The sequence below is a fragment of the Sulfurimonas lacustris genome, from assembly GCF_059705355.1.
In genome coordinates, this window is record NZ_AP046125.1 from 971,713 (window position 1) to 1,433,085 (window position 461,373).

General features: G+C 38.2%; 443 protein-coding genes, 6 tRNA genes, 1 other RNA gene and 11 pseudogenes (2 of these 461 cut by a window edge). 278 read left to right on the top strand and 183 right to left on the bottom strand.

All coding sequences use genetic code 11. From position 1 onward, the window contains the following. The 4 genes in view from AC6H4V_RS05160 to AC6H4V_RS05175 are tightly spaced (at most 4 nt apart) and all read right to left on the bottom strand, a layout consistent with a single transcriptional unit that may run on beyond the window. Nucleotides 1-545 carry the 5' portion of a response regulator transcription factor gene (locus tag AC6H4V_RS05160; RefSeq protein WP_497607748.1) on the bottom strand. 70 nt of this gene lie to the left of the window's left edge, so only the first 545 of its 615 coding nucleotides appear in the window; the start codon lies at nucleotides 543-545; its stop codon lies off the left edge, out of view. Nucleotides 546-547: 2 nt separating this feature from the next. After that, nucleotides 548-1,930 carry an HlyD family type I secretion periplasmic adaptor subunit gene (locus AC6H4V_RS05165; RefSeq protein ID WP_497607749.1) on the bottom strand — a complete coding sequence of 461 codons (1,383 nt, stop codon included), beginning with the start codon at nucleotides 1,928-1,930 and terminating at the stop codon, nucleotides 548-550. Beyond that, on the bottom strand, nucleotides 1,920-4,085 hold the full coding sequence (locus tag AC6H4V_RS05170) for a type I secretion system permease/ATPase (protein WP_497607910.1): 2,166 nt from the start codon (nucleotides 4,083-4,085) through the stop codon (nucleotides 1,920-1,922). The genes AC6H4V_RS05165 and AC6H4V_RS05170 overlap by 11 nt, the downstream gene beginning before the upstream one ends. A 4-nt stretch (nucleotides 4,086-4,089) precedes the next feature. Further along, on the bottom strand, nucleotides 4,090-5,394 hold the full coding sequence (locus AC6H4V_RS05175; RefSeq protein ID WP_497607750.1) for a TolC family outer membrane protein: 1,305 nt from the start codon (nucleotides 5,392-5,394) through the stop codon (nucleotides 4,090-4,092). 697 nt (nucleotides 5,395-6,091) lie between these two features. Between AC6H4V_RS05175 and AC6H4V_RS05180 the strand changes: the two genes are divergently transcribed. The 4 genes from AC6H4V_RS05180 (at nucleotide 6,092) to AC6H4V_RS05195 (ending at nucleotide 9,178) form a co-directional block, all read left to right on the top strand. Further along, nucleotides 6,092-6,571, top strand: a complete 480-nt coding sequence (locus tag AC6H4V_RS05180) for a hypothetical protein (RefSeq protein ID WP_497607751.1) — start codon at nucleotides 6,092-6,094, stop codon at nucleotides 6,569-6,571. Next, on the top strand, nucleotides 6,561-7,034 hold the full coding sequence (locus AC6H4V_RS05185) for a hypothetical protein (RefSeq protein ID WP_497607752.1): 474 nt from the start codon (nucleotides 6,561-6,563) through the stop codon (nucleotides 7,032-7,034). Before AC6H4V_RS05180 ends, AC6H4V_RS05185 begins: the two co-directional genes overlap by 11 nt. Nucleotide 7,035: 1 nt before the next feature. Continuing rightward, nucleotides 7,036-7,887: a hypothetical protein gene (locus tag AC6H4V_RS05190; RefSeq protein ID WP_497607753.1), complete on the top strand. Its 852-nt coding sequence runs from the start codon at nucleotides 7,036-7,038 to the stop codon at nucleotides 7,885-7,887. Between the two features lie 502 nt (nucleotides 7,888-8,389). Next, nucleotides 8,390-9,178 (top strand): hypothetical protein, encoded by a 789-nt coding sequence (locus AC6H4V_RS05195; protein ID WP_497607754.1) that lies wholly within the window; start codon nucleotides 8,390-8,392, stop codon nucleotides 9,176-9,178. Nucleotides 9,179-9,217: 39 nt separating this feature from the next. Here the strand turns inward: AC6H4V_RS05195 and AC6H4V_RS05200 are convergent, their stop codons facing one another. The 9 genes from AC6H4V_RS05200 to AC6H4V_RS05240 form a co-directional block, all read right to left on the bottom strand. Beyond that, the gene (locus tag AC6H4V_RS05200) at nucleotides 9,218-9,478 is read right to left on the bottom strand and encodes a hypothetical protein (RefSeq protein ID WP_497607755.1); all 261 of its coding nucleotides are present in this window, start codon (nucleotides 9,476-9,478) and stop codon (nucleotides 9,218-9,220) included. Then, nucleotides 9,478-10,062: a ParA family protein gene (locus AC6H4V_RS05205; protein WP_497607756.1), complete on the bottom strand. Its 585-nt coding sequence runs from the start codon at nucleotides 10,060-10,062 to the stop codon at nucleotides 9,478-9,480. The genes AC6H4V_RS05200 and AC6H4V_RS05205 overlap by 1 nt, the downstream gene beginning before the upstream one ends. Nucleotides 10,063-10,141: 79 nt before the next feature. After that, nucleotides 10,142-10,951 (bottom strand): hypothetical protein, encoded by an 810-nt coding sequence (locus tag AC6H4V_RS05210; RefSeq protein ID WP_497607757.1) that lies wholly within the window; start codon nucleotides 10,949-10,951, stop codon nucleotides 10,142-10,144. Beyond that, a complete protein-coding gene (locus AC6H4V_RS05215; protein WP_497607758.1) occupies nucleotides 10,948-11,283 on the bottom strand; it encodes a hypothetical protein in 336 nt (111 codons plus the stop codon). The genes AC6H4V_RS05210 and AC6H4V_RS05215 overlap by 4 nt, the downstream gene beginning before the upstream one ends. After that, nucleotides 11,276-12,340, bottom strand: coding sequence for a sensor histidine kinase (locus AC6H4V_RS05220; protein WP_497607759.1), 1,065 nt, complete (start codon nucleotides 12,338-12,340; stop codon nucleotides 11,276-11,278). Before AC6H4V_RS05220 ends, AC6H4V_RS05215 begins: the two co-directional genes overlap by 8 nt. Further along, on the bottom strand, nucleotides 12,327-12,953 hold the full coding sequence (locus AC6H4V_RS05225; protein WP_497607911.1) for a response regulator transcription factor: 627 nt from the start codon (nucleotides 12,951-12,953) through the stop codon (nucleotides 12,327-12,329). Before AC6H4V_RS05225 ends, AC6H4V_RS05220 begins: the two co-directional genes overlap by 14 nt. Nucleotides 12,954-12,985: 32 nt before the next feature. Beyond that, on the bottom strand, nucleotides 12,986-13,294 hold the full coding sequence (locus AC6H4V_RS05230; RefSeq protein ID WP_497607760.1) for a hypothetical protein: 309 nt from the start codon (nucleotides 13,292-13,294) through the stop codon (nucleotides 12,986-12,988). Between the two features lie 71 nt (nucleotides 13,295-13,365). Beyond that, on the bottom strand, nucleotides 13,366-13,662 hold the full coding sequence (locus tag AC6H4V_RS05235) for a hypothetical protein (protein ID WP_497607761.1): 297 nt from the start codon (nucleotides 13,660-13,662) through the stop codon (nucleotides 13,366-13,368). Nucleotides 13,663-13,741: 79 nt separating this feature from the next. Further along, on the bottom strand, nucleotides 13,742-15,589 hold the full coding sequence (locus AC6H4V_RS05240; protein WP_497607762.1) for a methyl-accepting chemotaxis protein: 1,848 nt from the start codon (nucleotides 15,587-15,589) through the stop codon (nucleotides 13,742-13,744). A gap of 202 nt (nucleotides 15,590-15,791) precedes the next feature. On the opposite strand from AC6H4V_RS05240, the gene AC6H4V_RS05245 reads away from it, so the two are divergent. The 23 genes from AC6H4V_RS05245 (at nucleotide 15,792) to AC6H4V_RS05355 (ending at nucleotide 46,917) form a co-directional block, all read left to right on the top strand. Then, nucleotides 15,792-16,736, top strand: a complete 945-nt coding sequence (locus AC6H4V_RS05245; RefSeq protein WP_497607763.1) for a response regulator transcription factor — start codon at nucleotides 15,792-15,794, stop codon at nucleotides 16,734-16,736. Nucleotides 16,737-16,745: 9 nt separating this feature from the next. Continuing rightward, on the top strand, nucleotides 16,746-17,738 hold the full coding sequence (locus AC6H4V_RS05250) for a response regulator (RefSeq protein WP_497607764.1): 993 nt from the start codon (nucleotides 16,746-16,748) through the stop codon (nucleotides 17,736-17,738). A 47-nt stretch (nucleotides 17,739-17,785) separates the two neighbouring features. Further along, on the top strand, nucleotides 17,786-18,172 hold the full coding sequence (locus AC6H4V_RS05255) for a response regulator (protein ID WP_497607765.1): 387 nt from the start codon (nucleotides 17,786-17,788) through the stop codon (nucleotides 18,170-18,172). Between the two features lies 1 nt (nucleotide 18,173). Beyond that, a complete protein-coding gene (locus AC6H4V_RS05260; RefSeq protein ID WP_497607766.1) occupies nucleotides 18,174-18,686 on the top strand; it encodes a chemotaxis protein CheW in 513 nt (170 codons plus the stop codon). A gap of 3 nt (nucleotides 18,687-18,689) precedes the next feature. Then, complete coding sequence (locus AC6H4V_RS05265) at nucleotides 18,690-20,684, top strand: HAMP domain-containing methyl-accepting chemotaxis protein (protein WP_497607767.1); 1,995 nt, start codon at nucleotides 18,690-18,692, stop codon at nucleotides 20,682-20,684. Between the two features lie 2 nt (nucleotides 20,685-20,686). After that, entirely contained in the window at nucleotides 20,687-20,950 is a 264-nt protein-coding gene (locus tag AC6H4V_RS05270; RefSeq protein ID WP_497607768.1) for a hypothetical protein, read from the top strand. Nucleotide 20,951: 1 nt separating this feature from the next. Next, nucleotides 20,952-23,021: a chemotaxis protein CheA gene (locus AC6H4V_RS05275; RefSeq protein ID WP_497607769.1), complete on the top strand. Its 2,070-nt coding sequence runs from the start codon at nucleotides 20,952-20,954 to the stop codon at nucleotides 23,019-23,021. After that, nucleotides 23,018-23,863, top strand: a complete 846-nt coding sequence (locus AC6H4V_RS05280) for a CheR family methyltransferase (RefSeq protein ID WP_497607770.1) — start codon at nucleotides 23,018-23,020, stop codon at nucleotides 23,861-23,863. Before AC6H4V_RS05275 ends, AC6H4V_RS05280 begins: the two co-directional genes overlap by 4 nt. Before the next feature lie 20 nt (nucleotides 23,864-23,883). Then, nucleotides 23,884-24,768 carry a sensor histidine kinase gene (locus AC6H4V_RS05285; RefSeq protein WP_497607771.1) on the top strand — a complete coding sequence of 295 codons (885 nt, stop codon included), beginning with the start codon at nucleotides 23,884-23,886 and terminating at the stop codon, nucleotides 24,766-24,768. After that, a complete protein-coding gene (locus AC6H4V_RS05290; protein ID WP_497607772.1) occupies nucleotides 24,769-25,239 on the top strand; it encodes a chemotaxis protein CheD in 471 nt (156 codons plus the stop codon). Between the two features lie 2 nt (nucleotides 25,240-25,241). Beyond that, on the top strand, nucleotides 25,242-26,291 hold the full coding sequence (locus tag AC6H4V_RS05295; RefSeq protein WP_497607773.1) for a protein-glutamate methylesterase/protein-glutamine glutaminase: 1,050 nt from the start codon (nucleotides 25,242-25,244) through the stop codon (nucleotides 26,289-26,291). 5 nt (nucleotides 26,292-26,296) lie between these two features. Continuing rightward, a complete protein-coding gene (locus tag AC6H4V_RS05300) occupies nucleotides 26,297-28,300 on the top strand; it encodes a PAS domain-containing sensor histidine kinase (protein ID WP_497607774.1) in 2,004 nt (667 codons plus the stop codon). After that, nucleotides 28,297-29,763, top strand: a complete 1,467-nt coding sequence (locus tag AC6H4V_RS05305) for a PAS domain-containing sensor histidine kinase (RefSeq protein WP_497607775.1) — start codon at nucleotides 28,297-28,299, stop codon at nucleotides 29,761-29,763. Before AC6H4V_RS05300 ends, AC6H4V_RS05305 begins: the two co-directional genes overlap by 4 nt. 95 nt (nucleotides 29,764-29,858) lie before the next feature. Beyond that, nucleotides 29,859-31,817 carry a methyl-accepting chemotaxis protein gene (locus AC6H4V_RS05310; protein ID WP_497607776.1) on the top strand — a complete coding sequence of 653 codons (1,959 nt, stop codon included), beginning with the start codon at nucleotides 29,859-29,861 and terminating at the stop codon, nucleotides 31,815-31,817. Next, nucleotides 31,789-33,528, top strand: coding sequence for a PAS domain-containing sensor histidine kinase (locus AC6H4V_RS05315; RefSeq protein WP_497607777.1), 1,740 nt, complete (start codon nucleotides 31,789-31,791; stop codon nucleotides 33,526-33,528). Before AC6H4V_RS05310 ends, AC6H4V_RS05315 begins: the two co-directional genes overlap by 29 nt. Then, complete coding sequence (locus AC6H4V_RS05320; RefSeq protein WP_497607778.1) at nucleotides 33,525-35,132, top strand: hypothetical protein; 1,608 nt, start codon at nucleotides 33,525-33,527, stop codon at nucleotides 35,130-35,132. Before AC6H4V_RS05315 ends, AC6H4V_RS05320 begins: the two co-directional genes overlap by 4 nt. Nucleotides 35,133-35,272: 140 nt before the next feature. After that, complete coding sequence (locus AC6H4V_RS05325) at nucleotides 35,273-36,016, top strand: response regulator transcription factor (RefSeq protein WP_497607779.1); 744 nt, start codon at nucleotides 35,273-35,275, stop codon at nucleotides 36,014-36,016. Between the two features lie 78 nt (nucleotides 36,017-36,094). Beyond that, nucleotides 36,095-38,344 carry an ATP-binding protein gene (locus AC6H4V_RS05330; protein ID WP_497607780.1) on the top strand — a complete coding sequence of 750 codons (2,250 nt, stop codon included), beginning with the start codon at nucleotides 36,095-36,097 and terminating at the stop codon, nucleotides 38,342-38,344. Further along, nucleotides 38,337-40,010, top strand: coding sequence for a PAS domain-containing sensor histidine kinase (locus AC6H4V_RS05335; protein ID WP_497607781.1), 1,674 nt, complete (start codon nucleotides 38,337-38,339; stop codon nucleotides 40,008-40,010). The genes AC6H4V_RS05330 and AC6H4V_RS05335 overlap by 8 nt, the downstream gene beginning before the upstream one ends. 114 nt (nucleotides 40,011-40,124) lie before the next feature. Beyond that, a complete protein-coding gene (locus tag AC6H4V_RS05340) occupies nucleotides 40,125-40,787 on the top strand; it encodes a TorF family putative porin (protein ID WP_497607782.1) in 663 nt (220 codons plus the stop codon). 22 nt (nucleotides 40,788-40,809) lie between these two features. After that, nucleotides 40,810-42,642 (top strand): response regulator, encoded by a 1,833-nt coding sequence (locus tag AC6H4V_RS05345; RefSeq protein ID WP_497607783.1) that lies wholly within the window; start codon nucleotides 40,810-40,812, stop codon nucleotides 42,640-42,642. Further along, nucleotides 42,635-46,102 (top strand): response regulator, encoded by a 3,468-nt coding sequence (locus tag AC6H4V_RS05350; protein ID WP_497607784.1) that lies wholly within the window; start codon nucleotides 42,635-42,637, stop codon nucleotides 46,100-46,102. The genes AC6H4V_RS05345 and AC6H4V_RS05350 overlap by 8 nt, the downstream gene beginning before the upstream one ends. Then, a complete protein-coding gene (locus AC6H4V_RS05355) occupies nucleotides 46,099-46,917 on the top strand; it encodes a CheR family methyltransferase (protein ID WP_497607785.1) in 819 nt (272 codons plus the stop codon). The genes AC6H4V_RS05350 and AC6H4V_RS05355 overlap by 4 nt, the downstream gene beginning before the upstream one ends. 7 nt (nucleotides 46,918-46,924) lie before the next feature. On the opposite strand, the gene AC6H4V_RS05360 is transcribed toward AC6H4V_RS05355, so the two are convergent. Then, a complete protein-coding gene (locus AC6H4V_RS05360) occupies nucleotides 46,925-47,977 on the bottom strand; it encodes a hypothetical protein (RefSeq protein ID WP_497607786.1) in 1,053 nt (350 codons plus the stop codon). Between the two features lie 169 nt (nucleotides 47,978-48,146). Continuing rightward, the gene (locus AC6H4V_RS05365; RefSeq protein WP_497607787.1) at nucleotides 48,147-48,359 is read right to left on the bottom strand and encodes a hypothetical protein; all 213 of its coding nucleotides are present in this window, start codon (nucleotides 48,357-48,359) and stop codon (nucleotides 48,147-48,149) included. Between the two features lie 219 nt (nucleotides 48,360-48,578). On the opposite strand from AC6H4V_RS05365, the gene AC6H4V_RS05370 reads away from it, so the two are divergent. The 7 genes from AC6H4V_RS05370 to AC6H4V_RS05400 all read left to right on the top strand — a co-directional run bounded on the left by AC6H4V_RS05370 (nucleotide 48,579) and on the right by AC6H4V_RS05400 (nucleotide 59,033). Next, a complete protein-coding gene (locus AC6H4V_RS05370; protein ID WP_497607788.1) occupies nucleotides 48,579-49,178 on the top strand; it encodes a chemotaxis protein in 600 nt (199 codons plus the stop codon). Between the two features lie 41 nt (nucleotides 49,179-49,219). After that, nucleotides 49,220-51,070 (top strand): methyl-accepting chemotaxis protein, encoded by a 1,851-nt coding sequence (locus AC6H4V_RS05375; RefSeq protein ID WP_497607789.1) that lies wholly within the window; start codon nucleotides 49,220-49,222, stop codon nucleotides 51,068-51,070. A gap of 153 nt (nucleotides 51,071-51,223) precedes the next feature. Further along, a complete protein-coding gene (locus AC6H4V_RS05380; RefSeq protein WP_497607790.1) occupies nucleotides 51,224-53,386 on the top strand; it encodes a methyl-accepting chemotaxis protein in 2,163 nt (720 codons plus the stop codon). A gap of 1 nt (nucleotide 53,387) precedes the next feature. Next, nucleotides 53,388-55,112 (top strand): EAL domain-containing protein, encoded by a 1,725-nt coding sequence (locus tag AC6H4V_RS05385; protein ID WP_497607791.1) that lies wholly within the window; start codon nucleotides 53,388-53,390, stop codon nucleotides 55,110-55,112. Beyond that, nucleotides 55,087-56,280, top strand: a complete 1,194-nt coding sequence (locus tag AC6H4V_RS05390; protein ID WP_497607792.1) for a sensor histidine kinase — start codon at nucleotides 55,087-55,089, stop codon at nucleotides 56,278-56,280. Before AC6H4V_RS05385 ends, AC6H4V_RS05390 begins: the two co-directional genes overlap by 26 nt. Beyond that, the gene (locus tag AC6H4V_RS05395; RefSeq protein ID WP_497607793.1) at nucleotides 56,281-57,738 is read left to right on the top strand and encodes an ATP-binding response regulator; all 1,458 of its coding nucleotides are present in this window, start codon (nucleotides 56,281-56,283) and stop codon (nucleotides 57,736-57,738) included. It abuts the gene before it with no gap. Between the two features lie 41 nt (nucleotides 57,739-57,779). Beyond that, nucleotides 57,780-59,033 carry a response regulator transcription factor gene (locus tag AC6H4V_RS05400; protein WP_497607794.1) on the top strand — a complete coding sequence of 418 codons (1,254 nt, stop codon included), beginning with the start codon at nucleotides 57,780-57,782 and terminating at the stop codon, nucleotides 59,031-59,033. A gap of 56 nt (nucleotides 59,034-59,089) precedes the next feature. Here the strand turns inward: AC6H4V_RS05400 and AC6H4V_RS05405 are convergent, their stop codons facing one another. Together AC6H4V_RS05405 and AC6H4V_RS05410 are read right to left on the bottom strand one after the other, a co-directional pair. Then, nucleotides 59,090-60,418, bottom strand: coding sequence for an ATP-binding protein (locus AC6H4V_RS05405; RefSeq protein WP_497607795.1), 1,329 nt, complete (start codon nucleotides 60,416-60,418; stop codon nucleotides 59,090-59,092). A gap of 63 nt (nucleotides 60,419-60,481) precedes the next feature. Then, nucleotides 60,482-60,727, bottom strand: a complete 246-nt coding sequence (locus AC6H4V_RS05410) for an HTH domain-containing protein (protein ID WP_497607796.1) — start codon at nucleotides 60,725-60,727, stop codon at nucleotides 60,482-60,484. Nucleotides 60,728-60,994: 267 nt separating this feature from the next. Here AC6H4V_RS05410 and AC6H4V_RS05415 point away from each other — a divergent pair, with 267 nt between their 5' ends. The 5 genes from AC6H4V_RS05415 to AC6H4V_RS05435 all read left to right on the top strand — a co-directional run bounded on the left by AC6H4V_RS05415 (nucleotide 60,995) and on the right by AC6H4V_RS05435 (nucleotide 63,844). Then, nucleotides 60,995-61,243, top strand: coding sequence for a hypothetical protein (locus AC6H4V_RS05415; protein ID WP_497607797.1), 249 nt, complete (start codon nucleotides 60,995-60,997; stop codon nucleotides 61,241-61,243). Between the two features lie 122 nt (nucleotides 61,244-61,365). Beyond that, nucleotides 61,366-61,725: a hypothetical protein gene (locus AC6H4V_RS05420; protein WP_497607798.1), complete on the top strand. Its 360-nt coding sequence runs from the start codon at nucleotides 61,366-61,368 to the stop codon at nucleotides 61,723-61,725. A 115-nt stretch (nucleotides 61,726-61,840) separates the two neighbouring features. After that, nucleotides 61,841-61,987 carry an ATP-binding protein gene (locus tag AC6H4V_RS05425; RefSeq protein ID WP_497607912.1) on the top strand — a complete coding sequence of 49 codons (147 nt, stop codon included), beginning with the start codon at nucleotides 61,841-61,843 and terminating at the stop codon, nucleotides 61,985-61,987. A gap of 205 nt (nucleotides 61,988-62,192) precedes the next feature. Beyond that, nucleotides 62,193-62,801, top strand: a complete 609-nt coding sequence (locus AC6H4V_RS05430; RefSeq protein WP_497607799.1) for a DUF6088 family protein — start codon at nucleotides 62,193-62,195, stop codon at nucleotides 62,799-62,801. Then, nucleotides 62,801-63,844 carry a nucleotidyl transferase AbiEii/AbiGii toxin family protein gene (locus AC6H4V_RS05435; RefSeq protein WP_497607800.1) on the top strand — a complete coding sequence of 348 codons (1,044 nt, stop codon included), beginning with the start codon at nucleotides 62,801-62,803 and terminating at the stop codon, nucleotides 63,842-63,844. The genes AC6H4V_RS05430 and AC6H4V_RS05435 overlap by 1 nt, the downstream gene beginning before the upstream one ends. Nucleotides 63,845-64,105: 261 nt before the next feature. Here the strand turns inward: AC6H4V_RS05435 and AC6H4V_RS05440 are convergent, their stop codons facing one another. Then, nucleotides 64,106-65,401, bottom strand: coding sequence for an ATP-binding protein (locus tag AC6H4V_RS05440; RefSeq protein ID WP_497607801.1), 1,296 nt, complete (start codon nucleotides 65,399-65,401; stop codon nucleotides 64,106-64,108). A gap of 278 nt (nucleotides 65,402-65,679) precedes the next feature. Here AC6H4V_RS05440 and AC6H4V_RS05445 point away from each other — a divergent pair, with 278 nt between their 5' ends. From AC6H4V_RS05445 to AC6H4V_RS05475, 7 genes are all read left to right on the top strand, one after another. Then, entirely contained in the window at nucleotides 65,680-66,180 is a 501-nt protein-coding gene (locus tag AC6H4V_RS05445) for an NYN domain-containing protein (protein WP_497607802.1), read from the top strand. A gap of 94 nt (nucleotides 66,181-66,274) precedes the next feature. Continuing rightward, nucleotides 66,275-66,703, top strand: coding sequence for a hypothetical protein (locus AC6H4V_RS05450; protein WP_497607803.1), 429 nt, complete (start codon nucleotides 66,275-66,277; stop codon nucleotides 66,701-66,703). Nucleotides 66,704-66,793: 90 nt separating this feature from the next. Beyond that, complete coding sequence (locus AC6H4V_RS05455; RefSeq protein ID WP_497607804.1) at nucleotides 66,794-67,189, top strand: hypothetical protein; 396 nt, start codon at nucleotides 66,794-66,796, stop codon at nucleotides 67,187-67,189. Then, complete coding sequence (locus tag AC6H4V_RS05460; protein ID WP_497607805.1) at nucleotides 67,186-67,461, top strand: hypothetical protein; 276 nt, start codon at nucleotides 67,186-67,188, stop codon at nucleotides 67,459-67,461. Before AC6H4V_RS05455 ends, AC6H4V_RS05460 begins: the two co-directional genes overlap by 4 nt. A gap of 2 nt (nucleotides 67,462-67,463) precedes the next feature. Next, nucleotides 67,464-67,634 carry a hypothetical protein gene (locus tag AC6H4V_RS05465; protein WP_497607806.1) on the top strand — a complete coding sequence of 57 codons (171 nt, stop codon included), beginning with the start codon at nucleotides 67,464-67,466 and terminating at the stop codon, nucleotides 67,632-67,634. 17 nt (nucleotides 67,635-67,651) lie between these two features. Continuing rightward, complete coding sequence (locus AC6H4V_RS05470) at nucleotides 67,652-67,936, top strand: hypothetical protein (RefSeq protein WP_497607807.1); 285 nt, start codon at nucleotides 67,652-67,654, stop codon at nucleotides 67,934-67,936. Between the two features lie 5 nt (nucleotides 67,937-67,941). Continuing rightward, the gene (locus AC6H4V_RS05475) at nucleotides 67,942-68,112 is read left to right on the top strand and encodes a hypothetical protein (RefSeq protein ID WP_497607808.1); all 171 of its coding nucleotides are present in this window, start codon (nucleotides 67,942-67,944) and stop codon (nucleotides 68,110-68,112) included. A gap of 39 nt (nucleotides 68,113-68,151) precedes the next feature. On the opposite strand, the gene AC6H4V_RS05480 is transcribed toward AC6H4V_RS05475, so the two are convergent. Continuing rightward, entirely contained in the window at nucleotides 68,152-68,769 is a 618-nt protein-coding gene (locus tag AC6H4V_RS05480; protein WP_497607809.1) for a helix-turn-helix domain-containing protein, read from the bottom strand. A 160-nt stretch (nucleotides 68,770-68,929) separates the two neighbouring features. Here AC6H4V_RS05480 and AC6H4V_RS05485 point away from each other — a divergent pair, with 160 nt between their 5' ends. From AC6H4V_RS05485 to AC6H4V_RS05500, 4 genes are read left to right on the top strand one after another with little or no spacing between them, the layout of a single operon-like run. Further along, a complete protein-coding gene (locus AC6H4V_RS05485) occupies nucleotides 68,930-69,589 on the top strand; it encodes a hypothetical protein (protein ID WP_497607810.1) in 660 nt (219 codons plus the stop codon). Nucleotides 69,590-69,610: 21 nt separating this feature from the next. After that, nucleotides 69,611-70,774 (top strand): AAA family ATPase, encoded by a 1,164-nt coding sequence (locus tag AC6H4V_RS05490; RefSeq protein WP_497607811.1) that lies wholly within the window; start codon nucleotides 69,611-69,613, stop codon nucleotides 70,772-70,774. Next, nucleotides 70,774-71,112, top strand: coding sequence for a hypothetical protein (locus tag AC6H4V_RS05495; RefSeq protein ID WP_497607812.1), 339 nt, complete (start codon nucleotides 70,774-70,776; stop codon nucleotides 71,110-71,112). Before AC6H4V_RS05490 ends, AC6H4V_RS05495 begins: the two co-directional genes overlap by 1 nt. 11 nt (nucleotides 71,113-71,123) lie before the next feature. Next, the gene (locus AC6H4V_RS05500; RefSeq protein ID WP_497607813.1) at nucleotides 71,124-72,311 is read left to right on the top strand and encodes a tyrosine-type recombinase/integrase; all 1,188 of its coding nucleotides are present in this window, start codon (nucleotides 71,124-71,126) and stop codon (nucleotides 72,309-72,311) included. A 161-nt stretch (nucleotides 72,312-72,472) separates the two neighbouring features. Here AC6H4V_RS05500 and AC6H4V_RS05505 read toward each other — a convergent pair whose 3' ends face one another. Further along, the gene (locus AC6H4V_RS05505; RefSeq protein WP_497607814.1) at nucleotides 72,473-72,835 is read right to left on the bottom strand and encodes a helix-turn-helix domain-containing protein; all 363 of its coding nucleotides are present in this window, start codon (nucleotides 72,833-72,835) and stop codon (nucleotides 72,473-72,475) included. After that, a complete protein-coding gene (locus AC6H4V_RS05510) occupies nucleotides 72,835-74,085 on the bottom strand; it encodes a type II toxin-antitoxin system HipA family toxin (RefSeq protein ID WP_497607815.1) in 1,251 nt (416 codons plus the stop codon). The genes AC6H4V_RS05505 and AC6H4V_RS05510 overlap by 1 nt, the downstream gene beginning before the upstream one ends. Nucleotides 74,086-74,488: 403 nt before the next feature. Between AC6H4V_RS05510 and AC6H4V_RS05515 the strand changes: the two genes are divergently transcribed. The 3 genes from AC6H4V_RS05515 to AC6H4V_RS05525 are packed head-to-tail and all read left to right on the top strand — an operon-like array spanning nucleotide 74,489 to nucleotide 76,324. After that, complete coding sequence (locus AC6H4V_RS05515; RefSeq protein WP_497607816.1) at nucleotides 74,489-75,127, top strand: type IV toxin-antitoxin system AbiEi family antitoxin domain-containing protein; 639 nt, start codon at nucleotides 74,489-74,491, stop codon at nucleotides 75,125-75,127. Beyond that, a complete protein-coding gene (locus tag AC6H4V_RS05520) occupies nucleotides 75,124-76,011 on the top strand; it encodes a nucleotidyl transferase AbiEii/AbiGii toxin family protein (RefSeq protein ID WP_497607817.1) in 888 nt (295 codons plus the stop codon). Before AC6H4V_RS05515 ends, AC6H4V_RS05520 begins: the two co-directional genes overlap by 4 nt. Nucleotides 76,012-76,018: 7 nt before the next feature. Beyond that, nucleotides 76,019-76,324 (top strand): hypothetical protein, encoded by a 306-nt coding sequence (locus AC6H4V_RS05525; RefSeq protein WP_497607818.1) that lies wholly within the window; start codon nucleotides 76,019-76,021, stop codon nucleotides 76,322-76,324. A gap of 25 nt (nucleotides 76,325-76,349) precedes the next feature. On the opposite strand, the gene AC6H4V_RS05530 is transcribed toward AC6H4V_RS05525, so the two are convergent. Then, nucleotides 76,350-76,907, bottom strand: a complete 558-nt coding sequence (locus tag AC6H4V_RS05530; RefSeq protein ID WP_497607819.1) for a recombinase family protein — start codon at nucleotides 76,905-76,907, stop codon at nucleotides 76,350-76,352. 180 nt (nucleotides 76,908-77,087) lie between these two features. On the opposite strand from AC6H4V_RS05530, the gene AC6H4V_RS05535 reads away from it, so the two are divergent. The 10 genes from AC6H4V_RS05535 to AC6H4V_RS05580 all read left to right on the top strand — a co-directional run bounded on the left by AC6H4V_RS05535 (nucleotide 77,088) and on the right by AC6H4V_RS05580 (nucleotide 88,242). Continuing rightward, complete coding sequence (locus AC6H4V_RS05535) at nucleotides 77,088-77,297, top strand: hypothetical protein (RefSeq protein ID WP_497607820.1); 210 nt, start codon at nucleotides 77,088-77,090, stop codon at nucleotides 77,295-77,297. 118 nt (nucleotides 77,298-77,415) lie between these two features. Beyond that, nucleotides 77,416-77,943 carry a GNAT family N-acetyltransferase gene (locus tag AC6H4V_RS05540; protein ID WP_497607821.1) on the top strand — a complete coding sequence of 176 codons (528 nt, stop codon included), beginning with the start codon at nucleotides 77,416-77,418 and terminating at the stop codon, nucleotides 77,941-77,943. Further along, a complete protein-coding gene (locus tag AC6H4V_RS05545) occupies nucleotides 77,940-78,524 on the top strand; it encodes a restriction endonuclease subunit S (RefSeq protein ID WP_497607822.1) in 585 nt (194 codons plus the stop codon). Before AC6H4V_RS05540 ends, AC6H4V_RS05545 begins: the two co-directional genes overlap by 4 nt. 4 nt (nucleotides 78,525-78,528) lie before the next feature. Further along, nucleotides 78,529-80,016 carry a type I restriction-modification system subunit M gene (locus tag AC6H4V_RS05550; RefSeq protein ID WP_497607823.1) on the top strand — a complete coding sequence of 496 codons (1,488 nt, stop codon included), beginning with the start codon at nucleotides 78,529-78,531 and terminating at the stop codon, nucleotides 80,014-80,016. A 1-nt stretch (nucleotide 80,017) separates the two neighbouring features. Continuing rightward, nucleotides 80,018-80,863: a DNA damage-inducible protein D gene (dinD, locus tag AC6H4V_RS05555; protein ID WP_497607824.1), complete on the top strand. Its 846-nt coding sequence runs from the start codon at nucleotides 80,018-80,020 to the stop codon at nucleotides 80,861-80,863. After that, nucleotides 80,860-82,116, top strand: a complete 1,257-nt coding sequence (locus AC6H4V_RS05560) for a restriction endonuclease subunit S (protein ID WP_497607825.1) — start codon at nucleotides 80,860-80,862, stop codon at nucleotides 82,114-82,116. The genes dinD and AC6H4V_RS05560 overlap by 4 nt, the downstream gene beginning before the upstream one ends. 157 nt (nucleotides 82,117-82,273) lie before the next feature. Continuing rightward, nucleotides 82,274-83,164: an Abi family protein gene (locus AC6H4V_RS05565; protein ID WP_497607826.1), complete on the top strand. Its 891-nt coding sequence runs from the start codon at nucleotides 82,274-82,276 to the stop codon at nucleotides 83,162-83,164. Beyond that, nucleotides 83,161-84,501, top strand: a complete 1,341-nt coding sequence (locus tag AC6H4V_RS05570) for an ATP-binding protein (RefSeq protein WP_497607827.1) — start codon at nucleotides 83,161-83,163, stop codon at nucleotides 84,499-84,501. The genes AC6H4V_RS05565 and AC6H4V_RS05570 overlap by 4 nt, the downstream gene beginning before the upstream one ends. Continuing rightward, nucleotides 84,498-87,590: a type I restriction endonuclease subunit R gene (locus AC6H4V_RS05575; RefSeq protein WP_497607828.1), complete on the top strand. Its 3,093-nt coding sequence runs from the start codon at nucleotides 84,498-84,500 to the stop codon at nucleotides 87,588-87,590. Before AC6H4V_RS05570 ends, AC6H4V_RS05575 begins: the two co-directional genes overlap by 4 nt. Further along, nucleotides 87,583-88,242, top strand: coding sequence for a M48 family metallopeptidase (locus AC6H4V_RS05580; protein ID WP_497607829.1), 660 nt, complete (start codon nucleotides 87,583-87,585; stop codon nucleotides 88,240-88,242). Before AC6H4V_RS05575 ends, AC6H4V_RS05580 begins: the two co-directional genes overlap by 8 nt. Nucleotides 88,243-88,328: 86 nt before the next feature. Here AC6H4V_RS05580 and AC6H4V_RS05585 read toward each other — a convergent pair whose 3' ends face one another. From AC6H4V_RS05585 to AC6H4V_RS05615, 7 genes are all read right to left on the bottom strand, one after another. Next, nucleotides 88,329-88,532, bottom strand: coding sequence for a hypothetical protein (locus AC6H4V_RS05585; RefSeq protein WP_497607830.1), 204 nt, complete (start codon nucleotides 88,530-88,532; stop codon nucleotides 88,329-88,331). A gap of 29 nt (nucleotides 88,533-88,561) precedes the next feature. Next, nucleotides 88,562-89,488: a hypothetical protein gene (locus AC6H4V_RS05590; protein WP_497607831.1), complete on the bottom strand. Its 927-nt coding sequence runs from the start codon at nucleotides 89,486-89,488 to the stop codon at nucleotides 88,562-88,564. A 565-nt stretch (nucleotides 89,489-90,053) separates the two neighbouring features. Then, nucleotides 90,054-90,386: a hypothetical protein gene (locus AC6H4V_RS05595; protein ID WP_497607832.1), complete on the bottom strand. Its 333-nt coding sequence runs from the start codon at nucleotides 90,384-90,386 to the stop codon at nucleotides 90,054-90,056. A 26-nt stretch (nucleotides 90,387-90,412) separates the two neighbouring features. Then, complete coding sequence (locus AC6H4V_RS05600) at nucleotides 90,413-90,652, bottom strand: hypothetical protein (protein WP_141050268.1); 240 nt, start codon at nucleotides 90,650-90,652, stop codon at nucleotides 90,413-90,415. A 94-nt stretch (nucleotides 90,653-90,746) separates the two neighbouring features. Beyond that, nucleotides 90,747-91,079, bottom strand: a complete 333-nt coding sequence (locus AC6H4V_RS05605; RefSeq protein ID WP_497607833.1) for a hypothetical protein — start codon at nucleotides 91,077-91,079, stop codon at nucleotides 90,747-90,749. After that, nucleotides 91,080-91,478: a hypothetical protein gene (locus tag AC6H4V_RS05610; RefSeq protein ID WP_497607834.1), complete on the bottom strand. Its 399-nt coding sequence runs from the start codon at nucleotides 91,476-91,478 to the stop codon at nucleotides 91,080-91,082. Next, nucleotides 91,471-91,992 (bottom strand): hypothetical protein, encoded by a 522-nt coding sequence (locus AC6H4V_RS05615; RefSeq protein WP_497607835.1) that lies wholly within the window; start codon nucleotides 91,990-91,992, stop codon nucleotides 91,471-91,473. Before AC6H4V_RS05615 ends, AC6H4V_RS05610 begins: the two co-directional genes overlap by 8 nt. Before the next feature lie 94 nt (nucleotides 91,993-92,086). Between AC6H4V_RS05615 and AC6H4V_RS05620 the strand changes: the two genes are divergently transcribed. Further along, nucleotides 92,087-92,254 carry a hypothetical protein gene (locus AC6H4V_RS05620; RefSeq protein WP_497607836.1) on the top strand — a complete coding sequence of 56 codons (168 nt, stop codon included), beginning with the start codon at nucleotides 92,087-92,089 and terminating at the stop codon, nucleotides 92,252-92,254. Between the two features lie 3 nt (nucleotides 92,255-92,257). On the opposite strand, the gene AC6H4V_RS05625 is transcribed toward AC6H4V_RS05620, so the two are convergent. Next, nucleotides 92,258-92,989 carry a helix-turn-helix domain-containing protein gene (locus AC6H4V_RS05625; protein ID WP_497607837.1) on the bottom strand — a complete coding sequence of 244 codons (732 nt, stop codon included), beginning with the start codon at nucleotides 92,987-92,989 and terminating at the stop codon, nucleotides 92,258-92,260. A 143-nt stretch (nucleotides 92,990-93,132) separates the two neighbouring features. Here AC6H4V_RS05625 and AC6H4V_RS05630 point away from each other — a divergent pair, with 143 nt between their 5' ends. The 5 genes from AC6H4V_RS05630 to AC6H4V_RS05650 all read left to right on the top strand — a co-directional run bounded on the left by AC6H4V_RS05630 (nucleotide 93,133) and on the right by AC6H4V_RS05650 (nucleotide 97,268). Beyond that, complete coding sequence (locus AC6H4V_RS05630; protein WP_497607838.1) at nucleotides 93,133-93,810, top strand: hypothetical protein; 678 nt, start codon at nucleotides 93,133-93,135, stop codon at nucleotides 93,808-93,810. A 12-nt stretch (nucleotides 93,811-93,822) separates the two neighbouring features. Continuing rightward, entirely contained in the window at nucleotides 93,823-95,232 is a 1,410-nt protein-coding gene (locus AC6H4V_RS05635) for a DnaB-like helicase N-terminal domain-containing protein (RefSeq protein ID WP_497607839.1), read from the top strand. A 72-nt stretch (nucleotides 95,233-95,304) separates the two neighbouring features. Further along, nucleotides 95,305-95,667 carry a hypothetical protein gene (locus AC6H4V_RS05640; protein WP_298752655.1) on the top strand — a complete coding sequence of 121 codons (363 nt, stop codon included), beginning with the start codon at nucleotides 95,305-95,307 and terminating at the stop codon, nucleotides 95,665-95,667. Then, nucleotides 95,667-96,842: a tyrosine-type recombinase/integrase gene (locus tag AC6H4V_RS05645; protein ID WP_497607840.1), complete on the top strand. Its 1,176-nt coding sequence runs from the start codon at nucleotides 95,667-95,669 to the stop codon at nucleotides 96,840-96,842. Before AC6H4V_RS05640 ends, AC6H4V_RS05645 begins: the two co-directional genes overlap by 1 nt. 33 nt (nucleotides 96,843-96,875) lie before the next feature. Further along, nucleotides 96,876-97,268 (top strand): YbgC/FadM family acyl-CoA thioesterase, encoded by a 393-nt coding sequence (locus AC6H4V_RS05650; RefSeq protein ID WP_497607841.1) that lies wholly within the window; start codon nucleotides 96,876-96,878, stop codon nucleotides 97,266-97,268. On the opposite strand, the gene AC6H4V_RS05655 is transcribed toward AC6H4V_RS05650, so the two are convergent. Next, nucleotides 97,252-98,532, bottom strand: coding sequence for a type 1 periplasmic-binding domain-containing protein (locus AC6H4V_RS05655; RefSeq protein ID WP_497607842.1), 1,281 nt, complete (start codon nucleotides 98,530-98,532; stop codon nucleotides 97,252-97,254). The genes AC6H4V_RS05650 and AC6H4V_RS05655 overlap by 17 nt on opposite strands. Further along, entirely contained in the window at nucleotides 98,529-99,185 is a 657-nt protein-coding gene (locus AC6H4V_RS05660; RefSeq protein WP_497607843.1) for a uracil-DNA glycosylase, read from the bottom strand. Before AC6H4V_RS05660 ends, AC6H4V_RS05655 begins: the two co-directional genes overlap by 4 nt. A gap of 111 nt (nucleotides 99,186-99,296) precedes the next feature. On the opposite strand from AC6H4V_RS05660, the gene AC6H4V_RS05665 reads away from it, so the two are divergent. From AC6H4V_RS05665 to AC6H4V_RS05715, 11 genes are all read left to right on the top strand, one after another. Further along, nucleotides 99,297-100,874 (top strand): EAL domain-containing protein, encoded by a 1,578-nt coding sequence (locus AC6H4V_RS05665; RefSeq protein WP_497607844.1) that lies wholly within the window; start codon nucleotides 99,297-99,299, stop codon nucleotides 100,872-100,874. Further along, nucleotides 100,874-101,617 (top strand): response regulator transcription factor, encoded by a 744-nt coding sequence (locus tag AC6H4V_RS05670; RefSeq protein ID WP_497607845.1) that lies wholly within the window; start codon nucleotides 100,874-100,876, stop codon nucleotides 101,615-101,617. Before AC6H4V_RS05665 ends, AC6H4V_RS05670 begins: the two co-directional genes overlap by 1 nt. A 78-nt stretch (nucleotides 101,618-101,695) precedes the next feature. Further along, a complete protein-coding gene (locus tag AC6H4V_RS05675; RefSeq protein ID WP_497607846.1) occupies nucleotides 101,696-103,945 on the top strand; it encodes an ATP-binding protein in 2,250 nt (749 codons plus the stop codon). Beyond that, the gene (locus tag AC6H4V_RS05680; protein ID WP_497607847.1) at nucleotides 103,938-105,611 is read left to right on the top strand and encodes a PAS domain-containing sensor histidine kinase; all 1,674 of its coding nucleotides are present in this window, start codon (nucleotides 103,938-103,940) and stop codon (nucleotides 105,609-105,611) included. The genes AC6H4V_RS05675 and AC6H4V_RS05680 overlap by 8 nt, the downstream gene beginning before the upstream one ends. 114 nt (nucleotides 105,612-105,725) lie before the next feature. After that, nucleotides 105,726-106,388 (top strand): TorF family putative porin, encoded by a 663-nt coding sequence (locus AC6H4V_RS05685; protein ID WP_497607848.1) that lies wholly within the window; start codon nucleotides 105,726-105,728, stop codon nucleotides 106,386-106,388. A 116-nt stretch (nucleotides 106,389-106,504) separates the two neighbouring features. Further along, a complete protein-coding gene (locus AC6H4V_RS05690) occupies nucleotides 106,505-108,406 on the top strand; it encodes a methyl-accepting chemotaxis protein (RefSeq protein WP_497607849.1) in 1,902 nt (633 codons plus the stop codon). A 93-nt stretch (nucleotides 108,407-108,499) separates the two neighbouring features. Then, nucleotides 108,500-108,910: a response regulator gene (locus tag AC6H4V_RS05695; RefSeq protein WP_497607850.1), complete on the top strand. Its 411-nt coding sequence runs from the start codon at nucleotides 108,500-108,502 to the stop codon at nucleotides 108,908-108,910. Between the two features lie 14 nt (nucleotides 108,911-108,924). Beyond that, nucleotides 108,925-110,643 (top strand): EAL domain-containing protein, encoded by a 1,719-nt coding sequence (locus tag AC6H4V_RS05700; RefSeq protein ID WP_497607851.1) that lies wholly within the window; start codon nucleotides 108,925-108,927, stop codon nucleotides 110,641-110,643. Next, a complete protein-coding gene (locus AC6H4V_RS05705; protein ID WP_497607852.1) occupies nucleotides 110,634-112,124 on the top strand; it encodes an ATP-binding protein in 1,491 nt (496 codons plus the stop codon). The genes AC6H4V_RS05700 and AC6H4V_RS05705 overlap by 10 nt, the downstream gene beginning before the upstream one ends. Before the next feature lie 2 nt (nucleotides 112,125-112,126). Beyond that, complete coding sequence (locus AC6H4V_RS05710; RefSeq protein ID WP_497607853.1) at nucleotides 112,127-113,383, top strand: response regulator transcription factor; 1,257 nt, start codon at nucleotides 112,127-112,129, stop codon at nucleotides 113,381-113,383. 80 nt (nucleotides 113,384-113,463) lie between these two features. Next, a complete protein-coding gene (locus AC6H4V_RS05715; RefSeq protein ID WP_497607854.1) occupies nucleotides 113,464-115,626 on the top strand; it encodes a methyl-accepting chemotaxis protein in 2,163 nt (720 codons plus the stop codon). Nucleotides 115,627-115,678: 52 nt separating this feature from the next. Here the strand turns inward: AC6H4V_RS05715 and AC6H4V_RS05720 are convergent, their stop codons facing one another. After that, complete coding sequence (locus AC6H4V_RS05720) at nucleotides 115,679-116,065, bottom strand: class II SORL domain-containing protein (protein ID WP_428729647.1); 387 nt, start codon at nucleotides 116,063-116,065, stop codon at nucleotides 115,679-115,681. Between the two features lie 161 nt (nucleotides 116,066-116,226). On the opposite strand from AC6H4V_RS05720, the gene glyS reads away from it, so the two are divergent. Continuing rightward, nucleotides 116,227-118,248 carry a glycine--tRNA ligase subunit beta gene (gene glyS, locus AC6H4V_RS05725; RefSeq protein ID WP_497607855.1) on the top strand — a complete coding sequence of 674 codons (2,022 nt, stop codon included), beginning with the start codon at nucleotides 116,227-116,229 and terminating at the stop codon, nucleotides 118,246-118,248. Here the strand turns inward: glyS and AC6H4V_RS05730 are convergent. Next, complete coding sequence (locus AC6H4V_RS05730; RefSeq protein ID WP_497607856.1) at nucleotides 118,245-118,982, bottom strand: hypothetical protein; 738 nt, start codon at nucleotides 118,980-118,982, stop codon at nucleotides 118,245-118,247. The genes glyS and AC6H4V_RS05730 overlap by 4 nt on opposite strands. Nucleotides 118,983-119,043: 61 nt before the next feature. Here AC6H4V_RS05730 and AC6H4V_RS05735 point away from each other — a divergent pair, with 61 nt between their 5' ends. Further along, nucleotides 119,044-119,793 carry an ElyC/SanA/YdcF family protein gene (locus AC6H4V_RS05735; protein WP_497607857.1) on the top strand — a complete coding sequence of 250 codons (750 nt, stop codon included), beginning with the start codon at nucleotides 119,044-119,046 and terminating at the stop codon, nucleotides 119,791-119,793. 49 nt (nucleotides 119,794-119,842) lie between these two features. Continuing rightward, nucleotides 119,843-121,609 (top strand): sensor domain-containing diguanylate cyclase, encoded by a 1,767-nt coding sequence (locus AC6H4V_RS05740; protein WP_497607858.1) that lies wholly within the window; start codon nucleotides 119,843-119,845, stop codon nucleotides 121,607-121,609. 45 nt (nucleotides 121,610-121,654) lie between these two features. Here the strand turns inward: AC6H4V_RS05740 and truA are convergent, their stop codons facing one another. Genes truA through coaBC form a run of 5 tightly spaced genes read right to left on the bottom strand, consistent with a single transcriptional unit; the run spans nucleotide 121,655 to nucleotide 126,142 of the window. Then, nucleotides 121,655-122,365, bottom strand: coding sequence for a tRNA pseudouridine(38-40) synthase TruA (truA, locus tag AC6H4V_RS05745; RefSeq protein WP_497607859.1), 711 nt, complete (start codon nucleotides 122,363-122,365; stop codon nucleotides 121,655-121,657). After that, nucleotides 122,366-123,385, bottom strand: coding sequence for an LptF/LptG family permease (locus AC6H4V_RS05750; RefSeq protein ID WP_497607860.1), 1,020 nt, complete (start codon nucleotides 123,383-123,385; stop codon nucleotides 122,366-122,368). It lies immediately after the preceding gene. After that, nucleotides 123,385-124,200 carry a prepilin peptidase gene (locus AC6H4V_RS05755; RefSeq protein ID WP_497607861.1) on the bottom strand — a complete coding sequence of 272 codons (816 nt, stop codon included), beginning with the start codon at nucleotides 124,198-124,200 and terminating at the stop codon, nucleotides 123,385-123,387. Before AC6H4V_RS05755 ends, AC6H4V_RS05750 begins: the two co-directional genes overlap by 1 nt. Further along, complete coding sequence (gene uppS, locus AC6H4V_RS05760) at nucleotides 124,200-124,877, bottom strand: polyprenyl diphosphate synthase (protein ID WP_497607862.1); 678 nt, start codon at nucleotides 124,875-124,877, stop codon at nucleotides 124,200-124,202. The genes AC6H4V_RS05755 and uppS overlap by 1 nt, the downstream gene beginning before the upstream one ends. Continuing rightward, nucleotides 124,874-126,142 (bottom strand): bifunctional phosphopantothenoylcysteine decarboxylase/phosphopantothenate--cysteine ligase CoaBC, encoded by a 1,269-nt coding sequence (gene coaBC, locus AC6H4V_RS05765; protein WP_497607863.1) that lies wholly within the window; start codon nucleotides 126,140-126,142, stop codon nucleotides 124,874-124,876. The genes uppS and coaBC overlap by 4 nt, the downstream gene beginning before the upstream one ends. A gap of 134 nt (nucleotides 126,143-126,276) precedes the next feature. Between coaBC and AC6H4V_RS05770 the strand changes: the two genes are divergently transcribed. Beyond that, nucleotides 126,277-127,383, top strand: coding sequence for a multiheme c-type cytochrome (locus AC6H4V_RS05770; protein ID WP_428729656.1), 1,107 nt, complete (start codon nucleotides 126,277-126,279; stop codon nucleotides 127,381-127,383). A 7-nt stretch (nucleotides 127,384-127,390) separates the two neighbouring features. Here AC6H4V_RS05770 and AC6H4V_RS05775 read toward each other — a convergent pair whose 3' ends face one another. Next, nucleotides 127,391-127,678 carry a CDGSH iron-sulfur domain-containing protein gene (locus AC6H4V_RS05775; RefSeq protein WP_428729657.1) on the bottom strand — a complete coding sequence of 96 codons (288 nt, stop codon included), beginning with the start codon at nucleotides 127,676-127,678 and terminating at the stop codon, nucleotides 127,391-127,393. Between the two features lie 131 nt (nucleotides 127,679-127,809). Between AC6H4V_RS05775 and AC6H4V_RS05780 the strand changes: the two genes are divergently transcribed. Next, nucleotides 127,810-128,373, top strand: coding sequence for a hypothetical protein (locus AC6H4V_RS05780; protein WP_428729658.1), 564 nt, complete (start codon nucleotides 127,810-127,812; stop codon nucleotides 128,371-128,373). 57 nt (nucleotides 128,374-128,430) lie between these two features. Here AC6H4V_RS05780 and glmU read toward each other — a convergent pair whose 3' ends face one another. Beyond that, nucleotides 128,431-129,732 (bottom strand): bifunctional UDP-N-acetylglucosamine diphosphorylase/glucosamine-1-phosphate N-acetyltransferase GlmU, encoded by a 1,302-nt coding sequence (glmU, locus tag AC6H4V_RS05785; RefSeq protein ID WP_497607864.1) that lies wholly within the window; start codon nucleotides 129,730-129,732, stop codon nucleotides 128,431-128,433. Nucleotides 129,733-129,901: 169 nt separating this feature from the next. Between glmU and AC6H4V_RS05790 the strand changes: the two genes are divergently transcribed. The 12 genes from AC6H4V_RS05790 (at nucleotide 129,902) to mog (ending at nucleotide 142,157) form a co-directional block, all read left to right on the top strand. After that, the gene (locus AC6H4V_RS05790) at nucleotides 129,902-130,666 is read left to right on the top strand and encodes a motility protein A (RefSeq protein ID WP_497607865.1); all 765 of its coding nucleotides are present in this window, start codon (nucleotides 129,902-129,904) and stop codon (nucleotides 130,664-130,666) included. After that, nucleotides 130,666-131,448 (top strand): flagellar motor protein MotB, encoded by a 783-nt coding sequence (locus AC6H4V_RS05795; protein ID WP_497607866.1) that lies wholly within the window; start codon nucleotides 130,666-130,668, stop codon nucleotides 131,446-131,448. The genes AC6H4V_RS05790 and AC6H4V_RS05795 overlap by 1 nt, the downstream gene beginning before the upstream one ends. Then, nucleotides 131,448-132,188 (top strand): flagellar type III secretion system pore protein FliP, encoded by a 741-nt coding sequence (gene fliP / locus AC6H4V_RS05800; protein WP_428730221.1) that lies wholly within the window; start codon nucleotides 131,448-131,450, stop codon nucleotides 132,186-132,188. Before AC6H4V_RS05795 ends, fliP begins: the two co-directional genes overlap by 1 nt. Nucleotides 132,189-132,200: 12 nt before the next feature. Then, nucleotides 132,201-133,319, top strand: coding sequence for a tRNA (uridine(54)-C5)-methyltransferase TrmA (gene trmA, locus AC6H4V_RS05805; RefSeq protein WP_497607867.1), 1,119 nt, complete (start codon nucleotides 132,201-132,203; stop codon nucleotides 133,317-133,319). 39 nt (nucleotides 133,320-133,358) lie between these two features. Next, nucleotides 133,359-134,765 (top strand): COG3400 family protein, encoded by a 1,407-nt coding sequence (locus AC6H4V_RS05810; RefSeq protein WP_497607868.1) that lies wholly within the window; start codon nucleotides 133,359-133,361, stop codon nucleotides 134,763-134,765. Between the two features lie 47 nt (nucleotides 134,766-134,812). Further along, nucleotides 134,813-135,418, top strand: coding sequence for a lytic transglycosylase domain-containing protein (locus tag AC6H4V_RS05815; RefSeq protein ID WP_497607869.1), 606 nt, complete (start codon nucleotides 134,813-134,815; stop codon nucleotides 135,416-135,418). A 95-nt stretch (nucleotides 135,419-135,513) separates the two neighbouring features. Further along, on the top strand, nucleotides 135,514-136,563 hold the full coding sequence (aroB, locus tag AC6H4V_RS05820; RefSeq protein WP_497607870.1) for a 3-dehydroquinate synthase: 1,050 nt from the start codon (nucleotides 135,514-135,516) through the stop codon (nucleotides 136,561-136,563). Next, entirely contained in the window at nucleotides 136,564-138,231 is a 1,668-nt protein-coding gene (locus tag AC6H4V_RS05825) for a mechanosensitive ion channel domain-containing protein (RefSeq protein ID WP_428730226.1), read from the top strand. Then, on the top strand, nucleotides 138,232-139,479 hold the full coding sequence (gene mtaB / locus AC6H4V_RS05830) for a tRNA (N(6)-L-threonylcarbamoyladenosine(37)-C(2))-methylthiotransferase MtaB (protein WP_497607871.1): 1,248 nt from the start codon (nucleotides 138,232-138,234) through the stop codon (nucleotides 139,477-139,479). Next, entirely contained in the window at nucleotides 139,457-141,109 is a 1,653-nt protein-coding gene (locus AC6H4V_RS05835; protein WP_497607872.1) for an AAA family ATPase, read from the top strand. The genes mtaB and AC6H4V_RS05835 overlap by 23 nt, the downstream gene beginning before the upstream one ends. Continuing rightward, nucleotides 141,096-141,617, top strand: coding sequence for a pimelyl-ACP methyl ester esterase BioV (bioV, locus tag AC6H4V_RS05840; RefSeq protein ID WP_497607873.1), 522 nt, complete (start codon nucleotides 141,096-141,098; stop codon nucleotides 141,615-141,617). Before AC6H4V_RS05835 ends, bioV begins: the two co-directional genes overlap by 14 nt. 9 nt (nucleotides 141,618-141,626) lie before the next feature. Beyond that, nucleotides 141,627-142,157, top strand: a complete 531-nt coding sequence (gene mog, locus AC6H4V_RS05845; RefSeq protein ID WP_497607874.1) for a molybdopterin adenylyltransferase — start codon at nucleotides 141,627-141,629, stop codon at nucleotides 142,155-142,157. Nucleotides 142,158-142,163: 6 nt separating this feature from the next. On the opposite strand, the gene AC6H4V_RS05850 is transcribed toward mog, so the two are convergent. From AC6H4V_RS05850 to AC6H4V_RS05880, 7 genes are all read right to left on the bottom strand, one after another. Continuing rightward, entirely contained in the window at nucleotides 142,164-142,433 is a 270-nt protein-coding gene (locus AC6H4V_RS05850; RefSeq protein WP_497607875.1) for a Txe/YoeB family addiction module toxin, read from the bottom strand. Then, the gene (locus AC6H4V_RS05855; protein WP_497607876.1) at nucleotides 142,427-142,672 is read right to left on the bottom strand and encodes a type II toxin-antitoxin system Phd/YefM family antitoxin; all 246 of its coding nucleotides are present in this window, start codon (nucleotides 142,670-142,672) and stop codon (nucleotides 142,427-142,429) included. Before AC6H4V_RS05855 ends, AC6H4V_RS05850 begins: the two co-directional genes overlap by 7 nt. Nucleotides 142,673-142,804: 132 nt before the next feature. Beyond that, nucleotides 142,805-143,347: a hypothetical protein gene (locus AC6H4V_RS05860; RefSeq protein ID WP_497607877.1), complete on the bottom strand. Its 543-nt coding sequence runs from the start codon at nucleotides 143,345-143,347 to the stop codon at nucleotides 142,805-142,807. 66 nt (nucleotides 143,348-143,413) lie between these two features. Then, nucleotides 143,414-144,295: a CoB--CoM heterodisulfide reductase iron-sulfur subunit B family protein gene (locus AC6H4V_RS05865; protein ID WP_497607878.1), complete on the bottom strand. Its 882-nt coding sequence runs from the start codon at nucleotides 144,293-144,295 to the stop codon at nucleotides 143,414-143,416. Between the two features lie 11 nt (nucleotides 144,296-144,306). Continuing rightward, entirely contained in the window at nucleotides 144,307-145,284 is a 978-nt protein-coding gene (locus tag AC6H4V_RS05870) for a succinate dehydrogenase/fumarate reductase iron-sulfur subunit (RefSeq protein WP_497607879.1), read from the bottom strand. A gap of 9 nt (nucleotides 145,285-145,293) precedes the next feature. After that, the gene (gene sdhA, locus AC6H4V_RS05875) at nucleotides 145,294-147,006 is read right to left on the bottom strand and encodes a succinate dehydrogenase flavoprotein subunit (protein WP_497607880.1); all 1,713 of its coding nucleotides are present in this window, start codon (nucleotides 147,004-147,006) and stop codon (nucleotides 145,294-145,296) included. Between the two features lie 148 nt (nucleotides 147,007-147,154). Beyond that, nucleotides 147,155-148,351, bottom strand: a complete 1,197-nt coding sequence (locus AC6H4V_RS05880; protein WP_428730237.1) for a diguanylate cyclase — start codon at nucleotides 148,349-148,351, stop codon at nucleotides 147,155-147,157. Nucleotides 148,352-148,463: 112 nt separating this feature from the next. Here AC6H4V_RS05880 and AC6H4V_RS05885 point away from each other — a divergent pair, with 112 nt between their 5' ends. Genes AC6H4V_RS05885 through AC6H4V_RS05915 form a run of 7 tightly spaced genes read left to right on the top strand, consistent with a single transcriptional unit; the run spans nucleotide 148,464 to nucleotide 156,284 of the window. Then, entirely contained in the window at nucleotides 148,464-149,282 is an 819-nt protein-coding gene (locus AC6H4V_RS05885; protein ID WP_497607881.1) for a thiamine-phosphate kinase, read from the top strand. A 14-nt stretch (nucleotides 149,283-149,296) separates the two neighbouring features. Next, complete coding sequence (gene truD, locus AC6H4V_RS05890; RefSeq protein ID WP_497607882.1) at nucleotides 149,297-150,373, top strand: tRNA pseudouridine(13) synthase TruD; 1,077 nt, start codon at nucleotides 149,297-149,299, stop codon at nucleotides 150,371-150,373. Continuing rightward, a complete protein-coding gene (locus AC6H4V_RS05895; protein ID WP_497607883.1) occupies nucleotides 150,366-151,184 on the top strand; it encodes a phosphatidylserine decarboxylase in 819 nt (272 codons plus the stop codon). Before truD ends, AC6H4V_RS05895 begins: the two co-directional genes overlap by 8 nt. A 9-nt stretch (nucleotides 151,185-151,193) precedes the next feature. Then, nucleotides 151,194-153,971 carry an ATP-binding protein gene (locus AC6H4V_RS05900; RefSeq protein WP_497607884.1) on the top strand — a complete coding sequence of 926 codons (2,778 nt, stop codon included), beginning with the start codon at nucleotides 151,194-151,196 and terminating at the stop codon, nucleotides 153,969-153,971. A 41-nt stretch (nucleotides 153,972-154,012) separates the two neighbouring features. Further along, nucleotides 154,013-154,378, top strand: a complete 366-nt coding sequence (locus AC6H4V_RS05905) for a response regulator (protein ID WP_428730242.1) — start codon at nucleotides 154,013-154,015, stop codon at nucleotides 154,376-154,378. Nucleotides 154,379-154,389: 11 nt separating this feature from the next. Next, a complete protein-coding gene (locus tag AC6H4V_RS05910) occupies nucleotides 154,390-155,004 on the top strand; it encodes a chemotaxis protein CheC (RefSeq protein WP_428730243.1) in 615 nt (204 codons plus the stop codon). Then, nucleotides 155,001-156,284, top strand: coding sequence for a diguanylate cyclase (locus AC6H4V_RS05915; protein WP_497607885.1), 1,284 nt, complete (start codon nucleotides 155,001-155,003; stop codon nucleotides 156,282-156,284). The genes AC6H4V_RS05910 and AC6H4V_RS05915 overlap by 4 nt, the downstream gene beginning before the upstream one ends. Before the next feature lie 137 nt (nucleotides 156,285-156,421). Here AC6H4V_RS05915 and ychF read toward each other — a convergent pair whose 3' ends face one another. Continuing rightward, complete coding sequence (gene ychF, locus AC6H4V_RS05920) at nucleotides 156,422-157,522, bottom strand: redox-regulated ATPase YchF (protein WP_497607886.1); 1,101 nt, start codon at nucleotides 157,520-157,522, stop codon at nucleotides 156,422-156,424. A 191-nt stretch (nucleotides 157,523-157,713) separates the two neighbouring features. Here ychF and AC6H4V_RS05925 point away from each other — a divergent pair, with 191 nt between their 5' ends. After that, the gene (locus AC6H4V_RS05925) at nucleotides 157,714-159,717 is read left to right on the top strand and encodes an EAL domain-containing protein (RefSeq protein WP_497607887.1); all 2,004 of its coding nucleotides are present in this window, start codon (nucleotides 157,714-157,716) and stop codon (nucleotides 159,715-159,717) included. On the opposite strand, the gene AC6H4V_RS05930 is transcribed toward AC6H4V_RS05925, so the two are convergent. From AC6H4V_RS05930 to folD, 13 genes are all read right to left on the bottom strand, one after another. After that, entirely contained in the window at nucleotides 159,714-160,214 is a 501-nt protein-coding gene (locus tag AC6H4V_RS05930; protein ID WP_497607888.1) for a ribonuclease HI, read from the bottom strand. The genes AC6H4V_RS05925 and AC6H4V_RS05930 overlap by 4 nt on opposite strands. Next, complete coding sequence (gene zupT, locus AC6H4V_RS05935) at nucleotides 160,211-161,050, bottom strand: zinc transporter ZupT (protein WP_497607889.1); 840 nt, start codon at nucleotides 161,048-161,050, stop codon at nucleotides 160,211-160,213. The genes AC6H4V_RS05930 and zupT overlap by 4 nt, the downstream gene beginning before the upstream one ends. Before the next feature lie 16 nt (nucleotides 161,051-161,066). Next, complete coding sequence (locus AC6H4V_RS05940) at nucleotides 161,067-162,482, bottom strand: leucyl aminopeptidase (protein WP_497607890.1); 1,416 nt, start codon at nucleotides 162,480-162,482, stop codon at nucleotides 161,067-161,069. A gap of 238 nt (nucleotides 162,483-162,720) precedes the next feature. After that, the gene (locus tag AC6H4V_RS05945; protein ID WP_497607891.1) at nucleotides 162,721-162,942 is read right to left on the bottom strand and encodes a hypothetical protein; all 222 of its coding nucleotides are present in this window, start codon (nucleotides 162,940-162,942) and stop codon (nucleotides 162,721-162,723) included. Continuing rightward, nucleotides 162,939-163,589 (bottom strand): zeta toxin family protein, encoded by a 651-nt coding sequence (locus tag AC6H4V_RS05950; protein WP_497607892.1) that lies wholly within the window; start codon nucleotides 163,587-163,589, stop codon nucleotides 162,939-162,941. The genes AC6H4V_RS05945 and AC6H4V_RS05950 overlap by 4 nt, the downstream gene beginning before the upstream one ends. Further along, nucleotides 163,586-166,540: an Eco57I restriction-modification methylase domain-containing protein gene (locus AC6H4V_RS05955; protein WP_497607893.1), complete on the bottom strand. Its 2,955-nt coding sequence runs from the start codon at nucleotides 166,538-166,540 to the stop codon at nucleotides 163,586-163,588. Before AC6H4V_RS05955 ends, AC6H4V_RS05950 begins: the two co-directional genes overlap by 4 nt. A gap of 22 nt (nucleotides 166,541-166,562) precedes the next feature. Beyond that, nucleotides 166,563-167,759 (bottom strand): tryptophan synthase subunit beta, encoded by a 1,197-nt coding sequence (gene trpB, locus AC6H4V_RS05960; protein ID WP_497607894.1) that lies wholly within the window; start codon nucleotides 167,757-167,759, stop codon nucleotides 166,563-166,565. Then, nucleotides 167,759-168,307, bottom strand: coding sequence for an adenine phosphoribosyltransferase (locus tag AC6H4V_RS05965; protein WP_497606115.1), 549 nt, complete (start codon nucleotides 168,305-168,307; stop codon nucleotides 167,759-167,761). Before AC6H4V_RS05965 ends, trpB begins: the two co-directional genes overlap by 1 nt. Nucleotides 168,308-168,317: 10 nt before the next feature. Further along, a complete protein-coding gene (locus tag AC6H4V_RS05970) occupies nucleotides 168,318-168,650 on the bottom strand; it encodes a hypothetical protein (RefSeq protein ID WP_428730253.1) in 333 nt (110 codons plus the stop codon). Nucleotides 168,651-168,662: 12 nt separating this feature from the next. Beyond that, complete coding sequence (gene rpiB / locus AC6H4V_RS05975; RefSeq protein ID WP_497606116.1) at nucleotides 168,663-169,100, bottom strand: ribose 5-phosphate isomerase B; 438 nt, start codon at nucleotides 169,098-169,100, stop codon at nucleotides 168,663-168,665. Nucleotides 169,101-169,117: 17 nt separating this feature from the next. Continuing rightward, a complete protein-coding gene (locus tag AC6H4V_RS05980; RefSeq protein WP_497606117.1) occupies nucleotides 169,118-169,795 on the bottom strand; it encodes a site-2 protease family protein in 678 nt (225 codons plus the stop codon). Beyond that, entirely contained in the window at nucleotides 169,782-170,591 is an 810-nt protein-coding gene (gene lepB, locus AC6H4V_RS05985) for a signal peptidase I (RefSeq protein ID WP_497606118.1), read from the bottom strand. The genes AC6H4V_RS05980 and lepB overlap by 14 nt, the downstream gene beginning before the upstream one ends. Further along, nucleotides 170,592-171,449, bottom strand: a complete 858-nt coding sequence (gene folD / locus AC6H4V_RS05990) for a bifunctional methylenetetrahydrofolate dehydrogenase/methenyltetrahydrofolate cyclohydrolase FolD (RefSeq protein ID WP_497606119.1) — start codon at nucleotides 171,447-171,449, stop codon at nucleotides 170,592-170,594. A 351-nt stretch (nucleotides 171,450-171,800) separates the two neighbouring features. On the opposite strand from folD, the gene AC6H4V_RS05995 reads away from it, so the two are divergent. Continuing rightward, complete coding sequence (locus tag AC6H4V_RS05995; protein ID WP_497606120.1) at nucleotides 171,801-172,136, top strand: c-type cytochrome; 336 nt, start codon at nucleotides 171,801-171,803, stop codon at nucleotides 172,134-172,136. Next, complete coding sequence (locus AC6H4V_RS06000) at nucleotides 172,126-173,064, top strand: HpcH/HpaI aldolase/citrate lyase family protein (protein WP_497606121.1); 939 nt, start codon at nucleotides 172,126-172,128, stop codon at nucleotides 173,062-173,064. Before AC6H4V_RS05995 ends, AC6H4V_RS06000 begins: the two co-directional genes overlap by 11 nt. On the opposite strand, the gene AC6H4V_RS06005 is transcribed toward AC6H4V_RS06000, so the two are convergent. Further along, a complete protein-coding gene (locus AC6H4V_RS06005; RefSeq protein WP_497606122.1) occupies nucleotides 173,053-173,946 on the bottom strand; it encodes an energy transducer TonB family protein in 894 nt (297 codons plus the stop codon). The genes AC6H4V_RS06000 and AC6H4V_RS06005 overlap by 12 nt on opposite strands. A gap of 91 nt (nucleotides 173,947-174,037) precedes the next feature. On the opposite strand from AC6H4V_RS06005, the gene hemL reads away from it, so the two are divergent. From hemL to AC6H4V_RS06020, 3 genes are read left to right on the top strand one after another with little or no spacing between them, the layout of a single operon-like run. After that, nucleotides 174,038-175,330 carry a glutamate-1-semialdehyde 2,1-aminomutase gene (hemL, locus tag AC6H4V_RS06010; protein WP_497606123.1) on the top strand — a complete coding sequence of 431 codons (1,293 nt, stop codon included), beginning with the start codon at nucleotides 174,038-174,040 and terminating at the stop codon, nucleotides 175,328-175,330. Continuing rightward, nucleotides 175,323-175,649 (top strand): AtpZ/AtpI family protein, encoded by a 327-nt coding sequence (locus AC6H4V_RS06015; RefSeq protein WP_428730716.1) that lies wholly within the window; start codon nucleotides 175,323-175,325, stop codon nucleotides 175,647-175,649. The genes hemL and AC6H4V_RS06015 overlap by 8 nt, the downstream gene beginning before the upstream one ends. Continuing rightward, a complete protein-coding gene (locus AC6H4V_RS06020) occupies nucleotides 175,633-176,133 on the top strand; it encodes a hypothetical protein (protein WP_497606124.1) in 501 nt (166 codons plus the stop codon). The genes AC6H4V_RS06015 and AC6H4V_RS06020 overlap by 17 nt, the downstream gene beginning before the upstream one ends. Here the strand turns inward: AC6H4V_RS06020 and AC6H4V_RS06025 are convergent. The 3 genes and pseudogenes from AC6H4V_RS06025 to AC6H4V_RS06035 all read right to left on the bottom strand — a co-directional run bounded on the left by AC6H4V_RS06025 (nucleotide 176,117) and on the right by AC6H4V_RS06035 (nucleotide 181,004). Then, a complete protein-coding gene (locus tag AC6H4V_RS06025) occupies nucleotides 176,117-176,800 on the bottom strand; it encodes a hypothetical protein (protein ID WP_428730718.1) in 684 nt (227 codons plus the stop codon). The genes AC6H4V_RS06020 and AC6H4V_RS06025 overlap by 17 nt on opposite strands. Nucleotides 176,801-176,810: 10 nt before the next feature. After that, nucleotides 176,811-178,703: pseudogene (rpoD, locus tag AC6H4V_RS06030) on the bottom strand (RNA polymerase sigma factor RpoD); the annotation flags it as partial. A 108-nt stretch (nucleotides 178,704-178,811) separates the two neighbouring features. After that, nucleotides 178,812-181,004, bottom strand: a complete 2,193-nt coding sequence (locus AC6H4V_RS06035; RefSeq protein WP_497606125.1) for a response regulator — start codon at nucleotides 181,002-181,004, stop codon at nucleotides 178,812-178,814. A 146-nt stretch (nucleotides 181,005-181,150) separates the two neighbouring features. Here AC6H4V_RS06035 and AC6H4V_RS06040 point away from each other — a divergent pair, with 146 nt between their 5' ends. The 12 genes from AC6H4V_RS06040 (at nucleotide 181,151) to AC6H4V_RS06095 (ending at nucleotide 189,930) form a co-directional block, all read left to right on the top strand. Further along, nucleotides 181,151-181,972 (top strand): flagellar hook-basal body protein, encoded by an 822-nt coding sequence (locus AC6H4V_RS06040; protein ID WP_497607913.1) that lies wholly within the window; start codon nucleotides 181,151-181,153, stop codon nucleotides 181,970-181,972. Between the two features lie 11 nt (nucleotides 181,973-181,983). Next, nucleotides 181,984-182,772 carry a flagellar basal-body rod protein FlgG gene (gene flgG, locus AC6H4V_RS06045; protein ID WP_428730731.1) on the top strand — a complete coding sequence of 263 codons (789 nt, stop codon included), beginning with the start codon at nucleotides 181,984-181,986 and terminating at the stop codon, nucleotides 182,770-182,772. 133 nt (nucleotides 182,773-182,905) lie between these two features. After that, nucleotides 182,906-183,409: a 3-isopropylmalate dehydratase small subunit gene (locus AC6H4V_RS06050; protein ID WP_299858347.1), complete on the top strand. Its 504-nt coding sequence runs from the start codon at nucleotides 182,906-182,908 to the stop codon at nucleotides 183,407-183,409. Next, on the top strand, nucleotides 183,409-184,476 hold the full coding sequence (leuB, locus tag AC6H4V_RS06055; protein ID WP_497606126.1) for a 3-isopropylmalate dehydrogenase: 1,068 nt from the start codon (nucleotides 183,409-183,411) through the stop codon (nucleotides 184,474-184,476). The genes AC6H4V_RS06050 and leuB overlap by 1 nt, the downstream gene beginning before the upstream one ends. After that, nucleotides 184,473-184,721, top strand: a complete 249-nt coding sequence (locus AC6H4V_RS06060; protein ID WP_428730729.1) for a hypothetical protein — start codon at nucleotides 184,473-184,475, stop codon at nucleotides 184,719-184,721. Before leuB ends, AC6H4V_RS06060 begins: the two co-directional genes overlap by 4 nt. Continuing rightward, entirely contained in the window at nucleotides 184,712-185,047 is a 336-nt protein-coding gene (locus AC6H4V_RS06065) for a CiaD-like domain-containing protein (RefSeq protein WP_428730728.1), read from the top strand. The genes AC6H4V_RS06060 and AC6H4V_RS06065 overlap by 10 nt, the downstream gene beginning before the upstream one ends. Continuing rightward, a complete protein-coding gene (purU, locus tag AC6H4V_RS06070) occupies nucleotides 185,044-185,880 on the top strand; it encodes a formyltetrahydrofolate deformylase (RefSeq protein ID WP_497606127.1) in 837 nt (278 codons plus the stop codon). Before AC6H4V_RS06065 ends, purU begins: the two co-directional genes overlap by 4 nt. An 8-nt stretch (nucleotides 185,881-185,888) precedes the next feature. Beyond that, nucleotides 185,889-186,359, top strand: a complete 471-nt coding sequence (locus AC6H4V_RS06075) for a tRNA (cytidine(34)-2'-O)-methyltransferase (RefSeq protein WP_497606128.1) — start codon at nucleotides 185,889-185,891, stop codon at nucleotides 186,357-186,359. After that, nucleotides 186,356-186,502 carry a hypothetical protein gene (locus tag AC6H4V_RS06080; protein WP_428730725.1) on the top strand — a complete coding sequence of 49 codons (147 nt, stop codon included), beginning with the start codon at nucleotides 186,356-186,358 and terminating at the stop codon, nucleotides 186,500-186,502. The genes AC6H4V_RS06075 and AC6H4V_RS06080 overlap by 4 nt, the downstream gene beginning before the upstream one ends. 220 nt (nucleotides 186,503-186,722) lie before the next feature. Beyond that, complete coding sequence (locus AC6H4V_RS06085; RefSeq protein ID WP_497606129.1) at nucleotides 186,723-187,382, top strand: LexA family transcriptional regulator; 660 nt, start codon at nucleotides 186,723-186,725, stop codon at nucleotides 187,380-187,382. An 11-nt stretch (nucleotides 187,383-187,393) separates the two neighbouring features. Continuing rightward, on the top strand, nucleotides 187,394-188,737 hold the full coding sequence (locus AC6H4V_RS06090) for an SH3 domain-containing protein (protein ID WP_497606130.1): 1,344 nt from the start codon (nucleotides 187,394-187,396) through the stop codon (nucleotides 188,735-188,737). A gap of 77 nt (nucleotides 188,738-188,814) precedes the next feature. Beyond that, nucleotides 188,815-189,930: a multiheme c-type cytochrome gene (locus AC6H4V_RS06095; protein ID WP_497606131.1), complete on the top strand. Its 1,116-nt coding sequence runs from the start codon at nucleotides 188,815-188,817 to the stop codon at nucleotides 189,928-189,930. A gap of 50 nt (nucleotides 189,931-189,980) precedes the next feature. On the opposite strand, the gene AC6H4V_RS06100 is transcribed toward AC6H4V_RS06095, so the two are convergent. The 13 genes from AC6H4V_RS06100 to AC6H4V_RS06160 all read right to left on the bottom strand — a co-directional run bounded on the left by AC6H4V_RS06100 (nucleotide 189,981) and on the right by AC6H4V_RS06160 (nucleotide 201,979). Next, nucleotides 189,981-190,505: a hypothetical protein gene (locus AC6H4V_RS06100; protein ID WP_428730721.1), complete on the bottom strand. Its 525-nt coding sequence runs from the start codon at nucleotides 190,503-190,505 to the stop codon at nucleotides 189,981-189,983. 29 nt (nucleotides 190,506-190,534) lie between these two features. Continuing rightward, a complete protein-coding gene (locus AC6H4V_RS06105) occupies nucleotides 190,535-191,488 on the bottom strand; it encodes a uroporphyrinogen-III synthase (RefSeq protein ID WP_497606132.1) in 954 nt (317 codons plus the stop codon). 26 nt (nucleotides 191,489-191,514) lie between these two features. Continuing rightward, nucleotides 191,515-192,297 carry an enoyl-ACP reductase gene (locus AC6H4V_RS06110; RefSeq protein WP_497606133.1) on the bottom strand — a complete coding sequence of 261 codons (783 nt, stop codon included), beginning with the start codon at nucleotides 192,295-192,297 and terminating at the stop codon, nucleotides 191,515-191,517. A gap of 1 nt (nucleotide 192,298) precedes the next feature. After that, nucleotides 192,299-193,192, bottom strand: a complete 894-nt coding sequence (gene dapA, locus AC6H4V_RS06115; protein ID WP_497606134.1) for a 4-hydroxy-tetrahydrodipicolinate synthase — start codon at nucleotides 193,190-193,192, stop codon at nucleotides 192,299-192,301. Next, nucleotides 193,189-194,490 carry a M16 family metallopeptidase gene (locus tag AC6H4V_RS06120; RefSeq protein ID WP_497606135.1) on the bottom strand — a complete coding sequence of 434 codons (1,302 nt, stop codon included), beginning with the start codon at nucleotides 194,488-194,490 and terminating at the stop codon, nucleotides 193,189-193,191. Before AC6H4V_RS06120 ends, dapA begins: the two co-directional genes overlap by 4 nt. A 1-nt stretch (nucleotide 194,491) precedes the next feature. Continuing rightward, complete coding sequence (locus AC6H4V_RS06125) at nucleotides 194,492-195,550, bottom strand: quinone-dependent dihydroorotate dehydrogenase (protein ID WP_497606136.1); 1,059 nt, start codon at nucleotides 195,548-195,550, stop codon at nucleotides 194,492-194,494. A 70-nt stretch (nucleotides 195,551-195,620) separates the two neighbouring features. Next, complete coding sequence (locus tag AC6H4V_RS06130) at nucleotides 195,621-196,595, bottom strand: Wzz/FepE/Etk N-terminal domain-containing protein (protein ID WP_497606137.1); 975 nt, start codon at nucleotides 196,593-196,595, stop codon at nucleotides 195,621-195,623. A gap of 62 nt (nucleotides 196,596-196,657) precedes the next feature. Continuing rightward, nucleotides 196,658-197,236, bottom strand: coding sequence for an HAD family hydrolase (locus AC6H4V_RS06135; RefSeq protein WP_497606138.1), 579 nt, complete (start codon nucleotides 197,234-197,236; stop codon nucleotides 196,658-196,660). Then, entirely contained in the window at nucleotides 197,233-198,711 is a 1,479-nt protein-coding gene (locus AC6H4V_RS06140) for an ArnT family glycosyltransferase (RefSeq protein WP_497606139.1), read from the bottom strand. Before AC6H4V_RS06140 ends, AC6H4V_RS06135 begins: the two co-directional genes overlap by 4 nt. After that, nucleotides 198,708-199,439 carry an SDR family oxidoreductase gene (locus tag AC6H4V_RS06145; RefSeq protein WP_497606140.1) on the bottom strand — a complete coding sequence of 244 codons (732 nt, stop codon included), beginning with the start codon at nucleotides 199,437-199,439 and terminating at the stop codon, nucleotides 198,708-198,710. The genes AC6H4V_RS06140 and AC6H4V_RS06145 overlap by 4 nt, the downstream gene beginning before the upstream one ends. Beyond that, a complete protein-coding gene (locus tag AC6H4V_RS06150; RefSeq protein ID WP_497606141.1) occupies nucleotides 199,436-200,728 on the bottom strand; it encodes an FAD-binding oxidoreductase in 1,293 nt (430 codons plus the stop codon). Before AC6H4V_RS06150 ends, AC6H4V_RS06145 begins: the two co-directional genes overlap by 4 nt. Further along, nucleotides 200,715-201,116, bottom strand: coding sequence for a GtrA family protein (locus tag AC6H4V_RS06155; protein WP_497606142.1), 402 nt, complete (start codon nucleotides 201,114-201,116; stop codon nucleotides 200,715-200,717). Before AC6H4V_RS06155 ends, AC6H4V_RS06150 begins: the two co-directional genes overlap by 14 nt. Beyond that, nucleotides 201,113-201,979: a decaprenyl-phosphate phosphoribosyltransferase gene (locus AC6H4V_RS06160; protein ID WP_497606143.1), complete on the bottom strand. Its 867-nt coding sequence runs from the start codon at nucleotides 201,977-201,979 to the stop codon at nucleotides 201,113-201,115. Before AC6H4V_RS06160 ends, AC6H4V_RS06155 begins: the two co-directional genes overlap by 4 nt. 177 nt (nucleotides 201,980-202,156) lie before the next feature. Here AC6H4V_RS06160 and AC6H4V_RS06165 point away from each other — a divergent pair, with 177 nt between their 5' ends. The 13 genes and pseudogenes from AC6H4V_RS06165 (at nucleotide 202,157) to AC6H4V_RS06225 (ending at nucleotide 213,476) form a co-directional block, all read left to right on the top strand. After that, on the top strand, nucleotides 202,157-203,380 hold the full coding sequence (locus AC6H4V_RS06165) for a nucleotide sugar dehydrogenase (RefSeq protein WP_497606144.1): 1,224 nt from the start codon (nucleotides 202,157-202,159) through the stop codon (nucleotides 203,378-203,380). A gap of 12 nt (nucleotides 203,381-203,392) precedes the next feature. Further along, complete coding sequence (locus tag AC6H4V_RS06170) at nucleotides 203,393-204,427, top strand: NAD-dependent epimerase (protein WP_497606145.1); 1,035 nt, start codon at nucleotides 203,393-203,395, stop codon at nucleotides 204,425-204,427. After that, nucleotides 204,417-205,151 (top strand): Fic family protein, encoded by a 735-nt coding sequence (locus AC6H4V_RS06175; protein WP_497606146.1) that lies wholly within the window; start codon nucleotides 204,417-204,419, stop codon nucleotides 205,149-205,151. The genes AC6H4V_RS06170 and AC6H4V_RS06175 overlap by 11 nt, the downstream gene beginning before the upstream one ends. Before the next feature lie 111 nt (nucleotides 205,152-205,262). Further along, nucleotides 205,263-205,622 carry a MarR family EPS-associated transcriptional regulator gene (locus tag AC6H4V_RS06180; RefSeq protein WP_497606147.1) on the top strand — a complete coding sequence of 120 codons (360 nt, stop codon included), beginning with the start codon at nucleotides 205,263-205,265 and terminating at the stop codon, nucleotides 205,620-205,622. Then, nucleotides 205,622-206,995, top strand: a complete 1,374-nt coding sequence (locus AC6H4V_RS06185; RefSeq protein WP_497606148.1) for an RNA-binding domain-containing protein — start codon at nucleotides 205,622-205,624, stop codon at nucleotides 206,993-206,995. Before AC6H4V_RS06180 ends, AC6H4V_RS06185 begins: the two co-directional genes overlap by 1 nt. 253 nt (nucleotides 206,996-207,248) lie before the next feature. Then, nucleotides 207,249-208,220, top strand: a pseudogene (wecB, locus tag AC6H4V_RS06190) (non-hydrolyzing UDP-N-acetylglucosamine 2-epimerase). After that, nucleotides 208,199-209,183: pseudogene (locus tag AC6H4V_RS06195) on the top strand (nucleotide sugar dehydrogenase); the annotation flags it as partial. The pseudogenes wecB and AC6H4V_RS06195, both read left to right, overlap by 22 nt. A gap of 24 nt (nucleotides 209,184-209,207) precedes the next feature. After that, nucleotides 209,208-210,113, top strand: a pseudogene (locus AC6H4V_RS06200) (NAD-dependent epimerase/dehydratase family protein). Further along, nucleotides 210,104-211,149, top strand: a pseudogene (locus tag AC6H4V_RS06205) (nucleotide sugar dehydrogenase). Before AC6H4V_RS06200 ends, AC6H4V_RS06205 begins: the two co-directional pseudogenes overlap by 10 nt. 1 nt (nucleotide 211,150) lies before the next feature. Next, a pseudogene (locus AC6H4V_RS06210) lies at nucleotides 211,151-211,896 on the top strand (sugar nucleotidyltransferase). Next, a pseudogene (locus AC6H4V_RS06215) lies at nucleotides 211,893-212,804 on the top strand (dTDP-glucose 4,6-dehydratase); the annotation flags it as partial. The pseudogenes AC6H4V_RS06210 and AC6H4V_RS06215, both read left to right, overlap by 4 nt. 61 nt (nucleotides 212,805-212,865) lie before the next feature. Beyond that, nucleotides 212,866-213,185, top strand: a pseudogene (locus AC6H4V_RS06220) (sugar 3,4-ketoisomerase). A 48-nt stretch (nucleotides 213,186-213,233) separates the two neighbouring features. Then, nucleotides 213,234-213,476 carry a hypothetical protein gene (locus AC6H4V_RS06225; protein WP_497606149.1) on the top strand — a complete coding sequence of 81 codons (243 nt, stop codon included), beginning with the start codon at nucleotides 213,234-213,236 and terminating at the stop codon, nucleotides 213,474-213,476. Between the two features lie 656 nt (nucleotides 213,477-214,132). Here the strand turns inward: AC6H4V_RS06225 and AC6H4V_RS06230 are convergent. After that, nucleotides 214,133-214,974, bottom strand: a protein-coding gene (locus AC6H4V_RS06230) for an IS5 family transposase (protein ID WP_497606150.1) whose coding sequence is annotated in 2 segments (ribosomal slippage) — nucleotides 214,133-214,575 and nucleotides 214,575-214,974 — 843 coding nt in all. Because the reading frame shifts where the segments join, the coding sequence is not laid out codon by codon here. Between the two features lie 215 nt (nucleotides 214,975-215,189). Between AC6H4V_RS06230 and AC6H4V_RS06235 the strand changes: the two genes are divergently transcribed. From AC6H4V_RS06235 to AC6H4V_RS06280, 10 genes and pseudogenes are all read left to right on the top strand, one after another. Continuing rightward, nucleotides 215,190-215,441 carry a hypothetical protein gene (locus AC6H4V_RS06235; RefSeq protein WP_497607914.1) on the top strand — a complete coding sequence of 84 codons (252 nt, stop codon included), beginning with the start codon at nucleotides 215,190-215,192 and terminating at the stop codon, nucleotides 215,439-215,441. 166 nt (nucleotides 215,442-215,607) lie between these two features. After that, on the top strand, nucleotides 215,608-215,799 hold the full coding sequence (locus AC6H4V_RS06240; protein WP_497606151.1) for a hypothetical protein: 192 nt from the start codon (nucleotides 215,608-215,610) through the stop codon (nucleotides 215,797-215,799). Nucleotides 215,800-215,942: 143 nt separating this feature from the next. Continuing rightward, nucleotides 215,943-216,218, top strand: coding sequence for a hypothetical protein (locus AC6H4V_RS06245; RefSeq protein WP_497606152.1), 276 nt, complete (start codon nucleotides 215,943-215,945; stop codon nucleotides 216,216-216,218). 1 nt (nucleotide 216,219) lies between these two features. Next, complete coding sequence (locus tag AC6H4V_RS06250; protein ID WP_497606153.1) at nucleotides 216,220-216,669, top strand: HAD family hydrolase; 450 nt, start codon at nucleotides 216,220-216,222, stop codon at nucleotides 216,667-216,669. Continuing rightward, nucleotides 216,632-216,808 (top strand): hypothetical protein, encoded by a 177-nt coding sequence (locus AC6H4V_RS06255; RefSeq protein ID WP_497606154.1) that lies wholly within the window; start codon nucleotides 216,632-216,634, stop codon nucleotides 216,806-216,808. Before AC6H4V_RS06250 ends, AC6H4V_RS06255 begins: the two co-directional genes overlap by 38 nt. Nucleotides 216,809-216,875: 67 nt before the next feature. Then, nucleotides 216,876-217,458, top strand: a pseudogene (locus AC6H4V_RS06260) (DegT/DnrJ/EryC1/StrS family aminotransferase). Between the two features lie 100 nt (nucleotides 217,459-217,558). Then, a pseudogene (locus AC6H4V_RS06265) lies at nucleotides 217,559-217,750 on the top strand (DegT/DnrJ/EryC1/StrS family aminotransferase); the annotation flags it as partial. 118 nt (nucleotides 217,751-217,868) lie between these two features. Beyond that, nucleotides 217,869-218,207, top strand: a complete 339-nt coding sequence (locus AC6H4V_RS06270) for an LbetaH domain-containing protein (protein WP_497606155.1) — start codon at nucleotides 217,869-217,871, stop codon at nucleotides 218,205-218,207. Nucleotides 218,208-218,906: 699 nt separating this feature from the next. Next, nucleotides 218,907-219,155 (top strand): hypothetical protein, encoded by a 249-nt coding sequence (locus AC6H4V_RS06275; protein WP_497606156.1) that lies wholly within the window; start codon nucleotides 218,907-218,909, stop codon nucleotides 219,153-219,155. Between the two features lie 184 nt (nucleotides 219,156-219,339). Further along, nucleotides 219,340-219,486: a glycosyltransferase gene (locus AC6H4V_RS06280; RefSeq protein ID WP_497607915.1), complete on the top strand. Its 147-nt coding sequence runs from the start codon at nucleotides 219,340-219,342 to the stop codon at nucleotides 219,484-219,486. Nucleotides 219,487-220,139: 653 nt separating this feature from the next. Here the strand turns inward: AC6H4V_RS06280 and AC6H4V_RS06285 are convergent. Further along, nucleotides 220,140-220,981, bottom strand: a protein-coding gene (locus tag AC6H4V_RS06285) for an IS5 family transposase (RefSeq protein WP_497606150.1) whose coding sequence is annotated in 2 segments (ribosomal slippage) — nucleotides 220,140-220,582 and nucleotides 220,582-220,981 — 843 coding nt in all. Because the reading frame shifts where the segments join, the coding sequence is not laid out codon by codon here. A gap of 289 nt (nucleotides 220,982-221,270) precedes the next feature. Between AC6H4V_RS06285 and AC6H4V_RS06290 the strand changes: the two genes are divergently transcribed. The 26 genes and pseudogenes from AC6H4V_RS06290 to AC6H4V_RS06415 all read left to right on the top strand — a co-directional run bounded on the left by AC6H4V_RS06290 (nucleotide 221,271) and on the right by AC6H4V_RS06415 (nucleotide 239,661). Beyond that, complete coding sequence (locus AC6H4V_RS06290) at nucleotides 221,271-221,507, top strand: hypothetical protein (protein ID WP_497606157.1); 237 nt, start codon at nucleotides 221,271-221,273, stop codon at nucleotides 221,505-221,507. 159 nt (nucleotides 221,508-221,666) lie between these two features. Continuing rightward, nucleotides 221,667-221,936: a hypothetical protein gene (locus AC6H4V_RS06295; RefSeq protein ID WP_497606158.1), complete on the top strand. Its 270-nt coding sequence runs from the start codon at nucleotides 221,667-221,669 to the stop codon at nucleotides 221,934-221,936. 184 nt (nucleotides 221,937-222,120) lie between these two features. Beyond that, nucleotides 222,121-222,318 carry a hypothetical protein gene (locus tag AC6H4V_RS06300; RefSeq protein ID WP_497606159.1) on the top strand — a complete coding sequence of 66 codons (198 nt, stop codon included), beginning with the start codon at nucleotides 222,121-222,123 and terminating at the stop codon, nucleotides 222,316-222,318. A 22-nt stretch (nucleotides 222,319-222,340) separates the two neighbouring features. Further along, the gene (locus AC6H4V_RS06305) at nucleotides 222,341-222,493 is read left to right on the top strand and encodes a DapH/DapD/GlmU-related protein (protein WP_497606160.1); all 153 of its coding nucleotides are present in this window, start codon (nucleotides 222,341-222,343) and stop codon (nucleotides 222,491-222,493) included. An 88-nt stretch (nucleotides 222,494-222,581) separates the two neighbouring features. Then, nucleotides 222,582-223,284 (top strand): annotated as a pseudogene (locus AC6H4V_RS06310) (asparagine synthetase B family protein). Then, nucleotides 223,262-223,480 carry an asparagine synthase-related protein gene (locus AC6H4V_RS06315; protein ID WP_497606161.1) on the top strand — a complete coding sequence of 73 codons (219 nt, stop codon included), beginning with the start codon at nucleotides 223,262-223,264 and terminating at the stop codon, nucleotides 223,478-223,480. Before AC6H4V_RS06310 ends, AC6H4V_RS06315 begins: the two are co-directional and overlap by 23 nt. A gap of 81 nt (nucleotides 223,481-223,561) precedes the next feature. Next, nucleotides 223,562-223,972: an asparagine synthase-related protein gene (locus AC6H4V_RS06320; protein WP_497606162.1), complete on the top strand. Its 411-nt coding sequence runs from the start codon at nucleotides 223,562-223,564 to the stop codon at nucleotides 223,970-223,972. Nucleotides 223,973-224,013: 41 nt separating this feature from the next. Continuing rightward, complete coding sequence (locus AC6H4V_RS06325; RefSeq protein ID WP_497606163.1) at nucleotides 224,014-224,409, top strand: asparagine synthase-related protein; 396 nt, start codon at nucleotides 224,014-224,016, stop codon at nucleotides 224,407-224,409. Between the two features lie 198 nt (nucleotides 224,410-224,607). Further along, a complete protein-coding gene (locus AC6H4V_RS06330) occupies nucleotides 224,608-224,889 on the top strand; it encodes a hypothetical protein (protein ID WP_497606164.1) in 282 nt (93 codons plus the stop codon). Between the two features lie 167 nt (nucleotides 224,890-225,056). Then, complete coding sequence (locus AC6H4V_RS06335) at nucleotides 225,057-225,245, top strand: glycosyltransferase (protein ID WP_497606165.1); 189 nt, start codon at nucleotides 225,057-225,059, stop codon at nucleotides 225,243-225,245. A gap of 202 nt (nucleotides 225,246-225,447) precedes the next feature. Beyond that, nucleotides 225,448-225,888, top strand: coding sequence for an acyltransferase family protein (locus tag AC6H4V_RS06340; RefSeq protein WP_497607916.1), 441 nt, complete (start codon nucleotides 225,448-225,450; stop codon nucleotides 225,886-225,888). A 218-nt stretch (nucleotides 225,889-226,106) separates the two neighbouring features. After that, nucleotides 226,107-226,694, top strand: coding sequence for an acyltransferase family protein (locus AC6H4V_RS06345; protein WP_497606166.1), 588 nt, complete (start codon nucleotides 226,107-226,109; stop codon nucleotides 226,692-226,694). 81 nt (nucleotides 226,695-226,775) lie between these two features. Continuing rightward, entirely contained in the window at nucleotides 226,776-227,078 is a 303-nt protein-coding gene (locus AC6H4V_RS06350) for a hypothetical protein (protein ID WP_497606167.1), read from the top strand. Beyond that, nucleotides 227,023-227,340 carry an SGNH hydrolase domain-containing protein gene (locus AC6H4V_RS06355; protein ID WP_497606168.1) on the top strand — a complete coding sequence of 106 codons (318 nt, stop codon included), beginning with the start codon at nucleotides 227,023-227,025 and terminating at the stop codon, nucleotides 227,338-227,340. The genes AC6H4V_RS06350 and AC6H4V_RS06355 overlap by 56 nt, the downstream gene beginning before the upstream one ends. A 1,170-nt stretch (nucleotides 227,341-228,510) precedes the next feature. Beyond that, nucleotides 228,511-228,996, top strand: coding sequence for a zinc-dependent alcohol dehydrogenase (locus AC6H4V_RS06360; RefSeq protein WP_497606169.1), 486 nt, complete (start codon nucleotides 228,511-228,513; stop codon nucleotides 228,994-228,996). A gap of 56 nt (nucleotides 228,997-229,052) precedes the next feature. Further along, nucleotides 229,053-229,394: a hypothetical protein gene (locus AC6H4V_RS06365; protein ID WP_497606170.1), complete on the top strand. Its 342-nt coding sequence runs from the start codon at nucleotides 229,053-229,055 to the stop codon at nucleotides 229,392-229,394. A gap of 185 nt (nucleotides 229,395-229,579) precedes the next feature. Then, complete coding sequence (locus tag AC6H4V_RS06370; protein WP_497606171.1) at nucleotides 229,580-230,368, top strand: Gfo/Idh/MocA family protein; 789 nt, start codon at nucleotides 229,580-229,582, stop codon at nucleotides 230,366-230,368. A gap of 305 nt (nucleotides 230,369-230,673) precedes the next feature. Then, nucleotides 230,674-230,964, top strand: coding sequence for a hypothetical protein (locus tag AC6H4V_RS06375; protein WP_497606172.1), 291 nt, complete (start codon nucleotides 230,674-230,676; stop codon nucleotides 230,962-230,964). A 35-nt stretch (nucleotides 230,965-230,999) separates the two neighbouring features. Then, nucleotides 231,000-231,841 (top strand): IS5 family transposase gene (locus tag AC6H4V_RS06380; RefSeq protein WP_497606173.1). Its coding sequence is split into 2 segments (ribosomal slippage): nucleotides 231,000-231,399 and nucleotides 231,399-231,841, totalling 843 coding nucleotides; the frame shifts between segments, so codons are not numbered across the junction. A 16-nt stretch (nucleotides 231,842-231,857) separates the two neighbouring features. After that, nucleotides 231,858-232,775 (top strand): heparinase II/III family protein, encoded by a 918-nt coding sequence (locus AC6H4V_RS06385; RefSeq protein ID WP_497607917.1) that lies wholly within the window; start codon nucleotides 231,858-231,860, stop codon nucleotides 232,773-232,775. A gap of 4 nt (nucleotides 232,776-232,779) precedes the next feature. Then, nucleotides 232,780-233,943: a glycosyltransferase family 4 protein gene (locus AC6H4V_RS06390; protein WP_497606174.1), complete on the top strand. Its 1,164-nt coding sequence runs from the start codon at nucleotides 232,780-232,782 to the stop codon at nucleotides 233,941-233,943. Further along, entirely contained in the window at nucleotides 233,940-234,785 is an 846-nt protein-coding gene (locus AC6H4V_RS06395; RefSeq protein WP_497606175.1) for an NAD-dependent epimerase/dehydratase family protein, read from the top strand. Before AC6H4V_RS06390 ends, AC6H4V_RS06395 begins: the two co-directional genes overlap by 4 nt. A gap of 94 nt (nucleotides 234,786-234,879) precedes the next feature. Continuing rightward, nucleotides 234,880-236,073, top strand: a complete 1,194-nt coding sequence (locus tag AC6H4V_RS06400; protein ID WP_497606176.1) for an ATP-binding protein — start codon at nucleotides 234,880-234,882, stop codon at nucleotides 236,071-236,073. 182 nt (nucleotides 236,074-236,255) lie between these two features. After that, a complete protein-coding gene (locus AC6H4V_RS06405) occupies nucleotides 236,256-237,218 on the top strand; it encodes an MraY family glycosyltransferase (RefSeq protein WP_497606177.1) in 963 nt (320 codons plus the stop codon). 72 nt (nucleotides 237,219-237,290) lie between these two features. Continuing rightward, a complete protein-coding gene (locus AC6H4V_RS06410; protein ID WP_497606178.1) occupies nucleotides 237,291-239,051 on the top strand; it encodes a polysaccharide biosynthesis protein in 1,761 nt (586 codons plus the stop codon). A 52-nt stretch (nucleotides 239,052-239,103) separates the two neighbouring features. Further along, nucleotides 239,104-239,661, top strand: a complete 558-nt coding sequence (locus tag AC6H4V_RS06415; RefSeq protein ID WP_497606179.1) for a DJ-1 family glyoxalase III — start codon at nucleotides 239,104-239,106, stop codon at nucleotides 239,659-239,661. Here AC6H4V_RS06415 and AC6H4V_RS06420 read toward each other — a convergent pair. Continuing rightward, entirely contained in the window at nucleotides 239,645-240,556 is a 912-nt protein-coding gene (locus AC6H4V_RS06420) for a class I SAM-dependent methyltransferase (RefSeq protein WP_497606180.1), read from the bottom strand. The two genes, AC6H4V_RS06415 and AC6H4V_RS06420, sit on opposite strands and share 17 nt — an antisense overlap. Before the next feature lie 59 nt (nucleotides 240,557-240,615). On the opposite strand from AC6H4V_RS06420, the gene AC6H4V_RS06425 reads away from it, so the two are divergent. Then, complete coding sequence (locus AC6H4V_RS06425) at nucleotides 240,616-241,815, top strand: NAD(P)/FAD-dependent oxidoreductase (RefSeq protein WP_497606181.1); 1,200 nt, start codon at nucleotides 240,616-240,618, stop codon at nucleotides 241,813-241,815. Here AC6H4V_RS06425 and cysS read toward each other — a convergent pair. Both cysS and murJ read right to left on the bottom strand, forming a co-directional pair. Beyond that, a complete protein-coding gene (gene cysS, locus AC6H4V_RS06430) occupies nucleotides 241,812-243,212 on the bottom strand; it encodes a cysteine--tRNA ligase (RefSeq protein ID WP_497606182.1) in 1,401 nt (466 codons plus the stop codon). The genes AC6H4V_RS06425 and cysS overlap by 4 nt on opposite strands. After that, the gene (gene murJ, locus AC6H4V_RS06435; protein ID WP_497606183.1) at nucleotides 243,199-244,605 is read right to left on the bottom strand and encodes a murein biosynthesis integral membrane protein MurJ; all 1,407 of its coding nucleotides are present in this window, start codon (nucleotides 244,603-244,605) and stop codon (nucleotides 243,199-243,201) included. Before murJ ends, cysS begins: the two co-directional genes overlap by 14 nt. Before the next feature lie 90 nt (nucleotides 244,606-244,695). Between murJ and AC6H4V_RS06440 the strand changes: the two genes are divergently transcribed. From AC6H4V_RS06440 to AC6H4V_RS06495, 12 genes are all read left to right on the top strand, one after another. After that, a complete protein-coding gene (locus AC6H4V_RS06440; protein WP_497606184.1) occupies nucleotides 244,696-246,603 on the top strand; it encodes a flagellar assembly protein A in 1,908 nt (635 codons plus the stop codon). Continuing rightward, nucleotides 246,600-247,169, top strand: a complete 570-nt coding sequence (gene ruvA / locus AC6H4V_RS06445; RefSeq protein ID WP_497606185.1) for a Holliday junction branch migration protein RuvA — start codon at nucleotides 246,600-246,602, stop codon at nucleotides 247,167-247,169. Before AC6H4V_RS06440 ends, ruvA begins: the two co-directional genes overlap by 4 nt. Nucleotides 247,170-247,186: 17 nt before the next feature. Continuing rightward, entirely contained in the window at nucleotides 247,187-248,224 is a 1,038-nt protein-coding gene (locus AC6H4V_RS06450; protein WP_497606186.1) for a D-alanine--D-alanine ligase, read from the top strand. After that, a complete protein-coding gene (gene estV, locus AC6H4V_RS06455; RefSeq protein ID WP_497606187.1) occupies nucleotides 248,224-248,961 on the top strand; it encodes an EstV family lipase in 738 nt (245 codons plus the stop codon). Before AC6H4V_RS06450 ends, estV begins: the two co-directional genes overlap by 1 nt. Next, entirely contained in the window at nucleotides 248,961-250,406 is a 1,446-nt protein-coding gene (locus tag AC6H4V_RS06460) for a Mur ligase family protein (RefSeq protein ID WP_497606188.1), read from the top strand. The genes estV and AC6H4V_RS06460 overlap by 1 nt, the downstream gene beginning before the upstream one ends. Beyond that, nucleotides 250,406-250,891: a TRAP transporter small permease subunit gene (locus AC6H4V_RS06465; RefSeq protein ID WP_497606189.1), complete on the top strand. Its 486-nt coding sequence runs from the start codon at nucleotides 250,406-250,408 to the stop codon at nucleotides 250,889-250,891. Before AC6H4V_RS06460 ends, AC6H4V_RS06465 begins: the two co-directional genes overlap by 1 nt. Further along, entirely contained in the window at nucleotides 250,888-252,171 is a 1,284-nt protein-coding gene (locus AC6H4V_RS06470; RefSeq protein WP_497606190.1) for a TRAP transporter large permease, read from the top strand. Before AC6H4V_RS06465 ends, AC6H4V_RS06470 begins: the two co-directional genes overlap by 4 nt. A gap of 12 nt (nucleotides 252,172-252,183) precedes the next feature. Next, a complete protein-coding gene (locus AC6H4V_RS06475; RefSeq protein ID WP_497606191.1) occupies nucleotides 252,184-252,678 on the top strand; it encodes an HIT family protein in 495 nt (164 codons plus the stop codon). 77 nt (nucleotides 252,679-252,755) lie between these two features. Further along, on the top strand, nucleotides 252,756-253,070 hold the full coding sequence (locus AC6H4V_RS06480) for a helix-turn-helix domain-containing protein (RefSeq protein WP_497606192.1): 315 nt from the start codon (nucleotides 252,756-252,758) through the stop codon (nucleotides 253,068-253,070). Next, nucleotides 253,060-254,343, top strand: a complete 1,284-nt coding sequence (locus AC6H4V_RS06485; RefSeq protein ID WP_497606193.1) for a type II toxin-antitoxin system HipA family toxin — start codon at nucleotides 253,060-253,062, stop codon at nucleotides 254,341-254,343. The genes AC6H4V_RS06480 and AC6H4V_RS06485 overlap by 11 nt, the downstream gene beginning before the upstream one ends. Nucleotides 254,344-254,543: 200 nt before the next feature. Further along, a complete protein-coding gene (locus AC6H4V_RS06490; protein WP_497606194.1) occupies nucleotides 254,544-254,834 on the top strand; it encodes a hypothetical protein in 291 nt (96 codons plus the stop codon). Beyond that, the gene (locus tag AC6H4V_RS06495) at nucleotides 254,831-255,262 is read left to right on the top strand and encodes a type II toxin-antitoxin system VapC family toxin (protein ID WP_497606195.1); all 432 of its coding nucleotides are present in this window, start codon (nucleotides 254,831-254,833) and stop codon (nucleotides 255,260-255,262) included. The genes AC6H4V_RS06490 and AC6H4V_RS06495 overlap by 4 nt, the downstream gene beginning before the upstream one ends. Here AC6H4V_RS06495 and corA read toward each other — a convergent pair. Then, entirely contained in the window at nucleotides 255,240-256,208 is a 969-nt protein-coding gene (gene corA / locus AC6H4V_RS06500) for a magnesium/cobalt transporter CorA (RefSeq protein ID WP_497606196.1), read from the bottom strand. The genes AC6H4V_RS06495 and corA overlap by 23 nt on opposite strands. Before the next feature lie 76 nt (nucleotides 256,209-256,284). Here corA and AC6H4V_RS06505 point away from each other — a divergent pair, with 76 nt between their 5' ends. The 17 genes from AC6H4V_RS06505 (at nucleotide 256,285) to glgB (ending at nucleotide 279,517) form a co-directional block, all read left to right on the top strand. Continuing rightward, a complete protein-coding gene (locus tag AC6H4V_RS06505) occupies nucleotides 256,285-257,748 on the top strand; it encodes a pyruvate kinase (RefSeq protein ID WP_497606197.1) in 1,464 nt (487 codons plus the stop codon). A gap of 158 nt (nucleotides 257,749-257,906) precedes the next feature. Beyond that, on the top strand, nucleotides 257,907-259,550 hold the full coding sequence (gene glgP / locus AC6H4V_RS06510; protein ID WP_497606198.1) for an alpha-glucan family phosphorylase: 1,644 nt from the start codon (nucleotides 257,907-257,909) through the stop codon (nucleotides 259,548-259,550). Nucleotides 259,551-259,562: 12 nt separating this feature from the next. After that, nucleotides 259,563-260,522, top strand: a complete 960-nt coding sequence (locus AC6H4V_RS06515; RefSeq protein ID WP_497606199.1) for a 6-phosphofructokinase — start codon at nucleotides 259,563-259,565, stop codon at nucleotides 260,520-260,522. A 28-nt stretch (nucleotides 260,523-260,550) separates the two neighbouring features. Further along, the gene (locus AC6H4V_RS06520) at nucleotides 260,551-263,058 is read left to right on the top strand and encodes a sugar phosphate nucleotidyltransferase (protein ID WP_497606200.1); all 2,508 of its coding nucleotides are present in this window, start codon (nucleotides 260,551-260,553) and stop codon (nucleotides 263,056-263,058) included. Further along, complete coding sequence (locus AC6H4V_RS06525) at nucleotides 263,055-265,085, top strand: glycoside hydrolase family 57 protein (protein ID WP_497606201.1); 2,031 nt, start codon at nucleotides 263,055-263,057, stop codon at nucleotides 265,083-265,085. The genes AC6H4V_RS06520 and AC6H4V_RS06525 overlap by 4 nt, the downstream gene beginning before the upstream one ends. Before the next feature lie 50 nt (nucleotides 265,086-265,135). After that, complete coding sequence (locus AC6H4V_RS06530; protein WP_497606202.1) at nucleotides 265,136-265,408, top strand: CopG family ribbon-helix-helix protein; 273 nt, start codon at nucleotides 265,136-265,138, stop codon at nucleotides 265,406-265,408. Then, nucleotides 265,392-265,724, top strand: a complete 333-nt coding sequence (locus AC6H4V_RS06535; protein WP_497606203.1) for a type II toxin-antitoxin system RelE/ParE family toxin — start codon at nucleotides 265,392-265,394, stop codon at nucleotides 265,722-265,724. The genes AC6H4V_RS06530 and AC6H4V_RS06535 overlap by 17 nt, the downstream gene beginning before the upstream one ends. 56 nt (nucleotides 265,725-265,780) lie before the next feature. Further along, nucleotides 265,781-268,504: a class I SAM-dependent DNA methyltransferase gene (locus tag AC6H4V_RS06540; RefSeq protein WP_497606204.1), complete on the top strand. Its 2,724-nt coding sequence runs from the start codon at nucleotides 265,781-265,783 to the stop codon at nucleotides 268,502-268,504. Next, on the top strand, nucleotides 268,504-269,316 hold the full coding sequence (locus tag AC6H4V_RS06545; protein ID WP_497606205.1) for a hypothetical protein: 813 nt from the start codon (nucleotides 268,504-268,506) through the stop codon (nucleotides 269,314-269,316). The genes AC6H4V_RS06540 and AC6H4V_RS06545 overlap by 1 nt, the downstream gene beginning before the upstream one ends. A gap of 16 nt (nucleotides 269,317-269,332) precedes the next feature. Then, the gene (locus tag AC6H4V_RS06550) at nucleotides 269,333-270,349 is read left to right on the top strand and encodes a DNA-binding protein (protein WP_497606206.1); all 1,017 of its coding nucleotides are present in this window, start codon (nucleotides 269,333-269,335) and stop codon (nucleotides 270,347-270,349) included. Beyond that, nucleotides 270,346-270,792: a type II toxin-antitoxin system death-on-curing family toxin gene (locus AC6H4V_RS06555; RefSeq protein WP_497606207.1), complete on the top strand. Its 447-nt coding sequence runs from the start codon at nucleotides 270,346-270,348 to the stop codon at nucleotides 270,790-270,792. Before AC6H4V_RS06550 ends, AC6H4V_RS06555 begins: the two co-directional genes overlap by 4 nt. A 102-nt stretch (nucleotides 270,793-270,894) precedes the next feature. Continuing rightward, the gene (locus AC6H4V_RS06560; RefSeq protein WP_497606208.1) at nucleotides 270,895-272,922 is read left to right on the top strand and encodes an alpha-amylase/4-alpha-glucanotransferase domain-containing protein; all 2,028 of its coding nucleotides are present in this window, start codon (nucleotides 270,895-270,897) and stop codon (nucleotides 272,920-272,922) included. After that, on the top strand, nucleotides 272,915-273,940 hold the full coding sequence (locus AC6H4V_RS06565; RefSeq protein ID WP_497606209.1) for a galactose-1-phosphate uridylyltransferase: 1,026 nt from the start codon (nucleotides 272,915-272,917) through the stop codon (nucleotides 273,938-273,940). The genes AC6H4V_RS06560 and AC6H4V_RS06565 overlap by 8 nt, the downstream gene beginning before the upstream one ends. Then, a complete protein-coding gene (locus AC6H4V_RS06570; protein ID WP_497606210.1) occupies nucleotides 273,937-275,334 on the top strand; it encodes a glycogen synthase in 1,398 nt (465 codons plus the stop codon). The genes AC6H4V_RS06565 and AC6H4V_RS06570 overlap by 4 nt, the downstream gene beginning before the upstream one ends. Beyond that, complete coding sequence (locus AC6H4V_RS06575; protein WP_497606211.1) at nucleotides 275,331-276,155, top strand: ROK family protein; 825 nt, start codon at nucleotides 275,331-275,333, stop codon at nucleotides 276,153-276,155. Before AC6H4V_RS06570 ends, AC6H4V_RS06575 begins: the two co-directional genes overlap by 4 nt. A gap of 9 nt (nucleotides 276,156-276,164) precedes the next feature. Next, nucleotides 276,165-277,631 carry a glycogen synthase gene (locus AC6H4V_RS06580; protein WP_497606212.1) on the top strand — a complete coding sequence of 489 codons (1,467 nt, stop codon included), beginning with the start codon at nucleotides 276,165-276,167 and terminating at the stop codon, nucleotides 277,629-277,631. Then, complete coding sequence (glgB, locus tag AC6H4V_RS06585) at nucleotides 277,628-279,517, top strand: 1,4-alpha-glucan branching protein GlgB (protein ID WP_497606213.1); 1,890 nt, start codon at nucleotides 277,628-277,630, stop codon at nucleotides 279,515-279,517. The genes AC6H4V_RS06580 and glgB overlap by 4 nt, the downstream gene beginning before the upstream one ends. Here the strand turns inward: glgB and mgtE are convergent. Further along, a complete protein-coding gene (mgtE, locus tag AC6H4V_RS06590; RefSeq protein ID WP_497606214.1) occupies nucleotides 279,514-280,851 on the bottom strand; it encodes a magnesium transporter in 1,338 nt (445 codons plus the stop codon). The genes glgB and mgtE overlap by 4 nt on opposite strands. Nucleotides 280,852-280,998: 147 nt before the next feature. Between mgtE and AC6H4V_RS06595 the strand changes: the two genes are divergently transcribed. Together AC6H4V_RS06595 and AC6H4V_RS06600 are read left to right on the top strand one after the other, a co-directional pair. Beyond that, on the top strand, nucleotides 280,999-282,195 hold the full coding sequence (locus AC6H4V_RS06595; protein WP_497606215.1) for a hypothetical protein: 1,197 nt from the start codon (nucleotides 280,999-281,001) through the stop codon (nucleotides 282,193-282,195). Between the two features lie 158 nt (nucleotides 282,196-282,353). Next, a tRNA-Gln gene (locus AC6H4V_RS06600) sits at nucleotides 282,354-282,428 on the top strand. A 187-nt stretch (nucleotides 282,429-282,615) separates the two neighbouring features. On the opposite strand, the gene AC6H4V_RS06605 is transcribed toward AC6H4V_RS06600, so the two are convergent. From AC6H4V_RS06605 to AC6H4V_RS06615, 3 genes are all read right to left on the bottom strand, one after another. Further along, nucleotides 282,616-282,692: transfer RNA gene (locus tag AC6H4V_RS06605), tRNA-Met, on the bottom strand. Nucleotides 282,693-282,715: 23 nt separating this feature from the next. Next, nucleotides 282,716-282,790: transfer RNA gene (locus AC6H4V_RS06610), tRNA-Gln, on the bottom strand. 20 nt (nucleotides 282,791-282,810) lie between these two features. After that, a tRNA-Met gene (locus AC6H4V_RS06615) sits at nucleotides 282,811-282,887 on the bottom strand. A gap of 138 nt (nucleotides 282,888-283,025) precedes the next feature. Between AC6H4V_RS06615 and AC6H4V_RS06620 the strand changes: the two genes are divergently transcribed. After that, nucleotides 283,026-284,054 (top strand): bifunctional 3,4-dihydroxy-2-butanone 4-phosphate synthase/GTP cyclohydrolase II, encoded by a 1,029-nt coding sequence (locus AC6H4V_RS06620; protein ID WP_497606216.1) that lies wholly within the window; start codon nucleotides 283,026-283,028, stop codon nucleotides 284,052-284,054. Between the two features lie 12 nt (nucleotides 284,055-284,066). Beyond that, entirely contained in the window at nucleotides 284,067-285,056 is a 990-nt protein-coding gene (locus AC6H4V_RS06625; RefSeq protein WP_497606217.1) for an FAD:protein FMN transferase, read from the top strand. Here the strand turns inward: AC6H4V_RS06625 and AC6H4V_RS06630 are convergent. Genes AC6H4V_RS06630 through AC6H4V_RS06640 form a run of 3 tightly spaced genes read right to left on the bottom strand, consistent with a single transcriptional unit; the run spans nucleotide 284,991 to nucleotide 286,415 of the window. Next, a complete protein-coding gene (locus AC6H4V_RS06630) occupies nucleotides 284,991-285,431 on the bottom strand; it encodes an Aq_1264-related membrane protein (RefSeq protein WP_497606218.1) in 441 nt (146 codons plus the stop codon). The two genes, AC6H4V_RS06625 and AC6H4V_RS06630, sit on opposite strands and share 66 nt — an antisense overlap. After that, entirely contained in the window at nucleotides 285,415-285,888 is a 474-nt protein-coding gene (locus AC6H4V_RS06635; RefSeq protein ID WP_428729355.1) for an Aq_1264-related membrane protein, read from the bottom strand. The genes AC6H4V_RS06630 and AC6H4V_RS06635 overlap by 17 nt, the downstream gene beginning before the upstream one ends. After that, nucleotides 285,888-286,415 carry an FMN-binding protein gene (locus AC6H4V_RS06640; protein WP_497606219.1) on the bottom strand — a complete coding sequence of 176 codons (528 nt, stop codon included), beginning with the start codon at nucleotides 286,413-286,415 and terminating at the stop codon, nucleotides 285,888-285,890. Before AC6H4V_RS06640 ends, AC6H4V_RS06635 begins: the two co-directional genes overlap by 1 nt. 133 nt (nucleotides 286,416-286,548) lie before the next feature. Here AC6H4V_RS06640 and AC6H4V_RS06645 point away from each other — a divergent pair, with 133 nt between their 5' ends. From AC6H4V_RS06645 to nspC, 4 genes are read left to right on the top strand one after another with little or no spacing between them, the layout of a single operon-like run. Continuing rightward, a complete protein-coding gene (locus AC6H4V_RS06645; RefSeq protein ID WP_497606220.1) occupies nucleotides 286,549-287,268 on the top strand; it encodes a DUF695 domain-containing protein in 720 nt (239 codons plus the stop codon). Next, nucleotides 287,269-289,086 (top strand): MFS transporter, encoded by a 1,818-nt coding sequence (locus AC6H4V_RS06650; protein ID WP_497606221.1) that lies wholly within the window; start codon nucleotides 287,269-287,271, stop codon nucleotides 289,084-289,086. A gap of 2 nt (nucleotides 289,087-289,088) precedes the next feature. Further along, nucleotides 289,089-290,273, top strand: coding sequence for a saccharopine dehydrogenase family protein (locus AC6H4V_RS06655; RefSeq protein ID WP_497606222.1), 1,185 nt, complete (start codon nucleotides 289,089-289,091; stop codon nucleotides 290,271-290,273). Between the two features lie 6 nt (nucleotides 290,274-290,279). Continuing rightward, complete coding sequence (gene nspC, locus AC6H4V_RS06660) at nucleotides 290,280-291,428, top strand: carboxynorspermidine decarboxylase (RefSeq protein WP_497606223.1); 1,149 nt, start codon at nucleotides 290,280-290,282, stop codon at nucleotides 291,426-291,428. A gap of 18 nt (nucleotides 291,429-291,446) precedes the next feature. Here nspC and AC6H4V_RS06665 read toward each other — a convergent pair whose 3' ends face one another. Both AC6H4V_RS06665 and hisS read right to left on the bottom strand, forming a co-directional pair. Continuing rightward, nucleotides 291,447-291,770: a hypothetical protein gene (locus AC6H4V_RS06665; protein ID WP_497606224.1), complete on the bottom strand. Its 324-nt coding sequence runs from the start codon at nucleotides 291,768-291,770 to the stop codon at nucleotides 291,447-291,449. Continuing rightward, nucleotides 291,767-292,999, bottom strand: a complete 1,233-nt coding sequence (gene hisS / locus AC6H4V_RS06670) for a histidine--tRNA ligase (RefSeq protein WP_497606225.1) — start codon at nucleotides 292,997-292,999, stop codon at nucleotides 291,767-291,769. Before hisS ends, AC6H4V_RS06665 begins: the two co-directional genes overlap by 4 nt. 148 nt (nucleotides 293,000-293,147) lie before the next feature. Here hisS and AC6H4V_RS06675 point away from each other — a divergent pair, with 148 nt between their 5' ends. Beyond that, nucleotides 293,148-294,047, top strand: coding sequence for a protoglobin domain-containing protein (locus AC6H4V_RS06675; protein ID WP_497606226.1), 900 nt, complete (start codon nucleotides 293,148-293,150; stop codon nucleotides 294,045-294,047). Here AC6H4V_RS06675 and AC6H4V_RS06680 read toward each other — a convergent pair. The 5 genes from AC6H4V_RS06680 to flgA form a co-directional block, all read right to left on the bottom strand. Then, the gene (locus tag AC6H4V_RS06680; protein WP_428729347.1) at nucleotides 294,044-294,598 is read right to left on the bottom strand and encodes an HPP family protein; all 555 of its coding nucleotides are present in this window, start codon (nucleotides 294,596-294,598) and stop codon (nucleotides 294,044-294,046) included. The genes AC6H4V_RS06675 and AC6H4V_RS06680 overlap by 4 nt on opposite strands. Before the next feature lie 66 nt (nucleotides 294,599-294,664). After that, nucleotides 294,665-295,243 (bottom strand): dTMP kinase, encoded by a 579-nt coding sequence (tmk, locus tag AC6H4V_RS06685; protein WP_428729346.1) that lies wholly within the window; start codon nucleotides 295,241-295,243, stop codon nucleotides 294,665-294,667. Next, nucleotides 295,228-295,719, bottom strand: coding sequence for a pantetheine-phosphate adenylyltransferase (coaD, locus tag AC6H4V_RS06690; RefSeq protein ID WP_428729345.1), 492 nt, complete (start codon nucleotides 295,717-295,719; stop codon nucleotides 295,228-295,230). The genes tmk and coaD overlap by 16 nt, the downstream gene beginning before the upstream one ends. Further along, the gene (locus AC6H4V_RS06695; protein WP_497606227.1) at nucleotides 295,716-296,246 is read right to left on the bottom strand and encodes a UbiX family flavin prenyltransferase; all 531 of its coding nucleotides are present in this window, start codon (nucleotides 296,244-296,246) and stop codon (nucleotides 295,716-295,718) included. The genes coaD and AC6H4V_RS06695 overlap by 4 nt, the downstream gene beginning before the upstream one ends. Then, nucleotides 296,243-297,112 carry a flagellar basal body P-ring formation chaperone FlgA gene (gene flgA / locus AC6H4V_RS06700; RefSeq protein WP_497606228.1) on the bottom strand — a complete coding sequence of 290 codons (870 nt, stop codon included), beginning with the start codon at nucleotides 297,110-297,112 and terminating at the stop codon, nucleotides 296,243-296,245. Before flgA ends, AC6H4V_RS06695 begins: the two co-directional genes overlap by 4 nt. Before the next feature lie 111 nt (nucleotides 297,113-297,223). Here flgA and selD point away from each other — a divergent pair, with 111 nt between their 5' ends. Then, the gene (gene selD, locus AC6H4V_RS06705; protein ID WP_497606229.1) at nucleotides 297,224-298,255 is read left to right on the top strand and encodes a selenide, water dikinase SelD; all 1,032 of its coding nucleotides are present in this window, start codon (nucleotides 297,224-297,226) and stop codon (nucleotides 298,253-298,255) included. Then, entirely contained in the window at nucleotides 298,255-299,331 is a 1,077-nt protein-coding gene (gene mnmH, locus AC6H4V_RS06710; RefSeq protein ID WP_497606230.1) for a tRNA 2-selenouridine(34) synthase MnmH, read from the top strand. The genes selD and mnmH overlap by 1 nt, the downstream gene beginning before the upstream one ends. On the opposite strand, the gene AC6H4V_RS06715 is transcribed toward mnmH, so the two are convergent. After that, nucleotides 299,328-299,765, bottom strand: coding sequence for a YchJ family protein (locus AC6H4V_RS06715; protein WP_497606231.1), 438 nt, complete (start codon nucleotides 299,763-299,765; stop codon nucleotides 299,328-299,330). The two genes, mnmH and AC6H4V_RS06715, sit on opposite strands and share 4 nt — an antisense overlap. An 8-nt stretch (nucleotides 299,766-299,773) precedes the next feature. Further along, nucleotides 299,774-300,673, bottom strand: a complete 900-nt coding sequence (locus AC6H4V_RS06720) for an AEC family transporter (RefSeq protein ID WP_497606232.1) — start codon at nucleotides 300,671-300,673, stop codon at nucleotides 299,774-299,776. A gap of 61 nt (nucleotides 300,674-300,734) precedes the next feature. Between AC6H4V_RS06720 and AC6H4V_RS06725 the strand changes: the two genes are divergently transcribed. Beyond that, nucleotides 300,735-301,364, top strand: coding sequence for an NAD(P)H-dependent oxidoreductase (locus tag AC6H4V_RS06725; RefSeq protein WP_497606233.1), 630 nt, complete (start codon nucleotides 300,735-300,737; stop codon nucleotides 301,362-301,364). Here AC6H4V_RS06725 and AC6H4V_RS06730 read toward each other — a convergent pair. Further along, on the bottom strand, nucleotides 301,354-302,088 hold the full coding sequence (locus tag AC6H4V_RS06730) for an endonuclease/exonuclease/phosphatase family protein (protein ID WP_497606234.1): 735 nt from the start codon (nucleotides 302,086-302,088) through the stop codon (nucleotides 301,354-301,356). The two genes, AC6H4V_RS06725 and AC6H4V_RS06730, sit on opposite strands and share 11 nt — an antisense overlap. 3 nt (nucleotides 302,089-302,091) lie before the next feature. Then, entirely contained in the window at nucleotides 302,092-303,438 is a 1,347-nt protein-coding gene (locus tag AC6H4V_RS06735) for a phospholipase D-like domain-containing protein (RefSeq protein ID WP_497606235.1), read from the bottom strand. Nucleotides 303,439-303,492: 54 nt separating this feature from the next. Between AC6H4V_RS06735 and AC6H4V_RS06740 the strand changes: the two genes are divergently transcribed. Further along, a complete protein-coding gene (locus AC6H4V_RS06740) occupies nucleotides 303,493-304,410 on the top strand; it encodes a manganese-dependent inorganic pyrophosphatase (protein ID WP_497606236.1) in 918 nt (305 codons plus the stop codon). A gap of 96 nt (nucleotides 304,411-304,506) precedes the next feature. Here the strand turns inward: AC6H4V_RS06740 and AC6H4V_RS06745 are convergent, their stop codons facing one another. Next, nucleotides 304,507-307,083 carry an EAL domain-containing protein gene (locus AC6H4V_RS06745; RefSeq protein ID WP_497606237.1) on the bottom strand — a complete coding sequence of 859 codons (2,577 nt, stop codon included), beginning with the start codon at nucleotides 307,081-307,083 and terminating at the stop codon, nucleotides 304,507-304,509. Nucleotides 307,084-307,234: 151 nt separating this feature from the next. On the opposite strand from AC6H4V_RS06745, the gene AC6H4V_RS06750 reads away from it, so the two are divergent. The 12 genes from AC6H4V_RS06750 (at nucleotide 307,235) to AC6H4V_RS06805 (ending at nucleotide 319,839) form a co-directional block, all read left to right on the top strand. After that, the gene (locus AC6H4V_RS06750) at nucleotides 307,235-307,483 is read left to right on the top strand and encodes a S4 domain-containing protein (RefSeq protein WP_497606238.1); all 249 of its coding nucleotides are present in this window, start codon (nucleotides 307,235-307,237) and stop codon (nucleotides 307,481-307,483) included. Then, the gene (gene trpD / locus AC6H4V_RS06755) at nucleotides 307,480-308,466 is read left to right on the top strand and encodes an anthranilate phosphoribosyltransferase (RefSeq protein WP_497606239.1); all 987 of its coding nucleotides are present in this window, start codon (nucleotides 307,480-307,482) and stop codon (nucleotides 308,464-308,466) included. Before AC6H4V_RS06750 ends, trpD begins: the two co-directional genes overlap by 4 nt. Further along, nucleotides 308,463-308,876 carry a tRNA (adenosine(37)-N6)-threonylcarbamoyltransferase complex ATPase subunit type 1 TsaE gene (tsaE, locus tag AC6H4V_RS06760; RefSeq protein ID WP_497606240.1) on the top strand — a complete coding sequence of 138 codons (414 nt, stop codon included), beginning with the start codon at nucleotides 308,463-308,465 and terminating at the stop codon, nucleotides 308,874-308,876. The genes trpD and tsaE overlap by 4 nt, the downstream gene beginning before the upstream one ends. Next, nucleotides 308,864-309,586 carry an LPS export ABC transporter ATP-binding protein gene (gene lptB / locus AC6H4V_RS06765; RefSeq protein WP_497606241.1) on the top strand — a complete coding sequence of 241 codons (723 nt, stop codon included), beginning with the start codon at nucleotides 308,864-308,866 and terminating at the stop codon, nucleotides 309,584-309,586. Before tsaE ends, lptB begins: the two co-directional genes overlap by 13 nt. A 14-nt stretch (nucleotides 309,587-309,600) precedes the next feature. Continuing rightward, nucleotides 309,601-310,869: an RNA polymerase factor sigma-54 gene (locus AC6H4V_RS06770; RefSeq protein WP_497606242.1), complete on the top strand. Its 1,269-nt coding sequence runs from the start codon at nucleotides 309,601-309,603 to the stop codon at nucleotides 310,867-310,869. A 10-nt stretch (nucleotides 310,870-310,879) separates the two neighbouring features. Continuing rightward, entirely contained in the window at nucleotides 310,880-314,023 is a 3,144-nt protein-coding gene (locus tag AC6H4V_RS06775; RefSeq protein ID WP_497606243.1) for a type ISP restriction/modification enzyme, read from the top strand. 67 nt (nucleotides 314,024-314,090) lie between these two features. After that, nucleotides 314,091-314,957, top strand: a complete 867-nt coding sequence (locus AC6H4V_RS06780) for an ORF6N domain-containing protein (RefSeq protein ID WP_497606244.1) — start codon at nucleotides 314,091-314,093, stop codon at nucleotides 314,955-314,957. Between the two features lie 20 nt (nucleotides 314,958-314,977). Next, nucleotides 314,978-315,733 (top strand): TIGR02757 family protein, encoded by a 756-nt coding sequence (locus tag AC6H4V_RS06785; RefSeq protein WP_497606245.1) that lies wholly within the window; start codon nucleotides 314,978-314,980, stop codon nucleotides 315,731-315,733. Nucleotides 315,734-315,763: 30 nt separating this feature from the next. Then, the gene (locus AC6H4V_RS06790; RefSeq protein WP_497606246.1) at nucleotides 315,764-316,192 is read left to right on the top strand and encodes a CoA-binding protein; all 429 of its coding nucleotides are present in this window, start codon (nucleotides 315,764-315,766) and stop codon (nucleotides 316,190-316,192) included. A 9-nt stretch (nucleotides 316,193-316,201) separates the two neighbouring features. Then, nucleotides 316,202-317,404 (top strand): threonine ammonia-lyase, encoded by a 1,203-nt coding sequence (gene ilvA, locus AC6H4V_RS06795; protein WP_497606247.1) that lies wholly within the window; start codon nucleotides 316,202-316,204, stop codon nucleotides 317,402-317,404. Nucleotides 317,405-317,413: 9 nt separating this feature from the next. After that, the gene (locus AC6H4V_RS06800) at nucleotides 317,414-319,537 is read left to right on the top strand and encodes a WD40 repeat domain-containing protein (protein ID WP_497606248.1); all 2,124 of its coding nucleotides are present in this window, start codon (nucleotides 317,414-317,416) and stop codon (nucleotides 319,535-319,537) included. Between the two features lie 167 nt (nucleotides 319,538-319,704). Continuing rightward, entirely contained in the window at nucleotides 319,705-319,839 is a 135-nt protein-coding gene (locus AC6H4V_RS06805; RefSeq protein ID WP_428730276.1) for a hypothetical protein, read from the top strand. 151 nt (nucleotides 319,840-319,990) lie between these two features. Here AC6H4V_RS06805 and AC6H4V_RS06810 read toward each other — a convergent pair whose 3' ends face one another. Next, the gene (locus AC6H4V_RS06810; protein WP_497606249.1) at nucleotides 319,991-321,286 is read right to left on the bottom strand and encodes a hypothetical protein; all 1,296 of its coding nucleotides are present in this window, start codon (nucleotides 321,284-321,286) and stop codon (nucleotides 319,991-319,993) included. Nucleotides 321,287-321,623: 337 nt separating this feature from the next. Here AC6H4V_RS06810 and AC6H4V_RS06815 point away from each other — a divergent pair, with 337 nt between their 5' ends. Genes AC6H4V_RS06815 through AC6H4V_RS06845 form a run of 7 tightly spaced genes read left to right on the top strand, consistent with a single transcriptional unit; the run spans nucleotide 321,624 to nucleotide 330,282 of the window. Further along, entirely contained in the window at nucleotides 321,624-323,321 is a 1,698-nt protein-coding gene (locus tag AC6H4V_RS06815) for an acetolactate synthase large subunit (protein ID WP_497606250.1), read from the top strand. Beyond that, complete coding sequence (gene ilvN, locus AC6H4V_RS06820) at nucleotides 323,321-323,797, top strand: acetolactate synthase small subunit (protein WP_428730273.1); 477 nt, start codon at nucleotides 323,321-323,323, stop codon at nucleotides 323,795-323,797. Before AC6H4V_RS06815 ends, ilvN begins: the two co-directional genes overlap by 1 nt. Before the next feature lie 4 nt (nucleotides 323,798-323,801). Then, nucleotides 323,802-324,758 carry a UDP-3-O-(3-hydroxymyristoyl)glucosamine N-acyltransferase gene (gene lpxD, locus AC6H4V_RS06825; protein ID WP_497606251.1) on the top strand — a complete coding sequence of 319 codons (957 nt, stop codon included), beginning with the start codon at nucleotides 323,802-323,804 and terminating at the stop codon, nucleotides 324,756-324,758. Continuing rightward, entirely contained in the window at nucleotides 324,758-325,708 is a 951-nt protein-coding gene (lpxD, locus tag AC6H4V_RS06830; RefSeq protein ID WP_497606252.1) for a UDP-3-O-(3-hydroxymyristoyl)glucosamine N-acyltransferase, read from the top strand. The genes lpxD (AC6H4V_RS06825) and lpxD (AC6H4V_RS06830) overlap by 1 nt, the downstream gene beginning before the upstream one ends. A gap of 33 nt (nucleotides 325,709-325,741) precedes the next feature. Then, nucleotides 325,742-325,945, top strand: coding sequence for a hypothetical protein (locus tag AC6H4V_RS06835; RefSeq protein WP_428730270.1), 204 nt, complete (start codon nucleotides 325,742-325,744; stop codon nucleotides 325,943-325,945). 15 nt (nucleotides 325,946-325,960) lie between these two features. Beyond that, nucleotides 325,961-327,655 (top strand): autotransporter assembly complex protein TamA, encoded by a 1,695-nt coding sequence (locus AC6H4V_RS06840; RefSeq protein ID WP_497606253.1) that lies wholly within the window; start codon nucleotides 325,961-325,963, stop codon nucleotides 327,653-327,655. Continuing rightward, a complete protein-coding gene (locus AC6H4V_RS06845; RefSeq protein WP_497606254.1) occupies nucleotides 327,652-330,282 on the top strand; it encodes a translocation/assembly module TamB domain-containing protein in 2,631 nt (876 codons plus the stop codon). Before AC6H4V_RS06840 ends, AC6H4V_RS06845 begins: the two co-directional genes overlap by 4 nt. Nucleotides 330,283-330,294: 12 nt before the next feature. On the opposite strand, the gene AC6H4V_RS06850 is transcribed toward AC6H4V_RS06845, so the two are convergent. From AC6H4V_RS06850 to AC6H4V_RS06865, 4 genes are read right to left on the bottom strand one after another with little or no spacing between them, the layout of a single operon-like run. Beyond that, the gene (locus AC6H4V_RS06850; RefSeq protein WP_497606255.1) at nucleotides 330,295-331,464 is read right to left on the bottom strand and encodes a pyridoxal phosphate-dependent aminotransferase; all 1,170 of its coding nucleotides are present in this window, start codon (nucleotides 331,462-331,464) and stop codon (nucleotides 330,295-330,297) included. A gap of 47 nt (nucleotides 331,465-331,511) precedes the next feature. Next, a complete protein-coding gene (cysE, locus tag AC6H4V_RS06855) occupies nucleotides 331,512-332,213 on the bottom strand; it encodes a serine O-acetyltransferase (RefSeq protein WP_497606256.1) in 702 nt (233 codons plus the stop codon). Between the two features lie 10 nt (nucleotides 332,214-332,223). After that, nucleotides 332,224-334,053, bottom strand: a complete 1,830-nt coding sequence (gene speA / locus AC6H4V_RS06860) for a biosynthetic arginine decarboxylase (protein WP_428730265.1) — start codon at nucleotides 334,051-334,053, stop codon at nucleotides 332,224-332,226. 27 nt (nucleotides 334,054-334,080) lie between these two features. Continuing rightward, nucleotides 334,081-335,277: a tetrahydrodipicolinate N-succinyltransferase N-terminal domain-containing protein gene (locus AC6H4V_RS06865; protein WP_497606257.1), complete on the bottom strand. Its 1,197-nt coding sequence runs from the start codon at nucleotides 335,275-335,277 to the stop codon at nucleotides 334,081-334,083. Between the two features lie 73 nt (nucleotides 335,278-335,350). Here AC6H4V_RS06865 and AC6H4V_RS06870 point away from each other — a divergent pair, with 73 nt between their 5' ends. Beyond that, nucleotides 335,351-335,854 (top strand): ankyrin repeat domain-containing protein, encoded by a 504-nt coding sequence (locus AC6H4V_RS06870; RefSeq protein ID WP_497606258.1) that lies wholly within the window; start codon nucleotides 335,351-335,353, stop codon nucleotides 335,852-335,854. A 28-nt stretch (nucleotides 335,855-335,882) separates the two neighbouring features. On the opposite strand, the gene AC6H4V_RS06875 is transcribed toward AC6H4V_RS06870, so the two are convergent. Then, nucleotides 335,883-336,614 (bottom strand): competence/damage-inducible protein A, encoded by a 732-nt coding sequence (locus AC6H4V_RS06875; RefSeq protein WP_497606259.1) that lies wholly within the window; start codon nucleotides 336,612-336,614, stop codon nucleotides 335,883-335,885. 60 nt (nucleotides 336,615-336,674) lie between these two features. Here AC6H4V_RS06875 and AC6H4V_RS06880 point away from each other — a divergent pair, with 60 nt between their 5' ends. Both AC6H4V_RS06880 and adk read left to right on the top strand, forming a co-directional pair. Continuing rightward, nucleotides 336,675-336,965 (top strand): hypothetical protein, encoded by a 291-nt coding sequence (locus AC6H4V_RS06880; protein WP_497606260.1) that lies wholly within the window; start codon nucleotides 336,675-336,677, stop codon nucleotides 336,963-336,965. A gap of 59 nt (nucleotides 336,966-337,024) precedes the next feature. Continuing rightward, complete coding sequence (gene adk, locus AC6H4V_RS06885; RefSeq protein ID WP_428730260.1) at nucleotides 337,025-337,672, top strand: adenylate kinase; 648 nt, start codon at nucleotides 337,025-337,027, stop codon at nucleotides 337,670-337,672. Between the two features lie 22 nt (nucleotides 337,673-337,694). Here adk and AC6H4V_RS06890 read toward each other — a convergent pair whose 3' ends face one another. Both AC6H4V_RS06890 and aspS read right to left on the bottom strand, forming a co-directional pair. Continuing rightward, nucleotides 337,695-338,264 carry an adenylate kinase gene (locus tag AC6H4V_RS06890; RefSeq protein ID WP_497606261.1) on the bottom strand — a complete coding sequence of 190 codons (570 nt, stop codon included), beginning with the start codon at nucleotides 338,262-338,264 and terminating at the stop codon, nucleotides 337,695-337,697. Then, nucleotides 338,264-340,006, bottom strand: a complete 1,743-nt coding sequence (gene aspS, locus AC6H4V_RS06895) for an aspartate--tRNA ligase (protein ID WP_497606262.1) — start codon at nucleotides 340,004-340,006, stop codon at nucleotides 338,264-338,266. The genes AC6H4V_RS06890 and aspS overlap by 1 nt, the downstream gene beginning before the upstream one ends. Nucleotides 340,007-340,385: 379 nt before the next feature. On the opposite strand from aspS, the gene AC6H4V_RS06900 reads away from it, so the two are divergent. The 13 genes from AC6H4V_RS06900 (at nucleotide 340,386) to mrdA (ending at nucleotide 351,286) form a co-directional block, all read left to right on the top strand. Beyond that, nucleotides 340,386-341,240 carry an NAD(+)/NADH kinase gene (locus AC6H4V_RS06900; RefSeq protein ID WP_497606263.1) on the top strand — a complete coding sequence of 285 codons (855 nt, stop codon included), beginning with the start codon at nucleotides 340,386-340,388 and terminating at the stop codon, nucleotides 341,238-341,240. Further along, complete coding sequence (locus tag AC6H4V_RS06905) at nucleotides 341,237-342,784, top strand: AAA family ATPase (RefSeq protein ID WP_497606264.1); 1,548 nt, start codon at nucleotides 341,237-341,239, stop codon at nucleotides 342,782-342,784. Before AC6H4V_RS06900 ends, AC6H4V_RS06905 begins: the two co-directional genes overlap by 4 nt. Then, entirely contained in the window at nucleotides 342,781-343,557 is a 777-nt protein-coding gene (locus AC6H4V_RS06910; protein ID WP_497606265.1) for a TatD family hydrolase, read from the top strand. Before AC6H4V_RS06905 ends, AC6H4V_RS06910 begins: the two co-directional genes overlap by 4 nt. 348 nt (nucleotides 343,558-343,905) lie before the next feature. Beyond that, a complete protein-coding gene (locus tag AC6H4V_RS06915) occupies nucleotides 343,906-345,027 on the top strand; it encodes a lytic transglycosylase domain-containing protein (RefSeq protein WP_497606266.1) in 1,122 nt (373 codons plus the stop codon). A gap of 33 nt (nucleotides 345,028-345,060) precedes the next feature. Beyond that, complete coding sequence (locus tag AC6H4V_RS06920) at nucleotides 345,061-345,870, top strand: septal ring lytic transglycosylase RlpA family protein (RefSeq protein ID WP_497606267.1); 810 nt, start codon at nucleotides 345,061-345,063, stop codon at nucleotides 345,868-345,870. A gap of 3 nt (nucleotides 345,871-345,873) precedes the next feature. Further along, the gene (gene hisB, locus AC6H4V_RS06925; protein ID WP_497606268.1) at nucleotides 345,874-346,446 is read left to right on the top strand and encodes an imidazoleglycerol-phosphate dehydratase HisB; all 573 of its coding nucleotides are present in this window, start codon (nucleotides 345,874-345,876) and stop codon (nucleotides 346,444-346,446) included. Then, on the top strand, nucleotides 346,443-346,937 hold the full coding sequence (locus AC6H4V_RS06930; protein WP_497606269.1) for a KdsC family phosphatase: 495 nt from the start codon (nucleotides 346,443-346,445) through the stop codon (nucleotides 346,935-346,937). The genes hisB and AC6H4V_RS06930 overlap by 4 nt, the downstream gene beginning before the upstream one ends. Before the next feature lie 30 nt (nucleotides 346,938-346,967). Beyond that, nucleotides 346,968-347,489: an LPS export ABC transporter periplasmic protein LptC gene (lptC, locus tag AC6H4V_RS06935; RefSeq protein ID WP_497606270.1), complete on the top strand. Its 522-nt coding sequence runs from the start codon at nucleotides 346,968-346,970 to the stop codon at nucleotides 347,487-347,489. Beyond that, nucleotides 347,486-348,007, top strand: coding sequence for a lipopolysaccharide transport periplasmic protein LptA (gene lptA / locus AC6H4V_RS06940; protein WP_497606271.1), 522 nt, complete (start codon nucleotides 347,486-347,488; stop codon nucleotides 348,005-348,007). Before lptC ends, lptA begins: the two co-directional genes overlap by 4 nt. Continuing rightward, complete coding sequence (gene yihA, locus AC6H4V_RS06945; RefSeq protein WP_497606272.1) at nucleotides 348,000-348,617, top strand: ribosome biogenesis GTP-binding protein YihA/YsxC; 618 nt, start codon at nucleotides 348,000-348,002, stop codon at nucleotides 348,615-348,617. Before lptA ends, yihA begins: the two co-directional genes overlap by 8 nt. After that, the gene (locus AC6H4V_RS06950) at nucleotides 348,607-349,068 is read left to right on the top strand and encodes an N-acetyltransferase (RefSeq protein ID WP_497606273.1); all 462 of its coding nucleotides are present in this window, start codon (nucleotides 348,607-348,609) and stop codon (nucleotides 349,066-349,068) included. The genes yihA and AC6H4V_RS06950 overlap by 11 nt, the downstream gene beginning before the upstream one ends. Then, nucleotides 349,035-349,487, top strand: coding sequence for a hypothetical protein (locus tag AC6H4V_RS06955; RefSeq protein WP_497606274.1), 453 nt, complete (start codon nucleotides 349,035-349,037; stop codon nucleotides 349,485-349,487). The genes AC6H4V_RS06950 and AC6H4V_RS06955 overlap by 34 nt, the downstream gene beginning before the upstream one ends. Further along, the gene (gene mrdA, locus AC6H4V_RS06960; protein ID WP_497606275.1) at nucleotides 349,484-351,286 is read left to right on the top strand and encodes a penicillin-binding protein 2; all 1,803 of its coding nucleotides are present in this window, start codon (nucleotides 349,484-349,486) and stop codon (nucleotides 351,284-351,286) included. Before AC6H4V_RS06955 ends, mrdA begins: the two co-directional genes overlap by 4 nt. Before the next feature lie 2 nt (nucleotides 351,287-351,288). Here mrdA and ybeY read toward each other — a convergent pair whose 3' ends face one another. Then, the gene (ybeY, locus tag AC6H4V_RS06965; protein WP_497606276.1) at nucleotides 351,289-351,708 is read right to left on the bottom strand and encodes an rRNA maturation RNase YbeY; all 420 of its coding nucleotides are present in this window, start codon (nucleotides 351,706-351,708) and stop codon (nucleotides 351,289-351,291) included. 2 nt (nucleotides 351,709-351,710) lie between these two features. After that, nucleotides 351,711-351,890, bottom strand: coding sequence for a hypothetical protein (locus AC6H4V_RS06970; RefSeq protein WP_428730739.1), 180 nt, complete (start codon nucleotides 351,888-351,890; stop codon nucleotides 351,711-351,713). Between the two features lie 82 nt (nucleotides 351,891-351,972). Here AC6H4V_RS06970 and queC point away from each other — a divergent pair, with 82 nt between their 5' ends. Together queC and AC6H4V_RS06980 are read left to right on the top strand one after the other, a co-directional pair. Then, nucleotides 351,973-352,647, top strand: a complete 675-nt coding sequence (gene queC / locus AC6H4V_RS06975; RefSeq protein ID WP_497606277.1) for a 7-cyano-7-deazaguanine synthase QueC — start codon at nucleotides 351,973-351,975, stop codon at nucleotides 352,645-352,647. Continuing rightward, nucleotides 352,634-353,305 carry a M48 family metallopeptidase gene (locus tag AC6H4V_RS06980; RefSeq protein WP_497606278.1) on the top strand — a complete coding sequence of 224 codons (672 nt, stop codon included), beginning with the start codon at nucleotides 352,634-352,636 and terminating at the stop codon, nucleotides 353,303-353,305. The genes queC and AC6H4V_RS06980 overlap by 14 nt, the downstream gene beginning before the upstream one ends. Here AC6H4V_RS06980 and AC6H4V_RS06985 read toward each other — a convergent pair whose 3' ends face one another. Genes AC6H4V_RS06985 through mobB form a run of 6 tightly spaced genes read right to left on the bottom strand, consistent with a single transcriptional unit; the run spans nucleotide 353,306 to nucleotide 358,926 of the window. Next, entirely contained in the window at nucleotides 353,306-354,439 is a 1,134-nt protein-coding gene (locus tag AC6H4V_RS06985) for a TRAP transporter substrate-binding protein (protein ID WP_497606279.1), read from the bottom strand. It lies immediately after the preceding gene. A gap of 12 nt (nucleotides 354,440-354,451) precedes the next feature. Further along, complete coding sequence (locus tag AC6H4V_RS06990) at nucleotides 354,452-355,447, bottom strand: hypothetical protein (RefSeq protein WP_497606280.1); 996 nt, start codon at nucleotides 355,445-355,447, stop codon at nucleotides 354,452-354,454. Then, the gene (metG, locus tag AC6H4V_RS06995) at nucleotides 355,444-357,378 is read right to left on the bottom strand and encodes a methionine--tRNA ligase (RefSeq protein ID WP_497606281.1); all 1,935 of its coding nucleotides are present in this window, start codon (nucleotides 357,376-357,378) and stop codon (nucleotides 355,444-355,446) included. Before metG ends, AC6H4V_RS06990 begins: the two co-directional genes overlap by 4 nt. Nucleotides 357,379-357,387: 9 nt before the next feature. After that, a complete protein-coding gene (locus tag AC6H4V_RS07000) occupies nucleotides 357,388-357,594 on the bottom strand; it encodes a hypothetical protein (protein WP_428730448.1) in 207 nt (68 codons plus the stop codon). Then, entirely contained in the window at nucleotides 357,581-358,420 is an 840-nt protein-coding gene (locus tag AC6H4V_RS07005; RefSeq protein ID WP_497606282.1) for a class 1 fructose-bisphosphatase, read from the bottom strand. The genes AC6H4V_RS07000 and AC6H4V_RS07005 overlap by 14 nt, the downstream gene beginning before the upstream one ends. 2 nt (nucleotides 358,421-358,422) lie before the next feature. Next, a complete protein-coding gene (gene mobB / locus AC6H4V_RS07010) occupies nucleotides 358,423-358,926 on the bottom strand; it encodes a molybdopterin-guanine dinucleotide biosynthesis protein B (RefSeq protein ID WP_428730961.1) in 504 nt (167 codons plus the stop codon). A gap of 97 nt (nucleotides 358,927-359,023) precedes the next feature. Between mobB and AC6H4V_RS07015 the strand changes: the two genes are divergently transcribed. Then, a complete protein-coding gene (locus AC6H4V_RS07015) occupies nucleotides 359,024-359,512 on the top strand; it encodes a hypothetical protein (protein WP_497606283.1) in 489 nt (162 codons plus the stop codon). 1 nt (nucleotide 359,513) lies between these two features. Here the strand turns inward: AC6H4V_RS07015 and AC6H4V_RS07020 are convergent, their stop codons facing one another. Both AC6H4V_RS07020 and AC6H4V_RS07025 read right to left on the bottom strand, forming a co-directional pair. Then, the gene (locus AC6H4V_RS07020) at nucleotides 359,514-359,798 is read right to left on the bottom strand and encodes a YggT family protein (protein ID WP_428730452.1); all 285 of its coding nucleotides are present in this window, start codon (nucleotides 359,796-359,798) and stop codon (nucleotides 359,514-359,516) included. Further along, on the bottom strand, nucleotides 359,795-361,015 hold the full coding sequence (locus AC6H4V_RS07025; protein ID WP_497606284.1) for a glutamate--tRNA ligase family protein: 1,221 nt from the start codon (nucleotides 361,013-361,015) through the stop codon (nucleotides 359,795-359,797). The genes AC6H4V_RS07020 and AC6H4V_RS07025 overlap by 4 nt, the downstream gene beginning before the upstream one ends. A 109-nt stretch (nucleotides 361,016-361,124) precedes the next feature. On the opposite strand from AC6H4V_RS07025, the gene AC6H4V_RS07030 reads away from it, so the two are divergent. Beyond that, nucleotides 361,125-363,386, top strand: coding sequence for a glutamine--tRNA ligase/YqeY domain fusion protein (locus tag AC6H4V_RS07030; RefSeq protein ID WP_497606285.1), 2,262 nt, complete (start codon nucleotides 361,125-361,127; stop codon nucleotides 363,384-363,386). A gap of 112 nt (nucleotides 363,387-363,498) precedes the next feature. On the opposite strand, the gene AC6H4V_RS07035 is transcribed toward AC6H4V_RS07030, so the two are convergent. The 4 genes from AC6H4V_RS07035 to rnpB all read right to left on the bottom strand — a co-directional run bounded on the left by AC6H4V_RS07035 (nucleotide 363,499) and on the right by rnpB (nucleotide 365,019). Beyond that, nucleotides 363,499-363,573: transfer RNA gene (locus AC6H4V_RS07035), tRNA-Glu, on the bottom strand. A gap of 79 nt (nucleotides 363,574-363,652) precedes the next feature. Then, nucleotides 363,653-364,198 carry a response regulator gene (locus AC6H4V_RS07040; RefSeq protein WP_428730456.1) on the bottom strand — a complete coding sequence of 182 codons (546 nt, stop codon included), beginning with the start codon at nucleotides 364,196-364,198 and terminating at the stop codon, nucleotides 363,653-363,655. Between the two features lie 90 nt (nucleotides 364,199-364,288). Next, the gene (locus AC6H4V_RS07045; protein ID WP_497606286.1) at nucleotides 364,289-364,495 is read right to left on the bottom strand and encodes a hypothetical protein; all 207 of its coding nucleotides are present in this window, start codon (nucleotides 364,493-364,495) and stop codon (nucleotides 364,289-364,291) included. A gap of 161 nt (nucleotides 364,496-364,656) precedes the next feature. Beyond that, nucleotides 364,657-365,019: RNase P RNA component class A (gene rnpB / locus AC6H4V_RS07050), an RNA gene on the bottom strand. A gap of 208 nt (nucleotides 365,020-365,227) precedes the next feature. Between rnpB and AC6H4V_RS07055 the strand changes: the two genes are divergently transcribed. Next, nucleotides 365,228-365,845, top strand: coding sequence for a TetR/AcrR family transcriptional regulator (locus AC6H4V_RS07055; RefSeq protein WP_497606287.1), 618 nt, complete (start codon nucleotides 365,228-365,230; stop codon nucleotides 365,843-365,845). A 111-nt stretch (nucleotides 365,846-365,956) separates the two neighbouring features. On the opposite strand, the gene AC6H4V_RS07060 is transcribed toward AC6H4V_RS07055, so the two are convergent. From AC6H4V_RS07060 to mltG, 10 genes are all read right to left on the bottom strand, one after another. After that, the gene (locus AC6H4V_RS07060) at nucleotides 365,957-366,514 is read right to left on the bottom strand and encodes a 2-oxoglutarate:acceptor oxidoreductase subunit OorC (protein ID WP_428730459.1); all 558 of its coding nucleotides are present in this window, start codon (nucleotides 366,512-366,514) and stop codon (nucleotides 365,957-365,959) included. Between the two features lie 12 nt (nucleotides 366,515-366,526). Beyond that, nucleotides 366,527-367,384 carry a 2-oxoglutarate ferredoxin oxidoreductase subunit beta gene (locus tag AC6H4V_RS07065; RefSeq protein ID WP_428730460.1) on the bottom strand — a complete coding sequence of 286 codons (858 nt, stop codon included), beginning with the start codon at nucleotides 367,382-367,384 and terminating at the stop codon, nucleotides 366,527-366,529. A gap of 1 nt (nucleotide 367,385) precedes the next feature. Continuing rightward, the gene (locus tag AC6H4V_RS07070; RefSeq protein WP_428730461.1) at nucleotides 367,386-368,537 is read right to left on the bottom strand and encodes a 2-oxoglutarate synthase subunit alpha; all 1,152 of its coding nucleotides are present in this window, start codon (nucleotides 368,535-368,537) and stop codon (nucleotides 367,386-367,388) included. Beyond that, the gene (locus tag AC6H4V_RS07075) at nucleotides 368,537-368,872 is read right to left on the bottom strand and encodes a 4Fe-4S dicluster domain-containing protein (RefSeq protein WP_428730462.1); all 336 of its coding nucleotides are present in this window, start codon (nucleotides 368,870-368,872) and stop codon (nucleotides 368,537-368,539) included. Before AC6H4V_RS07075 ends, AC6H4V_RS07070 begins: the two co-directional genes overlap by 1 nt. A gap of 150 nt (nucleotides 368,873-369,022) precedes the next feature. Beyond that, nucleotides 369,023-369,898, bottom strand: a complete 876-nt coding sequence (gene sucD, locus AC6H4V_RS07080; RefSeq protein ID WP_497606288.1) for a succinate--CoA ligase subunit alpha — start codon at nucleotides 369,896-369,898, stop codon at nucleotides 369,023-369,025. A gap of 11 nt (nucleotides 369,899-369,909) precedes the next feature. After that, entirely contained in the window at nucleotides 369,910-371,085 is a 1,176-nt protein-coding gene (gene sucC / locus AC6H4V_RS07085) for an ADP-forming succinate--CoA ligase subunit beta (RefSeq protein WP_428730464.1), read from the bottom strand. Between the two features lie 23 nt (nucleotides 371,086-371,108). Continuing rightward, nucleotides 371,109-372,500 carry a class II fumarate hydratase gene (gene fumC / locus AC6H4V_RS07090; RefSeq protein WP_497606289.1) on the bottom strand — a complete coding sequence of 464 codons (1,392 nt, stop codon included), beginning with the start codon at nucleotides 372,498-372,500 and terminating at the stop codon, nucleotides 371,109-371,111. Between the two features lie 3 nt (nucleotides 372,501-372,503). Further along, on the bottom strand, nucleotides 372,504-373,463 hold the full coding sequence (gene mdh / locus AC6H4V_RS07095; protein WP_428730466.1) for a malate dehydrogenase: 960 nt from the start codon (nucleotides 373,461-373,463) through the stop codon (nucleotides 372,504-372,506). A 163-nt stretch (nucleotides 373,464-373,626) separates the two neighbouring features. Beyond that, nucleotides 373,627-375,801, bottom strand: coding sequence for an NADP-dependent isocitrate dehydrogenase (locus AC6H4V_RS07100; RefSeq protein ID WP_497606290.1), 2,175 nt, complete (start codon nucleotides 375,799-375,801; stop codon nucleotides 373,627-373,629). 140 nt (nucleotides 375,802-375,941) lie between these two features. After that, nucleotides 375,942-376,886 carry an endolytic transglycosylase MltG gene (gene mltG, locus AC6H4V_RS07105; RefSeq protein ID WP_428730468.1) on the bottom strand — a complete coding sequence of 315 codons (945 nt, stop codon included), beginning with the start codon at nucleotides 376,884-376,886 and terminating at the stop codon, nucleotides 375,942-375,944. On the opposite strand from mltG, the gene AC6H4V_RS07110 reads away from it, so the two are divergent. Beyond that, a complete protein-coding gene (locus AC6H4V_RS07110) occupies nucleotides 376,816-380,010 on the top strand; it encodes a YhdP family protein (RefSeq protein WP_497606291.1) in 3,195 nt (1,064 codons plus the stop codon). The genes mltG and AC6H4V_RS07110 overlap by 71 nt on opposite strands. An 8-nt stretch (nucleotides 380,011-380,018) precedes the next feature. Here AC6H4V_RS07110 and AC6H4V_RS07115 read toward each other — a convergent pair whose 3' ends face one another. Further along, nucleotides 380,019-381,221, bottom strand: coding sequence for an ABC transporter permease (locus AC6H4V_RS07115; protein WP_497606292.1), 1,203 nt, complete (start codon nucleotides 381,219-381,221; stop codon nucleotides 380,019-380,021). Continuing rightward, complete coding sequence (gene secA / locus AC6H4V_RS07120) at nucleotides 381,218-383,794, bottom strand: preprotein translocase subunit SecA (RefSeq protein WP_497606293.1); 2,577 nt, start codon at nucleotides 383,792-383,794, stop codon at nucleotides 381,218-381,220. The genes AC6H4V_RS07115 and secA overlap by 4 nt, the downstream gene beginning before the upstream one ends. A gap of 184 nt (nucleotides 383,795-383,978) precedes the next feature. Here secA and lolA point away from each other — a divergent pair, with 184 nt between their 5' ends. Next, nucleotides 383,979-384,494 (top strand): LolA-like outer membrane lipoprotein chaperone, encoded by a 516-nt coding sequence (lolA, locus tag AC6H4V_RS07125; RefSeq protein WP_428730665.1) that lies wholly within the window; start codon nucleotides 383,979-383,981, stop codon nucleotides 384,492-384,494. On the opposite strand, the gene AC6H4V_RS07130 is transcribed toward lolA, so the two are convergent. The 4 genes from AC6H4V_RS07130 to AC6H4V_RS07145 form a co-directional block, all read right to left on the bottom strand. Continuing rightward, nucleotides 384,484-386,859, bottom strand: a complete 2,376-nt coding sequence (locus AC6H4V_RS07130; RefSeq protein WP_497606294.1) for a sensor domain-containing diguanylate cyclase — start codon at nucleotides 386,857-386,859, stop codon at nucleotides 384,484-384,486. The genes lolA and AC6H4V_RS07130 overlap by 11 nt on opposite strands. A gap of 93 nt (nucleotides 386,860-386,952) precedes the next feature. Further along, on the bottom strand, nucleotides 386,953-389,502 hold the full coding sequence (gene acnB, locus AC6H4V_RS07135; RefSeq protein ID WP_497606295.1) for a bifunctional aconitate hydratase 2/2-methylisocitrate dehydratase: 2,550 nt from the start codon (nucleotides 389,500-389,502) through the stop codon (nucleotides 386,953-386,955). A 124-nt stretch (nucleotides 389,503-389,626) separates the two neighbouring features. Further along, a complete protein-coding gene (locus AC6H4V_RS07140; protein ID WP_497606296.1) occupies nucleotides 389,627-391,825 on the bottom strand; it encodes a DNA translocase FtsK in 2,199 nt (732 codons plus the stop codon). 113 nt (nucleotides 391,826-391,938) lie between these two features. Then, on the bottom strand, nucleotides 391,939-394,047 hold the full coding sequence (locus tag AC6H4V_RS07145) for a flagellin N-terminal helical domain-containing protein (RefSeq protein WP_497606297.1): 2,109 nt from the start codon (nucleotides 394,045-394,047) through the stop codon (nucleotides 391,939-391,941). A gap of 147 nt (nucleotides 394,048-394,194) precedes the next feature. Here AC6H4V_RS07145 and AC6H4V_RS07150 point away from each other — a divergent pair. After that, nucleotides 394,195-394,278: transfer RNA gene (locus AC6H4V_RS07150), tRNA-Leu, on the top strand. Nucleotides 394,279-394,347: 69 nt separating this feature from the next. On the opposite strand, the gene uvrA is transcribed toward AC6H4V_RS07150, so the two are convergent. Both uvrA and AC6H4V_RS07160 read right to left on the bottom strand, forming a co-directional pair. Continuing rightward, nucleotides 394,348-397,176, bottom strand: a complete 2,829-nt coding sequence (gene uvrA, locus AC6H4V_RS07155; protein WP_497606298.1) for an excinuclease ABC subunit UvrA — start codon at nucleotides 397,174-397,176, stop codon at nucleotides 394,348-394,350. A gap of 12 nt (nucleotides 397,177-397,188) precedes the next feature. Next, nucleotides 397,189-397,920, bottom strand: coding sequence for a sulfite exporter TauE/SafE family protein (locus tag AC6H4V_RS07160; RefSeq protein WP_497606299.1), 732 nt, complete (start codon nucleotides 397,918-397,920; stop codon nucleotides 397,189-397,191). Between the two features lie 128 nt (nucleotides 397,921-398,048). On the opposite strand from AC6H4V_RS07160, the gene AC6H4V_RS07165 reads away from it, so the two are divergent. The 3 genes from AC6H4V_RS07165 to AC6H4V_RS07175 are packed head-to-tail and all read left to right on the top strand — an operon-like array spanning nucleotide 398,049 to nucleotide 399,697. Then, nucleotides 398,049-398,471 carry a chemotaxis protein CheX gene (locus AC6H4V_RS07165; RefSeq protein WP_497606300.1) on the top strand — a complete coding sequence of 141 codons (423 nt, stop codon included), beginning with the start codon at nucleotides 398,049-398,051 and terminating at the stop codon, nucleotides 398,469-398,471. Further along, a complete protein-coding gene (gene fliN, locus AC6H4V_RS07170) occupies nucleotides 398,472-398,807 on the top strand; it encodes a flagellar motor switch protein FliN (protein WP_497606301.1) in 336 nt (111 codons plus the stop codon). It begins immediately after the preceding gene. Continuing rightward, complete coding sequence (locus AC6H4V_RS07175) at nucleotides 398,804-399,697, top strand: hypothetical protein (RefSeq protein WP_497606302.1); 894 nt, start codon at nucleotides 398,804-398,806, stop codon at nucleotides 399,695-399,697. Before fliN ends, AC6H4V_RS07175 begins: the two co-directional genes overlap by 4 nt. Before the next feature lie 7 nt (nucleotides 399,698-399,704). Here AC6H4V_RS07175 and AC6H4V_RS07180 read toward each other — a convergent pair whose 3' ends face one another. From AC6H4V_RS07180 to gltB, 9 genes are all read right to left on the bottom strand, one after another. Then, on the bottom strand, nucleotides 399,705-400,838 hold the full coding sequence (locus tag AC6H4V_RS07180) for a hypothetical protein (protein WP_497606303.1): 1,134 nt from the start codon (nucleotides 400,836-400,838) through the stop codon (nucleotides 399,705-399,707). After that, complete coding sequence (dusB, locus tag AC6H4V_RS07185) at nucleotides 400,835-401,791, bottom strand: tRNA dihydrouridine synthase DusB (RefSeq protein ID WP_428730008.1); 957 nt, start codon at nucleotides 401,789-401,791, stop codon at nucleotides 400,835-400,837. The genes AC6H4V_RS07180 and dusB overlap by 4 nt, the downstream gene beginning before the upstream one ends. A gap of 6 nt (nucleotides 401,792-401,797) precedes the next feature. Next, nucleotides 401,798-402,814 (bottom strand): hypothetical protein, encoded by a 1,017-nt coding sequence (locus AC6H4V_RS07190; RefSeq protein ID WP_497606304.1) that lies wholly within the window; start codon nucleotides 402,812-402,814, stop codon nucleotides 401,798-401,800. A 13-nt stretch (nucleotides 402,815-402,827) separates the two neighbouring features. Next, nucleotides 402,828-403,178: an RNA polymerase-binding protein DksA gene (gene dksA / locus AC6H4V_RS07195; RefSeq protein WP_300695381.1), complete on the bottom strand. Its 351-nt coding sequence runs from the start codon at nucleotides 403,176-403,178 to the stop codon at nucleotides 402,828-402,830. Between the two features lie 13 nt (nucleotides 403,179-403,191). Next, complete coding sequence (locus AC6H4V_RS07200; protein ID WP_428730010.1) at nucleotides 403,192-403,650, bottom strand: 23S rRNA (pseudouridine(1915)-N(3))-methyltransferase RlmH; 459 nt, start codon at nucleotides 403,648-403,650, stop codon at nucleotides 403,192-403,194. Beyond that, on the bottom strand, nucleotides 403,647-404,210 hold the full coding sequence (locus tag AC6H4V_RS07205) for a thiamine phosphate synthase (RefSeq protein WP_428730011.1): 564 nt from the start codon (nucleotides 404,208-404,210) through the stop codon (nucleotides 403,647-403,649). Before AC6H4V_RS07205 ends, AC6H4V_RS07200 begins: the two co-directional genes overlap by 4 nt. Next, a complete protein-coding gene (gene accD, locus AC6H4V_RS07210) occupies nucleotides 404,210-405,055 on the bottom strand; it encodes an acetyl-CoA carboxylase, carboxyltransferase subunit beta (RefSeq protein WP_428730012.1) in 846 nt (281 codons plus the stop codon). The genes AC6H4V_RS07205 and accD overlap by 1 nt, the downstream gene beginning before the upstream one ends. 96 nt (nucleotides 405,056-405,151) lie before the next feature. Continuing rightward, nucleotides 405,152-406,537 (bottom strand): glutamate synthase subunit beta, encoded by a 1,386-nt coding sequence (locus AC6H4V_RS07215; RefSeq protein WP_497606305.1) that lies wholly within the window; start codon nucleotides 406,535-406,537, stop codon nucleotides 405,152-405,154. Nucleotides 406,538-406,539: 2 nt separating this feature from the next. After that, nucleotides 406,540-410,979, bottom strand: a complete 4,440-nt coding sequence (gene gltB / locus AC6H4V_RS07220; protein ID WP_497606306.1) for a glutamate synthase large subunit — start codon at nucleotides 410,977-410,979, stop codon at nucleotides 406,540-406,542. 178 nt (nucleotides 410,980-411,157) lie between these two features. Here gltB and recO point away from each other — a divergent pair, with 178 nt between their 5' ends. Together recO and AC6H4V_RS07230 are read left to right on the top strand one after the other, a co-directional pair. Continuing rightward, a complete protein-coding gene (gene recO / locus AC6H4V_RS07225; protein WP_497606307.1) occupies nucleotides 411,158-411,778 on the top strand; it encodes a recombination protein RecO in 621 nt (206 codons plus the stop codon). 48 nt (nucleotides 411,779-411,826) lie between these two features. Continuing rightward, the gene (locus tag AC6H4V_RS07230; RefSeq protein ID WP_428730016.1) at nucleotides 411,827-413,419 is read left to right on the top strand and encodes a methyl-accepting chemotaxis protein; all 1,593 of its coding nucleotides are present in this window, start codon (nucleotides 411,827-411,829) and stop codon (nucleotides 413,417-413,419) included. Here AC6H4V_RS07230 and AC6H4V_RS07235 read toward each other — a convergent pair. From AC6H4V_RS07235 to AC6H4V_RS07245, 3 genes are all read right to left on the bottom strand, one after another. Then, nucleotides 413,416-413,970, bottom strand: coding sequence for a class I SAM-dependent methyltransferase (locus tag AC6H4V_RS07235; RefSeq protein WP_497606308.1), 555 nt, complete (start codon nucleotides 413,968-413,970; stop codon nucleotides 413,416-413,418). The genes AC6H4V_RS07230 and AC6H4V_RS07235 overlap by 4 nt on opposite strands. Before the next feature lie 72 nt (nucleotides 413,971-414,042). Next, nucleotides 414,043-415,065 carry an AmmeMemoRadiSam system radical SAM enzyme gene (gene amrS / locus AC6H4V_RS07240; protein ID WP_497606309.1) on the bottom strand — a complete coding sequence of 341 codons (1,023 nt, stop codon included), beginning with the start codon at nucleotides 415,063-415,065 and terminating at the stop codon, nucleotides 414,043-414,045. 9 nt (nucleotides 415,066-415,074) lie between these two features. Beyond that, nucleotides 415,075-415,347: a J domain-containing protein gene (locus AC6H4V_RS07245; protein WP_428730019.1), complete on the bottom strand. Its 273-nt coding sequence runs from the start codon at nucleotides 415,345-415,347 to the stop codon at nucleotides 415,075-415,077. Between the two features lie 102 nt (nucleotides 415,348-415,449). Between AC6H4V_RS07245 and pgsA the strand changes: the two genes are divergently transcribed. Genes pgsA through AC6H4V_RS07260 form a run of 3 tightly spaced genes read left to right on the top strand, consistent with a single transcriptional unit; the run spans nucleotide 415,450 to nucleotide 417,731 of the window. Next, nucleotides 415,450-416,004: a CDP-diacylglycerol--glycerol-3-phosphate 3-phosphatidyltransferase gene (gene pgsA, locus AC6H4V_RS07250; RefSeq protein ID WP_497607918.1), complete on the top strand. Its 555-nt coding sequence runs from the start codon at nucleotides 415,450-415,452 to the stop codon at nucleotides 416,002-416,004. After that, a complete protein-coding gene (gene rseP / locus AC6H4V_RS07255; protein ID WP_497606310.1) occupies nucleotides 416,001-417,053 on the top strand; it encodes an RIP metalloprotease RseP in 1,053 nt (350 codons plus the stop codon). The genes pgsA and rseP overlap by 4 nt, the downstream gene beginning before the upstream one ends. A 3-nt stretch (nucleotides 417,054-417,056) precedes the next feature. After that, nucleotides 417,057-417,731, top strand: a complete 675-nt coding sequence (locus AC6H4V_RS07260) for a YggS family pyridoxal phosphate-dependent enzyme (protein ID WP_497606311.1) — start codon at nucleotides 417,057-417,059, stop codon at nucleotides 417,729-417,731. Between the two features lie 25 nt (nucleotides 417,732-417,756). Here the strand turns inward: AC6H4V_RS07260 and AC6H4V_RS07265 are convergent, their stop codons facing one another. Next, nucleotides 417,757-418,509, bottom strand: a complete 753-nt coding sequence (locus tag AC6H4V_RS07265; protein WP_497606312.1) for a carbonic anhydrase — start codon at nucleotides 418,507-418,509, stop codon at nucleotides 417,757-417,759. A gap of 64 nt (nucleotides 418,510-418,573) precedes the next feature. Here AC6H4V_RS07265 and AC6H4V_RS07270 point away from each other — a divergent pair, with 64 nt between their 5' ends. Continuing rightward, nucleotides 418,574-419,818, top strand: a complete 1,245-nt coding sequence (locus AC6H4V_RS07270) for a BaiN/RdsA family NAD(P)/FAD-dependent oxidoreductase (protein WP_497606313.1) — start codon at nucleotides 418,574-418,576, stop codon at nucleotides 419,816-419,818. Nucleotides 419,819-419,935: 117 nt separating this feature from the next. Here the strand turns inward: AC6H4V_RS07270 and AC6H4V_RS07275 are convergent, their stop codons facing one another. After that, entirely contained in the window at nucleotides 419,936-420,487 is a 552-nt protein-coding gene (locus tag AC6H4V_RS07275) for a thiamine phosphate synthase (RefSeq protein WP_497606314.1), read from the bottom strand. Nucleotides 420,488-420,912: 425 nt separating this feature from the next. Between AC6H4V_RS07275 and AC6H4V_RS07280 the strand changes: the two genes are divergently transcribed. From AC6H4V_RS07280 to AC6H4V_RS07290, 3 genes are all read left to right on the top strand, one after another. After that, complete coding sequence (locus AC6H4V_RS07280) at nucleotides 420,913-423,009, top strand: ribonucleoside triphosphate reductase (protein WP_497606315.1); 2,097 nt, start codon at nucleotides 420,913-420,915, stop codon at nucleotides 423,007-423,009. Nucleotides 423,010-423,126: 117 nt separating this feature from the next. Next, on the top strand, nucleotides 423,127-423,279 hold the full coding sequence (gene nrdD, locus AC6H4V_RS07285) for an anaerobic ribonucleoside-triphosphate reductase (RefSeq protein ID WP_497606316.1): 153 nt from the start codon (nucleotides 423,127-423,129) through the stop codon (nucleotides 423,277-423,279). After that, a complete protein-coding gene (locus AC6H4V_RS07290; protein ID WP_497606317.1) occupies nucleotides 423,242-423,943 on the top strand; it encodes an anaerobic ribonucleoside-triphosphate reductase activating protein in 702 nt (233 codons plus the stop codon). Before nrdD ends, AC6H4V_RS07290 begins: the two co-directional genes overlap by 38 nt. Here the strand turns inward: AC6H4V_RS07290 and AC6H4V_RS07295 are convergent. Further along, nucleotides 423,936-424,361 carry a type II toxin-antitoxin system VapC family toxin gene (locus AC6H4V_RS07295; protein ID WP_497606318.1) on the bottom strand — a complete coding sequence of 142 codons (426 nt, stop codon included), beginning with the start codon at nucleotides 424,359-424,361 and terminating at the stop codon, nucleotides 423,936-423,938. The two genes, AC6H4V_RS07290 and AC6H4V_RS07295, sit on opposite strands and share 8 nt — an antisense overlap. Continuing rightward, entirely contained in the window at nucleotides 424,345-424,611 is a 267-nt protein-coding gene (locus AC6H4V_RS07300; protein ID WP_428731156.1) for a hypothetical protein, read from the bottom strand. The genes AC6H4V_RS07295 and AC6H4V_RS07300 overlap by 17 nt, the downstream gene beginning before the upstream one ends. 134 nt (nucleotides 424,612-424,745) lie before the next feature. Between AC6H4V_RS07300 and AC6H4V_RS07305 the strand changes: the two genes are divergently transcribed. Continuing rightward, entirely contained in the window at nucleotides 424,746-426,449 is a 1,704-nt protein-coding gene (locus AC6H4V_RS07305; RefSeq protein WP_497606319.1) for a ferredoxin-like domain-containing protein, read from the top strand. On the opposite strand, the gene AC6H4V_RS07310 is transcribed toward AC6H4V_RS07305, so the two are convergent. The 11 genes from AC6H4V_RS07310 to AC6H4V_RS07360 form a co-directional block, all read right to left on the bottom strand. Then, nucleotides 426,436-427,110, bottom strand: a complete 675-nt coding sequence (locus AC6H4V_RS07310; protein ID WP_497606320.1) for a response regulator transcription factor — start codon at nucleotides 427,108-427,110, stop codon at nucleotides 426,436-426,438. The two genes, AC6H4V_RS07305 and AC6H4V_RS07310, sit on opposite strands and share 14 nt — an antisense overlap. Further along, nucleotides 427,082-428,365, bottom strand: coding sequence for a PAS domain-containing sensor histidine kinase (locus tag AC6H4V_RS07315; protein WP_497606321.1), 1,284 nt, complete (start codon nucleotides 428,363-428,365; stop codon nucleotides 427,082-427,084). Before AC6H4V_RS07315 ends, AC6H4V_RS07310 begins: the two co-directional genes overlap by 29 nt. Then, a complete protein-coding gene (gene opgB / locus AC6H4V_RS07320; RefSeq protein ID WP_497606322.1) occupies nucleotides 428,362-430,683 on the bottom strand; it encodes a phosphatidylglycerol--membrane-oligosaccharide glycerophosphotransferase in 2,322 nt (773 codons plus the stop codon). Before opgB ends, AC6H4V_RS07315 begins: the two co-directional genes overlap by 4 nt. Nucleotides 430,684-430,686: 3 nt before the next feature. Further along, complete coding sequence (gene polA / locus AC6H4V_RS07325; protein ID WP_497606323.1) at nucleotides 430,687-433,407, bottom strand: DNA polymerase I; 2,721 nt, start codon at nucleotides 433,405-433,407, stop codon at nucleotides 430,687-430,689. 2 nt (nucleotides 433,408-433,409) lie between these two features. Further along, on the bottom strand, nucleotides 433,410-434,219 hold the full coding sequence (locus AC6H4V_RS07330; RefSeq protein WP_497606324.1) for an HDOD domain-containing protein: 810 nt from the start codon (nucleotides 434,217-434,219) through the stop codon (nucleotides 433,410-433,412). A 49-nt stretch (nucleotides 434,220-434,268) separates the two neighbouring features. Beyond that, nucleotides 434,269-434,982 carry a sulfite exporter TauE/SafE family protein gene (locus tag AC6H4V_RS07335; protein ID WP_497606325.1) on the bottom strand — a complete coding sequence of 238 codons (714 nt, stop codon included), beginning with the start codon at nucleotides 434,980-434,982 and terminating at the stop codon, nucleotides 434,269-434,271. A 5-nt stretch (nucleotides 434,983-434,987) separates the two neighbouring features. Further along, on the bottom strand, nucleotides 434,988-435,491 hold the full coding sequence (locus AC6H4V_RS07340) for a hypothetical protein (protein WP_497606326.1): 504 nt from the start codon (nucleotides 435,489-435,491) through the stop codon (nucleotides 434,988-434,990). 56 nt (nucleotides 435,492-435,547) lie between these two features. Further along, on the bottom strand, nucleotides 435,548-436,024 hold the full coding sequence (locus AC6H4V_RS07345; RefSeq protein WP_497606327.1) for an HD domain-containing protein: 477 nt from the start codon (nucleotides 436,022-436,024) through the stop codon (nucleotides 435,548-435,550). Beyond that, nucleotides 436,021-436,848 (bottom strand): tyrosine-type recombinase/integrase, encoded by an 828-nt coding sequence (locus tag AC6H4V_RS07350; protein WP_497607919.1) that lies wholly within the window; start codon nucleotides 436,846-436,848, stop codon nucleotides 436,021-436,023. Before AC6H4V_RS07350 ends, AC6H4V_RS07345 begins: the two co-directional genes overlap by 4 nt. Nucleotides 436,849-437,111: 263 nt before the next feature. After that, on the bottom strand, nucleotides 437,112-438,107 hold the full coding sequence (locus AC6H4V_RS07355; protein WP_497606328.1) for an outer membrane protein assembly factor BamB family protein: 996 nt from the start codon (nucleotides 438,105-438,107) through the stop codon (nucleotides 437,112-437,114). 4 nt (nucleotides 438,108-438,111) lie between these two features. Next, a complete protein-coding gene (locus tag AC6H4V_RS07360) occupies nucleotides 438,112-438,699 on the bottom strand; it encodes a hypothetical protein (RefSeq protein ID WP_497606329.1) in 588 nt (195 codons plus the stop codon). A gap of 113 nt (nucleotides 438,700-438,812) precedes the next feature. On the opposite strand from AC6H4V_RS07360, the gene gatC reads away from it, so the two are divergent. Both gatC and AC6H4V_RS07370 read left to right on the top strand, forming a co-directional pair. Beyond that, nucleotides 438,813-439,103 carry an Asp-tRNA(Asn)/Glu-tRNA(Gln) amidotransferase subunit GatC gene (gatC, locus tag AC6H4V_RS07365; protein ID WP_497606330.1) on the top strand — a complete coding sequence of 97 codons (291 nt, stop codon included), beginning with the start codon at nucleotides 438,813-438,815 and terminating at the stop codon, nucleotides 439,101-439,103. Nucleotides 439,104-439,187: 84 nt separating this feature from the next. After that, entirely contained in the window at nucleotides 439,188-440,270 is a 1,083-nt protein-coding gene (locus tag AC6H4V_RS07370; protein WP_497606331.1) for a type IV pilus twitching motility protein PilT, read from the top strand. A gap of 24 nt (nucleotides 440,271-440,294) precedes the next feature. Here the strand turns inward: AC6H4V_RS07370 and AC6H4V_RS07375 are convergent, their stop codons facing one another. From AC6H4V_RS07375 to AC6H4V_RS07395, 5 genes are read right to left on the bottom strand one after another with little or no spacing between them, the layout of a single operon-like run. Further along, entirely contained in the window at nucleotides 440,295-441,284 is a 990-nt protein-coding gene (locus AC6H4V_RS07375) for an SAM-dependent methyltransferase (protein WP_497607920.1), read from the bottom strand. Further along, entirely contained in the window at nucleotides 441,274-442,470 is a 1,197-nt protein-coding gene (locus AC6H4V_RS07380; protein WP_497606332.1) for a TolC family protein, read from the bottom strand. Before AC6H4V_RS07380 ends, AC6H4V_RS07375 begins: the two co-directional genes overlap by 11 nt. After that, nucleotides 442,427-443,611, bottom strand: a complete 1,185-nt coding sequence (locus AC6H4V_RS07385) for an aspartate aminotransferase family protein (protein WP_497606333.1) — start codon at nucleotides 443,609-443,611, stop codon at nucleotides 442,427-442,429. Before AC6H4V_RS07385 ends, AC6H4V_RS07380 begins: the two co-directional genes overlap by 44 nt. After that, the gene (locus AC6H4V_RS07390; RefSeq protein WP_497606334.1) at nucleotides 443,608-445,341 is read right to left on the bottom strand and encodes a molybdopterin-dependent oxidoreductase; all 1,734 of its coding nucleotides are present in this window, start codon (nucleotides 445,339-445,341) and stop codon (nucleotides 443,608-443,610) included. The genes AC6H4V_RS07385 and AC6H4V_RS07390 overlap by 4 nt, the downstream gene beginning before the upstream one ends. Then, on the bottom strand, nucleotides 445,334-446,131 hold the full coding sequence (locus AC6H4V_RS07395; protein WP_497606335.1) for an efflux RND transporter periplasmic adaptor subunit: 798 nt from the start codon (nucleotides 446,129-446,131) through the stop codon (nucleotides 445,334-445,336). Before AC6H4V_RS07395 ends, AC6H4V_RS07390 begins: the two co-directional genes overlap by 8 nt. Nucleotides 446,132-446,522: 391 nt before the next feature. Between AC6H4V_RS07395 and AC6H4V_RS07400 the strand changes: the two genes are divergently transcribed. Beyond that, entirely contained in the window at nucleotides 446,523-447,470 is a 948-nt protein-coding gene (locus AC6H4V_RS07400; protein WP_428730661.1) for a chemotaxis protein, read from the top strand. 31 nt (nucleotides 447,471-447,501) lie between these two features. Here AC6H4V_RS07400 and AC6H4V_RS07405 read toward each other — a convergent pair whose 3' ends face one another. From AC6H4V_RS07405 to AC6H4V_RS07415, 3 genes are read right to left on the bottom strand one after another with little or no spacing between them, the layout of a single operon-like run. Further along, nucleotides 447,502-448,824, bottom strand: a complete 1,323-nt coding sequence (locus AC6H4V_RS07405; RefSeq protein ID WP_497606336.1) for a sodium ion-translocating decarboxylase subunit beta — start codon at nucleotides 448,822-448,824, stop codon at nucleotides 447,502-447,504. A 4-nt stretch (nucleotides 448,825-448,828) separates the two neighbouring features. Beyond that, the gene (locus AC6H4V_RS07410) at nucleotides 448,829-450,646 is read right to left on the bottom strand and encodes a biotin/lipoyl-containing protein (RefSeq protein ID WP_497606337.1); all 1,818 of its coding nucleotides are present in this window, start codon (nucleotides 450,644-450,646) and stop codon (nucleotides 448,829-448,831) included. Between the two features lie 11 nt (nucleotides 450,647-450,657). Then, nucleotides 450,658-450,906: an OadG family protein gene (locus tag AC6H4V_RS07415; RefSeq protein ID WP_497606338.1), complete on the bottom strand. Its 249-nt coding sequence runs from the start codon at nucleotides 450,904-450,906 to the stop codon at nucleotides 450,658-450,660. Between the two features lie 156 nt (nucleotides 450,907-451,062). Here AC6H4V_RS07415 and AC6H4V_RS07420 point away from each other — a divergent pair, with 156 nt between their 5' ends. From AC6H4V_RS07420 to AC6H4V_RS07430, 3 genes are read left to right on the top strand one after another with little or no spacing between them, the layout of a single operon-like run. Further along, nucleotides 451,063-451,368 carry a DUF3817 domain-containing protein gene (locus AC6H4V_RS07420; protein ID WP_428729623.1) on the top strand — a complete coding sequence of 102 codons (306 nt, stop codon included), beginning with the start codon at nucleotides 451,063-451,065 and terminating at the stop codon, nucleotides 451,366-451,368. A gap of 39 nt (nucleotides 451,369-451,407) precedes the next feature. Then, nucleotides 451,408-451,716 carry a hypothetical protein gene (locus AC6H4V_RS07425; protein WP_497606339.1) on the top strand — a complete coding sequence of 103 codons (309 nt, stop codon included), beginning with the start codon at nucleotides 451,408-451,410 and terminating at the stop codon, nucleotides 451,714-451,716. 4 nt (nucleotides 451,717-451,720) lie between these two features. Then, nucleotides 451,721-451,888, top strand: a complete 168-nt coding sequence (locus tag AC6H4V_RS07430) for a hypothetical protein (RefSeq protein WP_428729621.1) — start codon at nucleotides 451,721-451,723, stop codon at nucleotides 451,886-451,888. Here the strand turns inward: AC6H4V_RS07430 and AC6H4V_RS07435 are convergent, their stop codons facing one another. Further along, on the bottom strand, nucleotides 451,889-452,395 hold the full coding sequence (locus AC6H4V_RS07435) for a hypothetical protein (RefSeq protein ID WP_497606340.1): 507 nt from the start codon (nucleotides 452,393-452,395) through the stop codon (nucleotides 451,889-451,891). It abuts the gene before it with no gap. A gap of 98 nt (nucleotides 452,396-452,493) precedes the next feature. After that, nucleotides 452,494-454,386, bottom strand: coding sequence for a molecular chaperone HtpG (gene htpG / locus AC6H4V_RS07440; protein ID WP_497606341.1), 1,893 nt, complete (start codon nucleotides 454,384-454,386; stop codon nucleotides 452,494-452,496). Nucleotides 454,387-454,613: 227 nt separating this feature from the next. Here htpG and AC6H4V_RS07445 point away from each other — a divergent pair, with 227 nt between their 5' ends. Further along, nucleotides 454,614-455,447, top strand: a complete 834-nt coding sequence (locus tag AC6H4V_RS07445; RefSeq protein ID WP_428729618.1) for a universal stress protein — start codon at nucleotides 454,614-454,616, stop codon at nucleotides 455,445-455,447. A gap of 9 nt (nucleotides 455,448-455,456) precedes the next feature. Continuing rightward, nucleotides 455,457-455,780, top strand: a complete 324-nt coding sequence (locus AC6H4V_RS07450) for a hypothetical protein (protein WP_428729617.1) — start codon at nucleotides 455,457-455,459, stop codon at nucleotides 455,778-455,780. On the opposite strand, the gene AC6H4V_RS07455 is transcribed toward AC6H4V_RS07450, so the two are convergent. Beyond that, the gene (locus AC6H4V_RS07455; protein WP_497606342.1) at nucleotides 455,777-457,174 is read right to left on the bottom strand and encodes an MBL fold metallo-hydrolase RNA specificity domain-containing protein; all 1,398 of its coding nucleotides are present in this window, start codon (nucleotides 457,172-457,174) and stop codon (nucleotides 455,777-455,779) included. The two genes, AC6H4V_RS07450 and AC6H4V_RS07455, sit on opposite strands and share 4 nt — an antisense overlap. 66 nt (nucleotides 457,175-457,240) lie before the next feature. Further along, nucleotides 457,241-461,373: the 3' portion of a hypothetical protein gene (locus AC6H4V_RS07460; RefSeq protein ID WP_497606343.1), read on the bottom strand. 3,001 nt of this gene lie beyond the right edge of the window; only the last 4,133 of its 7,134 coding nucleotides appear in the window; its start codon lies beyond the right edge, outside the window; its stop codon occupies nucleotides 457,241-457,243.

Below are 461,373 nucleotides of genomic sequence, written 5' to 3' on the forward strand. Positions count from 1 at the left end.
CCTTTGACGGTGGATAAGGCGATTTTCTCTTTTTGCGCTATCTCTTTATTGCTCAGTCCCTCTGCAATCATAAGTGCTATATCTTTCTCTTTTTCAGTCAGCCGTGGCATAAACTCTGGTTCATTTTTCTTATTGGTTTGCATAAACTTGTTGATGATAAAGTATGTCAAATCGGCAAAGAGCCAGTTGTTGCCATCTTCTACCGCTTGAAGCATTTGGAGGAGATTTTCTTTGTTACTATAAGCATTTTCATACCCTTTTATGCCGCTGCCAAGAAGAGTTGAGGCGTGGTAAACCTCTGGCAGAGCGTGAAAGAGTAAAACAAGGGCATGAGGATACTCTTCTTTGAGCTTTTGCAGTGCATCTTGGATATTGGAGATGCTCATCTCATCAAACATAACGATTGTTCTCTCATCTTGGTTTCCCAGCTCTTCGAGTAACGCATCAAAACTCTCAAAGCAAAGTGTCTCGTAAGACTTTTCTAAAGCTCTCTCCCAATGTTTTTGAATGGAAGACATGTTTGTGAAGAGTAGAACCTTTTTCATAGTTACCTTTCGCTTAATACATTTTCGCGTGCGCGCAGTATTGGTTTTAAGATATAGTCAAGTACCGTCTTTTTCCCTGTAATGATGTCAACGTCAGCCGTCATCCCAACCATGATGTTGAGTTTTTTCTCCTCGCCGCTAAGATAGTTCTTGTCCGTTTTGATGCGTACAAGAAAGTAGTTTTGTCTGCTTGCTTCATCGTAAATGGTGTCCGCACTGATGTGTGTGAGTGTGCCATCTAGTGAGCCGTAAATCGCAAAATCATACGCTGAGAACTTTACAATCGCACGCTGTCCGGGAAATAAAAATGCGATATCCGCAGGTCTAATCTTCGCTTCTATAAGAAGATTATCTTCCGTAGGGACGATTTCTATGATGTTCATCCCAGGTCTTACAACGCCTCCCACTGTGTTCACAAGGAGTTGTTTGATGGTTCCATCTACGGGAGAGCGTACAAGGGTTCGATTTACCTTGTCTTCTCTGGCAACGTTCGCGCTCTCTATCCTCGCCATCTCGGCTTTGGTTTCATTGAACTTCTCTTTGGCGATGTTGCGAAACTTAAACTGAAGCTCTAAGATGTTGTTTTGCTGTTCATTGATGATGGAGTTGAGACGAGGGATGGAGAGTTTGGTAGATTTCATCTGCCCTTCGATGCTGCTTGCTTCTCTTTGGAGTTTGAGATATTCAACTTCAGAGACTATCCCCTTGTCAACTAAAGGCTTGTTAAGCGCTAGCTCCCGTGTGATAAACTCATAGCTTTTTGTCAAGTTCGAAAGTTTTGCTTCGGTTTCCTTGAGTTCGTCTCTTTTTTGCTCTAAGCGGTGTTTGTAGATGAGTATGTTGTTCTCTAACTGCTCTTTGTTACTAAGGTAGAGTGACTCTTCATATCGGATGAGTTCAGGAGCATTTTTTCTAATGGCATCACTCGCATTAAAAGGAGTTCCTGTTGATTCTGCTAAAAGACGAATACTTTTTGCTTGAAGTTCGTTGTAGCGAAGTTGGCTCTCTGTAAAACTACTGACAAATCCAGTGTCATCAATCTTGATAAGGATGTCGCCTTTTTTTACCCTCTCACCCTCTGCAACAAGAATTTCACTCACAATCCCACCCTCAAGGTTTTGGATAACCTGCACTTGAGAGGAGGGGATAACCTTTCCCTGTCCCCTTGTAAGTGCATCAATCTCTGCATTATAAGCCCAGTAGATAAGCCAAATGATAAAAAAAGCACTAATCCAGAGCATCAGCTTTGTGGCAAGAGTATGATGTGTAATCATTGCAGCGCTTACGGAGTTCATATACTCCAAATCTTCCTCATTTTTGATACGAAGATTTTTAATATCTTTTTTGTTGTAAGAGTACTCTATAAAATTATCTTCAAGACGCATCAGCTACTCTTTTTTTTGGTGTTTGAAGCTGTGTAAGCACTTCATCGTGAGAACCATCCAGTACTATTCTGCCTTTGTCGATTAAAATGAGCCTTTGTGTTAGACCAAGCAAAATATTCTTATGTGATATCAAAATCACTGTTTTGCCAGCCTTGTAACTTCCCAAACCTCTGATAAAGTTGTTTTCATGCGTGCTGTCCATAGAGTTTGTAGGCTCATCAAGCAGTACGATAGGCGCTTCATGGATAAAAGCACGTGCGATGGAGATGGACTGTTTTTGTCCGCCTGAGAGACCATCACCCCTCTCTCCGATAGGCATGTCGTACCCCATCGGGTGCGTATCTACAAAGTTATTTACCCCGCTGAGTCTGGAAACTTTGATAATCTCTTCATCGCTTGCATTTGGAGAGCGCAGAACGATATTTTCTTTGAGTGTGCCTTGAAACAAAATAACATCTTGTGGTACATAAGAGATGTTATGCCTCAAATCAGCAGGATCAATCTGCTTGATATCGATTCCGTCTATTAGGATTGAGCCTTCTGTTGGTTCATAAAGACCAAGGACAAGCTTTTCAATCGTTGTTTTTCCAGAACCATTGGTTCCTATGATGCCTACGCTCTCTCCTGGGTTGATAGTGAAACTCACATCTTCCAATATTTTGTTATCGGTATGCGGATAAGTAAAGCTTACATGCCTAAACTCTATTTTTCCTTTAAAAGATGGACGTTGTACAAAGTTTCTAGCCTCTTCACGCTCCACGGCGAGCTTCATGATATCATTGATGGCATTATAAGCAGTTTTTGTCTGCTGAAAATTTGCGATGAGTGCTGCGACTTGACCAAGTGGTGCTAACATTCTTGAACCTAGCATGACCACGGCAATAAGCCCACCCATCGTCAACTCTCTCTCGCCTATGGCATAAACCCCTCCGACAATAAGCATCACGGTGTTTATCTGGACGATAAAATTGACAACGGTTGAGATTGAGTTGGATAAAATCTTGGATTTTAACCCTTTTTTTGCCACATCACCGGTTGCCTCTTCCCATTTCCATTGGTACTGTCCGCTGATACCCAAAGCTTTGATGGTTTCAAGAGCGGTCAGCGACTCTATAAGAACGGCATTTTTTCTTGCAGATGCTTCATACGTATTTTGTACACTTCTTCTCATCGGTTTTTCAACAAAAATACTATAAATCATAATAAGAAGTGCGCTAAAAATTGGAATCGCAATAAGCCAACCGCCGATAATATAGATGATAAATAAAAAGATTATAGTAAAAGGGAGGTCGATAATGGCGGCAACAGAAGAGGCCGTAAAAAACCCTCTTATGGAATCAAAATCCTTGAGATTGCTTGCAAAAGAGCCTACGGAGCGTGGTTTTGAAGCTATTTTTAGGTTGAGTACATGCTCAAATATGATGGAAGACATGATAACATCGCTCTTTTTGGCAGCATTTTCAAGAAAGTAGGAGCGCAAAAATTTTAAGACAATATCAAAAATATAGATTGCGACGATACCAACTGTAAAGACCCAAAGTGTGTCGATAGCATCGTTTGGTACAACTCTGTCATACACGTTTAGCGTAAAAATAGGAGTCGCCATAACAAAGAGATTTATCAAAAAAGAGGCAATGATAACATCGGTATAAACACCGGAAAAATACCTTAGTGTTCCCCAAAACCAGTGATGTTCATCGTGTTTTAAAAGACGGTTATGTGCATCGTTATAGTGGTGTTCATGTCTAAGCAAAAATGCAAAATTTATATACTCAGCCTCTAAAAACTCGCTTTGAACCCAATTTTCACTCTCCCCAACCTCAGGCAATATGATTTTTGCATATTTTTTATCGGGACTTATCTCTGTGAGTATGCACGCTCTCTCATCTCCATGTTCACCTTTTAATATAAGTATAATCGGCAAAAGCAGAGGGGATATATCTTTAAATGAGTAGTTTACTAACTTAGAGTTAAATCCTGCACGCTGTGCTGCACGATGAAAAGCAGATTTTGAGCCATCTTGGTCAAGTGAAAAAAGTTTGGGAGTCGTTCTGCCAGTAGGAACTGGCAAATCCGCAACAAGCGCATCAGCGCTATAAGGACGGTTGTAGAGCTTGGTAAAGATTACCAAGCACTCTAAAAGAGGATTTTCCATCAAATCACTCAACCGTAATGTTCATCTCTTCTAATATCTTGCCAGTATATGCAAGGATTTGATAGTAAGCGATAAGTCTGTCATACTCAGCAGTAACTTTGCGGTTTTTTGCGCTGTTGTACTCAAGCTCGATATTTAAGAGGTCAATGATGCTTCTTCTGCCAAGTTCATGCTCTTTTTCGTAGTCGGCAACAGTTTCACCGCTCGATTTGATAGTGTTCTCAAGATGTACAAGCTGCTGTTTTGTTGACTCTAGTGTTTGCCATGCTATCTCAGTATAGGCTCTTATGTAACGTCTTGCATCTGCAAGCGTGCTGTTTTTGTTGAGTAGTCTGTGTCGGCTAGCTTCTTTGTTTGCTTTGTCCGCAAAACCGTTGAAAATGTTGTAGCTAAGCACTACAAGAGCGTTGTAACCTGAATCTTCTTCGTAAGGGCTAAGGCTCGGCTCACCAGTAGAAACTCCATGAACATTTTTGTTCCAATACGCCTCCGCTTTGATATCAACTTTTGGATAAAAAGGTGCATCAGAACGCTTCAATGCTGCTGTCGCAACTTCAATATCTGAATGAGAAACAGTAATCTTTGGATGATTTTCCATAGCGACTTTCACTAAAGACTCTAAGTCATTCGCAGGAATATTGCCAACAGATGGCTTTTCTAAGTCTGCTGCTCCTAAATTGCCCGGTAAAATACGCTCAAAGCTTGAAACCGCATTGTCATAATTTTGCTCTGCTAAAAACTGAATACTTAGAGCATTTTCATAACGTGCAAGTGTCTGTTTGTAGTCAGAACTACGACCAACACCCGCTTTTACCTTCTCATCTATTTGTGAAAGATATTTTTTGTGTACTGCTACGTTGTCCTTGGCAATTTGAAGTAACTCATGTGTTCTAAGTACCTCAATATAGTATGTAGAAGCAGCAAGCGCTAACTCATTTGCATTTTCTTTTACAGTATTTCCTGCTGAAGAGATGAGTGCTTTTTGCTGCTCAACTGCATAAGTAGTATCAAGACCGGAGAAAACATTTTGAACTAACACGGCAGAAGCATCTTGGCGAGTTAAACTCTCACGCTCTCGCTCATTGTTAATCGTTTTTGTCACTTCAGGACCTACCGAGTAAGAGAGGTCAACAGATGGCAAATAACCAGCCTGCGCCTTTGGAAGGAGTTTCTTCTGAGCTTCACGATCCTCTTTTTTCATCTCAATCTGCGGGTGCGTCTCAACCGCTTTTTTTACAGCCTCAGTAAGAGACATAGCACTCACCATCATTGGAACCAAAACAACCGAGAGTAATATTGAACGTTTCATCTAACATCCTTTTATGTATATTCATTGAGTTTACTATGTGAAATATTAAGAGGTCCTTAATTATTTTGATTTTTGTATTTAAATAAAAAAACAGTGATTGTTAGTTACGAACTGGCACAAACGCATTATAAAATAACAAAAATTTAAGGCATACTTTTGCATTTCAAATGCATTTCAAATAATAAAATTCAAAAAACAATAGTGAAAATATTTATAATCAGGGGTTTACAAGGTGCATATACGGGTTTATTACGATTATGCAATAGACGCTGTTTTTTAAAGAAAATATACAAAAATAGGGTACTTTTACACACTTTTATCCATTTTTGCACTAAAAAACAATCAAACTACTGGCACAAATCTGGCACCAAAAATGCCACTAAATATTGATTTTCTATAATTATGCTATCTGACTTATCCTACTTATCCATATAATGAATTTGAAATTCAGAATAATCACTACACATTACCTAGTACAATATATTTTAATATTCTTGACCCCTTTACGCTAAAAAAAATCAAAAAAATACTTTTTTTTAACACTCCAATTTGTGAGGTATTTTTTGCACTACTGCCTCAATGAAATTCAATAATTTAAAAAATTGAATTTATATCAAAAATTACATTCATAATTTTTTTACTTTTTAAAAATCAAAAAAATTATGAATATAAGTAGATAAACAAAAAGGAGAAACATATGGATGCAGTCACGATGCATAGCACGGTAACGCGTCTTTTAAAAAAAACAGATGAAGAACAAAAAGCTATCTTGAGGAGCTTTATAAAAATACCTCTTGAGTCAAGAATTAAGATAATGGAAGAGAGTAGAGCTATTTTTTATCCATTGAAAGAAGAGAACAAAGGTATGGAGTTGCAACTACTATCCTACGCATCACTCGTCTTAGCCATAGTTAAGTACGAAGATGCAACCGATGATGTAAAAAAGCACACTGTTGCTATGCGGTCAAAATCTTTTCGCAAACAGCCAAAACGAGATAAACTGCTTGGTAAATGGGCACTTATCAAATCGCTCAAAAACGATGAGAGCTTAAGCTTTCGTCAAATAGCAAACTATTTACAAAAGTACCACAAACTAAGCGTTGTTCACTCTACAATACATGATATGTGGTGTGAATTAGAAGTTGCTAAAAAAGGAGAAAAAGAAAATGATAGATGAAATCTTGATGAATGTAATTCCGGAAAATGTAAAATTAGTGCCGATTGTATTGGTGCATGATAAACAGATTTTTCTCATTAGAGGCAGAGAGGAAGATTTGCAGAATAAAAGAAACTATGTAAGAACCTATCTCATCATGGTGGGTAATGAAATTGTGACATCAAACTATGCCGATACCAAACTATTTATAAGCGAATTAAAGCTCTTTGATAAGGGCAATAAGCAAAATAAATTTACTGTTGTTGAAAAATTTGATGGAGATATCAACCTACGCTTAAAATTATCAAAAGGGCACATCTATATAACGCGTGCCGAAGCTCTTGCAATATTAGATATTTACTATGATTCAAAAAGCGGCGTTGGAACGCAGCGGATTTTGGAATTTGAGCTTAAATTTACACGACAGTTATTAGTAAAACTGCTGAGTGATTCCGGTTTATTAGATAAACGAATCGGAAGATAGTATGGAATATGTATCATACATAGCATTCATTGTTTTTTTCATATTTGTGGCAAAGAGATTTTTCTTTGTCGCAAATCATAAAAATGAAGATGTTGATAATATCGTAGAAAAAGAGGAGCTTGTAATCGAGAAAACTGAGGCAGAGACAGAAATAGAAGAAGAGATTAAAGAAGAAATAGAAGAGATTTTGTATGAAATAAACACACACTCTATCAAAATCAGTCTTTACCCATCTTCTACTTTTTCAAGTTATACAATGATAAATCTTTATAAAGAAATTATTGTAAATAACTATTGGATAAATGAACCGTTTCACTCAAGTTTTATAAAAATTCTCTATTGTGTTGACAAAAATAGTTTTTGGATTCAAAGCTCAAGATCAAAAGAGATTATCATCAATTTCAGAAATTTTGACGGTGAAGAAGAAAGAGATACTGCTGTGCGAGTTTTTGATTTAAAAGAGATCTTGAACGATGTAATCCTTGAAATTGATTGGCATGCACACAAGTATCTCTCAAAGCAATGTATGCAGATTTTACTTCTGAGTTCGATGATTTATACTATCTCAAAATGTGGAAATATAAATGTCCTCATTGAAAAAAAAGAAGATGATATTGAGATATGGGCTTCACTGATTGAGATTTTTTGCATTGAGTTTTTAGAGGAGAGCAAGAGTAAAATCATTCCGACAAACAACATAAATTTACGCCTAATTGAGCAAGTTTATAACGCTGCAATAGATAGAGCAAAAGAGTATCCAAACTATCTTGGCGACAATGATGCTCAAAAAAAAGAGATAAAAATGCTTCAAAATCTTCAACAAAAAAGATTATTGACGCCAAGAGATTACTAATTTGCTGTATTGTCAACTGTTTTTTACTGTATTTTTTGCTGTTGTTAAACTAAAAATACAATATTAAGAGACTCCTGTTATATCGGGAGTTTCATAAGCTCTTTGCAAAAAATGGAAACTGGAAAAAACATTCACTCTCTCACTAAAATAGTACAACCATAATCGAACAAACTCCCGTGCTATCATTACACAATTCAATTTTTAAAAAACATAAAATTAATTAGGTGGAGCTCAGGCAGAACTTCGGATCTATCGCACCATCTCAATCAAAAGAGCCAAGCAGATGCTGCTTGATAAACGAGCAGATTGACTAAACAAACTTTGCCTCAGATAGCGGCTAAATCTATCAAAAGTTAAAAATAAAAAAGGATAAAAAATCAGAGGAAGCGTCTATTACCAAAGTTCACAATTAGCTAAACAGATATTTGAAGCAGGAGCTAAGAAAGAGAATAGAATCAATCCAAGCCATCCCCATTTTCAAAAGGTAGCAAGTTATAAAACGATGGAGAGTTATAGAGCTATTTGGAATAACTTCTTTAACTATTTGCAAGAGCATTGGAGCATAAAAGACTTTGAAAATATATCTGCTGAACATATAACAGCTTATATGGACTACAAAATCGAATATTATCCATCCAAACAGTATTTAGAAAAAATAAGTGCCGCACTGGGCAAACTTGAAATCGCTTTAAAAGTTTTTACAAAAAATATCCATGGAACCCAAAAAGAGTATGACTTTTCAATCAGACAAACCATTTTAGATGAAGCAAGAGATTTAAAATTTGTAGCTAGTAATTATCACAACCGTACGTATAAAAAACCTGAACTTCTGATTTCTCATCTCAAAAACCCACTCCATCAACTTGCCGCAAAAATTCAGCATGAGGGTGGAGCGAGAATAGAGGGTGTTGCACTTATAAAACCTGAACAACTTTTAGAAACGAAACAAGACACTATCACTAATACTCAAAAAGGCATCCTCTTCACAAAAGAAAAAGGTGGCAAAGAGGGAGAGGTTTTAGTATCGCTTGATACATACAACGAACTTCAAAACCATGTCTCTCAAAATTCAAAGTTTAAAATTAATCGCCAAGCTTACTATGAAGATATCAAACAAGCAGCACTTCTCTCAAACGAAATTCCAGAAGCTTCTCATGGTCTTAGATGGAACTTTGCAAAAAGAAGGATGTTTGAGTATGCGCAAGCTGATTATAGTTATGAAGAGTCACTGCAACAGGTGAGTTATGAGATGAAGCATAATAGGGCGAGTATTACTTTGCACTATTTATAGTCATATAATCCTCTTTAAATACAAGATAAATAAATAGAATCATTCATTCATCTTTATAATCCCTTTTTGAATAAGCAGCATTTTTATAACACTTCCAACAGAGCGAAACTCACTCTTGGCATATGCTTCTAGCTCTTGTTTTTGAGACGCGGTAAGTGCAATAGTTATTGAGGCGGTGGATTGTTCTGTTTTTACCTTGCTCCCCTTTGGGCGTCCTTGTTTTTTTTGCAGATCCAAGTGTGTTTTAGTCGGCGCTGTTGTTTCATCAGTTATGAGTTTATCAAATTTTGCGCGAGCCATTAGTTGTACTCCTCGATTTTTCTCATTAAATCTTGCATGATGGAGGATATCTTTTTGTAGGTGTGCTGTTTGAGTCCACTACTTTTTGCAAGTTCTATAATGCTCATTCCATCATTTTCGGCAGTTTGGAGTGCTCTTGTATGTGGGATGGCAAAACAGTCTATCTCCTCTTGTGTATGTTCTGCTAAAAAACTAATAGCATCCTCGATATCACTCTCTTTGATATAGCCATTTACTACAAATAAAACTGGAAGTTGCAAATCTTTTACACGGTTGTAACTTTGCAGGGTTGTTCCTAAAGAGTTGATGGTGGGATTAAACGGTAGAAGTATAAGAGTGGCATTTTTAGCAATACTCTCAAGACGAATATCATCAAACCCTCCAAAATCATACACTACATCTCCACTCTCTATCTCAGGAGCTTGTGCATCAAGTGGGATTTTTATCACTCTATCATCGAGTGTTTTTGTGAGCATGCCGTATGGGTCAAGTTCTATGATGGTTGTGTCAAAGTGAAGAGCTATCTGCGTAGCAAGCATCGATTTGCCGACACCGCCTTTCTGATTATATATGATTATTTGCATTTAATTACCTTGGATATAAATGATGCTAGTATAATACACTTTTAATAGTTTAATTACAAGATAATTAATTGTATTTTTGTCAATAAAAATAACCTACTGAAAGAGAGAAAGCATGTTGGCTTGCAGAAGTACTGAGTCCGTAGTCATAGTACCCACCTACAAACCAGTGTTCATTTATATCAATTGCATAGCCAATACCAACTGTTTGAATAGGAGGAATACTTTTATAAATGCTTTCGTTAAATGTATAAGATAGTGTATATGTTTTTTTAAAATCTATTTTATGTGCAAATTTTATATCAAAAGCTTGAGTATCTTGATATAAAATAGATTGAAAATCTGAATCATTTACGGCGGTATAGCTATAGCCCCCAAAAAGAGAGTTTGTATCATCTAAGATATAGCGAAAATCAAATCCGAATTTATAGTCCAGTGCTTCATTGTGATAGATATTTTTGTATGTAGGGAAAATAAGAGCAGTTAAAAAATTTAAATGAAAAAAATCAGTTGAGTACAATTGATGAAAAACAGTAAAAGTAGTGTCATCCCATCCACTGTCATAGTCTTCTTCTACTTTAGAGTAGTACCGAGAAGCTACTATTTGTAGCGTTGTTTTGTCAAAATAAAAATCACTTTGTATATAGGATGTGATGGTATTTGTTTTTTCTTGTAAAGTGTAATTTGTCTGAGAAAATCCCATTCCAAAAACAATATCATAGTGGAACATTTGTGAGTTGGTATTTAAACTACACCCTTTGAAGTCAACCAAATCACTAAGAGGCGTTTGTAGGCATTGGTCATATGCGTCTTCTACACCGTCAATGTCATTATCAATATATGCTAAACCTAATGTAGCAGTTATAAAGAAAATGAACAGCAGTATCTTCATTTTTTGCCACCTTGGTATTTTGGTTGTGCCGATTGCATACCTCTTTGTTGCATATTTCTCATGCCTGTAGAACTATTTTGATTCATCCTGTGTTCAAAATAATTTTGATTTGTGCCTGTCTCTTTTTTTAGTGTTTCTTGAAGTGTTTCAATAGCATTTCCTCTTTCATGTTCGTTCATAGCCGCAATTTTTTCTTTGAGACTATTCATCATCTCAACTCTCTCTCTTGGTGTGGCTTCCTTTAGCGCTTCTATCTGTTTATTTATGTCATCTGCATTACTAAAAACTACCGATAATAGTAAAAATGTCACCTTATAGAATTGCTTATGCATTTTGCTTCCTTATAATATTTTTTAAATCAAGTGTAAACACACTCCCTTTTAAGATTTCACTCTCAAGTTTGATGGTGATTTTAAGAGCGTCGCAAAACTTTTTGACGATGTGCAAACCGATACCCATACCTCTGTCTTGCTCTTTGTAAAATCTCTCAAAAACCATTTTTGGATTTTTTATCCCCTTGCCGCTATCTTGAATCTTTAGCGTTTTGCTCTTTGCATCACTTTGCACCTTTACAAAACCGTCTATTTTGTTGTATTTTGCAGCATTGCTTAAAATATTATCAACAATACGCACTATAGCATCATGATTTGCTTCAAGTAAAAATGTTGTTCCCTCAAGCGAAAAAACGATGTTTGGGTAAAGCTTTTCAAAGAGTAAAATCCTCTCTTTTAAAAGTTTTAAAAGGTCAATCTCCTCTTTTTGGTAAGTATGCCCCTCAAGATAACTTCGCAAATTATCCCCAAGTGATGCGATTGTGTCTATACCTTGAGAGATTCTTTTGATTTTTTTCTCATCACCGTTCATAATATGTAAAAGGCTTAGGTTAAGACGCAGAACCGCAAGTGGTGTGCCCAGATCATGGAGTATGTCACGGCTAAACTCTTCTGTTAGGTGCAGTGCATTTCTTAATGGACGCAGTGCATAAAGCGAAAAAAGCAATGAAAGCACGAGAAGAGCAACAAGTGCCAAAAGATACTGTTTTAAAACTGTAACTTTCATATCTTGAAGAAATTTTTGGTATTTTTCTCTCTCAAGGCTAAATTTGAGCGCATATTTCTCATTTTTAGGAATGGAGAAGTAGGCAAAAAGCTCTCCTTGCTCTTCCATCAAATGGTAAAGTTTTGTTGGTTCAAGTTCTACAAAATCAAAGAGGTACTCTTCACATTTGAGCGTATAACTGCACAGCTGCATCTCTGTATATACCTTCTCTTGAAACTCATGTGTTAGTTTCAAATAGAACAGATAGGCAAGTATTGCGCTTAAAAGAGACAAAGAGAGAAAGAAGACTCCAAAGCTCTTAAAAAACGATTCACTCTCAGCTCTTCTCAATGCGGTACCCTATGCCACGAATATTTATAATTTCCCATTCTGTAGTTGATTTTAGTTTATTTATAGCCACACGTAGTGCGCTCTCGCTGGGATGTTCCATCACATCAAAAAGAGACTCTTTGCTTAGTATTCTACCTATATTTGTGATAAAAAGCTTCAAAAGGGGAAGTTGGACATCTCCTAAAGAGAGAAATTTTCCATCTTTTTTTATCTCGTCATTTTTTGGGTTATAACTGATTTTTCCATAGGAGAGAAGTACCTGCTTTTTTAAAAACCTTGCTTCAAGGCGCAAAAGCAACTCTTGCGGATAAAACGGTTTTTTTATATAGTCATCCGCTCCGATACGAAAACCTTTTGCCATGGCACTAATATCTGTCATAGCGCTTATGAAAAAGGCAGGTGTCGTATCATTGGCGTTGCGGAGTTGTTCAAGCAGATCGAAACCGTTTATCTGTGGTACATTTATATCAAAAATGTAGAGATCATATCTCTTTTGCCACGATGCCTCACAAGCCGCATCACCATCCATAACCCAATCAACCTCATACCCACTCTCAAGCAACATCTCGTGAATAGTTTCACCAAGAATGGTATCGTCTTCTAAAAGTAAAATAGCCGTTTTCTTCTCCTTGTACTCACAGCTACTTACGCATAAAGATCAAGTATATTTTCTGATGTTGCTTCAGGCTTTTTGTAATTTGCTAACAAATCAGTAAGCGTCTGTGAAAGATCTTCAGAAGATAATGCAGCTGTATCAATAGCTGCCATCTCCGTTTTTAAAGATTGGCGATCTTGTGGTGACAATAAAGAGAGTTCTTCGCGAAAAGATGCTCTTTGATCTTGAGGTAAAGATTGCATAATCTCTTTCATTTGACCGCCGCCTTGACCGCCGCCGCTTCCATCCATTGCTCTTGTTTGCATTTGATACATCTGTTGTGATGAACTTACTTGCATCTGTTTCTCCTGTGTTTAAAATAGTATATTTGCTAGTTTTTCTAGCCAAATCTCAAAGTAATTTAAGGACATTATCTGCCACCTCTATACTGTTTACCTCCACCACCGCCACTTCCACCACCTTGACGCATTTGTGAGCCTGTTCCATCTTGCGCTCCAGATTTGCTCTGGCGCATACTGCTTGACGCTGTTTGTCTCTCCTCTGGGCTGAGTGATTGCATACGAGACTGCATTTCACTTTGAAATGCACTGCGGTCAGCTTCTGCTACACTTCCCCTAGAGGATTGAAGCTCCTCTAGCGTCATAGTACTATAATCAGTAGCATAAATAGCAACAGTGCTCAAAAACATAAAAGCAAACTTTTTCATCTTCATTCCTTTGTTTGTGTCAGATGATGAAACTATAAACTTTTTGCGTTAGCAGAGTGTTAGCGATACTAAAATAACGCTATTTATTTGTCGAAATACCAAAAATAGCTGCGAGTTCAGCTATGTTTACTTTCATAGTTGTTGCTTGTGCGCTCATCTCTTCACTTGCAGCAGCACTCTCTTCAGAGTTGCTAGCAATTACCTGTGTTACAGAATCAACTTGATTCATCGCTACGCCTAGCTGGTTGATGCCGCTTGCTTGTTCTTTAGAAGCAATAGCAATTTCTCCTACGATATCGCCTGTCTTTTTAACTTTGTCTAAAATCTCAACAAACGCTTTGTTTGTCTGCTCTGTAATGAGGTTTCCTTTACGAACATCCTCTATAGATTTTTCGATGATAGCCGCTGTATCTTTTGCTGCTGTTGCACTTCTTTGTGCAAGGTTTCTTACCTCTTCTGCAACAACTGCAAATCCAAGACCATGTTCGCCTGCACGTGCCGCTTCAACTGCCGCATTAAGTGCAAGAAGATTTGTTTGAAATGCAATCTCATCGATAGTTTTAATGATGTTAGAGATTTTTCTTGAACTCTCATTTATCTCTTCCATAGAAGTACTTAACTCTCTAATATGCTCATACCCCATTTTAGCCGCTTCATTTGCATCACGTCCGAGCATATCTGCTTCTCTTGCATTTTCAGAGTTTTGATCAATGGTCGCTTTTATCTCTGTAAGAGAACTGGTAATCTCCTCTACTGACGCCGCTTGTTCTTGTGCTCCCTCTGCTAGTTGTTGGCTTGAAGAACTTACTTGATTTGCCGCGCTTGCTACTTGTTCTGCTGATTCATTTACGTTAGTTACTGAGACTACAACCTGCTTGGTGATAGAGTTTGCTAAAAAAACTGCTATTACAACAATAATCAGTATAAAAAACCCTCCCATTATTAAAGCTGACATAAGCAACGCTTCTACAGGTTCATTGACCTCTTTAAAATCAATTTCACTCAAAATTGCCCAGCGTATATCTTTGATATCTATAAAATCGTAAGAGCTTAAAACCGTACCACCGTTATAATCAGTAGTGATAAAAGTTCCTTTTTTGCCATCTAAAGCAGCTTTGGCGGCATCTGTTCTCACACTTCCTTGTGATGGATTTGCAAAAGATGCTCTTAAAGAGTGGTTTTTCGGATCTAAGTAGCTATCACTTCTCATAAGATAGTCTTTACCTACAAGATAAGTTTCTCCACTTTTTCCAAGACCTTCTCTTTTATTTGTGATGTCATTGATTTTTTGATCTGATATTTGAATCGCTATTATGGAAATAATAGTTCCATTTTCATCTTTTACGGGTGTTCCGATAAACATAGCAGGTTCACCCTTAGAAGGGGTGTAACTTGCCATATCGACTATCTGCGCTTCTTGCGTATCAACAATTTTTTTCCAAAGTTTTCCAAGCCCTTCATCTTTTAGATTTCCAGAACTTAAATTTGCTCCTAAATCTGACTCTTTTGCAGCAGAATACATTACATGACCATGTTTTGCACATATGACAAATAAATCATAGTATCCATAAGCTTTCAAATAATCCTGAAAAAAAGAATCATATTTTTTATGAATGACTTGAACTTCATTGTGATGCGTTGGAAATTTTTCAGTAGCACCTGTTTGAAGGTTATTGTGTGCATGAATCAAATCTTTGCTGAGATGGATGGTGTTTGTGTTTTTTGATGCAATAGTCAAATCGGAAAATCTGTAGAGAAAAAACTGTATGAGAGGGTTTTTCTTATTTCCATTTACAGATTCAAGTTTTGCAAAAGCTTCTTGGTTAAGTGCACTTTGTGCGTCAAAATAAGATTTTACTCCCATTGCTAAGAAAGGTATGATCCCTATAAGCAACATAATCGCTACTAGTTTCTTTTTAAATGTCATTTTTTGCTCCTCAAAAACGAAATGATATTGAAAAAGTGTCGCGGAAGTGTCGCGATGAAAAAAATAATACGATTTTATCCCCTTATTTATGCCCTAATCAAAACAAAATTACAAAAAAATAAAAAAAATGTCTTTACCGCGACACTTCCGCGACACTTTTTTTATACGATTGCATTTACGAAAATAAAGATTGGATGAAAAGATGAGTATTGTCAGAGAGTTAAGGAATTTTGCAAAAAATCTTACCGTTATGATCGTTGAAGATGATAAGCAGTTAAACGAGGAGATTGTAAACCTCGCCGAGCTTTTTTTTAAGGATGTTTCTTTCGCCTACAACGGTATAGAAGCACTTGAAATTTATAAACACAATCCAGCTGATATCGTTATTACAGATATTACTATGCCTAAGATGGATGGTGTCGTGCTGAGTAAAAAACTAAAAGAGATCAATGAAAATCAAGATATTGTTATCATCTCTGCGCATAGAGATATGGAGTTTCTTGTCAAGTTGGTTGATATAGGCATCAAACAGCTTGTTTATAAACCTTTTGACCATCAAGAGCTTATATATAGACTTCTTCGCGTATGTGAAGACAAAGTGCTTTCACTCTCACTGCATACCAACGTGAGTGTTGCAGAACCAAAACCTGCTTTGCAAAAAAGTGTTTTGCCTAAAAGCAACAGTGTCAGTCAAAAAGAAAAAACGGCTCTTTTAGATATCTCTGATGATATGAGTTATGAGATAGAGTATTTGATAGAGCTCGGAGATGAGCTTGAGCATGAAATTGACAATTTGTATTATGGTGTGAATGCGCAGAGTATAGAGATGATAGCATCCTTGCTTTCAAAAATCTATACAACTCTTTCACAAATGGGTGCAACGGCAAATATCGCTGTTGTTATTTATGAGATGTCCAATTTTTTAAGCAGTATTCACTTAGATACTTTGACAAAAGAACAAAAAGAGAAATTTGTCATTATGAAGTATATTGGAGAAGATATTGTGCAGTTTATCTCATCCGCATTTATCACGCAAGAGTTAAGCAATATCTCTCTTATTGAAAACTCTCTTCGTGCTTCTTTGGAACAGTTAAAACAAAATGTTTTTAACGGGTTTCTTATAGAAGAAGATTTGGAACTATTTTAGGAGGTATGGATGACGATTTTTAAAGAGTTGCGCTCATACGCAAAAACATTAACACTCCTTGTAGTCGAAGATGACAGATTTTTAAATGAGGAGCTTAGCTCTCTTGCAACGCTTCTTTTTAAAAATGTGAGAACCGCATACGATGGAGCAGAGGCGCTTGCCATATATAAAGAAGAGACGATAGATATAGTCCTGAGTGATATCACAATGCCCGATATGGATGGAATCGAACTTTGCAAAAAAATCAAAGTGCTCAACCCAGACCAAGATATCATCATCCTCTCCGCGCATAATGAAGTGGAGTATTTTGTAGAGCTTATAGATATCGGAGTGCGCCAGTTTGTGCATAAACCATTTAAAGATGAAGAGTTTTTGTACAGACTGTTAAAGGTTTGTGAAAATGTTGCGCTTGCTAAGTTTTATGCACAAGAACAGCAAGAAGAAACAAAAGAGTTGGAAAAAGATGTTCCCTGCAAAATAGTAGAGAAACCTACACAGAGTGCCGCATCTGTTCTTGCAAAAAAACAGTTAAGCAGCAAAAAATTTCTTAACCAGATACAGCAAGATGCAACGTGGAACCTTGTATCAGATGATATCACTACGCTTATAGAGATAAGTGATGATTTTGAAGTCTATATTAACCAGATTTATGAAGGGGAACTTACTCATAAGCTTCTTGTAAATATGAGTTTTTTACTCAAAAAAATGCAAACCATTCTCTCTCAAATCCAGATAATGCGTGAGATGGCAGCACTCTTTTTAGAACTTGCAGAGTTTATGCAAGAGGTTGATTTTGACGCTCTTGGCGATGAACAAAAGCAGAAATTTAAAATGCTTGAATTTATCTATGATGATATAGCGCGTTTTGTGCAGACGGTTTTTGTTTATAAAGACACTATCGACATCCATTATCTCAAAGATTCATTAAAGAGCTCGATAGAGCAGCTTAAGATTGCGGTCTTAAATGCACCTTTTGAAGAGGAGGAGTTTGAACTATTTTAAATAAACACAAAACAAAAAGAACAAAAAATTTAATTTAAAGGAAAAAAATGTCAAAAAAAGTAGTGTTTGTAGATGATAGTAAAGCGGTTTTAGCTTCTGTTGAACTCGCAGTTGAAGATTTGGTTGCAAATGGCAGTATAGCATTTAGCACTTTTTCAAATCCTGCTGAGTTTTTGGATAGGGTTGTAGCTGGAGATGTGGATTATGATCTTCTTTTTACAGATATCAATATGCCGCAGATGAGCGGTTTGGAGCTAGCACAAAAACTCAAAGCCATAGCATCTGTGCGCCAAAAGCCCATTTTAGCGCTTACTACTGAAAATTCGGCTGAGATAAAACAAGCCGGTAAAGAGATAGGTATCGCTGGATGGGTTGTTAAGCCTTTTAGCAATGACAAAATTGTTATAGCGATTCAAAAAGTTTTGGGACTGTAGTATGGCAGCAAACCAAAGAACAGCGCAAAAGAGCAAACTTGCCGCTTCAAGCGCACAAAAATATCTCTCTTTTGAGATAAGCGGCGAGACGTACGCCATCGAGATTTTAGATGTAAAAGAGATTATCGCGATGATGAAATTTACGAAAGTTCCTAAAATGCCTGATTTTGTCAAAGGTGTTATCAACTTGAGAGGTTTAGTCATTCCTATCATAGATATCAGAGCTAAGTTTGACCTTCAAGAGATGGAGTACAACGAGCGAACCACTATCATCATAGGTATAGTCGATGGCAGTCTCATCGGCTTTATCGTTGACAAAACGGCAGATGTACTCAACATCACAGAAGAGGAGATGGCGGAGCCGCCGAAGTTTGGTACTGCCATTGATACTACTTTTTTAAAGTCTATGGCAAAAACAAACAGCGGTGTAGTGATGATAGTCAACTTAAAGCAAATCTTTTCACAAGATGAGTTAAGCAGTGTAAAACAACTAGAACAAATAATAGAGGAGTAAAAAATGAAAATGACATTTACGCAAAAACTGGCGATGATAATCACCATACTGGTAGTTGTGGCTTCAGCCATAGCTTTTTTTGGGATACGAGGTGCAGGAAGCATCAATGATAGCTTAAATGAGTTAGTGGATGGGGATGCAAAGAAAGTTGTACTTTCACAAAAAATCCAAATCAATCTTGTAGAGATGCAAAGAGCTGAAAAAAACATGATTTTAGCATCTACCCAAGAAGAAATGAGTGCTTTTGAAAAAAATTTCAATAAAGCTAAAGATAGTCTCTTAAAAGCAACAGCAGAGCTTCGTGAAATTGTAAGACCAGAAAGTAGAGCAGCTATGGATAATTTCAAGAAAGATGTAGATGCATATATAGAAGTCAACAAACAAGTATCAGCACTTACAATGGCTAATACCAATGTAAAAGCAAAAGAGAAATTAAACGGAGATGCAAGAAAGCAGTTTTTACTTGTAGAGAAATATACAGGCGAGATGAAAGAGAGTATGATACAAGAACTTGAGAAAAAGCTCGATGCCAACTCTAAAAAAACACTTCAAGCTTTTTATGCAGCTACTAAAATCGAATCCAACATGATTCGCGCTATTCGTGATGCTTCAAGGGTGATTTTAGCTGAGGATGAAGCTGAAATGCAAGGATGGGTTGACAATTCCCATAAATTTATCAAAGAGGTTGATGAGGAGCTTCAAGAGCTGAGAAAAGTTATACCAAACGAATTTTTGGGACTTTTGAACAAAGTAGAAGAGTCTGTAGATGCATTTAAAGATATTCAAAATACCGTTTTAACACTCGGAGTGCAAAACTCAAACCAAAAAGCGTCTACACTCTCCGCAGGAAAGGCAAGAGAGCTTATTGATTCCTCAAGAACATTGATTAATAAAATTGCAGATGACAACGAAGAGTCTATGAACAAAGCCAAAGTACAATCTGATGAAGTTTATGCTGATATCAGAAATATGAACATTAGTGTCGCGCTAGGCGGTATCTTGCTAGCGGTAATCATAGCGTTTTTTATGGTAAGACAGATTATGAGTCTTATCACATCTGGTGTGAACACTGTAAATGACGGTGCAGAACAAGTAGCAAGCGCGGCAAATCAAGTAAGTTCTTCAAGCCAACAACTAGCAGAGGGAGCACAAGAACAAGCGGCATCAGTAGAGGAGATTACAAGTTCTCTTACAGAGATAAAAGCGACCATTGATCAAAACTCTGAAAATGCAAGAGAAGCAGATATGCTCGGACGTGATGCAAATGAAGCGGCTAAAATGGGGTATGAGCATATTAGAGAGTTAAGTACTTCTATGGAAGAGATAAATGAGAGTTCAAGAAAAATCTCTAACATCATTAAAACTATCGATGAGATTGCATTTCAAACAAATCTTCTTGCACTTAATGCGGCAGTTGAAGCGGCACGTGCAGGTGAACATGGTCTTGGATTTGCAGTTGTTGCAGAAGAGGTAAGAAACCTTGCACAAAGAAGTGCAACAGCAGCAAAAGATACAGCGGCTATCATCGAAAAATCTATAGAGGATGTTCGTAAAGGAAACCTCATTACAGAGCAGACAAACAAAGCGTTTGTTGAGATTTTAGACAAAGTCAAAAAGACAGGCGATATCGTAGGAGAAATTGCGATTGCTTCTAAAGAACAAGCAAGCGGCATTAACCAGCTAGGCGTAGCGATGAATCAAGTTGATTCTGTAACACAGGTAATTGCTAGCAACTCTGAAGAGAGTGCTGCTGCAAGTGAAGAGATGAGCGCACAAGCAACAACTATGAAAGTAAACATAGCTGAACTCGCAGCTATTTTTGGTATTTCGACAAGCGGTATGCATATGGCAAAGTCTGTTTTACACCACCAGCCAAAAATGGCAAGTAAAAGTCCCGTAAAAGGTTTTTCTGCTAAAGGGTTCCAAATGCAGCAACAACCTCAAAAGAAACCATCTGAAATCTTGCCTTTAGATGATGATGATCTCAAAGAGTTTTAGTTATGCAGATAGTAGATGGAGTGCTAAACATCGATGCGAAGATAGATAATGAGCAAATCACTCTTTTATCAAAAATGATTTTGCAACAGATAGAACAGGTTAAAGAGATTTGTGTTGATGCAAGTAACGGTGTTGCATCAAGTGCACTTTTCTCTCTTTTGGCTTCTGTTAAAAAAACAGCTCCACATATCCACATCGCTCTTTTAGAGGGCGATGTGGCACAAATAGAGGGCATCGGCAAGATGTCCATCGACATACGAGGGTAAAATGAACAAACATGACAGAGTAATGGAGATATTTTTAAATGAATGCAAAGAGATACTTGAAGAGATTGCACCCAAATTTTTAAGTCTCGAAGAGACTCCTAATGATAAAGATCTCATTAACGATATCTTTCGTGGAGTGCATACGCTCAAAGGCAATGCGAACTCTTTTGGATTTGTAAAACTCGGTGAGTTTGTCCACCACTTTGAAGATTTGCTCTCTTTGTATCGTAAAGAAGAAAATGTGCTTCAAGCAAGCGATGCGGATCTTTTTATACGCTCTTTTGACATCGTAGGAACGGTATTTAACTACGAAGAAGAGGGGTTGGATGGGTACCCTCCCCACTATTATGAGATACTAGATGAGATAAAAAAAGCGCTTGATTTTCAAGAAAAGGGAGCCGAGAGATCGTATGAAACGCTTGTAAGCACTACTTCTTACTCGCATGAGGCTAAGGAGAGTGATGTGACGCAAATGATGATGCGCTATGCTCCTTTGGATAAAGAGGTGCTTGATGGGAAAAAAGTGTATGAAGTGAAGATGACCTTAGATAGCGATATCTATCTTCGAGGCTATAACCATCAGATATTTTTTAAACTGCTTGGCGCTCTTGGAGAGATTATCTACACGCACTACAGCATAGATGCAAACATAGTCCCACTTGAGGCATTTAATACTGAAGTTTCTTATATCAAAACTTTAACGCTCTATCTTTTAACACAAAAAGATGAGATGGATATAGCTGATGTTTTTGAGTTTATAGCAGAGGAGCATGAGGTTTGCATTAGTATTGTTCCTGTAGAAGCGCTTCAAAAAAGCCTTGAAACTTCAAAAATAGAGCAAGTCGAAGAAAAAGAGGTACATAACCAAAGCGCACTTAAAACAAGTGACAAAGCAAAAAGTTCTATTCGTGTTGAGTCTGCAAAACTTGATGAACTCTTTGATTCGATAGGCGAACTTGTCATCGCACAGAGCTATATCAGCCAAAATGAGCAGATTCGCTCCATAAACAACAATGAGCTCAACGGTTATCTTGAGATGCTTACAAAGTCAACACGTATTATCCAAAACAAGGTGATGAGCCTTAGAATGGTTCCCATCAAAGATACATTTTTGAAGATGAAACGGGTTGTGCGTGATGTAAGTATGAAAACTCACAAAGAGATAGAGCTTCATGTAAGCGGAGAAGATACAGAGATAGATAAAACTATGGTGGACAAACTCTCTGAGCCGCTTATCCATTTGTTAAGAAACTCTGTTGACCATGGCATCGAAGCAGATGTAAATGCCAGAGAAGCAGCAGCAAAAGAGCCACGAGGCAATATCTACCTCAGTGCTTCACATAAAGGAAGCTCTTTTGTCATAGAGATACGTGATGATGGAAGAGGTGTAGATACAAAAAGCATACTTCAAAAAGCCATCGAAAAAGGGTTTGCAAAAGAGGGCGTGAACTACTCTGCCGATGAGATTATAAGTTTCTTGTTTTGTGCAGGTTTTTCTACTGCTGCAAGCATTACTGACATCAGCGGCAGGGGAGTTGGACTTGACGCTGTAAAGCAGTCCATAGAAGAGATGCGTGGGAAGATAACAGTAGAGAGTGAACTTGGGGTTGGCACCTCTTTTAAGATTATTTTACCTTTAACACTTGCTATCATCGATGGGCTTAACATTCAAGTAGAAGATGAGATGTTCATCGTTCCGACACTCTCTGTCGTTGAGTCATTTAGTCCGGCTGTTGAGGATGTACATCAAGTGAAAGGAAAAGGCGAGTTTATAAACTATCGCGGTGAGATACTTCCTATCGTACGTTTAAATTTACTTCTTAACTTAAGCCAAAACAGAACCCCGCTAGAGGAGTCCACTTTTATCTGTATAGACCATGAAAAGGGAAGATACATCTTGCAGGTAAACGAACTCTTAGGGCGTCAGCAGGTTGTTATCAAATCGCTTGGCGTGCTAAGCAGTAATGTAAAAGAGATTTCGGGTGCGGCGATTTTAGGCAGTGGCAACATCGCGCTTATCCTTAACACAGAGGGCATTAGAGAACACCTTGATTCGGGAGAAAATATATGAATATGAGTGCATACGATATCTCAAAATCAGAGTTTGAGGCTCTGAGCGAACTTGTTTACAGGGAGATAGGTATTCACCTTGCAGAGCACAAGATTATGCTTGTGCGAAGCAGACTCTCTAAAAGACTAAGAACATTGGGGTTGAACAGTTTCAGAGAGTATATGGAGTATCTCAAGGGTGATTCATCCGGTGAAGAGATGATTATGCTCATCAATGAGATAAGCACAAACGTCACTAGTTTTTTTAGAGAACCTTCACAATGGGATTTTTTGGAAAAAGAGATACATAAGTATGAAGCCAAAGAGAAAAAAGTGCTGCGTATCTGGTCGGCGGCATGTTCAAGCGGTCAAGAACCTTACACTATAGCTATCTTTTTACTCTCGATACTCAAAAATCCACAAGAGTGGGATATCAAGATTTTAGCAACAGATATTTCTGAAAATATTTTGAAAAAAGCCATAGAGGGATGCTACTCATCAGCAGATATAGGCGCGCTTCCTAAAAATATGCTTCTGAAGTTTTTTGATAAAAAAAGTGTTTCTACAAGGCAGGGAACAGAGATGTTTTACGAGATAAAACCTTTTGTAAAATCGATGATTACATTTAGGAGTTTTAACCTTGTCTATGGAGACTATGCAAAAATTCCTCCAAAATTTGACATGATTTTTTGTCGTAATGTAATGATCTATTTTGACAAAGAGACAAAAGAGGGTGTTGTTAAAAACCTTAGTTCAAAAATTCTCAAAGATGGCTACTTTTTCATAGGGCATTCTGAGAGTTTAGTAACCATGAAAGATGGAATTTTAAAACTTTCAAAACCATCCATCTATAAAAAACAGTAAATAGCAAAAGGAAAATCTATATGAATTTAAATTACATTACAAATGAAGCACTTTTACAAGAGATACAAAAAAGATTTCAAGAGAGAGATCTCATCATTGCAGATAGCCAAAAAATGCTCAAAAAACTAGAAGATGTTAACAAAAGACTTACAAAGTCAGAAGAAAACAGAAGCAAGTTTATGTCAATCATAAAAAATGAGTTTAACAACCCGCTCTTTAGTATGCTCAGTCTCTCGAAATCTCTGCTCAAAACAAATGGGGATGAACGTGTACAGTTTATAGGAAACTCACTTTATGAAGAATCTTTGGCACTTAGCTTTCAGATAAAAAACATCATAACAGCCGCCGAGATAGAGTCAGGAACACTGGACATTACCTCTTCAAAAATCGACTTTTTAGATATCTTGCTTCAGATCAAAGAGGATTTGTACTACCCGCTGCTGCATAAAAAAATCAATATGCAGATAAAGATAGAGTGTGGCGATTCGATTTATCAGGATAGAGAAAAATTATATCTTATCCTTTTAAATCTTGTCTCAAATGCAGTTGAATTCTCGCCTATAGACTCTAAAGTCATCGTGAGTATCAAAGAGTTAGAAGAGAGTGTCTTGATAGTTGTTGAGGACTTTGGAGAGGGGATTGACCTCTTGGAGCAAGAAAATGTCTTTAAGCGTTTTTATCAAGCACACAGCGGTATGAATCGCGCTCACAGAGGGCAGGGGCTTGGGCTCTCGATAGTGGATGATTTGGTAGAACTTTTGGATGGACGGATAGAGTTTGAGAGTGAACTTTTAGAGTTTTCCACTTTTAGAATAATGCTTCCAAAATCACACCAAAAAGAAGATAGTCTCTTTGATGAAGATGACTTTATGTTTGTAGATAACGAGACGGCAGAGGAATTTTAAATGGAGCTTGAGAAGAAGTATATACATTCAGGACAACTCTTTGTTGCAGTGCGACCGAGTGTTATACAGACTGTTCTTGGTTCGTGTGTTGCGGTATGCCTTTATGACTCAAAGATGAAAGTTTCAGGCATGAATCACTATCTTTTACCGCTATGGAACAATGAGGGACTTGCAAGTCCAAAGTACGGAAATATAGCCATTACAAAACTCATAGAAGCTATGGAAGCAGTTGGATGCCAAAGAAAAGATATGATAGCTAAGGTATTTGGAGGTGCAAGTCCAAATAATTTTGATAGTTCAAAAAATATTTTGGTGGGTGATAAAAATATACAAATTGCAACACATGTTTTAAATGAACAGCGCATACATATAGCGGCAAGTGATCTTGGCGGAGTGCGAGGCAGAAAGATAGCCTTAGAGTCACACAGTGGGCGCATAATGCTCAAATATGTACAAAAAACGGAGCTTTAATCATGGCAATACGAGTGTTGATAGTTGATGACAGTGCAACGGCAAGAACAGTTTTAAAAGATGTTCTTAGCAAAGATAAAGAGATAGAAGTAGTAGGCACGGCACCTGATGCCTATGTAGCAAGAGACAAGATAATCCAACTGCAACCTGATGTTGTTTGTCTGGATGTTGAGATGCCTAGAATGGATGGCATTAGTTTTTTAAGAAAACTAATGCACCATTTCCCCGTACCGGTTCTTATGGTCTCCTCTTTGACACAAGATGGTGCACAAGTGACACTTGACGCACTAGAAGCTGGCGCCATAGACTATGTAGCAAAACCACATCAAAACATCTATGATGGCATTGATGAGATACAAAAAGAGCTTATCCAAAAAGTAAAAACTGTTGCGAGTGCCAACATAGGCGCAAGGATAGAAGCGCGAAAACAAAATCAAATCCAAAGAGTAAAACCAAGCTATGCACTTGCGCAAACAACAAATAAAATCATAGCTATTGGAGCATCTACGGGTGGAACGGTAGCACTTGCAGAGCTCGTGAGCCATTTTCCAAAAAATATGCCAGGGGTAGTTATTGTACAGCATATGCCAAGTGGTTTTACTGCTTCATTTGCTCAAAGACTTGATTCTATAAGTGAGGTAGAAGTCAAAGAGGCAGAAGATGGAGACATTGTCGGTAAAGGTAGAGTACTTATAGCTCCGGGAGATTTGCATATGGTGATTCGAAGAGATGGTGGAAACTATAGAGTAAAACTTGGAACTGGAGAGAAGATGAGTGGACACAGACCATCGGTGGATGTCCTTTTTAATTCTGTTGCAACGCATGCAGGTTCAAATGCCATTGGAGTTTTACTCACAGGAATGGGAAGCGATGGCGCAAAAGGGATGCTGAAAATGAAACAAAGTGGTGCTAAAACCATAGCACAAGATGAAAAAAGTTCTGTAGTATGGGGTATGCCAAAAGTTGCATACGAGATAGGAGCAGTTGATTTTGTAGAACCTTTAGGAGAAGTTGTCTCAAAAATCGTATCGCTTCTTGATGGAACAAGGTAGGAAAAATGTTAAAAAAAGTACTTCGCTCGAAACTAACAAAAGCGGCACCTTTTCTTTTTTTGGGTTTATGGATAGTTTTTGCGTTTTACTATTTCATGCAAAATTCAAATGTTAAAAAAGAGTTTTTTCAAGAGATAAATATCGCTGGAAAACAAAGAATGCTTACGCAGCAGATCATGGTTTGTGCTTATAAATTTCACGCTACAGAAGATGTTTTGGTTCAACCAAAACTTGCATCATTGCGAGAAGAGATGCATACAAATGCAATGTTTTTGCATGAAAATTCATTTGCGCATAATAAAGAACTACGCTATGTTTTGAGTGATGTTGAGTACTATCTTGAAGTTGTAAAAAGTTTTATAGATTTGCCAAATCAAGAAAATTTAGATGCCCTAGATAATCAGTCTGTTTATATGCTTGAAATAGCTATGCAGACAGTAGAAGTTATGAAAGAAAATTTTTCAAAACAGCAAGATCAACTTGCTTATTTGAATATGGCATTTGTTTTTATAAGTATATTTATTGCTTTTGTTTTCATGTACTATGTTTTTCTGCCGGCCGCAAAATTTGCAATCGATAATGATGAAAAACTTCAGTATATCTCATCCATCCTCTCTATATCTGATGAAGCGCAAATAATCATAGATGATTCTGGAAAAATCGTAGATTTTAATACCAATGCAGCGATTGTTTTTGAAAAACTCAAAAACAATATGACTATTGGTGAACTTTTAGAAGAAGAAGAAGAAGAAGAAGAAGAACTATGCCATATATTTAACATGACTAAATTAGAAGAGTATCACGATTATGTTTTCAAATATAACAAAAAGCATTATAAAATGCACTATAAAAGATTTGAAGATGCACTCTTTATGATAAGTTTTTTCGATATAACGCATGAGATAAAAGAGAACAGAAGAAAAGGTGTTATTTACAACTCACAAAAATCTATCGTTGTAGTGACTGATGGAGAATGTATAAAAAATATTAATTCTATCTTTTTTGAAGAGTTTGGATTTGAAAATCTTGAAGATTTTAAAGAGCAACATAAGTGCATTTGTGAACTTTTTGTCTCCAAAGAAGGATCACACTACATAACCCCAAGCATGGATGGTCTTGCATGGAACAAGTACATGGAAAAACACAGAAATGAAGTTCATGAAGTTCTTATGATTGATAAAAATGGAAAAGAAAAAATCTATGAAGTAAAATCATCTGGTAACTATTTTGCAGAAGAAGAAGAAGAAGAAGAAGAAGCGGTTATTATCTTTAATGATATCACCGAACTCAAAGAAAAAAACAACCTCCTGCTTTTACAATCAAAAGATGCGGCAATCGGCGAGATGATAAGTATGATAGCGCACCAATGGAGACAGCCACTCACCATCTTAAGTGCCATACTCTCCAGAGTGCGCGTTCAAAAAGAGATGGATATGTTAGATGATATAGCACTCAACGCAGCTATAGAAAAATCAAATGCACAAATCATTTATATGTCCAAAACTATAGATGATTTTAGAGATTTTTTTAAAGATACAGATAAAAAAGAAAAAGTTGCACTCCATGAGATCATTGAAGTTCCAAAAAATCTTATAAATACACTTTTGCACTCTAAAAATATCTCTTTTGAAGTGGAGTATAAAGATATAGATGCGCAAATGTACATAGAAACAATCAGCTCAAAACTCTCACAAGTTTTTTTAAACATCTACAAAAATGCGATAGACCAAATCACTCTCAAAGAAGTAGAAGAGGGCAGTATAAAAGTTTCAATCTTTTTTGAGAAAAAATACCTTTGCATAGAAATATGTGACAACGCAGGCGGTATCGATGAAAAAGCAATGAAACGTCTTTTTGAGCCATATTTTTCTACAAAAAGTAAAAACGGAACGGGTCTTGGACTTTATATGTCTAAAAAAATAGTGCAAGAAATTTTGGGTGGAAATATAAGCGCTTTGAACAAAAATGGTGGAGCTTGTTTTAAGATTTTACTTGAGGTAGAAGCATGATGCAGAGTACTCAAATAGAAAAAGAGCTTTTTGAAACAAATATGCTCTTAGAACAGTATCAGCTTTTACTCGATAAAAGTACAAGTATTTCCAAATCTGATTTACATGGACATATAACCTATGTCAATGATAATTTTTGTAAACTCTCTGGATATACCCGCGAAGAAATTATGGGAAAACCACACAGTATCTTTCGTGCTCCTGATGTCGATCGCGCTGTTTATAAAGAACTTTGGGCAACCATCCAGAGTAAAAAAATCTGGAGAGGAACTGTCAAAAATCGTGCAAAAGATGGAAGTTACTACTATTTTGAAGCGACGATTATGCCATTACTAAACTACAATCAAGAAATTGTTGAGTACATCAGTGTCCGTACAGATAACACAGAAAAAACAAAATTACTTGAAGATGTAAGTACCAAAGAAAAAGAGCTTCACTATATCTCATCTATCCTTTCTATATCTGATGAAGCTCGAATTATCATAGATACCTTCGCAAAAATAGTAGATTTCAACGAAAAAGCAAAAAGTATTTTTGAGTATTTGCGCAAAGATATAACGATTGGAAAACTTTTAGAAGAAGAAGAAGAAGAAGAAGAAGAAGTCTGCCGTATTCTCCGAGCAATCCAGTTGCGTCAAAGCGACAATTATATCTTTGAGTATAAAAACCATCATTACAAAATGTGCTATAAAGAGGTCAACAAAACACTTTTTATGATTAGCTTTTTCGACATAACAGAACTTGCAAATAAAAACAAAATGCTGCTTTTGCAGTCAAGACAAGCAGCTATGGGTGAGATGCTAAGCATGGTTGCACACCAATGGAGACAACCACTCTCAAGTATATCTTTGACACTTCTAAATATGAAGATAAAATTTGAGTTAAATAAACTAAGTTATGCTGAGTTTGACACAGGTGTATCTAAGGTAAGCAATATCATCTCTCACCTCTCAAAAACCATAGAGCTTTTTCAAGATTACTTTAAAGAAAAGGATGGCAGTAAAGTTACTCTTGCAAATATTTTTGAGAGTGTTGAAAACATCATCCAACCGATTTTAGAAAAAAACTCCATTGAACTGTTTTACGAAAAAGAAAATGCACTTATGCAGCGCTACAAGCTAGATAACAGACTTGATCAAGTGCTTTTAAATATTTATCAAAATGCCATAGATGCACTCAAAGAAAAAAGTGACCTAGAAGATAGAAAGATAAAGGTGCAAATATATGAAGATACAAGCACTGGGTTTTTGCATATTTTGATTTGTGATAACGCAGGGGGCATAGCTCCACATATCGTAGAGAAGATTTTTGACCCATACGTTTCTACTAAAAGCAAAAATGGAACAGGGATTGGTCTTTATATGTCTAAAAAGATAGTTCAAGAAGCGTTAAATGGCAATTTGCATGCCTTCAATAAAGATGGTGGAGCTTGTTTTAACATAGTTCTTAAAAATTCTTTTTAGGTAAAAAGAGTGAAAAATAAAAAATTAGAGTATAATTTTTTTTTATAATCTGTGTTTTGATGTAAAAATAAAATGAACATAACAAAAGGAACGACATGAAAAATCTAAGTATTAAAGCAAGGCTTTTAATCTCTGCTATTGTGCCTATGGGGCTTATCTTGGCATTATCGATAGGAAGAATCTTTTTTGATATAAACATAAAAGATAATTTGGAAATAACAAAACAGAGAGTCTTAGAAGCCCAATCACTTGCTACAGCTATCCACTATCTGCAAATCGAAAGAGGCTTGAGTGTGGGATTTGTTGCAAGTAGTGGAGTAACTAATAGAGATGTGCTACAAGATATCCGTCAAAAATCAGATGACGCGATAGAGACTATAAAAAAAGTATATACAGAATCAGGCGGAGACAGTTCGATTTTAAACCATTTGAACCAGCTTAAACAAACAAGGGGAGCCATAGACTCTTTTGAGGTAACATACGCTCAAGCAGGTGCATACTACACTAAGACAATCGCCTCTTTTATAGATGCCGTTGCAGTTATACCCACTCTTATGTATGACACAGATGGCAGAAATACAATACAAGCATATACACATTTGGTGTCGGCAAAAGAGCAACTAGGGCAGATTAGAGCCAACCTCAATGGAGCTTTTTCTAAAAAGAGTTTTGATGAAAACATGTACTTTAGTTTTGGAGGTTCTCTAAACGCATATAATGGAAACATAAGAAAATTCAATGCAGTGGGTGCAAAAGAGCTTAAAAATATGTATGAAGTTACATTTAAGGGTGAGAGTATCCAGAAAACATTTTCTATCATAGAGATGGCACAAAAAAGCGGAGTAAATAAAACTCTTGATGTTGCACCTTCTTTCTGGTTTGAGAACGCTACAAAAACTATTGATCTCTTAAGAGACGTTGAACTTGAACTTTATAAATATATTCATGCCATTATGGATAAAAAAATGGAAGAAACTTCCCGTAATATACTTTTTCTCTTAATTGGTATAGTTTTGGGCATCATCTTTCTTCTGTTTTCTATGTTTATGTTTATCAAAATTTCTATTTCTAACCCTATAGAGAATTTTAAAGAGACGCTTATAACTATAGGCAAAAACAGAGATCTAACGATGAGAATAGAGGAAAATGCACCAAAAGAGCTCTCAGATATGGCGCTTAGTTTTAATGCCCTTATGAAAATTTTAAGAGACCTTATAGAGACTTCTAAACATTCATCAAGTGAGAACGCTTCTATATCTCATGAACTCTCCGTTACCTCGCTGGGTGTTGGAGAAAATGTTGAAAAAAGTGTTACTGTTATCGATGAGGCGACTAGCAAAGCAAGCTTTATCAAAGACAAAATTGCTATCTCGGTTTCAAATGCGCAAGAAAGTAAAAAAGAGATACTAAAAGCGACTCAAAATTTAGCTGCTGCAAGAGACGACATCGTAAGCTTGACATTAAAAGTTCAAAATTCTGCAGAGTTAGAAACAAATCTTGCAAAAAAAATGCAAACGCTCTCGCAAGATGCAAATGAAGTGAAAAATATACTAGAAATTATTTCAGATATTGCTGATCAGACAAATCTTCTTGCGCTCAATGCTGCCATAGAAGCAGCCCGTGCAGGTGAGCATGGAAGAGGTTTTGCGGTAGTTGCTGATGAAGTAAGAAAGTTGGCTGAGCGTACACAAAAAAGTTTGTCAGAGATAAATGCGACCATCAGCGTGATTGTGCAACAAATCATAGATATGAGCGGACAAATGAATGCTAATTCTCAAGAAGTCCAAGAACTGGCAAATAGCGCATCTCATGTTCAAATAAAGATAAATGAGAGTGTAGAAATAGTAAGAAGTGCAGCAGAGGTAACAGATAAAACTGTTGTTGACTTTGAAAAAACAGCACAAGATGTAGAAGAAATTGTCTCAAGAGTCTCTCAAATCAACCAAATATCTTCCCAAAATGCAAGAAGTGTAGAAGAGATAGCTTCAGCAGCGGAGCATCTTAACTCTATGACAGATGAACTGCATGGCAAACTTGAAATGTTTAGAACGTAAAAAATTTATTCAGAGAGAAGCGATGTTTAACAACACCATATTTGCACTTGATGATGAGCTTGTCATCTTAGAGCTTTTTAACGATATCTTAACCGATAGAAAAGCAAAACAAGCCAGTTTTTTCAACGCACTTGAAACACAAAAGAGCGATGCGCCATCGTATGATTTGCGTACATTTGCAACGCCTAAACTCTACTTGGAAGGATTGGAGAGTTGGTACGCACAGGGCTATAGAGTGCCACTCTCCATCTTAGATATGCGCTTGCCGCAAATGCATGGTCTTGAAGTTGCAAAAAAAGCACGCGAGATAGATAAAGAGATGGTTATTATCGTCGTTACAGCCTACTCTGACCACACTGTCACAGAGCTTCTTGGACAACTCCAAAGCAATGTTTTTTACCTCCGCAAACCCTTTGGACATGACGAACTTCTTGCTCTTGTGACAACAAGTATGAAAAACTGGAATGCCAAAGCGGACATCGCAACGCTGATACAAGACATCGCCATCGATGTAACAGAAGATGGGATGTGGGACTGGAATCCCATAACCAATGCAGTCGTTTACTCACCCAAATGGAAACAGATGCTAGGCTATGAAGAGCATGAGATAGCCAACAACCTTGAAGAGTGGTCCAAGCGTGTCCATCCTGAAGATATACAAGAGGTTATGCGAACACTTCAAGAACACCTTGAGCAAAAAAGCCCATACTACATCTCTGAACATCGCCTCTTATGCAAAGACGGCAGCTATAAATGGGTACTCGATAGAGGAAAAGCCTCCTTTATGCAAAATGGAAAACCCTCCAGAGTTGTGGGTTTTCATACCGATATCACTAAAAGAAAAGCGCTTGAAGAGGAGCTTTTCTCCAAAAGTGCAAATCTCTCAGAGGAGCTAAAAGAGATTCTCTCCAACCAGACAAAGCTCAAAAGCTCAAACAAGACGCTAGAGCTTCAGCTCAAAGAGGAGATAGAAAAAAGAAGAGAAAAAGAGGAACTTCTACTCCAACACACAAGACAAGCGGCAATGGGGGAGATGATAAGCATGATAGCGCATCAGTGGAGACAACCTTTGTCAGTTCTTGGTGCTGTTTTATCAAAACTTAAAGTTCTCAAAAATATGGAGATGCTAGACAATGATTCATTCGATTTAGCTATGGAGAAAGCTTTTTATCAAATGGATTATCTCTCAAAAACTATAGATGGTTTTAGAGATTTTTTGAAAAGTGAAGATGTCAAACAAAGTATAAGTATAGAAGATATAGTAGAAGTGCCAAAGAACCTTATAGCACCCTTATTAGAATCACAAGGTATCTTTTTTGAGGTTGAATATAGAGTTGATAAAGAGATGCGCATAGAAATCATTGCTTCAAAGCTAGCGGAAGTTTTTTTTAATATATATAAAAATGCCATAGAACAGATAGAGTCTGTAAATATAAAAAATCCAACCATTAAAACAACATTTATACAAGAGGATGAAAAAATAATTATAGAGATTTGTGATAATGCAGGTGGGATAGATGAAAATATGAAAGGGCGTATATTCGAACCTTATTTTTCTACCAAAAGTAAAAATAGAAGTGGGCTTGGACTTTATATATCCCAAAATATAGTTCAATCTGTACTAAATGGAGATATAAAAGTTTATAACAAAGAAAAAGGTGCTTGTTTCGCAATTTCTTTTGATAAACAATTACAGGTAACTACTCTATGAACATAATAGGAAAAATTCTTTTTTTTAATCAACATGAAGGCAACGGAATTATAATAACTTCTACAAAAAAGAAACTCCATTTTTTTGTTCAAGATTGGGATGATTTTAATGCCATGCCGTATTTAGGGCTTGAAGTTGTGTGTGAAGCTGAGGGCGATAATGCTCGATGTATAGTTTCAAAAGCTACATTTGATTTGACAACAGTACAAGATGATACCTTTTTGGATGATATTTTAGATTGGTTGAATGATGAAAAAATCGAAGAATTTGAAATCGAAGAAGAAGTTATTCCAGATGATGTCGTCATATTTCCAGAGGAAGAGGAAGACAAATCTTGTAAAACGCAAGTAGAAGAGCTACTTCAAGAGATTGCGCAAGAGGAGATTGCTCCACGAGAAGAGAGTATTACCCTCTCTTTTAATCTCTCAAACGCTGTAACCAACTATTTTCATACTATCAAAAACCATATTGCTTCGCGCCAAAATTATAAAAAAGTTTCGGGACGTTTAGATTATTTGATTGCCCGTCGTTTTATATGGACAGCTTACAATAACCTAAGCGAGATAGATATCAATGTCATAACACCAAAAATAAAAATGTTTGCAGATGATTTAAAAATTATGTGGCGTGTCTATGATGATTTTAATAATCAAGCAAAAAACCCCTCTTTGGCTTTTGGAGAAGTTTTTTTATCATGCCAAGCGCAGTATAAAAAAATTAAAGATGGTGCACAAAGAGTACAAGAGAAGCTTAACGCATTACGAACTAATGAGCAAATGATATATGCAAGACTTCGTGTAAAGAAGGAAGAACTCGATAAAAATTTCAAAAGTGAAGAGTTTGAGCTTCTTAAGCATGAATTTAAATCTTTAAATGGCGCCTATGTTGACATTGTGCATATGATGGCTGAGCTTGATGAACGCTATAAGCATGATTTAGAACTGTTGCATCGTTTTGAGGAGGAATATAGAAACGATTTTTATGAGATATTTATGCAGGAGAGTAAAAAATATCATTATTTACTTATAGAAATACTCAATGCACAAGCATTTATTTTTGATGCACACTTATGGAATCAAGCTAAAATTTCCAAATCTGTCAAAGCTTATTTTAAACGTGCTGGAATCATAGGAGAATTAAATACAAAAACTTATTTGAAGTACTATTTAGAAAGTATTGATTCAAGTAAAGCAAGCATTGAGACAAAAAAACTTTTTGAACTTTATGAGTATCTACTTGCAGCACATAAAGAGTATATCGTCGTTATGGTCGCAGATGCGCGAGATGCTGTAGAGTATGTGAACGCTATCAAGAGAATTGACAAAACTTACCATATAAAAAGTTTTATTGATGAAAAATCTGCTATAAGGTGGGCGATAAACAATAGTGTTAAAGTGCTGGTTTTAGAAGAAAATTTGCAAAATACAAGTGCCACACGCTTTTTAGAGATTTATGGTAACAATGTTCTTTTAAGTCCAAAAGTCGTTTTAATAGGTGACAAGCCAAAGTTAAGTGACAATATGAAAATAAATAGATTACTTTCAAAAAATACATCTTTAAAAATAATTGCGCAAAATGTCAAATCTCTTTATGAGGAAAAGTAATAAAACATTTATTGTTTAAAGTTTTTCAAATACACTCTTTAGCTACAATAACAGATACTATATGTCTGGATGTACTGTGAACTTTAAAGATGAAAAAGTAGGGATAAAAGGTTTTCCATCGCTCCAAAGAGGATTTTGTGATGTTTGAGACAGATTTGGAGATTATGAAAGAACATATCCTTTCTCTACGAAAATATACAAAAAATATGCGGATTTTAGTAGTGGAAGATTATGAGGTGTTGCAAAAGAGTCTTGAGAAGATTTTTACCTCTCTTTTTATGGAGGTGCATGTTGCCTCTGATGGAGTTGAGGCACTTGGTCTTTATAAAGAAAAAAGAGCAAAAAATGAGCGTTATGACATCATTTTAAGTGACATCGCCATGCCAAATATGGATGGTGTCTCACTCACTAAGGAGATAAGGGCGCTTGATAAGGAGCAGATTATCCTTATCTTCTCTGCACATCAAGACTCACAGTATCTTTTAGAGCTTATCAACCTTGAGGTGCGGCGTTTTATCCTTAAACCTATCTCGCTGCATACCCTTTTAGATGAGATACTTTGGGTCTGTAAAAGCCTCTATGATGCGAAAAATCTCTCTCAAAAAATCTTTTTGCGAGAAAATATTGTTTATGACAAAGATGTAAGAGAACTTTTTATCGATGGAGAAGCGATAAAGCTTACACAGCACGAGCATCTTATTTTGGAGCTTTTTTTATCCAAGCTAAACCAAACGCTCTCTAACGAGGAGGTCATCAACCATCTCTTTCTTCATGGCATCGATATAGAGCTCTCCAACGTTCGCAAAGTTGTCTATAAACTACGTAAAAAACTCGCTAATGACCTTATTGAAAATATCCATTCCGTAGGCTATAAGATAAAATAGCCAAAAAAAAGAGGCATCGCGACACTTTCGCGACACTTCCCTGATACAATTTTGGCTTAATACCAAATGGTTGGACACATGAAAAATAAAATATCGCTCAATACGCTTATCTATAAAAGCTACCTTACAAGCACGCTTATCCCTATCTTTACCATCGAAGTGGTGTTGCTTTTGCTCTATTTTGGGGTGACTTACTTTATCACGCAAAAAAGTCAAGAGATACTTCTAAGCGAAGCGACGCAAAACCTCTCCGAGATAGTTGTGCGTGAATCACGCAATATCAACTCACAGTTTGAAGAGGTTTCAAGAGGATTGGAGCTTTTGCGACTGGATCATACGCGTTTTTTTGAGGATGACGTCTGTTCTTTTCCCAATAAAGAAGCCCTCTTTGGGCGTCATGCCAATGGTGCTTTGTATAAAAAAAGAGACAATGGCGGCGCATCTATCTACGCTCCCAATAATTTTGAAATAAATGCAGCACGACAGAGAAAAGTAGAGTGTTCTGAGGCGCTAGACCCTCTTATGAAATCTCTTGTCGATACAAATCCCATCATCACACAAGCATACATAAATACATACGATAAACTCAACAGACTCTACCCCTTTATGGTTGACGCTGCAGCGCAATATGGAAAAGACCTCGATGCAACAAGCTACAACTTTTACTATCTCGCCGATGCAGCACATAATCCACAAAGAAAAAATGTTTGGACATCGGCTTATCTTGATCCAGCGGGGCAGGGGTGGATGATATCTAACATCACGCCTATATATAAGAAAGATTTTTTAGAGGGAGTTACGGGGGTGGATGTAACCATTGATTCACTTGTTAAAAATGTTCTCTCTCTTGCTATTCCGTGGGAGGGAAGTGCATTTTTGGTGGATGCGGATGGGATGATTTTGGCGATGCCAAAGAAGATAGAAGAGCTTTTTGCCCTCAAAGAGTTAAAAGCCCACATATACGAGGGTCAAGTTGCAACAACCATAGAAAAACCCGAAGAGTACAATATTTTTCATACAAAAGACACCTCTTTTAAAAGCATTATGGATAGTTTTTTTAACAATTCACAAAAAGTTGCTTTTTTTGAAAAGAAAAATCAAAATTACGTAATGGCTCAAGAAGTTATTCCTGAGACTGGATGGCGATTGATAGTAGTCGTTGACACCTCTGTTATCTATCAAAAACTTGAAGCTTTTAAAGCGCAGGCACAGCAAATCGGTTATGTGGTTTTAGCATTTATGGCTCTCTTTTATGTTATTTTCTTTTGGTATCTCACAAGAAAATCTAAAAAGGTTGCATTGGTTATTTCAAAGCCTATAAACAACCTCTCAGAGCTTACAAGCAACCTTGGGTACAGACCGCAAAACCCTCTCAATGATGAGACAAAGATAGAAGAGATTTATAGCCTCATCCATAACTTCAATATGCTCTCTCAAGAACTTGACACACGAACGCAGGAGTACATCCAAGCGCAAATGCGCGAGAAGATGAAAGAAAAAGATGCGGAGATTGCTTATAGGGCAGGGCTTTTTGAGAGTGCGAGCAGTTATCTGCACAATGTCGGCAACTCGCTTACCATGCTTGATGCCAAACTCCTCTCACTCAGAAGCACGGTTGCATCGCTTAAAAAGAGTGAACTAGGGTTTGACAAATCCATACAGATGATAGATGCGCTTGAAGCAGGGCAGGAGGCAAAAGAGAATCTTCTTGCATTTATGCGTGCCTTTAAAACGGCTCTTAGCGATGAGATAACCGCAGAGATAGTCACAACTTCCGATGAGATAGCAAGTATCAAAGAGCATGCCGTTCAAACCATCCGCCACCAGCAAGATCAGTTTAACGACACCGACAGCACCAAAAGCTTTACGCAAAGGTTCTCGCTCAATGAGATGCTAGAGGATATCATCGAGGATTATCGCATACTGTCTATGCAAAATGGGATAAGAGTGCTTTTTAGGGCAGAGGGTGATTACTCTATCCAAACGGTTAAGTACAGACTTCAAAGCGGCATCATCAATGTTTTTAAAAATGCACTAGAGTCCATCCTTGCATCGGCGCAAAAACAGAGCGGTGTCATAGAGATAACGCTTCATAAAAGAGATGCGAGAGTTGTCATAGAGATCAAAGACAACGGCACGGGTGTGGCTCTGCAGAACACGAACAAGCTTTTTACTTTTGGATTTACCACTAAAGATAATGGCAATGGACTTGGGTTGCACGCCTTTAACAACTTTTTAAACAGCATCCACGCCACCATAACGATGCAAAATAACCCTCAAAACATAGGTGTCACCACCAGCATAATACTAGGAGAGAGCGATGTTTAACAACACCATATTTGCACTTGATGATGAGCTTGTCATCTTAGAGCTTTTTAACGATATCTTAACCGATAGAAAAGCAAAACAAGCCAGTTTTTTCAACGCACTTGAAACACAAAAGAGCGATGCGCCATCGTATGATTTGCGTACATTTGCAACGCCTAAACTCTACTTGGAAGGATTGGAGAGTTGGTACGCACAGGGCTATAGAGTGCCACTCTCCATCTTAGATATGCGCTTGCCGCAAATGCATGGTCTTGAAGTTGCAAAAAAAGCACGCGAGATAGACAAAGAGATGGTTATCATCGTCGTTACAGCCTACTCTGACCACACTGTTACAGAGCTTCTTGGACAACTCCAAAGCAATGTTTTTTACCTCCGCAAACCCTTTGGACATGACGAACTTCTTGCTCTTGTGACAACAAGTATGAAAAACTGGAATGCCAAAGCGGACATCGCAACGCTGATGCAAGATATCGCCATTGATGTAACCGAAGATGGAATGTGGGACTGGAACCCCATAACCAATGCAGTCGTTTACTCACCCAAATGGAAACAGATGCTAGGCTATGAAGAGCATGAGATAGCCAACAACCTTGAAGAGTGGTCCAAGCGTGTCCATCCTGAAGATATACAAGAGGTTATGCGAACACTTCAAGAACACCTTGAGCAAAAAAGCCCATACTACATCTCTGAACATCGCCTCTTATGCAAAGACGGCAGCTATAAATGGGTACTCGATAGAGGAAAAGCCTCCTTTATGCAAAATGGAAAACCCTCCAGAGTTGTGGGTTTTCATACCGATATCACTAAAAGAAAAGCGCTTGAAGAGGAGCTTTTCTCCAAAAGTGCAAATCTCTCAGAGGAGCTAAAAGAGATTCTCTCCAACCAGACAAAGCTCAAAAGCTCAAACAAGACGCTAGAGCTTCAGCTCAAAGAGGAGATAGAAAAAAGAAGAGAAAAAGAGGAACTTCTACTCCAACACACAAGACAAGCGGCAATGGGGGAGATGATAAGCATGATAGCGCATCAGTGGCGCCAACCGCTCACAACAATCGGACTGAGCAGTGACAATATGCTCTTTGATATCGCGCTTGATAATTTAGATGCCCAAAGCCTTGAAGAGAATCTCAAAACTATCAAAAATCAGGTGATGTACCTCTCACGCACCATAGATGACTTTAGAACTTTTTTTATGCCAAACAAGGAAAAAGAGCATATTTGCGTGCATGACTGTTTAGAAAACACATTGGGTCTTATCGGGAAAAATCTCGAACAAAGCGGTATCGATGTCCGTCTGTTTCTTGAAGATACAACGCCGCTTTTCCTTCATAAAAATGAGCTTGTGCAAGTCTTTTTAAATATTTTACAAAATGCCAAAGATGTTTTAATGCAAAAAAAGAGAACCGCTCCAACCATCACTATAAAAAGCTTCGAAGATGCACAAAGTGTCACGGTGGTCATCGCCGATAATGGCGGCGGGATTGAAAAAGAGCATCTCTATAAGATATTTGAACCCTACTTCACCACCAAACAAAACCTTAACGGAACGGGACTGGGTCTGTATATGTCTAAAACCATCATCGAAGAGCGTTGCTGCGGCAGCATAAAAGCGCAAAATAGCAGTGATGGAGCAGAGTTTATCATGATATTTAAGAAGGTGTGCGAGTAGAGCATTTTTTTAAATAGACTTTTACAACCTCTTTTTCCTCTTTTTTACTCCCACCGCGACACTTCCGCGACACTTTTTTACTATGATTTTAAAATTCATACAAAAGGGGTTTGAATGAAAATAATCAATTTAAGTTTAGCAGCCGTGTTATTTGCAACACTGGCAATGGGTAGCCAAGAGAAGTCGCAAATCAACGTTAGCGGCAATGTTGTTCTCGCGAGCAACTATGTGTGGAGAGGGATGACACAAACAAAAGATGACCCTACGGTTCAAGGTACTGTTCTTTTGGATTATAAGGGATTTTATGTAGGCAGTACGGCTGCAAATACAAAGATAGAAGGTATCGATGCTTCTGTAGAGCTTGATGTGTTTGGCGGTTATACTGCTGAGATGTATGGCATAGGTTATGATGCAGGAGTAGCGTACTATACCTATCCGAGTTCATCTAAAGAGGCTAATTTTGCAGAGGTTTATCTGGGACTAAGTAAAGATTTTGAAATCGCAAAAATAGGGGCGAAGTTTTATAGAGGTGTAAAAACACATGATGCACTCGTTTCAAATGCATGGGAGATGAGCTTATCCGTCCCGATGCCGCTAAGCGTCTCTTTTGATGCTCTGTATGGCGATTATTCTGATTATGGAAACTACTACTCTGTAGGATTTGCAAAACCCATCAATGATACAGTAAAACTCACCCTCTCTTATACTGGGATAAACACAGAAGCAGGCGGTATTGATGAAAACAATATAGTCGCTATGATGGGTGTTAGTTTTTAAAAAATTTAAAAAAAGTAGTTTTATGTATAAGATAAATTTATTGATAGTTGATGATAAACCAGCAAATATATATGCCATCAAAACTCTTCTTAAAACCAATCAAGAGATAAAAATATATGAAGCATTAGCTGTTCAAGATGCTTTAGTGCTGATTATGAAAGAGAGAATCGATTTGATTCTCTCAGATATACAAATGCCAGAGACAAATGGATTTGAATTTGCAAAGATTTTAAAGAAAAATAATAAAACAAAAGATATTCCTTTTATCTTTATGACGGCTGCATATAACAATGAGGTGTATCAAAAAGAGGGGTATAGCCTTGGAGCTATAGAATATATTACAAAACCCATAGATGAAACAATCTTGCAACTCAAGCTCTCAAAGTATATAGAAATTTTCCATGCCTATAGAAAAATCGAAGAGCAAAAAAAGTATATTAACAAACTCCTTGAAGCCTCTGATGAAGCCCAAATTATCATTGATAGTACTATGACGATAGTGGATTACAACGAAAAAGCAAAAACAATTTTTGAAAAACTAAGCGGCAATATTATGATTGGTAAACTTTTGGAAGAAGAAGAAGAAGAAGAAGAAGAACTTCATTATCTGCTTGAAAAGATAGATTTGCAAAAAGAGGCAATTTCTACATTTAGGCATAAAAAAAAGTACTATAAAATGCATAACAAAAGACTTGATGACACACTTTTTATGATAAGTTTTTTTGATATTACACATGAGGTAAAAGAGAACAAAAGAAAAGATGTTATCTATAACTCACAAAAAGCCATCGTTGTAGTAAGTGATGGAAAACATATAAAAAACATAAATTCTGCTTTTTTTGAAGAGTTTGGTTTTGAAAATCTTGAAGATTTTAAAGAACAGCATAAGTGCATCTGTGAACTTTTTGTCTTAAAAGAGGGAACACATTACCTGATGCCGATCATGGATGGTCTTGCGTGGAATAAGTACATGCAAAAGCACAAAAATGAAGTTTATGAAGCTCTTATGATAGACAAAAATGGAAAAGAAAAAATCTACGAAGTTAAATCATCTGGTAATCTTTTTGCAGAAGAAGAAGAAGAAGAAGAAGAAGTCATCATCTTTAACGATATTACGGATTTGACCGATAAAAATCAAATGTTACTTATGCAATCAAGGCAAGCAGCTATGGGAGAAATGATAAGTATGGTCGCGCATCAGTGGCGACAACCTCTTACGAGTATATCTTTAACACTTCTAAGAATGAAAGTAAAATTTGAACTTGAGAGTCTGAGTTTGGGGGAGTTTAAAGAAAATATCTCCAAGGTACAAAATGTAGTAGAGCACCTCTCAAAAACTATAGATTTATTTCAAGACTATTTTAAAGAGAAAGATGGAAGTAAAGTCATACTAGCAAGAGTTTTTGAGGGGATTGAAAATATCATTAAACCGATTTTGGAAAAAAACTCTATAGAATATTTTTATGAAATGCAAGATTCGCTTATGCAAAACTGTGAAATAGACAACAGATTAGACCAAGTATTTTTAAATATTTACCAAAATGCCATAGATGCCCTCAAAGGCGATAACTGCATAGAACATAAGAGAGTAACAACACAAATATATAAAGATGAAAAAATGCTTTATATAACTATTTGTGATAATGCAGGAGGCATCTCTTCAAATATCTTAGATAAGATTTTTAATCCCTACTTTTCTACAAAAAGCAAAAATGGTTCGGGGCTCGGACTTTATATGTCAAAAGACATCGTTGAAAAGCATATAGGTGGGTTACTGCGCGTTTACAATAAAAAAGAGGGCGCTTGCTTCGAGATGCAACTACCTTTCGTTAAAGTAGGAGAACACAATGAATAAAAAATTTTTATGGATGATACTTTTACTGGGTGTGAGTGCGATACTTTCTGTAGCAAGTTTGGCATATATTTCTATCGTGGAATTAGAGAAATTTAATCAAACTATCAATGAAACTCTTGACAAAGAGGTGCGTAAAATAGCATATGCTCGTAAAGTGAAAGTTGGACTTTTAGAGTTACAAAGAAATGAAAGAGATACTCTCTTTGTTGCTAAACTTGAAAAAAATGACATAAACAACTATCTTAAACTACGTGAAGAGATAGAGAAAGAGCTTCAAAAAGATCTCTACACGCTTGATGGATTGGTAGAAAAACAAAGAACTGAAATGGCAATGATGCGAAATGTATATGAGGAGTATAAAGAACTCTTTTTGCAAATCCAACAGATGCTCCAGCAAAGCGATATGTTAGACAATGCGCAAAAACTTTCCTTGACTCGTGCAAAAGGAGCTATAGATAAAGCTTTTGTGCTTGCAGATAAAATTATTAAGCTCAATGAAGATGAATTAAAAATCGTAAAGAGAGAGACAGATGCAGAGAGTTATGAATATGCACAATTCGTAAAACAGTTTAGTGTTTTACTTTTTGGGCTTATCCTGATTTTAGCAGCAACACTTTATACCCTTTTTATAAAAAGAATTGAAGTGATAAGTGCATTGGTTGCATATATTAAAAAGGGTGATTTTGCACTTCCTTATGCGGCTAAAATAACAAAAGCAAACGATGAACTTGGCGTCGTAATCACGGCGCTTCACGACACTACGCATCTTTTAGAAAAATCATATCAGTTTCAAAAACATCAAAACTGGTTAAAAAACTCTTTTTTAGAACTCTCTAGTATGCTGCAAGAAAAGCAAAAACTTTTAGAAATAACTCAAACAGCTTTAAAGGAGATATGTCAAAAAACAGGCGCAGCAATGGGGGTACTATATATCTATAATCCGAAGAGTGAAGTTTTAGATATGTACGCTTGCTATGCGTATAAGGGCAATTTGCAAACGTCGCAAAGTTATAGACTAGGCGAGGGCATTGTAGGACAAGTTGGCTTAGATAAAGAGGCGATTTTGCTCAAAGACATCAGAGAGATAAATACTCCCATTACTACAGGAACTACACAGTCGCTTCCGTTAAATACCTACACATTTCCTCTGCTTTTCAAAGGAGAACTACAAGGCGTCGTAGAAGTTGCAAGTTTTGCTCTTATAGATACTAAAGAGCTAGAGTATTTTGATGGACTTGTGCAAACATTAGGCTCGTTTATATACTCTGCAATCAGTGCGCAAGAGACAATGCAACTTTTAGAAACAACACAAAAACAAGCACAGGAACTAGAAGTTTCACAGCAGAAACTTGAAGAACAAACAAGAGAGTTAGAATATAGCCAAAAAGAGTTAGAGATACATAACTCAGAGCTCTCAACTGCAAAATTTGAGATAGAAAAACGCTCTGGCGAACTAGAAGAAGCAAGTAAATACAAATCTGAATTTATCGCCAATATGAGCCATGAGCTTAGAACGCCACTCAACAGTATCAATATCCTCTCAAGAGTTCTTGCAGACAACAGTGAAGGTAATTTGACATTTAAACAGCAAGAACAAGCACTTACCATTTATAATTCAGGTAAAGATTTACTACAGCTTATAAACGACATACTTGACCTTAGTAAAATAGAAGCAAAAATGATGAGTTTACATCTTGATACAATGGAAGTTGATTCACTGGCTCAAGAGCTCTTTAGTATGTTTGAGCCTTTAGCAGTACAAAAGGGGGTTAAACTTCATCTTGAAATAGGGATATTTGAAGATAAAAATATCTACTCAGATAAAGAGAAGATAAGACAAATAATGAAAAATTTTCTCTCAAATGCTCTAAAGTTTACTGATAAAGAGGGAGAAATATTTATCAAAGCGCATGCCCATGAAGATGCAGACCCTTATAGTGTGGAATTAACCATCAAAGATACAGGTATCGGGATACCACAAAATAAGCTTGATACTATTTTTGAGGAGTTTAGGCAGGTTGATGGCAGTACGAGCAGAAAATATGGTGGAACAGGACTTGGACTTAGTATTTCTAAAAAACTTGCAGATTTGCTTGGTGCTGTAATCAAAGTAACTTCAGAGGAGACAAAAGGTTCATCGTTTACACTGCTACTACCAAAAGAGATTGAAACAAAACATCTTGATACAGATTTTGTAGATATTGTAAAAATGAGTGCAAAAAACTCTTTATTAGATGAGATACTGATTCCTTCTGGTGTGTTGGATGATAGAGAAAATTTGAGCATATACGATAAAAAAATACTTATCATAGAAGATGATATTCGTTTTGCAAGCATCGTTCAAGAAGAGGCAAAAAAATACGGTCTCAAAACAATCATAGCTACCAATGGAAAAGCAGGTTTAGAACTTGCTCTAACGCTTCAACCCATAGGGATTATCTTAGATATGAATCTACCTATTATGGATGGAAAAGAAGTGCTCAGTATGTTAAAAGCAGATACGCATACGCGCCATATTCCTGTAAAAATCATCTCCATAGATAAGCCAGACATAGCTTCTAAAAAACTTGGCGCGGTGGATTTTATTCAAAAACCTCTTGAACCTAAAGCGCTTGAAAATATCATTGAAAGTATGATACAAAAACATGACAAAGTAAAAAAAGAGCTGCTTATAGTCAATGCAGATGATGATACAACCAAAAATTTGATGCAGACTCTTGAGAGTGATGATGTCGAAATTATTTGTGTTGCTAGTGCTCAAGAAGCAATAGAAATTGTTAAAAATAGACACTTGGATTGTGCTGTTATCGATATAGATTTGCCTGATATGAGTGGTTTTAAACTCTTAGATATTGTTAAAAAACATAGTTGCAATTTACCTGTAGTGGTTTATAGCTCTCGTGAACTTCATCCAGAGGAACTCAAAAAACTTTATGGATATGGAGAAAATGCAGTTATCAAAACAGTACAGTCTGATGCGCAACTACTAGAAGAAACATCACTCTTTTTACATAGACTATATAAAAATTTCTCTCCTGCACAAAAAAAACTCTTTAAGAGTGCTCTAAAAAGTGATACCATTTTTGCAGAGAAAAAAGTGTTGCTTGTAGATGACGATGCGAGAAATATCTTTGCGCTTGATGGCATTATGAGTGAACAAGGCATGAAAAGTTTTATTGCTTATAATGGGCAAGAGGCTCTTGCTGAACTAGAAAAAAATAACGATATTGATATTATTTTGATGGATATCATGATGCCGATTATGGATGGTTATGAAGCTATAAAAGAGGTAAGAAAAAATCCTCTTTATGACAAAATACCTATTATTGCATTGACGGCAAAAGCACAAAAAGAGGATAGACAGAAGTGTTTAGATGCAGGAGCGGATGATTATATGAGTAAGCCAATAGACTATATGCAGCTGCTTCAGCTTATGAAAGTTTGGATGAAAAATAAATGATTATAAATCTTGAGCAAACAAAACAACTTGCTGATGAGCTCTACACTCTTTTTGGCTACAGTGTATCAAATTATGATTTAGCATACTTGCAAAGAATGTTTATCTCTTTTTCAAATCAATATAAATGCTCGCAGTATCAAGAGCTTAAAAAATTACTTTTAGAAGATGAGACGTTGATACTTGAGTTTATAGAAAAACTTTTTATTAATGTCTCTGAGATGTTTCGCGATCCTCTTGTCTTTAAAGAGATACGGGAAAAGATTATTCCTAAAATTGCAACTTATCCCATTATCAAAATTTGGTCGGCAGGATGCGCAAAAGGACAAGAAGTCTATAGTTTAGCCATTCTTCTTATGGAAGCCGGTCTTTATGAGAGAAGTATTATTTATGCTACTGATGCAGATGAACATGCTATAGAATGTGCAATTGAAGGAATTTACACTGTCGAAGAAGCTTTAAAATATACACAAAATTACTATTTAAGCGGTGGTCTCCAACAATTTAGCCAGTACTATTCCATAGTCAAAGATAAGATTGTTTTTAATGAAAAACTTAAAGAAAATATATGTTTTGCGAAGCATAATATTATCAATGATGGTGTTTTTAATACTTTTAGTCTTATAGTATGCAGAAATATGTTTATTTATTTTGGAAGTGATTTACAATCACAGGGGTTACAAACATTTTGTGATTCTTTAGAAGATGATGGTTTTCTTGTTTTGGGAAAAAGTGAAGGGATAAACTACAATCAAGGAAAAAAGTACTTCAAAGAATATGATGAAAAAAATAAAATATATCAAAATATAGCGCATTAAAGTTCATTTAGTGCTCTTTGATTCTTTGTTTGTTGAGAAGTGGTAAATCACCATGTAAAGCTATAAAACCATTCAAAAAAAGCATTTCAAGTTCTTTATGATTTGTTACATGAATATATCTAAAATAGACAGTATTCGATAAAATGAAATTTTTGAGTTTTAGAGTATGGGCATTATTTGAGACATAGGATAAAAGACGGTTTTTTATATCTTTAGAGGAGCCTATATAAACCGTTTTGCTCTCTCTTAGAGGATACGGCGCTTGTAAGGTCGTAGAGAGTTCATAGATACCCTTGAGATTTACTCTTATAGTTGCAATGTTTTCTTTAAGTAAAGGCTCTTTTTTACAAAAAAGTTTTTCATTACTATTGTAAAAATAAGTGTTTTGTCTTTCGTATATATTGGAGATAAGATATTTTTTTCTTATAAAACATACCTCTCTGCGTGAAAGCAAAATTGACTTCTTTTCCTTGAGTTGTATGGCTATAGCACTATCACTTATTTTATCTGGATGCATGTAGATAATCTCTTTAATGTACAGAGAGTAGATAAAACTTTTTTTTGGAATCAACAAAGAGAGTGGATATTTTTTAGTGTTTATAAAAATAAAATTATTATTCACTATTTTAGAAACAAGAGACGTGTCTATGTAAAGATTATGTATCTCTTTATAGCTTGAGATAAGCACATCTCTTTTCAACAGCAAGAGCTCTTTATAGCATCCTGAGATGAGAAAATTTTCTTGCTGTTGAAAAAGAAGTGAAGAGAAGCGATACAGAGTTTCATTTTTCAGATTTATATTGAGCAGTTTTATATGGTTGTTGTTTGGAAGTTTTTCGTAGTAAAACTTAAGTAATACTATTTTACTGCCAAATATGATTTTATTTTTCTCTATTTGTGCGTAAAATGTAAGATTTTTTTTAGAAAAATTCTTTTTTTCTAAATAAGAAATTCTTATTTTTTTATCTTTACAAGCTTGTTTAAACCACTCTTGAGAAAGAGTTTCATACACATGTTGTAAGTACTTTGTAAATGGAAGTTCATAAAGAGCATTAGTCATAATATAAAAAGGAATTTTTTTCGATTTTTTCAAACTCAATATCTAACTCTTGCGCATAATTTTGATAAGTACTTTACGGTAATTGACTTACAATAACAATAAAATAATACAGAGTTTTTTATGAAAAATAGACAATTGAAAAATGAGTATTTATAGATATTTTAACAATTTAATAGCTAAAATGAACTCTAATATTCTCAATATTAATTAATTTAATGCTTTTTGGAACACTAGTTGCTAACCATACTCCTATTATTTTATAAGGAGCAAAAAATGTATATATTTTTCTTTGAGGCAACATGCAATATGTTGGACAATTTTGAATCTTTCTGCGCAATGCTTGCAGAAAAAATATTTTGATAATACCTGTCATTTTTTTCAAATTTCTCTTTTAGAAAATCCATGAAATGTTAAGTAAGATGAGATTTTTTATCGTCTCTTACTTAAAGTACAGCTTGCTAAATTCCCAGAAAAATTACTTCGTTTTGTTAACATCAAAATAAAAAAATTTCATTTTCTTATCTTTATTTTTCTTATCGCGACACTTCCGCGACACTTTTTTGTTACAGTTTTTCTAAAATTTGAATATTGAGGGATTAAAATGGACAATAGCGTAAACAAACCTCATGGCTATACTGAAGAAACGTCTCATTATTGGCCTATGCCAGCCACAGAAGAGAACAGGATGGTTTGCCAACTTGATGATGTTACAAGAGAAAGTGAGCAAAAGGCAACAGAAATTCTTGATATGATTGAACTTCTTTCAGACGATGTTGCGCAACAGGAAGAGAAAGTTGGCATGCTTTGCGTATTTTTAGAAAAGAGCGTTAATTTTTTCGGAATCTTGCACAAAAAATTTCCAGAGGTAAAAGCCTTTGAAAGACAGCTTCAAAAAAACAATACCGCGCTTGAAGAGACAAAAAAATTTAAAGATGTTTTGGCAAATATAAGCTTTGAGTTTATGGATGTTATGGATGGAATGCAGTACCAAGATATCCATCGCCAAAAAATAGAGAGAGTGATCAACGTCATGCGCTCACTTTCTAACTATATGAATAATCTCCTTGAGGGAAAATTAGATGATATGAACAGAGTTGCTTCTGCACAGCATATAGTTGGAGACACACATAATACCACTGTTTCAAATGATGAGATAGAGCAACTACTTGCTGGATTTGCGAGGGATAAAGAATCATGTTAGAAAATATAAGTATCTATAAAAAGATAAATTATTTTATTTTAATGACACTTTTTTTCGTGTTTATGGCGGCAATAGCTATTTTTTTTACTATGGAGCATGTTGAAACTCGCTATAGCAAACTACACCATTTTTCTATGGCAGAAGAGCTTCTTGTTCTGAAAATTGAAAAAAATCTTAACTATTCGAGTCGTTTAACCAGAGATATTATGCTTGGAGGAGATTACCAAAAAAATATAGAACTTTTAGAACAAACCATCAAGAAGATAGATGCAAATTTTGGTGAACTAGAAAAATTAATGTTACAAGACAGTTCATTTGATTTGTTACAAGATGCTAGAAAATCAACTTTACACTTTTTAAAGAGTTCTTTAGAACTTATGCATACTTTAAAAACGGATAAGTATGCGACAAAAGAGGAGATATACGCGAACTACTCTACAAAACTTACACCACTTGCCAATATTTCAAGAGAATTTTTTCAAAAATTGGTAAAACTTAAAGCGCAAGAGCTAGAAACAAACTCTAATGCTTTGAGTAAGGAGATAATCTTTTTTAAATATTTTGTTTTGATTGCTGGAATTATTGTTGGTATTGTTGTTCTTATTTTGGCTATTGCAATAAGAAAATCAATTATTTCTGGAATCAATGCTTTTACAGAGTTGATTGGACATGTTGCTAAGGGAGATTTTAGTTATAGATATAGCGGTACGCAAAAAAAAGATACAGAACTTGGAATCATGGGCAGAGAGTTGGCAACGCTCATAGAACATACGAAAACTCTTATCAATGAAATCAACCTCACAGTAACAGATGCATCCAATGGTCTATTTACGCATAAAATTTCATCTCAAGGGATGAGTGGTGAATTTGTACAAGCGCTACAAAATGTTGCTAAAAGCATAGACTTCATGAAACAACAACATGAAAAAGCGCAAAGAGATATATTTAACTCAAAAATCAGTACAAAAAGTGTGAATGTCTCAGAATCACTCTCTATCATCATTACAGATCTCAATGCTAATATAGAAGATTTAAAGACTATTACTTCGGAAACAAAAGAGGCTAGTAAATCAGCCAAAGAATCTCAAGAGGACATTTCTGTAGTAGTAGATGAACTGAACCAATTGAGCGAACAAGTAAGCGTCAATAATGAGAGTGTACTTCAAATAGTACGTCAAGCAAATGACATAACATCCGTCATCGAATTGATAACAGATATCGCTGATCAGACAAACCTTTTGGCACTCAATGCCGCTATAGAAGCAGCACGTGCAGGTGAATATGGGCGAGGTTTTGCTGTTGTTGCAGAAGAGGTAAAAAAGTTAGCAGAAAGAACACATCGCGCTACAAGTGAGATTTCTGTTTCTATCAAATCTTTACAGCAAGATATGAGTGCTATTGGTGTTAGTTCGCAGAGTATGAAAACAACTGTTGAGAGATCAACGCTAAAGATGAACGAGTTTGAAGATACGCTTGTCCGACTAAGTGAAAATTCTCTAAAAATGGTTGGCTACTCTTATGGAATGGAGAACAGTATTTTTATAGTACTTGCAAAACTTGAGCATATCTTATACAAATCCAGAGTTTATAACTCACTCATCTCTCTTAAAAAAATGCTTCAAGAACAGCAAACTGATGAATGTGAACTCGGCATGTGGTATGGAAAAGATGGAAAAAGAAGATTTGCGCATACTGCTGCATATAAAGAACTTATCTCTCCACATAAGATTGTCCATGAAAATGCAAATAAAAATTTATCTTATCTTGATAAAGATGCGCAGGAAAGTACACTCAACAATGCAGTACACATAATGGATAATTTTGAAGAGATGGAATATGCATCGCAGGAGATGTTTGTTCTTTTAGACCATATGCTCAAAGAAGCAAAGTAAAGGAGATTTTTATGTTTATAGCTATTTTATTGATTTTAGTTGTGGCTATGTTTACTATTTCTTTAACATTGAAGTAAAAGCGCGACACTTCCGCGACACTTTTTTGTTACAGTTTTGCGTTTAAAAATTGAAAATAAAACGAAGGAGAGTATTTTGCTAAATACTATTTCAATCAAATCGAAAATGGCATTGATGGTTGTCGTGCCAATTCTTGTTATTCTTTTTTCTTTAGGACAAAATAGCTATAGAAGTTATAGTGAAGTACAGGTTTTAGAGCAAGTGGAAGAGATGGTTACATACGCACGTAAGAGTAGTGTTCTTGTTCATAATCTACAAAAAGAAAGAGGTGCTTCCGCAGGATTTATCAGCTCAAAAGGTGAAAGTTTTGCATCACAACTTCAGAGTATTCGCGCTGGAAGTGATACAGCCTTAAGGGAGCTAGAAACTTTTTATGCAAATATGCACATAAAAGAGTACACACCAAATCTTCAAACAAAACTTGCAAAAGCGATGCAAAATATGCAAAAACTCCAAGAAGTGCGCAGCGGTGTCTCGTCTTTAGGCATATCTGTTGGTGTAAGCGTTGCTTACTATACAGGTGCAAATAATGATTTTATTGCTTCTATCGAAGAAATGGCAAAAATGAGTTCAAATGCACAAATGAATAATCTTATCAATGCCTTTGTTAACTTTCTTGCGTCTAAAGAAAGAGCAGGGCTTGAGAGAGCCGTTCTTTCTTCAACATTTTCACGAGACAGTTTTGCAGAAGGATTTTATGAGAAATTTATTACTCTTTTAAGTGAGCAAAATACATTTATGAATAAATTTCTTTTTTTAGCTTCTGATGCAACAAAAACACTTTATGAAGAGACAATGCACGCTAACGCGGTTGAGGAAGTTGAGAAAATGCGTAAAATAGCACTCTCAAAACCAGATGGTGGTTTTAATATAGATGCTATACATTGGTTTAACACTATCACTACTAAAATTGATCTTCTTAAAAAAGTGGAAGATGAAATCTCTTTGGGACTTCAAAAAGATGTTACTTCTTTACAAAATCGTGCTCTTAGTAGTTTAGTGACTGGTTTAGGTTTCAACCTTTTTATAGTATGTTTTATCATAGGTTTTAGTTTTTATCTCTCTAACAATCTTGTTGCAAGAATAAGTCGTTTCAAAAATGAGATAGACGCCATTATTACTTCAAAAGATTTTTCTAAAAATATTTCTCATGATGGAAGTGATGAGATTAGTTTTATTCAAGAGGCAGTAAACCATCTCGCTCGCGAAGCAAATAAATCGATGCAAGAAGCAAAAAATGCTCTTAAAATCGCAGAAGAACATTCTGTGACAAGTGAAAAGCAGCTGGAAACAAATAAATTAAGCCTTGGACTTGCAGACCTTTTAAATCGAGGTGCTGTTTTTGGCGTAAGTGAAGTGCAGGGCGGCATTGTAGATACAATGGGTGCGCTTGATAAAATTAACCAAAAAAATGCTCAAACAGAGAGTGTAGTTGAAGAGGTAAAAGTTGCAACGCAGCAGATTGAGCGTTCACTTGAAACTATTTCTCAAAAGATGCAATGCTCAATGGAAAATTCGAATCAGTTGAATGCAAGTGTCAATGAGATAACCAGTGTTATCGCTCTTATCAAAGACATAAGCGATCAAACAAATCTACTTGCCTTAAATGCAGCTATAGAAGCAGCGCGTGCGGGTGAGTATGGACGAGGTTTTGCCGTTGTAGCTGATGAAGTAAGAAAACTTGCAGAACGTACCCAAAGAGCTACAAATGAAGTAGAGTTAAATATAAATCTACTTAAACAAAACAGTTCGGCAATGCAAGAGTTCTCAGAGCAAATGAGCGGTGAAGTAGGAACGTCTTTAGATAGATTAGATATCTTTATGCATAGTCTCACTTTGTTAGTATCAAGTGCTTCTGAAATTCAAAGTAGTAACAAAGAAGTTTCCAATGAGATGTTTATCAATCTTGCAAAACTAGATCATATAGTCTTTAAACTAAAAGGGTATGACGCTGTATTTAAAGATGATCATAACTTTAAATTTTCGGAACACACGGAGTGCCGCTTCGGAAAATGGTACAAAGGTGATGGTAAAAATACATTTGCAAAAACATCTTCATATAGCAAAATAGAGACTGTTCACAAAATTGTCCATGACAAAGTTAGATCCGTTCCAGCTTATATAGAAAAAGGTGCAATCGAAAATGCACAGCTTATTGTTGCAGCATTTGATGATGCAGAAAAAGCTTCCAGTGAACTGTTTGCTATCTTGAATGATATGATGCGAGAGATTAAATAGTATGCAGCAGATACAGTTAGAACTCATAAAAAAAATTCGTCTTTTTGGAAGTTCTATATCAATTTTATTTGTCGAAGATGAAGAGATTATTCGCTATGAAGTGAAAAAATTGCTCTTAAAACTTTTTGACAGAGTTGATGTTGCCATTAATGGTGCAGAAGCATTTGAGATGTTTGAGAAAAATGAGTATGACCTTATCATCACAGATCTTCAAATGCCCATTATGAATGGCATAGAACTTGCGCAGCAGATTTCGCAAAAAAATAAAGAACAATCTATTATTTTACTTTCGGCGCATAAAGACCTAGATGATATTTTAACACTCATAAATATAGGTATAGTTGGATTTTTAACAAAACCTATAGATATGAATATGATGCTTGAGAGGCTCTTTATAGTAGTAAAAAATATTTATGCAAATAAGATGATGAAGTACCATTATGAAGAGATGAAAAAAGATCTTCATGAAAATGCAAGTATCTCAGAAGAGGAGTTGCACTATAGAGATTCACTCACATCACTTTACAATCAAAAATATTTTTTACAAAATGTCAATAACGATGAGACAAAATGGGCGATACTTATCAACATCAATGATTTTAAACTTATCAATGACTACTATTCTTATGCACATGGCAATCATCTTCTTTTTCAAATAGCCGAGGTTTTGAAATTTAAGGGAAAAAAATATGGTTACGATCTCTTTAGACTCTCAAATGATGAATTTGTCTTGCTTAGACAAGAAGCACCTGAAGATTGTGATGTTTTACAAAAAGATGCTCTTTCTATATTTCGTGGACTTGACCAAAAACGTTACACTATTATAGGTGTTAATAATATAGCTGTTAATGTGACAATGGGTATCGCAAAAGGGCAACAGCATATTTTAGAACATCTTCATTGTGCACTTGCGTATGCTAAAAAACATGGCTTGCGCTATGCACTTTATAAAGATATTCCGGATGATAGAGAAAATATCAAAAATATTATAGAAGTGACAGCGCTCTTGAAAAATAGTATCGAAAACAGCATGGTTATTCCTGTTTATCAGCCGATTATCATGGAAGATAAAACTCTGAAATATGAAGTTCTGATGAGAATCAAGCGAGTAGAGGGAGGTGCACTTATCGCCCCTGCTTATTTTTTAGATATCGCAAAAAGTCATAGTTTTTATAATGAAATATCGCAAATGGTTATTTTCAAAGCGTTGAAGCAAATGCTTAAAACGAGTGGTATTTTTTCTATTAACTTTTCTTATGCAGATATGAAAAATGAAGATTTGCTCAATAAAATTGAAGATATAATTAAAGAGTATCATGTAGGAGAGAAACTTGTTTTTGAGATAGTCGAGACAGAGCATCTCGATAACATGAGTGTCGCATTGGCATTTATAGAACGTTTTAGAGCACATGGTGTCAAAATTGCTATTGACGATTTTGGAAGCGGATACTCTAATTTTGCCAATATATTTTTACTTCATCCAGATTTTATAAAGATTGATGGTTCACTTGTGCAAAAGATGCTCCAAGATAGTAATATGCATCTTTTTATCGAGACAATTATAGAATTTGCACATAAACTAAATATTCAAGTAGTTGCAGAGTTCGTCAGCTCTCAAGAGATTTATGATGCACTTGAAATACTCCATGTTGATGGATATCAAGGGTATTATATAGGACATCCAAAAGAGGTATTATTAGATGAAAACACAAGAAATAGACTCTAAGTATCTTACTATTTCCTATGATTGCTTAAGTGCTATAGGAAACTCTTTCATGCTTGAGAGTATGATGGGAGAAGTAGTAATGGGATTTTTTCAAGCGACAGAAGCGCTTTATATCGCTTATTATGAGAATGCACAGAGCCAAAATCCTATGGTAGCAGCAGGAAAAAATATAGCGAGTAGTTTTGACACAAGAAAACAAGACTCATTTTTGCAAGAGAGTGCAACATACTTTCATATCTTTTTACCATTGCGCCGTGGTTACTTAGCGTGTGTTTATGCAAAAAGAGAAGATATTGGTAAGATATATGCCATTATTCGTGGTTTTAGTAAAAAAATCAATTTTGCACTTAGTGCGTGTGAAGGGGTTAAAAAACTAGAAGAATTGAACGAAAAACTAGAAGACAAAATTAATGTAGCCGTACAAAGTGTAAGAGAACACGAACAGATGTTACTTATCCAATCAAAAAGTGCCATTATGGGAGAGATGCTAGAGATGATAGCGCATCAATGGAGACAGCCTATAACTTCTATCGGAATGATAGCAAACAATATGCTCTTAAATCTTATCTTAAGTGAAGAAGAATCTTTGGATAAAGAGTTGTTCCAAAGAGAAATCGAAGATATCCACAAGCAAGTAACTTATCTCTCACACACTATAGATGATTTTAGAAATTTTTTCAAAGATAGTAAGAAAAAAGAGACTTTTGATATAGAAGATATTTTACAAAAAAGTATGTCACTCATGAAAAAACAGTTCGAACAAGGCGGCATTACACTAGAGTATATAAATGAATGTGTGGATGTACAAATACACTCGTATAAAAACGAGTTAATTCAGGTTATTCTTAACCTCTTCAATAATGCAAGAGATGCATTTGAATCGAGCAATATAGAAAATAAAAAAATTATTTTAATGTGCAAAGTAATAAAAAATAATTTATTGATAAGAGTAAAAGATAATGCGGGAGGAATTAAAGAAGAAAATATGCACAAAATTTTTGAGCCTTACTTTTCGACAAAAAAAGAAAAAAATGGGACTGGACTTGGGCTTCATATGTCAAAAATTATTTTACAAAAACATTTTAAAGGAACCATAGCTGTTTTAAATGAAGACAATGGTGCAGTTTTTGATATTGTTTTTCCAATGCATTATGAGGAGATGGAGTAATTGGGTAAATTTCATAAATTAAAATCAATAACAATACTTTATGTAGAAGATAGCAAAGTTCTTGTCAATGCTACATTGAAATCGATAGAAAAAGTTTTCTCTAAAGTACATGTAGCACGTGATGGCAAAGAGGGACTAGATATTTTTCAAATGTATCGGTCTAAGATAGATATAATTATCACAGATTTAATTATGCCAGTAATGGATGGCATGGAGATGATAGAACAGATACGAAAAAGTGGAAGTGATGTTCCAATTATCGTTACCACAGGTTTTGATGATTTTATAGAGAGAGAAAAGCTCACTGAATACGCTATAGAAGCTTTTTTATCAAAACCAATTAACCCTTTTAAACTTTTAAAAAGTGTCAATAAAATCGTAGATTCACTCTTTGTAAAAAGAGAGTTAGAAACAAAAAAAACGATGATAGATAATGACATAATCTACACAGAGACAGATACAAGAGGCGTAATTACTTATGTTTCAAAACCTTTTGAGAGAATATCAGGCTATACAAAAAAAGAGCTTATTGGCAAGACACATGCTCTTTGCAAATCTCATGAAACACCAGAATGGACGTATAAAGAGTTGTGGCATAACTTGTTGGCATTCAAACAGTGGCAGGGAGAACTTGTCAATCAAAGAAAGGATGGTTCACACTTTACCATACACGCTATCATCTCTCCTATGTATTTTAGAGATGAACTGATCGGTTACAGTGCCACAAGTATTGATATAACAGCACTTAGAGCGGCATCCCATGAATTACAAATCAAATCTAAACAAGCGGCAATGGGAGAGATGATTGCTATGATAGCGCATCAATGGAGGCAACCAATCACATCAATAGGTATGATTGCTGGAAATTTACGCTTCGATATGATGATGGAAGAATTAGATACAAATGTTTTAGAAGAGAGTTTAAATACAATTGATGCGCATGTTAAGTATCTCTCTAACACCATAGATATATTTAGAAATTTTCTAAAAGAAGGCAAAAAAAAGGAGAAGGTGATTATGAAAAATATATTAGATGAGATACTCTTGTTAGTTAAAGAGGAATGCAAAAGCAATGAAATTATTATTGAAGTAAACAATGAATGTAAGAATTTTGAATTGGTTACATTTAAAGATGAGTTGACTCAAGCGATTATAAATATAGTAACAAATTCAAAAGAAGCGCTTCTTGAACATAAAGTAATAGCGCCAAAAATCAGTATAGTGTGCAAAGATAACGCGCAAGCACTTTATATCGCTATAGCCGATAACGGTGGAGGAATTAAAGAAGAAATTCTTCCAAAAATTTTTACGCCATATTTTTCAACTAAAACAGAAAAAAATGGGACAGGACTAGGGCTTTATATGACTAAAACAATAATTGAAGAGAACCTAGATGGAGAGTTGAGTGTAGAAAATAAAGATGATGGCGTTATTTTTACAATTATACTTCCTAGATAATAGTTTTTATCTAGGTATAAAAAATGAGACAAGGATAAAAAATGGATAAAGAACAAATAGAAAAACTTCGTAAAGTCTGTAAAAATCTTACGCTTCTTTATGTTGAAGATGATAAAGATATATCAGAATATGTTGAAAAACTTATAAGAAAAATCTTTGTTCATGTAGATGTTAGAAAAAACGGACTTCTTGGTTTAGAAGCATATACAGCGAAAAAACACGATATTGTTATAACTGATATATCTATGCCGATTATGGATGGCATTGAAATGATTAGAAGAATAAAAATCCTCAACAGTGATCAAAATATCATAGTGACATCAGCGCATAATGATATGGAATATCTTCTCAAACTTATCGAAATGGGTGTAGATAAATTTATAATGAAACCTATAAACATAAACCATTTTTTATCGAGTATTTCTAGGATAGCTGTTGGAGTTTATAGAGATAAGAAAGAGGCATTTGCTGAAAATATAGCTAAAAAAAATCAAGAGTTTCAAATAGAAATGTTGGATAGTATAATGTTCCCTTTGGCATATTTTAAAGAAGATACATTATTTTATGCAAATGAGATATTTCAAGAATATTTTTTTACAGCCATAGATAAAGAAGATGTCAATCGTTTTAGATTAGGATATCTTTTAGAAGATAAAAGATTCATATCTATGAATAATGGCAAAATTATTAATATAATAGAAAATTCTTCAGAAAAAATATTTGGAATTATGGATGTAAAGAAAAAATTTGTAAAAAATTATCATGTTAATATTAGTCGTTTTAAAAAAGTTAATGAATGCATGGTGTACTTTGTAAATTTAGATATGGTCAATACTAGATTTGATCGATTTAAAACTCAAATAGGTTATTTTCCTAAAAGAGATGAATTTAAACAAGCAGCTGCAGAGATGAAAAATAGTATATTTGAACCAGTACCTCTTCTGTGTGTCGGAATAAAAAACATTCAAATATTTAAACAAAAATTTGGTGGTGCAAAAATGCACTCAGTTTATAACAATCTTGCTAAATTTTTAAAACAAGAGTTTGCAGAAGAGATAACAGCGAAAAAACTTGGTATCTATCTTTTTGAAACTAACAGATATTTATTTTTAGCACACCCAAAATATGTCGCATCAATAGAGAGAAAAATACTTACTTTTGGAAAAAAATATAATTTTGAATATGGAAGCACTCTCTCTTTTGAACTTGAAATGACAAAAAAGTTTTTTGAAAAAACAGATAGTCTTGATACGATTATGGAAGAAACAGAAGGAATGCTCTATACTTTTGATTAAAATTCGATTTTAGCTTTTTGATTTATTCTTTTAAACTAGTGCTCGATTTTCATCCTCTAAGAAACAAAAGAGTGTAAAAAATCTTCTTTTGTTATAACTCTGTAGCTTGCGATTTTTTCATGTAAAATGTTCGCTGATTTTTTTATCAGATCACTCATTACACCTTCTCGTTTAACATTTTCTTGCCATTTGCACTCTATAAAACAGATATGTTCTTCATCAAAGGCGACAATATCGATTTCCTCTTTATTGTTCCACCATCGCCCTACTTTTTTCGGTAAAAAGTCAAAATACTTTTTAGAGTTACTCCAAATATCTTCGATGACATAATCCTCAAATGCAAATGAGACAAATCTGTCGTTAAAGTTAAGTGCAATCTCGTCAAGCACGGCTTTTGACTGCTCTATTTCTAAAAAATTGTAGTTTTTAAAGACATAGTAAAACCAAAAATTTAAAAACTTATCTTTTATCTTATAGCGTCCAAATTTGCTTTTGAGGGGGTTGCTTTCTGTTACGGGTACTTCTTTTTGTAAGATATCAAGCTCTAAGAGTTTTTGCAGATATTTTGTAAGATGTGAGGATGTCACCTGAAGCGATGTGGCAATGTTGCCTATTTTGGTATTGCCTTTTGAGATGGACTCTAAGATGCTAAAGTAGGTTGCCGCATCGCTTATCTCGTTTTTGAGCAAAAAATTTCCCTCTGCATAAAGATAGGAATTTTTAGAGAGTATCTTTTGTTCAATGTTTTGCATAAAAGTTAGCGACTCGTCATATTCGTTAAGATACTTTGGAATCGTCCCAAATGAGCTATAGACTTGCATTTGCTCCAGCTTACTAAGATGAGGCAAAAACTCTTTTATATGTTCAAACTTGACGCTTTGAATATGAAACTGCGATGTGCGTCTGCCATAGAGCGGTGCGCTGTAGTTTAGTACTTCACTTTGCATCATGGAGAGAACTGAGCCGCAAAGAATAAGATAGATGTTTGCATGTTGAAGTTTCTCATCCCATGCCCTTTGGAGCTTTGATGAGAACGCACTATCCATAAGAGTGAGATTTTGATACTCGTCTATAACTAAGAGAAGTTTTTCATCAAAAGTAAGTGTTGCTACAAACTCCAATGCTTCTTCAAAACTTTTAAACAAAAGATGCTTAGCGTACGCTTCATCCACAAAAGGTCTTATCTGTTTTGAAAATGCCTCTAGCTGTGAGTGTAAATCGCTTTGGGTTATATAGAGGTAAATATGTTTTTTATCCTTGATAAACTCAGAGAGTAACGCCGTCTTACCAACTCTGCGCCTACCATACACAACACTAAATGACGCTCTTTTTGCCCTATACTCTCCATGCAATGCTTCAAGTTCTTTGACTCTATTTACAAACATTATCTTTTCCATTATTATAATTTGTATCATAATTATAGCATATTAATAAGTTATAATAACTCCTCACTTTTTACTAAACTTCCCAGCCACCCCAAAAATATCAAACCCATCCCGAAAAACAAGCCTCCCAACTCTATCTTTAGTGATATCAAACCCACTCAATCTTTTATAGATATCCGTCTGGATAGTTCTTTGTGAGACATTGAACTCCTCTGCCAAAGAGGGAATAGTCGGTCTCTCATCCTTGGTGAGCATAGAGAGTATAGAGATAAGTCTAAAAAGAGCTTTATCGTATGATTTTTGTGCCATGGTGCAATCCTTTCTTTTTTATTTACGCTGCGCTAGTAAAGAGCGGCAGTGCTTGAGATATGCTCACAAATAACTCAATTGTGAGTACAAAGAGGGTGTATCTATACTCTTTTGTGAGATGTGTTGCTTTTTTCATCGTATTTCCTTTTGAGTAATTTACTATTTATATTTATTATTATATAGTTTATTACTTATAGTGTCAAGTAAATAATAGCTATTTACTATGAAATATGATAAAATAATAGTAATTTATCTAAAAGGGTTAATATGCATACAAATATGAGTAAAGAACAGTTTATTTCAAGATTAAAAGAGTTGGGATTTGATAAAACAGAGTTTTCAGATTTATCTGGTGTTCCATATACAACTGTAAATAATTGGGGAGTTATGAAAAACGGCAAACCTCTTCCTGTTCCTATATGGGTAGAACCCTTCCTAAACTACTACGAAAAAGCAAAAAAGCTAGAGTATGTCATGAGTGAGATTTGTCAAAAGATAGAGAGTGTAAAAAAGTAGCTACACTCTCTGTAAAAACAACAGCACTTCTAAAACATCTCACCCACACAAACAACGCACCCACGCTTTCCCTCCTCTTTTTTATACTTTTGCAAAGATAAAAAAAGGAGAAAGTGGTCATAATGAACTATAAAAACAGAGAGTTCGTCTCAACAAGAGATTTGCAAAACAACCTAGATAAGCACTTAGCCTACATCTCACAAGATCCATTTAACCGTTTGGTAATAGTAAGAGATGGAAAAAAAGAAGCCGTTATGATTCCTATCTCAGAGTATGAACACATCAAAAGCGTTGCAGACTACATAGAGACGCAAGAGATAGAGCGGATTTTAAAAGAGCGTCTAAAAACAAAAGAGAGAGTCTCTCATGAAGAGATAATAAAAAAAAGAGCCAAAGAGGAACAAGCAGAGCTAGAGCGATGGAAGAGAGGAGCTGAATTAGCCTCTAAAGACAAAGAGTACCAAAAACTCTCTAAGGATTAGGCTGTAAAAAACTCACTTGGATTGTAAACGACGCCAATAAAAAGGGCATTGTTATGAAGAGGAATATCTCCAACAGGTTTTTTGAAATCATTATGCCATTTCAGCACTGGGTGAAATCTTTGCAGATGATGTTATAACAACTGCAATACTAGATAGACTCTTGTGCCACTTTTACCCATTCTTAATCAATGGTCCAAGTTACAGGATGAAAGAGTTGACAAAAACAAGATCGAAATCAAAAAAAGGAGATGAAAATATTTGAAAAAACGGTATGATTTTATTCTGCGCGGTAAGTCATTTTTTTTTAAAAAGTGGGTCAAATTTCAATCAAAATTTTCAAGCCATAGTTAAAGTACTAATGAAGGGATTCTAAAACTTACAAAAGATAGCTAAATGAATTAATTCATATTTATGTTATGCTATAATGTCTATAATTAATTAATTAAATACAGACAAAAGGAGCATTTATGATTAGTAATTATACAAATAACGTAAAAGAAATTATTTTTAATCATAAATTTGGTTGGGTCTTTACTCATGTGGATTTTAACGAATTGGGTAATGTAGCAACTATAGAGAGAATACTATCAAGATTGGTTGAATCTAAAGATATAAAGCGTATAAGAAGAGGGATTTACTATGTGCCTGAGCAGAGTCGTTGGGGAGAAGTACCACCATCACAATCGGATGTTGTTAAAGCACTCGCTAGAAGTATGAATATAAATTTTGTGCCAGATGGTGCTAATGCGTTGCATCAGCTAGGACTAACGAAGCAGATACCTATGAAGCAAATTTATCTGACCGACAAGCAAATAAGCACTATATCAATTGGTAAATTAAATATTGAATTTAGGAAAGTATCACCACAAAAATTATCTGGTTCGAATAGTGTAGCAGGTGTTTATCTCAGTGCTATTGAATATTTAGGCAAAGAAGAAGCCCTGCAAGAGAGTGTAAAATCGCAGGTTGCTAGGACTCTTGATAAAAGCAATATAGATGAGCTAAAGCATGCTTCTCAAAACAGAGCAGCTTGGGTGCGTGAAGTTGTTGATGATATTTTACAAAAGGTTTCATAGTGTATGAATTTATAAAACTGAACAAAGATGAGCGTTCACAAGCATTTAGGATTGCGTCTGAGAAATTAGGCTTTCCTGCTTATGTAGTTGAAAAAGATTTATGGGTCACATATATGCTTGATACATTATTCAATCGAATAAAACACAACCACAGAATTATGTTTAAAGGTGGCACTTCACTTTCAAAATGTTACGGTTTGATAGATAGATTTTCTGAAGACATAGATTTATCATTGCATATGGCTGATTTAGGATTTGAAGGAGATAAAGCACCTCATAATGTTGCTAAAAATGAATCAAATGCAGCTGCCAAAAAAGCAATAGAAAGTCTTCAATTAGCTGGACAAAAGTTTTTAGAAAATACAGTAACAGTGCTACTAAGAGATATTATTAAAGAGGATGTTAATTCTCAAGATGATTGGAATTTAATTATAGATGAAAATAATCCTGAAAATCTTCTATTTTATTATCCTAAATCATTTGAAGATGCCGAATATGGTAATAAATATGTGAAACCCGTAGTCCTTATAGAGACTGGCACTAAGTCCGAACATATACCTCTTGAGCAAATAGCAATCAATTCATTGCTAGGGGATGCTATCCCAAGTATAAAGTCGACTGCAATGATTGATGTATTAAGTCCAAAGAGAACTTTTTGGGAGAAAGTCACGATACTCCATGCAGAAAATAATATTAATAGAATTGAGCGTGTTAAAGAGAGATTGAGTAGACATCTTTATGATATTGTTATGTTAAGCAGGGATAAAATAGGTTTAGAAGCGATGTTAGATATAGGCTTGTTAGAGAGTGTAGCTAAACATAAAGCATTTTACTATCGCTCAAACGCTGCCAAATATGATGAGGCTAAATCAGGTACATTAAAAATTGTACCAAAAGATGAAATACTAAAAGCTTTTAGAGCAGACTATGAAAAAATGAGAAGTATGTTTGTTGGAGAGGTCATCGAGTTTGATGTAATTATAGAAGAATTGTCTTTATTGGAGAGTAAAATCAATGGTTATCGGGAGAGTGTCGTAGATTAAGAGAAGGAGTGTAGGGAGGCCTTAATGTTTCCACGAGGAAAATCGCCAAAACTGAGAAACTTAAAAGAATGAATGAAATTGTTGTTACCTCGAGGGTATTTTCTTTTTTTCACACATTACACATGCAGAACCTTCTAGGCTGGCCAAGTGTTTATGCGCGCTGGTAACCAAGTTGATGCGTGTGAACAAAGATAGGAGCTGAATTAGCCTCTAAAGACAAAGAGTACCAAAAAAACTCTTCAAGGACTAGCTGTAAAAAATCTACAGCAGCCACTCTAAAATATTTATCATGTTTATATTGCCATCCATTTTTGCACTTTTGTCCTCACTAATGACAGTACATTTCACATCCAAAAGCCTTAGTTCCTCAATAGTTTTAGAAAAAACATCCATTTCTCTTTTTTTAGTTTTTTCATTTTCAAGCGTTTTGCTTACCTGAATCAGTTCTACGATTTTATTTTCATGCTCCAAAACAAAATCAATCTCTTGATTTGAAGAAGTTTTATAGTAGTACACTTTATAACCTCTTCGCAAAAGCTCCAAGTAAACAATAGTCTCAAGGTCATCACCGCGAAATTGAAGATTGCCCACACGATAGAGGTTTGCAAGTCCTAAATCAGCACTGTAGTATTTTCTGTCATTGAGGTTTTGTTTTTTGAGTGAATAATCAAATTTTTTCACTTCAAAAATCATATAGGCATTTCTAAGATACTCCACATAATTGCTCGCCATGTCAAAAGAGATTTTAAAATTATTTTTAATTTTTGAGGTACTTTGTATGATTCCTGTATTTGCCAATAAATAAGCAGCTATCTCTTCTAAAGTAGTGAAATTGTTGAGTTTATAGCGTGCAACAATATCTTTTAAAAGAATAGAATCTTTATAGGTTAAAAGAAGCTCATTTTTTTCATGCTCACTGTACTCCAGCACTTTTGGAAATCCACCATACTTGATAAACTCCTCAAATGCTCTATTTATCTCAATCTTTTTGTTCACAAAATCAAGTTTATTTGTAAGTATGATGTGTCTAAATTCCAAAAACTCTTTGAAGCTAAGGGGCAATACTTCAACGCTCAAATATCTTCCACTCAAAGTTGATGCTATTTCCCCGCTTAGCATAGATGAGTTTGAGCCAGTTACCGCTAAATATGAGAGTTTAAGTTCATACTCTTTATTGACCCACTTTTCCCAAAACGGTATGTTTTGCACTTCATCCAAAAAGATATAAGGCTTGCCCTGGGGTGCTAAGTACTCTAAATAGACATCTTTAATCTGCTCTAGCAATGCAACACTCAGATGATTTACAAATCTTGGATCTTCAAGATTCACAAAAAGTATATTTTTTTTCTCTATACCTGATGCCACTAAAATTTTAATCTGATTTAAAAGAAGCGTTGATTTACCGCATCTTCGTATGCCTCCCAGAACCGTCACTTCATCTTTTTGCAAAAATGAAGTTATCTTTTCATCATAGGATTTTCTAGGAACTATGATGGGTAACTCTCTGTTCCAATAGTTCCAATCATTGAGTATCTCTAAAATCTCAAGCTTTTCCATACGATTCCTTTATAAATCATTTGTTGTATCTTATAATTTATACACTTAGTTTATTGTTAGAGATAGGCAAAAAACGATTTCTTGTTTCAATAATGCCTACTGTTTTTTCAAACTTAAATCTAAAGTGGCACTTCTAAAACATCCCACCATTGCAAAAAAACGTACCCATGCTTTCACGCCTCTTTTTTATACTTTTGCAAAGATAAAAAAAGGACAAAGCGTGACTCTTGAAAAAAAGAAGCATCAATATCTTGTCTTTATAAAAGAGAGTTTTTAAGTTGTTTGATTTTTTTCACTTTAAGAACTATTTTAAAATCATAGATGAAGAGGCTATCAAAGAGACAACATGGGGAAGCGGTAACTTCAAGGAGAGAACCGTTCTGCTTTGGGATTTGGAAAATATATCTTACCGCTACTTTGAGAAGGTAAAAAAACTACTCCGATTTGCACCTGAGCGCTCTTTTATGGTAACCACACAAGCCATTGAAACATCCAAACTCATCTCTATGCAAAAGAATGGGTTTGAAATCCTAAGAGCGCATAAAACAGACAGCGACACAAAGATAAAAAATGTCTATAACATCTTAAAAGATTATGATGCATTTGTCTTTATCTCCTCTGATAGCGACTTTGTAGATATTGGTAAAAAAGTACTCGCTCAAGGTAAAAAACTCACTTGGATTGTAAACGACGCCAATAAAAAACGCATCATGATGAAGATGGATATCTCCAACAACAGGTTTTTTAAAATTATTACATTGACAAATTTTGAGCTCTAAAAAGTGCTGTTTTTACTTTTTTACATAGAGCGAAACAACGCCCACACCCCCACATCTTACAATTACACTATGAAAAACCAACAAGGAGAAGCGTATGCCAAAGACACTCTACAGCCATGTCAATATCGCTATTTGTGAAAAAGAGAAACAGATACTTATCAACCCATTAAGTGAGCGTTTTTACAACTTTGCTTGCGAAGAGATGGGAAGTCTCTTTTTCGATGCAACACTCTCTTTGGATGAGGATGGCTCTTATGTCATAGAGGGGAAACAGATACTCTACAATGAACATAGCGATACAGGCAGTGACTATGAGAAGCTTCTTTGTGAACATCCCAAAGAGCTGATAAAAGAGGGTGCGTTATTTTGGTTGTTTGGATTGTATAAAGTATCAGGAGTCCATAAAAGAGAAGCATACTGCAAATACAGATGCAGATACAAAGAGTACTGCATTATCCAAAGAGAGCAGATTATCTCGTCAGAGTTTGCGCAGAGTGAGCGAGAGTTAAAAAATGATGCCTAAACAGTTACAGACAGTACTTTTTGCATTTATGGCTTTGATGTTTATAACAACACTCCCTTATAAAATATTCTAAAAAAAGAAAAGTAGACTATGGATTTACATCTTACCTTAATAGAGATACTGGCACTCACCGCGCTTTTTCTTGTTGTTGCAGTATTTGCAACGATTCCTTATTCGTTTGATGATAAGAAGAAGAGAGACTTGGGGCTTAACTTTGCATTCTTTGTGATTCTTATCATCACGATTGGCTCTTTGCACTATAAAAAGACAAGAGAGAGTCTTGTGGAGGGTTTTTACAACAACAAAGAGCTTTTATGTAAAGAGGAGAGTGAGAAAAAACTAATCATCTCTCAACCAAATGGCTATGCACTTCAGAGTGACTACTTTATTCATGAGCAAAATATACTTTACATCGGCGGTTGCATACTCTTAGAAGATGCAAACCTAACAAAAGTGCAAAAAGAAGAGAAAGAGGTTGAAGAGTGAAAAAGTTAGCAGAGGGACTTGTAGCTCCAGTTGTAGTGCTAGGGTTTTTTATGGGAGTGTTTTGGATACTGTTTAAGGTCTTTAGTTTTGTCTCCACTCTTGATAACGATGAGAAGAGAGAAGCTTTTTTATACCACAACCAAGAGTTTTTATGCAGAGGCGGTTATGAGAGATTTTTGGTGAGTCAAAAGAGAGGATGGAGTATCCACGGGGATGAATTTATCAAAGAAGACAAGGTTGTCCCCATAGAAAAGTGCCAAGAGAGGGAGTAGAGATGCAAATAGACCAAGAGATGCTAATACTCATAAGAGAGTTTCTCCCAACCCCAAAAGAACCGCCAATCTTTCTCTACCTCTTGCTAGGTCTAGTTTTAGGAGTAATCATCGTAATAACCAAATTTAAAAGATACCAAAAAATCAGAAAGCTTTTTATGAAGCTGTTTTAAAAAAGGAGATATAAGAGATGAAGAGTATTTTAGAGAGCATAATAATTGTTACCGTTGTTGCAACACTGGTTATGGGATTATTATATCTATTTAAACTTGGCATGAATTACATCAATACATTTGATATGGATTCAAAAAAAGAAGCGTTTGAAAAAAAACAAACACTCCTCTGCGCAACAGGCATTACCAATAACCAAAAACTGCTTGTAAATAAAAGCAAGAACTGGGAGATTTACAAAGAGAGCTACTTTAAAAGAGAGGATATGCTCTTGGAGATAAGACTTTGTAGAGTTGAAGAGTAAAAACAGTGGAAACGCTTGATTATGTTGTTATTATGATAGGACTTTTTTTTATTGTGGAGAGTTTGGGTGATGCTTTGAAAAGTTTTGGGATGAGGGATTGTGAGGATGAGAAGATGTCGGAGCTTGAGGGGAGAGTGAAGAAATTAGAGGAGGGGTTGTGTGAGCAAAAAATATGAAAAGCTTGAATGAAAAGCATAGTTAAAATGCAATGGATTTTATTTTGGCATAAAAAGAAACTTATTTACAACATCAAATTTTGAACTCAAAGCGGTAACAAACTCTTTGGAGTATTTAAGCATATAAAAACACTCATTTACAGTTAAGTTTTCAACTTTATACAAAAGCTCTTTATTGGTTTTAATAAATGGATCTTTGCTTTCTTGGATTTTTTTAATTAAATAATCTTTCGGACTTATATGATATTTATCATCAACATTTTTGAGTATTTTTAAAAGCATGTAATGTGGTCTATTGTCTTTATAGAACATATTTTTATTGCCTGCAGTTTTTTCAATAAGAATATTAATAATTTCGTCAACAATTAAATTTTCAACAAAACTTGTATTTTTAAAATAGGAGTTGGCAAATTTGACTAAATTACATAATTCATTGTTCAAGTTATTATCTATCGTCTCTTTGATACCCGCATTTAACAACAGCCAATTACAATTAATATTGTATTTTTCACATATTGCCTGGATATCCTCAATTTGGATATTTCTAGTTTTAGTCATTAATTTATTGTATGTTTGTTTTGATAAATTTATACTTTGTGCAAATTTATCTTTATTTAATTGACTGTCTTTTTGGATTTCTTCTATTTTTTTCAACATTTTAAAGCCTTTTTATAGTATCTGTTTTGGTTACTGGTAGTAAGTTTAGCATAGTTTTGGCAATAAGTAACATAATTCGCAACAAAGAAAATTTTAAAGAAATACCATATTTTTTTTCAAATAAAATTTTCTGGTGAGAAAAAAAACAGTGGAGAATACAATGAAAAAACAGAATGATTCGAAAGAATTTTATACAGGATTACTTATAAAAAGATACAAAAACGATATTGATCTATTCATAGAAGATATTGCCAATGGAGATAACCTTGTCTTTGAGTGTTGTCGTGATTTTGCCAGCGAGATACTATTAACAAGTGAAAATTGGCGCTGGCTCAGCTATAGAGTTGATGATTTTGGAATAAATGTAGAAAATTATATTATAAAAAATATTAGCAAGTGGATTGTAAATCAAAAGCAAAAAAACAAATTTGACACATTGCACAGTGTTATTTATTGGTTATTTGACAGATATGTAAATACACTCAAGAATATTGTAGATAGAAGATACAGATTTAGCATTCAAGCGACAATATTAGTAAGTATTAATCAAGATGAAGAGGTGGTTGATACATGTAATCTTGATCGCATCGTAGCGCTTGATAAATTTTCAAATTATGAAGAATCAGAAAAAATAAAGATATTAAAAAAAGTCTGGGATCAAAATATTTTTGATTTGGATTTTGATATTCAAGATATGGAAGAACTTTGTGTGAGATATAGAGCGCCACCACCTACGACATTTTTAAGTTTAAACGAAAAAATTGAAACTGGTGTTGAACAAGATGAGAACGGTCATTCTCAACTTGTTTTTGTTTTTTAAAATTTATCAAGGATAAATAGTATGGGAATGATAACACAGATAAAGCAAAAAGTTGCAAACAACAAAAAAATAATGCAACAAATAAAAGAGTTGAAGCACTTGTCTTTAGAGAGATCGTTAAATAAAAATGAGCGCGAAATTATTGCTGCTGAAATAAAAAAATTGCAAATAAGCTTAGGCTCGCATTCTAAAATTGGGGCTGATGAGTTATTGAATAGCATTAAAAAGCATGACCTTGATGGGGCTAGACTAGAAAATATTGAAGTTGAATATTTACTCGATAAATGCATAATTAGGGGAGAAATTACACTCATTGTTGCCCCTCCAGGGCAAGGCAAAAGTTCTTTTGCCTTGTCTTTGGCACATCACTGCCTATCTTTGAATTTAATTCAAAATGTTATTTATCTTGATTTGGACAACTCTCTGGTGACATTAGCCGACAGAAATGTTCATAAATTAAAAGAGCTTCATTGTGATAAATTGCAATATATACATAGCACAACTGCTAGCAAGCATGATATGCAACATTTGTTACTGATGATGTCTTGTTCGGTTTTAGATCATGCGATAATTATTTTTGACAGCGCTAAAAACTTTATGACCGATGGCAAGGATAGAGATAGTAATAGGGATGTTAGTGATTTCATGCAAACTATTAAGTATATTAGAAATTCAGGAGCCACGGTTATCATGTTACATCATGTTAATAAGCCACAAAAAGACGTAGAAACTATTTTTGCAGGAGCTGCCGCATGGATGGAGGATGTTTCAAGTCTGTTTATGCTCAAACAAAATCGCTACAAAAATTGTTTTATACTGATGCCACACAAAGAAAGAGTAGGTGCTCTCTGCGAGGTAGCTTATATTTTTGACAAGTCGAAAAATGAGATAGCGGAGTGCGATCTTTTTTACGCAAAAGAGATTCAAGAAGATGAAGAAATTCGAAATAGTATATATGAGTTTATTAGAAATCATGTATCAAAGCCGACATATTCAGAGATATTGGAACACTGCACGCAAAATTGTGGCTATTCTAAAAATAAAGTCAACAGCGTTATACAGGCAGCTAGAGAGCATCATTGGCGAGCGATTAAAGAAAAAGATAATTATAATCGTGATGTCTATGTGTTGCTGGATGAGTCGGATAAGTTGGATAGCACTAAATCTATTTCAAAGGACTCATAATGTTTTTAGAAGAGAAATTAGATTTGATACTTTCACATCAAAAAAATTTAGCTGAAAAAGTTAACCTATTTTTGCCAAATCTTGAGGAAGAAAAAGGAGTAATGCATTTTCTGGAAATTACAAAAAATACATTTAATACATATTTAGAAAATGGTGTTTTTGTGGAGGGAGTACACTACATAAAAAATAGTAAAAATCGTGTTTTTGTTCCTGCAGAGATTATCAAGTTAAAGCAAAGTGGCATCAAAGGCAAGAGAAAATCATCCACAAAACAAGAGCAAATTGAAGTAATAAATCTGCAACTTGGTATAATTCCAAGGTGTAGAAGTGCCCACTGAAAGGTGTGCAAATGAGCGTAAAAATTAGAACAAAAAACGACAAACTGGTGCTTGATATACACTATGGCAATGGCAAAAGAACTCGACCAGCAACTGGATTAAAAGATACAGTTAAAAATAGGGAGTTGTTAGAAAAAAATGTTATTCCAAGTATAGAACGAGAGATAGCGCAAGGAATTTATGTTCCAAAAGCCGAAAGGGCTGTTGTTGTGCAAACTGTTAAAGATTACGGGGAGCTTAGCTTTAAGAGACATGCCAATGATAGAAGAAAACATGTCCAATCAAGCTATCAAAATCATTTTGAGAATCATATTGTATCTAAGTTTGGCAAGAGGTTGATCTCAACAATCACACCTATGCAACTTCGAGATTGGCAGAATGAAAAACTGGACAAATATGCAGCATCTACCGTGCGAAAGTATAGATCTGTTTTCTATACAATTTTTAATGATGCTGTTGTAGAGGGATTAATAGACTCAAATCCATTTGAAAGAGTACCTAGACCTGTAGTAGTTGAGAAGTATGATGAAGAGGATGATATAGAAGAAGAGGATAACAATGTAAATCCATTTTCTTTGAATGAGCTTCAAAATATACTTTCGAGGGTGGATGGATATAAGCAAAACTTTTTTGCCATCATGGCTTTTAGCGGAGTAAGACCAGGGGAGCTGGTTGCGCTTAAATGGAGCGATGTGGATTGGGAAAGTGAGACCTTTAAAGTTGTGCGAACACGAATTCGTGGCGCATTTGGTCCAGTTAAGACAAAGTCATCCAAAAGAGTTGTTGAAATGATACCAAATGTGAAAGCATATTTTTTAAAACAGTATGAACTTACAAAAGGTAATGTATTTGATATGGTTTTTTTAAGTAATTCTAATAAACCGTTTTATAGTCATGACACCATTGCTTTACAATTTAAAGCACTGTTGGGCGATAATGACAGCAGATATCTTTATCAATTAAGACATACTTTTGCATCTTTGATGATAAGCAATGGCGAAGATATAACTTGGGTATCACAAATGATGGGACATAAAAGCTCTGACATTACTTTAAGAATATATACTAAAGCATATAAGATTCATAAAGATAAAAAGTTACGAAAACAGAGAGCTGATTTTTTAGAGAACTGGCACAAATCTGGCACCGTTAATAACTTTATGTACGAAAAACCACGTGAAATAGGGGCTGAAAGTTGAAAATACGAGTTTATTACGATGACATTTTTTGCATCTAAAAAGCTCTAAAACATCTATTTTAAGGGCTTATAACTAATTTGCTCTCTTGTCTAAAATTGATAATTTTGTAAAAATAGACAAGTTTTTAGACAAGAGAAATAAGCTTAAAAAATCCCTTTTTTCTATTTAACTCTTTGCTTTTCAAATTTCTCTATTTTTTCTTTTGTAGTTGGAAGTAAAAGTTTTTCAAGCTCTTCAAGCCTTCCAAATGTTCTCATTACTTTAATAAAATTAATCATTGAAATACTCCCTTTTTGTTCATAGTTAGAGTATGTTGTTGGGGAACTAAGCTCTGCTTCTTTTGCAAAATCACTCTGCTTTTTATTAGCAGAAAGTCTTAACTCTTTTGCTCTAAGAGCTAAAACCATTGCTATTTCTTCATCTGTAAGAGTTCCAAAAGCACTATTTGGATTAAGTTTGTTTTTGAGTTTTTTCTTCGCTTTTGCTGACGAATCTTGCAGTTTTTTTAATAAATCATTACTCATTATAGTGCCCCTTGAAGTGTTCTTTTACTGACATGTTCTATGATTTGTTTTTGCTTAGTTGGCTTTACTTCATAACTTTTGAGTAGTTGTGGTAAATCTTTATCTCTAAGGTTTTTCATTTTTTCTAAAGAGGTTGCAACAAACTCTAAATCAATCGAAAATTCAGTCGCTAGTGTGGTGATGTCATCAATATCTATTTTTGAGAGAGCTTTACCATATAATGATAGTTGATGTTCAACTGTCTGTTTTTCCCCTTTTGCAAATGTTAAATCATAAGCTGGTGTAGCTTTATATTTAAAATCACTATCGCAAAAAAATGCGAAGTTTCTACTATGATCATCTTGATTTACAAACATATAGTTAAAAAGCATCTGTAAAAAAAGTTGTTTCAGACTCCCTAAAGCTCCTAGTTTTACAGCAGTTCTAAGCAAATCTTCATATCCTATGGTTCTTGGAATATTGTAGTCCAAGTGAAGTAATCCTGCAAGTGAGTGAACATGATATCTTTTTCCGCTTGGCTCTATATCAAAGCGTTTCGTTACAAAATGGTGTTTGTCATCAGTTTGAACCAAATAGCAATCCATCATCTCAATGCCACACTCTTTTGCAAGTAGATAATAAATATACTCGACTTTAGAATATGTTGATTTGTTTTCATCATCGTTTGCTGTATCATCATATTTGATAATTGCGTGGATAAATCCATCTTTTATTGGTTTTGTGCGGTCACCTAAAAATACCTCTTTTGTGTCAAGATTTATGGCTCCAACTGCTTTACTTCTTGCCCCTCCAACAAATGAGTGAGCACTTATTAAAAAAGCATCCTGTAATGAATGATAATCTCCCCCTTTTTTTAACTCCTTGGCTTTTTCAAACATAGATTTTAACTCTATCGTTTCAATAAATCCATTTTCTTTTTCCATTGATGGTTCATATGTAATTGCCCCAAGTCCCCTATGCCCAATAAAAAGAAGTTTGTCACTTACAGTTGGATAAATATTTTTGTTTTGTAAAAAAAAGTTGTTCAATATTTCATTACCAAAATTACCAGGTAATGAATCGCTAATAAATCCTGCAACTCTCTCAAGATGCACTAAATGTGTAGTATCTATCTCTTTCTGATTAGAACTTAACATTAAAGGACTTACTTTATTACACAAGTCGTCAACTTGTTTTAGATATACCCTATCTTCTTCTTGATACATATCTGCTATATGATTTCCAAATATATATATTGAAATTTTTTGCATGTTTAATCCTAATCCATAAATATTTGTAATTATATCATATATTCATATATAACTACAAATATATATGAATAAATCTCATGTAGCTCGTGCATGTTTTAGATTAATTTAAAATTTACAATTTGTTATTGATATTATATTCTTGCATAGCTAATCGAAAAAATTTCGATTTGCTATGCAATATTGACATCTTTTATGAAATAAAAATACTTTCGCAGTTTGTCAAGTTATGCAGTTTTGCAATAGCATAATCTTCAACTAATATGTATCCTATTACATAAAAATATTCTATTTTATTGTAAAGTATTACATAGTCTGTGAATTAAATATCATTATTTTTATTCTTTACTCCAATATTATTGGATTATCTATATAATATTATTGATTTTATAGTATAATAACTCTTATGAAAACAATAGAATTAAGAAATGCTTTGCCATTGTCCATATTTTCCCATGAAATGGTTTATTCATTACTTGAAAAATCAGTTAGTAATGTCAATGATAAAATCTCAAATCTTGTAAAAAGTGGTGAACTTGTAAGACTTAAAAAAGGTTTTTACACTTTTTCAAAAGCTTATCTTACAAGACCAATTGATCTAATCAGTATTGCAAATACACTTTATACACCATCGTATGTATCTTTTGATTATGCGTTAAGCTACTATGGGATGATACCTGAAAGAGTAACTGAAATAACATCAGCTACAAGTAGAAATGAAAAACTTTTTGAAACACCTGTTGGAAGATTTAGTTATAAAAAAGTGCCACTTCAAGCTTATTCTTTAGGTGTTGATTGGATTTATGATGAGAATGATGGTGGAAGATTTATAGCAACACCTGAAAAAGCTTTGTGCGACAAGATACGATATGATAGAGGTATAGGTACACTTACCCAAAGTGCAATGACGGAGTACCTAAAGTATGATTTACGACTTGAAATTACAAACCCACTAGATAGCCATCTTATAGAAGAGATTGCAACCGCTTATAGATCTAAAAATTTAAAAACATTGGCACAACTAGTTCACAAAGGAAAACTATGACACATCCAGCACTTATAAAAATGCTTCAAAAGTATGATTTGACAAACTCCAATAGTAGCTATGATGCTCTAAGAGAGATTTTACAAGAGATAGTATTGCTGGGACTTTATGATGCAGGATTTTTTAAACATGCTGCTTTTTACGGAGGAACGGCTCTTAGAATACTTCATAATCTTCCAAGGTTTTCGGAAGACTTGGACTTTTCACTTTTACAAAGTAATCCAGAGTTTAACCTAAAACCTTATGAAGAAGTGATCATATCTACTTTAAAAGCTTTTGGGTTTGATGTAACAATAGAGATAAAAGAGAAAAATAATAGTAGTGCAATAGCATCAGCCTTTGTAAAAGGCAATACTATAGAGCATTTGATAAACATAAATGCTCCAAAAGATATAACAAATAAGATTCACAGAGATCAAGCGGTAAAAATAAAATTAGAAGTTGATACAAATCCACCATTAGAGTTTGAAACAGTAAATGTTATCAGACTAACACCAAGACCATTTTCAATAAATGCTTTCACTTTACCGTCACTCTATGCAGGTAAAATACATGCGATTTTATGCCGTGCATGGAGCACAAGACCAAAGGGGCGAGATTGGTATGATTTGGTTTGGTATATCGCAAATGAAGTGGAACTTGATTCTATTCATCTAAAAGCAAGGCTAAATCAGAGTTGTAAGTATTTGGAAGAGAATAATATACAAATGCCAAGTGAACTTAACAAGCAAACTATAAAAGAGCTACTTTTACAAAGGATAGAAACACTTGATATTGTAAAAGCAAAAAATGATGTACAACCTTTTATAAAAGATATAAGAGAGATTGAACTTTGGTCTAAAGAGTTTTTTGTATCAGTGATAGAAAATATGAAAGTAAGGTAGACAGGTTATGAAAATAGAAATTGAAACGGCAACAAATGGTTATATAATAACAATTCCACCAGAATATGAAGATAGCATTGAAAAGAAAATTGTAATTCAAGAACCTGAATACAATCATCGTGACACTAAACAAGAAGAGTTTGAATGTTTTCGTGATTTAGTATCGAACTTGCAAGAAATTTTTGGTGTTAACAACTCTAAACACAATACTATTGGGTATATCAATGATATTTGTTCAGAACATATGAGATGGGAATTTAAACAACAAATGAAACAATCATTAGAAAATCCAAAAAATGATTTAGGTGATTAATGCAAAAACAGAAAGAGGGATTATTTTAATTATCCCTCCTCAAACTGTCAATCAAAGTGCTTCTTTTGACACCAAAAGTTCTACAAATAGCAGCCTTGCTCATACCACTTGCCAAAGCTTCTTTGATAGCTTTTAATTTTTCATCGTCGATAGCTTTTGGGCGACCACCAGATTTGCCTCTTAGTCTTGCAGATTCAAGTCCAGCTTTGACCCTTTGCTGAATCAAACTTCGCTCAAATTGAGCCAATGCACCAAATATATGAAAAAATAGCTCTCCGCTAGCAGTCGTGGTATCCATCCCCTCAGTAAGAGATACAAAAGCAATATTTTTTTCTTTCAATGATGTGATAATAGAAATCAAATGAGCCAAACTCCTGCCAAGTCTATCAAGCTTCCAAACCACTAAGGTATCACCACTTTTTAAAAACTCTAATGCAGCATTTAATCCATCACGATTTTTTGAAGCACCAGATACAATATCTGCAAAAATATTTCTCTCATCGATTCCATACTTCAAAAGAGCATCTTTTTGCAAAGATGTGGTTTGTTCCTCTGTTGAAACTCTCATATAACCAACTAACATACGAATAACCTCCATAAAAATGTTTTCGTATATATTCATAATCCGACATAGTTTTTCGTTTATTTTTTTGAATATTTTGTAATGGAATTAAGATAAGCTGGTAGGTATGTCGAAAAACATTTGTTTTTCGTACTGGAATTATGAATACCTATAAAGATATTTATAAAAAGGAAGAAAACAATGAACGATATGAACCCAACTACAGGTTTACCGATGTCAGGTAGAGGTATTGATGCAGGAGGAACACCTTATGGTTGTAGCTCAGATAGTTCGGATGATGGAGCAAGTGGCAGTGATTTCAATAATATTGCTAACTACTGGAGCTGGAAAGTTGATGTTATTCTAATACTTTCTGTTATAGCTATTAACATTTATGTATTTAATAGTTAATATTGTATTATTTTAATAATACGACAAAAAACTCTTGACAATAATATTTTCATTTGCTATACTTTTGAAATAAATGTATTATTTGTAAGATAGTGCATTAAAAATAAAAAGGTAGTAAATGCTTTCATTTGTAAGAAAATTTTTTGTACCACAATTTGACCTCATTGATACAAAAACTAGTGATTTTGAAATAATCAAAGATCTATTTATAGATGGAGTCAATAATGGTAGTTATGAAAAAAGTATCATAAGCGATAAAAATCAATTTCACCATATGATCGAACATATGACAAATGGAAAACATGGAGTTGATGCTCGTGGAAGAAATGCAATAACTTTATCATGTGCATTATATGAAAAAGAGACTATCGGTTTTATGACATTAGCTATTGATTCTGCTAACAAAGAAATTGAAATCTGGTACTTTTCCATTTTACCTAAATACAGAGACAGTGGTAATGGAACAAAATATATGGAAGTTTTATTTAAAATGATTAATCGAGAATTTCCAAATTATAGTTTAATGGCAAGATGTAAAGAAAAATCAAAAGAAATGACTAAAATCTTACATAATTTTAATTTTAAAGCGGTCTCTATTAACAAAGAAGATTATGTGATTTATAAATTGGCAAAGGTTTCTTCGTGATTAAACTAAACGACATAGCCGAGATAAAAACTGGACTTGTGCTTAACAGAAAAAAAGCTGATATGAGCAAGGATCAAAAGTTATATTACAGTGTTGTATCTCTCAAGTCTTTTAATGAAGATGCCGTCTATGATAATACTTTTGCAGATGAGTTTATTTCAAATGAGCAAATCAAAGAAGATTATCAAGCAAAACAAGGTGACATCCTCTTAAGGCTTAGAGAACCAAACTTTGCAGTATATATAGACAAAGAGTATGAAAATCTTATCTATCCATCTTTGATGGTTCGTGTAAAACTTAAAGATAGTAGATTTGATCCAAATTTTGTAGCTCATTATCTAAACAGTACTATCGTAAGAAGAGCTTTATCTACTGAGCTATCAGGTACAACCATACCTATGATAAAAGTTGCAGATGTAAACGAGATAAAAATACCTTTTATAAACCTAGATAAACAAAAAAAGATAGTAGAATATCTAAAACTTGCTCATAAAGAAAACGAGCTTTTACATAACCTAATAAACGAAAAACAAAAACAGTCAAAAGAGATATTTGAAACATTAGTATTACAAGGAGAATAATTAAATGAAAAAAACGACTCAAAGCACAATCAACAATGTAGTATGGAAAGCTTGCGATACATTCAGAGGTACGATGGATGGAAGTGATTATAAAGATTATGTTCTTACGATGCTATTTGTGAAGTATCTTTCTGATTTTTATAAAGAAAAACTAGAACAGCTACAAGCAGAGTACGGTGATAAGACTGATAGAATCGAAGCAAAGCTAAAAAGAGAAAAATTCAGACTTGATGAGAGTTGCACATTTGATTATTTGGTTAAACACAAAGAGGCTCCAAACCTTGGTGAGATAATGAACAAAGTCCTTGAAAGAATCGAAGAGGACAACAGAGATAAACTAGAAGGTATCTTTAGAAGCATAGACTTCAATAACAAAAACAAACTAGGTGATACAAAAGAGAGAAACACTATACTTAAAAACCTTATCGAAGACTTTAGTGATACAAGACTAGACCTTAGACCTTCAATGTTAGAGGGCAATGATGTCATCGGAGATGCTTATGAGTACCTTATCTCACACTTTGCAAGTGATGCAGGGAAAAAAGGTGGGGAGTTTTATACCCCAAGTGAAGTATCAACTCTTTTAGCAAAACTAGTTGAACCTAAAGAGGGAGAGATGATCTATGACCCTACATGTGGTTCTGGTTCACTACTTATCAAAGCATCAAAAGAGATAGGAAGTAAAAACTTTCGTCTTTATGGGCAAGAGAAAAATGGACAAACTCAAGCACTTTGTAAGATGAATATGTTTTTACATGAGATAAACGATGCAGTTATCGAGTGGGGAGATACTATAAGAAATCCACTTCATTTGCAAGACAATCTTCTAAAGACTTTTGATGTGGTTGTAGCAAATCCACCGTTTAGTCTTGATAAATGGGGTGAAGAGATAGCAAACGATGATAGCTTTGGAAGATTTAAGCACGGAACACCACCAAAAAGCAAAGGGGATTATGCTTTTGTACTTCACATGCTAAGTTCACTTAATTCTCATGGGAAAATGGGAGTTATATTACCTCATGGAGTTTTATTTAGAGGTGCTAGTGAAGGAAAAATAAGAACAAAACTTATAGAAGAAAATCTTCTTGATACGGTTATTGGCTTACCTGCAAACTTATTTTTTGGGACTTCAATACCTGCTTGTATTTTGCTATTCAAAAAAAATAGAGCTAATAACGACATACTTTTTATAGATGCGAGTCGTGAATTTGAAAAAGGGAAAAATCAAAATAACCTCACAGATGAGCATATAGCAAAGATATTTGATACTTATAAAAACAGAAGTGAGATAGAGAAGTACTCACATGTAGCAACACTAGATGAAATACAAGAAAACGACTATAACTTAAATATTCCTAGATATGTAGATACATTTGAAGAAGAAGAGATCATCGACCTAGATGCTACCAAAACAAATATAGCAACTATTGAAAATGAGTTAGTGGAGATAAAGTCGAAAATGAGTGGCTATCTAAAAGAGTTGGGGCTATAAGATGAAAAAAGATATAGAACTACAACACCACCAAACATTTGAAGAGATAAAACAAATAGATAAAAATGGCAATGAGTTTTGGTATGCAAGAGCTTTAGCAAAACTTCTTGATTATACAGATTTTAGAAACTTTACAAAAGTAATAGACAAAGCAAAAGAAGCTTGTATCAATAGTGGTTTTGATGTAAATGATCACATCGTTGAAGTCAACGAGGAGATAACACACGGAAAAGGTGCAAAAAATAGCTATACATCTTTTGCACTTTCAAGATATGCATGTTATTTAGTTGTACAAAATGCAGACCCAAGTAAGCCTGTAGTAGCAAGTGGGCAAACATATTTTGCTATACAGACAAGAAGACAAGAGCTACAAAATGATGAAGCATTTGCACAGCTTAGAGAAGATGAAAAAAGGGTATTTTTACGAAATGAACTTAAAGAACATAATAAACAGCTAGTAGAAACAGCACAACTTGCAGGGGTTGAGACTGATTTGGATTTTGCAATATTTCAAAATCACGGATACAAAGGCTTATATGGTGGACTTGATGCCAAAGGGATACATGAGAAAAAAGGGCTTAAAAAATCTCATAAAATCCTTGATTATATGGGAAGTACAGAACTAGCAGCCAATTTATTTCGTGCTACTCAAACAGAAGAAAAACTCAAAAGAGACAATATCAAAGGCAAAACAAAAGCCAACCAAACCCACTATGAAGTTGGCAAAAAAGTAAGAGAAACTATAGCTGAACTTGGCGGAACGATGCCAGAGGATTTACCAACTCCAAAAGAGAGTGTAAGCAAAATAGAAAAGTCACACAAAAGCCTTGAGGATAAAAAGTCATGAGTGAAATCAAACAAGGCTATAAGCAAACAAAAGTGGGGATTATTCCAGAAGATTGGGAGGTTGTGAAGTTGGGAAAACTAACAACTGTTGAAACTGGCAAAACTCCACTTAGAAGTAATAAACAATTTTGGGATAATGGAACTATAAATTGGGCAACTACTACGGAAGTAAATGAAACCTATATTGTTTCAACTAATGAAAAAATTACTAATAAAGCAGTTGAAGAATTAAAAATGAAAATATTGCCCATTAATACAATTTTGTTAGCAATGTATGGACAAGGTAAAACTAGAGGAAAAGTTGCACTCTTGAAAATTGAAAGCACAATAAATCAAGCTTTTGCTTCAATTAAGCCAAATAAAAATTATTCAACAAATTTTATTTTTAATTATTTAGATAAATCTTATGAAAAAATCAGAGATTTATCTCATGGTAGTAATCAAGATAATTTAAATTTAGATATTGTAAAAGCTTTGCAAATCCCCATTCCACCGCTAAAAGAGCAAGAAAAAATAGCCGAGATTTTGACAACTTGGGATGAAGCTATCACCAAACAAACCGAGCTTTTGAGAGCAAAAGAGCTACTTAAAATTGCCCTTATGCAAAAGCTTTTAAGCGGTGAAGTTCGTTTTAGTGGATTTAGTGATGAGTGGGAAGAAGTAAATCTTGGAGATATAGGAGAGTTCAAAACAAGTAGTGTTGATAAAGTTATTAATGAAAATGAAAAGCTTGTTAATCTTATTAATTATATGGATGTTTATCGAAACAAACATATTGATCAAAATTTCAAATGCTCAGAAACATCACTTAAAGAGGAACAATATGAAAAAGTTAATCTAAAAAAAGGTGATATATTATTTACTCCATCATCGGAAACACCAGATGATATTGGACATTCAGCCGTAATACTTGAAGATTTATTAAATACAATATATAGCTATCATTTAGTTAGATTTAGACCTAAAAAGAGTATTGATTTAAAATTTAGTGGTTATGTTTTTAATAATGTGGATATATTAAAAGAATTTGCTAAAAGAGCTAATGGAAGTACAAGATTTACATTATCAATTAAAGATTTTAATGAAACAAAAGCAAAATTTCCATCACTCCCAGAACAACAAAAAATAGCCGAAGTTTTAAGCCTTGCAGATGATGAAATAAATCTACTTAAAAATAAACTTGAAGAGCTAAAACTACAAAAAAAAGCACTTATGCAAAAACTACTAACTGGAGAGACGAGGGTTAAGGTGTGAGTATCAGAAGTTTTAAAGGGTTTATGTATTACAATTTCAATAACACACCCTTTCCACCTCCAGCTTTTAGCTATGTGCCAAAGAGAGGGTCTTCGTTATGAATAATCTTCACGAAAAACTTCAAGAGCTAAAAAATCAAAATAATCTTTATACAAAAGTGCATAAAACATTTGAAGAACAACTTCAAAAACTTATTGAGCGAAAACTTACAATTTCCAATGAACAATATGTATTATCAAAATTAGAACACATAAATTATTATAGACTTAGTGCTTATTTTTTACCGTTTCAAAACAAAAAAGATTCCACAAATCCAAATGAGTTTTTGTCGAACACAACTTTTGAAGATATCATCAAGCTGTATTATTTTGATACTGAACTTAGAAAAATTATATTTGAAGCTATTGAGGTTATCGAGATATATTTACGAACACAAATTGCTTATTATCACTCACAAAAATATGGAGCATTTGGCTATCTTTATATTGCGACATTACGAGGCAATTACCAAACAGAGTTTGATGAGTTGTATCAAGATATTATCAAAGAAAAAGAGAGGTCAAAAGAGGTTTTTATCAAACATTTTAAAGACAAATATAACTCATCAGATTTACCTATTTGGAGTGTGGTTGAGATTATCTCATTTGGGTCTTTGTCAAAACTTTTTATGTTATTGCAAGAAGAGGAGCAAAATCAAGTTATAGCTAAAATGGGAAATATCAATAAAGTTGTATTTTTCAAATGGTTTAAAGCACTTTCAAGTGTAAGAAATGCTTGTGCACATCATAGTAGGCTTTGGAATAAAACCTTAGGAGTTGGTTTTGAAGTGCCACGAAATAAACCTAGTTTTGCATCCTTGGCAAATAGTACGAAAAAAGTGTTTTTTGCTTTAAGTGTTATTGAATATATCCTTACTTGCATCGGTGAAGATGAGATAGAGTTTAAAGACAAGATAAAACAACTGCTTCAAAAATATCCAAATGTTGATATAAAAGCTATGGGGTTTGTGCAAAATTGGGAAGAATTGGAAATGTGGAGAGAGATATGAAACTACAAATTAACGAATCGCAAAACATAGAATTTAAACAATCTTGGAGAGATGAGTATATTAAAGCCTCGCGTGCTTTTGGCAATACTGATGGTGGGAAACTTTATATCGGTGTAGATGATAATGGCGAAATCAAAGGCATCGACAATGCTAAAAAACTACTTGAAGATATACCAAACAAAGTACGAGATATCTTAGGCATCATGGTAGATGTCAATCTTTTACAAGATGAAGATAAAGAGTACATTGAAATCATTACAGATAAATATCCATACCCTATAAGCTATAAAGGTTCATATTACTACAGAAGTGGAAGCACAACACAAGAGCTAAAAGGTGTGGCACTTGATAAATTCTTACTTAGAACACAAGGCAAAACTTGGGATAGTGTACCAGTTCCTTATTTTGGAGATACAGATTTGGACCATTATGCTTTTAAACTATTTAGAGACAAAGCCTCTAAAAAGAAGAGAATAGATCCTGAACTTTTAAAAGAGAGTGATGATGTTTTAGTTGATAAATTACGATTACGAGAGGGTGATTATCTCAAGCGAGCGACTGCACTACTTTTTGCAAAAGAGCCTATGAAATATGTCATGGGAAGTATGATCAAGATAGGTTACTTCAAATCAAACACTGATTTAGTCTATCAAGATATAATAGAGGGAAATCTATTTGAGCAAGTAGATAAAGCTATGGAGCTTATCTTTACAAAATATTTAAGTGCTTTGATAAGCTATGAAGGTATTCAAAGAGTAGAGAGCTTTCCTATTTCAGAACTAGCATTTAGGGAAGCTCTTATCAATGCAGTTGTTCACAAAGATTATAGCTCACAAAATAGCATCCAAATAAGTGTATATGATGACAAACTTCTTATGTGGAATGCAGGAGATTTACCACCACACTGGACTATAGATACACTTTTACGAAAACATACATCCGAGCCACATAATCCTCTAGTTGCTTATCCTTTTTTCTTGGCTGGATATATAGAGTCTTGGGGAAGAGGGATAGAAAAAATCATAGAAGAATCACAAAAATTTAATGGTATCACTCCACGGTTTAGATGGGAAAATGGTCTTTGGGTGGAGTTTTATTTTAATAATACCCCTAATAAAATAGAAAATACTGAAACTAGGGTAAAAACTAGGGTAAAAACTAGGGAGAAAATTTTGGAGCTTATTAGTGCTAATCCAAATATTACAAATCAAGAACTAGCCGATACGCTGCAACTAACGGTAAAAGGTATTGAGTGGCAAATTAAAAAACTAAAAGAAGATGGTAAGCTTGAAAGAATTGGCGGTGCGAAAGGCGGATATTGGGAGATTTTAAAATGAATGATAACATTACACTTGAACAAGTAATACAACAAAATTGTATCGATCTTTTGAGCCATAAAGATTTTGGCTATAAGTTTATAACCAAAGAAGATAATCTTATTTTCAGAGAAAATAAAACATCCACCGTGCTTTTAAAAAAGATACTCATAGAGAGACTTTATGCAATAAATAGCTATGAGTACAAAGGGCAAAACTATAAATTTAGTGCCAATAATATAGCCAAAGCAGTAGAAGACTTGGATGTATCCTTAAACGAGGGATTGATAGTAGCAAATGAGAAGATTACCAATCATCTGCTTTTAGGTACTAGCTATGAAGAGAATCTTGATGATGGTACTAAAAAGAGTTTTTCTTTTAAATATATCGACTTTGAAAATATTGAAAATAACCACTTCTTTGTAACAGAAGAGTTTATAGTAGATCGTGCTAATCAAAACGAAATCACAAAGACTAGAAGACCTGATTTAGTTGTTTTTGTAAATGGTATTCCACTGGTGGTGATTGAGCTAAAAAAATCAAGTGTGAACTATGAAAATGGTATCAAACAACTTGAAAAAGAGCAAAAAAAAGATGAAATCCCACATCTGTTTAAATATATCCAACTAACTATTGCAGCAAATAGCAATGAAGCTAGATATGGAACTATGGGAACACCTTTAAAGTTTTATAGCTTGTGGAAAGAGGAAGAGAGCGAAAAATCAAAAGCAACTATAAAAACAATGATACAAAATAGAGAAGTAACTAGTCTTGACCTTACTTTATTTGCGCTTTTATCGAAAGATAGGCTGTTAAGACTTATAAGACACTATATTTTATTTGATAAAAAAGTAAAAAAAGTGAGCCGTTATCAACAGTTCTTTGGAATTGAAAAGACACTTAAAAGAGTAGAAAAGATAACAGATGGTATAAGAGCTGGTGGACTTATCTGGCATACTCAAGGAAGTGGTAAATCTCTGACAATGGTAATGCTTACAAAACTTCTAAAATTAACTTACACTAATGCAAAAATCATAGTAGTAACCGATAGAGTTGATTTGGATGAGCAGATTCATAAAACTTTTGAAAATACTGACATCAAAGCAGGAAGAGCAAGTAGTGGAAGTGATTTGATAGAAAAACTTCAAAGCGGTATAAGTGTGATTACAACACTTGTACATAAGTTTGAGAAGGTAAGAAATTCAAAAACTGTTATCAATGATAACAATGTATTTGTGCTAGTGGATGAATCTCACCGTACTCAAGGTGGAGATTTGCACAATGCCATGAAAAAAGCTCTACCTCTTGCTTGTTATCTTGGATTTACAGGAACACCACTTCTTAAAAAAGAGAAAAATAAAAATAGCTTTTTGAAGTTTGGTGGTGAAATACATAGATATACAATAGATGATGCTGTAAAAGATGGAGCTGTTTTGCCACTACTTTATGAGGGAAGACTTGTAGATCAAGAGGTACTTAGTCCAGATGGATTGGTGCGAAAATTTAATATGATTTCTCGTGAGCTAAGCGATGATGCAAAAAGAGACTTGCAACACAAATGGGCAAGATTTCAAAAAGTTGCATCAAGTGAGCAAAGACTTGAACTTATAGCACTAGATATCAATGAACACTTCAAAAAAACTTTAAAAATGTCAAATAGTGGATTTAAAGCGATGTTTGCAACAAGTAGCAAGTATGAAGCTATAAAATATCATGAGATTTTTGAAGAGTATGGAGATATACGAACTGCTTATGTAATTTCAAGCAATGAACATGAAGAATTAGATGGTGGAAATAAAGAATATGTGGCAAAAGCATGGCAAGAGACTATCAAAAACTATGGAAGTGAAGAAGAATATCTAAAATATGTAAAAAATGAATTTATCCATGGTGATGAGATAGATTTACTGATCGTTGTAGATAAGCTTTTAACTGGTTTTGATGCACCAAGGGCAAGTACACTTTATATAGACAAACAACTAAAAGAACATAATCTTTTACAAGCAATTGCGAGGGTAAATAGACTTTATGATGGAAAAGATTATGGGTATATTGTTGATTATAGAGGGCTTCTAGGAGAACTTGACCAAGCTTTGACAAATTATGCTTCACTTGATGGTTTTGATCCAGAGGATTTGACGGGAGCTGTAGTAGATGTAAGAAGCGAAATAGCAAAAGCTAAAACTTATTACACCCATTTAGAAGACCTTTTTAGTGATGTAAAATTTAAAGATGATTTAGAAAGTTATGTAGTTGTTTTAGCAGATATTCAAAAAAGAGATGATTTTAAAGAGTGGTTATCACACTTAGCTAGAGCTTTTAAATTGGCGCTTTCTAGTGAAAAAATTGATGACATTTTAAGTGAGAATGAAATCAAGCTATACAAGAAAAAAATCAAATTTTACAATGAACTCAGAAAAGTAGTGCAGCTACGATATCACGAAACTTGTGATTTTGGAAAATATGAAGAACAGATGCAAAAGCTACTTGATACATTTGTAAGTGCCAAAGAGGTGAATGAGCTTACAAAGCTTGTAAATATCTTTGAAACAGAGTTTGAAGAAGAGGTGCAAAGAGTAGAGGGTAAAAGTGCAAAAGCTGACACAATTTTGAGTGCCGTAAGTGCTGTAGTAAAAGAAAAAATGGAATCAAACCCAGCATTTTACAAATCTATAGCCGAGCAGATTGAAGATGTAATCAATGAATATAAAGCTAAAAGACTCAGTGAAGAGGAAAAATTAGCAAAAGCAAAACAATTAAAAGACCTAATTACAGGTATGTCACAACCAAATGAAGACAAATATCCAAAAGAATTTGAAAATAAAAAAACTCTAATTGCTATTTATGATAATTTAGGTGACATTTTGGGTAACTTAGAAGTTGTGGACTTTGAACTAATTGTTAAAAATTTGACTTTAAAATTTGATGAAATTTATTCAGGAGCTTCTAAAAAACCTGAATGGCATAAAAATAAAGATGTTGAAAATGAAATAACAAGTGCAATGGAAGATGTTCTTTGGGATATAGAGGATGAATATGATATATCAATCGAAAACAAAGAAAAAATTTATCAAACTATTAGAGGTATAGGGATAAGTTTTTATGCTTGAAAACATCCAAATTACTAAAAAAGATGTAAAAAATATCACTTTAAAAGTAAAACCATCTGGAGAAGTAATTTTAACTGTTCCAAAGATGACTAGTGATGAGCATATAGAGTTTATAGTAAAAAAAAGAGCCAAATGGATTGAAAAAAAGAAAGAGTTTTTTGCATCATTTGAAACAAGTGAAAAAGAGTATGTGAGTGGAGAGGATTTTAAATATCTAGGTCGAAGTTACAGGCTTAAAGTTATTGAAGCAAAAAAAGAAGCTGTTAAGCTTCAAAGAGGCTATTTAGAAATCTATGTTAAAAATAAAAATGATTTAAAACGAAAACAAAATTTGGTTTATGGGTGGTACTATGAAAAAGCATTGCTTCATTTTTTTAATATTTTGCAAGAGTTTAATAAAATTGTGAAGCAAGAGATAAAAGATATAAAAATAAGACAAATGAAAACAAGATGGGGGAGCTGTAATCCTCATAAATCATATATCAATCTTAATATTGAACTTATAAAAAAGCCAAAGATCTGTATAGAATATGTAGTTTTCCACGAATTGGTTCATTTGCTTTATCCAAACCATTCTAAGCAATTTTACGATTATTTAGCTCTTTATATGAGTGATTGGGAAAAACGGAAAGAGATTTTAGAGAAAGTTTAATTTTTCAGCCCTCAAGAACTAGCAGAGTCGCTCCCGTCTTAGGGCTTGATATTCAAAGCAAATTCTACCAAAATTTAGCTCAAATATCAAACCATTTGTACTCCAAAATTCTCTGGCTTAATATGAAAATATGATGCTATTTTTTGATACATCACCTCATTTATTTCACTTAAAATTCCCTCACTTTGCTCATCTATGATTTTATCTTTGATGTCATAGGCGAATAGCAATTTATTTTCTTCATCAAGCTTTATAGCTGTTAAATATTCTTTGATGATAAGTGGTTCCATTTTGTTTTTCCTTTGTAATGATTTATTTTTTAGTGTCCAAGATAGTGCTCAGTGATACTTGCCCTATAGTGTTTCATCTCCCAGCTAACACCTTGTAAGGCTTGTTCATAAGTGTATCCGTGATTTTGATACTCTCTTACACGATTTTGTGCAAAAGTCCATCTAAAGCCGTGTGAACCATGATGAGGGATATTTAATTTTTGACAAGTATTTTTAATATCATCAATATACTCTTGATAAGAGATTTTAAAGTATGAAGTATCATTTTGCAAAAAGAAGTTTTGCAAAGTTTCATAAGTTTTAGTTGAGATAAACACATCGCCAACTTTACCACCTTTTTCTTTGGTTTCTATTACTCCCACACTTTTGCTCGTAATCTCATCAATTTTTATAGCTTTTAGTTGATCTTTTTTGATAAGTGTCACTCCCTCACTTCTAGCACCGCCTTCAAGCTGTATTGTTGCAGCCAATTGGTGTTTTGGATCGGAGAGATTTTCTATTATTAAAAGTGGATTATCATATACTCTGTTATGATAGTTATTTGCCACAAGCTTTAAATCTCTAGCATTGTTTAAAAGCTCTTGTCTTATTTTAAAATCATAAATAATTGGAAATTGGTATTTCTCTTTTGAGTAGCGATTTAAGGCAATCTCTAGTTTACCAAGAGCAGATGTGATTTTTTCCAAGTATTGCTTAGATGGGTAGTATTCTATTTTATACTCAATATAGCTTTTGATATGCTCATCTGTTATAAGCTCACAGTTTTTGAATTTAAAGTGTTCTAAAAGATAGTTAAAAAAGTTATTCCAAACATTTCTATAACTCTCCATCGTTTTAAAAGATGATACACATCCATAGTGTTCATGATTTGGATTGATTCTATCAAATTTTTTTGCACCTTCAAAGAATATGAGCTTTGTAAGCACTGCTGTTTGATAATATACACTTCCTCTCATTTTTACTTTTTCCATTTATCTATAATTTTTCTTTTTCCTGCCTCTATATACAGGTATGTGTTGAGTCCTTCTACTTTTTTTCACTTTGAAAGCATCAAACAAAGATTAGATTTTTGATAGATCTAATAAAACTAAATTTAGGTGTTTCTCCTACCACTAAGGTGGCTATACAGTTTTGAAAAGTATCTGAGAACTTTACATTTTGCTTCACAGTTTTTTTAGTAGTCTAGAAAGAAAAGATTCTGGTAAACTCTTCCGTCTAGCTCAACTTTAGTCATTGTTTGAATCAATGCTTACTTTTCGTAAGGGTTATAAAAAAGAAAATTCTAACACCAAATTTGTCAACTATAACCGCTCTTATAAAAAAAGATTTGCGATAAGATTTTTTGCTCCCCGTTTCCTTGTTTTTTTAGATTGTTTGAAAAGTTGCTTGTTTTAGGGGATTTTTAAGTGATAATTTACAAAAACAGAAGAGGTGTAATTTACACCTTTTTTTACAAAGCTTTACAAAAGAGTTGACAGGAACTCTTTTGTAAGATGGTGGAAATTTTATAAAAATTGTAGATTAAATACTATTAATCATCCCTAAAACCTCTTTATAGATAGGGTTTTGATTATATTTACCTTCTAGCTGAATATCTATCCCATTTGTAGAGATAAATCCTTTTTTATAAAGCGATTTATATTTATCATCCAAAACAGCTTTGACCATATTTTTGCCAAATTTATCGCAAAGAGTTTTTATATCATTGTGGTTTAAAGTACTAAGATAATTTGAGATGATAGAGTAAACTTTTTGATAGCTTCTTTGATTTGTTTGCCAAAAAAGATTTACAGAGAACTCTGATGGCTCAAACTCTATAATATCTGATAAATTGACAATACTGATTTTTTTCATTAGTGGCTGTTTCTATGTTTTTTTGATTACTTTAAAGGTTCATAAGGTGAATTACATTTTTCACAATATAAAAAATGCTTTCCTTTTTCTGCTTGATAAAAAGTAAAATTATCTATTTTCACATCAATTTGAGCTCCACACTGAATACAGTATGGATTTATAAAAATTGCTTCATCTCCAAACTCGTTGACAACTTTTTTATACATAGCATCAATATCACTAATAACGACTATGTTATCACTACTATCTTCTAAATTATATTTCATAAAATTTTCCTAAAAATTTAAGTATCTTACTAATGTAAAATCTTTCTATAGAGATTGATTATAGCTAAAATTTATTTTTATATAAGCTCAAATTTTAAGACTTTTCACACTTCCCACCATGTGTACTGTAGTTTTTCATAGCAGTATTTAAAAGAACCTCTGCAAAATCTTTATAAAGCAGTTGGATACTTTGTGGTGCGTTTTCTTTTTGAAAAGTCTCTTTAACTCTTTTTTGCACAATCCATCGAACCAGAAATAGTGGAAAAAATCTTCTCATACAATACAAGGCATGACAGTATATTTTTTTAGATGATGACATATGCGAAGCATTTCCATAAACGATTACATATTGTGCTTCCTCTTGAGTAAATTCTGCACCTGTTTTCTTTTTAAACATATCTTCATACATATCAAATGGAAATCCCATTTATCGCTCCTTTTGTTTGTTTTGTCGTTTGATAATATTTTTTAGTTTTGTAATCTCATCTTCTAAAGATTGTCTCACATAATGGGTTGACTTTATCTCTGTATGAAATTTTGAAAGGCTGTTATCTATAAGTTTGAAACTATCTTGAATATCTTTTTGCTCTTTTGCGTTTTCACTAGCAATTTTTAAAAGATATTTTTTATACTCATTAAATTGCTCCTCTATCTCATCAACATTTTGAGCTAGTTGGGTTTGAAACTCTGATGAGTAGTTCATCAGAAGCTTTTGAATACTAAGAGCGAATCTATCTTGTAAAAAGTAAAATATTCCAGCTCCAGCAATTACTCCACTAAAGAATACAACCACCTGCATCATCATAAAAGTTGTTTGGTTATACATTTTTCACATCCTTTTTTATGATGTACTCGTTGATATATTGTGATAGATAGGTATGGGAGATAGTTTTTCTATATTTGCTTTGCAGGTGTTGTTTTATATCTCTTAGGCTATGTCCATCATTATGCAGTGCCAAAATAACTGAATGAATCGATAAAAGCATTTGAAGCTTCTGCTTTGGTTTCTCTTTTTTGAGTTTTATCCTCTCTAATTTGGCGATACCTCCAAGCTCATTTAGAGTTTGACTTTTATTTTTTGATTTTAAAAGCTGCTCTTTGTCGTAAAAGTGCTTGATAGCAAGAAGAAACGAAGCCAAAGATAAAAGCTTTTTATCAATTCCATCATTTTTGAGTTTAAAAAACTGATTTTTTTGCTCATCAAATATCAGTATCTGAAATTCGATGTTTTGCCTATTGAACCAGTTTATAAGTGTTTTTCGCTGCTCTTTGGAGAGCTTTGTATGAAACTCTAAACTTGAAAGAGTTCCACTGTCAACAATGTTGTTTTTTTGTTCCATGTTCACCTCGTTTGATTTTATTTACAAGGTATTCATAATTTTGAAACAAACAAAAATTATGAATATGGGTAAAGAATTAAAATAGGAGCAACAAATGGCAGCAAAAAGTAGAATGGAAAAGTATAGAAGAGAAATCAGAGAGTTAATTGATTGCGGAGCTTCAATAACATCAACATGGAAAATTATTAACTCGAAAATAAATTCCGATACAAAAATTAGCTATACAGCTTTTTATCATTTTGTAAAGAAAAATATTAACTAAGAGTTATTTTTCAAATGGAGGAAATAGAGTTTTAATATCAATTTTACGATGTGCTAACACTATCATTGGAGTCATTTTTGATTCCAATTTTTTAATGGTTTCCTCAGGATGCGTAATTAATAGTTTACACTCCTTTTCGGTAAAGTTCAATTCAATATTTGCTTCAAATTCTTGTTTGATTTTATTAGTGAATGCAGGATTGTTTTTAATCGTAAAAACTTTATATCTACTTACAAGATCAACAATATACTTTTTATAAGATTCAATATTTTCTAATTCAGCCTTATTTTCAGCAATATATCTGAAAATATAGTATAAAAATAAAAATGGTCTTACTGGAATATGTCCTTCGAGTTTCAAAGCTTTGAGTAATTTTTCAACTGTTGAGCTTTCTTCTTTATTGTGAATAAATTTATCAAGTACTTTGTTAATCAGAATACTGTTTAATTCAAGATTTAATTCATCTTGAGACAAAAGTAAATTTAAATCCTTCAATACTTCATGGTTTTCTTGAGTCAAATTATTGTCTTCAAAAGTTAAAAATTTTGGTTCTAAGCCTAAAAAAAGATAACTTGGATTTGCAGCAAAAACATCAATATATTTTTGAATTACTGCACTTGTAGGATTCATTTTATCTGTTTCATATCGGGCAATTGTAACTTGTGTTAATTCCAGTTTCTCAGCAAATTCTTTTTGTGATAAGCCAGTCTGCTCTCTAAATTCTTTTAAATACATATTCTTTCCTAAATAAACAATATTCAATCAATTTCTAATAATATCTTAAAGTATATAAGTGATAGCTTAAGGTATATTTAAATTTATAGATGATAAAGTTTCAAATACTAATAATATCGTAAACGATATAGAAAGGAGCAATAATGCACTCAAAACAGATAGCCGTCGAATATCTTGCACCAAAGATTAGCAATCCTGCAATGATATTTAAAGATATAAATATTTTTAAATCAATTCTACCTTGGGCAAAAGATAGTGCAAAAGAATTTTTTGAGACGCAAACATCAAAAATGTTTTTAACTTCATATGTTGATGATGTAGCACCTATTGTAGATGAATATCTTACAAATAGAGCTACTAAGATGTATGAAAAAGCGATCAAATCTCAAAACAAACTTTTTAGCAATCTTTGTTCAAGTCAAAAAACAGTTGCATGGATTATTGATAGATGGATAAACACTTTTATTAATCTCACTTCAAATCCAGCTTATAAAGAGTACATCGATATTTCAAAAATCAAAATCGCTTTTAACGATGAGATAAGTACTGCATGTAGCAATATAGAAGATATTTTGGAGTTTGAAAAACTACAAAAACTACCAAAAGAGCAAATCATACAAGCTTTGAAATTTATCTGGGAAGATGGATATTTTGATAGTTCACTTGATAAAGAGGATATCGAAGAGCTTTGTAAAAAATTTGATTTGAGTATCAAAGATGTTTTTGGAACTGATGATTTAGTGAAACTAAATCTAAAAAAAGAACAAACTGAAAGCGGCCACTCTCAGCTTGTTTTTGTATTTGAATCCGAAGTTGCATAAGGAAACAAACAGATGAAGTCTAACACAAATTACAGTTTTGACTGCTTAATTGGTATCGAAAGAGCCATATTAAGCACACTTATAACCTATCCTGAAGTAGATAAAATCAATGAAGCTATCTCAATAATTGAAGCGAATGATTTTTATTTTGAACAACATGGACTTATTTTTAATACCATAATTGATCAATACAACAATGACCGACCAATAGATGAGATAACAGTTTATCTTAGAAATAAAGCAAAAATCCAAGAGAACTATTATCTTGAGGTTATTTCAGCAAATCCACTAGCTTCTATAACTGATTATCTCAAACAACTAAAATTTTATAGTCTTGAGAGACAAATAACAGTTGTAGCTGCAAAAGTAAAAGATGGAGATTTTAAAAAAATAAATGACCTACAAGTGTTGCAAGATAAAATGGAATCACTTGGAGATATAAGAGATTTAAAACCCTTTACTGATAAATTTGAAGCATATATTGGCTCATTAGATTTAGATGTTGAAAAAATCAAAAACAAAAAAGTTGAGTATCTCTACGACAATTTTTTAGTTAAAAACGACATCATAATGATTGTAGCTCGTCCAGGAACTGGTAAGTCATTGGTTTCGGTTGCACTTTGTAATATGCTTCTTAGTGAAGATAAAGTCAAAAGAGTTTTTTATCTTGATGGGGACAATTCAGAGCTTACTATAAAAACAAGAAATATCCACCATCTAAAAGAAAAATTTGGAAATAGACTCAACTACTTAGTTGAACTATCAAGAAGTAGCTTTATGCAAGTAATTAATGAACTAAAAAAGATTGATTTGACAGATTGTTTAATTGTATTTGACTCTATCAAAAACTTCATAACAGGAGATAGAAACAACCACAAAGATGTAACAGAGCTTATGAATATTCTAAAAATCCTAAGAAAAAACGGTGCTACGATTATCTTTTTACACCACCAAAATAAACTTCAAAAAGAGTTTAACTCAGAATTTGCTGGAAGTAGTGCATTTGCTGAAGATGTTGCTTTAGCGTTCGAGCTTAGAAAAAATGAAGATAAACAGACCTATATCCTCATCCCCATTAAAGATAGAAATAATACATCTGACTACATAGCTTTTAAATACAACCAAGATAATACCCTTACAAAAGTTGATGTGGATTATGCGATGGAAACAAATGAGGACCTTGAAATGAAAGAGGAAATCATTAGATTTATCGCTTCAAGTAATGAAAAGCCAAAATACAGTGATATTTTAAGCACTTTAACTGATGCAGGCTACAACAAAGATAAAGCAAATAAAATCATCCAAAACGGTAAAGATAAATATTGGAAAGCTACAAGAATTCCAAAACAAAACAATAAATTGGTTTTTGAACTACTAGATAACCAAGATAGCCAAGATAACTCCATAAATAGGGGTCTGTAATGAACAAGATTTATAAGATAGCTTACGATAACTCAAAAAATATGAATGTATTGTAGTAATAGGAGGAAGATTATGTATGACGGACAAAAATTAGATTTATTACTAGCAAAATTTGAAGATATACAAGATACTTTGCAAATGTTTATGCCAAATCTACAGCTCAAACGAAATGTTTTGACATTTTTAGACATTACAGAGCCTACACTCAACCACTATATTAAAAACGGAGTTTTAGAAGAGGGATTACATTATGAAAAGGTTGGCAAAAATAAACTTCGTTTCATTCCTGAAGCAATTATTGCATTTAAAAAATCAGGTATCAAAAGACAAGTAGAGATGAAAAAACCTCTCAAGGTTGAGATTGAAGAAAAACCAGTGATATTATCAAATCCAAATGCAAAAAAGATGTTTGAAAAAATGAAGAGGGCAGGATAATGAAAAAGCAAAAATCTGTTAAATATATCTATCAAGATGTTAGATTTAGGATTATTGAGCGAAGCGGTCACTGGAATTTAGATTTCTTTATAGATAACAAGCGACAAAGAAGAAGCACTTCATTAAAAGCAAATAGCGATAATTTACTTATCATCAAAAAAGAGATTATTCCAGAACTGATGCTTGGACTTACAGGTGCAAATATAGCATTAGAAGAGGAGTTTGATGATCCAAAAGATATGACAGTGGAAGAGTTTGGAATAAAAAGTATCAATTCTAATAAGCCAAACATCAAACCTCATGTATATGAGCGAAAAATGGCAGCTTTTAAAAACTATGTTGTTCCATATTTTGGAAAAACTAAAATAAGTGCCATAAAGCCTATGGATATACAAGATTGGCAAAATAGATTGCTTACAACACTTACACCATCAAGTGCTCAAAAGTATCGCTCTATCTTTTATAACATCTTACAAGATGCCTTTATAAATGAGATAATTGTTAAAAATCCAATGCAGTTAGTAAAAGCTCCAAAACAAAAATCAAAGCAAAAGACTTTATTTGATGAAGAAGAGGATGTAATGCCTTTTAACAATGCAGAGATTAAACTTATTTTAGAAGATAAGCAACTTTTTGAACACAATAAAAACTTTTATAAACTGATGCTTTTTACAGGGATGCGACCAGGTGAAGCAGTTGCTCTTAGATGGCAAGATATACTCTTTGATAAAAAGCAAATCAAAATAATGCAAACAAGAGTTGCAGGAAAAGATGGCACACCAAAAACGATGTCATCTATGCGATATGTGGATATATTGCCTCAAACTTTAGAAGTATTACAAAGTCAACAAAAGCTCACTGGAGATAAAGAGTATCTATTTTATACAAGAAGTGGCAAAAGATATTTTTCTCACGATACTCTTGCTGCTTCATTTAAAAGATTGCTCACTCGAAACAAAATCAAAGAGAGAGTTCTGTATAATCTTAGACATACATTTGCTTCACAGATGATAAGTCAAGGTGTTGATATAGTTTGGGTATCAAAAACATTAGGTCATAAAGATGTCTCAATTACACTCTCAACATACACAAAATTTATCCAAGAAGATGAAGCAACAAGATTTCAGAAATTAGAGAAATTTGGCACAATTTTTGACACATTGGCTAACTCTTAGCTGTCAAAGTGCCTTAATATAGGGGTTTACAAGGTGAAAATTAGAGTCTATTACGAAGATACAGACGCTGGTGGGATTGTTTATCACTCTAATTACCTCAATTTTTGTGAGAGGGCTCGGAGTGATGTTTTTTTTCAAAAGGGATTTTCTCCTGTGCTAGAGGGTGGGCATTTTGTGGCGAAAAAAATTATGGCGGAGTATCTTGCGAGTGCTAAACTTGGGGATGTTTTGGAAGTTTCTAGTGAGCTTTTAGAGATAAAAGGGGCTTCTTTTGAGCTTCTTCAGAGAGTTTTTAAAGAGCAAAAGAAGGTGTTTGAATTGCGTATTGTGCTTGTTTATGTAACTTTTGAGGGGAGACCTCAAAAAATTACTTCGGAAGTGAAAAGTTTGATAGACTCACTTTTTTTGACTAGCGGTATGGAATGAAGCGTGATGTTTCCGGCTTGAGCAGAACCACTGGGTAAATCATCTGGTTTTCTTGAACTGGGAGAGTGTAGGTGCGTGTATCACCGCTTATCATCCATGCAAAGTAGTCCACGCCGATGGTTGTCGTGTAGTTGATCCAATCATAAACAATATCGTTTTCTAAAACGGAATTTGTCTCGATGAGTGCGTCATTGTTTTGCGTGATGGAGTTTGCGATAATCATCTCTTTTCTATCGCGGTACTGCGTCATGGTGAGCAGAAGTGGGTTGTAGTTGGCTTGTGCAGAGAGGATGTTGGTTACTTTTGCATCAAAGAGCGTCAACTGAGACATGACCATACCGCTTTTGACAACCGGTGTGTTGAGAAAAACTGAACTTCCTCGTAGTTTTGAGTTGTTTTTTATCTCTTTATCAAGATTTGCTACTTTTTGCGCGATAACATATTTGGTGACATTTGCGCCATGTGTCTGTTTAAAGGCAGCCTCTTCATAGGCACAAAGTTGGCGTCCTACCTCAGACTCATCGCAAAAGATAACAAGTTTTGGGTGCGCTTCTTCTAAAAGCATATCGATTTGCGCACGGTAATCTATGGCACCGTAGTAGAAGTTAGAGAGAGATGTTTGTGTATCTTTTTTGTTGATGGTTGGAAAATAGATGAAGAGTTCAGGGTTGATTTGAGCGATAATCTTTTCTCCTGCTTGTGTCAAAGGAGCGATAACATACTCAAAGCCATCTGCTTGGATAGCACTCAGTGCTTTTTGAATCTCCTCATGGCTTTGGTTTTCAATCTTGTAGCTCTTAAGCTCAAAAGGCGAACCTCTCTCCATAAGGTAGGCAAACGAGGCGTTTGTTGTGGAAGTAGCATATCTTCCTATGGTTTTATGCGGTAGGAGCAGAGCAATACGGATTTTTGTGGAGGAGTATGTACGTGCCTCTTTTGTGTCGATTTGGGGTTGCTCTTGAAGTTGCTCTTGCTGTGGCTCTTCTTGCGCGTTCTCTTCTTGTACGCTCTCATCGTTGCTGGCTACAACGACAGAAGAGATTCGCTCTGATTTGAGCATTTTTGCTTGCGTATCCGCATCTTGGTGAGCAAGATAGGAGAAAATCAAACCCTTTTTAAGATAGTTTTGCTGGCACTTGGCATCGCAAGGGTAGGGGTCTAAATCTTGGACACTTACCTCAGGAAGAGGAATGTTAGAAGGCTGAGAGCTTCTTGCAAAAAGGGTTATAGAGAACAAAATAGTGTAAAAAAACAGTTTTATCATAGGCAACTCTTTATGGTTAAAAGATCACGCATTGCGACCTTTTTATCGTCTGGATTTCTTAGAAGATGGTTGGGGTGGTAGATGGGAACAAGTTTGTATGTCTTGCAGTCGATTACGTGACCACGTACACTTTGAAAATTATCTTCCTCGGATGTTACTTTGGCGTACGCATCTTTGCCTAGTGTCACAACGACTTTAGGTTTTATAAACTCAATCTGTGCAAAAAGATACCCCTTGCAAGAGTCCCACTCCGAAGTCGATGGCATGTTGGAGCTTAAGGGTTTGCATTTGATGGCATGGGTAAAGTAAACATCCTCAGTTTTTACTCCAAGGACATTTTCTATCATGTTCGTCAAAGTCTCGCCGCTTCTGCCACAGTAGTAGGAGTTCGCACTATCTTCACTCAAAGAGACAGCGTAGTCGATAAACATGATATCGGCGTTTGGGTTGCCAAAACCGCTCATACTTTGTCTTCGTGATTTGCTCAGGTCGCACAGATGGCAGGTAGCGATATCTTTTGAGAGCGTTTGAAGATTGGAAGGTTTTTCGTTGGAACTCATCTGATTTACCAAAAAGGGGTCACTATACTCAAAACCAACAGCTTTAAGGCGATAGAGATTTTGTAAAAGCAGCAAGTTCTGAAAAGATTTCAATCACACCCTTTTTTGAAAAAAATAGTTTGGATGTGAGTATATTTAAAGTGGGGTTAAAATTTACTTTAGGGTTTTAAGATAGAATTGTGCAAACTATTTTTGGATGCGCCCGTGAATTTTGAAAACAAGACGTTAGAGATAGAAGATTTTACACTTACCTCTTCACGGGATGTGGATGGTATTTTAGAGCAGTTACGTCGTTTTGAAACAGAGCATCTACTTGTACATATAAGCTCTTTTATGCACAATACAGTTTTAGTCCAAACCCTTAAAAATGAGCTTCATAAGATTTTTGCGCATGCAAAAATTGTTCTGCTCAAACATGAGGACAAAACAAAAACCGTGGTCACTTTGTATGGCATCAAAAAAAAGGTTGATGCGCAAAACATCCAAAGCGAGATACTCCAAGAGCTCTATCTTCAGAGCGTGAAAAAAGATGCAAGTCTAAGCGAATATAGAAACAAACTTTTAAACAGATACTTCACAGACCACCTCACAAACCTCCCAAATCTCTACAAGCTTAGAAGTGATCTTCAAGAGCGTAAAGAGTTTGCTTTTGTCCTCTTTAACATAGACAACTTTCAAACGATTAACAATTTTTATGGCTATATCGTGGGTGATTTTGTCTTAGAGCAGGTGGCAAAATTTTTGCAAGAACATATCTCTAAAGAGCATATTTATAAGCTCTCAGGAGATGAGTTTGCCTATGTCATCGACAAAGAGGTTGGTTTTTATGAACTCAAAGATATACTTGAAGTGCTTCTTGAGAAGGTAAAAAATATCGTAGTGAACTATCAGGGTATCAGTATCTATGTTGATTTGACTATGGCATCCTCCATCAACAAAGAGAATAAAAATATCTTCTCCAATGTCTCTATGGCACTTAAATATGCCAAAGAAAAAGGGGTAAAATACTGGATTTATGAAGATAGGATGAATTTTGAAAACAGCTATGAGCGTAACATCAAGCTCTCCGGTATCGTGCGTGAGGCTGTCGGTGCGCGCTCTCTTGTGCCATATTTTCAGGCGATTGTCGATGTAAAAACATTTGAGATAAAAAAGTATGAGTGCTTGGCAAGGCTCATTGACCAAAATGGAAAAATCCTCTCTCCAACCCTCTTTATCCCCATAGCAAAAAAGATAAAAGTTTATAACACCGTTACAAAAACAATCATAGAGAAATCTTTTGCGGCGTTTGAAGAGAGCGAGTATGAGTTTAGCATCAACCTCTCCATAGAGGACATTATGAGCAGTGAGATTTTTCACTTTATCCTTGAAAAACTTAAAAACTCAAAAGCTTCACATAGAGTGATTTTTGAGCTTTTAGAGTCTGATGCGATAGTGGATTATAAAAAAGTTGACCGCTTTATCTCGGAGGCAAAAAGATACGGCGCTAAAATAGCTATAGATGATTTTGGAAGCGGTTACTCCAACTTTAGCTATCTTGCAAGGGTCAATGTGGACATCATCAAGATAGATGGTTCGCTTATCCAAAACATAGACGTGGACAAAAATACGCTTATAGTTGTAGAGACAATCGTCGCTTTTGCGAAGAAGCTTGGTATCAAAACCGTGGCAGAGTATGTCCACTCAAGTGTCGTTATGGATGTGGTAAAGAGCTTAGGCATAGACTACGCGCAGGGTTTTTACATAGATGAGCCCTCCATCGCTCCAAATAGGATTTTGTGATGTTTGAGACAGATTTGGAGAGTATGAAAGAGCATATCCTTTCTCTACGAAAATACACAAAACATATGCGGATTTTAGTAGTGGAAGATTATGAGGTGTTGCAAAAGAGTCTTGAGAAGATTTTTACCTCTCTTTTTATGGAGGTGCATGTTGCTTCTGATGGAGTTGAGGCACTCCGCCTTTATAGAGAAAAAAGAGCAAAAAATGAGCGTTATGACATCATTTTAAGTGACATCGCCATGCCAAATATGGATGGTGTCTCGCTCACTAAGGAGATAAGGGCGCTTGATAAGGAGCAGATTATCCTTATCTTCTCTGCACATCAAGACTCACAGTATCTTTTAGAGCTTATCAACCTTGAGGTGCGGCGTTTTATCCTTAAGCCTATCTCGCTGAATACTCTTTTAGATGAGATACTTTGGGTTTGCAAAGGTCTTTATGATGCGAAAAATCTCTCTCAAAAAATCTCTTTGCGAGAAAATATTGTTTATGACAAAGATGTAAGAGAACTTTTTATCGATGGAGAAGCGATAAAGCTTACACAGCATGAGCATCTTATTTTGGAGCTTTTTTTATCAAAGTTAAACCAAACGCTCTCTAACGAGGAGGTTATCAACCATCTCTTTCTTCATGGCATCGATATAGAGCTCTCCAACGTTCGCAAAGTTGTCTATAAACTACGTAAAAAACTCGCTAATGACCTTATTGAAAACATCCACTCCATAGGCTATAAAATAAAATAGCCAAAAAAAAGAGGCATCGCGACACTTTCGCGACACTTCCCTGATACAATTTTGGCTTAATACCAAATGGTTGGATACATGAAAAATAAAATATCGCTCAATACGCTTATCTATAAAAGCTACCTTACAAGCACGCTTATCCCTATCTTTACCATCGAAGTGGTGTTGCTTTTGCTCTATTTTGGGGTGACTTACTTTATCACGCAAAAAAGTCAAGAGATACTTCTAAGCGAAGCGACGCAAAACCTCTCCGAGATAGTTGTGCGTGAATCACGCAATATCAACTCACAGTTTGAAGAGGTTTCAAGAGGATTGGAGCTTTTGCGACTGGATCATACGCGTTTTTTTGAGGATGACGTCTGTTCCTTTCCTAACAAAGAAGCTCTCTTTGGGCGTCATGCCAATGGTGCTTTGTATAAAAAAAGAGACAATGGCGGCGCATCTATCTACGCTCCCAATAATTTTGAAATAAATGCAGCACGACAGAGAAAAGTAGAGTGTTCTGAGGCGCTAGACCCTCTTATGAAATCTCTTGTCGATACAAATCCCATCATCACACAAGCGTACATAAATACATACGATAAACTCAACAGACTCTACCCCTTTATGGTTGACGCTGCAGCACAATATGGAGAAGACCTTGATGCAACAAGCTACAACTTTTACTATCTCGCCGATGCAGCACATAATCCACAAAGAAAAAATGTTTGGACATCAGCCTATCTTGATCCAGCGGGGCAGGGGTGGATGATATCTAACATCACGCCTATATATAAGAAAGATTTTTTAGAGGGAGTTACGGGGGTGGATGTAACCATTGACTCCCTCGTGAGCAATGTTCTCTCTCTTGCTATTCCGTGGGAGGGAAGTGCGTTTCTGGTGGATGCGGATGGGATGATTTTGGCGATGCCAAAGAAGATAGAAGAGCTTTTTGCCCTTAAAGAGTTAAAAGCGCATACATACAAGGGGCAAGTTACAACAACCATAGAAAAACCTGAGGAGTACAATATTTTCCGTACAAAAGACACCTCTTTTAAAAGCATTATGGATAGTTTTTTTAACAATTCACAAAAAGTTGCTTTTTTTGAAAAGAAAAATCAAAATTACGTAATGGCTCAAGAAGTTATTCCTGAGACGGGGTGGCGATTGATAGTAGTCGTTGACACCTCTGTTATCTATCAAAAACTTGAAGCTTTTAAAGCGCAGGCACAGCAAATCGGTTACGTGGTTTTAGCATTTATGGCTCTCTTTTATGTTATTTTCTTTTGGTATCTCACGAGAAAATCTAAAAAGGTTGCATCAGTTATCTCTAAACCCATCAATGACCTCTCAGAGCTTACAAGCAACCTTGGGTACAGACCGCAAAACCCTCTCAATGATGAGACAAAGATAGAAGAGATTTATAGTCTCATCCATAACTTCAATATGCTCTCTCAAGAACTTGACACACGAACGCAGGAGTATATCCAAGCGCAAATGCGTGAGAAGATGAAAGAAAAAGATGCGGAGATTGCTTATAGGGCAGGGCTTTTTGAGAGTGCGAGCAGCTATCTGCACAATGTCGGCAACTCGCTTACCATGCTTGATGCCAAACTCCTCTCACTCAGAAGCACGGTTGCATCGCTTAAAAAGAGTGAACTAGGGTTTGACAAATCCATACAGATGATAGATGCGCTCGAAGCAGGGCAGGAGGCAAAAGAGAATCTTCTTGCATTTATGCGTGCCTTTAAAACGGCTCTTAGCGATGAGATAACCGCAGAGATAGTTACAACTTCCGATGAGATAGCAAGTATCAAAGAGCATGCCGTTCAAACCATCCGCCACCAGCAAGATCAGTTTAACGACACCGACAGCACCAAAAGCTTTACGCAAAGGTTCTCGCTCAATGAGATGCTAGAGGATATCATCGAGGATTATCGCATACCGTGTATGCAAAATGGGATAAGAGTGCTTTTTAGGGCAGAGGGTGATTACTCTATCCAAACGGTTAAGTACAGACTTCAAAGCGGCATCATCAATGTTTTTAAAAATGCACTAGAGTCCATCCTTGCATCGGCGCAAAAACAGAGCGGTGTCATAGAGATAACGCTTCATAAAAGAGATGCGAGAGTTGTCATAGAGATCAAAGACAACGGCACGGGTGTGGCTCTGCAGAACACGAACAAGCTTTTTACTTTTGGATTTACCACTAAAGACAATGGCAATGGACTTGGGTTGCACGCCTTCAACAACTTTTTAAACAGCATCCACGCCACCATAACGATGCAAAATAACCCTCAAAACATAGGTGTCACCACCAGCATAATACTAGGAGAGAACGATGTTTAACAACACCATATTTGCACTTGATGATGAGCTTGTCATCTTAGAGCTTTTTAACGATATCTTAACCGATAGAAAAGTCAAACAAGCGAGTTTTTTTAACGCACTTGAAAAAAAAGAGAGTGAAAAAGTCTCTTATGATTTACGTACATTTGCAACGCCTAAACTCTATCTGGAAGGATTAGAGAGTTGGTACGCACAGGGCTATAGAGTGCCGCTCTCCATCTTAGATATGCGCTTGCCGCAAATGCATGGTCTTGAAGTTGCTAAAAAAGCACGTGAGATAGATAAAGAGATGGTTATCATCATCGTTACAGCCTACTCTGACCACACTGTCACAGAGCTTCTTGGACAACTCCAAAGCAATGTTTTTTACCTCCGCAAACCCTTTGGACATGATGAACTTCTTGCTCTTGTGACAACAAGTATGAAAAACTGGAATGCTAAAGCCGACATCGCAACGTTGATGCAAGATATCGCCATCGATGTAACCGAAGATGGAATGTGGGACTGGAACCCCATAACCAATGCAGTCGTTTACTCACCCAAATGGAAACAGATGCTAGGCTATGAAGAGCATGAGATAGCCAACAACCTTGAAGAGTGGTCCAAACGTGTCCATCCTGAAGATATGCAAGAGGTTATGCGAACACTGCAAGAACACCTTGAGCAAAAAAGCGCATACTACATCTCTGAACATCGCCTCTTATGTAAAGACGGTAGCTATAAATGGGTACTTGATAGAGGAAAAGCCTCCTTTGGGCAAAATGGCAAACCCTCACGCGTTGTAGGATTTCATACCGATATCTCCAAAAGAAAAGAGCTTGAAGAGGAGCTTTTCTCTAAAAGTACAAATCTCTCAGAGGAGCTAAAAGAGATACTCTCTAGCCAGACAAAGCTCAAAAGCTCAAACAAGACGCTAGAGCTTCAGCTCAAAGAGGAGATAGAAAAAAGAAGAGAAAAAGAGGAACTTCTACTCCAACACACAAGACAAGCGGCAATGGGGGAGATGATAAGCATGATAGCGCATCAGTGGAGACAACCGCTCACAACCATCGGACTGAGCAGTGACAATATGCTCTTTGATATCGCGCTTGATAATTTAGATGCCCCAAGCCTTGAAGAGAATCTCAAAACTATCAAAAATCAGGTGATGTACCTCTCACGCACCATAGATGACTTTAGAACTTTTTTTATGCCAAACAAGGAAAAAGAGCATGTTTGTGTGCATGATTGTTTAGAAAACACACTGGGTCTCATCGGGAAAAATCTCGAACAAAGCGGTATCGATGTCCGTTTGTCTCTTGAAGATACAACGCCGCTTTTTCTTCATAAAAATGAGCTTGTGCAGGTCTTTTTAAGTATTTTACAAAACGCCAAAGATGTTTTAATGCAAAAAAAGAGAACCGCTCCAACCATCACTATAAAAAGCTTCGAAGATGCACAAAGTGTCACGGTGGTCATCGCCGATAATGGCGGCGGGATTGAAAAAGAGCATCTTTATAAGATATTTGAACCCTACTTCACCACCAAACAAAACCTTAACGGAACAGGACTGGGTCTGTACATGTCTAAAACCATCATCGAAGAGCGTTGCTGTGGCAGTATAAAAGCAAAAAACAGTGGCGATGGAGCAGAGTTTGTTATGACATTTAAGAAGGTGTGCGAGTAGAGCATTTTTTTAAATAGACTTTTACAACCTCTTTTTCCTCTTTTTTACTCCCACCGCGACACTTCCGCGACACTTTTTTACTATGATTTTAAAATTCATACAAAAGGGGTTTAAATGAAAATAATCAATTTAAGTTTAGCAGCGGTGTTATTTGCAACACTGGCAATGGGTAGCCAAGAGAAGTCGCAAGTCAATGTAAGCGGCAATGTTATTCTTGCAAGCAACTATGTGTGGAGAGGGATGACACAAACAAAAGATGACCCTACGGTTCAAGGGACTGTTCTTTTGGGTTATAAAGATTTTTATCTAGGCAGCACTGCTTCAAATACAAGAATAGAGGGTATTGATGCTTCTGTAGAGCTTGATGTGTTTGGCGGTTACACTGCTGAGATGTATGGCATAGGTTATGATGCAGGAGTAGCGTACTATACCTATCCGAGTTCATCTAAAGAGGCTAATTTTGCAGAGGTTTATCTAGGAGTAAGTAAAGATTTTGAAATCGCAAAAATAGGGGCGAAGTTTTATAGAGGTGTAAAAACACATGATGCGCTCGTTTCAAATGCATGGGAGATGAGCTTATCCGTCCCGATGCCGCTAAGCGTCTCTTTTGATGCTCTGTATGGCGATTATTCTGATTATGGAAACTACTACTCTGTAGGATTTGCAAAATCTATCAATGATACAGTGAAATTTACCCTCTCTTATGCGGGGATAAACACAGAAGCAGGCGGTATTGATGAAAACAATATAGTAGCTATGATGAGTGTTAGTTTTTAAATTTTTATCCCAAAAATCAAATTTTTTATTCATTTTCTCTATTTTTCTCATTATCGCGACACTTCCGCGACACTTTTTTCTTATAATTTTTTTGAATTTTAGAAAAAGGGTAGAAAATGTTTAAAAATCTTAGTATTTATAAGAAAATGAACTACTTTATCATTATGGTGAGTACCTTTGTTTTTTTAGCTGCATTGGCAATTTTTTTGGCGATGAGCCATGTAGGTCAAAAGTATGACCATTTACATCACAACTCTATGATGGAGGGTTTGCTTACGCTCAAAATTGAGAAAAACCTCAACTATACAAGTCGTTTGACACGAGATATTATGCTCGGCGGAGACTATGAAAAAAACGCTAAAAAGCTCTCAAGCACTATCAAAGAGATAGAATCTCATTTTAATGAGCTAGAAAAACTTATGGCACATGAGAGTTCGCTTGGGCTTTTGCAAGAAGCAAAAAACTCAACAATGCTTTTTCTTGATAACTCAAAAAAGATGATGGACTCTTTTGATGAAGAGGAGATACTTCGTGAAAAAGAGAAACTTTACAAAAAATACTCTTTGGAACTTACGCCATTTGCAAACGCTTCAAGAGAATCTTTTCAAAAGCTCGTAGAGTTGAAGGCAAAAGAGCTAGACAACGACTCAATGCTTCTTGGAAAAGAGATAAACTTTTTCAAATATGTTGTTTTGGTTGTCGGTGTGATAGTAGGTCTTCTTGTGTTTATACTTGCTGCTGCTATTAGAAAGTCTATTATTTTTGGAATTAATGGATTTACGGAGGTTATCGGGTATGTTGCAAATGGTGATTTTAGTCATAAACAAAACAATGACAACGACAAAGATACCGAACTTGGCATTATGGGAAGGGAGCTTGCTACGCTTATAGGGCATACACAAAAGCTTATTCATGAGATAAACGTTGCCATCACGGATGCTTCTCAAGGTGTTTTTAAGCGTGAGATATCTTCAGAGGGAATGAGTGGCGAATTTGTGGATGCTATACAAAATGTTCGAAAAAGTATAGAGTTTATGAAAATGCAATATGCAAAAGCGCAAAGAGATATTTTCAACTCGCAAATTAGCGTGAAGAGTGTCAATGTTTCCGAATCTCTATCTCTTATCATCGCAGATTTGAAAGCAAATATTGATGATTTGAAAATCATCACATCAGCTACGCAAAAATCTTCAAACACAGCCATGCAGTCCAAAGAGGATATCACAGTAGTTGTGCGAGAACTAAACTCACTCAATGAGCAAGTCAACGCCAATAACGACAGCGTTTTAGAGATAGCGCAACAGGCAAATGAAATCACATCAGTTATTGAGCTTATTAACGATATCGCAGAGCAAACAAATCTCTTGGCACTCAATGCAGCTATCGAGGCAGCGCGTGCAGGTGAGCATGGACGCGGATTTGCTGTTGTTGCAGATGAGGTGCGAAAACTTGCAGAGAGAACGCATCGCGCTACAAGTGAAATTTCGATTTCTATCAAATCTTTGCAGCAAGATATGAATGAGATAAGCGCAAGTTCACAAAGCATGAAGATAACCGTAGAGCGCTCAACAGATAAGATGAATGACTTTGAGGACGCGCTTGTAAAGCTTAGTGAAGACTCCCTCCAAATGGTGAACTACTCTTATGGAATGGAAAATAGCATCTTTATTGTTCTTGCAAAGTTAGAGCATATTCTTTACAAATCACGCGTGTATAACTCCATTATTTCTTTGCAAAAAATGCTTCAAGAACAAAAAACGCATGAATGTGAACTTGGTATTTGGTATGGTGCGGAGGGCAAGAGAAGATTTGCACAAACAGCGGCATATCTTCAAATAGCATCACCGCATGAAATCGTACATAAAAATGCAAACCAAAATTTATCTTACCTTGGCGATGATGCACAAAACGCAACGCTTAAAAATTCTCAAACTATTTTGAGTAATTTTGAACTTATGGAAAATGCATCTCATGAGATGTTCATGTTCTTAGATGCAATGCTTAATGAATCAAAATAGGAAAAAATGATGTTTTTTACGATAATGCTCGCTTTTTTAGCTTTCGCTGCTTTTATAGCAGCGCTATTTGTAAAATCTTAAATGGATATCCCAATGAATAAAAAATATACTATTTTGATAGTTGATGATAATGAAACAAATCTCGTACTTCTTGATGCAATAATCTCTATGCATTTTGAACATCGTGTCATCCAGTTTAAGAGTGCAAAAGAGGCACTCAAAATCATGAAAACTATGGAAGTTGATATCGTGTTATCAGATATTCAAATGCCGGATATGGATGGTTATGAGTTTACCAGAGAGATAAAGAGCAATCCATCGACAAAACATATTCCTGTCTTACTTCTCTCAGCGACAGAAAGAAATGATATTAACCAGATAAAAGCATATCAAGAAGGAGCGATTGGTTTTATAGCTAAACCCATCAATAGCAAGCTCTTGATAGCAAAGCTTGGGAGTTGCCTTAACATCGTTGCTTCACAAAAAGATATAAAAAACAGATAACAAAGGATTAAACATTGGATTTAAGTCTCATAAAGCAGATACGTCACTTTGGAAGCTCGATAACGGTTTTATATGTAGAGGATGAACAAAGTGTTCGTGAGCAGATATACAATATGCTCAAAAAACTTTTTGATGACGTTGATGTTGCCGTAGATGGGCAAGAGGCGTTTGAGATGTACACACAAAAGCAATATGACCTCATTTTCACAGACCTTAGGATGCCACACATGGACGGAATAGAGCTTTGTGAAAAAATCATAGCACGCAACAAAGAGCAAAAAATCATTCTCATCTCTGCTTATAGAGAAGTTGAAGAGATACTCACGCTCATAAATATAGGTATTTCAGGGTTTCTTACAAAGCCCGTAGATATGCAGCAGATGCTTGAGAAGGTGTATATGGTAGTCAAAAATATATATGCCGATAAAATGATGAAGCACCACTACGACGAGATGAAGAAAAAGCTCTTAGAAAATGTGATAACTTCCGATGAGGATTTGCACCATAGAGACACACTCACTTCGCTTCATACCCAAGAATATTTTTTAGAAAATATCAATAACAAATCCACAAAATGGGCAATTTTAGTCAACATTAATGATTTTAAACTCATCAACGACTACTACTCTTTCGCGCACGGTAACCATCTGCTTTTTCAAGTAGCAGAGCTTCTTAAGGCGCAGGCGCTTACTTATTCATACGAGCTCTTTAGACTATCCAACGATGAGTTTGTTCTTCTTAAGAAAGAAGCCCCGACAAACTGTAAAGAGATGGAGAGTGAAGCAAATAGTATTTATGAAGCGCTAGAGAGACAAAAATATACTATTATTGGTGTAGATAACGTCACAATCAGCGTAACTATGGGGGTTGCAAGCAGCCATAATCATCTTTTAGAGTACCTTTATCGGGCATTGACGTATGCAAAAAAACATGGATTACGCTATGCGCTTTATAAAAATATAGAAGATGACAGAGAGAGTGTAAAAAATATCATGGAAGTCAAAGCGCTTTTGAAAAGCAGCATAGAAAACAGTATGATCGTTCCGGTTTATCAACCCATAATGATGCGCGATGGAAGGGTAAAATATGAGGTTTTGATGCGTATTAAAAGTGCAGATAAGGATGAGCTCATTGCGCCTTCTTATTTTCTAGAGATAGCAAAACAGCACAGATACTACAATGAAATATCCAAAATGGTTATTTTTAAAGCGCTTCAAGAGATGCACAGCAACAACGAAATTTTTTCTATCAACTTCTCCTACATCGATATGAAAAACAGAGAGTTTATGGATGAGTTAGAGCAAAAAATCAAAGAAGAGGGTATCGGTTCGCGACTTATTTTTGAGATTATAGAGACGGAACATCTCGATAGCATAGGTGTTGCTTTAGAGTTTATAGAGCGTTTCAGAACTTATGGCATTCAAATCGCTATAGATGATTTTGGAAGTGGCTATTCCAACTTTGCACATATCTTTTGGTTGCATCCTGATTTCATAAAACTTGACGGCTCACTTATACAAGAGATGCTTCAAAAACATGAAGTACACCTTTTTGTAGAAACTATCATTGAGTTTGCGCATAAGCTTAACATCGAAGTTATCGCAGAATTTGTAAGTTCACAAGAGATTTATGATGCGCTGAAACTGCTTGATGTAGATGCTTTCCAAGGCTATTTTATAGGAAAGCCGCAAGAGGTTATCGGAGATGAGAAAAGGTCGGATGCGTGCAAGTAGAAAATGTAAAAAAATATGATCGATTAAAACCACTTACCCTTTTGTATGTCGAAGATAGCAAATTTCTCTCTAAAGTAACGGTGAGTGGAATTTCAACTTATTTTAACAAGATATATGTTGCCTATAATGGACAAGAGGGTTTGGATTTGCTAGTCTCTCATGGAAATGAGATAGATATCGTTATTACTGATTTGGATATGCCTGTAATGGATGGTTTTGAGATGATAAGGCGCATCAGAGGAGGTGGGTGTTTTATGCCCATAATCGTTACAACTGCTTTAAATAACTATCTTGAGAGAGAAAATCTTTTTGAACTTTCCATAGATGCTTTTTTAAAAAAACCAGTAGATACAAACAAGCTCATAGAAAAAATCGACTATGTTGTTGATGCGCTTTTTATCAGAAGAGAGCTGTTTACAAAAAAAACGATGATACATAACGATATCATCTACTGTGAAACTGACCAAAATGGTTGTATTACCTATGTTTCTAACCCTTTTGAGAAGATAAGCGGCTATACAAGAGAAGAACTTTTAGGACAAACGCATGCGCTTTTAAGCTCTCATGAAACACCTCAAGAAACGTATAAGGAGATGTGGAATAACCTTGTAGCCTCTAAGCAGTGGCAGGGGGAGTTTGTCAACAAAAGAAAAGATGGTACGCTCTACACTGTCAACATTATTGTCTCTCCGATGTATCTTAGAAGCAAACTTGGCAACAGACTTGTAGGTTATAGTGCAACAAGCTTAGATATCACACATTATAAGGCTATAGCAAAAGAGCTTCATATAAAATCACGTCAAGCAGCGATGGGTGAGATGGTTGCCATGATAGCGCATCAGTGGCGTCAGCCTATCACCTCTATCGGGATGATTGCAAACAACTTACAGTTTGATTTGATGATGGATGAGTTGGATACAAATGTGCTCAAAGAAAATCTCAAAACCATTGATTCGCACGTGAAGTATCTCTCAAATACCATAAATATTTTTAGAAATTTTCTCAGTGAGAGCAAAAAAGAGGAGAAGGTAATGTTAAAATCCATCATCGATGCAGTGCTTGGAGTAGTGCACGATATCTGTAAAGAAAACGGCATTGCTATTGAAGTGCAGCAGGATTGTTGCGCAATAGAGATACGTACGCTTAAAGATGAACTTATACAAGCACTTATAAACATTGTCACCAATGCACATGAAGCTCTACTTGAACAAAAAGTTTCTCAACCAAAAATATCCATAGAATGCGCACAAGATCAAGATTCTATCACCATTATTATTACTGATAATGCAGGCGGCATACCAGAGGTGCTTTTAACAAAAATATTTACACCCTATTTCTCAACCAAACAAGAGAAAAACGGTACGGGTTTAGGGCTTTATATGACAAAAACTATTATTGAAGAGAATTTAGAAGGCACGCTTAGTGTTTCAAATGACAAAGAGGGAGCTCTTTTTGTCATAAAGCTTCCAAAAAGGAGATAGCGATGAATCAAGAACAGATAAACAAGCTTCGCAAAGTATGCAAAAATATATCTGTACTCTATGTAGAAGATGATAAAAATATATCCATTCAAGTAGAAAGACTGCTTAAGAAGATTTTTTTAGACGTAGAGGTTGAAAAAAATGGATTTTTAGGACTTGCAAATTTCACTCAAAATCGTCAAGATATCGTTATTACCGATATTTCTATGCCTGTAATGGATGGTATAGAGATGGCAAAAGAGATAAAAAATCTCAATAGCGAGCAAAATATTTTGGTGACATCCGCACATAATGACGTAGAATATCTCATAGAACTCATAGAGATAGGCATAGATAGGTTTGTTGCCAAACCCATAGACATCAATAGTTTTTTTGTAAATATCTCAAAAATAGCCGTGGGTATCTATAGAGAAAAAAGAGAAGCATTGATGGAGTATCGCTTGAAAATGCAACAGGATTTGCAAAAAAAAATTTTAGGCAGTGTTGCATTTCCTATGGTCTATTTTGAGGGCGATAAGGTTGTTTACGCAAATAGTAACTTCAGAAAGCATTTTTATACAGAGATAGATGCAAATGACGCCGATAGATTTAGGCTGGGTTATCTTTTTGATGAAAAAAAATTTGTAACGATGAGCAATGCTACCGTACTTGATGAGATAGAAGCAGCAACGAACAAGATATATCTTATCATGGATGTTGGCGAAAAAATTGTAAAAAAGTACAATATTAACATATCCAATTTACAAGAGAAAAATCACCGCCTTGTAGGATTTATCAACTTAGATGATATCAATGTTGAATGTGAAAGATTTAGAACGCAGGTGGACTATTTTCCAAAAAGAGAAGCTTTCTTACGGGCAACGTTAGTGCAAAGAAACAGATCAGAGGAAAACTATCTCGTTTTTTGTGTTGGCTTAAAAAATACAAAAAGATTTATAGATAGATATGGCGGTGTTAAAATGCACACTATCTATACTGAGTTGGCAAGGTATCTCAAAAGAGAGTTTGAAGAGGAGATAGAGAGTAGAATGCTTTTTGTTTTTCTTTTTGAGACAAACAGATATATATTTTTGGCAGATAAAAAAATCGGTAAGGCAGTTGAAAAAAAATTAGAGGCTTTTGGAAAAAAATATAGTTACGAATACGGAAGCAGACTTGCTCTTGAGTTGAATTATTTAAAAGAAGAGATAGCACACGCAACACCAACCACAGATGTTTCGGAAAATACAGAGGGGATGCTCTACACGTTTGATGATTAAGAGTAGATTTAAGAACAAAGCAACTTAATTTATACTAAAATAGCCAGCAAAATGAATTATAAAAAATGGAGGAACAAAAGATGTTAAACAACCTTTCAATTAGGTTAAAAATGGTTTTGATGTCTATCATACCAATTGTCGTTATTCTTATCTCTTTGGGTAAAGGGAGTTATGAAAGTTACCAAGAGGTCAAAGTTTTAGCGCAGATAGAAGAGATGGTTTACTATACGCAAAAAAGTAGTGCTCTTGTACACAACCTCCAAAAAGAGCGTGGTGCTTCTGCCGGCTTTATTAGCTCCAAAGGAGAGAAGTTTGCACCGCAGCTTCAAGCGATTCGTAAAGATACGGATGCCGCTTATGAAGAGCTCAAGGCGTACCATGCAACAATGAAAACAAAGAGTTACGTAGCAGAGCTTCAAGAGAAAATAACCAAAGCGATGCAAAATATGCAAAAACTTCAAGAGATTCGTGAGGGTGTCTCCTCTCTTGGCGTTGCGGTGGGCGTGCCTGTTACATACTATACGAACACAAACAACGACTTTATCACCTCTATCGAAGAGATTGCAAAGATGAGCTCAAATGCAAAGATGAACAACCTTATCAACGCATTTGTAAACTTTCTTGCTTCTAAAGAGAGAGCAGGGCTAGAGCGAGCGGTACTCTCCTCGACATTTTCACGAGATAACTTTGCAGAGGGTTTTTATGAGAAGTTTATCGGGCTTTTAAATGCGCAAGAGCTTTTTATGAGCAAATTTCTCTTCTTAGCTCCGGAGGAGTTAAAATCTTTCTACACGCAAACCATGAGCGCACCGGTAGTTACAGAGGTAGAGCAGATGCGTAAAACTGCACTCTCTAAGCCAAATGGCGGCTTTAGCGTCGATGCTACACACTGGTTTGGCACTATCACGTCAAAAATAGATTTGCTTAAAAAAGTAGAAGATGAGATAGCGCAAAATCTTCAAACAAACATCAGCAAACTTCAAGAACAGGCAATGGTTAGCATGATTTTTGGAGTGGGTTTTAGTATCTTTATCGTTCTTTTGGTTGTGGGTGTCAGTTTTTTCATCTCCAACAGCCTTACAAAGCGTATAGACCGCTTTAAGCAAGAGATAGACGCTATCGTCTCTTCCAATGACTTTTCCAAAAAAATCACAAATTGTGCAACAGATGAGATAGGCTTTATCCAGCAATCAGCAAATCATCTAGCGTACGCAGCATACAAAGCCATCCAAGAGGCAAAAGCAAGCTTAGAGCAGGTTCAAGCGCACTCCGTAGAGAGTGAAGAGCGTCTTGAAGCGAACAAACTTACCCTCTCTTTAACAGAGCTACTCAACGAGGGGGCAGTCTGGGGCGTTGGAAGTGTTCAGACGGGCGTTGTACAAAATATGTCCTCACTTCGTGAGATTAACGAGAAAAATGCACAAACAGAGCTTATCGTTGATGATGTCAAAAACTCTACAGAGGAGATGGTTCACTCCCTTAACAACATCTCTCAAAAGATGCAAGGCAGCAGAGAAAACTCCAATCAGCTCAACAGCAGCGTTATCGAGATATCCAATGTTATCTCGCTTATCAAAGATATAAGTGATCAAACAAATCTTTTAGCACTCAATGCAGCCATAGAAGCGGCGCGTGCAGGGGAACATGGACGTGGATTTGCGGTTGTTGCTGATGAAGTGCGCAAACTCGCAGAGCGTACCCAAAGAGCTACAAATGAAGTGGAGCTCAACATCAACCTTCTTAAGCAAAACAGCTCTGCAATGCAAGAGTTTTCAGAGCAGATGGATGGTGAAGTCTCTGAATCTCTACAAAAACTTGACCATTTTAACGAAAGCTTGCATGGGTTGCTTGATGGCGCAAAAGATATCCAACTTGCAAACAAAAAAGTCTCCAACGAACTCTTTATCACTCTTGCAAAACTTGACCACATAGCATTTAAACTAAGCGGTTATAACGCAGTCTTTAAAGATGACCACAATTTCAAATTTTCAGACCACACGAACTGCCGTTTTGGAAAATGGTATCTCTCTGATGGAAAAGAGACATTTGCAAAAACATCCTCTTATGCTCAGGTTGACCCAATCCACAAAATTGTACACGATAGAGTAAGGGCGATTCCAGATGCTATCCAAGGCGGTATTATCAAAAATGCGTCTAAGATTGTTACAGGATTTAGTGAAGCAGAAAAAGCTTCTAAAGAGCTCTTTGTTGTTCTTGATGCGATGGCTGAAGAGATAAAGTAAGCAGAAGAGTTCCTCGCAATGTTTTCATTGCGAGGATTTGGGCGAAGATTGACTATTTTGTAATTTCTACCACTTTTGGATCTGATTCCCAGATACCGTGTTTCGTACAGTACGCTTGCGCTGTAAGTTTAAGTTTGCTTCCCGTTGGAATGATGTTAAAAGTAACAGTCGCATGCGCTTTCATATTTGCTAACGCTCCAGGAACAAAATCCGCACGTGCTAAAAGTGTTTCACCATTGTAAAGTGCCATATTTGCGATGTAGTGGTCAAAATCATCCGGATGCGTATATTCATTTCCCATCTTAACAGTCACACTAAACATTTCACCCTCTTTTGCGCTATCTGCACAGTGGATAAACGGTGAATGGCGGTCTATATAATCCTTCTTACTCTCTCTTTCAACTGTATCTATATCCACATAACGATTGATTGTCGGCATTTTTAATCCTTTTTGTTTTTAATTTGTATGGCATTGTAACTTTACAATCATTTACTAAAAACATAAAAGAGAGTCTATAGTTATTGTTTAAGAGAAATATAATAAATCGCTCTTAAAGCTAAAAAGCGATAAAATCGCCAAAAACAAATAAGAGAGTCATTATGGTAAAGCCGCTATTGATAGAGGTCGGAGTAGAAGAGCTTCCGGCAATCCCGCTTTTAAAAGAACTAAAAAATATTGAGACAAAATATGCTGCTATTTTAGAGAAAAACTCTCTTTTGTGTGAGTTTGAGTTTTACTACACGCCACGCCGCCTTGTTTTTTGGCATAGAGAGTTTAAGAGTGTGCAAGATGACAGCAGTGAAGAGTTTTTTGGCGCGCCGCTGAGTGTTGCTTACAAAGATGGCGTGCCAACTCCTGCCGCACTCGGTTTTGCTAAAAAATGCGGTGTAGAGATGAGCGAAATCTCTCAAGCTACAAAAGATGGCAAAGAGGTTCTTTACTACAAAAGAGAACTCAAAGGGCAAGCGTCCCATCTTCTGCTTCCAAACATCATCGAGGAGTGGATAAAATCTTTAGAGTTTGGAAAGTCTATGCGATGGGGGAGTTTGCAAGAGAGCTTTATCCGTCCTATCCGCTGGGTAAATGTCCTTTTTGGTGATGAACTTGTAGAGATGGAACTCTTTGGGGTTCGCTCTTTAAAAAGTACATTTGTACACCGCATAAGCAACTTTGAGAGAACTGCTATTGGCGGAGCAAAAGAGTACTTTGAGGTGCTTCAAAATGGCGGAGTAACACTTTTTCCAGAAGCTAGACGTGAGAAGATTTTGTCAGATTTTGCACTCTTAGAGAGCAAAAACGGGGTAAAAATCGAAATCGATGCCGATTTGCTTGATGAAGTTGTTGCCATCACGGAAAATCCGACAGCCATAATGGGTTCTTTTGACGCTGAGTTTTTACAACTCCCTCCAGAAGTCATTATCACATCCATGAAAGAGCATCAGAGATATTTCCCTGTTTTTGAGGATGGTGCGCTTGTCAACAAGTTTGTTGTAGTCTCCAATGCGCTTACGGATGATTTTTCAAAGGTTATAGAGGGAAATGAGAGAGTTTTACGCCCTCGTTTGTCAGATGCACTCTTTTTCTACAACAACGACCTCAAAAAAGGGTTGAGTACGGCGGGACTTGAAAAAGTAGTCTTTATGAAAGGGCTTGGAAGTGTTGCGGACAAGATAGAGCGTGAGAGAAAAATCGCACACACTCTTTTTGAGATTTACAACCCGCAAGATGCAACGAAAGAGGAGCTGGAGCGTGCCATTAGCCTTGCAAAGGCCGACCTAATGAGCGAGATGGTTTATGAGTTTACAGAGCTTCAAGGTTTGATGGGAAGTTACTATGCCACTGCCCTTGGAGAGAATGCGGCAGTAGCGACTGCCATAAAAGAGCAGTATCTTCCAAATGGTGAGGAGAGTACACTTCCATCCACAAAGATGAGTGCTATAGTTGCGATGAGCCTTAAGCTGGATACGCTTTTGGCACTCTTTAGCATCAACCAGATTCCAACAGGCTCACGTGACCCTTTTGCTCTGCGCCGTGCGGTAAACGGGCTTGTAAGAATCACAAAAGAGCATGAACTTTCTTTTGATATCGTCGCAATGCTCAAGCTTTTGGCTGAGGGGTATGAACCTTTTGATGTTGCAAAACTTGAAGCTTTTTTCCTTGAGCGCATTAGACAGTACTTCAAAGTAAATCCATCCATCATTGAAGCCGTACTTATGACAGGCGAGAGAGAGCTGCTTAAAATCGCCAAAAAGATAGAAGCGCTTGACAACTTGGCAAAAAGCGAAGGATTTAGTGAATCATTTTCAACATTTAAAAGAGTTGCAAACATCACTAAAGATATCGACCTTGAAAATATTGCAGAGATAAACCCAGCTCTTTTTGAACAAAATGCAGAAGAGGCACTCTTTAGAAGATATAACGAAGTACGCACACGTGTTTATGAGAGTTATGAAGAGGAGCTTGACGCACTCTTTGATCTAAAAGGTGAACTTGATGCGTTCTTTAACGATGTGATGGTAAATGCAGAAGATGAAGCTATAAGAACCAACAGAAAAGCACTTGTCGCTTCTATCTACAAAAGCATCTCAAAAATCGCAGAGATTAAAGAGATAACAATTTAGTTTGTTTTTATAATCGTAGGAGGAAACGATGCGAATGCCTTTTTAAAAGCGTTTGCACGTACATCTTTAAATTTTCCTGTTGCAATGGCAGGGAGAAAAAGTCCCATCTCTAGCGCTTCAGGTGCGTCATAGTTCGCATCATGCATAAAGCCGATAGCTTTGCCTAGTTTAACAGCTTGCGCAGCTATGTTTTTTGCATAGGCGATGATATGTTTATGGTGTCTGTCAAACTTATTTCCCCATGCAAAAAATACAAACTTGCCGTTTAATCTTATGTTGAGATAGTCTTGGTAGTTAAGTTCTTTGTCGTAGCGGGTAAGCTGTGCGCTTGGATATTTGTCCAGATCATCATCAAAGGATTCTAAAACAGAGGTTGGTTCAATGTCCGGTCTGTTGAGGCTAAAGAGATACTTTATCTCAACAAGTTTTCCTTTGTAGTTTTCATCTTTGAGTGCAGCAGCAAAAAGGTGGAAGTGGCTCTCAAGGCTAAGAGAGCAAAACTCTTCATCAAAAGGATACCCTTGCGATGCAAGTCTTGTGTTTGTGTTGTAACCCATTGGTGCAAGGGCGGGGTTGTATAAAAAGATAGTTCCTATAACAGTTTTACGTCTGTTTTTAAGCATCTCTTCAAGCTCTGCAACCGTGATTTGTTCATCCTCTTTTGGGATATAGATATAGTGTTCTTTGAGATATTCGTGGTCAAATTTTGTAAAAAACTTTCCAAATGCTTGCAAGTTAATCCTTCTAAGATATTTATGCGAATTATACTATAATCCATCAGCAAGGAGCTGATTTGTGGAGATAGGATTTTTTTTAAAAAAGTTTGTTACTTTTTTTGTCGAACCGCTTGGTTTGGTTTTGACTTTTTTTGCTTTAGGGCTTCTTTTTTTGTTGTGGGATAAAAAGAGGTACGCAACGATTTTTTTGACTTCATCTTTTGGCTTGTTACTCCTTTTTTCTTATGAGCCGTTTTCTAACCTATTGGTCAAAAACCTTGAGCAAAAATACCCAAAATACAGCTATGAAAAGCAGGTGAAGTATATCCACGTTCTTGGAAGCGGACACAACACGGACGCATCACAGCCACTCTCCTCAAACCTAAGCAACTCTGGAGTAAAAAGAGTTTTAGAAGGAGTGATTCTTCACAAAAATATCGCCGGTTCAAAAATCATATTTACGGGATATGAGGGAAAGACAAAGAGTGCAAATGCGACTATGAACGCCAAGCTTGCCATAGCACTTGGAGTGGACGAGGCAAATATTATCATAGGTGAAGCGCCAAAAGATACCATGGAAGAGGCTCTTTTTGCAAAAGAGATAGTCGTAGACGCTCCTTTTGCACTTGTTACCTCTGCAACACATATGCCACGTGCGATGGAGCTGTTTGGCTCACTCGGACTAAGCCCTGTAGCGGCACCGACTGCATTTTATGCAAAGGAGTTTGATGGCTACCTCAAAGCTCCTGATAGCGGCTCGTTTGATAACTCACATATGGCAATCCATGAGTACATAGGTATTTTATGGAGTAGGTTTAACCAAAAATAGAGTTGCTTTTGCGTATAATATTTCACATACTTCATGAGGATTTTTTTTGATGCGAAATAGTTATAAATTTTTTTTATTTTTTATTTTTTTAGCTACTCAGATTTTTGCTTTAGAAGCTCTCAAAATAGATGAAAAGAGTGATAAGATAAATCTCACGCCACATTCTGAACTTTTTGTGGATGCGCAAAACCATTTTAGTTTTGAAGCCGTCTCTCAAGACTCTTTTGCCGATAACTTTCATTCCATCAATGCACAGTCTATAGCAACTGGCTACACAAATGACACTGTTTGGATTCGCTTTGGTTTACTCAATGAGAGTGCGCAACGCTTTGATGGTAGCATTGAGATGCCTATTCCTTGGATTGATACGATGGAGGCATTTGTGCAATTGGATGAGGAGATGCATACTCTCACGCCGCAAAACGACGCACGCTCTTTTTTTGTGCCCCTCAGCATTGCTCCGATGCAAAAAGCAACGATTTACATCAAAACAAAAAGCCAAAATGCCATTATCCTAGCACCTACGCTGCACTCTCAAAAAAGTGCTGCAGAGCGCTTAACCTATACGCTACTTTTCAATGGCATGCTGATGGGTGTTGTGCTTATTATGATTTTATACAATTTCATCAACTTCTTAGCGCTTAAAAATAGAAACTACCTTTACTATGGTCTCTATCTTGTCGGGTTGTTTTTCTTGATGGGAACTTACTATGGCTACAACAGAGAGCTTTTTTTCCGAAACAACACTCTTGCCCCATTGACAATCGCTTTTAGTTTTTTAGCTGCACTCCTTTTTGTAGGTCATTTTTTTCAAGTCAAAGAGAACTTTCCACAATTAAAGAGATACCTTACTTTTTTCATAATGGCAACGCTTGTTTTTGGACTCTTTGCTCTAGTGGCGGCGAGTAATACACTTCTTATGTACTTTTTTGCAGTTCTTGCATCGCTACTATTTCTCTTTCTTTTTTATCTTTCGGCAAAGGCGCATAAAGAGGGGATTTCAGGGGCGCTTTATCTGCTCTTAGCATGGATTTTTCTTGGATTGGGCGAGCTTGTTGCATTTGCGATGGCGCTAGGGTTTATTGCTTATAGCAGTTATCTTTATGATCTTTTTGCGCTGATGGTAGTTTCCAATATTTTAATGATTGCATCTGCTCTGGTTGCTCGCATCAAGAATGAAGAGGCAGAGTTTGCGTCTAAAGTTGAAAAAGAGCAGGAGCTCTCCGACAGACTTAACCTCTCAAAAAAAGAGTTAAGAGAGATAAATGAAAAATTTGAGCGAAAGATAACAAGACTAGAAGCTGAACTTTTGCAAGCAAATAAAGCGTATGAAAAAGTAACAACCAAAGATGAGATAACAGGGCTTTATGGCAAAGCAAAACTAGAGGAGATTCTCACAAGTGAGCTTCATAGAGCGAAGCGTTACGACTATGTTTTTGGCGTCATCGTGATGAACATCGATGGTTTAAAAGAGATCAACGAGAAGCATGGTCGTGAGGTAGGAAACTCTTTAATGAAAGAGATAGCAGATCTTTTACTGCACCATGTACGCTATCTTGACACTGTCGGAAGATGGAGTGATACGGAGTATATTGTCATATGTCCAGAGACGGATATGCAAAACATACTTGTAGCCGCAAGACATTTGCAGATGTTAATAGAAAAAAGCAAATTCTTCTTTGTAGGGAGTGCAACAGCTAGTTTTGGAGTAACGTCAAGCAAAAGGGATGACACGCTTGAAGATGTTATGAAAAGAGGCTACCAAGCACTTGTCCTTGCTAAAACAAATGGCAAAAATAGGGTAGAAGAGGTATAAAAATCAGCAGACTTCTTTTCACAAACAGAGGTTGTGAAAAGAAGTCTAGTATTTGATTTTACTTAGGTAAAGCCCGTTGCTTGGAGCTGGTTTTATTTTGTATCTTTTTTTACATTCAAGCTGCTCTCTGATTTGTTCTGAGCTAAGCGCAAGAAGAGCACCGACCATAAGCCGTATCTGGCTTCGTAAAAACCCATTTGCCTCAAAGTTTAGGATAATGTAGCCTTTGTGTCTGTAGGCAAAAGCTCTGTAGATTATTCTTGTAGTGCTTTTGACATCACTGCCGTTTTTCATAAAAAATTTAAAATCAAATGTGCCGCAAAGAAGTTTTATCTTTTCTTGAAGTGTGGCAAAATCAACATCTTCTAAAAAAGTGACAAAACTCTCTTCAAAAGGGTTGCCGCTGCCACTTTTGATGATGTAGCGATAAACCCTTCTTTTTGCACTGTATCTGGCATGAAAATCCTCGTTCACGATTTTTATCTTTTTTATCAAGATGGATGGTCCGACTATTTTGTTAATGGAAGTTTGGAGCTTTTCTAGGTTGCTCCAGTAGGATGGTACTTCGATATGACAAACCTGTCCTGTTGCATGCACGCCTCTGTCTGTGCGCCCGCTTGCGACTATTTTTGTCTCGATGCCCAGTTTTTTAAGTGCCGCATCAAGCACACCAAGAACAGTATTTTTAGACTCTTTTTGGCTTTGAGAACCTAAAAAATGTGTTCCGTTATACGCAATTATAAGTGTGCATCGCATCTAAAACTTTGCCACAATTATTTTTTTATAAAGTATGTAGGTCACCATAAGCCATCCAAATATCAAAACCGGTACCGTATAGACAGAGAGAATCGGTTGCAACGCGATTGCAAGAGCATAGTAGATGATAATCCCTGCGAATAAAAAGAGAAAAATCTTCCCTTTTTGATGTCTTGCATGAACGATTCCGATGGTTGCTGCCAAAAAGAGGCTAAGAAGCGGAAAAAGACTAAAGAGAATGTTTGCTATAAGCATTTTTTTCTTCTTAGCAGATGGAGTCTCTGGAAACCAATACTCGAGCGGTGTTTCATACTTTTCAAGATCAGTTTTCATCGTGTCATTGATAAACATAGTTTTAAAATCTATCTGCGTGAACTTCTCTTGCGAGTAGCTATACCCTTCGCCAGAGCTTAGTTTAAGTCTTAAAACACCTGCATCGTTGATGATTTCGGCTTTTTTTGCTCCGATAAGAACCTCTTCGTCTTGGTTTTTGTTGAACAAAATAACATCAGCATAACTTCCATTTTCATTCTCCTTGCCTATATATAAAAGCCAATCACCAAATTTATGCCCAAACTCTGAAGCGGAGAGGTTGAACTTTGCTTCACTCTTTTTATAAGATAGAAAGTTGTTTGACAAAGTTTTTGCATGCGGAAGAAGAATGAAAAAATTAAAAAGTAGAAGAAGCGAGAGAAAGAGTGCCGGTTTGAAAAGTGTCTGCAAGATAACTCTAGGATGGATGCCAAGCGCGAATACAACAATGATTTCATTCTCATTTGAGAGTTTGAAAAGTGCTAGCGTTATAGCTACAAAAAAAGAGATAGGCAGTGTATAAAAAAGAAGCTCTGGGAGCATAAAAAGAAAGAGTTTGCCCATCTCAAAGATAGAGAGTTGAATGACCGCCGTATAGGTTGCAAGTTTGATAAGAAAAACTATAGAAGCAATGGAAAAAAGCGGCAAAAATATAGATAAAAAGATAAGCGAGAGAGACTGTTTTATGTAGTTTTGAAGGATGTGCATTAGTAAGAAGCCTCAATATATCTTAAAATTGGTGAGTCGTAAAGATAGACCAAAAATGTCGCCAGAGCCAAAAAAGGGACAAAAGGAACTCTCTGCTCCTCTTTAGAGCCTTTCATAACTAAAAGCATCACGGGAAGAGCCAGCAGTGCTGAGAGGAAAACCGCAACAAGTGTGAGTTTGACGCCAAGAAGCGCTCCCATCGTTGCTGCCACCATGATATCTCCCTCGCCCATTGCTTCAACAAATGGGTAGATGTGGTAGTTTTTACTCCATGATGCAGCTCTTTTTTTTGCTTCTCTGTGTGCCGAAGCTGTAAGAGTGTAGGAGAGTGCAAAGCGTAGCAGTGTAAATCCACCCGCAAAGAGCAGGGCGTTTTGGAAGTTTGTTGCAATGCCGCCAAGGCTCCATGCTCCAAAGATGGCAAAGAGGAGAGCAAGCAGATTGAGCGAATCGGGTACCATTTTGTACTTAAAATCAATCATAGAGAGTGCAAGAAGCGTTAAAAAGCTAAAGGCTACCAAAAGTGAAGAGATGCTAACTCCCATTTTTGCGGCAGGAAGAAGAAAAATTAAGCCGGACAAAAGCTCAATTGCAGGGTATTGAACTGAGATTTTTGTTTGGCAAAAAGCGCATTTTCCGCGCAAAAAAAGCCATGAAAAAAGAGGGATGTTATGCCATGGTTTAAGCGGATGGTTACAAGTCGGGCAGTGTGATGCGCCAAAAACAACACTCTCATCCTTTGGAAGACGCAAGATAACAACATTTAAAAAAGAGCCAAAAAGTATGCCAAAGAGAAAAGCGCCAAAGAGTTCCACTACTTAAGCCCTCCAAATCGTCTCTCAATTTTTGTAAAATCTTTTAAAATTTTCTCCAACTCCGCAGTCGTAAAATCAGGCCAAAGGGTGTCGCTGAAAAAGAGTTCTGCATACGCCGCTTGCCAAAGCAAAAAGTTTGATAGTCTATGGTCTCCGCCTGTACGGATAAGTAAATCAACGTTGTGTTTGCAGTCAAGCGCATTTGAGAGCATCGCTTCGGTTATGTCTTCTTGAGATTTTTTTACTCTGTTGATGGCACGAAGTATCTCATCATGTGCGCCGTAGTTGAGTGCTAGAGACTGCACTAGTCCATCACAGTGGGCAGTTTTTTCTTTTACATCATGGATGGTTTTTTGTAAAGATGACGAGAATGCTCTTGTGTCTCCGATAGGCTCAAAGCGGATATTGTTTGCAAGATAGGTCTCTGTCTCGTTATCAAGATATCTTTGGAGCAGTTTCATCAAAAACTCAACTTCAAGTCTTGGTCTTTTCCAGTTTTCAGTTGAAAAAGCATAGAGAGTTAGCCGCTCTATATCACTGTCGGCTGCACAAAACTCGGTAATCATTCGTACAACTTTTGCGCCTGCTTCATGCCCTTTTACCCTTTTTTGTCCTCTAAGCTCTGCCCAGCGTCCGTTTCCATCCATGATGATGGCGATATGCCTTGCCTTATTCATAGAGTTTTCGCATGCTCTAAAATCTCAAAAGCAACGCTGAGTTTGTCGGCTAATGGTATGCTCTCATGACGCTCTTTTGTGAGAAACTCCACACTGTTTGTCTCTGTGCCAAAGCTTGATGCGTCTTTTAAAACGTTGAGACAAACAGCATCAACCCCTTTTTTATCAATCATATTTTGTGCGTTTACAAGAGCGTTTTGTGCATCCATCTCCGCTTTAAACCCAACAGTAACGATTCCATCTTTGTCAATACTGCTTAATATATCAACATTCTCTTTGAGTTTTAGCTCCCATGCACCACCCAAAGACTCTTTTTTGAGTTTTCCAACCTGCTCAAAACTAGGAACATAGTCGCTCACCGCCGCTGCCATAAAAAGGTATGGTTTTTTCTGGATAAGATGAATCTGCTCATCACGCATAAGTGTTGCTTTTGAGAGTTTGCCTTTTTTGGCGATGCGGATAGAGTCTTTGAGATACTCAAGCATCTCGCCGGAGCTTTGAACATCAAGCGTATAGAGTTCAAGCGGCAACTCTTTTTCAAATTTGGTTGCTATGAGGTTTACATCTGCACCCCTGCAGTAGAGTGCAGTTGCTAAAGCGGAAGCCATTTTACCGCTTGAAAAATTTGAGATATAACGCACATCATCTATCTTTTCTATCGTCCCGCCACCCGTAACTATAACTCTTCTATCCATCCAAAAAGGGTCTCTTAAGAGTGCTTTTGCACAGTGCCAAAATATCTCCAAAGGCTCAGCCATAGCACCATCGCCTACCGTCTTACATGCGAGCTCTTTGGTTTGTGTTGCAACTACCTCATAGTTTGCAATGCCGAGCATTTTTAGATTTGATTTTGTGATTGGGTTGTTTATCATGTTAGTATTGGCTGATGGGGCTATGATTTTGAGATGTGGGAATGCTAAAGCACACTGCAAGAGCATGTTGTCAGCTATGGCATTTGCCAGTTTTGCTATGGTGTTTGCCGTCGCGGGAGCTATGACAAAAAGGTCTGCCCATTCGGTTGCTTTTATATGGTTATGCGCATTCGCCCATGATTCGTTGGTATCGTCAAGCACCTCATTTGTGCTAAGTGTCTCAAAGCTAAGTGGCGTCACAAACTTTTTTGAAGCTTCACTCATTACCACCTTTACCTCTGCCCCAGCCTTTGTAAAAAGTCGTACAAGTTCAAGAGATTTATAAACAGCAATAGAACCGCTTACTCCTAAAAGTATCTTTTTACCCAGAAGCAGATTGGATGGAATAACCATAGTGAACCTTATTTTTTTATAATTCTAGCAGGAAAAATCTTATTGTTTTATTTCACTCTAATTGATACAAATCAATTTGAAAGTCATTTTATATGTTAAAATTTCAGCTTATAATAATTAAAAGGATAGTTTATATGAAAAAAATGTTGTTTTTAGCAGCTGCGCTTTCGTCACTTCTGTTTGCACAGAGTGAAACAGAGACATGTAAAAAGTGTCACCCACAGATAGTTGATGAGTTTGAAGGTTCTATGCATAGAAATGCTACCTACTATAACGATCCAATCCATAAAGGGGCATGGGATTTGCACCCTCTGAAAGAAAAAGGTGACTATAGCTGTAAAGAGTGCCATGCACCATTAGCTAAAAATGAGGAAGAGATTAAAGATGGTGTGACGTGTGCAAGTTGTCATACTATCAAAGATGTAGAAGAGCACGCTGCAAAAAACAAAAATGTTTTTGGCAAAAACCCAAAAACATTCTACTCGGCAGAAGCTGGGCGTGAAAAAGAGAAGGTCATCTATAAACAAGAGAGTTCATGGTTTGGTATGAACAAGACAACAGTTGGATCACCTTACCATGATATCGACTACACAAATGAGAAGTTTTATAACGGTCAAATGTGTATGGGCTGCCACTCTCACAGACAAAACGGCGAACAGCTTATGGTGTGTGAAACAGGTAAAGAGGGCGCACAAAACAAAGAAGAGAACTGTATAACATGCCATATGCCAAAAGTGCAGGGTACTGCAACGACAATCAGACATAGCCAGACGCATGCATACCATGGTTTTGCAGGTTCACATAAAAACCCTGAAATGCTCTCAAAGTATGTTGACCTTGAGTTTAACAAAAACAGCAGCGGTTTTGATGTTATCATCAACAACAAAGCACCACATAACCTCATGCTCCACCCTATGCGTGTAGTTGAATTGAGAGTAAATGTGACTAGTGATGGAAAAGTAACTCCGCTTAAGCCGCTTAGTTTTGTACGTGCTATCGGTAATGAAAACGGTCCATCTATGCCATGGCTTGCAAATCAGGTTGTAACAGACACGATGATAAAAGCAAATGAGAAAAAGAGCGTTCCATATACAGATGCCCTCAAAAAAGGAGACAAAGTAGAAGTGCAGCTCGGATACTACCTTGTAACTCCAAAAGCTGCTGAAAAACTCAACATTCAAGAGAAAAAAGAGCTTCAAAAGTTTAATGTTTTAAAGCAAAAAAGCTTTATCGTAGAGTAGCCTTAGGCTACTTTGCATCCTCACTTTTAACATTTTTTCCAACTTCATCATCACTATAAAGACTATGTGTTCCATCACAAAACGGGAAGTTTTTGCTTGTTTTACACATGCAGATGTGGTACTGTTTGCTCTTTTCAACGATTACTTTTTGTGGCAAACAAGAAGTTCCGTCATGCTTTGCATCACAAAACACCCCATTTTCGCTTCTCCCACATGTACAGATATAGTAGGGAATCCACGCATCCAGCGCCACACCTTTTGGTTTGTTGTCAAATACAATCGCATCTTTGCACATACCCACTCCCTTGATTTTGATTTCTTTTCGCACTCATTATAATTTGAGAAGAGGAAGTTTGTCAAGTTGTCGTAGAGAACTTACGAAAGAGTTTGGTATAATGCTTAGCAAATTAAAAAAAGGATTATGGAATGAAAAAAGTTCTCTCCGCTGCCTTATTGCTTCTCTCTTTTGTTGGGTGTGTCGATAAGCAGAGTGTTTTATTTATCGACAATATGGGCTTATGTACAAAAAGCATGGCGACACTTCATATTGACGCTCTTATGATTGAAAATAACGCGCAAACGTTCAATGTTACTCCCGACGAGTTTACGATAGCGCTTGTCAATGCACTCAAAGAGACAAACTGTTTTGTTGTCTCCACTGCAAAAGTAGAGGGTGAGCATATGCTGCCATCAAAAAATGACTATCTGTTAGATACAAAAGTGAGCCTCTCTCAAGATAAAGAGAGTAGTGAAGCAAATATCTTTAAAACTATCGAAAAAGAGCGTTTAATGATGATGATTACGCTTAATGCACACAACAACGGCAACCGAGCTTCCGCAAATGCGAAGAGTGAAATTGTCATAGATAAGTCAAAAATCTTAGGTATCAAACCTGAGTCTGATGTAGAGGGCGACAAGCGTACACTGCTCAAAAATGCTACAAAAAAAGTCTCTATCGCGCTAAGCAACGCATTTTTAAAACTTCCATAGTAAGACGCGCTTTTTGCGTCTTACCTACTGAATACACCTCCGTAAAAAGAAAAGCTCTTATTTTTTAAAAAACTTATAGTAAAAATCTTCTATTGTTCTGAGTTTTGTACGGCTGATGGCAAGTGAGCCTTTTTGAATTATGCCGCTTGTTAGAGTCGTTCCAGCTGCTATCATAACATCATCTTCGATTGTAACAGGCGCTACAAGTTGGCTGTCACTTCCTACAAATACATTTTTCCCGATGATAGTCTCATACTTTTTGATACCGTCGTAGTTGCAGGTAATCACTCCAGCTCCGATATTTGTTCCCTCATCCACCTTTGCATCGCCTATATAGCTAAGATGACCGGCTTTCACACCTCTAAGAGTAGATTTTTTTACCTCGACAAAATTTCCGATATGCGTCTCTTCTATGTTTGAAGCGGGGCGTAGATGCGCCATAGGTCCGACATCGGAATTTTTGACTATGCTGTCTTCCACAACACTGTGCGCTTTTATATGGGAGTTGATGATGCGTGAATTGCCCGTTATGCGACATCCGTTTTCAACGACACACTCTCCCTCAAAAACTACACCCTCTTCGATATAGATGGTGGATGGAAGCTGCATAATTACGCCGCTCTCCATTAGAGAAGTTTTGATGCGCTCTTGCATGATTATCTCGGCATCTGATAAATCTTTTTTAGAGTTTACCCCCTTAAAATGCTCCTCATCTACAAGCAGCGGAGTGATGTCTAGCTCATCTGCTCTTGCCATAGAGATAACGTCGGTGAGGTAGTACTCTTTTTGGGCATTGTTGTTATCAAGAAGCGGGATGTACTTGTCAAGCACTTTTTTGGAAAACGCATAGATTCCGGCATTTACGGTTGAAACATTAAGCTCTGCGACAGAAGCATCTTTTTGCTCTACTATCTTTACAACATGCCCATCTTGGATGATAACACGCCCATAACCATCTGGGTTTTGCAAATCAAAAATCGACATGACGATTTCACTCTCGCTCTCTAAAAACCCTTCAAGCGACTTAGGTGTAACAAGCGGCATATCTCCGTTTAAAACCAAAACTTTTTCATTTTTTACAGAGATATTTTTCATAGCGCCGCCGGTTCCGGGGAAGTTTTGTGCATCTTGTTCTACAAAATTTACGTCATCAAAGTAACGCTTCATCTGCCCCACAACAGCCTCTTTTTGGTGTGCTACAACAACAGTGACATCATCGCTTAGTTGACGTGAAGTTTTGATGATGTAGTAGAGCATCTCTTTGCCACAAAGTGTGTGTAGAACTTTTGCTGTAGGAGACTTCATGCGACTCCCTTTGCCTGCTGCCAAAATAACGATACTTATACTCTTTTTGCTCATAGAAACTCTTTGTCATAAATTGATGAAATTATAACGTGTAAATCTCGAAAACTTCTTTTTCGTAGCTTCATAGGCTTGCAAGGGATTTTTTGAAATTAAAATGTTTTTAATGAGGAGGCTATTATTTTTGTGGTATTATAAGCACGATATTTTTTCGTAAGGTATTTGAATGGATTTAGGTACGGTTATCGGTCTTGTTTTGATTATGGTGCTTCTTTTAGCCTCTATGGCGATGGGTGTTGGGATTGGTCCATATATTGATATTCCCTCTGTAATGATAGTTGTGGGTGGAAGTATCGGGGCGTTGATGATCTCCTTTAAGCCTGCACAAATGAAACTGTTTGTAAAAATTTTTATGATAGCTATCAAACCACCTCAAGAAGATAAAGCAGAGCTTATTAAAAAACTTGTAGGATTTGCGACAAAAGCAAGAAAAGATGGTATTTTGGCGCTAGAGGGTGAAGTCAACAGCGAGCCAAATGCGTTTTTGAAAAAAGGGCTCTCTATGGCGATTGACGGGAATGAACCTGACAGTATAAGAGAGTTACTTGAAATTGAAATGGAGCAAACAAGCACTAGACATAAAGTACATGGTTCAATCTTTTCGCAGTGGTCAGGTCTTGCAGGAGCGATGGGAATGGTTGGAACGCTTATCGGTCTGGTTGCGATGCTTATGAATATGGCAGATCCTTCGGCTATCGGTCCTTCTATGGCGGTTGCGCTTCTTACAACTCTTTATGGAGCGATGATAGGAAATATCGTTGGAAATCCTATAGCAAACATTTTGGGACTTAGAAATGATGATGAGACCCTTGTCAAAGAGATGATTTTAACAGGAATTATGTCTATCCAATCAGGGGATGCACCAAGAGCGTTAGAAGCAAAGCTACTAAGCTATCTTGCCCCAAATGAACGCGTAAGTCAGTTTAACTAATGGGAAAGAAAAAGTGTCCTGAGTGCCCGACATGTATGCCAGAGTGGCTTGCAGCATTTGGAGACCTTATGTCTCTGCTTTTGTGCTTTTTCGTTTTGCTTCTCTCCATGTCAAGTATGGATGCAAAAAAAGTCTCAGAAGCCATCGGTTCACTTGCTGGCGCGATGAGTGTTTTGGAAGGTGGAATCCAAACAGAAGTTTCAAAAAAAATGCAACAATCAGCAACTCCCATTGAAGCTCAAGAGGAGAGTGCCGAGCAGGTAAATAGGGTAACTCAAGCTATTAAAGAGCTTAATGAGATGCAAGACATAGGTCAGGGTGCAGGACCTACTGTATCTTTACAGGAAGCTCAAGATGGATTTGCCATAGAACTCCCTGCATCACTCCTCTTTAAACCGGGAAGTGCAACGATTCAAAATGATGATATGCTACTTTTTCTCAAACGTATAGCACTTATTGTCAGTGAACTTCCAAATGAGACACTTGTAAGCGTGCGTGGTCATACGGACAATCAAGGTCCAGCAATAAAAAGCCCTTATAAGGACAATTGGGAACTATCAGCCGCAAGAGCGATTTCAGTTTTACAAGAGTTGATTTTAGACGGTGTTGATCCAAAGCGTATAAGTGCGGCAGGGTATGCAGAGTTTTCTCCAAGAGCAACTAACACAACCGAGAGCGGCAGAGAGCAAAATCGCAGAGTAGAGATTCACTTTGTCGGCGGCTCTTTAAAAGATAAATCAAAAGTAGAGCAGACTGTTTTAGATAAGGCAGCAAGTAAGTAATGAAAAGATTTTTCCTCTTTTTTGCGCTTCTTTACGCAGCTTCTCTTTTTGGGGCTCAAAATGTTGCTATCCCTACGATGAATTTTGAGCTCTCTGCTCCCAACTCTCCACAGCAGCTTGTGAGCTCTTTGAATGTTCTTGTTCTTTTAACACTTCTGTTTTTAGCACCGAGTATGGTTTTGGTTATGACAACTTTTACAAGATTTGTCATAGTTTTTGGTTTTTTGCGTCAAGCACTAGGAACACAGCAAGTCCCACCGACACAGCTTTTGGTAATGCTTGGTATGATACTCACTTTTTTTGTTATGGAGCCCGTTGGCGTAAAAGCGTACGAAGATGGCATAAAACCTTACATCGAAGAGAAGATTGGGTATGAAGAGGCGTTTGATAAAACAGCACTGCCTTTTAAAAACTTTATGATAAGAAACACACGAGAGAAAGATTTGGCGCTTTTTTTGCGTATCAGAAAAATGGAAAACCCCGCATCTGTAGCGGAAGTTCCTCTCTCTATCGTCATCCCCGCTTTTGTCATAAGTGAGCTAAAAACTGCATTTGAGATAGGTTTTTTGCTCTTTTTGCCTTTTTTGGTTATCGATATGGTTGTCGCATCCATCCTAATGTCCATGGGTATGATGATGTTGCCGCCTGTTATGATTGCACTGCCCTTTAAGATACTCATTTTTATCCTCATCGATGGCTGGAATCTGCTTATTGGCAATCTCATCGCCTCGGTTAAATAGTGAGTAAATAGTATGAATTGTAAATATTTTGGCACATGTGGTGCATGTGTAGTTTATGAAGGTGGTTACGAGGCACAGCTAAGAGCAAAAGTGCTCCTTAACCAAGAGAGATTTAAACCTTTTTATAGCGGGGCATTGTCTGTTTTTGAGTCTCCAAAGAGCAACTATCGCTCACGAAGTGAGTTTAAGATATGGCATGAGGGAGATGAAAAACTCTACTATACGATGAACAACAAAGAGAAGAGTGGTGTTGTTTTTATTGACGAGTGTCCGCAGGTAAGTAAGTCTATCTCTGCTCTTATGCCAAAACTCTTAAGAGCGATTCAAGAAAACAAAATCGATTTTAAACTCTTTGGCGTCGATTTTTTAAGTTCAAATAATGGTGAAATCGTGATTTCGCTTCTCTACCACAGAACACTCGATGCCGCTTGGAGCCAGAGCGCAGCAAAAATCGCCAAAGAGCTTGACATATACATTATCGGTCGTAGCCGAGGTCAAAAAGTGGTTATCGGGCAGGATTATGTAACAGAGGTTTTAAATGTTGCAGATGAGGAGTTTAGGTTTCAGTACATAGAAAACAGCTTTACACAGCCAAACTCTCGGGTAAACGAGCAGATGATTGGTTGGGTTTTAAAAAATCTTGCAGATACATCAAGCGACTTGTTGGAGCTCTACTGCGGTGCGGGCAATTTTACGATTCCTTTTGCGAAAAAATTTCGTAAAGTTTTGGCAACAGAGATTTCCAAAGCATCCATCAACGCCGCAAAAACAAATATGCTCTTAAACAGTGTAAAGAACATAGAGTTTGTACGCATGAGCGTTGAAGAGTTTGTGCAAGCGCTTGATGGTGTGAGAGTCTTTAACAGAATGAAAGAGATAGAGATAGCCTCTTATGAGATTCATACTATTTTTGTTGACCCGCCACGAAGCGGGATGGATGAAGATACCTGCAAGTTCGCCGCGCGATATGAGAACATCATCTACATCTCCTGCAACCCTGAAACACTTGCAAGAGATTTGGCTCTTTTATGCCAAACACACACGGTTTGTGATATGGCGTTGTTTGACCAGTTTCCTTATACGCACCATGCAGAAATGGGCGTTAAGCTTGTTAGAAATAGCGTGCTATAATGCGGCAATTTATGCGTCATAGCAGCAAAAAGTAGAAATATGAAAAAAATATTGATTATCAGTGAAGGCGAAACTGCCGAGCATTTTATAAATAGAGTGATTGATGCCTATACAAGTGAAAATATCTACTACATAGTGCAAACAAAAGCCAAAAAATTTCCAAATGCCAACCCTTCACGTTTTAAGTTTTATGAGTTTGATCCTACAAGTTTTTATAAGCTCTCAAACCTTCTTAAGATGGAGTTTGCGCAAGTTATGATACTTATGGACAATCCTATGGATGTCGAAAATACCATCAAAAATATCAGAGCCATCAAAAAGCAGCTTCGCATCATCGTGCTAAACAAATGGAAACTCAAAAATGAGGATTCCAACATAGTTATGATTAACTCAAAACAGATTCTCTCCTCAAGAATGCTTGATTATCTTCCAAATGTTCCTGTTATTGCCCAAAATGTCGGTATCGGCGAGGGTGAAATCATGGAAGTTCTCGTCCCTTTTGGCAGCTCTTTTGTTTACAAGCACATCGGTGTTATCGAGCAAAAAGAGTGGCGCATTGTTGCTATTTACAGAAACAGAAAGCTTATCATGCCAAATCGCCGCAGGATGATTCAGCCAAACGACCTTTTGGTAATGGTTGGTGATCCTGAAGTTTTGAAGTCAGTCTATAGAGCCATCAAAAGAGAGCTTGGGCAGTTTCCGGAGCCTTTTGGATCAAACATCTATATGTACTTAGATATGGATTTGCTCAACCATAAAAAAATGGAAAAGTTTGTCTCAAGGGCTATTTTTGCGCATCAAAAATTTGGACGCACGCTTATCATCAAGGTTGTTAATCCGAGCAATTTTGAACTTCTTTGGAAAATCAAAGAGTATCGCTCACCAAATGTTATCATAGATATAAACTACGAACCAAAAGGACTAGAGAGTGCCTTTTTTAACGATATAAAAAACTACCATGTCGGGCTTGTTATCGTTCCAAATGAGCTTTTTGAAAATCATAAAATGCGCTCAATGCTTTATGATGCGCATGTACCTATCCTTAAAATTGCAGAAAAAAACCTCTCTTTAGTTAAAGATGCTTCTATCATACTAGGAGACAACCGTGATTTGGAGAAGATTTCATCAACGATTTTTGACATTTCAGAGAAGATGAACCTAAACATAGAGCTTTATAACTACACCAACGAAGCGCAAGATGCAAAAGAGCAGGTTGTAGAGCACTACACTAACCTCTCCACTATTTTTTCTAAGAGTGTAAAAATTGTCAAAGATGGTGAAAACCCGATTAAAAAACTTAAACGCAAAAATGATTTTATTCAGATTTTGCCTTTTACAAAAAAGTTGACACTTAAAAATTTCTACTCCATTTTCTCTACCGACAGCGAAAGACTTTATCACAAGCTTGAGAGCCACCACCAGATATTTATCCCTGTGCAGATTTAGGAACTCTTTTTGCTTGATGGCGGTAAATCATCAAGGGATAGGTGTTAATGAAGAGAGCTGTTTGGTTGTTACTGCTTTTGGCAGTTGTTGCGCATGCCGCCACAAATATGTGGATTCGTACGGGTGAGGCTTATGGCATAGAACCAAGACTTCTTTATGCAATCTCAAAAGTTGAGAGTGGCGTTCGTCCGCTTATTATCTCTGTAAACTACAAAAAACTGACAAAACCACAAGAGCAGAAGCTCTACACGATGCTTCAAAGCAGAAATATCTCTTATAAAAAATATTCAAAAGTAGTAGAAATTGATAGTAAAAACAGTGTTACAGCAAGAGGTGTTATCGAGTTTTTAGACCAAAATAGTTATCCGAGTTTTGACATCGGGTTGATGCAGATAAACAATGTGCACAAAGAGAAACTCGCAAAAATGAAAATCCCGCTTTATGCACTTTTAAATGAGAATACAAATCTGAGTGTTGCTGCAGATATTTTATGGGAATGTTACAAAAAACATCGTTCCAATGACAGAGCCATCAATGCCTACAACGGTGCGATAGTAGGAAATTCATACTACACAAAAGTATCTGCGGAGTTGCGTAAACTTCTGCTTTTACATGAAAATAGTTCTAAACGTCTTTTTTATCGCGTCATTTAAGCGGCTAAAGCAATAATTCTAGCCATATTTAGCCACTTTTTAGCGTTTTTGAAGTATTATAAATCCATTTTTAAAATTTATATTTTGGATAGAGAATGCAAGTGCATATTGAACTTAAAAAAGTTGTTGATGACTCCTACGACATAACCATAGACACCCTCCCAAAACTACATTTCGATACAAAAGTTGCGGTTGTAACAAACACAACAGTCTCTGCTTTGCACTTAGAGTATCTTCTTGGCAAAATCAGCGCAAAAGAGCTTTATGTTGTCACACTGCAAGACGGAGAAGAGTACAAAAACCAAGAGAGCATCGATGCTATTTTGGACTCACTCTTTGAACACCGTTTTAACCGCAAATCTCTTCTTATCGCTTTTGGCGGCGGTGTTATCGGCGACATGACTGGGTATGCGGCGAGCATCTACCAAAGGGGGATAGACTTTATCCAAATCCCTACAACGCTTCTCTCGCAAGTGGATGCAAGTGTAGGCGGAAAAACAGGCTTTAACAATAAGTACGGCAAAAACCTTGTCGGTGCATTTCATCAGCCAAAAGCGGTTTACATAGACCCCTATTTTTTAACAACACTTCCACAAAGAGAGTTTGGCGCAGGCGTTGCGGAGATAGTGAAGATGGCGGTGACTTTTAACAAAGAGTTTTTTGAGTTTTTAGAGCATGCAGATTTGAGCAATCCAGAGGTGCTTCAAGATGCGATTCGTCAATCGGTTCAGACAAAAGCTGATGTTGTAAGTCAGGACGAAAAAGAGCAGGGGCTTCGTGCCGCTCTGAACTATGGACATACTTTTGGACATGTCATAGAAAATGAGACAAACTACAAAGAGTATCTCCATGGCGAGGCGGTTGCCATTGGGATGGTGATGGCAAATGAGATGGCTTTGAAGATGGGCTATATGAATGAAAAAGAGGTTGCTCGCGTAAAAGCACTGTTACAAAAATATGATTTGCCCATTACTTACACCATAAACGATGTAAGAAAATTTTATGAAGCGTTCTTTTTGGATAAAAAAAGCTCTGATGCTGCCATCACTTTTATCCTCCCGCTTGGAATCGGCGATGTTGTCATTACGGACAAAGTTGATGTCGGGACTATCATGTGCGTTTTAAATAAATTTGGAAAAGAGTAAATGAAAAAACTATTTTTTTATCTCTTTATCACTACATCACTGCTCTTTTCTCAAACGTCAACAGAGCAAAAAGAGAAAGAACAAGCAGAGAAATTTCAAGCCGCTGAGGAGCTAGAGCGCATAAGAGTTGCTGAGGAAAATACAAAAAATCAGAGGATAGCGCAACTCCTCTCAGAACTCAAAATCGTGCAAGAGAAAATCTCTAACAAAGAGAGCGTTTGGATAAAGAGTTACGCATCGTATCTTACCTCTTTGGAGGTACGAGAGAGCCTTGAGAAGATAGTCGAACGTATCAACTATCTTCAAAAAAAGCGAGAAAAAACACTGAGTGAGGCGGATGAGCTAAGCGCACTTATCGCACGTGAGAAGATTTTAACCTCGCAGATTGAGAAGTTGAAAAAGAAAGACAGCTCTCCATTTTCCATCCTCTTAACCCCGCCAAATATAGATGATATACCCTCCATCACAAACCCTTTAGATATCTTCATGGGCATCTCACTCATAAAAACGCTTGATCAAGGGTTTAAAGACTATATCGCAAAAAAAGAGGAACTGGGCACGGTAGTAGGGCTTTTACGCTCAGAGATAAATATCTACACGCAACTAGAGAGCCTCGATGCAGAGCATACACACAAAGAGCAACTTGATTTGAAGCTTAAACAGCTTGAGCGGTTTGAATCGGCTCTTGATACGATGAATGTTACGGTGGATGTCTATGAAAAGAGACTTGACATCATAGAGATAAATATCAACAAAGAGATAGAGTCTCAAATGCTCAAGCTTGTCAAGATTAGCGTCATTATTCTTGTTGTTTTTCTCTTCTTTTTTCTGCTTAAGCTCATTATTAAAAAGTATATTACTGACAATGAACGCTTCTATATGGCAAATAAAATTATCACATTTGTCAATTTTACGCTTATCGTTCTTATCCTCTTTTTCAACTATATAGAAAATGTGAGCTACCTCGTTACCATCTTGGGATTTGCTTCTGCGGGTATCGCTATTGCGATGAAAGACTGGTTTATGAGCATACTTGGCTGGCTTGTCATAGTCTTTGGCGGTAGTATCCATGTAGGTGACAGGATCCGTGTCGATATGGATGGACAGTCTTACGTGGGCGATGTTATGGATATCTCTCTTTTGCGTATGACTATACTAGAAGATGTCACTTTAACAACGGTCTTAGAAAACAGACGTGCGGGAAGAATCATCTTTATTCCAAACAACTATATTTTTACTCGCATGATAGCCAACTATACCCACAGCTCACTCAAAACTGTCTGGGATGGGATAGATATAACCATAACGTATGACTCAAACCATAAAAAAGCGATGCATTTGACAAAAGAGATTGTAAAAAAATTTTCCAAAGGATATACCGATATCACAAGAAAACAGCTCAACAAGCTAAGAAGCAACTACAGCCTGAAAAACAGCAATGTAGAGCCTCGCATCTTCTCTTTTATCGCTCCAAATGGCATTAGTATAAGCGTTTGGTATCTTACAAATGCCTATGCGACGCTCACGTTAAGAAGCGCTATATCCACAGAAATCATAGATGCTTTTTTGGCAGAAGACGATATAACCATAGCCTATCCGACACAGATGCTTCATCTGGAACAGAGTGCGAAAAAAACTCCGTCATTCGCGCCGCAAGAGGTGGTATAAATGAAACAAAAAGTCTATTTTAAAACATTTGGATGCAGAACAAATCTTTATGACTCTCAGGTTATGATGAGCGCGATGCAGGAGTATGACATTACTGAAGATGAAAATGAAGCCGACATCGTCGTAGTCAACTCATGTACGGTGACAAACGGTGCTGATTCGCACGTCCGCTCTTACATTTCGCATGTTGAAAACAGTGGAGATGCGAAGATTTTTCTCACAGGGTGCGGTGCGCATACTAAAGGGGAAAAACTCTTGGAACAGGGGCGTGTTGCAGGAGTTTTCGGACAGAGTGAAAAGCTTAAAATCGATGCGATGCTCAGCCGTGAAGAGCCTTTTTATGAACCGGGGGATTTAAACCACATAGATGAGAGCGTTGTGGATGATTTTATCGGCAAGAGCAGGGCGTTTATAAAGATTCAGGAGGGGTGTAACTTTCGCTGTTCTTACTGCATCATCCCTTATGTGCGTGGAGATGCACGAAGCATGGATGAGGAGAAGATTTTAGAGCAGATCCGCAGACTAGGCGCAAACGGATTTGGAGAGTTTATCCTCACGGGAACAAATGTCGGAAGTTACGGGCAAAAAACGGGAAGCTCTATCGCCTCTCTTATGAAAAAAATGTCGCAGATTAGAGGTGTGAGACGTATCAGACTTGGGAGTGTTGAGCCGATTCAAATCAGTGATGAGTTCAAAGAGATTTTGGATGAACCTTGGTTGGAGCGACATCTGCATATCGCACTGCAACACACCTCGCCGCAGATGCTAAAGTATATGAACAGACGCAATGTTTACAAGCAAGACAGAGAGTTGTTTGAACTCTTGGCAAGTAAAGGGTTTGCGATAGGCACGGATTTTATCACGGGGCATCCGGGGGAGAGCAAAGAGCTTTGGGATGAGGCGATGCGCAATGTGCGAGAACTTCCGCTTACTCATCTTCACGCATTTACCTACTCAAAACGAGACGGCACGCCATCGGCAGTGATGAAACCGGAGGTAAGCGGCAACGTGGCAAAAGAGCGATTGCATGAGCTAGAGCGTATAGTTCACGAGAAAAATTTTGCCTTTAGAAAAGCTTTTGACGGAGAGTTGAGCGTTCTTATTGAGAGCCAAAAAGAGGACTATTTTGTAGGTTACGACCAGCATTTTAACAAGATTTTAGTAGCATCAGATGAAGATTTGGTGGGCAACTGGGTAAATATCAGCGCTTATGAAGCAAAAGAGGATGCGAACTATGCTAGAGTCTAAGACAAACAGAGTTGTTCTTTATGTATCGGCTTTTTTGGTTGTCGTACTTGTTCTTTTTGCGCTTTTACGAGACAATGCAGACCCCATCACTCTTAAAGAGGCAACAAAGATTTTAGAAAACCACAGCGTCAAAAGTGTTGTTTCAACACAAGAGTATGTTTATCTCAAAACCGAAAAAGAGCTCTACAAAATCGCAACTTCTCAGGTTTCGCCAAAGATGTTTGTTGATTATGAGGTCAAGGTAAAAAACAGCTCCAACGTCATTGTTTATCTTCTCTTTTTGGTTCTTTTTTTAGGTTTTGGAGCACTTTTTTACAGGTGGTTTCAAAAAAACAGCATTTTTAAAACACAAGAAGCAAAAGAGACAAGAGGGCACTATACCTCAGAGCAAGCAGGTCCTATAGAGTCTATCAAAAGTGATGTGACATTTGAGGACATCGGCGGTATCAGCGATGTAAAAAGCGAACTTGAAGAGATAATCGACTTTATGAAAAAACCAAAACGCTATAAGAGTTTTGGTGCAAGGATGCCAAGAGGCGTGCTTTTGGTAGGTCCTCCGGGAGTCGGCAAAACGATGATAGCAAAAGCAGTTGCAAATGCCGCAGGTGTGCCGTTTTACTACCAAAGCGGTGCCTCTTTTGTGCAGATTTATGTCGGGATGGGTGCAAAAAGAGTTCATGAACTTTTTGTTGCCGCAAAAAACAATGCGCCTGCCATCATTTTTATCGACGAGATAGATGCGGTGGGAAAAAAGAGAGACGGACAAAGAAACGACGAGAGAGAAGCAACACTCAATCAGCTCTTAACAGAGATGGACGGTTTTGAAAACTCAAGCGGAGTGATAGTTGTAGCCGCTACAAACAAGATAGATGTCCTAGACTCCGCACTCTTGCGTGCGGGAAGATTTGACAGACGCATTTTTGTAGAGCTTCCGACAAACAAAGAGAGAGCTTTGATTTTGTCAAAATATTTGGAGAAAGTGCCTCATGAAGTCGATGTGAGTACCATCGCAAACATGACAGTCGGATTTAACGGCGCATCTTTGGCGGCTCTTGTAAACGAGGCATCGCTTCTTGCCATCAGACAGCATGATTTTCAAGTAACGATTGAGCATTTTCATCAAGTCAAAGACAAGGTTATGTTTGGCAAAAAGAAACTACAGATTCTCAGCCCAAAACAAAAAGAGTACCGTGTCACCTACCAAGCCGCAAAGGTTATCTGTGCGACATATTTCGACCTTCCTTTTGAAAAATTGCTTCTCTCCAACGAAAAACTCACCCCCGCAACCGATGAACCTCTTTTGCAACATGAACTAGAATCAAGGGTAAAAATGCTCTTAGCGGGTGTCGTCGCATGTGCCATCAGATACCATGAACACGCAAGCAGTGCAAAAGGCGATTTGGATGAGGCAAAAGAGATAGTCGAGAAGATGATAACAGAGTACGGCATGGGTTCTTCACTTATGGCAAGCCAAAACGAAAAAGAGATTTTGATGCAAAAACTCTACACGCAAACAAGAGAACTCTTAGAGTCTCTACAAAGCGTCATGAGTGATGTAGAGAGAGTTTTAAACGAAAGAGAGAGCATTACAAAGCAAGATGTAAAAAAGAGGCTGGATGCGGTTTTATAGCGGTTTTTCTCTAAAAAACGAACAACACTTTTTTGATGCGTACACAAACCATTCCGACTACACGGTTTGCGGATTTAGCTATGGCGCTATCAAGGCTTTTGAGCATGTAAAAGAGCAGTTAGAACTTCAAAAAAGAGTAGATACCCTCCAACTATTCTCTCCCGCTTTTTTTCAGACCAGAGATGATAAGTTTAAAAAAATCCAACTTTTGGGCTATAGAAAAGATAGAGATTTATACCTAAATGAGTTTTTAAAATCATGCTTTTTGCCATACTCAAAAAAGAGCGTAGAGCAAGAAAAGGGTAGCGTGGAAGAGCTAGAAGAGCTGCTCTATTTTCAGTGGGACATGGATGTACTGAAAAATATTGCAAAAAAAGGAGTAAAGATAGAGGTTTATCTCGGTGGGAAAGACACCATCATAGATGTTGAGGGCGCAAGGGAGTTTTTTTTAGAGGTATCAACCGTGACATACATCAAAAATGCAAACCATTTTTTACAAATAAATTAGGAGAAACATATGAGCCAAATAAAAATAGGCGTAATAACCGCAAGTGACAGAGCAAGCAAGGGAATCTATGAAGATATATCGGGAGTTGCCATCCAAGATACAATGAAAGATTATCTGAAGAGCGAGTTTGAGATAGTTTACAGATGTATCCCAGATGAGCAAGATGTCTTAGAAGCTACCATGATAGAGCTTTGTGATAAAGAGGGGTGTTGTTTGGTGGTAACCACAGGCGGAACAGGACCCGCACTCCGTGATGTCACCCCAGAAGCGACAGAGAATGTATGCCAAAAGATGATGCCTGGATTTGGCGAGTTGATGCGTCAAGTAAGCCTAAAGTATGTTCCAACAGCGATACTATCACGCCAGAGCGCTGGCATCAGAGGCAAAAGCCTTATCATAAATCTCCCCGGAAAACCAAAATCCATAAGAGAGTGTTTAGACGTAGTTTTCCCTGCTGTACCGTACTGCATAGACTTGATAGAGGGACCATATATAGAGACAAACGAAGAGGTTATTAAGGCTTTTAGACCTAAGAGCTAAAAAAGTTTATTCTCCATAATGTGACCACATTCTGGAGACTCTAACTACTTTGTCGCTCTCTCTTACTTCATATACTATTCTATGTTGGATATTTATTCTTCTTGAGTATGAGCCGCTTAAATTGCCGACTAGCTTCTCGTAAGGCGGTGGATTTTGAAACGGGTCTTTTTTGATTATTTCAATTAGTTCTTTTGCTTTTTTATCTAAATTGGCACTCGATAACTTTTTAGCATCTTTTTGTGCTAGTTTGCTATAAAGTATTTTATACTCTACCATTCAACATCTTCGCTAAACTCGTTATCGGGTGCTTTCATAGCCTCTCGGATGGAAGATGCCATATTTGGTATGGAGTTTAAGTATAGCGTCTCTTCTATCGCTCTGTAGTCTTCTTCTGAGAGCATGATGACATTGTTTCGTTTGCCCGTAATTAGCACAGGCTCATGACTTTGTGCAGTTTCATCCATTATGTTATAGATATTTGCCCTAACTTCGCTTGCAGTCATTACTTTTGTCATAATTTAGTCCATTTACTACTTAAATTTTAAATATTGTACTAAATAGCGTACGCCTTGTCAAGTGAAGCTTAATGTGTTATATAAGGAGTATATATGCATTTCACCTCAGGAGAGGTGGAACGAGGAAAAAAGCTATTTAACATCCAAAAAATAAGAGCTTTCATAAATAACCATACCAACTGGTGATTTTACATGATATGTGTTATAACTCATATAGCCTTTCTCATTAAAATATGCATAATTTTCTGTTTCATTTTCAATCCTATATTTTGAATCTTTTTTTACTTCATTATATAGTTCAAGTACAGCAGACGATTCTGCTTCAACATATTGTTTTAATGTAACAAATAATTGTTTTTCTTTTTTGAAATGAACGAAAGTACAATTTACTACTCTATTATCATTATAGATTGTAACATCACAAATTTGAGCATCACTATTTTTAATTTTTGTTTCAGCTCCAGTAGTATTAGTAGTCCAATGAGCAGACCAATTTTTTGTAAAAAAATCACCAAGTTTACCAAAAACAATCTTTTTCATATTTTCATCTGATGGTAATTCAAGAATTTCAATTACTTTTGCTACAACTTTTTTTTGTTCATCTGGAATTGAACTTATAGAATCTAGTGCATATATATTATGCACTAACAACATTAATAACAATAATTTTTTCATTTGATACTCCAAATATAATTTCTAATCCTACTTCTACCGAGGTGGAACGCATACACACATCACAATTTATATAAAATTAACACCCGTAACATGGTGCTGCAAACCAAGCTCTGCAGGAGTACATCCAAGAGCGAGACCTACCATCTGCTGCATGTGAAGAACTGGAAGTGAAACTTCTCTGCCTATTGCCTCTGAAGCGCTTTTTGTTTGCGTGTCTAGTTTTAGGTGGCATAGTGGGCAAGGTGTTACCATCATATCTGCATTGTTGTCTGTTGCACCTGCTATGGCTGTTCCTGTTAGAACTGCTGCAGTGTGTGGTGCTTGAAGCTCTACATGGAAGCCGCAGCATTTGGTTTTTTCTTCATAGTCAACAGTCATACCGCCGCACGCGATGATAAGGTCATCAAGAGAAGTCGGTTTGTATGGGTTTTCTCTCATTTTGTGAGATTCGTCATGAAGCTCTGATGGGCGGATGTTGTGGCATCCGTAAAATGGAGCGATGTTGAACTGGCTGAGAGGTTTTACAACCATCTCTTTGATTTTATCCAAGCCAAAATCATCGATGATAGCGTAGAGGAAGTGGATAACATTTGAAGTACCTTTGTACTCCAAGCCGATTTCTGCAAGCTTCTCGTTTACTCTTGCTTTTAGTTCAGGGTTTTTATCTAGTCTGTGTTTTGTCATAGCGGTGTTTAGCTGACAAGTGTTGCAGATAGTTACCATAGTCAAACCATGTTTTTCTGCATATGCTATGTTTCTGGCATTTAGTACGAGAGATAAAAAGTCATCATAATCTTGCAAGTGAGAAGCACCGCAGCATGATGCTTCTGTTAGCTCTATCATCTCGATGCCTAGTTTTCTAGCTACCGCCATTGTGGACATCATCTGTTCAGGAGTGCTTTGTTTTGCAGTACATCCCGTAAAAAGTGCATATTTTAGTTGTTTCATATCTTTTACTCCTAGAACTTTACTGTTGATGATGATTTGATAAGTTTTTGAATCTCATCAAGTTTATCTGATTTTGTAATGCCCCATGGAGGAACAATTTTGCCTTTTCTAAACATCTGAAGAGCCACAGGTAAGTGCTTGACGATATGCAATCCTTCAGAGTATAGCACTAAGCCGCCCTCATCAAGTACACCGTTTCTTTTGATAGAGTGTAGGAAACCAACCGCATGGCGAGTTGCGACATTGTTTTTTGCAACGCCTCTTTTAAATGCCATCTGGTGAAGTTTAGTGATTTTGTCGATCGGGTTGATCTCTTTTGGACAAACTTCCGCACACTCGTAACATTTAGCACAGTCCCAAACGCCTTGCTTCTCTTCGTTTACATTGATAAGTCTCTCGCCGTCGTTATCACGAACATCTGCTTCAAAACGGTACGCCGCTGCAAATGCTGCAGGACCAAAGAAGTCACTGTTTATCTCAACAACTGGACATGCATAGTGACATGCGCCGCACTGGATACAAAGATCTGCTTCGTTTAGCTCTTCTGCATCATGAGGAGATACTAGATTTTCGCAAGACGGGCATTCGTCGATGTCAGCAACAAGATACGGAGTAACCGCCGCATGCTTCTCCCAAAAATCACCCTTGTCGATAATCATATCTTTTACGGCTCTTTTCGTGCTTAGTGGCTCAAGAGTAATATCGTTTCCGAAATACTCTATCATAGTAGTCATACTCTCTTTACATGCAAGAGTAGAGCGACCATTTACTTTGATGGCACATGCACCACAGATTCCATGGCGACAGCTTCTGCGGTAGGAAAAACTTCCGTCATGTTCCCATTTGATTTTGTTGAGGACATCTAAAACTACATCTTCGCTAGTTACATCTAACGTGTAGTTCTCATAGTATGGTAGATAGTCTTCATCGGCGTTAAAGCGAAATACTTTGAAGTTAACTTTTTGTGTAGTGATTTTCTCTGCGCTCATACCTTCTCCTTAGTAATTTCTTGCTTTAAGTTCATGTTTGCCAAGAACGACATCCATATACTCTAAAGAGATATTGCCCTCTTGATCCATATATGCCATAGTGTGTTTTAAGAAGTTTTCATCATCTCTTGCAAGATAATCCTCTCTATAGTGTGCTCCACGGCTCTCTTTTCTCTCAATAGCACTCTCAACGATAAATGCAGAGTAGTCAAGCATGTGTCCAAACTCGATAGCTTCTTGCATCTCCGTGTTAAATACTTTTGATTTGTCTTTGATGCGGATATGCTTAAATCTCTCTCTAAGCTCTTTTATCTTTGCGCTTGCCAAAGAGAGTGTCTCACCTGTTCTAAATGCACCAGCGTTTGCAGTCATGCACTGTTGTAACTCTTCTCTTAAAGTAGGGATAGTCTCTGTGCCGTTGTTGTTGAGTACAAAATTTATCTCATCGAGTGCTCTTTGAGCATCTTCTTTTGTTGCAGGGCGAAGAGTGATAGCATCTATCTCATCAACCATTGTTTTACCGACGAAGCGACCAAAGAGAAGTGCCTCAAGAACAGAGTTTGCACCTAAACGGTTCGCTCCGTGAACTGAAACACATGAACACTCACCAGCTGCATAGAAACCTTCTACAAACTCCGTGTTGTTTTTACGGACATTTCCTGCGATATTGACAGGGATACCACCCATAGAGTAGTGTGCAGTTGCAGAGATAAGGATAGGCTCTTTAATCATATCAAGCCCTAAGAAAGTAAGAGCTAAATCTCTTAATTCTGGTAGTCTCTCCATAATCAAATCTTTGCCAAGGTGCGTTACATCTATGTAAACCGCATCTTTTCTAGGACCAACACCGCGACCCTCTCTAATCTCGTTTAAGATAGCACGGCTTACGACATCTCTTGAAGCGAGTTCCATTGCATTTGGAGCGTACTTTTCCATAAATCTCTCGCCAAGAGAGTTGAAAAGGCGTCCGCCTTCTCCTCTTGCTGCTTCAGAGATTAAAACACCGTTTCCAGAGAGACCTGATGGGTGAAACTGAACAAACTCCATATCTTCAAGCGGAAGACCGTGACGTGCTACGATGGAGAGACCATCGCCTGTATTTGCGTGAGCATTTGAGTTGATTTTGTAGCTTCTTGCGTAACCGCCTGTTGCAAACATTACTGATTTTGCGTTGAAAATAGCTACTTGCATATCTCTGATGTTAAAAGCAACAACACCTGAAACTTTGCCGTCTTTATAGATGATATCGCTTACATACCACTCATCCCAAAACTTCACGCCGCTGCGAAATGCTTGCTCGTAAATCGTTTGAAGCAGTGTTAAACCTGTTCTGTCTTTTGCATAACATGCACGAGGAGAAGATTGCCCGCCAAAAGGTCTTTGTGCGATTTTGCCATCTGCACTTCTGCTAAATGCCGCACCCATTCTCTCAACCCAGCGGATAGTCTCAGGTGCATTTTTGCACATAAATTCAACCGCATCTTGATCAGCTAAATAGTCACTCCCTTTTACTGTATCAAACTCATGAAGCTCAACACTGTCTTTATCGCTCAAAGCAGCGTTAATTCCGCCTTGTGCAGCTCCTGAATGGCTTCTTAGCGGATGAAGTTTTGTGATAACAGCAACTTTCTTTCCTGCAACCTGCAGTTCTCTTGCGGCAGCGCAACCAGCCAGTCCCGCACCAACTACAATAGCATCGTAAGTATAAATAGGAATACCCATTAGCTTTCCTTTGTTAAAAGTAATAAAATAAGGGGGATTGTACTATTTTTAGCCTTTGCGTATAATAAAAAATAAATTTCTATCTGCAGACTGTTACTTAACGTCTCACTTTAGAGAAGCATAAATGGGCAAAGTGTGAAAATACTTCTCACAATTCGCTCTTTGCTACATCTTTTACTTGAAAAATCCTGTTTTTTCCATCTTTTTGTGCGTGAAGTAAAATTTTCTTCGCTTGTCTGATTGCCTCTTCAAGAGAGAGATTTTTTGGTTTAATAACGTGTCCACCGGAGAGTGTAAGCTCTATCTCACCTAGTTCAGGAGAGCTCACTTGAAGCTCTGTGATGCCTTGACGCATACTATCTGCGTCTTTGAAAAGTTGCTCTTTACTTGGACGTGAAAGGATGAGTGTAAACTGGTTGTACTCTGTTCGTGCGATGACATCTGTTGCCTGTTGGTGTAAGGAGAGTGAAAAAGCAATTTTTTTAAGGATAGACTGTGTGAGCTCTTGAGAGTAGGGCTTGTTTGTTTTTGAAAAGTTATCTACTTCAAAGACTGTTACTGAGGTGTAGTTACTCTCTTTCATTCCTTTTTTCTCAGAGTAAGAGTTCATCATTCCTTTAAGGTTGTTGATACCAGTGACAGCATCGAGCATTGCAGGATTTTCTGTAGCTGGGGGTTTTCTTTTGATTTTGAGTGAAATAGCCTCTGCCTCTTGAGAAAAAAAGGTGTAGTTTGCAAAGTTTGGATTGCTTAGGAGTTCTAAGTCTTTGTATATAAGAGCAAGCTGTTTTCTAAACCAAAGAGCTGCAAATAGAACTATGATAAAAGCGATAAAAGTTACTTGTTTGTGGAGGTTAAATTTTGCTTGATCATAAGAGATAGACTTAATCATAATCGCATTGATATGACTTTTGAAAGTGTCAAAGCTGACCGCTAGTTCTGCTGCTTTTGTCTCTTCATCTGTTGTACTGTTAAAGTAAGCATCTGCTTTTTTTGTAAAATCTGCTCTGTGTGCCTCTAAAGTTTCCAAATCTGCAAGATACTCTTGGGATGTAGAGAGAAGAACTCTTTCGATAAAACTATACTCATAGAGTGTATGGAGTTTTTGAGTGTCATAGCGAAGTTGCGTAGTTTTGCCCTGAAGTTGGATGAGAGAGAGTTCAAGATTCTCTTTGGAGAGGTTTAAAATGTCGGTTGCCATAGACTTTTGGTTTGCAAGATTATCGACTTTTTTGTAGCTAGTTGTGTGGTCAAGTGCGACGATAACACCAAGCGCTGCAAAAACTGCTGCAAATATAAAAAAGAGTGAAAGGTTTTTAAAAATGCTTTTGATAGAGTGCTTCATTGATTTTCCTGTATAATGATATAATAAGCGCTTATTTTATCATAGATTGAATAAAAAAGTAGAGTAATTTTTTTGTTTTATGTTTGTTATATTTTATTATTAAAGAGATATTTTGGATTTGGAAAACTATTTTATCAAACAATTTGAAAGTAAAAATATAGGTGATGATGGCGCTTTAGTGGGTGAGATGGTTTACTCAAAAGATGCTTTTTTTGAGAATGTGCATTTTAAAAAAGCGTGGATGAGTCACTACCAGATAGCCGCAAAAGCGATGGCGATCAATATCTCCGATGCCATTGCCATGAACGCAAAACCAAAGTACGCACTTCTAAGCGTTGCCATGCCAAAGAGCATCACAAAAGAGCAAGCGCGTGAACTTGCAAGAGGTTTTTTAGAGAGTGGGGCAAAGTATGGTGTAGAGATTATCGGCGGAGATACCATAAGTAACTCCAAGCTTGACATCACTATAACCATTATCTCAGAGGCAAAAAAACCGCTGCTGCGCAAAGGCTTACGCGTGGGCAACCTTTTAGCCCATACAGGTGTGGTTGGCAAAAGTGCAAAAGAGCTTAAAAAATTGATGAACTTAGGCACAATTCACGCCAAATCAAAGTTTGTAAACATTGAGTTGCGGGAAAAATTTGTCTCAAAGAGTCGCCGTTTTTTAAAATCGGGCATGGACATTTCAGATGGAATTTTTAGCGATTTGGGTAAACTCTCAAACATAAATAGAGTTGGATTTCGATTTTACAAAAAAACAGCAAAAAAAATCGGATGCAGCGGCGAAGAGTATGAGATACTCTTTGGTTTTGACAAAAGAGACAAAAAAGCACTTTTAAGACATGCCAAACTGACACGAACTCCCATAAAAATCATCGGGGAATGCGTGAGAAGTGGTTACAAAAACAGATGCAAAGCGCATCATTTTTAATAAATAGGAAAGATATGGACAGATTTTATTCGCTCTCTCACTCAAGTATTGATTTTCATTTTAGACAGACACCGCGGGATTTTGTGGTTGAAGAGGTGCCTCTTTATGAGTTTTGTGGGGAGGGGGAACACCTTGTATTGTGGGTTAGAAAAAAGGGAATCTCTACGCTTGAACTTGTCTCTATGATTGCAAAATATCTCGGCATCAAAAACAAAGAGATAGGGTATGCGGGGCTTAAAGATAAGCATGCTATGACAAAACAGTATATCTCTTTACATAAAACACATGAAGCAAAAATGGATGCGTTTGAGCATGAAGATGTGAAGATTCTCTCCAAAACATACCATAACAACAAGATACGCATAGGGCATTTAAATGGCAATAAGTTTTACATAAAACTTAAAAAAGTAAATCCTACGGCTGCTTTAAAGATAGATGAGGCGCTTAAAAATATCGCTGCTTTTGGAATGCCAAACTACTTTGGGTATCAGAGATTTGGAACAGATGGAAACAACCATATCGATGGAGAAAAGATAGCAAAAGGCGAGAAAAAAGAGCGCAACCCAAAGGTAAAACAGCTTCTCATAAATGCATACCAAAGTCATCTTTTCAATCTATGGCTAAGTCGAAGATTGGAGATAAATACGCTCATTCAAAATTTTGAAGTAAAAGAGCTGGAGCCGCTTTTAAATATGCCAAAAGAGGAACTTTTGCAGATGAAAGCGCAAAAACATCCGTTTAAGCTTATCAGTGGGGATATCATGGAGCACTATCCATATGGAAGACTCTTTGAATTTTGTGGGGAAGAGAATGATTTTGCGAGATTTAACGAAAGAGATATCTCTGTTACTGGGCTTTTGTGTGGTAAAAAAGCAAGGTTGGCTTCAGGCATCGCAAGAGAGATAGAAAAAGATTTTGACGATACCATCGATGAGGATGGTGCGAGACGCTACGCATGGGTTTTTCCAAAAGATATAGATGGAAGATACAGAAATGAAGAGGCACAGTATGAGCTAAACTTTTATCTTCCAAAAGGCTCTTATGCAACGGTTCTCATCGAAGAGATAGCAAAAAGGAAAATCAATGAGTAAACATATAACTTCGGCAATTTCACAAGCATTTGGAAAGTTTGCAAACAAAGAGTTTGCCACGCCGATTCAAAATTTTATAAACAGCTCTTATGTTGCACTTATGGGACTTGACATGAGCGAGTTTCATGCACCACAAACCTACCGCTCGCTCAATGCGCTTTTTACGAGAAAATTAAGAGAAGATAGAGTTTTTTCGCTTGATAGCGAGGATTTTATCTCGCCGTGTGACTCTCTTGTCTCTGAATGCGGTGTGCTGGAGAGTGAGTATGCGCTTCAGATAAAAGGGATGCGTTACAGCTCTGATGCGCTTTTGGGAGAGCATTTTAGCAGTGAAGAAAAGGCTATCGTTCATGACGGCACTTTTATAAACTTCTATCTCTCGCCAAGAGATTATCATCGCTACCATATGCCCACAAACCTAAAAGTGCTAAGAGCAGTTCATATCCCCGGGAAATTTTATCCTGTCAATATGCCCTCACTTAAAAACAAGCTCAATCTTTTTGTAGAAAATGAGCGAGTTGTGCTTCTTTGCGAAACTCCAAATCAAAAAAGATTTTACATGGTGCTTGTAAGTGCGCTCAATGTCGGCGTGATGCAGGTTGCTTTTGAACCACGCATAAAAACCGATGCGGATGCACTGCAAAGCGTGGCGTATGAGTATGAAAATCTCCACTGCAACAAAGGAGATGATTTTGGCTGTTTTGAGATGGGTTCTACCATCGTTATATTGGCCCAAAAAGGGATGCTGGAGCTTGATGTAAAAGCGGGCGAAAACGTGAAGTATGCACAGACGATAGCGAAGCTACGATAAGGATTTTTTATGGCGAAATGGCGCAAAAACTCTCTTTTTTATGTACTTTTTTTTCTTGTTGGCTCTTTTGGGATATGGCAGATTATCCAGTATCAGAGTCAAGGGCATAAACGGGAAGTTTTACAGCAAGAAAAAGAGCTTTTACAAATCACTCTCAACACCATAACGCACGCATTTAAAACCCATTCAGAGATTTTTTTTATCAACAAGCTTGATACGCAGAGTGTTTATAACCTCATGTTTCAAGCAAACAGTGGTGATGTAAAACAGATGTCAGACGCACGAGAGGCGCTTTTTGCGCATCTCAATGAGAGTTATAAGAGTATGCACCTTTTTAAGATAAAACAGCTCCATTTCCATCTTCCAAACAATGATAGTTTCTTGCGTTTTCATAAGCCTGAGTTTTTTGGCGACAACTTAAGTGATGTCAGAGAGACGGTAGCATTTGTCAACAGAGAGAAGAGATTTATAGCGGGTTTTGAAGAGGGGAGGATTTATAACGGTTACCGTTTTGTCTATCCTCTTATAGACAAAAGAACGAACCAGCACTTGGGAAGTGTAGAGACATCGGTTTCCATGGAATCACTCATCGAGAGAATCAAAGAGGAGACAAAAGGGCATGTTGATTTTATCATCAAAAAAGAGCTTGTTGAAGAGCGTGTTTTTGAGAGCCAAAAGAGCAACTATGAGCAGAGTGGCTTAGATGAGCGTTACCTTTATGAAAAGAGCATATCTAATGGCGGTGATGTGCTTATAGAACAACTCTCCGCACAGTACCCGTCTCTTAGCAAAAGCATTCAAAAAGGGCAGGGATTTAACTTTGTACAGATTCACAACAACAAAAACTACATCACAACTTTTCTTCCAATTGTAAATATTTATACAAAAAAACATGTCGCTTATATCATCGTCAGCCGTCCAAATGATATTTTGGAGTATGCAAGAAGCAAAAGTATCTCTACTTTTTTTGTCGTCGTCTTACTTCTTGGCATCATTTTGTACTCTTTTTATACTATTAACAAGCATAAAAAAGAGGCAGAAAGCGCCAACAGTGCCAAATCTGCCTTTTTGGCAAATATGAGCCACGAGATACGAACACCGCTCAATGGGATTATAGGGTTGGTTTCTCTGGTGCTTAAGACAGACTTAAGTACTACGCAAAGAGAGTATCTCACAAAAGCGATTTACTCATCAAAGATACTACTTAATATCATAAATGATATTTTGGACTACTCTAAGATAGAAGCAAATAAAATGGAGATAGAAGAGACGCCATTTGAGCTTGATGTTATGCTCAAAAACATCGTAGATCTCTTTGGTTATCAAGCAGAACAAAAGGGCATTTTGCTCGCATACAGTGTCGCACCAGAAGTTAAGAACAATCTTGTCGGAGACCCATTTCGGCTTATGCAGGTCTTAACCAACCTTGTAGGAAATGCCATCAAGTTTACACATCAAGGGGAGGTACATCTGCATGTAGCTCTTGAGTGGCTTCAAGAAGAGCGTGTCAAGCTCTGTTTTAGTGTCAAAGATACGGGAATCGGGATTGCTAAAGAGAAGCAAGAGAAGCTCTTTGGTGCATTCAATCAGGTCGATGTCTCGAACACTAGAGTTTATGGCGGTACGGGTCTTGGACTGATGATATCAAAGCGCTTGGTGGAGTTGATGGGTGGAACTATCGCACTGCAAAGTCAAGAGGGAGAGGGGAGTGAGTTTAGTTTTACGCTTCTGCTAGGCTACACCAAAGAGGAGCAAGAGAGCCAAACAGAGGTATCTGCGCAAGCAAAAGAGGAGTTTACAACTGTCGCTAGAGCGCTTCTTGTTGAGGATTATGAGATCAACCAGATAGTAGCGTCCGAGAACCTTGGGCAATTTGGACTTGAGGTGCGCATTGCTGAAAATGGGCTCATAGCGGTGCAGATGATGCAGCAAGAGAGATTTGACATCGTTTTTATGGATTTGCAAATGCCTGTGATGGATGGTATCGAAGCAACGCAAAAGATAAGAGAGTTTGACACAAAGACGCCTATCATCGCACTAAGTGCCGCTGTGATGGAAAACGACAAAGAGAGAACGCAAAAAGCGGGCATGAATGACCACCTCTCAAAACCCCTTGATGTCGATGCGCTTGAAGAGATACTCAAAAAATATCTTGGGCATAAAAGATTTTCTACAAGCAAAACAGAAGAAAAAGAGCATCCAGAAGATTCTATGAGCATCGAGGGTGTGGACTTTGAGGAGCTTTACAAGCGATTTGACAACAAAAAAGAGCGTGCGCATGCTGTTTTGCTAAGTTATGTACAAAACAACAGCGATATTGCAGCACAGCTTGATACTCTTGTGGTTGGTTCAGAAGAGTTTGAGCGCTTTATCCACAACCTCAAAGGGGTAAGCGGCAATCTTGCACTCAAAGGTATCTTCGCTCTTTGTTTGCAGATGTACACTACTAAAGAGCACGAGGAGCGCGTAAAAATGGTTCCAAAACTCAAAGAGAGCATTGAGCAAACTTTTGCTTCTCTCAAAAAGAGCCTTGAAGCCAAAGAAGCGCCAAAGCAGAGCGTAAGCTACACCAAAGAGGAGCTTTTGAGAACCATCGAGATGGTGAGTGGCGACCTTCAAGAGAGCACACTCATAAGCAATGAGATGGTCGATTTGCTCCTAGCGCAGCTTGAAGCGATTGAGGGTGTGGAGTGCAGAGCAGAGGTGCAAAAACATCTTAGCGAGTATGACTATGCTGCAGCCTTAGAGGTGCTTGAACAGATAGAAGCGCGTTTTAGTGGCAATTAATTGAAGTTATCTTATAATAAAAATTATAGAAAAAGGGGTCAGTGTTGAAAGTCTTAGTAGTAGATGATTCAAAAATCGCTAGAATGGGCGTAATTAAAAGCCTCAAAGAGATTGCACCTGATGTGGAGCTTTTTCAAGCTACTAACGGTCTTGAGGCGGTAGAGATGTATGAAAAAGAGCGACCGCAAGTTGTCTTTTTGGATTTGACTATGCCTGTGATGGATGGTTATGAGGCGCTAAAGCGAATCATAGAGATAGACAAAGAGGCTCAGGTTATCGTTGTGAGTGCGGACATCCAAAGCGAAGCAAAGCTAAGGGTTCTTGTCGCAGGTGCGAAAAATATGTATCCAAAACCCATCAATCATGAGATTATGATGCATATTTTTGAAAATGATTTATTACTGTAAGGGTTAGGGCATTGAATTTAGTATTTAACGAAGATCAACTAGACGCACTTAGAGAGTTTATGAATGTCTCCATTGGCGCTGCAACAGCAAGCCTTGCAGACCTTTTAGATGCTTTTGGAACGATGCATATACCAAAGATAGAGATTTGTAACGCACATGAGCTCGCAAGCAAAATAGAAGCAACCATCGACACAAACTCCATGTACTACACAACCAAACAGCTCTTTACGGGCAAATTTGGCGGAGAGTGTATCTTTCTCATCCGTGAAGACTCTGCAACAAATCTTGGCAAACATCTCTATAGCATTGTGACGCCATCCTCTGAAGAGATAAACGATGCGGTTATAGAGCTCACCAACATCCTTACCTCCACCATCGTGAGCAGACTGACGCAGGAGTTAGGCACGCAGGTTCAGTTTTTTGTCCCGTATCTGCATTTGAGTGATGCACACTCTATCGTCGATGAAGAAGAGATTTCGGAGTACTCAAAAATCATCATTATCAGTACGATTTTGGATTTTCAAGACCAACAAATCAATGGCAATATTTATATTCTCACCAAAGATGAAGCCATAGAGAGCTTGAAAGTGCTCATCGATGAGAAGATAGAAGAGATTTACGGATGATGGAGATAAAATACCCCGATGTCTTGTTAGACTCGCTTGAAAATGGGCATATGATAATTGATGATACGTTTAAGGTAAGCTACTGGAACAGATGGCTTTGCATCAATACGCAAATCCAAAAAGAGCAGATTGTAGGTAAAAGTTTGGCGGAGTTTTTTCCACAGATAAACTATACAGTGCTTCAAAGAAAAATCAAAACTGCTCTCTCTATCGGCACGCCTACTTTTTATGATGCGAACAGTAGTACGAAGTTTATCCCCATAGAGCGCAACAAAGTCACCACATCTTCTTTAAAGCTGATGCAGCAGCAAGTGACTATCTCTCCTTACATCAGCCATGAAAACAAGGTGATGATTTCCATCTACGATATCAGTGAGCTTTTTGAGGCAAAAATGGTTATCAAAAAAGAGGTGCAGATGGTGCATAAGCTCAACGATAAACTAGAAGCCGATAGAGAGATAATTGACAAAAATATCATCGTGATGAAAACATCTGCTAATGGCACTATCAAAGATGTAAGCACATTTTTTTGCGACTTTTTTGAGATGTCCAAAAAAGAGATTCTTGGTAAAAATATCTCCATGTTTAAGCTCAAAGAGAGCTCTGATGCTATCTATAAAGATATGTGGGAGAGTATTAGAAACAAAAAATCTTGGAGTGGGGAGTTGCGTTTTCAAACTTCAAAAGGAGCTGAAAAGTGGTTTCAAACTCGTGTTATGCCTATCCTCAACGCTCATGATGAGATTGTAGAGTTTAGCGCTGTTTTTCATGACATTACCAACGAGAAACTCTTAGCAGAGCTTTACATCACAGACCCGCTTACCAAACTTTACAATCGTGCGCATTTTGATGAGAGCATCAACTTTATAGCAAAGCATCAACGAAGAGCGGATGTTGATTTTGTTTTAGCTCTTGTGGATATAGATTATTTTAAGAGTATCAACGACACCTATGGGCATCAAATCGGTGATGAAGCGCTTATCGGCGTAGCAAAAACCATTAAAAACTCTTTGCGAGAAAATGACCTTATTGCACGATGGGGCGGTGAAGAGTTTGTTATTATGCTTAAAAATGTCACTATCGAGCAAGCAAAAACAATCATAGAAAAAGTCAGAGTAAATATCGAAAAACAGACGATTCGCAACGACATCAAAGTAACGGCTTCTTTTGGTTTGACAAAATACCAAGAGGCTGAAGAGACAAAAGAGACGTTTAAGAGAGTGGATGATGCTCTTTATGAAGCCAAGAGGGCGGGAAGAAATAGGGTTGTTGTAAAGTAAGTGTGTTGTGTGTTTAAGAGCGGGGCTAAAGCCCCACGTCCGTTTTTTGGAAGTGAGGCTTTAGCCCCGGTCCCGTAGTTTTGTATATCTTTTGGAAGTGGGGCTTTAGCCCCGCCCTGTAGTTGCTATAGTTACTATTATACATTGAACCTAAAGTGCATGATATCACCATCTTGCACGATGTACTCTTTACCCTCAAGACGCATCTTTCCTGCCTCTTTTGCCTTGTTTTCGCCGCCGCACGCTACAAAGTCGTTGTATGCGATAACCTCTGCACGGATAAAACCTTTTTCAAAGTCATTATGGATAACCGCCGCTGCTTTTGGAGCGGTTGTGTTTTTGCGGATAGTCCATGCACGAACCTCTTTTACGCCTGCTGTAAAATAGCTCATAAGTCCTAGTTTGTCAAAACCTTTTTGGATAATCTGCTCAAGCCCCGACTCTTCCACGCCAAGAGAGCTTAAAAACTCAGCCGCTTCTTCATCTTCTAGCCCTACAAGCTCCTCTTCTACTTTAGCGCAAAGCTTGATAAGTTCACAGTTGTTTCTTGCCGCATGCTCTTTGAGTTTGAGAACAAAATCGCTATCTTCAAGCAGACCGTCTTCATCCACATTTGCACCGTACATAATCTCTTTTCCAGTGAGCATACGCACTTCATGGTTGAGTTGTTTATACTCTTCCGTGTCAGCTTTTGGGAAGTTTCTCGCCAGATTTCCATCTGCTAAAAACTCTGAAAGCTCTTCTGCAAGCACAAGCACGGCAGCAGCATTTTTGTCCGTTTTTGCCTGTTTTTTAAGTCTATCCATTCTGTTTTGCAAAACTTCAATGTCTGCAAGTATAAGTTCGCCTTCGATGATTGCAACATCTCTAAGCGGGTCAATACTAGCTTCGGTGTGGACGATGTTGTCATCTTCAAAACAGCGTACGATATGCAAAATAACCTCTGTTTCACGTATGTTTGATAAAAACTTGTTGCCAAGACCCTCGCCCTTGCTCGCACCCTTGACAAGTCCTGCAATGTCAACAAAGTCAACTGTCGAGTGTTGGATGCGCTCAGGGTTGACTATCTTTGCAAGCTCTGTAAGTCTTATGTCTGGGACTGGAACTACTGCTTTGTTTGGTTCAATGGTACAAAACGGATAGTTTGCCGCTTCTGCATTTTGTGCTTTTGTGAGTGCGTTGAAAGTTGTTGATTTACCGACATTTGGAAGTCCTACAAGACCGATACCTAAACCCATAATTGACCTTTTTTGCTATAAAAATAATTGCGCAATAATAGCAAAAGGTTGCTTAGAACAGAGCTAAAGAGGATTTTCTTGATACAAATCAACACAGTAGCTTAAAAAAATGTGATAAAAAAAGAGTATTTTATCTTGCTAAGTTCAATATTTGTGTATAGTGCATAACAGTTTATTTGACGGAGAAGAGCGTGCCCCATAAAAATATGATACAAGAGAATTTCCTAGAGCTTATCTCGAAGCATCTTCCGGATATGTTGTGGGCAAAGGACTTGGAGGGGCGCTATCTTTTTGCAAATTATGCTATTTGTAAAAATCTTTTGATGGCAGAGACCAAAGAGGTGCTTGGCAAAACAGATGTCTATTTTGCTCTAAGGGAGCGTGGTAAACATCCAGACAATCCAGAGTGGCATACTTTTGGGGAGCTCTGTCACAATAGCGATGCAATCGTGCTTGAGTATATGGAACCGATGGAGTTTGAGGAGTATGGAAACATCCGCGGAGAGCTTACCTACCTAGAGGTTCATAAAGCGCCGCTTTTTGATAAAGATGGCGTACTCATAGGCACTATCGGGACGGGGCGTGACATCACTGCACAAAAAAAGACAGAAGAGACGCTACTAGCGATGAACAGCCTTATTAACAGTGGTCCAGTCGTCCTTTTTGAGTGGTCGATGCAAGAGGGGTGGCCCATCAAGCATGTCTCTAAAAATGTTTTTCCTCTTTTGGGCGTAGAGTATGGAGACATTATGCGAGCACATATGCCTTTTACTCAGTTTGTGCATCCTGATGACCTTACAAAATTAGCAGAGGATGTAAGTGCACATTTTGCGAAGCAGTCACTCTCTTTTGCACAAGATTATCGCATCGTAAAACCGAACAATGAGGTGGTTTGGGTAAGAGACTTTACGGTGGTAGAGTATGAAAACAGTGGTGCTGTAAAGTCTATCAAAGGCTATCTTCTTGATAACACCGCAAAGATAAAAGCGCATGAAGAGATAAATAGGCTCAACTTCACCGACACGCTTACAAAGCTTCCTAACCGTCAAAAAATCCAGCTTGATTTAAGTACCGACTCTTTTCATGGTTGTGTTGTGTTTAACATAGACAAGTTTAGAGAGATCAATGACCTCTTTGGTATAAAATCTGGAGATAGCATCCTCGTTCAAGTTGCACAGTGGTTTAGAGATATGCATATCGACGCCTACCGCATAGGAGGTGATGAGTTTGCAATGCTTTTTGTGGAAGAGAAAAAGTTTGAAGAGGTAGAAATTCTTTTGCGGGAGTGGCTAGAAAAATTTTCTCACAGCTTCTTTTTCATAGGAAGTGAGCCGATTCCAGTGCGTATCAACGTTGGTGTGGCTCTTGGTGGGACAAAGCTTCTAACACGCGCCGACATCGCACTGCATAACGCCAAAGAGAAAAAACTCTCCTACGCTCTTTATGAAGAAAAAGAGAACGTTGAAGAGATTTACCGCTCCAACATTGCTATTGCAGCAACAATCCATAAAGCACTTTTACAAAACCGCATCATTTGCTACTACCAGCCGATTGTCGATTTTCAAACAAATAAGGTCTCAAAATACGAAACGTTAGTGCGCCTTGTTGAGGAAGATGGCACTATCGTTGCACCGCTACATTTTCTCCCCGTAGCCAAAAAGACAAAGCTTTATGCGCAAATCACACGTTTAGTTGTACATCAAGCATGTGAAGTATTTAAAACAAGGGAGGAGGAGTTCTCCATCAATGTCTCTATAGACGATATACTTGACGCCACAACGGTACAAGAGATAGTAAGCACGCTTATAAGAACAGGTACTGCTTCACGCGCGGTTTTCGAGATTTTGGAGTCTGAGGGCATAGAAAACTACAGTGCGGTAGAGCAGTTTATCACACAGGTAAAAGCACTCGGAGCAAAGATAGCCATCGATGACTTTGGAAGTGGCTACTCCAACTTTGAGCATATTTTGAGACTGGATGTTGACTATATCAAGATTGATGGGGCACTTGTACGTGAAGTTGCAACTAAGAAAAATAATGACATTATCATAGCGACAATAGTAGATTTTGCCCATAAAATAGGCGCAAAAGTAGTCGCCGAATATATAAGCGATGAGAATATCTATACTATCATTAAAGCGATGAACGTGGAGTATTCGCAGGGATACTTTACCGGAAAACCAGAGGCGCTTTAGTCTAAAGAGTCTCTCAATGCTTCTCTTGAAGCCCTATCTACAAGCGTAAAAAGGTTGTCCACAAAATCTTTCTCTTGCGTCTTTTTATGCCCTTTTACTTTGACAAAGTCACACTCGTTGCGCGCGACTAAGGTGTAAAACTTTTTGTAGAGTTCATGGTTTCTTAAAAGCTCATTTTTTTTCGTCATATAGTTGTTTTTTATGATTCTCTCTCTTCTGTCTTGAAGCGATATGAGATTTTGACAATCGGTAAAGATAATTATCTTGCGTTTTTTAAATTTTATCTCACTCAGCGCCCACAAAAGTGTCTGAAGTTCGAGCTTAGAGGAGGTTGTTTTGGTAAATCTTTTGATTCTTACGCGCTCCTCTTGGTGTGGTGCTTCAAGTTCATACTCAGCTAGAAGCAGGTACGCACCGTACCCGACATTTGTCTGGGGGTTGACACTTGCATCTGTAAAGAGAAAAAAGGTGGGCTTTACTCTATCGACGTAAATCATACGAGTTTAAATCCTATGAGACTAAGCGCCATCACAAGCATCCCAAGAGTGATACCGGCTATGGTTGTATGGGCGTTGCCGTAAACTCTGGCAGCGGGCAGAAGTTCATCAAAAGAGATATAAACCATAATACCTGCAACAAGCCCAAAAGTGATCCCAAGCGTTGCTTCTCCCATAAAAGGAAGAAGAAGAAAAAAGCCCACAAGCGCACCTATGGGCTCAGCAAATCCCGATAAAGTCGCATACCAAAAAGCACTTTTCTTATCTCCTGTTGCATGGTAAATGGGCAGTGAGACCGCCATGCCTTCAGGGATGTTGTGAATGGCGATTGCAAAAGCGATGGCAAGACCGAGTTTTGGATCATCAAGAGCTGAGACAAATGTGGCAAAACCTTCAGGAAAGTTATGGATACCAATCGCAAGTGCGGTAAATATACCGGTTCTCTTGAGCGATGCCGTGTTTAAAGTGCTGCTTTGAGGTTTGAGTTCTAAAAGCTGAGAGTTGCTTTTCGTCTCATGGGGATTGACATCTTCGGGGATAAGGTAGTCTATAAAGGCACTTAGTCCAATTCCTGCAAAAAAACAGAGCAGGGCGAGTGCCTCTGCCGTGACATTCTGTCCGTAAAGCTCTGTAAAAGCAACTTTTGATTTTTCTAAAATCTCTACAAAAGAGACATAGATCATCACACCCGCCGAAAAGCCCATCCCGATGGAGAGTGTTGTGTAGTTTTTGCTTTTGGAAAAAAATGCCAAAAGAGCACCGATAGAGGTTGCAAGCCCTGCAAAGATAGTAAGCATAAAAGCAAAAAGAAGATTTTGGGATGCTATCTCTTGCATAGGGCTGTAAAAAAATCTACTTTATATCTCTTAAAAACTCACACATCAAGCGCACACCCGCACCTGTGCCGCCATAAACATTACAGTCCCACGGTGTTTCGGTGTAAGCCGTTCCAGCGATATCAAAGTGCATCCACTTGTTTTTGTTCTCTTCACGGATAAACTTGTCTAAAAACAGACCTGCCGTGATAGCTCCGCCGTAAGGCTTAGAAGCAGTGTTGCTGATGTCGGCGATTTCACTTTTGAGAAGTTTTTTGAGATGTCTGTTAAACGGCAGTGAGCTTATCATCTCTCCTGCATCGCTTCCGGCTCTGCTTATGTCATGTTTGAGTTTGTGCGAGTGTCCCATCAAGCCTGTTGTGTATTGTCCAAGAGCTATCATACAAGCTCCCGTGAGCGTTGCAAAGTCAAAGATATAGTCAGCATGAACTTTATCCTGCGCATAGTCAAGCACATCGGCTAAAACCAAACGACCCTCCGCATCCGTGTTTCTCACCTCTATGGTTGTCTTGCTTCTTGAAACAAGTACGTCATCAGGCTTGTACGCATTGCCGCCGACCATATTTTCAACCGCACCGATAAATCCATGCACCTCAACATCAAGCTTAAGTTCACTTACCGCTTTTAAGATACCAAGCACAGCGCACGCTCCAGCTTTGTCCATCTTCATCGTAACCATAGAAGTAGGCTGTTTGAGACTTAGCCCGCCGCTGTCGTATGTCAAACCTTTACCGACAAGCGTGATGACTTTTTTAGGATTTTGCGGTTTGTATGCGAGATGGATAAGTGTACTTCCATGAACAGAGGCACGCCCGACTGCCAGCATCGCACCCATATTTTCTTTTGCTAAATCATCCTCTTGAAGCACTATGCACTCAAGGTTGTTCTCTTTTGCAAGGTTGCTTGCTACGTGAGAGAGAGTTTGCGGGTTAATCTCTTGCGGCGCTTTGTTGACGATATCGCGGGTAAAGTTGGTTGCATTTGCTATGATGAGGGAGCTTGCAAAAATCTCCTCTAATTTTGTAAAATCCAAGTCGCTGGATACCAAAAAGAGACTTTCAAGCGTTGACTTTTTTTGCTCTGATTTGTAGTCGTTGAACTCATACCCGCCAAGAACAACACCCTCGACCAATGCACCTAAAACGGATTTACTTAAAATTTCGATTTTTGCACTTTGAAAGTTCGATGCTTTGAGCGCTTTGATGGCAGCGGAAGCTGCACTTCTTATGTCATCACTCTTCTTGCTATCAACACCGCAAACAAGAACACCTTTTTCATACAAAAAGCAAGTAGTATCCTGCTCCGCCTTAAACCCAGCCTTTTGCAAAATAGCAGTATGCTCACACGCCTCTAACTCATCTTTTTTTACAAAAACAACGTTCACATCCGCAACAACTTCATTCAATTCCGTCTCTAATAATTTTATATCCATCTTTTCTACTCGTATCTGTAAATTTTTAAGATAATAGCAAAAAGTGGTTAAATCTCTCTTTACTGAAATATTTTTGCATTTTTATGGTACTTTTTTTTAAGTGGGGAAGGGTGGAATGGTGTTTTCCTAGCCCCCATGCTCCTGCGTGGGAGTGTAGATTTCAGGTTGTTTTACAGTATGCATTCCCATCGAGGACGATGGGAACGAGAGGAACGTGAGGGGGCAAAACAAGTGAGGTTTAACTACTTTTTAAAATCGCGTCTTGCAGTTTTTGTATATCTTTTAAGATTGTTTGATGGATAGCCGTATCTCTTTGTAAGAGCTTTGCCTGTGCCGTTTTAAATCTTGCAGAAGTAGTAATTGTGCGAATAGCCATATATTTTGGAGAAGATTTAAACTCATTTGCTTTTTGTAACAATTCAGCTTTTATATTTTGCTGCAAATACTCTTCAACACTCATACCATCTCCTTCTCAAGCAGTTCTAAAAATCTATTTTCATCAATATTTTTATGTATTTTACCATTTTCTCTATCTAAAAGATTTAAAATGATTGCATCTTTAAAAGTAGATTTTATATAAAGCGTAGTATCAAAAGAGCCTTTCATAGTTCTTTTAACTACATCCATAGGCACTTTTCTTTTTGTTATATCTTCTCTTTTTTGAGCAAACTCATAACAGTTCTCAAATTTTCTAAATATGTAGTTTATTTCTACTACATACTCTTTATCTAGCAGTCTTTGAACATTGCTATGAGCTATAGTCGGTTCCGCAAAGTTAGAGTCCATAATAAGCGAATAACCTTTTTTAGTGGCTTTATCAAATATCCAATTCACACCCTTAGAAGCAGGTGTTTGATACTCACTAGAGTTTGTTCCGCTATATCCTATGGGTGCAAAAAAATCTCTTACTTCGTCTATATCGATATGAAGTAAAAAAGGCTCTTTGCTTTTTCGGCTTATGGCATATTCTGTTTTACCTGCACCACTTGCTCCAGCTGTAAATATAGCGATTTTAATATCCTGAACAGAGTATCCTGAAGTATATCTACTTAAAAATTCTTCTTTGTTCTCTTTTAAATATTCCAGCGCTTTTTCTTGGGTGTTCATATCAACTCCCCCTCCACGATCCTAATCTCATCTTCGCTCAAGTTGTAGAGTTTATAGACCATTTCGTCTATGGTTTTTTCGCACTCTTTGCTTCTGTTTTCTAAAGTTTCTATCTCTTTTTTGAGTTTGATTTCTCTATCAAAGTTGTTAGTTTTGACGGCTTCATCTAGCAACACTTTATACTCTTTGATTTTTTGTTTTGCCTCCAAAATCTCATCAACAAGTTTTATAAATGGTTGTTGTTTTTCTTCTTCTATTTTTGGAATAGGTATTTCTTTCAAATAAACAGTAAATGCTCTCAAACCTTTTGAGCCTAATTGTGAAGAAATAAAACCATAGTAATAATTTACAATTTTAGAATTTAATAAGGCAAATAAATATTTTGAATCACTATCTATAAAATAAACTGTATTATTAAAATAGTATCCCTCATTATCAAAAGTAAAAGTCAATTTATCAGCAATATCAGGATAGACAATTTTAACATTATCAAATTTATCTAAATAAGCACAATTTCTAAGATTGTATGGGGTTATCCCTTTATCTCCTCTTTTTGCCAATTTGTCATAATATTGGTTTAAATGTTCTTTAATAATTGGGTAATTTTCAATATTTACTGGTGGATTATTATGAGAATTTATCAACCATTTATCAGCAAAATCAAAGCTATATTTATTTATATCTCTACCTCTTACAAGAGGTTTTATAATTTCAGCACTTTTTTTATCTTTTTTAATCAATTCATTTTTTATGGTTTCATCTATAATAAAAGCTTCATTAAATCCAGTTTTTATTCCTATGTAAAAATCTATACCCCATTCTTTTAAAGGTGTTCCAATTTGTTCCATTTTCTTTTTTATATTTAACTCTTTTAAGGATACAAAAGTAAAACTTGATTTTGTTAAATCATTTTGTTTCATTTCATAACTATTTATCAAATTAATATCTACAACCCTAAAAATTGTATTTTCATTTGGAATTTGCTTTTTAAATATCGTGATGGCACTATCAACAGTTGCATCTTCAAATATTTTGACACCGTTAAAATCTGCTATTTCTTCTATGGTCATACTGTTTAAAATAAGTTCTCTTAGATTTTCTCCATATTTTGCACGGAAGAATTTGTTTGAGCAGATATAGCCTGTTATAGCGTTTGGTTTTAGCATTTTATAAGCCAGTTCATAAAAATAGACAAATAAATCTGCTGTTCCTGCGTAAGTTTCATACCGTTCTTGCAGTGCAGGTTTTAGCTCTTTTATCATCTCTTGACGGACATATGGCGGATTGCCGATAACCACATCAAAATTTCCATCTTCAAAGGGCATATTTAAAAGCGAGTTTGCGCAGACTATCTTCTCCGCCAAACTCGTAAGCTCTCTTCCTTTGTGAGCCGTTCTAAGCCACAAAGAGAGTTTTGCTATTTCAACTGCATCTTCGTTGATGTCCACGCCGTAGAGGTTGTGTTCTAGTATCTCTTTTTCTATCTCGTATCCCAAAGTCAAGTCCTCAAAAGGCAGAAGCATGCCTCGCACGAGAGTGTGTTCTTTTATGAGAAACTCCAACGCTTGGTTTAGAAATGCTCCGCTTCCGCATGCTGGGTCTAAAATCTTTAGGTTTGTGAGCCATTCACGGTAGTCGAGGATATTTTGTTTATGTGCTTGTTCTGCTTTTGTGAGTTTTTTTGAGTTTGAAGGGATTAAAATCTCGCCTCCGATGTGCAGTAGTTCTTTTTTTTCTTCGCAAAGTCTGCCCAGAGTGTTTTCAACTATGTAGCGGGTGATGTACTCGGGAGTGTAAAACACGCCGTCTTTTTTTCTTTTGCCCTGTTTTTTGTCAAAGTCCGCATTGTCTATGTCGGCTTGTATCTCTTCTAAGTCAGTCAAGCTCTGCTCAAATATATGCCCGAGTATGTTTACGCTTATCTCACTTGCAAAGTCGTAGTCGCTCAGTTTTTGCGCTTCCATATCAAGGCACTCATCATTTATGATGAGACTGTCAAGAAGTTCATCTTTTGCGAAAAGTCCGCCGTTGTAGCGGGGGATGCCTAACTTCTCATTTCCCTCGTTTATGGCGTTAAAGTAAAACTTGTAGATATCGTAAAGCGTGTAAGAGGTGAACTTTTGCCCTTTAAACTCCTCTCTTATCTCTTTGATGGTGTTGTGGCGAAGCAATCCTCTGTCTTCTGCAAATAGTATAAAGATGATGCGGTCACAGAGCTTTTGGGTAAGGCGGAGGAGGTGGGATTTTTCCATCGGAAGTGAGGCTTTAGCCTCGCCCGTGTTTGGCGGGACTAAAGTCCCACTTCCAGAATAATTATTTTTGACTATATTTTCAAAGAGATGGTTTCTAAAGATACTAAAGTCACGATAAAGCTCTTTTGAGATTTGCTGCTCAAAGTTTGCAGACTTCTCTTTTAGTTTGAGCGGCAAGCCCTCTTTTATGCTCTCGTAACTTAGCAGAAGATGAAGTTTTTTGAACTCTTCATAAGTAAGGTAAAAGAGGTTGAACTTCTCATAAGCGGTTTTTTTGTCTATATAAAATCTCAGCTCGTCAAAGTTTGAGATGATGATGTATTTTGAGTTTGAGTGCGAAGCGTGGTAGTTGAACGCTTGAGCTTCCACCGCATCTAAGTTTTTACTCTTTTGGTCTTTTAGCTCTACTATGCCTAGAATTTCGCCATTTACATAGATAACGCCGTCGGCTTTTTTGCTATCTGTTTCGTTCTTTTTTTCTCGCTCAAGGTTGAAGTTTTGAGGGTTTGTGTTGTCAAGCGTGTAGCCTAAACACTCTTCAAAGAGGTCATGCAAAAAACCGTCTTGGTACTTCTCCTCTTTGACGCTCTTTACAAACTCAACTTTTGAGAGAAAGTTTTGGAACTTGAGCCATCTGGAGGCTATCAAGTTCTCATCTTGTTGTGTACTTTTTAAAATAGAATCTTGAAATATCGCCAAAGCAACAGCTCCTTAGATGGGATTAGTCAAACTTTAAAATCTCTTTTGCCTGAATCATATCTTTGTCGCCTCTGCCTGAGAGGTTTACGATGATGAGTTTGTCTTTTATGTTTGGCATCTTTTTTAGGTATGCGACCGCATGTGCGCTCTCAAAAGCTGGGATGATACCCTCTTTACGGGAGAGCCAGACAAAGGCATCAAGTGCTTCTTTATCGGTTGCGTGGTTGTAAGTTACGCTCTTGTTTTCATAGTGAAACGCATGTTCTGGTCCGATTCCTGGGTAGTCGAGTCCTGCCGAGATGGAGTACGCCTCTTGAATCTGTCCGTCTTCATCTTGCAAAAGGTAGCTCATCTGCCCATGAAGCACGCCTGCACGCCCCTTTTCAAGGGAACATCCATGCTCATGCGTCTCTATACCTTTGCCGCCTGCTTCTATGCCGATGCACTCCACCTCTTTGTCCTCTAAAAAGTGCTGAAACATCCCGATAGCGTTGCTTCCGCCGCCGATACATGCGATAACATGGTCAGGTAAACGCCCCTCTTTTTCAAGGATTTGCGCTCTTGCTTCATAGCCGATGATAGCTTGAAAATCACGCACCATCATAGGATATGGGTGCGGTCCTGCAACCGTTCCGATGATGTAAAAAGTGTCTCTTGCATTGGTTACCCAGTGGCGGATGGCATCATTCATGGCATCTTTGAGCGTTCTGCTTCCGCTCTCAACCGCATTTACTTTTGCGCCCAGTAGTTTCATACGAAAAACATTGAGTTCTTGACGTGCAACATCTTTTGCACCCATAAATATCTCGCACTCTAAGCCTAAAAGTGCGCAAATAGTCGCCGTTGCCACGCCGTGTTGTCCTGCGCCCGTCTCTGCTATTACTTTTTTATAACCTAGTCTCTTTGCCATAAGCCCTTGAGCAATGACATTGTTTACTTTATGCGCTCCCGTGTGGTTCAAATCTTCACGCTTGAGATAGATTTTTGCGCCTAGCTCTTCAGAGAGGTTGTGCGCATAGTAGAGCGGGGAAGGGCGACCAACATAGTCTTTGAGGTAGTAGTCCACCTCCGTCCAAAAGTCTTTGTCAAAGCGGATGCTTTTGTACTCCTCTTCTAGCTTTAAGAGGGCTGGCATAAGCGTTTCAGGCACATATCTGCCGCCAAAGATACCAAAGTGTCCGTGGATAGGGTCGAACTTTGAAGCTGATGGAATATACATTAGGCTACCTCGATTAAAGAATATACAGGAGTTATAGTTTGAAGATTTTTTTGTCCCTCTAAGAAGGTAAGGGCGACGATAAAACAAGCCTCAACGCACGAAGCACCCGCTTGGTTGATAAGTCTAGCAGCTGCATTTGCCGTGCCGCCGGTTGCGATTAGGTCATCTATGAGAAGCACTCTTGCGTTTGGTTTAGCACTAAAAGCATCGATGTGAATCTCTATCTCATCAAAACCATACTCTAAAGAGTATTTTTCACTGATGGTTGTGTATGGGAGTTTTCCTTTTTTGCGAATCGGCACAAAACCGATGCCTAACATCTGCGCCAAAGCCGCCCCAAAGATAAAACCTCTAGCGTCAATCCCCGCAATGTAGTCAAGGTTGTACTCTTTGTATCTTTGGTAGAGGTGGTTCATGGTGACGCCAAAGGCTTCGGCGTTGTTTAGGAGTGTTGTGATATCTTTAAAAACAATCCCTGGTTTTGGAAAATCTTTGATATCACGCAAAGAACCTTCTATGATTTTTCTCTCTAAGTTGCTTAGTGTCATCATCTATCCTTTAAAGAAGAGCGTCTATGCGACTCTCTAGTGCTTTGATTTTGTTGTTGAGACGGTCTGTCTCTTGTCTGTGTTTTGTGTTTCTTTGCTTTAAAACTTTGAGTTCGTTGCGTAGTTTTGTAAGCTCGTCACTTAAAATATCCACATTGCCAAGCGCACGCTGAAGCTGAATCTGATACTTTCTGATAAGTATCTCTGCCTCTTGCAGCGTGAGTTTCATAAGGTCGTTGCTTCTTTGCTCTTTATTGGTAATGCTTTTGAAGTAAAACATCTTGACAAAGAGATAAATCGCAACGATAGCAAGGAGTGTTAAAAGTGACCATTCAAAAAACATACGCTTTTCCTTTTAGTTATTTATCGCTTCTATCTTAGCAACACGACCTTCATGGCGTCCACCCTCAAAGCTTCCTACAATCCAAGCGTCCAAGATAGACTCGGCAACCCCTTTGCCCACGATTCTCTCGCCAAAACAGAGCACATTTGCGTCGTTATGTCCACGAGCGACTGTCGCCGTGTAGGCATCATGACAGAGTGCAGCACGGATGCCGTGGTGGCGATTTGCTGCCATACTCATACCTATGCCCGAACCGCAAATCAAAATCCCCTGAGCCTCTTTATCCGCTAAAACAGCCTCGCAAACTTTGATAGCATAGTCCGGATAGTCAACTCTCTCTTTATCGTATGGTCCTAGGTCAACTACTTCGTGACCTTTTTGCTTAAGCAGTTCAACCGTATAGTCTTTGAGATCCAAGCCGGCGTGATCTGTAGCGATGTAAAACTTCATTTTTCTTCCTCTCTTTTTTATGGTAACAACAGACTTAAAATCATCTGCACAGGCATAAGCAACAGATAATTTTTTAGCGGTGTCATAAGAACAATTAAGACTATAATTATTCCATATCTTTCGTATTTGTAAAAGAACTCGGCGACTGAATTTATCTTGTGTTTGAGTGCAAGATGCGATAAAAAATGGGCGCCGTCAAACTGTGGAATAGGCAAGAGATTGAAAACTCCAAGCACTACATTGATAATAAGTGTTTGCAAAACAAAAAGATATACAAAAACATAAAATAGCGAATCGCTAGTTGTGGGCTGGCTCATCATCACGATAACTACAGAAGCAAGAGCTGCCAGAGTAAAGTTATAGACAATTCCCGCCAAATCTACCTGCATAGCACCGTTGTAGCCTGCATTTTTTGCTACCGTGGACATGTTGATAGGTACGGGTTTTGCCCATCCAAAGAGAAAACCGCTCTCAGCACCAAGTAACATAGGCAAAAAGTACATAGTTGCGGGAACGATGATAGTACCTACCAAATCGACATGTGAGATAGGGTTGATGGTAAGTCTGTCCGCATTTTTAGCGGTTGTATCGCCATAGATGTAGGCAACCCAGCCATGCATAATCTCATGCCCGATGATAGCTACTGCAAGCGCTAAAACAGCGGCTGCAATTTTGAGCAGATCAATAGATTCCATAATCATCTTTATCTTGTTTTTTTCTCTCTACGATAGCTTTTTGCAGATGTGCGTCATCTTCTAGGTCTGTTGGCGTTTTTCCTATGCGATCCCATCTTATCTCCCAGTTGTCATCTATGCTAAAATAGACAAACCAAGGAGTTCCCTCGATGTTATCATAAGGCACTGCACCCCAAAAACGGCTGTCGTTTGAGTGGTCACGGTTATCGCCCATCATAAAGTAGTGGTTCTCATCTATGCGAATGGGTGCAAAGTGGAAGATAGACAAAGGATACTGACCATTTTCTACGATTTTTTCATCATGGTGAATCCCTGCATGCTCTTTCATGTAAGGATTTTTTACCCAGAGTTTTCCTGCAAAAACAACTATCTCGTACCCTTTAAAGTTCTCTTCTATCCATTTATCACCCTCTTTGTGGTGGAGGTAGAGATTTTTATCCGATACAAAAAGCTCATCACCGGGGAGTGCGACACAACGCTTGACAAAGTGCTGTTTTGTGTTGTGTGGCGGTCTAAAGATGACGATATCGCCACGCTTTGGCGTATCTCCGTCCATAAGGCGAAGTTTGTCGCTCCATGGCATGATAGAGACCTCTAAAAATGGAAGATGTGGCATAGGAATACCGTAAGCAAATTTTTTAGCAAAAAGATGATCCCCGATAAGAAGCGAGTCTTTCATCGAGCCGCTTGGGATTTTAAAAGCCTGCGCAACAAAGAAGATAACAAAAAGAACGATGATAATTGTTCCCGTCCATGAGTTGGAAAATTTGTATGTTTTGTGTAGAAACTCTTTCATTTACGCTCTTTCCTCTGCATGGGCTTTTGCCGCTTTGAGTGTGTTGCTTAGAAGCATAGCGATAGTCATAGGACCAACGCCTCCTGGAACTGGGGTGATATAAGAGCATTTTTTGCAAACATTTTCAAAATCCACATCGCCGACAAGTTTGCCATCATCCGCACGGTTGATACCGATATCAACGATGATAGCACCCTCTTTGACCATATCTTCTTTGATAAGGTTTATCACACCTGCACCGACAAAAATCATATCCGCGTTGAGCGTGTGTTTTTTCAAATCATCTGTAAAGATATGGCAAATCTCAACAGTCGCATTTGCATTGAGAAGAAGTGAAGCCATCGGTTTTCCAACGATATTTGAAGCACCGACAACAACGCAGTTTTTTCCCTTGACATCGATGTTGTACTCGTTTAAAAGCTCCATAACGCCCAGTGGAGTACATGGAACAAAGCCATCAAGCCCAGTGGTGAGTCTTCCAACATTGTATGGATGAAAACCGTCCACATCTTTGCTTGGCTCTACAAGCTCTAAAAGTTTGGTTGTGTCGATATGTTTTGGAAGAGGAAGTTGGATAAGAATACCGTCTATATTTGGGTTGTTGTTCATCATTTTGATGGTGTTTTCAATGGCAGATTGTGAGATATCGCTTGGCATCTCATGTGTTACGGAGTAAAAACCGACTCTGTCGCACGCCTTTTTTTTCATGTTAACATACGCTGCACTTGCAGGGTCTTGTCCCACTAAAATGACCGCCAACCCAGGAACTAAACCCGTCTTGTTTTTTAGCTCTTTTACTTCATTTACAACAGTAGTTTCTATCTTTGCCGCTAACGCTTTTCCATCAAGAAGTTGCATTAAAAGTCCTTAAATCTAAATAACTCCAACTTCAGCAATAAGAAAATAGCTCTAGTGCTAGGCAGATTTTCGCAGGACTAGCTTTGCTAATTCAAGAAAATCTAACGACGCAATAGGGCTATTTTCTTATTGCCCGAAGGGAAGTTTAAAAAGAGGGCTACTGCTTCGTTAAAACTTTTTGCAGCACAATAAGTGCAACTGCAAAGTTTAGCCTCACATTAGCCCTCTTTTTAAGCTTCTGAAGTTGGGGTTATTTAGACTTAAGGACTTTAAACCTCATAATATAATTTTTTTGTTATTATACCTTTATATATTAAAAGGTCGCTTTATATGAGGAATCTGTTTGTATTGATGTTGTTTTTGCCGTTTTCTCTTTTGGCGCAAAGCAGTTTTATAACTCCTATGGAGTATGCTTCATCACTTTACAAAAATCCAAGAGGCATAGGGTGTCATAAGTGTCATGGGGAGTTTGGAGAGGGTAAAATAGTTGCAAAATATGAGCACAAAAAGGAACAGAAGAGTTTTGTTGGTCCGCGCATTAACAACATAGACTTCAACAATTTTTATCGCGCCCTAAATGTGAGAAAAAATGGTATGCCGAGATACTTTTTAACACCAAAAGAGATTCAATCGCTCTATTTTTACCTCCAAGAAAAGAAAAAAGAGGAGAACGCAAATGTTAAGTAATATAGAAAAAGTACGAGATGCGTATGAGAGAAGAGATTTGGCAGCGCTGGATGCTTTGGCAGAGCCAACACATAGAGCAATCAACCCAAGAAAAGATTTTCGCTCCGCTTTGATGCTCTCATGCCACAATCTCGACCATCTTTTGAAGATAGACTCGTTAGACGCTGACTGCATCATCTTAAATCTTGAAGATGGAGTAAGTAAACAAGATAAACCTTTCGGGCTTGTTTTATGTGCGCTCTTTCTTGCCCATCATAAGCAGTGTAACAAAAAACTTGTTGTGCGTGTCAATGCCCTGCTTGAGGGAGGATACGAAGAGATAGCGTACCTCAACCAGTTTATGCCAGACGCCATCCGAGTTCCAAAGATTAAAACAAAAAAAGAGGTTGAGACTGTTTATGAGCTCTTGGATGCCAAAACAGAACTGCATCTCTCCATTGAGACAAGTGAGGCATGGAACAACCTTACAGAGCTAAAAATTGATAGAAAAGTGACCACTTTTTACCTCGGCATATTAGACCTTTTTGCAGATATGCGCCTCCCTCAAGCGCTTATCACAAGGGACAACCCTGCTGTACACTATATCCTCTCCCATTTTCTCATTACATGTAAAGTTATCGGGGTAAAACCTGTCTCTTTTGTCTATCAAGAGCACAAAAATATGGAGGAGTTTGCTCTGTGGCTTGAGCTAGAAAAAAAGATTGGGTACGATGCAAAAGGGTGTCTCTCGCCATCGCAAGCAGTGCTTGTCAATGAGATGTTTCAAGATAGCCAAAAAGAGATGGCAAGAGCAAAAAATATCATCAAACTCTTTGAGCTCAAAAGAGCAGAGGGGATTACAGGTTTTGAAGATGACAATTACGGCTTTATCGATGAGCCGATTTATAAAGGTGCGCTAGCGCTCCTTGAGAAGATTTTATCTCGCTAGATTATAAAATACGTTGTAGCGCACAAGTATCTTCTCATCGGGTCTTGGATAGCGGCTGTATGCAAACTCAATAGTCTCTTGCGTTGTCTGGTCAAGCACATGGTATCCGCTTGGTTGTAAAAATTTAAAGTCCGTCATATCTCCATTTGGATGGAGGTAAAACTCTACTATATTTACCTTGTTGACGTTCATATCGTGGCGTATATTGACGCGTGCAACTCTGTTTAAAATCTCTTGCGTGATGCGGCGCATAATCTCTTGGTTGTCTATGAGATACTTCTGCTGCCCTTGAGTAAGTTTACCAAACTCATCCCCATAAAGCTCCCTTAAATCTGCATTGCCAACGCTACTGCCGCTTTTTTGCTTTGCCTTTTCCTCTTTTGTCTCTTGCACCGATTTGTCTTCATGCATCCAAGCTAGCGGATCACTAGATGTATCTTTTGTCTCTTTCTTTGTTTTGTCTGCCTCAAGGGGTATATATGGCTTTTCCGGCGGAAGAGGTTCTACTTTTGGGGTAGGTTCTGCTTTTGCCTTCTCTTTTTGCACCTCTTTTTTAGGCTCATTAAGTTTTGGAGGTTTTTGCGATTGTACTTTTTTTGGTTCATACTTTATAGGCGGTTTTGGCGCACTCTGAAGCATCTCTTTGAGCTGACTTCCCTTTGGCATCGGCGGTGCAATATCAGGCTGTTTTTGGGCAACTTCTTTTACCTCGCCCGCATCTTTAAATTTTTTAGGCATCTCTTTGAGAGAAACTTTTATCTTGTTCTCTTTTTTTTCCTCTTTTTTTATCTCTGGTGCCATTGTACCGAGTAACCAAAAGAGTAAAAGCACTAAAGTATGTACTAAAAATGCAACAAAAAGAGCAAAATAGGAGCGATTCAAGTGATTCCGTTTAGTAGAAAAATTTTGCGAATTATAACCAATGTAGATTAATACTACTTTGCTATAATCACACAAAAAACAAGGTTATTTTATGAGCATAGATAATTCATTAAAAGCTTTTGAAGAAGCGCAACAACTTATCCCTGGTGGAGTAAACTCTCCTGTTAGAGCATTTAAGAGCGTTGGCGGAACGCCTCTTTTTATAGCGCAAGGCGAGGGCGGCTACTTGGTTGACATTGATGGAAACAGATATGTCGATTATGTGCAGAGTTGGGGACCGCTTCTTTTTGGACACAGAGACGAGTCGATTGAAAATGCGGTGATTGAAGCAGTAAAACATGGTTTGAGTTTTGGTGCGCCGACACAAGCTGAGAGCGATTTGGCAAAATTAGTTATCTCTATGTTTGACTCTATTGAGAAGATTCGTTTTGTAAGTAGCGGAACAGAAGCAGTTATGAGTGCTATCCGTCTTGCTCGCGGGTTTACGGGGCGTGATGATATCGTCAAGTTTACTGGATGCTATCATGGGCATAGCGATTCTCTTTTGGTTCAAGCAGGAAGCGGTGCAGCAACTTTTGGCAACCCAAGCTCTCCGGGTGTTCCGGCTGATTTTACAAAACATACGCTTTTGGCAGAGTACAACAACATAGAGAGTGTCAAAAAATGTTTTGCGGATTCCAAAAACATCGCTTGTGTTATCATAGAACCGATTGCAGGCAACATGGGACTTGTTCCGGCTGACAAAGAGTTTTTACATGAGTTAAGAACACTTTGTGATGCACACGGCACGCTTCTTATCTTTGATGAAGTTATGAGCGGTTTTCGTGCAACACTTCATGGTGCTGAGTCGATCACGGGAGTAAAACCAGATATCGTGACGCTTGGAAAGGTTATCGGCGGCGGTATGCCTGTTGGTGCTTTTGGCGCAAGAGCAGAGATTATGGCAAAACTCTCTCCTGAAGGTCCTGTTTATCAGGCAGGAACACTTAGTGGAAACCCTGTTGCTATGGCGGCAGGTCTTGCGGCTATCTCAAAACTCAAAAACAATCCACAAGTCATCGCTACTCTAAACGAGAGAGCTGTAAGACTTGTTGAGGGGATGCAAAAAGAGGCGGCTGCTTGCGGTATAGCTATGCAGATAGACACAAGAGGGAGTATGTTTGGCTTTTTCTTTAACCAAAACCCTGTTAAAAATTTTGCAGATGCTTGCAAATCCGATGAGGCACTTTTCGCAAAATTCCACTCTATGATGCTAGAGGAGGGCTTTTACTTTGCATGTTCACTCTATGAAACAGGCTTTATCTCGACGGCAACAACGGATGCAATGATCGAAGAGACCATAAAAGCCAGCGGCAGAGTATTTAAGGCACTTACAAATGGCTGAGAACAAAGAGGAGCAAAAACCTAGAATCAAGCCTATCATAGAAGCGGCGGATAGTCTCTCGCTTGGGATTTCTATGGTTGTGGCGGTTCTTATGGGTGTGGGAATCGGCTTCATACTAAAAAATATGACTGGTCTTGTTTGGACACTTTGGATAGGAGTTTTCATAGGCATTGCAGCAGCGGTGCTCAATGTCTATAAAGCATACTCAAAGCAGTACAAAAGTTATGAAGAACTTGCAAAACAACCACGTTACGCCATCAAAAAAGAGCTTCAAGACGATGAGGATGATGAAGAGGATTATGGTGAAAAAAGCCGTTAAACCTCTTCTTGCGCTTGAACTCTTCATCTTGCTAAGTGCATTTTTCTCTTTTTCCTTTTTTATAAACCTGCAAGTGGCGTTTTTGAGCAGCTTTTTTATCATTATGGGTTCTATGTACGCATACAAAAACATGGTAAGTGCTAAGATAAAAAACGAAGAAGTAGAAGAGCAAAGAGATGAGTTAGATAGAGTTCTTGACCCATACGAGCTAGACGATGATGCTCCCATCAACGAAAAACCCATAGAAGAACTAGACTTAAAAGCAATCGTTAAAGAGGAGAAAAAAAAGATAAAACTCCTTAATCTAAGCGATATCAAAAAAGGTTCAAGTGCCTCTTTTTCGGCTTATAGGCTAGTTCCATATCTTTTTTTGATTATCGCTTTTATAGCACTGAAAAACAACGAACTACTAGATATTGCAGTCTATCTTCCATCGCTTCTTCTTGGGATTGTTGCGGGTTATATCACTATGAGAGAATCATAGGGATATTTATGGTTATCTTTTTTTGGACATCAATGTAGAAGTTTGTGTTTGCGATTAAAACTTTTAACTCGCCCAGTTTCTCTTCATCTACATTTTTTGCAGATATCTCAACTGAAAAAAGTGAGTATTTTTTTTCTTCAAATTTTATATGTTCACCGATTCTGTAAAAGATTTTTGTCACTATCTTTTGGTTATTCTCATAGCAAGCATATACTTTGTTGAGAATCTTTATGAAGTTGTTTGAGTCGATGATAATATCAGGAATGGTAGGGTCAAAATCTTTTTCAAAAATTATTTTTGAGTTGATGGAGTAGGACAAGATACATAAATCCACAAGAGCATAGATATTTGTAGATTCGCCGATTGGTTTTGGTTTGTTTATCTTAAAAGAGGGAGCTTGGTAGAGTTTGATGCCGATGGCTTCATCGTCTTCATAACCTACGGTAATGGCAAAAAACTTATAACGCCCAAACTCCAACTCTAAAAAGGTAGTTTTAAATCCAAAAGAGATGTTGGCGTAAGACGAAGCAAGGTTAAAAAGCTCTTCGGTAGTAGCAGAGCCGAGTAAAAACTGCGCCTCGGCATTTAAAGAGAGGATTTTCCCCGCTGCGCTAAAGAGCACAAAAGGGTTGTAGTCATACTCTATCCACTGCTGCTCAAAAGTCATCGCTTTTTTACTACTCTTCTATATAATTTTTAAGTTTTCTTCCGACTTTAGGGTGCTTGAGCTTTTTGATAGCACTAGACTCTATTTGGCGGACTCTCTCACGAGTTACATTAAGCTCTTTACCAATCTCTTCAAGCGTTCTGTCGGACTCATCATCCATGATACCAAAGCGAAGTTTGATAACGGCTTTTTCTCTCTCGTTGAGCTGTTCAAGAACCTGTTCTATTTGCACACGCAAGTCATCTTTTAAAATCGCATCTGATGGTGAAAGTGATGTTTTATCTTCGATAAAGTCACCAAATCTTCCATCATCTTCACTTCCGATTGGTGCTTCAAGACTGATAGGCTCTTTGGTAATTTTGATAACATTTTTTACCTTTTCAACCGATAAGCCGACTTCTAGTGCGATAACTTCAACATCTGGCTCTCTGCCATGTTCTTGGAGATGTTTACGCATGATTTTGTTGATACGGTTTATGGTCTCAATCATGTGGATAGGGATACGAATCGTTCTTGCTTGGTCGGCTATGGCACGAGAGATTGCCTGACGAATCCACCACGTAGCGTAGGTTGAAAACTTATACCCTTTTTGGTATTCAAACTTGTCAACCGCTTTCATCAAGCCGATATTGCCCTCTTGGATAAGGTCAAGGAACGGCAATCCGCGGTTTGTGTAGCGTTTTGCGATAGAGACAACAAGTCTAAGGTTTGATTTTGCCATCTTTGTTTTAGAGACTTCAGAGATGTTTTTTCCACGCTTAATCTGCTCTAAAATATCTGCAAGTTTTTCAGGCTCCATATCAAAACTGTTTTTGGATGCCTCTTTTGTCTGTACTAGTTTTTTGATCTCCATATAGGTGCTTACCATGGTCGCTTCAGGAACCATAGCTGCAATATCTTCTTTTGTCAAAATACAGATTTTTTCTACTAAAACTTTATGATTAGCTTTGAGCGTTGTGTTAAAAAGTGGAAGTTTATACTCTAGTCTTTTGAGCTCTTTATCGTACCCTTCATCACTTTTAAGTGCTGTCTCCATTGCTTTGACAAGTTCGTTGATAAGCTTAGAAGTTGGACCAAGGTCTAAAAGTCTCTCTTTGAGCGTTTTCTTTTTAAAGGTTACGCTCAGGTAGTGAAAAACAAGTTCATCCGTGAGCTCTCCATCTGGATTTTCAGGAAGTTTCTCCGCTAGTTTTACCCACTCTTTTTTTGCTTTTTCAAGTGCTTTAAAGCTTGTTGTTACTTTTTCTACTCTGCTTTTATCTTTTGCAGTAAGAACCTTTTCTGCAACTTCTTCTTCATCACCATCATCAATATCATCTTCACTCTCATCTACATCTTCGCCATCATCTTTTTCATCTTCAAAGCTCTTGAAAAGTTCTTTCACGCGTCTTTCACGGTTGATAAGTGGCTCTCTGTAGTCAAGGATAAAGTCGATAAGATAAGGAACAGAGCAGATTGCATCGATAATAATGCTCTCACCTGTTTCGATTTTTTTGGAGATTTCTATCTCCTCCTCTTTTGTTAAAAGCGGTATTTGTCCCATTTCACGCAGATACATACGAACAGGAGAGTCCGAGCGAGACCACTCTAGGAGTTCATGCTCTTTTAAGATGTCAAACTCATCCGTCTCATTGTTTTCTATCATCTTTCTCTGTGCGCTTTTTCTAGCCTCTGCCTCTTTGTCGTTAAGAAGTTTTGCATGCTCAGAAGAGGTGTGGATACACGTTTTGTGTTTTTGTATAAGTTTGTGGATAGTTGCAGCTTGTGCGGCTGTTGGTTGTTTGTCAAAAAGTTCTAAAAGCGCTTCATAAGTAGAGCACTCTTTTGGTTTTTGATTGGCAAAAAATGCTTCAATAGCCTTGTTGAGTTCTTTTGCTGTCATATTTGGGGACACCTTGCTGGTTTTGTAAGATTTTTTAAAGGTGGATTATACCCAAATAATCTTGCTTAATTCTTTTTATGGTCTTGTCTATGACAAATTTTGTTTTAGCAAAGATGCTTTTTTTGGCAATTAATCTTTAAATTCATCGCGAATTGCCAAGAAATCCTCTATGTGGTTTAAAAATAATTCGATTAATTTTGGATCAAAATGTTTCCCTTTTTCTTCTTTAAACATCTCAATTATTTTTTCAAGCTCCCATGCTTTTTTATAAACGCGGTTACTGCCAAGCGCATCGAAAACATCAGCTATTGCAACTATACGTGCGTAAATATGTATATCCTCACCTGAAATTCCCACGGGATACCCACTGCCATTATATTTTTCATGATGCTGATAGGCAATAGTCGCGGCTGCCTTTAGTATGGGTCTTTGTGATGATTTTAAAACTTCATAACCCATGGCAGAGTGACTTCTCATGATTTCCCATTCATACGCATCGAGTTTTCCGGGTTTTTTTAAGATGCCATCTGGGATACCAACTTTGCCGATGTCGTGCATGGGTGACGCTATCAAAACCATTTCAGCCTCTTCAAGGCTAAGTCCCGCTTTTAGAGCAAGTAGTTTTGAGTATTCTGCAACACGCTTGACATGATTACCTGTTTCTTGGCTTCTACTCTCCCCAACTTCGCTCATTTTATAGATAATTTCTCTTTGTGTGTCTTCCATCTCATTGTGTAACTCTACAAGCTCTGTTACATTGCACATCAAGTGCAAATACTCGTGAATGTTTCCATGTATATCAGTGATTGGGATGACAGTTGCATCTACATAATAGACCTCTTTATTTTTTGAGAGATTATGAAAGCGCATCTTTACTGTCTCTTTTTGAAGTAAAGCATGTTTTAAATTATCGCAATCTTGGTTGTCTATGTGATGCTGATGCCTTAGTTTTTTACAGTTCATCCCGATGAGCTCTGCTTTAGTATAGCCGCTTAACTTACAAATTGTGTTATTGGCATATGTAATGATATTGCTTGTATCAGTTCTCACTACGGCAAGTGTTGCGTCCATTGCGATTTCATACTCTTTAGTAAGGTGGCGCGCTTCGTCAAAATCGGCTGTTTTTATACCTAGCTCATTTTTTATATACTCTTTTTCTTCTTGAGTGCTTGTAATATCAGTTCGTATAGACATATACTCAACGATATCTCCATTCAAATCTACGATAGGGCTAACTACAGCATGAACCCAGTATGTAGAACCATCTTTCCTGAGGTTTTTAACTAAACCTTCCCAAGCTTGCCCACTCTTGATTGTCCTCCAAAGCTCTTCAAACGCCTCTTTTTGCATGTCTGGATGGCGAATGAGATTATGTGGTTTGCCTATGAGTTCCTCTTTGGTGTAGCCGGAAATAGCACAAAACTTATCATTTACAAAAGTAATGATTCCTTTTTTGTCGGTTTTTGAAACAATCGCACTTCTGTCAATGGCATTTTTATACTCTTTAAGTAATTTTTGTTCACATAAAAGTTGCTTTGATTTACGTCTTGAATCAATCCAAAAATCGATTTTTAAAAGTAGCTCTTCGGGGATAAAAGGTTTTGTGAAAAACTCATTTGCTCCTTGTTTTATCAACTTTCCAATTGTGTTGGCATCATATCTTCCCGTCATAATAAGTACCGGAACATCCATGGACGAGCTGTTTTTCTTAAGATATTTTAAAACATCTTCACCGTTCATATCGGGTAGTTCAAGGTCTAGCAAAACTAAATCAAACTCCTGTGTATCGATGGCTTTTATAGCCTCAGCACCATTAGCTGCCATAGTGATTTGATAGTTGCGAGCATATAGCAATGAAGTGGCTTGTCGTCTAACAACAACTGAATCATCAACTATCAAAATATTGTAATTTATATTTTCTTGTATTGCTTTGATTGTGCTGTCTATCTGTTGGATTATAAAATTAAAGGGGTCATTTTTAGATAGGTATCCAAGCACTCCATACCTAAACCATTCGTTTCTGCGCTCCCTATCTAAATCCGAAGTGTAAACAATGATTTTTAGTTTTTGTTTGGCGTTTAAGTTTTGAAGTAGGTCTTCTCCCTCTCCATCGGGTAGATGCAAATCTAAAATAACTAAATCAAAAGAAGCCTCCTCAATAGCTAAAAGTGCTTCTTCTAGTGAGTACACACCCTTTGCTTCGTATCCTAATGCTGTTAGATTTTTACGTAGAGTGTTGTTGAAGAGTGCCGAATCTTCTACTATTAGAATAGAGCCATTAACTTTTATTGTTGTAGAAAACTCGTTTAAACATGATGTCAAATTGTTACCTTTTGTTAAAAAATACAGAAATAAAAATAACCGATATTATATATATATATAAAGTCAAGCTTTAGAGAAAAAACATATGAAGCAAAAAAATGGAACAAACTTTGCTTTTAGTTGCTATATTTCGAAAAAGGCATGCTATGCAAAGCGGATACTACTCTTCGGCAGCGGGGATGGTGACACAGTTTAACCGACTTGACACCATTGCAAACAATCTTGCAAATGTCAATACAGCCGGTTTTAAAGAGGATACTCTTGTCGTCGGAGATTTTTTGCGTCTCTACAAAGAGGCGAGAGATGAGCTTCCAAATGCGAACCATACGAAAGAAGCGGCACAGTTTTTAAACCGTGCGATGAACAAAGCTCCTCAGGTTGTCGATGAATTTACTGATTATTCGCTTGGAAACATGCAAAAAAGCGACAACTCTTTGGATATGGCTCTCTCAAAAGAGGGTCTCTTCTTTTTAGTAAAAACTCCAAACGGTGTTCGTTTGACAAGAGATGGAACGTTTACAAAAGATGATGAGGGCAAACTTATCACAAAGCAGGGGTATGAAGTTTTACCAAGCGACTATTTTGTATCCAATCAACCGATTGTGCTCAATCAGGGTGAGAATGCTATCGAGATAGACAAAAATGGGCAGATATTTACCAATACTGGAAATGGTATGGGGCTTGAAGCTGCGCAAAAACTCTTTGTTGTGCAACCTGACAACATAGCACTTCTGAAAAAAGAGGGAAATGGTATTTACCGATACGAAGGCGAGAATGAATTTGCCAACATCGAGGATAGTGATGCAGTTTTGCAAGGATTTGTAGAGAAGAGCAATGTCAATGCCGTAAAGATGATGACACAGCTTATAGAAGCAAACCGTTTAGTGGGAATGTACCAAAAAGCTATGGATACACAGATGAACGATATGAACCGTGACGCAATTGAAAAAATTGCTAGAAAATCTTAAGGAGTTAAACCATGATGCAATCACTCTATACTGCTTCTACCGGAATGTTAGGAATGCAGACACAAATCGATACTACGGCAAACAATATTGCCAACGTCAATACTATCGGCTTTAAAAAGTCTCGTGCAGAGTTTGCCGACTTGATGTATAAAGTCATGGAGTACGCAGGAACATCCACAAGTGATGTCACAAAAAGCCCTACGGGCATAGAAGTGGGTCTTGGTGTGCGCGCTACTGCAATCAACAAGATATTTTCTGAGGGAAGTTTAAAACAGACGGATAATCAACTCGATATGGCTGTTACTGGAAGAGGTTTTTTTAAGCTTGAACTGCCCGATGGAAGTGAAGTTTACTCAAGAAACGGTGCATTTAAAGTCGATGAGAATGGTTCTATCGTAAATAGTGACGGTTACAGACTTGTTCCAGAAGTTGTCATCCCGCCTGATGCTACAAATGTAAGTATCGGTACAGATGGAACGGTAAGTGTCGTACAACCAGGACAAGCGCAAGCAACGCAGGTAGGGCAGGTTACGCTTACAAACTTTATCAACCCAGCGGGTCTTCACTCTATGGGGGATAACCTCTACCTAGAAACCGACAGTTCAGGGCAACCGGTTGAGGGAACTCCGGGGATAGACGGTCTTGGAGTTTTGAGACAAGGTTTTGTGGAGTTAAGCAACGTAGAACTTGTTGTTGAACTTACCGACCTTATCACAGGTCAACGCGCTTATGATTCAAACTCTAAAGTCATCACAACAAGTGATGAAATGCTCCAAACAGTGAACAACCTCAAAAGATAATAACCTCCTTTTAGCAGCGTGATACTAATCAATATCACGCTATTTTTACCTTTAATGACTAGCTCTTTATAAAACTAAAATATCGTTTTAGCTATAATCCCGAAATTATTTCAAAGTAAAGTTGGGAATTTCTATGCAAAAAGCAAATATTGATGGAAAAGTTTGGAGATTTGGAAAAGATATCGACACAGACTTGATTATTGCAGCACGCTATTTAAACACATCTGTTCCTGAGGAGCTGGCAAAGCACGTTATGGAAGATGCAGACCCTGAATTTGTAAAAAAAATGAGCAGAGGCGATGTTATCGTTGCTGGTGAAAATTTTGGTTGCGGAAGTTCTCGTGAACACGCACCCATAGCACTTAAAGCCGCTGGTGTTGCCGCGGTTATCGCTCCGACTTTTGCAAGGATTTTTTACCGCAATGCGTTTAATATGGGGCTTCCAATCTTTGAACTTCAAGAGAGTGACGAGATAGCCGAAGGTGATAAGATAAGTGTTGACATGAACAACGGGACAGTAACCAACCAAACAACAGGAAAAATATATAAATTTATCCCGATTCCTGCATTTATGCAAGAACTCATCGATGCTGGCGGACTTATGAATTATGCACAAAACGAAATCAAAGGAAAGTAATGAAAACATATAAAATTGCGCTTATCAAAGGCGATGGAATCGGTCCTGAAATCATAGATGAGGCTGTAAAAGTTTTGGATGCCGTGGCTTCATGTTGCGATATAGAGTTCTCTTATGAAGAGGCTTTGATGGGCGGTTGTGCTTACGATATTACTGGTGACCCACTTCCTCAAGAGACTATCAACATCTCCCTAAACAGTGATGCCGTGCTTTTTGGTGCTATCGGTGGACAAAAATGGGACAATCTTCCTCGTGAAAAACGCCCAGAGAGCGGACTTTTAAGATTCCGTAAAGAGCTTGGTGTCTATGCAAACCTTCGCCCTGCAACTGTTTTTGACGAGCTTATCAATGCTTCATCACTTAAGCCTGAAGTTGTAAAAGGTGTCGATTTGATGGTGGTTCGTGAACTTATCGGCGGTATCTATTTTGGCGAACCAAAAGGGCGTGATGAGAACAAAGGGTGGAACACTATGGTTTACACCCGTGAAGAGATTGTCAGAATCGCTCATCAAGCATTTAAAATCGCTATGACGAGAAGCAAAAGAGTTTGTTCTATCGATAAAGCAAATGTTTTGGATGTTTCGCAGCTTTGGAGAGAGGTAGTGACAGAGGTGGCAAAAGAGTATCCTGAAGTAGAACTCTCTCACATGTATGTTGACAATGCCGCAATGCAGCTTATCCGTGACCCTAGACAGTTTGATGTTATGCTTACGGGAAATATTTTCGGAGATATTTTGAGCGATGAGGCAAGTATGCTCTCAGGCTCTATCGGACTGCTTCCATCAGCTTCGGTTGGTGCTAAAATAGGTGTTTATGAACCTATCCACGGTTCTGCACCGGATATCGCAGGGCAGGGGATAGCAAATCCTATCGCAACGATTTTATCTGCTTCTATGATGTTACGCTATGCACTTGGTGAACATGTTGCAGCAGACAAGATAGACGCTGCCGTAAAGAGAGCGCTTAAAGAGGGGTATAGAACAAAAGATTTGGCTCAGTATGATGCCAAAGAGGTTTGCTCTACTAGTGAAATGGGCTCTATCATCGCTAATTATGCGGCAAAATGAAGACACTCACATTAGCAAATATCTATGAGCTACAAGGTCTCAAAGAGGAAGCGCTTGAAATCTATAAAGAGATTTTAAAAAAAGACTCCTCAAACAGTGACGCCAAAATCGCAATACGAAGACTCTCTGGCATGAGAAAAAAATTTTTGAATGTCAACTCTCAAATGAAAGAGTACTTTGTAAAAATGCAGGATGATATAGAGTTTAATGAATTTGAAAGGTGGTTGCTAAAACTATGGAACTAAAAGATGTCATTCTCTCAACCTTGGCAGAGCTAGAAGATACTAAGCATGAAATGAACGACGAAATAAGCAGAAGTGATTTTAAGCTCACAACAAAAGAAGAAGAGAACAAAATCCAACCAAAGCCAGATCAAGAGCAAGCATTAAGCAGTGAGATGATGTTTTTAGTATCTATGCGGGAGCGTTTACTTGTTCTTTTTGAGGGATTTCAAGCACCAAATAACACAAATATAGAAGCCAAAGTAGATATGACGCTTAACTTTTTAGAGTATGTTTTAGTAACCATCGATTCACGAGTAGAAGAGCTAGAAAAAGGAAATCGCAAATGAACCAATACAGAGTACTCATAGATGCAAATGATGAAAAGGGGTTGGTACACAAAGTATCAAGCGTTTTTTACCATAATGATCTCAATATCCTCTCAAATAGCGAGTTTGTTGATGCCCAGAATAATAAATTTTTCATGAGAAGCGTTGTGGAGGGCGAGATTGATCTTAACCAACTCTATGAGCTTCTTTGTGAAGTTATGCCTGCAAATGCCAATATCGAAGTTATCGCTCCAAAAAAGAAAAATATTGTCATTATGGCAACAAAAGAGATGCACGCACTCGGCGATATACTTGTGCGCCATGAAGCAGGAGAGCTTGAAGCAAACATTTTGGCGGTTATCTCAAACTATGGTGATTTGGGTTCTTTTGTTGCAAAGTTTGATATCCCGTTTATCAAAATCTCGCATGAGGGCTTAAGCAGAGAAGAGCATGAAGAGAAGATTTTAGAGTGTTTGGCAGGGTTTGAAGAGATAGATTATATTGTCCTTGCAAAATATATGAGGATTTTAACTCCAAAGTTTGTCGAAGTGTATGAAAACAGGGTTATCAATATCCACCACTCCTTTTTGCCTGCATTTATCGGGGCAAATCCTTACAAACAAGCATACGAGAGAGGCGTAAAAATTATCGGTGCAACATCGCATTTTGTAAACAACAACCTTGATGAGGGTCCAATTATCGCTCAAGAAGTCATCCATGTCAACCACGCCTACAGCTGGAGAGATATGCAGCGCTTGGGCAAAGATGTGGAAAAAGTGGTTCTCTCCCGTGCGCTTAAACTTGCACTTGAGGACAGAATTTTTGTTTATGCAAATAAAACAGTTATTTTTTAAGGTTAGCATTGTTTCATCTTGTACTTGTTCATCCACAGATTCCAAATAACACAGGCGCCATAGGGCGGCTTTGCGTCAATGCGGGGGCTACTTTGCATATCATCAAACCCATAGCTTTTGATATCGACGAAAAAGCAGTGCGCCGCGCAGGACTTGACTATTGGCATAAGCTTGATTTGCATGTTTGGGAGAGTTTGGATGATTTTTTTGCTAACAACCCCATCACAAACAACGCTCATTTCGCTACGACAAAAACAGACAAACCCTATTTTGATGCAACGTTTCAAGACGGAGATTACATCTTTTTTGGCAGCGAAACAGCAGGGATACCACATGATATCCTTGAGCGCTACAAAGAGCAAAACATCACCATACCAATGACAAAAGAGGGTAGAAGTCTCAACCTTGCCATAAGCACAGGCATCGTGCTTTATGAGGCGATAAGACAAAACTACACTCTTTTTAAGGAGCAGATATGAGCACATTTGTTGACATTGTTATGTTACTTCTTTTTTTACTTTTTATGATTTTTGTTTTTGGCGGATACCATAAAAATAAATCAGCACAAAGAGAAGCAGATGAACGCAAAGCAAAAGAGAGAGAGCAAGAGAGCTTAAAATAGGATTTCTGCTAGTCTCTCAAGAGAATTTTCAAACTTTTCCAATAAGCTTTTTGCGTTGTTTACTACTATTTTCATCTTTAATCCTTTTATCTTTTATTTCAAATAGTATATATATTTTTATAAACAACCAAAAAATATTGCAAATTGTCATACTTTTTTTGACTAAAATTGAAAAAAGTATTATAATGATATTAATTTAGCCATTTTGCCGAGGTGTAGCATGAAAAGTTTTCTTGATATAGTAGAGGAGATTAAAAGTATAGTCTCCACAGAGTTTAACGGAAAAAAGATATACGACAAGGATGTTGCAGATATTTTGGGAATTTCTCAAATGAATTTTGCAACGATGAAAAAACGCAACAAGGTTCCTTTTGGAGAACTTTTAGATTTTTGTGCTCTCAAATCTATCTCTATAAACTGGTTGCTTTACGGACAATCGCCAGAGAGCCTTGTTGCGGCAACAAACAGATTCTTCATGGTGAGATATTTTGACCAAATCAGTGCTTCGGCTGGCGGTGGGGCTGACTCTGATGACGTGGGAAATCAGATGATACAAATACCGCAGGAGTTTGTAATGATGCTTGGCGGCGAGAGAGAACTTAAGAACATAGAAGCCATAAATGTAACGGGTGATTCGATGGAACCGACATTTAGCTATAACGATGTTGTTTTTGTAAACAGGGCCAAAACAGATTTGGCAAGGGGTGGGATTTTTACTATAAGAACTGAGGCTGGACTTTTTATAAAAAGAGTTCAAAAAAGGCTCGATGGCAGAGTAGATATCATCTCTGATAACCCTGTTTATGCTACGCAAACACTACACCAAAATGAGATTGAAGTTATCGGAAGAGTTGTAAGCAGATTTGGAAGTGTTGACTGATGGTGATGCAGATGAAAAATTTATGGATAGTTTTGATGCTGTTTTTGCTTGGAGGGTGTGCTGTACATGACGCTAAAAAAAGTTTTTTGGAATCGTCAAAGATAGCCGACTTGGAGCGCATCCCGCAAGATGCGGCATATTTTTCCAAAAAAATTGATGACAACGTTTCACTTTATGAGATTCAAAAAAACTACAACAATATGCATTTTCATATCTGGAATATGCAGCAGCCTAAAGAGAAGTTAGAGTCTATAAAATGGGCGTTTAACACATATCGTCCATCAAGCAGCTATGGAGAAAATCTACAAAAACTCAACCAGAGCTTTTTTGATACGATGCTAGAAAATGCAAATTTTGATGCGTATGGCACACTCAATGCAAAAGGTTTAACGCTCAGAGAGTTAAATTTGAGAGTTTTCCCGACTATCCGACCGCTCTTAAGAGACCCCTCGCTTGCAGGAGAGGGTTTTCCCTTTGACTATCTTCAAAATAGCACTGTTCACGCAAATGCGCCTATCTTCATCTCACACTACTCAAAAAACAGAGAGTGGGCGTATGTTTTTGCCTCTTTTGCATCTGGATGGGTAAGAGCGCATGAGTTTGTTATTTTAGAAGATACACAAAAAGATTTTTGGCAAAATAGAGTGCAATTGGCAATCATTAAAGAGGGTGAAGCTATCTATGATATGGATGGTAATTTTCTATTTTTATCAAAAATCGGTATGGTGCTGCCTTATGTTGCCCAAGATGAAACATCTTACACGGTTACAGTTGCAAAAGCAGGTGTTAATGGGCAAAAAGCCGTTTTGATAGATACAAAAATCCCAAAAGAAATCGCTACAAAAGAGATTTTACCATTTAGTGCGGACAATTTGACAAAAGCAATAAGTGAAGTTTCAAAGACAAACTACGGTTGGGGCGGGATGTATGAACAAAGAGACTGCTCCTCAACACTAAGGGATATGTTCACACCGTTTGGTATCTGGCTTCCTAGAAACTCCTATCAGCAGGGCAGAGTTGGAAAAATCATCTCTTTGAAAGATTTGGATGATGAGCAGAAGATAAAAACCATCAAAGAAAACGCCGTTCCTTTTCAAACTATTCTTTATAAAAAAGGGCATGTTGTACTCTATGTAGGTACATATGAGAATGAGATTGTCGTATTTCACAATGTTTGGGGCATTAAGACGAAGCAAGATGGCATCGAGGGAAGAATAGTCATAGGAAAGCCAATTTTCAGCACTTTAAAGATTGGAAAAGAGCAGCCCTACTATGTTGAAGAGGCAGGATTGTTAAAAACCATTTCAAGCATGAATATCATAACGAGTAGAAATGAGGCTTTTACTAAAAAATAGCATAAATATAATTTTAAAAAATAATAATTATAAAAAATTTATAGTATAATCTTCACAAAACAAAAAATGGAGTTCTAATGAAGAGGATTATACTGCTGTTGCTATTTTTATTTGTAGCATCTGAAGCAAAATATTTGGAGAGTAAATCATGCAAAGAGTGTCATGAAGATATCTATGCAGAGCATACAAAATCGATGCATCACAAATCATCACTTTTCAGTGATGAGATACATAGAAAAGTAAAAGAGCTCTCTGGAGAGAAAAACTATTCTTGTGCTTTATGCCATATGCCCTCTACTAAAAATCTCTCAGCAGTGATTCGCGGAACAGAGGAGCCAGACCCAAAAGATGTTAGACAGAGTGATGGCGTCTCTTGTTTTTACTGCCATCAAATCAGCAAAGTGCATTATGCAAAGGCTTACAATATAAACTTTTCAAGCGCATTAGGTGATGACAAGCCTACGATGTTTGGAAATCTCAACAATCCAGATTCAAGCGATAAGCACCATGCTGAGCATAATGAGATTTATAAAAATAGTGAAGTGTGTATGGGTTGTCACTCTCACAAAGAGAATGACCTTGGCTTTGAAGTCTGTAATGCAAAAGACCAATACGATAAAACAAGTGATTGCATAGGGTGTCATATGCCAAAAGCTTCTGGTGGCAATGAGAAGTTTAACAAAAAAGGCAGAGATGAGTACGCAACGCACAACTTTCTTGGTATCCGCTCAGATGAGATGGTCAAAAAAACTGTTAAACTTGAACTTGCTTACAAAAATGATACGATAGAGCTTACCATAGTCAACAAAATGGGGCACGCAATCATCACGCATCCAATGCGTCTAAAATTTGCAAAAACAGTTGTTACAAGAAAAGGAGAGGTTATTTGGAGTAACTTTAAAGAGAGCCCTCAAGAGGACAAAGAGGCTACATTTATAGTTGCCTTTAAAGATAGTGAAGGAAAACCTGCTATGCCACATACAGCAACTGACTATATGCTCAACCAAAACCTAAAAGCAATGAGTGCAAAAACAGTTCACTACAGTGTACCAAAACTTCAAAAAGGGGATGAAATCAAAACAACATGGATAAGTTATGTTATCAGCCCTAAAATAGCGCAGAAGTTACAAATCACTTCCGAGGAAGCAACCAAAGCATATATCGGAGCGCAAGAGTCTATCGTCGTGCAGTAAAATCAAAAAAAGGAAGTTTTGCTCTTCCTTTTTTGATTTGGACTACTTGTTTAAAACATATTGACAACCCCATAATCAAGCATCTCTTCAAACTGTTCTGGAGTGAGAACTGCTTTTACTTTTTCTATGCAATCTAAATGGATTTTTGTCAGTTCTGCTCTTAGTTTTGCTATCTCATCCACTTTTGGGTAAAAATCTGCTGCTTTTGGACCTTTGTGTTTGAAAGAGATTTGCTGCATCATCTCAAGCTCAAGTTTTTTGATAACAAGCGCTTTATCTACTGCTTTGCTCATAAGGTTCTCTTTGATTTTTAGTATCGCGTCTATTTGCTCTTTTGAGAGTTTGAGATTTGCGCTTGAGTTATCATAGAGTGTCATGCCAACAAGATAAGGAAGATTTTTTGGCATCAAAAAGTAATCTTTTGGAAAGTTCTCTTTTGTGGTAAAAGGACCCGCTGGACCTGCTAGCTTTTCCATTTTTACAACATCTTGCACTGGCGGTGGAAGAGTCGCTTCTGCTACAAGAGCAGAGCTGAGCATAGCAACTGTTAAAATCGTTTTTGTAATCTTTTGCATTTTTTGTTCCTTAAGAATATATGAAAATATTATACAGAGCTATTATTAATAAGCTCTATTGCTTTTTTGACGCATGAATCAAATGAAGTTGTCTCTGCTACAATAGGGGTGATGTAGGGTGGAAAATACTTTTGTGTAGTGTGTCCGATAGATATGGCAGTGTAGCTTTTATCCCAGAGTGCATTTTTCAAAAAACACTCTATGGTTGATGGAGATGAGAAGATAATGATTGATTTTTTTGGTAATACAATCTTCTTTTTAAATGCGACACATACTGTTTGATAGACAATCGCTTCATCACAAATGACACTATTTGCATTGAGTTTTTCAACTAAGTTTGAGACTATTTTTGAACCTCTGATATAGAGTACTTTTTTGTTTTTGAGCAGCGGAAGCAACTCTTCTGCAAACTCATTTCCATGCTTTTCTTTGCTAACAAACTTTATCTTTCCACCTAAATTGCTCGCTGCTTTGGCTGTTTGAGGTGCGATGACATAAAGCGGTTTTGATTTCCACTTATGGTTGTAGGAATCAAGCGAGTAGATGGCGCTTTTTGAAGTAAAAATAAGCGCATCGTAGGAAGAAAAATCGATATCACATTTGATAGTCTCTATCTTGATAACTGGCAGATTTTTTGCCCACTTGACTTTTTTGTCATTAAGTACGTAAATGGGAAGTGAATTGTTTTTAAAATTTTGCACAACTGAACCTATGATTCTCTTGGTTTTTGCAAGAAGGGTGTCCTTGCTGTTGAGTACCAAAGATTTGTTCTCATCTACAAAAAAGTTGATGTTTTGTTTGCTTAAGATATAGGTTATCTTGATAAGCTCTTCAAAAATATGCTCGTTAGAGTAGTTTTGGTCAAGTAAAAATGAGTTTGTCTCTTTGTCATACTCATAGTAGATAAGATTGAGCGGTTCGATGAGTTTTTGCATATTTTTCATAAGGTGGATGATAGCATTATGTGAGTAAATATTTTTCAAAAAAATTGAAAAATATTTATTAAAAATTATTGAAACGTCGTACCGCCATCCACCACAATAGTCTGTCCTGTAAGCCATGAAGAGTCATTGCTACACAAGAAAAGACATGCACCCGTCAAATCTTCAGCTTCGCCCATACGAGAGAGCGGAGAGCGTTTTACAACCTCGCTTTTTACCTCTTCATAGTTTGGAAATGCTTTGAGTGCGTCTGTGTCGATTGGTCCGCCGCTTACCGCATTTACTCTTATGTTTTTCTCGCCAAGCTCAGCCGCCGCATAGCGCACCATCGCTTCAACCGCCGCTTTGTTTGTGCCATGACCTGCATAGTTTGGAGTGTAAACAAGGTTGCCTGTTGAACTCATACTTATAATGCTTCCGCCGCCAACTTTTTCCATTCTCTTTGCCGCCTCTTGTGCGCCAACAACAAATGCGTCAACTGTTGCCGTGTAGATATTGTTCAGCCCTTTTGGCTTAAGTCTCATAAACGGACCAAACCCTCCAACAACTGCACGCCCCGAAATGATGGCGTTTGAGATGAAGAAGTCAAGTCGCTCAAAATCATTGTCAAACTCTGTGTAAACATCTTTGTATGTCTCAGGCTCGAGAATATCTAGTTTGTAAGCCCTTGCTTTTACACCATACTTTGCTTCAACATCTGCAATAATCTCATTTGCCGCATCCGCTTTTGTTGCGTATGTAAAAGCTACATCACACCCTTTAGCGGCAAACGCATAGACGATTGCTTTTCCGATCCCACGTGTTCCGCCGCTTACAAAAAGAGTTTTTTCCTGCATACTTTTCTCACTCATATTAAAGTCCTTTTATCTCATAGTTTTTCATAACACTTTCAAGCTTTTTCAAATTTTCCGCACTTGGAGCAACTAAAGGAAGTCTGTACTCCAACGTCTCAATAAGCCCTGCGACGTACATAGCAGCTTTAATCATGATAGGGTTTGACTCTAAAAAGAGAACTTTATTTATAGGAAAAAGCATATCGTTGAGTGCTTTTGCTCCTGCAAAATCACCGTTTAAAGCTTTACGCACCAACTCACTTTTCAAATCAGGCAAGAGGTTTGAAGTAACAGAGGTAATCCCCGCTCCACCGTTTGCGAGAATAGGGTAGTCGATAGCATCATCACCACTAAATACTTTAAGTTCAGGTCTGCGAGAGAGAAGCTCTATGGTACGCTCCAAACTTCCAGTCGCCTCTTTGATGCCGTAGATGTTTTTAACATCGTCAAAAAGTCTTATAACTGTATCTGCGCTTATGTCAACAACTGTGCGCCCTGGGACATTGTAAAGCATAAATGGCATCTGGGGAACTGACTCGGCGATTGCTTTGTAGTGTTGGTAAAGTCCCTCTTGAGATGGTTTTACATAGTATGGTGCAACTGAAAATATAGCATCCACGCCGCACGCTTGTGCCGTTTTTGCCGCTTCTACGGCTTCTGCCGTTGCGTTGCTTCCCGCACCTGCTAAAACTTTTGTCTTTGTGCCACGGCATACCTCTACTGCTATCTCAATACATCTTTTATCTTCCGCATATGTAAGTGTCGCGCTCTCGCCGGTTGTTCCTACTGGGCAGACGGCATCAATGCCGTTATCTATCTGTCTTTGGATCAGTTTTGCGTAAGTTTGCTCATCTAATTTGCCGTTTTTAAATGGTGTGATGAGGGCGGTTGTAGAACCGGTTACGATATTCATTTCGTTCCTTTTTTTAAAATAAGTGTTGTTGATTTGTCAAAATTGAAGTACTTTTGCGCAACTTCTAAAACTCGCTCTTGCGTAATTTTTTCTATATTTTCTTCATAAGTTAGAAGCGGTGTCAAATCGCCTCTCACAAGGTAGCTTCCAAAGAGGTTTGCAACCGAGGTTGAACTCTCTAACGAGTAGATAAACTCCGCTTTTGTGTTGATTTTGACCTTTTCTATCTCTTTTGCATCTACTTTTTTCTTCTTTAGAAGCTCTATCTGCTTAACTAGCTCTTTTTCTACATCTTCAGCTTTAACATCAGGGTTACAAGTCGCCAAAAAGATGAAAAGTCCTGGGTCTATATTTTCCATATTATAAGCATAGACGTTGTTGACAAGGCGTTTTTTCTCGATAAGCTCTTGATAAAGTCTTGAGCTTTTTCCTGAAAATAGAATCTCTGAAATCATGTTGAGTACGATTTGGTCTTCATGTTGAAAGTTCGGTATATGAAACGCTATCGCTAGCATTTCAACTTCACTCTCTTTGTGGATAGTAACTCTTTTTGCTCCCTCTTGTTCAGGTTCTACGAACTTTAACTCTGGGATTTTTGCCTTGTTTTTGATGTGAGAAAACTTCTTTTTTGCTTTTTTGAAAACTTCTTCAGGTTCAACATCGCCTGTCACCATCAAAATAGCGTTTGTCGGTTGATAGTATGTTTTGTGAAAATCTTTTATATCATCAATCGTCCATGTTTTTATGTCGTTCATAAAGCCAATAGGTGTCCAGTGGTATGGATGATAGACGTAAGCGTTGTTAAAGAGTGCAAAGTAGAGGTAACCCATGGGTGAGTTTTCTGTTCTCCAGCGTCTCTCTTCTGCCACTACATCACGCTCTGGCTGAAACTCTTTATCTTTTAGTTTGAGATTTTGCATAAGTTCGGCATAGAGTTCAAGTGATTTGTCGAGATTTTGTGTGCTTGACTTGATGTAGTAGTGCGTGTAGTCAAAACTTGTAGATGCGTTGTTTACACCGCCAATACTCTTTACCTCTTTGTCGAACTCGCCAGCGTCAAGGTTTTTTGTAGATTTGAAGTTCATGTGTTCTAACATATGTGCGATGCCAGTTTTGCCCATCACCTCGTTTCTGCTTCCAACCTTGTAAAAAATGTCTGTACTAATAACGCCCGTGCCGTTTTGAATCGGAATAACAACGATTTGAAGCCCATTTTCAAGGGTTTTTGTTTCGTATTTTGGTAGTGATGATGCCATAAGTGTCCCTATAATGAGTGTAAGTGCTAAGAAAATTTTCATGCTATTTTCTATCTGCGCCAATCGCCTCTGTGATGTTTGCGTATCCATCAGCCTTGATAAGCTCTGTAAGCTCTAAGTTGATGTTTTTAATCATATCCGGACCGCCAAAGATAAGTCCGCTGTAAATCTCTACAAGTGAAGCTCCAGCTTTTATGCGTCTGTAAACCTCGGCAGCAGAGTCGATACCGCCTACAGAGATAAGCACTGTTTTGCCAAAAAGCTCTTTTGCAATCGCTTCAAAGATAGCAAAACTCTTCTCTTTAAGCACCGCACCGCTCAAACCGCCAATGCTTTTTGGGTTTTTAACAAGTGAGTAGTCGATGGTTGTGTTGGTGGCGATGATGCCGTCCGCCCCTTTTGCAACTGCCAAAGATGTAAGCGCAACCGCATCTTCCACGCTCATGTCAGGTGCGATTTTTAGCAAAATCGGTTTTGTGGTTATCGCTTTTGCCTCTTCAAAAAGTCTTGTGATAAACTCTTCATTTTGCAAATCTCTCAAACCCGGAGTATTTGGAGAGGAGATGTTGATAACAAGGTAGTCGCCAAGCGTGTGAAGTGCTTTGATAAGAGCTGTGTAGTCATTGATGGCTTCACTCTCCGGTGTCACTTTATTTTTGCCGATGTTTATCCCGATAGGCGTCGTAAAAGGAAAACGCTCTTTGAGTCTCTTTTGAACCTTCAAAAGACCGTCGTTGTTAAATCCCATCGCATTTTGGATGCTCTGCTCCTCGATGTGGCGAAACATACGCGGTTTTGGGTTGCCCGCCTGTGGCTTTGGAGTGACCGTACCAATCTCCGTAAAACCAAATCCAAGTATCTGCATACCGCGAATCATCGTCGCATTTTTGTCAAATCCCGCACCAAGCCCGACAGGGTTATGAAAAGTACGCCCAAAAAGCTCCTGCTTTAGGACAGGGTTGGTAACAAAATGGGACTCTAAAAAAGGGTTGAAAGGTATGGGGCAGATATTTGGAGCTCTAAGCACACACTCCGCAAGCATATGTGCACTCTCCGGTTCAAGTTTGAACAGCCAATTTTTTATGGTTTGATACTCTAACATTATGATTCTCTTTTACTAAAAATTAGGAGATTATACAAAAAGAATGGTAAAGAGTGGTTGAGATAGGCACTTATTGTAGTTGGTGCTTTTTCTCATTTCTTATAAATTCTAAGAAAAATACAAAAAATATTGACATGATGAAACCTGTTACAAAGGCGACTGTAACAATTAGGCTTTTCTTTGGTTTAACAGGATAGTCATTCGTCATAACCGAACCTACTATTTCTGTATTTTTATAATTATACGGTTCCATTAAAACCTGTAAAGTTTTTAACTCTTCATTAAGCTTTTCTAGCTCTATAACTTCAATATTATTTTTTTCATTTTCAAAAACTTCAAGCGAGTCTTTCAGTTTTACGATAATATCAGATAAGTATCTTTGCTCATTAATCTGTAGTGCGGCAAGCGTAGGATTTGAATCTTTTATTTTTTTAAGATTATTTTGGATATCCAAAAAATTTAGTTCATAAAGTGTTAAATCTTTTTTGTATCTATCTATTTTTTCTTGAAGTGTTGGAAGAGTTTTATCTTTTAAAAGTGAAATCTTACCTTCTACCTGTTTTGCTTTGGTTTCATGAAGATTTTTTACATCATCAAGTATTTTTTTGTGATTGCTTTGAATATAGTCAATTACTTTTTGTACTTCTCTTTGCACAGTTTCATTTGAAGAGCCATTAGCAATAATTTCTAAAAAGTTTTTTTGATTTTTCGGTACTATAATGCTCTCAATTTTTGATTCCCTACCTTTTTGATTTTTCAAAATATCTATAAATAGTATCTCTAATTCTTTAGAAAGTTCGGAACTGTCAGCTATTATAATATGATTATTATTAGTATTATTAGTATTAGCAAGTTTGTACTCACCTATTTTGAGGACTGCTTTTGCTTCATATACTTTAGGTACTGTAAAAGCATAAATTAAAGCACTAAGAGTTACAAGAAGTGTTATGATAATTATAATTTTTTTATTTTTAAAAAGAGTTCTAAAAAGTTCTCTCAAATCGATTTCATCTTCTTGAATTGCAAGATTATTTGAAGCGTTCATAGATATTTTCCTTTGTTTTAATGAGTAGAATAGTACAAAAATACTCCTTTTGTTTTTCTTGCCTAGAAGCGTACACTTTTATGCGCAAGTGCGAGCATCTCGTTGTCTCCTGAGCTGTCACCGTAGGCGTATATGGTTTCATACTGTTTAATATCTAAATGCTCTTGTATGCGTCTGGCTTTTTCTGTGCCGTGGCAGTTTTTTGTTGCAAAATAGCCGCTAAATACGCCTTTTGTAAACTCTAAGCGTGTGCTAAGAAGCTCTATGCCCTCTCTTTTGCACCATGGTGCAAGCCAGCACTCCATAGAGGCAGAGACGATAACTACTCTGTCGCCTTTTGCCTGATGCTCTCGCAGTATTTGCAGTCTCTTTTCGTCGATGATGGTGTCTAGTTTTTGGAGTGAAAATTCCTCTGCTTTTTGCTTGAAAATCTCTTCGTTTGCTCCTTTAAAAAAGAGGGAGAAAAGACGCTCTTTTGCTTTGGAGTTTGAGATGATGCGTAATTGCCAGAGTGCAAAATATGGTAGAAACCTTGCCATATTTAAAAAGTAGCTGTTTTTACTTGAAGCGTACTTTAAAAACTCTCCTAGAGAGTCTTTGGAGCTGAGCGTTCCGTCAAAATCAAAAAGTGCGAGATTCATTTTGTATCATACCTCTCTTTAAAGTAGCACGCTCCCACAGGAAGCCATGATGGGATGCTGTAAAACTTCTCGTTTTGGACATCAAGATAGTTTTTTTTGTAAAACTCATAGTTGAAACCTTTGCATGTTGCGGTGTAAAAAGTCGCTCCATCACTCTTAAAACTCTCCAGTGAGAAAGAGTTGCAAGCTTGCGTAAGCAGTTTTTCTTCAATTGGGGCTTTGTGAAAGAGGGTAATATCTCTGCCTTTTAGTTCCCGCACATCGAGGAGTTTATCATCAAGACGACCGTATTTGGAGTTGTTAAACAAAACAGTGAACTCTCTTTTGCAAAAGTGTGAAAACAGTGATGCGCTTGAGTAGCTGAGTGTAAAAATTCTCTCATCATCAAATGCTTCAAGGCTTTTGCAGATGCTCTCTGGCTGGGTGTACATCACGATATCCGAGTATTTTTTATGCTCTTTGAGAAGTGAGGTTGGAAGTAAAAGGGCAGTTACTACAATGATGATATGAAGCGATGTAAAGATGGCGTTGTAGTTAAAGAGTTTTTGCAAACGCTCCATTTGTATAAAACTAAAGAGCAAAAAGATGTAGGGTGTAAATAGTAAAAACCAGTGTAGTCCGATGTTGTTTTTGAGCGAGACTACAAAAAAGACAAAAAACGCAACACTTAAGATAAGCGTAAGCAGCCTTAAAAGTGTTGTTTTTTCAAACTTTGTTTTGAGTAAAAAGTAAAACCCCCACGGTGTGACTATGTAGAGAAGAAGCCCAAAGTAACCCAAAACAGTGCTTATGCCATAGACGCTATCTTCAGTTCTTGCAAAGAAGTTAAAGAGGATGTTATTCCAACAACTGTTGTAATTGAAGTAGAGATTTTGCGCTACAAAAAGCAGGACTATAAATGTGACAACCGCTACTGTTTTTAGGGCTTTGGCTCTGTATGTGAGAAGAGAGAAAAACAGCAGCGAAAAGAGCAGAAAAACGGCAAAATATTTGCTCAAAAATGCTGCGCCTAAAAAAACTCCGCTTAAGAGTGCATAGCCAAACCACTCTTTTTTTTCTAACGAATAGAGCAAAAAGAGCGTTCCAAGAGAGCTGAAAAAGAGCAGGGCGACATCGTTGGTCATAAGTACTAGCAGCAAGTCAACAGGTGAGGCTAAAAAGAGAAAGGAGGTGTAAAGTGCTCTTTGTCGCTCTACGGCGTAAAGCAGAGCGATTTTGTAGAGCACAAACGCCGCCACAAAGGTACTCAAGAGAGCAAAAGAGCGAAAAAAGAGATGTGAATCACTCACAAAACTCATAACATAAAGCACCCATCCAACCATCGGCGGGTGGTCGTAGTAGCCCATGCTTGGGTTGTGCGCCCATTTGATAAAGTACGCCTCATCGCCTGTTAGCGGAAGTAGCCAAAGAATTAAAATCTTAAAGGCGAAAATCCCCGTAAGGATAGAGAGTTCTCTTCTGTAACGCTCTGTCATATGCTCATTTTCTTAAATAGAAACTCTGGGATATGCTTGATAATAAGCATAATAATCATCCAAATAGGCTTTGTGTAGAGGACGTTGCGCCCTTTTTGCTGTGCGTTAAAGATATCCTCTGCCACCTCATTTGGAGTTGCGGTGAGTTTTGGCGGAAGGTCGAGATGCTCGGTCATTTTAGTATGTACAAATCCAGGTTTGACGGTAAGAACCTGCACGCCGCTCTCGTAAAGCCTGTTTCTTAAACCGCTAAGATACGCTGAAAAAGCCGCTTTCGCACTTCCGTAGATATAGTTTGCTTTTCTGCCGCGATCGCCCGCAACAGAGCTTACCCCCACGATAAAACCACGTCGCTCTTTCTCAAAATCATTTGCGATGATGTTAAGGATGCTTACCGCTCCCGTATAGTTGACATTGATGGTTTGCAGTGTTTCGCTCCACTCTTTTTGTGCGCTCTTTTGTTCTGCCATGTAGCCAGAGACAACGATAACGCCGAGGGGTTTTTCTTCAAGTGAGCCATAAAAACTCTCATGGGAAGTAAAGTCGGTAATGTCAAACTCTTTGAGCACGACTTCTACGCCGCTTCTAAGTGTGATATCCTGCTTCAAATCTTCCAAAGAGACACTTTCTCTTGCCGCAAGATAGAGGTTGTAGCCGTTTTTGGCATAGACGCGTGCGACCTCTTTTGCAATGTCGCTTTTTGCACCGATGATAAGAATATAACTCATATGCAGACCCTTTTTGACTGGAGTGATTGTAGTTTTTTATCCATGTTGTTCTCTTTTCTGAATGTACGAAATGTCTCGATAAACGGATACCCTTTTTCAAACGTCTCACGGCTTACACGCACATCTTTGGTTAGATAGATGCGTCCGCCATAGCGCACGACAACCTCGTCAAGTGTATCTAAAAGCTCAAAAAGTCCAGCTTCTATCTTAAAATCAAGTGCGAGCGAGTAGCCCTCCATAGGAAAAGAGAGGTAGTTGTCGTTTGCTTTGCCGTAGAGTTTTAAAACCGCCAAAAAAGAGCCCTTGCCCGAAGCTGAAATTTTGCCGAGTATCTCTTTTAAACCCTCATAGCTGCTCTCTTTTGGCAGGATAAACTGATACTGCGTAAAACCGCCGCTTCCGTAAATCTTGTTCCAATCCCCGATGGCATCCAGCGGATAGAAAAATGTGTCAATATCCACTTTTTGTTTGGAGACACCCTCTGGCGCTTTTGCGTAGTAGAGCCAGTTAAAAGCCTTTACTGTGAGGTTGTTAAGCGCAAAGGATGGGAATGTAAAAGGAATGGTGAACTTCTTTTTGCTTTTGTACTCCAAATCGCCGTCGTTGGCAAAGTCACCGACCATTAAAAGGCACTTTCCAATCTCCTCGTTTTGCGCCAAGCAGTCTATCCACGCCACAGAGTAGGGCATATTTTCGTATTTTTCAAATGCTTCAAAAGTCTCTTTGAGGTTTTTGGTTTTGATGGTTGTTTGGTTGATATGCTTGGAGTTTATCTTCTTGAGCGAAATTTTGGCACTAAGAATCACTCCAGTAAGTCCCATGCCCCCGCAAGTTGCATGAAAAAGCGCATCCCCTTTTTTACAGCTTTTTATCTCGCCATCTGGCAACATAAGCGTCATCTCTTCGACACACTCGCTAAAACACCCCTCGACGTGGTGGTTTTTGCCGTGAACATCGCTTGCAATCGCTCCGCCGATGGTTATGAGTTTTGTCCCTGGGGTTACTTTTAAAAACCATCCACGCTTTACGAATGCGTCAAGTATCTCACTTAAGAGCACTCCCGCTTGGCACTCAAGTATGCCCTCTTGAGCGTCAAAAGCTAAAAAGTTATTGTATGACTTGGCGTAAAGTATATTGTCATTTAGTGCGCTGTCTCCGTAGCTTCTGCCGTTGCCATAGGGGATAAACTCCTCTATTTTTTCGGCGTACGCACGCAAACTCTGTGTATCTCTGAGTGAAAACACACTACTTTTTATCTTTGGGTACATGCCCCAGCTAAAGAGATTCATTGCTATCCTTAAATACAAATTTTTTATCAAGAAAATATTTCACTATATAGCCTATGCCAAGACCCACCAGCGCACCCGCATATTTCGCATTTTGGCTCTCAAAAAGTATGTCAAATCCAATTTCAAAACCCCAGAAGATAAAGGTAGTGAAAACTCCCATCAGCGAGTAGAGAAAAAACTTTTTGCCATCATCGGCTCTGCTTTTTGGAGTGTGAAAAAAGATGTACTTTTTGTCAAGGATGTACTTCAAAACCAGCCCCGCCAAAGTACCCGCAAACATCGCAACATAGAGCGATAAGAAACCATCGTAGAGTGCAAAGCTGAGATACTGACAAAAGAGGTTAAGGGCAGTAGATAGCAGTGCAAAGATGGCGTAGCGTGCAATCATGTTAGTTTTACAATCCCAACGAAGCTAAGAAGCCAAAAAAAGATAGTGAGCTTCAAAAATGTATCTTTGATAACCACTCTCGTAGGACTTCCGCTATTTTCCTCGACAAATGTTATCTGCATGTAGCGCAAAATGCCCAAAATGACGAAAAAAGAGGTAAGGTAGAGATACTCGGTGCCAAGTCTTGCCGTAACCGCAGGCGAGATGGTGTACATGATGTAGCTCACGATAACTACTCCCGCCATCAAAACCATAGAGGCGTTAACAAACTCTAAGTTATATCCGTCTATATTTTTGCGTGTCTGCTGCCCGTCCAAAGCAAGAAGCACATCATCGCGCCTTTTGGCAAGTGCGAGAAAGAGGGCAAGAAGAAACGTCATAGAAGTAATCCACATAGAGAGCTCTATATCTGCAACGCTAGAGCCAGCTTCAAGGCGCAAAACAAACCCAGAAGCAATGATAAATATATCTAAAATAGCGATATGTTTGAGCTTGATACTGTAAAAAATATTGAGAACAAAATAGAGAAGCAAGATACCAAAAAGAGTCGTACTAAGCAGCAAAGAGAGCCCAAGAGAAACCACGCTAAGAGCGATGATAAGCAAAACTCCGCTTTTTTTTGAGACACTCCCGCTTGCAAGCGGACGATTTTTCTTTGTAGGATGCGCTCTATCTTCGTTGATGTCCAAAAAATCATTGAAAATATAAACACTGCTTGCGAGCAAAGAGAAGAGAAGAAAAACAAAAAAAGTATCTCTGATGCCCTCTGTGTCGGTAAATGAGAACGAAAAAAGAAGCGGCAAAAAGATAAAAAGATTTTTTATATAGTGCTGTACCCGCAAAAGTTTGACGATTTCACCCAAAAAAGAGCCTTTTTTAAGCGAATTGTAACACTTTGGTCATAAAACTTAACTTTGTCATCTGTAGCTATCATTAAATAAAATAATATTTTCAAAAAGTTATTTATCAAGTTCAAAGCCCAAGCATGATAAAATCTCTTTTCTAACTAAGCAATAATTATAAAAGCGATTGATACATACATGACAAATAACAAATCTTACAAAATAGCAATAGCAGGAACAGGCTACGTAGGACTCTCCAACGGACTCCTTTTAGCGCAGCATAACGAGGTAGTAGCACTTGATATCATCCCGCAAAAAGTGGAGATGCTTAAAGATAAAAAATCACCCATAGAAGATAAAGAGATAGAGGAATATCTACTTAGAGATGATTTAAACTTCACTGCAACTTTAGATAAAGAAGAGGCTTATAGCGGTGCAGATTATGTTATTATAGCCACCCCTACCGATTATGACCCTGAAACAAACTATTTTAACACTAAGTCCATAGAGTATGTAGTTGCAGATGTACTAAGTATAAATCCAGATGCAACGATGGTCATAAAAAGCACTATTCCCGTAGGATACACTAAGTCTTTGCGAGAAAAATTTAACACTCAAAATATCCTTTTCTCACCTGAGTTTTTGCGAGAAGGAAAAGCACTCTATGACAATCTTTATCCAAGCAGAATCATAGTGGGCGAGAAGAGCAAAAGAGCAGAAATCTTTGCAAATCTTTTAGCAGAGGGTGCTATAAAAGAAAATATCGACACTCTTTTTACCGACTCAACAGAAGCAGAAGCTATAAAACTTTTTGCAAACACATATCTGGCTATGAGAGTAGCATACTTCAATGAACTTGATAGCTACGCAGAGTCACACAACTTAAACACCGAGCAAATCATCAAAGGCGTAGGACTGGACCCTAGAATCGGTACACACTACAACAACCCTAGTTTTGGATACGGCGGCTACTGCTTGCCAAAAGACACAAAGCAACTGCTTGCAAATTACCGTGACGTACCATCAAATATGATAGAGGCTATCGTAAATGCAAACAGTACCAGAAAAGATTTTATAACAAACAGTATTATCAAAAAACTTGAACTTACACCTCAAAATCCAAACAACATCCACACTTCAAAAAAAGTGGGAGTGTACAGACTTACTATGAAAACAGGAAGCGACAACTTTAGAAGCAGTGCTATCCAAGGGATAATGAAAAGAATCAAAGCTAAAGGTATAGAAGTAGTTATATACGAACCCGCACTTGAAGATGAGACTTTCTTTAACTCAAGAGTTATCAAAAACCTTGATGAGTTCAAAACTACCTCTGATGTGATAGTGGCAAATAGACTAAGCGAAAACTTGCTGGATGTAAAAGAGAAGGTTTACACTAGGGATATATTTAATAGTGATAGTTAAGGAAAAGTAAGGATGAAGATACTAGTAACAGGAACTGCAGGTTTTATAGGCTTTCACTTAGCTAAAAAACTTCTTGAGAGAGGAGATGAGGTAGTAGGACTTGACAATATTAATGACTATTATGATGTGAACCTAAAGTATGCAAGACTTGCTGAATTGGGGATTGAGCGTCATCCTGAATCACAAGAGCTTCATCCTGAACTTGATTCAGGATCTTTAGTCCAAAGCTCAAAATACCCAAAGCATAGATTTATCAAAGCAAATCTTGAAGACAGCCAAACTATAAACAGACTTTTTGAAGCCGAAAAGTTCGATGCAGTGTGCAACTTAGCCGCTCAAGCAGGGGTACGCTACAGCATTGAAAACCCTCACGCCTACATACAGTCAAATGTAGTTGGATTTATGAATATTTTAGAAGCTTGCAGAAATTATGGTGTAAAAAATCTCGCATACGCCAGCAGCTCTAGTGTTTACGGACTAAATGAGAGCCAACCATTTAAGATCACCGACAAAACAGATACCCCCATCTCACTCTATGCAGCGACTAAAAAATCAAATGAGCTTATGGCTCACACATACAGTCATCTTTACGGCATACAGACTACGGGGCTGAGGTTCTTTACGGTTTATGGATCGTGGGGCAGACCTGATATGGCGCCGATGCTATTTGCCGACGCCATATCAAACGACAGAGCCATAAAGGTGTTTAACCACGGCAACATGAGCAGGGATTTTACCTACATAGACGACATAGTGGACGGTGTTATCAAAGTTATAGACAATCCGTCAAACTACAATGTGTACAACATTGGCAACAATGCTCCCGTAAGTTTGATGGAGTTCATAGAGACGCTTGAAGCAGCGCTCGGGCTTGAAGCTGTTAAAAACTTTCTGCCAATGCAAGATGGCGATGTGGTATCTACTTATGCGGATGTAAGTGATTTGATGAATGATTTTGGATATAAACCGGATACAAAACTTTCAGATGGAATAGAAGAGTTTGTGAAGTGGTATAGAGGGTTTTATGGGAAAAAAGATGAATTTTGAAAAGCTAGATAAACTCAAAGCAAAATTAGATAGTCATAGACCCTTGGGTGCAGAAGCAGTTAAAAACTTGCATGAAGATTTGGTTCTCAGGTGGACTTACCACTCCAACGCCATCGAGGGCAATACTCTAACTTTGCAAGAGACAAAGGTGGCGTTAGAAGGTATCACTATCGGTGGTAAAACTCTTCGGGAACACTTTGAAGCTATCAATCACAAAGAAGCGATTTTATTTATAGAAGAGTTGGCGCAAAAAAGTGAGAGTTTGACAGAGTATAACATCAAGCAAATACACTCACTTATACTAAAAAACATCGACGACTCAAACAGAGGTAGCTATCGAAAAACGAACGTACTTATAAGCGGTGCCCAGCACAAGCCACCGCAAAGCTTCGAAGTGCCATCTAAAATGGAACAGTTTATCAAAGAGTATGAAGCCAAAAAAGAGACACTTCATCCAGTAGAACTTGCATCATTTGTGCATATAGAGTTTGTTGGTATTCACCCGTTTATTGATGGAAATGGCAGAACTTCAAGATTACTTATGAATTTAGAGCTTATCAAAGCTGGATTTCCACCCGTTGTAATAAGCGTAGAAGATAGATTGGAGTACTACAAAGCTCTTGATGCAGCACATGTAACAGGAAGTTATAAACTTTTTTTAGATTTGATGGAAAAAGTTGTTGAGAAAAGTTTTGAACCATATTTTTATGTATTGGGAGAGTGAAATTATGAAAATAAGTGGATATTTAATCAGCTAGTTTTTGGTTAGTTTAAAGTTTGAACTATGTATAATTCACATTTTGAATGAGAGTATAAAATTTATTAGGATTAAACATTGACAAACGAAGAGTTGGAACTTTCTATTTTACGAACCTTGCCAAATGCAACTACACAAAAAACTTTGGCGGATGAATTGGGTTATAGTGTAGGCAAAATCAACTATGTCATAAAAGCACTCTGTGCAAAAGGGCTTCTTAAAGTAGAGAATTTTTACAACAATCAAAATAAAAAACAGTACCGCTATCTTCTGACTTCAAAAGGTTTAGAAGAAAAAATCATACTTACTCAAAAGTTCATAGAACGAAAAAAAGCAGAGTATGAAGTTCTGCAGGCTGAACTTGAAAAGCATCAGGCTATAATCAAATCAATGGAGAATAAAGCGCACAATCCATACGGTCATGGAGTAAGTAATTAATGCTTAAAACGATAGAAACTATCAAATCCATTATTTCAAGTGGTGAAAGTTTGACTACAGAGTTCAAACAATCATTTGATAAAGAAGCGATAGAGACTATCAGTGCATTTGCAAACACCAAAGGTGGATATCTTTTTATTGGTATCAAAGATGATAGCACCATAAGCGGAGTGACTATTGGTAATGAATCGATACAAAACTATATCAACCAAATTAAAAACTCCACAGAACCATCTTTGATAGTTGATATTGAAGCTTTTATGCTAGAAAACAAAACCGTTTTAACCATAAAAGTAGATGAGTTTCCCATCAAACCAGTGAGCTTCAAAGGCAAATATTTTAAACGAGTACAAAATAGCAATCATCAGCTAAACTTAACAGAGATATCAAATATGCACTTGCAATCACTGCAACTGTCGTGGGATGCATACGAAGCGCAAGACACAAGCTTAGAAGAGCTAGATTTTGATAAAATCGATAGATTTTTTGCAAAAATCAAAGCAAGTGGCAAGTTTAAACTCTCCGATGATAGGATGCAAAACTTACTAAAACTAAACCTTCTCAAAAACGATAAGCCAACAAATGCAGCCAAACTTCTTTTTGCAAAAGAACAAACGATTTACAATATTCACATAGGAAGATTTAAAACACCAACGATGATTATCGATGATAAGATGCTAAGGCTTCCACTGTATGAAGCAGTCGAAGAGACGATGTACTATATCATCTCGCACATCAAAGTAGCTTTTGAGTTCACTGGTGAAATCAGTAGAAATGAGATATTTGAGTACCCTAAAAAAGCCCTAAGGGAACTTGTACTCAATGCAATCATCCATAGAGACTACACAAGCCCTATAGATATACAGATAAAAATATTTGATCAACACATCACTATATTTAACCCTGGAAGACTCTATGGTGATATGACGATAGAGAAGCTAAAAACAGACAATTACCAAGCACAAACAAGAAACAAACTCATAGCAGAAGCTTTTTACCTCACAGACGATACTGAAAAATATGGAAGTGGCTATGCGAGAGTCAGAGAAGAGATAGCATCGTATCCAACAATGAAGCTAGAGTACGAAGAGATGGGCAATGGTTATTTAGTAACTATAAGCTATGAGAAGCAAAAAGTATCATCTGATGAAAATGTCGGAGTAAATGTCGGAGTAAATGTCGGAGTAAATGTCGGAGCAAACGAAGTGTTTGAATGCATAAAAACATATCAGCCTATAAAAGCTAATGTAATAGCAGATAATTTTCCAGATGTAACACAAAGAACGATTGAGCGATACATCAAACTACTCAAAGATGAAGAGAAGATAGAGTTTAAAGGCTCACCAAAAACAGGCGGGTATGTAGTAAAATGAAACAAATCTAAAATTCAAAACTAGAGACTCTTCACTCGCTGCGCTCACTCAGAGTGACGAACCTTTGTCATCCTGAGCCTTCTCTCCGTCATCCTGAGCGAAGCGAAGGATCTCAAGAGACAAGAAACACCCAGATCAACATAGGCACAGGCGAAGACATCGGCATAAAAGAGCTTGCTGATAAGATTAAAACTATGTATGATTTGTATTTAAAGGAAAAAAAGTGAAAATATTGGTAACAGGAACAGCAGAATTGAAAAAAGTATTGTTGGTGTTTGGTACAAGACCAGAAGCAATCAAGATGGCTCCTCTTGTAAAAGAGTTTCAGAAATATCCAAAAGATTTTGATACAAAAGTTTGTGTAACAGCTCAACATAGAGAGATGTTAGATCAAGTGCTTGAGATAAAGCCGGATTATGATTTAAACATTATGAAGCCAGGTCAAGATTTGTTTGATGTGACAGCCAATGTCCTTTTGGGATTAAAAAATGTGCTAAGGGATTTTAAGCCGGATATTGTTCTTGTGCATGGTGATACTACGAGTGCAAGCGCTCTGGCAGCATTTTATGAGAAAATAAAAGTTGGACATGTGGAAGCGGGCCTGCGAACAGGTGATATATACAGTCCTTGGCCAGAAGACTTCTTACTGGAGTGCTCGCAAATTATCACTTTGCTCCGACACAAACAAGCAAAGAAAATCTTATAAAAGATGAAACAACTATAGCAGTTATTGATGGGCTGTTCTTGGCATTAGATAAAATAGAAAATATAAATGGGCAATATGAATTGATCGAGGATAGAAAAATTATTTTAGTTACAGGTCATCGCAGAGAAAACTTTATAAATATTTGTGAAGCTTTAAAAACAATTGCAAATCAAAATATTGACATTGTTTATCCGGTACACTTAAATCCAAATATTCAAAAACCTGCACGTGAGTTACTATCAAATGTATATCTGCTTCAATATGAAAGTTTTATATACATGATGAGCAGATCATTACTGACATCTTTAGGTAAACCTGTTCTTGTCATGAGAGACACCACTGAGCGACCAGAGGCCGTAGAAGCAGGAAACAATCATAAAAGAAGCTCAAAGGTTGCTTGATGATAAAACAGCATATGAAAAAATGAGTAAAGCGCACAATCCTTACGGTGACGGAATTTCTAAAGGGAAATGCTTGATGATTAAACGAAAAATAGGCTTCCAACATCAGCACTTCTAGCTAATCGCGGTTATGGTGTAGATGTAGTTGATACAATCAATCAAGGAAAAATCCACATAGTAGAACTGGATACTTTTGTAAAAGCTAAAAGCAGATATATTTGTCATAGCAGTTCCTACACCTTTTCATGATGGATTTGTACCCAATATCGACTATGTCGTATCTGCAACAATAGCTCCTTATGTAAAAGATGGTTATATTAGAATCCACTTCTCCAGTTGGAACAACTGACAAGGTTGAAGCAACATTGAAAGAAAATGGAGTGGATACAAGCAAGCTCATTGTCCAGAGAGAGTTCTTCCAGGGCACATCATGAGAGAGCTTGTAGAAAATGACAGAATCGTTGGCGGTACTACACAAGAAGCTACAAAAGTAACAGCGGAATTCGTCGCAGGAGAGGTGCTTGAAACAGCAGAGATGGCAAAACTTACTGAAAATAGTTTTAGAGATACCAATATAGCATTTGCAAATGAGCTAAGCATGTTATGCGATAAATGTATGGGAGTTGATAAAACTCGCAAACAGACACCCAAGAGTAAATATTCTTCAACCTGGAGCCGGAGTAGGTGGGCACTGTATAGCGGTAGACCCTTGGTTTATAGTTCACGCTGGCGGAGAGAGTGCAAAGCTTATCAGAACAAGCAGGGAAGTAAATAATTATAAAACAGAATGGGTCATTGAAAAGATAAAAAACGCAGCACTAGCTTACGAAAATGAAAACGGAAGAAAAGCAAAAGTAGCATGTATGGGGCTGGCCTTAGGGAATCACCTGCTCTTTATATAGCGAGAAGGCTAAAAGGTGATGGATTGGATATACTTGCAGTTGAACCAAATATAGAAAGTCATAAAGAGTATAAAGAAGCTATAAAAATGGCTGATATAATTACTTTTTTAGTGGCACATAAAGAGTTTAAAAAATTAGATATAAAAACGAATTTAGATTTTTGCGGGGTAATAAGATGAAGATATTAGTAACAGCAGGAAGCCATTAAACTACTTGCTCGTGGTGATGAGGTAGTTGGACTTGACTACTATGATCAAAATGTCAAATATGGCAGGCTTCAAAGAGGTGGAATCATAAATACCCTTGAAGATATACCTTATGGCAAACTTCTTATATCTAACACTATAAGCTTAACTTAGAGGACAATGATGAAGCAGAAAGATTTGATGCAGTATGTAATCTGGCGGCACAGGCCGGGGTTAGATACTCTTTAACAAATCCTGATGCCTATATGGATAGCAACATCATAGGATTTATGAATATTTTGGAATCATGCAGACATTACAATGTTACGCTTCTAGCTCATCTGTTTATGAAGAGTTGCCATTTAGTACAAACCACAATGTTGATCATCCGATTTCACTATATGCAGCTAGTAAAAAATCAAATGAATTAATGGCGCATACTTATAGTCATCTATTCGGGATATCTACTACGGGTCTTAGATTTTTTACAGTTTATGGACCTTGGGGAAGACCTGATATGGCGCTTTTTTTATTTACTAAAGCTGCTATTGAAGGAAAGGCTATAGATGTGTTTAATAATGGCGAAATGCTTAGAGACTTTACATATATAGATGATATTGTAGAGAGTCATATACAATCCGGCTAAAAGAGATGAAGAGTGGAATGGAAGAACAGGAGAAGTCTCAACATCATCAGCACCATACAAAATTTATAATAACCCTGTAAAACTAATGGATTTTATAACAGCCATTGAAAATAATAGAAAAAAATTACCTGCCAATTCAAGCAGGTGATGTACCTGCAACCTATGCAGACTTGGTAGAGGACTTGGGTTATAAACCAGCCACTCCGGTACAAGATGGGATAAATAAGTTTATTGATTGGTATCTAGAGTTTTTTAAGCTAGAGCAAAAATATGTGTAGTAGGTTTAGGGTATGTTGGTCTTCCGCTTGCTCATGCGTTTAGCGAAAAATACAAAGTAGTTGGTTTTGATATATCAAAGTGGAGAATAGATGAGCTTTCAAGCGGACACGATAGAACTTAATGAAACACAAGTAAAAGAAGCACTTGCAAATGGCATGAAGTTCACTCTGAATATTGATGATATTAAAGATTGTAATATCTATATAGTAACAGTTCCAACCCCGATAGATAAAAGACCAGACCTCTTATAAAAGCTATTGGAAAAGTACTTAAAAAAGATGACATAGTTATTTATGAAAGTACAGTTTATCCGGGAGCCACTGAAGAGGATTGTGTGCCAGTTCTTGAAAAATTCTCTGGACTAAAATTTAATCAAGATTTCTTTTGCGGTTATAGCCCAGAGCGAATCAACCCAGGCGATACAGTTACAAAAATTAAAAAAGTAACAGCAGGAAGCACACCTGAAATAGGTAGATGCTCTTTATGCAAGCATCATTACGGCTGGCACCTACTATTAAAGCTGCAAAAGTTATAGAAAATTCTCAAAGAGATATCAATATAGCATTTGTGAATGAACTCGCAATTATTTTCAACAAACTTGGCATAAATACAAATGACGTCTTGGCAGGAACTAAATGGAATTTCGTCCAGGACTTGTAGGTATTACTTGACACATAAAGCGCAGCAGGTAGGTTATAACCCAGAGATTATCTTGGCAGGAAGAAGACTCAACGATAACATGGGTATCTATGTCGCCAACCAAGTCATCAAGCTGATGATAAAAAAATAGAAGGTGCCAGAGTTCTCGTACTTGGTATAACATTTAAAGAAAATTGCCCGGATAGTAGAGTTATAGATGTTATACAAGAGTTTGGATATATATGACCCGTGGGCATGAATATGGACTTGAATTGCAAAAGAACATAGATGCGTCGAAATACGAAGCTGTTGTTTCACACGGTAAATTTGGATTTAACAGATGCTATCATTTATGATATTAAGTCTGTTTTAAAAGAAAGTGACGGTAGATTGTAAAATGAAAGGCATAATCCTAGCAGGCGGAAGTGGAACAAGGCTCAATAAGCAATGATCTATTATCCTCTCTCAGTTTTAATGCTTGCTGGAATTAAAGAGATACTCATCATTTCAACACCTCAAGATATAGGAAGAGTTGCTGGGTAACGGCAGTGACTGGGGAATAAATCTTTCATATAAAATACAGCCCTCTCCTGATGGACTTGCTCAAGCTTTTGTGCTTGGTGAAGAGTTTATTAGTAACGATAGTGTTTGTCTCATTCTTGGGGACAATATCTTTTACTCCATTGCAGTTTCACTTAAAGTTGTTTTTGGCTATCAAGTAAAAGATCCAGAGCGATTTGGTGTAGTTGAATTTGATGGCAATTAGCATAGAAGAAAAACCAAAATCAAATTTTGCCGTAACTGGTCTGTACTTTTATGATAATAATGTAGTAGAAATCGCTAAAAATGTAAAACCTAGTGAGCTTGAGATAACGACTGTAAATCAAGAGTATCTTAAAAGAGGAAAACTTAAAGTAGAACTTTTAGGGAGAGGATTCGCATGGCTAGATACTGGAACGCACGACAGCCTCATAGAAGCTGGACAGTTTGTGCAAACGATAGAGCATAGACAGGGGTATAAGATAGCTTGTCTTGAAGAGATTGCTTACAACAACAAATGGATAACTAAAGAGCAAGTTTTAAAAACCATTAAGTAAAAATGGTTATGGACAGTATCTTATAGATTTGGTAAAAGATAAATGAAAAACATACTTTTAACTGGAACGGCAGGTTTTATAGGCTCAAACTTTGTGCCGTATTTTTTGGACAAACTACAATCTTATAAACTTGGACCTGCTTACTTATGCAGGAAGCTTAGAAAATTTAAAAGAGTGTGAAGCAAATTCATCAAAGGTAATATTTGCAACCGTGAGTTTATATTTAACGAGTATGACATACAAGGTGTCATTCACTTTGCGGCAGAATCACATGTAGATAACTCTATAAAAAATCCGGCTGTATTTATAGAGACGAATGTAAATGGAACTTTTACGCTGATAGATGTTGCGTATAAATATTGGATGAATAAACCGTTTAGTTATAGAGAAAAATATAAGAATTGCAGATTTCATCATATAAGTACTGATGAGGTTTACGGAACTTTGGGCGAAACAGGACTTTTTACGGAAAGTACGCCCTATGCGCCGAACTCTCCATATTCAGCTTCATCGGACATGATAGTAAGAGCTTATAGAGAGACATACGGAATGAACACGGTTATAACAAACAACTATGGACCAAAACAGCATGATGAGAAATTAATCATAAGAAATGCACTAAAAGGAAATCCAATTCCAATATATGGTGATGGAAAAAATATAAGAGATTGGCTCTATGTGATAGATCATTGCAAAGGTATAGACTTAGTGTATCACGCTGGAGAAACATATAATATCGGTGGAAGAAACGAGAGAACAAACCTTCAGATAGTTGATAAAATATGTACGATATTGGATGAAAAGGTACCAACAAAAAAGAGCTACAAAGAGCTGATTACGTTTGTAGAGGACATGATAGATGCTACAAAACTCGAAAATGAGCTTGGATGGAAAGCAGATGAAAATTTTGACAGTGGGATAGTTAAGACTATTGAATGGTATTTAAAGAAATATGGAATAACAGCATTACAAGAATTTAAAGTACTTGGTGACCATCGAGGTCAATTAATAGCACTTGAAGCAAATACCTTTTGATGTAAAAAGAGTTTTTTATATTTATGGCACACAAGAAGGAATACCAAGAGGAAATCATTCTCACTATAAAACAAAACAGTTTTTGATAGCTGTAAGGTTACACTAGACGATGGGAAAAATAAAGAAACTTTTGAGCTAAATAAACCAAATATAGGACTTTTTCAAGATGCCCTTATTTGGGGAACAATGCATGATTTTAGCTCTGATTGCGTGCTTATAGTTATGGCTGATGAGTATTATGTAGATAGTGATTATATAAGAGATTATGATAAAAGAGGTAGCAAATGTCTAAAATCTTAATAGCCGGTGCAGGTGGTACTCCATCTGAAAATGTAATAAAATCTTTACTTGAATGAAACTATTATTGGTATGGGAAGTGATTTAATACTTTCAAAAGCAAGTAAAAAATATATTATTCCTTATGCTGTTGATAAAGAGTATAAAAATAAATTGTTACAAATATTAAATATCGAAAAGCCTGATATTGAAATTCTTGAGGCTTCAAGATTAAGAGATTCTATATTATCAACGGGTACCAAACTGTATATGCCTACACATGAAGTTATAGAGACAAAGGCAAGTCAGCTGTAATATGGGAAAAAGAAGGTATTAAAACTTTTGATATTAATACTCCTGAAGATTTAAAAAAAGCTTTTGATATTCTTGGTGATAATGATGGAAAAATATGGCTTAGAGCAAATGTTGGTGGTGCTCTACCAACAAATGATTATGAGTTTGCAAAAAAATGGATTGATAGATTTAAGAGTTTACTGTTAACAGAAAAAACAGTTACATGGCATGAAGGTGAGCTCAAACTAGAAAAAGAAAATCATGGAAATAGAACTCTTTCCGGTGTTACCAAGGTTGGTGAAACATATTCATCAGAGCAAGTAAACACAATAGCTCAAGATGCTATTGATAAAAGACCTCATGGTATTTATGGTGTTGATAAAAATCCTACTGAAATTAATATCTCAAGATTTTTCACTACAGCTTATTTCTTTACGCAAGCAGGATTGAATTTGCCAAAAATTTTTAAAGATATTGCACTTTACAATGAGTTTAGATAAAAAAATAAATCCTTTACCGGATGGATTGTTATGGTTAAGAGGTATGGACTGTGAGCCTTTGCTCACAACAGAGGAAAAAATCTTAAAAGAGTTATGAAAAAAGTATTGTTGCTAACCGGTACTACAGGTTTTATAGGACAAAATATTTATTGAAAAAGAATAGACTTCTTGCATAACCTAACATTTTATTCCAAATCCTCGATCTGCGTTAATTAAAGCACATATCAGATTGAAGCGTAAACCAAATCGTTTTCTGCGATTTCGGTACTTTTCTCCAAGTATTTTAAATGTTTTTATTTTAGCATTCACATGCTCAACGCATATGCGAGCAGATGCTTTCATTTTGTTGGAAAGCTTATCTTCTTTTGTAAGAGGATGAAGTTTGGTTTTTTTCTTTGGAATATCACTATTCATATGAAGAGAATTGATTCCAAGATAGCCAGTATCTACTTTTACATTGGTCTCTTTTTTGATTGGCAATCTCGATTGTTTGAACAGCTTAAAATCGTGGATATTATGTACGCTAACAGCGGTACAAATAATGCGCTGATTGCTATCAATCACGATTTGTCCTTTGGCTGTATGTCGCTTTTTCTTTCCACTGTAGCATCTGTGTTGCCTTTTTTTGGGCGTTGAACTGAGCATTCAGTTGCATCGATAACGATATAATCAAGTTCAATTCCTCCATCTTCATATAAGGCTTTTTTACCAGGTAGTGAAAATTTACCTGATTGTATCAATACGCTCTCCATCTCTTGAATCACTCTTGATACTGTCGCTTCACTTACGCCATAGTCAAATGCAATATGTGCCATACTCCTATACTCTCGATAGTATCCCAACATAAGCAATAGCTGGTCTGCAATCGACAAAGTATTTGGTTTCCCGCCTCTGCTCTTTTTGGCTTTATGATACTCTTGGCATACTTCAAGCATCAACCCAAATGTCTCTTTTTTTACCCCTACCAATCGTTTAAAATCAGTCGGTTTCATTTTTTGCAATCGTTCATATTTTTCCATACAAACAAAAAGCAATTTCTGAACCGCTTTTTGGGTTATGCAAGAAGTCTAATAATTATGAAGTAGTGTTGTTGAAAACAGTTTTACATAAAAACTATACATTCGGAAAAAGTGATTTTGCCAAAAAATATTGGAGCTTTTACTCCTAAAAATGATGTTGAAAAATCAAATACAAATATTTAATAGATAATTTACCAAATACTCCATCAAAATTTATTTTTTTAAGTACACTTGATGTTTATGGGATAATTAGTGAGGATGTAATACCTAATCCTCTATCATTGTATGGTTGGTCAAAGCTATATTGCGAAAAGATGCTTGAAAATTGGTCAAAACAAAATAGCATAATTCTTCAAATACTAAGAGTTGGAAAAGGTGAAGAAGCTTATAAAAAAGTAATTCCGCTAACAATGAAGCTCCTCAGATCTTTGGAATGGGCGATGAAAAAAGAAGTTTTTTACATGTAGATGATGTTTGTTATTTTATAATGAAAAGTATAGGTCTTCAAAAATATGAAGGGGTTATTAATCTATGCTCCTCAAAATCGTATACAATTAAAGAGATAGTAGAGATATTTCTAAAAAAGATTTAGTAATTGATTATGTTCAAACAGAAAATATAGGAGTAGATTTTGTGTTTGATACTTCAAAAATGAATCAGCTCTTGGGACACGAAAAAGTTAATATAAAGGAAGGGTTGAAAAATGAATACAACTTAGATGGAAAATGGTATGTTGAAGGGCAATTAGATTTTGATAGAAAGCTGATTTACTATAGATATAAAACGTTAAAGAGGTCCTTATGGATTAGAATTAGGTTCTGCTGAAGGAGAAATGACACAGTATCTCATTGAACATTTAACAAGCGTAGATGCTTTTGGAAATCATACAGTTTTTTTGAAGATTTTCAACCGCACAATACGATTGTTATGGAACATATTTTAGAACATGTCGACAATCCTATGAAAAGATGATGTTCCAAATACACCGTCTAGCAGCTGTTAAAATGGGATTATTGAAAACTCCTGATGAATTAAATGCGCGAGATCATCAAAGAGTTTATTCGATGGATACATTTGCAAAAGATATTGAAAATGCAGGATTAAAAATAATAGAAAAAGGTGGCGTTTTTTTTAAACCTTTGTCTAATGGGCAGATAGAAAATAATTGGAATGAAATGATGATTGAGCTAGGAAAAGATTTTCCAGAAAATGCAGCAGAATTGTATGTTGTGTGTAGAAAATAAAATGTTAGATTATATTTTTTTAGATCTTGATGGCCCAATTCTTGAAGGCAAAAACAGACATTATCAATGTTATAAAGATATTATTGAAAGACATGGAGGAAATGTTCTTGATGTAGATACGTATTGGGATATGAAAACATCTAAAATTACGAGAGATGTGCTTTTAAATAAAAGTGATTTTCAAGAAAGCTATGAAATTTTTTTTAAAGAATGGATGAATACTATCGAAAATAAACAATATCTTAGATTAGATACTTTGAAACCTAAAGTAGTAGAAACTCTAAAAAATATAGCAGATAAAATTGTTTTAGTAACTATGAGACAAAATCGTGAATTTTTAATACAACAACTTAAGAATTTGAAAGTACATGATTTTTTTGATGAAATAATAGACTGCCCACCACAGAGAAAATATGAAGCACTTAAAAATAAAAGCTATTTTTATTGGTGATACAGAAGAAGATACAAAAATGCTTGGAATAAAATCTATTGGAATTACAAATGGTTTAAGAAAAAAAGAATATTTAGATGCAGATTATTATTATGAAGAGATAAAAGACATTGATTTTAGTAGATTGGAGATAAAATGATTCCATTTTTAGATTTAAAAGGCACAATATAGAGGCTTGCACTAAAGTAATTGACAGTGGTTGGTATATTCAAGGAAATGAATGTAAAGAGTTTGAAAAAGAGTATTGTGGTACAAAATATGCCATAGGTGTAGCAAATGGACTTGATGCTCTTATTTTAATCCTAAGAGCTAGGAATTATTAAAGATGGTGATGAAGTAATAGTACCTTCGAATACTTATATCTCATACCTGTTTTAGTTGAGCCAGATATAAATACATATTTGATAGATCCATTAAAAATAGAAAATGCAATAACTTCAAAAACGAAAGTTATTTTACCTGTTCATCTTTATGGGTAAGATAAATAAGATAGCAAAAAAATATAATCTAAAAGTAGTTGAAGACTCAGCTCAATCTCATGGAGCGTATTGCAGTGGAAATCTAGGTGATGTAAGCGGTTTTAGTTTTTATCCTGGAGCTTTAGGTGATGGTGGAGCAGTTACGACAAATGATGAAGAACTTGCAAATGCTATAAAAGCATTGGCTAACTACGGAAGTCATAAAAAATATGAAAATCTTTATAAAGGTATAAATAGCAGGCTTGATGAAATGCAAGCTGCCATGCTAAGAGTGAAACTTAGACATTTGGATGAAGAAGTAGAAAAATAGCGAATTATTATTTAGAAAATCTCAAAAATGAGCCTTCCAGCACTCAGATAATCATGTTTGGCATTTATTTGTAGTAAGAACAAAAAAAAGAGGTGACCTACAAAAACATTTGCTTGAAAATGGAATCCAAACACTGATTCATTATCCAATCCCTCCGCATAAACAAAATGCTTATAAAGAGTGGAATAGCAAAAGCTATTCAATAAGTGAACAAATACATGATGAAGTGTTGAGTTTACCAATTAGTATAGAAGATACTGAAAAGATCGTAAAGATTTTAAATGAGCTTTAATATTTTTATCTTTAAAGTATTCTTGGATATGTGTTATTTCAATATCCAAGAATACTAAAATATAAATTGTCAGAGTGTTGTAGGAAAACCTATCTATAATCAGCTTTTAGGCGCAGGTATGATTGTATTTGGTAAAAATGTAAACTTAGGGGTAAAGCCTAGCCCGCATCTTTATAGTGGATATGGTTACATCGATGCAAGAAAAGAAAACTCAAAAATTATAATAGGTGATAATGTTTGGATAAACAATAACTTTATGATTGTTAGTGAGGGCGCAGGCATAGAAATAGGTAATCAAACACTTATAGGCCCAAATGTAGAGATAACTGATAGCGATTTTCATGATTTGCATCCTGATAGAAGAATGGGCGGAGTTCCAAAAACAGCAAAAATTATAATAGGCAAAAACGTATTTATCGGTTCTAATGTAAAAATACTCAAAGGTGTAACACAGTGATAGCTCCATAGTTATAAAATCAATACCTGCAAATGTAATAGCAGGTGGGTATCCATGTAAGGTAATTAAAGAAATTGACGCTAATTAAAACATCGGTTTTGACCGCTATTTCAACTATTATAAAAGTTGTAATAAATAAAGTTTTGGCGCTATACGTTGGTCTTGCGGCTGTAGGACAATTTCATGAGCATAGTTACAACTTTTTCAAATGGTGCAATAACTAACAGCAGAATATCAAACCATAGAGCAAAAACAAAAGATATTTAGTTTGATAATCTCTATTTTTCTTTTTGGATTTGGTGATTATTTTAAAAGATTCACAATATAGCAGTGTATTTATAGTGCTTGGCATAACAATACTTTTATTTGCTTTGATGTCTATTTTAAATGGACAAAAAATATGTTTTCGTAAATATAGTTAGTAGTTTGGTTTACATCATGGTTAAATCTTATAGGTGCTTTATATGCACTTGTGGTAAATCAATCAGTGATATTTTTTGTAACTTTAACCTTTGTAGCTGGTTTAAATTAGAGTACTTCACACAAGGCATAGATAAAGAGAGTTTGATAAATACTCTCTTATGGCTATAACATCAGCCTTAACAGTTCCTGTAAGCCATTTGGTAGTACGAAATTATATAGGTGAAAATTTAGGCTGGATATTGGCAGGGAATTTGGTATATATCTAGCATGTATCTCATGGTAGTAACCACATCGCTAAGTGTGTATTACTTGCCACGACTCTCAGATAATTGTGAACTGAAAAAAGAGATACTAAATGGTTATAAAATCATTATGCCAATAGTTGTATTTTTAGCGTTTAGTATATTTTTATTAAAAGAAGATGTTGTGTTTATAGCTTTTAGTGAAAAATTTATCCCTATGATAGAATTATTTAAATGGCAACTTATAGGAGATGTGATAAAAATAGCTTCATGTTGGCTATGACAATAGCGTACATATATTTAGAAATTATATTTAGTATTTTATTTGTACTGTTATCTATAGTTTTAATAGATAATTTTGGACTTGTTGGTATTACTTATGCATTTAGTTTGAATTATTTACTGCATTTCATAGTGATGATACTTATTTTTAGGAGAAAAAAAAATTACCAGCAGTTGATATTTTAATTGTAACTTATAATCAAGAACAATATATAGAAGAAGCCATCAAAAGTGCAATAAATCAAGATTATTTAAATAAAAAGATTATTATAGCTGATGATGCATCAACAGATAGAACCAAAGAAAATATAGTAAGAAATATCCAAATCTAATCATAACTGCTATGTCTAAAGAAAATGGCGGTCTTACCTCAAATTGTAATAATGGTTTAGCATATTGCAAAGGTCACTTCCTCGCTCATATGATGTGCTGTTACCAAATAAAATATCTAGGCAAGTAGAATGGTTTAACAAGCATGAAAATGCTGCAATCTGCGGACATTTACTTTATATTTGTGATGAAAACTCAAATATAACAGGCAAGTATGCCATACAAAAACGAATGGGAAAAGGTCCAGAAAAATGGTGCTGTATCAACTATGATCAGATCTTGTTTTATACCTGAATATGGGTATGATAAAAGAATAAAGTGATTGGAAAATGTATTATCTGAAGAGAAAGAATATAGATGAGTATAGAAAACATTCCAATAATATAACAATTATGATGGATGACTTTAGATGAAGAAAAGCCTCAATATAAGAAATCAGTAGATATTGCTAGGTCCATGGTCATAGACTATGGTTATGCAAGTAGGTAATTATTTAGAGTCAATTAATTGGTTTGTAAAACACCCACGTCAATATTAGAGTATTATATTTATATTGCAAATTGGATTGTAATGGTACTTTTTATCATATTTGGACCTGTGTTAGATATAGGTTTTTCAGATGTTATTGTCATTTTCATTAGACTTCTTGCATAACCTAACATTTTATTCCAAATCCTCGATCTGCGTTAATTAAAGCACATATCAGATTGAAGCGTAAACCAAATCGTTTTCTGCGATTTCGGTACTTTTCTCCAAGTATTTTAAATGTTTTTATTTTAGCATTCACATGCTCAACGCATATGCGAGCAGATGCTTTCATTTTGTTGGAAAGCTTATCTTCTTTTGTAAGAGGATGAAGTTTGGTTTTTTTCTTTGGAATATCACTATTCATATGAAGAGAATTGATTCCAAGATAGCCAGTATCTACTTTTACATTGGTCTCTTTTTTGATTGGCAATCTCGATTGTTTGAACAGCTTAAAATCGTGGATATTATGTACGCTAACAGCGGTACAAATAATGCGCTGATTGCTATCAATCACGATTTGTCCTTTGGCTGTATGTCGCTTTTTCTTTCCACTGTAGCATCTGTGTTGCCTTTTTTTGGGCGTTGAACTGAGCATTCAGTTGCATCGATAACGATATAATCAAGTTCAATTCCTCCATCTTCATATAAGGCTTTTTTACCAGGTAGTGAAAATTTACCTGATTGTATCAATACGCTCTCCATCTCTTGAATCACTCTTGATACTGTCGCTTCACTTACGCCATAGTCAAATGCAATATGTGCCATACTCCTATACTCTCGATAGTATCCCAACATAAGCAATAGCTGGTCTGCAATCGACAAAGTATTTGGTTTCCCGCCTCTGCTCTTTTTGGCTTTATGATACTCTTGGCATACTTCAAGCATCAACCCAAATGTCTCTTTTTTTACCCCTACCAATCGTTTAAAATCAGTCGGTTTCATTTTTTGCAATCGTTCATATTTTTCCATACAAACAAAAAGCAATTTCTGAACCGCTTTTTGGGTTATGCAAGAAGTCTATTAATTATATATGTGCTAGTTTATAAAAAAAATGCTATAGTTAAAAAATATTTTTTTATCTATATTTTTTTATAGTTTATTGTTTGATTTATATCATGTAGAGTATGCTATACGCGTTTTACTACGTCCAATAAAATTAATTATTGTATTTACGCTTTGGTTCTGTTATATATAGATGAATATCAAGATAATTATATTAAAATGATTTTACTACGCAATTTCAGTACATGGTATCATTATGATAGCACAGTTTATTTATCCTGATTTTCGTAATTTTGTTTATACTTTTACAACTGCAAAGTATATGCTTGAAGAAAACCAAATGTATAGGATGGCAGGGTTATCATCTGGTGGCGGTGCAATGATATCGGTATTTCAAAGTATCTTGCCATTCATTTTAAAGTTAGAAAAAAAAGTATTTAATACTGATATTATGCTCAATTATAATTGTCTTTTCGATTATTTTTTCTGGTAGAAGCGGCATAGTTAGTATTTTAGTGTTTTTGCCTTTAGTAGGTATTTATCTTTTCATTTTTAGTTCACCTGTGAAAAAATTATTGATTTTATTCTTGCTTGTTATTTTGTTTTTTTCAGTATCTTATTTTGAAAAATAAAATTGATATATTTGACGCGTATGGCAAACGTGCATTTGAAAGAACTTTTGATTGCCTATGGTGAAAATGGTAAACTAGAAGATAGAACAGTCAATGCTTTGGTTGAGCATATAAAAGTGCCAGAAATTTTTATACAACTTTTATTTGGAGAGCTTCACTACTTAGGTGTGGATTCTGATATTGGCTATATTAGGTATCTTTATGGTTATGGGATATTTGGATCAATTATATTTATGCAATTTTATTTTTATATAAAACAAAAAATATATATAAAGACTTATCTTTTTTAAATACTATTATAATTTTAGTAATATTGTTTTTTCAAATGAAGGAAATATTTGTATTTACAAAAACTGGCTTTTCTATCACAAGCTTAATACTGATAGCGTATATTTTATATATTAAAAATTATAGGACAAAAACGATTTATACAATTTAATATTTATATTATTTAAAATTTTTAGAAGGGTCAAGGTGTATTTTTTAAAAAACAATTTTCAATATGTGGGTAATAATGTAGTATTTAATCCGGACGATATTTTTTCTTACAATACAATATCACTTGGGAATGATGTTTTTATAGCAAAAGGTGCAGTTATGAGCGCTTCTGAAAGTTCAATAACAATCGGGAATAAAGTTATGATTGGTCACAATGATGGGGGGAGATCATAATATATACAAAATTGGAGAATATATGTATGATGTACATGAGAAGCTTCTAGGGAATGATTTACCAATTGAAGATGATGTTTGGATTGGAGCTAATGTTACGATTTTAAAAGGAGTTAAAATCGGTATGGGTAGTGTTATAGCTGCTGGTTCAGTTGTGACGCATACAGTGTTATAGCAGGAGTTCCCGCAAAGACTGTGAAAAAGAGATTTAAAGAGAAAGAATTAGAAACCCATGTAAAACTTTTAAAGGAAAAGATTAATAAATGTGCGGAATAGTAGGTAAGGTTTCAAAAAATAATTGTAATAAAAATCATATTATAAAACCAGTGGAGTTGTTATTTCATAGGGGTCCTGATGAACAAGATATATTGTGCTTTGATGACATTGTGCTTGGTCATACAAGATTAGCTATCATAGATACTAAGCACGGTCATCAACCTATGCAATTCTCTTATAAAGATAAAAATTACACGATGGTATATAACGGCGAAGTCTACAACTATAAAGAACTACAGGATATTTTAAAAGACAATGGTATTGATATCCATACTGATACAGAAACCATTTTAAAATGGTTAGTATTTCAAGGCGTAAATGAAGGTATAAAAGCTTTAAATGGCATGTTTGCCATAGCCTTATATTCTCATGAAGATAAAAAACTGTATTTATGCAGAGATAGAATGGGAATAAAACCTTTGTACTATAGCTTAAATGCAAATGGATTATTTTTCTCATCTGAAATTGAAAGCTTTTTGTGAAGTTGAGAAGAGTCTAAATCAAGAAGCCTTAGAACAGTTTATGTACTTTGGTTATCCAGTGGCTCCAAATACCATGTATGAAAATGTGTTTGAGCTTAGAGCAGGGCACATGCTTGAGTATGATTTAAATACAAAGCAAACTATTGATACACAGTATTGGAGTGTAGATGATTATAAAAGAGATTATGCAGGAAGAGGCTGTGGATGAGCTAGATGCATTGCTTCAAGAAGTGATAAAAGACCAATTAGTCAGTGATGTTGGTTATGGTACTTTTTTAAGCGGTGGAATAGACTCTAGTTTGGTTACTTCAATGGTAAGTACAATAAATTCAATGCTTATACTGTTTCTTTTGATGATAAGAAATATGATGAACTGCCGTATGCAGAACGATATGAAAATATAAATCATATAGTTTATTACTCATCAAATTTTAATCTTGATGCTAATTTTGTAGATTTGATACTCAAGCATGTAGGGCAACCATTTGCAGATTCCTACATATTTAATAGCAAAAGAAGTAAGAAAAAATGAAAAGGTTATACTTTCAGGTGATGGCGGTGATGAACTTTTTATGGGTTATGAGACATTTAGTTGGTTAGATAAAATTGATGGAGTTAAAAATATTCCTTTGTTTTTAAGGGAATTTGCACTGTTTTTATTTAAAAAACTACCTTTAAGCATTGTAATAAATAAAAATCTTAATAGGCAAATCAATAAAGCACTGAATTATTCTATGATGGATAAAACTGATTTGGCTTTTTCATTAAATAGTATTTTAGATTTGATAGATTTAGGGCTGGTAACCGACAAAAAATCATTTTTATGGCTTAAGGAGTTAAAAAAAGAATTGGCCTTAGAAGAAAATGATTCATATACAGTTTTTTGCTCAAAGTAAAATTATCTGGGGATATGCTTAGAAAAGTAGATAGTATGACTATGGCAAATTCAATAGAGGTTAGGGTTCCATTGCTTGATAACAGAGTAGTAGATTTCGCTTTATCTTTGCCAGTAGAGTTTTTGTACAGAGATGGGATTAAGAAAAGTATTTTAAGAGATGTAGCAAAAAGATATTTACCTGAAGATGTTATTAGCCATAAAAAATGGGGATTTTCAATACCAATGCATAAAGTTTTGGAAAAAGAGTTTATAGAAAAGTATAGGTATTTATTCAATAAATATGAAGTGTTAAATAGTGATTTTATTAATCAGTTTAAAGAAGAAAATAAAGAAGATGTATATGAAAATTATAGTCAATACACAATTGACCATATCAATTGGATGACAATACTTTTATATAGATGGATAGAAAAAAACGGAGTAAAAATTGACTAATAACAATTATATACTTATTGGGGGATATCCGCCAAAAGATAAGGAACAGCATCCTGGCGGACAAGTTACCGCAACTAGGCTGAATATGCTCAAGAACATAATATAAAATTAAATATTATAGATACATCCCAAAATAGCTTTCCTGTTCCATCACTAAGAGATAGATTAAAAAGCGCTTTTAATAGAATTCTAAAATTAATGCAACTGTTAAAAGAAAAAAATATAAATGGTGTGATTATCTTTAGTAGTACAGGGTTGAGTTTTTATGAAAAAGTTTTTATGGCACTGATTGCAAGAATATATAAAACAAAAGTACTCTTATTTATTCGCTCCGGGCATTTTATAGATTTGAACAAAAAAAGTAAAGTTGCAAAATTTATAAATAAGTTATTGCTGAAAATACCAGACTATATAGGGGCACAAGGCAATAAGTGGGTAGAGTTTTATAATGAAATGAACGTAGATAAAACTAATACATAACTGGATAAAAGTATATGATGATATAGATTTTAAAAAGAACAGTGATAATGTAGTGTTTTTGTTTGCCGGATGGATAGTAGAAAAAAAAGGAGTATTAGAACTTTTTGATGTGATAGAAGGGAATAGGGACTTAGATAAATATAGATTTAGATTTGCAGGAACACTTTTTGAAAAGCTACATCAAAGATAAAAATTTAACAAACATTGAGATGCTTGGCTGGATGGGCAGTGATGAATTACAAGAAGAGTACAAAAAAACAGATGTATTTATTTTACCATCGCATGCAGAAGGTTTCCCAAATGTAATTTTGGAAGCGCTTAATCATAGACTGCCAATAATTAGCACAAATACCTGATTCGGTAATTAATGAATATAACGGCTATATCATAGAGCCAAAAGCTTTATATGAAAGCATTAAAAAATTAGGTGAATCATTTGAAAAAAGATTAGAATTTTCAGAAAAGAGTGAAAAAGTGCTAAGAGAAAACCACGATTTTAATAAAACTTGCCAAAAAGTGTTTGAGATATTTGAAGAGAAAAAATGAGCAAAATAAATTATAGATGGTTTAAGAGCAATAGCTATTATAAGTGTTCTTTTATTCCATCTTGACTCCAATTATTTAAGCGGTGGTGTTGATATATTTTTTGTAATTAGTGGATTTTTGATAACTAGTATAATTAAAAATGAGGTGGAAACTACAGGTAGTTTTAAGAATTTTTATATAAGAAGATTATTTCCAGCGTTATTTGTAGTTTTATTTTTGACAACAATATTTGCAGCTTTAACATTATCACCAACTCATCTAAGTAGTTTCGGAGGTGCTTCATTTCTAAGTTTGTCAAATTTTTATTTTTGGAGTGAAGCTGATTATTTTGATGTTTCTTCAAAACTGAAGCCACTTTTGCATACTTGGTCGCTCAGCATAGAGGAACAATTTTATCTGATATGGCCTATTTCCCTTCTACTGTTGTTAAAAATAAAGCATATATTTACTTAGTACTTTTTTTGATTGTTGTGACGAGTTTTTACATGAACGACAGATTTGATGATGGTAGTGTTAGCTTAGTAAATCATTATTTGCCGAGCTTGAAAGAGTATATATCTGATGGTAAATCTACCATTTTCTTTTTGTTGCCATTTAGATTATATTTGGTGCAGCTATTGTGTGGCTAATTAGCTATAAATTAAAGCATACATATTTTATTTGTATTTGGTTTGGCGCTGATTGGCTATTCTGTTTTATTTTTTACAGAAGAACTTTTGTTCCCATCTTATTATGCAGTTTTGCCAACACTCGGTGCAGCTTTTTTGATATATTCAGGTGCGGTGAGCAGGTTTAATATTATTCTATCAAATAAATTAACTGTAGGTGTCGGTTTAATAAGTTATTCTCTGTATTTAATTCATTGGCCTATAATCGTATTTTGGAATTATTTGGCTTCAACAGTAACAATTTATCAAAATATTTTTATCGTCATTATCTCAATAGCTCTTGCTTTTTTAAGCTATAAATACATAGAACAGCCATTTAGAAAAAAAAGATTTGATTTAACAAAATCATATTGGAAGTATAGTTCTGCAGCAGCATTTGTAATAATGGGTTATATCGGTATTAACATGTACACTCATAACGGATGGGAGTGGAGAATGAAGTCACCGGTTGTTTTTGAAAACGTGGGAGACAGTAAGAACTTTCACAAAAAGTTTTATGGCGGAGAAGGATACACAGAAAGTGGGGCGGTTTATACAGATAAACCTGCAGATATAGTTGTTATAGGCGATTCCCATGGAAGGATTGTATAAAGTCTTAGCAAAAACAAATAGGTTAAGCCTGTATAATAGTTCAGGAACAAGCTGTATGATTTTACGCGAATAAGAGAAGGTGTGAATTATGCTCTAAATAACGGATTGAAGTATTTAAAAGAAGGGGACCAAAATTCTATTTTAGTTATATCTGAATTGTGGTTATTTCAAATGTCAGTAGCTGATTTATTAGATAAACAAGGAAACAGAAGAAATATAAAAGTTACAACAAAAGAAGTGTCAGATGCCATTTTAGAGTTAAAAAGCAAAATAGGAGATAGAACTTTAGTCGTAATAGGACAAGTTCCCGGTGCTGAGCATAACCTTTATGATATATTTACAAGACCAAGACCTATCTTTTTTGGATCAGTATATTACATCTAAACCAAGAGAAGATTTTGTTCAGTTTAATGATTATTTAAAAAAAGTTGCCTTGCAAACAAATAAATTTATATTCCTTGATCCTTTTGATGTTCTTTGTGATGAGAAAGAGGATGTGCTTGAAGGTCAAAAAATGTGTAGAAATTTAGATTCTGATAAGCATCTTATATATTCTGATGCTTATCATTTAAGTAAATATGGCTCAATAAAAGAATTTATGCCGGAGTTTGAGACAATATTAGGTAGAAAGCTAAAGTATGACTGAAAAAGAGATTCTCCATAATAATTTACTTAGATTGTTGGCCGCGTTACAGGTAGTTTATACACATTCTGTATCACATCTACATATTAAAAATGAAATAGCACTTTTTATAAAAAGCGTAATAGTATATTTTTTCTTATAAGTGGCTATCTTATAAGCATGTCATACGAGAAATATTAAAGTGTATGCTAAAAACAGATTTTTAAGAATTATTCCAGGGCTTTATGCGAGTTTTTTTGTTGGGTTACTGATACTTTGTTATTTTGGACAATTTAATGATGTTAGTGTAATGGACGTGTTGCCTTGGATAGTGGCACGCTTTTTCAGTTTTACAATCCTGAATTTATAAGAGATTTCGGTGTCGGTGTTATAAATGGTTCACTATGGACTATCTCTGTTTTACATTATTTTACCGCTTTTGTATCTGTTTTTACAAAAAGATTTTTATAAAAGATTGTTGTTTTTATCAATAATTTCTCTTGGATTTTACTACTACATAAATTATGTCAGTACGAATCTTTTGATTTATGAAAAGCTCATAAAAGTAAGTATCTTGCCATATCTTTTTTAATAGGGATGTTTTTTTACAAAAAGAGAGAGTTTACGCAAAGCTACTTAGAGGATAAGATGTTTGTATATCTTGCTTTATATGCCGTGGTCTGTTATGTACATGTAGATTTTTTTGTGTATGATGTTTTCAGACAATTGGTCTTTGTATTTTCGTTTGTTTTTTCATACAAAAATCTTAGCTACAGACTTATGAAACATAATGATTTTACTTATGGGGTATACATTTATCACATGTTGATAGTAAATGTTTTTGTGCAAAAGGGATATTCGGGGGGGGGCGGAATATCTTATGATGGTTCTTGTTTTTTCTGCCCTATGCGGGATTTTAAGCTATTTTTTAATAGAAAAACCATTTTTGAGTATGAAGAAAAAGAGTTTGTACAATCAATTACATGATAAGGAATTATAAAATATGAAACAACTTATACAATCATTTAAAACAGGAGAGTTAGGACTTTTTGAAGTGCCGGCTCCGGTGTGTGGTGAAAATGGTACAAACTACAGTTAGCTTAGTGAGTGCAGGTACTGAGAAAATGCTAGTGGATTTCGCTAAAAAATCCATGTTAGCAAAGGCAAAAGATAGACCGGATCTTGTAAAACAAGATGAAAAAAGAGGGGATTCGAAATACTCTTGAAAAAGTGTTTACAAAACTTGACACTCCTATTCCTTTGGGTTACTCTTTGGCAGGTCGCGTGGTGAAAGTTGGTGAAAATTGCACTGGCGTAAGTATTGGAGATAGAGTGGCATGTGGTGGCGCTGGATATGCCAATCATGCAGAGGTAAATTATGTGCCAAAAAACCTGATGGTGAAAATCCCTGACGGAGTGGATGATATTGATGCTTCTTTTGTAACGGTTGGAGCTATAGCACTTCAAGGTGTGAGACAAACAGCCCCGCTTCTTGGTGAAAAGATAGCAGTTATGGGGCTTGGACTTTTAGGACAACTTACGGTTCAATTGCTCAAAGCAAACGGTTGTAAAGTCATAGGAAGTGATATAGACCCAAATAAAATGGCACTGGCTAAAAAGTTTGTCATGCAAGTGAACTTATTGTTAAAACTAATGAGTTTACAAATGGATATGGAGTAGATGCTGCTTCGACTAGCTCAAATCAGCCTATCACTGATGCGGCAGAAATAAGCCGAATGAGAGGAAGAGTTGTACTTGTAGGAATGGTTGGTATGGATGTACCGAGAAATACATACTATAAAAAAGAGTTAGAAATAAAACTATCTATGGCTTATGGTCCAGGTAGGTATGATCCAGAGTATGAAGAAAAAGGTATAGACTATCCATATGATTTAGTAAGATTTACAGAACAAAGAAACTTTGAAGCATTTTTAGGACTGATTCAAGAGGGAAAAATCACTCCAAAAGAACTTATTACTCACTCTTATGATTTCGATAATGCGATGAGTGCTTATGATTTACTTGAAGGAAGAATCCAAGAGAAATATTTAGGAATAGTTTTAAATTATAAATCTTGAAGATGAAAAAATAGTTCAAAGAAGTGAAAAAAAGATAAGTAATGATAAAGTAAATATAGGTCTTATTGGTGCAGGAAATTTTACAAAATCAGTTATCTTACCAAATATTCAAAAAGTAGGTGATTTTGAACTTGTAGGACTTTGCACTGCTACTGGAGTATCAGCACAAGGAACTGGGAAAAAATATGACTTCAAATATATCACTACTGATATATAAAAATAGTGAGATAAATTCAGTATTTATAACTACAAGACACAATGACCATGCAAATAAAGTATTAAAAGCAATAGAGTCAAAAAAACATTGTTTTGTAGAAAAACCACTTTGTATCTATGAAGAAGAATTAGAGGCTATAAAAGAAGCTTACACAGGTGAAGTAGTTGTTCAAGTAGGATTTAATAGAAGATTTTCACCAATGATAGAAAAATCTATCAACGGGCAAATATCTGTAAATTACAGAGTAAATGCAGGAATAATACCAAAAAATGTATGGATACAAGATAGAACTATAGGTGGAGGAAGAATTATAGGTGAAGTATGTCACTTTATAGATACTTGTAGTTATTTGATTGGTAGTGAAGTAGAGAGTGTATTTGCAACAACTTTAAATAAAAATGACCAATCAATACCAAATGAAGATAATGTAAATATAATATTAAACTACAAAAATGGAAGCATCGCAACTATAAGCTACTATGCTTTTGGTGATAATAGTATGCCAAAAGAGTATATAGAAGTATTTGCTAATGGTGTAAGTATGCAGATGAATGATTTTAGAGAACTTACTATTTTTCAAGGTGGAAAATCAACAAAAGAAAAAAGTGCAAACCAAGATAAAGGTTTTGTAAATGAATTTAAAGCTTTTAAAGAAGCTGTAAAAAGTGGAAAAGAAGCTATTAGTTTTGATAGTATTTATAATACTACATTTAAGATTTTAGAATCAATCAGAAGTAAGAGTTTAGTAGAACTTTGATGAATAAATATATTAGACTCTTTAATACAATTAAATATCTAAAATTTAATCAGATTTATTATAGATTATTTTATTTTGCAAGGGCTAGATAAGTGGATTTAAATATGAGTTTGTAAAGGTGTCAAATTCGACTCCTTTGAACTTGATAGATTCTTGTCAGTACTTATAAAGATGATAAATTTACTATACTAAATCTATCAAAAAAGTTTAATGATAAAATAGACTGGAATTTTAGTGAACACGGCAAGCTTTGGACTTATAACCTTACATATTTTGAATATTTAAAAGAAAAAGAAGATGTAAATTTGATATATGATTTTGTTGAAAATATAGAGAGTGTAAAAGATGGACTTGAACCTTTTCCTATAAGTTTAAGAGGAATTAACTGGATAAAGTTTTTGACTAAAAAGAGAATAAAAGATCAAAAGATAGGTGATAGTCTATATGCTCAGTATTATATTTTGATGGATAAATTAGAATATCATCTACTAGGAAATCATTTATTAGAAAATGGATTTTCTTTATTGTTTGGAGCATATTATTTTCAAGATGAAATTTTGTATGAAAAAGCAAAAGATATTAGACTTCTTGCATAACCCAAAAAGCGGTTCAGAAATTGCTTTTTGTTTGTATGGAAAAATATGAACGATTGCAAAAAATGAAACCGACTGATTTTAAACGATTGGTAGGGGTAAAAAAAGAGACATTTGGGTTGATGCTTGAAGTATGCCAAGAGTATCATAAAGCCAAAAAGAGCAGAGGCGGGAAACCAAATACTTTGTCGATTGCAGACCAGCTATTGCTTATGTTGGGATACTATCGAGAGTATAGGAGTATGGCACATATTGCATTTGACTATGGCGTAAGTGAAGCGACAGTATCAAGAGTGATTCAAGAGATGGAGAGCGTATTGATACAATCAGGTAAATTTTCACTACCTGGTAAAAAAGCCTTATATGAAGATGGAGGAATTGAACTTGATTATATCGTTATCGATGCAACTGAATGCTCAGTTCAACGCCCAAAAAAAGGCAACAAAGATGCTACAGTGGAAAGAAAAAGCGACATACAGCCAAAGGACAAATCGTGATTGATAGCAATCAACGCATTATTTGTACCGCTGTTAGCGTACATAATATCCACGATTTTAAGCTGTTCAAACAATCGAGATTGCCAATCAAAAAAGAGACCAATGTAAAAGTAGATACTGGCTATCTTGGAATCAATTCTCTTCATATGAATAGTGATATTCCAAAGAAAAAAACCAAACTTCATCCTCTTACAAAAGAAGATAAGCTTTCCAACAAAATGAAAGCATCTGCTCGCATATGCGTTGAGCATGTGAATGCTAAAATAAAAACATTTAAAATACTTGGAGAAAAGTACCGAAATCGCAGAAAACGATTTGGTTTACGCTTCAATCTGATATGTGCTTTAATTAACGCAGATCGAGGATTTGGAATAAAATGTTAGGTTATGCAAGAAGTCTATTTTAGAAAAAGAGTTGAATGAACAAATACTTGATGATGGTGCCCATTTTGAATTAAGTCCTATGTATCATCAGCTTATGCTTTTTAGAGTATTAGATTGTATAAATTTAGTTCAAAATAATAGTTGGAAAGAACAAGAATTATTAAAATATTTAGAAGAAAAAGCTTCAGTAATGTTAGGATGGCTTAAAAATATTAGCTATGAATGTTGTGAGATCCCACTTTTAAATGATAGTGCAAATAAGATAGCTCCAAATTCAAAAGAACTTTTTGAATTTGCATCAAGATTAAATATAAATATTGTTGTAAAAAATTTAAATGAATCAGGTTATAGAAAAATAAAAAAAGAAAATTATGAGTGTATAGTTGATGTTGGAGAAGTTGGAGCTAGTTATATTCCTGGACATGCCCATGCAGATACATTTAATTTTGAATTGTATATTCAGAATAAACCTTTTATAGTTGATTCTGGACTTAGTACTTACAATACTGGAAAACAAAGAGATAATGAAAGAAGTACAAAAGCACATAATACTGTAGAAATAAATGAAACTAATAGTAGTGAAGTTTGGGGTGGGTTTAGAGTTGCAAATAGAGCAAATATAATTGAAGTAGTTGAAAAAGAAGATTTTATAAAAGCGACTCATGATGGATATAAAAAGAAATTTGGGATTTTACATACTAGAAATTGGATATTTGAAGAAAATAAAATAATCATAAAAGATAATTTAAATAAAGAATGTAATGCAATTGCTAGATTACATTTCTATCCAGATTTGACAGAAAATGAAATATTAGAAAAAATAAATTTAGAAAATTTACAATATAAAATAGAAACTTATAATTATGCACCAGAATTTAATAAGACACTAAAAGCTTTAGTTTTAGAGATATCATTTGAAAAAGAGTTGAGATAAATCTATGAGAATATTAGTATTGAGTTTTTATTATGCCCCTGATTTGTGTGCGGGTTCATTTAGGACTACAGCTTTTATTGAAGAGCTTAAAAAACAGATAAAAGTAGAAGATAAAGTAGAAATAATTACAGCTATGCCAAACAGATATGGTAGTTTTAGTGAAGATGCTAAAGAGTTTGAGAAACTAGAAGAAAATATTGATATAACTAGAATAGATTTAGGTACTCATAAAAGTGGATTTGTTGATCAGTCAAAACTATTTTTAAAGTTTGCATGGCAAGTTATGAAACTAGTTAGAAAAAGAGAAAAATACGATATAGTTTATGCAACTTCATCAAGACTTATGACAGCTTTTTTAGGAAGTTTAATAGCAAACAGTCAAAAAGCGAAGTTATGTTTAGATATTAGAGATATTTTTACGGATACTCTAGAGTCTGTATTTGCAAAAAGTAAATTAAGATATGTAATTCCAATTTTTAGAAAAATAGAAAAATATACTATAAATTCTGCAACTCATATAAATCTAGTATCAAAAGGTTTTGAGAGCTATTTTAAAAATATCAATAGTAATGTAGCATATAGCTTTTATACAAATGGAATAGATGATGTATTTTTAGAGTATGATTTTACACAAGACAAGAAAAATGAAAAAATAATTATCACTTATGCAGGAAATATAGGAGAAGGACAAGGTTTGGAAAAGATAGTTCCTGATATTGCTAAAAAACTAGGTGACCATTATGAAATACATATCATTGGTGATGGAGGAAGAAAAAAAGCATTAATAGAAAATTTAAAAGATATTGAAAATGTTAAGCTTTTTGATCCTGTAAATAGAACTAAACTTCTTGAAATATATAAAAATAGTGATATTTTATTTCTACATTTGAATGATTATGAGGCTTTTAAAAAAGTACTTCCTTCAAAACTTTTTGAATATGCAACTACAAATAAGTTTATAATAGCTGGTGTTGGCGGATATGCAAAAGAGTTTATAGAAGAAAATATAAGTGATGCGATAGTATTTGAGCCATGTAATGCTGATGACTTTTATGAAAAGTTTAAAAAAGTATTAAACTTTAGTGATATAAATAGAATTTCTTTTATAGAAAAATTCAAAAGAGAAAATATTATGAACTTGATGTCAAAAGAGGTATATGAATTATGAAACTGTTAATAACTGGTTCAAATGGTTTTGTTGGAAACTATTTTATAAATCAGTATAAAGAGAAATATGAGATAAAAACATTTAGCTTTTTAAAAGATGATATAAATAGTTTAGATTGTAGTGATGTGGATGTAGTTTTTCATTTATCAGCTTTGGTTCATCAAATGGGTGGAGCTAGTAAAGAAGAATATGAAAGAGTAAATGTTACTCAAACTTTACAACTAGCAAAAAAAGCAAAAGAGTGTGGTGTGAAACAGTTTGTTTTTATGAGTACAGTAAAAGTATATGGAGAAGAGACAGAATCTGTATATACAGAAAAAAGTATTTGTAATCCTGAAGATGAATATGGAAAAAGTAAATTAAAAGCAGAAAAACTATTACTTGAGTTAGAAAGAGAGAATTTTAGAGTAAGTATTATACGAACTCCAATTATTTACGGATATGGAGTAAAAGCAAATATAAAAAATCTTATAAATTTAGTAAATAAAGTTACTCTATTACCTTTTGGAAAAATAGAAAATAAAAGAAGTATAGGAAATCTTTGTCATTTAGTAGATGTTGTAATCGAAGAACAAAAATCAAGAATATTTTTAGCAAGTGATGATAAACCTCTTAGCACTTCAAGATTGATAGAGTTAATAGCAAAAAATTTAGATAAAAAGATATATTTGATAAAAATACCATTTTTTGAAAGTTTATTGAAGATATTAAAACCATCATTTCATAAGCGACTTTATGGAAGTTTGGAAGTGGATAATACTCTCACAAGAGAAAAGTTAAATCTCAAAAATCCTTATAGCGTGGAAGATGGGATAAAACTGATGATACATGGAGAAAGTTGAATTTGTAAATCTACATAAGCGTTTACAAAGTGAAAACAAGTTAATATTGTAAACGGCTATAAACGTTTACACATTTTTTGAAAGAGGCTTTTAAATGCTAGCAAATATCAAAAAATACCAAGATAGACTCAAAAAATCTTTTAAAATAGAGTATAAAAGGTATATTTATAACACTATAGACTTCAACGACAAGATGGTAGGACTCTTTGGTGCAAGAGGCGTAGGAAAAACAACCATACTCTTTCAATACCTCAAAGAGTTAGAGCTTCAAAACAAAAAAGCACTTTATATTTCACTTGATTATCCTTTTTTGAGTGGCGTTGATTTGATTGATTTGGTCGAAGAGTATGTAGCCGATGGCGGGGAATATCTACTTTTGGATGAAGTGCATAGATATGAAGATTTTAGTTCAAACCTCAAAACTATTTATGATCTGTTTGATATAAAAGTGATATTTACAAGCAGTAGTGCCACTTCTATTTTAAATGCAAAAAGTGACTTGAGTAGGAGGGTGACCCTTTATAATCTTAATGGCTTTTCTTTTAGGGAGTACTTGGAGTTTAAGCACAAAATAGCATTAAGTGTATGTGATATAAAAGATATTTTTCAAAACCATAGTAAGATAGTAAAAGATTTAGCAATAGGCAATATTAATATTTTAAAAGAGTTCAAAGAGTACATAGAAGTGGGATATTATCCATTTTATTTTGACAAACAAACATCTTACTATCAAAACCTGCTTAACACTATAAATCTTACAATTGATTTGGATTTGACATCTTTGGGTCTCATTGAGCAAAAATACACTTATAAACTCAAAAAACTTCTTGAAGTGATATGTGAAAGTAAGCCATTTGAAGTAAACTATACAAAAATAGCAGCTCTTGCCGAGATAAGCAGGGTCAAACTCTATGATTATCTCTCCTATTTGCATGATGGGCAAATGCTGCTCATGGTTGATGAAAATGTTGATGGACTTAAAAAAGTACAAAAAGCTGCCAAAATATATCTTAACAATACAAATCTTTTGTTCGCATACTGTGGAAGTTGTGATATGGGAACGGTAAGAGAAACTTTTTTTGCAAATCAAGTAAGCCATATTTATAAACTCAATATTTCCAAACAAGGTGATTTTCTTATAGATAAAAAATATACTATAGAAGTAGGTGGTAAAAATAAAGATTTTTCACAAATTAAAGATATGCCAAATAGTTTTGTTGCAGCTGATGACATCGAGATAGGTAGAGGCAATAAAATCCCACTTTGGCTTTTTGGGTTTTTGTATTAGAAGATGAATAATTTTTTAACCGTAGAACAACTTATTGTGAAAAGTACATCAAAAATAGCGGGTCACAGGTTTAGTTTACAGTATGCCATATAAATAGCTACATTAAAAATAAAAAGTGGGGACAGGATGCAGTCTTATTTTTCAGATGTTTTAAAAATAATTTCAAGAAATGGAGAAAATAGTTGATTTATCTATTACTGTTAGCAACTTCTTTTACCCTTACATACCTCATAAAAAACTATGCTATTAAAAAATCGCTTATAGCAGAGGTAAACGAGAGAAGCTCTCATACGGTGCCGACTCCTCACGGCGGTGGGATAGCTGTGTCTGTCACTTGGTTTGTGGGACTTCTTTATCTCTTTTTTCATAATAAAATCGACCCAACTCTTTTTTATGCGCTCATCATTGGCATTGTGATATCTGCTGTCGGTCTGATAGACGATATAGTGGAGCTTAAGCCAAAAACTAGGATGATAGTATTTACTCTTGTAGGGTTTGGCGGGCTTTATACCATTGGCGGACTTGATACTATCACTTTTGGAGTGTTCGATATATCAAGTCCTATCATCACCTCTATTTTCGCGATGCTTTTGATACTGTGGTATATAAATCTTACTAACTTTATAGATGGCATAGATGGTTATCTGGCTATGAAATTTCTATTTTTGAGTGTGGTTGGACTTGTTCTTTTTGGCGGAGCGCATTTTGCGGTGCTTGGAGTGTCTGTTTTAGGTTTTTTATACTGGAACTGGCACAAAGCAAAGATATTTATGGGAGATGTGGGGAGTACGCTTCTTGGATATACCATAGCTATCATTACTCTCTACTATGCAAATATAGAAGCTTCAAATTTGTGGATTTGGATAACGCTTTATGGGTTATTTTGGTTTGATGCTACATTGACGCTGGTGCGTAGAAAACTAAATGGTGAAAAACTTAGTCTCGCGCACAGAAAACACGCCTACCAGAGACTCACTCAAGCTGGATGGAGCCATAGCAAAGTGACTCTTTATGCGCTTGGACTAAATGTAGTGATATTTTTACTGGTATATTTCATACCAAATATTGCGGTAAGTTTTATGTTTAGCTTACTATTGCTTTACGGTGCTGTAAAATTTGTAGATATGAAGAAAAAGTTTGAGTAATGGATGAAAAAAGTTGGTAAAATGCTAAAAAATATGATGAAAAATGTAAATGCGTCAAAATTGGATTAGAAAATGTTTTATATAGACAAAAGAATCTTGAATTTCTTAGTAATTATCTTTCTTACAATTTTAACTTTTTGGTGGACTTTTTTTATATTTCATCAACCTATAGAGTGGCAGGTAGTTGCAGGTGTAATTACGGTGCGGATTTTTGCATCTTTGCTTATTTTCAAAGATTATAGTTTAAGCTGGTCAAAGGCCACTCAAAGAACATTTTTACTAAAAAGTGTTGTATATATAGCTGCATTTTTAGTGTATGCTCCTCTCTTTTACACAAAGGTACGTTTCTCACTTTTGGCAAGCGAACTTTTTTCATATCTCTTTAGCATCAACTTTTTGATGTATGTTTACTACTACCTTATCAACAAAAACACAACAACAAAAACAAAATCAGCAGTTATCTACGGCGCAGGAAAAGCAGGTATAAAACTTGAAGAGGAGTTTGCTAACAGTGAGTACAAAGTAAAATACTTTGTGGATGACGATGCCATACTTCAAAAAAGATCCATAGACGGGATTAGAATAGTCTCAAAGGAAGAACTAAAAGAACGCATATCTAAAAACGGCAAATTAGATTTGTTGGTAATCGCCATGCCCTCAGCATCCAAAGAGAGGGTGAGGGAGATATATGAGAGACTTAGTACATATTTCAAAGCAATAAAGGTTCTTCCATCTTTTGATGAGATACTGAAAAGTAAAGAGTTTTCTGCTCAACTAAAAGATATAAGCGTAGAGGATTTGCTTGCACGGCACCCAAAAGATTTGGATACGGCAGTTATTAAAAACTTTATAAATGGGAAAAAAGTGCTTATTACTGGTGCCGGCGGAAGCATAGGAAGCGAGATAGCCAGACAATGTGTCGCCTTTGGAGCAAAAGAGTTGATTTTGCTTGACCACAGTGAGTTTAATCTCTATGCTATCGCCGAAGAGCTATCAAGTTTTAAACCGACTCTTGTGATGCAGTCGGTAGTAAATAAAGAACTTTTAGATAAAACTTTTGAGACACATAAACCGGAGATAGTCATCCATGCGGCTGCCTATAAGCACGTACCGCTTGTAGAAGAGAACATCGCCGAAGCTATCATGAACAATGTCGTAGGAACTAAAAATACAATAGATTGCGCCATAGAGCATGGTGTTAAAAAGTTTGTGCTTATCTCAACCGACAAAGCGGTAAGACCTACAAATGTCATGGGAACAACAAAGCGAATTTGCGAGTTATATGCCCAGAATGTACTCTCTTTGGATAGTAGTAAAGTAAATGAGACAGAGATTGTTGCTGTGCGATTTGGAAACGTCCTTGGGAGCAGCGGCAGTGTAATTCCAAAATTCAAATCTCAAATAGAGCAGGGTGGTCCCATCACCGTTACTCATCCTGACATTACACGCTACTTTATGCTTATACCAGAGGCGTGTGAACTTGTGCTACAAGCAGCTTCCATCGGCAAGGGGGGAGAGATATTTATCCTTGATATGGGAGAGCCTATCAAGATAGCAGACTTAGCCAAAAAGATGATAGAACTTAGCGGGCGGGATGATATAGCTATAGAGTTTAGCGGACTTCGCCCCGGTGAGAAGCTCTATGAAGAGCTACTTATAGATGATAGCGATGCAAAAACAGAGTATGAATCTATCACTGTTGCAGGGAGAACAGCATATGATATAACGAAGCTAAATCATGATATATCTGAGTTGATTAGTACAAAAAAGAAACTAGAAAAACTTAAAGAGATAGTACCTGAGTTTAATCATCAAGTAAATTATAGAGTATAAGTGATACAATTTAGGTAAGTTGGGCATAATAAATTTTATGAAGGAGTGGCAGATGATTAGAGTTTTAGTACCATTGGCGAATGGATTTGAGGAGATAGAGGCAATTTCTATCATAGATGTTTTGCGCCGTGGCGGCATAGAAGTTGTCACTGCTTCGCTCGGGCAAAGCCTCTCTATCAAGGGGGCGCATGGTGTTGTTGTGATGGCTGAGGCAGAGATTACGGCTGTGGCTACCGAGGCTCTTGATATGGTAGTTTTACCTGGTGGATGGAACGGAACGCTTGCTCTGCGGGATGATGCCAATGTGCAAAGAATCCTTAAAGAGATGGACAAAAAAGGCAAATACATAGGGGCGATTTGTGCCGCACCACTTGCACTTCAGAGTGCTGGTGTGCTTAAACACAACTACACATGCTATCCGACGATTGAACAGCAGATACGAGAAGATGGCTTTAGCGACAATGAAATGGTTGTAGAAGATGGCAATGTACTTACCTCCCGTGGACCTGCAACCGCTATCTGTTTTGGGCTTGAAATCGTTAAAAAGCTCTGTGGAGAAGATAAGTACCTAGAGGTAAAATCTGCTCTTTTGGCTACTTACTGCGAATAAAGAGGAGATTTTTAAGACTTCGCTCTTCCTCTTGGCTTGCGAACTCTTGTACGTTTTCAAGCCGTTTTACAAAGGTAAACTCCGGAGCGAGTTCGCCAAAGAGGCGGATGATAAACTCGCTATCAAGTTCCGGAGCGTTGAGGCACGCCAAAACCATAGAACCCTCACTGCTCATCTCATGAAGCCGTTTGATGATTTTTTCATAATCTTTTGTTGCTTCAAAGCTTCCTTTTTGCAGGGTCGGCGGGTCGATGATGATAAGGTCGTAAGGGGCATCTTTTCTGATGCGTGAGAAAGATTTTAGGATGTTATGCGGCAGGAAACTTACCCCTTTTGTGTCGATGCCGTTTAGGTGGTGATTTGCACGTCCCACTGAGAGCACACCTTTGCTCATGTCCATGTTTAGCACGCTTAGCGCACCGCCTAGCTTTGCCGCAACGCTAAAAGCGCATGTGTAGCTAAAGAGGTTTAGCACTCTTTTGTCCCGTGCATTTTCTCTTACAAACGCTCTGCCGTTTTTCATGTCAGCAAAGTAGAGGCTGTTTTGGTTAGAGAGGAGATTGAGCTTAAACTTCATACCGTTTTCAAACGCAAAAAGATTTTCCGGTACTTCTCCCATCAAAACCTCGCTTGGTGCGCCTTTGAGATAACGTCTTTGCACCAAGAGCGTCGTGTAGCGGCTTGTTGATACAAAATCTCTCAACATAGCAAGAAGCTCCTCCTCTTTTTCGTCTTGCATAAAAAGAGCGACGTTTAAGATGGTATCTATGGAATCAACGGTGAGATGCTTCCACCCCTTAAAAAGTCCTCCTCGTCCGTGAAAAACTCTCTTAAATTCTTCGTTTGTATTTTGTGTGTTTTCTTTTAAAAGTTCTTGGAGTTGTTCAGCAGTCATTCTTCGCCTAAGTAATTTTTTGTATAATTCTAGCCATTTTAGAGTGCAAAAGGCAAAAAGTGAAGAAAAAAGTAGTTGTTATCGGCGGCGGATATGGCGGGCTTCGTGCTGTTGAGCATTTGGCTCTTCAAGCGGATATGGATGTAACACTTATAGATGCACACCCTTATCACTATCTTCAAACAGAGGCGTATGGCTATATAGCGGGGCGATTTGATCTGCATGATGTGGTTATAGACCTGCAAGACTGGTGCAGCGGTTTTAAGAAAAAGGTAACTTTTATTTACGACCATGCGACGGATATTGACTTTGCATCGCAAAAGGTCAAGCTTTGCAGCAGCGAGGTTGCTTACGACTATCTTATCATCGCAACGGGGGCAAGAACAAACTTCTTCTCTTTTATAGAGGGGCTGAGAGAGCATAGTTTTGGGGTAAAAAGTCTTCATAGAGCACACAATTTCCGTGCTGAATTTGAAAAAATCATCTACAAAAAACTTCAAAATGAGGATGATGCGCAAGAGATAAACCTCGCAATAGGCGGAGCTGGTCTAAGCGGTGTGGAAGTAGCGGCGGAGATGGCAAATGTGGTTGCGGTCTATAAAAAGACGCTTGGTAACAGAGTGGCGAGTGTCAAAATCCATCTTATCGACGCAAGCAAGACGATTTTACCCGGAATGAGCGATTTTTTGGTGCAAAGTACGCATAAACGGCTCAAATCACTTGGTGTGCATATCTTGACAGATGCATTTATCCAAAAGATGGATGACTCGTTTATCTACTTCAACAATGGCGATACACTTGCGTACCATTTTATGATTTTTACGGGTGGTATCAAAGCATCGGATTTAAATGAGACGATAGATGTGCAAAAAAATAGAATCTTGCAGTTTTTGCCAGATGAGAAGCTAAACATCGGTAGTTATGAGAATGTTTTTGCCGTAGGTGACTGTGTAGAGATAAGAGATGCAAACGGGCGCATTCTCCCTCCAACAGCGCAAACTGCCGAGAGAAGTGCGGAGTATGCGGCAGAGGCCATCCGCAAAAAAATAGACAAGCAAGAGATAAAACCTTTTGATGCAAAAGTGCTTGGGGTTTTTATCGCTCTTGGTGGACGCTATGCGAGCGGAGAGCTTTTTGGCACTATAAAAGTAACAGGATACAGTGCCTATCTGCTCAAAAAAGCCATCACATACGCCTACTACCTCGGACTAAAGCTTCGTCTCAATACGGGTTATAAAAACAGAACCAAAACGCTCTAAATCTTCTCCCAAAATGTGCCTTGCGGTGTGTCCATGATGCTCACGCCGTAAACTAAAATCGCATCACGGATTTTATCTGACGTTGCAAAATCTTTTGCTTTTTTTGCCTCGTCTCTTTGCATGATGAGTGCGTTAATTTTCTCTTTTGTCGCCTCATCTACCCCGAGCTGAAAATACTCAAACGGGTTTTTTCCTCCAAAACCCAAAACTTCATCGATGTAAGCGAGGTTTGAGAGCGTTTGGGTTTTAAGCTCTTTGTGTTTTCCTGTCGTGTCAAGCGTCTCATTTGCTTTTGCAATCATCGCATCCACAAGTGCCAAAGAAGCGGAGATGTTTAAATCATCGCTGAGTGCTTCTAAAAGCTCCTCTTGAAAAGCGGTTTTTACAGGCTCATAAGCTAAACCAAAAAGACGTTTTTTTAGTCTGTAAATCTTATCTAAACGCTTTTTGGAAGCTGCCAAATCTTCGGTGTTGAAGTTAAAATTGCTTCTGTAGTGCGTACTTAGGAGATAAAAGCGCAAAACCTCGCCGTCATAAACTTTAAGCGCATCTTTGAGAAAAAAGCTATTTCCAAGGCTCTTGCTCATCTTTTCGCCGTCTATGTTGACAAAACCGTTGTGCATCCAGTAGTTTGCGAGTGTATGGTTAGTAGCGCATCTGGTCTGTGCCGCTTCGTTTTCATGGTGTGGAAAGAGCAAATCCGCTCCGCCGCCATGGATGTCAACGGCGAACTTTGCATCAGGTTTTGCCAAATGTTTCTCTATCATAGCAGAACACTCCACGTGCCAACCAGGGCGACCTTTGCCAAATGGAGAGTCAAAAGTCACGGTGTCATCTTTTACGCTTTTCCAAAGAGCAAAATCTGCGGAGTTTCTCTTCTGGGATGAACTCTCAACTCTGTTTTGTTTTTCGCTCTCCTCTTGAGCTCTGTGGGAAATGCTTAGATAGTCGCTATCGCTTGATGTATCAAAATAAACATCGCCATCAGCGGTAGTGTAAGCGTGTTTTGAGTCTATGAGCTTTTGGATGAGTGCGAACATCGCCTCAAGAGATTCTGTAGCTTTTGGCTCTACATCTGGGCGTGAAATGCCCAGTTGCGCCATCTCTTTATGGTATGCCTCCGTATAAAAGTCCGTAATCTCTTTTATCTCTCTTTTTTGTTCAACGGCTTTTTTGATGATTTTGTCATCAATATCAGTAATGTTGCTCGCATACGTCACATCGTAACCGTTAGCCTTTAAAACACGGGTGAGAAGGTCAAAAACCAAAGCACTCTTTGCATGCCCCAAATGCGCATCATCATAAACCGTCGGGCCGCAAACATAAAGGGAGACTTTGTTGTCATCTTGCGGGATAAACTCCCGTTTTGTTTTTTGTACTGAATCAAATATATACACTGATAAAATCCTTAAAAAGAAGAAGTAAAACCGTTAAAACAACAGAGCCACCTAAAAGATAGATAGCGTTTTTGGATGCAACTATGGCGTAAAAGTTTTTTACACCAAACGCCTTGATGGTCATGCCAAAGCCTACAAAACCGCTGATAGTGCCTGCTAGTGCCAAACCGCTTGCTCCCATTGGGGTGATAAGTGCGAGTGCGCTAAAAATGTAAAAAAGAAGGGAGTAGGTCGCTATCTTTGCGGCTCTCATCTGTTGTTCGTTGGCATAGAGCCAGAGTAAAAAGAGTTTTTGCAGTCCAAGCGGGAGCAGTCCTATCATGTACATTTGAAGCACGGATGCAGTTACAAGTGTGTCGTTTGCTCCAAAAGAGCCACGCTCAAAAAGTAGCCATATTATTTCATATGAGAGAATATATCCGCCAATGGTGCTGGCAGTGAGCAGATATGCCAAAAACCAAAAAGCACGCTGCATGTACGCTCTTGCTTTTTGCTCATCATTGTTTTTGATATAGCGTGCTATGCTAGGAAAGAGTGCGATGGAGGTGGCGATAGCAAAGATGGCAAGGGGGAGCTGAAAGATGCGGTTGCCGTAGTAGAGGTAGCTGATAGAGCCGGAAGCCAAAAAAGAGGCTAAAAAGGTATCTAAAAAAGCACTCACTTGTGGTGTAGAGTTGCCCCACATGGCAGGAAAAAACTGCTTTTTAAATTTTTGTGTCTCCACTTTTACATAGTTAGCTTTTTGTCTAAAATATTTTAACCCACCCGCCAAAGGTTTCCAAAGCCCGAGATTGTGCAGTGCCACAAGATGGGAGAGTAGCTGTAAAATCCCGCCTATAACTACCCCAAAACTAAGATAATAGACGATTTGGCTATGGCTTTTATCTTGCGAGAGATAGAGTGCGCCGATGAGCGAGATGTTAAGAAGTGCAGTGGAAAAAGCGGTGGTGGCAAAATGGCGTTTGTACTGCAACATGGCACTTAAAAATGTTACCGCAAAGATGAGCGGAAGATACCAAAAGTTGATGGCAACATAGGGAGCGGCGAGTTCTATCGTTGCTGCGTCAAAACCAACCGCTATAACTTCTGTCGCTAAGGATGGTAGGATATTTACAAGAAGTGTGAGTGTCAGGATGATGGACAAAAAGAGCAAAAAGATATTTGCGCCAAAGACACCTTTGTGTTTTGAGTGGGCATAAGCGGGGATAAAAACCTGTGTAAAAGCTCCCTCTGCAAAGATGCGGCGGAAGAGATTTGGAAGTTTAAAAGCGACAAAAAAAATGTCAGAGTATATATTTGCTCCGAGAGCCGAAGCGGTAAGCATATCTCGCAAAAATCCTAAAACTCTTGAAAATAAAATGCCAAAACTGTTGGTGAAAATCGCTTTAAACATAGGCTTCTTTATATTTTTACGAGATTTTAACAAATCTTTGATTAAAATGGAGAGTTTAATTTTTTGAAAAATTTAAGTTTAGGCAAAAAAATGGGATTATTTAGTTCAAACACCAGCAAAGAACAAACTGTCAATAAAATTCGCCCTACTGTTGTAAAAACTCAAAATGTTGCCAAAGAGTTGATGGAGACGGCAAAGAGAAACAATGTTCATGCTAATTCGTTGGACTTTGACATCTTGGAGGTAAAGACATATACAAGAGTCAACACAGAGAAGATGGAGTCTGACTGGGAAGAGATCGGTGCAAGTGAGTTGCATGAGCTTGATGACGCTACAGCTATTTTAAACAAAAATTTTCAAATCAAACAAGTTTACGAGATAGAGATTTATACAAAAAACGAAAATGATATTTTTAAAAATTTTCATGCGGCAGTGGGTGCCAACGCTACAAAATGCAAAGTCTATCTTAGCGTAAAAGAGGGCTCTGAGGTCGCAACAGTTCCTAAGTTTGAAGATGAGTTTTTAAGATACATCAACAAAAGCAAGATTCGTGCAGGGATTCTTGTGGGGATGTTCGATGAGATGGTCTTTGATGTGATCTCAAGAGCTTCTGCACTAGCAAAAGTGGGTGGCGTGATAAAGTATGAGAAAAACCAAACGATTCTTATCGCTGAAGCCTATGAGCCAACACCTACTATTAATGATGCCTTTCTCAAACATTTTGAAAAAGAGGGCGCTGCTACTGGAGAACATGAAAAAGTGGACTACTCTAAACGTGGATTTATCCATAGTGTGCTTGAGGGAGATACTCTCTTAGAGTACATAAAACCACGTAAAGGCAAGGCGGGGAGAAATTGTCGCGGTGAGTATATGGAGCCGACAGAACCTCTTGTAAAGTACGCACCAGATTTTAGCGTTGATGAGACCATTGAGGTGATTGACAACGTTGAAAACATTCTTTATCGTGCCAAAAGAAGCGGATATATCAGTTTAGAAGCGGGTAAATACCAGATAAAATCAGATATGGATGTTGGTGAAATCTCTTTTAAGACAACTGGTTCTGTATTGACTGGCTTAGGCTCTGATGTTTCACTGAGCGTTAAAGAAAATGACTCCCAAAAAGATGCCATAGGTGCGGGTATGGAAGTGCAAGTAAGCGAGATAGATATCAAAGGAAACGTAGGTCCAAACTCCAAAGTGTATGCCAACAGAGCTACCGTAGAGGGGCAGACGCACAAAACATCTCACATAACAGCCAATGATTTGACCATCAATATCCATAAAGGGTTCGCTTCAGGAGACAACATCAAGATAACCAGACTAGAACATGGTGTAGCAGAGGGAAAAAAAGTTGAAATAACGCAGGCGATGGGTGGGACTATCAGAGCAAAAGATATCGAGATAGGGCAGTGTACATCTTATGTCAAGGCGACAGCTTCACGGCTTATAGAGATTAAAAAGCTTCAGGGGAGCGAAAATATTTTTACTATCGACCCTCTTTTGCAAAAAGAAAAAAATGAGGATTTTAGTGAGAAAAAACATGAGATTCATGAGCTTCAAACAAGTGTAGATGAGATAAAAAAAGAGATAGACAAATACAAAAAGATGATCAAAGACAACACAGACTCTTTTAATGAAATCAAAAAAAGATTGATGCATTTTAAGCAAAATGGTATCAAGATGCCTGCAGCTTTTGTTGCGAAATATAAACAGCATCTTAAGGCACAGGAGTATTTGGATGGAATCATCAATGAGTATAAAGTCAAAAATGACAAACTTACGCTACTAAATGCAAAAACCACCTCCTTGCAAGAGAATATTTTTGATGCAAGAATCATCAACAGAGATAAATGGATGGGTCATAATGAGCTTATTTTTAAACTTATAGAGCCTCCTATCGAGGTAAGTTACAAGCCATATGAGGGTTCTATGGACAAAATATTTGCTCTTGTGCAGCTAGATGATGGTATGTTTGAGATAAGGGCGGTAAAAGAGTGATAGTAGGTTTAAAGGGCAGAGTGGTTTATAAAGAGCCGTCGTTTGTACATGTGGATGTAAGCGGTGTGGTTTATGAGGTTTTTATCTCATTGCAGAGTTTTTCGGCTCTTAGTGGCGATGAGGTAAAACTTTTTACATCGCATATCATCCGTGAAGATGCACAGCTGCTTTATGGTTTTTTGGAGATAGGTGAAAAAAAACTCTTTGAGCGGCTTATCAAGATAAGTGGGGTTGGTCCTAAAGTTGCTATGGCAATTTGCTCCACGTTTACGCCAGCGCAGTTTGCAACTGTCATCAACAACAAAGATATCAGCGGAGTACAAAGGGTCCCTGGCATCGGTCCAAAGGGCGCAGGGCGGATTTTGGTGGAGCTTAGCGGTTTTGACGTGGAGCTTATGGCAACTCCGAGTGCTGAGCCTCGCAGTCTTGCAGCAGCACAGGCGAGTGAAGCGCTAGAGTCTTTAGGGTTTAAAAAAGAGAAGATTCTCAAAGCCCTGAGTTCTTGTAGCAGCTCCGACACTGCCTCTCTTGTCAAAGAGGCACTCAAACTTTTACAAACAATTTAAAAAAACAAGGATTTATATTGAAATTAACTATTTTATTTGGCGGTGCCAGTTTTGAACATGAAATTAGTATAGTAAGTGCGATAACGCTTAAGCAAAAGCTCACAAAGTTTGAACTAAGTTTTGTTTTTTGTGACCAAGACCACAGTTTTTATCTTATACCATCAGAGAAGATGAAAGCAGTGACTTTCTCAAAGGGTGAGTACAAAAAAATGCCTAAACTTTCCCTCTCTCACGGTGCGTTTGTGCAAAAAGGTCTTTTTAGCTCTACGGAGGTAAGCGGAACTGTTTTGAACCTTATCCATGGGGCGGATGGCGAAGATGGAAGCATTGCGGCACTTCTTGACTTTTTTGCCATCAAATATATCGGTCCACGCATGGATGCAAGTGTTTTCTCTTATGACAAAAGATATACAAAATGGCTCTGCAATGCACGTGGTGTTAAGGCGGTAGAGTCGCAAGAACTAAGCAAAAGCGAACACAGCAATCTTAAAATCGCCTATCCGCTTATCGTTAAACCATCACGTCTTGGAAGCTCAATCGGGGTAAGTATTGTAAGAGAAGAGAGCAAGCTTGACTATGCACTTGACACGGCTTTTGAGTATGATAATTCGGTAATAGTCGAACCTTTTTTAGAGGGTGTCAAAGAGTACAATCTTGCAGGTTTTAGAGCGGATGGGAAGTTCTACTTCTCTATCGTTGAAGAGCCTCAAAAAGAGGAATTTTTGGATTTTGAGAAGAAGTATATGGACTTCTCACGCAGCGGAGATGTCGCAAGTGCGGAGATTTCAAAAGAGCTTGAGATGAAACTTAGAGCAAATTTTGAAAAGGTGTATGAAAATCTTTTTGAGGGTGCGCTTATACGATGTGACTTTTTTGTAGTGGGCGGCGAGGTCTATCTCAACGAGATAAACCCTATCCCAGGGTCGATGGCAAACTACCTTTTTGAAGATTTTAACGCCTCTATAGAGATACTCATCAACTCTCTTACGCATGCAAAAAGAGCAAAAGTAGGCTATGACTATATCCACTCCATCTCCAAAGCAAAAGGGAAATAATGGCTCTAAAGTCCATTTTGTTTCATCATCACACACTAGATATCAGTTATGAGATACTCAATCCTGATGCCAAGATAGACATGATAATCCTGCACGGTTGGGGAAGCAACAAAGCTTTGATGAAAAGCACATTTGCGCCATATATGGATGCTTTTCGTCATATTTACATTGATTTACCCGGGTTTGGCGGCTCAACTTGCAACCTCGCACTCACTACTCAAGACTATGCAAGAATCATAGAGCTTTTGATGGTTCATCTAAACGCTTCTAAAGATATCATCGTCGGACACTCTTTTGGCGGCAAAGTGGCTCTTTTACTAGAGCCACAGGTGCTTGTTCTGCTCTCAAGTGCGGGGATTTATGTCTCAAAATCACTCAAAGTAAGAGCAAAAATCGCACTTTTCAAGTTTTTAAAACTCTTTGGTTTGGCGAAATTTAGAGAGTTTTTTGTGGCAAATGATGCGAAAAAACTAAGTGAGCCGATGTATCAAACCTTTAAAAATGTCGTCAATGAGGATTTTTCCAAAGAGTTTGCTGCATTTGAGGGAAAAGCACTCTTGTGTTGGGGCAAAGAGGACACAGCAACACCTATAAGCAGTGCAAAAAAGATAGAAAAACTCATCCCAGATGCAACGCTTAAAGTCTATGATGGAGACCACTACTTTTTTATGCACCACGCTAAAGATGTAGCGGCAAATGTAGAAAAAACATTTTTAAAAACATTGGAGCATAACTAATGCAAGAGTATGAGATTTTTTTGTCATTTGTAACAAATGTTTTGTTTGTAACCACGCTTGGATGGTATCTCATAACCAACCTTCAGTGGTATGACTACAAGATTTCACGTGTAGTTTTGAAGCACCATAAGCCCCATTGGCATGCTCTTTACTTTATCATTCCCTTTGTAGCCTACTACACAACAGGCACTTTTTTTGCTATCTTTTTTTATTTTGCGATTTTGCCATCCCTTTTTATGTGGCAGAAAAAGCTCGATAAAAAGCTGGTTTTAACATGGAGAGTAAAGCGATTTTTGATACTGCTTCTCTCTTTGACTATTTTTCAAAATGTCCTCTGTACACTCAAAGAGGCATGTGAAGTTTACGGTGTTTTCATGCCGCTTTTCATGGCATACGTTGGAAGCTTTGCGATAGAGAGATTTCTTTTTGAAGCATTTAAGAGAGAGGCGAAAAAGAAACTCTCTTCTATGCAAAACCTCCAAATCATCGCTATCACGGGAAGTTACGGCAAGACAAGCATCAAAAACTTTGTAGCGCAGATTTTAAGTAAAAAGTACAAAGTCTATGCAACGCCTAGAAGTGTAAACACTCTTGGCGGCATCATGCGTGATGTCAACGAATCTCTGCCACAAGATACTCAGATTTATGTTTGCGAAGCAGGGGCTAGAGAGAGCGGCGATATCTATGACATCACTACTTTTTTAGAGCCTCAGAGTGTTGTTGTGGGCAAAGTCGGTTTGGCACACGTAGAGTACTTTAAGAGTTTACAAAACATCATCGCCACAAAACTAGAGATTATGAAATCTCCGAGATTAGAGCGTGCATTTATCCACACAAGCGTGACAAATGAGCCGCATGTTAAAGTCACTTTTTTTGGCGATGAGATACAAAATATCAACGCAGGACTTGATGGAACGGACTTTGAACTCTATATTGATGGAGAAAAGATATCACTTCACACGAACGTATTAGGTGCATTTCAAACGATGAATATCGCCGTAGCGGTACGCATTGCACGCACTTTTGGCATGAGTAACGAAGAGATAAAAGAAGCAGTATCACAGCTCACTCCTGTACAACACAGACTTCAGATGATAAAAGCAGGCGGCAAACTCATCCTTGATGACGGTTACAACGGAAACATAGACGGAATGCTAGAAGCCGTGCGTCTCTGTTCCCTTCATCATGGAAGAAAAGTCATCATCACCCCTGGGCTTGTCGAGAGCAGCAGTGAACTAAACCTAAAACTCATTGATGCCATAAACAACACCTTTGACATAGCCATAGTAACAGGCGCACTCAACGCAGAACTTTTCGACAAAAATCTTAAAGTAAAAAACAAAATCATGCTAAGCGACAAATCAAAAATCCAAGAGGTTCTGATATCGCAAACAAAAGCAGGCGATATCATACTTTTTGCAAATGATGCGCCGAATTTTATATAATGCAACTCATCGATAGAGCAATCAAATACCTCGGTTACTTTACCGCTTTTGTTCTCTCTCTTCTTGTTTTGTTAGTTGTTTATGATGCGTTGGCTAGGTATCTTTTCTCTAGCGGTTCGGTGGCGTTGCAGGAGTTGGAGTGGCATCTTTTTGATGTTGTTATCTTGCTTGGGATAGCGTATGCACTTAGAGAAGATGCGCATGTTCGTGTCGATGTCTTCTATGCTTCTTATTCGCAAAAGACAAAAGCGTTGCTTGGTGTTATCTCCTCTTTGTTTTTTGTTCTCCCTTTTTCTCTGCTTCTTGTCTATATTGGGGTTGATTTTGTCGCTATGAGTTTTGCGCAAAACGAGGCATCTTCCGACCCTGGGGGACTGGAGTATCGCTTTTTGGTCAAGTCGCTTCTGCCGCTATCCTTTTTATTTTTGGTACTTCAAAGCATAAAAGAGGTGCAGACAAATTTTGCCAAATGGAGGTCGCTATGATAGCTATTTTGATGTTTGTAGTTATTTTGGCACTTTTGATGGTTGGGATTCCTGTTGCTTTTGTTTTTGGGGCGGTCTCCATTGTTTTTGCTTTTTTTATCCCTGAAATCGGCTTTGATATCTTTGCAACACTCCCGTTTCGCATCTACGGCATTATGTCAAACACCACGCTTATCGCCGTTCCGCTTTTTATCGCTATGGGGCTTGTGCTTGAAAAATCGTTGATGGCGGAGAAGCTGCTTGTTGCGATGAGTTCGGCGTTTCGCATGATTCGAGGCGGCTTGGCGGTAAGCGTTGTTTTGGTGGGGGCGATGCTTGCGGCATCCACCGGTGTAGTCTCCGCAAGTGTTGTCATGATGAGCGTTATCGCACTTCCTCTTATGCTTCGTGCTGGGTATGACAAAAGCCTCTCAAGCGGTACAATAGCCGCTAGCGGCACACTCGGGCAAATCATCCCGCCATCCATCATACTTATCATCTTAGGCGATGTGATGAGCGTGAGTGTCGGCGAGCTTTTTATGGGTGCTGTTTTACCGGGGCTTCTTTTGGTTTTGCTCTACATCATCTATATCTTTGTTTTTTCATACCTCAAGCCAGAGGTTGCACCCGTTGCAAAAGATGTAAAAGAGGTGAGTTTTAAGGAGATTTTAGCGGCAGTCACACCACCTCTGCTTTTGATGCTAACCGTGCTTGGAACTATCTTTGCAGGGGTGGCTTCTCCTACCGAATCAGCCGCATTTGGTGTTGTAGGCGCACTTTTGCTTGCAGTAATGAACAAAACACTTAGCTTTGAGATGCTCAAGTATGCAACACTAGAGAGCGTAAAACTTAGCGGCATGATATTTATGATACTCATCGGAGCGACGGCGTTTTCTCTTGTTTTTAACGAACTTGGCGGCAGTGACCTTATACTGGAGTTTTTCTCTCAAGAGATTGGCGATGTCTGGTTTTTTATAGCATTTTCTATGCTGGTTATCTTTATTCTTGGGTTTTTTATCGATTTTATAGAGATAAGTTTTATCGTCGTTCCCATTTTAGTCCCTGTTATGCACGCCTTTGGCATCGACCCTGTTTGGTTTGGCGTTCTCATCGCACTCAACCTGCAAGCCTCGTTTCTAACGCCGCCTTTTGGGCTTTCGCTTTTTTTCTTAAAAGGAGCCGCAGGAGATAGTGTGACAACCATGCAAATCTATAAAGGCATCGTTCCTTTTATAGTTTTACAGTTTTTGGCACTTATTTTAGTAATGTTGTTTCCAAATCTAGTTTTTGCATTTTTATAAAAAGAGGATACGATGAAAGATATACTATACGCTCCATGGAGAAGCGAGTACGTGGCAGGCAAAGAGGTGGATGGATGTGTCTTTTGTCACATCAGCCAAAACGCTCCAGAGGATGAGACGCTCCATGTACTCTACCGTGATGAACACTGTTTTATGGTTATGAACCGCTACCCTTACACCCCTGGTCATTTTATGATTATTCCACATCTGCACACCGACAAACTAGAAGAGTTGCCGCAAGAGACATGGCTTCATATGAGCGATTTGGCGCAAAAAGGAGTGCGGCTTTTAAAAGAGGGGTTTGGTGCGCATGGTGTAAACATAGGCATGAACCTTGGTCGTGCAGGCGGAGCAGGGATAGCAGAACACATCCACATGCATCTCGTGCCACGCTGGGAGAGAGACACAAACTTCATCACCGCCATCGGAGAAAATAGGGTTTATTCGACTGATTTTGAGAAGATATACCAAAAAATCAGAGGTTTAGTTCAAAAGTATATCGGGTAGAAATTTTATGCTATAATCTATCTTTTAAAATAGATAAAATATATTTAAATAGCTTAATTTATCTAAAAGGATATATTATGATAGAGCTTATGAGTCCACACGAGATAGCTTCTGAGTTTGTACAGATTATAGAAAAAGAGCGTATCAGACAAGAGATGAGACAAAAAGAGCTCTTTGACGCGGCTGGTATCTCATCTTCTGCGTATGCAAAGTTTTTGAAAAATAAAAACACATCTTTTGAAAATATCATCAAACTTCTTGTAGCACTTGGGATGCATGCCAACATTCAAGGGCTGTTATTTAGCCAAAAGTTTGCTTCCATCGAGGAGATTCGAGAGGCAAAAGCTAAAAAACGCAAACTTAGGGTTAAAAAGGCAAAAGATGCAAACTAAACTCACAGAGATTGATGCGTTTGTTTACGGTCAAAAAATCGGCACGCTCATCTACCATCAAGGCGCTATCTACTTTGAGTATGATGCATCGTTTAAAAAATCTTCCATAGAGATTTCGCCGCTAAAGCTTCCTCTTGCTAAAACAACAGGAGTTTATACAAATCCAGACAATTTTTATCTTTACGGCGGATTGGCAGGCGTGTTTTTTGATTCGCTTCCTGACAAGCATGGAATGGCTTTTATAGATACCTATTTTTCAAAAAAAGGTCTTAAGCAAAACCAGATTACACTTTTGCATAAACTGGCATTTATAGGCGACAGAGGGATGGGAGCCATAGAATACCGCCCTAAAGAGCATGAAGATAATCAGAGTGTTTTAGATGTATTGGACGCAAAAGATGCCTATGAGAGTATGAAAAAGATTTTAAACGATAAAGATGAGATAAGCTCCATAGAGAGTTTTATGAACATTATCGACAGTGTCTCTCCGCTTGGCGGCGGCAGACCTAAGATGCTCATCACCTACAACCCCCAAACCAAAACGCTAAGATTTAACACAAAAACCATACCTCATGGCTACAAGAGAGCGATTATAAAATTTGATGAAATCTACTATGAGAAGGAGAGCCTCAATTTTACAAAACTAGAGTATATCTATATGCTTATGGCAAAAGAGTGCGGGATTATAGTACCGCCTATTTACTTGCATGAAGAAAATGGAGAACACCATCTCATAATAAAGCGGTTTGACAGAGATGCTGATGATGAGAAGTTGCACATCGCTACCGCATCGGCTCTTATGCACATTGACATCTCAGTGCCTCAAAGCAGTTCGTATGAGCAGTTGTTTGCGCTTACAAGAGCGCTTTGCAATAGCCAACTTGAGATTGAGCAGCTATTTCGTCGCATGCTCTTTAATGCGCTTTCTTATAACTTTGACGACCATACAAAAAACTTCTCGTATATCATGGATAGATTTGGCAAATGGAGGCTTTCTCCAGCTTACGACATAACCTACTCTAAAGGGTTGGCAACACAGCACATCACTACCATCAATGCTAAAGGGCTAGATTTTACAAGAGATGACTTTTACGCCATTGCACAAAACCAGAGTATCAAAAAAAGCAGAGTAGATGCCATGCTTAGAGAGATTTTAACAGTGTTAGAGTCATTTCAAGAGCGTGCCAAAGCGATAGGGATAGATGCTAAAACCATCAAAGAGTGTAGTGATGATATGCAAAGACAAAGAGAGCTTTTAGGTTTTCCTTATTGATACAGGCATGTGCAAAGCTCTCAAAGATGAACGATGTGATAAAAGAGCAATACAGAAAAGCTCTACTAAAATACCACAAGCTCGATACGCTGGCGATGGGGGAAGCTTTGAAAAAATTAATGAAGAGTACTGTTTTTTTTCAATATTGACAATAATCATTCTAAAAGCTATGATTTACTAAAAGACAACAAGGAGCTTAAATGACAACAATAGTTGGTATTCGAGATTTGGCAAGAAATATTGATAAATTGCAAATGTATGATTTTGTTGATATAGAAGATAAAAAGACTCATGAGTATAAAGGTCTTTTTCTCTCTCCCTCTTATGCCAAAGAGTTTAAAGAGTATTTGGAGAAAAAATCACAAAAAGAGAAAGAAGAGAAGCTCTCAAGACTTAAAAAGTATGCAGGTAGCGGCACGATAGACGACAAATATGCCAACCTCTCCTCAAAAGAGATAAAAGAAGTAGTTGTGTTGGAAAAAAACTCATGAATAGGAAAATCTTTTTAGATACAAATGTCGTCGCTGACATAATCGATGCTGCAAGAGCAGGGCATCAAAAAGCTATGGAGCTTGTAGAAAAAGCCATCTACGATGATGTTGTACTGTGCCTAAGTGAAGATATATTGACAACACTTTTTTACATTTCAAAAGAGAAAGTAAAAACGTTGGAATTTTTTAAAAATGTTGTTTTTGTGGATTGGGAGATTTTAAATTTTAGCAAAGAGACACTTTATGAGGGTGTAGAACTTGCACAAAACGGCAATTTGGACTTAGAAGATGTGCTGCAATGTTTATGTGCAAAACATGGCGGCTGCATGGCTATTGTTACAAATGACAACAAATTTTTCGATTGCGGGTTGGAGTTTTTTAGTGTAGAGCAGTTTTTACATGCTCCTAAAGCCACCCTCGATTTTTAAAGTAAATAAGCGGTATAACTCCCGAGAGTATCATCGCACCCAAAGAGAGTGGGTAGCCTAGCGTCCAACCTAGTTCTGGCATAAAATGAAAGTTCATTCCGTAGATGCTTGCTATGAGGGTGGGTGGCATAAGGACGACGTTTGCGACTGTGAAGAGTTTGATGATTTTGTTCTGTTCTATGCTTGTTTGTGCCAAAAAGAGGTTTTGGAGGTTTTCAAGCGTGCTGTCGTTCATGGCGATAAACTCGACTAGAGAGTTGATGTCTCGCATCATGATAAAGAGGTCTTCTTTGATGGTTTGAGGCGGTTTTGATGATTTTGCCATGGCAGTTAGAATGCGTCTTTTGTCAAAAACTCCCTGTCTGATTTTTAGAGTAAACTCCTGAAGCGTTGCTATCTTTTTGAGTGTTTCGGTGGATTTGACATCTGATTCTAGGAGCAGTTTTTTTCTTATCTCGTCACTCTCTCTTGAAGCGTACTCAAGCAAATCGGCATCTTGGTCTATGCGTATGTCAAAAATCTGCATAAAAATCTCATATCCGCTACTAAGCTCTTTTTGGTTTTGTGCAACCATTTTGTGTACGGTGTCAAAGGTTCTAAGCTCACTCTCACGGATACTAAAGAGGGTGTTTTCTTTGATGACAAATCCCACGCTCTCGTTGTAATGTCCCTTTGCGGTTGCCACAAAAAAGAATGAGATAAAAAAGTAGGAGCTGATGGTAATGGTGTCGTTATCTTCCCAGTAACGTGAACTAAGCTCAATCTCTTCACGCTCAAACTTATCAGGAACATCCACGCCAAACATAGCCTCAACTTTGTCAATCTCCTCTTTTTTCGGTTTGAGCATATCGACCCAGAGAACATCTTTAAGCTCCCCTCTGCCAAGCATCTCCTCAAGTGTCCATACTTGAAACTTATCTTCATGACGTGTGTAAAATCGTACCATCTGCAGCTCCCCGCTCTCTTGCTATGCAATTGTAATCTCAATATCTTAAAATTGCGAAAAAGAGTATGGGAAAACGATGAAAAAAAAAGAAAAACCACAAGATATGTTTGTCAATGATGCTTTTTTAGCAGAACTTTTTGAGCGTTTGCTTGATTTGCGTGAGAAAATCATGGAGGGTATCGACCCAAAGGCTAGTAATATTTCGCTTCTTAACATGAAGCAGTATCTCAATTTGCGAAAATATGACTTTTCGCATCTTCAAGATGACCTAACTAGAGTTGGACTCTCCTCTTTTGGGCGTTCACAGGCGCATATAGAGGCAAGTGTAGATGTCGCACTCAAGATGTTGGCACATGCGTTGGGGCATGATGTAGCACTTAGCAAACCGCATTTAGATTACGAAACATCGCACGCCATCATGGATAAAAACGCTACGATTTTCTCCTCTTCAAGCGATAAAACAAAGATTATGATAACCGTACCCTCGAACTATAATGAAGAGGAGGATTGGTTTACGCCTCTTTGTGAGGAGGGGGTGCATCTCTTTCGTATCAACACCGCGCATGATGATGTAGAAGCGTGGGCGGATATGGCAAGAGAGATAAAAGAGGTAAAAAACAGCGCGCCAAAGATTTATGTTGACCTTGCGGGTCCGAAAATCAGAACCGTTTTAGAGAAATCCAAAAAAGATGAGAAGATAAGAGTTTTTTATGGCGATAAAATCCTCATCAAAGCAGCCGCACCAGAAAAAACAAAAGCAAAAAAAGGGCGTTACAAAGCAGTCATCGGATGTACTCTGGAGCGACTTGGGAGCATAACGAAAGTCGGCGATGCCGTGTTTGTGGATGATGGCAAAGTGCAGTTTATGGTTGAAGAGATTAACGGAGAAGATATCGTCTGTGTAGTTATGAGCAAGGATGAGAAGGGGAGCAAGATAAAAGATGAAAAGGGCATCAACTTTCCAAACAGCGACATATCCCTAAAAGCAATCAGCGTGCGTGATAAAGAGATTTTATCGAATATCTGTGAGTATGCCGACATTATCGGTATCTCTTTTGCGCAAAGTGCGGATGATGTTTATGAGCTTATAGGCGAGTTGGAGGCGCTTGGAAAGTGCGGAGAGGTGGGAATCGTTGCAAAGATAGAGACGAAAAAAGGTGTCAAAAATCTTCCTTCTATTCTCGAAGCTCTTACAAACTATGGCAATGCGGGCGTGATGATAGCGCGTGGAGATTTAGCCATAGAGATAGGATTTGAAAATTTGGCGTATATGCAACAGGAGATTTTGGATTTGTGCAGTGCCGCACATATGCCTGTTATCTTAGCTACGCAGGTTTTGGAGAGCAAGATGAAGACAAATATCCCAAGCCGTGCAGAGATTTCCGATGTTGCTTTTGCGCATAAAGCGGAGTGCGTGATGCTCAACAAAGGACTTTACACGCTTGAGACAGTCAAGATTTTAAAGACGATTTTTTCGCAGATGGATCTCGTGTTTCGTAAAAACAAACTTCTTTATAACACAAATTTTGAGTGGAAGTAGTAAGGAAATGGAGCTTTAGCCCCGTTAGAAACACTCTGTTTGTTGTAGCAACTAGGCAAGGCCAAAGCCTCGCTTCCAGATTGAATGAAATATCGCTTTCAAGCCAATCTTAGGATAGTGGATGTAAAATGGGCGTAAAACAAGATTAGGAAAAACCGATGAATCTCTTTTCGTACGATATCAATGAAAAATTCAAAAAAAGCGTTGCCTACTTCTCTATGGAGTTTGCAATTGATCAGTCACTCAAAATCTACTCAGGCGGGCTTGGCTTTTTGGCAGGTTCACATATGCGCAGTGCGTATGACCTCAAGCAAAATGTGGTGGGTGTGGGGCTTTTGTGGAGTTTTGGTTACTATGACCAGTCACGCAATGAAGACAGAACGCTCAAACCGCACTACACACGAAAGTTCTACTACTTTTTAGAAGAGCTTAAACAAAAAGTGGTAGTAAAGATAAACAATGTAGATGTTACGGTAAAGGGCTTTTTGCTTCATTCAGAGGTTTTTGGAACAGCTCCTGTTATCTTACTCTCAACTGATACAGATGAAAATGACTACCTATCACGAACCATTACCCATAAACTTTATGACGGCAATCAGCGTACCCGCGTGGCTCAGGAGATAGTTCTTGGCATCGGCGGAGCAAAAATGCTAGAAGCCATCAACCATAAACCCGACATCTACCATATGAACGAAGGGCATGCGCTGCCGCTTGTTTATGAGCTTTATGGCAAACTCGGCGATATGAATGAGGTACGCAAACATGTCGTCTTTACGACGCATACGCCAGAAGCGGCAGGAAATGAGATTCACGATATCCACTTCTTGCACGAGATGGGATTTTTTGGCGGTGTGGATTTGCACCATGTCAGAGTGCTTGGCGGTTATGAGCACGACAACCATTTTAGCCTTACCGTGGGTGCGCTAAGAAGTGCGAAGATAGCAAATGCCGTCTCAAAGATTCACGGCATCATCGCCAATGAGATGTGGTCGGGCGTGGATGGACGATGTGAGATTATCTCCATCACCAACTCTCAAAACAAGAAGTACTGGACAGACAAAACGCTTATCAGGGCGCTGGATGAGCATGAGGATTATGAGGTTTTGGCACGCAAAAAACACCTTAAAAAAGTGCTCTTTGATGTGGTAGCAGACCAGACGGGCAAGATGTTTGACCCAGAGGTTCTCACTATCGTGTGGGCGAGAAGATTTGCTGAGTACAAAAGACCTGGATTGCTCAAATACGACTACGAACGCTTTGTCAAACTCATAACAGACACACAAAAACCCATCCAAATCATCTGGGCAGGAAAGCCTTACCCGACGGATTATGGGGCGATAGAGATGTTTAATGAGCTTATCCAAATGAGCCACCACTTTAAAAATATGGCAGTACTCATTGGGTACGAACTCTCTTTGTCCAAACTGCTCAAACAGGGAAGCGATGTGTGGCTAAACACGCCACGCATCACACGTGAAGCAAGTGGAACAAGCGGCATGACGGCAAGTATGAACGGCTCTATCCACTTCTCCATAGATGATGGTTGGAACCCTGAGTTTGCAAAACATGGCAAAAACGCATTTACCATTCCGCCACTTGACTACAAACTCCAAAACAATGAACAAGACAGAATAGACAATCAAAACATGATGGATATCTTAGAAGAGACCATCATCCCGACCTACTACGACAACCCAAAAGAGTGGGTAGTTATCATGAGAAATGCGATGACGGATGTAGAGATAGAGTTTGACTCTGGGCGCATGGCTACTGAGTATTATGAGAGAATGTTTAACATTTAAAGAGGAGAAACTATGTCATTTGCGATAATGTGTTCAGGCGGCGATGCTCCAGGGATGAACCCCGCCATCAAAAAATTTGTGGATTATGTCTATAAAAAAGGGGAAGTTCCTTACCTTATCTATGACGGACTAGAGGGGTTGATAGACAAAAAGATAAAAAAAGCGACCCACTCGGATGTTTCAGGCATCTTGCACAACGGCGGAACGATGATACGCTCTTCAAGGTCAAAGCGGTTTTTTGAACATAGTTACAGGATGCAAGCCTACTATAACCTTCGAGAATTTGGCATCACAAAGCTTGTTGTACTGGGTGGCGATGGCTCATTTCGCGCGATGGAGAAGTTTAGTTCGGAGTTTGAGATAAACTTTGTCGGCATCCCCTCAACCATAGACAACGACATATACGGAACAGACTACTGCTTGGGGGTGGACACCGCACTCAACGTCATTCGTGATGCGCTTGACAAGATTCGTGATACTGCTTCCTCTTTTAACCGTGCGTTTTTGGTTGAAGTGATGGGGCGGGATTGTGGTTATCTTGCCATCGTTTCAGCTATGATAAGCGGTGCAGAGATTTGTGTCATTCCAGAAGCTCCCTCTATCTCGGATGGACTTGCAAAACGGCTCAAGCAAGAGGTTACAGAGGGTAGAAACTATATCCTTGCTATCGTTGCAGAGGGTACAAAAAAGACGACAGAAGTGCATAAATGGCTTCAAGACGAGATAGGGCTTGAGACAAGAGTAAGCATTTTGGGGCATATCCAACGAGGTGGTAATCCTACTGTTTATGATAGACTTATGGCATTTGACTTTGTTATTTTGGCGGTGGATCACTTGATGGAGCATACAAACTCCAACAAAGTAGCCGTCTATAAAAAAGGCGAATTTGCTTTGATGGAGATAGAAGATGTTGTCAATGGCAAATACAAACTGCCAAAGCGTTACCTCGATGCTCTTAATTTACTTGACTAAAAAAACTCAACACAAAGGATAGTATAAAATGAAAGCCGTAGTTATGGCGGGCGGATTTGGGACACGAATCCAACCTTTGACACACTCAAGACCAAAACCGATGCTCCCTATCGTCAATCGACCGATGATGGAACACACTATGATGATGCTCAAAGATTTGGGCATTAGCGAGTTTATCGTTTTGCTCTACTTTAAACCTGAAATTATTCAAAACTATTTTGGCGACGGAAGCGCATTTGGCATCAAGATAACTTATGTCGTTCCTGATGATGACTACGGCACGGCAGGGGCAGTAAAACTCGCCGCAGAGTATATCGGAGATGAAAATTTTATCGTTATCAGCGGTGACCTTGTAACGGACTTTGATTTTCAAAAGATTTTTGATTTTCATGCACAAACAAAGGCAAAACTCTCTATCGGTTTGACATCGGTGGAAAACCCGCTTCAGTTTGGCGTGGTAATCGCCAATGAGGAGAATGTGATAGAGAAATTTTTGGAAAAGCCAAGCTGGGGCGAGGTCTTTAGTGATACCATCAACACGGGGATTTACATCATAGAGCCTGAGATACTCGACTTCATCCCACGAGGCGAGAATTTTGACTTTGCAAAAAACCTCTTTCCAACACTTATGAGCAAAAATATCCCTCTTATGGGCTGCAACTTAGAGGGATACTGGCGAGATGTGGGCAATCCTGAGAGCTACCGTGAAGTGTATGACGACATCTTAAACGGCAGAGTGGAGTTCAAGTTTGGCGGCGCTATAAAGCACTATCCTGACGGCGTTCTCTACAGTGAAGAGGAGTACACACTTGCGCATTCCATCAAAATCATAGGCACAGTCGTTCTTGGCAAAAATGTAAAGATAAAAGAGGGCGTGAAGCTTAACAATGTCGTTATCGGCAACAATGTCTCCATCGGTGCGGCGTGTAACATCGCAAACAGCGTTGTTTGGGACAATGTCAAAATCAAAAAAAATGTCAAACTTGACAATGCCGTTATCTGTAATGACAATGTGATAGAGAGAAATGTTACCGCAAAAGCGGGCGTTATCCTCTCTGAGGGGTGCGAAGTGGGCGAACTTACATCATTTGAGCAAGATGTCACTATCTGGCCAGACAAAAAGATAGAGCCTGCCTCCATCATCAGCCACAACATCGTCTGGGGAAGCCGCTACAAAAACTCCATCTTCCAAAACGGCACGGTAAGCGGCAAGAGCAATGTAGAACTCTCATGTGAGATGGCGACAAAACTTGCAGAAGCGTTTGCGGCGCAACTCCCTGTCGGCTCAAAAGTGGTCGTAGGAAGAGACTATAACAAAAGTTCACGCATGCTCAAACGTGCCTTTTTGGGTGGGCTTCTCTCCGCTGGCGTGGATGTTTTGGATCTCAAAAGCACACCGCCTGCCGTTTTGCGCTACACCATTGCAAACAGCGGCAGTATCGCAGGGGGTGCGCACTTCAAGCAGAGTATCTACAACCCGACAGAGTCAGAGATTACACTTTTTAACGATGAAGCGATTCGCATCGACTCCAATAGTGCGAAAAATATAGAAAAAGCGTTCTTTACAGAGAAGTTTCGCAGAGTTGATTTTTCTCGCATCGGAGAGATAAAAGAGAGCATGTTCCACCATGAGTGTCACAACTACAAGAGCGCCGTTGAGAGCAAAATAGACCAAAACATCATCAAATGTTCCGCTTTTAAAGTGGCGGTTGACTTGATGCATGGCTCAACGGCGGATATTTTTCCAAACATATTAAACGACATTGGTGTGGAAAATATCATCCTCAACGCTTATCATGACGAACATAAACTCTCCAACTTTACGGCACTTAAAAAACGCTCCGAGGAGAACATAAGCAAAATCGTCTCTACGCTTGAGTACAACATGGGCGTGATGATTTTCCCAAATGCGCAAAGTATCTCTTTGGTAACCGATGAGGGAGAGGTTCTTGATATGGTCAAGGGGCTTTTGGCGGTACTGCATCTTTTAGACATGTACTCTGGCGGCACAAAGAAAAAGGTATTTTTACCGACGTGGGCGCCTGATATCGTCTCTTTTGAAAATCTGGAGATTCAAAGAGGCAAATACGCCAACTTTAAAGCCGCACAGATGCGGGAGTATGCGCTTATCGCTACCGTGGATGGAAACTTTGCCTTTAGTGATTTTAGCATCTACAGAGATGCGATGTTTGCGAGCCTTAGAATCATGGAGATGCTCAGTTGCAGTCATCTCAAGCTCTCACAAATCTCAAAAATGATTGCACATTTTTACTACAAACAGGCAAAAATCGCCTGCACGCAGTCGCTTAAAGGCAAGATGATGCGCAAGTTTTTAGAGGATGCCAAAGGCAAACGCTCCTCTTCTGAAGATGGCGTGAAGATTTGGGAGAACGACACAGACTGGATTTTGATGATTCCCGACCAGTATGACGACCATCTTAACCTCTACATCCAAGCAAGCGATGAGGCAAGCGGTGCGGCACTGCTAGAGAGTTATACGCAAAAAATCCAAAGCTATGCAAACGAGAGAGAATGAATCTAGCCTTTTTATGGCACATGCATCAACCCGACTACCGAAATGCGCAGGGCGTTATGCAGATGCCGTGGGTCTTTTTGCATGCTATAAAAGACTACTACGATATGCCGTGGATGCTAGAGCGACACGGCATGCTCAAGGCAACTTTTAACATCACGCCCCCGCTCATCGCACAGCTCAAACTCTACTATGAAAACCCCGAGATAAATGACAAATTTTTCGCTCTTTGGCTTAGAGATATCAGCACTTTCAACCGAACCGAGTACCGATGGATGCTAAAAATCTGCAAAAGTGCGCATTTTGAGACGATGGTTGCGGGGTTTGAGAGTTATGAGAGGCTTTTCGAGCAGGAGAGCTACACAAATGCAGAGTTTTTTGACTTGCAGGTCTGGTTTTTGCTCTCATGGTGCGGCGTTTACTTGCGCCAAAACAACAGCGTTGTGCAAGAAATGCTCCAAAAAGAGGGGAGTTTTAGCCTTGAAGATAAACACGCTCTGTTTCATGAACTTACTCTTTTTGTGCGAGGGATTTTTGACTACTACACCTCTCTTAAAGAGCGAGACATCATCTCCATCTCCACCACTCCGCTAAACCACCCCATTTTGCCGCTTCTGCTCGATATGCAAAATGCAAAAATCGCAAACGAAAGTACAAACACACCCAAATACGCCATAAACTTAGAAGAGGACGCACTTTTGCAAATAAAGAGAGCGCAAGAACTTTTTGTGGATACTTTTGGATTTAAAAATGATGGTTTTTGGCCTGCTGAGGGTGCGGTGGATGTCAAAAGTGCCGCACTTTTTAAAAAATGCGGCGCATCATGGATAGCAACGGATGAGGAGATACTTTTTCGCTCAAGCGGCACAAGCAAGAGAGAACTTCTTTATGCGCCTTACGAGTACAACGGACTTACCATCGCTTTTCGTGACCATGAGTTAAGCGACCTCATAGGTTTTAACTACCGCTTTTTTGAGCCGCATCATGCCGCCGCCGACTTTCTCTCTCGTCTGCAAAATATAAACCATTTAAGCACAGATGCGACTGTTTTTATCATCCTTGATGGCGAAAACGCATGGGAATTTTATGAAAACAACGGTTTTGATTTTTTTGATGCTCTTTATAGCTCGCTAAAATCTGCAGCTTTTGTTCAAACGCTTCATATGCAAGATATCTTAGAGCTCCCAAAAAAATCTCTGGAGCATCTAGCGGCGGGGAGCTGGATAAACGGCGAGTTCAACACTTGGGTAGGACACAGAGAAAAAACAAGAGCGTGGGAGTTTCTCTACATCACCAAAAGGGACTACGAACACCATCGAGAACTGTTAGACAGTGCAACGCAAGAGAGGATAAGAGAGCATTTCTTAGCCGCTGAGTGTTCGGACTGGTTTTGGTGGTACGGCGATGACCATTTTACGGAGTTTGGCTTAGAGTTTGACGCTCTTTTTCGCTCACACCTCCTTGACATCTACACCCTCATGCAAGTCGCACCGCCACAAGACTTACTAGAACCCATCATCCAAAACAGAAGCTCCAGCGACTTTTTACTACAACCGCAATCCTTTCTCTCCCCAACCATCAGCGGTAAACACGGCTCATTTTTCGAGTGGATAGGCAGCGGTGTCATCAACGAACACAAAAGCGCATCCACCATGGATTTGCCAAAAACTCCCATCAAAAAGATACTATACGGCTACGACGAACAAAACCTCTATTTTGCCTTTGTCCCACACAAAAAAGCGATAAAAGAGTGCGAAAAACTCCGCATCATCATAGACCCCATAGGCTTTAGCGAAGAGCTAACCATGGAAGAAAAAAGCCACATAACCGCCAAAAGCGGCGATATCGTCTATGAAGCGGCATACGACACATGGCTAGAAGTAAGGATAGAAAAAGCAGCGATAAAAGAGCAAAAAATCTCCCTAAGATTCGAGGTACTAAAAGACGGCACAGTAGTACAAACCCTCCCAGGATTCGGAGTCTTAGAGCTAGACATAGAGTGTGATTTTAGTGAGAGATGGTTTGTGTAAAAATATTTGATATAATATTGTAAAATTATCTTATATAAAAAGGTTTGACAATGATAGCACTTGAAAATTTACAAAAACAGCAAGTTGGGCTTAGACTTCCAAAATACCTAGTAGATGAGATTGATGCCATGACAAAAGAGTATGCACTCAATCGCAGTGAAATTATTACCGAATCCATCAAAGCTTTTATCGCTGAACAAAAAGCAAAAAAGATATACGACAGTTTTGAGATTTCTTGCAAAGAGCTCCAACAGATGCTCCAAACAAAAGATGACTCAAAACTCCAAAGCCTAGATGGACTTATAGATGAACTGCAACATTAAACTACTCGCAAATTTCATCAAAGAAGTAAAAAAGCTCTCAAAAAAATATAAAAAAATAGGCGACGACTTAAAAGAACTCCAAAATGAACTGCTTGCAAATCCAAAAAGCGGTATCCATCTAGGAAACAACTGCTACAAAATCAGAGTTGCAAACACCTCAATACCAAGCGGCAAAAGTGGTGGTTTTAGAGTTATCTACTACTATCTTGATGCAAACAGCGTCATATATCTAATGTCAATCTATGCTAAAAGTGATTTGGAAAATATAAGCGATGAGAGGATTTTGGAGATACTTCAAGAGAGTGGGATAAGCTAAGAGATGGTTTGTGTAAAAAGTAAAACCGTTTTGCAAATAAGATATAAGAGAGTTGTATGATAAGTCTAAAAGAGATACGAGAGAGAAGCATAAAGTTTGCAAAAGAGTGGGAAGGTGCTTCCAATGAGAAGCAAGAAGCACAAAGTTTTTGGATAGATTTTTTCAAGATTTTTGATGTTAGTCCCAGAAGTATGCAGTTTGAGTACCCCATCAAGAAAATAGACGGCTCACAGGGCTACATAGATGTTTTTTGGAGAGGGCAGCTTCTCATAGAGCAAAAAAGCAAAGGCAAAGATTTAGCAAAGGCAAAAGAACAAGCGTTAGAGTACCTTCCAAACCTAAAGCAAAGAGATTTACCGAAGTTTATTTTGGTTTGTGATTTTGTGAGCTTCTATCTTTACGATTTGGACACAAACCAAGATTATAAATTTCTACTTCATGACTTGCCTAAAAACATAGAACTTTTTTCGTTTATCGCAGGCTACACTAAAAAAACTTACAAAGAAGAAGAGCCGACCAACCGCAAAGCTGCTGAACTTATGGGCAAACTCCATGATAAACTGCTTGAAAACGGTTACAGCGGACATCAACTCGAACTATTTTTGACAAGGCTTTTATTTTGTATGTTTGCGGAAGATACTGGGATTTATCCAAAAAATTCTTTTCGTGAATTTATAGAAAACCAAACCGATGAGAGCGGTAGAGATTTAGGCTCGCAGATAAACTACCTCTTTGAACTTTTCGACACGCCAAATGAAAGACGACAAAAAAATCTCGATGAGAGTTTTGCTCAGTTTCCTTACATCAACGGTTCGATTTTTACAGAACAGCTCAAAACCGCCCACTTTGACCGCTCCATGCGTGAGATGCTTTTGGATGCGTGTGCCTTTGACTGGAGTTTGATTAGTCCTTCCATTTTTGGTTCTATGTTCCAAGCTTCAATGGATGTGAGCAAAAGAGGCGAACTGGGTGCGCACTTTACAAGTGAGACAAATATACTAAAAGCCATCAAACCGCTCTTTTTAGACGAACTTTTGGAAGAGTTTGGACACATCAAAAACAACCAAAAACAGCTTCAAATCTTTCATGCCAAAATCTCAAACCTAAAGTTTTTAGACCCAGCGTGTGGAAGCGGAAACTTTTTGGTTATCGCCTACCGTGAGTTAAAACTTGTAGAGTTTGAAGTGCTAAAATCTCTCAAAATACTCACGCAACTCGTCCACATAGACCAATTTTACGGTTTCGAGATAGAAGAGTTGCCAAGCCGCATCACGCAAACTGCAATGCTTCTCATAGACCATCAAATGAATCTGCTTTTTGCTCAAATGTTTGGAGAACCGCACTTCAACATCCCCATAAAAGATAGTGCAAATATTTTCAATGTGAATGCTTTAAGGGTGGATTGGGAAGAGATTTTGTCATTGCGAGGAACTAAGCAATCTATTGATTTCATCATCGGTAATCCGCCGTTTTTAGGTGCTTCTATGCAATCAAAAGAGCAAAAAATAGATATGGAATTTGTATTTAAGGGTGTAAATAGCTTTGGTGTACTTGATTTTGTAACTGCATGGTATATAAAATCAGCTCAGTATTGTCAAAATAGACAAACAAAAGTAGCTTTAGTAAGTACAAACTCCATAACTCAAGGCGAACAAGTAGGCATCCTTTGGCAAGAGCTTTTTAACCGCTACCATGTAAAAATCCACTTTGCACACAAAACTTTCAAGTGGAGCAACGAAGCAAGAAAAAATGCCGCCGTTTACTGCGTTATCATAGGTTTTGGAACATTTGACATAAAAGAGAAAAGACTTTTTGAGTACGAAAATAGTACGGCAGAACCGCATGAGATAAAAGTTGCAAATATAAACCCCTATCTTGTAAACGGAGATGATTTTTTTATAAGCTCAAGAAGAAAACATATTCAAAATTTTATTCCTTTAATTACCAAAGGCTCTCAGCCAACTGACGGAGGAAATTTGATTTTTACAGATGATGAAAAAAGAGAATTTTTAAAACTTGAGCCAAAAGCTGAAAAATTCATTCGACCACTTTTAGGTGCACATGAATTTTTAAATAATCAAACCCGATGGTGCTTGTGGCTTGTAGATGCAAATCCTACAGAGCTAAAGCAGTTGCCTTTGGTAATGGAAAAAATAGAAGCAGTAAAAAAAATTCGTTTGGCAAGTCCAAAAATTCCTACCCAAAAAAAAGCTGCAACACCGACCTTATTTACGGAAATACGACAACCAAAGAGTTCTTTTTTACTCATACCCCGTGTTTCATCTGAAAATAGAAACTATATTCCTATAGGTTTTTTTAGTTCAAATATTATTGCCTCAGATGCCGTTACTATAATCCAAGATGCCACACTTTTTCATTTCGGAATTTTAACCTCAAAAATGCACAATGATTGGATGAGATATGTTTGTGGAAGATTAAAAAGTGACTACAGATATTCAAATGAAATCGTTTACAACAACTTCCATTTCCCTTTAGAAGTTACCGACAAACAAAAAGAGCAAATCGAAACGCTAGCCCAAAACATCCTAGACATAAGAATGGAGTTTGAAGGAGCAAGTTTGGCAGACTTATACAACCCACTAACCATGCCACCAAAACTCCTAAAAGCCCACGAAACACTTGACCGTGCAGTAGATAAACTCTACTCTAAAGATGGTTTTAAAACAGACACCCAGCGAGTAGCCCATCTTTTTGAACTTAACAAAAGATTGACAAGCTTGATTGTGGAAGATGTTAAAAAAGCTAAAAGGAAAAAGTAATGGCAAATCTTAAAACTCATGAAAAAGTAATATTTGAAAAATTATTTGATAGAGGTGGTTATGTACTTGATTTTAGTGATGCTACATTTAGAGAGTTTTTTAGAGAGCATAAAATTGATATAGACCAAGATAAGTATAAAGCAAATGGTGGTTCAAAAATGAAAAGATTGAGGACTTTTTGGCAAATTGAACCTGATAAAACTGTTGGAACTATCTTACATGGGCTTTTACAATATGCTGAAGCGATTACAAAAGTTGAGCAAGATGATAAGCAAAAAGCCCTTGAAATCATAAATAAACTTTTAGGTAAGCAAATTTTTCAAGAAACAACAGAAAATTCTTTTGTTAATTTAGAGTTTTCACAATTAAATTTATCACTTTTAGCCATTGATTCACAGTTTGAGAAAGTAATACAGCAGAGATTAGATGAAATACAAAAATCTTTAAAAAGTGGAACAGCTTTAGCAGTAATATTTTTGTGTGGAAGTACACTAGAAGGACTGCTTCAAGATAAAGCGACAAAACATCCAAAAGAATTTAATAGTGCAAAGTCAGCACCAAAAAATAAAGAGGGTAAAGTTCTTCCAATACATGAATGGACTTTAAATGCTTTAATTGATGTGTCTTACGAAACAAATTATATAGAGGATGATATAAAAAAGTTTAGTTCAGCTTTGCGAGACTTTAGAAATTATATCCATCCTAGAGCACAAGCAATTAGTAACTTTAATCCTGATAGTCATACAGCTAAAATTAGTTGGCAAGTTTTACAAGCGACTATCGCAAGTCTTAGTGGACAAAGAAGCAAGTAGAGAAAGGAAAACTAAAATGACAAAAGACCTAACATCATCAACGATTAGCAGACAAAATATTTTAAATAACAACTATGCACTAGAACAGATAGAACTAAATCTATCTCTTGGCGGTACATATTGGCACGATGAAACTATTTTTACAAAAGCTCAAGTAGCACAGATTTTGGATATCGATGAGCGGACGGTAGATAGATATATAGAGAGTCATAGCGAGGAGCTGTCCAAAAACGGTTATAGAGTGTTGCGTGGTCAAAAACTTAGAGAACTTAAACAAATCTTACTCAACGACATGAATGTCGCCGACATCTCTAAAATACCGTCTCTTGGGGTCTTTTCTTTTAGAGCTATACTCAACATCGCTATGCTTGTAACTGAAAGCGAGAGAGCAAAAGCTATCAGAAGTAAAATGCTTGATATCGTCATAGATGTGATGGCTCAAAAATCGGGCGGACATACAAGATATATCAACCAAAGAGATGAAGATTATCTTCCGTCTGCTTATAGAGAGCATACTTATCGCAAAGAGTTTACAGATGCTTTAGATAATTATTTGCCGACCGATAAATGGAAGTATGCAAATTATACAAACAAAATATATGAAGTAATATTTTTAGAAAATGCAACGGAATACAAGAAAATCTTGGATTTAAAAGAAAAAGACAAAATCAGAGAGACTATGTACGCAGAAGTGCTAAATGCGATTTCTAGTTTTGAACATGGTTTGGCTGTAGAGATGAAACAAGAGTTTGAGAAACTTGGTAGAAAACTAACAACTACTGAGCTAGATACTTTGATAAAAAAAGCTTCACAAAATCCATATTTGATGCCACATATAAACGATGCAAGAGCGAAAATGGCAAGTCGTGATTTGTGTTTTAGAGATGCACTGCATCATAAACTAGAAAACTATATCCAATCAGTTCCACAAGGTGATTTTGACAAGTTTTTGGGAGAGACAAGCAAATCACTTGAAGAGCGATTATCTGACCCTGAAACATTGGCAGTCCTAAAAAGATTGAAAGATAGATGATGCAACTTCAAATATTTTATTTTGATACTAAACATGCGGTAAAAATTCATGACTGGATTATAGAAAATAGCGGTGGTTTGCATGGATATAGAGAAATCGGACTCATGGATAGTGCGTTGGAGCATATTCAGAATGATTTGTATTATCCAACTTTTGAAGAAAAATTAAAACATCTTGTCTATGCGGTAAACAAGTTTCATCCTTTTACTGATGGAAATAAAAGGTCAAGTTTGACTTTGGGAGCTTATTTTTTAGAACTCAATGGTTATGACTATTGTGTGAATAAATTTGTACAAGAGATGGAAAATATTGTCGTATGGTTGGCGGAGGGTAAGATAAAAGATGATTTACTACTTGATATAGTAAAATCCATAATAGAGGAAGATGAATTTAATGAATCTATAAAGCTTAGGATATTTGAAGCGGTTAGTGGGGATTTATGATTTTCATCTTAAAAACAAGTACTTGTCACAATTTGTGACCGCTTGAATAGATAAAAATCCAACTATTTACAAAATAAAAACAGTTCAAATAAAGGAGACAAAATGAAAAAAGTAAAACTGCTCTTTGGGGTGCATATGCACCAGCCTGTGGACAATTTCGGGGATGCGGTAAAGGAGGCTATAGAGCTTTGTTATGCTCCTTTTTTTGCGACGATGCGCAATTACCCAGAATTTTGTTTTGCGGTGCATTCTAGCGGGTGGCTCTTAAATGAGATAAAGACCAAACATCCAAAAGTGTTTGAAGACATGCTCTATCTTACCAAAAAAGGTGCTATTGAGTGGGTTGGGGCAGGGTATTATGAGCCGATTTTGAGTGCCATAAACTCTCTTGATGCGCAAGCGCAGATAAACAAACTAAGTAACTATCTTGAAAAAAATCTTAAAAGTTCGCCAAAGGGGGCGTGGCTGACTGAGAGGGTTTGGGAGAGTTCGGTTATCCCAGACCTTAGGGCGTGCGGTTTGGAGTATGTGGTTGTGGATGATTACCATTTTTTAAGCAGTGGGTTTGATGGCGGAGCTATGGACGGTTACTATGAGAGCGAGGCGGGGGGCGAAAAAATCGCACTCTTTCCTATCTCTGCATCTCTTCGCTATGCGTTGCCATTTTTTGGTGTGGAGAGGTCGGTTGAGGCGATTTTGAAGTGCGCAAAGGATGAGGATAGTGCGGCTATCATATTTGATGATTTGGAGAAGTTTGGGCTTTGGCCAAAGACGCATGCGTGGGTTTATGAAAAAGGGTGGCTAAAGGGCTTTGTGGAGGCGGTTCTGGCAAATGAGCAGATAGAGACGATGCACTACAAAGAGTACCTTAGCACCAACCGCTCCAAAGGTTTGGCGTATCTTAACAACACATCCTACTTTGAGATGGGAGAGTGGAGTCTTAAAAGCCATCAAGGTTTGGCTCTTGAAGCACTCAAAGAGCGTCTTGGCGATGAGTACTTTCAAAAGGACGGGGTTGCACTTGTTAAAGGTGGGATTTGGAAAAATTTCTTTATCAAGTACCATGAGAGCAACTATATTCACAAGCGCATGATGCACCACTCAAAAAATCAAGCTCAGTTAAAAAAAGGGGCTTTAGAAGCACTCTACAAGCTCCAAACCAACGATGTTTTATGGCATGGCGTCTTTGGTGGGCTTTATCTGCCAAACCTCAGGGACAACGCTTACAGATATCTTTTGGAGATTGAGAACTCACTTGCAAAGAAAAAAACTGCTACCTCATTTTTGGATGTTGATATGGATGGATATGAGGAGTTTAAGGTTTTGACAAGCGAGCTAAGTCTGCTTTTTAGCTCTCGTTACGGCGGTCAGCTGATGGAGTTTGGTTCACTTGAAAAGCTATTTAACTGGCAAAACACTCTGATGCGCCGCCATGAAGCTTACCATGAGAAGATTTTGCATCCAAAAGAGGTTGTGCCAAAGATGCATGAAGAGGGTATTGAGAGCATCCACAGTGATGCGGCGGTGCTTGATGCGACACTTAAAGGCGACCTTGTTTATGACTGGCACCCAAAATACTCCTTTATCGACCACATCAGCACAGAGGCGTTTTCGTTTGAGGCGTTTAAGAGAGCCTCGTATCATGAAGTAGGCGATTTTGCAAACCGATCTTTTGTTTTTGATGAAGGGCGCACAGCATTTAGGCGAGAGGGTGGCATCTATCTGGATAAAAAGTACGATACTCTTTGTGTGAAAAAATATAGTTTTGAGACAAAAAGTTTCTCACTAGCATTAGAGTTGCAGAGCGAATATGCACATGAACTTCACTACGGTGTGGAGTACAACTTTCACTTTGCACACCCAGACAAAGTGCTAATAAATGGACAAAAAGTGGGCGATGGACTCTCTTTGGTCGGGGTGGATACGCTTGTTTTGGAAGATAGCTACACACAAAAAGCACTCCGTATCGCTTTAGACAAAAAGTGTATGCTCCACGCTTACATCTTAAATACGATTTCGCAGAGCGAGAGCGGTTTTGAGCGCACCGCACAGCAGATATCGCTGCTGCTAAGTCTCCCTTTTGCATCACGCCTTGAACTTTTAACACAGATGGAGGTTTGCGATGTCTGAGATACGACGAGACCGCATACATAACGAGTATGTCATCATCGCCCCAGAGAGGCTTCACAGACCAAGAGCGCACATAAAACACGCCAAAAAAGAGAGCCATGCCGCAAAATGCCCATTTTGTGATGGCAATGAGTCGCTTACTCCAAAAGAGCTTTTTGCCATAAGAGCAAATGAGCCAAACGCAAAAGGATGGCGCACAAGAGTTGTCCCAAACCTCTACAAAGCCGTGCAGGTGGAACTTGAAGACATCTCCCAAAGAGACGGGCTTTTTGAGCATATCCCCGGAGTCGGAGCGCATGAGATACTTATAGATACCCCGTGCCATGCGTGCAAGATGCAAGAGCTTGAGATTGCCGATATCGAAAATTGGCTCAGAAGTATGATTATCCGTATTGATGATTTGAAAAAAGATAGACGGCTCATCCATCTAAGCATCTTCAAAAACAGCGGCGTGGACGCAGGTGCAACGCAAGAACACCCCCATACACAGATACTTGCACTACCCATAACACCGCAGAGCGAACAGAACTTTTTAGAGCAAAATATGCGCTACTACCACCGCCACGGCAGGGGAAAAATAGAAGATATCGTGCATAACGAGATAGAGGCAAAAAAAAGAGTTGTCTATAATGATGGAAATTTTGCCGCATTTTGCCCTTTTGCAAGCGCATACCCTTTTGAAGTGATGATAGCACCCAAAAAAAATATCTCAAGCCTTGAGAAATGTTCAAGAGACGATGTCACGGCACTTGCGCACTGCATAAAGAGTGTTTTTGAAAAACTTGCCGCACAACTTGATGATTTTGACTATAATATACACTTTATGCTCGCACCGCTAAACCCAAACTTTGAAAACGAGGCTTACATGTCGCATTTGGAGAAAAACTACCGTTTTACCATCCGCATCATCCCCCGCATCTACACGCTAGGCGGATTTGAGATAGCAACAGGCATGACCATCAACCCAGTAGCACCCGAAGAGTGCGCCGTTCTTTTGAACATCAAAGAGATAGAATGAAAACACTCTTTTGTGCAAGTGAGATTTACCCTTATGCAAAAAGCGGCGGGCTGGCTGATGTTGGGCATTCTCTTGTAAAAGCACTTAGCAAACATGCAGAGATACAAAGCGTTATGCCGCTTTATGGTTTTATGCCAAAAGAGGAGCTTGAAAAAACAGATATCGCTTTTAGCATCAATCTTGGCGGTGTTTTTTATGATGTAATACTCTACGAGAAGCTCCACGATGGTATAAAAACATACTTTGTCGATGCACCGCTGCTAAGTGCGACTGAAGAGATGTACGGCGATGCAAAAGGGGATTATGCAAACAACGATATCCGTTTTGCGCTCTTTTGTGCCGCTGTTGTGGAGCTTGCGCAAATCACCAATGCAGACATCATCCACGCAAATGACTGGCACAGCGCACTTGTGCCGCTTTTGGTGCGCAGGGCAAAACTAAAGATAAAAACGCTCTTTAGCATCCACAACCTTGCCTATCAAGGGATTTTTGAGAGAGATTCACTTGCGCGAGTGGGACTTGAAGAGAGCTATTTTCAGATGGATGCTTTGGAGTTTTACGGCAAAGTAAATTTTCTCAAAGCTGGCATTATTTACGGTGACGCATTGACGACTGTAAGCCCAACCTACGCAAAAGAGATACAAACCAAAGAGTTCGGATGCGGACTTGATGGACTTTTGCAACTCTACAAAGCAAAACTAACTGGGATTTTAAACGGCATAGATGAGAGTGTTTTTAACCCGCAAAACGATGCGGCACTTCACTCTTGCTACAGCTCCGACAACCTTGCAAAAAAGTATGAAAACAAAAAAGCACTTCAAAAGGAACTTGGTTTGAGTGGGTTAAAAAAACCGCTTTTTGTGATGATAAGCCGTCTTGTACATCAAAAAGGGTTTGACTTGCTTATAGAGTCGCTTGATGCGTTTTTAAGCGAGGATGTGAACTTTGTGCTTCTTGCAAACGGGGATGAAGAGTATAAAAAAATGCTTTTCCCATACACAAAAAAATATAAAAACTTCAGACTTCTTTGTGGCTACGATGAGGCACTCTCCCACCGTATCTACGCATCTGGAGACTTTTTGCTTATGCCCTCGCTTTACGAGCCATGCGGGCTAAACCAGATGATAGCCGCACGCTACGGAACTATCCCGATAGTCCACAGGGTAGGGGGCTTAAAAGACAGCGTGCATGAAAAAGGAGCTAAATGTGCACAAGGAATAGTTATGAGGGAAGCGACCAAAAAAACGCTTATCGGAGCAGTAAAGAGAGCGGTTACACTTTACGGTAACAACGCAAAAAAAGAGGAAATGATATCTTTTAATATGAGTTGCGATTTCTCCTTTGACAAAAGCGCACTTCTTTACCATAAACTCTACAAAAGGCTACTCCCATGAATCTTGCCATCGACGCAGGCGGAACACACTTAAGAGCCGAACTTTGGCAAGAAGGTATGCTTGTAGCGCAAAGAGAGGCAAAAAGCAGTGAAATCGGGCTTTGCGCTTGGATAGAAAAACTACTTTTGGAGTACAAAAAGGTCACGACTGTCGGCATCTCATACGCAGGGCAGGTTGAGGATGGCATCATACACTCCTCGCCAAATATGAAAGTTGATTGCTACAATATCAAAGAGAGTATCGAGCAAAAATTTGGCGTAAAACTCTATATACAAAATGACCTAAACTGTGCGGTTTTGGCAGAAGCAAAAGAGTTTGGCGTACAAAATATATGCGCACTCTATGTCGGAACAGGGCTAGGGCTTGGAGTAGTAGATGGCGGCAGAGTTATCAGAGGCGCACACAATGTCGCAACGGAGCTAGGACATATCCCCTACAAAAAAACGGCTCTGACATGCGGATGCGGACGCAACAACTGCTTGGAGCTTTTTGCTTCAGGTTCAGGTATCGCCAAACAGATAGCATCAAAAAATCTCATTTGCGATCCCACTTTAGAGGCACTTAAAGACACGGGCGAAGATAGCATAGTAGCATCGTTTGAAGAGGCATTTTTAGCCGCAGTAGGAGTGACACTTACCCTTTTTAACCCACAAGTTTTGGTACTTGGCGGCGGTGTCATAGAAGCAAATCCTTATCTTGAAGAGTTTATACTAAAAAATATCAAAAAGTACGCACTACCAAACAGCCTCCAAAATGTTACAATCTGCAAAAGCAGACTCAAAAGCGCACCTTTAATGGGCGCACTTCTTCTAAAGGACTAAGGACTTAACATGAATAAAGCGTTAAATATCTTATTTGTAGCCTCAGAGGTTGCCTCTTTCGCAAAAACAGGCGGTTTGGCGGATGTCGCCCTCTCTCTTCCAAAAGCACTCGGCGAAATGGGTCACAATGTTGTGGTAGTTATGCCCAGATATTACGCTATCGACAAATCCAAACTTACCCATGTTGATGGAGCTTTGGGCGTGCCGATGGGCGTGATGGGCGAACTTTGGGCAGGAGTTTATCACTCAACACTTCCAAATAGCAGTGTGAGTCTCTATTTTATAGAACATGAAGAGTTTTTTGGAAGAAGCGGGCTTTATGACCATGAAGGCAGGGCATACGATGATAACGCCGTGCGTTTTATCTTCTTTAGCAAAGCGGTTTTTTCACTCGCCAAAATGATAGATTTTCATCCCGATATCATCCATGCAAACGACTGGCACACAGCCGCAGTGCCGCTTTTGGCAAAGAGACGCTTCATTCATGATTTTGGAGATGCCGCAACAGTTTTGACGCTTCACAACCTAGAGCATCAAGGCGTTTTTCATAAGAGCGTGATGGAGCTTTTGGAGTGCGGATGGGAGGCATTTGCGCCTGAGGCGTTTGAGAGTATGGACTTTGTAAACCTCCTAAAAGGCGGTATTGCCTATGCGGATGCGGTGACAACAGTCTCAAAACGCTATGCGTGGGAGATTCAAACGCCAGAATTTGGCTTTGGACTTGAGCAGCACATAAACGCCCATGCACATAAACTCTTTGGGATAGTAAACGGTGTCGATTACATGGAGTGGAGTCCAAAATATGACAAAAGAATCGCCGCAAACTTTAGCGCAGATGCGCTAGATGGGAAACTCATTTGCAAATATGAGCTTCAAAAACATTTCCATTTAGAGCAAAGAGAAGATGTGCCGCTTGTGGGTTTTGTGGGGAGATTTGCCAAACAAAAAGGGATAGAACTTATAGCCGAGATAGTTGAGTGGGTGCTAGGTCATGATGTGCAAATAGTGATGTTAGGAGCGGGCGAGAAGTGGGCGGAGGGCTATTTTAGCCATATTGCCCATCGTTACAGCTCCAAATTTGCCATCCATGTCGGCTACAGCGACGATTTGGCGCATAAGATAGAAGCGGGTAGCGATCTCTTTTTGATGCCCTCACTCTTTGAGCCGTGCGGTCTAAACCAAATCTACTCACTAAGCTACGGCACACTTCCCATCGTACGCAAAACAGGCGGACTTGATGACACCATAGAAAACTTTGATGCCCTCACGAACAGCGGCGTGGGCTTTAAGTTTGAAGATGCCACGCCGCACGCACTCTACAACACTATCATGTGGGCGTTAGATACCTACACGAACAACAAAGAGGCGTTTGTGGTGATGCAAAAAAGGGCGATGAAGCAACATTTCGGATGGGATGATGCGGCAAAAGAGTATGACTGGGTTTATAGATATGCGCTTGAGAGGTTGCAAAAATGAGCGTTTTTTACGATGTAAGCAGGTTTAGCGAGTATGATGTTTACCTCTTTAGAGAGGGCAAACATACAAAACTCTACAACCATTTTGGCGCACACTTGATGCACAGAGATGGTAAGGGCGGTGTATATTTTGCTCTTTGGGCTCCAAATGCCGAGGGTGTAAGCGTGCGTGGGGATTTTAACAACTACAGTACCCATTCTCACCCACTTCAAAAAAGAGGAGATGAATCAGGCATTTGGGAGGGATTTATAGAGGGTGTAGAGGCGATGAACACCTACAAATACCACATCCACACCAAAGAGCATAACGCTAACCCAGACAAAGCCGATCCTTTTGCATTTCATACAGAAGTCGCTCCCGCATCTGCTTCAAAGATTTACTCTCTAGCAGGATATGCGTGGAGCGACAAAGAGTGGATGCTCAAGCGTAAACATTCGCCCTCTCATCATGCACCGATTTCCGTCTATGAGGTGCATCTTGGCTCTTGGAGGCGAGGTCTTGGCTACAAAGAAGCGGCACATCAGCTTGCAGAGTATCTTGTTATGACGGGTTTTACGCATGTGGAGCTGCTTCCCATCACAGAGTACCCATTTGAGGGTTCGTGGGGGTATCAGGTAAGCGGATATTTCGCTCCGACTGCACGCTACGGTTCGCCAAAAGAGTTTATGGAGTTTGTAAACATCATGCATCAAGCGGGAATTGGAGTGATTTTAGACTGGGTACCTTCTCACTTTGTGATGGACGGACATGGGCTTATGAACTTTGACGGCACTTGCCTCTATGAACACAAAGACCCACGGCTTGGATATCATCCACAGTGGGGCAGTGCCATCTTTAACTATGAGAGAGAAGAGGTGCGTTCATTTCTTATCAGCTCGGCGATGTTTTGGCTGGAGATGTACCACATAGACGGTATCCGTGTTGACGCCGTCTCTTCGATGCTCTATCTCAACTATGCAAGAGAAGAGGGCGAGTGGATACCAAACAAATTTGGCGGCAATGAAAACTTAGGTGCGATAGAGTTTTTGCAGGATTTAAACAGCTCAGTTTACGCCGCACACGATGATGTTATGATGTTTGCAGAAGAGGCAACAGCATACCCGATGGTAAGCGCACCAGTCGATGCCGGTGGTCTTGGATTTGGCTACAAATGGAACATGGGATGGATGCATGACACGCTAAAATACATGAAAAATGACCCTGTTGTGCGTAAACACCACCACCATGAACTGACATTTAGCTTTGTCTATATGTACAACGAAAACTACATCCTCCCGCTTAGTCACGATGAAGTGGTGCATATGAAAGGCTCACTTATCAACAAAATGGCGGGAGACTACAACCAAAAGTTTGCCAATTTAAGAGCTTTGTATGGGTTTATGTTTGCACACCCTGGGAAAAAACTCCTCTTTATGGGCGGAGAAATCGCCCAGTTTAGCGAATGGAACTACCAAAAAAGCCTTGATTGGGAAGTTTTGGATTTTCCTATGCACAGCGGCGTTCAAAAACTCATCAAAGAGCTTAACCGACTCTACAAAGAAGAGCCATCGCTTCACATGTTTGACAACGATACCAACGGATTTGAGTGGATAGATGAGAGAGACTATGAGTCCAATGTTATCGCTTTTTTAAGAAAAGCAGACAAAGATGAAGAACTTTTGGTGGTTTGCAATTTTTCAGATTGCCTAAGAGAAAATTATCTTTTGGGTGTGCCAAGAAAAGGAGTTTACAAAGAGATTTTCAACTCACAAAGTGAGGAGTTTGGGGGCTGGGGTCCAAAAAATCCAGCAGAAATCAAAAGTGAACAAAAAGAGCATCACGGACGCCAAAACTCCATTTGCGTAACGCTTCCTGCCCTAAGTGTTCTTTTGTTGAAGAAACTTTAGAGCAATATAATCGTCGCAAGCCCTAAAAAGCTGAAAAAACCGACGATATCTGTTACCGTGGTAAGCAAAACAGAAGAGCCTACTGCGGGGTCGATATCTGCTTTTTGCAGTACAAGCGGGATAACTGAGCCAAAGAAACCAGCGGAAAGAAGGTTGATAACCATCGACATGGCTATTACAACGCCAAGCAGAGGCATCTTAAACCAAGCCCAAGCTATCAGCCCCATGATAAGCGCAAAAATCATCCCGTTCATCAGAGAGAGATAAACCTCTTTTTTGATTGTTTTTTTCGCATCGTCACTGTTAATCTCGCCAAGTGCCATCTGTCGCACGGTAACGGTAAGCGTTTGCGTTCCCGCATTGCCGCCCATAGAGGCTACGATGGGCATAAGCACCGCAAGTGCGACAAGAGACTGGATGGTAGTATCAAACAAACCGATAACCACAGAAGCAGCTATTGCCGTAAAGAGGTTGATTCCAAGCCAATAAGCTCGGTACTTTCCTATGTGAAAGAGGCTCTCTTCCTGCTCCGCTTCATCATTTACCCCCGCAAGGTTATAGAGCTGCTCGGTGTCACGCTCCTCAATGATGTCGTAGATATCATCCGAGGTTATACGCCCCACAAGTTTTCCACGTGCATCCACAACAGGGATAACACCCATATCATAATTAGAGGCTATCTCAACAACATCGTGGATATCATCAAGCGCGTTAACGCTCACACGGTTCACGCCCTCTTTGATAAGTTCACTATAGTAAACATTTGGTCCAAGCAAAATCAAATCTTCAAGCGCAATAGAGCCTAAAAAATCCCTCTCTCTATTGATAACATAAACCTGATAAACACTGTCAAGCTCTTTTTTTGCCTTTAGTTCTTTAAGTCTAAGGATAGATTCTCCGACTCTCTCATCCAAAAAAGCAGAAAAAAGCTCGGTTTGCATGTACGCACCCGCTTCATACTCCCCATAAGAGATAAGCGTCTCAAGATTTTCTCTATCCTCATTTGGAAGGCTTTGTAAAACCTCTTCTGCAACATCCTCATCCACCTCTTCGATATTACGGATAAGCTCCGCCGCATCGTCGGTATCAAGAGTATTTGTAAGACCCGCAAGCTCATCAGGAGTAAAGTGTTCAACAATCTCTTCATGACAATGACGAGGCAACTCAATCATAACAAGAGCTTGAAGCTCCTGCGGAATCTTCTCAAGCTCTTCTAGGTAGAGCTTCTCGTCATACTCTCTAAGCTCTAAAAGAAGTTCGGCGATATCAAAAGGGTGGGTATTTTCGTCTATATTTTGGAGTGTTTCAAGCAACTCTTGCAGTGATAATTTCATACTATATTTCCCTTTTTCACTAAAAAATCATTAAAGTTATCAAAAAGCTGTGATTATTTTTAGAATTTTACTATAATAAAGTCACAGTTACGACACTAAATTATTCATCAAAGAAGAATGATAGTGCTTTACAAAAAAGGTAAAACAATGCTTGAGTATGTAGAAAATAGAATTTGGTTTTTGGGGCATATATTTAATGAAGAGTGTAGTGACTATAGCGTTCCTGAAATATTTCTACCCATGCAATTCAACAACTACTCTGATGGTGGGGAAAAACTGGCATTTACTTTTTCAGACCCTGTAAAAGATGAAATTTTAAAAAAATTAAATAATATCTACGCTGAATTTGATTTACAATGTACCCAAATAATCTTTGATTTTTTAAAAAATGGTTGCGTTAATATTAAGACAAAATATTTAATCGGTAAAAATTCAAAATTTCTTAGTGATTATGATAATATTGGTGGTAGTTTTTTTCAAAAAAACTCAGATATTCTTTTTGAAAAATTAGAACTTTTACGAGAAGAAGAGGTTCGCAAAAATCATATTATTTTGAATGAAAATATGACTTGGGGCATTCCAAACATCTTGCTCAATCAATCAAAAAACAATTATAATAAATTGCAACTATATTCTGTTTTATATATACAGAATATAATATTTGAAAATGAATTAGATTTAGACAATGATGAGTTAAAAAATGTAATGCAAGAAAAAAACAAACTTATAGTCAACTCTGATTGTGATGTTTTTTGTGGCTGGGGAATCAGACTATGGAAAATGAAAAAAAATATAAAATTTGATGACAATATACTTGACTCAGAGATTGTATATTTGTCAAAAAAAGTCATTACAATAGCTGAGTTAAATTTTTTCACAGTTCTATCTCAAAAACTATTGTATGACAATAAATTAAGAGATGATTTATCGGTAGATTCTCTTGAGTTTCTAATATCTTCTTATAGAACTTTATATCAAGTTAATGATTTAATTTCTCAAGATTTTGATGAGTTCACAAATCTGTATAACGCTTTTAATTTTAAAAATGATAATTTTTCAGAATATATTGATTCAAAATCAAGTAGTGAAACAACACTTTTACAATTAGCTAAAAATTTTGAGACCAAAAAAATTGAACAATCAAATCAGCTTGTTCAATTCATATTAACGATAATAGGTATTTTAACTGTTTATTCCGTTATTACTGATGTAACATCATTTCTACCAATAGATGATCAAGAAAATATTAAATATACAAGAATTATCTTTTTGGCACTTGTGACTACATTTTTATTAAGTTTAATCTATTTTATAATGCCGTCTTTTTTCAAAAAAAAGAAATAAAATCGCCAATATTAAAAACATTTTTTTTCATTTGTAGCGAAAACTTTTTGACTTTTTTAAGTGGTTAAAAGTAAAAATTTCTGCAATAAAACATAAAATAGTTAAGTATAGTATAAGGCTACTATATCTATAATTCCAACCGCTTTTAAAGCATTTATTGGGGTATCGCCAAGCGGTAAGGCAACTGGTTTTGGTCCAGTCACCCGGGGGTTCGAATCCCTCTACCCCATCCACACACATTTTCATTTTCATAGATAAAAAAACATCAATCTACAAATCTATAAATCCAAAAGCAACATTTGCGATAAGGTATTCTCTATGCTTTATGTGAAATAATTTTTTAACAAGCGGTTTAATAAATGTTGATTAAGTAAAAAGTGTTTCTCTTTTTAGAATTTACGTTGAAAAAACTTGTGATTATGGTTGCGGAAACAGGATTTGAACCTATGACCTTCGGGTTATGAGCCCGACGAGCTACCGAACTGCTCTATTCCGCGATATGCCTATAAATAGGGGATGGTGGATGGGGTAGAGGGATTCGAACCCCCGGGTGACTGGACCAAAACCAGTTGCCTTACCGCTTGGCGATACCCCAACAATAAAAAGTGAAAGACTTGGTTGCGGAAACAGGATTTGAACCTATGACCTTCGGGTTATGAGCCCGACGAGCTACCGAACTGCTCTATTCCGCGGTCAAAAACAAACGTTTAAACTGTTTGTGGAGTGGAATTATAGGCAAATACACTCTTATTGTCAAGGAAAAAAGCTGTGAAATAGAAAATTAATCAACAATTTACTATAATTTGCACATTCAACTATAAAGAAGAGTTATGACACCTATACAAAGAGTTTTAGAAGCTATTGATGAGATAAAAAAAGGGCGTATGGTCATCATGGTGGATGATGAGGATAGAGAAAATGAGGGTGATTTGGTTTATGCCTCTGCATTTTCAACTCCTGAACATGTCAATTTTATGGCGACACACGCAAGAGGGCTTATCTGCGTTGCCATTAGCAAGACGATTGCAACACGTCTTGCATTGAACCCGATGGTAAGTTCCAACACCTCTACGCATGAGACGGCTTTTACGGTTTCAGTTGACGCAAAAAGTGCAACAACTGGGATATCTGCAAAAGAGAGGGACGATACCATTAAGATTTTGGCAAATCCTATCAGTCATGCGGATGAGCTTGTCAAACCGGGGCATATCTTTCCTCTCATCGCTAAAGATGGAGGCGTGCTTGTAAGAACGGGACATACTGAGGGTTCTGTGGATCTTTGCCGTTTGGCAGGTCTTAGCGAATCATCGGTTATCTGTGAAATCATCAAAGAAGACGGCACAATGGCACGCCGTGATGATTTGGATATTTTTGGTGAAAAACACAATCTCAAAACAGTTTTTATCTCTGATTTGGTTGAGTACCGCCTTGCAAATGAGAGACTTGTTAGTGAAAAAGGCGTTGAAGAGATGGAATTTTTTGGTACAAAAGTAAAAAAATATACTTTTAAAGATCACGACAACATAGAACATACCGCTGTTGTTTTTCATAATGTCGGTTCAGTTGCAAATGTAAGAGTTCATAATGTTATCTCTGATATAGAGTTGTTATTTAACCAAAAAAAGTACAACAATCTTATCGCTTCCATAGAGTATCTCAAACTTAACGGCGGGGTGCTTATCTTTATCAACAAACCTGCACACAATGACAATGCGGCAATGAAAGAGTTTGGTATCGGTGCACAGATACTTAAATCTTTTGGTGTTTCAAAGATGAGTCTCCTATCTTCCCTAAGCCATAACGACTTTGTCGGCTTAAGCGGATTTGGGCTGGAGATCAACGAAATCATCTCTATCTAAGAACTTCCATTTTTGAAATTTATAGCTCTTTTACTCTTGACGTTTTGGCTCTTAGATGCTAAAACGCTCTTGCGTACGCAAGTTATCATGGCTACATTGGTAACTATTACAGCCGATAAAGAGGATGAAAATCTTATAGCAGATGGTTTTAACATCATGAAGAGCGTTGAGATGTCACTCTCATCTTACGACCCAAAAGCAAATGTTTTTTTACTCAACAAAAATCTACATGCAAAAGTTGACAACTACCTCTATGAAGCACTTTTCTTAAGTAAAGAGTACTACGAGAAAACGGATGGCTATTTTGACATCACGGTAGGTTCTATCACAAAAGACCTCTATCGATTTGGAGAGGATGAACGAGTAGCTACGCTAGATGAACTTGATGGCGCAAAAGTCGGCTTTAAAGCTCTTGGGTTTGATGCAGATAAGGCTTTTTTGCAAAAAGGGTTCAAGGTTGATTTGGGCGGTATGGGAAAAGGATACGGTGTTGACAAAGTGGCAGAACACTTTAGAAAAAACGGCGTATCTTCGGCGGTGATTGCAGCAAGCGGAGATATACGTTGTCTTGGACTATGTAGAGTGGAGGTACAAAATCCCTTTAATGACGAGAAAGTTTTGCTCTCCTTCGAGACACAAAAACCTGACCTTGGTATAACAACAAGCGGAAACTACAACAGATATGTCACATCCGCAAAAAACAATCACCTCATAGACCCAAAAACAAAAAGAGCACAATCCTCGTTTATCTCCATCACGCTTGTTGGAGAGTTAAAAAGCAGTGATTTGGATGCTTATGCAACTGCTGCTTCCGTTATGCCGCCGCACAAGGCTTACGCATTTTTAGAGAGTTTGGGGGTAGGGTATATAATCGTGCAAAGCGATAAAAAAATGGTCATTAGCCCAAACAGAGAGAAGTATATGAAAATAGACTTTCTATCTGATACTTTTAAAAAGTACCCACAAGATGAGAAGAATGAGCCCCAAAAAGAGAAAAAATGAGAGAAGTTTTACATAGGCGAAAAAACTCCATCCATTGATGATTAAAAAAGGGGTAAGCATCTCAAGCAGTGCAACGCCAAAAGTTGCGTAGATAAGCACAAACAAGCTCTTTTTGTGTCTTAGAGGTGTAAAAACCAAAAAGTGCAAAAGCACCATCGCAAAGAGTCCAAAAACAAAGATGTGCGGCAGGATGATTTTTAAAATGCCGCCACCGCTTAGAGCTGGAACAAACTTCTCTTCATTGCCCACATAATAATCCAAAACAGCCTCAAAACTAAAACCTATTTTATGTTCAAAAAGCATAATCGCACTGACGATAAGAAGAAGCGAAAACGCCAGATAGTGGAGAATAGAGAGTTTATACGCTTCTTGCATGAAGTTTCCAAAAAGAGTAAAAAATCATATACAGAGCCGTAAAATGCCACAAAAAGTAGGTCACTATATAGATGTGGATAAAAAAGTTTGAGAGGTAAAATGCCAAAGGCAAAGCGACAAGTGAGACAAGAGCACTAAGCATCACTACATTTGTTATGATGATTCTGCTTCTGTTTGCAACCCTGATAAAAATGGAGCTAAGCGTGAGCAAAAGCATCATGACGATGAAGATTTGCGTATGCCAAAACTCCAAAAAAGAGGCTTCATTGATGGGGTCAATATAGAGTGTCTCATCGCCAAAAAGTGTCGTTTTGAGTGCTTGTGGCGTTATGCCAAAACTTGTATGCATCACAAAAATATCAGAGAGAAGATAAAGAGAGATAAAAAGAAGAAAACTTCTTAGGATAAGACTCATGGCGCTATCTTTTTGAAGGCTCTTTATAACTGTAAATTTCACTATTTGCCTCTTAATATTTCATCATAAAAAGCAAGAGCAATCCTTGAACCATCAACAAAACTTTTTGCGCTCAATGTTGCTCCCGTAATGTTAGCAATGTTTTTAGCAAGCGTGAGAGACGTATCTGCTTTAACATTTTCAAACTGCGCCATCCATGTTTTTGAAGGAATATACTCAAGAGGCTCGTTAAATGCGATAACTTCAATGGCTTTAAGTGTTGCATCTTTTGAGATAAGATAGAGAACAACACCATTTTTAGAACGAATTTTTCTGTTGAGAAGGATGCCATAACCGATAGTTTTGCCATCTTGCGTAGCTTTAAAGAGTTGAATATTTTTTGCTTCAACTTTTACCGATGAACTCTCTTGGATTTTTTGTACCAAAGAGGGAGTAAGCGCGACAACTTCTTCGCTTATTTTACTTTTATTACCGTAATTTTTGAGCATAGCATCTGTTGGAGAGAGAAGCATTTGTGCACTTGCAGGTAGGGCTAAGAAGAGAAAGAGATATACTAAAAATTTCTTCAAAAATTTTCCTCATTTTTGAGAGGATTGTATAAAATTAAATTATTTTTGTCAATGGAGTGCGTCAATACCGCTTTTTAGAAATTTGTTTTTGGAGAAGTTGGCTATAATAAAAAAAATAAAGCAGAAGTGAAATATGAGAGAAATTTTTAGCAGAATTGAAGAAAATTCGGTAGTTGTTATTGAGGCAGAAGTTGATTTGGAGTGCGACAGAAAGTCGTATCCTTGGCTACTGAGTATTTTCATCAAAGCTATCGGCTCTAATGATGAGTTTGATGCACTAGAGACATTTTTGGAGACAAAGGAGTCTCTGATTTTGGCGCTAGAACATGATGGAAGTGCCCTTTATGTCGGCTCAAGAGAACAAGACGGGTGGAGAGAACTTTACTTTTATGTTAAAAGTGCGAAAAATCTTGAGGCAGTGGTTACAAAAATGCTCTCACAAGGTGGCTGTAAGTTTGAAAACAGTGTTGTCAAAGATGCAAAATGGGATTTTTACCACAAAAATCTCTCTCCAACCGAACTGGAATTTCATAATATTGAGAGTGATAAAATCATAGCCATGCTTGAAGAAGAGGGTGATGTGCTTGAGACACCAAGAGAGGTGGAACACTACATCTCTTTTGATACCGCAACGCAAAAAGAGAGATTTTTGCAAAATGTTTTAGAGAGTGGTTTTGCTTTCAAAGATGATATCAGCAGCGAAGAGTTTGAGTATGGCGTAGCGGTTGTAAAAAACCATCCAGTCACAAAAGAGGCTGTTGCAGCAGTTGTGCAAGAACTCTATGGGCTTCTTAAAAAAGAGCACGGCTACTATGAGGGGTGGAGTACAGTTTTGGTGGATGCACAGAGTTAAATGAAACAAATGTTCGCCATTGCCGGAGTTTTTAACTACCTCTTGGTAGTTTTTTTAAACGCATTTACTGATTTGGGTCATAAAATCATCATCCAAAATACCGTATTTAAGGTGTATGACGGAACAACCCAAATCATGCTTACGGCAGTTGTAAATGCTTTGATGCTTCTTCCTTTTATCTTGGCATTTTCTCCATCGGGCTATCTAAGTGACAGATTTGCAAAAAATATCGTGATGAAGCATGCCGCTCTTTTGGCTGTTTTTATCACTCTTGCTATCACTTTTTGCTACTATCAAGGCTGGTTTTTTACCGCTTTTGCCCTTACATTTTTGCTTGCGCTTCAAAGTGCTCTTTATAGTCCCGCAAAATATGGATATATAAAAGAGTTAGTCGGTACACAATATCTAAGTAGTGGAAATGCGGCACTTCAGGCAGTTACGACAAGTGCGATTTTACTTGGCATCATCGTATATACCATACTTTTTGAGACACTTTTGGGCGATGTTTTTGCTACTAAAGAGGATATATTAAAAACTATTGCACCGCTTGGGTGGCTCTTGGTTTTGGGTTCGGTTATAGAGTATCTGCTTGCTCTAAAACTGCCAAATATGAGCGCAAAGACAACTCGCAAAAAATTTGATTTTTCAAAATATATAAAGGGTTTTTATCTCAAAAAAAACTTGCTGCTGCTTAGAAGAAAAAAAGAGGTTTTTGACTCAGTTATAGCACTTAGCCTTTTTTGGTCGGTTTCTCAAGTCGTTTTGGCGATTTTTGGCGAATATGCAAAGAGTGAGCTTGAAATCACAAATACGATTGTCGTTCAGGGAATTATGACCTTTTCGGTTGTAGGCATAGTTGTCGGCTCGATGTTATCGTCCGCTTTTTCAAAGTACTACATCAACAGCGGTCTTGCAACACTTAGCGCACTTGGCATCGCACTTTTGCTTTTTATGATTCCTTTTACGGTAAACATACTTCTTTTGGGTGTAGAATTTGTTCTCTTTGGACTCTTTAGCGGTATGCTTTTGGTTCCGCTAAATGCAAAGATTCAGCACCTCTCTCCCGATATCCATCTTGGAACGGTTTTGGCGGGAAATAACTTTGTCCAAACGCTCTTTATGTTCTCCTTTTTGATGCTTACAACGCTCTTTGCCTACTTTGGCATGCATGCGAAAGTTCTCTTTTTTGTGATGGGCGGTGTAGCGATTTTGTTGCTTGCTTTGCTTTTGAAGAGATACCTTATTTTGGCTCTTTGGACGCTTTTTGAAGTAGTTTTAAAGATGCGTTACAGATTTACTTATGTAGGTCTTGAACATATCCCACAAAACACGCCCATCCTTTTGGCGGGCAACCATGTGAGTTGGATTGACTGGTTTGTGTTACAGCTTCCGCTTGAGGGGAGAGTTGTTTTTTTGATAGATAAAGATATCTACAGCAACAGATTTCTAAACCCTCTTTTTAAACTCGGCGGTTTGATTCCTATCTCGCCTAGAGCCTCAAAAGATTCTTTTTTTGAAACCTCAATGAAATTAAAAGATGGTAAAATAGTCGCCATATTTCCTGAGGGTGAAATATCTAGGGGTTCTGGCGTCTCAAGGTTTTACAGAGGGTACGAGTTTATCGATAGAAGCGGTGCGGTTATCGTGCCGTTTTATATCGATGGAATTTTTGGAAGTGTTTTTGCAAGACACAAAGGCGATGCAAAAAGATGCTTTTTGAAAAAAAGAGAGATTACACTTACCTTTGGAGAACCCATTAGGGAACATATAAGCGCGGATGAACTTAGAGACAGAGTTATAAATTTGAAAAGGATATAAATTTGAAAACAACATTAATCATAGGTGCAGGCGGAGTTAGTCGTGTAGTCGTACATAAATGTGTACAAAATGCGGATGTTTTTGGGAAAATCGTACTGGCAAGTAGAACACTAAAGAGATGTCAAGATATAAAAGACGAGTTGCCAAATGCAGATATAGAAGTAGCAAGCGTGGACGCAGACAGTACGGATGAAGTTATAAAACTTATAAACTCATGTAATCCTAGCATCGTTATCAATGTCGCACTTCCGTATCAGGATTTGGCGATTATGGATGCTTGTATTGCTACAAAAACGCCATACCTTGATACTGCAAACTATGAACATCCCGATGAAGCTAAGTTTGAATATAAACTTCAATGGGCAAGAGATGAGAAGTTTAAAGAAGCGGGAATTATGGGACTTCTTGGAAGCGGTTTTGACCCTGGGGCGACGAATGTATTTTGTGCTTATGCTCAAAAACACTACTTTGATGAGATTCACACCATAGATATACTTGACTGTAACGCTGGTGACCACGGTTACGCTTTTGCAACAAACTTTAACCCTGAAATCAACCTCAGAGAAGTTAGCGCAAACGGCAGATATTGGGAAAATGGTGAGTGGATAGAGACAAAACCTTTAGAAATCATGCAGGTTTGGAACTATCCTGAAGTTGGTCCAAAAGATAGTTATCTGCTCTATCATGAAGAGATGGAATCTTTGGTGCAAAACATTAAAGGTTTAAAGCGCATTAGATTTTTTATGACATTTGGACAGAGCTACATCAAACATATGGAAGTATTGCAAAATGTCGGTATGCTCGGTATAGAGCCTGTTGAGCATAAAGGTATGATGATAACTCCGATAGAATTCCTAAAAACACTTCTGCCTGACCCTGCATCATTAGGTGCTAGAACAAAAGGCAAGACAAATATCGGTATCGTTGCTGAGGGTTTAAAAGACGGCAAAAAGAGAAAGATATATATTTATCAGGTAAAAGACCATGAAGAGTGCTACCGTGAGACAAACTCTCAAGGCGTATCTTACACAACGGGAGTTCCTGCAATGATAGGCGCAAAACTTATGTTAAAAGGCATCTGGAGCGGTGTTGGTGTCTTTAATATGGAACAGATGGATCCTGATGCGTTTATGGAAGAGATGAACACACAAGGGCTTCCTTGGCAGATTATAGAGATGGATGTATAAAAATCTATGCAGAGTTTAGAAAAAATCGCTACACCATATTACATGTGCGAGGAGTCTCTTCTTCGTGCAAACCTTGAAATTTTAAATCGTGTGCAAAAAGAGAGCGGAGCAAAAGTCATCCTCGCTCTTAAGGGTTTTGCGATGTGGAGTACATTTCCTTTGGTAAAACAGTATCTCAAAGGGTGTACTTCAAGCGGACTTCATGAGGCACTTTTGGCACGAGAAGAGTTTGCAAAAGATGATAAAAATCTTGAAGTTCACACCTACTCGCCTGCTTACAAAGATGAAGATATCGACGAGATAGCACGCATATCCGACCATATAGTTTTCAACTCTCCAAATCAGCTTTTTAAGTACTGTGAGCGGGTAAAAAAGATAAATCCTGCCGTGAGTTTGTCGCTAAGAATCAACCCTGAACAGTCCTCTTCACCAAAAGATATCTACAACCCTTGCGGGCTTTACAGCCGTCTGGGAACAACTCTTGCAAATTTTGACGAGAGAGTTTTAGAACACATCGACGGGCTTAACTTTCACGCACTTTGCGAGCAGGATGTCGATGCGCTTGAAGAGGTTTTAGAGGCGTTTGAAGCAAAATTTTCAAAATACTTTAAAGGCATGAAGTACATAAACTTCGGCGGCGGTCACCATATAACCAAAAAAGGTTACCATGTTGAGAAGCTTATCGCTATCATCAAAAATTTTAGAGCCAAATACGGCGTTGAAGTTTACTTAGAACCGGGAGAAGCGGTAGGCTGGCAGACGGGCGAACTTGTAAGCAGTGTACTAGACATTGTTCACAACGGTATGGATATCGCCATCTTAGACACCTCTGCCGAAGCCCATATGCCTGATACTCTTGCGATGCCATATCGTGCCATGGTGCGTGGAAGCGGCGAAGCGGGAGAGAAAAAACATACTTACAGATTTGGCGGAAACACCTGTCTAGCGGGTGACATAATGGGAGACTACTCTTTTGATGAGCCGCTAAAAGTCGGCGATAAAGTGATTTTTGAAGACCAAATCCACTATACATTTGTGAAAAATACTACATTTAACGGCATCAAACTCCCATCGCTTGTGATAAAAAGAGAAGACGGAACTATTGAGCTTATAAAAGAGTTTGGGTACCAAGATTATAGAAATAGACTATCCTAAACCCTATTTAGTAGGGTTTTAGGCCTTGATGTCTAAAAGTGTTCCAAACATCTCATCTTGCGTTTTTATGGCTGTGACATTGAGAGCGGTGACGTCTTCTACTACCATCTGCGTAACCATCTCTTTTGAGAGATCTGTTTGGCTTATTTGAGAGCCTGAGTTATCCATTTGTGCATTTTGCGCTCTTATGGAGTTTTCGCCGCCTACAACCCTTGTTTGTGTCGGTACAAAACCGTCACTGTTTGCATTTGCAACATTGTTTGCATTTGCAACATTGTTTGCGCTTGTGTTTAGCATCGTCTGATGTGCTTGCAGTGAGGCGATATTGTTTGAAATGTTCATAGTGTCTCCCTTAAAGCATAAAACTCTTCATGTGAAAGTGTTTTTTCTGTCTTGTCTTCCAAATCTTTTACCCAAATCGTACCATCTTGAAGCTCATCTTCACCGATAACACAACAAAATCTTGCATTTACTTTGTCAGCTGCTTTGAGGTGGTTTTTGAGGTTTTTTGGTTTGTAGTCAAGCACTACTTTATCGCTACCTCTTTTTTGGTGTGCCATTTGCATCACCAAATGAACCGCACTCTCATCCATAGCGCCCATGTAGTACCCATCTCTTGAGTTTTGTGGCATGATGATGAGCTCCATAAGCCTCTCGATTCCCATTGCAAAACCAACGGCTGGAGTAGGGCGACCATCCAAAAACTCTACAAGTCTGTCATAGCGTCCACCGCCTGCGATGGCACTTTGGCTTCCTATGTCGTCACTTACAAACTCAAAAGCAGTTTTAGAGTAGTAGTCAAGCCCACGGACTAGGTGTGTATCTATCTCATAAGCAATGCCGCTTTGCGTAAGAAGCGTTTGAAGCTTTGCAAGCTCACTGTCGCACTCCGTGCATAAATTGTTTATCAGCTTTGGTGCATTTGCATAGATGCTCTGACACTTCTGCTCTTTACAGTCAAGCACACGGATGGGGTTTGTACCGACTCTGCGTGTACAATCCTCACAAATATGCTCTTTATGAACTGTTACAAAATCAATCAGTTTTTGGCGGTAAGGCGGCATACACTCTTTGCATCCAAGAGAGTTGAGTTTAAGTCTGTAGCTAATCCCAAGTTCGCCCAAAATGTCGCTTATCATCATAATCATGCTTACATCTTCATGAACACTCTCAACCCCAAAACTCTCAACGCCAAACTGATGAAATTGTCTAAGTCTGCCTTTTTGCGGTCGCTCATAGCGAAACATAGGACCATGGTAAAAAAAGCGGTGGATGCCACCCGCACGGTCAAGTTTTTTTTGGATAAAAGCACGAACAACGCCTGCCGTTCCCTCAGGACGCAAACAGACATCGTTCTCGCCCTTGTCGATAAACTGATACATCTCTTTGCCCACGATATCGCTTGATTCGCCGACAGAGCGTTTAAAAAGTGCCGTCTCTTCCAAAATGGGAGTCTCTATAAAGTGAAAACCATATCTGTGCGCTACTTTTGTTGCAACAGACAAAAAGTATGTAAACCTCTCATAATCTTCACTTAAAATATCGTTCATGCCTCGAAGGGAGCTAATCATCTGTTTTCCTACTCTATTTTTTATCTTTTTTATGTTGAAAGGATACCATTTTTCCCTTTTATTTCGTTATAATTGACACCCCAATACAAAGTATAACCAATGCTCTTTTAGTTGGTTGTATTTTGTTTAAACAGAAAAAGGCGCACAAATGCAGCATCATGAGAGTCTCAAAGAACACTATAAATTTACAAAAGAGGAGGCTCTTCTTCTGCAAACACTCCAGCCTAGAATGAGCGAACTAGCAGAGGATTTTATCAACGAATTTTATGACTATATATGGGGATTTGGCTCAACTGCAAAGTTTCTCAAAAACCAACAAATTATCGAATATCATCGCAGTAAGATAAAAGCATGGTTTGTCAATCTTTTTTGCGGTAAATATGACCTGCCTTACTTTACATATCTCTACAAAATAGGTGAGATACATGTGCGCATCGGGCTTCCGACACATTATGTAAACTCCGCCTTTACGTTTGTAAGAACATTTATCATTAAAAATATTCAAGAAAATGAGCTGGATGAAGTAAAACGTGCCCAGCTGATAGTAGCCACGGAGAAGATTATAGATATGAATCTTGACACGCTGACAAGTTCCTACAGAGAAGAGGAGCTTAGCAAATTTCTCTCTTTGTCTCGTTTTGAAAAAACTATCCTTAGCGGTCTAAAAAAGTTTAACTCCTACATCAACTTTTTTCTGGCAGGATCTTTGGCGCTTGTAGCATTTTTTGCCATCGGGCTTTTTGTATATGATATCTATCTGCTCTTTTTCTCAGATATCGGTATAGAGAAGGGAATTTTGACTGTTCTGGGAAGTTTGCTCGTACTTTGGGCGGCGATAGAGCTTATCCATGAAGAGATAAATCATCTCCAAGGAAAAGGCTTTGCGATAGGTGCTTTTATCATGCTTGCCATGGCAGCACTCATCAGAAAAGTGCTGATTTATTCGCTCTCGTCGGAAAAAGGGAATGATTTGCTTGTTATCGGTGCAGTGATTGTTGCTTTGGCATTTGCCTACTGGCTTGTCAATGCAAAAAACAAAACTGCCTAATACCAATAAAGCGGGTAGTGCCGTTTGGCGTTGCTTGAGAGGTTGTTTACAACAAGTGCGATAATAAGCATGATAAACGCCCCAAGTGCGATGGGAGTGAATGGATAGAGCCACTCAAGTGAGCGTATCTGCTCGCTTCCTATGACATAAATAAGTGCAGTTGCTCCACCAGGAGGATGCATGGTTAAGGTAAGGTGCATCACAAAAACAGAGAGAGCGACACTCAAAGCACACAAAAGTGCCAAATCCAAAATCCCGTCAAACATTTTCACCAAAAAAACAGATACCAAAGCAGAGAGGACATGACCGCCTAAGAGGTTTCTAGGCTGTGAAAAGGGTACTTCAGGCGCACCATAGACTAAAACGGCGGAAGCCCCAAAAGAGCCAAGGAGAAAGAAGCTATCGTGAGCTGAAAATGAGTTGCTGAAGATGGACATAGCATAAATACCCACAAATGCGCCAAAAACAGACCAAAGTATCTTGCTTATAGGCTTTCGTGTAGGTCTGATACTCTTAGAGCGCATTCTGGCAAAATAGTTTCTAAGACGCATAAATCCCTCTCAAATATAACGATAACGAATAATAGAGAGTTTTTTGCCAAGAGGTGTTGATATATATCAAATCTGATTGATATTGTTTAGTATTTTATTTGTTATTGTGTCTATATCTTTTGTTGCGTCTATAATTATAAGCTCTATATTTAGGAGTTCTGAAGCCTTTATTAGCGCCTCTTGAATCCCTAAAAGGTACTCTTCTCCTCTGAGTTCTATGCCGTCAAGCTTCTTTTGCGAGAGCCTAAAGGTGAGTTCCTCTTTGGTAAGAGAGAGTAGAAAAACTTTTTGCGGATAAATCCCGCCTGTTGCAAATCTGTTGAGATGGAGTATGGCAGTTTCGCTGATTTCGCCCTGCGTCAGAGCGTAAGCAACGCCGCTAACAACGCTTCTGTCAGAGATAATCATCTTCTCAAGGTTTGGCTCAACTACCTCTTTCATGTGTTCTGCACGGTCTGCCAAAAAGAGCAAAAATTCTGCTTTTTTGCTTTTGGTTTTAGCACTAAGCACTATCTCTCGTATCTCTTTTCCTGCCTCTGTTCCCCCCGGTTCTTTTGTGATGATAGCCTCCGGAAAATGCTTACGCAAACGCTCTATCTGCGTGCTTTTGCCTGCTGTGTCGATGCCTTCTATTGCAATGTACATGATTTCATAGCTCCAATGATTTTTTGCACCTCTTTTGGGACGAGGTGTTCTGTTTTAGCGTTAAATTTGAGAAGATTTCTCACGATGGAAGAGCTTATAAAGGCGTGTTGCAGTTTTGGCATAAGGTAAACCGTCTCGATTGTGTCGTCAAGCGAGTTGTTTAAGTAGCCAAGTTGGAGTTCATACTCAAAGTCACTTACCGCACGAAGCCCTCTGATAAGCACTTTTGCGTTATAGGTTCGTGCCAACTCTACCGTGAGATTGTCAAATCCTACAACGGTAACATTTTGAAGATTTTTGACGGACTCTTTAGCCATCTCTATACGCTCATCTAGCGTAAACATGGGCTTTTTGTCGGTAGAGATTGCCACTGCAACGATAACTTCATCAAAGAGATTTAATGCGCGCTCGATAATGTCAAAATGCCCGTTTGTGATAGGGTCAAATGTTCCCGGATAGAGTGCTATTTTTTTCATGATTCCCATCTTTTGTAGAGGCTATTTTCGATGCCAAGGAGGTCAAACCACTTCCCGATAACAAAGTTCTCCATCTCATCGAGTGTCTGTTGCTGCGAGTAGTACGCCATAACAGGAGGAGCGATGATAACCCCAAGCGTTGCGAGTTTGTGCATATTTTCAAGCGCAATAGCAGAAAAAGGCATCTCACGGGGTGCTAGGATGAGCTTTTTATGCTCTTTTATCATCACGCTCGCGCATCTGGTGACTAGGTTGTCCGCTATACCGCATGCTATCTTTGCGAGAGTGTTCATGCTACACGGTGCGATTATCATGGCATCCACACCAAAAGAGCCCGAAGAGATACTTGCTGCAATGTTGTCATGCTCATGGAGAGTTACACCAGTCTCCTTGTCTAAAACAACCTCCGCACTTTTGGTTAAGATAAAATGCTTCTCTATCTCTTTTGGCATAAGCTCTAAAATCTTAAGACCCAAATTTGCACCGCTTGCACCGCTTGATGCAACTACTATCTTTTTGGTTTTCACTCTATCTCCGCTATATCAGAGCCTATAACTCTTGCTTTTAAAATTTTTCCACTGCTATTTTGAACATCAATTATATCATTTACTTTGCCGTCTTGAAGCGCTTTTGCACTAAAAGTTATCATTATGCCATCTTCAAAAAAGTTGACACTAACCATAGAATCTCTCTTCACAACATCCAAAATTTCCACATCACGGACAGTTAAAATCATATCTTTTGGTATGTGTCTCTTAGCTTGAAGCGATTTTTGTTCTATGTTTTGAAGCGGCTGATCTCTAAAATCTTCTAAAGCGACGCTCCTTTTGAGACAGTTTGCTAGTGTGAGTTTCGTATCTTTTTTGATACTATCCTTGCTTTTATAGACCACCACATCGGCATCAACAGTGTAGTCAAAAAAGAACTTTTTATTTTCTGCTGTTTTGATACTTAAAATGCCCTCGTTAGACAAATAATCACGACTTTTTATCTCGACACTATAGTCCATCGGCAAAGAGGCAAGATAGCCGCGCGGTGCTACAAAAACAGATTTGATGGTGATGTCTTCATAGCTTTTTTGGTAATACTCTTTGAGTTTTGATTCAAGCAAAGAAGTATCCACTGGGCTTTTGAGGATAAAATTGACGTAATTACTTTCTGCAACATAGTTTTTATACCCATGCTTTGCGAGCAGTTTTATAAAATCTTTTGATTTGATTTTTTGCGAATACCTGCTTTGCTCAATCGTAGTAATCAAAAAATCATTGTTTACACCAGCAACGATAGAAGAGAACCACACCTCCTTATCTTGGACATAGTACGTACTTTGAAGAGGTACTTTGGCATAAAGAGTTATTGTGAAAACAAAGAAAAGAAGAATTTTTAATACCATTAAATAAATACTTTCAGTAGTTATATTTTTTTAAAGTATAGCAAAGATTGAAAACAATGCAAAAGTAGAGTAAAATTGCACAAAATATTACAACTAAAAATCAGGAAAAAAATGCAACAGATAAAACTTACAGAGTACAGCCACGGTGCGGGGTGCGGGTGCAAAATCTCGCCGATGCTTCTTGATGAGATACTCAAATGCAGTAGCGAACAGCCTATTTTTCCACAGCTTCTTGTGGGAAATGAGTTTAAAGATGATGCGGCGGCGTATGATTTGGGGGATGGTTCATCTGTTCTCTCAACAACGGACTTTTTTATGCCTATCGTGGATGATGCTTTTACTTTTGGGCGCATCGCAGCTACCAATGCGCTAAGCGATATCTATGCGATGGGCGGCAAGCCTTTGATGGCGATTGCGATTTTTGGATGGCCAATTGACAAACTCTCTTCAGATGTTGCAAAAGAGGTTATCGAGGGCGGGCGTGCCGCATGCAGGGATGCGCAGATTCCTCTTGCCGGCGGACACTCCATAGATTCGCCTGAGCCGATTTTTGGGCTTGCAGTTACGGGCATAGTTCAAAATAAAAACCTTATGCAAAATAGCGGAGCGGTGGAGGATTGTTACATATTTTTGACAAAACCTATCGGCATAGGCATACTTACCACGGCGCAAAAGCAAAAAAAGATAGAAGAGGGCGACATTGCCGTAGCGATTGAGGCGATGACGACGCTCAACAAAATCGGTGCATCTTTGGCACACTTAGAGAGTGTCGTTACCATGACCGATGTTACGGGATTTGGTCTTTTGGGGCATTTGAGCGAAGTGTGTGAAGCAAGTGGCATAAGTGCAAATGTCTGGTTTGAGAAAGTTCCGCTTCTTAAAAATGTAGAGAAGTACAGAGAGCTAGGGTGCATAGCAGGTGGGACACGCAAAAATTTTATGAGTTACGGACATAAAATCTCCCCTATGACGCAACAGCAGCGAGAGATACTTTGCGATGCGCAAACATCGGGCGGTCTGCTTGTTTTTGTGAAAAAAAGCGGAGTAGATGCTTTTTATGAAGTGGTGCGTGAGGCAGGTTTGACACTTGAGCCAATCGGCGAGACGGTTGCGAAAAAAGAGCATTTGGTTGAGGTTTTTTAGTGGCTGAATTTTATGATGATTTTAAGTCTATCGTTTTAAACAAAACGCCACTTTTGGATGTTCGAGCACCTGTGGAGTTTCAAAGCGGAGCATTTATAAATGCTTACAATCTTCCCATTATGGATGATGAAGAACGCCGTCTTGTCGGGATTTGCTACAAAAATGAGGGCAATGCAAAAGCCATAGAGTTGGGACATAAACTTGTTAGCGGCGATGTAAAAGAGCAGCGTGTGAGGGCATGGTGTGATTTTATAGATGCAAATCCCGATGCACTGCTTTACTGCTTCCGTGGCGGGCAACGCTCCAAAATATCGCAACAGTGGATAAGAGAGAGCGGCAGAGAGATAAGCCGCTTAAAAGGCGGATATAAAGCTTTTAGAAACTATCTTTTGCGGGAGCTTGAAGAGGTTTCGTCCCATTTTAGCCCGATTGTTTTAGGTGGAAGAACCGGTTCTGGCAAAACGATAGTGCTTCAAAAAATGTCTAATGCCGTTGACCTTGAAGCTCTTGCTAACCATAGAGGCTCTTCATTTGGGCAAAAAGTAACCTCACAGCCATCACAGATAAATTTTGACAACAACCTTGCGTACGAGCTGATCGCAAAACGAGAAGAGGGGCATAAAACGCTTGTTTTTGAGGATGAGGGCAAACATGTGGGTTCTGTTTTTATGCCAGAGAGTCTTGTGGCATCTATGGCGAACGCACAGCTTGTTATCTTAGAGAGACCGCTAGAGGAGCGCATCGCCATAACGCTTGATGAGTATGTCATTGAAGCGCAAAAAGCCTACAGGGATGCAGGATTTGAAGAGGGTTGGGCGCAAAATATCCAAAACTCCATAAAACGCATCCAAAGACGCCTCGGCAATCAGCGTTATGAGTATGTAAATGCTCTCTTTGAAGAGGCTTTTAAGAAGCAAAAAGAGGACGGTTCGTTAGAGGCGCATGAAGGGTGGATAGAGTATCTCTTAAGAGAGTATTACGACCCGATGTACGACTACCAGATACAAAAGAGAGAAGAGAGAGTTGTCTTTCGAGGCAATGAAAAAGAGGTTTTAGAGTACATCACAAGGGCTTAAGCGCAACACTTTTTATACTTTTTACCGCTGCCGCATGGGCATGGGTCGTTGCGCTCTATTTTGGAGTTGAAGATTTTTCCATCTTTGTATAACCACATACCCTCTTCAAAAACAAAATTGCTCCTCTCGTGCTGCACTTTTATGCCCTCGCTATCTTTGTAGTAGGCTTTAAACTCCACTATTTTCTCCTTTGCCGCAACGACCTCAAGCCCAAGCCACTCTACGCTTCTTGCATACTCCTCTATAAGTGAGATATCCTCCTCAAAGCGGTTTTCTTTGACAGAAGTTGCCACAATGTAAGCACCGTTACCCGCCACATAAGCACTATATCTGCTACGCATAAGCTCCTCAGGCGTTTCAGGCAACGCTTTACCCTCCAAAAAAGGCTCGCAACACTCGCTAAAAGGTCTTTTACTACCACAATAACACTCCATAAAATCTCCTAAGTTATCAAATAATGCACTACCCACGTGGTTCCAAGCGAGAAGATGATGCCATACCCCACGATGGCAGAACTCAGGCGAGGAGCCAGACCAGCCATAGAGGCAACGGCGGCGGCTGTTATCATGGGTGCCATGGATGCCTCCATTATGGAAACATTTGCCGCCAAAGAGTGCCAGCCAAAAAGAGCGCAAAGAGCGATGGCAATGATGGGTGCAAAGATGAGTTTTACAACGAGTGCTACGCTAAAGGGCAGTATCTCCTCTTTTGGAAGTTTAAAGCGCAGTCCAAGCCCAACTGCAACAAGTGCTAGTGGAACGATGGTGCTTGAGAGTGAAACAAGCACACTCTCTACGATGGGAGGAAAAACAGTACCCATCAAAAATAGTGCCGCAAGGAGTGCTAAAAAAGGAGGAAAAGAGATGATTTTAAGCAAAAGCAGCCGCATGTGTATCTCTTTTGCGCTTGCGTAGTAGATGGAGACAAAAGTTCCATAAGTCGAGAGTGCTATAAAAGTGCCTAACTGGTCGTACATAAGCACATACCCAAGTGCTTCATTTCCAAAATAGGCACTCACGATAGGGATGCCAAGATAAGATGTATTGCCTAAAACCGCTACAAGCATAAGTGAGCCTGTTACCTCTTTGGAGAATGCAAAAAACCTAGAGATAAAAAATACAGTTAAAGCACTTAACGCCATGACGCTCCATGCTAAAAAGACTGGAATCAAAACCTCAAGCGAGAGAGTAAGTTTTGGAATCTGCAACAATACAAGTGCAGGAGCGGAGATGTAGAGGATAAACTTGTTTAAAACAAGCGGTGCTTCCCCAGAAAAAGCCCCCATTCTCCCCATAACATACCCAAGAAAAATGGCTACAAAAATAAGTGCGAAATTTTCCAAGAAGTTCCCTTGTTATTTAATTTGGAAGTATATAATTTTGGAAAATAAAAAGAGGTAAAAGATGCGCAAAACATTTAGCCAAGCGATGGATTTTAGGCATGCGTGCAAGATTTTTGATGAGAGCAAAAAGATATCTGACAAAGAGATAAGAGAGATACTTGAAGCGGGGCGAAAGTCGCCGTCCTCTTTTGGGATGGAGCCGTGGAAGTTTTTGGTTATAACAAATGAGGAGCTAAAAGCAAAGTTGAGACCTTTTTGCTGGAATCAGCCGCAAATCACGACTTGTTCGCATTTGGTGGTTATCTTAGCGGCAATTGAGAGTTTGCGAGTGGAGTCGGGCGTGCCTGCAAAGAGGTTTCAAAGAAGAGAGATGCCAAAGGAGAAGTTTGATTTTTATATAGATTTGTACGCAAAACATCTCAAAACGACACTTGAGAGTGACGCAAATACGCTCTGCTGGAGTGCAAGACAGACCTATATCGCCGCTGCAAACATGATGACATGCGCCGCAACACTGGGCATCGACAGCTGCCCGATAGAGGGGTTTGAAAAAGAGCATATAGAGGAAATTTTAGAGCTTGATACTAAAGCATATCAACTCTCGCTCATCCTTCCATTTGGGTATAGGGTCAATGAGCAATCAACGCAATTACGATTGGCGTTTGATGAAGTTGTGGAGTTTAGAGAGTAGAAAACCTTGCGATGATGGGGTTGTGGTCGGAGATTTTTTTGCTATCAACCACGGTTGCAAAAGTAACCTCCAAGCCTCTGTAAAAGATATAATCAAGCGAGTTGGAAAAAATTTTCTTGATATCTTTTTCGCTCTCAAAAGTTACCTTTTTTAAGCCTAAATCGTCGATAAATTCGCCTAAATACTGCACTCTTTTTAGGTTCCAAGTGTTGAAATCCCCCGCCACTATCATTGCTCCGCTGTGCGTTTTGATAGCCTCATAAATCTCTCTTAGTTCATTTTTAAAGTCACTGTTATGTACAAAGTTTATGGCGTGGAGATTTACTATGAGAAGCATTGTATGCTCAGAGATTTTGTGGTGCGTGAGCAGTGTGGTTTTGTGTGTTGCGCATCGCAGTTCACGCTTTTTTGTAAGCAAAGATAGCTCACCCAGACATGAACTCTTAAATGCGCTCAAAACTCCAAAAAGATGCTTTTGTGTCTGGATATTTGGTGACAAGACATAAGAGTAGTCATGAAGTTCAAGCTCATGCGAGAGGCTTTTTTTAACCTCTTGAAGCAACAAAACATCTAGTTTATAACGCTCTATAAGGGTGTTTAAAAACTCTTTATAGTGGCGCTTTAATGTCAGTTTTGCGACATTCCAGCATAAAAGAGAAAACTCTGCTTCAAGATGGTTCTCTTGATGTTTTAGTGATTTGATGAGACTTTTTGGAAGAAACATTTTTTAGAGTTGCGGTGCGATGATGCGCATAAGATTTTCAAAAACTCTTTTGAGTGTGGAGACATTTTTCGTTCCAAATGATGCCTTTGCCATAAGTCCATCACTCCAAATCACAATCTCTTGAATGATTTTTGGGCTATAAACAAACGTTGCTACCTCGTAGTTGAGAAAGAGGCTTCTGTTGTCGAAGTTGACACTTCCGAGCAAAACGCTCTCTTCATCAAAAAGAATCGCTTTTGCATGAAGCATTGCGCCTTCATAAAGATAGATTTTTATCCCTGCCTCTTCAAGCTCTCGCATGTAGGAGCTTCTTGCGAGGTTTACAATGGTGTGGTTTGCCTCTTTTGGGGTAATGAGTTTGACATCCACTCCTCTATGATGGGCGATGATAAGTGCTTCCATAAGAGAACTGTTTGGAATAAAGTAGGGCGTTATGATAGTGATTTTCTTGTGAGCTTGATAGATACCAAAAAGAAGCATCTCGTATAAAATATCTTGATTCATATCCGGACCAGATGGGATAACTTGTAAAAGATTTTCGCCATGAGCCTCCTGCCTTTTATGCGTAAAGTGCGTCTTTTCGCCAGAAGCATAGAACCAGTCAGAGGCAAAGATGTCAAAATAGTCTCTTACCGATGCCCCCTGAACCAAAAACATGATATCTTCCCAACGCTCTTTTTTGTGCAGGGCTCCCAGATAAGCATCCGAGAGATTTGCTCCGCCGCTTAAAACTTTTTCATTGTCAAAAATATAGATTTTTCTGTGATTGCGCAGGTTGATGTAGTTTCTTAGCGGCATTTGAAAAATGGGCATAAAAAACCTTACTTTTACACCCGCATTTTTGAGCACTCCCAGCCTGTACCACGTAAAGTAGAGGATGATAGAGCCTAGAGAGTCAAGAAGTATCTTTACTTCCACGCCCTCATCTGCTTTTTGCACCAACGCTTTGATAATCTCTTTGGTTGTTTTGTCGTACTCAAAGATATAAGCACTGATGGAGATAGAGCGTTTTGCCTCTTTGATACAGCGCATAAATACCTCGTAAAATGCAACCCCGTCAGTATAGAGCGTAAATATCTCATTGTTCATGCGGTGCGTAAATGTCTGGCTTTTAAAGAGCGCACTCTTTTTATATCTGTTTTTTCTTTTTCTAAGTCCGATGATAAAGTAAAGAGGCATTGCAATGTATGGGATGATAATTACAGAGAGTATCCACGCTATGATGGCACTGGGAGGGCGTCTATGGTAGAGCATATGCACAAGCATCACAAGGCTCAAAAGTGCGCCAAAGGCTATAAAACTATGATAAAAGAGAAGATTTGTGCTTTGCGCACTTAGTGTTTCGTTCATTCAAAAATTATAGCATCTTTGGATATAATTGCGAAAAAACAAAGGCTTTCTCTTATGGCAACATATATTTTTGGTCACACAAATCCTGACTCCGACTCAATCGTAGGTGCTATTTCTCTAGCGTATCTTAAAAACCAAATTGGCGAAGAGTGCATCGCTACGCGTCAAGGCGAAATCTCTCCTGAGACTGAGTTTATTCTTGAGAAGTTTGGCATGACTGCACCTGAACTCAAAACTTCTTATGCGGGCGAAAATGTCTATTTGGTTGATTTTTCAGACCTTGCACAAGCTCCGAAAGATATCAAAGAGGCAACTATTTTAGGTATCGTTGACCATCACAAGCTTGGTGACATCACGACAGATACACCTTTAGAGTGCTGGATTCGCCCGATAGGATGTTCAAATACTGTTATCAAAGAGATGTACGACTACCATAAAGTTGCTATTCCAAAAGATATCGCAGGGATGATGATGTGTGCAATCCTTAGCGACACGGTTATCTTCAAATCTCCGACATGTACAAAAGCGGACACAAAAGCTGTAAAAGAGCTCTCCGAGATTTGCGGCATTGAAGACTACAAAGCTCTTGCAATGGAGATGTTTATCGCAAAATCTGCAGTTGATGGTGCGAGTGCGAGAAACCTAAACACAAGAGACTATAAAGCGTTTGATATGAACGGTACACGTGTGGGAGTAGGGCAGCTTGAGATGGTGGATATCTCTGTTTTAGAGAGCAGAATACCGGAACTTTTTGCAGATATGGAGCTGATGAAGAAAGAAGACGGACTCCATACTATCATCATTCTTTTAACGGACATCATGAAAGAGGGGTCACAGCTTCTCTGTTTGAGTGATGATGCTAGCAAAGTAGAAACCGCATTTAAAACAAAACTCCAAGAGAACCAAGCGTGGCTCGATGGTGTTCTTAGCCGTAAAAAACAGGTTATTCCGTTTCTTCAACCGCAGTTTTAAGAAGCTTTCTTGTTTATAGAGAGGCGGGGCTAAAGCCCCACTTCCTAATTTTACATGGAGGTGGGGCTTTAGCCCCGCAAAACCCCTCCTAGCTAGTTACAACTCCTCCACTGGACAAGGTCTTGCCAGTAGATACCCTTGAAAATAGTCACATCCAAGCGACGTCAAGGTGTTAAACTGCTCTTGTGTCTCCACTCCCTCAGCGATAACTTCAAAACCAAGTTCATTTCCCATCATCGTAATCGTTTTGATAATAGTCTCATCCGATTTGTTTGTTCCAAGCCCAAAAACAAACGATTGGTCGATTTTTAGCTCGTCCACTTTTAAGTTTTTTAGATAAACCAAACTTGAGTATCCTGTTCCAAAATCATCTATCGATATAGAAAAGCCAAACTCTCTGAGTTCTAAGATTTTTTGCATCGCTTCTTGTTGGTCTGCGACTAAAACACCCTCTGTAAGTTCGATTCTAAGGAGGGATGGTTTGATGTTTTTTCTCTCTATGAGTGCTTTTATATTTGAGACAAAACGCTCTTCTTTAAACTGTATGGGACTGACGTTGACCGACATACGCCACTCTTTTTTAAGTGCCTCACTGCTCCAAAGCACAAGCGTATCTGTAGCGCTCTCAAGCACAAAATCCCCAATCTCTTTGATAAGCCCAGACTCCTCAGCAAGCGGTATAAACTCAGCAGGAGAGACAAATCCAAGCTCAGCATCCCTCCAGCGTAAAAGAGCCTCTGTTCCCATGATACGCTGCTCTTTGTCAAACTGTTTTTGAAAGTAAAGCATCAAACGTTTCTCTACAACCGCTTTTTTGAGGCGTTGGAGCATCTCAAGACGAGATTTTGTCATGCCCTGAAGCGATTCATCATAAAAACGAATACTGTTTTTCCCCTCTTTTTTTGCAGTTCGCATCGCATATTCTGCTTCATTTAAAAGTTTGTTTACACTCTCTTTGTGGTCTAAAAAGAGGACTATGCCTATACTGCACGTAAGATAGAGAGATTTTTCTGCCACCGCAAAAGGGACGTTGATACTCTCTTGAAGTTTTTGCGCACCATTTTTTGCCATAATAGCAGCTTCATTCTCAATGCTTGAGAGATTTTCGAGTAAAATGAGAAACTTATCACCGCTGTGTCTTGCTACAAAAAACTCTTGATGCGTCATAGCGATAAGTCTTTGCGCTATCTCTTGCAAAATAGCATCTCCCGTACTTTTATCGACCAAATCGTTAATATTTCTAAAATCATCAAAGTCCAAAAAGAGAAGCGCACCATAGTTGAGATGCTTATCACTACTAGAGAGTGCTTGTTCAAGGTGTTGTTCAAAGAGCCTTTGGTTTGGGATGTAGGTAAGCGTGTCGTAGTATGAGAGCTGGTTAATCGCCTCTTTTTGGTTAAATGAGTTGATAGCAAAACCAACATCACCCGCCAACTCATCTATCATAGCGAGTTCCTCGTGGCTTAGTTCACTCTCTTGCGTAGTGCAGATAGATAAAACACCCAAAGCCTCTTTGGCGTGGTAATCTTTTTTGAGTGGCACTGCATAGACTTCTTTGAGCTTGTATTTGTGCATCCGCTCTCTACACGAAGATGTGAGTAGGGAGCTGTCTTGTTGCATATGAATATGTGTGTTAGACGCAACTACTTTTTCTTCCAAAGTCAAAATTTGCAACTCTTCATCAAGACCAATAGAGGTTTTTACAACAAGTTCTCCATCTTCCAAAAGGGAGATTTTTACACTTGCAAATGTTGTGTTTTCATGCATGGAGAGAGCCGTTTTTTTGACAAGTTCTTCCACGCTTTGCGCTGTTATGAGGATTTGGTTACAGTCTGCCACGGTTCGAAGAATAGAGAAAAGATGTTTTTGCTGTGCGTAGGCAACTTCTAGCTCATTTTTTTGCTCATTCAAATCCGCCGTTTTTTCTCTTACCTCTTTTTGAAGTATTCTTTTTTGCTCAACCTCATTTTTAGTGAGCTTATTGACGGCGAAATAGACAACGACAAGGAGCAACAAGATAATGCCCCACGTAAAGAGAGCAGTTTGGTAAAAACTCTTAAGAGCCTCTTTTTCTAGGCTGTCTATGGGGATTTTTATGCTTGTTACACCGCGGATATCTCCTATTTTATAGTCATACGCGGTGTCATACATCTTTAAAACAGATGGAAGAACTTCCTCTCTTTTTCCATGACAAGCGATACAGTACTGCTCTATGACAAGCGGTGCGGTGTAGTGCAAAATCTCTTGAGAGTTTTCTATGATTTTTTTGATTTGCGCTTTGTCGGTTTTGGTTTTTTTAAAGTACTCCATAGCATCAAGTTCAAACTCATCAGCCATATTTTTAGGATTTCTTGGCACATCTGTGACATTTCTGATGGTTATCCCATCGCTTGAGAGTTCGGAAAACTTATCACTTATAAGCGTGGAAGCGTGTGCTGGTAGAAAGCCAACAGTTTTTTCATTTACTTCTAAACCGCTGTCTAAAAACTGCTGATGATAAACGTAACGCATGGAGATAAAGTACTCTTTTAGCGATTCTCCTCTAGCATAAGCCCTTACTTCAATAGCCTTTTGCGTATGGTCATAAACATAAAGCGTCAAAAAGGAGTTCGCAACAACGATAAGAAGCGCAATAACCCAAAAGATTTTTTTATTGAGATGAAATTTCAGCAACTTAGACACCCTTTAGAAAAAGTTTGTCTCTAGTATAACACGATTTTATTTCAGTTACTACTTTTTTCCATGACGCAAAAAATGTTCCAACTATTACGCAATTTTCAGTTTCAATACCCTACAATACACAAAAAAAGTTTTGTGGGTATGGATGAGAGTAGATAAATTTTTAAACAGCGTCAACATTACCAAAAGACGCTCTGTTTCGCAAGATATGATAGAAAACGGTGTTGTCCTCGTCAACGGCGTAGTTGCAAAGGCTAGTAAAAATGTAGAGGTTGGTTCTATCATAACCATCAACTACCTTGAAGCACCAAAAAAGTACCGAGTGCTTCAAATCCCGACAGCCAAATCAACACCAAAGAGTCTCCAAAATGAGTACATTGAGGAGATAGCATGAATTACGATGAAGCAAAAAAAGCGTTCACTTCACTCTTTTTGCATGAGATGAATGATGCAGAGATGCGAGAGTTTTTGCTTTCTCTCACACTTGATGCAAACACCTCGGTAGAGACAATTGCGGCGGCGGCGGCAGTGATGCGCTCTTTTGCGATTCCTCTTCCAATCTCTGAGGATTTACGCCAAAGGGTCGTTGACATCGTCGGTACGGGCGGCGACAAAATAGGGAGTTTTAACATCTCCTCCACAGTTGCCATCCTCTGCGCATCATGCGGCAGTATGGTCGCAAAACATGGAAGCCGTTCCGTTACCTCCAAATCGGGAAGTGCCGATATGTTTGAAGCTCTTGGCGTGAGGCTTGATTTGGATATAGACAAGAGTGCAAGACTGCTTGAAGAGAGCGGATTTACCTTTATGTTTGCCGGAAATCATCATCCGGCTATGCGCTTTATCATGCCGGTGCGCAAAACTATCTCCGAGAAGACCATTTTTAACATTCTAGGACCGCTCACAAATCCGGCGGGTGCGAAAAAATCGCTTCTTGGCGTATTTCACAAATCGTTTGTCCCAAAGATGGCGGAGGCTCTGAAAATCAACGGAGCGACTTCAACGCTTGTGGTAAGCTCCGAGGAGGGGATGGATGAGATAAGCATCAGTTCACTCTCTTACGCTTCACAACTAAAAGACGGAGTTGTCCGTGAGTTTGTTATCAACCCGCAAGAGTATGGAATAAAAAGAGCGCCGCTTCAAGCTATCGTGGGTGGAGACGGAAGAGAGAACGCACAGATACTTCACAACATCTTTACCTCAAATGCAACGGATGCACAAAGAGATATAGTGATGATAAATGCGGCGGCGGCACTTATGGTGGACGGTTTGGCGCGTGACTTGCAAGACGGCTTGGCGATGACGCATGAGGCGATTAAAAGCGGTGCTGCCAAAGCAAAACTGCAACAAATCATCGAGATATCCAACAAACTATGAAAAGATACATCCTCTCTTTAGATAACATAGATGAAGTTGCAAAAGATGTCGCATCCCATTTTCAAAACGGCGTGGTCATCTTGCGAGGCGATTTGGCATCTGGAAAAACAACGCTTGTCAAAGCCATAGTTGCGCATTTGGGGATAGAGGAGGATGTAACATCGCCTACCTTTTCACTCCAACATGCCTATGCAGATAGAGTTTTTCACTATGATATCTACAACCACGGACTTGAACATTTTATGGCTTTGGGGATGCTTGAGGAACTTGAGCGTGAGGGGCTTCATTTTATAGAGTGGGGCGATGATGCTTTGGTGTCACTCCTAAGAGAAGCCTGCATCAACGTAATTACGGTTGATATAAAAAAAATTTCGGATGAGAAGAGAGAGTACAGCGTATGCATATACTAAAAGCGGTTGATTTAAAGAAAAAGATAAAAGATTTGGAGATAGTAAAAGGTATGAGCCTTGAGGTCAAAAGCGGCGAGGTCGTTGGGCTTTTAGGACCAAACGGAGCGGGGAAAACCACTACTTTTTACATGATTTGCGGACTTGTTGAAGCAAGCGGGGGTGAGGTATTTTTTGATGATGAAAACCTCTCAGGCATGCCGCTTCATGAAAGAGCATTGAAAGGTATCGGTTATCTGCCACAAGAGGCTTCTATCTTTAAAGATTTGAGTGTTGAAGATAACCTTCTTATCGCCGCCGAAGTAAAGATAAAAGATAAAGAGGCGCAAGAGAAGAGGATTTTGGAACTGCTTGATATGTTTAACATAGAGCCGATTCGCTACCGCAAGGGTGTTAGCCTTAGCGGTGGAGAACGCCGCCGTGTTGAAATCGCCCGTGCTTTGGTTAACAAACCGAAGTTTTTGCTTCTTGATGAGCCTTTTGCAGGGGTTGACCCCATTGCCGTGATGGATATCCAAACGGTTATAAAACAGCTTGTCTCTTATGGTATCGGCGTGCTTATCACCGACCATAATGTTCGTGAAACTTTGGATGTTTGCGATAGAGCTTATGTTATCAAGTCCGGCTCTCTTTTAGCAAGCGGCACAAGCAAAGAGATAGGGCAAAATGCCGATGTTCGCAAGCACTATTTGGGCGAGGAGTTTAAGCTTTAAGAGGCTTAGTAACCATGGCGCAACTAAGGCAGACACAGAGCGTAGAAAATAAGCACAAACTCTCCAACACCCTGCGTAATTGGCTGCCGATTTTGCACTCAAGCCTTAGCGATTTGGGCGAAGCGATGGCTCCCTTTGTGGAAGCAAATCCGGTTGTTGAGGTAAAGTCCGGTTTTGAAGAGGATTTTGAGAGATTTTTACCCAAAAAAATCATCTCCTCATCCGTGGCAAACTCTCGCACAGAGCAGATAGAAGCGCTTACCATCCAACACCGCTCACTTTTTGATGTACTCGACGAGCAGATAGACTCCAGCCTTTTTCCCACACCAAAGTCAAAAGAGGCGGCGTACTTTGTTGTCGCAAACCTTGATGAAAACGGTTACTATGAGGGAGAGAGCGAACTTTTTTGCAAATTAAATAATATGACGCTTGAAGAGTTTGAAAAAATCCGTCTGCGTTTTGCACACATAGAACCCGTCGGTATCGCCGCAAAAAATCTTCAAGAATCATTCTTGTTTCAGCTTGAGGGCTCTGATGTAAGCGATGAAGCATACGCACTAGCCATCAAAGTAATTAAGGATTTGGAAAACATCTATGCCTACTCCGATGAGAAAAATTTTGCAGAAGTTATGCGAGTTTTAGGCACTTTTAAAAACCCGCCCGCTATCGAATACTTAGAAGAGTCATCTCAAGTTATCCCTGATTTGATGATATTTTTTAACGATGACGACTCCATAGAAGTAAAGCTCAACGATGCCTACTACCCGACCATAAACATCGATACAAGCTACGGTGTTGCGCATGAGTATGTCGCCCAAAAAATCAAAGAGGCAAAAGGTTTAGTCGATGCTCTTGATATGCGAAAAGCAACGCTCTATAAAGTGGGATTGATGATAGTCGAGTACCAGTATGAGTTTTTTACTGGCGGAGCGATTATGCCCCTTACGCTCAAGACCTTAGCCGATGAGTTTGGACATAACCCATCAACTATATCACGTGCCATAGCCAACAAATACATAGCCTGCAACAGAGGCATATACGCCATGAAAGAGTTTTTCACGACAGCCATAGACGAAGATGTCTCAAACGCCGCTATAAAAGAGTTTGTGGTAAATCTGGTAAAAAATGAAAATAGAAAAAAACCGCTAAGCGATATGAAACTCTTAGAGCTTATCCAAGACAAATTCAAAGTTGAAATGGTAAGACGCACCATTGCTAAGTACAGAAAACAACTCAACATAGCAGGTTCAAGCGAGCGAAAAAAGCTTTATCAGTTGCATTAAAGGAAAAAACATGCAAAAACTTCATAACTACATAACAAAAATATCAAATGAGTTTCTCACAGGTTCAGCGACAGAGCATACTTACAGAGGGCATCTTAAAGATTTAGTCGAAACCATTGATACAAATGTCATCGCCATAAATGAGCCAAAAAGGGTAAAGGCGGGTGCGCCTGATTACTTAATAGCCACAAAAACGGACAACATCGAGATAGGGCATATCGAAGCTAAAGATATTGGCAAAGACCTCAACCACAAAGATTACAACGAGCAGTTTACACGCTATAAAAATGCTCTTGAAAATCTCATCATTACCGACTACATGGAGTTTAAGTTTTACAAAAACGCACAGCTCTATACAACGATAAAAATAGCTAAAATCCAAGATGGCAAGATAACTCCTCTTGCTGAAAACTTTGCAGAGTTTATAAACCTCATCAAAAACTTTACCTCATTTGTCGGACAGAGCATCACTTCCTCTTCAAAGCTTGCATGTATGATGGCGCACAAAGCAAAACTTATGGCGGATGTGATGTTAAAAGCCATAGAGATTGACATAGAAACAGATGAAAATACAGAGCTTTACTCACAGTACAAAATCTTTAAACAGATGCTCATCCACGACATGACACCCAAAGATTTTGCCGACATGTACGCGCAAACCATCACTTACGGAATGTTTACGGCAAGATTTCATGACTCCACACTTCAAACCTTTAGCAGACAAGAAGCCGCCGAACTTCTTCCGCACTCAAACCCGTTTTTGCGCAAGCTTTTTCAGCAACTCGCAGGGTATGACCTAGATATCAGAATCTCATGGATAGTCGATAGTTTAGTCAAGATATTTTTAGCAACAGATGTAACAAAACTGCTTGAGAACTTTGGAAGCACGACACAAAGAAACGACCCTATCATCCACTTTTACGAAGAGTTTTTGGCGGAGTTTGACCCAAAACTTAGAAAAAGCAGAGGCGTTTGGTACACGCCTGAACCTGTTGTAAAGTTCATCGTTCGTGCGGTAGATGAAGTGCTAACAGAAGAGTTTAACCTTCCAAAAGGGTTGTCAGACACAAGCAAGATAACCATAAAAGTGGACAATCCATCCAAAAAAGGCAAAATGGACAAAGAAGTCCACAAAGTCCAAGTGCTAGACCCTGCCACGGGAACGGGAACATTTTTGGCAGAGACCATCAAGTTTTTGCATGAAAAAAAGCAGTACCTTAAATGGAATAGCTATGTAACCGAGCATCTCATCCCAAGGCTTCACGGTTTTGAGATAGTTATGGCAAGTTACGCCATGGCACACCTAAAACTAGACCTGCTCTTAAAACTCACAGGCTATGAGCCGACAACCACGCAGAGGCTCAAAGTCTTCTTAACCAACTCTCTTGAAGAGCATCATGACGAAACAGGCAATCTCTTTGCCTCATTTTTAGCAACCGAATCCCAAGAAGCAGACCGTGTCAAAAAAGAGACTCCAGTTATGGTTGTGATGGGTAATCCGCCGTATAGTGGAGTTTCATCAAATAATATAGAGTGGATAAATAGAAAAATAAATGATTATAAATATATAGAGGGCGAATATTTTAATGAAAGAAAACATTGGTTAAATGATGATTATGTAAAGTTTATACGATATGGAGAGCATTATATAGAAAAAAATGGGGAGGGAATTTTAGCTTTTATTAATCCACATGGGTTTTTAGATAATGCGACTTTTAGGGGCATGCGGTATCATCTTTTAAAAACTTTTGACAAAATATATACTATTGATTTGCATGGTAATGGAAACAAAAAAGAGATTTGTCCCGATGGCAGTGCAGATGAAAATGTGTTTGATATAAAACAGGGCGTTTCTATAAATATATTTGTAAAAACAAAAACAAGTAAGAAAAAATTGGCGGATGTTTATCATTATGATTTATATGGAAAAAGAGATTTTAAATATGACTTTTTAAGTGGTAGTTCTATAAAAACCGTTGAGTGGAAAAAACTGGAAGTTAAAGAACCTAATTATTTCTTTGTACCTAAAGATTTTGGAGAACAAGATAGCTATGAGAAAGGATTTAAAATTGATGAGTTATATTCTGTATTTAATACAGGTATTATGACCATGGCAGATAACTTTATATTATCTGAAACTAAAGCACAATTAAAAGAGAATATTAATGATTTTTTAATAAATAGTGATAGTGAAGAAATTTTGAAAAATAAGTATTCTTTGGGAAAAAATTATGCAAAGTGGATAATAGACAATAAAAATAAAATTAAAATTAGAGATGAAAACTTTTTTCAAATAGTTCATAGACCATTTAGTAATAAGTTTACATATTTTAGTGACAATTTACTCTGGAGAAGTCGAAAAAATACAACATTAAATTATCTTAACAAAGAGAATATTGGATTGATAACTGCTAAGTCAAATAAGTCTGATAGAGTAGACCATTTTTTTATATCAAATTTAATGAGTGAAGCAAAAACAGGTGAATCAACAACACAATCTTATAATTTCCCCCTCTACCTCTACCCAGACGATAACTCACTAACAACAGAACGCACGCCAAACCTAAATCTTGAGATAGTAAAAGAGATAGAGGAGAGATTGGGACTTACATTTGTAAATGAAAAAGAGCAAAACACTACTACCTTTGCACCTATCGACATCTTAGACTACATCTATGCCGTTTTACACTCTCCAAGCTACAGAGAAAAGTACAAAGAGTTTTTAAAGATCGATTTTCCTCGCGTTCCATATCCTCAGGCAGAGACTTTTTGGGAGTTGGCAAAGCTAGGAAGCGAACTTAGAAGCTACCATCTGCTGGAAAATCCAAAAGTTTACGAGATAGTTATAGAGCTAAACGAGAGCGAAAACAACACCATTGAGAGAAAGATAGCCAAAAAAGATGTAGAGATAGAGGGTGATTTCGTAAAACTGTGGCTAAATGATGAGCAGTACATCGACAAAATCCCGCTCGTTGCTTGGGAGTTCTACATCGGCGGCTACCAGAGCGCTCAAAAATGGCTCAAAGACAGAGCAGGGCGTGAGATGAGAGAAGAAGATTACGAACACTACAACAAAATCATAGTCGCACTTACAAAGACACATGAGATTATGCAACGCATTGATGAGGTTTTATTGAAAAATATGTCATTTTGAAATACTTTTAAATGAAAATAAATTATTTTAGTATGATAGGCAAAATCAACACTTGGAACTATCAGTTATGAACAAGCTAGAAACTGTAAATAAACAAAACCTACAAGACAAAATCCACACTATCCGCGGGCTTGCCGTAATGCTAGATAGAGATTTAGCGGTGTTGTATGATGTAGAGACAAAAAGAATCAACGAAGCTGTAAGAAACAATCAAGATAAATTTTTAGATGATTTTTACTTTGAGCTTAATAATGATGAGTTTGATATTTTGCGGTCGAAAGTTTCGACCACAAATTTTGCCAAAACAAGAACAAACCCAAAAGTTTTTACAGAACAGGGCATCTACATGTTGGCAACAATCTTAAAAAGTAGGATTGCATCACAGGTCACTGTATCAATCATAAGAGTTTTTGCAAATATGAGACAACTAATATCTCAAAACATCATTACTTATGAACGATTTGAAAGAATTGAACAAAGGCTCTCTTTGCATGATAAAAACTTTGACAAACTTTTTGAAGCATTGGAAGACAAAACTAAAAAACCAGATGAGGGGATATTTTTTGATGGGCAGATTTATGATGCGTATGCTTTTATAAACGATTTACTCAAAAGTGCAAAAAGTGAAATAGTTTTGATAGACAACTACATCGACGATACTGTTTTTACACTTTTTAGTAAATACCAAAATTTAAAAATAAAAATATATACACAAACTATCTCAAAGCAACTTCGCCTTGACTATCAAAAATACAACTCTCAATATAAAAACATAGAGTTAAAAGAGTTCAAAAATGCTCATGATAGATTTCTCATTATTGATCAAAAAGAGATATATCACATCGGAGCAAGTCTTAAAGATTTGGGTAAAAAATGGTTTGCATTTTCAAAGTTTGAGATGCAAGCTTTAGAGATTTTGGGGAGATTAAAATAAATTATGAAGAGGTTTAATAGATGAGTGACATAAACATAAAACAACTCCTAGATGCAGAAGTTGAAAAACGCAACTGTGAAGGCGAGGTTTGTGAGGAGCGCTTAGACCCAATTATGGTCGCACACAAGTATAAAGACCCGACCATCTCGCTGATTTGCGCGCTTTTTGCATATGGAAATGTAAAACAGATAGTGAAGTTTTTAAACTCTCTCGACTTTTCGCTTCTTGCTAAAAGTGATGATGAGATTAGAGAAGCTCTGAAAAATCACTATTACAGATTTCAAAAGAGTGAAGATGTGGCGGCTCTTTTTATCGCTCTCAAACGCCTAAACGAAAAGACAACGCTTGAAGAGGTTTTTAAGGGCGGCTATCTTAAAAACAGAAGTGTCATAGAGGGCATAAACTCTATTATAAAAACACTGCAAGAGATTTATCCGCACGCAACCATGGGCTACTATTTTTTAATCTCTCTAGTAACCTTAAAAACAAAGGGAGCAGGGGCGTTGAAGCGTTGGATGATGTACTTGCGCTGGATGGTTAGAAGTGACAACATCGACATGGGTTTGTGGAGCGGCGTTGACAAAAGCGACCTTATAATTCCGCTTGATACGCACACTTTTAATGTCTCTAAAAAATTGGGGCTTCTGGAGAGAAAAAGTTACGATTTGGAAGCAGCACTTGAGCTGACAAATAAGCTTAAAGAGTTTGACAGACAAGACCCGCTGAAATACGATTTTGCCCTCTACCGCATTGGGCAAGAGAAACTTTTGGTATAATTGCTTTATTACACATCACAAGGAGCGTCTATGGAGTGCGAATTTCCAACTATCAATGCAAATAAACAAGAGATTAAAGAGATATTTAACATCACAAAAACTATAGCCGTAGTCGGACTCTCACCAGATGAGACCAAAGACAGCCACAGAGTGGCAAAGTATCTCCAAGAGCATGGCTTTAAGATAGTACCGATTTATCCAAAAGAGGAGACTATTTTAGGCGAAAAAGTGTATCGCTCACTTGCAGAGATTCCTTTTGAGATAGACATGGTAAATATCTTTAGAAAACCAGACTATTTGCCTTTGGTGGCGGATGCGTGTATAGAGAGAGGGGATGTGAAGATTTTTTGGGCGCAAAAAGGGATTGTGAACAACGATGCCGCACAAAAGGCGAAAGATGCGGGCATGCGCGTTGTGCAAAACATGTGTACGATGGTAGAACATCGCACGCTCCTTTAGGAGATTTTTTTGTTTGATGTAAAAAAAATCTATGAAGCAAGAGAGCGCATAAAGGGCGTAGTTGTTGACACACCTCTCTCTTACGCACCCCATCTAAGCAAACACTCAGGATGTGAGGTTTACCTAAAAAAAGAGAACCTTCAAGTCACAGGCGCATTTAAAATCAGAGGAGCTTACAACAAGATAGCAACTCTTACCAATGCACAAAGAGCGTGTGGCGTTATCGCTGCAAGTGCCGGCAACCACGCTCAGGGTGTGGCACTCTCCGCTTCTATGTTTGGCATAAAAGCTATTATCGTTATGCCTGAGGCAACACCGCTCACCAAGATAAACGGAGTGAAAAACTATGGTGCGGATGTCATTTTACATGGCGCAAACTATGATGAAGCGTATGCTCACGCCATAGAGTATGCTAAATTACACTCACTTACATTTGTACACCCTTTTGAGGATGATGAGGTCATAGCAGGGCAGGGAACGCTCGCTTTAGATATCTTAGACAAATGTGCCGATTTGGACGCAGTTGTTATCCCTGCTGGGGGTGGCGGACTTGTTTCTGGGATGGCATGTACCATCAAAAGCATCAACCCAAATATAGAGGTTATAGCAGTAAGCGCAAAAGGCGCACCCGCACTTAAAAACTCGTTTGACTCAAAAACACCCATAGATAGCATAAGTGTGAGAACCATTGCAGACGGAATCGCCGTGAGAGACACATCACCCATCACTTTAGGCTATATGCTAGAGAGTGTCGATAGATTTATCAGCGTAGATGATGAGGAGATAGCAAGTGCGATTTTGTTTTTGCTTGAGAGACAAAAGCTTGTGGTTGAGGGTGCTGGAGCAGTTGGCGTTGCGGCACTTTTGCATGACAAGCTTGAACATCTTAAGGGCAAAAAAGTAGCCATCGTTCTAAGCGGTGGCAACATGGATGTCACGCTTCTCTCCGTTATCATCGAAAAAGGTCTGCTCAAATCAGGCAGAAAGATGAAGTTTACGGTTACACTCATCGACAAACCGGGGGCACTCATGCGCTTTACGCAGATACTCCAAGACCTCAACGCAAATATCGTACATATATCGTACGACAGAACCTCCATTTCGCTTGATTATGGGGATGCAAGTGTGACTGTGCATCTTGAAACAAAAGGCGAAGAGCATCAAAGTATGATTTACAAAGTGCTCAAAGAAGAAAACTACATAAGAGAGTAAAACTAAGCTATGACACCCCTGAAAAAAAGCAGTTTTGATGAAGCGATTATTTTTTTAAAGATACTTAACTCTCAAACGCTTTTAACAGCGGACGCCTTTACAACCATCAGATATCTCGACAAAGAGAAGCTTATGGCTAAAGATGAGATTAAGATGGCTATTTTACATACAAGGTACGCCACAAAAGTTATAGACTTTACCTCTAGTTCAGACTATTTTGCCACCTTGTCACATGATGCAAGAGAAGCAAAACTTTTTGAGACAAAAAGCAGAAAAAACATCGCTTCACTTGACAGACACCAAGGCGAAGTCGCGTGCGTAAGTATCGACCCAAAAGATAGATACATGTTCTCGTGTGGCGATGATGGAGGCGTTTTTGGTGTTGACATCCAGACTAAAAAGCTAGCGCTCACACTTCCGCGCCATCTTGATATCGTCAACGACATAGCATTTAGCAGTGATGGCGATATCGTCGCAACTGCCAGTTATGACAAAAACATCTCTCTCTTTAGTCTTAGTTTGATGCTGCCAAAAGGCAAACTCAAACAACACTCCGCTCCGGTTCTTAAAGTTGCATTTTTAGACAAAGAACACCTTTTGAGTATCGATAAAAAGAGCCAAGGGTTCATTTGGAATATCAACACACTCAAAGTAGTCGGAAAACTCCACGACATCCACGATGATGTCACGCAAATCGCCATCGCACACAAAAACGGTTTTATCTTTTTAGGAACAAAACTCGGCTATGTTTTAGTCTATGATTTATATAGCTATAAACTTATATCGCGCCGATATATCAAGTTTGAGCATGCAGTTACGGCTTTATGTTTTGATGAACAAAAAAACCAACTTTTAGTTGCAACTGAGGATGGTGCACTTCTTGTTTACGATATTTTTGCTAATGAAGATGAACTTGCAAAGCTTATCAAAGAGAAAAAATATGCGCAAATGCTCCAAGAGATAGAGCAAAATCCTCTTTTAAAATACACTCAAGCATCTAAAGATTTCGATGCTCTATGGGAAAAAGCGCTTTACTATGCAAAAGAGTTTCTTGAAAGAAACGACAAAACAAATGCACTAAAAGTGCTTGAGGGTTTTAACTCCATCTCTTCCAAGCGGCAATTTGGACAAAAACTTGTCCAAGAGTATGCGGAGTACGATAAGTTTTTGATGTTTGTAAAAAACAAAAAAATCTCCTTAGCTTATAATTTAGCAAATATGCACCCAATCTACAAAGAGACGAAAGTTTACAAAGCGTTAGAGGCGCAGTGGGAGAAGACATTTGCGCTTGCAAAAAAGTATCTGCTTGATGCAAAAATGAGTGCTATGGCGCAAGAGATTTTGATGCCGTATCGTGGCATAAGCGAAAAAACGGTGCTGATTCAAGAGCTTGTACTTAACATTCACGTTTATAGAAGATTTCGTACATCTATCGCACAGCAGGAGTTTAAACTCTCTTTTGAACTTGTCAAACAGAACCCATTTTTAAAAGAGTATCCGGAGTATAAAGCTTTGGTTCACTACTCAGATTCACTCTACATGAAAGCGCAAACTCTCCTAAGTAACGGCGATACGCACGCAGCGGTAAAGATTTTTCGTATTTTACTTGATTTTGATGATTTTAAAGAAGAAGCAAAAGAGATTATCACCGATATAGAAAATCAGCATAAATTTTTTCACGCCATCGAGATGCAAAACACCATCGGAGCTTACAATCTTCTTGATGCATCTCCCGCTCTTCAAAACACCCAAGATGGAAAAAAACTTCAAGCGGCATGGGAAGAGGATTTTGACAAAGCGTATGATTACGCACTCAAATCCGATGCAGAGGGGCTCAAAACAACTCTACAAAACTACATGAAGGTAAGATCTAAAAATACAGATATCGCAGACCTTTTTTCTCTTTTGCACATCACCCAGCTCAAAGATGCCATCTATCAACATACAGAGCAGAAGATAGTAGAAAACGGTATTAAAAACTATCTTCTTTACTATGGTTTGAGTCAAGAGATAAAAGAGCTTTTCTTTCTTTTTCAAGCAAATTACCCAGAATCCAAACTTACGCTTGAAGCACAAGTATGCGGCGATAGAGAGAGATGGAGACCTTCTATGGCAGTTGAGACTATTTTGTAACAAAATTGTTACTTTTTGAAGCATCAACATAAGTTTTTTTAATTAAACTATAAAATTTATAGCAAACGAGCAAAAACTTGTTATTATTTTATCACATTTATAGATTGTTTTATCGCTTTTTCGATAGAGGGGTCTATAAAAAAATAAAATAAAAACGGAGTTAGACAATGAAGAGAGTTATCTTAGCTATGCTTTTGATGGTAGGTTTTGTTGCGACACTAAGTGCTGCTGAGTCGGCGATTGATGATAGAGCCGTTATCATGGGAGATGAGAAGCACCCAGATAAAGGCCTTTTGTACTAGAGAAAACAGGTTTTTATGCTCCAACCCCTCGAACTACTTGTAGGAGAGTATCTTGAGAGGCGGAGCATAAATAGATAGAAAAACTTCTTTCCCTTCTAAAAGAAGTTTCAATGATGCTTAAAACATCAATGTTAGAAAAATCTCATTTTCCTTAAAACTTAACAGCAGCAATCAGACGGATAGCATCAATTTTTTTGTCTGTTTCCGCTGCTGATTTGTAATCAATATCTTGATGAATATACATACCCGTTAAGTTTACATATTGACCAACTTTTGCAGTTGCGATTAAGTCAAATTCCATGCCATCATTTGGTTTTGTAGCACCATTTTGATTCATATCTTGTATAGATGCACTTAAGTTGAGAGCATCAAATTTATAAGCAACCCCAAATCTCCATGTATCTGTATCACGCGTACCCACTGCAGCACCATCTTGGAAAACAGATTGTGTATATGCTTTTGACTTATCACCTGTTGCGATGTTTGTTATAGATCTTGTACCTGTATTTCCTGTAGCCGTTGTAGAGTACGCAGCATCAAGAACAAGTTTATCGAGTGTATAGCCAACTTTTGCAGCTGTAAACATAGCATCATCTGCCGTTGCACTTGCATCATTTTCCATACCACTGTTTTGGATTCCTAAAAAGAGCCCAGAGATTTTGTACTCTGCATCTAACCAATAAGCATTTGTTACTTCATCTATAGCGTAGTACCAAGCGTTGATTGCTAAATCTTTAGTCGGTTTTACAACTGCACCAAACACATAAGCCCCTTCATCTCCATCTGTCATTCTCTTTGTTGTAGTATTATAACTACTTCCAAAACCATAGAAACTACCATTATGCATCGTTGTACTTGGAAATCCACTTGCGCTTGACACATCGTTTGCAACGTTCGTATTTCCTGCACTTGCTCCACCGTTGTGTTGGTGTACATACGCAGCAACAAGTGTTGTGTAAGGGATATCACTATTTGTAATCAACGCAGCATCAAATGTGTTGAATGAAGCATTCCATCTCTCTGTCATAAGAAGTGGCGTGTTAAGCGCTTGACGACCAACAGTAAATGATGTATTTGAAATTTTATAGTCAAGATTTGCTTCTGTTACCCAAATCTGTGTTCTGTAGTAACCATTATCACTCTCCCATCCTGCACCAGCTGTTGTGATGTCTTTTACAAAGCTCTGCTCAAGACCAAGGCTGTCCAATCCTATAACGCTTACTTTCCCCTTTAAGCCCTTGTAAAGATCAGCACTTGCTCCAAGTTCTACAGCGGCAACCCCGACGCTTGTTTTTTGTTGGAACATATCATTGTTTGCAGTATCTTCCACCGCAGTTGTTTGGTACCAGTATTTTGCTCCCCCTGTTACTTTTACATTCTCTACCGCGTAAGCAGACGTCACTAACAGTAAAGCTAGAAACGGAGCTGTTGTTTTTGAAACTATCATTTGTCATCCTTATTTTTTGTGATACCGACAGTATAACAAATTTTTATATTAAAAAGTCCTTAAAATGTCACGCAATTATAAAATATTATTTTTTTGGTATCACAAAATATTATTTTACACACTATTACAACTCAATTTATTGCTTTATGTTTGTTTTTAGAATTATTTTTTAATTTTTTTATACAAAACAAAAAAACATATCTAAAAAAAGACCTATTTATCACATCCTTTTATCACAAAACCATTTTCTGAGTTTTCTTAGCTCATTTTTATATTTAAACTCAGATATAGCTCACTTTTACTATAATTTGCGAATTTTAAAAAAAGGAGACTTTTCATGCAGATAAGTGGCGCACAGATGGTCATTGAAGCTTTAATTGCCCAAGGGGTTGACACAGTTTTTGGTTACCCGGGTGGAGCAATCATGAATGTCTATGATGAAATTTATAAACAAACAAATTTTAAACATATACTCACTAGACATGAACAAGCTGCCGTGCATGCTGCGGAGGGTTACTCAAAAGCAAGCGGAAAAGTCGGCGTTGCAATGATCACAAGCGGTCCAGGGTTTACAAATGCCGTTACGGGACTAGCTGACGCTTATATGGATTCTATCCCGTTGGTTGTTATCAGTGGACAGGTTCCTATGAGCCTTATCGGTACAGATGCATTTCAAGAGATAGATGCAGTAGGCATCAGCCGTTCATGCACAAAACACAACTACCTTGTAACTGATGCACGTGATTTGGCACGCATCCTTAAAGAGGCGTTTTACATAGCAGCAAGCGGTCGCCCCGGTCCCGTACATGTAGATATCCCAAAAGATGTCACAGCACAAATCGCAGAGTTTGACTACTCGGTAGAGCTTGATTTGGAGACCTACAAACCACACACAAAAGGTAATCCTCGCCAGATTAAAAAGGCGATGGAGGCTATCGCAAAAGCGAGACGCCCACTCTTTTATCTTGGCGGCGGTATCATAAACTCAAATGCGGCGTATGAAGTAAGAGAGCTTGTGCAAAAAACAGGCATCCCTGCCGTTGAGACATTTATGGCGCGCGGTACACTAAGTCATGATGATGAACTACTTATCTCTATGCTTGGTATGCACGGAAGCTATGCGGCAAATATGGCAATGAGCGAAACTGATTTGGTTATCGGTTTGGGTGCAAGGTTTGACGACCGTGTAACGGGAAAACTCTCAGAGTTTGCTAAAAATGCAGGCGTTATCCACGTGGACATCGACCCTGCAAGTATCTCAAAGTTAGTTAAAGCAGACTACCCAATAGTCGGTGATGTCAAAAATGTTGTAAACGAGATGCTTGAGTCCGTCTCTTTAATCAATCCTGCACGTTATAGCTCTTGGAGAGAAACGATTCGTAATTTTGACGAACTCCATCCGCTGACATACCATGAAGATAGCGAGCGCATCAAACCGCAATGGGTTATACAAAGAGTAGGCAAGCTCTTAGGCGATAGCGCAAACATCTCTACAGACGTTGGGCAACACCAGATGTGGGCTGCACAATTTTACCCTTTTTCACGTCCAAGACAGTGGATAAGCTCAGGCGGACTTGGAACGATGGGGTTTGGTTTTCCGGCGGCCATGGGTGTAAAAGTTGCTTCACCTGAAAAAATCAGCATCAACTTTACGGGAGACGGTTCTATACTTATGAATTGTCAAGAGCTTATGACTGCTGTTGAGAAGAAACTTCCGGTTATCAACATCATCTTAAACAACAACTATCTTGGTATGGTTAGACAGTGGCAGACGCTTTTTTACGATAAGCGACACAGTGAGACAGACTTGAGCGTTCAGCCGGATTTTGTAAAACTTGCAGAGGCATTTGGCGGTATCGGTTATAGAGTTACCACAAAAGATGAGTTTGATGCGGCACTTAAAGATGCGGTTGAGAAAAATGTGGTTACTTTTATCGATGTTGTTGTTGAGAGACTAGAGAATGTTATGCCTATGGTTCCGGCAGGCGGATCGCTATTTAACATGATGCTTTTAGAGAAGAAGGAGAGAAAATAATGCAAGAAGAAAACGCAAGAAGAGTTATCTCGGTTATCGTGGTTAACGAAGCAAGTGTCCTCTCTCGTATCACAGACCTTTTCTCAGGACGTGGCTACAACATCACATCGCTTACAGTTGCTCCGATTCCAGAGAGCAGATACTCAAGACTTACTATCGTTACGTCCGGTTCTATCCGTGTGATAGAGCAGATTACAAAGCAGCTGCATAAACTCATACCTGTTTTAAAAGTGTATGAACACGCTGATTTGGTTGAAAAAGAGATGGCGCTTGTAAAGTTTCCTGCCTCTGAAAACATTACAGATATCGCAACGCTTTGTGCGGCGTACAACGGCAAGATTGTAAATGTAGGCGAAAACGTTATCATAACTATGGTTGCAGATGAGCCAAAAAGAGTTGATAACTTCTTAAAAATCATTAACAAATACAACCCAAAAGAGATTGTAAGAAGCGGTGCTGTAGCACTAGAGAGATAAGGCGATGCTTCTTAGCGCTGTCGCTTTGCATCTCAATCTTCCCTTTGTGGGGAGTGATGTCGAACTAGACTCTATGAATGAGTTAGCTCTCGCATCTCCCGCACAACTTGCTTTTGCTGTCCATAAAAGATACTTTGCAGAGCTAGAATCCTCAAGAGCAAGAGCCTTTTTGATACCACACGACCTAGTTGCACATCTACCACAAAACGCTTCTTACATTCTCTGTGATGATGTTTCTCTATCTATGGCACTTGTAACCAAACTTTTTCATAAAAAACCAATTGAACCGGAACTTCCACACCCTGTTATAGGGAAAAATTCTATCGTTGATGCTTTGGCGAGAGTAGAAAACGGTGCTGTGATTGGTTCTGATGTGATTATCATGGCAGGTGCTTACATAGGGACAAATGTGCATATCGGAGATGGCACTATCATCTATCCTAATACAACCATCTACAGAGATTGTGTTATCGGTAAGGAGTGCATCATCCACTCAGGAGCGATTATCGGGGCGGATGGGTTTGGATTTTCACATACAAAGAGTGGTGAACATATCAAAATATATCAAAATGGAAATGTCATCATAGAAGATTGCGTTGAAATCGGCGCAAACTGTGCCATAGACAGAGCTGTTTTTAATGCGACCATCATAAGACACGGCTCGAAACTTGACAATTTTATCCATATCGCACATAATTGCGACATCGGGGAGCACTCTATTTTTGTGGCACAAACCGGTGTCGGCGGTTCTACAAAACTGGGGCGAAACTGTGTCATCAGCGGGCAGAGTGCCTTTAGTGACCATTTGGAAATCGCCCCTTTTTCAACATTTACCGCAAGAAGCGGCGTAACAAAAAGCATCAAAGAGAGCGGAGGAGTCTATAGCGGCTTCCCTCTTATGAAACATAAAGATTGGAAAAGACTGCAAGTAAGGATTGCAAAGCTAAACGAGGAGAGATAATGGATTTGAGAGAGTGCGCAAAAGTCATCAATGCAGAGTTTGATGGCAAAAATTTTGAAGTAACAAAGATGAATACGCTCAAAGATGCCACACAAAACGAGATATCTTTTGTTGCAAATACAAAATATGTTAAAGATATTCAAAACTCACAAGCCGGTGCGATTATCGTACATAAAGATATGTTGGAGTTTGTACCCTCAAGTGCTGTTGCACTGGTGGTACAAAACCCCTACTGGGAGATGGCGACACTCTCAAAATATTTTGCTCCACCCATTGAGGATGCCTCTTTGGATGAGCCAAAAATAGGCGAGGGGAGTGTTGTTTCACCAAAAGCGGAGATTGCAAGAGGGGCTGTGATAGGCAAAAACTGCACGATTATGGCGCATGTCTATGTCGGTGCAAATGCAGTTATAGGAGACAACACCATTCTTTATCCAAGCGTAACCGTCTATAGAGACTGTAAAATCGGAAGTGATTGTATCATCCATGCAAACACCACCATCGGAAGTGACGGTTTTGGTTTTGCAACAAACAAGCTGGGTGAACATAGAAAGATTTACCAAAACGGCAATGTTGTCATAGAGGACAATGTAGAGATTGGCAGCTCAAGTGCGGTTGATAGAGCAGTTTTTGGAAGCACACTTATCAAGCATGGTGTAAGAATAGACAATCTTGTGCAAGTCGGGCATAACTGCATCATCGGCGAACACTCTGTTTTGGTTGCTCAGGCTGGTATTTCAGGCTCTACAACAATGGGCAGAAATGTCGTTATGGGCGGACAAAGCGCAACAGCTGGACATCTCAACATCGCTCCTTTTTCAACCATGGCAGCACGTAGTGGCGTGACAAAAAGTATCCATGAAAGCGGCTTAACATTTTCTGGATTTCCTTTGATGGAACACAAACTATGGCTCAAGCTTCAGGGCAAAATCGCTAGACTTATCAAGTAAAAATTAAGAGACTACAAATATGAGGAGTTTACAATGTCAAAAACGATATCATTAAACGGAACAAAAAAAGGTGTTATTTCGGTAACAAAGATAGATGAGCCGTATGGAGCTGGTAGCCACAGCGTGGCGAGTATTGGTATATCTTTAGCTGGAAATGCGGATGAACCTGAATGGAAAGTTCATATTCCACTTGAAAATTTAGAGGAAGTTATCGAGGCTCTTAAAGAGCTTAAGTAGCAAGCGGGAGCGTGATTGAAAAAAAAGTTTTTTTTATTTCTTTTCTTTGCAACGCTCCTTTTTGGAGAAAAACTCCAGCTTCTTTTTGAAGGGAACTTACATGTCAAATCAAGCGAGCTTTATGAGTCGCTGGATTTAAGTGAGCCCTCTTTTTATGAGTTTTACAAAGAAAAACCATCTATTGATGAGAGAACTCTTGACCTTATCATACAAACCCTCAAAGAGTACTATAAAACAAGAGGTTTTTTCGGTGCAGAGATAGCATCAAAAAAAGAGGATTCAAACATTGTACTTACCATCAAAGAGAACGAACCCATCATTATAAAACATATCTCAAACCACGCAGAATTGGACTTTAACGGTGTTATCCCATTTAAAGTCGGCGATTTTTTCGATTCAAACAAATTTACGCAGAGCAAAAAAGATATAAGGCATTTATACGCAAACCATAGTTACTGCAATGCGTCGGTTGATGCAAAAGCATGGATTGATATAGAAAAAAACGAAGCCTATGTGCATTATGAATCAAAGAAAAACCAAGAGTGCCGCTTTGGAAACATAGAGATAATTACGCCTAAAAATATAGATGAAGAGATTGTTCGCTCTATTGTTCCTATACGTAAAGATATGGAGTTTTCTTCACAGAGCATCACTAAAAGCTATGAAGAGCTTTACGCTTACGAGGGTGTCTCCAAAGCAATTATCGATACCGAGGTTGCAAAAGAGAACCAAGTCAATGCAACAGTAAGCATCATCCAAAACGAAAACCCTCTGCGTTTTGAGTTTGGTGTGGGTGCGAGCAGCGATGAGGGGGCGATGACTTCTATAGGTCTTTTGCATAGAAATTTCTTAGGAGACTTAAAGACACTAAGCCTTAAGAGCAAAGTTGCGCAAATCAAGCAAAATGTAGTACTAAACTTCGATATGCCACTTACCAATCGAAACTTTACAGGTTTTGAAACCGGATATGAAAATGAGCAGTTTTTGGGTTTTAAAGAGTACAAGTTTTTCTCAACTCTCTACTTAAAACAGAAAAAAGATAACCATATCTTAAAAGAGAGTATTGTTTTTGACCAGACAAGAACGTATGAGAGTGACGATGAGGCTCTTTTTCCCTTAAGCCGACTCTTTATCATTTCACCAAAACTTGAGTACGCTTATGATACACGAGATAAGATTTTGGATCCAAGCAGCGGCTATTTTGTAAAAGCCGAGATTATGGGCTCACAAAATAGTGCTATTTCAGATGCAACTTACTACAAGTTTAAGACAAGCGGCGGCACTATACACTCTTTAAACAACACTATTCTTGCACTCAGAGCCGAATATGGGACGCTAAAGCTTACAGACGGAGCACTTCCGACATCGTACCGCTTTTTTGCAGGAGGGATGCACAGTAACCGAGGTTACGGATACAGAAAAATAGGTCCCCTAAACAGCTTAGGCGACCCGCTGGGCTTCGACTCCATAATGGAGGCGACCGCTGAACTTAGATTTAAGGTTTATGGCGATTTTGGAGGCGTTGTTTTCAACGATAACAGCTTTGTCGGAGAGAGCAGTGCGCCAAATTATGCAAACGGATATCATAGTGCAGGATTTGGTATCCGCTATAAAACACCCATCGGACCTATCGCCGTTGATGTCGGTTGTGACGTTAAAGACCCTTTAAAACAGTATGCGCTTCACTTTCACATCGGAGAGCTATTTTGATAAAGAAACTACTTCTCTTTTTCCAAAACAGCATGCTCTTTTTTGTTGCACTTATTCTATTTACTCTTTTTGTATTTTTTCAAAAAGATGTTGTTCCGTTTTTGGCACAAAAATATCTTAAAGAGTTTGATGTCACATACAGCTCGATTGAGGGAACGCTTTTTCATGGCGTAGAAGTCTCTGATTTTGTTTATCAAGAGAGCATAAAAGCAAAAAAGCTCACGCTAAAATACAACTTCTTCTCTCTTTTGCAGCCAACGCCAAGAGTTGCGTTTTTGGGCGGTGATACAGTTTTTATCGACCTCGACAAACTCCTAGCCATGCAAAGCGACTCTTCCCATTTTGCTCTAAATATATCAGAAACGCAGCTCACAAATGCAACACTCCGCTATAAAAACGAAAACTATCTGTTTGATGCAGATGCTACAAATCTCAGCTATAGAGAGCTGCTGGATATAGAAAAACTAGGACTAAAAGCAAAGACGAGATACGCCGACGGAACATTTGAGGGAGAGGTAAGGGAGGGTGTATTGAGAGGAAAATCTTCTCTGCAGCTCTCCAAAGAGATAGAGAAAAAATATATAGATTTTTTAGAGTACAACCCAAAAAAACTTCTTCTTGATGTCGTTATAGATGCAAAAAAGATTGATTTTCGTACAACACTTAAAAATGCCTCAATAAAAGAGTTTTCGGATTTATCCATTAAAGATACGACGCTTGAGTTCTCTTATCTTATAGAAGAGGAAAGTTTTACGATTTTTGCAACATGCGATGCATATTACAAAGAGTATGCGGCAAAAATAAAACAGGATGTCTTTGTAGATGCAAATTTTGTAGCACACTCCAAACTGGAAGCAAAAATCACCGATAAGAAAGAGAGGCTTCCCTTTGATACATTTAGCATGGATATCAAGCATGACAATGGTAAGACAGATATGCACTTTAGCGCAAAAGAGATAGAAGCGGATGTCAAAACTCATGATTTTAAGAAGTTTTTCATTGATGCAGACACCCGCTATGCAAAGTTTGATACAGAGCTTTTACGAGACAAAAATGAGACACTTATAGAATCAAATATTCAACCGACCAAAGAGTTTTTGCACTATAAAGAGTATGATTTGAGTAGATTTTCTAAACTTTTCATCACTCTGCATGAGAAAAATGATGAGATTTCACTCTTTGTCAAGTCAGATATCTTATGGCTCTCAATCTTTGGCAATGAAGAAAAAGTAAAAGGTTACGGTGCTTTTGGTCACTCATTTTATGATTATAAAGTTGATTTGCAAAACAAAACTGCCACGGTAAATACAAAAATAGAGTCACTTTTAACCTTTGCAAAAGAGCTTGATGCCAACCTCTCTCAAACCTCTTTTGATGCCAAGATAGAAGCACAATCAGAGATAGATTTTTCAGATACGCTAGAGATTGTGACAAAGATGAACGTACCGCTCTACACACTCAAACTCGACTCAAAAAGCAGTTTTTCTGGAAAAGAAGGCACGGCAGAATTTATCTATAAAGAAAATGAACTCACACTAAAAAAATACAGTTTTGATATCCAAAACCGTAGAATCTTCTCCGACAAAACATCAAAGGTTTTTATCAATGAAAACTCAGATATTGAACTGCAAGAGTTTTGGATATTTGATACGCTGCTACTAAAAGGTTTGGTTAAAACAGCAGATTTGAGTGCAGATTTCTCACTCAAGAGCGACAAATTTAATTACGAATCGCCGGAGGCAAATCTCTCTTTAAAGCTTGATTTACAAATAGCGCTTGATACACAAAAACAGCGTATTGACGGCGAAGTTGAGATACTAGATGGCACGGTGATGTACAAACCGAGGAAAACATATAGCATCGGCGATGAGGATATCATCATCATTCAAGACATCAAAGAGAGCGTGCAAAAGAGCAACAGAGAGATAAATGTTTTTGTCACATCATCAAAACCCATTGCGTATAAAACAAAAGAGATTTCACTGCTTGCAACTCCAAATCTATTTATCCACCAAAAAATGAACTCTTTTGTAGAGATATTTGGTGTTGTAAACATAAAAAGCGGAGAGGTTGCTTTAAGTGATAAAGTTTTTGAGCTTGACGAGAGCGAACTCTATTTTTATGGAGGCAAAGAGATAAATCCGCATCTAAACCTCAATTTGCACTACTATACACTTGATTACATCGATATAGAGATTTACATCACAAACAAGATGAGCTCACCCGTCATACTTTTTGCATCAAAACCTGCCATGAGCCAAAATGACATCCTCTCTTACATCCTTTTTGGAGAGAGTGCATCGTCTGTTTTTACAGCAGAAGGCACATCCAAAACATCGCTCAATACTCTTTTACTCGGTACAGGACTTAAAAAAATGCTCAACGAATCCACAAGTGTAAAGTTTGACACAATCAACATCCTGACAAACAAAGAGGGAACACTAGGATACGAAATAGGCGCACGTCTTAACAAAAGAATCCGTATAATCTATAAAAATGATACGATTTCAAGTCTTATTTTGCAGTATAGTCTGAGCAAGTCTCTACGTGTAGATGTTGATATAAAAGAGACGGGGCAGGGAGTAAATATTATCTATGCGAAAGATTTTAATCTCCATACGCCTTAGCGTATGAAAATATTAAGAGCGTAACTCTTTTACAAACTCTTCGATTCTCTTGATACCTTTGCGGATACTCTCGATGTCTGTAGCAAAACTAAATCTTGCATAACCTTCACTTCCAAAGCCAACACCCGGAACTAAAGCTACACCTTTTTTCTCTAAAAGTTGCTTACAAAACTCCATAGAGTCGTTGCTTACTTTTTTGATGTTTATGAAAAGATAAAAAGCACCGTCAGGCTTATAAACACTCAAACCGTCGATTGCGTTTATAAGTTTTACAGCTTCATCACGACGCTCTTTAAACGCCACTCTCATCTTCTCGATATCTGCATCTGCATCACCGTTTAAGCCCACGATTGCCGCTTTTTGAGTGATAGAGTTGATGTTAGATGTACTTTGGCTTTGAAGCTTTTTAGTCGCTTGGATGATCTCTGTTTGATGCGCCGCCATATAACCAAATCTCCAACCCGTCATAGCAACAGATTTGCTAAGACCATTGATGGTAATGGTTCTCTTAAACATATCTTCACTCACAGCCGCCGCAGATGTAAACTCACCGTCATAGATAAGTTTTTCGTACATCTCATCACTTGCAACAAGTACATCTGTTCCCTCTAAAACTTTACCAAGAGCGGTCAGTTCCTCTTTTGAGTAAACTGAACCTGTCGGGTTTGATGGGCTTGTAAGAACTATCATCTTTGTTTTCGGAGTAAGAGCGTTTTTTAACTGTTCAGGAGTGATTTTAAATGAACTCTCGTCATTTGTCTCAATCTCTACAACCGTTCCGCCATGATAGAGGACAAGTTCAGGGTAGGTTACCCAGTATGGAGATGGGATGATTACCTCGTCACCCTCTTGAACTACTGCCGCAAAAAGGTTAAAAAGAGAGTGTTTCGCACCATTGTTTGTGATGATTTGGTTTGGAGCGTATGTTAAGCCATTGTCTCTTTTAAGTTTGTTAGCGATAGCAGTTTTGAGTGCAGGAATACCCTCAACCGCGGTGTATTTTGTAAAGCCCTCATTTATTGCGGCGATGGCAGCATCTTTGATAACTTGAGGCGTATCAAAATCAGGCTCTCCGGCAGAGAAACTAAGTATGTCTTTACCTTGTGCTTTTAGCTCACCGGCAAGCGTTGAAATGGCAATCGTAATCGATTCAGATAGTGTATTTACGCGATCTGTTAGCATAAGAACCCTTTTCTTTAAAATATTGGGCGAATTATACTAGAAAAAACCTAATTTTTCATCGCTCTAATAAAGGATTCATAAATATTTTCAAGTGCCAAATCTTGCTCTAAAAGCTCTTTGTTATCTTCAACCAAGATATGTTCTAAAACAGCAACACGCTTAAGCAGATACTCAAACATCTCTTTATTGATGTCAGGCAGAAGGTTGTGCATAAGAGGCTCTTTACATCTTCCTTTTTCTATCACATGAGCAGGGATACCAATCGCCGTTGCATTGTCGGGAACTGGTTTGACGACAACAGAGTTTGCGCCGATTTTTGCGTTCTCTCCGATGACAATGTTACCAAGCACTTTTGCTCCCGCACCTATAACGGCACCTTTTTTTACGGTAGGGTGTCTTTTGCCTTGTGTGAGCGAAACACCGCCAAGCGTTACGCCCTGATAGATAAGAACATCATCTTCGATGATGGTCGTTTGACCGATAACCACACCAGTACCGTGGTCTATAAAAACTCTTTTTCCGATAATGGCACCTGGGTGGATGTCTATGTTGGTGAGGATTTGGTTAAACCCCATGATGATTCTTGCGAGACTTTTAAAGTTTGCCTTGTAAAGTCTGTGCGCTATTCTGTACCACGCAACTGCCCAGACACCTGGGTAGTTAAAGAGAAAATCAAGTTTAGAGTTGAGTGCTGGATCGTTGTTATAAGCATTTGAAAAATCTTCTCTGATTTCAGCAAAAAGTCCCAAAGATAAACTCCTAGTTCGTAGTTCTTAAATAGCCATTTTGTTGCAAAAACAGCTCTAATTTTGCAAGTGTATCATTTTTTTCTTTCTCTGTTATAAAAGTGGAGTTTGAGAGATCATTTTTAAGTTTGCTAGAAACTTTTCCTACATCATAACCAAGTGCATCCAAGATATCTAAAATACTTTTTGACTCAACGGCATTTTTTATCTCATAGTTATACTCATCGATAATAATAGTATATTCGCTAGGGTGTGTGAAGAGGTTATGGTTCATCCCAAGCGTCTCTTGATAAGCACCGACATTGAAAAAGCCCAAAAAGTACTCCTCTTCATCAAGGTTTACATCATGCAGATAGAGCGGTTTGTCAGGATTGAAGCCGATTTCACCGTCGCTGTCACATGTGATATCCCAAAGAGAAGCAGCACGCAGAGGCGTTGTGTTGAGATGGTGTAGAGGCATAACAGGGAAATGTTGCCCAAGCCCCCAATAATCAGGTAAACTCTGAAAGATAGAGGCGTTGATAAGATAACGCTCTTGCAGTTTTACCTGCAACTGTGCAAGCTCATCCGTCGGATTTGCAGATTTAAGGTAAAGCGCTCTTTTGATGACATTATGTACCAAAATCTCTGCATTTGAGCGGTCTTGAAGGTCGATGTAACCCAAATCAAAGAGCGTAAGTACCGACTCCATGTGGTCAAGCGCATCGTGAAGATACTCGATACAGTTTGTGTTGTTTAAGAGTTTGTTTAACTCTATAAGCTCTTCGATAAGCGGCGGATTTACAGGCTTGAAATTGAGCAGTTTTTCTTGAAAATCTTGTGTAAAAAGCTCCAAAACAGGAGTGATAAGCACGGCATGGGAAGCAACGATAAATCTGCCTGATTCTGTAAAGATATTTGGATGGGCAACATTTTTTGCATTCATAATTTCGCCAAGCAAGAAGACAACACTGCTTGAGAACTCATCGATGGAGTAGTTGCGAGAGTTTGAATGTGTGTGTTGATCATACTCTACCGCCAAGCCACCGCCTATGTTGATGCTATTTAGCTTGTTTGCTCCCATCTTTTTGAGTTCTGCATAAATATTTCCGGCTTCACGGAGTGCTTTTTTAAGCGGTGCGATATCGGACATTTGAGAGCCGATATGAAAGTGAATCATGCTCAAATAGTCCAAAAGTTCCGCTTCTCTAAGCAGTGTGATAGCCTCAATAATCTCTGTAGAGGTAAGACCGAATTTTGCATCCATACCGCCGCTTTTTGCCCAGATACCGCTTCCCGCGCTGTGAAGTCTTACACGTATCCCGATATTTGGCACTTTTAAATCACACTCTTTTGCAACCTCGATAATAGTCTCAAGCTCGCCCAAACCCTCAATCGTGATGGTAATGTTATGTCCGCTTTGTGCCGCAATAAAGCCAAGCGTAATCATCTCTTTATCTTTAAAGCCATTGACGGTGATATTTGCGCCGCTAGGTGTTTTGCTCATCGCAAGGATAAGCTCTGCCTTAGAACCCGCTTCAAGACCATAGTTATACTGCGCCCCTTGTGATGTAATGGCTTCAACGGCATGAGGAAATTGGTTTACTTTGAGCGGAAAAACAGCATTAAAAGCACCCTGATAGTTGTTTTGCTCGATGGCTTTGTCAAAGTAAGAGTAGAGTGTACGTATCTGACTTTTGATAAGATGCGGAAATCTTAGCAAAATTGGTCCTCTAACATCTTCTGAGCGTATGTCTTCTACAATTTGCAAGAGTGATGGCATACACTTATAGTTCAGCTTTATCTGACCATCTTCAATAATAAAGTTCTTGTTTCCCCAAATATCAATACCAAAATTTTTCATATCACCCCTTTTTTTTAAAACTAAAATTTAGTGTAAATCAGCGTTTAACTTTACTTCTCTCGTACTTCTTTGAATTACGTACTCTCCTGTGAGAGAATTTTGTCTAAAGTGCAGCCCATTGAGCCCTGCAAGCTCTTTTCCTTTCATAATAGTGTCAAGTTTTACATTAGGATTTACCTCTTGTATTTCAGCTAACTCTTCGTTGTTGATATGAAACTTTGTTCCTGCAAAAATCGCCAAACCGCCATCAAGGATACATCCATCTCCAAGAGGGATACCGCAAGTTGAGTTTGCACCCAAAAGTGTGTTTTTGCCGATAGTGATAGGGTTGCCGTCTGTTCCGCTAAGTACGCCAAGAATGGAAGCACCACCGCCAACATCACTTCCTGCACCTACAACTGCCGAGCTTGAGATTCTCCCCTCTACCATAACAGGACCTGTTGTTCCTGCATTGAAGTTGACATAAGAAGCCCCTGGCATAACCGTCGTTCCTGCTGCAAGTTGTGCGCCAAATCTTACTTTAGATGCATCAAGGATGCGTGTATTATCAGCTGGAATGATGTGTTGTAAAAATCTTGGAAATTTATCTACAAAATCGATATGAGGGTACTCGCCGGAGAGCTTCAACTCTATCTCATACTCTCGTAGATACTCAAGTTCGATTGGCATGCCCGCTGACCATGCGACATTTGGCAGTGCACCAAAAGCACCATTGAGGTTGATGCTTCTAATAGCAACTTTCGCCAAAGAGAGCGCATAGAGTTTGAGATATGCCGCTTCAACACTCTTAAGAGGCTCATCTGCAAAAAGGAAAACTACTTTAAACTCTCCCTCTCTTGCACCGCTTGTTACAAGCTGATTGTAGAGTGCAGAGACAACTTGGATATTTTTGTGTGCATCACCATACGCTTCGTCTGAATATGGAGTAAATGCATTGAGAGCGCTTTTCAAAAAAGAAGTGTTGACATTACAAACAACTTCGCTTTGTGTAAAATCTACCTCCACCTCTTGCTCCACAAGTGCCTTGATGAAAATAGCCGCACTCCCAAAATTTTCATTCCAGTTCACTACAGGATAGGTAGCTTGAAGTGTTTTTGAGAGATTTAACTGTCCTAAATCTACTCTACATATACCAAAAGCCAATGGGTCTTTATATCCTTTGATTTCTGTTTTAATCTCTTGAACAAGTGCTTTAAAAGCATCTGCAGTTTGAATAATTTCCATGAATTCTCTCTTTTACATAATTTATTTTTTGAATTATACTTAAACATTATTACATTTAGTATATACTTTCTTCATGAGCAAATGGATTGAACTTTTAAAAAATAATGATTATATGGGCATAAAGAAACATATCAGCAGTGGTGCTGATATCAATGAATCTAACGAGAGTGGAGAGTCTGTTTTGGCATCATCTCTTAGGTGCCGATGCGATACTGACCTAGTTATGCTTTTGATTGAAAATGGTGCGGATATATTTGATTTTGACGAAGAGGGTGTTACGATTTTTGATATGGCAGTCACCTATGATAACTTAGATATCGTAAAGTATCTCCTCTCCAGAGGGTTCAAGGTTGATGACACCAAAAGAAGAAGTCGTTTTACGCCACTTATGGCAGCTGTCTGTTATGGCAGAGTTGAGATGGTAAGGTTTTTGTTAGAGCAGGGTGCCAATGCAAATGCCGTGGACGCAAAGGGTATTAGCGTTATAGATTTTGCACGTAAAATGAACAAAAAAACAATTTTAAAAATACTCAATTTTAATGAAAACAGTCCTATCAACAAAAGTTACGCGAGGTAATCTTTACCTCTTTGACTAACAAATAGCATCAAATCAAATCATAATTGATATTTTCTTTTTTCAAAAAATTTTCAAAAAGATGAAAATATTTTTCTACATAAGTTGCATCCATAGAGCAGAGCGATATTTCAACAGATGCCCTTGCATCACGTAGCATCGGCAAAGAAGAGAGTTCTATATCTTTAGGAATCTCTTTCATAATGTTTATTAGGGTGTTTTCACTTGTTTGCGCTAGCAGTGTACGTCGATGTTTTTTGACACTTTTGCTAAAAAACTTCTCTATAACGGCACACAGCATTGGATGTGACATCTCTGGAAATCCAGGGGTAAAAAAGTATCTATCTTGTAGCGAAAAGCCGGACATGTTGTTGATAGGGTTGAAAAGAAGTTGTGAGTTTTGTGGCAAATCTGCCATATGAATTCTATGCGGATAAGCATCATTTCCAAACCGCTCTATGATATCCTGCTCAAATTTTTTATGTCTCTGAAGTGGTTTTGCGGTAAAAACCTCCGCTGCAACGGCTCTTGTCAAATCATCGGGAGTTGCCCCGATACCGCCAAAAGAGAACATCACGCCATCTGCATCATCCTTGATAAAATTGTATGTTTTTTTGATTAAGTTTTCATCATCTTTTATAACAAAAGAGGCAAAAAGTTCATGTCCATACTTTTGCAACTCATTTTTCAAAAACTCAAAATGCTTATCAACTCTACGACCGTTTAGTATTTCACTTCCTATGATGCACGCATAAAAGTTCATTTTTTAATCCACCGCTTTATCTTTTTTAAGTATTATACTGAAAACATTTAAGGATACAAGATGTCATACGCACAGCAGTTAGAAGAGTTGATTACAAAGAGTGTTATTCCCGATATTGACGAGAGATTGGATGAGATTTTTCAAGAGATTGCAGACAACAAAGATGCAAGCGAAGAGGCAAAAGAAGAGATAGAAGAGCTTAGAGAGTTTAAGGCAGATTTACAAGATGTTCTTGATGATATAGCAAGCGGTGATATTGAAGAGGATGAGTGCAAAGAGCTTATCGATGATATCTTAGAGGCTCAAAACGGCGAAGATGAAGATGATTTTGGCTTTGAGGATGAAGAGTAAAAATAGCTGATTTTAACATCTGTTTTTATATAATTCCAAAAAAAGAGCTAGGATAAAAAATGAGAATAATACTACTAGGCGCTCCGGGTGCAGGCAAGGGTACACAGGCGCAATTTTTGACAAAAAGATATAACATACCGCAAATCTCTACAGGCGATATGCTTCGCGCTGCCATCAAAGCAGGTACAGAGATGGGTAAAATGGCAAAAGCGGCGATGGATGCAGGCAAGCTTGTAACTGATGATATCATCATAGGTCTTGTAAAAGACAGAATCGCTGAAGATGATTGCAAAAACGGCTATCTTTTAGATGGTTTTCCACGTACTCTCGCTCAAGCAGATGCAGTTACAAATGCAGGCATAAATATAGATGCTGTTATTGAGATAGATGTTGCTGATAGTGAGATTGTAAAGAGAATGTCCGGTCGTCGTGCACATTTGGCATCGGGAAGAACTTATCACGTTTTATTTAACCCGCCAAAAGTTGAAGGCAAAGATGATGAGAGCGGTGAAGATTTGGTTCAAAGAGATGATGATAAAGAGGAAGTTGTTTTAGATAGACTTAAAGTGTATCATGAACAAACAAAACCACTTATAGGCTACTACAAAGAACAAGCGGCAAAAAATCCTAAGATTACATACATCACAGTTGACGGCACTCTAAACATCGCTGATGTTGAAGCGGCTATTATCGCAAAACTAGGATAATTGAACCTTTTAAAAGGTTCAATTATATTTTTGACTTTATAAAATTTTCCATCTCTAAAACTATCTCTTCTATAGTTCGCTCACCATCTATCGTATGCAATAGATTTTTATCACTATAAAATGCTTTTATATCTCTCAGAGGCTCTATGTAAACTTTCATTCGGTTGTTAAAAACCTCTACTTTGTCATCCTCGCCGCGTGAGCGTCCAAGAACTCGCTCTTTTGCGGTATCTTCGCTTACATAAACCTCTATAACACTGCAAAGCTCTAAAAATGTGTCACTTTTTAGGTAGTCATCCAAGGCACTCAACTGCTCCATGCTTCTAGGATAACCATCAATAATGATAGTGTTGGTAGGGGCATTTTTGATGGCGTTTACTATGGTTTCTATGGCTATTTTGATAGGAACTATAAGCCCTTTGGATATATAGCTCTCTATCTCCGCTCCAAGAGCAGAGCCGCTTGCGACCTCTGCACGGAGCATATCGCCTGTGGAGTAGTGAGTTATCTCGCTGTTTTGTTTAGCGATAAGTTCTGCATCGGTAGTCTTACCGGAACCGGGTGCCCCGATGATAAGAAAGAGTTTTTTCATTATCTGATTTTTATATGTAGATCTCTTAGCTGCATAGCATCCACTTCACTCGGTGCTTTTGTTAAGATACAAGAAGCTTTTTGCGTTTTAGGGAATGCTATAACATCACGGATGCTTGATTTTTTAGATAAAAGCATCATAAGTCTGTCAAATCCGATAGCAAAACCGCCGTGCGGAGGTGCGCCAAACTTAAGAGCATCAAGCAAGAAACCAAACTTCTCTCTAGCTTCCTCTTCGCCAATGCCAAGAAGTTTGAAAATCTCCTCTTGCATCTCCTCTTTATGGATACGGATACTTCCGCCCCCAAGTTCCGTACCGTTTAAAACGATATCGTAAGCGATAGATTCTATCTCTTCAACATCGTCTTTATCAGTGTTTTTTGGCTGTGTAAACGGATGGTGAAGTGCTTTTACTCTTCCCTCTTCGACTTCAAACATAGGAAAGTCAACAACCCAAACAAACTCAAAAGCGTCTTTATCGACAAGATTCATCTTCTCATGCTCTGCTATGAAGATGCGAAGTCTGCCCATGTAGTCCCAAACCGTCTTTTTATCTCCAGCACCAAAGAAGACGACATCGCCGACTTCAAGACCTAGTCTCTCTACAAGAAGCGCGATGTCTGCATCTGTGAAAAACTTGATAAGCGGACCTTTTAAGCCATCCTCTTTCATCTGGAAGTATCCAAGTCCCTGTGCGCCAAACTGACGAACAAAATCTTCAAAAGTTTTCATCTCTCTCTTTGAGAAAACTAAATCTGCACCGGGAACTCTAAGAGCTTTTATACGGTTTTTATGCGGTTGTTTTGCAATATTTGTAAATATCTCATTGTCACATCTCTCAAAGATATCAATAACATCAACCATTTTCAAATCATATCTGAGGTCAGGCTTATCAGAACCGTACCACTCCATCGCATCTCTGTAAGCTATACGGTTAAATGGAGGTTTTATCTCAACACCACAAGCACCAAACATTGCGACTAAAAGTTTTTCTGCGATAAGCATTACATCCTCTTGATCACAAAAGCTCATCTCGACATCTATCTGTGTAAATTCAGGCTGACGATCGGCTCTTAAATCTTCATCTCTAAAACATTTTGCTATCTGAAAATATCTATCAAATCCGCCTACCATAAGAAGCTGTTTAAAAAGCTGCGGAGATTGAGGAAGAGCGTAAAACTCGCCGCTGTGCACGCGTGAAGGTACTAGATAGTCTCTTGCGCCCTCTGGAGTTGATTTTGTAAGTATCGGAGTCTCAACCTCTAAAAAGCCGTTTTCATCCAAGATGTTTCTAGCCGCAATCGCCGCTTTTGAGCGAAGACGGAAAGTCTCATACATGGATGGGTCTCTTAGCTCCAAGTAGCGGTATCTAAGTCTTGTCTCTTCACCGACATTTTTATCACCGATAACAAATGGAACTGCCGCCGACTTGTTTTCTATGGTTAGTTCATCCACGACAATCTCTATCGCACCTGTTTTTAGACGAGGATTTGTTAAACCCTCGCCACGTAAACGAACCTTGCCTTTTGCAACAAGAACAAACTCATCACGAACCATGCTCGCTATTTTGTGAGAAGATGCGCTGTCTTCTGGGTCGCATGTAAGCTGAATCAGACCGCTTTTGTCTCTTAAATCTATAAAAACGATTCCCCCATGGTCACGGTAGCTATTTGCCCAACCTGCCAAAACAACGCTTTTGCCTACATCTGCTTCGCTTAAATCTGTACAATAATGAGTTCTCATAATAAGTCCTTAGTCATAAATAACCCCAACTTCAGCAATAAGAAAATAGCTCTAGTGCTAGGCAGATTTTCGCAGGACTAGCTATGCTAATTCAAGAAAATCTAACGACGCTAGTAGGCTATTTTCTTATTGCCCGAAGGGAAGTTTAAAAAGAGGGCTACTGCTTCGTTGAAACTTTTTGCAGCACAATAAGTGCAACTGCAAAGTTTCGCCTCACATTAGCCCTCTTTTTAAGCTTCTGAAGTTGGGGTTATTTATGACTAAAGACTTAATGAGTCCGAAAATAATTTTTGCGGATTATATCTAAACTTCTCTTAGCCCATTTAAAACAGTGCCTATTTTTATGTATAATTTACGAAAAAGTTCAAAAGAGTACTACTTGAAAAATAAAACAATTAAAAAAGTAGGTGTTGTTTTAAGACCATCTACACCTGAACTCAAAGATGGTTATGAGAAACTGGAAACTATTTTTAAAAAATATGCCATTGAAGTTTTGCTTGAGAGTGCAAGTGCAGCTATGATTGGTTTTGTCGGGCATGACTTTAAGACAATCTGCAAAGAAGCTGATTTTTTGGTAAGTTTTGGAGGCGACGGAACACTTATAGCTACTGTGAGAAAATCATTTGATTATGATATCCCCATACTTGGTATTCATGCGGGAAATCTCGGTTTTTTGACTGATTTATCTCTTGATGAACTTGACTCTTTTGTGGAAAAAATTACGCAAAGCAGATATAGAATAGATGAGAGAGCGGTTTTAGAGGCGACTGTCATAAAAAATGCTAAAGAGTTCAAAATGTATGCATTTAATGATGTTGTTTTGACACGAACAAGAGTCTCAAACATGATTCATGTCGAAGCACTTGTGGATGGTCGCTCTTTTAACACCTACTATGGCGATGGAGTGGTTGTCTCCACGCCTACAGGCTCAACTGCGTATAATCTCTCAGCAGGCGGACCCGTTCTTTTTCCAATGAGTAACGTTTTTGCACTCACTCCTATCTGCCCTCACTCTTTGACACAAAGACCTGTTGTATTGCCGGGGCGATTTACCATAGAGATGAAAACTTCTGAAGAGAGAGCTTTGATAATTATAGATGGTCAAGATGTCCATGAACTGGGGCTTGGCGAGAGCGTTTATATAAAGTTGGCGGCGAAAACCATTAAGCTGATTCACAGAGAAGAGTATAACTATTTTGATGTTTTAAAAGAGAAGTTAAGGTGGGGCGAGTGATAGAGAGATTTTACCTAAAAGAGTATCTTAGTTTTAAAGAGGTTGCGATAGAACCAAAAAACGGGCTTGTTGTTTTTACGGGCCCTAGTGGGAGCGGAAAGTCGATTTTGATGCACTCCATCCTCTCCTCTTTTGGTTTGGCATCATGTGAAGCCGCTTTATGTGAGGCAAGTGTCGCTTGGGAGTTGGATGCGCAAGAGCATGGCATAGAAGAGGATGACGTTTATGTCTTTAAGCACCTAAAAAAAGAGAAATCAAGATACTTTATAAACAACCAAAATATCTCTAAAAAAAGCTTAAGCATACTGGCATCAAGCTACTTAAAACACCTCTCTCTAAGAGATTTTAGCGATTTTGAAAATGAAAATCTGCTTTTGATGCTCGATAGCAGAATCCAAAAACACTCTCCGGAGATAGAGAGACTAGGAAGTAATTATAAAGATTTCTTCTTAGAGCATAAAAGAGTAAAAAAAGAGCTTTCCATCATAGAAGAGGAGCAAAAAAGAGTTACAGAACTCAAAGAGTTTGCGGCTTTTGAGATTCAAAAAATCATAGATGTTAATCCAAAAGTATCGGAAGATGAAGAGCTTTTGGAGATAAAAAAAGAGCTATCTAAAAAAGAGAAGGTTTTAGAGAGCATAACACGAGCAAATGCTATTTTTGAGTATGAACATAATGTTGTCGGCACGCTTGAGTTGCTTGGTGTGGATAGCTCCTCTTTTAACGATGCGATGAATGAGCTAAGAGCGGTAATGGAGAGTGCGCAAGAACGCTTTGAGATGCTAGAAGATGTCAATGTTGAAGAGGTTTTAAACCGCTTAGAGGTGCTTAGTGAACTCAAAAGAAGATACGGCGGTATAGAAGATGCGCTTAGATACAAAGAGCAAAAGATTCAAGAGCTTGAAAAGTATGAAAATATAGAGATAACAAAAGGTGATTTGGAGCTTCAAGAGGCATCTTTGGCAAAAAAAGTCAAAGAGTTTTCGCAAAAACTTACACAACTGCGCCATGCAGAGATAGGTTTGTTTGAACGTGATTTGAACCGCTATCTCAATGAACTCTATCTTCGTGATGCAAAAGTTGAGATAGTTCAAAAAGAGCTTGACGTTTTTGGAGCAGATGAGATAGTGCTAAAGCTTCATGGTACGGATTTGCAAAAGATAAGTACGGGAGAGTTTAACAGGCTTCGTCTTGGAGTTTTGGCACTCAAATCAGAGTGCATGAACAAAGAGGGCGGTGTGTTGATGCTCGATGAGATAGATGCAAATCTAAGCGGTGAAGAGTCGATGAGCGTTGCAAAAGTACTAAGAGCTCTCTCAAAACATTTTCAAATATTTGTTATCTCACATCAGCCACAACTTACATCTATGGGCAACCAGCACTTTTTAGTATATAAAAGAGAGGGAACTTCTTACGTCAAAGAGCTAAATTTGGATGAGAGAGCAGAAGAGGTGGCAAGAATTATCAGCGGAGAGAGGATTACAGATGAGGCAAAAGGGTTTGCCAAAGAACTGCTTTCCCTTTGTCAGGGAGAAAATATATGATAATCGACACACATGCACATCTTGACGATGCAAGATATGAAGATGACTTGGATGTAGTTTTGCAAAGAGCCAGAGAGGGTGGTGTAGGGCGTTTTATCATCCCCGGGGCAGATCCAAAAAACCTCTTAAGAGCCGTTGCTATAGCTGAGGCAAACAGCGATGTTTACTTTGCCGTTGGGGTTCATCCTTACGATATGGATGCTTTTGATGCACTTGATTTTGAGACATACATCAACCATCCAAAGTGCGTTGCAGTGGGAGAGTGCGGACTTGACTACTTCAGGCTTGAGGGAAGCGATGAGGAGAAAGAGAGAGAAAAAGAGAGACAAAAAGAGGTTTTTCTCTCTCAAATAGAGATAGCAAAAAAGTATAAAAAGCCCCTGATTGTGCATATAAGAGATGCTTCAAGGGATGCGAAAGAGATTTTGCTCTCAAGTGGTACGGAGGAAGTAGGCGGTGTTTTACACTGTTACAATGCCGATGAAGAGTTGCTTGTTTTGGCAAAAAACGGATTTTATTTTGGCATAGGAGGAGTGGTTACTTTTAGTAATGCAAAAAAACTTCTTCATGTGTTACCAAAAATCCCACTTGAAAAACTTCTTATAGAAACCGATGCTCCATATCTTACTCCCGCACCTCACAGAGGAGAGCGAAATGAGCCTTTTTATACAACTTTTGTTTTGAAAAAAATAGCTGATTTACTAGAAATTAAAGAGGAGAAAATTGAAGAAATTACAACAGAAAATGCACTAAAACTTTTTAATATCTCTTAGTATCAGGTGGCTTTCTTTTTTTATTTGGATTATTTTGATAAACTTTAAGATTCAATACAACTAACCTTACGCACTTTTTATCGCTTTTCACAAGAAAACAAGGCATTAGTTATGAGGCGGGGTTTTGCAGCCCTAGCCCAAAGCTAAGGCAAAAAAGCCTAACGAAGTAGATGGTGCCTTGTTTTCTTGCCCTTTGGGTAACTTTATCTTTGCGCTCTTGCTGCGTCAAAGAGTTTTCCTTTAGCTTTAGCTAGAGCTGCAACTCTTTTTCTTGCAATAGCACAAAGCTAAAGTTATGCAAAGCAATAAAAAGTGCGTAAGGTCAGTTTATAAAAAGGAGCTGCAAATTTGAGATATATCATTCTATTTTTACTCCCTCTTTTGCTTAGTGCCAACCTCACTTACCTTACAACTCAAAACAAAGAGATAACTATATTGGAGTCTTTTGACATAGACCCATCTTTTTTGTATGACCCAATAATGAACGAGATGAAAAACAGCAAAAAAGATATGTATGATGAAGAAAACTTTTTTCAAATAATGGATGAAGCGCATCTTTTTATCCCTACAGTCAAAGAAATTTTAGCCACACACTCTGTGCCGCCTGAATTTCTTTTCTTAGCGATGGCTGAATCGAGTTTTTCAACAAAAGCATATTCCGTAAAAAAAGCGTCTGGTTTTTGGCAATTTATGCCTGAGACTGCAAAGCTTTATGGTTTAAAGATTGACCAATATGTAGATGAGCGAAGAGACGTCATCAAATCAACTGAGGCGGCAGCAAAATACTTGAGTGCGCTTCATGATAAATTTGGCAAATGGTATCTTGCTGCTATTGCATATAATTGCGGAGAAGGTAAACTTGCCAACGCCATAAGTAGAGCAAAAAGCGATGACCTTTTAGTCTTGTTAAATCCACAAGAAAAATACATCCCAAAAGAGAGCAGAATCTTTATACGAAAAATTCTCTCTCTTGCACTCATAGGCAATGATGAACAGCTTTTACTCAACAATGAATACGAATATCTGCTCAATAGAGCCAATGCAGACTCTATCTCTACAGTAAAGGTGCCGCGTGGGGAGTCATTAAAAAGAATTTCAGAGCTTATCGACATTCCCCTGCCAGAGCTGCAAAAACTCAATAGACACCTAAAATATGACTTTTCACCTCCCTATATTCACTCCTATGACATCTATATCCCTTATATCAAACTTTCTAGTTTTAAACAAAACTATTTTGAAGAGGAAATCAAAAACTTTTATAAGGTTCATATCGTTACTAAAGGTGAAAGTCTTTATACTATAGGGAAGAAATACAATGTTAGTCAAAATGCTATCAAAGATTTTAATGCACTTAAAAACAATAGATTGAGTTTAAACCAACAACTTATCATTCCCATAGATAACAGGATAGCATCTGCTACAAATATTGGCAGGGATTTCACCCATAACGTAAAGCTAGAAAAAGCTTAAGATTTTTAATTTTAGTAAGAAAAAAGAAGAAGAATGAATATTTTTTTTATATTTTCAGTTACACTGCTACTTCTCTTTACGGGGTGTAGTTCGAGGGGCAAAAGTAGCTATGTTGCCCCTTTGGAGCCACAAAGCTACTCCCAAGATAAGAATGTGTATAGTTCTACTGTAAACAAAAAAGATTATCATCATCCAACCATGAGACCTTATGAGATTAGGGGTATCAAATACTATCCAACCGTTGTTAATGTCGGTGATATTTTTCATGGAAACGCAAGCTGGTATGGTCCTGATTTTCACGGCAAATCAACTTCAAACGGTGAAACATACAACATGTACGATATGACAGCGGCACATAAAACGCTTCCTATGAATACGATTGTAAAGGTTACAAACAAAAACAATGGAAAAAGTACCGTTGTGCGGATAAATGACAGAGGTCCTTTTGTGGAAACAAGAATTATCGATCTCTCAAACACTGCAGCGCGCAATATAGATATGGTTGGTGCTGGAACAGCTCCTGTAAAAGTAGAGATTCTTGGATTTCACTCCAAAGAGAAGAGAGATATTCCTCTTCTTAAAGATTTGAGAGATACTCCTCAAGATCAGGTTATCGATGGATTTGCTCTTCAAATCGCCTCTTTTTCAAGATTTGAGGGTGCAGTTGCAACACAGAAAAAATACAACAATACAGATGGATACACAACCATCATAAAAGATGTACAAACAAGCAGAGGACGCCTCTTTAGAGTCTGGCTCAAAGGTTTTAGAAGTGAACAAGAGGCGAGAGACTACAAAGCACTTGGAAACTTTCAAGGTTCATTTATAGTAAGAGAGGATTAAAAAATGATTAGTAAAAGCAGAAAAACAAAAGAGACCGACATCACTGTCTCTTTGGATATGAGCGGCGCACAAAAGAGCAAGATAGATACGGGTGTGGGCTTCTTAGACCACATGCTTGATAGTTTTTCAAGACACTCTTTGATTGATTTTGAGATTTCATGCAAGGGTGATACGCACATAGATGACCACCACAGCGTTGAAGATATCGGCATCGTTCTTGGCTCGCTTTTGGCAGAGGCTATCTACCCTGTAACCAACATGGAGCGTTTTGGAAGTGCGAGTATCGTGATGGATGAGGCATGTGTGAGTTGTGATTTGGATCTTAGCAACCGTCCTTATCTTGTTTTTGAAGTAGATGTTACAGGAAAAGTAGGAAGCTTTGATACAGAACTTGTTGAAGAGTTTTTTAAAGCCCTTGTTTTAAATGCAAGAGTGAGTGCACATATAGTGCTTCAAAGAGGAAAGAACAAGCACCACATCATAGAGGCGGCATTTAAAGCTTTTGCGGTAGCTCTTCGCCGTGCAATGCAAAAAAATGAAAAAGTCGGTATCCCAAGCACGAAAGATATGCTTTGATTAAGTTGCTTGTTCTTGATGTTGATGGATGTCTTACAGATGGAAAAATCATCTACGCTTCAGATGGAAGCGAGATAAAAAACTTTAATGTAAAAGATGGTCTTGCTATCAGTTCATGGATAAAAATGGGCTTTCAAGCAGTAATCATAACCGGAAGAGAGTCTAACATTGTTGCAAAAAGAGCCAAAGAACTTGGAATTTCCCATCTTTTTCAAGGCGTCAAAGATAAAGAGAGTGTGCTTAAAGAGCTGCTTGAAAGACTTAACCTAAAACAGTATGAAGTAGGTGCTATAGGGGATGATCTCAATGACTATAAAATGTTGCGCAGCGTAGGCAGAAGCTTTACTCCAAAAGATGGTGCAAAAGAGATTAGAGAGCTTGTTGATACCGTGCTTACATCTAAAGGCGGTGATGGTGCGGTGCGAGAGATGATAGATATCCTCGTAGATGAGGGCGATTTAAAAGAACAATTTATGGCTCTTTGGCTATAATAAGACTTTAGCTAAAAAAGAGAAGTAAACATGAATATAAACTATTTTTTTGCCGTTACTTCTTTTTTACTGTTAGTGATACTTTTTGCCTTTAAGCCACTAGAGATAAAAGAGCAGCCACATGGGGATGTGCCTCTCTTTAGTATTACGTCTTTTGTTATGTATGAGCTAGATGTTAAAGGTCTTATCACTACCATGAATGGGACAACAGCGACACGCTACAAAGATAGATATACGGTCGAGGGGATAGACTATACAGACAGTTCCAAAGAGTATATCGCAAATATGAAATCTAAAAACGGTATTTACAAAGATGATATCGTCTATCTGGATGGTGATATCGTTTATAAACGAGAAGATGGCTTGACCTTTGAAACGCAAAAGGCGACTTATAACAAAAAAACAACTGTTGCCATAGCAGATGGGGAGTACCTTCTTTATAGAGGGGAAAATAGGGTTGTTGGAAGAGAGTTGCATTATAACAGCTCACAAGAGACCATCAACTCCAAAGATGTAACGGCAAAATATCAGATAGAAGAGAGAAAGAGATGAAACAGAAGATTTTTTTAACCATTTTTTTAGCAGCGTCACTGTTTGCGCAAGAGCTTCAAGTCAAAGCAAAGCTCTTTAACGCAGACCAAAAAACAGGGATTTCCGTTTTTGAAGGTAATGTTAACATTATCAAAGGCAGCGATGAGCTCAACGCTTCAAAGGTTACTATCCATACAAACGCGAACCAAGAACCGACACAGTTTATAGCAGAGGGCAGCGCTTCATTTAAAATCAAAACATTAGAAGGTGCTCTTTATACTGGACGGGCACAAAAAGTCATCTATCTTCCACAAAAAAAAGAGTACCACTTTTTTCAAAATGTACATTTAAAACAGCTCAATGAGAAAAAAGAGATTATCGGTGATGAAGTTATCTTAAAAACGATTGAGGGCAAAGCATACGCCAAAGGTGCAGAGCAAGAACCTGTAATTATGATTTTCACAATGCCAGAAGAGAAACCAAAAAAAGAGCAAGAGCCAAAGAAAGAGCAAGAAGTAAAGAAAGAACAAAATGATTGAGATAGTAGATGCAAAATTTCTTATATCTGCTGCTAATGTAGCGGGTGCGCCAGAGTCGCAGGAACAAAATGAAGTTGTTTTTATGGCACGTTCCAATGTTGGCAAAAGCTCACTGCTTAACGCACTCACCAACCATAAAGGCTTGGCTAAAGTCTCTTCTACCCCAGGAAAAACAAGACTTATCAACTATTTTGATGTAACATTTCTCGATAGAGAGAATACGCAGAAAAGTTTTGCAAAATTTGTCGATTTACCTGGTTTTGGATACGCGAAAGTTGCCAAATCTCTCAAATACGACTGGGAAAAAAATCTCACAGACTATATAGTTTCAAGAGAGCAGATTAAGATTTTTGTCCATCTTGTCGATGCGAGACACCCTTTTTTAGAAATTGACAAGTCTGTAAGCGATTTTTTGCTCCAACATGCACAACCTACGCAGCATATTATTCAAATTTTTACTAAAATTGACAAGTTAAACCAAAAAGAGCAAAATGAACTCAAAAAAGCATTTCCTGATGCGCTTATGGTTTCAAGCTCCAAAAAAAGAGGTTTGGCAAAAATTGTAACACTGATACATTCTATCTTAGAGGAGTCTGGTGATGAACATTGAATTAACAAGAGCAAGGTTATCCGATATTGCAGAGATGCAAAAAATGGTTATTCCCGAAGTTGAAGCCGGAGTTATTTTGGCAAGAAGCTCTGATGAGATAGCAACCAATATCAGATCCTATATACTTGCAAAAGAGAGTGGAGAGATAGTCGGTTTTTGCGCACTCCATATCCATACTCCCTCTCTTGCTGAGATTCGTTCTTTGGTTGTCAAAGAGGATAAAAGAGGCAAAGGGATAGGGCAGCAGCTTGTAACACAGGCGATAGAAGATGCCGAGGCTTTAGGCTTGCAAAAAGTGTTAAGCCTTACCTACAAACAAGCTTTTTTTGAAAAACTTGGATTTGTAGAAATTCCAAAAGAGTCACTGCCGGAGCACAAAATTTGGGCAGATTGTATCAAATGTAAACATTTTCCCGTATGCAACGAAGTCTCTCTTATCAAAACCCTCTAACACCATACTTTTATGGTGTTTTATTTCTCATTTATACGGCATTAAGCGGCATCTATCTTTTCTTGCCGCCACTGCTGGCAATACTCTATTTTTATTTTTCCAAAGCACTTAAAAAAGAGGACTCTGGAGTTCTTTTTTTAGTTATTTTTTGCCTTTTACTTTTTGAAGCTTCCAATGGGTATGTGCTCTTTAGCACGATTATCTACTTTTTTTTGCTTCACAAATATATTGTGCCAAAAATCATGCAAAATTTCAGTTGTGCCACATGCATACGATTTGTTGTCGTTCTTTTGGCATATTTTGGTTTTTTCCTTTTTTACTCTCTTTTAGCAAGCATATTTATGTTTCCGGCACCAAATATAAGTTACTATGTGATTTACTACATTGCCATTGAATTTTTGATTATGAGCGTCTTATGAAAATCAAATTTATACTTTTTATGTTTGCTCTTACATGGTTAACACTGCTTGTGAGGGTCTTTTTGCTCTCTGTGGAGTCAAACAGCTACTATGAGAAACTCTCTTATAACAACACTATCAAAATCGAGCAGATTGCACCCGTAAGAGGAGAGATTGTCGATATCAACAACAGACCACTTGCTATCAATGAGCTTGGCTTTAAGATACAACTTGCCCCACACCTGACACTCAAAAAAAATAGTGATATTTTTGAATCAGAGTTAGCTACGCTTCTCTCCCTACTGCCTCATTTGGATAAAGAGAAGATTATCAAAGAGTATAAAAAAAGTGACTCCTACTACAACCACAACTTTATTGATATTGTTGAATTTGTCTCTTATGAGCAGATTATGCCCGTTTACTCTATCTTGAGTTTAAGAGAAAATATCAACGTTGTCTCTTCCCCAAAAAGGTACTATCCTCACAATGAAGCCGCTGCTCACGTTGTTGGCTATGTGGGGCGTGCAAATAAGGATGATGTCCAAGATGATCCATTGGTTGAGCTTATAGGTTATAGCGGAAAGTCCGGCATAGAGCGATACTATAACGAATATCTCCAAGGCTTAGCTGGAAAAAGAGAGATAAAAGTAAATGCAAACAACCAAGAGGTAGAAGAGCTCTCAAGCCAAATGCCAGTGGAGGATAGAAAACTCACACTTAACATCGATATAGAACTTCAAAAATACATCGCAACACTTTTTGAAAACAAGGCGGGAGCGGTTGTTGTTATGGAGGTTAATGGTGCTGTTCTCTCAGCAAGCAGTTTTCCAGAGTATGATTTAAACACCTTTGTAACAGGGATAAGCAGTGAGATTTGGGAGAAACTCTCAAATAGTCTGGACAAACCTTTTACAAATAAGCTTATTCATGGGCTTTACCCTCCTGGTTCTGTTATCAAAACAGGTTTGGGTCTGCTTTATATTACCTCCCCAGAAGTTGGTCAAAATTTTAGTGTCCATTGTACGGCTTCTTTACCAGTTGGCTCTAGGGTGTTTCGATGTTGGAAGAGAGATGGGCATGGAAGTACGGATATAAAAAAAGCGATTCGAGAGAGTTGTGATGACTACTTTTACAAAGGAAGTCTCAAGCTTGGTATAGACAAAATGAGTGATGGGCTTATGCGTTATGGACTTGGAAAAAAGACAGGAGTTGATTTGCCAAATGAGTTTGTAGGCACGGTGCCCTCACGTGAATGGAAAAAGAAAAAATATAACAAATCTTGGTATATTGGAGAGACTATCAACACATCCATAGGGCAGGGGGATTTTTTAACAACACCCATGCAAGTTGCCCAATTTACAGCACTTATGGCAACAGGAAAACTTCCACGCCCCTATTTTGCAAGTATGCTAGGAGATAAGCTTGTCGAACCTCAACTTCAAGAGGTGCTTGATGAGGGCGAGTTAAAAAGGCTACCAACTATCCAAAGAGCAATGTATGAAGTGTGTAATGTAGCAGGTGGAACAGGCACAAATTACCTCAAAACAAAAGTGAAAATTGCAGGAAAAACTGGAACAGCGCAAGTTGTAGGTATTTTACAAAATATCAAACAAAGAGAACTAGAACATGAAATGGAGTACTATACACGCTCACATTCTTGGTTTGCGACGTACGGACCTTATGAAAATCCTCAGTATGCCGTTGTGGTTATGGTAGAGCATGGTGGGCATGGTGGCGCAGCTACTGGTGCTATTGTTTCAAAGATTTATGACAAACTCTTGGAGCTTGGATATATAAAAACAGAGGGGATAGAGAGGTAACTTTATCCTTCGTTTCTAACAATGAGACTCTCTGGCAAGTTAAACTTTTGAATCAACCTTGCCTCCTCTTGTCTCATCTCTCCCTCGTCAACTTCGTGGTCATACCCTAACAGATGCAAAAGCCCATGGATAAAAAGAAGTGCAAATTCATCATCATTTGTATGTCCAAACTCTATGGCTTTTTGCTCAATATACTCTCTGCAAATAACTATGCTTCCAAGAGGAATCATAGGCATAGCTTCATAAGGAAAGCTCAAAACATCAGTAGCTTTGTCAATTCCGCGATGCTCCTTGTTAATCTCTCGCATCTCATGAGCATCCATAATGATAAGCTCAATCTCTTTTTTTGTCAATGAATCAGCAATAGCACTAATAATCTCTATATCTAATTGCAATGCAGTTCTATTGTCAAATTCAATCATTCTTACCCTGCGATATTGAGATTGACGCCAACCCCAGTTTTTTGTGCCGCGACTTTTTGTGACTCTTCGCTCAGAGACTCTAAAATTTTTAAAGCCTGTCGCTCTTGTGTATCCATACTCTTTTTAATCGCCTCAACACCTGATGAGGACTGTGTGTTTGTATTTGAAGATGAAATTTCCATAATCTCTCCTTATTTGGATATTGAAGCATTATATAGCGCATCCCTTTTGAGGAAGATTAAAATAATATGTTAGAATTACTTTATGAATTTGGAAAATAAAAAAGCAATATGTATTATGAGCGGTGGCATGGACTCAACGCTTGGTGCCTACATGGTAAAGAAAATGGGGTATGAGGTTATAGCTCTGCACTTTAACTATGGACAGAGAACGCAACAAAAAGAACTTTTGTGTTTTGAAAAGATTTGCGACGACCTTGGTGTTTTAAAGCGTTATGTTTTGGATTTGGATTTTTTTGAGCAAATAGGAGCTTCGGCACTCATAGACAAGAGCATAGAAGTACCTACCAAAGGTGTGGAAGAGGGTGTGCCCGTAACCTATGTCCCTTTTAGAAACGGCATTTTTTTAAGTATCGCCGGAGCTTTGGCGGAAAAAGAGGGGGCGGAGATTATCTCCATAGGCGTGGTGGAAGAAGACAGTAGCGGTTATCCTGATTGTCGGGAGTCTTTTATCAACAGCATTGAGCAAAGTATAAACCTCGGCACAAAAGAGGAGACAAAGATTCAAATCTATATGCCTCTTGTTCACCTCAAAAAATCGCAAATCGTACAACATGCGCTTGAACTAGAAGTTCCGCTTGAGCATACTTGGAGTTGTTACAAGGATGAAGAGATGGCATGCGGCGTTTGTGACAGTTGCCGTCTGCGTCTAAACGGTTTCAAGCTTGCCGGAGTAAAAGACCCTCTTGAGTATCAGTAAAATCATATTTCGTGATTTGCAAATCTTGCATCTGCGAAAGCCGGAGCTTAAAAACAGCTATATAAGCGTTAAAAAAAACGGTGAGATAATTCTTAAAACACCAAAAGTTTCTGATGATTTTATACAAAGGCTTCTTTTGCAAAGAGAGTCTTGGATAAGAAATCAACTTCAAAAAGTATCTTCTTTGCAAACACTTAGTGTAGTTTTAGAGGATGAGATTTTGCTTTTTGGAGAAGTTTTTAGTATAGATATCGATGAAGCAAAAGAGTTAAGAGAGTCTTTGCAAAAAGTAAAAATCTCAAACAAAGAGAGCGTCATTCGATGTTATGAGAGATTTTATAAAAATTACGCACTCTTCTACATCACGCAAAGAGCAGCACATTTTGCAGAGGTGATGCAACTTAACTACAGTGAGTTGAAATTTAAAAAGATGCGTAGCAGATGGGGAAGTTGCAGTTCCAAAGGTGTTATTACATTCAATACGGAACTGATAAAACTAGATAAAAAACTTATAGATTTTATCGTTGTGCATGAACTCGCACATCTCAAACATATGAATCACTCAAAAGAGTTTCACGCGCTTGTCCACGGCTACATCCATGATGCAAAAACATTAAATCAAAAACTAAAGAAACTCCACACCTACTTGTTTATCTGATTATCTTGCATTTAAAAAATATCTCAAACTTGCATCGCTCCACTCTTTTGAGAGTGCAAGATGGTTTTGTATGGATTTATAGACAAGTTCAAAGTCGCTGTTTTGTTGGCTAAAATCTTTAAGTACCTCTTGAAGTGCTTTTTTCCCAGCCTCTACAACATCTTGCGGAAACTGCCGAATCTCGATATTTAGCTCTTTGAGTTTTTTAAGCGCATGAATATTTTCATAGTGAAACTCATAGGTCATGTTGGAGTTCATCTCGTTTGCGGCTACTTCTATCATGCCTTGATGCTCGCTAGAGAGCTTGTTCCAAAACTGTTTGTTAAATGTAACTTCAAGGATAGACCCAGGTTCATGCCACCCTGAGTAGTAAAAAGGCGCAACTTTATGAAATCCCATCTTAATATCAAGTGCAGGACCAACCCACTCTGTCGCATCGATAACACCACGCTCCAAAGAGGTATAAATCTCTCCGGCAGGAAGCAGTACAGAGTTTACTCCCATCTTTGAGAAGACCTCTCCGCCAAGCCCTGGGATGCGCATCTTAAGCCCGTTCATGTCGGAGAGTGATTTTATCTCTTCTCTAAACCACCCACCCATTTGGATATTGGTGTTGCCGCCCATAAAAGGGTGAAGGTTATACTTTTCATATTGCGCTCTCCAAAGTTCAAGTCCGCCGCCAAAGAGCATCCATGAGTTTATCTCTTCCGCACTAAAACCAAAAGGGATACCGCTGTAGAGTGAAAATGCGCTGTTTTTTCCTTTCCAGTAGTAAGGTCCTGAGTGAAACGCATCTATTTGACCGCTAGAACATGCATCAAAAACCGCCAAATCAGGTACAAGTGTGTTTTTTGGATAGATTTTTATCTCCAAAGAGCCGCCGCTTATATCTTTGAGTCTCTGTGCGAACTTCTCTACCCCCGTACCCATGATAGGAAAGCTCCCCGGCCAGCTTGTTGCGAGTTTTACAACGCTCTTTTTATTTTTGTTGATATTTATATGTTTTTCGCCGCTCTCTTTTGGTTCTGGATGCTTTGAGTAATCAATCGCTTTTCTGTTACTCTCATTACATCCGCCAAGAGCTAAAGCCGCAGACGAGGTTGTTGTTGCTACTAAAAAGTCTCTTCTGTTCATCTTTTTACCATCCTAAAAATCCATTGTTAGCTGTTTTTGGTTCGATAAAAGTCTGTTTAAAATCGATTTATCTACGCCTACAATAAGAGCAAAGTTAAATCTGTTTTCTCTTAAAATAGCAATAATCTCTTTTTCATTTTTATAACTAAAATTCTTTTGGCTATTTTCTATTTCGATATGTTTTGGGAGTATAAAAATAGTATTTGCCCATGAAGCATGACGCTGCAAAAACGAGATTTGCGCATCGATAAGTTGGCTATTTGGCTCAAAAATAAGAACTTTATCACTTGTACCAAAGCTCTTTATCTCAAACTTTTTATTGATAAAAATAGGTTCAAAATGTTCGATAAGCGTAAATTTTCTGAGTTTATACTCTATTTTGAGTATTTTATAAAGATGCAGCAACTCTTCAAGATAGGGAATAAAAAAAGGAGAGATGAGCTGTCTTTCGTAAAAAACATTATTATAGATAAAAGATGTTTCAAAAAGCGTCTGTTCGATAATCTCAATGGGAACATAAGGCGGATGCGGCATCTTTTTAACAACAGCAAACATCTCTTTATCCACAAGGGCAGGGCAAAATAGAAGGGTTGTTCTGTTTTCTGCATCTAAAAGGGCTTTAAAAATCGATTTTAAATCTCCAAAAATGCTCAAGAAGTTTGATGGAGTGATGACTTGCAAAGAGAGTTTAAAAATAATCTCATTACACGCATACGCCACTATCTCTTTTTCTATACTTTTAAAACGAATCAGCTTTTTAAGTGCTTCATCAAGGCTATGCGCTTTAATCCAAGCGATTTCATTATCGCTTATCTGTGTGGGCTTATCAAAAATAACCCCATAAGCGCCATTTGCAACAGCCACTTCAATCTCTTCTTGAGAATATGCAAAAAAAAGATCTCCTCGCTTGACCCTATGTGCTTCAAAAACTATATTTTCAAAACTATGTACATAAGGCTCATTGACAAGGGTGGTCTGTGTAAGCGCTAGAAAATTTTCAAGTCTCATCCAATAGGCGTGCCTGCTTTTTTAGGTTTTTCAGGTCTAACTAGTGAGAGACCATCTTCATCCTTGGCAGCAAGAAGCATTCCCTCTGAGAGCATTCCCATCAGTTTTGCAGGTTTTAGGTTTGCAACGACGCAGACATGCGTATTTATGAGGGATTCTGGCGTATAGAACTCTCTTATGCCTGCTACAACCTGTCTTGGGTTTTCTTCGCCCAAATCAACTTTGAGTTTTAAAAGTTTACTACTCTTTGGAACGATTTCAGCCTCTACTACGATACCGACTTTTAGAGAAGTTTGGAAAAACTGACCGATTTCTATAAGATTATCTTGCTCTTTTGCACACTCTGTGACTGCTTTAGGAGCCTCTTTAGCCGCATTTGGATGAGCAAGTGGAGCTTCAGGCATCAAAGGCTCTTCTATACGAGGGAAGAGGGGAGGAGTCTGCTTAATATTAAATAGTTTTAGTAATTTTTTCTCAATAACAAGCTCTTTATAACTTGCATTATCTATGCTAAAGTTTAATGTATCTGCGATGATGTCTGTAGTTTTAGGCATAATCGCGTGCAACATAATCGCGGCTTTTGCAAGTATATTTGCCACAAGTGCGACTGTTGCAAGTGCCTCATCTTTTCTCTCTTCCTTCATCTTAACCCATGGGGCATGCTCTTCTATGGCTTTGTTTCCGATGGAAAAGAGTCTCCACAGCTCTTCAAGATATCTATGTGTCTGTAGGTTTTGCATATAAGCATCAAGCGAATCCAAAACAACATTCATAGCATCAATCTCTTTTTGATGGTACTTGAGCACATCCACGCTATCTATCTCAAAATCGGAGTATTTACCGCTCATACCGATAATACGGTTAAGAAGATTACCCAAATCATTGCTGAGTTCCGAGTTGATTCTGTCTATAAAAGCTCTTTGAGAAAAATCGCCGTCTTGTCCGAAAGGAACCTCTCTAAGCATAAAATATCTCAGATTTTCAACGCCGTAAGCATCGGAGACTTGTTTTGGAGAGATAACATTGCCTTTTGATTTACTCATCTTCTCTCCGTCTCTCGTCCACCAACCATGTGCGCCAATCTGCTTTGGAAGCGGGAGGTCAAGACTCATCAAAAACGCAGGCCAGTAGATGGCATGAAAGCGAAGAATGTCTTTACCAACAAGCTGTACAGAAGCCGGCCAGTAGCGCATATTTTCTTCAGTTGTTCCATATCCAAGTGCTGTTACATAGTTAAGGAGTGCATCAAGCCAAACATACATTACATGCTTGTCGTCTTTAATCGACTCAGGCATTTTAACGCCCCATGTAAAAGATGTTCTTGTAACTGAAAGGTCACGCAAACCGCCTTTAACAAAGTTAATAACCTCATTTGCACGAGAGCGCGGCATGATAAAATCAGGGTTGTCTGCATAATGTTTTAAAAGCGCATCTTCATACTTTGAGAGCCTAAAAAAGTAGCTCTCTTCTTTTATCACGTTCGTACTTCTACCACAATCAGGGCAAAACTCTCCGTCCACAAGTTGCGTTTCCGTAAAAAAAGTCTCACAGCTTACACAGTAGTGACCTTCATAAAAATCTTTATATATATCGCCCTTTGCGTACATTACTTCAAAAGCTCTCTGCACACCTTTTTTATGCGCTTCATCTGTTGTGCGGATAAATTTATCGTAGCTTATACCAAACTCATCCCAAAGATTTTTAAAAGTAGCACTTATCTCATCCGCGAACGCCTGAGTAGCTTTGCCATTTTTTTGAGCCGACTCTTCTATCTTTTGTCCATGCTCATCAGTACCAGTTAAAAAGTAGGTATCTTCACCCTTAAGTTTCTCATATCTTGCCACACTATCGGCGATAAAAGTTGTATAAGCATGTCCAATATGCGCTTCACCGTTTACATAATAGATAGGGGTTGTTATATATTTACTCAATTTTTCTCCTTAAAATTCAAATCCACCAGTATCCCCTTTAGACATACTGTTGTAAACCGCTTTCACATAACTACTTCTTAATTCACACGTCAGATAAAACTCACAGGCGCTACAGCTCTTAACCTCTTTGGCTTTCTGACAAGTTTGAAGTTTCTCTATCATCTCATCCAAATGGAGTTCAAACTTGTCGAGCGTTTGTGACTCAGTTGTTTGCATAGACTTCTTTTACTCTTTGTACCTCGTAGCGTGAACCAAAAAAACACGGTGAAGTGTCATGGATATCGGCGTATGCAAGTCCCATTAAATCTTCTTTTCCATCAATCGCTTCTCCGCCTGCTTTTTTAAAGATAAAAGCAAAAGGGAAAACTTCAAAAAGCCGTCGCAGTTTTCCTTTTGGTTTATCTGAAGTAGCAGGATAACTGAAGAGTCCTCCACCTTTGAGAAGAATCTGATGCAAGTCCGGAACCATTCCGCCGGAGTATCTCAGACGATACCCCTCTGCAAAGAAACTATCTACCATCTCTTTATGGTAAGACTTCCAGTTTTGCTGTGTTCCACCAGGCGCGTTGAGTTTGCCTTTTTCGTTTAAGCGAACCTCTTTAACAAACTCAAACTCTTTGCCTTGAAGCAGATGCATCTTTACTTTGTTGTGCGCAAAAACCATCTCCACGCGAGGACCAAAAACGACATAACACGATGCAACCATATTTTGTGCACCAAATGCATTCTCATAAATCCCAAAGATAGAACCAACACTTAGGTTTACATCGATTAGTGATGAACCATCAAGCGGGTCGTAAGCGATGAAGTATTTGCCATTTTCATGCAACATTACCGCATGTTCTTTCTCTTCACTTGCTATGGTGTGGATAGAAGCGACATTTGAAAACTCCTCCTCGATAATCATATCGCACTTGATATCAAGCTGAAGCTGTGTCTCACCGGAGCTGTTTTCCTGCTGTGAATATCCTATATCTTTCGTATCTATTGCATCTTTTATACGTATGGCACTTCTTTGTATCGCACTAAATATATCAGTCATTTTCATACTTCCTTTGCATTTTTAAATATCCACTCTATCACATCTTCACAATTGTTCAGGTTCAAAATAGCAACATCTTTTGGAAAATCATATCTGCTCATATCTATGCTTCCGTCTGTTGCAAGGGCGTCCATATATGGAAAATAAGCAGGATCCAAAGAGTCTCTAAAGACGCTGATGCGTGGAAGAGGGAGATTTTTAAGACCCTCTACAAGCAAAATATCAAACTTATCAAAAAGTCTTATCATCTCATCCAAATCTTTATGTTTTTGAGAGAAGTATGTTGTACGATTTGGGGAAGTCACGATAACCTCTGCGCCTGTGTCGGAGAATTTGTAACTGTCTTTGCCTTCAACATCAAAACGCGCCTTATCTTTTGGGTCATGCTTTATAATAGCAACCTCTTTTTTATAGTCATGGATAAGTTTTCTGGCGATTTTTAATATAAGTGTCGTTTTACCGCTATTTGATGGACCGGTAAATGCAACTGCTAATCTTTTTTTCAATGGTTATACTTTAATCAAAATTTGAGTGATTATACAAAATAGTCGTTAAAAGGTTGTTTAATAAGCTATAATTCTCTGATTATTCAGAGGGATTTAGATGAAAAATATTTTGCTATTTTTGACTTTTTTATTGCTTTTTACCGGATGTTCTCAAAAAAATGCTTTTTTTGCATTTGATATGGACAAAACAAAAGAGTTAAGTGTTTCAAGTCTTCAAAGTAGTAAAATAGTCTCGCAAAATGCAGATGTCAGAGGAGTTTTTTCGGCGATATATCTTAATGAGGTCTATCCAGAAACCTTCAATGAGCATGAGTACTTTTTCATATTTATCTATCTTAAAGAGGCAAAAGAGCTGCATAGCGCCAAAGATGGTATAGAGAGCAGTTTAAAACTCACTTTAAACTCCAAATCGCCACTCAAGATAAAAAAACTACCAAAGCAGAACCAATTTTCGCATCTCATAGAGACAACGAACAACTGGAGCGAGTACTACATGGTAGCGTTTGAGATGGCAGATAAGCTCAATCTCTCTCTAAAAGAGGAACAATCCTCATCCACCGCAACACTCAAATATAAAAAAGAGTAAATCAGAGTGCTCTTAAGAGAGCACTAAGTAACACTAAAAGAACCTGCAAACCAATCACTATGATAAGCGGTGCCAAATCCAAACCATTAAAGTTCGTTCTTACATATCTTCTGACAAGCATGTAAGCAGGATTTGTAATTCTGTATAAAAACTGAACTATTGGGTTGAACGGGTCTGGGTTCACAAAACTAAGCAGTGCCGCTATGATAATCACCCATATATAAACATTGATGATTCCAAGAACGATAGAGCCCAACCCTTGAATGATTTCTACTAAGATGCTCATTTTACAATCTCTCCTATATAATTTTTGATGCATTTATAAACAGCAGCAATATCTGGAGTGTGTTCACTTCCCGTAAGAAGAAGTCTGAGGGATTTTAAAAAATTTTCACCTTTGATGCCGGATTCTTGCATGATATGTTTTTCAAACTCTTCATATCTATCGAAGTAGGGTGCTTTTTTGATGATAGAGGCAATCATACCCACCGATTCTTTAAGCTCCTCTGGAATCTCTTTTGGTGCAAAAATAGCACCCACCTTGCTTCTAAGCTCTTTTGTCGTACTCGCCTCTTCAAGATAGACTTTTGCAAGTTTTCCTATCTCTTCGTCTGCAAAACCTACATAGCGTGAGAGCTCTTTGGCATCAAGCATCATCAGATGTTCTCTGTTTATCTGCTTGAGTATGTCGATATCGAAACGGGCAGGGGATTTGGATATATTTTCCAAGCTAAACCACTCTATGGCTTCTTGCAGGGTAAATATCTCTTTTGGCGGCTTAATAGCTGTTGATATTAAATAATTTGCAATTGCTGATGGTAAAAATCCCTCTTCAAGAAGCCACTTTACGCTTGAAGTACCATCTTGCATAGCAGGAAGATGCACATACTCAATTTTCTTTTCATAGCCAAGTGATGTTCGAATCCAATCCTCTTTTGCTGCATCGCTTAGATGCTCTTCATCACGGATGACTAAAGATATATCACCGAGCATATCATCAATCCCACAGGCGAAGCTGTAAGTTGGTCTTTTATCCTCAGTCATTATGATAAAACTCTCCGCATTAGGCTCTTGTGACTTTTTGATTCTGATGGTAAATGGATTTTGGTTGTCGATGACAAGTTCGTCAGGTAAGGAAGCGCAAGCATCATCATATTTGTATACTTCTTTGTTGCTTTTGGCTTCTTCTCTCTTTTTTTCAAGCCACTCTGGTGAGCAAAAACAGCTAAATGCCTTTTTTTCATGAAGAAGCTGCAGAGCCATTGCTGCATGAAAACGGAAATTTTGACTTTGGTGGACAACATGAGAGTACTCAATGCCAAAAAGTTCCAAAATACCGACTATCTCTTGGTCTTTTCCTTCCATGTTTCTCTCTTTGTCCCTATCTTCTATGCGAACGATTAAACCCTCACTTCTCTGCTTTGAGACAATATAGTTCAATATGGCAACTCTTAAGTTACCAATGTTCATATCATGAGTCGGGCTAAACGCAAATCTCAGCATTTCTATTCCTGTATAATCTAATTTTGGAATTCTATCAAGTTTTAGCTAAAGCTCCGATTTGATAGAATACTATCCATAATACAAAGTTTTAAACAAAGGTTTAGTAGTCATGAGTGAACACAAAGATTTTTTACGCACAATAGTTGAAAAAGACCTAAAAGCAGGCAAATATAAAAATATTATCACAAGATTTCCTCCTGAGCCAAACGGCTTTCCTCACATCGGACATGCTAAATCTATCGCTATCAATTTCGGTATTGCACGCGATTATAACGGTCGCTGTAACCTTAGGATGGACGATACGAACCCGACTACAGAGGACACAAGATATGTTGAAGCGCTTAAAGATGCTGTTGAGTGGCTTGGATTTAAGTGGGATGGCGATGTGCGTTATACATCTGACTATTTCGACAAACTTTACGAGTATGCCGTAGAGCTTGTCAAAATGGGCAAAGCTTATGTTGACAGTTTGGATGAAGAGACGATGCGTGAGTATCGTGGCAGTGTTACAGAAGCGGGGCGTCGCAGTGAATATGCAAATCGCAGTGTAGAAGAGAATCTTGACCTTTTAGAGAGAATGAAAAACGGAGAGTTTAAAGACGGTGCACATGTTCTTCGCGCCAAGATTGATATGTCTGCTCCAAATATGAAGATGCGTGATCCTCTTTTGTACCGCATCCGTCATGCACACCACTATAGAGCAGGGGACAAGTGGGCGATTTATCCTATGTATGACTTTGGTCACTGTCTCTCTGATTACATCGAAGGTATTACTCACTCTATCTGTACGCTAGAGTTTGAAAACAACCGTGATATCTATGACTGGGTGCTAGAGACACTTGGACTTCAACCGCCGCGCCCTTACCAACATGAGTTTGCAAGACTTGGAATCAACTATACCGTTATGAGTAAAAGAAAGCTTCTTGAGCTAGTAAACGAAAAAAGAGTAAACGGATGGGATGATCCTCGCATGCCAACTATTGCAGGGCTTAGAAGAAGAGGCTATACACCCGAATCCATCTTAAACTTCTGTGATCAAATCGGTATAGCAAAAGCAAACTCCACTGTTGATGTCTCGCAGCTTGAGTTTTGTATCAGAGATGATCTCAACACAAAAGTACCTCGTGTGATGAGTGTGCTTGATCCTCTAAAAGTAACCATAGAGAACTATGAGGGCAGTGAAGAACTTGACGCTTCGTACTATCCTGATGATATACCAAAAGAGGGGTCAAGAAAGATCCCTTTTTCTAAAGAGATATATATTGAACGCGATGATTTTGATGAAAACCCTCCAAAAGGTTACTTCCGTCTCACACCCGAGCAGAGTGTGCGTCTCAAACATGCCTATATCATCACATGCAAAGAGGTTAAAAAAGATGAAAACGGCAATATAACCGAGATAATAGCAGAGTACCATCCCAGCTCAAAAAGCGGACAAGACACAAGCGGCATAAAAGTCAAAAGTGCTATCCAATGGGTGGATGCTGCATCTGCTAAAGAAGTGGAGGTAAGGCTCTATGAAAGGCTTTATGCTTGTGAAAACCCTCAAGGCATGGAAGATCTCAATCCTAACTCTTTAAAAATCATACAAAATGCGCTTATTGAACCTGCAGTTGTAACAGAAAAACCAGATGTTAGATTTCAGTTTGAAAGACATGGATATTTTTATGCTGATTCTGTTGACTACACAGATGAAAAACCTGTTTTTAACAAAATCGTAGGTCTTAAAGAGTCTTGGGGTAAAAAAAACAGTACTGAGGCAACCACTGCTAAGATAGAAAAAAGAGAAGATAAAAAGATTCAGATTGAGGGTAAAGCTGAAGCTATGAGTGAAGCAGAGCAGTCTCTGTTTAACAGATACACCAATGAGCTTGGACTAAACAGTATGCTTGCCGAGATTTTAGCCAGAGATGAAAAACTCTCCTCTTTTTATGAAAATGTACTCTCGCTTCACAACTCCCCTGTAACTATTGCAAACATTGTAGCAAATGAGGTAGCAAGAGAGTTTAAAGAGAAACAAGGCAGTGAGCTGAAGTTTACTGCACTCCAAATAGCCGAACTTGTTAAGATGATTGATGAAGGCACTATCTCAAATAAAATAGCTAAAGAAGTTTTTGAAGAGATGGCTACAAATGGAGAAAACCCTATGCTGATAGTTCAAGCTAAGGGACTTATCCAGATAAGCGACCCTGCTGTAATTGAGCCTATTATCGATGAAGTAATCGCAAAAAATCCTGACAATGTTGCTAAGTTCAAAGGCGGAAACACCAATCTGCTTGGTTTTTTTGTAGGTCAAGTACTAAAAATGACAGGCGGTAAAGCAAACCCAAGCGTGGTAAATGAACTTGTTGCACAGAAACTAAACAAGTAAAAGAGCAGGGGGTTACGCACTTTTAAAAAAGTGCGTAAAAACTACCAAATTAGATTGACTTTGCTATTTAACGAATGTTTAATTATTTTTGGTGTGATTAGAGTGCGAAAGTTGGTGACCCCGAGGAGAATCGAACTCCTGTAACCAGGATGAAAACCTGGGATCCTTACCGCTAGACGACGGGGCCACTTTGTCAGTGTTTGTTACTGAGCCGAAATTATACAGATTTGTATCTTAATAATTTCTAAAACTCAGTAATTTCTTCATTATTCGTAAAAGCTGCGAAGTGCTCTAATGATAACGGCATTTTTAGAGATACTCTCCGCCTTAGCATTGTCATTTACTTGCTCATACAAATCTAACGGAAGAGAGATAGAAAATGTTTTTGTCTCAATTTTTTTCTTTTTAGCAACCATAGCGACAACGCTTGATAGCAACTCTATGATTTTTTTCGTATCGATTGGTTTTTGTATGAAGCTATTAACACCAACTTCGATAGACTCAGATATTTTTTCAATATCATTGCTTGCAGAGATAACAATGATTATTTGAGTAGGGTTGATTTCACGAATTTTGCGTGAAAGCTCTATACCATCCATCTCTGCCATGATAATATCAACAAAAACAACATCAGGAGCCGATTTAAGGTAAGCTTCTAAAGCCTCTTTACCATTAAAACATGATTTAACATCAGAAAAAAAGTTTTTGAAAGTTGAGCTCAAAAGTTCATTTGCAACTTTCTCATCTTCAACGACCATTGCCGTGAGCTTCTTTGTTTCCTGCGTAAGTTGTACTAAATCTACATTAGACATTTTAGAATCCTTTATTATATGTAATTCCAAATTATACAGACAATTCGGTAACAAATGAAACTGTTTTTGATTGATAGCAACTATAACTATTTAATTATATTTTTTAAATGTCTCTAGCCAATTGAGATCTGGTTCTTTAGCATCCTCTTTTTGATCTAATAGTGAACCGATGATATGAAGAAGGGTCTCTTCATCCATAAATTTTAAAATACTAGGATTGATGGATGTTTTATGAACATCATCATAACTGTTAAGCAAGTTTTGTATATCGTTTATAAGTTCTTCTTTTCTATCCATAATCGTTTGACTCTTATCTTGTTTGGAATTTTAAAAAAATCATTCTATCTACGCATTGGTTAACATAATGTAAATTCTCTTGAATATAATTTTTATATATTAGGCATATTATATTAGATAGTATTTCATCTAAACATGGGTTTTATGATTTGACTTCTTTTTAAACAGGCACAACATAAGCCGAGTTTTGTTTTGATAGCATTAATCTACTTTACAATTCACATTGTACTTCTAGCGAAACAGTAGCATAAGCAAAAGTAAACAGTATCACTACCATCTACTTGCTCCCTAAGACGCTGACCATCTGTTTCTTGCTGCCATGTTGGGTTTACAAGCTCTCTATATTACTATAAAGACTGGTGGTCTCTTACACCGCCCTTTCACCTTTACCGCCATTAAGCGGAAGTCTTCTCTCTGTTGCACTTTCCCTCGCATTGCTACGGCCATTCGTTAAATGGAACACTTTCTTAGAGCAGCTCGGACTTTCCTCTTGAAATAAATCAAGTTGCTATCTGTTGTACCTGCGAAAGCTTACAAAAAAGTTCCTTTAAGTCAGTTTTTTTCATAAGTGAACAAATGTTCTTTTCTTTTAATTTATATATGAACATTTGTTCATTATGTCAAACATTAGTATGAACAATCGTTCATTTCAAATAAGAGTAAATTAACATTTGTTCATATATACTTCTATTCACATTAACAGATGTTCATAACAATAAAAAAGAGGTTTTAATGTCCGAAATAACGCATGTGCAAAAGAAAACAGGTACAAAGCAAAAGATACTCAAAGCAGCATCTACTCTCTTTTCAGAGTATGGATTTAAAGCAACAAGTGTGCGAAAAATAGCTTCAGAAGTGGGAATAAGAGAGAGCGCGCTGTATAACCATTTTCAAAATAAAGAGGAGATTTTTTTATCTGTTGCAAAAGAGATTTTTACAACACCCTTCTCTCAAAACGAGAGTGATATCAAAGAGTCTGCACTGAAAGGGAAGGCTTTTTTACAGAAGTTTACGATGCAATACAAGCTTCTCACATTTGATAAAAATAACGAAAACATGTTTAGGCTACTCATGATAGAGCTTTTCCAAAACAAAGAGCTTAGAGAGCAGTTTATGAATGAATTTCACAATGAAAATATAAAGGTTCTCTCAGAAGCATTTTTTATGATGATGCAAAACTCCCTGATTCGTTCAGCAGACCCAATGATGGTCGCTTATGAGTTTTTATCCACCCTCTTCTATATCAGGCTTCAGATTACGCTTTTAAGGTTTGATGGTAGCTCTACTACAAATCTGTCAACACAATTTGAAAAGCACGTAGAATTTTTTTGGGAAAGTATTAGAATTTGATATTTCATAATATTATGAATACTATTTAATATTAAATTATTTGTATAAAAAAAGCAGCTTTTTAGGGCTGCTCAATATTTTGTCTCTTAAAAAAGAGACAAATCTATAAAACTATTTATTCATAGCCTCATTTGCATATTTCTCACCTAGCTCATACGCTTGCTTATTGACGTCATGCACTTTCGCAGGAACTTTTGAGAGCATTGTATCGATAAGAGCATCTTTGTCTATCGCATTCATAAAAGTGTTTGCTATCGCAAGTGCAACAACAGACTGGGTAATAACATTACCAACTTCCTCTTTTGCAATAGTAATAATTGGAATTTCAACAATATTCCAAGTTTTTCTATCTTCATCACTCGGCTGCACAAGATTTGGATCAACAACGATTGTTCCACCCTCTTGAACACCTTTTTTAAACTGGTTATAACTCACCTGTGCAACAGAGAGCATAAAGTTGATTTCGCCATCATTTGCGTATGGGTAAAAAATCTCCTCATCATCAAGCGTAATGTCAACAACTGTTGGACCACCACGCACTTGAGAAGTATATGTAGCAGTTTTTAAACCAAATCCACCTGTTTTAATTTTCGCTGCTGCAAAAATTTCACCTGCTAGAAGAACACCTTGTCCGCCAACACCTGTAAATCTCATTAATGTTCTAGCCATCTATGTGTCTCCTTATATTTTTTTCGCAAAATCATTTTGAGTGATTGTTTTTCTCTCACCTTGATGCACTTTAATAATCTCTGCATACATCTCACAATACTCTTTTGCTTCAGTATCCTCTTTTAAGATACCAGTTGGGAATTTGTTTAACTGTTCTTCAGGAGAAAGTTCATCATATTTTTTCTTAGGGATAGTAATACCATCAATCCACTCAAGGTTTTCCATAGCTGACGCCATCTTGTTTTTTCTGCCAAGATTAATATGACAATTTGACATAACATCAATAAAAGAGAAACCTTTATGCTCAATCGCTTTTACAAGTGTTTTTTCAAGTTTTTTAGGGTCTATCATCGTCTCTCTAGCAACAAAAGATGCTCCAGATGCGATTGCCAAATCTGTAGCGTTAAAAGTCGGGTCAATGTTTCCAGCTTTTTGCGATACTGTCCACATACCTTGTGGTGTTGTTGGACTTGTTTGAGAGTTTGTCAAACCGTAGATAAAGTTATTAATCATTATCATTGTGATGTCAATATTTCTTCTACATCCATGAATTGTGTGGTTACCACCGATTGCAAGCGCGTCACCATCACCAGCAACACAGATGACATATTTATCTGGATTTGCAAGTTTGATACCTGTAGCAAATGCTACTGTTCTACCATGTGTTGTGTGAACCGTATTGAAATCTATGTAAGATGAAAATCTTCCTGAACATCCGATTCCAGAAACAACACAAACATCATCTTTATTGATGCCTAGTTTATCAATCGCTCGTACAAAAGCTTTTAGAATAACACCATCACCACAACCCCAACACCAAAGTGTTGGCATCTTTTCAAGTCTTAAATATTTATCGTAATTAAATGCCATCTTAGAATACCTCTTTTACTTTATTTACAATCTCATACGGAGAAATTGCTCTTCCATTTACCTTATAAAGGCCTTGGATGTCGAGTCTTCCAGAAACTCTCTCAACTTCTTCAGTATATTGTCTAATATTAAGCTCTACACACAACACATTTTTAATTTTGTCTGTGTATTTTTTAATCGATTCTGCTGGGCTTGGCCAGAGAGTAATCGGTCTAAAGAGACCTGCTTTGATACCAGCAGCACGTAAGTGACGAATAGACTCTTTAGCAGCAAGAGATACTGAACCATACGCAATGATAAGAACTTCACCCTCTGCACCAGTTAAGTCATCAAGCATAAATTCTTCGTTAAGTTCGATTTCATCTCTATGTGCCATAACTTTGTCTTCAAGTCTTTGAATCAGTTTTCTGCACGTCTCTATCTCTTCTGTTGGGAAGCCTTTTGCATCATGATGCAAACCTGTAAAATGGTATCTATACCCTTTAAACATTGGGTTAAGTACAGCTGCTTCGTCTGGACCTACTCCATAAGGACGATAGTCCTCAGGTGCTCCATCAAATGTTTTTCTTGGAACAATACCAGCTCTCACTTCCTCTTCTGTTGGAAGCATTGCTTTACCGTGCATATGCCCGATAGTCTCATCCGTAAGAACAAAAACAGGTTGCATAAATCTATCTGCTAAGTTAAATGCTCTTACAACTTCTGTATAGCACTCCTCTAGGTTTCCAGCACACAGTGTTATAGATCTGTAATCACCGTGAGATGGGTTTTTTGCTTGGCGAACATCACCTTGAGAAACACGTGTTGGAAGGCCAGTTGATGGACCACCACGCATAACGTTAACAACCACGAGAGGAACTTCTGTCATTTGAGCAAGACCGAGATTTTCCGCTTTAAGTGAAATACCAGGACCAGATGTAGCAGTCATCGTTCTCACACCACTCATTCCAGCACCGATTGCAGCTGCAACACCAGCAATCTCATCTTCCATTTGAATACATGCTCCACCAACTTCTGGCATCAAATCAGACATTTCATGCATAATTTCACTTGATGGGGTAATCGGGTAACCACCGAAAAATCTACACCCTGCATCTTTTGCAGCTAATGCAGATAGTTCATTACCGCTTGAAATCACTTCTCTTGTTCCCATTATTTCACTCCTTTTTGGTCTAGTGCCATATAGTTATTTGCAACGATTGCAGCTTGGCGCTCTTTTGCATCATCTGTTAATTTTGCAAATTTGAATTGATTTTTATCTGCAACATAAATAGCAAAATCAGGACACGATAATTCACACTCATTACAACCTATGCATGACTCTGGATTATTGACAGAAATCATTGCTCCTAGCGTCGATGTTGAATCATACTTCATTCCAAGTACGCCTGAAGGACATACTGATACACATATATCACACGCTTTACAATTACCCGTATTTACCCACACTGGCACATTGCCTGGGTACTCGATCATAGCAGCTCCCATTTCTTCTCCTCTTTTTTTAAAGTACTTTTAAATTATACATTTGCGTAAAACAGATTAACTCATTTTAATTAATGCAACTCTGAAATGTGCTCATAACGCTTCATTAAGAACGAAAGTGTTACTAAATGAAGCTCGCACAAATTCAAAATGTTACTTTTTTGCCAAAACCTCTGCAATTGCCTTGCCAATTTCGGCAGGTGAAACAACAACTTTTACGCCTGCTGCTTCCAAAGCTGCCATTTTCTCAGCTGCCGTTCCTGCTCCGCCACTCACTATCGCACCGGCATGACCCATTCTTTTACCTTTAGGTGCAGTCTGTCCTGCGATAAACGCCACAACAGGTTTTTTGATATTTTCTTTGATGTATGCCGCTGCTTGAATCTCTAAATCTCCACCGATTTCGCCAATCATAACGATTGCGTGAGTCTCTGGGTCTGCTTCAAACATTGGTAAAAGTTGCTTATATGAAAGACCGATAATTGGGTCTCCGCCGATACCAACCGCAGTTGAGATACCAAAACCTTCTCTACAAACTTGGTTTGCACCCTCATAAGTTAGAGTACCTGACTTTGAAATAAGTCCAACATTTCCTTTTTTGAAAATCATCCCTGGCATAATTCCGATTTTACACTCTTCAGCCGTGATGATACCTGGGCAGTTTGGCCCTATGGTTTTCATGCCATGTTTCATCGCATACGCTTTAGCTGCTTGCATATCACGAACTGGTGCACCCTCTGTGATGATAACCGCAAGTTCGATTCCTGCATCTGCCGCTTCCATAACTGCATCTGCCACAAAAACAGGCGGAACAAATATCATAGAAACAGTTGCACCCGTAGTAGCAACTGCATCTTTGACCGTGTTAAATACTGGCTGACCTAAATGCTCAGTTCCGCCTTTGTTTGGTGTAACACCGCCTACTATCTTTGTTCCGTATGCTAAACACTGCTCAGCATGAAAAGAACCCTCTTTACCCGTAAAACCTTGAACGATTACTTTTGTGTCTTTGTTTACCAATATACTCATAAATCCCCTCCTTACTTAGCTTGTTTTGCAGCTGCTACTGCTTTTGCAGCACCATCAGCCAAATCTGTAGCTGCTATAACATTTGCGATATTTGCATTTCTTAAAATCTCTGCCGCTTCTGGCGCATTTGTACCATCAAGTCTAACGATTACCGGAACATGAACATCTACAAGTTTTGTAGCCTCTAAGATACCGTTTGCGATACGGTCACATCTAACGATTCCACCGAAAATATTTACAAATATAGCTTTAACTTTTGGATTTTTAAGAATAATCTCAAAACCTTTTGCAACCGTCTCAGCATTTGCTTTTCCGCCAACATCAAGGAAATTTGCAGGAGTTCCGCCCATGTAGTTGATAGTATCCATAGTACCCATCGCAAGCCCTGCTCCGTTTACCATACAACCGATTTCGCCATCAAGTGAAACATAAGAGAGACCATATTTGCCAGCTTCTCTCTCGTCTGCATCCTCTTCGCTAATATCTCTCATCGCTTCGATATCCGGATGACGGCCAAGTGCAGAATCATCAAATCCCATTTTTCCATCAAGCGCTAAAAACTCACCGCTTCCTGTTTTTACAAGTGGGTTGATCTCTATCATCTCTGCATCATTTTCCATATAGAGTTTATAGAGTTTTGAAGCAAAATCAATAAATTTTTTCTGCTCAGACGGGTCTGTGATACCTAGACCAAACACAAGCTCTCTTCCGTGAAAACCTTGAAAACCGATAGCAGGGTCAACTGCTACTTTGATAATCTTCTCAGGAGAATCGTGTGCAACATCCTCTATCGCCATACCGCCCTCTGTTGAAGCCATGATAACAGGCATCTCACGTGCGCGGTCAAGAACAACGCCAAGGTATAACTCATCTTTGATATCTGCACCATCTTCGATGTAGAGTTTTTGAACAAGTTTGCCCTCAGGTCCTGTTTGGTGAGTAACCAAAGTCATCCCTAAAATCTCACGAGAAAGTTTTTCAACTTCTTCGATAGAGCGAGCAAGCTTTACACCGCCACCAAGACCACGACCACCGGCGTGGATTTGAGCTTTAACAACCCAGATAGGTCCGCCTAAAATCTCGGCATTTTTAACTGCCTGATCTACGCTCTCCGCCATTAAACCTTTTGGTGTCGGCACGCCGTACTTAGCAAAAATTTGTTTTGCCTGATATTCATGTATATTCATTAAACTCTTCCTTTTTGTAAAATTTACGCTTTTGGCGATATCATATCTTGTGGTATAACATATTTATCGAACTCTTGAGCAGTTAAAAGCCCTAGCTCTATCGCTGTTTCCTTAAGAGTTGAACCGTTTTTATGTGCCGTTTTTGCTATTTTTGCCGCATTTTCATAACCTATATAAGGGTTAAGTGCAGTTACAAGCATAAGCGAGTTGTTTAGATAAAAATCTATCTTATCTTCTACAGGTTCAATTCCAACTGCACAGTTATCGTTAAACGAAACGATAGAGTCCGCTAGGAGGCGGCATGACTGCAAGAAGTTATACGCAATAACCGGCTTAAATACATTGAGCTGAAAATTTCCCTGACTCGCCGCAAAACCGATAGCCGCATCATTTCCCATAACTTGACATGTAACCATAGTTACCGCTTCGCTTTGTGTAGGATTTACTTTACCCGGCATGATAGAAGAACCCGGTTCATTTTCAGGGATAGTAATCTCCCCTATTCCGCATCTAGGACCAGAAGCAAGCCAGCGAACATCGTTTGCGATTTTCATCATATCTGCCGAGAGTGCTTTGAGTGCGCCGTGTGCGAAAACAAGAGCATCATGAGAAGTTAGTGCATGAAACTTATTTGGAGCGGTTACAAATGTGTGACCCGTAAGCTCTGTTAGTTTACGTGCAACTCTCTCTCCAAGCTCCGGATGAGCGTTAAGACCTGTTCCGACTGCAGTACCGCCGAGAGCTAGTTCACGAACTGCCTCAAGAGAATCTTTTGCCATTTTTTCACACTTGTTAAGCATCTCAACCCAACCGCTAATCTCTTGACCAAGAGTTAAAGGTGTTGCATCTTGTAGGTGTGTACGTCCGATTTTGACGATATGGTCGAACTTTTGTGACTTCTCTATCAGCGTTGCTCTTAACTTCTCAATAGCAGGAAGAACTCTTGTCTCAACTGCAATAACCGCTGCTACATGAAGAGCTGTCGGGTATGTGTCGTTTGAACTTTGAGACTTGTTTACATCATCATTTGGATGGATAAGCTTTTCTACTCTAAAATCACCACCCAGAATCTCTGTTGCACGAGACGCTAAAACCTCGTTGTTGTTCATATTTGACTGTGTGCCTGAACCCGTCTGCCAAACTACTAGAGGATAAGCATCATCGAGTTTTCCAGCCAACATATCATCACAAGCTTGTGCGATAGCATCAGCTTTTCTAGCATCCAGTTTGCCTAAATCTTTATTGACCAGAGCAACTGCTTTTTTAAGGTAAGAAAATGCTCTTGTAATCTCATAAGGCATCTTCTCTTCACCGATAGCAAAATTTTCAATCGATCTTTGTGTTTGTGCAGCCCAATAAGCATCTATCGGTACTGCAATCTCACCCATCGTGTCTTTTTCTATACGTGTACGCAAACTCTATTCTCCTTTATTAAAAAAATTATTTTTATTGAGCGTACTAATCAAAGTCTTAACAGAGTTACAAGAACCCTCAAACATCTTCTTCTCATCTTCATTAAGAGATATTTGTATGATTTTTTCAGCTCCGTTTGCTCCAAGCATAACCGGCACGCCAGAGACGACATCAGAGTGACCATACTCGCCCTCTAAAAAGACCGCGCATGGATGAATCTGTTTTGTATCTTTAAGAATCGCTTCTACCATGATAGCCGTTGCTTTTGCAGGTGCATAGTAAGCAGAGCCTGTTTTGAGATGACCGACTATCTCAGCGCCACCATTGCGTGTACGCACAACAATCTCTTGAATCTCCGCAGGTGTTAAAAGGTTTGCTAAAGGAACCCCTGCAACAGTCGAGTAACTCGCAAGTGGCACCATATCATCACCATGTCCACCCATAACGGAAGCTCTGATTTGCCCTCCTCCGTAGCCGAGTTTCTCTTGTATAAAACTTGCCATTCTTGCACTATCAAGTATGCCAGCCATCCCTATAACACGGCTTCTCTCAAAACCACTCTCTCTGAGTGCGACATATGTCATAGCATCAAGTGGATTTGAAACCATGATGATGATAGCGTCCGGTGAATATTTTGCAACGCCTGCGATAACATCTTTAGTGATGTTTGCATTAATCATCAAAAGATCATCACGGCTCATACCTGGGAGTCTTGGGCTTCCTGCAGTTACTACAACAACATCACAGTTTGTCAAATCCGACATCTCTTCAGCAACACTTACCACAGTATGGCTTCTTACCGCCGCTGCTGCTTGGCTCATGTCTAACGCTTTTCCTTTAGCAACATCAATCTTGTTATCACGAAGAATTATCTCATGACAAGAACCAAGCATTGCTAAAGAGTATGCTACTGTTGCACCAACATTTCCAGCACCAACAATTCCGACTCTTTTTCCTTGATTCATACACACTCCTTGAAATTAAATTGTATTATGGTAACAAAATAGACTTAATGAAGCCCTTGAACACACTACAACTAAAGACATTTTTTGCCTTTTTTATAAAACTAAAAAGTTTCATAAAAAAAGAAAAACAGACAGAGAAAAAATCTCTGTCTATAAAATAATATTAAATGCTATCAATGATTGCATTCAACGTTACAGATGGTCTCATCGCCTTTTCCGCTAATGCATCATTTGGATGGAAATATCCACCAATATTTTGAGGTTTTCCTTCTACCGCCATAAGCTCAGACATAATTTTGTCTTCGTTTTCAATCAACGCTTTTGCAACTGGAGCAAATTTTGCTGCTAACTCTGCGTTGCTGCCCTCTGCAAGTGCTTTTGCCCAGTACTGCGCAACATAGAAGTGAGAAGCTTTGTTATCTGGCTCTCCAACTTTTCTTCCCGGCTCTTTTGAGTTATCGAGGTATGAATTATTTGCAACATCAAGAGCAGCTGTAAGTGCTGTTAATTTTGCATCTGCATGCTTGTTACCTAAAAATCTCAAAGACTCTGCAAGTGCTAAGAATTCACCAAGAGAATCCCATCTTAAGTGACCCTCATTCAAGAATTGCTCAACGTGCTTAGGAGCAGATCCGCCCGCACCAGTCTCATATAGACCACCACCAGCAAGTAATGGAACGATAGAGAGCATTTTTGCAGATGTTCCAAGCTCTAAGATCGGGTACATATCTGTTAAGTGGTCACGTAAAACGTTACCAGTTACAGCGATTGTATTTTTACCTTCACGAATACGAGTGTTAGTGAAACGCGTAGCATCTGTTACATTCATAAACTGGATATCTAAACCAGTTGTATCAAAATCTGCTAAATACGCTTTAACCTTTTTTATAAGTTCAGCATCGTGAGCTCTTTTTTCATCTAACCAGAATACTGCAGGGATACCCTCGATTTTTGTTCTCTCAACTGTTAAACGAACCCAGTCACGGATTGGAATATCTTTAACACGAGACATTCTCCAGATATCACCAGCTTCACACTCGAAACTCATCATCACTGTACCATCCTCAGCAGTTACCGTTACAGTACCAGACTCTGCAAGTTCAAATGTAGTTGGGTGAGAACCGTACTCTTCAGCTTTTTGAGCCATAAGACCGATATTTTGCATCGTACCCATAGTTGTTACATCGTATTGACCATGTTTTACACAATCCGCTACCATCTCAGCGTGGAACATTCCATATGTAGAATCTGGAATAACAGCGACAGTCTCTAGTGCTGCACCTGTTCTATCCCACTGTTTACCACCCTCACGAACAACAACCGGCATAGAAGCATCGATAATAATGTCGTTTGGAGCATTAAAGTTTGTTGTTCCTTTATCAGAGTCAACCATAGCGATTTTTGGAGCATCAGCGTTAACTACTGCTTGGAAAGCTGCTTTGATTTCAGCTTCTTTAGCATGTCCTTTGATTTTTTTCTCTAAGTCTGACATACCCATGTTTGAGTTAACGCCAACTTCTTTAAATACATCTGCATATTGAGCAAACACATCTGCAAAGAAGATTTCAAAAGCATGACCAAACATAATTGGGTCAGAGATTTTCATCATAGTTGCTTTTAAGTGTACAGACCAGATAAGTCCTTTTGCTTTTGCATCCTCGATTGTTTGTTTATAAAACGCTCTCAATGCTTTTACTGACATAAATGTACCATCTAGGACTTCATCAGCTACTGCATTGATAGTTTTTAGCTCTTTACCGTTAAGAGCGATAGTAACTTTTTGATCTTTTGCAACTGTTACAGACTTCTCATTTCCGTAAAAATCACCTTTTCCTTGCATATGCGCAACATATGCTTTAGAATTTTCAGAGAAAGCTCTTAATTTATGTGGATTTTTCTTAGCAAAGTTTTTTACAGCAACTGCAGCACGTCTGTCTGAGTTTCCTTCTCTAAGTACCGGGTTAACCGCTGAACCTAAACATGCGCTATATTTAGCTTGAATTGCTTTTTCTTCTTCTGTTTGTGGATTTTCAGGGTAATTAGGGATGTCATATCCTTGAGCTTGAAGCTCAGCAATACAATCTTTAAGCTGACCAGCAGAAGCTGAGATGTTTGGAAGCTTGATGATATTTGCTTCTGGCTTTAGACAAAGTTCACCTAATTTTGAAAGTTCATCTTCTGCAAGACCCATTGCAGCTAAAACTCTACCTGCTAGTGAAATATCACTAAGAACTACTTCAACACCTGCTGCTTTAGTAAAAGCATTTACGATTGGTAATAACGAATACGTTGCTAAAGCCGGTGCTTCATCAATCTTTGACCAAATAATTTTTGACATCTTTTTGTCCTCGGTTTTAATATTTTATATTCTTGCAATAAGGTAACACTTAGAGCAAAAATTTATAAAGACATCTTACCATCAACATAAATAATATGACAAAACATTGCGAAACTATTTACTTTTCTTTTAAAAGTGTTTCAATTTGTAGCACGTTTAATATTGTCTAAATGTGTAGAATAGTTACGCGAGAAATCATGTGTTCCATTTTTGGATTTCATAAAGTAGAGATAATCGCTCTGTGCAGGAAAAATAGCAGCTCTGATTGCTTCAAAACTGACATTACAGACAGGATGCTCCGGAAGCCCCTTGTTTAGGTAAGTATTATATGTTGACGTGTCCTCTTTTATCATCTGTGGCGTTACTCTCGTATGCGAATATGGACCATAATTGAGCGTGCCATCCATCTGCAGTTTCATCCCTTTTTTGAGTCTGTTGTAGATCACAGAACTCACAAGGGGCATCTCCTCAATCGAGGCTGATTCTTTTTGAATGATAGATGCTATTGTTACGAAATGTAACCATTTCTTCTCATCATAGCGCCCAAAAATCATTTTTGCTATTTTTTTCATCTGTATATCTGATTCATAGAGCAAAATCTTTATAACCATTTTTTCAGTTATACCCATTGGCAATTTATAGGTATTTGGAGCAAAAGCACCCTCTTTTTGTTTTGTCTCAAGCGCATACTCTTTTTCTAAAAGTTCTCTACTGAGTTGAAGCTGCTCTGCAAGCTGATTTAAGAAGATATAAGTAGTCTCCCCTGGAATAAGTCTGATATCCACAAGAGCAGCCTTAGCGGTGGTGAGTTTATAAAGAAAGTCCCATCTGCTATTATCAGTGGTTTTCATGTCAATCCATCCGCTTTGAGGAGAGCCCATGATACGAAGCAAGAGTGTATCAAGCTTCGTCACATTGTAATGCTTCTGCTGCATTTGTGTTATAATTTTATTTATCGAACCTTCGGGAATGTATATTACTCTAGGGGATTTTATAGGCTGATTTAGGTAATACATGAACGATAACGCGATTATTAATGCTATCTCAAAAATCCAGTTTGCTACTATCACTCTTTTATCATTCATATTTTTACTACTTTTGACTCTTTTTATCTTTTTGCAATATGGAATATTTGTTCAAAATGTCTCGTTTTCAAATATTAAAGCGGAGCAATTATACATAAAATGGGATGAAAAAATAAGAGTACATGTCAAAGAGATAACTATCGTAAAAACAGAAGAAAAAGAGATCTCTTTAGATGAGTTTCAAACTCTTCTTACTTCCTTGAAACCACAACTTGCCTACCTTAGCCTCTTTGAAGAGATAAACCTTGAGAAAGTAACTTTTGATAATTTTAACTTAGAAGCAAAATACAGCGAAGCAAATGATGGATTTATAAAGCTCTCCTCACCAGAAGTAGCACTAGAGGGGCTTCTTACTTCCGATGGAACTTTTTTTCATCTTCTGCTTCAAAAGTGTGAAATCATCAACAAAGCTCTCAAGATAGAAGGAGATGTAGTTTTTACCGCAAAAGAGGCGCTTGAGCTTACAACTGCACTCCAAGTTACTCTACAAGACGAAACAGTGCTGAAGCTCTACACGCATAGCAACAGAGAAAAGTTACATTATGCGATAGAATCAGAGCAAAAAATAAAAAATATGAAACAGATAGTAACACTCTTTGATTTTGCCCCAGAGCTCAAATACTGGATTCACGATGCAATAATGCTCTCAAGTTTAGAACTTCAAGCACTCTATGGCTGGCTTGAGTATGAAAAGATGGAGGATGCATACCTAAATATCTATGCAAAAGCTGTAGCAAATGATTTGATTTACACTTATGATACAAAAGTAGCACCCATTAGAACAAAAATGACGGATTTGGAGTTTAAAAATGGCGTACTTTTTATCCGACCTCAAAATGCCTACTCCTATGATTTTTTTCTTGATAAAAGCTGGCTAAAGATTGATTTTACTACAAAAGAGGAGTTTTTAACACTCCATCTTCTCTTCAAGGGTCAAGCAAACAAAGACCTACTCCATCTGCTCAATAATTATGAAATCAAACTCCCATTTATCCAGACAAAAGGGATGATAGATACCGATTTGACACTAGAGATAAACCTCATGACGCTCGATGTTGAGGCAGTCGGAGATTTTTATGCAAAAGAGTCGCAGATACACTATTTGGGACTTGATATCGATATTTTAGATGCACATGTTGTCCTTAAAAATTCTGATGTTCAAGTAAAAGGAATGAGGGCAGCTTATAAAGATATAGCAACTGCGACTGTTGCTTTAGATTTGCAAGCTAAAAAGTCCATAGGCAAACTTGATTTTGCATTTGATACTATCTCTTTTGCTGACAAAAATCTCTCTCTTATGCCTAGTGAGAAGCCGCTTAGCATTACTTACTTTATCGATGAAAAACAAGATTATCTGAAAATAGCAAAATCACGATGGAACTACAAAGAGCATGCCGTTGGAGTGGATGCCACAAAAGTTCTCTTTGATATAAAAAACCTTAAAGCAAAAATCCCATCTACAAATATAAAAGCAGATGGAATAGCAACAGCTACGCTTTTGGGAGACATCTCCTTTGAATCACAAGAAGCTTTTTTTGACCTTACTCTTTTATCGCTGGATTATCTTGGCATCGGTATAAATGAAACTCCTAAATTGCAACTGACTTACAAAGATGGCTCAACAACAGTTGTGTCAAAAAATCCCCTCTCGCTTACCATGAATGACGGTAATAAAGTAAATTTTCAAAATGTAGCAGTCGCCATCTCAGATGATTTTATAAAACTTAACAATACTGCTTTTACTTATGCAGATATCCTCAAAGCAACTGCAAGTCTTAACTACAATCGTAAAAATGAAGCTGGAACGATAGATGTCTCTGAGTTTTCTTTACAAAATGAAACATTTGGTTCAATTTTTGCAGGTAAAAACAAAACACAACTTCTTTTTGAAAATAAAAAAAACAGCACGCGCATATACTCCAAAGAGTATCAGTTTGAGTATCTACTCGATAAAAATGAATGGTTTTTCAAAATCGATTCCTTAGAAAAAATAGCACAAAAATCGGAGATTTTACAAAAATATAGCCTTGAGAATGGTCACTTTAGAGCACAAAAAAAGAGTAGCCAAAAAGATATCTTGTTTTGGTTGAACACAGAGTATAAACATAAAATTCTTATAGAAGAGAACAAACCTGTAGAGAGCTATCTTGTTGCAGGGGCGTACAACACACAAAAAAGCCAAACAATGCTCAAGATTAACGATGTTCTCACCATAGATGTCAAAGACACCATACAAATCAAAGCAGACAATCTTGGAATCAATATAGATGAAGTTATCAATATCTTTGATGACAATGCCACAGAAGAGGAAGATAAAGATAAAGATAAAGATAAAGATAAAAAGAAAAGTTCTCCCCTCATTTCCATCGACACTACGGGATGCTATCTCTATTTGAACGAAAATAGAAATATTATCTCCGATAGTATGCATTTTGAGTATGCCGATGGAACGCTTCGTGGAGAGCTAAAGCATCAAGATGGGAGAGCAAATTTTCTGCTCAAAGAGAAAAAATTTTATCTCTATGGTAAAAATTTTGGTGATACATTTATGGAAAAACTCTTCTCTCTCTCCAAATTTAAGGGCGGCTCTATGGAGTTTTATATAGGCGGACCACTCAAAGAGTATGATGGAACGATTCATATCAAAGATACAACCATTTTGGACTATAAGATTTTAAACAATGTCCTTGCTTTTGTAAACACCGTTCCTTCGCTTATGACCTTCTCTCTTCCTGGATATAACATCAAAGGCGTAGCTGCAAAAGAGGCATATGCAAAATTTAAACTCAAAGAAGATGTTTATAAAATAAGTGATATTTACCTTAACTCAAAAGAGATAGAAATCGCGGGAATGGGTGAAGCAAGCATAAAACAAAACACAATTGATTTGGATCTCAATCTCATAACAAATCTTGGCAGTTCCTTTTCAAAAATACCTCTTGTTGGACATATTTTACTTGGCAACAAAAACATCTCCACCTCCCTGCGTGTAACAGGAGCCCTTGACGACCCAGATGTAACAACGCAAGTTACTAAAGATATTGCAGTAGCACCTTTTAACATCATCAAAAGAACACTTATGTACCCTTTTGAACTCTTCAAAAGCGAAGAAGAGAAGAACTGATCCTTCTTTTACTCGTTTCTTAAAACGGTAAGGATATCTACTTCACTCGCTTTTTTAGCAGGATAAAAAGAGGAGATGATAACAATAACAAAAGCGCCGACAACGATTGAGAAAAAGTCTTGTACACTCAAATCAAGGGGGAGTGTAGAGGTTGGATAGACATCTTTTGGAAGATTAACGATATCAAAAGTGCTAAGTACCCACAAGCCGCTCATACCAAGAGCGATTCCTGCCAAAATACCGCTTGTTCCGATAACTATACCAAGATATAAAAACACTTTTTTAATCTCAGCAGGCGTTGTTCCAAGAGAGAGAAGGAGTGCGATTTCGCTTCTTCTGTTCATCACCGTCATCAACAAAGAGGAGATGATGTTGATAGCCGCAATGAGGATGATAAGCATCAGTACGATAAAAAGAGAGGCTTTTTCTAACTCCAATGCTGCAAAAAAGTTAACATTATCTTCCCACCACCCTTTAATCGCAACGCTCTGAGGGAGAAGTTTTTTGATTTTTACAATATCTTCTTGCGGATTTGGGGAAAAAATATGGATTCCACTATAATGGTTGCTTGGCAAGTTAAGGATTGTCTGAAGCGATTCAAGGCTTGTATAGTTATATGCTTTATCATACGCAGAGAGTCCTGAGTCAAAAACACCTTTGACCTGAAATCTTTTGATTTTTGGAGTGACATTCATCCCACCTGGTTCTACGTGCGTAAAGATATACATCAACTTATCATCATCACGAAGTAAAAATTCATCTTTGAGTGTTTTGCCTATCAAAACATCAAACTTCTCAAAGCTTTTCTCTTCTATCGCTTTTTTGACAACGCTGTTGACCTTTGCTTCACTCTTAAAATTAACTCCAAAAATATAGCCACCCTCGAGTTTTGAGCCGCTTCGTGCCATGATGGCAGACTGCACATAGGGGCTAAAAGCTAGTTCTGGAAACTCTAGCTCTAATGTCATGAGAAGGTCTTCGTTCACAGCGCCATAAAACTTTGGCATAATCGTCAAAGGATAGTTCATAATAGTAAGTTTTTTTCTAAACTCATTATCAAAACCATTCATAAGCGCCATCGCAATAATAAGCACCATAACACCCAGAGATATCCCTAAAAACGCCAAAAGCGCTGAGAGAAATATAAATGGTTGTTCGTTGTCAAAACGTAAAAACCTTTTTACTAGGTAAGAGACAATTGATGTTTTCAAGAGGCAAAAACACCTTTTTTGGGACCACTTTTGCCACAGCAAAGTTTGTATTTTTTACCACTTCCGCATGGGCAGAGGTCATTTCTTGAGACTTTCGCCTTGTTGTCGTTTGCCTCTTCTTCTAGCTGACGGTTAAATTGCATCGCTGCTTCTTGAATCTTTCTTTGCATATCTAGCTGTTGAGCAACGCGCTTCGCCTCTTCTTCTGGGTCTTGCACTCTAAACTGGATGATTTGAAGTGTTTTGATGGTGTTGAACTTGATATCTTCAACAAGTTCAGTGAAGAGGTTGAAACTCTCTTTTTTGTACTCAACTAGCGGATCTTTTTGGTTATACGCACGAAGTCTAATACCGGTTTTCATGTTGTCCATTGCATAAAGATGCTCTCTCCATGCGCTATCAAGCTCTTTTAAGTAGAGCTCTCTTTCAACTTCGCCGCGCGTAGCGACGTCAAGTGCGCTCATCTTTGCATCATAAACATTTTTCACATTTTGTGTTACTGCTTCAAGGAGCTCTTCGTACTCAAGCGATGCATAGTCTGGCGGATTTAGCTCAAGATTTATCTCTTCGTGAAGTACTTTGAACACTTTTTCTAGGTTAAAATCCTCTTTTGCTCCGCCGTTAAATACTCCAGAGTTGTTAAAAATATGCTCTATATATTGCTCTCGTATCTCATCAACTTTTGATGCTATATCAAACTCTGTATCAAGAAGCTGGTTTCTAAACTTATAGACGATTTTTCTCTGCTCATTGGCTACATCATCATACTCAACGATATGCTTTCTACCCTCGTAGTGCATATTTTCGACTTTTTTCTGAGCTTTTTCAACCGCACGAGTTACCATTTTTGACTCGATATACTCACCGTCTTCAACACCAAGACGCTCCATAATGCTCTTGATTTTATCACTTCCAAAGATGCGAAGAAGACTATCTTCAAGCGAGAGATAAAACTGCGTCGTTCCATTGTCACCTTGTCGTCCGCTTCTTCCTCTGAGCTGATTGTCGATACGGCGATTTTCATGTCTCTCTGTTCCGACTATATAGAGACCTCCAAGCGCTTTAACTTCATCATTTACTTTGATGTCAACACCACGTCCTGCCATATTTGTAGCGATAGTTACAGCACCCTTCGCACCGGCATTTTTAATGATTTCACCCTCTTGTGCATGGTTTTTTGCATTTAAAACAGTATGTGCGATTTTCTCTTTTTTAAGAAACTCATGAAGTGCTTCAGATTTTTCGATAGATGCAGTACCTATGAGCACTGGTTGCCCAGTTTGAGAGAGTTTTTTGATAGTGTTGATAACGGCTTCAAACTTCTCTTTTTCTGTTTTGTAAATCAAATCGTTTAGGTCAACTCTTGAAATCGGTATGTTAGTAGGAATAGAGATAACATCCAAACCATAAATCTGCGCAAATTCCGTCGCTTCTGTTTGCGCCGTTCCCGTCATACCCGCAAGTTTGTTGTACATTCTAAAGTAGTTTTGGAAAGTGATATCTGCAAGAGTTTGCGTCTCCTCTTTTATATCAACATTCTCTTTTGCCTCAAGAGCTTGATGCAATCCCTCCGAATAACGACGTCCTTCGCTGAGGCGCCCTGTAAACTCATCGACAATAACAACCTCGCCATTGTTTACAACATAGTCAACATCTTTTTCAAAAAGGTAGTTTGCTTTAAGTGCTTGGTCAAGTACATGCGAGAGTGACGCATTTTCAGGGCTGTAGAGATTTTCAACACCAAAAAGTTCTTCTGCTCTTGTGATACCCTCTTCTGTCAAAAGAACCGTTCTATCTTTCTCATCCACACTAAAATGTTCGTCTTTTACAAGAGCAAGAGCGATACGGTTTGCATCTTTAAAATCTTTAAGCGTTCTGTTTGTCGGTCCTGAGATAATAAGCGGTGTTCGCGCCTCATCGATGAGGATACTGTCAACTTCATCAACAATAACAAAATTGTGTCCTCTTTGGACCATATTTTGGCGAGAGTAGCTCATATTATCTCTAAGATAGTCAAATCCGAACTCGTTGTTTGTTCCGTATGTGATATCTGCGCCATAAACTTCTCGCTTTACCATCGGGTCATGCATGTTTTCCAAAATAACACCAACGCTAAAACCTAAAAACTCATAAAGAGGGCGCATTTCATTGCCGTCTCTTGAAGCTAGATAGTCGTTTACCGTTACAAGATGTACCCCATTGCCTGTCATGGCATTGAGAACAATAGGAAGCGTTGCAACAAGGGTTTTTCCTTCCCCTGTTTTCATCTCAGCAATCTTGCCCTCATGCAGAACTATCCCACCGACAAGCTGCACATCAAAGTGTCGCATGTTTAACACTCTTGAACTTGCTTCTCTTGTGATAGCAAAAGAGTCCGCCAAAACATCATCCAAGCTTTGTGCTCCAGACAAAACGCTCTCTTTTATCGCATTAAACGCCTCTTTGAGCGCATCATCACTTAGAGGCTTATACTTCTGCTCTAAATCGTTAATCCTGTTTACCATTTTTTTATATCTTTTTAATTCTCGATCATTTGAAGTACCAAAAATTTTTCCCATTAATGCTTGTAGCATCTGCAACCTTATTGTAAGCGGGCAAAAAACACCGCTAAAGAAATTCTTTTTATTTTAACACACATAAAATTAGAAATCGCATAAATAGGCACTTTTGTAAAAACTCCCTCTTCTGTTTTGCAAGATACTAAATAATATGTAAACGGTCACTAAGATATAATTTTTCAAAAACACAAAGGTACAAATGAAACTCTTTTACGTAACACTCTTTTTAACAATGGAGCTTTTTGCTTCGCTTGATTCCATGACCTCTTTTGATGCAGATTTCGTTCAAAGCATCACGGATGAAGAGAATAAAACGATTCACTATAATGGACACATAGTTGCCTCAAAACCGCAAAATGCGAGATGGAGTTACTTTAAACCGATTAAAAAAGAGGTTTACATCAATGACTTTGAAGCGACTATTGTAGAGCCTGAGATAGAACAAGTTATCGTGCGACAAATAGAGTCAAATTTTGATTTTTTTAAGATTATTGGCAAAGCAAAGAAAAATGCTCAAAACAGCTATACAGCGAACTATAAAGAGACGCAATTTACCATCAAGATAAACGGAGAACTTATAGAGTCTATCTCCTATAAAGATGAGTTTGAAAACAAAATCGTGATAGTTTTTAAAAATCAAAAACAGAACCAAACTATAGATAAAGCCCTTTTTACTCCAGTTTATCCGCTTTCTTTTGACATTATCAGGGATTAAGAGACGTTATTTCTACCCTGTTTCTTCCCCCATTTTTTGCACGATACAGCGCCTTGTCAGTTACTTTGTATATCTCTGTAACGTCCATCGTGCATGCTTTTGGCACAAAGGAGAGTCCTATAGAGAGCGAAAGGTAGCCTGAAATTGTGCTTGAGGCGTGTTCTATCTTTTGATTTTGGATACTTACTCTAAGAAGTTCTGCTCTCTCTTGTGCATTCTCTTGCGTTGCTGCATAAAAAGAGATAGCGAACTCCTCTCCTCCCACACGGTAAACATAGTCGTTAGCTCTTTTAAAGAGGGAGAGCATCGTTTGTGCAACCACTTTGAGTGCTTCATCCCCTTTTTGGTGTCCATAAAAATCGTTATACTGCTTGAAATAATCTATATCCACAATCAGTAAAACAAGATTTTTACCATCTCGCTTTGAAATTTTATAATCTTTCTCAAACTGCACATCAAAAAATCGTCGATTGTAAAGTCCAGTGAGTGCATCCGTGATAGAGTAGTGCTCGATTCTTTTTTTATCTGTGATATCACGAATAATCGCCGAAAAGCCCATGATGTTTCCATACTTATCTATTTGTGGCGTAATGGTGGACTCTATCCAATAATCATTTCCATTTTTATTACGATTTTTTAACTCTCCTTTATAAATCTTGCCTTCAAGAATCGTTTTCCAAAGAGCCTCATGAACCTCTTTTGGCGTCTCTGGATGCGCAACAATAGAGTGAGATTTTCCTATAATTTCCTCTTTTGTGTATCCTGATATCTTAGTAAAAGCATCACTTACATCTGTGATGATTCCTTTGGTATTGGTTTTAGAGGTAATGACATACTGGTCTATAAGGTCGATGTATTTTTCACTTGTATCTAAGGATTTTGCATCTCGCAAGAAACCGATAATCATATCAATAAAATAAGCAAAGTCTTCATTGTGGACGATATCATGTTTTTTTGTAAAAGCAAGCTGCAAAACGCCAAAAATCTTCTCATAGTTCATAAGCGGAAGAGTACAGATGCTCGATGGCGTAACGGTGATGTTTTCTATACGAAAGAGCTTTTTTGGAGAACTCTCAAACTCCGTTGCGATCGATTTTTTTTGAACTGCGACTTCGCCAACAAGCCCTTCTCCAAGCTCAACAATAGGCTTCATCTCGTTAGTTGCATAAGAAGAAGCTAGGTAGAGTTTGTTGTTCTCTTCATGGAAGAGGTAAATCGCCCCTTGCACAACGCCAAACCTCTCTGAAAAAAAGTAGAGTGCTTGTGAGGCTATCTCTTCTATGGTATTGCACTTCTCAAGGTCATGTTTTAGTTTGATAATAGCTGTAAGATTGTTTTTAATCTTTTTTTCACTTTGCGCATAGAGCGTGTAACTTCTCACCATTGAAACAATAATAATAAGAATTAGCACAACAACAAAAACTCCAATAATAATTCCATAAAGCTTTGCTTGTTCAAGCTCTTTTAGTTTTTGGTGTAGCTTTTGATTGAGAAACTCGGCATCTGCGCGGTAGAGTGTGAAAATCTTATCTATTACGTTAGTAGAGAGCGTAAAAAATTCGATTGCCTTGATGTTTTCACCGCTAAGCAAAACCGTTTTTTTAACATACTCCTGCATCTTTTTTGTCTCTAAAGTGACATTTTCAAGATGTGCTAAAAGTCTTGCCTTCTCATCACTATCTTGAATCTCTTCGATGGCTTTTTGCGCCTGTTTTGCGTGCTCTTCACAAAGAAGGCAGTTGTTTTTGATAGAGTATCGAAGCTCGGCGTCTGTGGAGTTCTCAAGTATAGCTCTGCTCGTTTTTGCCCTGATTTTTCCAACAACCTCTATAAGATTTGGAAGGTGTTTGAGCATGATATCGATAAGAAAATATTTATCACCATCAGACTCCAAGAGTAGTTTAGACTTAAACCCAAGATAGTACATCTTCTCCTGAAGCTGTTCGATAACATAAGTGTATTTTTGATACAGAAGCGCCTTGTCTTCAAGAGAGCTATTGATCAAAGTTTCAATCTCATTTTTAATATACTCATACTCTTTATCGTAGAGTGTTGGGTAGAGTATTTTAAAATTTTTGCTATTTTCGATATCTTTTTGCGCATCTGCCTTGATAAGAGTAACATTGCTCACAACAAGAGCATAGTCTGCTTCACTCATCGAATTTTCATCAAACTGACTATAGCCACGCAATTTCTGGACTTTAAGGATAAATTTTTGCACCTCTTGTGCAAAGTTCACACCATCGATTTTCTCTTTTGTTTTAGCTATCTCGCTGTTATAGTTGTTTATAAAATTGCCAAATAAAAAGAGCGTTCCGCCAATAAGAAAAAGAATTAAAACGATAAATTTATATATTTTTTGCATTATTTAAAAGTCCAAGAAAGTAATAGGTGGTGTATTTTAGCAAAAGAAGAGGAAAAAGATGCAATTTGGCGCAAATCTCTTTGCGCCAAAAGATTAGAGTTTATAGTCTTTAATAAGGTTGAAGTTAAGATATTTGTAAATCTTAGCCTCTTTGCCTGCTATCTTCTTAGGAACTATCTCGTTGTACTCAGCAGCAGTCGGTAAACGTCCTAGTTTTGAACATACAGCAGCAAGTTCCGCAGAACCTAGATAAACCTTGGTATCTTTACCTAAACGGTTATCAAAGTTACGAGTTGAAGTTGAGAAAACAACCGCACCATCAGCGACGCGCGCTTGGTTACCCATACAGAGTGAACATCCCGGAACCTCTGTTCTTGCACCTGAGCTGCCAAAGATAGAGTAGTAACCCTCTTCTGTAAGCTGCTTTTCATCCATTTTTGTCGGAGGACAAACCCATAGTCTTGTCGGAACTGCACCCTCGCCTCTTAGAACTTCACCAAGCGCACGGTAGTGACCTATGTTTGTCATACATGAACCGACAAATACTTCATCTATCTTCGTAGGACGATCGCTTGCCAAAACTTCGCTTAGCGTTGCAACATCATCTGGATCATTTGGACATGCTAAAATCGGCTCTGTGATACTGTTTAGGTCGATTTCGATTACCGCTGCATACTCTGCATCTGCATCTGGCTTGAGAAGTGACGGATTTGCCAACCACTCGTTCATCTTATCGATACGTCTTTGTAATGTACGTTTATCTTCATAACCAGCTTGAATCATAGCCTCTAAAAGAACTACGTTTGACTTAAGGTACTCGATAACTGGCTCTTCATTTAAAAGAACTGTACATGCAGCAGCACTTCTCTCAGCTGACGCATCAGAGAGTTCAAATGCCTGCTCACACTTCATGTTTGGCAGACCTTCAATCTCTAAAATACGACCGTTGAAGATATTTTTCTTATCTTTTTTTGCAACAGTTAAAAGCCCCTCTTTGATAGCTTGATGAGGGATAGCATTTACAAGGTCACGAAGCGTGATACCCGGTTGTAACTCTCCTTTAAAGCGTACAAGAACAGACTCCGGCATAGTTAACGGCATAGAAGCAGTAACTGCCGCAAACGCAACGATTCCTGAACCACCCGGGAAAGAGATACCGATAGGGAAACGTGTATGGCTATCTGCACCTGTTCCCACAGTATCCGGCAGAACCATTCTGTTTAACCATGAGTGGATAACCCCATCACCTGGGCGAAGTGCAACACCCGAGCGCTTTGAGATAAAGTCAGGAAGTGTGTGGTGCATAACAACATCTGAAGGTTTTGGATATGCCGCTGTGTGACAAAATGACTGCATTACCAAATCAGCACTAAAGCCAAGAGCTGCAAGTTCTACTATCTCATCTCTTGTCATAGGTCCTGTTGTATCTTGAGAACCAACAGTTGATGTTACAGGCTCTACATACATACCAGGGCGCACGCCAGCCATGCCGCATGCACGACCTACCATTTTTTGTGCAAGAGTATATCCCTTACCGCTATCAGCAGGCTGCTCAGGTGTCATAAATGCTTCTGAAACACCAAGTCCAAGAACGCCACGAGCTTTTGCAGTTAGTCCACGACCGATGATAAGCGGGATACGCCCACCAGCACGCACTTCATCAACGATAGTATTTGGGTTTAGTTTGAATGTTGCTATGCACTTTCCGTCTTTGTGTGCTTCGCCTTTGTATGGATAGAGTGTTACCACATCACCCATCTCCATCTCAGTTACGCTCATCTCAAGCGGAAGTGCGCCTGAATCTTCACATGTAGCAAAGAAGATAGGAGCGATAATACCGCCGATAACGATACCTCCTGTACGCTTATTAGGTACACCTGAAATATCTTCACCCATGTGCCACTGAACAGAGTTAACACCAGATTTTCTTGAACTTCCTGTCCCTACAACATCGCCAACATAAGCGATTGGATGTCCCTTTTCTTTAAGCTCTTTGATTGTTTTTATCGGGTCTTGCATCTTTGCAACAAGCATTGAGTTTGCGTGAAGAGGGATGTCTGAACGAGTAAACGCCTCAGATGCAGGAGAGAGGTCGTCTGTATTTGTCTCGCCGGCAACTTTAAACACCGTAAAAGTAATCTCCTCAGCAATAGCAGGCTTTGATGTAAACCACTCCGCATTTGCCCATGAAGTGATAACTTCAGTAGCACCCGCATTACCAGATTTGTGTAGTTCCTCTACATCATTAAACGCATCATAAACAAGAAGTGTATGTTTTAGTGCCTCTTTTGCCGCTTCAACAACTTTTGCATTTTTAGAAGTAAGCGCATCAACCATCGGTTTGACGTTGTACCCGCCAAGCATCATACCCATCATAGTAACTGCTTGCTCAGGTGCAATTGATGCTACGCTGATTTTCTCACTTGCAACATCATTTAAAAATGCAGCTTTTACGTATGCAGCGTCATCAACACCCGGAGAGACACGGTTTGTAAGAAGATCAACATTTTGAGCCATGTCGCCTTCACCTGCTTTTATCATCTCAACCAATGCAACAGCTTGCGCAGCGTTTAGTGGCAATGGCGGTACACCAAGAGTCTCTCTCTCTAACGTATGTGCTTTATACTCTTCTATAAATGACATTTTTTTTCCTATGAGTTAAAATTTAATAGGATTGTAACAAAATAAAGAAACGCCAGAAGAGCAGTGTTACCAAAATAAACAAAAGCTAGCTATTTTATTTTAAAAATGTTTACTTTGGTAACAGTTATAAAATATCCCTGATACCTTTGGAGTTTGGAGCAGACAAAATCCCCTCGTTTTCAAGCTGTTCGATAAGCCTTGCAGATTTGTTGTAACCGATTTGAAGTTTTCTTTGCAAGTAAGAGATGGATGTTTTTCTATCCGCCAAAATAACATTTTTAGCCTCTTCAAACATAGGGTCAAGCTCTTCATAGCTCTCTCCCATAGATGCACTGGCTGCCTCGCTATCCTCAACCAAAAAGCTTTTATCGTAGTTTGGCGCTCTTTGAGATTTGATGAAGTCAACTATCTTTTCAATCTCCTCTTCCGTACTCCACGGAGCGTGAAGTCTCACAAGCCCCGTGGAACCGGGAGGGGTGAAGAGCATATCTCCTTTACCCAAAAGCGACTCCGCTCCTTGTTGGTCTAAGATGATTTTGGAGTCAACTTTTTGCCCTACTCTGTAGGAGATGCGTGAAGGAAGATTTGCTTTGATAAGCCCCGTAACAACATCGACAGATGGTCGTTGCGTCGCTACTACAAGGTGGATCCCCGAAGCTCTTGCCATCTGTGCAAGTCTGGCGATAGAGTACTCCACATCCTTGCCGCTAGTCATCATCAAATCCGCCAACTCATCAATAATTACAACGATATAAGGAAGATTTTCGCCGCCCTCTTTTTTTACTTTTTCATTATAGCTCTCTATGTTTTTGGTTCTGTTGTCACTCATAAGAGCGTAGCGGCGTTCCATCTCATAAACCATGTTGTTAAGTGCCACAATCGCCTGTTTTGCTTTTGTAATAACAGGAGTGAGAAGATGCGGAATATCGTTGTAGATAGAAAACTCAAGCATTTTTGGGTCTATCATAAGAAGTCTTAACTGGTCTGGCGAATTTTTATAAAGAAGTGAGAGTATCATCGCATTGATACCAACACTTTTTCCGCTTCCCGTCGTTCCTGCTATGAGCAAGTGAGGCAGTTTTTTAAGGTCTGTTACAAAAGGCTTGCCGACGATATCTTTACCCAAAACGATAGTCAAAGGAGAAGAGGACTCCTTAAATAGCTTGCTATCAAGCAGTTCTCTTAAGTAAATCGTATCAATCTTCTCATTTGGTATCTCAATCCCCACTACATCTTTTCCGGGAATCGGAGCTTGGATACGGATAGTCTCGGCACTCAGCGCCATCGCCAAATCGTCTTGAAGATTGAGGATGCGAGAGACTTTGACATTTGCGGCAGGTTTAAACTCAAAAGTAGAGACAACAGGACCCGCATAAGTGCGTACCACATCCCCCTCTATCTTAAAGTGTGCAAGTTTTTCTATGAGAAACTTTATCTTCCCGTCAAGCTCGCTCTCATCCACACTATGCGCTTTTGCATTTGGTTTTTGCAAAAATTCAACCGATGGAAGCTTGAAGTTTTTTGGTTTTTCAACCTCCCCTTTTTCGATAGTTGCAAGAAGTTTTGCATTCTCCTCCAACTCCTCAACAACGATAGCTCCTTTTTGCTCTTTTATCTCATTGACAAGATCTAAAATATTGTGCTCTTTTGTCTTAAGCGGCTCAGAAACCTCGCTCTGCTTTACTTCTTGAGGCTCTATGGGTTCTTCTATAGTTTGTTTTATACTCTCTTGATGCTGCTCTTTTGGTGCTTCTGCGGTAACACTTTTTTCTTTTTGGGCTTTTGCATAAAGAGCTGCGACATCTACATCACTACTTTTTTTTGCGGGAGCTTTTTTTAAGCTCTGCTCCTTAGGAGCTATGGTACCGACTTTTTTGAGATTTGCAAAAAGCATGTCCACCATCTCATGCGCACTCTTCTCAAAAATAATAACCATTGATAAAAGCGAGATAATAAACCAAAATATCCAAAGTCCGAAAAATCCAATATTTGGCGATAAAAAATCCACAAATCCTGCGGCAAACGCACCTCGAAGCTCATTGGTAACAAGAAGTGCTTGAGCAAGCAAAAGAGAGAAAAAAATCAAAAAAGAGGCAACAGACAACTCCACTTTTTTGATAGTTACAGGGCTTTGTTTATAAAAAATATAGAGCGGCAGGAGTGAAGCAAAGATGTAAATGTAAGAGATGTAGCCAAAATAGTGATGATTGTAAGACGCAAACATGGCGCCATAACTCCCCATAAGAGCAGTATCACCCAAAATAGTTGCAAATCCAAAATAGATAAGCAGACCAAAAAATAAGATAAACAGAGCATCTTTCAAACTAAAATTTCCTTTTCTTACATAAATCTTTTGTTCCATGAGAGGAGATATTTCTGGCTTGAAGCCAAAAATAAAAAAAAGATTATAGCCAAATGTAGGTATAAAGGCGATTTTTAGAGGTAGTTTACTAAGCTTAACTGTGAAATCTTACCAACAGTTGAGAGCATCGCTTGATAGTTCGTATTTAATTGCTCTAAATTCAAGTAAGCTTCTGCCAAATCTGTATCGATGACCGATGAACGCAGACCAACCGAGCTCATTTTTAACATCTCTGTTCTCTGTAAAGAGTTCGTGAGCGCATTTGACTGGGCACCAACTTGTGAATGTGATTTAAAAATATGGTCTTGTAAATCATCCATCATTTTGATAGCATTCTCTATCCCTACATTTCTCACATCACCAGAACTGCCATCTGGGTAGAGTTTGTAGTTCTCAACTGCAGTTATCATCGCATCAAATGTCTTAAAAAAATCTGTTTTAGGGTCACGAACCGTCACGGCATTGTTTGTGTTAAATGTCATCACAGAAGCCGCTGCACTAAAATCTCCGCTATTTGCGTCATAAAGAGCCATAGATGCCTTTGTGTTGCCGGTACCTATCTCTTCGAATGTAATCTTGCCGTCATAACTTAAAAAAGTTCTTGCTCCTAAATCGGCTGTACTGATTGCAGCATCATAACCTGTAGCACTGTTGGCAGCGGGAATATTTCCTGTCACTACCATATTCATAACATCCATAAGCTGTTTATAGGTCATCTCATCCGCTGCTACCGCGCCTCTTGGCGTGTTCATATCGTAAATAGTGTACGTACTCCCACCAATAGTAAAAGACGAACCTGCTGTTGTTAAATTTATAGTCGCACTATATGGACTTCCACTAACATTTGTTCCCTCAAATACAAAAGATTTTCCATCCAAACTCTCAGAAGCAACTTCAGACAATTTTGTCGAAGCAGTTGCAAACGCATTGGTCTCTTTGATGATTTGAGGTGTTGATGAAGAGAGCATTGCACCCTCTTTACTAAACTCCGTTCTATCATAAAGAGTTCCCTCAATAGTGTTTGTTGTAGCTACACTCTCAGCCGCCCCGAGAGAAGATTTTACAAACTCTTTTATAAATAGATTTGGATTTGTTGCTGTAGATGTCCCAAGCATAATTTTGTCAAAATTTGTTTCACCGGAACCTAAATTGTCAATCTTCCCAGCATTTGCACCATATAAAGTAATGTCATCTATATCTGCGGCATTGGTACCATCAGTTAAATCAAAATCCGTTGCCCCAACCATATGAAAATCAATCTTGCTAGAACCTTTCATCTTATCTTCTATAACAATCTGTCCGTAAGAGTTCAAGCTCACGTTGACTACGTCTAAATCTGCAGTATTGCCATAAATATCGCCAATTTGCTTAAGCAAATCATCTACTTTCTGCTCGTCGTTCATTGAGATTTTTTCTTTAAAAGCCGTACCGTCACTTTTTGTACCACTGATATAGAAAAAATGTTTAGAAAGAGTATCAGCTGTATTGTCTGTGTCTCCCATCATATCGCGAATAGTATCGCTACTTGTTAAGTGTTTTGAGACTCCGGAAACAGTTGAATCACTAAAATCAGGATATTTAGCAGATAAACTATACTGGACAACATTGGTGCTTATTTCACGTCTTACTGTCTGCTCTTCACCCAAAAAGAGCTCTGCTCCATTGATATTGTACTGCTGTGACGTTCCAGACCCAGTAAATGCTTTAAGAATCGCATCATTGCCCCTATAAGAACCATCATTTGCTATAGGTTTTGTATCAACAGCAGAGCCAGAAAAAAGGTATTGTCCATTGATAGAGGTGTTTGATAAACTTTTAAAATGTTCTTCTAAACCCCTTAGCTCATGCGCTATTGCATCAAGAGATGTTTCGCTGTTTGTTCCGTTTGCAGCGTTAACAAGGAGTGTCCTTGCCCTATTCATCGCTGTTTCAAACTCATTTAAAACAGCATCTGTTTGGTCAGAAAACTTCAAAGCACTCTGTACGCTCTTTTTAGTCTGATCTAGCGTCGTTATCTCATTATCTAGTCGCATTGTCTCAGTAAATGTGCGAATATCATCCTGTGCATACTGAATCTTTAACCCAGAAGCTATCTGCTTGTTGACATCAAAAAGACTTTTGCTGAGCTGTGAATTGTTTGTACCATATATATTTTTATAGTACATATCACTTGCAATTCTCATAAAACACCTCCAAGATTAAGTAAAACGACCCTTTATTGCTCTTTCACTAAGCAACATAAGTTCCATATACCCTATATCGGCTAAAAAGAGTTTATTTTTACTTTCACTCTATTTTAAGCTAGAAGTCACTATTATTTCATTTTTAAAGCCAGTGTGGTGAAATGGTAGACACGCCTGATTCAAAATCAGGTATAGAAATATGTGGCGGTTCGAGTCCGCCCACTGGTACCACTCCTTAGTTTCAATCAATTCAAATCAATCTATTTGACCCAAAAATGGCGTCATTACAAACGCAACTAACTACTTATGAAGAGCCAGCTCTTTTGCAAGGTACTCTCCCGTATAGCTTCCCGTTGTTTTGTAGCTTTGCGCTACCTCTTCCGGAGACCCCTCGGCTATGACCAAACCGCCCCCACTCCCGCCTTCTGGTCCCATGTCTATGATATAGTCCGCATTTTTTATCATGTCAAGATTATGTTCGATGATAAGAACCGAGTTTCCAAGCTCTACAAACTTATGAAGCACTCCCGTGAGCCTATCGACATCTGCAAAGTGCAGCCCTGTTGTCGGTTCATCCAAGATGTAGAGCGTTTTTCCCGTATCTTTTCGGCTTAACTCTTTACTTAGTTTGATTCTTTGTGCTTCACCACCTGATAGAGTGACGGCATTTTGTCCAAGCGTAATATATCCAAGACCGACATCAACAAGCGTTGAGAGTATCTGGTTTATCTTTGGGATTGCTTTGAAAAACTCGTATGCCTCTTCAACGCTCATGTTTAGCACATCGGAGATATTTTTGCCTTTGTAGAAAACCTCTAACGTCTGTTGATTGTATCTTGTGCCATGACATGTGTCACATTTGACCATGATGTCTGGCAAAAAGTGCATCTCTATCTTGTTTTCGCCCTCGCCTTGACACTTCTCGCATCGTCCGCCTTTGACATTGAAGCTAAATCTTGAGCTTGTATATCCTCGTATCTGCGCCTCTTTTGTCTGCTCAAAAAGGTTTCTTATCTCATCCATAAGCCCTGTGTAAGTTGCGGGGTTGGAGCGTGGTGTGCGTCCTATGGGGCTTTGGTCTAGGTAGATAACCTTGTCAACTTGTTCCAGACCGTTTATCTCCACGCCTGCGACTTTGTTTACTTTTCTGGCATGGTTTAGCAGTTCTCGTGCGGTTGGAAGGAGTGTTTGAAGCATCAGAGAGCTTTTTCCACTTCCACTCACGCCTGTGATACAGACAAAGTTGTTCAGTGGAATTTTGAGGCTAAGATTTTTGATATTATTTAATGTAACATTTTTTATCTCAATGTAATTCTCTTGCGCTCTTCTGTAAAAATACTCTATCTTTTTTCTACCGTAAAGATAGTCAGCCGTGAGTGTTTTAGCCTTTTTTAGCTTATCGAGCGTTCCTGCAAAAACAACCTCTCCGCCAAACTTTCCTGCCCCTGCCCCGATGTCAACGATAAAATCAGCACTCTCAATAGTCTCTTTGTCATGTTCGACCACGATAACGCTGTTTCCCTTCTCCTGCAAGCTTCTAAGTGTACGGATGAGTTTTAGCGTATCTCTCTCATGAAGCCCAATACTCGGCTCATCAAGCACATACAAAACACCCGTCAAACCGCTTCCGATTTGTGAAGCGATGCGGATGCGTTGCGCCTCTCCGCCGCTGATGGTTCTAGCGTCACGCCCAAGAGTGATATAACCAAGCCCGACATCATGCAAAAAGTAGAGCCTCTCTCGTATCTCATTTAAAATGGGAGCGGATATCTGGACATTTTGCGCTTTAAGGTAGTTAAAATTTTCTCTCTTCTCAAACCATTCATAACTTTTAGAGATAGGCATATCGAGGATATCGGCTATCCCTTTATCTGCAACTCTAACCGCTAAAGACTCTCTTTTGAGCCTATGCCCGCCACAAACACTGCACACCTTTTCGCTCATGTAGTCGGAGAGCTCTTTTTCATCTTTAAACATATCATAAGCGATTTTGACGATACCGGGCCAAACTCTTTTGACTTCATGCCCTTTCCAAAGAAAGCTCACTTCATCGATACCGCCGTGCAAAATCCCCTTTTTTTGGTAATCAGGCAAATCTGAATAAGGGATGGTTGTATCTATCTGGTTGTGCGCACAAAAGCCCTTTAAAAAGGTAAAATAGTACCCTTTGTTAAAACCGTAGATGATTTTGACGGCACCCTTCTCCACGGACAAATCCACATCGATAATCTTGTCATGATCAAGTGCATAACGAAGCCCAAGCCCGTCACACTCCCTGCACGCCCCTTTTGGAGAGTTAAACGAAAAAGAGAGCGGTTCTAGCGGGTCAAAACTTACTTTACAGTCAAAACAAGCGTTGTGTTCGCTATAGTGCATATGCGCGCGATGAAACCCCAACTCTTCATGGTTAAGTATCTCTATCTCAAGCTCTCCATAACTCTCTTTAAGCGCTTTTTCCACGTCTGCTGCGATGCGTTCTCTGTTTTGCTCACTCACAACAACCCTGTCAATAACCACTTTGATGGTATGCTTTTTTGTTTTGCTAAGCTCTATCTCCTCATCAAGGCGTACCATCACACCATCTATCATAGCACGGACATACCCTTTATGGACAAGCGACTCCAGCACATCCGCATAAGAGCCTTTTTTCTCATTGACGATTGGGGCTAAGAGTACAAGTTTTGCCCCCTCTGGAAGTTTTAAAACCTCGCCTATGATGTCTGACGCACTCATCTGCGATATCTCTTTGCTGCATTTATGGCAGTGTTGCACCCCGATGCGAGCATAAAGAAGTCTTAGGTAGTCATAAATCTCTGTTATAGTTCCAACCGTTGAGCGTGGATTTTTAGAAGTTGTTTTTTGATCAATCGCGATGGCAGGAGTAAGCCCCTCTATCTTGTCCACATCAGGCTTGCCCACGCGGTCAAGAAACTGTCTTGCATACGAGGAGAGCGACTCCATATAGCGTCTCTGTCCCTCTGCATAAAGCGTATCAAAAGCGAGTGTCGATTTGCCGCTTCCGCTCAGTCCCGTAAAGACAACAAGCTGATTTTTTGGTATCTCAAGCGATATATTTTTTAAGTTATTTTCTCTTGCACCCGTTATTTTTATTACATCTCTATTTTTCATTTTTGCCCCGTTTTATAAAAATACTCTCTGTGCCAAATAAAGCACAACTAAAAGATAAAAAATCACTAAAAGTTTTTTTTGAAGTACCACATCCACTCTATCTTTGAGATGTATCCCTATGGTAACACCCACAAAAGAGGCAACCCCGATAACTGCTCCACTTAAAAAATCTATCTCTCTACTCAACGAATGCGATATCAAACCTGCCACAGATGAAAAAATAACAAAAAATAGCCCTGCCGAGATAGCTTTTTTCAAATCCACATGCAAAAAGGTTACCAAAATCGGCACAAGAAGGATACTCCCTCCCACGCCTATAAGCATGCTCAACGTTCCTAAAACTAAACCGATGACAAAAAGAACCCCTTTATGCACACTTCTTTGCGCTTTTCCAACCGTAGTTTTAAAAAAGAGCCGTATAAGTGCGAAGAGTGCGAAAGATAAAAAGATAATCTCAAGCACTTTATCATCCACGCTTGAAGCGATAAAACCACTCAGCATCGCACCGCAAAAACCGCCTATGCCGATAGTAAACACTAAAGGAATATCAAGGGTTTTCTTTTTGTTGTTTAAGTAACTCCCATAGATAGAGCTAAAAACCATCTGTACAATGGAAATTCCGATGGCATCTTTGATTTGATGCCCAAGTAACAAAAGAAGAGGAACGAGGATGGTTCCACCGCCGATTCCGAAAAACCCAGAAAGAGTCCCGACGCCAACACCTAAAAGAAGTAATTCTATCATTATCTTAACTTTTTTGCGAATTATAGCATCTTATCCAAAATCAAATCTGCCATAAGCCTGTACTATAAGAGAGTTTAATTTTACTTTGAGATTCAATCAAGTATAATCACCCAAACAAGGGCTAGAGAATGTTAAATATAATTATAGAAGCTTCAGAAAATTTTTGTATCCATCAAATAAGAGTGCCGTGCGAAATAGTTGATGATGTAAGTGAAATGAGAACAGTTATTGCTTCTATCGACATAGAGTTGCTTGGCGGGAAAAAACAGAGAGTTTATATCGGGGCGACGCTTGATTTTGCGCAAAGGGTTGCTGCTGCTCTTTTAGAAGAGGATGAGAGTGACGAAGAGACGCTTGTGGATATGGTACTTGAGACTGCCAACCTGATTGTAGGCAGTGCAAAAGTCCTTGCACAAAGAGAGTCCCAACACGCCTTTACTCTATGTACGCCGAACTTTGAAAAGATAGGCATATTTGACATGGCGTACGATAAAGCAAAAATTCTCAAAGTTCAAAATGATGCAATGATTCTTGCTATCAAGGAAATATAATTGAAAAAGAGACATACTTACGGAGCCAAAGAGGAATCTTTTGACCCTGAAACAGAGCTTTCATGGATGGACTACTCTGGGTTGCTTGATATGGAAGTTGAGTTTACATCTGATTTGGGTGAAACTGAACTGACTTTAGGCGAGATACTCCAACTCAAAAAAGGCTCTATCATTGACCTGAAAAAACCGGCGGGAGAGAGTGTTGAATCCTACGTCAACGGACGTATTTTAGGCAGGGGCGAGGTTATGGTCTATGAAAAAAATCTTGCCATCCATATCAATGAAGTTTTAAACTCCAGCGCTGTTTTATACCACCTCTCAAAAGAGAAACCATGATAAAATTTTTCCTTCTTCTAGCTATTCCTTTTTTACTGCATGCCACGAAAATCCTCAGTTATAACATCTACGACAGAACAGACAGAGTCGATGTGATGATTACATTCGACACTCCTTATGATGGAGTTATCAAACAAAATACGACCAACTCCATCCTCACGATTAAGCTTGAAAATGCCTCTATAGAGTCCTCAAAAGTGAAACAGCTTGCTTCAAAGTTTATCCGCTCTATCGCCATCACGCCGATGAACGACCATACCCAAATCGTAGCAGAGATTCCACCAAATGTAGTTTTGCAAGCTTCTAAAACATCTGATGCTTATGGGCTAAGACTCCGTTTTGCAACTCCCGCTGTGGTAATGCAAAACAGCAATGAGTCCAAAGATGTCTCCGCAGATGAACTTGCACCTCTTCCGACAAAAAAGAGTGATGATCTCTCTGGAAGTTACTATATTGTTCTTACTATTCTTATCGTGGGAATTGCCATCCTTTTTTACATCAAAAAAAGAGTTGCACAACCTCAAACAAAACAGACACAATCTTCTTGGCTCTTTCAAGAGAGTGATGCGAACGAGAAAAAAGAGGCGCCATCTTCACCAAACGCTCCATTTGCACCAAATGTAACTATTAGATTTCAAAAGGCACTCAATGGTGATAATAGCGTTGTAATGCTTGATTTTGGCGAACAGAGCTATCTTGTTTTAATGGGGAAAAGCAATATTTTACTTGATAAATTTAGCGGAGATAAGCCTGTTACAGAGGATGACTTTAACTCTATTTTGCAAAACAGACACAAAGAGCTTGAAAACTTTTTAAACAACGATGACAAACACCAAGAATCACTCAGAATCTACAAAGAAAAAGCCGCTTCTATCTCTTATGAAGTTTAGAGTACCGCTACTCTTGAGGATGCGTCTTCTCTTCTAAAAGCTTTTTAATCGTCTCAATATGAGCGCGGTTTAAAAAGTAGTGCTCATCCATCATCTTGTTAACATGATAGACCTCTGTTACCGTTATGCCGTAAGGGTCTTTCTTCTCTTTAACTATCTTACCGCTATCATCATACGAATAGAGAAATAAAATCTTGCGTGTCTGTTGCACATAGTAAGTAACTACAATTTCATCAGAGTGCTTTTTCTCTAGTGCTACAATCACTTTATGATCATCTTTGATGCTCTTATCAAGATTTAACTCTTCTCGCATCTCAGAGGCTAAGATATAACCAACATAAAACTTATTGTACAAATCATGGTATCTTTGAACTTTTTGGCTCATCAAAAAATTGATATCAAGCACATATTTTTTATGGCTTCTGAGCATCTTTGTAATCCACGAAATAGTGTTGTAGTATCTAAAAGGGTGAAGTTTTAGCGTGTGTGCCTCGATCATCTTTTGGGATGTAACTCTCTTCTTTGGTAGAAGTTTTTTTGCATCGGTAGCAACGATATGCTCTAAAACACCTTTAGCTGAAAACTCGTTTGTAAGCCAAACACTACAGTAAGGGGGGAGTTGTCTCACGCCAGTCGCACCTTCATTGAGTATGATAAGCGCTTTTATCTCATAATTTGGAAAGATAATCTCCAAAAGTGCCTTTTTCTTTCGAAGTCTTTTTCTCAGTTTAAGTACCGATTTGACAAGCGTCATCTCAACAAAGTAGAGCTCATTATCTTTAGTGATAAACATCGCATCAAATTCGCTAATCTCTCTGCTCTTAGTTCTATAGACTATCTGCTGTTTTTCGCTGATAGAGAGAGTGTTTGCGTGAGATTTTATCTTGTCTTGATGAAACCCTTTAAGGACAAATTTTTCAATATTATCACTATTTGCTGCATACATAAGAAGTTTTTCATAAACAAAATTTTCAAACACTTCCCCCTCAAAAGAGCGGTAAGAGCTTAAAAAATGTTGGTCATCTTCACTTACGCCCTTTTTCATCAAAGAGAGTAAATAGTTTACATTATAATCATAATGAAGCAGATTATCTCCTATATCACTCTCATCCAATGTCTTAATTGATTTACTTATCTTCAATAAACTATCTCACTATTACTAAAAAAATCATCTATCATACTGCGGCACTCATGAGGGTCAACAACACGGTTAATCTTCACTCTTAGTGCTGAAGCACCGCTATACCCTTTGGAGTAGGTATGCAGATGCTTTCGAAACATTACAACTCCATAAGAGCCATAAAATTCAATCATCTTATCAAAATGTTCTAGGATTATAGCATGCTTGATATTTTTGTCAATTTCTTTTGTGCCTGATTTGAGTTGATGAAAAATCCAAGGTGCACCAACAGCCCCTCTTCCTATCATAACGCCATCCGCACCAGTATGTTCTAAAACCCATTTTGCCTTCTCGTAAGAGTCTATATCTCCATTGGCAATCACAGGAATCTTAATAGCCGCTTTTATCTCTTTTATAGCATCATAATCAACAGCTGCTTTAAATTTTCCGGCACGTGTTCTTCCATGAACCGCCAAAAAATCTGCTCCGCTGTCCTCAACCACCTTAGCAATCTCGATATGGTTCTTTTTTTCAAATCCAAGTCTGATTTTGACACTTGTGAACTCTTTATTGGATGTGTCTTTCATAGTTCGGATAATGCTTCCCATAAGAGGAAGATTTAAAAGAAGTGAGCTTCCGCTTCCATGCCCCACTATCTTTGGCACGGGACAACCGCAATTGAGGTCAATAACGTCTATCCCCTCTTGCTCGTTGAGTATTTCGACTGCATGCTTGATAACATCGACTTCTGCTCCTGCAATCTGCACAGAGTAAGGGTTTTCATTTGGGCTTTTTTCTATCATGGAGAGGGTTTTTGAGGAGCCGTGAACCAAAGCGTTGGAACTAAGCATCTCGCTAACTGTCAAATCAGCTCCAAACTTTTTCACGACACTTCGAAATGGCAAATCTGTATAGCCCGCCAATGGAGCCAATACATAGATGGGAGTATCAAAAGAGAGTTTTGTTTTACTCATCAGAGACTATATAAAAAGGTTGATATCAAAATGTTTACCACACTCTCTTAGTGTCCTATACGCCTTAAAACGCGCATATTCACCAGAAGAAGAAGCATCAAGAACCTCTTTTGCGGCTGTTAACATCTCCAAATCAAAAAGAGTAAAGAGGTAAGCTTCCATTGCTGCTTCATCCTCATTACTAAGTGTCTCAAAAAGTTTCATTCTCTGCTCTGGAAGCATTGCTTTTGCTAATTTTTTAGATGCATCAATATACTCACTCGCAGTAAGGTTCATCGCCTTAAAAAGAGAGAGGAGTACTTCATTAGATACAACTAGTGTGTCACTATCTGCATTGATTCTGGAGAGTATCGTAAAGAGAGCCTCTTTTGTGAGTGCATTTTTATACTTCTCTATTGTATGTAATGGCGCTTTTTTCACAAAGTCCACATAGACTTCTTTGCATAAACTTGCATCATATCTGTTTGGAGAACTAAGAATATCTTCAGCGCTTAAAACGCCTTTTTTATATCTGTTTCTCTCATTTTGAATCACGATAGCATTAGAGACTGGAAGAGAGTATTTTCTCAAATCAGCAACTTCACCATTTCTGATACTGTTGATAACATTTAAAACATCATTTATCTTTTTATTGTCCACTTCAGCATTAAATTCTGCCGTTGGAAAAATAGTTGCATTATCAACTAAAGAGCCTAATAACTGGTATTTTTGTGTTTTAAAAGAGTGCGAACGATTCTCTTTTCCAAGATACGCGTCTATGATAGAATCGACCATCTTTTCATGGTCTTTCTCGTACTTGCGAAGTTTTAAGACACCCATCAAAGCATAAAAGGACATATGAAGCATGCTTGCAACATACAGAAGCACCATTGGTAACACAACTAAAGCAGCGATAGATAATGGAGGCAATACCAAACCAAAAATAGTAATACTCATGCTCTCTTGCGTAACAAAAGCATAAACATACCACCCAATAAGAACGATTAACAGTAATGACGCTATTGTATATTTTTTTAAATGCATAACTTGCTTCCCTTTATTTAGATTTTTCTACTATTTCTCTACAATCTATGCAGTATATAGCGTGAGGTTTCACTTTAAGTCTTTGAAAACCTATCGGGTCTTCACACATTTCACATATGCCATAATCACCGATTGCAATTTTTCCTAGTACGACGTTTATCTCTCGTAGCTCTTGTTCTTGCTGCTGCACTATCGCGCTCTCAACCATAGAAGAGTTATCTACCGATGCGTGATCGCCCTCATCATTGAGTTCTAAAGTACTTAGTTGATTTAACTCCTCATTTACACCTCTAATGTTTTTGAGAATTTGCTCTTTTCTTCCCTCAAGAATCTCTTTAAAATACTTTAATTCACTCTCTTGCACTTATCTTCCTTATCTATTTGTGGTATGGGTGGTTGCTTAGCAGCGAAAATCCCCTATAAATCTGCTCAAGCAAGACCGCTTTGGCAATCTTATGACTCATAGTGATATTTCCTAAACTTATAACGGAATCACCCTTTTTTAAGAAGTTTTCTTCAAAACCATAAGCACCGCCTATGAAAAATTTAATCGCAATTTTACCATCTAATAGCTTACTAAATTCATAACTATCGATTAATTTTCCCTCAGGATGCAATATAACGTTAAAACTTTTTGCTACATGAGGTTCAAAGAGTTTAGAATAGAGCGCTCTGGAGGCGTCTGGTGAGATGGTGTGTGCTTTGGTTACATCTTTGTTAAAAAGTTCAATATCTTCCACTTTTGCAAAGCGAGAAATCATCTTTGTAAGCTCTTTATAGAGAGGATCGTATGTAGAGTGCTCTTTTTTTGCGATAGAGAGGATGTCAATAGTCACCGAATCAACCCGCTTCCAATCACATGATATGTCACATGTGTAAAGGTGTCGTTCTCTTGTACTCCACCTATGGCAGCGACATAGTGTTTGGAGAGAGAAGCTATCTTGTCGAGTTTATCACCAAGCACTGTGCTTACATCACTTTTTGTTGTGGTATCTCGATAGGCACCTAAACCGATGTAGTTTAAATCCATCTTATTTGCTTCTAAAACCTCATTTTCGTTATGTGTTGATATTCCGATAATTTTATCTTTGCCAACAACTTCTCTAAGGATTTTCACCGCTGTAAAGATATCTTTGTCGATAACTCTTAAATCTTCCTGCCCCACATGAACGCCATCACAAAACTCTATAAGTTCGTACGCATCATTGACAATTAAAAAACCATCATACAATTTCCGAATCTTGATAAGTTGCTGTTTGATAAAAGCGATATCTGCGTTTTTGTTGCGGTACTGGAGAATCTCTGCATTTTTTTGTTTTGCTATTTCGATAAAATCTTCAAGCAGAAGAGCCTTTTTATCTAAAAGCTCTTGATCACAAAGCGCATAAAGCCGCATTACGCAACTTTAAGGAGTGTTAGGAGGTCTGAGAGTGTTTTTTTAAGATCGCCTCGATTGACAATCATGTCAATAGAACCTTTTTCAAGCAAAAATTCTGCACGTTGAAAACCATCGGGAAGAGCAGAGCCGATAGTCTGCTCGATAACCCTCTGCCCTGCAAATCCTACAAGTGCTCCAGGTTCAGCAATAATAATATCACCAAGAGTTGCGAAAGAAGCACTTACCCCACCCATCGTAGGGTCAGTTAAAACTGAAATATAGGGAAGATTATAAGTTGCAAGTTTTGCCAGAGCTGCCGAAGTTTTGCTCATCTGCATCAGTGAAAAAGTACTCTCCTGCATTCTCGCACCCCCACTGGCACTTAAAATGACAAGCCCTTGTTTTTTTTCTATCGCGCGGTTGACTGCTCGCACAATCTTTTCCCCCTCAACAGAACCCAAAGAACCACCCATAAAGGCAAAGTCAAAAATCACGATTTGCACAGCTACACCGTTCATCCGGCACTCACCGCTTACAACAGAAGAGTTTTTGCCAGTTTTTGCATGCGCCTCTTCAAGTCTTTTTTTATAAGATATCTTGTCAGTAAAATTGAGCGGGTCAACTGGCTTTAAGTTTGCGTCATACTCAACAAAAGTACCCTCATCCGCCAAAAGTTCGATTCTCTCTTTGACACCTATACGGATATGATAACCACACTTTGGACAGACATGCTTCTGGTTTTCCACCTCTTTGTAGTACATCAAAGATTCACATGATTTACACTTTACCCAATGCGCTGGCGCCTCGCTTTTCACGGGCTCTTTTGAGTCTTTGTTTCGAGAAAAAATACTTAAGAGGTTCAAAAAATATCCTTTGAGACAATAATGGATGAAATTATAGCGAAATTCTACTTGATTTGAAAATTTCCATATGCAGTTTTAGCATATGGAATAAGAGAGTTAAGAGAGTAGTTTTTTAACGATGCTTCTTGCCGCTTCACGACCGTCATAAGCTGCCGTTACGACCAAATCAGCACCTCTGTAGCAGTCGCCGCCTGCATAGATGCCTGCCGTGGTTGTTTCATGGGTCTCTTCATTGACGACTATGCCGCCCCATTTGTTTGTACTTATGCCGTTTTCTGCTAAGAAAGATGGAACCTCAGGGTCAAAGCCAAGCGACGTGATGATAACATCTGCGTTCACTCTGTATTCGCTGCCTCTTACCTCTTCCATTTTTTGGCGTCCGCTCTCATCTTTTGCGCCCAAAGTTGTTTTGACTACTTCAACAGCGATGGCATTTCCTTTTTCGCTTAGTATTATCTCTTTTGGTGCGGCAAAAAATGTAAAGTCAACACCCTCTTCTACTGCATTTTTATACTCTTTTTGACTTCCGGGCATGTTGTGTGCATCACGACGATAGAGACACATAACACTTTTTGCACCCTCTCTCTTTGCAGTTCTTAGGCAGTCCATCGCCGTATCGCCGCCTCCGATAACCACAACGTTTTTATCTTTAAAATCAAATTTTTTATCATAAGAGAGTTTGAAATTTTTTCTTTGAATTGCCGTGAGATAATCCATCGCTTTGTAAACATTTGGTGCTTGTTCGCCGTTGATGGAAGCTTTTTTTGCTTTTGTCGCACCCACTCCGATAAACATTGCATCATGCTTGTCGGCAATCTCTTCAAAAGTTATATCTTTGCCTACTTCACAGTTAAGCACCAACTCCATTCCAGCTTCTACAAGAAACTTTATACGACGCTCTATAATCTTTTTGTCAAGTTTAAAGTTGGGGATTCCATAAGTAAGAAGTCCGCCTGCTCTGTCACTTCTCTCATACATCGTCACAGCAATTCCTGAACGTAAAAGGTAAGTAGCACATGATAGTCCTGCGGGACCGCTACCGATGATGGCCACTTTTTTGTCTGTCGTAATACCCGGAAAGTCAGGTTTGTAGCCCGCTTTAAAGCCCTCTTCCGTGATATATGTCTCAACTGAGCCGATTGTGATAGCACCGTGTCCGTCATTGAGCGTACAGTCACCCTCGCAAAGTCTGTCATGTGGACAAACTCTTCCCATAACTTCGGGAAACGGTGAAGGCTCATTGGAGAGTTTAAATGCAAACTCCAAATCCTTCTCACTTACGGCTTTAAGCCACTGCGGTACATAGTTATGGAGCGGACATTTGTTGAGACAAAACGGGTCTCCACACTGGATACATCTCTCACTTTGAGTTGCTGCTTCGTTTTTGTCAAAAACCTCATAAATCTCGCCAAAATCTTTTGTTCTCTCAACGACTAATCTTTTTCTAGCTTCGATTCTCTCAGTATTTAAATACTCTCTCATGATTAATCTCCGATCTCTAAGTTCATAGGTAGTTTTGTTAGGTTTTTAGGCTTCACAAGCCAGAAATTTCTTACCTCTACTCTAAAGTTTTCAAGCAGTGCTTTTGCTTTTTTACTTCCAGTCTCTGCAAGATAATCTTTGAGAAGTCTCTTCAAGTAGTGTCTTGCTTCATCGCTATCATCCGTATCGATGCGTACTGGCTCAACAAGCTCACGGTTAACATTTTCAATAAACGTATGGTCAGCGTCATAAACAAAGCTAATACCGCCTGTCATACCTGCACCAAAGTTGATACCGGTACGTCCTAAGATAACTACAACACCGCCTGTCATATACTCACAAGCATTATCTCCCGTTCCCTCTACAACCGCGAGTGCGCCTGAGTTACGTACACCAAATCGCTCGCCGACACTTCCTGAGATATAGAGTTTTCCGCCTGTTGCGCCATAGAGACATGTATTGCCCCCTGCTGCAAACTTCTCTCCCTCATTGGATGATTTGATGATTATCTTGCCGCCGTGCATACCTTTGCCGATATAGTCATTTGCTACACCCTCAAGATAGAGAGATACTCCCGGAACTAAAAATGCGCCGAGTGCCTGCCCTGAGATTCCTTTAAGGTTAATGCGTATAGTATCGCTTGCAAAACCCTTATCTCCATAATACTGAGCTATCTCACCGCTGATAAGCGCTCCAAAACTTCTGTTGACATTTGTAATCTCACGTGTAATGCGCACCTGATTTTTTGGATGTTTGATAGAGTTCATTGCCTCTTTTAAAACATCTTTTTCAAAGCTGTTGTCATCAAAAGGAGCGTTACATGGCTCTTGACATGTATTAACACCTTTTTCTTGATGCAGAAGTGCGCTAAAATCAAATTTTTGTGCAAATGTGTCATCTACCACTTTAAAGAGGTCACTTCTTCCAATCATCTCTTCCATTGTTCTAAAGCCAAGCTCTGCCATGATAGAGCGGACATCTTCTGCTAAAAGCGTGAAGTAGTTTACTAGCTGATGTACATGTCCTTTGAAAAACTCTTGACGAAGCTTCTCGTTTTGCGTTGCTATACCTACAGAGCATTTGTTGACGTGGCAGATACGAAGCATCTTACAACCAACAATCGTCAAAACTCCCGTACCAAATGCGTAGCTCTCTGCTCCCAAAAGTGCCGCTTTTACGACATCAAGACCTGTTTTTAATCCGCCATCAGCCTGAACTTCTACCAAACCTCTGAGGTTATTTGCTTTTAGTGCATTATGTGCTTCACTAAGTCCAAGTTCCCACGGATTTCCTGCAAACTTGATAGAAGTAAGCGGTGCGGCACCTGTTCCGCCGTCTCCTCCGGAGATGATAATCTTGTCAGCATACGCTTTTGCAACACCCGCTGCAATCGTTCCAACACCCAAAGTTGAAACAAGTTTTACCGCTACTTTTGCTTTTGGATTGACCTGTTTTACGTCAAAAATCAACTGCGCTAAATCTTCAATCGAGTAGATATCATGGTGTGGCGGAGGCGAGATAAGCGTTACACCCGGAACTGTATGACGCAATTTTCCGATAAGTGGAGAGACTTTATGCCCTGGAAGCTGTCCGCCCTCTCCCGGTTTTGCACCCTGAGCAACTTTTATCTGAATCTCTTCTGCGCTTCTTAAGTATGCCGCCGTGACACCAAATCTCCCCGATGCAACCTGCTTAATCTTAGAGTTTCTATCTGTTCCAAAACGTTCACTATCTTCGCCGCCCTCTCCTGAGTTGGACTGTGCGCCTATCTGATTCATAGCCATAGCTATAGTCTCATGCGCCTCTGGGCTGATAGAGCCAAGACTCATAGCAGCGGATGCAAATCTCTTGAAAATCGCCTCTTTTGGCTCAACTTCTGAGATATCTATGGCTTTTCTATCTGATTTTATCTCAAAGAAGTCACGAATAAATCTCAAGCCTCTTTTGTTGACCAAATCTCTTAATTTTTCATAATCTTTTTTCGTTCCGCTCTCTGCTACTGCATGGATAGCGTGGATAACAGCAGGACCGAAGTCGTGGTGTTCTTGCCCTGTATAAAACTTATAGTAGCCACCGATGTTTAGAGGGAAAATCTTGTTAAAACCGTTATCTTCAAACGCCTCTGCATGGTACTTTGCAAGTCTTGCATCGATATCTTCATAGTTTAGCCCGCTTAATGCAGCGTGTGAAGTTGCGAAACACTCACTTACTACCTCACGATTAAGACCCATAATGTCAAAAAGACCTGCATTTCTGTAAGATGCAATCGTTGATATACCCATTTTGGACATAATCTTCAAAATCCCTGCATTTAGAGAGTTGTGTACTGCTTTAAGGGCTGCATTGCAGTCGATTTTTACAGCGTTAGATCTGTTTGCATGATCAATTACGCTCTCTGCTAAGAGCTTAGGATGAATTGCATTTGCACCGTACCCTATAAGTACAGCCGCACTGTGTGAATCAGACACTTCCCCAGTTACGGCAACCATAGATGCCAAATGGCGCACTTTTGCTTTTAAAAGAGCGATATTTAATCGTCCGATAACCATTGCCATCGGGATAACTCTTTTTGTCTTGCTAAACTCATAATCATCAAGAATGATAATACGTGTTCCCTCATTTTTTACCGAAGCAACGATAGTTTCTACTAAAGTATCAAGTGACTTTTTCAAATCACTCTCGTAAGCCGTGGAGAATGTTTTGTTACGGTAAAAATCTTGATAACTTGGAGATTTTTTATCACCAAAAGATTTTAAGATAGAGAGTTTCTCACTTGTAATAATAGGCGAAACAGACTTTAAACGGTGTGCATGAAAAGGAACTTCGTCAAGGATGTTGTGTACCTCTCCAAAGCCCGTATTTAAGCTCATAACTACTTTTTCTCTGATTGGGTCGATTGGAGGGTTGGTTACCTGTGCAAACTTTTGTTTGAAAAAATCTGTAAATGCTCTTTGCTTCTGTGAAAAACATGCAAGCGGAGTATCGTCTCCCATAGAACCAACCGCCTCTTTGCCCTCAAGCATCATAGGCTCGATAACTTGCTCAACAACTTCATGTGTGATGTTAAAGTATCTCTGTCGTGCTATAAGCTCTTTTTTATCATACTCTGGTTTTGACATATACTGATCTACAACATGTTCTTGCAGGTAGATCATATGCTCGTTTAGCCACTTCATATATGGGTTGGAACTTTTTAGGTAGTCGTTGATTTCGCTGTTTTTGAAAATTTTTCCAAATTTAAGGTCAAGTCCGATCATCTCGCCGGATTGCAGACGCCCTCTCTCTTTGATCTCCTCTTCAGGGATATCGACAACACCATACTCACTTGCGATAAGAAGTGTGTCATCTTTTGTGATGATATATTTTGAAGGGCGAAGACCGTTTCTATCAAGTACACAGCCGACGTAGCGTCCGTCTGTTACAGAAAACGCCGCTGGACCGTCCCATGCTTCAAAAACTGTTGAGTGAAACTCATAAAATGCTCTAAGTTCCGGATCCATATGAGGCGCATTTTGCCATGCCGCTGGGATAACCGCACGAACTGCTTTGAAAAAATCCATCCCGTTGATAAGTAAAAATTCAAAAAAGTTATCTGCCGAAGCACTGTCCGAAGATTTTGGCTGCAAGATAGGAAGGATTCTTTGAATCTCCTCATCGGTAAAGACTTCACTCTTGATAGACTCTGATTTTATCTCAACATTGAAGCGATTTCCCTCAACAGAGTTGATTTCGCCGTTGTGTGCTACTGCACGGAAAGGTTGCGCAAGTCTCCACTCAGGAAGCGTGTTGGTTGAAAATCTTTGGTGAAAGAGTGAAAAAGAGATTTTGAAACTCTCATCTTGTAAATCTTTATAAAACTCTTGGATATGCGTAGGCATAACAAGACCCTTATAAGAGAGAACTTTAGAGCTCATCGAAGCGATGTAAAAGTCTCTGTCCCCCTCTAGTTTATGCTCACTCTCTTTGCGTGAGAGGTAAAGCAGTGCTTCAAATCTGTTAGTAGCCATAATAGAGTTTGGAGTTATAAAAAGCTGTACGATAGTCGGAAGTGATGCGAGAGCTTGCTCGCCGAGTGCTTTTACATCAACGGGAACATCTCTTTTTAAGACTACTTTTAAGTCATTGTTTGCACAAACTTCTTCTATGGTTGCAAGGTGATTTTTATCTTTTGTAAAAACACAGGCAACGGCAAATTGCGCAGGAAGCTCGATACCGCTTTTAGCAGCTTCTTTACGCAAAAACTCTTCAGGCAAAGAGAGAAGCAAACCGCTTCCATCGCCGGTTTTTCCATCCGCTGCCACCGCACCTCTGTGCATCATTCTCTCTAATGCGGTTATGGCATCATCAAGAACTTTGTGTGACGCTTTGTTTTTGATATTTGCAACAAGACCAAAACCACAATTATCCTTGAATGATCTCAACAAATCATGATATGCAACCATACTAACTCCTAAATTCAGAAATTTCTGTAATTTTTTTACAAATTTAATCTATTTTTAAACTAACTTGTTCTATTTAAAGATTAAGCGTTGCATTATACATTTCAAAGGTTTAAAAATTTATAATACAGCTATATTTTTTCAGTAAAAATAAAAATAGTGTGTATAAAAGAAGCGGGCAATGCAAGGTTTTATAGTAAATATCAACAGAGTCAAAGATGAAGATCTTATAGTCACAATAATATCGAGAGAAAACTTAGATACTCTTTATAGGTTTTATGGTGCACGCCATGGAGTTATCAATCTCGGATTTAAAATCGACTATGAAATAGACAACTCTTCTAAAGCGACAATTCACAGGCTAAAAGATGTCATTCATATAGGATACAGATGGCTTGGCGACTATAAACTCTTGCGTCTTTGGCAAGATTTTTGCGCCCTCTTTTACAAACATCTCAAAGATGCTGACACGCTTGATACTTTTTACTTCGACCTTTTAGAAAATGCTTCACAAAACTGGAATAGACAAAACCCAAAGAGAGTTGCTATTGAGTCTTATATAAGACTGCTTGAACATGAAGGAAGACTTCATAAAGAGTTTGAGTGTTTTTTATGTTCTGAGATGATTGAGCAAGAGGAAATCGCCCTTATCCGCGCCTATCTGCCAACACATAAACATTGTGCACATACATATGGTTTTACTAAAAGTGGCATTGAAGAGCTTTTTGAAAACCACTCCTCTCTTTTTTTAAACGATGCGGAGGTAGAGAGGCTCTGGATAACGCTTTTAGAGGGAATCTAAAGTTTTTTTCGCTAAAATTTTGACAATTTTACAAAAATGGATGTTCCTATGTTTGCAACTGTCAAATCCCGTATTCTTGTAACTATCATACTCTTTGGTGCCCTTGCTGTAGGTTTTATGTATCTTTATATCTCTTATACATTTAACGACTTCTCCAATAAAACCGCAAAAAAATCTCTTGATATGCTCAGCCAATCCATCTTTCAAACGCTCACACAAAGCATGCTTGCTGGGGATGCAGCGGTAGTTCAAGCAACCATAGAGAGCGCAAAAACCATCAAGGGTATCGAGAAACTAGATGTGACAAAATCACAGCTCGTTCTTGATCTCTACCCAGATGGAGGCAAACACTTCTCCACCGATACGGTCATCTCTGAAGTTTTTGCAACAAAAGAGCCAAAAAACATCGAGAAAAAAGAGCAAAATCACCACACCATCCAACTTCTCAACCCTATGAAAGCCGAAGCAAACTGCCTTGCATGTCACTCTAACGCTAAAGAGGGAGACATCCTTGGGGTTATGAATCTCATCATCTCTCTTGATGATAATGACACGGAAATTCAAGCGACAAAAAACATCCTTCTTATCACGCTTAGCTCTGTCTTTCTTCTCTTTGTTCTTATCATCAATACATTTTTCAAAAAAGAGGTCATTAAGCCCATAGATGAGTTGCGCATCCGTATCCGCGCGCTTGTTGATGGCGATAGAGATTTGACAAAGCGCATCGAAGTTGTACGCCAAAATGAGTTTGCTGCTTCTGCACACGCTATCAATGATTTTGTCAGCAACATTCAAAACACAATCAACGAAGTAAAATCTCTTGGAAGAGAAAACGTCTCTATCGCAAATACTATCACAAAATCCTCCTCCTCTATCCATAGCAGCGTCAATGAAGAGGGACACATCGTACTTGAGACAACCCACAAGGGCAAAACCATCAAAGAGATTCTTGACAACTCCATCCTTATTGCAAGACAAACCCAGCAAAAAGTCTCTCAAGCAGATGAAAATCTCGACTCTTCCCGTGAAGTTTTGAACGAACTGGTGTGTGAGGTCAACAGTTTTATAGAGATAGAAAACGAACTCTCAGGAGAACTTTTAAATCTCAAGCAAGATGCGGATGAAGTAAAAAACGTACTCTCTGTTATCAAAGATATTGCAGAGCAGACCAACCTCTTAGCGCTCAATGCAGCCATCGAAGCAGCGCGTGCGGGTGAGCATGGCCGAGGATTTGCTGTTGTTGCAGATGAAGTCCGCAAACTTGCAGAACGAACACAACGCTCACTTGGAGAGATTGAGATAAGCGTGAACACCATCGTGCAATCCATCAATGACATAAGCGACAAAATGCATACAAATGCGCGTGGGATGGAAAAACTCACAACTATTTCTCAAGATGTAGAGGAGAAAATCAACGAAACATCGTATGAGATGAAAAACTCCATTGAAGTAGCAAAAAAATCTGTGCAAGATTCAGAGATGATGGTAAAGCAGACAGATGAAATTATCGGTCAAATCAACGAAATAAACAGACATTCCCTCTCAAACAAAGAGAGAGCGTTGAGCATAAAAGAGGAGTCCAACCGCCTTTTCAACGTTGCAAACTCTCTTGAATCCCGCCTCAATGAGTTTAGAAGCTAAGCTTTCTTAGCCACTAAAGAGGCGACTTTTATCTTCTCGCCTCGAAGATTAGTATCAACTCTCTCTTCATAGTAAATAACATCAAGACCTATAAAAGAGTGTAGAAGTTCATTTTTACGCAAAAGATAGTCAAGATTTGTCGTAGGCATATTAAAATCCCCATGTGCCACGATAAATGTCTCGAACATCAAAACGCCTCCACTTTTAAGCGCGTCTTTCATCTGAGAAACAAGACGGCGATTGAGGTAGTTGACATTGACTATAAGGTCATATTGATTTGGCGTAAGATTGTATTTATCCAAATCTGTATCTATTTTGTTTATCATCGCACTCTTTTTTACTTTGCCAAGCGCATAATCAGAGATATCAACCGCATCAACCATAAATCCCAAATCAGCCAAATAGTGCGCGTTACGCCCTGTTCCACACGCTATATCGATTGCTTCTCCTACTTTTGCATGCGAGATATACTTTGCAACTAAGGGCGATACTTCCTGAGGCATAGGGTTATCCAAGTATCTTTCATTCCATCTTTGTTTGTCTTCTAACATAAAAACCTCCTGCTTTTTGTGTTCAAATAATATCTAAAAAAAATATTTTGATTCTTGATTGTAGCCAATTTTTCACCACACGCCTTCAAGCTTATAGCCGCAGTGTGGGCACGCGCCGTTTTTATCAAGCGCATTTTTCACAAACTGCCCTATGTTCCCGCTCCTCTGAATCACGCTTTTTTTGCAGCTCGGACAGTAGGTTGACTCATAGTCCTCATTGTCAACATTGCCGATATAGACATATTTCAGCCCCTCTTCCACCCCTATCCTATAAGCTCTAAGAAGTGTTGCTTCGGGAGTACGGGGAACATCAAGCATCTTGTATGTCGGATGAAAGGCTGAGAGGTGCCACGGTATGGAGGTATCAAGAGCGGCTATAAACTTTGCGATACCTCTTATCTCCTCATCCGAATCATTTTTCTCTGGAATCAACAGCGTTGTTATCTCTACCCAAATTCCTCTCTCATGGGCGTATTTCACGGCTTCAAGTACGGGTTTTAGTTTGGCGCCGCAAATCTCTTTGTAAAACTCATCTGTAAAACCTTTGATATCAATGTTCATCCCATCTATGTAAGGTTCGAGCAGGTCTATGGCTTTGCGTGTCTCGTAACCGCTTGTGACATAGATGTTTTTCAGCCCTTTTTCGTGAGCAATCTTTGCCGTGTCGTAGGTGTACTCAAAAAAAACTATCGGTTCATTGTAGGTGTATGCGATGGAGCGACAGCCGTTTTCAAGCGCCAAATCAACTATTTTTTGGGGCGGAAGTTCACGACCGACGATTCTATGGTTATGCTCTTTTGGATACTGCGATATGTCGAAATTTTGGCAAAATGTACAAGAGAAGTTGCACCCGAGTGTTCCAAAAGAAAAAGCTCTGCTTGCAGGCAGAAAATGAAACATAGGTTTTTTCTCAACAGGGTCAATGTTGATGGCTGCCGCAAGACCATAAACAAGAAGTTTAAGCTCACCCTCTTCTACGCGTCTCACCCCACATATACCGTACTCCCCCTCTTCAAGCTTGCAGGCATGCGCACACGCCTCACACAAAATCTTTCCACTTGAGAGTTTTTTACTCAGCCATGCTGTTTGTGACATTACTTCCTCCTAAAAGTTATAAAACCAATCTTTAGATTTTCTTGAAAAAGGGTTTTGTTCGTAAAACTCCTCTTCATCGAGTTTAAATCTAAAGTTTTTCATATATGTCTCAACTATTTTATACGCCTCATTTATCTCTCTAAATCTCTGCTCATCCCCATTTGGCATGTCGGGATGCGACTCTTTTGAGAGTTTTTGGTATCTCTTCTTCAACTCCGCATGCGACACACGGGAAGAGATGTCTAAAATATCAAGCGCCTCTTGAAAGTTTTCATAACTCATACTTTGCTCTTTTTATCTTCCATCATAGCAAATAGACCCATTCATGTCAAGGCTACATTAAGAGCCAAAAGGTTAAAATACGCCAAAAAAGCAGGGATTTACTTGTTTAATCTTCCAAACACTCTAGCGTTTTCACGCATCCTTTTGGCACCCATTATGTTTTGGGTTATCTTAAATCCAGACTACTTTACCCATAACGGCTACCATGTTTCATGGAACTACTATTTTGCCTCTCTGATTTTCGTTCTTGCAAGTGTTACAGACTTTTTTGACGGTTATATCGCAAGAGAGTGGAACCAGATGACGATGCTAGGAGCCATCATCGACCCGCTTGCAGACAAGATGCTTACCATTGCCGCATTTTTGGGGCTTATGATGGTTGGCGAGGCGAGTGCGTGGGCTATCTATATCATCATTATCCGTGAGCTTTTTATCACGGGGATTCGTACCGTTGCGGTAAGTGAGGGGCTGGACATCAAGGCTTCTTGGAGCGGCAAGGTCAAAACGGTTGTGCAGATGATTGCCATCGGTTTTTTACTGATGCATTGGCGTTTTGGCACAGAGCTTTTATGGCTTGCCGTCGCACTCACGCTCTACTCAGGATTTGAGTATCTTTGGGGATTTAGAACTGCACTTTTAGGAGTTAAAAAAGCATGAGTTTTTTAGTATCACTTCTCGTCCTCTCGGCACTTATCTTTTTTCATGAGCTTGGACACTATATGGCAGCCCGCAGAATGGGCGTAAAAGTAGAGGTTTTCAGTATCGGTTTTGGCAAAAAAATCGCCTCATTTCACAAATGGGGCAACGAATGGCGGCTCGCACTCATCCCGCTTGGCGGCTATGTCAAGATGAAAGGGCAAGACGACAGCGACCCGACCAAAAAAAGCTATGACGCCGACAGCTACAATGTCAAAACACCGCTGCAAAAGATGTTTATCCTATTTGCAGGACCGCTTGCAAACTTTGTTTTGGCTTTTGTTCTCTACTTTGTCATCGCTCTAGGCGGACCAAATATCCTCTCTCCCGTTATCGGTCAAATAGTCAAAGACTCTCCCGCATTTACGGCAGGCTTGGAGACTAACGACACTATCCGCTCTATAAACGGCACGGCTATAACAAAATGGGAAGAGATGGCAGAGATCATCGAACATGCCGATGGAACACTCAACTTTGAGGTTGAGAGAGCGGGCTACATACACTTTATAGCCGTTGCGCCAAAAATAACTCAGACAACAAATATGTTTAACGAGGTCATAGAGAAAAAGATGATAGGCATAGGAAGTGCGGGAGTAACGCACAAACTCTCGCTTGGGCTAGAAGAGACGCTCTCTTACGCCACAAACCAAACTATCCATGCTTCCACTCTTATCTTTACGGGTCTTAAAAAACTCCTCTTTGGTGAAGTGCCTGCCAATGAGCTAGGCGGCGTTATCTCCATCGTCAAACTTACATCAGACGCAACAGATGCGGGATGGATGAGCGTGCTCTTTTTTGCGGCTCTCATCTCCGTAAACCTCGGAGTTCTCAACCTCCTCCCCATCCCCGCACTTGATGGCGGACATATCATGTTTAACCTCTATGAATTTCTATTTAGACGGGAAGTAAACGAGGAGATTATGGTAAAACTCACTATCGCTGGGTGGGTAATACTCATAGGACTGATGGGGCTTGGGCTTTATAATGATATCAACAGACTTATAGGATAAAAAATGAACAAAGAAGAGTATAAAATTTATATTGACGATGTGATTAGAAGAGTTGAGTTTGCTAGAGTGCGTTTTGACGAGAAGCATATAGTCAAGATTGTAGCTATCAGCAAATATTCTACTGCAGATGAGATAAAAGCACTTTATGAGATAGGTCAAAGGGCTTTTGGAGAGAACAAAGTTCAAGATTTGAGAGCAAAAAGCAGTGAGCTTGAAGAGTTGCCGCTTGAGTGGCACTTTGTTGGAAATCTGCAAAAAAATAAAATCAACAACCTGCTTGACATAAACCCTGCCCTTTTTCAGGGACTTGATTCGCTAGAGCTTGCACATGAACTTCAAAAAAAGCTAGAAGCAAGAGATATGACGCTTGATGCACTTTTGCAGATAAACTCCGCAAAAGAGGAGTCAAAGCACGGTGTTATGCCCGAAGTTGCGGTTGATGTTTACAAACAGATAGCACAAGAGTGTCCAAATATCCGTCTCAAAGGCGTAATGAGCATCGGTGCGCATACGGAAGATAAAACGGTGATAAAAAAGAGTTTTGAGACTACTTACAACATCTATAAGCAGCTAGAGGGTGCAACCATCTGCTCAATGGGCATGAGCGGTGATTTTGAACTTGCCATCGAGTGTGGGTCAAATATGGTACGCCTTGGCTCTGTTATGTTTAACAAATAGCTCCTCAAAAAGAGGAGTTAAAAAACTACTGCATAACCTTTCTCGCATTTAGCGGTTGCACAGGTCTGTTGTTTGCATGTCCCATCACATCAAAGAACTTCTTTACCTGCTCTTTTGAGATCGTTGCATACTCCTCAAGTACTAGCCATCTTACCCCTTCGCTGCACGGTGGCGTTGTCAAAGAGCCGTTAAATCTATAGTAATCTCTCTCTTTTGGAAGCATCTCGCTTATCATCGCATCACTCAAGCCGCATGCTGCTTTTTCATCTGCTTTTTGAGGCATTTTTGACCAGATTTGATTAATGACTCTATTTTCCTTACCCTCTTCAAACATCAGCGCTACAACCGCCAACTCACCATCTTTTGAAGCGTGAACGAAATGTGCTTCAAAAGGAAAACTTTTGCCCTCGATCGTATTTTCACTCGGTGTATGAAAGTGGAACTGCTTTAAATAAAAAGTGATTCCATCAACGGTTATGCTGCTTCCATCTTCTACATTGACTTGGATGGTGTGCCCATTGTTAATCACGCTATTTGCTTTCGTTTTGTAGTCAAACTTGATTTTTTCAAGTCCTTTTGTTGCAACCACTCCGCTTTTTGAGATATCGATTGGCGATTGGGATTTTCCATGTTTACACGCACCATACTCTGGAGACAAATCTCCCCAATGTTCAGGCGCTTCATGCCCTGTATAACCCCAATGTGTTCCATGCCCGCCCGCTAAAAGCGAACTACTCAGTGCTAATGCACATAAACTACCTACTAGTATTTTTTTCATTATTTATCTCCTATTTTGATAGATTATTATATCTTTTAAAAATAAAATTTCACTACAATAGCGCATGAAAAAAATAATAAAATACAATCTTATCGTCATTGGTGCAGGGGCTGCTGGAATGATGGCTGCCATCACTGCTGCAAGAGATGGCAGAAGTGTGCTGCTTTTGGAGAAACTTCCACAAGTTGGCGCAAAACTCAAAGCCACGGGTGGAGGACGATGTAACCTTACAAACACCCTCTCCAATGAAGATTTTATGGCTAAGTTTGGTCGCAACGGTCGCTTTATGCAAGATGCACTTAGAGTGTTTGACCATAAAGCTTTAATAGAGTTTTTAGAGGGCATTGGTGTTGCGACGCATGCACCTGATGGCTTTCGAATTTTTCCCACTTCTCACTCTTCACAAACAATTTTATCGGCTTTTGAAAATGAGATGCAGCGTCTTGGTGTAGAAGTTTTAACATCGCAAAAAGTTCAAAAAATTCTGCATTTACACAACAGCGTAACAGGTGTAGAGACAAATGAGGAGATATTTTATGCCAACAATGTCATAATCGCCACGGGCGGGCTTGGGTATCCTACTCTTGGAGCAGAGGGAGAGGGGCATGAGATGGCAAAAGAGCTAGGGCACAAAGTAACAGAGCTTCACCCAGCCATGATGCCGCTTCACGCAAAAGAGGAGTGGGTGGCTGCTTGCCGTGCCGATACGATTGCAAAAGTTGAACTTAAAGTTGCCATAAAAAAACATAGCAAATTCAGAGCTACCGGAGATTTGATTTTTACAAAAAATGGCATAAGAGGTCCTGTCGTACTTGATGCGGCAAGAGAGATAACCCCGCTTTTGAACGAATACGGTGAAGTTCCTCTGCTTCTTAATCTCACCAAAGGGATGAACGAGGAGCAAATCACAAAACACCTCAAAGATGCAGCAACAAAAAATCCACAAAGCACCATGTTAGAACTTATCACGACATTGCTTCCTGCTGCACTATCAAATGAGTTGTGTCACCTAGCCCAAATCGATGCGCAAACAACCTACAAGAAAATCTCAGGAGCGCAAAGAGCAAAACTGATAGAGCTTCTTGCTTGGACACCGCTCACGGTTATCGGGCATGATGGGTTTAAAATGGCGATGATTACCCGCGGCGGCGTTGATTTAAAAGAGATAGACCCAAAGACCATGCAGAGCAAACTTATAGATGGATTGTACTTTTGCGGAGAGATTATGAATCTTGATGGTCCATGCGGAGGATACAACCTACAGTGGAGTTTTTCTAGCGGGTATCTCGCCGGTCAGCTTAAAAACTAAGCTTATATAAAAACATCGTTTTTGGAAGTGAGGCTTCAGCCTCGTCTATTCTTTAGTACGAAGCTTGAGGGGGTTTACGGGACTAAAGTCCCACTTCCTACGAGAAAGTAAATTCTGTTAGTAAAAGTAGCGTATAGAAGCAAAACCATGCGCTTTTGTCTGCTCTATCATGGCAACATGTTCCCCAGTCACGATGCCGCCAAGAGCAAAAACTTTAATGGTACAAATCTCTAAAACTTCTCTCAAATCCTCTATCCCCTTTGGCTCTCCTTTGTTCGGTGAAGCAAAGATAGGGCTGTAAGTCACAGCATCGGCTCCCAACATCTGCGCTCTTAAAACCTCTTCATGCGTATGCGTGCTTATGATTACAAAAAGCCCCATTTTTTTGGCTTCTGCTACCATGTCAAACTGGCTTGAAGTCAGATGTACACCACTTGCACCGAGTTTTTTTGCCAAAACACTATCTTGATGCAAGAAAGATTTTAGATTTTCAAATTTTTTGCACTCCGCAACAAATGCAGCAGCAATTTCATCATAATTTTGTGTATTTTTATCACGGTAAAGAACAAAATCTGGTTGATGTTTTTCTATCTGTTTACACAGATTTAAACAAAACTCTCCTGAAGTGTCTCCGTAAAATTCCCGAGATGTCATCAAATATTTTTGCATTTTAAAAACTTTAAGTCCTTAGTCATAAATAACCCCAACTTCAGCAATAAGAAAATAGCTCTAGTGCTAGGCAGATTTTCGCAGGACTAGCTATGCTAATTCAAGAAAATCTAACGACGCTAGTAGGCTATTTTCTTATTGCCCGAAGGGAAGTTTAAAAAGAGGGCTACTGCGAAGTACGAAACTTTTTGCAGCACAATAAGTGCAACTGCAAAGTTTCGCCTCACATTAGCCCTCTTTTTAAGCTTCTGAAGTTGGGGTTATTTATGACTAAGGACTTAATTTTCAATTTTTTTACAACTCTAGGATTATACCTTGTAGCAATTAATAGAGCCATTCGTGACACCTCTGTGACATTTTTCATTAGAGTTTTTTAACTTCCATTTCTATAAACTACTACACTTTTTTACAAACGAGGGATGGCAATGGTTGAAACTATTTTAAAAAGAGATGGGACACAAAAAGAGTTTTTATCTTTTAAAATTGAAGATGCAATCAAAAAAGCATTCAAATCCCAAAACGTCACATACGATAGCACGGTTTTTTTCAATGTTCTTGATCAACTCAAAAGCAAGAGAGTTGTAGCCGTTGAAGACATCCAAGATATGATAGAAAAAGAGCTCTATAAAGCTCGCTATTTTGATGTTATGCGTTCTTTTATGATCTACCGCCATACACACAAGATGCAAAGAGACAGCATCTTAAGTGAAGATACAACTTATATCAACTCCACGCAAACCATAGAAGAGTACATTTTAGGAACAGACTGGCGTATCAAAGCCAACTCAAATACAGGCTACTCCAATGCAGGACTTGTCAACAACACGGCAGGCAAAGTCATAGCAAACTACTGGCTTGACAAGGTTTACTCCAAAGAAGAAGGGTACGCTCACCGTAACGGCGACTACCATATCCATGACCTTGACTGCTTAACCGGATACTGTGCGGGATGGAGTTTAAGAGTTCTTTTGGATGAGGGCTTTAACGGCGTGAGAGGAAGAGTTGAGAGTGACGCTCCAAGACACTTCCGTGAAGCTTTAGGGCAAATGGCAAACTTTTTGGGAATTTTACAAAGTGAATGGGCAGGTGCGCAGGCATTTAGCTCTTTTGACACATACTTGGCACCTTATGCTTTTAAAGACAAACTTCCATTTAATGACATCAAAAAAGCGATAAGAAGTTTTGTATATAATCTCAACGTACCTGCTCGTTGGGGACAGTCGCCTTTTACAAATATCACGATTGACTGGACAGTACCACAGGATCTTAAAGACCAGATTCCTACATCCAAGCAGGTGCATCTTTTTAAAAATATTCTTGATAGTGAACTAGAAGAGATGGCGAAGCAAAGAGGTGTGAACTCTTTAGAGAGCATGACGTATAAAGATTTTCAGCCTGAGATGAATCTTATCAACCGTGCATACTATGAGATTATGACTGAGGGCGACTTAACTGGACAGCCCTTTACATTCCCTATACCGACAGTAAACATCACGGAAGATTTTGACTGGTATGGTGAAAACACTGACATCTTGTTTGAAAACACGGCAAAAGTAGGCTCTTCTTACTTTCAAAACTTTATCGGCTCGCAGTATAAGCGTGACGCAAATGGCAATCTTGTTCCAAATGAAGAGGCATACAAACCTGGACATGTCCGCTCGATGTGTTGCCGTTTACAGCTTGACTTAAGAGAGCTTTTAAAGCGCGGCGGCGGGCTTTTTGGAAGTGCAGAGATGACAGGTTCTATCGGAGTTGTCACTATCAATATGGCTAGACTTGGTTTCTTGTATAAAGGCAACAAAGAGGGTCTTTACAAACGTCTTGATGAGCTTATGCTACATGCAAAATCTACACTAGAAAAGAAGCGTGTATTTATCCAAGAGATGTATGAAAGAGGTCTCTACCCTTATACAAAACGCTATTTACCTGGGTTTAGAAACCACTTCTCAACTATCGGTGTAAACGGTATCAATGAGATGATAAGAAACTTTACAAGTGACAGTTACGACATCGCCGACAAGCGTGGCGAAGAGTTTGCAATTGAGCTTCTTGAGTATATCAGAGACAGAATGGTTCAGTTTCAAGAGGAGACAGGTAACCTCTACAACCTTGAAGCAACACCTGCAGAGGGGACAACGTACAGATTTGCAAAAGAGGACAAGAAGCGTTATGGCGGCTCTATCATCCAAGCTGGAATGGGTGACAACATCTACTATACAAACTCTTCTCAAATACCGGTTGATTTGACAAATGACCCGTTTGAAGCTCTTAGACTTCAAGATGATTTGCAGTGCAAATACACGGGCGGAACAGTACTTCACCTCTATATGCAGGAGAAAATCAGCTCCACAGAAGCGTGCCGCAAGCTTGTGAAAAATGTTATCACGAACTTTAGGCTTCCATACATTACAGTTACTCCACTCTTCTCGGTGTGCCCAAAACATGGCTACATCCCTGGAGAGCATGAGTACTGCCCTAAGTGTGATGAAGAGTTACTTAGTAATGTTGTTATTGCATCGTAAATCTCGAAAAACTTGTTTTTCGTAGCTTTAGGGGATTGCAAAGGACTTCAGTCCTTGCCACTTTATGGGCTTTGCTCATAAAGTGCGTAACATCAAATTTAAAAAGGAGGTGAAAAAATGAGTAAGAATGAAGCTTTAGCTATGTTAAAAGACAAAAGACAAAAGTGTACGGTTTACACAAGAGTTATGGGTTATCATAGACCTGTTGAGAGTTTTAATGTAGGGAAAACTGGTGAGCACAAACAGAGAAAACAATTCACTGAGTGCTAAGGTAATCTACGATTTAACAACGTTCACCCACGTGGACTATCCAGACCACCTATCGTGTATAGTGTGGTTTAGTGGGTGCAATATGCGCTGCGACTACTGCTACAACAAAGATATAGTTTTTGCCAAAGACGGTAAGTACAGCTATGACGATATCCTCGATTTTTTAAAAACCAGAGTCGGCTTGCTTGAAGCAGTTGTTTTATCCGGCGGCGAAGCTACTTCACACGAACTGCTACCATTTTGCCGCGAGATAAAAAAACTGGGTTTTAAAATCAAACTTGACACCAATGGCACAAACTTTTCCACTATAAAAGAGTTACTGGATGCAAATCTTTTAGACTATGTAGCACTTGACTACAAAGCCCCTAAAGATAAATTTACACAAATCACCCACTCCAACAAGTTTGACGAATTTTCCAAAACACTTGATTATCTCATAGAGACAAAAACAAACTTTGAAGCAAGAACCACACTACACGCCGATTTGTTAAATGAAGAGGATATTAACACCATCATAAAAGACCTAAAAGAGCGTGGCTACACAAACACCTACTACATCCAAGAGTTTTTAGACACCGGACTAAACATAGGCAACCTCAAAAGCCCAAAAAACAAAATCAACAAAGCACTGCTTCAAAATGATTTAGAAATCGCTTTTAGATGAGTTTACTTAAAACTATACACAAATCATCAAGTTTTCCAAGATTTAAAAGCTTTTTGTCATTTGTTATAAATGTAGCGCATTGAGCTCTTAGTCCGCTATGTAGTACTATCAAGTCTTCAAAATCATCAAAAACTCCATCAAAAAAACTTTTTTTAGCTAGTTGAAAATCGTTATGATTTAGATAAAGAGGAGTTATTTCAGCACAAAGTGCATCGATTGCCTCGATAACCAATTTTACGTCAAGTTTTCTTTTTTGGGTCAAATGGTAGTAAATCGTAGTGATGAAATCACCTGAAAAACAGAACTCTTTATCTGTGCTGTCTTTATTTTGCATATACCAATCTATGGAGTTTTTTGAGGTGTTTCTTGTAGAATCAAGCAAATCCAAACAAATATTTGCATCAAGAAATACTTTCATGATATCCCTTTTTTATCTGTTTAAAATCCTCATCTCCTATCTTGCCATCAAGCATACCTATAAAACTTCCCGTTCTTTTTGAGGCGATATGCTCAACAGTATCGACTAGCGTGGGATCTTTGGCGATAGCTTGAAAATAGAGATTGATAGCCTCCGTTAAGTTTTTATGCTTTTGCTTTAAAACATCTGTGGCTTTATCAACGATGTCACCATCCAACAGAAAGTTTTTTCTCACTCGCATTGCATTCATGGGTTGCCTTTTGTATGTATTTTATTTATACATACAAGTATAACACATAAACATCTAAAAGCTATTGCTTCATTAAATTTTTAAATTCGTACTATTTGTAGATACGATAATAATTATTTTGATAAAATATACCTATGGAAAATAAACTTAACAAAAGAGAGCGTTACAAGGCGCAACTTAGACCTATTGACTACTATAAAGATTTTGAAGACATAGATTTTGAGAGTCTTAACGAGGGAGATAGATACTATCTTCAGGATTTTGGCATCTTTAACACAAGTTTTTTGGAAGATGAATTTACTATCCGTATCCGCGTTGCCGGAGGACGCATAAGTGCGGATGATTTTCAAAAAATAGCAGATATCACACAAAAGTATAACCTTACGATTATCCTGACAGCAAGAGGCGGCTTGCAGCTTCACGGCGTTTGTGCGGAGGATGTTTTAGAGATTCATCAGAGCATCAATGCTTTGGGTGTTACGACATGGCAGAGTTTTGGAGACAATGTACGAAATATCGTCACGGATGCGTATGACGGATGTGGAGCATTTAGCGAGATAGAGACATATCCACTCATCATGCAGATGAATGAGCATATCATCAAAAATCCTCGCTATGTTGGGATGCTTCCACGTCGTGTTTCTGTTGGGATTTCAGGAAATAGTGCAAACATTACCTCTTTTTTTGCAAACGACCTCTATTTTGCATTGGCACAAAAAGATGGCGCTTTTGGATTTAACGTCTATATGGGCGGAAAAAACACGGAAGTGGCGCAAAATGCAGATATCTTTTTAAAAGAGGATGAAGTTGTTTCTTTTTTCAAGGCTCTTGTTGAAGCTTTTTATCTTCATGGCTCTCGCTTTTCACGTGCAAAAACCCGTATCTTTCATATGATAGAAGAGCTTGGGATGCCCACTCTTAAGGCGTATATCCAAAGTGAGTATAAAAAAGAGTTTCAAAGTGCAGGAGAGCTTGTTTTAGAAAAAGCGAAATTCTCTGAGTTTCATACGCTAAAAGATGGCACATTTGGCTTTTGCTACCAAACAGATTTCTCACGCCTTACAACTAGCGAGATAAAAGAGATAGCCTCATACGCAACACAAAACGGACTTCAAATCCGCTTTGGCATGGATCAAAACATCTATCTAATCGGGCTAAAAGAGCCATCTATCCCGCTAAAGTCAAAAGCTCTTAGCGATACTATAGTAGCATGTGCGGGCAACCTCTGCCCTTATGCCGTTTGGAGCATCAAAGATGAGACATCCTATCTTCCTCTTGCAAAGATAAATGAACACCGCATACAAGTCGGTTTTTCAGGATGTGCAAAAGGGTGTGGGCGCCATAGACATACCGATATCGGGCTTATTGGTCTTAAAACCAACAACTTTGGAGACACCGAGGGCGGGGCTAGAATCTTTATCGGGGCGCAACACTCTACGGGTGGTATAGCTGCAAGACAACTCTTCTCCATGGTACCATTTGTCTATCTTGAAGGTGTTGTTTCACTGCTTATAGAGTTTTTTGAGAGGAGCGGATGCGCTGATTTTGAAGAGTTTGCCGCAAAAGTACTAAACAACTACTCCGAAGAGTTTGTCTCTCTTTGGGTTTTGGCAAATCTTGAGACTTCAAAAAAAGCAGAACTTCCGCAAAGAGCGTCAACGACAACATTTGAAGAGGAAAAAGAGCTTTTAAGCGAGGAGTTTGCGGAGCTTGACTTTTGGGAGCATGTGGACGAGAGTTTTTTCAATGCGGTAAGTTATCTCTCTAAAAAACTCTGGACGATAGAGGGGGAAGACCCTCATTACAAACCAAAGATAGAGAGAACTAACTTTCGCTAATGAGTTGATACCCAAAGCCTTTTATATTTTTGATAAGATTCTTTGAGGTTTTTTCACGAAGGCGTTTGATGAAGGTTCGTACCCGCTCATCACTCGCTTCACTCCCCCATAAACTCTCCTTTATAGAGGTCTCATCAAGCGTTTTGTTTTTGCTCTGTAAAAGAAGTGTTAAAAATTTAATCTCATTTTTTGTTAAAGCAACATATTTGTCATTTTTATAGAGCGAATTGGTCGTTTTGTTGAAAATAAAGCACTCATTGAGCTTTACTACCCTGTTTTGGATTTTAGAGGTGATAGAGTTTATATACTCCAAAATATCCTCTGCATGGTATGGCTTTAAAAAATATTTGCTCACTCCGGCATCTATAGCACCAAAGAGTTTCTCTTTTTCGCTAAATGCGCTCAGTACGATTATTGGGATGCTTGTATTTACCTCTCGTATCTCTTTTGCCATCTCCAGCCCAGTCTTATGTGGCATCATGATATCCGTGATTACGATATCGGGTTTGATTTTTCTAAACAGCTCCATCCCCTCCACACCGTCTTTTGCGATAGTAAAACTGTGAAAACTGTCTCCTATCGCCTCTTTTAAAAGCCTTGCAAGGCTCTCTTCATCTTCAACAAGGAGGATTTTAAGCTCTTTTAATGTTCTCTTCTTCATCTCTATCCAATGGAATTTTTATGCTAAATATACTACTTTTTTTACTACTTTTCACATCAAGCGTGCCGCCAAGCCCCTGTTCGCAAATCATCCGTGACATAAAAAGCCCAAGCCCTGTGCCTCTGCTTTTGTGCTTTGTAGTAAAGTAGGGCTCAAAAATCTTCTCGATATTCTCTTTTGTGATGCCCCCTGCATTGTCTGCCACCTCAACAACCACAAAAGCACCGCTTTTTTTTACTCGCACCACAATCTCTCTCAAAAGAATACTGTTGTGATTAAAAGCATCTTTAGCATTGTTAACAAGGTTGATTATGACCTGCGTAAGCTCATTGGAGATTCCAAGTGCGTAAGCGTCTTGAAGCTCTCTTTTGACTGTTATCATCTCCTCTGCCAAAACACTCTCTAAAAGAGTAAGTGCCTCCTCGGCGCTATCTTTGACGTTAAAGCGATGTTTTTGCTTATTTGGAGAGAAGAAATTTGCAAAATCATCTATTGTTTGAGACATATTTTGTATGGTATGTTTGCTCTCGTCATAAAATCTTGAAAAATCATCACTATTTTGGGCAACAACCGCCTTTTTCATATTGAAAAGCGTAAGGCTAAGCTCTGTTAATGGCTGTCTCCACTGATGGGCAATGTTAGCGAGCATCTGCCCCAAACTTGCGTGACGTGACTGCCAAAACATCACACGCTGTTTTTGCTCATTTTTTGCCACCTCATCATTTATACGCTTTTGGAGATTTTCATTGAGCGCAACAAGCTCTCGTGTCTGCTCCTCCACCCTCTTCTCAAGATTTCGATTAAGCTCCTCATACGCCGCCTCTTTTTGCAAAAGTTCTTCTCGCAAAAGCAGCTCTTTTGTCACGTCATAGCGAATCGCCACATACTCAACTATATTTTTTTCCTCATCAAGAATGGGTATGATAGTCGTGTTGACATAAAATGTAGAGCCGTCTTTGGCAAGATTTTTTACCGTATCTTTATATACTTTTCTTTGGCTTATCATAGCCCAAAGAAGCTCAAACTTCTCTTGAGGCACATCCGGATGGCGTACGATGTTGTGGTTTTTTCCAAGCAGCTCTTCTTGTGTATAGCCGCTTATCTTGCAAAACTCATCATTGGCAAAAGTGATAATCCCGTTGGCATCCGTCTTAGAGATAATATTGCTATTTTCGATAGCTTCTTTGTACTGTTTAAGCATAGAGACTTTTGCCAAAACACTCTCTTTGGATGCAAGGGATGAATTTTTTATCATTTTTTACTATCCTCAAGATTAATTATTTTTAAACTTACCAAAGAGAGTCCAAACTCTCTCTCATCGCTCCCCTCCATTTTCTCTTTTAAAACAAATGGTTTTGGCGGAATTATCTCTATCGTATTTGCTTTATTTTCATTTTCAAAAGATAGCAGATACTTTCTAGGCTCTTTGTGTTGCGGCGTAAACTCTTGTATGTTCCCACCAACCACAACTTTGACAACATTTCCGATGTTTTCCCCATAAGCTCCACAAATAAGCTCAACTCTAAATTTTTTAGGAAGCTGCTCCACAAATGTAAGAATCGCGCTTGGATGGAGCCGTGCATCTGTCCATCGTCCAAACTTCTCCGCATACGAGACACCCTCTATATTTTTCAAAAAGTTTGGATACCCCTCTTTTTTAAATACTATTGCATCTTTTATGGAAGCTGGGTAACTTACTCCATTTGCTTTAACCATATTTATCTTTTCTAATACCTTGTTTATATCATATATCTGAGTCAAATCTTCGCTCTCATCGCCAATTTTATACTCTCTCAAAGGGTTTATGCCTTGAACTTGATAATATTGTCCTACCACACCCTCTGCAACACAATACTTCTTTGGGATATCTGCATCAAAAATATAATTAAGTCTCTCACATCTATCTATCCACAAAAACTTCTCATTTTCCTGAAAATGTTCCAACTGTTCATAAAGCTTCCAAGCACGATTAAACTCAAAATATGGCTCTACACTATTTTGCAAAATCTTAAACAAAACAGGAAGTCTGTAGTGGTTTTCTCCTACATACACGGACATCTTTTTTAAATCAGTTCTAAAATAGTCTGCCATCTTTGGAAACTTCCAAAAACTCACTATATCCTCTCGCCACTGGTTCAACCGCTTGCCAAAATCCTCAAACATGCCATAAATGGACTCTTTTTCCATTAGATTTCTGCCTAAACCCAAATCTGTATGGATGTTGAGAAAAGAGAGTACCGTTGGGGCGACATCAAAAGGAGTTCCTACCTTCTCCTCTGCCACGTATGCGCTACTCTGCGGGTCAAAGACAAGGAAGAGATTGCGTCTATTTTGTGCTTTGTCCAACTTCTCTTTAGCCGTATTTCTCATCGCCAAATGATCTGAAACCACAACTACAATTGTATCTTTACCATACTTTGACTCTTGTACTTTTTTTATAAAACCAGCGATTAAAAAGTCTGCACATTTTACTGTATTTAGAATCTTGTTAGAACCGTCCATATATAAGTTTTTATTACATGAAGCGGAGAGATGCCCATTTGGATGGTGCGTATCTAGCGTGTGCAAAAAGAGTGCAAACTTATCTTTAGAGGATGAGAGATGTTCAAACTCTTTGTATGCCAACTCAAGAAGCGTATCGTCATATAAGCCCCATCCATTGATGTATCTTTTGTTCTTTACCCGCTTTAGCAGCTTCTCTTTTCCCTCAACACTATCAAAACCATGCGTCTTATAAAATTTATCCATGCCTGAGAATTGGACACTGCTGCCTTGCATCATGCTAAGATAGTAGTTCTCTTTTTTGAGCATGTCTCCTATGCAGAGAGCTTTTGGGTAAAACTTATCTACCCCCTCCATTGAGTTGCCTCCGGATGTCGTAAAGAGCGGGATAGCACACTGAGTGGCGGTAGTACCTGCTATGGTGTAGTCTGTACCATTTGTCTGGACGATATTTGTAAATTCAAGAGCGTTCTTATCTTGGATAAGCCGGCTCATATTTGGCATCAAATCTCCAAATATCTCTTTATCAAAGTATGTTCTCTCCACACTCTCCGCATAGATGAAGACTATATTTTTCTTGCGTAGTGTCCCGTTAAAATCAGAGGGAAACTTGTAGTACTCATAAAAGTCATCTGCTTGCTGAATTGTGACGGAAAAGATGAGATTTTTTATGTTGTGCATAGCAGGGTGTATCAAAAATGCTAAAATCAAAAATCCGTTATGCAAAAAGGCTTTTATCTTTTGCGGTTGCACTATAGCGACACTGCCAAGATGGCGGTAGTAAAAAAAAGCCGCCACAAAAAGAGCGACAAAAGCGACAAAAGCAACAGCGATAAGTAGCAGATACTCGCCAAATCCGGCATCACCTACTCCTAAGTTGAGCGTTGCAATGACTGTTTCATTGATTCCGGCACCCGTAAAATAGTTGGCAACAAAATAGGCAATAGTTAAAAAACCATATAAAAAAAAGAGAGACGCATCAAAGAGAACTCTTTTTGAATCTCTTGCCTTATACCTTGTAGTTACGACGGCAAAGAGAAAGAAAAAAATGGATAAAAAGATAATGTTCATCTATTATTTTAACTCACTCCAATTGTCTCCGATGTTAAGGCTAGCTTTGAGCGGAATGTTGAGCGGCATAATGCTTTGCATAATCTCTTGAAATCTCTTCCCTAAAGCCTCTGCTTCATCCTCATTTGCTTCAAATATCAACTCATCGTGAATCTGCAAAAGCATTTTGGCATCAAGCCCCTCATCATCTATCGCCTTTTGAATTTTGTTCATACTAAGCTTGATAAGATCACTTGCACTCCCCTGAAAAAGGCTGTTAACCGCTTCTCTCTCGTATGCGGCTTTAAACATCGGCGAAGCGTTTGCATAGTCAAAGTAGCGTCTGCGTCCAAGAAGTGTGGCAACATATCCCACCTCTTTTGAAAAATCAACAACAGAGCGGAAGTAGGTTTTTACAGTCGGGAAAGCCGCAAAATACTTCTCAATAATCTCTTTTGCCTCTTTTGTCGTGATGCCAAGCGTCTCTGATAGTTTTTTTTGTCCCATGCCATAAAGCAGTCCGAAATTGACCGTTTTTGCGATGTTTCTCTTAGATGCCGCCTCTGCTTCGCCAAAAAGAGCGATGGCTGTTTGCATATGGATATCTTTATCTGCCACAAACGCATCCACGAGTACGCGGTCTTGTGTGAAGTGCGCAAGAAGTCTAAGCTCTATCTGCGAGTAGTCTATACCGATGAGTTTTTTGCCCTTGCCTGCCACAAATGCTTCTCGTATCCTAGTGCCGAGCTTTGTTCTTGTAGGAATGTTTTGCAAGTTTGGATTTTTAGAACTCAGTCGTCCCGTAGTCGTTCCCGTCTGCACAAAAGAGGTGTGGATACGGCTTGCCTTGTCCGCACGGCTAAGTTTTAAAAGCGGTTCAATGTAGGTTGAGTAGAGTTTATAAACCTCACGATACTCTAAAAGATATGGAATAATCTCGTGTGCATCCTGAAGTGAACTAAGCACGCCCTCATCAGTAGAGTACCCTGTTTTCGTCTTTTTACCGCTAGGCAGTCCAAGAGTTTCAAAGAGTACGCCTCCTAGCTGCTGTGTAGAGTTGATGTTAAACTCACACCCCGCCAAAGCGTATATCTTTTGTGTCAAATCTTTTAAACTCTCTTTTGCCTCTCCTAAAAAACTCTCCAAAAAGGAACCATCAACCTCGATACCCTCTTGCTCCATCTTAAGAAGCGTTTTGATAAAAGGAAACTCCACATCCCTAGCCTCTTTGATAAGATGCGACGCCTCTTGAAGCTCTAGCATCTCTAAAAAAAGATGGTAAAGTTTGCGCGTTACATAGGCATCTTCAGCCGCATATCGACACGCATCTTCAAGTGCCACACTTGCAAAAGTCTCGCCTTTTTTTACGGTATCTTTGTAGTGAAGCATCGTATGGCCAAGTAGCGCCTCGGAGAGCTTGTCAAGCGAGAGCGCACTCTCAGGATTGATAAGCCAAGCCAAAATCATAGAATCCGCAAAAATCTCCAAATCCTCTTCACCCAAAAACTTCAAAACAAAATGCAAATCAAACTTGATGTTATGCCCAACCACAAGTGAGCCAAATATCTTTCGTATCGCCTCTTTTGCCGCACGCTCTTCTATCTGCACGCCAACACCGAGGTAAAAATGAGCGATGGGAACATAGTACGCTTCACTATCGTTCAAACAGAAGCTAAAACCCACAAGAGTGTCTTTTTCATAATCTAACCCAGTCGTCTCCGTATCAAAAGCAACCACGCTATCTCTACTCAAAGTTGCCAAAACCGCATCTAGCTCTTTTGAATCAGTCAGTAGTTTTGCTTTAAAGTGAACTCCATTGCTCTTTTGAGCTTCTGCTTCCACTTTTTTAACGCTCTCTTGATGAGCTTCTGGAGTAACAACATTTTTTGCCTGAAGTGTTCTTAAGATAGCATTTTGCTCATACTTTACAAGTTCATCGTAGATATTTAAAAAAGGGTTCTCAATATCCATCTTGTACTCTTCAAAATCAAAACTCTCAAGCACATTATCACGAAGCGTCACAAGCTCTTTGGACATATAGGCAACATCTTTTGACTCCAAAAGCTTTTTTTGCAAAGCGGCAGGTTTGACGCTATCTATATTTGCGTATATGGCATCCAAGCTTCCATACTCTGCTAAAAGCTTCTGCGCTCCGACCTTTCCTATACCTTTGACACCAGGAATATTGTCCGCACTATCACCCAAAATAGCCTGATAATCGATAAACTGTTTTGGATGGATACCATACTTCTCAAAACAAGCATTCTCATCCATCGTCTGTTTTTTGATGGCATCGACCAAAACAACTTTGCCATCGTCTATAAGCTGAAAAAGGTCTTTGTCATGAGAGACTACACGCACGTCATAGCCTCTCTCTTTTGCAAAACGCACAACCGTTGCTATCATATCATCGGCTTCATAACCAACTTGACCTAGTGTTTTGTACCCCATCTTGTCTATCCACTCGATGGCGATGGGAAGCTGCATAATAAGCTCGGCGGGTGGAGGAGTTCTATGCGCCTTATAGTTTGGGTCTATCTGGGAGCGAAAACTCTCCCCTTTCGTGTCGATAGCAAAAATGAGATAGTCGCTCTCATGCTGTTTTTGAAGCGAGGAGATAAAGTTTGTAAAACCAGTCAAAAGCCCTGTAGGAAAGCCATCTTTGTTTTTAAGGTGTTGAGGCAGTGCATAAAAACTGCGAAAGAAAAAACCAAAGGTATCGATAATAGTAACTGTTTTATTCATTACTACGCTGATTGCATGATGTTGTTGATAGATTCTTCTAAAAGCTCTACTCTATAACCCGCATCCTGTGCTATTTTAAGCCCAAAATTGATGGACATCTCAGAAAAAGGCTTGTTGATAGAGACGATTGTTTTAACAATTTTAAGAGCCGTTGCAAACTCTCTTACCTCTTCAGGAGCATAAGATGGTGTATCAGAGTATTTAATCATCTCAATAAACTCTTCATCAAAACCCCAGTGTTTAAAAACAAGTGCCGTTACTTCGCCACATGTTGCATTTACGTACGCCTTTTCCACCATTGCCAGATTATTAGAGTTTTCTACTTCACTTGCAAAACTAATCGCCTCATCATTTTGAATAACTTCACTTGCGATGAGTATCTTTCCAGTCTCTTGCAAAAATGCTGCCAAATAGAGCTTCTCAGCTTTTTGTCTATTGATTTTTTTGTACCAATCAAGAATGAGAGCAGCTTGCAGCGAAGAGATACGAGCAAACTCATCCGATGTCACTCTGTATGGCTGCATATCGACGTTAAGGAGTTTTCGTATGGAGTTTCCTATGGCGATTGAGCGTGTCATGCTCATCCCAAAAAGAGAGACTGCCTGTGCCGCATTTTTGATTTCACGACCAAAACCGTAAAGCGGAGAGTTTGCGATTTTTAAGATATTTGCAACAATCATAGGGTCATGCTCAATCGCATTTCCCATATCTTTGATAGTCGAGTTTTCATCAGCATAAATTTGGTTGATTTTTACAATTGTCGAAGAGAGCGGAGGAAGCGCTTTAATGTTGTCAATGATAGAACTTTTCAAAGGAGACACCTCTTTTTTTCTAATCATTATAACAAACTATATATTAAAACTATTTACTGTGACACTCACTCAATGTTTTATCGGCTCTTGCTAGAAAGTCATACCCGTTGTAAATCGTATATATCCCATAAAGCACAACGGCAAAAGAGGAGAGGCTTACCATCATGTTTCTAAAACTTGTAGCGCGTGAGAGCGAAGCTAAAAACCCAAGTCCAAACATGGCAGGGATAGTACTTAGACCAAACACCATCATAACCAGTGCGCCATAAAACGGACTTGCCGTACTTGCGGCAGTTATGGCAAAAAAATAGACAAATCCGCATGGTAAAAGACCATTGAGCATGCCAAGAGTGAAAAAACTCATATTTGATTTGGAGTGTAAAACACGTTTAAAGAGATTTTTATAGGTGTTTGAAAATGAAAAAGAGTGTTCTATAAGCGTTAAAAATTTTATCTTCCCCATTAGTGAAAGCCCCGCTAAAACCATAGCAACACCGGCTATAAGAAGCAGCACACCGTTTGCAGTGTTGCTAAAAGTAACGACACCACCAAGCGCACCAAAAATAGCCCCAAGTATGGTATATGTAAAAACTCTGCCAAATGAGTAGAGCAGATGTGCGACACTTTGTGAAATTTTGGAACTCTCCGGGTCGATTTTTATAGTCGAGTATGCCAAAACAATCCCGCCACACATCCCTATGCAGTGCCCAAAAGAGCCCAAAAATGCGATAGTGACGATGGTTAAAAGATTGACTGTTTCCAAATTTTCTACTCTTTAGCTAACTGTTTTTTTATAAGCGGATTGCGCAACGTCTCGCCACGCAGAACTCTAAGACGCATTGTAGCAAAATCTATATGCCCATCGCTCTTTTTTTTGTACGCTCCAAACCCATACCCCATCGGAGTATCGTCACTTACCGAGTAAAATGCCTCTCTTGCATCTATCCACTCTTTTGTGTCTCTGCTCATCACCCAGACTTTTGCGCTCTCTTGAAACTCTTTGCTCTCAAGCCATTTTATCATACCGCCATGGTCATGAAAAAACCAGCTTTTTCCGCTTTTGCTTATCACTTGAGAGGCATCTTTTAACTCATCGATTACCATACCGCAATCGCTATCTTGAAAAAGACCAGCTTGCATCTGAATCGGGAGCTGTTTTACGTTTCCCTCTTGAACGACAATCATTCTCTTTGAAGATGCCAAAAAAAGAAAGATAGATAAAAGCAACAACGCAAAAACAAAGACAAAAAATAATGAGGCAATTTTTTTCATAACAACTCGCAATCTTAAATTAAATTGAATTTTACACCCTTTTTGTTACATTTGTGTTAGTTTCTTCTTTTCTTCCCTTTGCCCAAATCATCATAGACCATAAATCGCTCAACATCTTTTTTGAACTCTTCGCTCAAACCATCCCAAATCTTTTTTTTACGTTCATAGCGACCAAAATCTTCTGTTTTACTCTTCTGTATATCACGAACAAGATAGTGATACCGCACCAACTTTTTCGTATAAGAGCTTATAAACTTCCAATCTTTGATGATTTGATAGCTTCTCTCTTCATGATCCGTAAAGCTATATTCGTCAAATTCTCTATCCTCTTCATCTTTTTGAAATGCACAAAATGGCTTGCCTATATCGTGCAACAACCCTGCCGTCAAAAAACGGAACTCTCTTGCTCTTAAGATATGATAAACAACACGAAGTGTATGGAACAAAACCCCGTGCTGATGCCACTTGTTTTGTACAAAAAAGAGCGACTTTAAAAAAGGTATTGAAAAGAGTGGATTGTTGGTTTCATTCATAGTTTCTCTTTTGCCATAGGGTGACAAGCCTCAATGGTCTCTTTTAAGTCCTGCTTTTGTATGTGGGTGTATATTTGAGTAGTTAGAAGTGAAGCGTGCCCCAAAAGCTCCTGAACAACACGTAAGTCAGCGCCCCCTGCGATAAGCGACGTTGCATAAGAGTGACGTAGTACATGGGGTGAGACACCGAGATACTTTTGTGTTATCTTATAGGCGAAGATGCGGCTTAGTCGCTCGCCTTTATAGTTTTGCCACACAAATGGTTTTTCATTTCTTGCCTCGTTTAGGTACGCATCAATCGCTTTTTTTGCAACTGAGGCGATTGGAACAATGCGCTCTTTTTCACCCTTTGCATGCCTGATATGGAGCCACTCACCCTCGATATCTCCTCTTTGCAGAGCCAAACACTCACTTATCCTCGCTCCCGTTGCATACAAAAAAAGTATCAGCGCATAGTCACGAAGACCGATAACAGAGCTTCTATCTATGAGAGCAAGCGCGTTTTGTATCTGCGCAAATGGGAGAAATTTTGGGAGGAGTTTAGGAATTTTTGAAAATTTGAGCTTTGTTTTCTCCTCTACAAATTGGCTTTTATAGCAAAAATCAAAAAAAGCATTGATGGAGGAGAGTTTACGGTTGAGGGTTCTTTTGTTTTTATATCTGCCCAAAAGCTCAAAAAGAGCGTTTGTGTCGAGTTTGATAAGAGGTCTTTGCAGTGCATCTTCTAAAGCTATAAGGTCACTTTTGTATGCACTGACACTTTTCTTGCCAAGAGCTCTTATAACTGTTATATACTCTATAAAAGCTTCAAGCTCTTTGGACATTATACCAAATGCCATTAACTAGTTATACGCTAAACGATTGTATTGTATGTCAATGCGAGGCGCAAATTTGCAGGAACTACTAGTAGTTTCAAGAAGTTGCAACGAAACAGTGGCGTACAATACAATCGCCCTTCGGGTAAAAGAGAAGCTATCATCTACTTCGTTGTATCTTTTTGGATTAACCAGTTAGTCCTGCAAAGATACGCCTCATAGCTAATAGCTTCTCTTTTATTTATCGTATAACTAGTTAATGGCATTTGGTATTACTTCTCTACTGAAATATACTCATCATGAACAAAAAAGATTTTATCATCGATATAAACATACCCATCTTCGACATCCGCTTCATAGACACTGTATGATGACAAATCTTTTGGCATCTCTATCAAATACCCCTCTTTTTCTAAGGCATAAAGCTTATCGCCGCTTACAACAAGACCTAAGAAGTGTGCAAATGGAAACTTTAACTTCGCATTTTGTTTCAAATCAGAGGTTAAAGAGAGTATCTCTCCCTGTTTTGTAGCAACGTAGAGAGTCTTATCATCTGCAATAACCCCTCGTATATCGTAAGGAGCACGTGCCTCTTCTTGTGAAAGAGAGAGGATCTTGTGCGCCGTTGCTGCAATAATTTTATTATCTACAAGACTAAAATAGATTACGTTGTTAAAATGCTCTTCACTGCTTACTATAATCGTGCGCAATCTCTTTTTTGTCTGTGTGTTGACAATGACAACTTTTCCATCCAGTGTTGCAAAAATCACCAAATCATCCCTAAAATAGGGTTTTACTAATTTTGAATTGACTACGATTGGAGGATTGCCCTGCTCTTTTAAAAGCAGTGTTTTAGATGCAAGTGAGTAGAGCACCATCTCATTATCTGCAAACAAAACAGCAAGCATGTCGCCGTTGACGCTTGCGGTAGCAACTGTTTTTTTAAGGTTCAATCTCTCTACTTTTTTGCCCTGAGTACTTTGCAAAGTTATATTGCCATCAATGTTGGAGCTTAAAACCCATCCATCGCTAAAGCCTAAGAGTTTTTCATCTTCTGCAATAGTAATATCGAGAACTTTGCCACCAGCAAGAACTTTTCTTTGATCTACTAAGGCAGCATCTTGTGAAACAGCATTGATAACAACATCGCTATTTCCACTGTTTTTCCAGTTATCAACAACTTTTACAGGCTTGTAAACCTCTTTGGAGCTACACGCACTCAAAAAAATGATACTAAATGATATGAGTATAAGAGATAATGTTTTCAAAATATTATTTCACTCCATAGTGCATAAGAGTTGCTACAAGTTTTTCCATAGAAGAACCTTTAGAAACTTTAGCAAGAACATCTCTTGCTTCTTGCGTTTTGTTGGCATTTAAAAGTAGCACTGCACTTTGAACAAGTGCTAAATCTCTAAAAATCGCATCTTGTCTTGAAGCATACTTTTGAAGTGAAGCTTCATCCATCGCCATCTCGTACTCTGCCAAATCACTCACCACAAGCGCTTTTGTATCTTTTAAACTCTTAAGCGCTTGCGCATCTTTGTTTGCAACTGCTTGCGAAAAAACCCAAGCATCATGTAACTCAGGGGATAATGCTTTGATATCATTGAGAGCTGCGCCATCTTTTGGGTTTGCACTCAGCTTTGCGAAAGCTATGTTGATGCTCTCTAGTTTGCTTTTCTGGTTCATCTCATACGCTACATTTGCAACAGCAAAAAGAACAACAGCCGCAACAGAAGCGATAATGACATTTTTATACTTTTTTATAAACTTCTCAGTCACAACCGCTTTTTCAAAAAACTTCTCTTCGGAGTTCAACTCCTCTTTTACCATCTCTATATTTTCTTTTAAGCTCAAAAATCTTCCTTCTTTCAAAAAGTCTAAAATAGTATCGCATATTTTGTTAAACTTTCATCAAAGAGAGAGCTTTTTTTTGTTACAATCGTTTAAAACTATCAGAGGATTGTTGTATGCAAGTGGATAATGCGTTATTAGCTAAACTAGAAAAATTATCATTTTTAAAAATTTCGGACGATAAGCGTGAAGAGATTATTGAGCAACTCTCACAAATCGTAAATTTTGTAGATAACCTAGGCGAGTTGGACACAGATGGCGTTGATGATAAGTTTGCGATGAGTGATGCAGCTACATTTTTAAGAGAAGATGCTCCATCTTGTGATGCTTCCGTCAATGAGAGCATCCTTAAAAATGCACCGCAAAGTAGTGACCATTTCTTTATCGTACCAAAAATCATAGAATAACACTTGAAATAGAAAAAGAGTGTTATAATTTAGTGCGTAACATAAAACAGAAGAAATAAACTCAAAATAAATAAGGGGTTGGCTATGAGTCAAGAAAACAGTAAAGCTATTGATATAAAAAAGTTACTAAAGAGTGTTTTGCATTTTGAATCTTCGGATTTGCATCTTGTTCCAGGAAGTGAACCGCAAATCAGGATTGACAAATCTTTAAAACCACTAAACCTTCCAGTTTTAAACGCCAAAGAGATAGAAGAGATGGCGTATGCACTCATCGAGGATAAACAAAAGAAGATTTTTGAAGACAAAAATGAACTTGACTTCTCATTTGAGCTCGAAAATGTAGGTCGTTTCCGTGCAAACTACTACCGTACTATCGGGGGAATTTCATGTGCATTTCGTATGATTCCCATAGATATCCCACCACTTGAGAAGTTCAACAACAACCCGATTTTTAAAGAGCTTGTCAAAAGAGAAAAAGGGCTTATCCTTGTTACAGGACCAACGGGAAGCGGTAAGTCAACAACACTTGCTTCTATGCTTCACGAGATTAACTTAACAGTAAACAAGCATATCATAACCATCGAAGACTCAGTTGAATTTGTGCATACAAACATCAAATCACTCTTCTCACAACGAGAGGTCGGCTCAGACACAAGCTCTTTTGCAACAGCGCTCAAATACGCACTAAGACAAGACCCTGACGTTATCCTTGTAGGTGAGATGAGGGACAAAGAGACCATCTCCGCTGCTCTAACAGCGGCAGAGACAGGTCACATCGTTTTTGGAACACTCCATACAAACTCAGCAGCTTCAACTATCAACCGTATCATTGACGTTTTTGATGCAGGGGAACAAGCACAGGTAAGAGCGCAGCTAGCCTCTTCACTTATCTCTGTTATCTCTCAGTCTCTTATGCCAAGAATCGGCGGCGGTATCGTTGCGACACAAGAAGTTTTGATAGCAAATCCTGCTATCCAAAACCTTATCAGAGAAGACAAAGTGCATCAAATCTACTCTCAAATGCAGTTAAACCAAAATGAGACAAATATGACAACACAAACCGATCAGCTCTTAACACTCCTACGCAAAAAAGTTATCTCCAAAGAGACTGCTATTACCGCTTCCAACAGACCTGAAGAGCTGATGAAAATCCTCCATAATATGTAAAAATCTTGCTTTGTTGCAAGGTTTTTACCTCTTCCTAAACCTTACCATCTTAAAGCGCTCGCCCAAAAAATTTGGCATGATTAAGATTTTTACTTTTTCTAACTCTTGTTTGTAGATTTTCTCATCTGCTTTTTCTCTTAGTATCTCTAAAAGTTCCAAGATTCCCATGTCTATAAGAGCCACCATCTGCGCTTTTAGCTCCACAAACTCTACTCCGGCTTCTAAAAAAGCATCTCTGACATGAGCAAATGTTACATCATAAGTTATATCTGATTTTGCAAAGAGTTCTTCTCTTTTGATATTTTCATCGAAAAATGGAATCACCTCGTGTTTTGCATACACTCTAAGTGAAAAGTCTGGGCGGGCTTGCATCTCTCCGTAGTCAAAACTCATAAACTCAAATTTTTTGCATGAAGCTGCAATCTCAAGAGCAAACTCTTCATAACCTTTTGCTATTTCACCTCTATCTTTATGATACTTTTTGGCTTTTTGTTCCACCCATGCATCTTCAACATCAAAAACGACTTCATGCCCATTAACTCTCGCACTCTTGCCTTTGTAGTAGAGTTCGCATGGGAAGGCATCAAATATCTCATTTGCTATAAAAAAAGCATTTTGGCACTTTAGCTCGCTTAAAGATTTGTAGTGTGTAAGCTTTACAACATCACCAAAACTCTCTTTAAAATAGCTCTTTTGAAACTCTTGAAGTGCGTCAAATCGCTCAATGATGACAAACTGTAGTGTTTGAAGCAGTTGTGGGCGAAGTGTGTATATAAACTCTATAACATCGGCTAAAAAGTAGCCATGATGTGCTCCTATCTCGCAAATCACTCCATTTTGTTCTAAAAAACCCTCATCGACTAATGAGACAATATGCTTTGCAATCGTTCCGCCAAAAAACTTGCTCGTACTCACAGAAGTGTAAAAATCCCCGCTTTTGCCTATGTTTTTGTAGGTTGCATAGTAGCCATCTTTGCCGTATAGCCACTCTGACATATAGTCGCTAAATCTCATTTTTGTACATCTCATAGAGGGTTAGAAGCTCTAGTTGCTTGTCTATATCATAGATGGCAACATCACTCTTTTGAATCTCTACAGAGTTTTGCATCAGCTCGACATCAAACTCCGCTTTGTATCCAGCTTCAAAGAGCTGCTTTGTATCTGCTAAAAGTCTCTCATAAATATCTCTGTTTTCAACACTGAGCTGCTTTTTTTTCTCAAAATTTTCTATATTTTGCATAACTTGTTCATAGATAGCACGAAGTTCTCTTTTTCTATCTTCAACAACCAATTTTGACTTCATGTAGTCAACTTTTGAAGACTCCATATCTCTAAAACTGTTGATATCAAGAGGAAGATTTGCTTTGAAACCAAAGTTGTAGTAATCCTCATTAAGTTGAAATGCAATTTCACTTTTATCCCAATTGTATCCAGCAAAAAAATTAATTTTTGGAAGGTATTTTGCCATCGTCACATCGGTAAAGTGACGGTTTTTTTCTATCTCACTTTGCGACATAGTTAAAACGATATTGTCTTCCAAAAACTCTTTTTGAGTTATTATTTCGAGACTCGGAACAGCTGCATCTTTGTAGTTCATATCGCTTATGGCATTAAACTTTGAGATAAGTCTCTCTTTGTTTGTCTCTATGTCGTAAAGTGCTTGGATGAGCTGGTTACGCTCGATGATGGCACTATCTAAAAAACCAGAGTCAAGCTGACCATTCAGGTAATCTTCCTTTTTTTGCGCAAGGCTAATCTCGGCATTTTTGATAAGGAGATTTTGCTTCTCTCTTTTTAAATCCATCTGTTTTATCTGCATAAGCAGTGAGATAGCATCCTTAACAAGCTTCTTTTTTGCAACATCTATAGAGTAGTCTGCATAGATTCTTGAAGCCTCTGCAAACTTGATCCCATAGTAGATGCCTCCACTCTGAAAGATGGGCTGATCAATCTTGATAGAAGCATTTTCGCCAGTCTGTTCATCTCCATAAGGGTTACTTTTAGAGTAGCTATAGTTAAGGTTAAGAGGTGCTATCCATGAATCACGAAGTTTGGAACTCTCCGCATCATTTTTTTGATAGTCATAGCGAAACTGCTCTTTTTTAGTCTCTGAAATATAGTCCTCTAGCTTCTCATCACACAGAAGAAGCGTAGTGCTACAAAGAGCTAAGAACGCGATTGAGAGCTTCAAAACCTTCATCTATTTCCTCTTTTGTGATTGTCAGAGCCGGTAAAAGTCTCAGCGTATCTCTTCCTGCTCGTAGCACAATTACACCCTCTTCTCTTGCGTTTAAGATGATTTTAGCAAGTGTGTCGCCATCTTTAACACGAAGCCCACACATCATACCGATACCCACTTTTGAGGTAAAGATATCTCTATGTGCGCTATAAAATTTCTCTAAAGCGTCATCAAAATAGTCTATACTCTTTTGTAGTGTGCCCTCATCATACATCTCATCTAAGATATCCATCACCTCACACGCTGCAGTTGCACTTAAAAAGTTTCCGCCAAATGTAGAACCATGGTCTCCTGCACTAAAGACATCCTTATGCGTTGTCATAACAACACCTATAGGCACGCCCCCGCCAAGCCCTTTTGCTAAAGTAACGATATCCGGTTCAATATCATAGTAGTTAGATGCTAAAAATTTGCCTGTTCTATAAACTCCTGTCTGCACTTCATCGATGATAAGTAGAACATTTTTTGACTTTAAAAATTTCGCAAGTTTCTGCACCGCTTCTCTATCCAACGGCTGTACTCCGCCCTCGCCCTGAACAAGTTCTATCATAACCGCACACGTATGGTCATCTACTAAGCTCTCAACATGATTTATATCATCCGCATAAACAAAACCATCAGGATATGGTCCAAAATAGTTGTGCATGTATGACTGACCTGTTGCTTTTACCGTCGTAATGGTTCTTCCATGAAAAGAGTGTTGCAAGGTGATAACTTTGTATCTTTTAAGTTCTCCCTCTTTTTCACCAAACTTTCTCGCTATTTTGATAGCACCCTCATTAGCTTCTGCTCCGCTGTTTCCAAAAAAGCACTTCATATCATAACCACTTGCCTCGACTATCTTTTGCGCAGCTTTTGCCTGTGGTGCTATGTAGTATAGGTTAGAGGTGTGTGTTAGTTTTGAGAGCTGGTTGCAGATGGCATCGTTGACTCTTTTGTTTGCGTGCCCAACACTGCAAACTGCTATGCCTGAAGCAAAATCTATATATCTTTTGCCATTAGCGTCATAAAGTTTTGCATTGTCCCCACTTACAAACTCGACATCCGCTCTTGCATAGGTTGGCAAAACATATTTTTTATCTAAATCTTTTGTATTACTCATCTTTTAACCTTTACCTTATTTTCTTGGAATATTGCGCTTTTAGCGCTTAATGCATGCTTTGAAGGGGTTAAATTATTGACCCCTTTCGTACCACTATAGATTAAAACACAATCAGAGCGCAAATCGTTGTTGTGCCTCACACTAAGCCTCACACTTCCGCTAGCCGATGTAACACTTACCATCTCGCCCTCCCTAAACCCTAAGGAGCTATGCAGATAGACACTCTCTTGGCGGTAAAATTGCGAATTTAAGCTTGTAGGGCTCTTGCTGGTGATGAGATACATCCCCTCCTCTTCATCTATCTTAGAACCTATTTCATCAAGAAAAACAAATTCGCCATCTTTGGTATCAAAACCGTTGCTGTACGGGTTCTCTTCTCGTTTATCGACATAAAGCAATCCATCTATTTTTTGCACTGCAAAACCCTTAAAATGGTTTATATAAAACTCTTCACTCTCTAAAGCGATGCCAAACTCTCTGCACAGATACGCACTCAAATCATACTCACTGATTCCCACATCTGTCTCCGCCACCTTTGGCATAAAAGAGATTCTATTGTGTGAGTAAGATGTTCTTACATCATTTTTATATAAAAAGCTCTTTGCAGGTATCACAAGGTCAGCCATCTCGCTTGTCTCATTCTCAAAAAGCCCAAAATAGACTACGTTTTTTACACCCTCCATCGATGCTCTTACTCGATTTGAGTCTGGCATCTGGGAGAGCGGATTTGCACCCTGAACAAAAACCATTTCAAAACTGCTAAACTCGGTAAGCACTTTTGATACTCTTTTGCTCTGCGTAACAAAAGGAGAGGAAATGTTTGCTCGTGAAGCGCCCAGATAACTCACACCACACCCCTCTTTTCCGAAAAGTCCAAGCATTGCCGCTAAAGCATCAATGGAGCGCATGACATCTGCCCCATTATGATACTTTTGGATACCGACACCGCAAACAAAAGCTACTTTTTTTTCTTTAACTAGCCTCAAAAAATCTCCAAGTTGCCCAAGAGAGACATCCATTTGGTCTAAAACCGCCTTGATGCGCAGATTTTGTGTCAACTCATAGTACTCTTCATATCCACTTGCGTACTTCTCTAAAAACTCCTCATCACACCCATTTTCGATATGCAAAAAACGCGCAAGCAACATCGCTAAAAACTGGTCAGTGTGCGGTTTAAGCTGGATATGCAAATCAGCCATTTTTGCTATTGGCGTCTTTATGGGGTCGATAACGACGATAGTTTTACCTTTAATGAGGGGAAGAAGATGGCTTGATGTAGTGTGTGGATTTCTACCCCAAAAAACAACTACTTCTGATTTTGCAATCTCTTGAATAGGCATCGTTTTGTTGCTGCCTCTGCCCTCTATAACTCCCGTTTCACCTGCTCCGTCACACAAACTCCCCTCTGTCAAAACAGCACCGTAAGAGGCAAAAAAATGGTCCGTTACCTCTTGCATAAGTGCAAAATTTCCGCTTCCTCTATAGTGAAGTATCTTGTTTTTTGCAGAGTTCTCTATAATCTCTTTAAGCTTTTGAAGTGCTGCGTCAAGAGAGATTTCTTCCCCTTTATATCTTGGCATTTGGATAGTTGCATGCTTTTCGTAGTGGTTGAGATGTGGGCACAAAAAGCCTTGCGTATGACCCTCTTTTACCCCTTTTAACTTATGATTGTCAAAAAGTATCTCACATGCATCATAACAATCGAGCGGGCATGCAGTTTTATCACTCATCTCTTAACTCAACTTTCACCAGTTTTGAGAAGAGTTCTGGAGGGTTCGTGATGATTTGCGCCATATATTTGGAGATATTTTTTCCATCTGCTATACGCAAAAGCCTAGAAATTTTGTAACTACTCTTCTCCCCATCAATATAGACAACCTTTTTTTGTGCACCAACGACATCCGCTTCATCAAGGTATATCGTTAACTTTGCCTTTGAGGTGTCAGCTACTTTTGCTAAGGGTGTTGCCATGCCAACGACCTGCCCTGTTTGGACAAGCATCTCATAGAGTACGAAGTTTTTTGCAACAAGATTTTTATCTTCGATACTTCTTTGAAGTTGTGCTTCTCTATACTTTAAATCTGTTATCTGGATTTTGAGATTTTGAATCTCTTTTCGTGTGCTTAGATAGAGATTTTCACTTGTTATCAAATCATAAAACTCTCTATCTTTATCAACAGCAGATTTGAACTTGAGAGGCTCTATTTTTTTGTAATTTTCTCTTTTTTTTACAAGTGACTCATCCATGTTTACTAGAACAGCTTCATTGATTTCTATAACACTCTTAAGATACATAAGCTTCTCACGCACAGCAGCAAGCTCTTTTTTATCAAGCTCAAAATCTATGCCGATATAGGGCTTTTCTGTAAGTTTTGTTCCAACCAAACTCTCATCTGCATGAACAACCAAACCTGAAACGTTTGAAGAGATGTCCCTAATCTCATAAGGCTCAACTTTTGCATAATATATTTTAGCGTCCAAAAGAGCAAAGAGAAGCGAGAGCGTAAAAAATAGTTTCATAAAAACACCTTTAGGGCACCTCTAAAAACTATAACCACCTTCAGCGATAGAGAGAAGTTCACAATCAAGGCGACTCTTTGCAGCCCTAGCCAAAGCTAAGGCAAAAAGAGGCAACGCAGAGTGTGGGCTTCTCTCTATCGCCCTACGGGAGGAATTTAAAAAAGCGACCTAGCGCAAAACTTTTTATCGCCTTAGCGTTGGCTAAAGCTCAAAAAAGATTTTGCACTATCTCATCTTTTTTAAATTCCTCTGAAGGTGGTTATAGTTTTTAGAGGTGCCCTTTAAAATAAGGGTTTATTTTACCATTTCATCATTAATATTCAAGCAGAATAGAACGAATTTTTGGTATCATCTTAGAAACAACTCTTAACTAAGAGACAGAGGGGAATTAATGTCTGTTTTAGACAATGTTGACGCTGCCACAAATCTTGCAAAAAACAATGAAGTACAACTTTTGGTCTTTCGCGTAAGTGATGCGCCGGATTCAGCTTACTATGCTATCAATGTATTTAAAACGCGTGAAGTTGTGGAGTCTAAAAACCACTACATTACGCAAATACCATCATCACATCCTCTCTTAGAGGGAACAATCGTTTTACGTGGACTTCAGATTCCTATACTGAACCTTCCACAGTGGCTTGGAACGACTCTGAGTAATCAAGAGATACAAAAATCAAATATTTTAGTATGTGATTTTAATGGCATCATTATCGGACTTCGTATCATGTCGGCGTTTAGGGTTATCAAGAAAAACTGGAATGAGATGCACGCTCCGGATAGCTACAGAGTAGGTGAAGACAATGTTGTTATCAATGATACAAGACTTGAAGATGGTAGTTTATGCCTTGTTCTTGACTATGAAAAACTTCTTGCCGATGTCATTCCTCAAGCGATGGTTGATGTATATGAATCACCTGCAAATTTGGCAAATATGGAGATTCCAAAAAAGCTTAAAATCGGAACTGTTTTAGTTGCAGAAGATTCTAAAACAGCGCAAAAACATCTCAAACAAATTTTTGAAAATGCCCATATTTCTATGAGACTTTTTGATAATGGCAAATTGCTTATTGACTATATCAATGCTCTTGGTGAAAATGTCTCTGCTATCCCTGCCATCATTACAGATATAGAGATGCCTGAGATGTCAGGTTTTACGGTTGTAAAAATTCTTAAAGCAAATGCAAAAACAAAAGATATTCCAGTTATAGTAAACAGCTCGATGACAGGATTAAACAACAAAAGAGAAGCTCAAGTACTAGGTGCAGATGGTTTTATAGATAAAACGAAGAGTCAAAACATTATCCCGCTTATTGTGGAAATCATGAAGACAAAAATGTAAGAGTTTTTCTCTCCCCTAAAAAGGGGAAAGATTATTTGAAGATAGAGATTAAAACACCCGCTGCAACCGCAGAACCAATAACACCCGCAACGTTTGGACCCATAGCATGCATTAAAAGCATATTTGTACGGTCATACTCCATACCTACTTTGTTAGATACACGAGCCGCCATAGGAACGGCAGAAACTCCCGCAGAGCCGATAAGAGGATTTATCTTAGTTTTAGAGAACATATTCATGATTTTTGCCATGATAACACCGCCCGCAGTTCCCGCAGAAAATGCCACGATACCGAGTGCTAAAATAGCAAGTGTTTCAGCAACCAAGAACTGATCTGCTGCAAGTTTTGAACCAACAGCAAGACCTAAAAAGATAGTTACTATGTTGATAAGTGCATTTTGCATCGTGTCGGAGAGTCTATCTACAACACCACTCTCTTTTAAGAAGTTACCAAACATAAACGCACCGATAAGCGGCGTCGCATCTGGAAGTACCAAAATAGCAAGAACTAGAACCATAATAGGGAAAACCAACTTCTCTAAACGAGAGACATGTCTCATGGTACTCATTCTGATTCTTCTCTCTGCATCCGTTGTAAGCGCTCTCATAATTGGAGGCTGGATAACAGGAACAAGTGCCATATATGAGTAAGACGCAACGGCAATAGCACCAAGTAGTTCAGGTGCGAGTTGTGTAGCAATAAAGATAGATGTTGGACCGTCAGCTCCACCGATGATGGAGATAGCTGAGGCTTGCTTGAGCGTAAAGTCAAAAATCGTTGTATATTGTGCAAGTGCAACCGCACCCACAAGTGTCCCAAAGATACCAAACTGTGCCGCACCACCAAGGAGTGCAGTTTTAGGGTTTGAGAGAAGCGGTCCAAAGTCTGTCATCGCACCAACTCCCATAAAGATAAGGACAGGAAAGAGTTGATTTGAGAGACCCATATGGTAGATGATACCTAAAAAGCCATCAGGTCCTGCCATATTTGCAACAGGAATATTTGCCAAAAGTCCGCCAAAACCTATAGGTAAAAGCAGAAGTGGCTCAAAACCTTTCACAATTGCCAGATAAAAAATCACAAATGTGATAATTATCATTATGATTCTGCCCCATGATTTATGAAAATCACTCATAGGTTCACCGTGTGAGTTTACCTCGTTTGGATTTGGATTTGCCAAAGCATAGATACCTGTTGATTTTAAAAAGTCCACAACAAGGGTACCCACATCTTTTGACTGATATGTCTCGACATTTGCCGCTGCTCTATCCGCTACTGGCGCGTCAGAGGCATAAGCAACATTCAAGCCAAGAAGCATCAGTACTGTAACTATTTTTATTAAAAATGCTCTCATACGACTACCCCAGTATCGCTACTGTTTGACCTTCAACTACTTTATCATTTGTAGCAACATGGATAGATTTGATAACGCCGCCTTTTGGTGCTACTACATCTATCTCCATCTTCATAGACTCTAAAATAAGGATAACATCACCCTCTTTTACGCTTTGACCTGGATTTGCAACGATTTTCCAAACACTTCCTGGAAGAAGTGCTTTGATCTCAATCCCTACTGCTGTTGTTTGGACAGGAGAAGCCGCTGGAGCAGATACTGCCGTACTCTCTCCATTGACTGCCGTTACTTGAATATCAACATTGCCCTCTGCAACTTGAACACTATATTTTTGCCCATCTACTACAACTGTATAACTTCCGCTTCCCATGTTTTTGCTCCCGCTCTCTTTATTTGCTTCTTCTTGTTTCATCTCTGACAGTTTACGAACCATCAACTCACCTTCGCCTTTTAAGAAGGCGATTCCCTTATCGTGACAAGCAGCGGCTATAAAGATATTTTCTTCTGTTATCTCTATATTTTCTGCTTTAAGCTTCTCAATCCAAGTAGCCAAAGATTTGCTCTCATCAGCATTTGCCAAATCAAGAGCTTTCTCAGTCGTAGGCGCTAAACCTAACTTCTCAGATGCAATTTTTACAATTTCTGGATCTGGAGCAACTGGAGTTTTTCCAAAATATCCCAAAACCATCTTGCCGTATCCTGGAGCGATTGCATTCCATGGACCTTGCATAACATTGTTCAGTGCTTGTTGGAAGTAAAACTGCGAAACAGGTGTTACAGATGTTCCGTATCCGCCTTTTTTTACAACTTCTGTCATTGCAGCGATTACCTCTGGAAATCTATCCATAATGCCATTATCACGCATCATTTGGGTATTTGCAGTAAGCGCACCACCTGGCATCGGAGAGAATGGAATGATTGGAGAAACCATTGTCGCTTCAGGAGGCATAAAGTAATCAGACAAGCAAGATTGTAACTCTTTTTCGTATGTTAAAATCTTATCTATCTCTAAACCACCAAGGTCGTAATTCATCCCTTTTGTCGCATGAAGCATAGTTAAGATGTCTGGCTGGCTTGTACCGCCACTCACTGGTGCAGCAGCCAAGTCTATACCATCAACGCCAGCTTCGAGTGCCGCCATATATGCAGCAACAGAAACGCCTGCCGTCTCATGCGTATGAAGTCTGATATGTGTTCCCTCAGGAGCAAGACGTCTTGCCATCTGAATCGTTTCAAAAACTTTTTGTGGATTTGAAGTTCCAGAGGCATCTTTAAAACAGATACTGTCATAAGGAATACCGCTATCGAGTATCTCACGTAATGTTTTTTCATAAAACTCTACAGTGTGAGCACCATAGCATCCTGGAGGTAAGTCCATCATAGTTACAACTACTTCGTGCTTAAGTCCATGATGAGTTATCCTCTCTGCAGAGTATTTTAGGTTTTCAACATCATTGAGTGCGTCAAAATTTCTAATCGTTGTAGCACCATGTTTTTTGAACATTTTTGCATGTAAATCGATAAGTTCTTTGGAGCCAGTGTCAAGCATAACAGTATTGACACCACGGGAGAGTGTTTGAAGATTTGCATCAGGTCCTACGATTTTTCGGAATTCATCCATCATTTCAAAGGCATCTTCTCTTAAGTAAAAGTAAAGAGACTGAAATCTCGCTCCTCCAGCAAACTCAAAGTGTTTTATCCCTGCCATTTTTGCAGCTTCAACAGCTGGAAAAAAATCTTTCATCAACACGCGACCACCAAAAACGGATTGGAATCCGTCTCTGAAAGTTGTGTCCATTATATCAATAAATTTTTTGGCCATTTTTTCGCTTCCTAACCTTCTCTATGGTATTTAATTGCTGCTGTAATCGCTGCAACTACTTTTTTATCGTCTTTTTGACTATTGTTCATAGCTGCATTTAACTTAGCATTCACATCAGGTCTTGCCTCAGGAAAATACTTACTCAAGATAGCCGACATGATGTTCATACAATAAATCATAACTACAAGGAAAAGAAAAACCGTTCCCATTCCAAGAAGCATGAATTTAATACTCTCTAATACAGGATTCATCTCCATCATTACACCTTCCAAACTTGTTTGGCGCTACTGTACAATATTAATGTTTAAAAAGAGTTTGCAAGGGGTTTTTAGATTGGACCCAAGGGTTTGATTGTTACTTTTTGATTATATAATTCACCAAAATCATGAGAGCACAATTCTCAACTTAGGATAGATATGAAAAACGAAAACGTTGTAAAATTTGGACGCATCAATAGCATAGAGGGATACTCTTACATAGCTCTTGTTTTTATTGCAATGCCTATGAAGTACCTTTTTGCCATGCCTATGGCTGTTAAAATAGTTGGAATGATTCACGGAATCTTGTTTATCCTTTTTTGTTACTATCTTCTTCGGGCGTGGCAAGAAGCAGGGTGGTCTTTTAAAGAGAGCGCACTCTTTTTTATCGCTTCACTTCTGCCTTTTGGAACATTTTTTACAAAAAAGAGAATACAATCTTATGAAGTCAAAAGTTCTCTTTAGTTAAAATAATTGCAAAGATAAAATATTTTGGAGGAAATAATGATAGGTGGAATGCATGAACAAGAGTTTATGGCATATATAATATTTGGATTAGTTTTAAATTTTCTTTTTTCCATACTTTTTGGACTCTATCTTAGCAAAAACATAGGAATGCAAGAGATGCTAAGTTCCAAAGGAGACAAAGAGCAATCACTTTTTGTGAGTTTATCTCTGTTTGTGCCTTACGCAAAAATGGCAGTCACGCTCTATAGAGTAGCTATCTTGCAGATTTTCTTTTTAAACAGAGGCTACTCTCATAAAGAGTTTTGGATTTATATGACTTCAAACAGCCTCAATAAAGTAGATTAAAATAGTGAATGAACACAAACTAAAAGTCGTTCTCGCTGTGTTAGTTGGTATCTTTTTTGCATTTGTTTTTATAATACTTGCTTTTGTTTTACCTGCGAAAGAAGAAGAGGCACTTCTTATCAAAAAACCAGCCAACATTCTTGAAGAAGTCTCTCAATCCCTTAGGGAGTAATCAGAGAGAATTTTTAACTGCTATGAGATTGAGCGTCTCATAAGCGCAAAGAGGGTTGAGCTTTATGGCAGAGATTTCAAGTGCTTTTGCGTAAAGTCTTAGATAATCCAAATTATCTTCAACCATCATCTCTTCGAGAATTTTTTGTGCATCTTTTATGCGTAGATTTCTCACAACACCCAAATTTTTATGTGCTAAGTGCTTGATATCCGTATAGTCTAACGCTCTGCCCTCGAGGATATCTTTTTTGAGCTTATGGATGAGAGCATAAAATGCGATTTTTGATTTTAAAATCTGAATAACATAATCTTCTATAAGCTGTAAAACTATCTCTCTTTCTAAAGAGAGCTCTTCCATCGCTTCTTCTATCTCATAGTTATAGTTTGCAATATCCAAATGTCCAAGATTTTGTTTTACAAACGTGTCACCATCTTGTAACAGTCTGTCGATTTTGCGGCGGAGTTCAGCGTTCTCAGGACGCCTTTTTTCTCTTATATCACTATTCATGGAAGTAAAATAACATATTTTTTTCTCTTATGATTCTAAAGTTTTAAAAAATGGACATAAACTCGCGAGGAGTGCTACAAAAGCACTCATACAAGCGACTAAATTGCTTTGGAAATAACACGATTAAGTCTTGTTATAAAGCCTGTTGTGTCTTCTAGCTCTACGCCCTCAAATAGTTTTGCCTGATCAAGAAGAAGGTGCGCTGCATCATTGATAAGGTTTTGGTCAACAGAGTTTTTGAGTTTTACGATAAGTTCATGTTTAGGATTTATCTGTAAAATCGGTGCAGGTGTGGGTGCATCACTCTTTTGTCCCATCTGTCTCATGATTTGCGCCATCATAAAGGCAGGGTCTTCTTTGTCTTCTTTGAGTTTTACAGGAGAATCAACCAAATCAAAAGTAACTTCAACAGCTTTTATACTCTCTCCCAAAGAGCTTTTGAGCTCTTTTGCAAGCCCTTCGTACTCTTTTGCCACCTCTTCATGCGCTTTTTTCTCATCTTCATTTTCATCAAATTTTGCATCATTTACGTGAACAAGCTTGTACTCTTTATACTCCGTTACCATTGGGAAGATGATGGTGTCAATCTCTTCATTAAGCACTAAAACATCAATACCGCGAGACTTAAATCGCTCCAATGCAGGCGAGTTTTTGAGCATAGAGAGAGATGTTTTACCCGTAATAAAGTAAATCTCTTTTTTCGTCTCATCAACATTTTTCAAAAACTCTTCAAACATTACCGGCTCAGAAGAGTTAAGAGTGTTAAACTGCATAAGCTCCAAAATCTTCTCACGGTTGCCATAGTCACTGTAAAGCCCCTCTTTAAGGACATTTCCAAACTCTTTAAAGAATGTTTTATACTTCTCTTTGTCGTTTGTCGCCATCTTTGCAAGTTCGGAGAGAACTTTTTTGACGGAAGCATTTTTTATCTTTGCCATCACTGCATTTGACTGTAAAATCTCACGAGAGACATTGAGAGGAAGGTCTTTTGAGTCAATCACACCACGTAAAAATCTCATATAAGTCGGCATCAGCTCTTTTTCATCATCTGTGATAAAGACACGGTTGATATAGAGTTTAATCCCTGTTTGATAGTCAACTCTGTACAAATCCATCGGTGCTTTGCTTGGGATGTAAAAGAGCGTTGTGTATTCGATAGCACCCTCTGCTTTGTTGTGCATCCATGCAAGAGGCTCTTCTGAAGAGTGAGCGATAGAGCTGTAGAAGTCTTTGTACTCCTCCTCTTTTATCTCATTTTTTGAAATTGTCCAAAGTGCGTTTGCACGGTTGATCTGCTTGTTTTCTATCTCTGTTCTTGAAGGTTCTATCTCTTTGCCCTCATCATCTTTTTTTGCAGGAACGAACTTCTCTTTATCCATAAAAATCGGGAATGGAATGTGGTTTGAGTACTTTTTGATGATACTCTCAATTCTGTATGTATCTAAAAACTCGCTATCTTCGTCGTTTAGGTGCATAACAATGGTTGTTCCGTGACCGTCTTGTGTGCTGTGCTCTATCTCAAACTCGCCATCACCCTTACTTATCCAAAGATACGCTTGCTCTTCACCTGCTTTTTTTGTTGTCACTTCAACTCTGTGTGCGACCATAAAACAAGCATAAAAACCGACACCAAACTGACCGATAAGGTTTGAATCTTTTTTCTGATCTCCCGTGAGATTTTCTAAAAATGCCTTTGTTCCTGACTTGGCAATTGTCCCGAGGTTGTTCATCAAATCCTCTTCATTCATACCTATCCCACTATCTTTGATAGTAAGTGTTTTTGTCTCTTTGTTTGCAACGATATCGATGCGAGGGTTGAAACTGATGCCTTTGTATGCGTCGTTTGTTAAAACGAGCAGGTTGAGTTTGTCCATCGCATCTGACGCGTTAGAGACTAGCTCACGCAAAAATATCTCTTTGTTTGAGTAGAGCGAGTGAATCATAAGGTTGAGTATCTGATTTGCTTCTGTTTGAAATTGATGTTTTGCCATCTTTGAAATCCTTTAGGTAAAAATTTCAAGAATAGTAGCAAAAAAAGATTAATAATTGCAAATCAAATCAACTATCTTTAGTCTTAATGACTAAAGTTTGATTAGTTTATATGTAGCAGCCATTTTTGTTTCTACATTTTTTGAAGGTAAAAAAGAGCGTGTTCATAAAAATATTTCCCAAATAGGCTATAATCTGCACTAAAGAGAGTTCACATAAGGAATTGGTTATGCAAAAATTTACAACACTGGTTGCGACAGACTTTTCAAAGAGTAGTTATGTTGTTTTAGAAAAAGCTATTGCTTTTACGCGCAAGATGGGTGGAGAATTACATCTCGTTCATGTAGTGGAGAGTTCATTTTTTTCAAAAAAAGTAGATTTAGATGCCCTCAAAGAGAGTGGTTTTCTTGAGCTTGGCAAAAACTTTAGCTCTCTTAAAAAAGAGAATTTTCACTGTGTGAGCGGTAAAGTAAAAGTAGAGATTGCCAATATTGCACAAGTTTTGAATGCGGACATCATCATTATGGGCAACAGTGGAGAGACACACTTTTTAAATGAGTTTCTTATGGGTTCCCACACAAAAGAGATCATCAAACATGCGCAAACTTCACTTTTAGTAATGAAGAATGATCATGAACTTACTTATAACGACATTATGGTTCTCACAGATATGTCTGAAGCTTCTGCAGCAGCCATCAAGAGGACAGCACAGCTTTTTGAGGGTGCAAAAATGACCCTTGTAAATCTATACTATCTTATGAGCACGAGTGCTATTGAGATAAGCCGCTATGGACTTAATGAAGAGGATGTAGCAGCCTATGAAAACAGTATCAAAGAGGAGTCGCAAAAAGAGTTAGAGACATTTGTCAACTCTCTTATGTTGCCAAAAGAGATAGATGTCACCGCATACTCTTTGAGAAGCTCTTTAAACCCAAAAATGTTCCAAAAAGAAGCTGTCGGGATTGAACGTGATTTGCTTGTTATCCATGCTACACAAAATGTGAGTTTCTTTGCTTTTGACATCCTAGAGCAATCCACGACAGATGTTCTTGTTATAAAATAGGTCTGATTTTTGTTTCAAGAAAACACCCAGCAAGAGTATATAGAACTTTTAGAGCCTACGCCTAAACTCTACAGCAAAAAGTGCAAATTTATGGCGTTTGGGCTACGCCTTTTTTTAAAATATACAACAATTTTAGTCACTCTTGTGGTTTGGTTTTTTTATGACTTTTTTTTAGCCGCACTCGCACTTGTTCTCACTTTTATCATAATGGGGATAGTTCGTTCAAAACTCCGTAACTCCTCTATCCCCTATACGCAAAGGGAGTACCCCTACACCGATGCTGCCATCGCGGAGTGGTACACCGCCAAAGAGCTCTGCTTTGGGGATGCCTAAAGCTTAAGAGGCTTTGCGTATTCCATAATCTTTGCTTCTTGTCCTAGTTCATCTTGAATCACGGAAGCAAAAGTTTCCATCTTCTCTGTTTCCCCATGAATCAAATAGATAGTTTTCAACCCCTCAATAGGTCGTATCCACTCGATGAGCTCTTTTTGGTCTGCATGTGCGGAGAAGCCGTTGATGGTATAAACTTTTGCTTTAACAGCTATCTCTTCGCCATAAATCTTAATCATCTTCTCGCCATCAACTATGCTGCGTCCAAGCGTCCCATGAACCTGATACCCAACAAATACAACGGCATTTTTTGCGTTCCAAAGTCTATGTTTGAGATGGTGCATGATACGCCCGCCGTTGCACATTCCGCTTCCTGCAATGATGATGCAGCGCTCTTTTGTTTTGTTGATTGCCATAGACTGGTCTCGTGTTGTCGTTGTCTCAAGCCATGCAAAAGAGAATGGATCACCCCCGCTCCCAGGTGCATACTCAAGTGTGTCGCTCAAATGGATAGGATAACGGTTATAAAGTTTTGTCGCTTTGATGGCAAGGGGACTATCTAAAAAGACACGGCATTTTGGCAACTCGCCATTGTCGTGCATCTCATGAAGCAACCAAAGAATCTCTTGCGTTCTCTCCAGTGCAAAAGATGGGATGATAACATTGCCATTTTGTTGCAGCGTTGTGCGTACAGCCTCCTTAAACTCGGCTATACTCTGTTCTAGTGGTTTGTGCTGACGGTCTCCGTATGTTGACTCTATAAAAAGAGCATCCGCTTGGTCGATGTTGTCCGCACTGTCGATGATAAGTCTCTCTGGAGAGCCTAAATCGCCAGAGAAGAGGATACGCTTGTGGCTGTTTTTTTCCTGATAATCAAGTATAACAAAAGCGCTTCCCATGATATGCCCTGCATTTGCCAGTATCACCTTGATGTGATGCTTTAGCTTATGCTCTTCAAAATACTCTAACGTGCACCATTTTTTCTCAAAAACTTTATCCACATCCTCTTTTGTGTAGAGCGGCTCTAAGATACTCTCCTCTTCACCACGTCTGCGTGCTTTTTTGCGAAGCGTTTTATACTCCTCTTTGAGTATATTTGCACTATCAAGCAGCATCACTTTTGCGATATCGTGAGTAGCTTTTGTGGCGATTATCCTGCCATTGAACCCATCTTTTATAAGCTTTGGCACTCTCCCGATATGGTCAAGATGCGCATGAGTCAAGATGAGATAGTTGACTTTATAAGGGTCAAACTCAAAAGCCTCGTAGTTTCTCTCCTCATTACCGTTGCCTTGAAACATACCACAGTCAATCAAAATTTTTATAGAATCAATTTTTACTAAGTGGCACGAACCAGTAACACTCTGCGCCGCTCCGTATGATGTAACAGTTGCCATTCTTTCATCCTTGGTTTTCAATCTAACTGATTATATTCCAATTTAGCTTATACTTAAAAGGAAGATTTATACAACATGCTGTAAATCATCTGGAGTAACCGCAACAAGAACAGTAGGGTCATAACATGCCTCTGGCGCATACGATGTTTGAGTAGTTGATGAGCCCTCTGACACCTCTGTTGCACACTCAGGCAGCGGACACAAATCTCCATCAAGCGTCATTATCGCTTCTAGCGTTAGAACGTCACACGCATCTTCTGACGTAGGCTCGTAACTTGCTGTCATAAAACTCATCTCCATGATTGGCTCCGGTTCAAAAGCACCATATAGCAAATAATCAGTTCCAAGCGTTTCATCTAGGAGAGTTTGCGCTGTTTCTAAGTTTTGCAGGATATCAGACATTGCAGAAGACTCACTACTAGAAAGCATCTCAATAAAAGTGTTAAGATTTTGCTGTGTAGCCATAAGATTTTCTGTTTGCAACGCAATCGTCTCATCGACACGCCCCATCATATCCTCAACACGATATGCCATATCAACGACATCTTCAGAGAGAGAGGTCATTGCACTCACAAAGACATCGGATTGATCCATCATTAAGCCCATTGTGTCGTTTGCTGTTTGCATAACCGAGTGCATCTGCGCTATCGTCTCATCCATTCCATCGCCTAGTGACAAAAAGAGTTCGTTCATCGGTTCGCTTATCTCGCTGATGCTTGTCATGATGGTTGCGCTCATCTGCTCCATCAAAGAGTCCATTACTGTTGTAAACTCTTCTCCTTCGCCAACTATCGAATCCATAAACGCTCCAGCCATAGAACCCATCATCTCACCCATAGCAAGTGCAGGATTTTCTTGGTCTGCCGTTACTCCCGCCATAAAGGCTTTTACCATCTCTCCCATGCTGTACGCCATCTCCGATGGTGTTGCATTGGCTCCGATACCGCTCATTTCTCCCATAAACGACTGCATCATAGAACCCATCATATCTGCCATGGTTGCCATCGGAGTTCCCTCTGCCATAAAGGTATCCATCATCATTGCGACCATCTGGCTTGGTTCAAAGAACTCATCCATATGAAGCATCGCCATCGTCTCCTCTGCCATCTCCATCATGGTGCGCATCATATCATTTATCATCATAGTGTCCATCATGGCATGGAACATTCCTTCAAATTGTTCCATTGAAAGACCCATTCCTGCTACAAAGCTCTCCATAATCTCCATAAACGGTTCGCTTACGCTCTCCTGCATCGACAAGCCCATCGCGCTTCCCATCATCATGTTCATCATCGACTCTATCATATCGGTCATGTCTATCTGCATATCTGAGGCAAAAACCGGAAGCGAGGCAATCGATGTCGAACTATCCATCATTTGTGTAGCGTTGATAAGCTCGCTCATGCTCATCATAGAAGCTGTTGGAATCGTGTAACCAACAAGCAGCGTTGCACCGTCTAACAACGAGGAGATATCACTTGAGAGTCCATCTTCTGCCATAAGCTGCGCTGAACTAAGCGCTATTAGAGAGCCGTCTGCACTCTGAAGATAGAGCGTACTTGTATATGTTTGAGGCTCTGAAGAGGCGGCAATTGTGTCTAGTGTGTCCACTGCGCCTGTAAGTGTCTCCATCATGCCCGTAAATGCATCGCTTCCCATCATGTCACTTAAAAACTCAGAATTTTCACTTAGTATGGACATCAACTCCATCGCATTTGCTTGAGTAGCTAAAAAGTTTTCATTCATAATTACCTGTGTATCGACGATGCGATCAGCCATCTCATTTATACGTCCTGCCATCAAACCGATATCATCAGAGAGACGAAGCATCGTGTCAAGGTAGAGAGGTGTTTGCTCGATAAGCTCTTCAATCGTCCCATTAGCAGTGTTGAACATGGAGACAAAAAGCTCCATATTTGCATCCATACCATCTACAAATGTTCTCATCAAATCCTGCGCTGGATCCATCATAGTAAGCATACTCTCTGTTGCCGTATCGGCGAGACGAGTAAAACTTCCCATCATAGTTTGGGTAAAACTGCTCATCGGAGTGAGTTCATCCCCTGTGATAGAAGCCATAAACGAGCCCATCATAGAGCCCATCATCTCTCCCATAGCACCCGCTAGAGCGTTCTCGTCTCCTGTGACTCCAATCATAAACTCTCTTACCATCTCACCCATCAACTCAGCAAATTCAAGCGGTGTTTGCGCGGTATCGCTCTGGGTCATTCCACTCATAAAAGAGTACATCATCGATCCCATCGTCTGACCCATCATCTCCATCGGTGATGTTTCTGAGCCCAAATGCGACTCGAAACCTTGAATCATTTGGTTGAATTGCTCCAATGGTAAATCCATCATCGACAAAGAGTCGGCGCTAAACATACTTCCCATAAAGCTGTTGATATCCATAATCGAAGTAGCATCCGCAAACATTGGAAGCTGTTCAAGAGTAAATCCGCTTCCCTCTACCATCTGTGTCATAGAGAGCAGTTCTGGAAGTGTCATAGAAGAGCCAAGAGGTATGGTGTAACCAACTAACATCGTGTTGTTCTCTAAAAAAGAGGTTATAGAAACAGAGCCATCACTGTTATATAGCTCTGATTCGCTTATTTTTACTATCTCTCCAAAGTCGTTAAGCAGATACAAATCACTTGGAACAACGGTTGTCATGCTACCCATACTTGAGACATCATCCATCGCACTTTGGAGTTTTAAGAGGTTATCCATAACCATAGTAAAACTCTCGCCTATCATCGACTCATAAAGAGATGAATCTTCTGAGAGCATTGTTATGAGTTCCATCGTATTTTGCTGTGTAGCTAGGAAATTTGCACTTTGAATCACTTCTGTCTCAACAATGCGATCTGCCATCTCTCCGATACGATCTGCCATCAAGCCGATATCATCGGAGAGGCGTAAAATGGTAGCCATATACTCAGGGCTCATCTCAATCATATCTTGCGCAGTCTCATTCATCATCGCAAACATGGAGCTTATATAATCAGTGTTTCCTTGAATACCGATGAGCATAACTTGCATCACATCTGCCATCGGTTCCATCACTTGTGCAGCACTAGAAGAAAAATCATTCATAAAGCGGGTCATCATGGTTGTTATAACATCCATAAATGTCCCAAGCGGATCCTCTGCATCGCCTGTAACCGAAGTCATAAATGCGCCCATCATAGAGCCCATCATCTCTCCCATTGCAGCTGCTGGTTCATCCCTACTTCCCGTCACACCCACCATAAACTGATGCATCATTTCACCCATCGTTCGGGCAAATTCATTTGCAGCCATATCGCCCTCAGCGCCTGTCATCCCCTCCATGAAAGAGAGCATCATAGAGCCCATAGTATATGCCATCGCATCCATCGGCGTATCTCCGAGAGACATGGAGTTTCCAAAGCTCTGCATCATAGTGCTCATCATCGCATTGAACGAATCCAGAGGCATTGCACTAAGCGAACCGCTCATCATTCCCATCATAGAATCACTCATCTGCATCATAGAATCAGCCATGCCGCTTTGAGACATCACACCCATCATCTCCTGCATCATAACAGAGAACTCATCCATCGGCATAGAATCCATACCGCCCATGAAACTATCCATCATCGACATAAACGGATCCATCATCGAAGCGTCTATAGAATCCGACTGCGTAAAACCAGAGCCCATAAACATCCCCATCATAGAGCTCATCATCGAGCTCATATCTGTGATGGAAGCACTTCCCGTAGAGAGGTCAAACATCGGAAGTCCAGACATATCAAATCCACCGCCTTGAATCAGCGTCGTATAGCGCATTAAATCATTTAAGCTCATAGAGGTGGCATTTGGAATCGTATAGCCTACAAGAAGCTGATTGCCGTTGAGAAACTGTGTGATATCGACAGAACCATCAAGATTTGCCAAATCAGTCTCACTAATCGCAATCATCTCTCCGTTACTGGTTTGCATATAGAGTTGTGAAGCAAAAATCGATTCAGCACTCAGTTCTGAAAGATTCATTGAAGAGATAACGGTATCTACTTTTTCCAAATTTGCCATCATCGCAGAGAAATCTTCAAATCCCATCTGTGCGATTAAACTTTCTTGATTTTGCAAGAGCATATTCATCAGAAGAAGTGCATTCTCCTGTGTTGCCAAAAAGTTCTCGCTCTGAATCACTTGAGTATCTACGATTCTATCTG

Bases quoted from the DNA above. Each gene is read 5' to 3' on its own strand.
- AC6H4V_RS05165 (WP_497607749.1), bottom strand. From the start codon at position 1,930: ATGCGTCTTGAAGATAATTTTATAGAGTACTCTTACAACAAAAAAGAT.
- AC6H4V_RS05170 (WP_497607910.1), bottom strand. From the start codon at position 4,085: ATGGAAAATCCTCTTTTAGAGTGCTTGGTAATCTTTACCAAGCTCTAC.
- AC6H4V_RS05175 (WP_497607750.1), bottom strand. From the start codon at position 5,394: ATGAAACGTTCAATATTACTCTCGGTTGTTTTGGTTCCAATGATGGTG.
- AC6H4V_RS05180 (WP_497607751.1), top strand. From the start codon at position 6,092: ATGGATGCAGTCACGATGCATAGCACGGTAACGCGTCTTTTAAAAAAA.
- AC6H4V_RS05185 (WP_497607752.1), top strand. From the start codon at position 6,561: ATGATAGATGAAATCTTGATGAATGTAATTCCGGAAAATGTAAAATTA.
- AC6H4V_RS05190 (WP_497607753.1), top strand. From the start codon at position 7,036: ATGGAATATGTATCATACATAGCATTCATTGTTTTTTTCATATTTGTG.
- AC6H4V_RS05195 (WP_497607754.1), top strand. From the start codon at position 8,390: ATGGAGAGTTATAGAGCTATTTGGAATAACTTCTTTAACTATTTGCAA.
- AC6H4V_RS05200 (WP_497607755.1), bottom strand. From the start codon at position 9,478: ATGGCTCGCGCAAAATTTGATAAACTCATAACTGATGAAACAACAGCG.
- AC6H4V_RS05205 (WP_497607756.1), bottom strand. From the start codon at position 10,062: ATGCAAATAATCATATATAATCAGAAAGGCGGTGTCGGCAAATCGATG.
- AC6H4V_RS05210 (WP_497607757.1), bottom strand. From the start codon at position 10,951: ATGAAGATACTGCTGTTCATTTTCTTTATAACTGCTACATTAGGTTTA.
- AC6H4V_RS05215 (WP_497607758.1), bottom strand. From the start codon at position 11,283: ATGCATAAGCAATTCTATAAGGTGACATTTTTACTATTATCGGTAGTT.
- AC6H4V_RS05230 (WP_497607760.1), bottom strand. From the start codon at position 13,294: ATGCAAGTAAGTTCATCACAACAGATGTATCAAATGCAAACAAGAGCA.
- AC6H4V_RS05235 (WP_497607761.1), bottom strand. From the start codon at position 13,662: ATGAAAAAGTTTGCTTTTATGTTTTTGAGCACTGTTGCTATTTATGCT.
- AC6H4V_RS05240 (WP_497607762.1), bottom strand. From the start codon at position 15,589: ATGACATTTAAAAAGAAACTAGTAGCGATTATGTTGCTTATAGGGATC.
- AC6H4V_RS05245 (WP_497607763.1), top strand. From the start codon at position 15,792: ATGAGTATTGTCAGAGAGTTAAGGAATTTTGCAAAAAATCTTACCGTT.
- AC6H4V_RS05250 (WP_497607764.1), top strand. From the start codon at position 16,746: ATGACGATTTTTAAAGAGTTGCGCTCATACGCAAAAACATTAACACTC.
- AC6H4V_RS05255 (WP_497607765.1), top strand. From the start codon at position 17,786: ATGTCAAAAAAAGTAGTGTTTGTAGATGATAGTAAAGCGGTTTTAGCT.
- AC6H4V_RS05260 (WP_497607766.1), top strand. From the start codon at position 18,174: ATGGCAGCAAACCAAAGAACAGCGCAAAAGAGCAAACTTGCCGCTTCA.
- AC6H4V_RS05265 (WP_497607767.1), top strand. From the start codon at position 18,690: ATGAAAATGACATTTACGCAAAAACTGGCGATGATAATCACCATACTG.
- AC6H4V_RS05270 (WP_497607768.1), top strand. From the start codon at position 20,687: ATGCAGATAGTAGATGGAGTGCTAAACATCGATGCGAAGATAGATAAT.
- AC6H4V_RS05275 (WP_497607769.1), top strand. From the start codon at position 20,952: ATGAACAAACATGACAGAGTAATGGAGATATTTTTAAATGAATGCAAA.
- AC6H4V_RS05280 (WP_497607770.1), top strand. From the start codon at position 23,018: ATGAATATGAGTGCATACGATATCTCAAAATCAGAGTTTGAGGCTCTG.
- AC6H4V_RS05285 (WP_497607771.1), top strand. From the start codon at position 23,884: ATGAATTTAAATTACATTACAAATGAAGCACTTTTACAAGAGATACAA.
- AC6H4V_RS05290 (WP_497607772.1), top strand. From the start codon at position 24,769: ATGGAGCTTGAGAAGAAGTATATACATTCAGGACAACTCTTTGTTGCA.
- AC6H4V_RS05295 (WP_497607773.1), top strand. From the start codon at position 25,242: ATGGCAATACGAGTGTTGATAGTTGATGACAGTGCAACGGCAAGAACA.
- AC6H4V_RS05300 (WP_497607774.1), top strand. From the start codon at position 26,297: ATGTTAAAAAAAGTACTTCGCTCGAAACTAACAAAAGCGGCACCTTTT.
- AC6H4V_RS05305 (WP_497607775.1), top strand. From the start codon at position 28,297: ATGATGCAGAGTACTCAAATAGAAAAAGAGCTTTTTGAAACAAATATG.
- AC6H4V_RS05310 (WP_497607776.1), top strand. From the start codon at position 29,859: ATGAAAAATCTAAGTATTAAAGCAAGGCTTTTAATCTCTGCTATTGTG.
- AC6H4V_RS05315 (WP_497607777.1), top strand. From the start codon at position 31,789: ATGGCAAACTTGAAATGTTTAGAACGTAAAAAATTTATTCAGAGAGAA.
- AC6H4V_RS05320 (WP_497607778.1), top strand. From the start codon at position 33,525: ATGAACATAATAGGAAAAATTCTTTTTTTTAATCAACATGAAGGCAAC.
- AC6H4V_RS05325 (WP_497607779.1), top strand. From the start codon at position 35,273: ATGTTTGAGACAGATTTGGAGATTATGAAAGAACATATCCTTTCTCTA.
- AC6H4V_RS05330 (WP_497607780.1), top strand. From the start codon at position 36,095: ATGAAAAATAAAATATCGCTCAATACGCTTATCTATAAAAGCTACCTT.
- AC6H4V_RS05335 (WP_497607781.1), top strand. From the start codon at position 38,337: ATGTTTAACAACACCATATTTGCACTTGATGATGAGCTTGTCATCTTA.
- AC6H4V_RS05340 (WP_497607782.1), top strand. From the start codon at position 40,125: ATGAAAATAATCAATTTAAGTTTAGCAGCCGTGTTATTTGCAACACTG.
- AC6H4V_RS05345 (WP_497607783.1), top strand. From the start codon at position 40,810: ATGTATAAGATAAATTTATTGATAGTTGATGATAAACCAGCAAATATA.
- AC6H4V_RS05350 (WP_497607784.1), top strand. From the start codon at position 42,635: ATGAATAAAAAATTTTTATGGATGATACTTTTACTGGGTGTGAGTGCG.
- AC6H4V_RS05355 (WP_497607785.1), top strand. From the start codon at position 46,099: ATGATTATAAATCTTGAGCAAACAAAACAACTTGCTGATGAGCTCTAC.
- AC6H4V_RS05360 (WP_497607786.1), bottom strand. From the start codon at position 47,977: ATGACTAATGCTCTTTATGAACTTCCATTTACAAAGTACTTACAACAT.
- AC6H4V_RS05370 (WP_497607788.1), top strand. From the start codon at position 48,579: ATGGACAATAGCGTAAACAAACCTCATGGCTATACTGAAGAAACGTCT.
- AC6H4V_RS05375 (WP_497607789.1), top strand. From the start codon at position 49,220: ATGACACTTTTTTTCGTGTTTATGGCGGCAATAGCTATTTTTTTTACT.
- AC6H4V_RS05385 (WP_497607791.1), top strand. From the start codon at position 53,388: ATGCAGCAGATACAGTTAGAACTCATAAAAAAAATTCGTCTTTTTGGA.
- AC6H4V_RS05390 (WP_497607792.1), top strand. From the start codon at position 55,087: ATGAAAACACAAGAAATAGACTCTAAGTATCTTACTATTTCCTATGAT.
- AC6H4V_RS05400 (WP_497607794.1), top strand. From the start codon at position 57,780: ATGGATAAAGAACAAATAGAAAAACTTCGTAAAGTCTGTAAAAATCTT.
- AC6H4V_RS05405 (WP_497607795.1), bottom strand. From the start codon at position 60,418: ATGTTTGTAAATAGAGTCAAAGAACTTGAAGCATTGCATGGAGAGTAT.
- AC6H4V_RS05410 (WP_497607796.1), bottom strand. From the start codon at position 60,727: ATGGCACAAAAATCATACGATAAAGCTCTTTTTAGACTTATCTCTATA.
- AC6H4V_RS05415 (WP_497607797.1), top strand. From the start codon at position 60,995: ATGCATACAAATATGAGTAAAGAACAGTTTATTTCAAGATTAAAAGAG.
- AC6H4V_RS05420 (WP_497607798.1), top strand. From the start codon at position 61,366: ATGAACTATAAAAACAGAGAGTTCGTCTCAACAAGAGATTTGCAAAAC.
- AC6H4V_RS05430 (WP_497607799.1), top strand. From the start codon at position 62,193: ATGATTAGTAATTATACAAATAACGTAAAAGAAATTATTTTTAATCAT.
- AC6H4V_RS05440 (WP_497607801.1), bottom strand. From the start codon at position 65,401: ATGGAAAAGCTTGAGATTTTAGAGATACTCAATGATTGGAACTATTGG.
- AC6H4V_RS05450 (WP_497607803.1), top strand. From the start codon at position 66,275: ATGCCAAAGACACTCTACAGCCATGTCAATATCGCTATTTGTGAAAAA.
- AC6H4V_RS05455 (WP_497607804.1), top strand. From the start codon at position 66,794: ATGGATTTACATCTTACCTTAATAGAGATACTGGCACTCACCGCGCTT.
- AC6H4V_RS05465 (WP_497607806.1), top strand. From the start codon at position 67,464: ATGCAAATAGACCAAGAGATGCTAATACTCATAAGAGAGTTTCTCCCA.
- AC6H4V_RS05470 (WP_497607807.1), top strand. From the start codon at position 67,652: ATGAAGAGTATTTTAGAGAGCATAATAATTGTTACCGTTGTTGCAACA.
- AC6H4V_RS05480 (WP_497607809.1), bottom strand. From the start codon at position 68,769: ATGTTGAAAAAAATAGAAGAAATCCAAAAAGACAGTCAATTAAATAAA.
- AC6H4V_RS05485 (WP_497607810.1), top strand. From the start codon at position 68,930: ATGAAAAAACAGAATGATTCGAAAGAATTTTATACAGGATTACTTATA.
- AC6H4V_RS05490 (WP_497607811.1), top strand. From the start codon at position 69,611: ATGGGAATGATAACACAGATAAAGCAAAAAGTTGCAAACAACAAAAAA.
- AC6H4V_RS05495 (WP_497607812.1), top strand. From the start codon at position 70,774: ATGTTTTTAGAAGAGAAATTAGATTTGATACTTTCACATCAAAAAAAT.
- AC6H4V_RS05500 (WP_497607813.1), top strand. From the start codon at position 71,124: ATGAGCGTAAAAATTAGAACAAAAAACGACAAACTGGTGCTTGATATA.
- AC6H4V_RS05505 (WP_497607814.1), bottom strand. From the start codon at position 72,835: ATGAGTAATGATTTATTAAAAAAACTGCAAGATTCGTCAGCAAAAGCG.
- AC6H4V_RS05510 (WP_497607815.1), bottom strand. From the start codon at position 74,085: ATGCAAAAAATTTCAATATATATATTTGGAAATCATATAGCAGATATG.
- AC6H4V_RS05515 (WP_497607816.1), top strand. From the start codon at position 74,489: ATGAAAACAATAGAATTAAGAAATGCTTTGCCATTGTCCATATTTTCC.
- AC6H4V_RS05520 (WP_497607817.1), top strand. From the start codon at position 75,124: ATGACACATCCAGCACTTATAAAAATGCTTCAAAAGTATGATTTGACA.
- AC6H4V_RS05525 (WP_497607818.1), top strand. From the start codon at position 76,019: ATGAAAATAGAAATTGAAACGGCAACAAATGGTTATATAATAACAATT.
- AC6H4V_RS05530 (WP_497607819.1), bottom strand. From the start codon at position 76,907: ATGTTAGTTGGTTATATGAGAGTTTCAACAGAGGAACAAACCACATCT.
- AC6H4V_RS05535 (WP_497607820.1), top strand. From the start codon at position 77,088: ATGAACGATATGAACCCAACTACAGGTTTACCGATGTCAGGTAGAGGT.
- AC6H4V_RS05540 (WP_497607821.1), top strand. From the start codon at position 77,416: ATGCTTTCATTTGTAAGAAAATTTTTTGTACCACAATTTGACCTCATT.
- AC6H4V_RS05550 (WP_497607823.1), top strand. From the start codon at position 78,529: ATGAAAAAAACGACTCAAAGCACAATCAACAATGTAGTATGGAAAGCT.
- dinD (WP_497607824.1), top strand. From the start codon at position 80,018: ATGAAAAAAGATATAGAACTACAACACCACCAAACATTTGAAGAGATA.
- AC6H4V_RS05560 (WP_497607825.1), top strand. From the start codon at position 80,860: ATGAGTGAAATCAAACAAGGCTATAAGCAAACAAAAGTGGGGATTATT.
- AC6H4V_RS05570 (WP_497607827.1), top strand. From the start codon at position 83,161: ATGAAACTACAAATTAACGAATCGCAAAACATAGAATTTAAACAATCT.
- AC6H4V_RS05575 (WP_497607828.1), top strand. From the start codon at position 84,498: ATGAATGATAACATTACACTTGAACAAGTAATACAACAAAATTGTATC.
- AC6H4V_RS05580 (WP_497607829.1), top strand. From the start codon at position 87,583: ATGCTTGAAAACATCCAAATTACTAAAAAAGATGTAAAAAATATCACT.
- AC6H4V_RS05585 (WP_497607830.1), bottom strand. From the start codon at position 88,532: ATGGAACCACTTATCATCAAAGAATATTTAACAGCTATAAAGCTTGAT.
- AC6H4V_RS05590 (WP_497607831.1), bottom strand. From the start codon at position 89,488: ATGAGAGGAAGTGTATATTATCAAACAGCAGTGCTTACAAAGCTCATA.
- AC6H4V_RS05595 (WP_497607832.1), bottom strand. From the start codon at position 90,386: ATGAAAAAAATCAGTATTGTCAATTTATCAGATATTATAGAGTTTGAG.
- AC6H4V_RS05600 (WP_141050268.1), bottom strand. From the start codon at position 90,652: ATGAAATATAATTTAGAAGATAGTAGTGATAACATAGTCGTTATTAGT.
- AC6H4V_RS05605 (WP_497607833.1), bottom strand. From the start codon at position 91,079: ATGGGATTTCCATTTGATATGTATGAAGATATGTTTAAAAAGAAAACA.
- AC6H4V_RS05610 (WP_497607834.1), bottom strand. From the start codon at position 91,478: ATGTATAACCAAACAACTTTTATGATGATGCAGGTGGTTGTATTCTTT.
- AC6H4V_RS05615 (WP_497607835.1), bottom strand. From the start codon at position 91,992: ATGGAACAAAAAAACAACATTGTTGACAGTGGAACTCTTTCAAGTTTA.
- AC6H4V_RS05620 (WP_497607836.1), top strand. From the start codon at position 92,087: ATGGCAGCAAAAAGTAGAATGGAAAAGTATAGAAGAGAAATCAGAGAG.
- AC6H4V_RS05625 (WP_497607837.1), bottom strand. From the start codon at position 92,989: ATGTATTTAAAAGAATTTAGAGAGCAGACTGGCTTATCACAAAAAGAA.
- AC6H4V_RS05630 (WP_497607838.1), top strand. From the start codon at position 93,133: ATGCACTCAAAACAGATAGCCGTCGAATATCTTGCACCAAAGATTAGC.
- AC6H4V_RS05635 (WP_497607839.1), top strand. From the start codon at position 93,823: ATGAAGTCTAACACAAATTACAGTTTTGACTGCTTAATTGGTATCGAA.
- AC6H4V_RS05640 (WP_298752655.1), top strand. From the start codon at position 95,305: ATGTATGACGGACAAAAATTAGATTTATTACTAGCAAAATTTGAAGAT.
- AC6H4V_RS05645 (WP_497607840.1), top strand. From the start codon at position 95,667: ATGAAAAAGCAAAAATCTGTTAAATATATCTATCAAGATGTTAGATTT.
- AC6H4V_RS05655 (WP_497607842.1), bottom strand. From the start codon at position 98,532: ATGATAAAACTGTTTTTTTACACTATTTTGTTCTCTATAACCCTTTTT.
- AC6H4V_RS05670 (WP_497607845.1), top strand. From the start codon at position 100,874: ATGTTTGAGACAGATTTGGAGAGTATGAAAGAGCATATCCTTTCTCTA.
- AC6H4V_RS05675 (WP_497607846.1), top strand. From the start codon at position 101,696: ATGAAAAATAAAATATCGCTCAATACGCTTATCTATAAAAGCTACCTT.
- AC6H4V_RS05680 (WP_497607847.1), top strand. From the start codon at position 103,938: ATGTTTAACAACACCATATTTGCACTTGATGATGAGCTTGTCATCTTA.
- AC6H4V_RS05685 (WP_497607848.1), top strand. From the start codon at position 105,726: ATGAAAATAATCAATTTAAGTTTAGCAGCGGTGTTATTTGCAACACTG.
- AC6H4V_RS05690 (WP_497607849.1), top strand. From the start codon at position 106,505: ATGTTTAAAAATCTTAGTATTTATAAGAAAATGAACTACTTTATCATT.
- AC6H4V_RS05695 (WP_497607850.1), top strand. From the start codon at position 108,500: ATGAATAAAAAATATACTATTTTGATAGTTGATGATAATGAAACAAAT.
- AC6H4V_RS05710 (WP_497607853.1), top strand. From the start codon at position 112,127: ATGAATCAAGAACAGATAAACAAGCTTCGCAAAGTATGCAAAAATATA.
- AC6H4V_RS05715 (WP_497607854.1), top strand. From the start codon at position 113,464: ATGTTAAACAACCTTTCAATTAGGTTAAAAATGGTTTTGATGTCTATC.
- AC6H4V_RS05720 (WP_428729647.1), bottom strand. From the start codon at position 116,065: ATGCCGACAATCAATCGTTATGTGGATATAGATACAGTTGAAAGAGAG.
- glyS (WP_497607855.1), top strand. From the start codon at position 116,227: ATGGTAAAGCCGCTATTGATAGAGGTCGGAGTAGAAGAGCTTCCGGCA.
- AC6H4V_RS05740 (WP_497607858.1), top strand. From the start codon at position 119,843: ATGCGAAATAGTTATAAATTTTTTTTATTTTTTATTTTTTTAGCTACT.
- truA (WP_497607859.1), bottom strand. From the start codon at position 122,365: ATGCGATGCACACTTATAATTGCGTATAACGGAACACATTTTTTAGGT.
- AC6H4V_RS05750 (WP_497607860.1), bottom strand. From the start codon at position 123,385: ATGCACATCCTTCAAAACTACATAAAACAGTCTCTCTCGCTTATCTTT.
- uppS (WP_497607862.1), bottom strand. From the start codon at position 124,877: ATGAATAAGGCAAGGCATATCGCCATCATCATGGATGGAAACGGACGC.
- coaBC (WP_497607863.1), bottom strand. From the start codon at position 126,142: ATGGTTATTCCATCCAATCTGCTTCTGGGTAAAAAGATACTTTTAGGA.
- AC6H4V_RS05770 (WP_428729656.1), top strand. From the start codon at position 126,277: ATGAAAAAAATGTTGTTTTTAGCAGCTGCGCTTTCGTCACTTCTGTTT.
- AC6H4V_RS05775 (WP_428729657.1), bottom strand. From the start codon at position 127,678: ATGTGCAAAGATGCGATTGTATTTGACAACAAACCAAAAGGTGTGGCG.
- AC6H4V_RS05780 (WP_428729658.1), top strand. From the start codon at position 127,810: ATGAAAAAAGTTCTCTCCGCTGCCTTATTGCTTCTCTCTTTTGTTGGG.
- glmU (WP_497607864.1), bottom strand. From the start codon at position 129,732: ATGAGCAAAAAGAGTATAAGTATCGTTATTTTGGCAGCAGGCAAAGGG.
- AC6H4V_RS05790 (WP_497607865.1), top strand. From the start codon at position 129,902: ATGGATTTAGGTACGGTTATCGGTCTTGTTTTGATTATGGTGCTTCTT.
- AC6H4V_RS05795 (WP_497607866.1), top strand. From the start codon at position 130,666: ATGGGAAAGAAAAAGTGTCCTGAGTGCCCGACATGTATGCCAGAGTGG.
- fliP (WP_428730221.1), top strand. From the start codon at position 131,448: ATGAAAAGATTTTTCCTCTTTTTTGCGCTTCTTTACGCAGCTTCTCTT.
- trmA (WP_497607867.1), top strand. From the start codon at position 132,201: ATGAATTGTAAATATTTTGGCACATGTGGTGCATGTGTAGTTTATGAA.
- AC6H4V_RS05810 (WP_497607868.1), top strand. From the start codon at position 133,359: ATGAAAAAAATATTGATTATCAGTGAAGGCGAAACTGCCGAGCATTTT.
- AC6H4V_RS05815 (WP_497607869.1), top strand. From the start codon at position 134,813: ATGAAGAGAGCTGTTTGGTTGTTACTGCTTTTGGCAGTTGTTGCGCAT.
- aroB (WP_497607870.1), top strand. From the start codon at position 135,514: ATGCAAGTGCATATTGAACTTAAAAAAGTTGTTGATGACTCCTACGAC.
- AC6H4V_RS05825 (WP_428730226.1), top strand. From the start codon at position 136,564: ATGAAAAAACTATTTTTTTATCTCTTTATCACTACATCACTGCTCTTT.
- mtaB (WP_497607871.1), top strand. From the start codon at position 138,232: ATGAAACAAAAAGTCTATTTTAAAACATTTGGATGCAGAACAAATCTT.
- AC6H4V_RS05835 (WP_497607872.1), top strand. From the start codon at position 139,457: ATGCGAACTATGCTAGAGTCTAAGACAAACAGAGTTGTTCTTTATGTA.
- bioV (WP_497607873.1), top strand. From the start codon at position 141,096: ATGCGGTTTTATAGCGGTTTTTCTCTAAAAAACGAACAACACTTTTTT.
- mog (WP_497607874.1), top strand. From the start codon at position 141,627: ATGAGCCAAATAAAAATAGGCGTAATAACCGCAAGTGACAGAGCAAGC.
- AC6H4V_RS05850 (WP_497607875.1), bottom strand. From the start codon at position 142,433: ATGGTAGAGTATAAAATACTTTATAGCAAACTAGCACAAAAAGATGCT.
- AC6H4V_RS05855 (WP_497607876.1), bottom strand. From the start codon at position 142,672: ATGACAAAAGTAATGACTGCAAGCGAAGTTAGGGCAAATATCTATAAC.
- AC6H4V_RS05860 (WP_497607877.1), bottom strand. From the start codon at position 143,347: ATGAAAAAATTATTGTTATTAATGTTGTTAGTGCATAATATATATGCA.
- AC6H4V_RS05865 (WP_497607878.1), bottom strand. From the start codon at position 144,295: ATGAAACAACTAAAATATGCACTTTTTACGGGATGTACTGCAAAACAA.
- AC6H4V_RS05870 (WP_497607879.1), bottom strand. From the start codon at position 145,284: ATGAGCGCAGAGAAAATCACTACACAAAAAGTTAACTTCAAAGTATTT.
- sdhA (WP_497607880.1), bottom strand. From the start codon at position 147,006: ATGGGTATTCCTATTTATACTTACGATGCTATTGTAGTTGGTGCGGGA.
- AC6H4V_RS05880 (WP_428730237.1), bottom strand. From the start codon at position 148,351: ATGAAGCACTCTATCAAAAGCATTTTTAAAAACCTTTCACTCTTTTTT.
- truD (WP_497607882.1), top strand. From the start codon at position 149,297: ATGGACAGATTTTATTCGCTCTCTCACTCAAGTATTGATTTTCATTTT.
- AC6H4V_RS05895 (WP_497607883.1), top strand. From the start codon at position 150,366: ATGAGTAAACATATAACTTCGGCAATTTCACAAGCATTTGGAAAGTTT.
- AC6H4V_RS05900 (WP_497607884.1), top strand. From the start codon at position 151,194: ATGGCGAAATGGCGCAAAAACTCTCTTTTTTATGTACTTTTTTTTCTT.
- AC6H4V_RS05915 (WP_497607885.1), top strand. From the start codon at position 155,001: ATGATGGAGATAAAATACCCCGATGTCTTGTTAGACTCGCTTGAAAAT.
- ychF (WP_497607886.1), bottom strand. From the start codon at position 157,522: ATGGGTTTAGGTATCGGTCTTGTAGGACTTCCAAATGTCGGTAAATCA.
- AC6H4V_RS05930 (WP_497607888.1), bottom strand. From the start codon at position 160,214: ATGATTTACGTCGATAGAGTAAAGCCCACCTTTTTTCTCTTTACAGAT.
- zupT (WP_497607889.1), bottom strand. From the start codon at position 161,050: ATGCAAGAGATAGCATCCCAAAATCTTCTTTTTGCTTTTATGCTTACT.
- AC6H4V_RS05940 (WP_497607890.1), bottom strand. From the start codon at position 162,482: ATGGATATAAAATTATTAGAGACGGAATTGAATGAAGTTGTTGCGGAT.
- AC6H4V_RS05945 (WP_497607891.1), bottom strand. From the start codon at position 162,942: ATGAGTGTTGAAGAGTATTTGCAGCAAAATATAAAAGCTGAATTGTTA.
- AC6H4V_RS05950 (WP_497607892.1), bottom strand. From the start codon at position 163,589: ATGAACACCCAAGAAAAAGCGCTGGAATATTTAAAAGAGAACAAAGAA.
- trpB (WP_497607894.1), bottom strand. From the start codon at position 167,759: ATGTATATTCCATCAGCTTCAAAGTTCGACCCTATCCACGGACACTTT.
- AC6H4V_RS05965 (WP_497606115.1), bottom strand. From the start codon at position 168,307: ATGACACTAAGCAACTTAGAGAGAAAAATCATAGAAGGTTCTTTGCGT.
- AC6H4V_RS05970 (WP_428730253.1), bottom strand. From the start codon at position 168,650: ATGTTTTTTGAATGGTCACTTTTAACACTCCTTGCTATCGTTGCGATT.
- rpiB (WP_497606116.1), bottom strand. From the start codon at position 169,100: ATGAAGTTTTACATCGCTACAGATCACGCCGGCTTGGATCTCAAAGAC.
- AC6H4V_RS05980 (WP_497606117.1), bottom strand. From the start codon at position 169,795: ATGGAATCTATTGATCTGCTCAAAATTGCAGCCGCTGTTTTAGCGCTT.
- lepB (WP_497606118.1), bottom strand. From the start codon at position 170,591: ATGAAAGAGTTTCTACACAAAACATACAAATTTTCCAACTCATGGACG.
- folD (WP_497606119.1), bottom strand. From the start codon at position 171,449: ATGCAACTTCTTGATGGAAAAGCGTTAGCGGCAAAGATAGAAACTACT.
- AC6H4V_RS05995 (WP_497606120.1), top strand. From the start codon at position 171,801: ATGTTGTTTTTGCCGTTTTCTCTTTTGGCGCAAAGCAGTTTTATAACT.
- AC6H4V_RS06000 (WP_497606121.1), top strand. From the start codon at position 172,126: ATGTTAAGTAATATAGAAAAAGTACGAGATGCGTATGAGAGAAGAGAT.
- hemL (WP_497606123.1), top strand. From the start codon at position 174,038: ATGAGCATAGATAATTCATTAAAAGCTTTTGAAGAAGCGCAACAACTT.
- AC6H4V_RS06015 (WP_428730716.1), top strand. From the start codon at position 175,323: ATGGCTGAGAACAAAGAGGAGCAAAAACCTAGAATCAAGCCTATCATA.
- AC6H4V_RS06025 (WP_428730718.1), bottom strand. From the start codon at position 176,800: ATGACTTTTGAGCAGCAGTGGATAGAGTATGACTACAACCCTTTTGTG.
- AC6H4V_RS06040 (WP_497607913.1), top strand. From the start codon at position 181,151: ATGCAAAGCGGATACTACTCTTCGGCAGCGGGGATGGTGACACAGTTT.
- flgG (WP_428730731.1), top strand. From the start codon at position 181,984: ATGATGCAATCACTCTATACTGCTTCTACCGGAATGTTAGGAATGCAG.
- AC6H4V_RS06050 (WP_299858347.1), top strand. From the start codon at position 182,906: ATGCAAAAAGCAAATATTGATGGAAAAGTTTGGAGATTTGGAAAAGAT.
- leuB (WP_497606126.1), top strand. From the start codon at position 183,409: ATGAAAACATATAAAATTGCGCTTATCAAAGGCGATGGAATCGGTCCT.
- AC6H4V_RS06060 (WP_428730729.1), top strand. From the start codon at position 184,473: ATGAAGACACTCACATTAGCAAATATCTATGAGCTACAAGGTCTCAAA.
- AC6H4V_RS06065 (WP_428730728.1), top strand. From the start codon at position 184,712: ATGGAACTAAAAGATGTCATTCTCTCAACCTTGGCAGAGCTAGAAGAT.
- purU (WP_497606127.1), top strand. From the start codon at position 185,044: ATGAACCAATACAGAGTACTCATAGATGCAAATGATGAAAAGGGGTTG.
- AC6H4V_RS06080 (WP_428730725.1), top strand. From the start codon at position 186,356: ATGAGCACATTTGTTGACATTGTTATGTTACTTCTTTTTTTACTTTTT.
- AC6H4V_RS06085 (WP_497606129.1), top strand. From the start codon at position 186,723: ATGAAAAGTTTTCTTGATATAGTAGAGGAGATTAAAAGTATAGTCTCC.
- AC6H4V_RS06090 (WP_497606130.1), top strand. From the start codon at position 187,394: ATGAAAAATTTATGGATAGTTTTGATGCTGTTTTTGCTTGGAGGGTGT.
- AC6H4V_RS06095 (WP_497606131.1), top strand. From the start codon at position 188,815: ATGAAGAGGATTATACTGCTGTTGCTATTTTTATTTGTAGCATCTGAA.
- AC6H4V_RS06100 (WP_428730721.1), bottom strand. From the start codon at position 190,505: ATGCAAAAGATTACAAAAACGATTTTAACAGTTGCTATGCTCAGCTCT.
- AC6H4V_RS06110 (WP_497606133.1), bottom strand. From the start codon at position 192,297: ATGAGTGAGAAAAGTATGCAGGAAAAAACTCTTTTTGTAAGCGGCGGA.
- dapA (WP_497606134.1), bottom strand. From the start codon at position 193,192: ATGAATATCGTAACCGGTTCTACAACCGCCCTCATCACACCATTTAAA.
- AC6H4V_RS06120 (WP_497606135.1), bottom strand. From the start codon at position 194,490: ATGAAAATTTTCTTAGCACTTACACTCATTATAGGGACACTTATGGCA.
- AC6H4V_RS06125 (WP_497606136.1), bottom strand. From the start codon at position 195,550: ATGTTAGAGTATCAAACCATAAAAAATTGGCTGTTCAAACTTGAACCG.
- AC6H4V_RS06130 (WP_497606137.1), bottom strand. From the start codon at position 196,595: ATGAACGCTTCAAATAATCTTGCAATTCAAGAAGATGAAATCGATTTG.
- AC6H4V_RS06135 (WP_497606138.1), bottom strand. From the start codon at position 197,236: ATGAATCTCGCACTTTTTGATTTTGACGGAACGCTCAGCTCCAAAGAC.
- AC6H4V_RS06140 (WP_497606139.1), bottom strand. From the start codon at position 198,711: ATGACAGAGCGTTACAGAAGAGAACTCTCTATCCTTACGGGGATTTTC.
- AC6H4V_RS06145 (WP_497606140.1), bottom strand. From the start codon at position 199,439: ATGAGTTATATTCTTATCATCGGTGCAAAAAGCGACATTGCAAAAGAG.
- AC6H4V_RS06150 (WP_497606141.1), bottom strand. From the start codon at position 200,728: ATGAATCTCTTTAGCTGGGGCATGTACCCAAAGATAAAAAGTAGTGTG.
- AC6H4V_RS06155 (WP_497606142.1), bottom strand. From the start codon at position 201,116: ATGATTGCACGCTACGCCATCTTTGCACTGCTATCTACTGCCCTTAAC.
- AC6H4V_RS06165 (WP_497606144.1), top strand. From the start codon at position 202,157: ATGACAAATAACAAATCTTACAAAATAGCAATAGCAGGAACAGGCTAC.
- AC6H4V_RS06170 (WP_497606145.1), top strand. From the start codon at position 203,393: ATGAAGATACTAGTAACAGGAACTGCAGGTTTTATAGGCTTTCACTTA.
- AC6H4V_RS06175 (WP_497606146.1), top strand. From the start codon at position 204,417: ATGAATTTTGAAAAGCTAGATAAACTCAAAGCAAAATTAGATAGTCAT.
- AC6H4V_RS06185 (WP_497606148.1), top strand. From the start codon at position 205,622: ATGCTTAAAACGATAGAAACTATCAAATCCATTATTTCAAGTGGTGAA.
- AC6H4V_RS06245 (WP_497606152.1), top strand. From the start codon at position 215,943: ATGATGTTCCAAATACACCGTCTAGCAGCTGTTAAAATGGGATTATTG.
- AC6H4V_RS06250 (WP_497606153.1), top strand. From the start codon at position 216,220: ATGTTAGATTATATTTTTTTAGATCTTGATGGCCCAATTCTTGAAGGC.
- AC6H4V_RS06255 (WP_497606154.1), top strand. From the start codon at position 216,632: ATGAAGCACTTAAAAATAAAAGCTATTTTTATTGGTGATACAGAAGAA.
- AC6H4V_RS06270 (WP_497606155.1), top strand. From the start codon at position 217,869: ATGATTGTATTTGGTAAAAATGTAAACTTAGGGGTAAAGCCTAGCCCG.
- AC6H4V_RS06275 (WP_497606156.1), top strand. From the start codon at position 218,907: ATGGTAGTAACCACATCGCTAAGTGTGTATTACTTGCCACGACTCTCA.
- AC6H4V_RS06290 (WP_497606157.1), top strand. From the start codon at position 221,271: ATGATAGCACAGTTTATTTATCCTGATTTTCGTAATTTTGTTTATACT.
- AC6H4V_RS06295 (WP_497606158.1), top strand. From the start codon at position 221,667: ATGGCAAACGTGCATTTGAAAGAACTTTTGATTGCCTATGGTGAAAAT.
- AC6H4V_RS06305 (WP_497606160.1), top strand. From the start codon at position 222,341: ATGTATGATGTACATGAGAAGCTTCTAGGGAATGATTTACCAATTGAA.
- AC6H4V_RS06315 (WP_497606161.1), top strand. From the start codon at position 223,262: ATGCAGGAAGAGGCTGTGGATGAGCTAGATGCATTGCTTCAAGAAGTG.
- AC6H4V_RS06325 (WP_497606163.1), top strand. From the start codon at position 224,014: ATGGCAAATTCAATAGAGGTTAGGGTTCCATTGCTTGATAACAGAGTA.
- AC6H4V_RS06330 (WP_497606164.1), top strand. From the start codon at position 224,608: ATGCAACTGTTAAAAGAAAAAAATATAAATGGTGTGATTATCTTTAGT.
- AC6H4V_RS06355 (WP_497606168.1), top strand. From the start codon at position 227,023: ATGATATATTTACAAGACCAAGACCTATCTTTTTTGGATCAGTATATT.
- AC6H4V_RS06360 (WP_497606169.1), top strand. From the start codon at position 228,511: ATGAAAAAAGAGGGGATTCGAAATACTCTTGAAAAAGTGTTTACAAAA.
- AC6H4V_RS06365 (WP_497606170.1), top strand. From the start codon at position 229,053: ATGAGAGGAAGAGTTGTACTTGTAGGAATGGTTGGTATGGATGTACCG.
- AC6H4V_RS06370 (WP_497606171.1), top strand. From the start codon at position 229,580: ATGACTTCAAATATATCACTACTGATATATAAAAATAGTGAGATAAAT.
- AC6H4V_RS06390 (WP_497606174.1), top strand. From the start codon at position 232,780: ATGAGAATATTAGTATTGAGTTTTTATTATGCCCCTGATTTGTGTGCG.
- AC6H4V_RS06395 (WP_497606175.1), top strand. From the start codon at position 233,940: ATGAAACTGTTAATAACTGGTTCAAATGGTTTTGTTGGAAACTATTTT.
- AC6H4V_RS06400 (WP_497606176.1), top strand. From the start codon at position 234,880: ATGCTAGCAAATATCAAAAAATACCAAGATAGACTCAAAAAATCTTTT.
- AC6H4V_RS06410 (WP_497606178.1), top strand. From the start codon at position 237,291: ATGTTTTATATAGACAAAAGAATCTTGAATTTCTTAGTAATTATCTTT.
- AC6H4V_RS06415 (WP_497606179.1), top strand. From the start codon at position 239,104: ATGATTAGAGTTTTAGTACCATTGGCGAATGGATTTGAGGAGATAGAG.
- AC6H4V_RS06420 (WP_497606180.1), bottom strand. From the start codon at position 240,556: ATGACTGCTGAACAACTCCAAGAACTTTTAAAAGAAAACACACAAAAT.
- murJ (WP_497606183.1), bottom strand. From the start codon at position 244,605: ATGTTTAAAGCGATTTTCACCAACAGTTTTGGCATTTTATTTTCAAGA.
- AC6H4V_RS06440 (WP_497606184.1), top strand. From the start codon at position 244,696: ATGGGATTATTTAGTTCAAACACCAGCAAAGAACAAACTGTCAATAAA.
- estV (WP_497606187.1), top strand. From the start codon at position 248,224: ATGGCTCTAAAGTCCATTTTGTTTCATCATCACACACTAGATATCAGT.
- AC6H4V_RS06460 (WP_497606188.1), top strand. From the start codon at position 248,961: ATGCAAGAGTATGAGATTTTTTTGTCATTTGTAACAAATGTTTTGTTT.
- AC6H4V_RS06465 (WP_497606189.1), top strand. From the start codon at position 250,406: ATGCAACTCATCGATAGAGCAATCAAATACCTCGGTTACTTTACCGCT.
- AC6H4V_RS06470 (WP_497606190.1), top strand. From the start codon at position 250,888: ATGATAGCTATTTTGATGTTTGTAGTTATTTTGGCACTTTTGATGGTT.
- AC6H4V_RS06475 (WP_497606191.1), top strand. From the start codon at position 252,184: ATGAAAGATATACTATACGCTCCATGGAGAAGCGAGTACGTGGCAGGC.
- AC6H4V_RS06480 (WP_497606192.1), top strand. From the start codon at position 252,756: ATGATAGAGCTTATGAGTCCACACGAGATAGCTTCTGAGTTTGTACAG.
- AC6H4V_RS06485 (WP_497606193.1), top strand. From the start codon at position 253,060: ATGCAAACTAAACTCACAGAGATTGATGCGTTTGTTTACGGTCAAAAA.
- AC6H4V_RS06490 (WP_497606194.1), top strand. From the start codon at position 254,544: ATGACAACAATAGTTGGTATTCGAGATTTGGCAAGAAATATTGATAAA.
- AC6H4V_RS06495 (WP_497606195.1), top strand. From the start codon at position 254,831: ATGAATAGGAAAATCTTTTTAGATACAAATGTCGTCGCTGACATAATC.
- corA (WP_497606196.1), bottom strand. From the start codon at position 256,208: ATGGTACGATTTTACACACGTCATGAAGATAAGTTTCAAGTATGGACA.
- AC6H4V_RS06505 (WP_497606197.1), top strand. From the start codon at position 256,285: ATGAAAAAAAAAGAAAAACCACAAGATATGTTTGTCAATGATGCTTTT.
- glgP (WP_497606198.1), top strand. From the start codon at position 257,907: ATGAATCTCTTTTCGTACGATATCAATGAAAAATTCAAAAAAAGCGTT.
- AC6H4V_RS06515 (WP_497606199.1), top strand. From the start codon at position 259,563: ATGTCATTTGCGATAATGTGTTCAGGCGGCGATGCTCCAGGGATGAAC.
- AC6H4V_RS06520 (WP_497606200.1), top strand. From the start codon at position 260,551: ATGAAAGCCGTAGTTATGGCGGGCGGATTTGGGACACGAATCCAACCT.
- AC6H4V_RS06525 (WP_497606201.1), top strand. From the start codon at position 263,055: ATGAATCTAGCCTTTTTATGGCACATGCATCAACCCGACTACCGAAAT.
- AC6H4V_RS06530 (WP_497606202.1), top strand. From the start codon at position 265,136: ATGATAGCACTTGAAAATTTACAAAAACAGCAAGTTGGGCTTAGACTT.
- AC6H4V_RS06535 (WP_497606203.1), top strand. From the start codon at position 265,392: ATGAACTGCAACATTAAACTACTCGCAAATTTCATCAAAGAAGTAAAA.
- AC6H4V_RS06540 (WP_497606204.1), top strand. From the start codon at position 265,781: ATGATAAGTCTAAAAGAGATACGAGAGAGAAGCATAAAGTTTGCAAAA.
- AC6H4V_RS06545 (WP_497606205.1), top strand. From the start codon at position 268,504: ATGGCAAATCTTAAAACTCATGAAAAAGTAATATTTGAAAAATTATTT.
- AC6H4V_RS06550 (WP_497606206.1), top strand. From the start codon at position 269,333: ATGACAAAAGACCTAACATCATCAACGATTAGCAGACAAAATATTTTA.
- AC6H4V_RS06555 (WP_497606207.1), top strand. From the start codon at position 270,346: ATGATGCAACTTCAAATATTTTATTTTGATACTAAACATGCGGTAAAA.
- AC6H4V_RS06560 (WP_497606208.1), top strand. From the start codon at position 270,895: ATGAAAAAAGTAAAACTGCTCTTTGGGGTGCATATGCACCAGCCTGTG.
- AC6H4V_RS06565 (WP_497606209.1), top strand. From the start codon at position 272,915: ATGTCTGAGATACGACGAGACCGCATACATAACGAGTATGTCATCATC.
- AC6H4V_RS06570 (WP_497606210.1), top strand. From the start codon at position 273,937: ATGAAAACACTCTTTTGTGCAAGTGAGATTTACCCTTATGCAAAAAGC.
- AC6H4V_RS06575 (WP_497606211.1), top strand. From the start codon at position 275,331: ATGAATCTTGCCATCGACGCAGGCGGAACACACTTAAGAGCCGAACTT.
- AC6H4V_RS06580 (WP_497606212.1), top strand. From the start codon at position 276,165: ATGAATAAAGCGTTAAATATCTTATTTGTAGCCTCAGAGGTTGCCTCT.
- glgB (WP_497606213.1), top strand. From the start codon at position 277,628: ATGAGCGTTTTTTACGATGTAAGCAGGTTTAGCGAGTATGATGTTTAC.
- mgtE (WP_497606214.1), bottom strand. From the start codon at position 280,851: ATGAAATTATCACTGCAAGAGTTGCTTGAAACACTCCAAAATATAGAC.
- AC6H4V_RS06595 (WP_497606215.1), top strand. From the start codon at position 280,999: ATGCTTGAGTATGTAGAAAATAGAATTTGGTTTTTGGGGCATATATTT.
- AC6H4V_RS06620 (WP_497606216.1), top strand. From the start codon at position 283,026: ATGACACCTATACAAAGAGTTTTAGAAGCTATTGATGAGATAAAAAAA.
- AC6H4V_RS06630 (WP_497606218.1), bottom strand. From the start codon at position 285,431: ATGCAAGAAGCGTATAAACTCTCTATTCTCCACTATCTGGCGTTTTCG.
- AC6H4V_RS06645 (WP_497606220.1), top strand. From the start codon at position 286,549: ATGAGAGAAATTTTTAGCAGAATTGAAGAAAATTCGGTAGTTGTTATT.
- AC6H4V_RS06650 (WP_497606221.1), top strand. From the start codon at position 287,269: ATGAAACAAATGTTCGCCATTGCCGGAGTTTTTAACTACCTCTTGGTA.
- nspC (WP_497606223.1), top strand. From the start codon at position 290,280: ATGCAGAGTTTAGAAAAAATCGCTACACCATATTACATGTGCGAGGAG.
- AC6H4V_RS06665 (WP_497606224.1), bottom strand. From the start codon at position 291,770: ATGAACATTTCAAACAATATCGCCTCACTGCAAGCACATCAGACGATG.
- hisS (WP_497606225.1), bottom strand. From the start codon at position 292,999: ATGATTAGCTCCCTTCGAGGCATGAACGATATTTTAAGTGAAGATTAT.
- AC6H4V_RS06675 (WP_497606226.1), top strand. From the start codon at position 293,148: ATGCAGCATCATGAGAGTCTCAAAGAACACTATAAATTTACAAAAGAG.
- AC6H4V_RS06680 (WP_428729347.1), bottom strand. From the start codon at position 294,598: ATGCGTCTTAGAAACTATTTTGCCAGAATGCGCTCTAAGAGTATCAGA.
- tmk (WP_428729346.1), bottom strand. From the start codon at position 295,243: ATGTACATTGCAATAGAAGGCATCGACACAGCAGGCAAAAGCACGCAG.
- coaD (WP_428729345.1), bottom strand. From the start codon at position 295,719: ATGAAAAAAATAGCACTCTATCCGGGAACATTTGACCCTATCACAAAC.
- flgA (WP_497606228.1), bottom strand. From the start codon at position 297,112: ATGGTATTAAAAATTCTTCTTTTCTTTGTTTTCACAATAACTCTTTAT.
- selD (WP_497606229.1), top strand. From the start codon at position 297,224: ATGCAACAGATAAAACTTACAGAGTACAGCCACGGTGCGGGGTGCGGG.
- AC6H4V_RS06715 (WP_497606231.1), bottom strand. From the start codon at position 299,765: ATGGAGTGTTATTGTGGTAGTAAAAGACCTTTTAGCGAGTGTTGCGAG.
- AC6H4V_RS06725 (WP_497606233.1), top strand. From the start codon at position 300,735: ATGCGCAAAACATTTAGCCAAGCGATGGATTTTAGGCATGCGTGCAAG.
- AC6H4V_RS06730 (WP_497606234.1), bottom strand. From the start codon at position 302,088: ATGTTTCTTCCAAAAAGTCTCATCAAATCACTAAAACATCAAGAGAAC.
- AC6H4V_RS06735 (WP_497606235.1), bottom strand. From the start codon at position 303,438: ATGAACGAAACACTAAGTGCGCAAAGCACAAATCTTCTCTTTTATCAT.
- AC6H4V_RS06740 (WP_497606236.1), top strand. From the start codon at position 303,493: ATGGCAACATATATTTTTGGTCACACAAATCCTGACTCCGACTCAATC.
- AC6H4V_RS06750 (WP_497606238.1), top strand. From the start codon at position 307,235: ATGAGAGTAGATAAATTTTTAAACAGCGTCAACATTACCAAAAGACGC.
- trpD (WP_497606239.1), top strand. From the start codon at position 307,480: ATGAATTACGATGAAGCAAAAAAAGCGTTCACTTCACTCTTTTTGCAT.
- tsaE (WP_497606240.1), top strand. From the start codon at position 308,463: ATGAAAAGATACATCCTCTCTTTAGATAACATAGATGAAGTTGCAAAA.
- lptB (WP_497606241.1), top strand. From the start codon at position 308,864: ATGCATATACTAAAAGCGGTTGATTTAAAGAAAAAGATAAAAGATTTG.
- AC6H4V_RS06770 (WP_497606242.1), top strand. From the start codon at position 309,601: ATGGCGCAACTAAGGCAGACACAGAGCGTAGAAAATAAGCACAAACTC.
- AC6H4V_RS06775 (WP_497606243.1), top strand. From the start codon at position 310,880: ATGCAAAAACTTCATAACTACATAACAAAAATATCAAATGAGTTTCTC.
- AC6H4V_RS06780 (WP_497606244.1), top strand. From the start codon at position 314,091: ATGAACAAGCTAGAAACTGTAAATAAACAAAACCTACAAGACAAAATC.
- AC6H4V_RS06785 (WP_497606245.1), top strand. From the start codon at position 314,978: ATGAGTGACATAAACATAAAACAACTCCTAGATGCAGAAGTTGAAAAA.
- AC6H4V_RS06790 (WP_497606246.1), top strand. From the start codon at position 315,764: ATGGAGTGCGAATTTCCAACTATCAATGCAAATAAACAAGAGATTAAA.
- AC6H4V_RS06800 (WP_497606248.1), top strand. From the start codon at position 317,414: ATGACACCCCTGAAAAAAAGCAGTTTTGATGAAGCGATTATTTTTTTA.
- AC6H4V_RS06805 (WP_428730276.1), top strand. From the start codon at position 319,705: ATGAAGAGAGTTATCTTAGCTATGCTTTTGATGGTAGGTTTTGTTGCG.
- AC6H4V_RS06810 (WP_497606249.1), bottom strand. From the start codon at position 321,286: ATGATAGTTTCAAAAACAACAGCTCCGTTTCTAGCTTTACTGTTAGTG.
- AC6H4V_RS06815 (WP_497606250.1), top strand. From the start codon at position 321,624: ATGCAGATAAGTGGCGCACAGATGGTCATTGAAGCTTTAATTGCCCAA.
- ilvN (WP_428730273.1), top strand. From the start codon at position 323,321: ATGCAAGAAGAAAACGCAAGAAGAGTTATCTCGGTTATCGTGGTTAAC.
- lpxD (WP_497606251.1), top strand. From the start codon at position 323,802: ATGCTTCTTAGCGCTGTCGCTTTGCATCTCAATCTTCCCTTTGTGGGG.
- lpxD (WP_497606252.1), top strand. From the start codon at position 324,758: ATGGATTTGAGAGAGTGCGCAAAAGTCATCAATGCAGAGTTTGATGGC.
- AC6H4V_RS06835 (WP_428730270.1), top strand. From the start codon at position 325,742: ATGTCAAAAACGATATCATTAAACGGAACAAAAAAAGGTGTTATTTCG.
- AC6H4V_RS06850 (WP_497606255.1), bottom strand. From the start codon at position 331,464: ATGCTAACAGATCGCGTAAATACACTATCTGAATCGATTACGATTGCC.
- speA (WP_428730265.1), bottom strand. From the start codon at position 334,053: ATGAAAAATTTTGGTATTGATATTTGGGGAAACAAGAACTTTATTATT.
- AC6H4V_RS06865 (WP_497606257.1), bottom strand. From the start codon at position 335,277: ATGGAAATTATTCAAACTGCAGATGCTTTTAAAGCACTTGTTCAAGAG.
- AC6H4V_RS06870 (WP_497606258.1), top strand. From the start codon at position 335,351: ATGAGCAAATGGATTGAACTTTTAAAAAATAATGATTATATGGGCATA.
- AC6H4V_RS06875 (WP_497606259.1), bottom strand. From the start codon at position 336,614: ATGAACTTTTATGCGTGCATCATAGGAAGTGAAATACTAAACGGTCGT.
- AC6H4V_RS06880 (WP_497606260.1), top strand. From the start codon at position 336,675: ATGTCATACGCACAGCAGTTAGAAGAGTTGATTACAAAGAGTGTTATT.
- adk (WP_428730260.1), top strand. From the start codon at position 337,025: ATGAGAATAATACTACTAGGCGCTCCGGGTGCAGGCAAGGGTACACAG.
- AC6H4V_RS06890 (WP_497606261.1), bottom strand. From the start codon at position 338,264: ATGAAAAAACTCTTTCTTATCATCGGGGCACCCGGTTCCGGTAAGACT.
- aspS (WP_497606262.1), bottom strand. From the start codon at position 340,006: ATGAGAACTCATTATTGTACAGATTTAAGCGAAGCAGATGTAGGCAAA.
- AC6H4V_RS06910 (WP_497606265.1), top strand. From the start codon at position 342,781: ATGATAATCGACACACATGCACATCTTGACGATGCAAGATATGAAGAT.
- AC6H4V_RS06920 (WP_497606267.1), top strand. From the start codon at position 345,061: ATGAATATTTTTTTTATATTTTCAGTTACACTGCTACTTCTCTTTACG.
- hisB (WP_497606268.1), top strand. From the start codon at position 345,874: ATGATTAGTAAAAGCAGAAAAACAAAAGAGACCGACATCACTGTCTCT.
- lptC (WP_497606270.1), top strand. From the start codon at position 346,968: ATGAATATAAACTATTTTTTTGCCGTTACTTCTTTTTTACTGTTAGTG.
- lptA (WP_497606271.1), top strand. From the start codon at position 347,486: ATGAAACAGAAGATTTTTTTAACCATTTTTTTAGCAGCGTCACTGTTT.
- yihA (WP_497606272.1), top strand. From the start codon at position 348,000: ATGATTGAGATAGTAGATGCAAAATTTCTTATATCTGCTGCTAATGTA.
- AC6H4V_RS06950 (WP_497606273.1), top strand. From the start codon at position 348,607: ATGAACATTGAATTAACAAGAGCAAGGTTATCCGATATTGCAGAGATG.
- AC6H4V_RS06955 (WP_497606274.1), top strand. From the start codon at position 349,035: ATGCAACGAAGTCTCTCTTATCAAAACCCTCTAACACCATACTTTTAT.
- mrdA (WP_497606275.1), top strand. From the start codon at position 349,484: ATGAAAATCAAATTTATACTTTTTATGTTTGCTCTTACATGGTTAACA.
- ybeY (WP_497606276.1), bottom strand. From the start codon at position 351,708: ATGATTGAATTTGACAATAGAACTGCATTGCAATTAGATATAGAGATT.
- AC6H4V_RS06970 (WP_428730739.1), bottom strand. From the start codon at position 351,890: ATGGAAATTTCATCTTCAAATACAAACACACAGTCCTCATCAGGTGTT.
- queC (WP_497606277.1), top strand. From the start codon at position 351,973: ATGAATTTGGAAAATAAAAAAGCAATATGTATTATGAGCGGTGGCATG.
- AC6H4V_RS06985 (WP_497606279.1), bottom strand. From the start codon at position 354,439: ATGAACAGAAGAGACTTTTTAGTAGCAACAACAACCTCGTCTGCGGCT.
- AC6H4V_RS06990 (WP_497606280.1), bottom strand. From the start codon at position 355,447: ATGAGACTTGAAAATTTTCTAGCGCTTACACAGACCACCCTTGTCAAT.
- AC6H4V_RS07000 (WP_428730448.1), bottom strand. From the start codon at position 357,594: ATGCAAACAACTGAGTCACAAACGCTCGACAAGTTTGAACTCCATTTG.
- AC6H4V_RS07005 (WP_497606282.1), bottom strand. From the start codon at position 358,420: ATGACTGATATATTTAGTGCGATACAAAGAAGTGCCATACGTATAAAA.
- AC6H4V_RS07015 (WP_497606283.1), top strand. From the start codon at position 359,024: ATGAAAAATATTTTGCTATTTTTGACTTTTTTATTGCTTTTTACCGGA.
- AC6H4V_RS07020 (WP_428730452.1), bottom strand. From the start codon at position 359,798: ATGAGCATCTTAGTAGAAATCATTCAAGGGTTGGGCTCTATCGTTCTT.
- AC6H4V_RS07025 (WP_497606284.1), bottom strand. From the start codon at position 361,015: ATGCTGAGATTTGCGTTTAGCCCGACTCATGATATGAACATTGGTAAC.
- AC6H4V_RS07030 (WP_497606285.1), top strand. From the start codon at position 361,125: ATGAGTGAACACAAAGATTTTTTACGCACAATAGTTGAAAAAGACCTA.
- AC6H4V_RS07040 (WP_428730456.1), bottom strand. From the start codon at position 364,198: ATGTCTAATGTAGATTTAGTACAACTTACGCAGGAAACAAAGAAGCTC.
- AC6H4V_RS07045 (WP_497606286.1), bottom strand. From the start codon at position 364,495: ATGGATAGAAAAGAAGAACTTATAAACGATATACAAAACTTGCTTAAC.
- AC6H4V_RS07055 (WP_497606287.1), top strand. From the start codon at position 365,228: ATGTCCGAAATAACGCATGTGCAAAAGAAAACAGGTACAAAGCAAAAG.
- AC6H4V_RS07060 (WP_428730459.1), bottom strand. From the start codon at position 366,514: ATGGCTAGAACATTAATGAGATTTACAGGTGTTGGCGGACAAGGTGTT.
- AC6H4V_RS07065 (WP_428730460.1), bottom strand. From the start codon at position 367,384: ATGGCATTTAATTACGATAAATATTTAAGACTTGAAAAGATGCCAACA.
- AC6H4V_RS07070 (WP_428730461.1), bottom strand. From the start codon at position 368,537: ATGGGAACAAGAGAAGTGATTTCAAGCGGTAATGAACTATCTGCATTA.
- AC6H4V_RS07075 (WP_428730462.1), bottom strand. From the start codon at position 368,872: ATGGGAGCTGCTATGATCGAGTACCCAGGCAATGTGCCAGTGTGGGTA.
- sucD (WP_497606288.1), bottom strand. From the start codon at position 369,898: ATGAGTATATTGGTAAACAAAGACACAAAAGTAATCGTTCAAGGTTTT.
- sucC (WP_428730464.1), bottom strand. From the start codon at position 371,085: ATGAATATACATGAATATCAGGCAAAACAAATTTTTGCTAAGTACGGC.
- mdh (WP_428730466.1), bottom strand. From the start codon at position 373,463: ATGAATCAAGGAAAAAGAGTCGGAATTGTTGGTGCTGGAAATGTTGGT.
- AC6H4V_RS07100 (WP_497606290.1), bottom strand. From the start codon at position 375,801: ATGTCAAAAATTATTTGGTCAAAGATTGATGAAGCACCGGCTTTAGCA.
- AC6H4V_RS07110 (WP_497606291.1), top strand. From the start codon at position 376,816: ATGAACGATAACGCGATTATTAATGCTATCTCAAAAATCCAGTTTGCT.
- mltG (WP_428730468.1), bottom strand. From the start codon at position 376,886: ATGAATGATAAAAGAGTGATAGTAGCAAACTGGATTTTTGAGATAGCA.
- secA (WP_497606293.1), bottom strand. From the start codon at position 383,794: ATGCTACAAGCATTAATGGGAAAAATTTTTGGTACTTCAAATGATCGA.
- lolA (WP_428730665.1), top strand. From the start codon at position 383,979: ATGAAACTCTTTTACGTAACACTCTTTTTAACAATGGAGCTTTTTGCT.
- AC6H4V_RS07130 (WP_497606294.1), bottom strand. From the start codon at position 386,859: ATGCAAAAAATATATAAATTTATCGTTTTAATTCTTTTTCTTATTGGC.
- acnB (WP_497606295.1), bottom strand. From the start codon at position 389,502: ATGTCATTTATAGAAGAGTATAAAGCACATACGTTAGAGAGAGAGACT.
- AC6H4V_RS07145 (WP_497606297.1), bottom strand. From the start codon at position 394,047: ATGAGAATTGCAAGTGATATGTACTATAAAAATATATATGGTACAAAC.
- uvrA (WP_497606298.1), bottom strand. From the start codon at position 397,176: ATGAAAAATAGAGATGTAATAAAAATAACGGGTGCAAGAGAAAATAAC.
- AC6H4V_RS07160 (WP_497606299.1), bottom strand. From the start codon at position 397,920: ATGATAGAATTACTTCTTTTAGGTGTTGGCGTCGGGACTCTTTCTGGG.
- AC6H4V_RS07165 (WP_497606300.1), top strand. From the start codon at position 398,049: ATGTTAAATATAATTATAGAAGCTTCAGAAAATTTTTGTATCCATCAA.
- AC6H4V_RS07175 (WP_497606302.1), top strand. From the start codon at position 398,804: ATGATAAAATTTTTCCTTCTTCTAGCTATTCCTTTTTTACTGCATGCC.
- dusB (WP_428730008.1), bottom strand. From the start codon at position 401,791: ATGAGTAAAACAAAACTCTCTTTTGATACTCCCATCTATGTATTGGCT.
- AC6H4V_RS07190 (WP_497606304.1), bottom strand. From the start codon at position 402,814: ATGCATTTAAAAAAATATACAATAGCGTCATTACTGTTAATCGTTCTT.
- AC6H4V_RS07205 (WP_428730011.1), bottom strand. From the start codon at position 404,210: ATGCGGCTTTATGCGCTTTGTGATCAAGAGCTTTTAGATAAAAAGGCT.
- AC6H4V_RS07215 (WP_497606305.1), bottom strand. From the start codon at position 406,537: ATGAGAGAGTATTTAAATACTGAGAGAATCGAAGCTAGAAAAAGATTA.
- gltB (WP_497606306.1), bottom strand. From the start codon at position 410,979: ATGGTTGCATATCATGATTTGTTGAGATCATTCAAGGATAATTGTGGT.
- recO (WP_497606307.1), top strand. From the start codon at position 411,158: ATGCAAGGTTTTATAGTAAATATCAACAGAGTCAAAGATGAAGATCTT.
- AC6H4V_RS07230 (WP_428730016.1), top strand. From the start codon at position 411,827: ATGTTTGCAACTGTCAAATCCCGTATTCTTGTAACTATCATACTCTTT.
- AC6H4V_RS07235 (WP_497606308.1), bottom strand. From the start codon at position 413,970: ATGTTAGAAGACAAACAAAGATGGAATGAAAGATACTTGGATAACCCT.
- amrS (WP_497606309.1), bottom strand. From the start codon at position 415,065: ATGTCACAAACAGCATGGCTGAGTAAAAAACTCTCAAGTGGAAAGATT.
- AC6H4V_RS07245 (WP_428730019.1), bottom strand. From the start codon at position 415,347: ATGAGTTATGAAAACTTTCAAGAGGCGCTTGATATTTTAGACATCTCT.
- rseP (WP_497606310.1), top strand. From the start codon at position 416,001: ATGAGTTTTTTAGTATCACTTCTCGTCCTCTCGGCACTTATCTTTTTT.
- AC6H4V_RS07260 (WP_497606311.1), top strand. From the start codon at position 417,057: ATGAACAAAGAAGAGTATAAAATTTATATTGACGATGTGATTAGAAGA.
- AC6H4V_RS07265 (WP_497606312.1), bottom strand. From the start codon at position 418,509: ATGAAAAAAATACTAGTAGGTAGTTTATGTGCATTAGCACTGAGTAGT.
- AC6H4V_RS07270 (WP_497606313.1), top strand. From the start codon at position 418,574: ATGAAAAAAATAATAAAATACAATCTTATCGTCATTGGTGCAGGGGCT.
- AC6H4V_RS07275 (WP_497606314.1), bottom strand. From the start codon at position 420,487: ATGCAAAAATATTTGATGACATCTCGGGAATTTTACGGAGACACTTCA.
- AC6H4V_RS07280 (WP_497606315.1), top strand. From the start codon at position 420,913: ATGGTTGAAACTATTTTAAAAAGAGATGGGACACAAAAAGAGTTTTTA.
- nrdD (WP_497606316.1), top strand. From the start codon at position 423,127: ATGAGTAAGAATGAAGCTTTAGCTATGTTAAAAGACAAAAGACAAAAG.
- AC6H4V_RS07295 (WP_497606318.1), bottom strand. From the start codon at position 424,361: ATGAAAGTATTTCTTGATGCAAATATTTGTTTGGATTTGCTTGATTCT.
- AC6H4V_RS07300 (WP_428731156.1), bottom strand. From the start codon at position 424,611: ATGAATGCAATGCGAGTGAGAAAAAACTTTCTGTTGGATGGTGACATC.
- AC6H4V_RS07305 (WP_497606319.1), top strand. From the start codon at position 424,746: ATGGAAAATAAACTTAACAAAAGAGAGCGTTACAAGGCGCAACTTAGA.
- AC6H4V_RS07310 (WP_497606320.1), bottom strand. From the start codon at position 427,110: ATGAAGAAGAGAACATTAAAAGAGCTTAAAATCCTCCTTGTTGAAGAT.
- AC6H4V_RS07315 (WP_497606321.1), bottom strand. From the start codon at position 428,365: ATGATAAAAAATTCATCCCTTGCATCCAAAGAGAGTGTTTTGGCAAAA.
- opgB (WP_497606322.1), bottom strand. From the start codon at position 430,683: ATGAACATTATCTTTTTATCCATTTTTTTCTTTCTCTTTGCCGTCGTA.
- polA (WP_497606323.1), bottom strand. From the start codon at position 433,407: ATGAATAAAACAGTTACTATTATCGATACCTTTGGTTTTTTCTTTCGC.
- AC6H4V_RS07340 (WP_497606326.1), bottom strand. From the start codon at position 435,491: ATGAAAAAAATTGCCTCATTATTTTTTGTCTTTGTTTTTGCGTTGTTG.
- AC6H4V_RS07345 (WP_497606327.1), bottom strand. From the start codon at position 436,024: ATGAATGAAACCAACAATCCACTCTTTTCAATACCTTTTTTAAAGTCG.
- AC6H4V_RS07350 (WP_497607919.1), bottom strand. From the start codon at position 436,848: ATGTCCAAAGAGCTTGAAGCTTTTATAGAGTATATAACAGTTATAAGA.
- gatC (WP_497606330.1), top strand. From the start codon at position 438,813: ATGCAAGTGGATAATGCGTTATTAGCTAAACTAGAAAAATTATCATTT.
- AC6H4V_RS07370 (WP_497606331.1), top strand. From the start codon at position 439,188: ATGAGTCAAGAAAACAGTAAAGCTATTGATATAAAAAAGTTACTAAAG.
- AC6H4V_RS07375 (WP_497607920.1), bottom strand. From the start codon at position 441,284: ATGAGATTTAGCGACTATATGTCAGAGTGGCTATACGGCAAAGATGGC.
- AC6H4V_RS07380 (WP_497606332.1), bottom strand. From the start codon at position 442,470: ATGAAGGTTTTGAAGCTCTCAATCGCGTTCTTAGCTCTTTGTAGCACT.
- AC6H4V_RS07385 (WP_497606333.1), bottom strand. From the start codon at position 443,611: ATGAGTAATACAAAAGATTTAGATAAAAAATATGTTTTGCCAACCTAT.
- AC6H4V_RS07390 (WP_497606334.1), bottom strand. From the start codon at position 445,341: ATGAGTGATAAAACTGCATGCCCGCTCGATTGTTATGATGCATGTGAG.
- AC6H4V_RS07395 (WP_497606335.1), bottom strand. From the start codon at position 446,131: ATGAAACTATTTTTTACGCTCTCGCTTCTCTTTGCTCTTTTGGACGCT.
- AC6H4V_RS07400 (WP_428730661.1), top strand. From the start codon at position 446,523: ATGTCTGTTTTAGACAATGTTGACGCTGCCACAAATCTTGCAAAAAAC.
- AC6H4V_RS07405 (WP_497606336.1), bottom strand. From the start codon at position 448,824: ATGAGAGCATTTTTAATAAAAATAGTTACAGTACTGATGCTTCTTGGC.
- AC6H4V_RS07410 (WP_497606337.1), bottom strand. From the start codon at position 450,646: ATGGCCAAAAAATTTATTGATATAATGGACACAACTTTCAGAGACGGA.
- AC6H4V_RS07415 (WP_497606338.1), bottom strand. From the start codon at position 450,906: ATGATGGAGATGAATCCTGTATTAGAGAGTATTAAATTCATGCTTCTT.
- AC6H4V_RS07420 (WP_428729623.1), top strand. From the start codon at position 451,063: ATGAAAAACGAAAACGTTGTAAAATTTGGACGCATCAATAGCATAGAG.
- AC6H4V_RS07425 (WP_497606339.1), top strand. From the start codon at position 451,408: ATGATAGGTGGAATGCATGAACAAGAGTTTATGGCATATATAATATTT.
- AC6H4V_RS07435 (WP_497606340.1), bottom strand. From the start codon at position 452,395: ATGAATAGTGATATAAGAGAAAAAAGGCGTCCTGAGAACGCTGAACTC.
- htpG (WP_497606341.1), bottom strand. From the start codon at position 454,386: ATGGCAAAACATCAATTTCAAACAGAAGCAAATCAGATACTCAACCTT.
- AC6H4V_RS07445 (WP_428729618.1), top strand. From the start codon at position 454,614: ATGCAAAAATTTACAACACTGGTTGCGACAGACTTTTCAAAGAGTAGT.
- AC6H4V_RS07455 (WP_497606342.1), bottom strand. From the start codon at position 457,174: ATGGCAACTGTTACATCATACGGAGCGGCGCAGAGTGTTACTGGTTCG.